General features: G+C 63.3%; 387 protein-coding genes, 4 tRNA genes, 1 other RNA gene and 2 pseudogenes. 197 read left to right on the top strand and 197 right to left on the bottom strand.

The window, feature by feature from the left end; translation table 11 throughout:
- Window positions 1–430: 430 nt before the first annotated feature.
- Entirely contained in the window at window positions 431–2,398 is a 1,968-nt protein-coding gene (locus tag OKW20_RS25170; protein WP_429176600.1) for a M23 family metallopeptidase, read from the top strand.
- A gap of 86 nt (window positions 2,399–2,484) precedes the next feature.
- Here the strand turns inward: OKW20_RS25170 and clpB are convergent, their stop codons facing one another.
- Both clpB and OKW20_RS25180 read right to left on the bottom strand, forming a co-directional pair.
- Window positions 2,485–5,091: an ATP-dependent chaperone ClpB gene (gene clpB, locus OKW20_RS25175; protein WP_429176603.1), complete on the bottom strand. Its 2,607-nt coding sequence runs from the start codon at window positions 5,089–5,091 to the stop codon at window positions 2,485–2,487.
- Window positions 5,092–5,331: 240 nt separating this feature from the next.
- On the bottom strand, window positions 5,332–6,351 hold the full coding sequence (locus OKW20_RS25180) for an NAD(P)-dependent oxidoreductase (protein WP_429176606.1): 1,020 nt from the start codon (window positions 6,349–6,351) through the stop codon (window positions 5,332–5,334).
- 130 nt (window positions 6,352–6,481) lie between these two features.
- Between OKW20_RS25180 and OKW20_RS25185 the strand changes: the two genes are divergently transcribed.
- On the top strand, window positions 6,482–7,066 hold the full coding sequence (locus tag OKW20_RS25185) for a TetR/AcrR family transcriptional regulator (RefSeq protein ID WP_043626181.1): 585 nt from the start codon (window positions 6,482–6,484) through the stop codon (window positions 7,064–7,066).
- A gap of 104 nt (window positions 7,067–7,170) precedes the next feature.
- Here OKW20_RS25185 and OKW20_RS25190 read toward each other — a convergent pair whose 3' ends face one another.
- From OKW20_RS25190 to OKW20_RS25210, 5 genes are all read right to left on the bottom strand, one after another.
- Complete coding sequence (locus OKW20_RS25190; RefSeq protein WP_192450561.1) at window positions 7,171–7,830, bottom strand: DUF4167 domain-containing protein; 660 nt, start codon at window positions 7,828–7,830, stop codon at window positions 7,171–7,173.
- A gap of 332 nt (window positions 7,831–8,162) precedes the next feature.
- A complete protein-coding gene (gene prmC, locus OKW20_RS25195) occupies window positions 8,163–9,032 on the bottom strand; it encodes a peptide chain release factor N(5)-glutamine methyltransferase (protein WP_429176608.1) in 870 nt (289 codons plus the stop codon).
- Between the two features lie 3 nt (window positions 9,033–9,035).
- Window positions 9,036–10,118, bottom strand: a complete 1,083-nt coding sequence (gene prfA / locus OKW20_RS25200; RefSeq protein WP_192450563.1) for a peptide chain release factor 1 — start codon at window positions 10,116–10,118, stop codon at window positions 9,036–9,038.
- Window positions 10,119–10,187: 69 nt separating this feature from the next.
- The gene (ptsP, locus tag OKW20_RS25205) at window positions 10,188–12,455 is read right to left on the bottom strand and encodes a phosphoenolpyruvate--protein phosphotransferase (protein WP_043622970.1); all 2,268 of its coding nucleotides are present in this window, start codon (window positions 12,453–12,455) and stop codon (window positions 10,188–10,190) included.
- Window positions 12,456–12,542: 87 nt separating this feature from the next.
- Entirely contained in the window at window positions 12,543–13,817 is a 1,275-nt protein-coding gene (locus OKW20_RS25210; RefSeq protein ID WP_043622972.1) for an aspartate kinase, read from the bottom strand.
- Window positions 13,818–14,108: 291 nt separating this feature from the next.
- On the opposite strand from OKW20_RS25210, the gene OKW20_RS25215 reads away from it, so the two are divergent.
- The 3 genes from OKW20_RS25215 (at window position 14,109) to OKW20_RS25225 (ending at window position 17,970) form a co-directional block, all read left to right on the top strand.
- Window positions 14,109–14,945 carry a hypothetical protein gene (locus OKW20_RS25215; protein ID WP_429176611.1) on the top strand — a complete coding sequence of 279 codons (837 nt, stop codon included), beginning with the start codon at window positions 14,109–14,111 and terminating at the stop codon, window positions 14,943–14,945.
- A gap of 69 nt (window positions 14,946–15,014) precedes the next feature.
- Complete coding sequence (locus OKW20_RS25220) at window positions 15,015–16,061, top strand: linear amide C-N hydrolase (RefSeq protein WP_429177114.1); 1,047 nt, start codon at window positions 15,015–15,017, stop codon at window positions 16,059–16,061.
- Between the two features lie 376 nt (window positions 16,062–16,437).
- A complete protein-coding gene (locus tag OKW20_RS25225) occupies window positions 16,438–17,970 on the top strand; it encodes an ABC-F family ATP-binding cassette domain-containing protein (protein WP_429176614.1) in 1,533 nt (510 codons plus the stop codon).
- Window positions 17,971–18,035: 65 nt separating this feature from the next.
- Here OKW20_RS25225 and OKW20_RS25230 read toward each other — a convergent pair whose 3' ends face one another.
- Window positions 18,036–18,551 (bottom strand): class I SAM-dependent methyltransferase, encoded by a 516-nt coding sequence (locus tag OKW20_RS25230; protein ID WP_429176616.1) that lies wholly within the window; start codon window positions 18,549–18,551, stop codon window positions 18,036–18,038.
- Window positions 18,552–18,693: 142 nt separating this feature from the next.
- Here OKW20_RS25230 and OKW20_RS25235 point away from each other — a divergent pair, with 142 nt between their 5' ends.
- Window positions 18,694–19,242, top strand: coding sequence for a dihydrofolate reductase family protein (locus OKW20_RS25235; RefSeq protein ID WP_429176619.1), 549 nt, complete (start codon window positions 18,694–18,696; stop codon window positions 19,240–19,242).
- 211 nt (window positions 19,243–19,453) lie between these two features.
- Window positions 19,454–20,200, top strand: a complete 747-nt coding sequence (gene ubiG / locus OKW20_RS25240; RefSeq protein WP_090299864.1) for a bifunctional 2-polyprenyl-6-hydroxyphenol methylase/3-demethylubiquinol 3-O-methyltransferase UbiG — start codon at window positions 19,454–19,456, stop codon at window positions 20,198–20,200.
- Window positions 20,201–20,215: 15 nt separating this feature from the next.
- On the opposite strand, the gene OKW20_RS25245 is transcribed toward ubiG, so the two are convergent.
- From OKW20_RS25245 to OKW20_RS25265, 5 genes are all read right to left on the bottom strand, one after another.
- Window positions 20,216–20,782 (bottom strand): GNAT family N-acetyltransferase, encoded by a 567-nt coding sequence (locus tag OKW20_RS25245; RefSeq protein WP_429176622.1) that lies wholly within the window; start codon window positions 20,780–20,782, stop codon window positions 20,216–20,218.
- 109 nt (window positions 20,783–20,891) lie between these two features.
- Window positions 20,892–21,320, bottom strand: a complete 429-nt coding sequence (locus tag OKW20_RS25250) for a DUF1178 family protein (protein WP_034797716.1) — start codon at window positions 21,318–21,320, stop codon at window positions 20,892–20,894.
- Entirely contained in the window at window positions 21,317–22,174 is an 858-nt protein-coding gene (locus OKW20_RS25255; protein ID WP_429176625.1) for a carbon-nitrogen hydrolase family protein, read from the bottom strand. Before OKW20_RS25255 ends, OKW20_RS25250 begins: the two co-directional genes overlap by 4 nt.
- A gap of 65 nt (window positions 22,175–22,239) precedes the next feature.
- Window positions 22,240–22,497, bottom strand: a complete 258-nt coding sequence (grxC, locus tag OKW20_RS25260) for a glutaredoxin 3 (RefSeq protein WP_043622990.1) — start codon at window positions 22,495–22,497, stop codon at window positions 22,240–22,242.
- Window positions 22,498–22,544: 47 nt separating this feature from the next.
- Entirely contained in the window at window positions 22,545–23,276 is a 732-nt protein-coding gene (locus OKW20_RS25265) for a ComF family protein (RefSeq protein ID WP_429176628.1), read from the bottom strand.
- A gap of 101 nt (window positions 23,277–23,377) precedes the next feature.
- On the opposite strand from OKW20_RS25265, the gene OKW20_RS25270 reads away from it, so the two are divergent.
- A complete protein-coding gene (locus OKW20_RS25270; RefSeq protein ID WP_429176630.1) occupies window positions 23,378–24,256 on the top strand; it encodes a methyltransferase domain-containing protein in 879 nt (292 codons plus the stop codon).
- A 33-nt stretch (window positions 24,257–24,289) separates the two neighbouring features.
- On the opposite strand, the gene OKW20_RS25275 is transcribed toward OKW20_RS25270, so the two are convergent.
- From OKW20_RS25275 to OKW20_RS25300, 6 genes are all read right to left on the bottom strand, one after another.
- A complete protein-coding gene (locus OKW20_RS25275; protein WP_082006159.1) occupies window positions 24,290–24,457 on the bottom strand; it encodes a Flp family type IVb pilin in 168 nt (55 codons plus the stop codon).
- A gap of 68 nt (window positions 24,458–24,525) precedes the next feature.
- Entirely contained in the window at window positions 24,526–24,846 is a 321-nt protein-coding gene (locus tag OKW20_RS25280) for a hypothetical protein (RefSeq protein ID WP_043622998.1), read from the bottom strand.
- 179 nt (window positions 24,847–25,025) lie between these two features.
- Window positions 25,026–25,439 carry an 8-oxo-dGTP diphosphatase MutT gene (gene mutT, locus OKW20_RS25285; protein ID WP_043623001.1) on the bottom strand — a complete coding sequence of 138 codons (414 nt, stop codon included), beginning with the start codon at window positions 25,437–25,439 and terminating at the stop codon, window positions 25,026–25,028.
- A 4-nt stretch (window positions 25,440–25,443) separates the two neighbouring features.
- Window positions 25,444–26,262: a GNAT family N-acetyltransferase gene (locus OKW20_RS25290; protein ID WP_043623003.1), complete on the bottom strand. Its 819-nt coding sequence runs from the start codon at window positions 26,260–26,262 to the stop codon at window positions 25,444–25,446.
- Window positions 26,263–26,320: 58 nt separating this feature from the next.
- Entirely contained in the window at window positions 26,321–27,562 is a 1,242-nt protein-coding gene (gene argJ / locus OKW20_RS25295; RefSeq protein ID WP_402325236.1) for a bifunctional glutamate N-acetyltransferase/amino-acid acetyltransferase ArgJ, read from the bottom strand.
- 213 nt (window positions 27,563–27,775) lie between these two features.
- Window positions 27,776–28,642, bottom strand: a complete 867-nt coding sequence (locus OKW20_RS25300) for a peptidylprolyl isomerase (RefSeq protein WP_043623010.1) — start codon at window positions 28,640–28,642, stop codon at window positions 27,776–27,778.
- 243 nt (window positions 28,643–28,885) lie between these two features.
- Here OKW20_RS25300 and secA point away from each other — a divergent pair, with 243 nt between their 5' ends.
- Entirely contained in the window at window positions 28,886–31,594 is a 2,709-nt protein-coding gene (secA, locus tag OKW20_RS25305) for a preprotein translocase subunit SecA (protein ID WP_192450577.1), read from the top strand.
- Window positions 31,595–31,684: 90 nt separating this feature from the next.
- Here secA and OKW20_RS25310 read toward each other — a convergent pair whose 3' ends face one another.
- Window positions 31,685–31,918: a hypothetical protein gene (locus OKW20_RS25310; protein ID WP_429176636.1), complete on the bottom strand. Its 234-nt coding sequence runs from the start codon at window positions 31,916–31,918 to the stop codon at window positions 31,685–31,687.
- Between the two features lie 127 nt (window positions 31,919–32,045).
- Here OKW20_RS25310 and OKW20_RS25315 point away from each other — a divergent pair, with 127 nt between their 5' ends.
- Entirely contained in the window at window positions 32,046–33,437 is a 1,392-nt protein-coding gene (locus OKW20_RS25315) for an oligosaccharide flippase family protein (protein WP_429177117.1), read from the top strand.
- Window positions 33,434–34,708 carry a GNAT family N-acetyltransferase gene (locus OKW20_RS25320; RefSeq protein ID WP_402325239.1) on the top strand — a complete coding sequence of 425 codons (1,275 nt, stop codon included), beginning with the start codon at window positions 33,434–33,436 and terminating at the stop codon, window positions 34,706–34,708. The genes OKW20_RS25315 and OKW20_RS25320 overlap by 4 nt, the downstream gene beginning before the upstream one ends.
- An 81-nt stretch (window positions 34,709–34,789) precedes the next feature.
- Here OKW20_RS25320 and OKW20_RS25325 read toward each other — a convergent pair whose 3' ends face one another.
- From OKW20_RS25325 to OKW20_RS25340, 4 genes are all read right to left on the bottom strand, one after another.
- Entirely contained in the window at window positions 34,790–36,451 is a 1,662-nt protein-coding gene (locus OKW20_RS25325; RefSeq protein ID WP_429176639.1) for an AMP-binding protein, read from the bottom strand.
- A gap of 137 nt (window positions 36,452–36,588) precedes the next feature.
- Window positions 36,589–37,176 (bottom strand): TetR/AcrR family transcriptional regulator, encoded by a 588-nt coding sequence (locus tag OKW20_RS25330; RefSeq protein WP_429176642.1) that lies wholly within the window; start codon window positions 37,174–37,176, stop codon window positions 36,589–36,591.
- Between the two features lie 4 nt (window positions 37,177–37,180).
- Complete coding sequence (locus OKW20_RS25335; protein WP_429176644.1) at window positions 37,181–37,489, bottom strand: DUF3817 domain-containing protein; 309 nt, start codon at window positions 37,487–37,489, stop codon at window positions 37,181–37,183.
- 8 nt (window positions 37,490–37,497) lie between these two features.
- The gene (locus tag OKW20_RS25340) at window positions 37,498–37,938 is read right to left on the bottom strand and encodes a CopD family protein (protein ID WP_429176647.1); all 441 of its coding nucleotides are present in this window, start codon (window positions 37,936–37,938) and stop codon (window positions 37,498–37,500) included.
- A gap of 516 nt (window positions 37,939–38,454) precedes the next feature.
- On the opposite strand from OKW20_RS25340, the gene OKW20_RS25345 reads away from it, so the two are divergent.
- Together OKW20_RS25345 and OKW20_RS25350 are read left to right on the top strand one after the other, a co-directional pair.
- On the top strand, window positions 38,455–39,237 hold the full coding sequence (locus OKW20_RS25345) for a hypothetical protein (RefSeq protein ID WP_429176649.1): 783 nt from the start codon (window positions 38,455–38,457) through the stop codon (window positions 39,235–39,237).
- A 253-nt stretch (window positions 39,238–39,490) separates the two neighbouring features.
- Entirely contained in the window at window positions 39,491–40,231 is a 741-nt protein-coding gene (locus OKW20_RS25350) for a hypothetical protein (protein WP_429176652.1), read from the top strand.
- Here OKW20_RS25350 and OKW20_RS25355 read toward each other — a convergent pair.
- Entirely contained in the window at window positions 40,185–40,361 is a 177-nt protein-coding gene (locus tag OKW20_RS25355) for a hypothetical protein (protein ID WP_429176654.1), read from the bottom strand. The two genes, OKW20_RS25350 and OKW20_RS25355, sit on opposite strands and share 47 nt — an antisense overlap.
- Here OKW20_RS25355 and OKW20_RS25360 point away from each other — a divergent pair.
- Window positions 40,297–40,620 carry a tyrosine-type recombinase/integrase gene (locus OKW20_RS25360; protein ID WP_429176658.1) on the top strand — a complete coding sequence of 108 codons (324 nt, stop codon included), beginning with the start codon at window positions 40,297–40,299 and terminating at the stop codon, window positions 40,618–40,620. The two genes, OKW20_RS25355 and OKW20_RS25360, sit on opposite strands and share 65 nt — an antisense overlap.
- 137 nt (window positions 40,621–40,757) lie before the next feature.
- On the opposite strand, the gene OKW20_RS25365 is transcribed toward OKW20_RS25360, so the two are convergent.
- Window positions 40,758–40,842 (bottom strand) — tRNA-Leu (locus OKW20_RS25365).
- 212 nt (window positions 40,843–41,054) lie between these two features.
- Between OKW20_RS25365 and OKW20_RS25370 the strand changes: the two genes are divergently transcribed.
- Entirely contained in the window at window positions 41,055–41,567 is a 513-nt protein-coding gene (locus OKW20_RS25370; RefSeq protein WP_429176660.1) for a disulfide bond formation protein B, read from the top strand.
- A 123-nt stretch (window positions 41,568–41,690) separates the two neighbouring features.
- Here the strand turns inward: OKW20_RS25370 and OKW20_RS25375 are convergent, their stop codons facing one another.
- Window positions 41,691–42,248 carry an HNH endonuclease gene (locus OKW20_RS25375; RefSeq protein ID WP_043623031.1) on the bottom strand — a complete coding sequence of 186 codons (558 nt, stop codon included), beginning with the start codon at window positions 42,246–42,248 and terminating at the stop codon, window positions 41,691–41,693.
- Window positions 42,249–42,355: 107 nt separating this feature from the next.
- A complete protein-coding gene (locus OKW20_RS25380) occupies window positions 42,356–43,003 on the bottom strand; it encodes a DNA-3-methyladenine glycosylase family protein (protein ID WP_043623033.1) in 648 nt (215 codons plus the stop codon).
- 54 nt (window positions 43,004–43,057) lie between these two features.
- Between OKW20_RS25380 and gluQRS the strand changes: the two genes are divergently transcribed.
- Window positions 43,058–43,939 carry a tRNA glutamyl-Q(34) synthetase GluQRS gene (gene gluQRS, locus OKW20_RS25385; RefSeq protein ID WP_429176664.1) on the top strand — a complete coding sequence of 294 codons (882 nt, stop codon included), beginning with the start codon at window positions 43,058–43,060 and terminating at the stop codon, window positions 43,937–43,939.
- Here gluQRS and OKW20_RS25390 read toward each other — a convergent pair.
- Window positions 43,928–44,836, bottom strand: coding sequence for a YihY/virulence factor BrkB family protein (locus OKW20_RS25390; protein ID WP_043623038.1), 909 nt, complete (start codon window positions 44,834–44,836; stop codon window positions 43,928–43,930). The genes gluQRS and OKW20_RS25390 overlap by 12 nt on opposite strands.
- A gap of 174 nt (window positions 44,837–45,010) precedes the next feature.
- Here OKW20_RS25390 and OKW20_RS25395 point away from each other — a divergent pair, with 174 nt between their 5' ends.
- The 7 genes from OKW20_RS25395 to OKW20_RS25425 all read left to right on the top strand — a co-directional run bounded on the left by OKW20_RS25395 (window position 45,011) and on the right by OKW20_RS25425 (window position 50,603).
- Complete coding sequence (locus OKW20_RS25395) at window positions 45,011–45,844, top strand: SDR family oxidoreductase (RefSeq protein ID WP_429176667.1); 834 nt, start codon at window positions 45,011–45,013, stop codon at window positions 45,842–45,844.
- A gap of 25 nt (window positions 45,845–45,869) precedes the next feature.
- Window positions 45,870–46,073 carry a twin transmembrane helix small protein gene (locus OKW20_RS25400; protein ID WP_043623043.1) on the top strand — a complete coding sequence of 68 codons (204 nt, stop codon included), beginning with the start codon at window positions 45,870–45,872 and terminating at the stop codon, window positions 46,071–46,073.
- A gap of 66 nt (window positions 46,074–46,139) precedes the next feature.
- Complete coding sequence (locus tag OKW20_RS25405; RefSeq protein ID WP_429176669.1) at window positions 46,140–46,718, top strand: cob(I)yrinic acid a,c-diamide adenosyltransferase; 579 nt, start codon at window positions 46,140–46,142, stop codon at window positions 46,716–46,718.
- A 75-nt stretch (window positions 46,719–46,793) separates the two neighbouring features.
- On the top strand, window positions 46,794–47,591 hold the full coding sequence (locus OKW20_RS25410) for a rhomboid family intramembrane serine protease (RefSeq protein WP_429176672.1): 798 nt from the start codon (window positions 46,794–46,796) through the stop codon (window positions 47,589–47,591).
- Window positions 47,592–47,876: 285 nt separating this feature from the next.
- On the top strand, window positions 47,877–48,626 hold the full coding sequence (locus OKW20_RS25415; RefSeq protein WP_043623052.1) for an electron transfer flavoprotein subunit beta/FixA family protein: 750 nt from the start codon (window positions 47,877–47,879) through the stop codon (window positions 48,624–48,626).
- 23 nt (window positions 48,627–48,649) lie between these two features.
- Window positions 48,650–49,579: an electron transfer flavoprotein subunit alpha/FixB family protein gene (locus tag OKW20_RS25420; RefSeq protein ID WP_205237920.1), complete on the top strand. Its 930-nt coding sequence runs from the start codon at window positions 48,650–48,652 to the stop codon at window positions 49,577–49,579.
- A gap of 151 nt (window positions 49,580–49,730) precedes the next feature.
- Window positions 49,731–50,603, top strand: coding sequence for a 3-hydroxybutyryl-CoA dehydrogenase (locus OKW20_RS25425; protein ID WP_034806743.1), 873 nt, complete (start codon window positions 49,731–49,733; stop codon window positions 50,601–50,603).
- Between the two features lie 69 nt (window positions 50,604–50,672).
- Here OKW20_RS25425 and tlpA read toward each other — a convergent pair whose 3' ends face one another.
- Entirely contained in the window at window positions 50,673–51,344 is a 672-nt protein-coding gene (tlpA, locus tag OKW20_RS25430; RefSeq protein WP_205237918.1) for a thiol:disulfide interchange protein TlpA, read from the bottom strand.
- 26 nt (window positions 51,345–51,370) lie between these two features.
- Between tlpA and argH the strand changes: the two genes are divergently transcribed.
- The 4 genes from argH (at window position 51,371) to OKW20_RS25450 (ending at window position 57,294) form a co-directional block, all read left to right on the top strand.
- Window positions 51,371–52,774, top strand: coding sequence for an argininosuccinate lyase (argH, locus tag OKW20_RS25435; protein WP_429176676.1), 1,404 nt, complete (start codon window positions 51,371–51,373; stop codon window positions 52,772–52,774).
- A 117-nt stretch (window positions 52,775–52,891) separates the two neighbouring features.
- Entirely contained in the window at window positions 52,892–53,086 is a 195-nt protein-coding gene (gene lptM / locus OKW20_RS25440) for an LPS translocon maturation chaperone LptM (protein ID WP_034806616.1), read from the top strand.
- Window positions 53,087–53,158: 72 nt separating this feature from the next.
- On the top strand, window positions 53,159–54,427 hold the full coding sequence (gene lysA / locus OKW20_RS25445) for a diaminopimelate decarboxylase (RefSeq protein WP_043623146.1): 1,269 nt from the start codon (window positions 53,159–53,161) through the stop codon (window positions 54,425–54,427).
- Between the two features lie 206 nt (window positions 54,428–54,633).
- The gene (locus OKW20_RS25450) at window positions 54,634–57,294 is read left to right on the top strand and encodes a TIGR02302 family protein (RefSeq protein ID WP_429176679.1); all 2,661 of its coding nucleotides are present in this window, start codon (window positions 54,634–54,636) and stop codon (window positions 57,292–57,294) included.
- A gap of 129 nt (window positions 57,295–57,423) precedes the next feature.
- On the opposite strand, the gene OKW20_RS25455 is transcribed toward OKW20_RS25450, so the two are convergent.
- The 3 genes from OKW20_RS25455 to OKW20_RS25465 all read right to left on the bottom strand — a co-directional run bounded on the left by OKW20_RS25455 (window position 57,424) and on the right by OKW20_RS25465 (window position 59,283).
- Window positions 57,424–57,783: a response regulator gene (locus tag OKW20_RS25455; RefSeq protein WP_043623067.1), complete on the bottom strand. Its 360-nt coding sequence runs from the start codon at window positions 57,781–57,783 to the stop codon at window positions 57,424–57,426.
- A 222-nt stretch (window positions 57,784–58,005) separates the two neighbouring features.
- Entirely contained in the window at window positions 58,006–58,551 is a 546-nt protein-coding gene (hpt, locus tag OKW20_RS25460) for a hypoxanthine phosphoribosyltransferase (RefSeq protein WP_034806612.1), read from the bottom strand.
- Between the two features lie 63 nt (window positions 58,552–58,614).
- Window positions 58,615–59,283 (bottom strand): hypothetical protein, encoded by a 669-nt coding sequence (locus OKW20_RS25465; RefSeq protein WP_429176681.1) that lies wholly within the window; start codon window positions 59,281–59,283, stop codon window positions 58,615–58,617.
- 307 nt (window positions 59,284–59,590) lie between these two features.
- Here OKW20_RS25465 and ftsE point away from each other — a divergent pair, with 307 nt between their 5' ends.
- The 4 genes from ftsE (at window position 59,591) to OKW20_RS25485 (ending at window position 62,986) form a co-directional block, all read left to right on the top strand.
- Window positions 59,591–60,250: a cell division ATP-binding protein FtsE gene (ftsE, locus tag OKW20_RS25470; RefSeq protein WP_043623069.1), complete on the top strand. Its 660-nt coding sequence runs from the start codon at window positions 59,591–59,593 to the stop codon at window positions 60,248–60,250.
- Window positions 60,243–61,265, top strand: coding sequence for a cell division protein FtsX (locus OKW20_RS25475; RefSeq protein WP_429176684.1), 1,023 nt, complete (start codon window positions 60,243–60,245; stop codon window positions 61,263–61,265). The genes ftsE and OKW20_RS25475 overlap by 8 nt, the downstream gene beginning before the upstream one ends.
- 97 nt (window positions 61,266–61,362) lie before the next feature.
- Window positions 61,363–62,061, top strand: a complete 699-nt coding sequence (locus OKW20_RS25480; RefSeq protein ID WP_429114605.1) for a YdcF family protein — start codon at window positions 61,363–61,365, stop codon at window positions 62,059–62,061.
- Between the two features lie 133 nt (window positions 62,062–62,194).
- Window positions 62,195–62,986, top strand: coding sequence for a lysophospholipid acyltransferase family protein (locus OKW20_RS25485; protein WP_043623076.1), 792 nt, complete (start codon window positions 62,195–62,197; stop codon window positions 62,984–62,986).
- 4 nt (window positions 62,987–62,990) lie between these two features.
- Here OKW20_RS25485 and OKW20_RS25490 read toward each other — a convergent pair whose 3' ends face one another.
- The gene (locus tag OKW20_RS25490; protein WP_052202018.1) at window positions 62,991–63,542 is read right to left on the bottom strand and encodes a gamma-glutamylcyclotransferase; all 552 of its coding nucleotides are present in this window, start codon (window positions 63,540–63,542) and stop codon (window positions 62,991–62,993) included.
- Between the two features lie 201 nt (window positions 63,543–63,743).
- On the opposite strand from OKW20_RS25490, the gene OKW20_RS25495 reads away from it, so the two are divergent.
- Window positions 63,744–64,754 (top strand): DUF2125 domain-containing protein, encoded by a 1,011-nt coding sequence (locus tag OKW20_RS25495; protein WP_429176688.1) that lies wholly within the window; start codon window positions 63,744–63,746, stop codon window positions 64,752–64,754.
- Between the two features lie 63 nt (window positions 64,755–64,817).
- Here OKW20_RS25495 and OKW20_RS25500 read toward each other — a convergent pair whose 3' ends face one another.
- The 3 genes from OKW20_RS25500 to OKW20_RS25510 form a co-directional block, all read right to left on the bottom strand.
- Window positions 64,818–65,741 (bottom strand): prephenate/arogenate dehydrogenase family protein, encoded by a 924-nt coding sequence (locus OKW20_RS25500; RefSeq protein ID WP_043623081.1) that lies wholly within the window; start codon window positions 65,739–65,741, stop codon window positions 64,818–64,820.
- Window positions 65,741–66,847 (bottom strand): histidinol-phosphate transaminase, encoded by a 1,107-nt coding sequence (gene hisC / locus OKW20_RS25505; RefSeq protein ID WP_429176690.1) that lies wholly within the window; start codon window positions 66,845–66,847, stop codon window positions 65,741–65,743. The genes OKW20_RS25500 and hisC overlap by 1 nt, the downstream gene beginning before the upstream one ends.
- Before the next feature lie 144 nt (window positions 66,848–66,991).
- A complete protein-coding gene (locus tag OKW20_RS25510) occupies window positions 66,992–67,756 on the bottom strand; it encodes a class I SAM-dependent methyltransferase (RefSeq protein WP_192450648.1) in 765 nt (254 codons plus the stop codon).
- A gap of 81 nt (window positions 67,757–67,837) precedes the next feature.
- Between OKW20_RS25510 and gloB the strand changes: the two genes are divergently transcribed.
- A complete protein-coding gene (gene gloB / locus OKW20_RS25515; RefSeq protein WP_429176692.1) occupies window positions 67,838–68,608 on the top strand; it encodes a hydroxyacylglutathione hydrolase in 771 nt (256 codons plus the stop codon).
- A complete protein-coding gene (locus tag OKW20_RS25520; protein ID WP_429176695.1) occupies window positions 68,608–69,045 on the top strand; it encodes a cupin domain-containing protein in 438 nt (145 codons plus the stop codon). Before gloB ends, OKW20_RS25520 begins: the two co-directional genes overlap by 1 nt.
- A 12-nt stretch (window positions 69,046–69,057) precedes the next feature.
- On the opposite strand, the gene yddG is transcribed toward OKW20_RS25520, so the two are convergent.
- Window positions 69,058–69,948 carry an aromatic amino acid exporter YddG gene (yddG, locus tag OKW20_RS25525; protein WP_429114615.1) on the bottom strand — a complete coding sequence of 297 codons (891 nt, stop codon included), beginning with the start codon at window positions 69,946–69,948 and terminating at the stop codon, window positions 69,058–69,060.
- A gap of 96 nt (window positions 69,949–70,044) precedes the next feature.
- Window positions 70,045–70,821: a DUF3108 domain-containing protein gene (locus tag OKW20_RS25530; RefSeq protein ID WP_429176697.1), complete on the bottom strand. Its 777-nt coding sequence runs from the start codon at window positions 70,819–70,821 to the stop codon at window positions 70,045–70,047.
- 391 nt (window positions 70,822–71,212) lie between these two features.
- On the opposite strand from OKW20_RS25530, the gene rpmB reads away from it, so the two are divergent.
- Both rpmB and OKW20_RS25540 read left to right on the top strand, forming a co-directional pair.
- The gene (gene rpmB, locus OKW20_RS25535) at window positions 71,213–71,503 is read left to right on the top strand and encodes a 50S ribosomal protein L28 (RefSeq protein WP_034806568.1); all 291 of its coding nucleotides are present in this window, start codon (window positions 71,213–71,215) and stop codon (window positions 71,501–71,503) included.
- A 171-nt stretch (window positions 71,504–71,674) separates the two neighbouring features.
- On the top strand, window positions 71,675–72,316 hold the full coding sequence (locus OKW20_RS25540) for a queuosine precursor transporter (protein WP_043623100.1): 642 nt from the start codon (window positions 71,675–71,677) through the stop codon (window positions 72,314–72,316).
- Between the two features lie 103 nt (window positions 72,317–72,419).
- On the opposite strand, the gene OKW20_RS25545 is transcribed toward OKW20_RS25540, so the two are convergent.
- The 5 genes from OKW20_RS25545 to OKW20_RS25565 all read right to left on the bottom strand — a co-directional run bounded on the left by OKW20_RS25545 (window position 72,420) and on the right by OKW20_RS25565 (window position 78,029).
- On the bottom strand, window positions 72,420–72,872 hold the full coding sequence (locus tag OKW20_RS25545; RefSeq protein ID WP_043623103.1) for a GNAT family N-acetyltransferase: 453 nt from the start codon (window positions 72,870–72,872) through the stop codon (window positions 72,420–72,422).
- A 258-nt stretch (window positions 72,873–73,130) separates the two neighbouring features.
- Window positions 73,131–74,135 carry an esterase-like activity of phytase family protein gene (locus OKW20_RS25550; protein ID WP_043623153.1) on the bottom strand — a complete coding sequence of 335 codons (1,005 nt, stop codon included), beginning with the start codon at window positions 74,133–74,135 and terminating at the stop codon, window positions 73,131–73,133.
- 187 nt (window positions 74,136–74,322) lie between these two features.
- The gene (gene cobT, locus OKW20_RS25555; RefSeq protein ID WP_043623106.1) at window positions 74,323–76,218 is read right to left on the bottom strand and encodes a cobaltochelatase subunit CobT; all 1,896 of its coding nucleotides are present in this window, start codon (window positions 76,216–76,218) and stop codon (window positions 74,323–74,325) included.
- Between the two features lie 105 nt (window positions 76,219–76,323).
- Window positions 76,324–77,319, bottom strand: coding sequence for a cobaltochelatase subunit CobS (gene cobS / locus OKW20_RS25560; RefSeq protein ID WP_043623109.1), 996 nt, complete (start codon window positions 77,317–77,319; stop codon window positions 76,324–76,326).
- A gap of 74 nt (window positions 77,320–77,393) precedes the next feature.
- On the bottom strand, window positions 77,394–78,029 hold the full coding sequence (locus OKW20_RS25565) for a J domain-containing protein (RefSeq protein WP_043623112.1): 636 nt from the start codon (window positions 78,027–78,029) through the stop codon (window positions 77,394–77,396).
- 147 nt (window positions 78,030–78,176) lie between these two features.
- Between OKW20_RS25565 and OKW20_RS25570 the strand changes: the two genes are divergently transcribed.
- The gene (locus tag OKW20_RS25570) at window positions 78,177–78,458 is read left to right on the top strand and encodes a BolA family protein (protein WP_429176702.1); all 282 of its coding nucleotides are present in this window, start codon (window positions 78,177–78,179) and stop codon (window positions 78,456–78,458) included.
- A 15-nt stretch (window positions 78,459–78,473) separates the two neighbouring features.
- Here OKW20_RS25570 and OKW20_RS25575 read toward each other — a convergent pair whose 3' ends face one another.
- Genes OKW20_RS25575 through OKW20_RS25585 form a run of 3 tightly spaced genes read right to left on the bottom strand, consistent with a single transcriptional unit; the run spans window position 78,474 to window position 81,494 of the window.
- Complete coding sequence (locus OKW20_RS25575) at window positions 78,474–79,781, bottom strand: HlyC/CorC family transporter (protein ID WP_402325276.1); 1,308 nt, start codon at window positions 79,779–79,781, stop codon at window positions 78,474–78,476.
- A complete protein-coding gene (aroB, locus tag OKW20_RS25580) occupies window positions 79,778–80,911 on the bottom strand; it encodes a 3-dehydroquinate synthase (protein WP_429176704.1) in 1,134 nt (377 codons plus the stop codon). Before aroB ends, OKW20_RS25575 begins: the two co-directional genes overlap by 4 nt.
- On the bottom strand, window positions 80,904–81,494 hold the full coding sequence (locus OKW20_RS25585; protein WP_043623123.1) for a shikimate kinase: 591 nt from the start codon (window positions 81,492–81,494) through the stop codon (window positions 80,904–80,906). Before OKW20_RS25585 ends, aroB begins: the two co-directional genes overlap by 8 nt.
- A 234-nt stretch (window positions 81,495–81,728) precedes the next feature.
- Between OKW20_RS25585 and OKW20_RS25590 the strand changes: the two genes are divergently transcribed.
- From OKW20_RS25590 to OKW20_RS25610, 5 genes are all read left to right on the top strand, one after another.
- Complete coding sequence (locus OKW20_RS25590) at window positions 81,729–81,878, top strand: hypothetical protein (RefSeq protein ID WP_034806731.1); 150 nt, start codon at window positions 81,729–81,731, stop codon at window positions 81,876–81,878.
- Window positions 81,875–82,831, top strand: coding sequence for a site-specific tyrosine recombinase XerD (gene xerD, locus OKW20_RS25595; protein WP_429176707.1), 957 nt, complete (start codon window positions 81,875–81,877; stop codon window positions 82,829–82,831). The genes OKW20_RS25590 and xerD overlap by 4 nt, the downstream gene beginning before the upstream one ends.
- A 64-nt stretch (window positions 82,832–82,895) precedes the next feature.
- Window positions 82,896–83,849 (top strand): acetyl-CoA carboxylase carboxyltransferase subunit alpha, encoded by a 954-nt coding sequence (locus OKW20_RS25600; protein WP_043623127.1) that lies wholly within the window; start codon window positions 82,896–82,898, stop codon window positions 83,847–83,849.
- 280 nt (window positions 83,850–84,129) lie between these two features.
- Window positions 84,130–85,572 carry a L,D-transpeptidase family protein gene (locus OKW20_RS25605; protein WP_402325281.1) on the top strand — a complete coding sequence of 481 codons (1,443 nt, stop codon included), beginning with the start codon at window positions 84,130–84,132 and terminating at the stop codon, window positions 85,570–85,572.
- Window positions 85,572–85,808: a sulfurtransferase TusA family protein gene (locus tag OKW20_RS25610; protein WP_429114627.1), complete on the top strand. Its 237-nt coding sequence runs from the start codon at window positions 85,572–85,574 to the stop codon at window positions 85,806–85,808. The genes OKW20_RS25605 and OKW20_RS25610 overlap by 1 nt, the downstream gene beginning before the upstream one ends.
- Before the next feature lie 142 nt (window positions 85,809–85,950).
- Here OKW20_RS25610 and OKW20_RS25615 read toward each other — a convergent pair whose 3' ends face one another.
- Together OKW20_RS25615 and OKW20_RS25620 are read right to left on the bottom strand one after the other, a co-directional pair.
- Window positions 85,951–87,108, bottom strand: coding sequence for a CobW family GTP-binding protein (locus tag OKW20_RS25615; RefSeq protein WP_429176711.1), 1,158 nt, complete (start codon window positions 87,106–87,108; stop codon window positions 85,951–85,953).
- A gap of 12 nt (window positions 87,109–87,120) precedes the next feature.
- Window positions 87,121–88,191: a D-alanyl-D-alanine carboxypeptidase family protein gene (locus OKW20_RS25620; protein WP_043617470.1), complete on the bottom strand. Its 1,071-nt coding sequence runs from the start codon at window positions 88,189–88,191 to the stop codon at window positions 87,121–87,123.
- A gap of 201 nt (window positions 88,192–88,392) precedes the next feature.
- Here OKW20_RS25620 and OKW20_RS25625 point away from each other — a divergent pair, with 201 nt between their 5' ends.
- Window positions 88,393–89,556 (top strand): M20 aminoacylase family protein, encoded by a 1,164-nt coding sequence (locus OKW20_RS25625; protein ID WP_043617464.1) that lies wholly within the window; start codon window positions 88,393–88,395, stop codon window positions 89,554–89,556.
- Between the two features lie 19 nt (window positions 89,557–89,575).
- Window positions 89,576–90,040: an Lrp/AsnC ligand binding domain-containing protein gene (locus OKW20_RS25630; protein ID WP_043617461.1), complete on the top strand. Its 465-nt coding sequence runs from the start codon at window positions 89,576–89,578 to the stop codon at window positions 90,038–90,040.
- A 64-nt stretch (window positions 90,041–90,104) separates the two neighbouring features.
- Here the strand turns inward: OKW20_RS25630 and OKW20_RS25635 are convergent, their stop codons facing one another.
- Window positions 90,105–91,157, bottom strand: coding sequence for an NAD(P)-dependent alcohol dehydrogenase (locus tag OKW20_RS25635; protein ID WP_043617458.1), 1,053 nt, complete (start codon window positions 91,155–91,157; stop codon window positions 90,105–90,107).
- A 217-nt stretch (window positions 91,158–91,374) separates the two neighbouring features.
- Here OKW20_RS25635 and OKW20_RS25640 point away from each other — a divergent pair, with 217 nt between their 5' ends.
- Window positions 91,375–92,313: an AraC family transcriptional regulator gene (locus OKW20_RS25640; RefSeq protein WP_429176715.1), complete on the top strand. Its 939-nt coding sequence runs from the start codon at window positions 91,375–91,377 to the stop codon at window positions 92,311–92,313.
- 24 nt (window positions 92,314–92,337) lie between these two features.
- Here OKW20_RS25640 and OKW20_RS25645 read toward each other — a convergent pair whose 3' ends face one another.
- Window positions 92,338–92,772 (bottom strand): Lrp/AsnC family transcriptional regulator, encoded by a 435-nt coding sequence (locus OKW20_RS25645; protein ID WP_043617453.1) that lies wholly within the window; start codon window positions 92,770–92,772, stop codon window positions 92,338–92,340.
- Between the two features lie 126 nt (window positions 92,773–92,898).
- Between OKW20_RS25645 and OKW20_RS25650 the strand changes: the two genes are divergently transcribed.
- Window positions 92,899–95,955 (top strand): aminotransferase class III-fold pyridoxal phosphate-dependent enzyme, encoded by a 3,057-nt coding sequence (locus OKW20_RS25650; RefSeq protein ID WP_429176718.1) that lies wholly within the window; start codon window positions 92,899–92,901, stop codon window positions 95,953–95,955.
- 105 nt (window positions 95,956–96,060) lie between these two features.
- On the top strand, window positions 96,061–97,083 hold the full coding sequence (locus OKW20_RS25655) for an amino acid ABC transporter substrate-binding protein (RefSeq protein ID WP_043617447.1): 1,023 nt from the start codon (window positions 96,061–96,063) through the stop codon (window positions 97,081–97,083).
- Between the two features lie 99 nt (window positions 97,084–97,182).
- Here the strand turns inward: OKW20_RS25655 and OKW20_RS25660 are convergent, their stop codons facing one another.
- Together OKW20_RS25660 and hutC are read right to left on the bottom strand one after the other, a co-directional pair.
- Window positions 97,183–100,107, bottom strand: a complete 2,925-nt coding sequence (locus OKW20_RS25660; protein ID WP_429176721.1) for an aminotransferase — start codon at window positions 100,105–100,107, stop codon at window positions 97,183–97,185.
- 115 nt (window positions 100,108–100,222) lie between these two features.
- A complete protein-coding gene (hutC, locus tag OKW20_RS25665) occupies window positions 100,223–100,966 on the bottom strand; it encodes a histidine utilization repressor (RefSeq protein ID WP_429176724.1) in 744 nt (247 codons plus the stop codon).
- 136 nt (window positions 100,967–101,102) lie between these two features.
- Here hutC and hutF point away from each other — a divergent pair, with 136 nt between their 5' ends.
- The 6 genes from hutF (at window position 101,103) to OKW20_RS25695 (ending at window position 107,421) form a co-directional block, all read left to right on the top strand.
- On the top strand, window positions 101,103–102,479 hold the full coding sequence (hutF, locus tag OKW20_RS25670; protein WP_429176726.1) for a formimidoylglutamate deiminase: 1,377 nt from the start codon (window positions 101,103–101,105) through the stop codon (window positions 102,477–102,479).
- A 36-nt stretch (window positions 102,480–102,515) separates the two neighbouring features.
- Entirely contained in the window at window positions 102,516–103,550 is a 1,035-nt protein-coding gene (locus tag OKW20_RS25675; protein WP_429176729.1) for an ABC transporter substrate-binding protein, read from the top strand.
- A gap of 141 nt (window positions 103,551–103,691) precedes the next feature.
- Window positions 103,692–104,549 carry an ABC transporter permease gene (locus OKW20_RS25680; RefSeq protein ID WP_034806492.1) on the top strand — a complete coding sequence of 286 codons (858 nt, stop codon included), beginning with the start codon at window positions 103,692–103,694 and terminating at the stop codon, window positions 104,547–104,549.
- Window positions 104,542–105,369 carry a quaternary amine ABC transporter ATP-binding protein gene (locus tag OKW20_RS25685; RefSeq protein ID WP_429176732.1) on the top strand — a complete coding sequence of 276 codons (828 nt, stop codon included), beginning with the start codon at window positions 104,542–104,544 and terminating at the stop codon, window positions 105,367–105,369. Before OKW20_RS25680 ends, OKW20_RS25685 begins: the two co-directional genes overlap by 8 nt.
- Complete coding sequence (locus tag OKW20_RS25690) at window positions 105,362–106,843, top strand: HAL/PAL/TAL family ammonia-lyase (RefSeq protein ID WP_429176735.1); 1,482 nt, start codon at window positions 105,362–105,364, stop codon at window positions 106,841–106,843. Before OKW20_RS25685 ends, OKW20_RS25690 begins: the two co-directional genes overlap by 8 nt.
- Window positions 106,840–107,421 carry a HutD/Ves family protein gene (locus tag OKW20_RS25695; protein WP_429176738.1) on the top strand — a complete coding sequence of 194 codons (582 nt, stop codon included), beginning with the start codon at window positions 106,840–106,842 and terminating at the stop codon, window positions 107,419–107,421. The genes OKW20_RS25690 and OKW20_RS25695 overlap by 4 nt, the downstream gene beginning before the upstream one ends.
- A gap of 21 nt (window positions 107,422–107,442) precedes the next feature.
- On the opposite strand, the gene OKW20_RS25700 is transcribed toward OKW20_RS25695, so the two are convergent.
- On the bottom strand, window positions 107,443–107,883 hold the full coding sequence (locus OKW20_RS25700; RefSeq protein WP_429176740.1) for an acetyltransferase: 441 nt from the start codon (window positions 107,881–107,883) through the stop codon (window positions 107,443–107,445).
- 316 nt (window positions 107,884–108,199) lie between these two features.
- Between OKW20_RS25700 and OKW20_RS25705 the strand changes: the two genes are divergently transcribed.
- Entirely contained in the window at window positions 108,200–108,358 is a 159-nt protein-coding gene (locus tag OKW20_RS25705) for a hypothetical protein (protein ID WP_156133954.1), read from the top strand.
- 217 nt (window positions 108,359–108,575) lie between these two features.
- Window positions 108,576–108,941, top strand: a complete 366-nt coding sequence (locus OKW20_RS25710) for a hypothetical protein (protein ID WP_043611915.1) — start codon at window positions 108,576–108,578, stop codon at window positions 108,939–108,941.
- Between the two features lie 93 nt (window positions 108,942–109,034).
- Here the strand turns inward: OKW20_RS25710 and OKW20_RS25715 are convergent, their stop codons facing one another.
- Window positions 109,035–109,802: a hypothetical protein gene (locus OKW20_RS25715; protein WP_043611913.1), complete on the bottom strand. Its 768-nt coding sequence runs from the start codon at window positions 109,800–109,802 to the stop codon at window positions 109,035–109,037.
- A 95-nt stretch (window positions 109,803–109,897) separates the two neighbouring features.
- Between OKW20_RS25715 and OKW20_RS25720 the strand changes: the two are divergent.
- Window positions 109,898–110,232, top strand: a pseudogene (locus OKW20_RS25720) (phage protein GemA/Gp16 family protein); the annotation flags it as partial.
- A 272-nt stretch (window positions 110,233–110,504) separates the two neighbouring features.
- Here OKW20_RS25720 and OKW20_RS25725 read toward each other — a convergent pair.
- From OKW20_RS25725 to OKW20_RS25735, 3 genes are all read right to left on the bottom strand, one after another.
- Window positions 110,505–110,581: transfer RNA gene (locus tag OKW20_RS25725), tRNA-Met, on the bottom strand.
- A gap of 135 nt (window positions 110,582–110,716) precedes the next feature.
- A complete protein-coding gene (mnmA, locus tag OKW20_RS25730; RefSeq protein ID WP_052201569.1) occupies window positions 110,717–111,970 on the bottom strand; it encodes a tRNA 2-thiouridine(34) synthase MnmA in 1,254 nt (417 codons plus the stop codon).
- Between the two features lie 178 nt (window positions 111,971–112,148).
- The gene (locus OKW20_RS25735) at window positions 112,149–112,898 is read right to left on the bottom strand and encodes a helix-turn-helix transcriptional regulator (RefSeq protein WP_034806462.1); all 750 of its coding nucleotides are present in this window, start codon (window positions 112,896–112,898) and stop codon (window positions 112,149–112,151) included.
- 478 nt (window positions 112,899–113,376) lie between these two features.
- Here OKW20_RS25735 and OKW20_RS25740 point away from each other — a divergent pair, with 478 nt between their 5' ends.
- Entirely contained in the window at window positions 113,377–113,652 is a 276-nt protein-coding gene (locus OKW20_RS25740; protein ID WP_003527546.1) for a DUF1153 domain-containing protein, read from the top strand.
- A 207-nt stretch (window positions 113,653–113,859) separates the two neighbouring features.
- The gene (locus tag OKW20_RS25745; RefSeq protein ID WP_043611908.1) at window positions 113,860–114,141 is read left to right on the top strand and encodes a GNAT family N-acetyltransferase; all 282 of its coding nucleotides are present in this window, start codon (window positions 113,860–113,862) and stop codon (window positions 114,139–114,141) included.
- A 324-nt stretch (window positions 114,142–114,465) separates the two neighbouring features.
- On the opposite strand, the gene OKW20_RS25750 is transcribed toward OKW20_RS25745, so the two are convergent.
- The gene (locus tag OKW20_RS25750; RefSeq protein ID WP_043611906.1) at window positions 114,466–114,816 is read right to left on the bottom strand and encodes a hypothetical protein; all 351 of its coding nucleotides are present in this window, start codon (window positions 114,814–114,816) and stop codon (window positions 114,466–114,468) included.
- A gap of 441 nt (window positions 114,817–115,257) precedes the next feature.
- Between OKW20_RS25750 and ctrA the strand changes: the two genes are divergently transcribed.
- Entirely contained in the window at window positions 115,258–115,959 is a 702-nt protein-coding gene (ctrA, locus tag OKW20_RS25755; protein WP_025424706.1) for a response regulator transcription factor CtrA, read from the top strand.
- A 267-nt stretch (window positions 115,960–116,226) separates the two neighbouring features.
- Here the strand turns inward: ctrA and OKW20_RS25760 are convergent, their stop codons facing one another.
- Window positions 116,227–116,589 (bottom strand): response regulator, encoded by a 363-nt coding sequence (locus OKW20_RS25760; RefSeq protein WP_034806707.1) that lies wholly within the window; start codon window positions 116,587–116,589, stop codon window positions 116,227–116,229.
- 253 nt (window positions 116,590–116,842) lie between these two features.
- Window positions 116,843–117,493, bottom strand: coding sequence for a histidine phosphotransferase ChpT (gene chpT, locus OKW20_RS25765; RefSeq protein WP_043611903.1), 651 nt, complete (start codon window positions 117,491–117,493; stop codon window positions 116,843–116,845).
- A 274-nt stretch (window positions 117,494–117,767) separates the two neighbouring features.
- On the opposite strand from chpT, the gene OKW20_RS25770 reads away from it, so the two are divergent.
- Both OKW20_RS25770 and OKW20_RS25775 read left to right on the top strand, forming a co-directional pair.
- Window positions 117,768–118,361 (top strand): DUF1134 domain-containing protein, encoded by a 594-nt coding sequence (locus OKW20_RS25770; RefSeq protein ID WP_082005878.1) that lies wholly within the window; start codon window positions 117,768–117,770, stop codon window positions 118,359–118,361.
- Window positions 118,362–118,522: 161 nt separating this feature from the next.
- A complete protein-coding gene (locus OKW20_RS25775; protein WP_429177119.1) occupies window positions 118,523–119,686 on the top strand; it encodes a hypothetical protein in 1,164 nt (387 codons plus the stop codon).
- A 48-nt stretch (window positions 119,687–119,734) separates the two neighbouring features.
- Here the strand turns inward: OKW20_RS25775 and OKW20_RS25780 are convergent, their stop codons facing one another.
- Window positions 119,735–120,571, bottom strand: a complete 837-nt coding sequence (locus tag OKW20_RS25780; RefSeq protein WP_429176745.1) for a TrmH family RNA methyltransferase — start codon at window positions 120,569–120,571, stop codon at window positions 119,735–119,737.
- Window positions 120,572–120,575: 4 nt separating this feature from the next.
- Window positions 120,576–120,959: a hypothetical protein gene (locus OKW20_RS25785; protein ID WP_034806447.1), complete on the bottom strand. Its 384-nt coding sequence runs from the start codon at window positions 120,957–120,959 to the stop codon at window positions 120,576–120,578.
- Window positions 120,960–120,988: 29 nt separating this feature from the next.
- Between OKW20_RS25785 and OKW20_RS25790 the strand changes: the two genes are divergently transcribed.
- A complete protein-coding gene (locus tag OKW20_RS25790) occupies window positions 120,989–122,017 on the top strand; it encodes an RluA family pseudouridine synthase (RefSeq protein ID WP_429176748.1) in 1,029 nt (342 codons plus the stop codon).
- A 210-nt stretch (window positions 122,018–122,227) separates the two neighbouring features.
- On the top strand, window positions 122,228–123,133 hold the full coding sequence (rpoH, locus tag OKW20_RS25795; RefSeq protein WP_043611895.1) for an RNA polymerase sigma factor RpoH: 906 nt from the start codon (window positions 122,228–122,230) through the stop codon (window positions 123,131–123,133).
- A gap of 110 nt (window positions 123,134–123,243) precedes the next feature.
- Here the strand turns inward: rpoH and OKW20_RS25800 are convergent, their stop codons facing one another.
- Together OKW20_RS25800 and OKW20_RS25805 are read right to left on the bottom strand one after the other, a co-directional pair.
- The gene (locus tag OKW20_RS25800) at window positions 123,244–125,562 is read right to left on the bottom strand and encodes a hypothetical protein (protein ID WP_429176752.1); all 2,319 of its coding nucleotides are present in this window, start codon (window positions 125,560–125,562) and stop codon (window positions 123,244–123,246) included.
- Between the two features lie 63 nt (window positions 125,563–125,625).
- Window positions 125,626–126,924, bottom strand: coding sequence for an adenylosuccinate synthase (locus OKW20_RS25805; protein ID WP_034806437.1), 1,299 nt, complete (start codon window positions 126,922–126,924; stop codon window positions 125,626–125,628).
- A 204-nt stretch (window positions 126,925–127,128) separates the two neighbouring features.
- Between OKW20_RS25805 and OKW20_RS25810 the strand changes: the two genes are divergently transcribed.
- Both OKW20_RS25810 and OKW20_RS25815 read left to right on the top strand, forming a co-directional pair.
- Window positions 127,129–128,010, top strand: coding sequence for a DMT family transporter (locus OKW20_RS25810; protein WP_043623231.1), 882 nt, complete (start codon window positions 127,129–127,131; stop codon window positions 128,008–128,010).
- A gap of 126 nt (window positions 128,011–128,136) precedes the next feature.
- Entirely contained in the window at window positions 128,137–129,951 is a 1,815-nt protein-coding gene (locus OKW20_RS25815; RefSeq protein ID WP_429176756.1) for a methyl-accepting chemotaxis protein, read from the top strand.
- Between the two features lie 44 nt (window positions 129,952–129,995).
- On the opposite strand, the gene OKW20_RS25820 is transcribed toward OKW20_RS25815, so the two are convergent.
- The 14 genes from OKW20_RS25820 to tolQ form a co-directional block, all read right to left on the bottom strand.
- A complete protein-coding gene (locus tag OKW20_RS25820) occupies window positions 129,996–130,502 on the bottom strand; it encodes a GNAT family N-acetyltransferase (RefSeq protein WP_192450685.1) in 507 nt (168 codons plus the stop codon).
- 119 nt (window positions 130,503–130,621) lie between these two features.
- Complete coding sequence (gene serA, locus OKW20_RS25825; RefSeq protein ID WP_402325406.1) at window positions 130,622–132,217, bottom strand: phosphoglycerate dehydrogenase; 1,596 nt, start codon at window positions 132,215–132,217, stop codon at window positions 130,622–130,624.
- A gap of 131 nt (window positions 132,218–132,348) precedes the next feature.
- On the bottom strand, window positions 132,349–133,527 hold the full coding sequence (locus tag OKW20_RS25830) for a phosphoserine transaminase (protein ID WP_429176759.1): 1,179 nt from the start codon (window positions 133,525–133,527) through the stop codon (window positions 132,349–132,351).
- Between the two features lie 253 nt (window positions 133,528–133,780).
- On the bottom strand, window positions 133,781–134,614 hold the full coding sequence (locus OKW20_RS25835; RefSeq protein ID WP_429176761.1) for an outer membrane protein: 834 nt from the start codon (window positions 134,612–134,614) through the stop codon (window positions 133,781–133,783).
- A 188-nt stretch (window positions 134,615–134,802) separates the two neighbouring features.
- On the bottom strand, window positions 134,803–135,627 hold the full coding sequence (locus OKW20_RS25840; RefSeq protein WP_429114661.1) for an outer membrane protein: 825 nt from the start codon (window positions 135,625–135,627) through the stop codon (window positions 134,803–134,805).
- A 374-nt stretch (window positions 135,628–136,001) separates the two neighbouring features.
- On the bottom strand, window positions 136,002–137,354 hold the full coding sequence (glmM, locus tag OKW20_RS25845; RefSeq protein ID WP_429176763.1) for a phosphoglucosamine mutase: 1,353 nt from the start codon (window positions 137,352–137,354) through the stop codon (window positions 136,002–136,004).
- A gap of 316 nt (window positions 137,355–137,670) precedes the next feature.
- Window positions 137,671–139,614, bottom strand: a complete 1,944-nt coding sequence (ftsH, locus tag OKW20_RS25850) for an ATP-dependent zinc metalloprotease FtsH (RefSeq protein ID WP_429114663.1) — start codon at window positions 139,612–139,614, stop codon at window positions 137,671–137,673.
- 100 nt (window positions 139,615–139,714) lie between these two features.
- The gene (gene tilS, locus OKW20_RS25855) at window positions 139,715–141,055 is read right to left on the bottom strand and encodes a tRNA lysidine(34) synthetase TilS (protein ID WP_429176767.1); all 1,341 of its coding nucleotides are present in this window, start codon (window positions 141,053–141,055) and stop codon (window positions 139,715–139,717) included.
- Window positions 141,045–142,073, bottom strand: coding sequence for a tol-pal system protein YbgF (gene ybgF, locus OKW20_RS25860; protein WP_429176770.1), 1,029 nt, complete (start codon window positions 142,071–142,073; stop codon window positions 141,045–141,047). Before ybgF ends, tilS begins: the two co-directional genes overlap by 11 nt.
- Window positions 142,074–142,336: 263 nt before the next feature.
- On the bottom strand, window positions 142,337–142,870 hold the full coding sequence (gene pal / locus OKW20_RS25865) for a peptidoglycan-associated lipoprotein Pal (RefSeq protein ID WP_034806256.1): 534 nt from the start codon (window positions 142,868–142,870) through the stop codon (window positions 142,337–142,339).
- A 297-nt stretch (window positions 142,871–143,167) separates the two neighbouring features.
- Window positions 143,168–144,454 (bottom strand): Tol-Pal system beta propeller repeat protein TolB, encoded by a 1,287-nt coding sequence (gene tolB / locus OKW20_RS25870; RefSeq protein WP_245281720.1) that lies wholly within the window; start codon window positions 144,452–144,454, stop codon window positions 143,168–143,170.
- 106 nt (window positions 144,455–144,560) lie between these two features.
- Window positions 144,561–145,640: a hypothetical protein gene (locus tag OKW20_RS25875; protein ID WP_429176773.1), complete on the bottom strand. Its 1,080-nt coding sequence runs from the start codon at window positions 145,638–145,640 to the stop codon at window positions 144,561–144,563.
- Between the two features lie 9 nt (window positions 145,641–145,649).
- Window positions 145,650–146,102, bottom strand: coding sequence for a protein TolR (tolR, locus tag OKW20_RS25880; protein ID WP_034806246.1), 453 nt, complete (start codon window positions 146,100–146,102; stop codon window positions 145,650–145,652).
- 27 nt (window positions 146,103–146,129) lie between these two features.
- Complete coding sequence (gene tolQ, locus OKW20_RS25885; RefSeq protein ID WP_034806243.1) at window positions 146,130–146,852, bottom strand: protein TolQ; 723 nt, start codon at window positions 146,850–146,852, stop codon at window positions 146,130–146,132.
- A 435-nt stretch (window positions 146,853–147,287) separates the two neighbouring features.
- On the opposite strand from tolQ, the pseudogene ligD reads away from it, so the two are divergent.
- Window positions 147,288–148,289: pseudogene (gene ligD, locus OKW20_RS25890) on the top strand (non-homologous end-joining DNA ligase); the annotation flags it as partial.
- 27 nt (window positions 148,290–148,316) lie between these two features.
- On the opposite strand, the gene ybgC reads toward ligD, so the two are convergent.
- Window positions 148,317–148,772, bottom strand: coding sequence for a tol-pal system-associated acyl-CoA thioesterase (gene ybgC, locus OKW20_RS25895; RefSeq protein WP_043624113.1), 456 nt, complete (start codon window positions 148,770–148,772; stop codon window positions 148,317–148,319).
- Between the two features lie 124 nt (window positions 148,773–148,896).
- Here ybgC and OKW20_RS25900 point away from each other — a divergent pair, with 124 nt between their 5' ends.
- The 4 genes from OKW20_RS25900 to OKW20_RS25915 all read left to right on the top strand — a co-directional run bounded on the left by OKW20_RS25900 (window position 148,897) and on the right by OKW20_RS25915 (window position 153,249).
- On the top strand, window positions 148,897–150,117 hold the full coding sequence (locus OKW20_RS25900; protein WP_043624110.1) for an NAD-dependent epimerase/dehydratase family protein: 1,221 nt from the start codon (window positions 148,897–148,899) through the stop codon (window positions 150,115–150,117).
- Complete coding sequence (locus tag OKW20_RS25905; protein ID WP_043624107.1) at window positions 150,114–150,974, top strand: glycosyltransferase; 861 nt, start codon at window positions 150,114–150,116, stop codon at window positions 150,972–150,974. Before OKW20_RS25900 ends, OKW20_RS25905 begins: the two co-directional genes overlap by 4 nt.
- Window positions 150,971–151,861: an NAD-dependent epimerase/dehydratase family protein gene (locus OKW20_RS25910; protein WP_429176777.1), complete on the top strand. Its 891-nt coding sequence runs from the start codon at window positions 150,971–150,973 to the stop codon at window positions 151,859–151,861. The genes OKW20_RS25905 and OKW20_RS25910 overlap by 4 nt, the downstream gene beginning before the upstream one ends.
- Window positions 151,862–152,040: 179 nt before the next feature.
- On the top strand, window positions 152,041–153,249 hold the full coding sequence (locus tag OKW20_RS25915; protein ID WP_043624101.1) for a hypothetical protein: 1,209 nt from the start codon (window positions 152,041–152,043) through the stop codon (window positions 153,247–153,249).
- 124 nt (window positions 153,250–153,373) lie between these two features.
- Here the strand turns inward: OKW20_RS25915 and OKW20_RS25920 are convergent, their stop codons facing one another.
- From OKW20_RS25920 to ruvC, 4 genes are all read right to left on the bottom strand, one after another.
- The gene (locus tag OKW20_RS25920) at window positions 153,374–154,276 is read right to left on the bottom strand and encodes a metallophosphoesterase (protein ID WP_429176780.1); all 903 of its coding nucleotides are present in this window, start codon (window positions 154,274–154,276) and stop codon (window positions 153,374–153,376) included.
- Entirely contained in the window at window positions 154,277–155,320 is a 1,044-nt protein-coding gene (ruvB, locus tag OKW20_RS25925; RefSeq protein ID WP_192450698.1) for a Holliday junction branch migration DNA helicase RuvB, read from the bottom strand.
- A 96-nt stretch (window positions 155,321–155,416) separates the two neighbouring features.
- Window positions 155,417–156,034, bottom strand: a complete 618-nt coding sequence (gene ruvA / locus OKW20_RS25930) for a Holliday junction branch migration protein RuvA (protein WP_043625531.1) — start codon at window positions 156,032–156,034, stop codon at window positions 155,417–155,419.
- 119 nt (window positions 156,035–156,153) lie between these two features.
- The gene (gene ruvC / locus OKW20_RS25935) at window positions 156,154–156,666 is read right to left on the bottom strand and encodes a crossover junction endodeoxyribonuclease RuvC (protein WP_043625534.1); all 513 of its coding nucleotides are present in this window, start codon (window positions 156,664–156,666) and stop codon (window positions 156,154–156,156) included.
- Between the two features lie 170 nt (window positions 156,667–156,836).
- On the opposite strand from ruvC, the gene OKW20_RS25940 reads away from it, so the two are divergent.
- Window positions 156,837–157,838, top strand: a complete 1,002-nt coding sequence (locus tag OKW20_RS25940; protein WP_429176783.1) for an LLM class flavin-dependent oxidoreductase — start codon at window positions 156,837–156,839, stop codon at window positions 157,836–157,838.
- Window positions 157,839–157,848: 10 nt separating this feature from the next.
- Here the strand turns inward: OKW20_RS25940 and OKW20_RS25945 are convergent, their stop codons facing one another.
- From OKW20_RS25945 to OKW20_RS25980, 8 genes are all read right to left on the bottom strand, one after another.
- A complete protein-coding gene (locus OKW20_RS25945; RefSeq protein WP_429176786.1) occupies window positions 157,849–158,478 on the bottom strand; it encodes an HAD hydrolase-like protein in 630 nt (209 codons plus the stop codon).
- Window positions 158,479–158,549: 71 nt separating this feature from the next.
- Window positions 158,550–159,296 carry a YebC/PmpR family DNA-binding transcriptional regulator gene (locus OKW20_RS25950; protein WP_429114673.1) on the bottom strand — a complete coding sequence of 249 codons (747 nt, stop codon included), beginning with the start codon at window positions 159,294–159,296 and terminating at the stop codon, window positions 158,550–158,552.
- An 85-nt stretch (window positions 159,297–159,381) separates the two neighbouring features.
- On the bottom strand, window positions 159,382–159,864 hold the full coding sequence (locus OKW20_RS25955; RefSeq protein ID WP_245281752.1) for a hypothetical protein: 483 nt from the start codon (window positions 159,862–159,864) through the stop codon (window positions 159,382–159,384).
- 18 nt (window positions 159,865–159,882) lie between these two features.
- Window positions 159,883–160,719, bottom strand: a complete 837-nt coding sequence (locus tag OKW20_RS25960; RefSeq protein ID WP_429177121.1) for an MBL fold metallo-hydrolase — start codon at window positions 160,717–160,719, stop codon at window positions 159,883–159,885.
- Window positions 160,720–161,002: 283 nt separating this feature from the next.
- Complete coding sequence (locus OKW20_RS25965) at window positions 161,003–164,179, bottom strand: efflux RND transporter permease subunit (RefSeq protein ID WP_429176789.1); 3,177 nt, start codon at window positions 164,177–164,179, stop codon at window positions 161,003–161,005.
- A complete protein-coding gene (locus OKW20_RS25970) occupies window positions 164,176–165,330 on the bottom strand; it encodes an efflux RND transporter periplasmic adaptor subunit (protein WP_043625548.1) in 1,155 nt (384 codons plus the stop codon). The genes OKW20_RS25965 and OKW20_RS25970 overlap by 4 nt, the downstream gene beginning before the upstream one ends.
- A 481-nt stretch (window positions 165,331–165,811) precedes the next feature.
- Entirely contained in the window at window positions 165,812–166,636 is an 825-nt protein-coding gene (locus OKW20_RS25975; protein WP_034806196.1) for a TIGR00282 family metallophosphoesterase, read from the bottom strand.
- A gap of 210 nt (window positions 166,637–166,846) precedes the next feature.
- The gene (locus OKW20_RS25980; RefSeq protein ID WP_043625555.1) at window positions 166,847–167,419 is read right to left on the bottom strand and encodes a 5-formyltetrahydrofolate cyclo-ligase; all 573 of its coding nucleotides are present in this window, start codon (window positions 167,417–167,419) and stop codon (window positions 166,847–166,849) included.
- A gap of 362 nt (window positions 167,420–167,781) precedes the next feature.
- On the opposite strand from OKW20_RS25980, the gene OKW20_RS25985 reads away from it, so the two are divergent.
- Window positions 167,782–167,979 carry a transcriptional regulator gene (locus OKW20_RS25985; RefSeq protein WP_234798710.1) on the top strand — a complete coding sequence of 66 codons (198 nt, stop codon included), beginning with the start codon at window positions 167,782–167,784 and terminating at the stop codon, window positions 167,977–167,979.
- A 19-nt stretch (window positions 167,980–167,998) separates the two neighbouring features.
- On the opposite strand, the gene OKW20_RS25990 is transcribed toward OKW20_RS25985, so the two are convergent.
- Complete coding sequence (locus OKW20_RS25990; RefSeq protein ID WP_429176792.1) at window positions 167,999–168,223, bottom strand: hypothetical protein; 225 nt, start codon at window positions 168,221–168,223, stop codon at window positions 167,999–168,001.
- Between the two features lie 112 nt (window positions 168,224–168,335).
- Here OKW20_RS25990 and OKW20_RS25995 point away from each other — a divergent pair, with 112 nt between their 5' ends.
- The gene (locus tag OKW20_RS25995) at window positions 168,336–169,205 is read left to right on the top strand and encodes a LysR family transcriptional regulator (RefSeq protein WP_192450706.1); all 870 of its coding nucleotides are present in this window, start codon (window positions 168,336–168,338) and stop codon (window positions 169,203–169,205) included.
- A gap of 128 nt (window positions 169,206–169,333) precedes the next feature.
- Window positions 169,334–171,022: an ATP-dependent nuclease gene (locus OKW20_RS26000; RefSeq protein ID WP_429176795.1), complete on the top strand. Its 1,689-nt coding sequence runs from the start codon at window positions 169,334–169,336 to the stop codon at window positions 171,020–171,022.
- A gap of 45 nt (window positions 171,023–171,067) precedes the next feature.
- Here the strand turns inward: OKW20_RS26000 and ssrS are convergent.
- From ssrS to OKW20_RS26015, 3 genes are all read right to left on the bottom strand, one after another.
- A non-coding RNA gene (gene ssrS / locus OKW20_RS26005) (6S RNA) lies at window positions 171,068–171,225 on the bottom strand.
- Window positions 171,226–171,281: 56 nt separating this feature from the next.
- The gene (locus OKW20_RS26010) at window positions 171,282–171,659 is read right to left on the bottom strand and encodes a cell division protein ZapA (RefSeq protein ID WP_402325439.1); all 378 of its coding nucleotides are present in this window, start codon (window positions 171,657–171,659) and stop codon (window positions 171,282–171,284) included.
- 11 nt (window positions 171,660–171,670) lie between these two features.
- The gene (locus OKW20_RS26015; protein ID WP_034806184.1) at window positions 171,671–171,940 is read right to left on the bottom strand and encodes a DUF4164 domain-containing protein; all 270 of its coding nucleotides are present in this window, start codon (window positions 171,938–171,940) and stop codon (window positions 171,671–171,673) included.
- A gap of 350 nt (window positions 171,941–172,290) precedes the next feature.
- Here OKW20_RS26015 and tkt point away from each other — a divergent pair, with 350 nt between their 5' ends.
- From tkt to OKW20_RS26045, 6 genes are all read left to right on the top strand, one after another.
- Window positions 172,291–174,273: a transketolase gene (gene tkt / locus OKW20_RS26020; protein WP_043625569.1), complete on the top strand. Its 1,983-nt coding sequence runs from the start codon at window positions 172,291–172,293 to the stop codon at window positions 174,271–174,273.
- A gap of 72 nt (window positions 174,274–174,345) precedes the next feature.
- The gene (gene gap / locus OKW20_RS26025; RefSeq protein ID WP_034806178.1) at window positions 174,346–175,356 is read left to right on the top strand and encodes a type I glyceraldehyde-3-phosphate dehydrogenase; all 1,011 of its coding nucleotides are present in this window, start codon (window positions 174,346–174,348) and stop codon (window positions 175,354–175,356) included.
- A 5-nt stretch (window positions 175,357–175,361) separates the two neighbouring features.
- On the top strand, window positions 175,362–175,952 hold the full coding sequence (locus OKW20_RS26030; protein WP_429176798.1) for a putative glycolipid-binding domain-containing protein: 591 nt from the start codon (window positions 175,362–175,364) through the stop codon (window positions 175,950–175,952).
- Window positions 175,952–177,148: a phosphoglycerate kinase gene (locus OKW20_RS26035; RefSeq protein ID WP_291163933.1), complete on the top strand. Its 1,197-nt coding sequence runs from the start codon at window positions 175,952–175,954 to the stop codon at window positions 177,146–177,148. Before OKW20_RS26030 ends, OKW20_RS26035 begins: the two co-directional genes overlap by 1 nt.
- 247 nt (window positions 177,149–177,395) lie before the next feature.
- A complete protein-coding gene (locus tag OKW20_RS26040; RefSeq protein WP_402325445.1) occupies window positions 177,396–178,421 on the top strand; it encodes a class I fructose-bisphosphate aldolase in 1,026 nt (341 codons plus the stop codon).
- 207 nt (window positions 178,422–178,628) lie between these two features.
- Window positions 178,629–179,564 (top strand): PhzF family phenazine biosynthesis protein, encoded by a 936-nt coding sequence (locus OKW20_RS26045; protein ID WP_429176801.1) that lies wholly within the window; start codon window positions 178,629–178,631, stop codon window positions 179,562–179,564.
- A gap of 15 nt (window positions 179,565–179,579) precedes the next feature.
- Here the strand turns inward: OKW20_RS26045 and OKW20_RS26050 are convergent, their stop codons facing one another.
- Window positions 179,580–180,131, bottom strand: a complete 552-nt coding sequence (locus tag OKW20_RS26050; protein WP_429176804.1) for a TetR/AcrR family transcriptional regulator — start codon at window positions 180,129–180,131, stop codon at window positions 179,580–179,582.
- Window positions 180,132–180,237: 106 nt separating this feature from the next.
- Here OKW20_RS26050 and OKW20_RS26055 point away from each other — a divergent pair, with 106 nt between their 5' ends.
- Window positions 180,238–181,749 (top strand): MFS transporter, encoded by a 1,512-nt coding sequence (locus OKW20_RS26055; protein WP_429176807.1) that lies wholly within the window; start codon window positions 180,238–180,240, stop codon window positions 181,747–181,749.
- Window positions 181,750–181,790: 41 nt separating this feature from the next.
- Here the strand turns inward: OKW20_RS26055 and OKW20_RS26060 are convergent, their stop codons facing one another.
- Together OKW20_RS26060 and OKW20_RS26065 are read right to left on the bottom strand one after the other, a co-directional pair.
- Window positions 181,791–183,728: a TPR end-of-group domain-containing protein gene (locus OKW20_RS26060; RefSeq protein ID WP_429176809.1), complete on the bottom strand. Its 1,938-nt coding sequence runs from the start codon at window positions 183,726–183,728 to the stop codon at window positions 181,791–181,793.
- Between the two features lie 111 nt (window positions 183,729–183,839).
- The gene (locus OKW20_RS26065; RefSeq protein ID WP_090299729.1) at window positions 183,840–183,995 is read right to left on the bottom strand and encodes a hypothetical protein; all 156 of its coding nucleotides are present in this window, start codon (window positions 183,993–183,995) and stop codon (window positions 183,840–183,842) included.
- 293 nt (window positions 183,996–184,288) lie between these two features.
- On the opposite strand from OKW20_RS26065, the gene OKW20_RS26070 reads away from it, so the two are divergent.
- From OKW20_RS26070 to OKW20_RS26085, 4 genes are all read left to right on the top strand, one after another.
- Window positions 184,289–185,590 (top strand): MFS transporter, encoded by a 1,302-nt coding sequence (locus OKW20_RS26070; protein WP_429177124.1) that lies wholly within the window; start codon window positions 184,289–184,291, stop codon window positions 185,588–185,590.
- Window positions 185,577–185,765, top strand: coding sequence for a DUF1192 domain-containing protein (locus OKW20_RS26075; protein WP_429176812.1), 189 nt, complete (start codon window positions 185,577–185,579; stop codon window positions 185,763–185,765). The genes OKW20_RS26070 and OKW20_RS26075 overlap by 14 nt, the downstream gene beginning before the upstream one ends.
- A gap of 354 nt (window positions 185,766–186,119) precedes the next feature.
- On the top strand, window positions 186,120–186,638 hold the full coding sequence (locus tag OKW20_RS26080) for a DUF1465 family protein (RefSeq protein ID WP_429114686.1): 519 nt from the start codon (window positions 186,120–186,122) through the stop codon (window positions 186,636–186,638).
- A 125-nt stretch (window positions 186,639–186,763) separates the two neighbouring features.
- The gene (locus tag OKW20_RS26085) at window positions 186,764–187,417 is read left to right on the top strand and encodes a hypothetical protein (protein ID WP_429176815.1); all 654 of its coding nucleotides are present in this window, start codon (window positions 186,764–186,766) and stop codon (window positions 187,415–187,417) included.
- A gap of 105 nt (window positions 187,418–187,522) precedes the next feature.
- Here OKW20_RS26085 and rpmE read toward each other — a convergent pair whose 3' ends face one another.
- Entirely contained in the window at window positions 187,523–187,744 is a 222-nt protein-coding gene (rpmE, locus tag OKW20_RS26090) for a 50S ribosomal protein L31 (protein ID WP_034806140.1), read from the bottom strand.
- Window positions 187,745–187,950: 206 nt separating this feature from the next.
- Here rpmE and OKW20_RS26095 point away from each other — a divergent pair, with 206 nt between their 5' ends.
- Window positions 187,951–189,753: an ABC transporter transmembrane domain-containing protein gene (locus tag OKW20_RS26095; RefSeq protein ID WP_429176817.1), complete on the top strand. Its 1,803-nt coding sequence runs from the start codon at window positions 187,951–187,953 to the stop codon at window positions 189,751–189,753.
- 136 nt (window positions 189,754–189,889) lie between these two features.
- Complete coding sequence (locus tag OKW20_RS26100) at window positions 189,890–190,882, top strand: Bug family tripartite tricarboxylate transporter substrate binding protein (RefSeq protein ID WP_429176819.1); 993 nt, start codon at window positions 189,890–189,892, stop codon at window positions 190,880–190,882.
- Between the two features lie 212 nt (window positions 190,883–191,094).
- Here the strand turns inward: OKW20_RS26100 and OKW20_RS26105 are convergent, their stop codons facing one another.
- The 6 genes from OKW20_RS26105 to OKW20_RS26130 form a co-directional block, all read right to left on the bottom strand.
- A complete protein-coding gene (locus OKW20_RS26105) occupies window positions 191,095–192,741 on the bottom strand; it encodes an FAD-binding dehydrogenase (RefSeq protein WP_429176822.1) in 1,647 nt (548 codons plus the stop codon).
- A 162-nt stretch (window positions 192,742–192,903) separates the two neighbouring features.
- Entirely contained in the window at window positions 192,904–193,935 is a 1,032-nt protein-coding gene (locus OKW20_RS26110) for a peptidoglycan -binding protein (protein ID WP_043610615.1), read from the bottom strand.
- A 3-nt stretch (window positions 193,936–193,938) separates the two neighbouring features.
- Complete coding sequence (locus tag OKW20_RS26115) at window positions 193,939–195,036, bottom strand: MotA/TolQ/ExbB proton channel family protein (RefSeq protein ID WP_429176825.1); 1,098 nt, start codon at window positions 195,034–195,036, stop codon at window positions 193,939–193,941.
- A 252-nt stretch (window positions 195,037–195,288) separates the two neighbouring features.
- Window positions 195,289–196,089 (bottom strand): inositol monophosphatase family protein, encoded by an 801-nt coding sequence (locus OKW20_RS26120; RefSeq protein ID WP_034806132.1) that lies wholly within the window; start codon window positions 196,087–196,089, stop codon window positions 195,289–195,291.
- A gap of 270 nt (window positions 196,090–196,359) precedes the next feature.
- Complete coding sequence (locus OKW20_RS26125) at window positions 196,360–197,499, bottom strand: tetratricopeptide repeat protein (RefSeq protein WP_429176828.1); 1,140 nt, start codon at window positions 197,497–197,499, stop codon at window positions 196,360–196,362.
- Between the two features lie 9 nt (window positions 197,500–197,508).
- Window positions 197,509–198,156, bottom strand: coding sequence for a thiamine phosphate synthase (locus tag OKW20_RS26130; RefSeq protein ID WP_043610620.1), 648 nt, complete (start codon window positions 198,154–198,156; stop codon window positions 197,509–197,511).
- Between the two features lie 106 nt (window positions 198,157–198,262).
- Here OKW20_RS26130 and OKW20_RS26135 point away from each other — a divergent pair, with 106 nt between their 5' ends.
- Window positions 198,263–199,042, top strand: a complete 780-nt coding sequence (locus OKW20_RS26135; RefSeq protein WP_205237820.1) for a sulfite exporter TauE/SafE family protein — start codon at window positions 198,263–198,265, stop codon at window positions 199,040–199,042.
- A gap of 100 nt (window positions 199,043–199,142) precedes the next feature.
- The gene (locus OKW20_RS26140) at window positions 199,143–199,403 is read left to right on the top strand and encodes an ArsR/SmtB family transcription factor (RefSeq protein WP_429176830.1); all 261 of its coding nucleotides are present in this window, start codon (window positions 199,143–199,145) and stop codon (window positions 199,401–199,403) included.
- A gap of 156 nt (window positions 199,404–199,559) precedes the next feature.
- Here the strand turns inward: OKW20_RS26140 and OKW20_RS26145 are convergent, their stop codons facing one another.
- Window positions 199,560–199,733, bottom strand: coding sequence for a YdcH family protein (locus tag OKW20_RS26145; RefSeq protein ID WP_034806123.1), 174 nt, complete (start codon window positions 199,731–199,733; stop codon window positions 199,560–199,562).
- A gap of 213 nt (window positions 199,734–199,946) precedes the next feature.
- On the opposite strand from OKW20_RS26145, the gene OKW20_RS26150 reads away from it, so the two are divergent.
- The 7 genes from OKW20_RS26150 to OKW20_RS26180 all read left to right on the top strand — a co-directional run bounded on the left by OKW20_RS26150 (window position 199,947) and on the right by OKW20_RS26180 (window position 204,279).
- The gene (locus tag OKW20_RS26150; protein WP_034806122.1) at window positions 199,947–200,150 is read left to right on the top strand and encodes a YdcH family protein; all 204 of its coding nucleotides are present in this window, start codon (window positions 199,947–199,949) and stop codon (window positions 200,148–200,150) included.
- A gap of 53 nt (window positions 200,151–200,203) precedes the next feature.
- Window positions 200,204–200,668, top strand: a complete 465-nt coding sequence (purE, locus tag OKW20_RS26155) for a 5-(carboxyamino)imidazole ribonucleotide mutase (protein WP_034806641.1) — start codon at window positions 200,204–200,206, stop codon at window positions 200,666–200,668.
- A complete protein-coding gene (locus tag OKW20_RS26160) occupies window positions 200,665–201,720 on the top strand; it encodes a 5-(carboxyamino)imidazole ribonucleotide synthase (protein WP_043610625.1) in 1,056 nt (351 codons plus the stop codon). Before purE ends, OKW20_RS26160 begins: the two co-directional genes overlap by 4 nt.
- Before the next feature lie 171 nt (window positions 201,721–201,891).
- A complete protein-coding gene (ykgO, locus tag OKW20_RS26165) occupies window positions 201,892–202,017 on the top strand; it encodes a type B 50S ribosomal protein L36 (RefSeq protein WP_034806120.1) in 126 nt (41 codons plus the stop codon).
- A 78-nt stretch (window positions 202,018–202,095) separates the two neighbouring features.
- A complete protein-coding gene (locus OKW20_RS26170; RefSeq protein ID WP_402325699.1) occupies window positions 202,096–202,710 on the top strand; it encodes a tetratricopeptide repeat protein in 615 nt (204 codons plus the stop codon).
- Window positions 202,679–203,269 carry a hypothetical protein gene (locus tag OKW20_RS26175; RefSeq protein ID WP_429176832.1) on the top strand — a complete coding sequence of 197 codons (591 nt, stop codon included), beginning with the start codon at window positions 202,679–202,681 and terminating at the stop codon, window positions 203,267–203,269. Before OKW20_RS26170 ends, OKW20_RS26175 begins: the two co-directional genes overlap by 32 nt.
- Before the next feature lie 5 nt (window positions 203,270–203,274).
- The gene (locus tag OKW20_RS26180) at window positions 203,275–204,279 is read left to right on the top strand and encodes an alpha/beta fold hydrolase (RefSeq protein ID WP_429114810.1); all 1,005 of its coding nucleotides are present in this window, start codon (window positions 203,275–203,277) and stop codon (window positions 204,277–204,279) included.
- Between the two features lie 149 nt (window positions 204,280–204,428).
- Here OKW20_RS26180 and pyk read toward each other — a convergent pair whose 3' ends face one another.
- Together pyk and OKW20_RS26190 are read right to left on the bottom strand one after the other, a co-directional pair.
- On the bottom strand, window positions 204,429–205,868 hold the full coding sequence (gene pyk / locus OKW20_RS26185) for a pyruvate kinase (RefSeq protein ID WP_402325474.1): 1,440 nt from the start codon (window positions 205,866–205,868) through the stop codon (window positions 204,429–204,431).
- Window positions 205,868–206,344, bottom strand: coding sequence for a DUF1036 domain-containing protein (locus OKW20_RS26190; protein ID WP_051659725.1), 477 nt, complete (start codon window positions 206,342–206,344; stop codon window positions 205,868–205,870). Before OKW20_RS26190 ends, pyk begins: the two co-directional genes overlap by 1 nt.
- A 192-nt stretch (window positions 206,345–206,536) precedes the next feature.
- On the opposite strand from OKW20_RS26190, the gene OKW20_RS26195 reads away from it, so the two are divergent.
- The 3 genes from OKW20_RS26195 to OKW20_RS26205 all read left to right on the top strand — a co-directional run bounded on the left by OKW20_RS26195 (window position 206,537) and on the right by OKW20_RS26205 (window position 208,147).
- On the top strand, window positions 206,537–207,346 hold the full coding sequence (locus OKW20_RS26195) for an N-formylglutamate amidohydrolase (RefSeq protein WP_429176833.1): 810 nt from the start codon (window positions 206,537–206,539) through the stop codon (window positions 207,344–207,346).
- A complete protein-coding gene (locus tag OKW20_RS26200) occupies window positions 207,343–207,651 on the top strand; it encodes a DUF1244 domain-containing protein (protein ID WP_429114695.1) in 309 nt (102 codons plus the stop codon). The genes OKW20_RS26195 and OKW20_RS26200 overlap by 4 nt, the downstream gene beginning before the upstream one ends.
- A gap of 232 nt (window positions 207,652–207,883) precedes the next feature.
- On the top strand, window positions 207,884–208,147 hold the full coding sequence (locus OKW20_RS26205) for a DUF2312 domain-containing protein (protein ID WP_034806111.1): 264 nt from the start codon (window positions 207,884–207,886) through the stop codon (window positions 208,145–208,147).
- Window positions 208,148–208,314: 167 nt separating this feature from the next.
- Here OKW20_RS26205 and OKW20_RS26210 read toward each other — a convergent pair whose 3' ends face one another.
- Complete coding sequence (locus tag OKW20_RS26210; RefSeq protein WP_043610637.1) at window positions 208,315–210,171, bottom strand: DUF882 domain-containing protein; 1,857 nt, start codon at window positions 210,169–210,171, stop codon at window positions 208,315–208,317.
- Between the two features lie 180 nt (window positions 210,172–210,351).
- Window positions 210,352–211,896, bottom strand: a complete 1,545-nt coding sequence (locus tag OKW20_RS26215) for a sigma-54-dependent transcriptional regulator (RefSeq protein WP_043610639.1) — start codon at window positions 211,894–211,896, stop codon at window positions 210,352–210,354.
- Between the two features lie 188 nt (window positions 211,897–212,084).
- On the opposite strand from OKW20_RS26215, the gene OKW20_RS26220 reads away from it, so the two are divergent.
- From OKW20_RS26220 to OKW20_RS26230, 3 genes are read left to right on the top strand one after another with little or no spacing between them, the layout of a single operon-like run.
- Window positions 212,085–213,944 carry a M3 family oligoendopeptidase gene (locus OKW20_RS26220; RefSeq protein ID WP_429176836.1) on the top strand — a complete coding sequence of 620 codons (1,860 nt, stop codon included), beginning with the start codon at window positions 212,085–212,087 and terminating at the stop codon, window positions 213,942–213,944.
- Between the two features lie 45 nt (window positions 213,945–213,989).
- Window positions 213,990–215,189: an aminodeoxychorismate synthase component I gene (locus OKW20_RS26225; protein ID WP_429176839.1), complete on the top strand. Its 1,200-nt coding sequence runs from the start codon at window positions 213,990–213,992 to the stop codon at window positions 215,187–215,189.
- Window positions 215,186–215,824 (top strand): aminotransferase class IV family protein, encoded by a 639-nt coding sequence (locus tag OKW20_RS26230; protein ID WP_429176841.1) that lies wholly within the window; start codon window positions 215,186–215,188, stop codon window positions 215,822–215,824. The genes OKW20_RS26225 and OKW20_RS26230 overlap by 4 nt, the downstream gene beginning before the upstream one ends.
- Here OKW20_RS26230 and OKW20_RS26235 read toward each other — a convergent pair.
- Complete coding sequence (locus OKW20_RS26235; protein WP_043610644.1) at window positions 215,789–216,739, bottom strand: sensor domain-containing diguanylate cyclase; 951 nt, start codon at window positions 216,737–216,739, stop codon at window positions 215,789–215,791. The two genes, OKW20_RS26230 and OKW20_RS26235, sit on opposite strands and share 36 nt — an antisense overlap.
- Window positions 216,740–216,892: 153 nt before the next feature.
- Here OKW20_RS26235 and OKW20_RS26240 point away from each other — a divergent pair, with 153 nt between their 5' ends.
- The 8 genes from OKW20_RS26240 to OKW20_RS26275 all read left to right on the top strand — a co-directional run bounded on the left by OKW20_RS26240 (window position 216,893) and on the right by OKW20_RS26275 (window position 226,440).
- Window positions 216,893–217,771, top strand: a complete 879-nt coding sequence (locus OKW20_RS26240; protein WP_429176843.1) for a heme-dependent oxidative N-demethylase family protein — start codon at window positions 216,893–216,895, stop codon at window positions 217,769–217,771.
- Window positions 217,772–217,963: 192 nt separating this feature from the next.
- A complete protein-coding gene (locus OKW20_RS26245; RefSeq protein WP_429114701.1) occupies window positions 217,964–219,415 on the top strand; it encodes a homospermidine synthase in 1,452 nt (483 codons plus the stop codon).
- 173 nt (window positions 219,416–219,588) lie between these two features.
- Window positions 219,589–219,960, top strand: a complete 372-nt coding sequence (omp10, locus tag OKW20_RS26250) for an outer membrane lipoprotein Omp10 (protein ID WP_043610649.1) — start codon at window positions 219,589–219,591, stop codon at window positions 219,958–219,960.
- A 232-nt stretch (window positions 219,961–220,192) separates the two neighbouring features.
- Entirely contained in the window at window positions 220,193–222,070 is a 1,878-nt protein-coding gene (locus tag OKW20_RS26255) for a 5'-nucleotidase C-terminal domain-containing protein (RefSeq protein ID WP_429176846.1), read from the top strand.
- Window positions 222,071–222,193: 123 nt separating this feature from the next.
- Window positions 222,194–223,231 carry a ferrochelatase gene (gene hemH / locus OKW20_RS26260; protein WP_429114703.1) on the top strand — a complete coding sequence of 346 codons (1,038 nt, stop codon included), beginning with the start codon at window positions 222,194–222,196 and terminating at the stop codon, window positions 223,229–223,231.
- A gap of 196 nt (window positions 223,232–223,427) precedes the next feature.
- Complete coding sequence (locus tag OKW20_RS26265) at window positions 223,428–224,423, top strand: SPFH domain-containing protein (protein ID WP_429176849.1); 996 nt, start codon at window positions 223,428–223,430, stop codon at window positions 224,421–224,423.
- Window positions 224,424–224,426: 3 nt separating this feature from the next.
- Window positions 224,427–224,897, top strand: coding sequence for an NfeD family protein (locus OKW20_RS26270; RefSeq protein ID WP_402325498.1), 471 nt, complete (start codon window positions 224,427–224,429; stop codon window positions 224,895–224,897).
- Between the two features lie 94 nt (window positions 224,898–224,991).
- Complete coding sequence (locus tag OKW20_RS26275; protein WP_043610657.1) at window positions 224,992–226,440, top strand: outer membrane beta-barrel protein; 1,449 nt, start codon at window positions 224,992–224,994, stop codon at window positions 226,438–226,440.
- Window positions 226,441–226,515: 75 nt separating this feature from the next.
- Here the strand turns inward: OKW20_RS26275 and galU are convergent, their stop codons facing one another.
- Window positions 226,516–227,403, bottom strand: coding sequence for a UTP--glucose-1-phosphate uridylyltransferase GalU (gene galU / locus OKW20_RS26280; RefSeq protein WP_043610659.1), 888 nt, complete (start codon window positions 227,401–227,403; stop codon window positions 226,516–226,518).
- A 398-nt stretch (window positions 227,404–227,801) separates the two neighbouring features.
- Here galU and OKW20_RS26285 point away from each other — a divergent pair, with 398 nt between their 5' ends.
- Both OKW20_RS26285 and OKW20_RS26290 read left to right on the top strand, forming a co-directional pair.
- A complete protein-coding gene (locus tag OKW20_RS26285) occupies window positions 227,802–229,022 on the top strand; it encodes a lytic murein transglycosylase (RefSeq protein ID WP_429176852.1) in 1,221 nt (406 codons plus the stop codon).
- 136 nt (window positions 229,023–229,158) lie between these two features.
- Window positions 229,159–230,409, top strand: a complete 1,251-nt coding sequence (locus OKW20_RS26290) for an SGNH/GDSL hydrolase family protein (RefSeq protein WP_429176855.1) — start codon at window positions 229,159–229,161, stop codon at window positions 230,407–230,409.
- A gap of 87 nt (window positions 230,410–230,496) precedes the next feature.
- Here OKW20_RS26290 and OKW20_RS26295 read toward each other — a convergent pair whose 3' ends face one another.
- Together OKW20_RS26295 and gltB are read right to left on the bottom strand one after the other, a co-directional pair.
- Entirely contained in the window at window positions 230,497–231,954 is a 1,458-nt protein-coding gene (locus OKW20_RS26295; protein ID WP_043610662.1) for a glutamate synthase subunit beta, read from the bottom strand.
- Window positions 231,955–232,062: 108 nt separating this feature from the next.
- Complete coding sequence (gltB, locus tag OKW20_RS26300) at window positions 232,063–236,787, bottom strand: glutamate synthase large subunit (RefSeq protein ID WP_429176858.1); 4,725 nt, start codon at window positions 236,785–236,787, stop codon at window positions 232,063–232,065.
- Between the two features lie 554 nt (window positions 236,788–237,341).
- Between gltB and OKW20_RS26305 the strand changes: the two genes are divergently transcribed.
- Entirely contained in the window at window positions 237,342–238,388 is a 1,047-nt protein-coding gene (locus OKW20_RS26305) for a threonine aldolase family protein (RefSeq protein WP_429176861.1), read from the top strand.
- A gap of 9 nt (window positions 238,389–238,397) precedes the next feature.
- On the opposite strand, the gene OKW20_RS26310 is transcribed toward OKW20_RS26305, so the two are convergent.
- On the bottom strand, window positions 238,398–239,255 hold the full coding sequence (locus OKW20_RS26310; protein ID WP_192450748.1) for a LysR family transcriptional regulator: 858 nt from the start codon (window positions 239,253–239,255) through the stop codon (window positions 238,398–238,400).
- Between the two features lie 95 nt (window positions 239,256–239,350).
- Between OKW20_RS26310 and OKW20_RS26315 the strand changes: the two genes are divergently transcribed.
- A complete protein-coding gene (locus tag OKW20_RS26315; protein ID WP_429176864.1) occupies window positions 239,351–240,343 on the top strand; it encodes a bile acid:sodium symporter family protein in 993 nt (330 codons plus the stop codon).
- Between the two features lie 93 nt (window positions 240,344–240,436).
- Here the strand turns inward: OKW20_RS26315 and OKW20_RS26320 are convergent, their stop codons facing one another.
- The gene (locus OKW20_RS26320; RefSeq protein ID WP_034786801.1) at window positions 240,437–240,898 is read right to left on the bottom strand and encodes an Hsp20 family protein; all 462 of its coding nucleotides are present in this window, start codon (window positions 240,896–240,898) and stop codon (window positions 240,437–240,439) included.
- A gap of 388 nt (window positions 240,899–241,286) precedes the next feature.
- Here OKW20_RS26320 and OKW20_RS26325 point away from each other — a divergent pair, with 388 nt between their 5' ends.
- On the top strand, window positions 241,287–242,252 hold the full coding sequence (locus tag OKW20_RS26325) for an alpha/beta fold hydrolase (protein ID WP_429176868.1): 966 nt from the start codon (window positions 241,287–241,289) through the stop codon (window positions 242,250–242,252).
- Window positions 242,253–242,364: 112 nt separating this feature from the next.
- Here the strand turns inward: OKW20_RS26325 and hisN are convergent, their stop codons facing one another.
- Together hisN and OKW20_RS26335 are read right to left on the bottom strand one after the other, a co-directional pair.
- Window positions 242,365–243,138, bottom strand: a complete 774-nt coding sequence (gene hisN / locus OKW20_RS26330) for a histidinol-phosphatase (RefSeq protein ID WP_429177127.1) — start codon at window positions 243,136–243,138, stop codon at window positions 242,365–242,367.
- A 434-nt stretch (window positions 243,139–243,572) separates the two neighbouring features.
- Window positions 243,573–244,454: an N-formylglutamate amidohydrolase gene (locus OKW20_RS26335; RefSeq protein ID WP_429176871.1), complete on the bottom strand. Its 882-nt coding sequence runs from the start codon at window positions 244,452–244,454 to the stop codon at window positions 243,573–243,575.
- Between the two features lie 199 nt (window positions 244,455–244,653).
- Between OKW20_RS26335 and cpdR1 the strand changes: the two genes are divergently transcribed.
- The 3 genes from cpdR1 to OKW20_RS26350 all read left to right on the top strand — a co-directional run bounded on the left by cpdR1 (window position 244,654) and on the right by OKW20_RS26350 (window position 246,617).
- Window positions 244,654–245,019 (top strand): response regulator CpdR1, encoded by a 366-nt coding sequence (gene cpdR1 / locus OKW20_RS26340; protein WP_034786813.1) that lies wholly within the window; start codon window positions 244,654–244,656, stop codon window positions 245,017–245,019.
- Between the two features lie 260 nt (window positions 245,020–245,279).
- Window positions 245,280–245,354, top strand: a tRNA-Val gene (locus OKW20_RS26345).
- Window positions 245,355–245,924: 570 nt separating this feature from the next.
- A complete protein-coding gene (locus tag OKW20_RS26350) occupies window positions 245,925–246,617 on the top strand; it encodes an alpha/beta fold hydrolase (protein ID WP_429176873.1) in 693 nt (230 codons plus the stop codon).
- Window positions 246,618–246,697: 80 nt separating this feature from the next.
- On the opposite strand, the gene OKW20_RS26355 is transcribed toward OKW20_RS26350, so the two are convergent.
- The 4 genes from OKW20_RS26355 to OKW20_RS26370 form a co-directional block, all read right to left on the bottom strand.
- A complete protein-coding gene (locus OKW20_RS26355; protein ID WP_429176875.1) occupies window positions 246,698–246,973 on the bottom strand; it encodes a hypothetical protein in 276 nt (91 codons plus the stop codon).
- A gap of 32 nt (window positions 246,974–247,005) precedes the next feature.
- Window positions 247,006–247,197 (bottom strand): hypothetical protein, encoded by a 192-nt coding sequence (locus tag OKW20_RS26360; RefSeq protein ID WP_402325526.1) that lies wholly within the window; start codon window positions 247,195–247,197, stop codon window positions 247,006–247,008.
- Window positions 247,198–247,282: 85 nt separating this feature from the next.
- The gene (dapA, locus tag OKW20_RS26365) at window positions 247,283–248,221 is read right to left on the bottom strand and encodes a 4-hydroxy-tetrahydrodipicolinate synthase (RefSeq protein WP_429176876.1); all 939 of its coding nucleotides are present in this window, start codon (window positions 248,219–248,221) and stop codon (window positions 247,283–247,285) included.
- Window positions 248,222–248,232: 11 nt separating this feature from the next.
- A complete protein-coding gene (locus OKW20_RS26370; protein WP_429114716.1) occupies window positions 248,233–248,721 on the bottom strand; it encodes a hypothetical protein in 489 nt (162 codons plus the stop codon).
- Between the two features lie 301 nt (window positions 248,722–249,022).
- On the opposite strand from OKW20_RS26370, the gene ilvD reads away from it, so the two are divergent.
- Entirely contained in the window at window positions 249,023–250,861 is a 1,839-nt protein-coding gene (ilvD, locus tag OKW20_RS26375) for a dihydroxy-acid dehydratase (RefSeq protein ID WP_429114717.1), read from the top strand.
- Window positions 250,862–251,021: 160 nt separating this feature from the next.
- Complete coding sequence (locus OKW20_RS26380) at window positions 251,022–251,450, top strand: lipocalin-like domain-containing protein (RefSeq protein WP_077959723.1); 429 nt, start codon at window positions 251,022–251,024, stop codon at window positions 251,448–251,450.
- 18 nt (window positions 251,451–251,468) lie between these two features.
- Here the strand turns inward: OKW20_RS26380 and OKW20_RS26385 are convergent, their stop codons facing one another.
- Together OKW20_RS26385 and OKW20_RS26390 are read right to left on the bottom strand one after the other, a co-directional pair.
- Complete coding sequence (locus OKW20_RS26385; protein ID WP_043610686.1) at window positions 251,469–251,873, bottom strand: GFA family protein; 405 nt, start codon at window positions 251,871–251,873, stop codon at window positions 251,469–251,471.
- A gap of 135 nt (window positions 251,874–252,008) precedes the next feature.
- Complete coding sequence (locus tag OKW20_RS26390) at window positions 252,009–252,416, bottom strand: GFA family protein (RefSeq protein ID WP_402325535.1); 408 nt, start codon at window positions 252,414–252,416, stop codon at window positions 252,009–252,011.
- Window positions 252,417–252,511: 95 nt separating this feature from the next.
- Here OKW20_RS26390 and OKW20_RS26395 point away from each other — a divergent pair, with 95 nt between their 5' ends.
- Window positions 252,512–252,985 (top strand): MarR family winged helix-turn-helix transcriptional regulator, encoded by a 474-nt coding sequence (locus tag OKW20_RS26395; protein WP_429177130.1) that lies wholly within the window; start codon window positions 252,512–252,514, stop codon window positions 252,983–252,985.
- 11 nt (window positions 252,986–252,996) lie between these two features.
- Here the strand turns inward: OKW20_RS26395 and OKW20_RS26400 are convergent, their stop codons facing one another.
- Window positions 252,997–253,443: a MarR family winged helix-turn-helix transcriptional regulator gene (locus OKW20_RS26400; protein WP_043610690.1), complete on the bottom strand. Its 447-nt coding sequence runs from the start codon at window positions 253,441–253,443 to the stop codon at window positions 252,997–252,999.
- 61 nt (window positions 253,444–253,504) lie between these two features.
- Between OKW20_RS26400 and OKW20_RS26405 the strand changes: the two genes are divergently transcribed.
- The 4 genes from OKW20_RS26405 to OKW20_RS26420 all read left to right on the top strand — a co-directional run bounded on the left by OKW20_RS26405 (window position 253,505) and on the right by OKW20_RS26420 (window position 257,991).
- Entirely contained in the window at window positions 253,505–254,233 is a 729-nt protein-coding gene (locus OKW20_RS26405; protein WP_429176878.1) for a DUF899 domain-containing protein, read from the top strand.
- Window positions 254,234–254,347: 114 nt separating this feature from the next.
- Window positions 254,348–254,824: a DUF1579 domain-containing protein gene (locus tag OKW20_RS26410; RefSeq protein WP_043610693.1), complete on the top strand. Its 477-nt coding sequence runs from the start codon at window positions 254,348–254,350 to the stop codon at window positions 254,822–254,824.
- 129 nt (window positions 254,825–254,953) lie between these two features.
- A complete protein-coding gene (locus OKW20_RS26415; RefSeq protein WP_429114722.1) occupies window positions 254,954–255,721 on the top strand; it encodes a VOC family protein in 768 nt (255 codons plus the stop codon).
- A gap of 452 nt (window positions 255,722–256,173) precedes the next feature.
- Window positions 256,174–257,991, top strand: coding sequence for a GGDEF domain-containing protein (locus tag OKW20_RS26420; protein ID WP_429176879.1), 1,818 nt, complete (start codon window positions 256,174–256,176; stop codon window positions 257,989–257,991).
- Here OKW20_RS26420 and OKW20_RS26425 read toward each other — a convergent pair.
- Entirely contained in the window at window positions 257,963–258,874 is a 912-nt protein-coding gene (locus OKW20_RS26425) for a LysR family transcriptional regulator (RefSeq protein ID WP_429114723.1), read from the bottom strand. The two genes, OKW20_RS26420 and OKW20_RS26425, sit on opposite strands and share 29 nt — an antisense overlap.
- 128 nt (window positions 258,875–259,002) lie before the next feature.
- Here OKW20_RS26425 and OKW20_RS26430 point away from each other — a divergent pair, with 128 nt between their 5' ends.
- The 14 genes from OKW20_RS26430 (at window position 259,003) to nudI (ending at window position 281,347) form a co-directional block, all read left to right on the top strand.
- A complete protein-coding gene (locus OKW20_RS26430; protein WP_429176881.1) occupies window positions 259,003–260,037 on the top strand; it encodes an aldo/keto reductase in 1,035 nt (344 codons plus the stop codon).
- 161 nt (window positions 260,038–260,198) lie between these two features.
- Window positions 260,199–263,525 (top strand): DUF2126 domain-containing protein, encoded by a 3,327-nt coding sequence (locus tag OKW20_RS26435; RefSeq protein ID WP_429176882.1) that lies wholly within the window; start codon window positions 260,199–260,201, stop codon window positions 263,523–263,525.
- A complete protein-coding gene (locus OKW20_RS26440) occupies window positions 263,526–265,934 on the top strand; it encodes a circularly permuted type 2 ATP-grasp protein (protein WP_429176884.1) in 2,409 nt (802 codons plus the stop codon). It abuts the gene before it with no gap.
- 2 nt (window positions 265,935–265,936) lie between these two features.
- Window positions 265,937–266,815, top strand: coding sequence for a transglutaminase family protein (locus OKW20_RS26445; RefSeq protein WP_429176886.1), 879 nt, complete (start codon window positions 265,937–265,939; stop codon window positions 266,813–266,815).
- A gap of 178 nt (window positions 266,816–266,993) precedes the next feature.
- The gene (locus tag OKW20_RS26450; RefSeq protein ID WP_429176889.1) at window positions 266,994–268,310 is read left to right on the top strand and encodes a vWA domain-containing protein; all 1,317 of its coding nucleotides are present in this window, start codon (window positions 266,994–266,996) and stop codon (window positions 268,308–268,310) included.
- Between the two features lie 204 nt (window positions 268,311–268,514).
- Window positions 268,515–270,980, top strand: coding sequence for a glycogen/starch/alpha-glucan phosphorylase (locus tag OKW20_RS26455; protein WP_429176892.1), 2,466 nt, complete (start codon window positions 268,515–268,517; stop codon window positions 270,978–270,980).
- Entirely contained in the window at window positions 270,977–273,187 is a 2,211-nt protein-coding gene (glgB, locus tag OKW20_RS26460; RefSeq protein WP_429176895.1) for a 1,4-alpha-glucan branching protein GlgB, read from the top strand. Before OKW20_RS26455 ends, glgB begins: the two co-directional genes overlap by 4 nt.
- A gap of 115 nt (window positions 273,188–273,302) precedes the next feature.
- A complete protein-coding gene (gene glgC / locus OKW20_RS26465) occupies window positions 273,303–274,565 on the top strand; it encodes a glucose-1-phosphate adenylyltransferase (RefSeq protein WP_043610706.1) in 1,263 nt (420 codons plus the stop codon).
- Window positions 274,566–274,572: 7 nt separating this feature from the next.
- A complete protein-coding gene (gene glgA / locus OKW20_RS26470; RefSeq protein ID WP_429176898.1) occupies window positions 274,573–276,015 on the top strand; it encodes a glycogen synthase GlgA in 1,443 nt (480 codons plus the stop codon).
- Between the two features lie 6 nt (window positions 276,016–276,021).
- Window positions 276,022–277,650, top strand: coding sequence for an alpha-D-glucose phosphate-specific phosphoglucomutase (locus tag OKW20_RS26475; protein WP_429176901.1), 1,629 nt, complete (start codon window positions 276,022–276,024; stop codon window positions 277,648–277,650).
- A gap of 122 nt (window positions 277,651–277,772) precedes the next feature.
- The gene (gene glgX / locus OKW20_RS26480) at window positions 277,773–279,737 is read left to right on the top strand and encodes a glycogen debranching protein GlgX (protein ID WP_429176904.1); all 1,965 of its coding nucleotides are present in this window, start codon (window positions 277,773–277,775) and stop codon (window positions 279,735–279,737) included.
- A gap of 73 nt (window positions 279,738–279,810) precedes the next feature.
- A complete protein-coding gene (locus tag OKW20_RS26485) occupies window positions 279,811–280,299 on the top strand; it encodes a MaoC family dehydratase (RefSeq protein WP_429176906.1) in 489 nt (162 codons plus the stop codon).
- Window positions 280,300–280,322: 23 nt separating this feature from the next.
- Window positions 280,323–280,862 carry a GNAT family N-acetyltransferase gene (locus OKW20_RS26490; RefSeq protein ID WP_429176909.1) on the top strand — a complete coding sequence of 180 codons (540 nt, stop codon included), beginning with the start codon at window positions 280,323–280,325 and terminating at the stop codon, window positions 280,860–280,862.
- 47 nt (window positions 280,863–280,909) lie between these two features.
- Window positions 280,910–281,347, top strand: a complete 438-nt coding sequence (nudI, locus tag OKW20_RS26495; RefSeq protein WP_429176912.1) for a nucleoside triphosphatase NudI — start codon at window positions 280,910–280,912, stop codon at window positions 281,345–281,347.
- A gap of 65 nt (window positions 281,348–281,412) precedes the next feature.
- On the opposite strand, the gene soxG is transcribed toward nudI, so the two are convergent.
- From soxG to OKW20_RS26515, 4 genes are read right to left on the bottom strand one after another with little or no spacing between them, the layout of a single operon-like run.
- Window positions 281,413–281,964, bottom strand: coding sequence for a sarcosine oxidase subunit gamma family protein (soxG, locus tag OKW20_RS26500; protein ID WP_429176915.1), 552 nt, complete (start codon window positions 281,962–281,964; stop codon window positions 281,413–281,415).
- Window positions 281,957–284,950, bottom strand: a complete 2,994-nt coding sequence (locus OKW20_RS26505; RefSeq protein WP_429176917.1) for a sarcosine oxidase subunit alpha — start codon at window positions 284,948–284,950, stop codon at window positions 281,957–281,959. Before OKW20_RS26505 ends, soxG begins: the two co-directional genes overlap by 8 nt.
- Complete coding sequence (locus OKW20_RS26510) at window positions 284,947–285,282, bottom strand: sarcosine oxidase subunit delta (protein ID WP_034786877.1); 336 nt, start codon at window positions 285,280–285,282, stop codon at window positions 284,947–284,949. Before OKW20_RS26510 ends, OKW20_RS26505 begins: the two co-directional genes overlap by 4 nt.
- 10 nt (window positions 285,283–285,292) lie before the next feature.
- On the bottom strand, window positions 285,293–286,546 hold the full coding sequence (locus OKW20_RS26515; protein WP_043610722.1) for a sarcosine oxidase subunit beta family protein: 1,254 nt from the start codon (window positions 286,544–286,546) through the stop codon (window positions 285,293–285,295).
- Window positions 286,547–286,870: 324 nt separating this feature from the next.
- Here OKW20_RS26515 and rpsU point away from each other — a divergent pair, with 324 nt between their 5' ends.
- From rpsU to OKW20_RS26530, 3 genes are all read left to right on the top strand, one after another.
- On the top strand, window positions 286,871–287,083 hold the full coding sequence (rpsU, locus tag OKW20_RS26520; protein ID WP_034786884.1) for a 30S ribosomal protein S21: 213 nt from the start codon (window positions 286,871–286,873) through the stop codon (window positions 287,081–287,083).
- A 264-nt stretch (window positions 287,084–287,347) separates the two neighbouring features.
- Window positions 287,348–288,235 carry a tetratricopeptide repeat protein gene (locus OKW20_RS26525; protein ID WP_043610724.1) on the top strand — a complete coding sequence of 296 codons (888 nt, stop codon included), beginning with the start codon at window positions 287,348–287,350 and terminating at the stop codon, window positions 288,233–288,235.
- A gap of 136 nt (window positions 288,236–288,371) precedes the next feature.
- Entirely contained in the window at window positions 288,372–288,848 is a 477-nt protein-coding gene (locus OKW20_RS26530) for a DUF992 domain-containing protein (protein ID WP_043610725.1), read from the top strand.
- A gap of 110 nt (window positions 288,849–288,958) precedes the next feature.
- Here the strand turns inward: OKW20_RS26530 and OKW20_RS26535 are convergent, their stop codons facing one another.
- The 6 genes from OKW20_RS26535 to OKW20_RS26560 form a co-directional block, all read right to left on the bottom strand.
- Window positions 288,959–290,359 (bottom strand): NAD(P)(+) transhydrogenase (Re/Si-specific) subunit beta, encoded by a 1,401-nt coding sequence (locus tag OKW20_RS26535; RefSeq protein ID WP_429176920.1) that lies wholly within the window; start codon window positions 290,357–290,359, stop codon window positions 288,959–288,961.
- 10 nt (window positions 290,360–290,369) lie between these two features.
- Window positions 290,370–290,780: an NAD(P) transhydrogenase subunit alpha gene (locus tag OKW20_RS26540; RefSeq protein ID WP_429176922.1), complete on the bottom strand. Its 411-nt coding sequence runs from the start codon at window positions 290,778–290,780 to the stop codon at window positions 290,370–290,372.
- A complete protein-coding gene (locus tag OKW20_RS26545) occupies window positions 290,780–291,925 on the bottom strand; it encodes a Re/Si-specific NAD(P)(+) transhydrogenase subunit alpha (protein WP_429176925.1) in 1,146 nt (381 codons plus the stop codon). Before OKW20_RS26545 ends, OKW20_RS26540 begins: the two co-directional genes overlap by 1 nt.
- A 388-nt stretch (window positions 291,926–292,313) precedes the next feature.
- A complete protein-coding gene (locus OKW20_RS26550; protein ID WP_034786900.1) occupies window positions 292,314–292,538 on the bottom strand; it encodes an aa3-type cytochrome c oxidase subunit IV in 225 nt (74 codons plus the stop codon).
- A 235-nt stretch (window positions 292,539–292,773) separates the two neighbouring features.
- A complete protein-coding gene (locus tag OKW20_RS26555) occupies window positions 292,774–293,547 on the bottom strand; it encodes an N-acyl amino acid synthase FeeM domain-containing protein (protein WP_192450784.1) in 774 nt (257 codons plus the stop codon).
- Between the two features lie 231 nt (window positions 293,548–293,778).
- Window positions 293,779–296,088 (bottom strand): putative bifunctional diguanylate cyclase/phosphodiesterase, encoded by a 2,310-nt coding sequence (locus OKW20_RS26560; RefSeq protein ID WP_429176927.1) that lies wholly within the window; start codon window positions 296,086–296,088, stop codon window positions 293,779–293,781.
- Between the two features lie 429 nt (window positions 296,089–296,517).
- Here OKW20_RS26560 and OKW20_RS26565 point away from each other — a divergent pair, with 429 nt between their 5' ends.
- Entirely contained in the window at window positions 296,518–297,276 is a 759-nt protein-coding gene (locus tag OKW20_RS26565; RefSeq protein ID WP_429177133.1) for a gamma-glutamyl-gamma-aminobutyrate hydrolase family protein, read from the top strand.
- A 42-nt stretch (window positions 297,277–297,318) separates the two neighbouring features.
- Here the strand turns inward: OKW20_RS26565 and OKW20_RS26570 are convergent, their stop codons facing one another.
- The 3 genes from OKW20_RS26570 to OKW20_RS26580 all read right to left on the bottom strand — a co-directional run bounded on the left by OKW20_RS26570 (window position 297,319) and on the right by OKW20_RS26580 (window position 300,002).
- Window positions 297,319–298,287, bottom strand: coding sequence for a 2-hydroxyacid dehydrogenase (locus tag OKW20_RS26570; RefSeq protein WP_429176930.1), 969 nt, complete (start codon window positions 298,285–298,287; stop codon window positions 297,319–297,321).
- 26 nt (window positions 298,288–298,313) lie between these two features.
- The gene (locus tag OKW20_RS26575) at window positions 298,314–299,336 is read right to left on the bottom strand and encodes a LacI family DNA-binding transcriptional regulator (protein ID WP_043610737.1); all 1,023 of its coding nucleotides are present in this window, start codon (window positions 299,334–299,336) and stop codon (window positions 298,314–298,316) included.
- 168 nt (window positions 299,337–299,504) lie between these two features.
- A complete protein-coding gene (locus tag OKW20_RS26580; RefSeq protein WP_034786917.1) occupies window positions 299,505–300,002 on the bottom strand; it encodes a MarR family winged helix-turn-helix transcriptional regulator in 498 nt (165 codons plus the stop codon).
- Between the two features lie 113 nt (window positions 300,003–300,115).
- Between OKW20_RS26580 and OKW20_RS26585 the strand changes: the two genes are divergently transcribed.
- From OKW20_RS26585 to OKW20_RS26595, 3 genes are all read left to right on the top strand, one after another.
- Window positions 300,116–300,907 carry a creatininase family protein gene (locus tag OKW20_RS26585; RefSeq protein WP_429176933.1) on the top strand — a complete coding sequence of 264 codons (792 nt, stop codon included), beginning with the start codon at window positions 300,116–300,118 and terminating at the stop codon, window positions 300,905–300,907.
- A 73-nt stretch (window positions 300,908–300,980) separates the two neighbouring features.
- Window positions 300,981–302,384, top strand: a complete 1,404-nt coding sequence (locus tag OKW20_RS26590; protein WP_429176935.1) for a hypothetical protein — start codon at window positions 300,981–300,983, stop codon at window positions 302,382–302,384.
- A gap of 64 nt (window positions 302,385–302,448) precedes the next feature.
- Entirely contained in the window at window positions 302,449–303,327 is an 879-nt protein-coding gene (locus tag OKW20_RS26595) for a glycosyltransferase family 2 protein (protein WP_429114740.1), read from the top strand.
- Between the two features lie 18 nt (window positions 303,328–303,345).
- On the opposite strand, the gene OKW20_RS26600 is transcribed toward OKW20_RS26595, so the two are convergent.
- The gene (locus OKW20_RS26600) at window positions 303,346–304,437 is read right to left on the bottom strand and encodes a glycosyltransferase family 4 protein (RefSeq protein WP_429176938.1); all 1,092 of its coding nucleotides are present in this window, start codon (window positions 304,435–304,437) and stop codon (window positions 303,346–303,348) included.
- Between the two features lie 187 nt (window positions 304,438–304,624).
- Between OKW20_RS26600 and OKW20_RS26605 the strand changes: the two genes are divergently transcribed.
- Genes OKW20_RS26605 through cysE form a run of 3 tightly spaced genes read left to right on the top strand, consistent with a single transcriptional unit; the run spans window position 304,625 to window position 307,561 of the window.
- On the top strand, window positions 304,625–305,734 hold the full coding sequence (locus OKW20_RS26605) for a CobW family GTP-binding protein (RefSeq protein ID WP_043610746.1): 1,110 nt from the start codon (window positions 304,625–304,627) through the stop codon (window positions 305,732–305,734).
- Entirely contained in the window at window positions 305,734–306,723 is a 990-nt protein-coding gene (locus tag OKW20_RS26610) for a WD40 repeat domain-containing protein (RefSeq protein WP_429176941.1), read from the top strand. Before OKW20_RS26605 ends, OKW20_RS26610 begins: the two co-directional genes overlap by 1 nt.
- A gap of 10 nt (window positions 306,724–306,733) precedes the next feature.
- On the top strand, window positions 306,734–307,561 hold the full coding sequence (cysE, locus tag OKW20_RS26615) for a serine O-acetyltransferase (RefSeq protein WP_429176944.1): 828 nt from the start codon (window positions 306,734–306,736) through the stop codon (window positions 307,559–307,561).
- Window positions 307,562–307,577: 16 nt separating this feature from the next.
- On the opposite strand, the gene OKW20_RS26620 is transcribed toward cysE, so the two are convergent.
- From OKW20_RS26620 to OKW20_RS26630, 3 genes are all read right to left on the bottom strand, one after another.
- Window positions 307,578–308,762, bottom strand: a complete 1,185-nt coding sequence (locus tag OKW20_RS26620) for a metal transporter (protein ID WP_429176946.1) — start codon at window positions 308,760–308,762, stop codon at window positions 307,578–307,580.
- Window positions 308,759–309,886: a multicopper oxidase domain-containing protein gene (locus tag OKW20_RS26625; RefSeq protein ID WP_429176948.1), complete on the bottom strand. Its 1,128-nt coding sequence runs from the start codon at window positions 309,884–309,886 to the stop codon at window positions 308,759–308,761. The genes OKW20_RS26620 and OKW20_RS26625 overlap by 4 nt, the downstream gene beginning before the upstream one ends.
- A 315-nt stretch (window positions 309,887–310,201) precedes the next feature.
- A complete protein-coding gene (locus tag OKW20_RS26630; protein ID WP_429114814.1) occupies window positions 310,202–310,648 on the bottom strand; it encodes a glyoxalase superfamily protein in 447 nt (148 codons plus the stop codon).
- A gap of 269 nt (window positions 310,649–310,917) precedes the next feature.
- Here OKW20_RS26630 and OKW20_RS26635 point away from each other — a divergent pair, with 269 nt between their 5' ends.
- Window positions 310,918–311,550: a LysE family translocator gene (locus OKW20_RS26635; protein WP_429176950.1), complete on the top strand. Its 633-nt coding sequence runs from the start codon at window positions 310,918–310,920 to the stop codon at window positions 311,548–311,550.
- Between the two features lie 46 nt (window positions 311,551–311,596).
- Window positions 311,597–312,124, top strand: a complete 528-nt coding sequence (locus OKW20_RS26640) for a hypothetical protein (RefSeq protein ID WP_429176953.1) — start codon at window positions 311,597–311,599, stop codon at window positions 312,122–312,124.
- Window positions 312,125–312,348: 224 nt separating this feature from the next.
- Here the strand turns inward: OKW20_RS26640 and OKW20_RS26645 are convergent, their stop codons facing one another.
- The gene (locus OKW20_RS26645; RefSeq protein WP_043619526.1) at window positions 312,349–312,633 is read right to left on the bottom strand and encodes a hypothetical protein; all 285 of its coding nucleotides are present in this window, start codon (window positions 312,631–312,633) and stop codon (window positions 312,349–312,351) included.
- Window positions 312,634–312,895: 262 nt separating this feature from the next.
- On the opposite strand from OKW20_RS26645, the gene OKW20_RS26650 reads away from it, so the two are divergent.
- On the top strand, window positions 312,896–314,062 hold the full coding sequence (locus OKW20_RS26650; protein WP_429176955.1) for a hypothetical protein: 1,167 nt from the start codon (window positions 312,896–312,898) through the stop codon (window positions 314,060–314,062).
- A 77-nt stretch (window positions 314,063–314,139) separates the two neighbouring features.
- Window positions 314,140–314,547, top strand: coding sequence for a VOC family protein (locus OKW20_RS26655; protein WP_429176958.1), 408 nt, complete (start codon window positions 314,140–314,142; stop codon window positions 314,545–314,547).
- A gap of 6 nt (window positions 314,548–314,553) precedes the next feature.
- Here the strand turns inward: OKW20_RS26655 and OKW20_RS26660 are convergent, their stop codons facing one another.
- From OKW20_RS26660 to odc2, 3 genes are all read right to left on the bottom strand, one after another.
- Entirely contained in the window at window positions 314,554–315,180 is a 627-nt protein-coding gene (locus OKW20_RS26660) for a LysE family translocator (protein WP_429176960.1), read from the bottom strand.
- 187 nt (window positions 315,181–315,367) lie between these two features.
- A complete protein-coding gene (locus OKW20_RS26665; RefSeq protein ID WP_429176963.1) occupies window positions 315,368–315,958 on the bottom strand; it encodes a GNAT family N-acetyltransferase in 591 nt (196 codons plus the stop codon).
- 88 nt (window positions 315,959–316,046) lie between these two features.
- On the bottom strand, window positions 316,047–317,186 hold the full coding sequence (gene odc2 / locus OKW20_RS26670) for an ornithine/lysine decarboxylase (RefSeq protein WP_245281660.1): 1,140 nt from the start codon (window positions 317,184–317,186) through the stop codon (window positions 316,047–316,049).
- Window positions 317,187–317,881: 695 nt separating this feature from the next.
- On the opposite strand from odc2, the gene OKW20_RS26675 reads away from it, so the two are divergent.
- From OKW20_RS26675 to OKW20_RS26685, 3 genes are all read left to right on the top strand, one after another.
- Window positions 317,882–318,775, top strand: coding sequence for a LysR family transcriptional regulator (locus OKW20_RS26675; RefSeq protein ID WP_429176965.1), 894 nt, complete (start codon window positions 317,882–317,884; stop codon window positions 318,773–318,775).
- A gap of 101 nt (window positions 318,776–318,876) precedes the next feature.
- Window positions 318,877–319,521 carry a DUF1007 family protein gene (locus tag OKW20_RS26680; RefSeq protein ID WP_429114752.1) on the top strand — a complete coding sequence of 215 codons (645 nt, stop codon included), beginning with the start codon at window positions 318,877–318,879 and terminating at the stop codon, window positions 319,519–319,521.
- Window positions 319,515–320,573, top strand: a complete 1,059-nt coding sequence (locus OKW20_RS26685; RefSeq protein WP_429176967.1) for a nickel/cobalt transporter — start codon at window positions 319,515–319,517, stop codon at window positions 320,571–320,573. Before OKW20_RS26680 ends, OKW20_RS26685 begins: the two co-directional genes overlap by 7 nt.
- 22 nt (window positions 320,574–320,595) lie before the next feature.
- On the opposite strand, the gene OKW20_RS26690 is transcribed toward OKW20_RS26685, so the two are convergent.
- From OKW20_RS26690 to OKW20_RS26705, 4 genes are all read right to left on the bottom strand, one after another.
- On the bottom strand, window positions 320,596–320,802 hold the full coding sequence (locus OKW20_RS26690) for a hypothetical protein (protein ID WP_034786975.1): 207 nt from the start codon (window positions 320,800–320,802) through the stop codon (window positions 320,596–320,598).
- Between the two features lie 42 nt (window positions 320,803–320,844).
- Window positions 320,845–321,540 carry a GNAT family N-acetyltransferase gene (locus OKW20_RS26695; RefSeq protein ID WP_429176970.1) on the bottom strand — a complete coding sequence of 232 codons (696 nt, stop codon included), beginning with the start codon at window positions 321,538–321,540 and terminating at the stop codon, window positions 320,845–320,847.
- Between the two features lie 121 nt (window positions 321,541–321,661).
- Complete coding sequence (locus OKW20_RS26700; protein ID WP_429176972.1) at window positions 321,662–322,375, bottom strand: tellurite resistance TerB family protein; 714 nt, start codon at window positions 322,373–322,375, stop codon at window positions 321,662–321,664.
- Between the two features lie 206 nt (window positions 322,376–322,581).
- Entirely contained in the window at window positions 322,582–323,220 is a 639-nt protein-coding gene (locus OKW20_RS26705) for a 2-dehydro-3-deoxy-phosphogluconate aldolase (protein ID WP_034786978.1), read from the bottom strand.
- Between the two features lie 201 nt (window positions 323,221–323,421).
- Between OKW20_RS26705 and OKW20_RS26710 the strand changes: the two genes are divergently transcribed.
- From OKW20_RS26710 to OKW20_RS26720, 3 genes are all read left to right on the top strand, one after another.
- Window positions 323,422–323,895, top strand: coding sequence for a CYTH domain-containing protein (locus tag OKW20_RS26710; protein WP_429176975.1), 474 nt, complete (start codon window positions 323,422–323,424; stop codon window positions 323,893–323,895).
- Window positions 323,892–324,800 carry a CHAD domain-containing protein gene (locus OKW20_RS26715; RefSeq protein WP_429176977.1) on the top strand — a complete coding sequence of 303 codons (909 nt, stop codon included), beginning with the start codon at window positions 323,892–323,894 and terminating at the stop codon, window positions 324,798–324,800. Before OKW20_RS26710 ends, OKW20_RS26715 begins: the two co-directional genes overlap by 4 nt.
- Before the next feature lie 111 nt (window positions 324,801–324,911).
- Entirely contained in the window at window positions 324,912–325,868 is a 957-nt protein-coding gene (locus OKW20_RS26720; RefSeq protein WP_429176980.1) for a rhodanese-related sulfurtransferase, read from the top strand.
- 251 nt (window positions 325,869–326,119) lie between these two features.
- Here OKW20_RS26720 and OKW20_RS26725 read toward each other — a convergent pair whose 3' ends face one another.
- From OKW20_RS26725 to OKW20_RS26740, 4 genes are all read right to left on the bottom strand, one after another.
- A complete protein-coding gene (locus tag OKW20_RS26725) occupies window positions 326,120–326,527 on the bottom strand; it encodes a GFA family protein (RefSeq protein ID WP_429176983.1) in 408 nt (135 codons plus the stop codon).
- A 111-nt stretch (window positions 326,528–326,638) separates the two neighbouring features.
- Window positions 326,639–327,415 carry a MetQ/NlpA family ABC transporter substrate-binding protein gene (locus OKW20_RS26730; protein ID WP_402325609.1) on the bottom strand — a complete coding sequence of 259 codons (777 nt, stop codon included), beginning with the start codon at window positions 327,413–327,415 and terminating at the stop codon, window positions 326,639–326,641.
- Window positions 327,416–327,454: 39 nt separating this feature from the next.
- On the bottom strand, window positions 327,455–328,120 hold the full coding sequence (locus tag OKW20_RS26735; RefSeq protein WP_429176986.1) for a methionine ABC transporter permease: 666 nt from the start codon (window positions 328,118–328,120) through the stop codon (window positions 327,455–327,457).
- Window positions 328,110–329,192, bottom strand: coding sequence for a methionine ABC transporter ATP-binding protein (locus OKW20_RS26740; protein ID WP_429176990.1), 1,083 nt, complete (start codon window positions 329,190–329,192; stop codon window positions 328,110–328,112). The genes OKW20_RS26735 and OKW20_RS26740 overlap by 11 nt, the downstream gene beginning before the upstream one ends.
- Before the next feature lie 414 nt (window positions 329,193–329,606).
- Here OKW20_RS26740 and OKW20_RS26745 point away from each other — a divergent pair, with 414 nt between their 5' ends.
- Window positions 329,607–330,479, top strand: coding sequence for an NAD-dependent epimerase/dehydratase family protein (locus OKW20_RS26745; RefSeq protein ID WP_429176992.1), 873 nt, complete (start codon window positions 329,607–329,609; stop codon window positions 330,477–330,479).
- Window positions 330,480–330,532: 53 nt separating this feature from the next.
- On the opposite strand, the gene OKW20_RS26750 is transcribed toward OKW20_RS26745, so the two are convergent.
- The 5 genes from OKW20_RS26750 to xylA form a co-directional block, all read right to left on the bottom strand.
- Entirely contained in the window at window positions 330,533–331,900 is a 1,368-nt protein-coding gene (locus OKW20_RS26750) for a GH1 family beta-glucosidase (RefSeq protein ID WP_429176994.1), read from the bottom strand.
- 146 nt (window positions 331,901–332,046) lie between these two features.
- Window positions 332,047–333,228 (bottom strand): Gfo/Idh/MocA family protein, encoded by a 1,182-nt coding sequence (locus OKW20_RS26755; protein WP_043618457.1) that lies wholly within the window; start codon window positions 333,226–333,228, stop codon window positions 332,047–332,049.
- 274 nt (window positions 333,229–333,502) lie between these two features.
- A complete protein-coding gene (locus OKW20_RS26760) occupies window positions 333,503–334,555 on the bottom strand; it encodes a sugar phosphate isomerase/epimerase family protein (RefSeq protein ID WP_429114763.1) in 1,053 nt (350 codons plus the stop codon).
- 336 nt (window positions 334,556–334,891) lie between these two features.
- A complete protein-coding gene (locus OKW20_RS26765; RefSeq protein WP_429176996.1) occupies window positions 334,892–336,403 on the bottom strand; it encodes a methyl-accepting chemotaxis protein in 1,512 nt (503 codons plus the stop codon).
- Window positions 336,404–336,783: 380 nt separating this feature from the next.
- Window positions 336,784–338,094, bottom strand: a complete 1,311-nt coding sequence (xylA, locus tag OKW20_RS26770; protein WP_429176998.1) for a xylose isomerase — start codon at window positions 338,092–338,094, stop codon at window positions 336,784–336,786.
- Between the two features lie 142 nt (window positions 338,095–338,236).
- Here xylA and OKW20_RS26775 point away from each other — a divergent pair, with 142 nt between their 5' ends.
- Entirely contained in the window at window positions 338,237–338,599 is a 363-nt protein-coding gene (locus OKW20_RS26775) for a nuclear transport factor 2 family protein (protein WP_429177001.1), read from the top strand.
- A gap of 35 nt (window positions 338,600–338,634) precedes the next feature.
- On the opposite strand, the gene xylB is transcribed toward OKW20_RS26775, so the two are convergent.
- The 5 genes from xylB to OKW20_RS26800 all read right to left on the bottom strand — a co-directional run bounded on the left by xylB (window position 338,635) and on the right by OKW20_RS26800 (window position 345,478).
- Window positions 338,635–340,089, bottom strand: a complete 1,455-nt coding sequence (xylB, locus tag OKW20_RS26780) for a xylulokinase (protein ID WP_429177004.1) — start codon at window positions 340,087–340,089, stop codon at window positions 338,635–338,637.
- Between the two features lie 50 nt (window positions 340,090–340,139).
- A complete protein-coding gene (locus tag OKW20_RS26785; protein ID WP_429177006.1) occupies window positions 340,140–341,177 on the bottom strand; it encodes a LacI family DNA-binding transcriptional regulator in 1,038 nt (345 codons plus the stop codon).
- 145 nt (window positions 341,178–341,322) lie between these two features.
- Window positions 341,323–342,438, bottom strand: a complete 1,116-nt coding sequence (locus OKW20_RS26790) for a metallophosphoesterase (protein ID WP_429177009.1) — start codon at window positions 342,436–342,438, stop codon at window positions 341,323–341,325.
- 89 nt (window positions 342,439–342,527) lie between these two features.
- Entirely contained in the window at window positions 342,528–344,117 is a 1,590-nt protein-coding gene (locus OKW20_RS26795) for a DHA2 family efflux MFS transporter permease subunit (RefSeq protein WP_156134123.1), read from the bottom strand.
- A gap of 149 nt (window positions 344,118–344,266) precedes the next feature.
- Entirely contained in the window at window positions 344,267–345,478 is a 1,212-nt protein-coding gene (locus tag OKW20_RS26800) for an HlyD family secretion protein (RefSeq protein WP_043618475.1), read from the bottom strand.
- 191 nt (window positions 345,479–345,669) lie between these two features.
- Between OKW20_RS26800 and OKW20_RS26805 the strand changes: the two genes are divergently transcribed.
- The 3 genes from OKW20_RS26805 to OKW20_RS26815 all read left to right on the top strand — a co-directional run bounded on the left by OKW20_RS26805 (window position 345,670) and on the right by OKW20_RS26815 (window position 348,206).
- Window positions 345,670–346,350, top strand: a complete 681-nt coding sequence (locus OKW20_RS26805; protein WP_429114815.1) for a TetR/AcrR family transcriptional regulator — start codon at window positions 345,670–345,672, stop codon at window positions 346,348–346,350.
- A 95-nt stretch (window positions 346,351–346,445) separates the two neighbouring features.
- Window positions 346,446–347,285 carry an AraC family transcriptional regulator gene (locus OKW20_RS26810; RefSeq protein ID WP_429177011.1) on the top strand — a complete coding sequence of 280 codons (840 nt, stop codon included), beginning with the start codon at window positions 346,446–346,448 and terminating at the stop codon, window positions 347,283–347,285.
- A gap of 171 nt (window positions 347,286–347,456) precedes the next feature.
- Complete coding sequence (locus tag OKW20_RS26815; protein WP_043618480.1) at window positions 347,457–348,206, top strand: TerC family protein; 750 nt, start codon at window positions 347,457–347,459, stop codon at window positions 348,204–348,206.
- A gap of 237 nt (window positions 348,207–348,443) precedes the next feature.
- On the opposite strand, the gene OKW20_RS26820 is transcribed toward OKW20_RS26815, so the two are convergent.
- Both OKW20_RS26820 and OKW20_RS26825 read right to left on the bottom strand, forming a co-directional pair.
- Window positions 348,444–348,824 (bottom strand): VOC family protein, encoded by a 381-nt coding sequence (locus tag OKW20_RS26820; RefSeq protein ID WP_429177013.1) that lies wholly within the window; start codon window positions 348,822–348,824, stop codon window positions 348,444–348,446.
- Between the two features lie 224 nt (window positions 348,825–349,048).
- Window positions 349,049–349,396: an ArsR/SmtB family transcription factor gene (locus OKW20_RS26825; RefSeq protein ID WP_043618487.1), complete on the bottom strand. Its 348-nt coding sequence runs from the start codon at window positions 349,394–349,396 to the stop codon at window positions 349,049–349,051.
- A gap of 257 nt (window positions 349,397–349,653) precedes the next feature.
- Between OKW20_RS26825 and gltX the strand changes: the two genes are divergently transcribed.
- Both gltX and lysS read left to right on the top strand, forming a co-directional pair.
- On the top strand, window positions 349,654–351,111 hold the full coding sequence (gltX, locus tag OKW20_RS26830) for a glutamate--tRNA ligase (protein WP_429177015.1): 1,458 nt from the start codon (window positions 349,654–349,656) through the stop codon (window positions 351,109–351,111).
- Window positions 351,112–351,121: 10 nt separating this feature from the next.
- On the top strand, window positions 351,122–352,618 hold the full coding sequence (lysS, locus tag OKW20_RS26835) for a lysine--tRNA ligase (RefSeq protein WP_113187302.1): 1,497 nt from the start codon (window positions 351,122–351,124) through the stop codon (window positions 352,616–352,618).
- Window positions 352,619–352,713: 95 nt separating this feature from the next.
- Here the strand turns inward: lysS and OKW20_RS26840 are convergent, their stop codons facing one another.
- Window positions 352,714–353,373 (bottom strand): hypothetical protein, encoded by a 660-nt coding sequence (locus tag OKW20_RS26840; RefSeq protein ID WP_429177019.1) that lies wholly within the window; start codon window positions 353,371–353,373, stop codon window positions 352,714–352,716.
- A gap of 199 nt (window positions 353,374–353,572) precedes the next feature.
- Entirely contained in the window at window positions 353,573–353,896 is a 324-nt protein-coding gene (locus OKW20_RS26845) for a hypothetical protein (protein ID WP_429177022.1), read from the bottom strand.
- A 201-nt stretch (window positions 353,897–354,097) separates the two neighbouring features.
- On the opposite strand from OKW20_RS26845, the gene OKW20_RS26850 reads away from it, so the two are divergent.
- The 11 genes from OKW20_RS26850 to mnhG all read left to right on the top strand — a co-directional run bounded on the left by OKW20_RS26850 (window position 354,098) and on the right by mnhG (window position 367,115).
- On the top strand, window positions 354,098–355,051 hold the full coding sequence (locus OKW20_RS26850) for a nucleoside hydrolase (protein ID WP_043618497.1): 954 nt from the start codon (window positions 354,098–354,100) through the stop codon (window positions 355,049–355,051).
- A gap of 88 nt (window positions 355,052–355,139) precedes the next feature.
- Complete coding sequence (locus OKW20_RS26855) at window positions 355,140–356,150, top strand: ligase-associated DNA damage response exonuclease (protein ID WP_429177025.1); 1,011 nt, start codon at window positions 355,140–355,142, stop codon at window positions 356,148–356,150.
- A 3-nt stretch (window positions 356,151–356,153) separates the two neighbouring features.
- Window positions 356,154–357,773: a cisplatin damage response ATP-dependent DNA ligase gene (locus tag OKW20_RS26860; protein WP_429177027.1), complete on the top strand. Its 1,620-nt coding sequence runs from the start codon at window positions 356,154–356,156 to the stop codon at window positions 357,771–357,773.
- A 63-nt stretch (window positions 357,774–357,836) separates the two neighbouring features.
- Window positions 357,837–358,022 (top strand): DUF3008 family protein, encoded by a 186-nt coding sequence (locus OKW20_RS26865; RefSeq protein ID WP_043618506.1) that lies wholly within the window; start codon window positions 357,837–357,839, stop codon window positions 358,020–358,022.
- A 132-nt stretch (window positions 358,023–358,154) separates the two neighbouring features.
- Entirely contained in the window at window positions 358,155–360,794 is a 2,640-nt protein-coding gene (locus OKW20_RS26870) for a bifunctional diguanylate cyclase/phosphodiesterase (protein WP_429177136.1), read from the top strand.
- A 284-nt stretch (window positions 360,795–361,078) separates the two neighbouring features.
- Window positions 361,079–364,024, top strand: a complete 2,946-nt coding sequence (locus OKW20_RS26875) for a monovalent cation/H+ antiporter subunit A (protein WP_429177028.1) — start codon at window positions 361,079–361,081, stop codon at window positions 364,022–364,024.
- Window positions 364,024–364,371: a Na+/H+ antiporter subunit C gene (locus OKW20_RS26880; RefSeq protein ID WP_034787081.1), complete on the top strand. Its 348-nt coding sequence runs from the start codon at window positions 364,024–364,026 to the stop codon at window positions 364,369–364,371. Before OKW20_RS26875 ends, OKW20_RS26880 begins: the two co-directional genes overlap by 1 nt.
- Window positions 364,364–365,980, top strand: a complete 1,617-nt coding sequence (locus tag OKW20_RS26885; protein WP_429177030.1) for a monovalent cation/H+ antiporter subunit D — start codon at window positions 364,364–364,366, stop codon at window positions 365,978–365,980. Before OKW20_RS26880 ends, OKW20_RS26885 begins: the two co-directional genes overlap by 8 nt.
- 3 nt (window positions 365,981–365,983) lie before the next feature.
- Window positions 365,984–366,469, top strand: a complete 486-nt coding sequence (locus OKW20_RS26890) for a Na+/H+ antiporter subunit E (protein WP_043618515.1) — start codon at window positions 365,984–365,986, stop codon at window positions 366,467–366,469.
- On the top strand, window positions 366,466–366,747 hold the full coding sequence (locus OKW20_RS26895; RefSeq protein ID WP_034787089.1) for a K+/H+ antiporter subunit F: 282 nt from the start codon (window positions 366,466–366,468) through the stop codon (window positions 366,745–366,747). The genes OKW20_RS26890 and OKW20_RS26895 overlap by 4 nt, the downstream gene beginning before the upstream one ends.
- Window positions 366,744–367,115: a monovalent cation/H(+) antiporter subunit G gene (mnhG, locus tag OKW20_RS26900; RefSeq protein ID WP_043618517.1), complete on the top strand. Its 372-nt coding sequence runs from the start codon at window positions 366,744–366,746 to the stop codon at window positions 367,113–367,115. The genes OKW20_RS26895 and mnhG overlap by 4 nt, the downstream gene beginning before the upstream one ends.
- 53 nt (window positions 367,116–367,168) lie before the next feature.
- Here the strand turns inward: mnhG and cobM are convergent, their stop codons facing one another.
- Window positions 367,169–367,930 (bottom strand): precorrin-4 C(11)-methyltransferase, encoded by a 762-nt coding sequence (gene cobM / locus OKW20_RS26905; RefSeq protein ID WP_429177033.1) that lies wholly within the window; start codon window positions 367,928–367,930, stop codon window positions 367,169–367,171.
- A 67-nt stretch (window positions 367,931–367,997) separates the two neighbouring features.
- A complete protein-coding gene (cbiE, locus tag OKW20_RS26910) occupies window positions 367,998–369,239 on the bottom strand; it encodes a precorrin-6y C5,15-methyltransferase (decarboxylating) subunit CbiE (RefSeq protein WP_429177036.1) in 1,242 nt (413 codons plus the stop codon).
- On the opposite strand from cbiE, the gene OKW20_RS26915 reads away from it, so the two are divergent.
- Window positions 369,208–369,993 (top strand): cobalt-precorrin-6A reductase, encoded by a 786-nt coding sequence (locus OKW20_RS26915; RefSeq protein ID WP_429177039.1) that lies wholly within the window; start codon window positions 369,208–369,210, stop codon window positions 369,991–369,993. The two genes, cbiE and OKW20_RS26915, sit on opposite strands and share 32 nt — an antisense overlap.
- On the opposite strand, the gene OKW20_RS26920 is transcribed toward OKW20_RS26915, so the two are convergent.
- The 6 genes from OKW20_RS26920 to ung form a co-directional block, all read right to left on the bottom strand.
- Window positions 369,972–370,736: a precorrin-3B C(17)-methyltransferase gene (locus OKW20_RS26920; RefSeq protein WP_043618525.1), complete on the bottom strand. Its 765-nt coding sequence runs from the start codon at window positions 370,734–370,736 to the stop codon at window positions 369,972–369,974. The genes OKW20_RS26915 and OKW20_RS26920 overlap by 22 nt on opposite strands.
- A complete protein-coding gene (locus tag OKW20_RS26925; RefSeq protein ID WP_043618528.1) occupies window positions 370,733–371,470 on the bottom strand; it encodes a precorrin-2 C(20)-methyltransferase in 738 nt (245 codons plus the stop codon). The genes OKW20_RS26920 and OKW20_RS26925 overlap by 4 nt, the downstream gene beginning before the upstream one ends.
- On the bottom strand, window positions 371,467–372,099 hold the full coding sequence (locus OKW20_RS26930; RefSeq protein WP_192450839.1) for a precorrin-8X methylmutase: 633 nt from the start codon (window positions 372,097–372,099) through the stop codon (window positions 371,467–371,469). The genes OKW20_RS26925 and OKW20_RS26930 overlap by 4 nt, the downstream gene beginning before the upstream one ends.
- Before the next feature lie 2 nt (window positions 372,100–372,101).
- Window positions 372,102–373,469 carry a precorrin-3B synthase gene (gene cobG, locus OKW20_RS26935; protein WP_429177139.1) on the bottom strand — a complete coding sequence of 456 codons (1,368 nt, stop codon included), beginning with the start codon at window positions 373,467–373,469 and terminating at the stop codon, window positions 372,102–372,104.
- A 110-nt stretch (window positions 373,470–373,579) separates the two neighbouring features.
- Window positions 373,580–374,350: a precorrin-6A synthase (deacetylating) gene (gene cobF / locus OKW20_RS26940; RefSeq protein WP_429177041.1), complete on the bottom strand. Its 771-nt coding sequence runs from the start codon at window positions 374,348–374,350 to the stop codon at window positions 373,580–373,582.
- Between the two features lie 97 nt (window positions 374,351–374,447).
- The gene (gene ung / locus OKW20_RS26945) at window positions 374,448–375,152 is read right to left on the bottom strand and encodes a uracil-DNA glycosylase (protein WP_429177043.1); all 705 of its coding nucleotides are present in this window, start codon (window positions 375,150–375,152) and stop codon (window positions 374,448–374,450) included.
- Between the two features lie 235 nt (window positions 375,153–375,387).
- Here ung and modA point away from each other — a divergent pair, with 235 nt between their 5' ends.
- From modA to modC, 3 genes are all read left to right on the top strand, one after another.
- The gene (modA, locus tag OKW20_RS26950) at window positions 375,388–376,179 is read left to right on the top strand and encodes a molybdate ABC transporter substrate-binding protein (protein WP_402325650.1); all 792 of its coding nucleotides are present in this window, start codon (window positions 375,388–375,390) and stop codon (window positions 376,177–376,179) included.
- Between the two features lie 164 nt (window positions 376,180–376,343).
- A complete protein-coding gene (gene modB / locus OKW20_RS26955; RefSeq protein WP_429177046.1) occupies window positions 376,344–377,045 on the top strand; it encodes a molybdate ABC transporter permease subunit in 702 nt (233 codons plus the stop codon).
- Window positions 377,042–378,115, top strand: coding sequence for a molybdenum ABC transporter ATP-binding protein (modC, locus tag OKW20_RS26960; RefSeq protein ID WP_429177049.1), 1,074 nt, complete (start codon window positions 377,042–377,044; stop codon window positions 378,113–378,115). The genes modB and modC overlap by 4 nt, the downstream gene beginning before the upstream one ends.
- Window positions 378,116–378,151: 36 nt before the next feature.
- Here the strand turns inward: modC and OKW20_RS26965 are convergent, their stop codons facing one another.
- A complete protein-coding gene (locus tag OKW20_RS26965) occupies window positions 378,152–378,553 on the bottom strand; it encodes a winged helix-turn-helix domain-containing protein (protein WP_429114818.1) in 402 nt (133 codons plus the stop codon).
- A gap of 186 nt (window positions 378,554–378,739) precedes the next feature.
- Between OKW20_RS26965 and OKW20_RS26970 the strand changes: the two genes are divergently transcribed.
- The 6 genes from OKW20_RS26970 (at window position 378,740) to OKW20_RS26995 (ending at window position 386,770) form a co-directional block, all read left to right on the top strand.
- Window positions 378,740–380,071, top strand: a complete 1,332-nt coding sequence (locus OKW20_RS26970) for an NAD(P)/FAD-dependent oxidoreductase (RefSeq protein ID WP_429177052.1) — start codon at window positions 378,740–378,742, stop codon at window positions 380,069–380,071.
- Between the two features lie 419 nt (window positions 380,072–380,490).
- Window positions 380,491–381,723 (top strand): 3-methyl-2-oxobutanoate dehydrogenase (2-methylpropanoyl-transferring) subunit alpha, encoded by a 1,233-nt coding sequence (locus OKW20_RS26975; RefSeq protein ID WP_429177055.1) that lies wholly within the window; start codon window positions 380,491–380,493, stop codon window positions 381,721–381,723.
- Window position 381,724: 1 nt separating this feature from the next.
- Window positions 381,725–382,738, top strand: coding sequence for an alpha-ketoacid dehydrogenase subunit beta (locus OKW20_RS26980; RefSeq protein WP_043618552.1), 1,014 nt, complete (start codon window positions 381,725–381,727; stop codon window positions 382,736–382,738).
- 1 nt (window position 382,739) lies between these two features.
- Entirely contained in the window at window positions 382,740–384,038 is a 1,299-nt protein-coding gene (locus OKW20_RS26985) for a dihydrolipoamide acetyltransferase family protein (protein WP_429177058.1), read from the top strand.
- A gap of 7 nt (window positions 384,039–384,045) precedes the next feature.
- Window positions 384,046–385,440, top strand: coding sequence for a dihydrolipoyl dehydrogenase (lpdA, locus tag OKW20_RS26990; protein WP_429177060.1), 1,395 nt, complete (start codon window positions 384,046–384,048; stop codon window positions 385,438–385,440).
- 148 nt (window positions 385,441–385,588) lie between these two features.
- Window positions 385,589–386,770, top strand: coding sequence for an acetyl-CoA C-acyltransferase (locus tag OKW20_RS26995; protein ID WP_429177063.1), 1,182 nt, complete (start codon window positions 385,589–385,591; stop codon window positions 386,768–386,770).
- 124 nt (window positions 386,771–386,894) lie between these two features.
- On the opposite strand, the gene purU is transcribed toward OKW20_RS26995, so the two are convergent.
- The 5 genes from purU to hmgA all read right to left on the bottom strand — a co-directional run bounded on the left by purU (window position 386,895) and on the right by hmgA (window position 391,936).
- Window positions 386,895–387,779: a formyltetrahydrofolate deformylase gene (gene purU / locus OKW20_RS27000; protein WP_034787183.1), complete on the bottom strand. Its 885-nt coding sequence runs from the start codon at window positions 387,777–387,779 to the stop codon at window positions 386,895–386,897.
- 194 nt (window positions 387,780–387,973) lie between these two features.
- A complete protein-coding gene (maiA, locus tag OKW20_RS27005) occupies window positions 387,974–388,612 on the bottom strand; it encodes a maleylacetoacetate isomerase (protein ID WP_429177066.1) in 639 nt (212 codons plus the stop codon).
- An 18-nt stretch (window positions 388,613–388,630) separates the two neighbouring features.
- Window positions 388,631–389,647, bottom strand: coding sequence for a fumarylacetoacetate hydrolase family protein (locus tag OKW20_RS27010; RefSeq protein WP_205237654.1), 1,017 nt, complete (start codon window positions 389,645–389,647; stop codon window positions 388,631–388,633).
- 55 nt (window positions 389,648–389,702) lie between these two features.
- Window positions 389,703–390,572, bottom strand: a complete 870-nt coding sequence (locus tag OKW20_RS27015; protein ID WP_429177070.1) for an MBL fold metallo-hydrolase — start codon at window positions 390,570–390,572, stop codon at window positions 389,703–389,705.
- Window positions 390,569–391,936, bottom strand: a complete 1,368-nt coding sequence (gene hmgA / locus OKW20_RS27020) for a homogentisate 1,2-dioxygenase (RefSeq protein ID WP_429177072.1) — start codon at window positions 391,934–391,936, stop codon at window positions 390,569–390,571. Before hmgA ends, OKW20_RS27015 begins: the two co-directional genes overlap by 4 nt.
- 175 nt (window positions 391,937–392,111) lie before the next feature.
- Here hmgA and OKW20_RS27025 point away from each other — a divergent pair, with 175 nt between their 5' ends.
- On the top strand, window positions 392,112–392,576 hold the full coding sequence (locus OKW20_RS27025; RefSeq protein WP_429177075.1) for a MarR family winged helix-turn-helix transcriptional regulator: 465 nt from the start codon (window positions 392,112–392,114) through the stop codon (window positions 392,574–392,576).
- A 4-nt stretch (window positions 392,577–392,580) separates the two neighbouring features.
- Here the strand turns inward: OKW20_RS27025 and OKW20_RS27030 are convergent, their stop codons facing one another.
- Complete coding sequence (locus OKW20_RS27030; RefSeq protein ID WP_034787199.1) at window positions 392,581–393,060, bottom strand: Lrp/AsnC family transcriptional regulator; 480 nt, start codon at window positions 393,058–393,060, stop codon at window positions 392,581–392,583.
- Between the two features lie 131 nt (window positions 393,061–393,191).
- Between OKW20_RS27030 and hppD the strand changes: the two genes are divergently transcribed.
- Complete coding sequence (gene hppD / locus OKW20_RS27035) at window positions 393,192–394,304, top strand: 4-hydroxyphenylpyruvate dioxygenase (protein ID WP_043618583.1); 1,113 nt, start codon at window positions 393,192–393,194, stop codon at window positions 394,302–394,304.
- Window positions 394,305–394,472: 168 nt separating this feature from the next.
- Here the strand turns inward: hppD and OKW20_RS27040 are convergent, their stop codons facing one another.
- The 7 genes from OKW20_RS27040 to OKW20_RS27070 form a co-directional block, all read right to left on the bottom strand.
- Window positions 394,473–395,429 carry a glycoside hydrolase family 26 protein gene (locus OKW20_RS27040; protein WP_429177079.1) on the bottom strand — a complete coding sequence of 319 codons (957 nt, stop codon included), beginning with the start codon at window positions 395,427–395,429 and terminating at the stop codon, window positions 394,473–394,475.
- Between the two features lie 23 nt (window positions 395,430–395,452).
- A complete protein-coding gene (locus OKW20_RS27045) occupies window positions 395,453–395,956 on the bottom strand; it encodes a DUF995 domain-containing protein (protein ID WP_245281651.1) in 504 nt (167 codons plus the stop codon).
- 62 nt (window positions 395,957–396,018) lie between these two features.
- On the bottom strand, window positions 396,019–397,983 hold the full coding sequence (locus OKW20_RS27050; RefSeq protein WP_429177082.1) for a glycosyltransferase: 1,965 nt from the start codon (window positions 397,981–397,983) through the stop codon (window positions 396,019–396,021).
- On the bottom strand, window positions 397,980–398,963 hold the full coding sequence (gene galE, locus OKW20_RS27055) for a UDP-glucose 4-epimerase GalE (RefSeq protein WP_429177084.1): 984 nt from the start codon (window positions 398,961–398,963) through the stop codon (window positions 397,980–397,982). The genes OKW20_RS27050 and galE overlap by 4 nt, the downstream gene beginning before the upstream one ends.
- Before the next feature lies 1 nt (window position 398,964).
- Window positions 398,965–400,005: a UDP-glucuronic acid decarboxylase family protein gene (locus OKW20_RS27060; RefSeq protein ID WP_429114797.1), complete on the bottom strand. Its 1,041-nt coding sequence runs from the start codon at window positions 400,003–400,005 to the stop codon at window positions 398,965–398,967.
- 538 nt (window positions 400,006–400,543) lie between these two features.
- Window positions 400,544–401,344 carry a helix-turn-helix transcriptional regulator gene (locus tag OKW20_RS27065; RefSeq protein ID WP_052201835.1) on the bottom strand — a complete coding sequence of 267 codons (801 nt, stop codon included), beginning with the start codon at window positions 401,342–401,344 and terminating at the stop codon, window positions 400,544–400,546.
- Between the two features lie 1,089 nt (window positions 401,345–402,433).
- Window positions 402,434–403,363 carry a siderophore ABC transporter substrate-binding protein gene (locus tag OKW20_RS27070; protein WP_429177086.1) on the bottom strand — a complete coding sequence of 310 codons (930 nt, stop codon included), beginning with the start codon at window positions 403,361–403,363 and terminating at the stop codon, window positions 402,434–402,436.
- A 253-nt stretch (window positions 403,364–403,616) separates the two neighbouring features.
- Between OKW20_RS27070 and OKW20_RS27075 the strand changes: the two genes are divergently transcribed.
- From OKW20_RS27075 to OKW20_RS27085, 3 genes are read left to right on the top strand one after another with little or no spacing between them, the layout of a single operon-like run.
- Window positions 403,617–404,561, top strand: a complete 945-nt coding sequence (locus tag OKW20_RS27075; protein WP_429177089.1) for an ABC transporter permease — start codon at window positions 403,617–403,619, stop codon at window positions 404,559–404,561.
- Window positions 404,551–405,519, top strand: a complete 969-nt coding sequence (locus OKW20_RS27080) for an iron chelate uptake ABC transporter family permease subunit (RefSeq protein ID WP_429177092.1) — start codon at window positions 404,551–404,553, stop codon at window positions 405,517–405,519. The genes OKW20_RS27075 and OKW20_RS27080 overlap by 11 nt, the downstream gene beginning before the upstream one ends.
- Window positions 405,516–406,274 carry an ABC transporter ATP-binding protein gene (locus tag OKW20_RS27085; protein WP_429177095.1) on the top strand — a complete coding sequence of 253 codons (759 nt, stop codon included), beginning with the start codon at window positions 405,516–405,518 and terminating at the stop codon, window positions 406,272–406,274. Before OKW20_RS27080 ends, OKW20_RS27085 begins: the two co-directional genes overlap by 4 nt.
- A 100-nt stretch (window positions 406,275–406,374) precedes the next feature.
- On the opposite strand, the gene OKW20_RS27090 is transcribed toward OKW20_RS27085, so the two are convergent.
- A complete protein-coding gene (locus OKW20_RS27090) occupies window positions 406,375–409,473 on the bottom strand; it encodes an efflux RND transporter permease subunit (protein WP_429177097.1) in 3,099 nt (1,032 codons plus the stop codon).
- The gene (locus tag OKW20_RS27095; protein ID WP_429177100.1) at window positions 409,470–410,627 is read right to left on the bottom strand and encodes an efflux RND transporter periplasmic adaptor subunit; all 1,158 of its coding nucleotides are present in this window, start codon (window positions 410,625–410,627) and stop codon (window positions 409,470–409,472) included. The genes OKW20_RS27090 and OKW20_RS27095 overlap by 4 nt, the downstream gene beginning before the upstream one ends.
- Window positions 410,628–410,791: 164 nt before the next feature.
- On the opposite strand from OKW20_RS27095, the gene OKW20_RS27100 reads away from it, so the two are divergent.
- Window positions 410,792–411,493, top strand: coding sequence for a TetR/AcrR family transcriptional regulator (locus tag OKW20_RS27100; RefSeq protein ID WP_429177102.1), 702 nt, complete (start codon window positions 410,792–410,794; stop codon window positions 411,491–411,493).
- A 101-nt stretch (window positions 411,494–411,594) separates the two neighbouring features.
- Here OKW20_RS27100 and OKW20_RS27105 read toward each other — a convergent pair whose 3' ends face one another.
- Window positions 411,595–412,638 (bottom strand): class I SAM-dependent methyltransferase, encoded by a 1,044-nt coding sequence (locus OKW20_RS27105; RefSeq protein WP_043612776.1) that lies wholly within the window; start codon window positions 412,636–412,638, stop codon window positions 411,595–411,597.
- Between the two features lie 313 nt (window positions 412,639–412,951).
- Between OKW20_RS27105 and OKW20_RS27110 the strand changes: the two genes are divergently transcribed.
- Together OKW20_RS27110 and OKW20_RS27115 are read left to right on the top strand one after the other, a co-directional pair.
- Window positions 412,952–414,949 carry a putative bifunctional diguanylate cyclase/phosphodiesterase gene (locus OKW20_RS27110; RefSeq protein WP_429177105.1) on the top strand — a complete coding sequence of 666 codons (1,998 nt, stop codon included), beginning with the start codon at window positions 412,952–412,954 and terminating at the stop codon, window positions 414,947–414,949.
- A gap of 299 nt (window positions 414,950–415,248) precedes the next feature.
- On the top strand, window positions 415,249–417,012 hold the full coding sequence (locus OKW20_RS27115) for a hypothetical protein (protein ID WP_429177107.1): 1,764 nt from the start codon (window positions 415,249–415,251) through the stop codon (window positions 417,010–417,012).
- Here OKW20_RS27115 and OKW20_RS27120 read toward each other — a convergent pair whose 3' ends face one another.
- Window positions 417,013–418,161: an AI-2E family transporter gene (locus OKW20_RS27120; RefSeq protein WP_429177109.1), complete on the bottom strand. Its 1,149-nt coding sequence runs from the start codon at window positions 418,159–418,161 to the stop codon at window positions 417,013–417,015.
- Window positions 418,162–418,477: 316 nt separating this feature from the next.
- On the opposite strand from OKW20_RS27120, the gene OKW20_RS27125 reads away from it, so the two are divergent.
- On the top strand, window positions 418,478–419,857 hold the full coding sequence (locus tag OKW20_RS27125; RefSeq protein ID WP_429177112.1) for a DUF3300 domain-containing protein: 1,380 nt from the start codon (window positions 418,478–418,480) through the stop codon (window positions 419,855–419,857).
- A gap of 23 nt (window positions 419,858–419,880) precedes the next feature.
- Entirely contained in the window at window positions 419,881–420,921 is a 1,041-nt protein-coding gene (locus OKW20_RS27130; RefSeq protein ID WP_043612787.1) for a DUF2950 domain-containing protein, read from the top strand.
- A gap of 365 nt (window positions 420,922–421,286) precedes the next feature.
- Here the strand turns inward: OKW20_RS27130 and OKW20_RS27135 are convergent.
- Window positions 421,287–421,363, bottom strand: a tRNA-Met gene (locus OKW20_RS27135).
- Window positions 421,364–421,372: the final 9 nt, after the last annotated feature.

The following is a 421,372-nucleotide window of genomic DNA, read 5'->3' on the forward strand; positions in this document are numbered from 1 at the left end:
AAAATCAGCATCAGCCAACCCAGGAAACTCTAGAGCGAAGGTCGTCGTCGCCAGCAGCGCCGCCGCCCTCGTCAGTGATCGGGCTTATAGACCCCACACATCCGACACGTCAACAGGGATTTTCGGAAAAAATGACAGATTTCTGACAAAGCCCACAAACGCAGGGCTTTGCGCCCCCAAAAAACTTTTGCCCCCTGCCCCGAGCCTGTGGAGACACAATTTGGCCCTACCTTTTTCACAATCCGCCTATCTAAGCGAAAAAGAAGATGCGTCGCGGATGCGGGCGCGCGGACAGGCTTGGGATATATAGGATATCGCCCTTGCCGCTTCGGCGCGTGATTTGACTCCGCCGCGTGAAAGATGCACACCTTCGCGCAACGTATCGCAGGCAAGAATACGGTTTAGAGAAATCGGGGACCCTCAGTTCGGCATGATCACCGACAAGAACATGGTCAGGTCGCTTGGCGACCAGCCACCGATCCTGGCGCATGGCCGGCGCCCGCCCGACAGGCGCGAGATCTCGCTGCGCTGGCTATCGGGTACCTTCCTGACAGGGATCACCTCTAGCCTCCTGATGGGTGTCGCGCTTTTTGCAGCGCTTGACGGCCGCCAGCAGCTGGCAATCCCGGCCGAAGCCTACGCCGCGCTCGATGCCGGTTCGAACGGCGACGAGCAGGCAACTGCCGTTCGCGGCGGCCGCATCCTGTCGCCGAAGCTCGTTGCCAAGCCTGCCGACAAGACGATCATGGAAGTCTCGACGATGACCCATGACGGCGAGAAGGAGGTGGTGCGCAAGCAGCCCTTCGTTCACGTCAAGATGGCGCTCGCCGCCAATCATCAGGCCTCGGAAAGCTATCCGGACTTCGATCCTCTGGCGATCTTCTCGACGGAAGAGGCAGACGAAGAGTCCCCCGTTTCGCGAACCGGCACGCTTTACGGCTCGAATGTCGATTCCGAAGTGGCGCTGAAAACCGTCGACTTCCCGCTGCGTGGCGGCGCCACCTTCGACAGCTCGATGTCGCTCGAAGAGGTCGAGGAAAATGTCCGCACCAACGGCTCTGTCCTGACCGAAGGCAGCACCCAGGTCGCCTCGCTCTATTATGTCGATCCGCAGCGCTTCGCCTCGGAGAATGACGGGCTCGATCTTCTCCAGGGCCTGACCGCCCGCATCGTCGAGCAGAACAAGAGCGACGCCGCCTACGAGACGATCGACGAAGAAACCACCGAATACGCCGACGACATCATCCCGGTGCGGCGCCAGACCGACATCGCGACCGTGATGAGCAGTGCCGGCTATACCAAGGCGCAGGCCGAAGACGCCGCCGGCTATCTCGGCCAGGCGCTCGGCGCGAGCGAACTTTCCGAAGGCGATGTCCTGCGCATCGGCATCATTCAGAACGGCGAGACGCAGAAGGGTCAGGACGCACGCATCGTGCGGGCCACGATCTATTCGCGCAACAGGCATGTGCTGACGATGGCGGTCGACGACAAGGGCCGCTTCGTGCCCGGCGCCGAGCCGCCGAGACTTGACGCGGTCGCCACCGCCTTCGACGACAACGGCGCGCCGGTCATGACCAGCAGCCACGATCTGCCGCGGGTCTATGACGGCATCTACCGGGCGGCACTTTCCTACGGCATGAACGCCGACATGGTCGGCCTCGTCGTCAAGCTGCTCGCCAGCAATGTCGATTTCCAGGCGCAACTGAAGCCGACGGACTCGCTCGAAGCCTTCTTCTCCGTGACCGACGAACGCGGCATGGCGACGGAGGATTCCGAACTCCTCTATGTTCGCGCCAAGTTCGGCGATGCCGTTACCGCCTTCTACCGGTTCCAGGATCCGAGCGACAACACGATCGACTATTTCGACCAGGACGGCAAAAGCATCCGTCAGTTCCTCTTGCGCAACCCCGTACCGAACGGCCACTTCCGCTCGGGCTTCGGTATGCGCCGCCATCCGATCCTCGGCTTCTCGCGTATGCACACCGGCGTCGACTGGGCAGCCCCGCGCGGCACGCCGATCATCGCCGCCGGCGGCGGTGTCGTCGAAAAGGCCGGCTGGGATTCCGGCGGCTATGGCAACCAGACGCTGATCCGCCATGCCAACGGCTACGTGTCCTCCTACAACCACCAGAGCGCGATCGCCAAGAACGTCAAGGTGGGCAACAAGGTCGTCCAGGGCCAGGTGATCGGCTGGGTCGGCACAACAGGCCTTTCGACCGGACCGCACCTGCACTACGAGCTGATCGTCAACGGCAACAAGGTCGATCCCTTGCGCATCCGCCTGCCCGGCGGCAAGTCGCTTTCCGGCGATGCGATGGCGAAGTTCGAAAAGGAACGCGACCGCATCGACGAATTGCTGAACAAGGACGGCACGGGCGCAGAGGTCGCGAGCAACTAGCCGCTCCTCCCCTCCCCTGCTCGAAGATCGGCACAAACAAAAAGGCCGTCCCGAAGGGCGGCCTCTTGATTTGTGCACTGCTGGACTTAGGCGGCTTCCTTGTCCGACCCTGCCCCGCGCTTGAAGTTGAGGCGATCCGAGCCCGAGAGCACCTTGACGGTCGAACCATCAGGGAACTCGCCCTGCAGGATCTTCTCGGCGAGCGGATCCTGCACGAACTTCTGGATCGTCCGCTTCAGCGGACGGGCACCATAGGCCGGATCGTAGCCCTTGTCGGCCAGGAACGCGCGGGCATCTTCGTCGAGCTCCAGCGTGATCTTGCGCTCGGCAAGCAGCTTGCGCAGCCGTTCGAGCTGGATATCGACGATCGCACCCATTTCCGAGCGGCGCAGCCGGTGGAACAGGATGATCTCGTCCACGCGGTTCAGGAACTCCGGCCGGAAGGCGGACTTCACCACCTCCATCACTTGGTCGCGAACCACATCGCTGTCCTCGTTTTCGCCGAGCCCGACCAGATATTCCGCGCCGAGGTTCGAGGTCATGATGATCATCGTGTTACGGAAGTCGACGGTGCGACCCTGACCATCGGTGAGGCGGCCGTCGTCGAGCACCTGCAGCAACACGTTGAAGACATCCGGATGCGCCTTCTCGATCTCGTCGAACAGCACGACCTGATAGGGCCGGCGCCGAACGGCTTCGGTCAACGCACCGCCTTCCTCGTAACCGACATAGCCCGGAGGCGCGCCGATCAGTCGGGCGACGGAGTGCTTCTCCATGTATTCCGACATGTCGACCCGCAGCAGCGCGGTTTCGTCGTCAAAGAGGAACCGGGCAAGCGCCTTGGTCAGCTCGGTCTTGCCGACACCGGTCGGACCCAGGAAGATGAACGAACCGATCGGGCGGTTCGGATCCTGAAGGCCGGCGCGCGAACGCCGGACGGCACGGGAAACCGCCTGCACGGCGTCACCCTGACCGACAACCCACTTCGCCAGTTCGTCTTCCATGCGAAGCAGCTTGTCGCGCTCGCCTTCCAGCATCTTGTCGACCGGAATGCCGGTCCAACGCGAGACCACATGCGCGATGTTGTCGGGGGTCACGACCTCCTGCACCATCGGGTTGGCATTGGCGTTCTCCTGGCTTTCGGCGTCCGAGAGCTCCTTTTCGAGCTTCGGGATGACACCGTAGGTCAGTTCGCCGGCACGCTGGAACTCGCCCTTGCGCTGGACGATCGCCAGCTCGTTGCGGGCTTCGTCGAGCTGCTTCTTGAGATCGGCGGCACGCCCGAGCTTCTGCTTTTCCGCCTGCCAGCGGGCCGTCAGCGCGGATGCCTGTTCTTCGAGGGAAGCCAGATCAAATTCGAGCTTCTCCAGCCGATCCTTCGACGAGACGTCGGTTTCCTTCTTCAGGGCTTCGCGCTCGATCTTCAGCTGGATGATGCGACGATCGAGCTCGTCGAGCTCTTCCGGCTTGGAATCCACCTGCATGCGAAGCCGCGATGCGGCTTCGTCCATCAGGTCGATCGCCTTGTCCGGCAGGAACCGGTCGGTGATGTAGCGGTTCGAAAGGGTCGCGGCGGCAACCAGGGCCGAATCCGAGATCCGGACCTTGTGGTGCTGCTCGTACTTTTCCTTCAGACCGCGCAGGATCGAGATCGTGTCCTCGACCGTCGGCTCCTCGACCATGACCGGCTGGAAGCGACGGGCAAGGGCCGCGTCCTTTTCGACGTGCTTTCGGTATTCGTCGAGTGTGGTCGCGCCAACGCAATGCAGCTCACCGCGCGCCAGCGCCGGCTTCAAAAGGTTGGAGGCGTCCATGGCGCCATCGGCCTTGCCGGCCCCGACCAGCGTGTGCATCTCGTCGATGAACAGGATGATCTCGCCGTTTTCGGCCTGCACCTCGTTGAGCACGGCCTTCAGCCGTTCCTCGAACTCGCCGCGGAACTTCGCACCGGCAATCAACGCACCCAGATCGAGCGCCATCAGCCGCTTGTCCTTGAGGCTTTCCGGCACGTCGCCATTGACGATGCGCAGCGCCAAACCTTCGGCGATCGCGGTCTTGCCGACGCCGGGCTCACCGATCAGAACCGGATTGTTCTTGGTGCGGCGCGACAGCACCTGGATGGTGCGGCGGATCTCGTCGTCGCGGCCGATGACCGGGTCGAGCTTGCCCTCACGCGCATCGGCCGTCAGGTCACGCGCGTATTTCTTCAGGCTGTCGAAACCCTGCTCGGCATTGGCGCTGTCGGCGGTGCGGCCCTTGCGGATGTCGTTGATCACCTGGTTGAGCTTGGTCGGCGTGACACCGGCCTTCTTCAACACATCGGCGGTGGCAGCCGAGCTTTCGATCGCCAGCGCCAGCAACAGGCGCTCGACGGTGACGAAGCTGTCGCCGGCCTTCTTGGCTGCGTCTTCGGCACTCGAAAACACCCGCGCAAGCGGCTGCGACAGATAGACGGAACCGTTGCCGCCGGAAACCTTGGGGAGCTTTGCCAGCGCTGCGTCATTGCCGGCGCGCGCTTCGCGGGCATCACCACCGGCCCGCTCGATCAGCGAGGCGGCCATGCCCTGGTCGTCATCGAGCAGTACCTTCAGCACATGCTCAGGCGTGAACTGCTGGTGTCCTTGCGCCAGTGCATAGGTCTGCGCCGACTGCAGAAAACCGCGCACGCGCTCGGAATATTTTTCGATATTCATACTCTACCTCCATATCCCGGCAGGCCCATCATGGCACCCGTCGGTGTTTCAGGATCAGGCTCCCGCATTCGGCAAGCCTGTCAGTGTGGCGCGATCCCCGCTTTGCGTCGGATCAACGCGTCCGAAGCGAATATGGGGCAGCGATTTTGGAAATTAAAGAGCCTCGCGACGCTCCTGAGACGGAAATCTGCAACCGCGAGGCGGCCGCGCACCAAAAGGGCAACGCGGCCGCCAGATTGCCTATGCCGCGGGCGGCCGCTCGGCAAAGGTCGCGCCGAAATCCTTCATCCGCCGCACGTAGTAGCCCGGGTCGATCAGGACCTCCGGCAGATAGAGCCCCGGCGCCGGGGCTGCCCCGCCCTCAAGGCCGAGCATGCGCTCGACCGCAAGGGCGACGCCAAGGGCCGTCAACGGCGCCTGGCCCTGAGGGTGCACGATCTCGTACCGACGGTCGACCGGTTCGCCATGCTTGTCGCGGCCCTTGATATCGATGGCGATCTCGGTCGAGAACGGCTCGCCGCGCCGCCTGCTCGCGGAAACGCTATAGGCAAGATCCAGCCGGATATCGCTGGCGTTGGTGCGGGCCGAAAGCGCCATGACGTCGAAGGGCGAATAGGCGGTCGCTTCGAGCTCGACGCCGTCAACGCTTCTGAAGCGCGCCTTGGAATCCTCGCCGCCGGCCCAGTGGAACTTGCCATCCGTGACGGTCAAGGCCGCGGGCGCGAGACCGGTGATGCGGTTGTAATCGGCAAGCGCTGCCGGCCCGCCCATGTCCTCTTCGTCGAGCAGGACCCCGATGCGGATCGCGTCAATCGCCTCATAGGCTTTGGAAAAGTCGAGGATCGGGAAGATCGCGGCGCCGGCGAGCCAGTGACTGGCGAGCAGGATCGGCGCGCTGTCCGGCGCGTGGATGTACTGCGCCATCTCCGGACCGACCTCGAAGGTGCCGCTCGAGAGGCTGATATAGGGAATGCCGTGGCGCTGGGCGTAGCGCATCGAACTCAGTTTTTCGTCTTTCAGGAAGATGACGACCGCACTGAAGCGGCGCTCGGCGCCGAGACCGAGATCCGGTCGCCCGAGGTCAACACTGACCCCGATTGCATCGCCAACCTCACGCGCGACCGCTTCGGCCTTGCCAAGATCGCGACCGCCAATCGCGATCGGCAGCGCCGGGTGCAGGCGACGAATGATCTTTGCGGCCTGCGACCCGACGACCCCGGAGCCGCCAATGATCAAAACGGGCAGAAACTTGCTCGACATCTTCCTATCTCCTAAACGAGAGGTAAGCGGCACTTACCGAACTTACCATTAGTAACTTACTATTGGTAAGTAAGATGCCGAAGGCCACTTTCAAGAGGCCTGAGCCGACGCGAAAAGAGGATTTTGATCGATGAGCCGGACGAAGGGCCGAAAGCTTGCCAAGCCGGAGCGACGCGCCCAGTTACTCGAGACCGCAAGGGAGATCCTGCGCGAACGGGGCGCCGACGCCCTGACGCTTGGCCATCTCGCCGAAAGCGCCGGCGTCAGCAAGCCGATCGCCTACGAACACTTCGGCACGCGCGAGGGGCTTTTGATCGCCCTCTCCCAGGAAATCGAAGACCGGCACACCGAGAAACTGAGGGTGGCGCTGGAGGGTGCCTCCAGTCGGCTCGATGCGGTCGCCGACATCATCAGTTCGGTCTACATCGACTGTGCGGTCGAAAGCGGCGAGGAATGGCAGGCGATCTCCGGCGCGCTGCGCGGCAATGCCGACATGATCGCCACGCAGCAACAGCAGGTCGACGACTACGTCGCCATGATCAAGACCGCCCTCTCCCCCTTCTCGGAAATCGCTGAAGACGATCTGAGGCTTCGCTGCACCGGTATCGCCGGCGCGGCCGAAGCGATCGGCCGCGAACTGATCCGTGGGCGCACAAGCGAGACGGCCGCGAGCAGCAACCTTGCTGCGCTCATCGTCGACAGTGCCAAGAGCTGACCAGCACAAAGGCTGATCAGCGGTGGCCGGACAAAGAAAAACCCGGCCGCTAAGGGCCGGGTTTTTGGTGCCTGCACTGGACAGGCTGAGGATTGCGACTTCGCTTATTCCGAAGCGGCGAGAGCCGGTGCTTCCGGAGCGTCATCACCCGACGGCTGAGCCTCGTCGGCAGCACCTTCGGCGGCGCTGCGGCGCGGACGGCGCGGACGCGGCGTGTTGCGGCGGCGCGAAGCGGCGCGGCCGGAAGCGGCCGGTGCCTCTTCTTCCATCGCGACTTCGGCCGGCGTGCCTTCGATCACCGGCTGCGGGCCGGTACCGTCGATGACAGGCTGCGGCTCGGAAACCGGCGCTGCGGCTGCGGCAACCGGAGCCGGCATGTCGTCTACATAGCCCTGATCCAGATCGTCCTGGTCCTGGTCGGCGGCATCGTGGCCGCGGAAGTCCTGACGGTCGTCACGCTGGAAACGGTCCTGCATCTGCGCCTGTGCGGCAGCGATGATGCGGTTGTAATGCTCGGCGTGCTGCAGGTAGTTTTCCGCCATGACCCGGTCGCCGGAGCTCTGGGCGTCGCGCGCAAGTGCAGAATACTTCTCGGCGATGTGCTGGGCCGTACCGCGAATCTTCACATCCGGACCGGAGCTGTCGTAGGTCCGCGTCAGCGGGTTCGAGCCCTTGCGGTTGTGATTGTTGTTATTACCATTGTTGTTGTTATTGTTGTTGTTATTCCGCCCGCGGCCGCGCTTGTTTTGCTGTCCTGGCCTCATAGTACATTCACCCGAATTCTCTTGATAATGATGATCATGTGGTTTCGTCTTCCGGCCGGATCCGTTCACGCCCGACAGAACACGCGCCGTTGTGCTCGCACAATGGCGGCTTCGGCGCCGACTGACGTCAAATTAACAGGTACCCGCACAAGGCACTGTTGAACCCTAGCAACTCTTTCTTGAGAGCAATCCCCGTGGCCAGGTCATACCGGAACGAATCTTAGGTCCATGACCTTCTGCCCAGTGCGCGGGCAAACTAGCCCGCTTCCTCTGGGATTCCAAGCCCTTTCTTTGCCTCTGCAAGAAAGAAGATGCGCCAGTGCAGCATTTTTTCAACGGTTTGTGTCGCGTTCGAAGATCAGGACGCGGTCATTGCCGCCGAGATCCTTCGCCTCTTCACACAGACGGAATTTTTCGGCGTAAAACAACGCCGTTACCGCCTCTTTCTGGTCGAAACCGATTTCCAAGCCTATCACGCCATTTGTCTCAAGATGATGACCAGCTTGAGAAGCGATGGCGCGATAGGCATCTAGCCCATCTTCTCCGCCATCAAGCGCTGCGGCCGGGTCGTGAAGTCTCACCTCCGGCTCAAGCTCTTCGACCACACTGGACCGGATATACGGCGGATTTGAGACGATGACGTCGTAGCGACCATCCACCTTTTCGTACCAGTTGCTGAGCAGGGGCCGAAATCGATCCGCAAGTCCGAGAGCGGCGGCATTTGCCGTCGCCGTAACCAGCGCGTCTCCGGATATATCGGTCGCCGTGCCCCTGGCTTCAAGAACCTCAGACAGAAGCGCGAGACAAATCGCGCCCGTGCCTGTGCCGAGATCGATGATCTCGCACCCTCCCTTTCGCGCCACCACCGCGCGCAAATAAGGGATCATGCGGTCGACCAGGGTTTCGGTGTCCGGGCGCGGCTCCAGCGTTTCCTTCGACAGTTTCAGCGGCAGGCCGAAGAACTCGCGCTCACCGAGGATGCGATAGACCGGCTCGCGCGCCAGCCGGCGGGTAACCGCAGCCCGGATCCGCTGAGCATCCTCATCCGAAACCGGGTCCCTGCCCCGCGACACGACCGCGCTCAGCGACAGGTCGAGCAGGCCCGAGATCAGATGCCGGACGTCGAGCGCCGCGTGTTCGATGCCGCCCGCCTGCAGGCGATCGCGACTTTCGGCAACCAGGCTCGCGAGCGTCTCGGCCATCGCTCAGCCTCGCTGTTCGCCGAGCTGCGCCAGCTGGCTTGCCTGATAGTCGGCAAGCAGCGCGTCGACGACTTCATCGATTTCGCCCATCATCATCCGGTCGAGCTTGTAGAGCGTCAGGTTGATGCGGTGGTCGGTCAGCCGTCCCTGCGGGAAATTGTAGGTACGGATGCGTTCGGAGCGGTCGCCCGATCCCACCTGGCTCTTGCGATCGGCCGAGCGTTCGCTGTCGGCGCGCTGGCGCTCCATGTCGTAGAGGCGCGAGCGCAGCACCTGCATCGCCTTCGCACGGTTCTGGTGCTGTGACTTTTCCGAGCTGGTGACGACGAGCCCGGTCGGGAGGTGGGTGATGCGCACGGCCGAGTCCGTCGTGTTGACGTGCTGTCCGCCGGCGCCCGACGAGCGCATCGTGTCGATGCGGATGTCCTCGGGCCGGATCTCGATATCGATGTCCTCGGCCTCCGGCAGCACCGCGACGGTTGCCGCCGATGTATGAATGCGACCGCTCGCCTCCGTCTCCGGCACACGCTGCACCCGGTGCACGCCGGATTCGAACTTCAGCCGGGCAAACACGCCGCGCCCGGAAACGGTCGCAATGATTTCCTTGAAACCGCCAGCTTCGCCTTCGCTCGACGACAGCACTTCGACCTTCCACCCCTTGCCCGCCGCATAGCGCTCGTACATCCGGAACAGGTCGCCGGCAAACAGCGCCGCCTCGGAACCGCCGGTTCCGGCGCGGATTTCAAGGATCGCGCTCTTTTCGTCGGCCGCGTCCTTCGGAAGGAGCAGGATCTGGATTTCCTGCTCCAACCCCTCGATCGCCGCTTGGACCTCGGGCTTTTCCATTTCGGCGAGATCACGCATCTCGCGGTCGGTCGATTTGTCGGCGAGCATGGCGGTGATGTCGGCAAGCTCCGCCGTCGCCTTTTCATAGGCGCGGATCTTCGTCACCACCGGCTGCAGTTCGGAATATTCCGAGGCGAGCTTGACGTAGACGTCCGCGGCCGGGCCGGCGGACATGCGCGCCTCGATTTCGCCGAACCGCCGTTCCAGTTCGCGCATCTTTTCAACGGGAAGCTTTGCCAAGTCTCACTCCAATGCGTCTTGCCCCGGCCGGATCAGCTCCGGACGAGGGTTGCGACGCGTCACTTCAATCTAAACCGGAATGCCGTTTTCCGCGGCGAAATCCACCAGCATCTGGCGAACGGGCGTCTGATCACGCGTATCGTCCAGTGCAGCGTTGAGCTGTGCGCCGAGCTTGGAGGCGTCAAGCGCCAGAAGCATCGCCTTGATCGGTCCGACGGCCGTCGGCGACATCGACACCGAACGGAACCCAAGCCCGAGCAGCGCCATGGCCGAGAGCGGCTTGCTCGCCATCTCGCCGCAGAGCGTTACCGGCGTATCGTGCCTGTCGCCGGCGCGCACGATGTCGCGCAGGATACGGAGGAACGGGCGACCGAGCACGTCGAACCGGTCGGAGACACGGGCATTGCCACGGTCGACCGCCATGGCGAACTGGAAGAGGTCGTTGGAGCCGACGGAAACGAAGTCCACCTCGGTCATCAGCTCGTCGAGCTGCCAGAGCAGCGCCGGCACCTCCAGCATGGCGCCGAACTGCAGCTTGCGCGGCAACTGTTCGCCGAGCTTCGACTGACGTTCGATTTCCTTCTGCAGGAGGTCGCGCGCGATCCTGAGTTCGGAAACCTCGGTGACCATCGGCAGCATCAGCTTGAGCTCGGCACCGGCCGCGGCACGCAGCATGGCGCGCAACTGGGTGCGCAGCAGACCCGGCCGGTCGAGCGAAAGCCGGATGGCGCGCCAGCCGAGCGCCGGGTTTTCCTCTTCCGCTGCGCGGAAATAGGGAACCACCTTGTCGCCACCGATATCGAGCGTGCGGAAGGTCACGGGTTTGCCGCCCGTCTGCTTCAGAACGTTACGATAGAAGGCTTCCTGTTCCTCCGCCTTCGGCATGGTCGAGGCGATCATGAACTGGAGCTCGGTGCGGAAGAGACCGATGCCTTCGGCACCCGCCTCGTTCAGATGCGGCAGGTCGACGAGCAGGCCGGCGTTCATCTGCAGCGTGATGCGCGTGCCGTCCCGGGTCAGCGGATCGACATCCTTCAGCGCCCGGAACTGCGCCTGACGCCGCGCCCGGAAACGAACCTTTTCCTCATAGGCGCGCTGCAGGTCGGCGAGCGGTCGCAAATGCACCTTGGCATCGTCGCCATCGATGATGATTGCGTCGCGGTTTTCCGCAAGCGCCACCGCACCGGTCGCCTGGCCTATGACAGGAATGCCCATGGCGCGGGCAACGATCACCACATGGCTGGTGACGGCGCCTTCTTCGAGCACCAGGCCGCGCACGTTTTCGCGCGGATAGTCGAGCAGTTCGGCAGCGCCCATGGCACGCGCGACGATAACCGCATCGTTCGGGAAGTCGCTCGCCGAAAGCTTGGCGCCGTAGCCGGAGAGCTGGCGCAGCAAGCGGTTGGCGAGATCGTCGAAATCATGCATGCGCTCGCGCAGGTACGGATCCGTCAGGCGGATCATCCGTGCCTTGGTTTCGCTCTGCACGCGTTCGACCGCGGCTTCCGCCGTCAGGCCGTTGCGGATCGCCTCTTCGAGCTTGCGCACCCAGCCGCGGTCATGCGCGAACATGCGGTAGGTTTCGAGCACCGCCCGGTGCTCGCCTTCCATCGACACCTCGCGGCGCGACAGCATGTCGTCGATCGAAATGCGCAGCGAGCCGAGCGCTTCGGCAAGCCGCTGCAGCTCCTGGTCGGTATCCTCGTTGAGGAGATTGGTAACGACGATCCTCGGTTCGTGCAGGACGACATAGCCGAGACCGATGCCTTCGCCGTAGCTGTTGCCGTCGATCGAGACGGGACGCGACAGGTCGAGTTCGAGACCGGGCTTGGTGATCTTCTTCAGCTCGCCGGTCGCCACCATTTCGGCGAGAACCATAGCGGTCGTCTCAAGCGCCTCGACCTCGTCCTCGCGATAGTTGCGCATCGCCTTGTTCTGAACGACGAGAACGCCGAGCGCGCGCCCGGTGCGCAGGATCGGCACGCCGAGGAAGGAATGGTAGATCTCTTCGCCGGTTTCCGGCAGGTAGGTAAAGGCTGGGTGCGACTGGGCGTCGGAGAGATTGAGCGGCCGCGCCGAAGCGGCGATGGTGCCGACGAGGCCCTGTCCCATCTTCAATTGCGCCAGGTGAACGGCGGCCTTGTTCAGACCTTCGGTCGCATAGAGTTCGAGCACGCCGTCGGAGCGCAGCACGTAGACCGAACACACTTCCGCGACCATATTCTGCGCGATCTGGCGCACGATACGGTCAAGGCGCTCCTGCGGCTCCAGCGGTTCCGCCATCAACTCGCGCAACCGCTTGAGGAGAACGCGCGGACCTGCGGAAAGGTCTCTCATCGCGTGGGGTCTCCCGAAATAGAGGGGACGGCAGCAAAGGGGATACGCGGCCAAACCGCCGCGAATCCCAAATCGGTCGTCTGTCGATTAACTCTTATCGAGACCGTAAGCGGAATGCAAAGTGCGAACCGCCAATTCCGCATAGGGTCCATCGATCAGGATCGAAATCTTGATCTCGGACGTGGTGATGGCCTTGATGTTGATGCCCTTGTCGGCAAGTGCGCGGAAGGCCGAAGCTGCAACACCGGCGTGGCTGCGCATGCCGATGCCGATGACCGATACCTTGACGAGGCCCGCTTCGGACTGGACGACGTCGTAGCCGATCTTGTCCTTGTTGTCGCCGAGCACCTTCAGCGCCTTGTCGACGTCGCCGGAGGGAACCGTGAAGGTCATGTCGGTCTTCGAACCGTCCTCGGAGATGTTCTGGACGATCATATCGACGTTGATATGGGCTTCAGCCAGCGGGCCGAAGATCGCGGCGGAGACGCCCGGCCGGTCGGCGAGACGGCGCAGCGAAATCTGGGCTTCATCCTTGGCATAGGCAATGCCGGTTACGACTTCCTGTTCCACGATCTCATCCTCATCACAAATCAGCGTACCGGGCGGATTGAGAAGGTCACCCATGCCCGGCGCATCGGGATCTTCGAAAGACGAACGTACGAAGGTGCGGACCTTGTGCACCATGGCGAGCTCGACCGAGCGCACCTGCAGCACCTTGGCGCCGAGCGATGCCATTTCCAGCATTTCCTCGAACGCGATTTTCTTCAGCCGCCGCGCCTTCGGCTCGATGCGCGGGTCGGTCGTGTAGACGCCATCGACGTCGGTATAGATGTCGCAGCGATCAGCCTTGACCCCAGCGGCAATCGCCACGGCCGAGGTGTCGGAGCCACCGCGACCGAGGGTGGCGACGCGGTTGTCGGGCCCAAGTCCCTGGAAGCCGGCGATGACGGCGACCTGGCCCTCACCCATGCGGCGGACGAGCTCGGCACCGTCGATATCGAGAATGCGGGCTGCGCCATGGGCATTGTCGGTGCGGATCGGGATCTGCCAGCCCTGCCAGGAACGGGCGTTGATGCCCATCGACTGCAGCGCGATCGCCAGCAGGCCGGAGGTCACCTGTTCGCCGGACGCGACGATCGCGTCATACTCGCGCGCATCGTAGAAGGGCGAGTTGGCGCCGGTTGCCTTCGGCATGTTCTGCACCCAGCCGACCAGCTCGTTGGTCTTGCCGGACATGGCGGAAACGACGACGGCAACTTCGTGGCCGGCATCGACTTCGCGTTTCACATGGCGGGCAACATTGTGAATGCGGTCCAAATCAGCGACGGACGTTCCGCCGAATTTCATCACGATGCGTGCCATGTGCCTCTACCGGTACCCAATTTGCGCGCGTGAGGCGCGCGTGACAGGAAAGTCCCCGCCGGCGCCCGACGGTCAAAAAGCTTGGGAGACTTCTCGGACATCGGCAGTCACCGCTTCGGGGAGCGGAAAGTCGCGGCGTCTCTTAGCGGATCAGGGGGCCGCACGCAATGGCAAGAGGGCAGGAATAAGGCGCGGGAACCCCCGCCGGAAACCTGTACCGGGACAAGCATGCGCCACTTGCAATTGCAGCCATGGCGGCTAGGCTGCCAGCGAGGGATCAAGGGGGCAGACATGCAGACACGACGCATAGCCGCAACCGGGCGCGCCGCAGCCCACCTTGCCGGCACATTTGCGCTGGCGCTGCTCGCCTCCGCACCGGCGCGCGCTGCCTATTTCGACGCCGAGCGTATGGCGCCTGAGAGCGACTGGACGGTGATCGTCAGCCCCTATATCTGGGCCGCCAGCCTGAAGGGCGACGCATCGCTCGCCGGTTTCGACACCGATGTCGACGTGCCGTTCAAGGACACGCTCGACCATCTCGACCTGGCGCTGATGGGCAACATCGAGCTGACCAACGGCCAATGGGGCGTCTATTTCGACGGCCAATATGTGCGCACCAGCCAGGACGAAGAGCTGCTCTCCCATGAGATCGGCCTCGATATCAAGATGACGACACTGGCGGTCGGCGCGTTTTATCAGATCTACGAGCAGGAGCTCGGTGGCAACACGGCCTTTGGCAAGCCCCGGACGCTCTCGATCGAGCCGACGATCGGCCTTCGCTGGACGAAGCTCGAAGCGGACGTGTCCGTGGCCGGCGTGAATGCGAGCAAGAGCGCCGACTGGACCGACCCTTTTGTCGGCCTGCGGCTCAACGCCGACCTCAGCGAACGCTGGAACCTCGTCGCCGAGGCCGATGTCGGCGGCTTCGATGTCGGCTCCAAGCTCAGCGTCAACGCCCAGGCCTATCTCGGCTACCGCACCGAAATGTTCGGTCAACCGACGATCCTTCGCGCCGGCTACCGCCTGCTCTATCAGGACTACGAAAGCGACGATTTCACTGGAACCAACAAGTTTCGTTGGGACGTAAACCAGCATGGCCCGGTCATCGGATTCTCGATGCTGTTCTAGAGAGGCCTGATCCGCACGCGACCTGAAAGGGAGAATGCCGTGACGTTTATCGGAAAGTCCGCCCGCTCGATTGTTTCAGCGGCACTCGCCAGCCTTCTCGTCCTTGCCCAGACCAGCGCCGAAGCCTGCACGCGCCTCGTCTATCTCGGCCCTGATGACAATATCATCACAGCGCGTTCCATGGACTGGAAGAGCGATGTCGCCACCAATCTCTGGGTGCTGCCGCGCGGCACCGAACGCGATGGCCAGGCCGGCCCCAATTCGTTCAAATGGACGGCGAAGTATGGCAGCGTCGTTGCCACCGGCTATGACGTCTCCACCACCGACGGCGTCAACGAGGTAGGGCTGAATGCAAATCTGCTCTGGCTGGTCGAATCCGAATACCCCGAGTTCAATGACAAATCGAAGCCCGGCCTGACGATCGCCGCCTGGGCGCAATATGTGCTCGACAGCTTCGCAACTGTCGAAGAGGCAGTGACAGCGCTCGAGAAAGAGCCCTTCACCATCGTCACGGACAATGTTCCGGGCGAGAACCGCCTGACGACGCTGCACCTTTCCATCTCCGACACGACGGGCGATAGCGCCATCGTCGAATATATCGGCGGCAAGCAGGTGATCCACCACGACCGCAAATACCAGGTCATGACCAACTCGCCTGTCTTCGACCAGCAACTGGCGCTGAACAGTTACTGGAAGCAGATCGGCGGAACGGTGATGCTGCCCGGCACCAACCGAGCATCCGACCGGTTCGCCCGCGCCTCCTTCTACGTCAATGCTATCCCGAAGGACGAGAACCCCGACCGGGCGCTGGCAAGCGTCTTTAGCGTCATTCGCAATGTCTCGGTCCCCTATGGGCTCAACACCCCGGAAGAACCGAACATTTCCTCGACCCGCTGGCGCACCGTCGTCGATCACAAGCGCAAGCTCTACTTCTTCGAATCCGCGCTGACACCAAACACCTTCTGGGTCGACCTGAAGAAGATCGACTTTGCCAAGGAGACCGGCAAGGTGATGAAACTCGATCTCGGCGAAAACCAGGATCACACCTATTCGGGCGACGCGACCGGCGATTTCAAGCCGGCCGAACCATTCAAGTTCCTCGGCCTGCAGATATGAGCCTTCGATGCCGGGGGCATTGAAAGTTGCACGCGACGATGGTATTCACACCGCGCGACTTGAATTCGAGGAAGGGGGGCTGCACGTGATGACATTTTTCCGGCACCACCGCCAGCGTGGCCCCGTCCAAGCCCTGCAGATGCGTTTGCAGGGCTGACCGGACATACTTTGCAACATCGCGAACCTATCCCTGGTCTGCCCAGAGTGATGCAGTGCGCAACCGTACCGGTTTGAACGCCTGCATCGTCTTCCCATACCGAGCCGACATGGCCCGAGCACAGCCCCTCGCTGTCGCGGGTTAAACCATCCGCCAACCACGGCATAAGCTTGCCACCCCGGATGCCTCATCGTCGCTCGCGCAGTCCAGAGAACGACCATGGCCTTGATCAATATCCGCAACCTCGGCGTCAGCCTGAGCGCACCGCTTTTCTCCAACCTCAACCTCTCCGTCGCGTCAGGCGACCGTATCGGCATCGTCGCCGCCAACGGGCGCGGCAAGTCGACGCTGCTGAAATCGATCGCCGGCACATTCGACCCGACGGCGGGCGAAATCACCCGCTCGCGCGGCCTGACGGTCGGCCACGTCGAGCAGAACGTGCCTGCGTCCCTTTTGCCTCTCTCCTTCCACGACGCGGTTCTTTCGGCGCTCCCGGCAGACCAGGCGGAGAACGAAAGCTGGCGCGTCGATATCGTGCTCGATTCCCTCGATGTGCCGGAGGTTCTGCGGGCGCGTGCCGTCTCGCAGTTGAGCGGCGGCTGGCAGCGGCTGATGCTGCTTGCCCGTGTCTGGGTCAGCGAGCCCGACGCGCTGCTGCTGGACGAGCCGACCAACCATCTCGATCTCGCCAAGATCGGCCGGCTCGAGGCCTGGCTGAACGCTCTGCCACGCGACGTGCCGGTGCTGGTTGCCAGCCACGACCGCGCCTTCCTCGACGCAACCACCAACCGCACGCTGTTCCTGAGGCCGGAGCAATCGCCGGTCTTCGCGCTCCCCTATTCGCGGGCGCGCGCCGCTCTCGACGAAGTGGACGCGTCCGAGGAGCGGCGTTACCAGCGCGACATGAAGGTGGCACAGCAGCTGCGTCGCCAGGCCGCCAAGCTCAACAACATCGGCATCAACTCCGGAAGCGACCTGCTGACGATAAAGACGAAGCAGTTGAAACAGCGGGCGGAGCGGCTGGAGGATGCGGCAAAGCCAGCGCATCAGGAGCGCTCAGCCGGTGCGATCCGGCTCGCCAACCGCGGCACCCACGCCAAGATCCTGGTGACGCTCGACGACGTTCAGGTCGAAACGCCCGACGGCACCCCGCTTTTCCGCACCGGCAAGCGCTGGATCTGCCAGGGCGACCGCATCGTGCTGCTCGGCGAAAACGGCGCCGGCAAGACCCGGCTCGTCAATCTCATCCGCACCGCGATCGACGAACCCTCCCGCGCGCCGGAAACGCTGAAGGCAACGCCCTCGCTCGTGCTCGGCTACAGCGACCAGGCACTTGCCGGACTGTCGGATGACGAGACGCCGCTTGCAGCACTCTCCCGCCGCTTCTCGCTCGGCGATCAGCGCGCCCGTAGCCTGCTCGTCGGTGTCGGCGTCGGCATCGACATGCAGGAAAAGGCGATCGGCCGGCTCTCAGGCGGCCAGAAGGCGCGTCTTGCCATGCTGGTGCTGCGCTTGAAGGAGCCCAATTTCTACCTGCTCGACGAACCGACCAACCACCTGGACATCGAGGGCCAGGAAGCGCTTGAGGCGGAGCTGTTGAGAAACGAGACGAGTTGCCTGCTCGTCTCCCACGACCGCAGCTTCGTGCGCAATGTCGGCGATCGTTTCTGGCTGATCGAAAAGCGCCGCCTCGTCGAGGTCGAGGATCCCGAGGACTTCTTCGCCTCGGCGGCTGCAGGCGACGTCGGCTGACATAACCCCAATCATCGCAAACGTGGCGCCCGCAAAGAAAACGGGCGTCATCAGTCGCAAAACCGTCAGGCTGGCGGCCGCGCAATCAGGCAGGCGACCTCGCCGCTGTCGAAGCTCTTCGCCAACCGGACCTCGACCTGCCAGCTGTGGCGAAGGGCCGCCGCCTCAAGCCGCGCGCCAACGTCGTCCGCCCCCGTGGACGGCTCGTCATGGAAAAGAAAAAGGCGGCCCTCCGGCTTCAACAGCCGCACCAGCGCCGCAAACTCGCGGGCGGGATCGCCCCGCGTGAACACGCCGACGCGCATGGCGAACACCTTATCGAAGCGACGGCCACCGAGATCGAGCGAGCGAAGCTCCGCGACCCGCAAAGCGCCTCGCCCGGCGGCAACATATTCGGCATTTCGGCGTGCTGCGGCTGCCACCATCGCAGCCGATCGGTCGACCGCGACAATCTCCCCATCGACAAGCCGCTCGCAAACCTTCGTCACGGCAACGCCGTGTCCGCAGCCGACTTCGAGCAGATGATCGGACGGGCGGGGCGCGATGACGTCGATCGCCCAGTCGATCCTGTTCAGCGTCATCTGGATTGCTCTCCTTCCCTTCTCCGAAAACTAGCACGCGTGCCGGCGTGAATCCATCCGATGCAAATATAAAACCGCTTGCATAATTATATCAGATTTGCCACTCTCCCCGTAAGAGAGCGTGCCGTAACGGGAGAGAGAAATGCGCAAGGTCATCATGTGGGACATGGTCAGCGTTGACGGCTTCTTCGAAGCGCCGGGACACGACATCGGCTGGTTCGTCTTCGAGGACGAGCTCGCCGCCTATATCGGCGAAACACAGCTCGGAACGGGCACCTTGCTTTTCGGCCGCGTGACCTATGAGATGATGGCGGCCTACTGGCCGTCGGCCGAAGGTGACATCGCGACCTTCATGAACGGCGTCGAGAAATTCGTCTTCTCACGCACGCTGACCTCCGCCGATTGGGCACGGACGACGCTCGTGACCGGCGACGCCGCCAAGGAAGTCGAACGATTGAAAAGGCTCGAAGGCGGCACGATCTTCATTTTCGGCAGCGCCGATTTCGCCAGCGAACTGGTCGAGAAGGGCCTCGTCGACGAATACCGCCTCGGCATCAATCCGGTATTGCTCGGCGAGGGTGTGCCCCTCTTCAAACCAGGACTGAAGCGAACGAAACTCAAGCTGACCCACACGCGCCCTCTGGCATCCGGTGTCGTCATCCTGCACTACCAGCCGGAAGCGAGCGCATAGCGGGACGAGTGCCACGCAGGCGCGTGCGCCGATCTGGCCCAGCGCCACCTCTTGACTTCCTTGTCCGATCGTCCGACTTCACTGCTGCACAACTCCCTAAATCGGGATCGGTTTAGGGGTAAATGATGCAGCAGTTTGAAGTGTTGCAGCGTCCGTAGCGCGTCGTAAAATGACGCGCGGCGCTGTCGGGACGATGCAAGGAGACGGCGACATGAGCGAGACCGCACGCACGACGATCGACCAGAGCGAGGTTGACCGCTTTTCCGCCATGGCCGCGGAGTGGTGGGATCCGACCGGCAAGTTCCGGCCGCTGCACAAGTTCAATCCCGTTCGCCTCGCCTATATCCGCGACAAGGTGGCTGAGCATTTCGGCCGTGATCCCAGGAGCCCGCAGCCGCTGAAGGGCCTGCGGCTGCTCGATATCGGCTGCGGCGGCGGTCTCCTGTCGGAACCGATGGCGCGCATGGGCGCAGACGTGCTCGGCGCCGACGCCTCCGAAAAGAACATCGGGATCGCGAAGACCCATGCGGCCGGAAGCGGGGTAGCGGTCGACTATCGCGCGGTGACCGCCGAAGCGCTCGCCGAAGCCGGCGAGAGCTTCGACATCGTCCTCAACATGGAAGTGGTCGAGCATGTCGCCGATGTCGATTTCTTCATGACCACCTGCGCCCACATGGTGCGCCCCGGCGGCCTGATGTTCGTCGCCACCATCAACCGCACGATGAAGGCGGCGGCGCTTGCCATCTTCGCCGCCGAGAACGTGCTGCGCTGGCTGCCGCGCGGCACGCACCAGTATGAAAAGCTGGTGCGTCCGGAGGAGCTGGAAAAGCCGCTCGTGGCCAACGGCCTTGAAGTGACCGAGCGGACCGGCGTCTTCTTCAATCCGCTCTCCAACCAGTGGAACTTGTCCAAGGATATGGACGTCAACTACATGATCGTCGCCAAGCGGCCGCTATAAGTGCTGTCGGCGGGCTCAACCGGCCTGCCGACGCTCCTGCCATTCGCGCTTCAAGAGCGCATAGACGTATTCGTCTCCCCAGACATCGTTGAACCGGTCGTTCTCGATCAGATGCGCTTCGCGGCGCATGCCGAGACGCTCGACGACACCGACCGATCCCTTGTTGAGGGCATCGAGCCGGGCAAAGATCCGGTGGAAATTCAGCGTCGAGAAGCCGAGATCGAGGGTAGCCCGCATTGCCTCGGTGGCATAGCCCTTGCCGGCAAAGGCGGGATCGAAGATGTAGCCGGTCTCCGCCTGCTCCGCCGCGCCGTTGGCGAGTTTCAGCAGCACCTCTCCGATCACGGCGCCATCGTCCCGACGCTCGACGGCGAACACGGCGACATCCCCATCATCCACAAGCTTTGGCGCCGAAGCCTTGGCGAATTTTGTCCGCGCTGCCGTTTCGTTCAGCGGCTCCTGGTAGAGATAGCGATAGACCTCCGGCAGCTGGTGATAGCCAAAGTAGCTCACGAAATCATCGGGTGCGAAGGCCCTGATGATGAGGCGATCGGTGGAAATGCGGATATCGGACAACGTCATAGGCTGAAAAACTCCCACTGCAAAACCGCCAGATGGGAAGCAAGCCGTTGTATTTAAAGGGGCGCCGACGCGTTTACGCGAAAAGGGGCGAGTGTTTCCCGCCCGTGCGTCAGTTGACTTCGTCGGGCAGGATCGGCAGCGGCGCGACGGCAATGCCCTCTTCGAGCAGCGCCACGGCCTCTTCCGCCGTTGCCTTGCCGATCAGGCCGCGTTCTTCCGCTTCGCCGTAATGGATCTTGCGGGCCTCTTCCGGAAAGCGCTCGCCGACATCCTCGGCGTTTTCGCGTACGGACTTCACCAGCTCGCGGATCTTGGCGACCGTCTCCTTCTGCGCCTGGTCCATGATCACGGCCCGCGTCGCTTCCTTCTTGCGCGCAGTCGCGACGGAAGGCGCCATCAGCTGCTTGGCAACGGACGTCGAATTGCAGCTCGGACAGGAGACCAGCTTGCGCTCGACCTGGCGGTCGAAATCGTCGCTCGACGAGAACCAGCCCTCGAAATCGTGGCCGTTGTCGCAGGAAAGAGTGTAGCGGATCAAGCGGCAACGCCTCCCTTCCCGGTCGGCGCCACTTCATCGAGCACGAAACTGCGGGCGTTCTTCAGGTTCGGTATCTTGGCGCGCGCCGCGTGCACGGCGGCGACATCGATGTCGGCAAGCACGATCGCCTCGCCGGTCGGGCCAGCCGATGCAAGCACGCGCCCCCAGGGATCGATGATCATCGAATGGCCGAAGGTCTCGCGCCCATCCTCATGCATGCCCCCTTGCGCGGCGGCAATGACGAAAAGGCCGTTTTCGATCGCTCGGGCGCGAAGCAGGATTTCCCAGTGCGCCTCACCGGTCTGCCGCGTGAAGGCGGCAGGCACCGACATGATCTCGGCGCCGGCAACGGCCTGCTGCCGGAAAAGCTCCGGGAAGCGCACGTCGTAGCAGATGGAAAAGCCAAGCTTGCCAAAGTCGAGTTCGGCCAGGCGCGCGATGCTGCCGGGCTGATAGGCCGCACTTTCCCGCCAGCTCTCGCCGTTGTCGAGATCGACGTCGAACATATGGATCTTGTCGTAGTCGCAGATCTTCTGGCCGCTCGGGCCGAACAGCAGGCCGCGATTGGCGATCTTGCCGTCGGCAAGCGCGATTGGCGTCGAGCCGACATGGAGGTAGACGCCAAGTTCGCCGGCAAGCTGAGCTGCCGCCGCGGCGATGAGATCGTTGGCCTCGTCCTTCAGGATCGCGCGCAGAGCCGCCCGGTCGCGCTGGAGCGCCCCGGTCATTTCCGGGGTCTGGATATAGGTCGCGCCCTGGGCTGCCGCTTCGCGCGCAAGCCGCACCATCGTCTCCGCATTCTTGCGGGGATCGACGCCGGAACACATCTGAAGGGCTGCGGCCTTGAAACTCATGTCGTCCAACTCCCGGCGCTCACCGCTGACAAACGGGACGTCGCCTCTTGCAGGGGTGCGGTGCCTCAGGCAGCCAGCATCGCGTCGAGTTTGCCGGCGCGTTCCAGCGCATGCAGATCGTCGCAGCCACCGACATGAATGTCGTTGATGAAGATCTGCGGGAACGTCGTCCCCCCGTGCGACTTGTCGATCATCACCTTCCGAACGCTCGGATCATAGGTGGCATCGTGCTCGAGGAAGGAAACGCCCTTGGTTTCCAGGAGTTTCTTTGCAGCCGAGCAATAGCCGCAGAACTGACGCGTATAAATGACCACCGAAGCCATGATCCTGAACCGCTCCTTTGCCGGCGACCGTGCCGGACATCTGATTGTCATATAAGACCGGATACGGCTCTTGCAAAGGTCAAAACCGTGACCGACCCCGCCCCCGCCCGCTTCAGCGCACGGGTCGCTGCGACAACGGTTGCGCCGGTCGTATATACATCGTCGACGAGAACCACGCTTTTCCCGCTGAGACCCGCCTTGCCGCTTTCCGAGACGGCGAAGGCGCCGCGCACGTTCTCCTCGCGGGCGCGCAGCCCCAGGCGAACCTGCGGGCTCGTGCGCCGGATGCGCTTCAAGAGATCGGGCTGATAGGGACGGCCGGAGAGTTGCGCAATCGCCCGCGCCAGCTCCGCCGACTGGTTGAACCGCCGCTTCCACAGCCGGAAGGCATGCAGCGGCACGGGAATGATCGCATCGGCGGAAGCGACGGCGCCGTCGCTCGCCCGGATCATCCATGCCGCCATCATCGGCGCGAGATCCGTGCGGTCGCGATATTTCAGCCCGTGGACGAGATCGCGGGCGACGCCTTCATGGGTCGCCACCGACCTTAGCCGATCGAAGGCAGGCGGGTTGGCGATCGCCTCCGGTGACACCGATCCGGCGCCATGATCGACCGAAAACGGGGTGCCGAGAATATCGCAATAGGGCCGTTCGATCAGCGGCAGCGTCGCCCAGCAGGAGGCGCAGACCGCGCGATGATCGCCGACCAGCCGGCCGCAGCCGCAACAGACGGGCGGAAAGACGAGATCGACGAGACCCAGGCCGAACCGTCTCAGCATGCCCGCGCGCCACGCCTGCGGAATACGCAACCTCTCCCATGCCATGCGGTTGACTTTGTGCCTCCGAAGGTCTCTTTGCTGCCCATCGCGGAGAGACTATCGTGGAAAAAATCTTTGACCAGAGCCTCGTCGAGGCGCACCGGGCAAGGGCGCTCAGAAACGCCGATCCGAAGGCCGGATTCCTTCTCGACATCGTGGCCGAGGAGCTCGCCGAGCGTGTCGGCGTGGTCGAGCGCCACTTCGACCGCGCACTCGAACTGCACGGCTACACCGGTGAAACGGCCCGCAAACTGATGGCGACCGGCAAGATCGACGCCATCGAGCGCGTCGAGACCGACGCCCGCTTCGGCTCGACCGAGGCGCCGGTGACGATCGCCTCGCTCGAAGAAGTTCCGGCCGAACCGGAAAGCGTCAACCTGATCGTCTCGCCGCTGTCCCTGCATCTGACCAATGATACGCCGGGCGCCTTCATCCAGGTGCGGCGGGCGCTGAAGCCCGACGGGCTGTTCCTCGCCGCCATCCCCGGCAGCGGCACGTTGCAGGAACTGCGCGAAGCACTGCTGGCTGCGGAAGCCGAGCTGACGGGCGGCGCCAGCCCGCGCGTCATTCCCTTCGCCGATGTCCGTGACGTCGGCGCGCTCCTGCAGCGCGCCGGTTTCGCCCTGCCGGTCACCGACACGGAAAACTACACGGTCCGCTACGATTCGCTGTTTGCGCTGATCCGCGACCTGCGCGCCATGGGCATGACCAGCCCGCTTTCGGCGCGCAGCCGCACGCCCGTTTCCAGGCGCTTTTTCCTCAGAGCTGCGGAAATCTATGCGGAGCGCTTCTCCGATCCGGACGGTCGCATTCGCGCAACCTTCTCGATCATCTACCTGTCCGGTTGGGCACCGCACGAGAGCCAGCAGAAGCCGTTGAAGCCGGGTTCGGCAAAACAGCGGCTTTCAACCGCTCTCGGTACGAAAGAGCAGCCGCTTTAGGGCGGCATCCACCCCCAGATCCGGTTTTAATGTTTATGCGCTTGGGAACGCTGCGGCGAGCGAGTCGTAGACGTAGGTCAACGCACTGCCGATCTGGTTGGCCCCGAAGATCAGGCTGAGGGAGACGAGGGCGGCAATCAGCGCATACTCGATGGCGATGCCTCCATCCTTGCCGCGAAACAAGCGTCTAAGCGTTTCCATTCGTCCCCAGCCTGATTTCTGTTCAATCCGAAACGCAAGCCAGCACCAACGGGCGGATGGCGTTCGTTTCAGCAGCCGCTCTTGCGGCCGTCGGCATCGATAATGCAAACCGCTCCGGGCATTTCCTGAAGGACGCTGCGCCGAACCGTGTAGCGCTTGGTGGTCCCGTTCGAAGGGATGGAGCCGGTGGAAATGTTGTCGTAATCGACAGGCGTATTGGCCATGATGCGCTTGTCTGTCTTTGACGACAGCATGGGCGTCAGGATCAGCGTCAGTGCGATCACCGCTGTTCCGAACAACAGCGACAGATTGAGCACACCTGTCCGGCGGGACTGATTGTTCATCAGATCCTTTTCCTGAACCGTGTTCCAGAAATCGTCGTCCACCATCCCAGCCTCACAAACGCGCAAAATACGGCGAACGCAAGCGCCCTTCCCAAGCTTGGTTCTACCGCACTGCCTGAAATCGATACGCCGTTGCCAACGATACGTACCGAAACTGAATTGGAGCTATCTTTGCGCCAGGGAGATAAACGATCGATTAATAATCAATCAGATTTCGGGTAGGTTCAGAGCAAATCCATAAGAAACGGGATGAGCGGTTCGTCGGCCGGCGGCATCGGATAATCGCGCAGGGCCTTTGGCCGGACCCACTTGATCGCCTGGCCTTCCCGCCCGGTCGCAACCCCTTCGTAGCGGCGGCAGACATAGAGCGGCATCAGGAGATGGAAGTCGTCATAGGTGTGGCTGGCGAAGGTGAGCGGCGCGAGGCACGCGACCTTGGTGCGGATGCCGAGCTCTTCCTCGAGCTCGCGGATCAGGGTTTCCTCCGGCGTCTCGCCGGCCTCGACCTTGCCGCCGGGAAACTCCCATAGGCCGGCAAGCGATTTTCCTTCCGGCCGCTGCGCAAGCAGGATGCGGCCATCGGAATCGACCAGCGCGCAGGCCGCGACAAGCACGATCTTCTTTCCGTTGGCGTCCATGGCCTCAAGCTCCCGGCGTTCTGTAGATGTAGCTGTAGACTTCGGAGAAACCGGCGCCGCGATAAAGCGCCATGGCCGCGCTGTTGTCCGCTTCCACCTGCAGCCAGGCCTTCTTGGCGCCGCGAAGGCGCGCCCAGCGCAGGCAGACGTCGAGCATTGCCTTGCCGACGCCCTGGCCACGGACGCGCTCGTCGACGGCAAACTGCATGATGCCGGCAAGGTCGTTGTCCTGGACGACCAGCGCCACGGCCGTCGGCCCCGTTTCGGCATCCTCGAACAGGAAGAGGCCGCTCTCCGGCTTGATCGCATTGATGATTTCCGCCAGCGCCGCCTTGCGCTTCGGATCGCCCTTCGCAATCCCGATGCAGGCGTCGACGAAGCGGCCGACGTCCTTGATCGGCAGGTGATCGATGCCGTCGCCAAACTCGCGCTCGACGAGATCGACCGTCATCACCAGGCTGCGGCTGAACGCGGTCCAGCCCTCGGCGTCCATATGGGCGACAAGCTGCGGTGGCGTCAGCGGCGTCTGGCGCACGGTCAACGGCCGGCCGTAATCGGCAAAGCGCCGGGCGGCCTTTTCGAGACGGACCGGGATGTCGCGATAGTCGGACGGATCGAGCGGATTGACGGAATTCAACCGCTTGGAATCATGCCCAGCATTGAGCCGGATCAGCCAGCTGCCATCATATTGCACGGACGCTGCCGGCCAGGCGCGGAAACCCACGGCCTCGAGACGGCGCACGTTCGGAAGATCCACCATTGCCACTTCCCCAGCTTCGGCCTGTGCCTTGCCCGCCACGGGCCGAATATCACTCGATGTCATCTTGCTACCTCTGTACGGCCTGGCACGCCAGGCCGCTCACCATCCTGCAATCGGTGCCTCAGCTCCGGTAATCGCCGTTGATCTCGACATATTCCTTCGTCAGGTCGCAGGTATAGACGGTGGCGCGACCCGAACCGAGGCCGATCTCGACGCGGATCGGGATGTCCTCGGCCTTCATCACGGCGGTGGCCGCAGCTTCCGAATAGGTCGGATCACGCTCGCCCTCAACCGCGACGCGCACATCGCCGAACCAGATCGCCAGCCGGTCGCGTTCGGCCAATTCGCCCGCCTTGCCGACGGCCATGACCACGCGGCCCCAGTTGGCGTCTTCGCCGGCAACGGCGGTCTTGACCAGCGGCGAATTGGCGATCGAAAGCGCAATGCGCTTGGCGGCGGCATCGTTTTCGGCGCCCTCGACGGTGACCTCGACCATCTTGCGCGCGCCTTCGCCGTCACGCACCACCTGCAGCGCCAGATCGCGCAGGAGATCGTTCAGTGCTGCGCGGAAGGCATCGAGCCGCGGGTCGGCCGCGTCGGTGATCGCCGGCTGGCCGTCAGCCGATGCAGCGCCCGTCGCAAAGAGCATCAGCGTGTCTGACGTCGAAGTGTCGCTGTCGACCGTGACCGAATTGAAGGTCGGGCCGACGCCGGCCGAAAGCAGGGCCTGCAGCGCGGCCGGCGCAATGTCGGCATCGGTGACCACGAAGGAGAGCATCGTCGCCATGTCGGGTGCGATCATGCCGGCGCCCTTGGCGATTCCGTTGATCGTCACCTTGACGCCGCCGATGTCGGCGCTGCGCGTCGCAACCTTCGGATACGTATCCGTCGTCATGATCGCCTTGGCGGCTTCGAACCAGAAATCCTCTTTGCCGGCAGCAGCCAGATCGTCGAGCACGCCGGCAAACTTTGTCGCGTCCAAAGGCTCGCCGATGACGCCGGTCGACGCCAGGAACACTTCGCTCTCCGCGCAGCCGACAGCCTTTGCCGCCGACTTCGCCGTCAGTTCCGTCGCGTCGCGGCCCTTCTTTCCGGTGAAGGCATTGGCGTTGCCGGAGTTGACGACGACGGCGCGTGCGACACCGCCCGAAAGGTTCTTGCGGCAGAAATCGACAGGGGCCGAGGGGCACTTGGAACGGGTGAAGACGCCGGCCACGACGGCCGGCCGATCGAACACCATCATCAGCACGTCGGTGCGGTTCTTGTACTTGATGCCGGCGGCTGCGGTCGCCATGCGGACGCCGCGCACGGAGGGCATTTCGGCAAAGGTTTTCGGAGCGAGCGGGGAAACGGAGCCGGACATGAGAAACCTGCTGTGACGTGTTGAAACCAAAGCATCTCCAGGAAGAACCAGGGCGGCCTTCAGGAGTGCCTAAGAACAAAGATCCGGAGCGGTCTACAACCGAAACGGCTCCAGATCCATCTTGCGACAAATGCCCGAACGGTTTTCACCGCCGGGCATCGACAAAAAAGCGGTGACGACAGGCCCCGCCGGTGGCAGGGCCCGCCGATCGAATTACTTGGCTTCTTGCGCTTCCTGCGCCTTGTTGGCCTCGTCATAGGCCTGCTTCAGCGCTGGGTCGGAAATTTCGACGCCTGCATCCTTCTTGGCAGCGGCAAGCAGCTCGACATACTTGTCACGCATGACGAGCTGGCGAACCTGCTGTTCGACCTGCTCGAGCGGCGGCGGAGCCTGCGGACGCTTGTCTTCAACCAGGATGACGTGGAAGCCGAACTGGGTCTTGACCGGGGTCTTGGTGTAGGTGCCCTTCTCGAGAGCGAAGGCAGCCGTTTCGAATTCCGGCACCATGCGGCCCTTGGTGAAGTAGCCGAGGTCGCCGCCGTCGTTCTTGTTCGGATCGGTGGACTTCGCCTTGGCAAGCTCGACGAAGCTCTTGCCGGCGTCGAGTTCCTTGATGATTTCCTTGGCTTCGTCTTCCGTCTTGACCAGGATATGACGGGCCTTCACTTCTTCCTGAACCGGGATGGCCGCGACTTCCTTGTCGTAGCGGGCCTTCACCTCGTCCTTGGTGATGGCGTCGACGACGTGCTTCTTGAAGTAGGCGTTGTGCAGTTCGCGCTCGGTGAGGTACGCGACGCGCTGCTTGAAGGTGGCGTCGTCCTGCAGGCCTTCCTTCTCGGCCGTGGCGGATAGAAGCTTGACGTCGATGATCGCCGACAGTGCAGCGGCGCGCTTCTGTTCTTCCGGCATCTGCTGCAGCTGCGGGTCGAGACCGCCCAGAGCAAGGTTGAGTTCGGACTGGCGCACGTCCTCGCCGCCAACCTTGGCGACCACCGGATCGGCGTCTTCCGCCCGCGCGCCACCATGTACGGCCATCGCCGCAACCAGTGCCGCGGCGGCCAGGGTTTTCAACTTGGTCATGCTCACTAACCTTTCACATTGGCCTTCGGCGCAATTGCCTGCAGCTTGTAGCGGCTGCACAACACCAGAATGTGGCGGTTCTGTAGCCGTCCAGTAGTGCAATTGCGTTGACATAATTCGACCCCCCTCTTATCTGTCACGCAACCTCGCGTCCAGAACAGTTTCCGGGCGTTTCACGGCATTGCGCGGTTTTCGCGGCGCGGCCATGAGACCCAAGGCAACAAAAAAGAAAGGACCATTCATATGGTCAGTCTCGGCGGCCTAGCCCGCAAGTTGTTTGGCTCCTCCAACGATCGCCGCGTGCGCGGCTACAAAGCCCGGGTGGATGCCATCAACGCTCTCGAAGCCGACATGAAGGCCCTGTCGGACGAGGCGCTCGCCGGCAAGACGGTGGAATTCCGCAAGCAGCTGGAAGAAGGCAAGACGCTCGACGACCTGCTGGTTCCGGCCTTTGCAGTCGCCCGCGAGGCGGCTCGCCGCGTGCTCGGCCTGCGCCCGTTCGACGTCCAGCTCATCGGCGGCATGATCCTGCATGAGCGCGCCATCGCCGAAATGAAGACCGGTGAAGGCAAGACCCTCGTCGCGACGCTTCCGGTCTACCTGAACGCGCTTGCGGGCAAGGGCGTGCACGTCGTTACCGTCAACGACTACCTCGCCCAGCGCGACGCCGGCACCATGGACCGCATCTATAGCTTTCTCGGCATGACCACGGGCGTCATCGTCCACGGCCTGACCGACGAGCAGCGCAAAGCCGCCTATGCCTGCGACATCACCTACGCCACCAACAACGAGCTCGGCTTCGACTATCTGCGCGACAACATGAAGTACGAGCGCGGACAGATGGTCCAGCGCGGTCACTTCTTCGCCATCGTCGATGAAGTGGACTCGATCCTCGTCGACGAAGCGCGCACGCCGCTGATCATCTCCGGCCCGCTCGACGACCGCTCGGATCTCTACAACACGATCAACGAGTTCATTCCGCTGCTTTCGCCCGAAGATTACGAGATCGACGAAAAGCAGCGCTCGGCCAACTTCTCCGAAGAAGGCACCGAGAAGCTCGAAAACCTGCTGCGCGAGGCGGGCCTGCTCAAGGGTGAATCGCTCTACGACATCGAAAACGTCGCGATCGTCCACCACGTCAACAATGCGCTCAAGGCCCACAAGCTGTTCCAGCGCGACAAGGACTACATCGTTCGCAACGGCGAGATCGTCATCATCGACGAATTCACCGGCCGCATGATGCCGGGCCGCCGTTATTCGGAAGGCCAGCACCAGGCGCTCGAAGCCAAGGAAAAGGTGCAGATCCAGCCCGAGAACCAGACGCTCGCATCGATCACCTTCCAGAACTACTTCCGCATGTATTCCAAGCTCGGCGGCATGACCGGTACGGCCTCCACCGAAGCGGAAGAATTCGGCAACATCTACGGTCTGGAAGTCGTTGAAGTCCCGACCAACCTGCCGATCAAGCGTATCGACGAGGACGACGAAGTCTATCGCACCCAGGGCGAGAAGCTGAACGCCATCATCGAGGAGATCAAGTCGGCACACGAGCGCGGCCAGCCGATGCTGGTCGGCACGACGTCGATCGAAAAGTCGGAACAGCTCGCCGACCTCCTGAAGAAGTCGGGCTTTGCCAACTTCCAGGTTCTGAACGCCCGCTACCACGAGCAGGAAGCCTTCATCGTCGCCCAGGCCGGCGTGCCGGGCGCCGTCACGATCGCCACCAACATGGCCGGTCGCGGTACCGACATCCAGCTCGGCGGCAACGTCGACATGCGCATCCAGCAGGAGCTCTCGGACGTCGAGCCCGGCCCCGAGCGCGAACAGCGCGAACAGGCGATCCGCGCCGAAGTGCAGCAGCTGAAGGAAAAGGCGCTGGCCGCCGGCGGCCTTTACGTTCTCGCGACCGAGCGCCACGAAAGCCGGCGCATCGACAACCAGCTGCGCGGCCGTTCCGGCCGTCAGGGCGACCCGGGTCGCTCCAAGTTCTACCTGTCGCTCCAGGACGACCTGATGCGCATCTTCGGCTCCGACCGCATGGACGGCATGCTGCAGAAGCTGGGCCTCAAGGAAGGCGAGTCGATCATCCATCCGTGGATCAACAAGGCTCTCGAACGCGCCCAGAAGAAAGTCGAAGCCCGCAACTTCGACATCCGCAAGAACCTTCTGAAGTACGACGACGTTCTCAACGATCAGCGCAAGGTGATCTTCGAGCAGCGTATCGAGCTGATGGATGCCGAAAGCGTCACCGAAACCGTGACCGACATGCGCACCGAAGTCGTCGAAGACATGGTCAGCAAGCGCATTCCCGAGAAGGCCTATGCCGAGCAGTGGGACGTCGCGGGCCTCAAGGCCGACGTGCAGCAATACCTCAATCTCGACTTGCCGATCACCGAATGGGCCGCCGAGGAAGGCATTGACGAGGCCGACATTCTCGAGCGCGTCATGGCCGCTGCCGAAAAGGAAGCCGCCGACCGTGCCGAACGCTTCGGTCCCGAGATCATGCAGTATGTCGAACGCTCGGTCGTGCTGCAGACGCTCGACCATCTGTGGCGCGAGCACATCGTCAACCTCGACCACCTGCGCTCGGTCATCGGCTTCCGCGGTTATGCCCAGCGCGACCCGCTGCAGGAATACAAGTCCGAAGCCTTCGAGCTGTTCCAGGCCCTGCTCGGCAACCTGCGCCAGGCCGTGACGGCACAACTCATGCGCGTTGAGCTGGTGCGCGAAGCGGCAGAAGCGCCGCAGCCGGTCCCGCCTGCCATGCACGGCCACCACATCGACCCGCTGACCGGCGAGGACGATTTCGGCGGCGAAACGCTTCTGGCAGCTCCGCCGGTACAGCGCGACGCGGCCAACCCACTGTCCTGGGGCAAGGTGTCGCGCAACGAGCTGTGCCCCTGCGGTTCGGGCAAGAAGTACAAGCACTGCCACGGCATCTACGAGGCATAAGCCGAATATGGAAAGCGGGTGCTGTCTGCACCCCCTGCCCTTCAGAAATGCCGCCTCCGGGCGGCATTTTCGTTTCGCGGGGCCTGCTTGCTAGCGATCGGACGACCTGGCGTGGGCAATCAGGCTTTCGAGTGCGCGAATGCCGGTGCGGTTGATGTGGCGGCGGCCGAGCGTGGCGTTGATGCGGAGTGCGAGGTATTGCGCATCCGCCGTTTTGAGGTCGTCCAGCCGCTCGATGCCGATCTCCTGGAGATAGCCGACCATGCGCGGGCCGATCGATTTCGCCTGCATCATCCGTTGCCGCTCGATGTCCTCAATCGGCATGGTTGCCCCTATTCCTTACAACCGCGCTGCACCCTTTGTTAACGCTGTTCTGGCAGTACTGAAACCCTGTATTGCGTAATCTCAGGGTGTTCTCGTGTTCATGGCGGTATGTCAAACGGCCGGACGAATGCTGCCGTCGGCACTGAGACACCGCCTGTCCGCAATATTCGCCGGACTTCTCCCGATCCTCACCGGTTCGGACGCGAAGAACGCCGCGCGCCGCATGGCGCTCGTCGCCTTCGCGGTTCGTATCGTCAGCGCCGCCATCGCCTTCCTGTCGCAGATCATCCTTGCGCGGCTGATGGGCGAATTCGAATACGGCATCTTCGTCTTCGTCTGGGTGCTGGTCATCCTGTTCGGCAGCCTCTCCTGCGTCGGCTTCCACTCGGTGGTCATCCGCTTCCTGCCGGAGTACCAGGCATCGGCCGCCATGGACGAGATCCGCGGCGTGACGACGACGGTGCGCGTCTTCGCACTTTCCTCGGCTACCACGGTCGCGGTCCTCGGCCTTGCCGGTCTTTGGTTCTTTTCCGGGCACATCGAGGCCTACTACCTCGTGCCCCTCTATCTCGGGCTCTTTACCCTGCCGATGATTTCGCTCGGCGACGTCATGGATGGCACCGCGCGCGCCCATGGCTGGCCGATTGCCGCCATGAGCCCCACCTTCATCATCCGGCCGCTGCTGGTGCTCGTTTTCATGGTGCTCGCCGTCACCGCCGGGGCGCCGCATACGGCGCAAACGGCCATGATGGCAGCCATGGCGGCGGCCTATGTCACCAGCGTCTCGCAGTTCCTCGCGCTCACCTATCGCCTTCGCTCGCGCTATGTTCCAGGACCGCGACGCATCGAACTTCGCCGCTGGCTCAAGGTCTCGATCCCGGTCTTCCTGGTCGATGGCTTCGGGTTCCTTCTCACCAATTCCGATGTGGTGATCGTCGGCCTCTACCTTGAGCCGGACGACGTCGCGATCTATTTCGCCGCCGCCAAGACGATGGCGCTGGTGCATTTCGTCATGTTCGCGGTCAAGGCAGCCGCAGGTCCGCGCGTCTCCAACGCGATGGCGCGCGATCCCGGCCAGATCCCCGGCATCGCGATCGAAAGCGCCCGCTGGGCCTTCTGGCCGTCGCTTCTGGTCGGCGCGCTGGTGCTTGTGGCCGGACCGTTCCTGCTATCGCTTTTCGGGCCGGCCTTCGTCACCGGGCTGCCGCTGATGATGGTGCTTTTTGCGGGCATCCTCGCCAAGGCTTTCGTCGGCCCGGCCGAAACGCTGCTGACGATGGCCGGCCAACAGACGCTGTGCGTGATCCTCTACGCTGGCGCGCTGGTGGTCAACATCGCACTCAACCTCAGCCTCATCCCTCTTTTCGGACTGAACGGTGCTGCTTTTGCAACCGCCGGTGCTATGTTCGTAGAGGCGATGCTGCTGCACATCGCCGTCCGGCGTACCTTCGGCTTCGCGCTCTTCGCCTTCGCAAGTGCACGGGCCGGCAATGATAACAACGGGGCTGTCCATCCATGATCGGCAATACCAATCTTCCGAGCGATGCAAACAGCCGGGCCGCACGGGTTCTCGGCGGTCTGGCGCAGGCCGGCGACAGCGGGCCGACCGCAGAGCAGCTGATCGAGGTCGGTCGCCCCGGACGCCATCTTGCCATCTATCCGGCAAGGGCCGGCTACGAGTTGCAGCGCGAGCTCGACTTCCTGTCGAACCGGGCGCTGGAACCGAATGTCTTCTTCACGGGCCGCTTCCTGGCGCCGGCCATGCCGCGCCTCGAAGAGCGCGTCATCCGGCTTGCGATCATGCGCGACAACGACGAACGCCGCAGCCGTCTGCGTTTCCTGATGCCGTTCTCGATCGAAAAGCCCGGCTTCTCGATCGGCGCACCGATCATCCGCGCCTGGTCGAACCCGTTCGGTCCGCTCGGCGTGCCGCTGCTCGACGCCGAGGATGCGGCCGAGACAATCGACAACCTGTTCGAAGCCTTTGCCGCACCGGCAACCGGGCTGCCCTCGATCCTGGTGCTGCCCGACATGCGGCTGAACGGCAAGGTTGCCCGCCTCACCCGCGCGGTCGCCATCGGCCGCAACCTGCCTTTGACGGTGACCGACACCTTCAGCCGGCCGATGCTCGAAAGCCTGCTCGACGGACCGACCTATCTGCGCCAGGCCATCAGCCCGGCGCACTTCCGCGAATTGCGGCGGCAGTGGAACAATCTCGAGAAGCAAGGCGAACTCGTCTATTCGGTCGCCCGCCAGCCGGCCGACGTCCGCCTGCGCATGGAGGAATTCCTGGCACTGGAGGCCTCGGGCTGGAAGGGCAAGGCGCGCAGCGCCATGGTGCTCGACCGCTTCCGCGCCGCCTTTGCCCGCGAGGCGATCACCAATCTGGCGGACGGCGACAGCGTGCGCATCCACACGCTCGATCTCGACGGCAAGGCGATCGCCTCAATGGTCGTCTTCCTGATGTCGGGCGAGGCCTATACCTGGAAGACCGCCTATGACGAGCGCTATGCCAGGTTCTCGCCGGGCAAGCTGCTTCTCGCCGAACTGACGGAATGGCATCTCGACGACGCCAACATCGCCCGCTCCGATTCCTGCGCGGTGCCGGACCACCCGATCATGAGCCGCTTCTGGCAGGAGCGCGAAGACATGGGCACCATGGTGATCGGCCTGCAGCAGACCCGAGACCGCGAAGTGCGCCAGGTGGCAGCCCAGCTCCACCTCTATCGCAACACCCGCAACATGGCGCGGATTCTGCGCGACAAGATCAAGGCGCTGGCCGGACGCTAGAGCGGGACGAGAAACCGCGCGCGGTTTCCGCCCGCTTTCCCGCTCCAACCTATCGGGATCGATCGCGCAACGGCCGAGGGGCTACGAGGCTTCGGAAATGTCGATCGCCTCGTGCGCTTCCGCCGCCGCCTGCTCGCGCAGGAACCGCCTGATCACCTTGCCCGAGGTCGTCAGCGGCAGGCTGTCGACGAAGGCGATCTCGCGCGGATATTCGTGCATCGAAAGCCGCGTCTTCACCCATTCGCGGATGGAGGTCGCCACACGCGCGTCGCCAACGACGCCCGGCCGCAATACGACATAGGCCTTGACGATCTCGGTGCGCACCGGATCGGGCTTGCCGACCGCGGCGGCAAGCTGCACGTCCGGATGGCCGGCCAGGCAATCCTCGATCTCGCCCGGGCCGATGCGATAGCCCGACGAGGTGATGACATCGTCGTCACGCCCGAAGAAGGTGAAATAGCCCTCCTCATCCATCACGCCCTGATCGCCTGTCGTCATCCAGTCGCCGATGAATTTTTTCTCGGTCGCCGCCTCATTCCCCCAATAGCCGAGGAACATCACCGGGTCCGGCCGCTTGACCGCCACCTGTCCGACGCTGCCGGCCGGCATTTCGCGCCCCTCGCCGTCGATGATCGCCACCCGGTGACCGGGGGCTGCCTTGCCCATCGATCCCGGCTTGACGACGCCAAGATCGGCGGCCGACGAGATGACGATGTTGCACTCGGTCTGGCCGTAGAACTCGCTGACTTCGAGGCCGAGCGCGGCCTTTGCCCACTCATAGGTTTCGCGACCAAGGGATTCACCGGCCGAGCCGATGGTTCTCAGATTAAGCCGATAGCGCTCGCGCGGGTTCTCGACCGCCTTCATCAGCCGAAGCGCCGTCGGCGGAATGAAGGCGTTGCGCACGTCCATTTCTTCCAGGATGCGAAAGGCCGTATGCGGATCGAATTTTTGGGCCGGCGACGACACGACCGGCACGCCATGCAGCAGCGACGGCAACAGCGCGTTGAGCAATCCGCCCGCCCAGGCCCAGTCGGCCGGCGTCCACATCCGGTCGCCCGGCTGCGGCAGGAAATGATGGTGAAACTCGAAGCCCGGCAGATGGCCGAGCAGCACCCGGTGCCCGTGCAGCGCCCCCTTGGGCGGTCCTGTCGTGCCTGACGTGTAGATCATCAAGGCCGGGTCGTCCGGGCCGGTATCGGCCGCAACAAAGCCCGAAGGATCACCCGACGCCAGGTCCGAGAAGGCGATCGTGCCCGCCTGCGGCTGATCGTCCGCCAGCACCACAAGCCGTAAGTCAGGCAGCCGTTCACGGATCGCCGCAATGCGTTCATAACCGAAGCTGTTGGTGACGACAGCTGCCACGCCGGCATCGCGCAGCCGGTACTCGAGCGCCTCGACGCCGAAGAGCAGCGCCAGCGGCAGAGCGATGGCACCGTGCTTGTAGATCGCTGCATGGGCGATCGCCGTTTCGAACCCCTGCGGCAGCAGGATCGCGACCCGCTCGCCGGGCACGATACCCTCCCCCGCAAGCCCCTTGGCGAAGGCCGAGGATTGCCGCGCGAATGCACCATAGGTGAGCGATCGATGCGCACCGCCGGGATCAAAATGCTGGAGGCAGACCCGCTCCGGCGCCCGCGCAGCCCAGGCGTCGCTGACGGCAACGCCAATATTGAACTTTTCCGGGATCTGCCAGCGGAAGGCGCGGTAGAGTTCGTCGTAGGTCTCTATTCTCGGTAACATGACGCTGCCATGACAGTTTTCTTGCTGCAGCGCACCTAACACCTTCGCAAGCGACAGTTCAATGACCGCGACGACACGGCTGCGTGAGCGTGCGCCACACTGGTCATCGCTTCAGCGCCGAACACCGCCCTTGCGTTTCAAGTCGGCGGCACTTCGGCGAGAAGAGCGCGGATATATCCGAGAACGTGACGAAAGCCGCCAATCCCGCCACCGCCTCGGGACAGAAACACCGCCCCCTGCCAGGCCGCCACGACAATGGCGGCCCGTGCGACCGCCTGCGCCGGCGCCCAGCCCATCTCCTCGAGATTGCGTGCAAGCAGCCTTTCCATATCCTTGAGGACAGCAGTCGCAAGGTCCCGCATCGCCGCCGTCGTCGCCAGGGGATCGATCATCGTCTGTCCAACCGGACAACCGATGATCTCCCCTTGTCCGGCGTAGAAGGTCTCGATCCGGAAAAGCACCCGCTCGATCCGCTGCGACGGCGAGAGTTCCGGGTCTTCGAAGATCGGCAAAGTCTCGGTGCGGAAATGCATCACCACCTGTTCGAACAGCGCTTCGAACAGGGCGGCCTTGTTTGGAAAGTGGTGGGTGATCTTGCCGAGCGAGACGCCAAGGGCAGCCGTGATCTCCGAAAACGAGGACGCCGCATAGCCACGAACGAAAACCAGCCGCCCAGCGGCCTCAAGGATTTCCTCCCGTGTACGAAGTCCCTTGTCGTAGCCCACGATCCTATCTCCCGGATACAACCGAGCGACGGAAGAACCAGAAGGTCCCGCCCGGCAGGAAGCTGAACAGCATCGCCTTGATCGCCCAACCGCGTGGCTGATCACGCAGCGCCAGCTCATTGATGACGGCCCAGATGTAGATAAGGAAGGCCATGCCATGCAAAGGGCCGAGCCAGCGTGTGACCTCGGCAAAGCCGAAGCCGTGCTTCAGCGGCACCCCGACGCAAACGAGGAGGAGCAAAGTCGTTCCCTCGGCGATCGCCGCAAAGCGCAGCAGGCGGGAGATAGGATTTCGGGTTTCGGGCTCGGACATGGTCAGGCTCACTTGATGATAGCGATGGAAATGATGGTGACGGTCAGTGCCAGGCCGGCAGCTTGCAGCATGCGAATGCGACCGGCCGACACCCGGTCTGCGCGGCGAAGGGAAGACACCGTTGCGGCGATCGCGCCGTGCAGGCCTGTCATCGCCAGGACGCAGGCAAGCTTGACTTGAAACCAGGGCTCGGCGAGCAGCTCCGGCCCCCGCAGGAAAAACAGGGTGGCGCCCAACAAAAGCGTCGCGAGCATCGCCGGATTGATCACGACGCGCAGGCCACGCTGTCCGATCCCCCCCAAGGTTTCGGCACCGCCGCCTTCGGCAAGCGCCTGCCGGTGGCTGGCGAGTTGCGCGACGAGAAGGGCTTGCCCGCCAAGCCAGATGACGACCGAAACGACATGCACGGCCTTTATCCAGAGGTAGTAGGGAAAGAGCAGATCCATCATCGGCACATCCAAAACAAAAAGATCATTCTGTTTGTTGCCGAAATGGGTTCAAGAGTCACTGCGACAAATCGGCAGCGGAGCGCGTCCGTGCAACAGCATCACCACGCCGCAGCAGTCGCGGACGCAACCGGCGAATATAAGAGATCTCTATGGCGCGCGGCCCGTCGAAACGGGCGTCGGTGGATGCAGGATGGGTTGCTGTCTGGTGGCGCCCCATGCCGAAGCACGGCAACGGCCTGAATTCAAACACTTGCGGTCATGTGGGACATAACCACGGGCTTCCAGTTTGTTATGTTTTTTCTCGGCCACGTCCCACGCTTCAGGGTACTTCTGGGGGGACGCGTGCGCCTCAACACGGGGTAATCTCGGCCTTGATCAGATCGTGAACTTCGCCATCGCAGGCGCCAGCCTATTCCATACCCAAGGGCAGCACCACGGACTGTTTCGGTTACCACTAGGAATGGCAGACGTTTGGAGCTAGCAAGTAGCGATCGACGCACGTAATTTTGGGGTCACATGAACAGCGAGCGCGCACTAGAGCTACTTAAAAAGAAACGCGACGATGGAACAGCTCTGCCGGACTTAGGGGACGATGGCGCAAATTTCATGAAATGGCGGCGTGATACGGAGGTGGCGATTAGGAAGATCTTCGGAGACGACAGTCGTCACGTGAAGGAATTTCGCCAAATCGGGTATGGCGTAATGGCCTTTCCGAGTACCCAGACCGAGCGCTCGCGAGCTTATCATAGAGGTTTGGCGAGAGCGAACTCGCTGTTGTCGTCACTAATTGATGAGGTCGCCCAGTTCGGCACGGGCGACGATGTTAGCGAGGCGCCAGATGTCCTCACGCTAATCGAGAGAATTTGTCTGCGGTTTCATACTGTGGCCCGCCAATTGCAGTCGCGACATAGCCATCGGGAAACCTTGACCGTTGCCGACGAATACGATGTCCAGGACCTTCTGCATGCGCTTTTAAGAGTTCATTTCGTCGACATCCGCGAGGAGGAATGGACCCCAAGTTTCGCCGGCGGTTCATCTAGGATTGATTTCTTACTCAAAGACGAACGCATTGTTATTGAAGTAAAGAAAACGCGGCCGTCGCTAAAAGCGGTGGATGTGGGGAAAGAACTCGCGATAGATATCGCCCGCTATAGATCTCATCCCGACTGCATCTGTTTAGTTTGCTTCGTCTACGATCCTGATGGATATATTGGAAATCCCAAAGGCATCGAGAACGACTTAGAAAAATTGGCGACAGAGGAACTGAAAGTTCGTGTAATCATCGCGCCGAAGAATTAATTAGAACTTGAAGCTCATGGAAAGTGGCATCCGGAGGCGGGCCACCTCAAGTGGCCGAAATCAATAACTTACGCAAAGGCTGGACACTCACCCGTCCAGCCTTTTCATTATGTTTTTCCTTAACAGTGTCCAGCCCGGGCGTAGCGTTCCCATGGGGCTTTACGATCGTCGGGTCTCTCTGCGAGAACATGAGTGGCCCGAGAACCGATTCTGAGTCTGACAGGTGAACACAACGGTTGATACCTTTCTCCAGATGCCCATCGATCTGAACGGCGTAATGGTGCCAACCAGGTCGATCAGCAACGTCTTTTCTCGCTACGTGACGAACCTGGTCGTTAGCAACGACGATCCGACCTTTCTGCTTTCCCTTCGTGGATCGGCCACGCCGATCGTCTTTGAAGGGCGCTATTTTCTGGCTTGTTGCAGTCATCAATTGAAGGGCGTCGAGTATGATCGGGTTGCGCTACTGGAAGAAGACGGCACCCACCTCGTGACTTCGGCCGGAGTGCGGCACTTCATTACCAAGACAGATTCCGACTACTCCGACTTGGCAATTTTCGACTTTTCGGAGCCATGTCGCGAACATCCTGACCTCCGGCGTCGCTTTTTTCCTTTCCGGGAGATCCCTCCCTACGCCCCGAACACCGACACCCTTTTCTTGCAGGTCGCGGGCTACCCCACATCAATGCAAGACTACGATGTAGATGAAGCAACAAAGCGCCTTGGATTTAAGAAGTTGAAGGTTCTCTGCGATCTCGACGGTCAACCTGCCGACCCGGCGCTGATGAGGCTGAGGACCACAGAACCGCTCTCGATAGATCCTGACGGCATGAGTGGAGGCTCGGCCTTCACGGTGCAATTGGTCAACGGACGACCGAAGGCCTACTTGGCTGGCATGACAACACGCGCTGGTGGCGAACACATCCATATTCTAAAGAGCGGTTACATTATGTCGCTTCTCCGCGCGATCCTTGAAGGTCGCCGCGAGGCCTAGCGCGCCAGAGCTTGGTTTTGGGTTTCCGCTTCGTAACTCCCTTGAACGATGGGTGACGAAATCGATTGTCTTCTGTCCACGCTCGATACTCAACATCAGCGACCAACACCGGGTCGGTGCAAAAGACCATTGACGAATGCCCGACTGGAAACCTGACCTTCCTCGTCACCGAGTTTGGCAAACCATTCACAACGAACGGTCTCGGCAACAAGATGCGTGACTGGTGCGACCAGGCCGGATTGTTCCACTGCACCACTCACGGCCTGCGGAAAGCCGGCGCCACGATCGCCGCCGAGAACGGCGCAACGGATGAAGAGCTGATGGCAATTTTCGGCTGGACCACCAACAACCAGACGACGACCTACACCAAGAAAGCGCGCCGTAAATAGATGGCGGCTGGCGCCATGCACAAAGCTTGCGCCGGAACAAAAGTAGGCCGCATCTTGTCCCACACATTTCGGGGTACGAAAACGCGGGGCAAAAACAGCGAAAAACAACAACAAAAATAATAGCTGTTAGGTGTAGGTGGTGCCCCATGCCGGGGTCGAACCAGCACTCCTTTCGGAACTCGATTTTGAGTCGAGCGCGTCTACCAATTCCGCCAATGGGGCTCAGGGAAGTGCGATATCAGCGGCTCGGATTTACACGAAGGATTTCGCCGTGGTCAACCATCATTTTCAGGATGCACGACCAACAATCACGAAAGCGTGCGGGCCGGTCGCGGCCGCTGCGATTTACAGCGCGTACGATCCTGCCTAAGAAGGCGCCATCCAGTTTGCACTGCGACATCCCTCGGTTTCGAGCTGTCGCCCGCGAGGTATAGATGATCGACGCCGCCACCCAATCCCGCCAGCATTTGCTGATCGCCGTTATCGTAACGCTCGGCATGGCGGCGACCGTCGGCGGGGCGCTCGGCTTCGAGCATGTCGGCGGCTATATCCCCTGCGCGCTCTGCCTGTTGCAGCGCGATCCCTACTACTACGGCATCCCGGCCGGTGTTCTGGCAATCGCCACGAGCGTCTTCAAACTGCCGGCGTGGACGACACGCACGCTGCTTCTCATCGTCGGCATCCTGATGCTGGTCGGCGCCGGCATGGGCGTCTACCATTCGGGCGCAGAATGGGGCTTCTGGGAAGGCCCGTCCACCTGCGCCACGACCGCGCAAGGGATTTCGTCCAATGTCGGCGACCTGCTCGGCGACCTCGATTCCAAGCATGGCCCGTCCTGCACCGAAGCCTCCTTGCGGGTGCTCGGGCTCTCCTTTGCCGGATGGAACGTGATCGCCAGCCTTATCCTCGCAGCGATCGCCCTGCGCGGTGCGGCAAAGGCGCGCTGACAGAGATCGCTCTTGGGAAACAGGCACTATGTGTCGTGACCGCCCCGACAAGGGTTCGCGAGCGCACGCACCTGTCCTGATCCCGCTTTTGCGGCCTGATCCGGCAAGAAGGCACGAACAGCGTCAGGGCTGCAGTTCGACGTCCCAGTAGAGATAGTCCATCCAGCTTTCATGCAGATGGTTCGGCGGGAAGAGCCGGCCGTTGTTGTGCAGATCCTGAACCGTCGGCTGATAGGGCCGCTGGTGCGGGAACATGCCGGCCTGCTTCGGCAGCTTGCTGCCCTTGCGCAGATTGCAGGGCGAGCAGGCTGCGACGACATTGTCCCAGGTCGTCTGGCCGCCGTGAGCGCGGGGCACCACGTGATCGAAGGTGAGATCGTCGGGCGAACCGCAATACTGGCATTCGAATTTGTCGCGCAGGAACACGTTGAACCGGGTGAAGGCCGGGTGGCGTGAGGGCTGCACGTAGCTCTTGAGGCAAACAACGCTCGGCAGTCGCATCGAGAAACTCGGAGACGACACCGAATGTTCGTACTCGGCAAGGATATTTACACGGTCAAGGAAGACGGCCTTGATCGCGTCCTGCCAGGACCAAAGCGACAAGGGGTAGTAACTCAGTGGCCTGTAGTCAGCGTTCAAGACGAGCGCCGGCAAGGCCTGTGGTGAGACTGCAATCGTCAAGCGTATTCTCCTGATCGATTCGGCATCTGCACCTTCTATATTAGGCCCGTTGCAACAGGATTGTGAAGCCGGAAACAAAAATGCGTGCGCTGGATTCGCTTTTTCCTTCAAGGTGTCACAGGAACAGCATCACGACGCATTTCCTGTGAGTAATAGGCCCAGAAGAGGCGTGCCGCGACGCTGCGCCAGGGCGACCAGGAAGCGGCGAGCGAATCAATTTCGCGTGCGCTCGGGCGCAGTTCGAGGCCCAGTCCGTGGCCGATCGCGTTTTGCAGCGCGACGTCGCCGGAGGGAAAGACATCCGGGTGGCCGGCGCAGAAGAGCAGATAGACTTCAGCCGTCCAGCGCCCCACCCCCTTGATCGCCGTCAACTCCCGGATCGCCTCCGATCCGTCGATGTTGCAGATCGCGTCGAGATCGATCTGACCACCGACGACCACTTCGGCCACGCGCCTCAGCGCCTCTGCCTTCGCCCGCGACAGCCCGATCGCCCGGCAATCCTCGTCGCTCAGCGAATTGACGCCCGCGGCCGTCACCTCGCCGAGCTTCTCCTCCATGCGCCGCCAGATCGCGGCCGCACTGGCCTTCGAGACCATTTGCGAGACGATGATGCTGGCAAGGCCACGATAGCCGGGATCGGTGCGCCGGAGCGGCACGGGGCCGGCTCTGGCAACGACGTGCCCGAGGCGCGCATCGAGCATCACCAGGCCCGAAAGCCCGGCCTCGATGTCCTCATGTGTCCGGATGATCCGCATGACGCCTCCACAAAGCGGATGATTTTTATACCCCTTCCATGGCAAAGGGAAAGCATGCCTGACACGCCACCCGTTTTCCGCTTTGCCCCCAGCCCCAATGGCCTGCTTCATCTCGGCCACGCGCTTTCCGCGGTCCTGAACCACGACATGGCGAAGGCCGCAAACGGACGGTTCCTGCTGCGCATCGAGGATATCGACCGGACCCGCTGCCGCCCCGAATTCGAGGCGGCGATCTTCGAAGACCTCGCCTGGCTGGGCCTCGACTGGGAGCGCCCGGCGCGCCGCCAGTCGGAGCATCTCGACGCCTATGCGTCGGCATTGGCGCGGCTCGATGCGCTCGGCGTCGTCTATCCCGCAAACATGACGCGCGGCGAGATCAAGACGGCGGTCGCCGCCGCCGAAGAAGGAGGCGGGCCCTGGCCGCGCGATCCGGACGGAAGCCCAGTCTACCCGGGTCGCGAACGTGAGCTTAAGGCTCGCGACCGCGCCGGCCTGCTGTCGAGCGGCAAGGCCTATGCGTGGCGGCTCGACATGGAAAAGGCCGTCGCCCTCATCGGAGATACCCGCCTGACCTGGAGCGAAAGCGGCAGCGGCCCCGAAGGCCAGACCGGCACGATCATCGCCGATCCCGGCGCCTGGGGCGACGTGATCCTGTCGCGCTCCGATGCGCCGTCGAGCTATCATCTCTCCGTCGTCGTCGACGACGCGCTGCAGGGCATCACCCATGTGGTGCGCGGCCGCGACCTCTATCACGCGACATCCGTTCACCGGCTGCTTCAGCGGCTTCTCGATCTGCAGGAGCCGCTCTATCACCATCATCGGCTGCTCCTTGGCCCGGACGGGCGCAAGCTGTCGAAGAGCAACCAGGATACCGGCATCGCGGCCTTCCGCGCTGCCGGCCGCACGGCTGCAGAAGTCCGTGCGCTAATCGGCTAGGTCCTGCTCCTCGCGAGCCGTGTCCCCACCATTGCGCAGCTGGAAGCTGCGCCGCACCATGCGCTTGACCCTGTATTTGAGGATCGCGGCATTGATCTCGGCGCCGATGATGAAGATCGCTGCGATCATGTAGAGAAACACCAGCACGATCATGATCGACGCCAGGCCCGCATAAGTCGAAACATAGGTGGCGAAGGTCGCGAGGTAGGAAGCAAAGGCATAGGCGCCGATCGTCCAGCAGACGAGCGTCAGCACGATGCCCGGCAGCACGTCGATCACCTTGCGGTGGCCGTCCGGCAGCCAGAGATGCGACACCAGCAGACCGGTGGTCAGCACGACGAGTGCGAGCGGCAAGCTCCAATTGTCGACCGTCGCAAGCACATCAGCAAGCCAGGGGAGCCACTGTCCAGCATACCGCACCGCCAACGGCACGGCGACGAGCAGGATGCTGAGTGCGGCCAGAATCAGGACGCCGGCCAGCACGAAGCCGAGGCTCGCAAGCCGGGTGACGTACCAGTAGCGGCTCTCGGTGACGCGATAGGCGCGGTTGAGCGAGACGCGCAGCGCCTCGACGCCGTTGGAGGCGAAATAGGCGGCGGCCAGCACCGAAACGGTCAAGAGCCCGCCGCGCGGGATCGTCAGCACCCGCACGATTTCGTCGGCGATGGGCTTGGCGATCGATTCCGGCCAGGCGTCGAAAATCAGGTGTACGGCCGTTTCGGCAAACTGGTCGGCACCGAGAAAGCTGCCGAGCGCGGTGCCGAAGATCAAGAAAGGAAAGACCGCGAGCAGCGAGGACAGCGCCACGTGGCTCGCCATCGCCCAACCGTCATCGAGGCTGAAATGCCAGAGCGCATCGAAAACGACTTTCCAGGTGATGCGTATGAATGCTGGCATTCCATTCCAATCCTAAAACCCGCCCGACACCGGCGGTCCGCTCACATAGGTATCGCCCGGGCCCGGCACAATTCCTGATGTCGCAACGCAGGCTGGTTCCAGTCCGCGCAATTCAATTGTATCCCGCCGATGAATATGGGAAACCGAGGCAGGATTTCTACAGGATTCGACCGGATGACGGATCGCCCAACAATCATTGTCACCGGATGTTCGTCCGGCATCGGCGCCTATTGCGCCCGTGCGCTTCACGCCGATGGCTGGCGGGTCTTCGCCACCGTCCGCCGGGAAGAGGACCGGCAATCGCTTGAAAGCGAGGGCATCGAGACCTTTCTGATGGACTACACCAAGCCGGAGAGCATCGCGGCCTTCGCCGATACGGTGCTGGCGCTTTCCAGCGGGCGCGTCGACGCGCTGTTCAACAACGGCGCCTATGGCCAGGCGGGTGCGGTCGAGGATCTGCCGACAGAGGCGCTGAGGCTTCAACTAGAGACCAACGTCATTGGCTGGCACGACCTGACGCGACGGGTGATCCCGGCGATGCGGGCGCGCGGAAGCGGCCGCATCGTGCAGTGCTCCTCCATTCTCGGCATCGTGCCCTATCGCTGGCGCGGCGCCTACAACGCCTCCAAGTTTGCGATCGAGGGCCTGTCGCTGACCCTCAAGATGGAACTGGCCGGCAGCGGTATCGAGGTCAGCCTGATCGAGCCCGGGCCGATCACCTCGAAATTCACCGCCAATGCCGTCACCTATATCGAGCGCTTCATCGACCTCAAGAATTCGGTGCATCGCATCGAATACGAACGGCAGATGCGACGCTTGAAAGGCGAGAGCAAACCCGCGGCCGGAAAGCTTGGCCCGGAGGCGGTTTATGCGGTTTTGAAGCACGCGCTGACAGCAAAGAAACCGAAACCGCACTATATTGTAACAAGGCCCGCCAGACAGGGCGCGCTTCTGAAGAAGCTTCTGCCGGCGGCACTGTTTTATCGCATCATCGGCCGACTTGGCTGACGCAAGAATTGCAAGGAAGAGTTCGATGTCCAGCTTCTTTACCGGCCTGACCCTGTTCGTCATGGGCCTGGTCGTGATCGTCTTGATCCGCGGCCTCGTGAACATGGCAAAGGGCGGCAGTGGCAACACGTCCAACAAGCTGATGCAGGCGCGCGTTCTGCTGCAGGCGATCGCGATCGCCCTGATCATGCTCACGCTCTGGATCACCGGCGGCGGCCGCCCGACCTGACGCAATTTTGAACGGACGGCCGTTCCAAACCGTTCCTGATATTGCGCAAGAGGACTGCGTCCACCCATGGTGAAGCTCAACAAGATTTACACCCGGACGGGTGACAACGGCACCACCGGGCTGGTCTCCGGGCCGCGCCGTCTGAAAAACGACCTGCGCGTCGATGCCTATGGCGCAGTGGACGAAACCAACGCCTTCGTCGGCCTGGCGCGGCAGCATACGGCCGGCAATGTCGACCTCGATACCGCGCTGATGCGGATCCAGAACGATCTCTTCGATCTCGGCGCGGATCTCGCGACACCCGACACCGGCGAGCCGCCGCAATACGAACCGCTGCGCATCGTCGCAGCACAGGTGACCTGGCTCGAAACCGAGATCGACCGGCTGAATGCCGAGCTCGATCCCTTGCGCTCCTTCGTGCTACCGGCCGGCAGCCCCGCCTCCGCAGCCCTCCATGTCGCCCGCACGGTCGCACGCCGTGCGGAACGCCAGGTGGTGGCGCTTGCCCAGATCGAAGGCGAAATCGTCAGCACGGAAGCCATCGCCTATATCAACCGCCTGTCGGATTTCCTGTTCGTCGCGGCCCGCTTTGCAAATGACAAAGGTCAAGCCGACGTTCTTTGGATTCCCGGGAAAAACAGATAACGTCCGCTTGCGCATCGTCGCCCGATCGAGATTCGGCGCGAGAAACGGGCCGTAACCTGTGCTTCGGGAGACCGCATGTTCATACCGCTTCACGATACGAACACCCTGAAGCACATCAAGGTCCAGTACGTCACGATCAGCCTGATCGTGATCAACGTCGTCGTCTGGCTGATCACCGGTCCGATTGCCTCCGAGCAATTTGCCAACGCAGCACTGCTAGGCTTCGGCTACATCCCGGCGCTCATCTTCGACTACGCCCAGCTTGATCCCTCGCTGGTCGTCGTCCCCGACGGCTTCACCTTCATCACCTATTCCTTCCTGCATGGCGACTTCATGCATCTCGCCATGAACATGCTGTTCCTCTGGGTGTTCGGCGACAATGTCGAGGATGCACTCGGGCACTTCCGCTACCTCGTCTTCTACCTGCTCTGCGCCGCTGCAGGCGCACTGGCGCATGGGCTGCTCGACCCGGCCTCCGAGGCCCCGCTGATCGGAGCATCGGGGGCGATCTCCGGCATTGTTGCCGCCTATTTCCTCCTGCACCCGAAGGTGCGCGTCTGGGTGCTGGTGTTTTTCCGCATCCCGCTGCCGCTGCCCGCCGTCATCCCGCTCGCCTTCTGGATCGGCCAGCAGTTCTTCATGCTGGTCGTCGATCCCGGCAGTGGCGTTTCCTGGAGCGCCCATGTCGGCGGCATTATCGCGGGGCTGGTTCTGGTGGTCATTTTGCGACGCCGCGATGTGCCGCTGTTCGACCGCACGATCGTCACCCCCCGAGCCGTCCGGCACAAGGCCGAACCGGTCACCGCAAGCCAACAGCCCTCGCCAGATGCGACAAGAGCGCCCGTTCCCTGGGGACGCCAGACCGGATCCTGACACCGGCAATCGCCAGCCTTCAACGAGGATGATCCATTATTTCAATGGCTTGCCTGGACGCTGCACGGCGCCGCCGGGACAGGGCTGCATCAGGCCTCGAGCCACTTGCCATCGACTATTCTTACGTGTACGTAAACGTAATTCCAATTCTCGGGATTATATCGATTTAGCGTCATGCACAGCGATTGTAATTGGAGAAAAAACGCGTATCGATGTCGCCAACCGACAATCAGGCGGCTCCGTTAAGGCGCATTTTCCTGCGAAAGCTCTTGGAGGGAAGAATCCATGAAAATACTTGTGACGGTGAAGCGGGTCGTTGACTACAACGTCAAGATCCGCGTGAAGGCAGACGGTTCGGGCGTCGAACTTGCGAACGTGAAGATGTCGATGAACCCCTTCGACGAAATCTCGGTCGAAGAAGCGCTGCGGCTGAAGGAGGCCGGCAAGGCCGAGGAAGTCGTCGTCGTATCCGTCGGTCCGGCCAAGGCCGAAGAGACGCTGCGCACCGCGCTCGCCATGGGCGCCGACCGCGCCATCCTGGTTGAGACCGAAGACCAGGTCGAACCGCTCGCCGTTGCCAAGATCGTCAAGGGCGTTGCAGACGCCGAACAGCCGGGCCTGATCATTGTCGGCAAGCAGGCGATTGATGATGACAGCAACCAGACCGGCCAGATGCTGTCGGCTCTCTTGGGCTGGGCCCAGGGCACCTTTGCTTCCAAGGTCGAGATCGGCGACGGCAAGGCGACCGTGACGCGCGAAGTCGACGGCGGTCTGCAGACCATCGACATCAAGCTGCCGGCGGTCGTCACCACCGACCTGCGTTTGAACGAGCCGCGCTACGCATCGCTGCCGAACATCATGAAGGCGAAGAAGAAGCCGCTCGACAAGAAGTCGCCGGCCGACTTCGGCGTCGACACGTCAGCCCGCCTCAAGGTGCTGAAGACCGAGGAGCCGTCGGGCCGCAAGGCTGGCATCAAGGTCAAGTCGGTCGCCGAGCTCGTCGAAAAGCTCAAGACCGAAGCCGGCGTACTTTAAGTTCAGGAAAGGGAGACATCATCATGGCCATTCTTCTTCTGGCTGATCACGACAGCAACCACCTTTCCGACCAGACCGCCAAGGCGCTGAGCGCTGCCTCCAAGATCGGCGGCGACGTGCACATCCTCGTTGCCGGCGCCGGCGCCAAGGCTGCGGCCGAACAGGCCGCGAAGCTCGCAGGCGTTGCCAAGGTGCTCGTCGCCGACGACGCTTCGTTGGCCAACAATCTTGCAGAGCCGCTGGCCGCCCTCATCGTCTCGCTCGCCGGCAACTACGACACGATCGTTGCGGCCGCGACCTCGGTCGGCAAGAACGTCATGCCGCGCGTCGCAGCCCTGCTTGACGTCAGCCAGGTCTCCGAAATCATCGAAGTTGTCTCTTCCGACACCTTCAAGCGCCCGATCTATGCCGGCAACGCCATCCAGACCGTGCAGACGACGGAAGCCAAGCGCGTCATCACCGTGCGCACCGCCTCCTTCGCGTCGGCCGCTGAAGGCGGCTCGGCTGCGATCGAGAGCGTTTCGGCTGCCGCCAACCCCGGCGTTTCCTCCTTCGTCGCCGACGCCCTGTCGTCGTCCGATCGTCCGGAGCTCACCTCTGCCAAGATCATCATCTCCGGCGGCCGTGCGCTCGGCTCGTCCGAGAAGTTCCAGGAAGTGATCCTGCCGGTTGCCGACAAGCTCGGTGCTGCCGTCGGCGCTTCGCGCGCTGCGGTCGACGCTGGTTACGCGCCCAACGACTGGCAGGTCGGCCAGACCGGCAAGGTCGTCGCGCCCGATCTCTACATCGCCTGCGGCATTTCCGGTGCCATCCAGCACCTCGCCGGCATGAAGGACAGCAAGGTCATCGTCGCGATCAACAAGGACGAAGAGGCGCCGATCTTCCAGGTCGCAGACTACGGCCTGGTTGCTGATCTTTTCGACGCTCTGCCGGAGTTGCAGAAGGCGCTGTAAGTCCAAATCGATGCCACCCGCCGCACCCGTGAAAAGGGCTGGCAAAAGCGGGGACTTGGCATTAACAATCTACCGGGCCGGCCAAACCGGCCCGGTTTGCATGTCTGACGGCGGCCTCGCCGCCAAGCTTTGAAGATGGATGTTCGCTGCGATGATCAAGACGGTCGGAATTATTGGTGCCGGGCAAATGGGCTGTGGCATCGCACATGTTTCGGCAATCGCCGGATACAAGGTACAGATCTATGATCTGGCCGCCGAGCGGATCGAAGCAGGCCTTGCCACCGTCAACGGCAACCTTGCCCGTCAGGTCTCCTCCGGCAAGATGACCGACGAGGCGCGCAAGGCGGCACTTGCGCTGATCAAGGGCTCTTCCGACATCAACGACCTGTCACAGGCCGATCTGGTGATCGAAGCCGTCACCGAAGACGAGACGATCAAGCGCAAGATCTACGGCCAGGTTTGTCCGATCCTGAAGCCGGAAGCGATTCTGGCAACGAATACCTCGTCGCTGTCGATCACCCGACTCGCCTCCGCCACCGATCGCCCCGAGCACTTCATGGGCATCCACTTCATGAACCCGGTTCCGGTCATGAAGCTGGTCGAGCTCGTGCGCGGCATCGCCACCGACGAGCAGACCTTCAAGACCGCCAAGGAATTCGTCGCGACGCTCGACAAGACCGTGACGGTCGCCGAAGACTTCCCGGCCTTCATCGTCAACCGCATCCTTTTGCCGATGATCAACGAGGCGATCTACACGCTGTACGAAGGCGTCGGCAGCGTCGAGGCGATCGACACCGCCATGAAGCTCGGCGCCAACCATCCGATGGGCCCGCTCCAGCTTGCCGACTTCATCGGCCTCGATACCTGCCTGTCGATCATGCAGGTGCTCTATGATGGCTTGGCGGACTCGAAGTACCGCCCCTGCCCGCTGCTGGTAAAATATGTCGAAGCCGGCTGGCTCGGCCGCAAGTCCGGGCGCGGCTTCTACGACTATCGCGGCGAAGTGCCGGTTCCCACCCGCTAATTCCGTCAGCATCTGACAAGGAAAACCCGGCGATCCGCCGGGTTTTTCTTTGCTCAAATCCTGTCCCGTTCAGCTTCCCGCAGCCGGGGCAAGCGCAGCGCTGATCAGCGCCTTGGCATCGTCGCTGTCCCAGGCGGCCGGGCCGTTCATCGAGCCGATCAGGCAGCCCTTGTCGTCGAGCAGCAAGGTTGCCGGCAGACCGAAAGCCAGGCCTTCCTTCTTCATGTTGTTGAACACGCCCATCGATGCGTCGCGGTAATAGCCAAGCGCGTGCACGGCGGTCTCGTCGAGGAAAGCCTTCGGCTTCTCGTCGTCGCCGACATCGATATTGATCGCCACCACTTCGAACTTGTCGCTGCCGAGCGACTTCTGCAGGGCGTTCAAGGCCGGCATTTCTTCGCGGCAGGGCACACACCAGGTGGCCCAGAGATTGACGAGCAGGGTCTTGCCGGCAAAGGCCGAGACATTGGTCGGCTTGCCGTCCGGGCCGTTAAAGTCGAGCGCGATCGGCCGCGGTGCCGACGCCGGCGACATCGCGGCGACCTGCCCCTTCATGAAGGGCGTCAGCGAGGCGACCTTGGCCGAGGTCAGCGGGCAGCTGGCTGCAGCCGTTTCGGCCGTCTCGCCATTGCCAGACCCGGTCTCCTTCACGTATACCGCTGCCGCACCGACGATCACGCCGAACAGGGCGGCGAGCGCGAACAGTTTCACGGCCGGGGGGGATTTCTTCTGGTCGGGCATTTCATTCTCCAAGGCGGGCATTCTTCATGGCTGACGGCAATTCCGAGACGAAATCCTCCAACCAGATGTGGGGCGGTCGCTTTGCCTCGGGTCCGGACGCGATCATGGAGGAAATAAATGCCTCGATCGGCTTCGACAAGAAGCTCTATGCCCAGGACATCCGCGGCTCAATAGCGCATGCGACGATGCTGGCGCATCAAGGCATCATTTCGACTGAGGACAAAGACAAGATCGTTCACGGTCTGAACACGATCCTGTCAGAGATCGAAAGCGGTGCGTTCGAGTTTTCGCGCCGCCTCGAAGACATCCACATGAATATCGAAGCCCGGCTCGCGACCCTCATCGGTCCCGCCGCCGGCCGCCTGCACACCGCCCGCTCGCGCAACGACCAGGTGGCGCTCGACTTCCGCCTCTGGGTCAAGGAAGAGCTGCAGCGGACCGAGAAGGCGCTGACGGCGCTGATCGCCGCCTTCCTCGACCGCGCCGAGGAACATGCCGATACCGTCATGCCCGGCTTCACCCACCTGCAGACCGCACAGCCCGTTACCTTTGGCCACCATTGCATGGCCTATGTCGAGATGTTTGGCCGCGACCGCTCGCGCGTGCGCCACGCCATCGAGCACATGGACGAAAGCCCGATCGGCGCCGCAGCCCTTGCCGGCACCGGCTTCCCGATCGACCGGCATATGACCGCCAAGGCGCTCGGCTTTGCCGGCCCGACCCGCAACTCGATCGACACGGTATCGGACCGCGACTTCGCGCTCGAATTCCTGTCGATGGCCTCGATCACCGCCACGCACCTGTCGCGCCTTGCCGAAGAGATCGTCATCTGGTCGACGCCGCAGTTCGGCTTCATCCGCCTGTCAGATGCGTTCTCGACCGGCTCCTCGATCATGCCGCAGAAGAAGAACCCGGATGCAGCCGAACTGGTGCGCGCCAAGACCGGCCGCATCAACGGCTCGTTGGTCGCGCTGCTCACGGTCATGAAGGGCCTGCCGCTCGCCTATTCCAAGGACATGCAGGAAGACAAGGAACAGGTCTTCGACGCTGCCGAAAGCCTCGAACTGGCGATCGCCGCCATGACCGGCATGGTGCGTGACGTGACCATCCGCACCGACCGCATGAAGGCGGCCGCCGGGTCCGGCTATTCGACCGCGACCGACCTTGCCGACTGGCTGGTGCGTGAAGCGGGCCTCCCCTTCCGCGACGCCCACCATGTCACCGGCCGCGCCGTGGCGCTTGCCGAACAGAAGAGCTGCGATCTCGCGGATCTTTCGCTTGCCGACCTGCAGTCCATCCATGCCGACATCACCGACAAGGTCTTCGATGTCCTGACGGTCGAAGCCTCCGTGGCCAGCCGAACCTCCTTTGGCGGCACCGCGCCGAACGAGGTCCGCAAGCAGATCGCCTGGTGGCGCGCCCGCAACTAAGGCATCCGCGCCAAGCCCGCTGCGGGCGGTTCCTCGCCCGCAGAAACAGGGTGCACAAGTGCCTGAAAAATCGGTAAGACATCGCACCTGCATCAGTTCCCGCGAAGGAAAATCACGATGACATTCACGAAGGCGGCCCGGCTTGCACTTCTGCTGGCGATCCCCGGGCTGGTTCTTGTCGGTTGCGGACGCAAAGGCGACCTCGATCGCCCCGGCTCGACCGCGCCGATCAACACCAAGGCGCCGGCAGGAACTGTCGAGCAGAAGGAAAAAGCGGACGAGCGTTCGTTCCTGCTCGATCCCCTCCTCTAGTAGAAATTATGCAATTCCGAACGGAAGCCGCTTCGCACTTTCCTGGAATTGCTCAAAGCCGAGCTGCCTGACGTGAACCATTTTCAGTACCGCGACGGAATTCTCTACGCCGAAGATGTGCCGGTGACCGATATCGCCCGCGCCGTCGGCACGCCCTTCTATTGCTACTCGACCGCCACGCTCGAGCGCCACTACACGGTGTTCTCCAAGGCTTTTGCCGATGTGGATGCGATGGTCTGCTATGCGATGAAGGCCAACTCGAACCAGGCCGTGCTGAAGACGCTCGGCCGCCTCGGCGCCGGCGTCGACGTCGTCTCGGGCGGTGAGCTGCGCCGCGCGCTTGCAGCCGGCATCCCGGCAAGCCGCATCATGTTCTCCGGCGTCGGCAAGACGCCGCTGGAAATGGATCTCGCACTGGAAGCCGGCATCTACTGCTTCAACGTCGAGTCCGAGCCGGAACTCGAAGTGCTCAACCAGCGCGCCGTGCGTGCCGGCAAGCGCGCCCATGTCTCCTTCCGCATCAATCCGGATGTGGATGCCGGCACGCATGCGAAGATCTCGACCGGCAAGAAGGAAAACAAGTTCGGCATTTCGTGGGAGCGCGCCCGCGCCGTCTACGCCCATGCCGCAACCCTGCCCGGCATCCAGGTGACCGGCATCGACATGCATATCGGCAGCCAGATCACCGAGCTGCAGCCCTTCGACGCCGCTTTCAAGCTGCTGCGCGAACTGGTCGACACGCTCCGCTCCGACGGCCATTCGATCGATCACGTCGACATCGGCGGCGGCCTCGGCATTCCCTACAAGGACGACAACAATCCGCCGCCGCTGCCGGATGCCTATGCGGAAATCGTCAAGAGCCAGTTGCAGTCGCTCGGCTGCAAGATCGTCACCGAGCCGGGCCGGCTGATCGTCGGCAATGCCGGCATTCTGGTGACAGAAGTCATCTATGTGAAGGACGGCGGCGACAAGACCTTCGTCATCGTCGACGGTGCGATGAACGATCTCATCCGCCCGACCCTCTATGAGGCCTATCACGAGATCCGCCCGGTCCGCATTTCCGCCGCCAACGCGCCGCGCATCCGCGCCGACGTCGTGGGCCCGGTCTGCGAAACCGGCGACTATCTGGCGCTCGACCGCGAGATGGCGATGCCGAAGCCCGGCGATCTCTTCGCCATCAGCTCGGCCGGTGCCTACGGCGCCGTGCAGGCCAGCACCTACAATTCTCGCCTGCTGATCCCCGAAGTTTTGGTCAAGGGCGACCGTTTCCACGTCATCCGTCCGCGCCAGGACTATGATGCGCTGATCGGTCTTGATTCGGTGCCGGACTGGCTCGACTGAGCCGTCCTGCCGCAGCAACGACAATCTGTGGATCGGCCGTGCGGACGATCACGATTGTGTTTGCGCCCTCGTCTTCGCCACAAACGATGGTATCCTGAACGCAAGCGGGATAGGCGAAGCTGCGTGCTTTTTTGAGCGCGGCCGTCGCCTCACTATATTGGGTCAGCCACAAGCGTTGATGGGCGACCGAAAGGAAACTTGGGCGGATGACGCAATTCCGGCAGGATGAAACGCCACAACCAAAGCCGTTTTCGAGAACTCTGGCGCTGAAGAGATGGCTGGCGCGCGCCGTGCTGGTCGCTGAGCAGGTCCTGCCGCGCATCCTTCTGCCGGGCTCCGTCGCCCTTCTGTTTCTTGCCTTCGCCTGGCTCGGTTTCTTTCGCGCAGCGCCTTTCTGGCTGCATGCGGCGGCCCTCTTTGCTTTCGCCCTAGCCTTCCTCGCGTCCCTCGTCCCGCTCAGTCGGGTCCGCCTGCCCGCGAACGCCGATGCCGATCGCATGCTGGAAGAGCGCAACGCTCTGCCGCATCAGGCGATCCGCGTCCAGGACGATCGCCCCGCGACCGACAATCCCCTGGGCGAGGCGCTCTGGCGCGAACACCAGGCGCGCATGGCGCGAATGATCGGCGCGCTCGATACCGGCCTGCCGCGGCCCGATATCGCCAGGCACGATCCCTTCGCGCTCAGGGCCGTGCCGGTGCTTCTCGCCTGCGTCGCCTTTGCCTATTCCTATTCCAACCGCGCCGGATTGCTGAGCGATGCCTTCCGGCTGCCGCAGACGTCAATCGAGGCTGCCAATATCCGCGTCGATGCCTGGGTGACGCCGCCGCCCTATACCGGGCGGGCGCCGATCTTCCTGACGGGCAAGCCCGAAGCCGCCGCGGCCGTGAATGAGGACGCCGGGGCGATCACCATTCCGCAGTTCAGCGATATCACCGTCAGGATCACCGGCGCCGGTGCGGACGCGTCCGTACGCTACGCGGAAACCGGTGCGAGCGAACCGATCATCATTCCGGTGGCCGGCGAGAAGGCCGAGCAAAAACAGACCGAGCCGCAAGTGGGCGAAGCCGGGCCGAAGGTCGCCGAAGTGGCTGCAACCGAGCCGGCACGCAACGCGACCGCCGTCCGCAACCACGTCTACAAGGTCGTCAAGGACGGCGAACTCATGGTCGGCAGCCAGCGCTGGGCGTTCAAGATCACCCCGGACGGCGTGCCTCAGATCGCCTTTGACGGGATCCCTCATCCGACCGTCAACGCAGCTCTCGAAATCACGTTCACGGCCAACGACGACTACGGCATCGCCCAGGCCTGGGCTGAGATCAAGCCGCTCGAGGAACCGGAAGAAGGCGCCCGCGCGCTCTATCCGCTGCCGGAGTACCGGCTCGATCTGCCGCGCCGCAATGCGCGCGAGGCAAAGGGCACGACCAGCCGGAACCTCAGCGAGCATCCGCTTGCCGGCAAGCGGGTAGAGGTGACGCTCGTCGCCCGGGATGCTGCCGGACAGGAAGGCCGCAGCCCGCCGCACGAGATGATCCTGCCTGCCCGCCAGTTCTCGCAGCCGCTCGCCGGTGCCGTCGCCGAGCAGCGCCAGGTCTTCGCGCTCAATGCCAACGACCTGCCGCGCGCCATCGATCTCAACGACGCCGTCACCTCGCTTGCCGAGGACTGGATCCCGAACCTCACCCATTTCCTGCTGTTGAAATCGGCGCGCACCCGCATGGCGCTCGCCTATAACGACGACATGTTACGCGATGCCGCCGGATACCTGTGGGAGATCGCGCTCGGGATCGAGGATGGCGACCTGTCGCTTGCCGAGCGCCGTCTGCGCGAAGCCCAGCAGGCGCTGTCGGATGCGCTGGAGCGCAACGCTTCGGACCAGGAAATCGCCAAGCTGATGCAGGAACTGCGCCAGGCGATGCAGCAATACATGCAGGCGCTCGCCGAGCAGGCGATGAAAAATCCACGCATGACCGGCAAGCTCGACCCGAACAACATCCTGCGCCAGCAGGACCTCGAGAAGATGATGAACCAGATCGAGAACCTGGCACGGTCGGGCGCACGCGATCAGGCACAGCAGATGCTCTCGGAACTGCAGCGCATGATGAACAACCTGCAGGCTGGCCGCGGACAGCAGCAGATGGGCGAGCAGAACGACGCCATGCGCCAGCAGATGGACAAGCTCGGCAAGCTGATGCAGCAGCAGCAACAACTGATGGACGAGACCTTCAAGTTCGACCAGGCCCTGCGCGACCGGATGCAGCGCGGCGACCCGCTGCAGGGCGAGGACAACGAGCTCTTCGGTCAGGAAATGCCGCAGGACCCGGGGCAGCAGGGCGATCCGAACGGTCAGCCCAATCCGCTCGACGACATGACGGCCGAACAACTGAAGGACGCGCTGAAGCAGCTGAAAGAGCAGCAGGACGCGCTTGGAAAGCAGCTCGGCGAGCTGAACAAGGGCCTGGAAAGCATGGGCATCAAGCCCGGCAAGGGCTTTGGTGAAGCCAAGCGCGAAATGGACGGCGCTTCCGGCGCGCTCGGCAAGGGCCAGGGCGAACAGGCCGTCGGCAATCAGGGCCGCGCGCTACAGGCGCTGCGCCAGGGCGCCCAGGACATGATGAACCAGATGCAGGGCCAAGGTCAGGGCGGCCCTGGCATGGGCGTGCCGCAATACGGTCAAAACGGCCGCGATCCCCTGGGACGGCGACAACAGAATCTCGGCCCGAATTTCGGCGACCAGGTCAAGGTTCCAGACGAGATCGATTCCCAGCGCGCCCGGCAGATCCTGGATGAGATTCGCCGCAGGCTCGGCGACAGCCTGTCGCCGGAGCAGGAGCGGCAGTACCTCGAACGCCTGCTCGACATGCGCTGAGCGGAGCATCCGCCCGGCTTCGGCCGCTTGCCCCATCACGGCAGAACATGACAACGCCACCCGTCGCATCGAAATCGCTGCGGCGGGTGGCGGTCTTGTTGCTGTAATGCAGGTCGGTGGATCTGCCCGTCAGGCGGCCAGCGCCAGAGCGACTGCCTTGCGGATATCGGGAAGGGAAAAGGGCTTGGAGATGACGTCGACGATCTTGTCGGTGAGATCGTCAGCCCGCTCGCGCTGCTCGGCATAGCCTGTCATCAGCAGGATCTTCATGGCCGGAAAGGCGGCCGACGCCTGGTGCGTCAACTCGATGCCATCCATCACGGGCATGCGGATATCGGAAAGCAGAAGGTCGAAGGCCTGGGCCTCCAGGCAGGCAAGGCCATCGGCCCCATCGCCCGCTTCAACCGTCTCGTGGCCGTCGAGCCTCAGGGCCCGCGCGACGAAGGAACGCAATGCATCCTCGTCCTCGGTAATCAGGATCTTCGCCATCATGGCCTCCGCGTTCGCTTCCGAGTCCGGCGTTCACGCCGGCACCCGCACCTGATCCAAAGGTACAGCGGGCGTGGATCATCGGGAGACACACTGGCGCTGCAGCGCCGCCGATCCTCGTCGAGAATCACTGCGGCACGCACCAAAACAACCAGTTTTTCGTTTGTGTTCGGTAAACGCCGAACGACTGGATTTCAGGGCGCATGCCCCAAAACGGGACGTTTACTCGGCGTCGCCGGTGACAACGCCAACAAACGGCAGCTCGCGGAAGGCATAGGCGACGTCCATGCCATAGCCGACGACGAAGTGATCGGGGCATTCGAAGCCGACATAATCCGCCTCGAGCTCGACCTTGCGCTTGACCCGCTTGTCGAGCAGCACCGCGATCGTCACGTTGCGGGCGCCGCGCTCGTACATCAGTTCCTTGGCAAAGCGCAGCGTGCGGCCGGATTCCAGAATGTCGTCGATCAGCAGAACGTCGCGCCCATGCACGTCGCTGTCGATGTCCTTGGTGATCTTGACGCCCTGCGAAACGGTGCCGGTGCCGTAGCTCGACAGCGTGATGAACTCGACTTCCGGAGCAAGACCAGCCGTATGCATCGAGCGGATCAGATCGGCCGCGAAGATGAACGATCCCTTGAGCACCGCGATCACCAGCAGATCCTTGTGCGGGCCGTTGACGATCATTCCGGCAAGCTCGCTGTTGCGGGCAGCGATCGTTTCAGCCGTATAGAGAGGTTCGATATTCTTACCGCGAACAACGGGCATCAGGGCTTCTCCAGCGTTTCATGCGGAAGACCTCGGCCTTCCCGTTGCCGCCGCTTAGCACAATCAGCGGGCCGAAACACCGTTTTCGGCGAAGGAAACCGCGACTTCGGGCATTTTTCCACCTGCATAGGGCAGTCTCGTCATGAAATGACGGCTCTCACCGGGCGCAATGGCAGCCCCCTCGGGCATCACCCGCGTCGTCGTGACCTTGCGGCCGTTGGCGGTGATCTCCACCACGACCTGCGGCAAACGCTGCTCGACATCGGAGCGATTGTCGATCGAGCCATAGACGGACAGCACGCGCATGCCACCGGAATAGTCGAGCCCGCTCTTGATGCCGGAAATCGCCAGCGGCTGGACGTCGGCCTGTCCGTCACCGGCAAAGCCGACGATCGCCAGGAAAGATGCAAGCGCAACCCCCGCCACCATCCCGGCAAAGCGGCGTGCCGGCATGTCGCGAAGCCGCGTTTCAGCAAGACGAAGCAATCGGCCGCCGAGCGACGGCTCCTGCTCCACGACCGTCAGCGTCGGCCGCCGGCGGCTGCCGGTCTTCGCATTGTCATTGAACACCGGATAGGGCGTGCGACGCGACGAGGCGGAAATCACCTCGAATTCCGCATCGACGACGTCGGCGCGCCGCGGCGCTGTAGCCCCCTCGCGTCCGCCGCGCTCCGGCGGCAGGAAGTCGGTATAGGCGCTGCTGCTGGCGGACTTGGTCCGGAATGCCTGCATGATCATTTCCTCCTGTCCCGCAAGAGAACACGGCCGCAGGCGGCCGGCTTGTCTGCGAAACCCTCGGGCAATGGCGAGCCCCTTGCGGTGCAAGAACTAGGCATTGCATCAAATCTTTCCGACACGTAAACCGGAATGGTTAATGTTTCGGAAAGACGTCGCGAAAGCGGCGCGTTTTCATGAAAAATTAACCGTCACTTAACCATGATTCCGCTGGCGGTTTTGCCTTTCCTGGCTGGTCGTCCTATGCGCGGAGGACCGGAACCGGCCATCGGTTGCAGGGCCGTAAGAGAGACTGGGCTGCCGCTTGATTCACTTTGAGAACGTCGGACTGCGCTATGGCATGGGACCGGAAATCCTCCGGGACCTGACCTTCGACATTCCACGCCGTTCGTTCCAGTTCCTGACGGGCCCGTCGGGTGCCGGCAAGACGACACTGCTGCGGCTTCTTTTCCTCTCGCTGCAGCCGACACGCGGCCTGATCCGGATGTTCGACCGCAACATTTCGTCGATCCCGCGGGAGGAATTCCCGATGCTGCGCCGGCGCGTCGGCATCGTCTTCCAGGATTTCCGCCTGCTCGAACATCTCACGACCTACGAGAACGTTGCGTTGCCTTTGCGCGTGCGTGGCAAGGAAGAGGCGAGCTACCGGGCCGACGTGATAGAACTCTTGAAATGGGTGGGCCTTGGTGAACGCATCAACGTGCTGCCGCCGGTGCTTTCCGGTGGCGAAAAACAGCGTGCGGCCATCGCCCGGGCACTGATCGACCGGCCGGAGATCCTGCTTGCCGACGAGCCGACCGGCAACGTCGATCCGCCGATGGCAAGGCGCCTGCTCAATCTCTTCCTCGAGCTCAACCGGCTCGGCACGGCGGTCGTCATCGCCACCCACGATCTGTCGTTGATGGACCAGGTGGAGGCGCGGCGCATGATCCTTTCGCAAGGGCGGCTCGACATCTATGAGTGACAGCCGCACGGAACGCCAGAAGGACGTGCCCGAACAGGCACCGGAGGCGCAACAGCGCCGGACCGAAATGCGCGTGCGCCCGACCGGCCCGATCGTGCCGTCGAGCAATGTGTCCGGCAATGCGCTGATGTGCGTCATCGCCATCATGTCGTTCCTCGCCTGCCTCACGCTCGGCGGCGTCAGCATGGTGCGAGCCACGGCCCAGAGCTGGCAATCGCAGATCTCCCGCGAGATCACCATCCAGATCAAGCCCGACGACAGCCTCGACATGGAAAAGGCGCTCGCGGATGCGCGCGACCTGGCGCTGACCTTCAGCGGCACGACGGACGGCAAGATCGTCGACCGGGCCGCAACCGCCCGCCTGCTCGAACCCTGGCTCGGCGAAGGCCTCGATCTCGACGAGTTGCCCGTCCCGCGCCTCGTCATCATCACCATCGACGAAAACAACCCGCCCGACTTTGCGGCCATGCGCAAGGCACTGACCGAAATCATCCCGCAGGCCTTCCTCGACGACCACCGCACCTGGGTCGACCGGCTGGTCGCCATGGCCAACACCACGGCGATGATCGGCACCGGCGTCTTGGCGCTGGTCTTCTCCGCCATGGTGCTGACGGTGGTCTTCGCCACGCGCGGCGCGCTGTCAGGCAACCGCCACATCGTCGAGGTGCTGCATTTCGTCGGTGCCGAAGCCGGCTTCGTCGCGTCGGAATTCCAGAAACATTTCTTGAGGATCAGCCTCAAGGGCGCCGGTGCTGGCGGCCTGCTCGCGGCACTTTTCTTTGCGCTGGCGGGGTTCTGGCAGTCGCGGACCCTGGCGACCCCCGAGACGGATCAGGCCACCGCCCTCTTCGGAACCTTCGCCATCGGTTACGGCGGCTATCTTGGCATCGCCGCGATCATCGTCGTCATCGCCATCCTGACGACGGTTACGGCGCGGCTGACGGTGACCCGCACGATCTACGAAATCGACCTCATCCGCTCGGACCCCGGCCGTACCGACCTCTACCAAAGCTGAGCCACCTGATGTTTCGCCGCCACTCGATCTATTCCTTGCCGCAATCTGCGGCTATGTGAAGAGAATCATGATGGCGCGAGAACTACGCGGGAACGGAATGGCCGGAGGAGACAAATGGCACGGGAAAGCCGATGATCGCCGGCGGTCCCGCAGTCTCCTGCGCAAAATCCTCCGCCGCACCTTCTTCGTCCTGCTCCTGCCGCTGGCAATCCTGATCGCCGCCTTCCTGAATTTTGCCGACACGGTGGCGTCGCTGCAGCCGCCCGGCCATCCCAAGGCCGATGCGATCGTGGTCCTCACCGGCGGCTTCCAGCGGATCGACCAGGCGGTCGATCTTTTGAAAGGCGGCGCCGGCAAGCGCCTGCTGATCTCCGGGGTTCACCCGACGACGACAGGCAGCCAGATCCGCCGCAACACCCAGAGTTCGGCCGATCTTTTCAAGTGCTGCGTCGACATCGGCCATGAGGCGATCGACACCATCGGCAATGCGACCGAAGCGGCGCAGTGGATCCGCGATCGTGGCTACGCGACCGTGCTTGTCGTCACCAACAATTATCACATGCCGCGAAGCCTGCTGGAGCTTCGCCGCGCCCGGCCGGAAACGGAGTTCATCCCCTACCCAGTCGTCAACTCCGATCTGAAGACGACAAACTGGCTGCGCAATCCGATGGTGCTGAAGTCGATCCTTCTGGAATTCGGCAAGTATACGGTGGCGTCGATACGCGACCTCGCCGGCGCCCGCCCGACCAACGGCCTGCGCACCGATGCCTCGCGCGCGACACCCGCCGAAGAATAGGCCGGCAGGAACGCCCTTCCCCGCTGCAAAGTGAAACAGAGCAGTTTTCCTTCAGCACTTAATCGTGTAGGCAGCGAACAACCGGCTCAAAGACGCCGGTCCCCTTGAGACCTCGCCTACGAGAGCGTGCCTGATGATCGTCTTGCGTTCGATCCTTTTCAACGTGGTGTTCTACGCCAATCTGATCGTGCAGATGATCGTGCTGACCCCGATCTACTTCCTGCTGCCGCGCAAGAAGGCGTGGTTCGTGCCGAAGAACTGGGTTCGCAGCAACCACTGGCTCCTTGAAAAGATGGTCGGCACGACCTTCGAGATCGAAGGCCTGGAGAACATTCCGAACGGGCCCTACATCTTCGCGCCCAAGCACCAGTCCTTCTGGGACGCCTACGCGCTGCTGCCGTGGCTGAACGACCCCTTCTACATCCTGAAGCGCGAACTGACCTGGATCCCGCTCTTCGGCTGGTACATCCTCAAGCAGCGCATGGTGCCGGTGAACCGCGCGGCGCGCGGCAAGGCGATGACCAGCGTCATGGATCGCACCAAGCAGGAAATGGCGACGGGCCGCGAGCTCATCATCTACCCGGAAGGCACCCGTCGTCCGCCGGGCGCGCCTCCGGAATACAAGTACGGCATCGCCCGCCTCTATCGCGATCTGAACGTGCCGGTCGTACCGGTGGCCATGCATCCGGGCCTGTTCTGGCCGCGCCGCAAGTTCCTGCGCTTTCCGGGCCACTTCAAGGTCCGCATCCTGCCGCCGGTCGAGGCCGGCATGGATCCGGACGCTTTCCTCAAGAAGCTTGTCGAGGTAACGGAAAAGGCCAGTGACGAACTGCTCGTGGAAACGGTGAAGGCCAATCCGCACGTACCGCTGCCGCCGACCGCCGAGCAGCGGATGAAGGAACTGAAGGCCGAAGGCCGGGCCTGATCCTTCAGGGCCCTGCCGGATGCGGCGCCTGCCGCAGCAATCCGACCACCTCTTCCAGCCAATGATCGCGGATGCCCATTTCCTTGAGATGGGCGAGCGTGTTGAACACGTATTCGCTGTTCGGCCCGGATTTTCCCGTCGAAACCGAGACGATGCCGGCCGCCTCCGCAGTCGTCAGCGCGCCCGCATACTGGACATGGCCGCGATCGATGACATAGGCGAGCGCAGGCACGCGGCGGCCGTCGGCAAGCAGCACCGGCATGGTGCGCTCCTTGTAGACGTGGGTCACCAGTTCGCGCTCGCGCAGATAGTCGACGACACCGGCCTGCTGTCCGCGTTGGACGCGAAACGCCGTCCCGATGCAGGAGCCGCCACGGTCGAGCCCGAGCACCAGGCCCGGCCGCTGCTCGGTGCCGCGGTGAACCCAGGAACGCACGCAGAGCGAGCGGCGAAATCCGAAGGCGCGCGCCGTCAGCTTCTCCTCGAACGCAAAGCCCGGGTTCCACATCAGCGAGCCGTAGCCAAAGACCCAAAATTCGTCCATATCCACTGTCATTCAACCCGCGCTGCTGTTCTCACTGCCGAATCACGATCGGTCGCGTGGGACGGTGAGCCATTTCGGTTTCTACGGCACAGCATCCCGGCACGAAAGAGACAAGCTCGTCCTCCTGCGGCCGAAGGAAAGAATAGTTTTGCGGATCGACGGCGCCACCCGAAAGGCAGCCTCCATCCTGTTTTGAGTGAGGTACCCGCGCCCATGTCGGCCACCGCAGTCTCCAACCCATCGCCGGTCAGCCGGAAATTCCGCTGGCTCATGGCAGGCATCGTGCTTGTCACCGGCGTTTATTCGGCCGGCTGGTTCTTTGCCGCCGACCAGATCGAGAAGCGGCTGACGGCCCGCCTCGCCGAAGGACAGGCGGCCGGCCTCGGCGGCGAATGCACCAACATGGACGTGCGTGGCTTCCCGTTCCGCATCGGCCTCTTCTGCGACAAGGTGCATCTCGACGACACCCGCAACGGCACCTCTGCTTCCTTTGGAGCACTGAGGACCGCCGCCCAGGTCTACCAGCCCGGCCATGCGGTGATCGAACTCGACGGCCCTGCCGAGATCCGGGCTTCCCCTGGCCTCAACGTGTTTGCCGACTGGACGCTGCTGCATGCGAGCGTGCGCGCGACCCTGTCCGGTGTCGACCAAACGTCGCTCACCTATGACAACCTCACCGGCCGCTTACGCCTTCCGCTTTCGGGCGACGGCCTCGGCTTCGGCGCCAGCCACGGCGAAGTGCACCTGCGCCAGAACGGCGCGGACCTCGACGCCGCCTTGAGCGTCGACAAGCTCGACGTTCGGCCCGAAGAAGGCCCGAGCCTCGCACCGCCGGCGACCGTCGCCGCCGACCTGACCTTCACCGACCGGGCCGGGTGGATGACGGCACCGCCGACGCCTGAGATGTTTCGCGGCAGCAAGGGCGAACTGCGCCAGCTTACCCTCGACCTCGGCTCCGGCATGAACGCCAAGCTTTCCGGGCCGTTCTCGGTCAACGATCAGGGGCTGATTTCCGGCGAGTTCTCGCTGACGATGACCAACATCGAAGCCTGGCGCGCCAATCTGGTCACCCTGATCCCGGATGACGCCAATCTCGTCGACAACACCGCAAACATGCTGAAGGCGCTCGCCAACGGCAAGAACGAGGCGACCGTGAAGCTCAACGTGCGCGACGGCACGGCGTTCCTCGCCTTCATCCCGATCGGCGTCCTGCCGACCCTCTAGGCCACGGGTATAAACCGCACAGGAAGGAAGACCGCTCCACGGTCTTCCCCGGCCTGCTCAAGGCTATTTCTGGTCCATCGCATGGCGGCCGAAGTCCGGCATCGCCGTGTCCTGGCCTGCCTGGATGATCGAGCGGCGAATGGCCCGGGTGCGGGTAAAGAGATCGAACAGCTTGTCGCCATCACCCCAGCGGATCGCCCGCTGCAGATAGGCAAGATCTTCCGAAAACCGCGCCAGCATCTCCAGGATCGCATCCTTGTTGTGCAGGCAGACGTCGCGCCACATGGTGGGGTCGGATGCCGCCAGGCGCGTGAAATCGCGGAAGCCCGAAGCCGAATATTTGATGACTTCGGATTCGGTGACGGTCTCGAGATCGTCAGCCGTGCCGACGATGTTGTAGGCGATGATGTGCGGCAGGTGCGAAACGATCGCCAGCACCTTGTCGTGGTGTTCGGCGTCCATCTCCTCGACCATCGAGCCGAGCGTTTCCCAGAAAAGCCTGAGCCGCGCCACCGCTTCGCCGTCAGCGCCTTCCGGCGGCGTCAGGATGCACCAGCGGCCGCGGAAGAGCCCGACGAAGCCAGCATCCGGGCCGGAATGCTCGGTACCGGCGATGGGGTGCCCCGGCACGAAATGCACATTCTCGGGCAAATGCGGCGCCATCTGCGCGATCACAGAGCCCTTGGTCGAGCCGACGTCGGTGACGATGGCGCCCGGCTTCAGATGCGCTGCGATCTCGGCGGCAACCGCGCCGGACGCGCCGACCGGGACCGAGACGATGACGAGGTCCGCATCGCGAACGGCGTCGGCGGCCGACAGCGTATAGCGATCGCCGAGCCCGAGTTCCTGCGTCCGCTTCAGCGTCGCCTCGCTGCGGGTGGAAACGACGAGCGTGCCGGCAAGCTGCTTCTCGCGGATTTCGCGCGCGATCGACGAACCGATGAGACCAATGCCGATAAGGGCGATCGTTTCAAACTGCTGAGCCATTATTTCCGTCCCATGAATTCGGTCAGCGCCGCGATGACGCCTTCGTTGGCTTCTTCGGAGCCGATGGTCATGCGCAAGGCATTGGGAAAGCCGTAGCTGCGGACCGCCCTCAGGATAAAGCCGCGGTGGGTGAGGAACGCGTCGGCCTCCTCCGCGCGCTTGCCGGGCTCGTCGGGGAAATGGATCAGCACGAAATTCGTGACCGAGGGCGTGATGCGAAGACCGATCGCGGCGAGCGCTTCGGCAACGCGGGCAAGCCAGGTGAGGTTGTGATCAACCGCCGTTGCGACAAAGGCCTGGTCACGGATCGCCGCAGCACCCGCCGCGATGGAGGGCGCGCTGAGATTGAAGGGGCCCCGGACCCGGTTGACGGCGTCGATCACCTCCGCCGGCGCATACATCCAGCCGATCCTGAGGCCCGCGAGGCCATAGATCTTCGAGAAGGTGCGCGTCATCACCACATTGCGGCTGGCCGAAACCAGCTCAAGCCCGGCGGCGTAGTCGTTGCGGCGCACATACTCGGCATAGGCCGCATCGAGAACCAGGAGCACGCCATCCGGCAGGCCCGCATGCAGCCGGCGCACTTCGTCGATGGGGATATAGGTGCCCGTCGGATTGGCGGGATTGGCGAGAAAGACCATCTTGGTCCGCTCGGTTACGGCCGCCAGAATGGCATCGACGTCGACGCGCGCATCCCTTTCCTTGACGGTCACGGGCGTGGCGCCCGACGCCAGGATCTCGATCTTGTAGACCAGGAACCCGTGCTCCGTGATGATGCCCTCGTCACCGGGACCAAGATAGGTGCGGCAGACAAGAGCGAGCAATTCGTCGGAACCGTTGCCGCACATGATGTTTGCCGGGTTGAGGCCATGAACCGCGCCGATCGCCTCACGCAGCGCCTTGGCCTGGCCATCCGGATAACGCTCCAGATTGAAGGCCGCCGCCTGGAAGGCTTCGATCGCCTTCGGGCTGGCACCGAGCGGCGTCTCGTTCGACGACAGCTTATGCACCTTGGCGACACCCGGCGCATGCTCCTTGCCCGGTACATAGGCGTCGATATCGAGGATGCCGGAACGCGGCTCAGGGCTCTTCGAAGCAAGGCTCATGGGGTCAGCTTTCTATGGCCATCAGGGTGCCACAGCGGCCTTTGGTGCGCCTTGGGAGGCGCGGGGCGCTATGGCAGGAAAAGAGGTCAAGCCATTACCGGCGCAAGCGGCTTTTGTCGAGGGTCCGCCGCCTGGACGTAAGCCTTATCGGGTGAGGCGTGGCTGTTCGCGCGTGCTCGGCACGCCCTGTGGCGCCAGCACCGGCACGAAGACGCGGCGGGACGCGCGGGCTGCGACCGGCAGCCCCTGGTAAAGCCGCTTCTGCGCCTCGACGACGATGACACCGGAAAAGACCGGCCAGAGCCAGCGGCCGAGCCGCTCGAAGCCCCGCCGCAGCCGCAGGATCGCCCGGAGCTTCGACGGCGGGAAGAACAGCGCGTCTGCCGTCGCGCCCGGCGTGAAATTGGTCTCGCGCAAGAGCGCCGTCAGTTGCCCACGGGAATAGGGCCGGCCGGAACCGAAGGGCGTATGCTCCATGCGCGCCCAGACGCCGCGCCGGTTGGGCACGACGATCACAAGCCGCCCGCCCGGCGCCAGCACCCGCCAGATCTCCTTCATCGTCTCGCGCGGACTTTCGGCGAATTCCAGCGAATGCACCATCAGCACCCGGTCGATCGACGCGTCCGGCAGCGGCAACTCCTCGTCGAACACCAGCGCCGTCGAGGAAAGCTCGGCAACCGGCCAGTTCACCGCACCCTGGCCCGCGGGCATGAAGGCGAAGGTGCGCTCCGTGTCCTTGCGGAACCGTTCGAGATAGGGAACGGCATAACCGAGGCCGACCAGCCGCTCGTCCGGCAGGCGCGCCCAGACGGACGAAAGCGCCATGGTGACGGATTGCTCCGCCATCCGGCCAAGCTCGGAGTGATAGAATTCGCGAAGGTCGACGATATCGGTATGCATTCGCAACATGTTAGCTTCGAAGCGGTAGACTTCAAGGTAAGGCTCGCTACATTCGGCAGCATCTCCCCTCTCGTGACCGGAGGACCTGCCATGGCCGCGCTCGAACTCGATCTTTTCCTCTGCCGCACCGACAATTTCGGCGTGCTGATCCACGACCCCGAAAGCGGCCTCACCGCCTCGATCGACGCGCCCGAGGAAGCGCCGATCCTGGAGGCGCTGGAACGCCGTGGCTGGACGCTCACCCATATCCTAACGACGCATCATCACGGAGACCACGTCGCGGCCAATGACGCGTTGAAAGCCCGCTTCGGCGCAACCATCGTGGGTCCGTTCAGCGAGGCCGCGAAGATTCCGAGCCTCGACAAGACTGTGCGTCATGGCGAACGCTTCGACTTTGCAGGCCGCGCCATCGAGGTGATCGAGACGCCGGGCCATACGGCCGGCCATATCTGTTTCCATTTCCCACAGGACAAGCTTCTCTTTGCCGCCGACACGCTGTTTGCGCTCGGCTGCGGCCGGCTGTTCGAGGGGACGCCGGCGACCATGTGGCAGTCTCTCAGCCGGCTGATGGCGTTGCCTGACGAGACGACCGTCTATTTTGGCCACGAATACACGCTCTCCAATGCCCGCTTCGCGGTCACGGTCGACCCTGAGAATGCCGAACTCAAGGCGCGCGCTGCCGAGATCGAGGAAATCCGCTGCGACGGCGGCTTCACCGCACCGACGACGATCGGCCTGGAAAAACGCACGAACCCGTTCCTGCGCGCTAGCGACCCCGGCATTCGCGCCCATCTCGGCATGCGAGACGCCGACGATGCCGCGGTCTTTGCGGAAATCCGCAAGCGGAAGGATAATTTCTGATGGCTGCGGCGCAGACCGCAGCAGAGGTCATCACGGCGCTCGGCCTGGCGCGCCATCCGGAAGGCGGCTGGTACATCGAGACCTTCCGCGATACGTCCGGCGGCCCGCGGGGCCATTCGACGGCGATCTATTATCTGCTCGAGCGTGGCGACCGTTCACACTGGCACCGCGTCCGCGATGCCGTCGAGATCTGGCACTACCACGCCGGTGCGCCGCTCGAACTCAGCATCGCGGAGGACGGAAAGCCCGCCGAGACGTTGCGGCTTGGGCCTGATATCCGGGAGGGCGAGCGGCCGCAGGGCGTGGTGCCGGCCAACTGGTGGCAGTCCGCCGCGTCGGTAGGTGATTGGACGCTGGTCGGCTGCACGGTCGCGCCGGGCTTCGATTTTGCCGCCTTCGAGATGGCAGCCCCCGGCTGGCAGCCGCCAACCCGATAGCGATCTTCGGGACTACTCCGCCGGCTGGGTAGCCGCAGCATTCTTGCGCAAGATCAGATCCTGGGCGGCGAGCACCGCGCCGCCGGTGACGAACAGGCAGGCAAGCGCAATGCGCCAGGACGGCTCGGCAAAGCCGAAGAGGATCAGGATCAGCGTCGAGAGCACCGGTGCCGCATAGCTCGAAACGCCGAGAAGCTGGATGTTGCCGTTCTTCACCCCGAAGTCCCAGGCATAGAAGGCCGCCCCGACCGGCAGGAGGCCGAGGCCGGCGACCGCCAGCCATTCGAAGGTCGTTTCCGGCCAGACCGTCGTTTCGAGCGCCAGGTGGCAGACGAAGGACAGGATCGAGGTCGCAAGGCAAAAACCGGTGACCACATCGGTGGAGACCGCCTCGAAGCGGCGGGTGATCAGCGAATAGCCGGACCAGGTAAAGGCGCAGAGGAAGGCCGCGCCATAGCCGATGAGATAGGCATCGTCGAAGGCGACGCCATTGCGCGCGACGATCAGGATCGTGCCGGCAAGGCCCGCCAGCGCGCCGGCGATATGGTACCAGCGCAGCCGCTCACCTGGCAGCAGCGCGGAACCGACGACGATCAGGAGCGGCCAGAGATAGGCGATCAGACCCGCTTCTACCGCCGGCGCATTGCGCAGCGCCGTGAAGTAGAGGAAGTGATAGCCGAACAGGCCGGCAATGCCGGTGATCCAGACCTTCGCCGGCTGCTTGAGCAGCGCCAGGCGCTCCGGTTTGGCCACCAGCACCGCAAGGCCGGGCAGACTGCCGATCAGGAAACAGATCGCCGAAAGCTGGAACGGCGGCATCTTGCCCGATGCGGCCGTGAACAGCGCGAGCAGCGACCACATCAGGATGGCCGAAAAACCGATCAGAGTTGCCTTGAGTTTCATTGTCGTCCCCTGGCGCGATTTCTCTAACGGAAACCTGCGCCGTCAAAATCACGGTGCTTTCTGGTATTTAACCTTTTAGTTGCGCGCGATCGCGCGTCAACCACCAAATCGCGTCGCCGAGACCGTGACCGGTCCGAGCTTGGTGGGGATGCGGACATAGACGGGAGCATAGACGTTCACGGTCGGCGCCTTGGCGAACCAGATCTCCATCGTCTGCAGACGCCGCAGATACTCGACGTCCTCACGGCCCTTCTTGTAGCCGGCCTTCGGCACGAAGCGGATGCCGCAGACGATCACCTCGCCCTCGAACCCCTTGGTCTTGAAGGGCCTGGTGCCCTTCGGCGAAAGCTTGATGTCGAGCCGCGACTCGCCGTCGAAGATCGGCAGCGTGTTGGGGCAGACGCGCGCCTCCGCGGGAATGATCAGGCCCGAAAGCGGGTCGAGCACGTTGCGCATGTCGCGCGAGGTGACCGGCACCCAGTTCTTCGGCAAAGGCGTGCGCTTCGGCGTCATGCTCGCATGCACGACATTGCCGTTGCGGTAGGTAACGCTGATCGCCCGGCTCTTGGAACCGCTGCGATAGGACATCGAATACTGCGAGGCGCGCAGGTAATCCTTGTCGACGACGCCGGAAACCTTTGTCTGGCCCGAGGTGCGGCTGAGGATATCGAGCAGGCCCGCCGATTTCAGCGTCCCCGATATCGTGTAGCGATTCTTCTGAACCTCGGTGTGGAATGAGGCGCGCGCCACCGGCAGACCGGCCAGCGAGATGCTGTAATCCGTCAGATGTTCGACATCGGCGGCCGATGATGCTGTGGAAAACATGACCGCGGAAAGCAGCATTGCCCCGCGAAAACCATTTCGCAACTTCATGCCTGAAGAAATCCATCACTTGAATATTGCCGCAATACCCTGAAATGCAGGGTGTTTACGGCTTTTCTGCGCCCATTTCGCTGCCGCCGGCTACGCGGTCGGTCCGATCACGGAACCAAACCGTCATGTGTCCTCGATTAAGAAATAGCGCATAGCAAAACCGCTTGGAATGGGTCTCGTGAGGCATTATTCTTACCCAGACAGCGCTTCGGATGTGAAGAACTGCCGGGAAAATCCGCGGTTTTCCGAGAATGCAAGAGGTTTGGCTTGACGGACGAGCCGTCTCTGACTATAGAACCGCGACTTTCCAATAATGGCCAATAGGAACGCGGCCTGGGCTCTGGGCCCGCTACCGCATTGTCCGCCGGCGATAAAAGAGAATAGGTGTACTATGTCCCGTAGTTGCGAATTGACCGGCAAGGGCGTCCAGTCGGGCAACAATGTAAGCCACGCCAACAACAAGACCAAGCGCCGGTTCCTCCCGAACCTGTGCAACGTCACGCTGATTTCCGATGCTCTCGGTCAGCGCTACCGCCTGCGCGTTTCCGCAGCAGCTCTCCGCTCGGTTGAACACCGTGGCGGCCTCGACGCCTTCCTGCTGAAGTCGGACGAGAACGAGCTGAGCATGCGCGCTCGCCTGCTGCGTCGCCAGATCGTCAAGAAGGTTGCTGAAGCCGCCTAATCGGCGCCAGCGCACCGTCTTTGACACGCGTTTAAAAGGCTTGCGGGTTCATCCGGCAAGCCTTTTTCTCGTGCGCGCGTTTCTTAACCGATACGCGCTTTTGCCTTCATCGGCCGGGTGCACTACCCTGCTTCCATCCCTCTAGCTGGTGGCATACCCCAGGATAAAAAAATGCTGATCAACCGCACGTTCTTCGTCTATGTCGCGCTGATGACCCTCGTGGTCGTCGCCTCGAACATCCTCGTTCAGTTTCCGCTGCCGGGCTCGATTGCCGGCATGCAGCTCGGCGATCTCCTGACCTGGGGCGCCTTCAGCTACCCCTTCGCCTTCCTGGTGACCGACCTTACCAACCGCCAGTTCGGGCCGCGCATCGCGCGCCGTGTGGTGGTCGCAGGCTTTATCGTCGCCATCCTGCTCTCCTTCGTCGCCGCCACGCCGCGCATCGCGATCGCCTCAGGCTCGGCCTTCCTGTTCGGTCAGCTGCTGGACATCTCGGTATTCAATCGGCTCCGCCGTCAGAGCTGGTGGCATGCGCCGCTGGCAGGTTCGTTGATCGGCTCGGCGCTCGATACCGCAATGTTCTTCTCCTTTGCGTTCGCACCGTTCTTCGTGTTCTTCGGCCCGAACGACAGCTTTGCGCTGGAAACCGCGCCGCTGCTCGGCGTGCTCGCGGCTGAAGCACCGCGCTGGATCTCCTGGGCGATCGGCGACCTGAGCGTGAAGATCCTCTGCGGCCTCGTCATGCTGCTCCCCTATGGCGCGTTGATGAGCATCGTGAAGCCCATGCCAGCTGCGGATAAGCAGGCGGCCTGAAGGCCGCTTGCCGGCAAGCCTCGGCCTGCGCCCAAGCGGTGACCGGGCATCGATTGCTAGGCGCGGGGAAGAGCGGCAGCCGCCCTTCCCCGCGCCGCGCCTGCTAGCGCTGCCTCAGGAGCATCTGGGCGTTTTCGAATGGCAGCCCCTCGTCGTCTTCCGACCGCCGGGACTGTTCTTCAAAGCCGAGCTTCTCGTAGAAGGCATAGGCCTGTGCGTTGGCCGTGTAGACCTCCAGGCGGAGCTGCCCCTTCAATTGCAGAGCATGCGAAACCAGCAAGCGGCCGATGCCGGCACCCTGGTGTCGCGGCGACACGAACAGCCCGCCGATGAAATCGTCGAGCAAGCTGACGAACCCGGCCGGTTCGCCGCCGCGGGTGGCGACCCATGTCTCTGCGTTCGGCAGATAGACGGTCTCGATCAATACGCGCTGTTCGCGCAACCGCGCTTCGCCGACAAATGCGTGCGCCGTGATCGAGGCCTCGAACCAGATGGCCGACAGTTCTTCCATATCCGCAGCCCGGTAGGCGCGGATCATCACATCCATATTTTTCATGGTTTTTCCGTTCAATAGATATGCGTCAAGAGGGACGCCTGTTGGGCGCCTTGAACAACCGCAAATGCGGGTAAATTTTCAGCCTCTGCGCATAAATCTCCTTCAACGGACAATCGGCCAATAGGCCTTCGCCGGGACGCGGTCAAGCATCGTGCCGATCCTTCCTCGACTTAGCCACGCGAGACGGCCCGACCCTTCGCCGGTTCTTGACCGGATCTCCGCACGATCGGGCGGAGATCGCGCCTTTCAGGCGTTAGCCTATTGCGTCAGCGCAGTGTTGAGCCGGAACTCCAGCATCAGGTTGCGCTCGAGGATCGAATGGTTGTCGTCGGAAACGACGATGACCCGCACTTCGCCGTCGGGGCGCACGACGACGTCGAGGCCTTCCATGTTGTCGATCTGGTAGCGCATGTCGGCCTCGAAGACGACGTCGCCGTCGACGACCGCGCCGGGCTTGATCCTGTCGCCAGGGATCCGGCGGATCTGCATGCCGAGCCCCGAGCCGAAGGAGAAACGCCGCTCCAGGAGAAGCAGGTCGCCGTTCGGCAGGAAGGCGCCATCGGTCGCCGCATAGGGATCCTTGCGCACGACGCTGAATGCGCCGCGTTGCGGTCCGTCCAGGATGCCTGCCAGAAGATTGTCCGCCTTATCGACACTGCGCTCGGCAATGGCGATCATCGCGCCGCCGAGCGGGCTGTCTTTCGGCGAGACGGCAATCGTTTCGATGCCGGCATTGCTGCGCAGCTCGCTGATCGGGAACGGCAATGCCAGGCTTCCGATCGGCTTCGAGCCGGCAAAGCCCGGATCCGGATAGATGTCGATGCGATGGGCTTGCTCGTAGCTGACGATCGCCTGGCCGTCGCGAAGGGCAAGCCCTTCCGAATCCACCTTCCATTTCGCAAGGCCCACATCGCCGTTGCGATCCGCCATCGGCGTGGCGGTCAGGTTGGTGATCCCGGAAAGCCTCCCCTGCTCGTCACGGGTCACGGCCCCTTCCAGCCAGTGGCCGGTGTCCATGACGGCGACGAAAGAGCTGCCGTCAGGACGAAAACGGATCGCGGAGACGGCGCCGAACAAAGGATTTGACGAGGTCATCTCCAGGCCGCCGAGAAACTCCAGGGCGCCGAACCGGGTGGCGCTGGAGCCGACCTCGAAATTGCTTATCTGACGGCTGCGGATCGGCAAGTCTTCGCTATCGGAAGCGGACCATGCCGGGCAGGCCGAGGCCAAGAGGAAAAGGGCAAGGAGACCGCGGCCAAGCATCAAGAGAATTACCTTCAGGGGAGCATCGGGAATGAAGCGGCGTGCGAACATGCAACGCCACCAAGCATTGTCGCTTGGTAGACTGTAAAACTATGTCCGTAAATTGACTTCGGCCACCAGCGATTCGTGCAGGCGCCGATTGGCAGCTCGGAGGCGATGTTCCACCGCCCCCCCCAAGCGGGAAGGATCACCCGGCGCGGCGAAGACGCGAGGGACCGCGGCGCTGGCTTTCATCCTCGAAGAGTGCGGCCAACTGCTCGGTCATGGCGCCGGCGAGCTCGTCGGCATCAACGATGGTGACGGCGCGGCGATAGTAGCGCGTCACGTCGTGGCCGATACCGATCGCCAGAAGCTCCACCGGCGAGCGCGTTTCGATCTGCTCGATGACCGCGCGCAGGTGCCGCTCAAGATAATTCCCGGGATTGACCGACAACGTCGAGTCGTCGACCGGCGCGCCGTCCGAAATCATCATCAGGATGCGGCGCTGCTCGCGCCGCGCCATCAGCCGCTCATGCGCCCAAATCAGCGCCTCGCCGTCGATGTTTTCCTTGAGCAGGCCTTCCCGCATCATCAGGCCGAGATTGCGGCGTGCCCGGCGCCACGGAGCGTCGGCAGACTTGTAGACGATGTGGCGCAGGTCGTTGAGGCGACCCGGAGCCTGTGGCTTGCCGCCGGCCAGCCACTTCTCGCGTGACTGCCCGCCCTTCCATGCCTTGGTGGTGAAGCCGAGGATCTCGACCTTGACGCCGCAACGCTCGAGCGTGCGCGCCAGGATATCGGCGCAAGTGGCGGCAACCGTGATCGGGCGGCCGCGCATCGAACCGGAATTGTCGATCAGCAGCGTCACCACCGTATCGCGGAAGTTGGTGTCCTTCTCGCGCTTGAAGGAGAGCGGCTGCATCGGGTCGATAATGATGCGCTGAAGCCGTGCGCTGTCGAGGTAGCCCTCTTCGAGATCGAACTCCCAGGAGCGGTTCTGCTGCGCCATCAGGCGGCGCTGCAGCCGGTTGGCGAGCCGACCGACAGCACCCTGCAAGTGGGCAAGCTGCTTGTCGAGGAAGGCGCGCAGCCGGTCGAGTTCGGCTTCGTCGCACAGTTCTTCGGACGCGATGGTCTCGTCGAACTCACGGGTAAAGACGGCGTAGTCGACCTTCTCGTTGAAGTCGGCAAACGGCTGGTTCGGACGCTTGACCTCGCCGGGCGTTTCGCTGTCCTCGTCACCTTCGTCCTGGAGATCGTCGTCGGAGATCTCCGCGCCGTCCATCTCGCCTTCTTCCATCTGCTCTTCGGCAGCCTGGTTCTCGTCGGCAGGGGCAGCGTCGTCGCCGGCTTCCTCGTCGCTGGCGTTCTCGTCCTGCTCCTGGCTGCGCGGCTGGTCTTCGTCGGTCTCGCTTTCCTGCTCGTCCGGCTCGTTGTCGTCGTCACCGTATTTCTCGGCGACGTCCATCGAGGTCAGTATGTCGCGAACGACGCGGGCGAAAGCCTGCTGGTCGTTGATCGTCGAGGACAGGTTCTGGATATCGCCGGACGCCTTGCCTTCGATGAACTCGCGCCACAGGTCGAGCACCTTGCCGGCGGACGCCGGCGGCTTCTGGCCGGTCAGCTTCTCGCGCACCAGCAGCGCCACGGCCTCGCCGAGAGGGGCGTCGGCCTGGCGCTCGATCGTCGCGAAATTCGCCTTGGCGTATTTCTCTTCGAGCATGACGTTGAGGTTCTTGGCGACACCCGCCATGCGCAGCGAACCGATCGCCTCGACACGAGCCTGCTCCACAGCATCGAAGATCGCGCGGGCGTCTGCCCCTTGCGGCGACATGGTCGCGTGGATGCGCGCATCATGACAGGCCTTGCGCAGCGCCATGCTGTCGCCGAGGCCACGCGTGACGCTGAGTTCCTGCAGGGTCGGGCGCTTGGAAAGTTCCGGCAGACGGATGCGTTCGCCGGTCATGCCCGGCCGCTCGTTGGCGAAGGCGACTTCCACCTCGGCATCGCCCGCGATCGATCGGATGCAGCCGGAAAGCGCCCGTTTGAACGGTTCCGCAGCATTCTCGCGCGTGGTTGGCTTTGCCTTCGAATTCGAGCTCACGACAGTTCCTTCTTCAGCCAGAGGCGATAACGCCCCAGCGGGGCGTCATCTGGTTTGCCACAGCGTCATGGCCCGCCCTCTCCAAGGAGACTGCAGGCCGTGGGATCAGGCGGTGGCTTCGAGCACGATGTTGGCAGCGCTTTCCTTCAGCTCGATGCCGAAGGCGCGCTGGTAGTGCTCGGCGACCAGCGCCCGCTCCAGCTCGTCGCACTTGTTGAGGAAGGTCACGCGGAAGGCGAAGGCGATGTCGCCGAAGATGTGGGCGTTCTCGGCCCAGGTGATGACCGTACGCGGGCTCATGACGGTCGACAGATCGCCGTTGATGAAGGCAGCGCGCGTAAGGTCGGCGACGCGCACCATCTTGGAGACGGTCTCGCGGCCCTTGTCGGCCGTGAAGCCCTTGACCTTGGCGGCGACGATATCGACTTCCTTGTCGTGCGGCAGGTAGTTCAGCGTGGTGACGATCGACCAGCGGTCCATCTGCGCCTGGTTGATCTGCTGCGTGCCGTGATAGAGGCCGGTCGTGTCGCCGAGGCCGACCGTGTTGGCGGTGGCGAACAGGCGGAAGGCCGGGTGCGGACGGATGACACGGCTCTGGTCGAGCAGCGTCAGGCGGCCGGAGGATTCCAGTACGCGCTGGATGACGAACATGACGTCCGGGCGGCCGGCATCGTATTCGTCGAAGACGAGCGCGACATTGTGCTGGTAGGCCCAGGGAAGAATGCCGTCCTTGAATTCGGTGACCTGCATGCCGTCCTTGACGACGATCGCGTCCTTGCCGACGAGGTCGATACGGCTGACATGGCTGTCGAGGTTGACGCGCACGCACGGCCAGTTGAGGCGGGCGGCGACCTGCTCGATATGGGTCGACTTGCCGGTGCCGTGATAGCCCGAGACCATCACGCGTCGGTTGTGGGCGAAGCCTGCGAGAATGGCGAGCGTCGTTTCGCGGTCGAAGAGGTAGTCCGGATCCAGGTCCGGGACATAGGCGTCACCCTTCGAATAGGCAGGAACGCGCAAATCCGTATCAATGCCGAAAACCTCCCGGACGGAAATCGTGGTGTCGGGGAGGTTGGAAATGTCGAGGTCAATCTTGCTCATCATGTCTCCAGAGCGGCCACCGGACGGCACCCGCGCATTCGCCTGCAAAAGTGCTTCTGTAATAATCCGCGTTGTTAGCAGAAGCCAGCCTGTTTTAACAATTGGTAGGCTTGAATAACCGCGCGAAAACGCTCTTCCGACCCTCTATCTCCGCCATTGGCATCAGGGTGATGCTTTTTGACGAGATCCTTGTAGGCAGCCTTGATGTCGGCTGTCGTCGCCGAGGCGGTCAGGCCGAGCGTGTCGAAGGCCTTGGCCTCGAGCGTCTTCAGTTTGCGCTGGCGCGGCTCCGGGCGGCCGGAACGCGCGCGCGCCTCGCTGACGAAGCCGAAGGGATCGCGCATGCGCGCCTGGGCGCCGGCGGAGCCGGACCGCGTCTGCGACTGGGTCGGGCCGTTCTTGGCGTTCTTGTTGACGCCGACGGTCCAGGTGGGCCGATGACCGGTTATCGCTTCCTTCTGGTAGCGGGCGACCTCGCCGTCGGAGAGGCCGGAGAAGAAGTTGTAGCCCTTGTTGTATTCCTTCACGTGCTCGAAACAGAACATGAAGTACTGCCCCTCGGCGTTGCGGCCGACAGGCGCCCGGTGCACACCCTTCTGATCGCAGCCGTCCCACTGACAGACGGGAGCCGCCGGCTCCGCCTGCGGCTCGACCTTGCGCCGGGTTCGAATGCGATCGAAGTATTTTGAATCGAGTCTCATGGCGCTCATTATGGGGTTTGGCGGGAGTCACAACAAGAATTGACAAAGCGGAATGTTGCTGGCTTTGTGCGGGCATTTTGCGCCGCCGTGCCAGCGATTGCCGGGTTCTTAGGAACTGCGAGGGGCGACAAGCAAACAGCAAAATGGGACGGAAGAATGTCGCTCACCGAGACCATCGAAAAGAAGCTGATCGAGGCCTTCCACCCTGAACGGCTCGAGGTCATCAACGAGAGCCATCAGCATGCCGGCCATCAGCCGGGCTTCGATGGCAGCGGCGAGTCCCATATGCGCGTGCGCATCGTTTCAAGCGCCTTTGCCGGCATGAGCCGTGTCGCCCGCCACCGCGCCATCAACGATCTCCTGAAGCCTGAACTCGACGCCGGCCTGCACGCGCTCGCGGTCGAACCAGCCGCCCCCGGCGAGCCGACCCGCTGGTAGAGGCAATCGCGGCGATCAGGTCGGCGGAGCGCCCTCTTCCGCCGGGCGGATGCGCAGCTTGGTGATGCGGTTCTTCACCCGCTTCATCACGATGAAGCGCTTGCCGTGGAAGGTGAAGGCCTGGCGCTCCTCGGGAATGCTCTTGGATTCGTGGATGACCAGACCGGCAACCGTCGTCGCCTCCTCGTCCGGCAGCGACCAGTCGAGCGCGCGGTTGAGATCGCGGATCGGCACCGAGCCGTCGACGACGATCGAGCCATCAGCCTCCTGGCGCACGCCCTGGATATCGAGATCGTGCTCATCGGCGATATCGCCGACGATCTCCTCCAGAATGTCCTCCAGCGTCACCAGGCCCTGAACCTGGCCATATTCGTCGACGACGATGGCCAGATGCAGCTTGCGGCGCAGGAACGCGTTGAGCTGGTCCTTGAGGTTGGTCGTATCCGGCACGAACCAAGGCTTCTGCGCGATCCTGACGATATCGAGGTTCTCCGGCTCGACATTGGGTTCGGCCAGCGCCCGCAGCAGATCCTTCGAATGTACGACGCCGATGATGTTGTCGGTGGAGCCGCGCCAGAGCGGCAGCCGGGTGAACGGGCTCTCGAGGATGTCGCGAACGCACACCTCGGGCGGTTCATCGGCATTGATCGCCCGCATGCTGGTGCGGTGGATCATGATGTCGGAGATCTCGAGCTCGCCGAGGTCGAGAACGCCGCCGAGCCGATCGCGGTCGGCCTTGATCACCGAGCCCTCACGGTGCAGCAGATCCACCGCGCCACGCAGTTCCTCATGCGCCGAAAGCATCGACATATCGGCGGCGAGATTGACACCGAAGAGGTTCAGAATCCGGCGAACGATGCCGTTGACGAGGCTGGAGAGAGGTCCGACGACCGCGACGAAGGGGCGCACGAGAGGAGCCACGGCGATCGCGAAACGATCCGGCGAGGCAATCGCCCAACTCTTCGGCAGCACTTCCGAGAAGATGACGAGCAGCACGGTCATCGCGAGCGTGGCGATCGCCACACCGCTGTCGCCGAGCAGGCCGATCAGCAGGCTCGTCGTCAGCGACGACGCCAGAATGTTGACGAGGTTGTTGCCGATCAAAAGCGTACCGATCAGCCGGTCGCGCCGTTCGATCAGCCGGTTGACGATGCCGGCCCGCTCCTCGCCGTTGTTTTCAAGCGTATGCATGCGCGAGCGCGAGGCGGCCGTCAGCGCCGTTTCCGAGCCCGAAAAGAAAGCCGACAGCAACAGCAGGCAGAAGACCGACAGGATCGACAGCCAATACTCCGCCAGGAAGGCAATGAAGGCTTCGCCGGTCATTGCGGGTGCTTTTCCCTCAGGAAGTTCAGGACCTCGGACGACGGAACGTCGTCAGCAACGAAGGACTGGCCGACGCCCCTGGTCAGGATGAAGGTGAGCTTGCCGCCCTTGACCTTCTTGTCCTGGGCGATCGCATCCATCAGCCGTTCGGCCGGCGGCAGCGTGCCCGGGATTTCCGCCATGCGCGTCGGCAGGCCGACCGCCTTCAGGTGCGCCTCGACACGGGACGCATCGTCGGGGCTTGCAAGGTTCATGCGCGCCGAAAACTGATGCGCCAGCACCATGCCAATCGAAACGCCCTCGCCGTGCACCAGCCGGGCGCTGTCGTATTCGGTTGCCGCCTCCAGCGCATGGCCGAAGGTGTGGCCGAGGTTGAGCAGTGCCCGCAAGCCGTTCTCGCGCTCGTCTGCGGCGACGACGTCCGCCTTGGCCTGGCAACTGACCGCGATCGCCTCGATGCGGGCGCTGCCGCCGGCAAAGACCGCCTGCCAATTGTTTTCGAGCCAGGCAAAGAAGTCCGGCTTGTCGATCAGCCCGTATTTCGCCACCTCGGCATAACCGGCACGGAATTCGCGCTCACTCAGCGTGTCGAGCACGTCGGTATCGGCCAGCACCAGGTCCGGCTGGTGGAACACGCCGATGAGGTTCTTGCCATGCGGCGAGTTGATGCCGGTCTTGCCGCCGACGGAGGAATCCACCTGTGCCAGGAGCGAAGTCGGGATCTGGATGAAGCGCGAGCCGCGGCGCACGATGCCGGCGGCAAAGCCGGTGAGGTCGCCGATGACGCCGCCGCCAAGCGCGATCACCGCATCGTTGCGCTCGATGCGGGCGCCGAGAACGGTTTCGCAGACGGGGATCAGATGTTCGAAGCTCTTGGTCTTTTCGCCAGCGGGAAGCACCAGCGACACGGCATCGATATCGCGCTCCTTCAAGCTCGCCATCAGCGGCTCGAGGTAGCGCGGCGCGACGTTCTCATCGGTGATAACAGCCATCTTGCGCCCCTTGAGGCGAGCCGCGATCTCGTGACCCGCGGCGGCGATCAGCCCGGGACCGATCAGGATATCGTAGGAACGGTCACCGAGGTCGACACGGACCTTGCGTTCGGCGGCAGGCATCGCATGGCTATTCATGGGTCTTCTTGTCCTGGTACTCGATGACGGCGTTGAGGACGTCCTCGACCATCGTCTCTTTCTTCACATCGCGCGACAGCACCGTCAGGTCCGCTTCCGCATAGATCGGGTAACGCGCATTCATCAGGTTTTCGAGCGTCTGCCTGGGGTTCTCGGTCTTCAGCAGCGGCCGGGTGTCGCGCTTGTTGACCCGCTCCCAGAGCACGTCGAGTTCGGCATTGAGCCAAACCGTCAGGCCGCCCTTCTTGATCTGGCGGCGCGAACGCTCGTTGATATAGGCGCCGCCACCGGTCGAGACCACGCGCGGCCCGCTGCGCAAGAGCCGCTTCAGCACCCGCGTTTCGAGTGCCCGGAACTCGTCTTCGCCATAGCGGGCGAAGAGATCGCTGATCGTCATGCGCGAGACGCGCTCGATCTCATGGTCGGAATCGACGAAGGGAATGCCGAGCGCCTGAGCCGTCAAGCGACCGATCGCCGATTTGCCGGCGCCCATCAGGCCGATGAACACGAGATTGCGTTTACCGAGTACAAGCTTCGCCCGCTCGGCAAGCGTTGCGGAAACCGGTTCGATCACGTCGTTCATTGGACTTCTTATTCCCCATTCCCTTTCGGTATCGACAAATCAGGGTGTAGCGTCAAGTCGTCGCGCGCGTCCGCTCACGGTTCTTGAACTCGGCGGAAGCGGCGTTCATATAGGTCTGACACCCGCCACGGCGTCGCGCGCTCATTCCGGGCGCTGAAACGCACTGGCCGTTTGAACGCCTGCATGTATCCTTGCGTCCGCTTCGATCGAAAGGCACATGCAGAGGAGATTGAAATGCCGACCCTCTTCCGGTTCCTGTTCTTCTGCGCCGTTATTGCCGGGATAGTGTACGGCACGATGATCTCTCTCGTCACCTTCGTCGAGCCGACGGAGCGCGACGTCACCGTGAAGATCCCGTCCGAACGGGTGAACAAGACCCAATGAGCGATCTTTCCGCCGCCCACGTCGAGGCTTTCCTCGAAATGATGAGCGCCGAGCGGGGTGCTGCGGTCAACACGCTGCAATCCTACGAGCGTGATCTCGAAGATGCCTCTTCGCACTTGCGCACACTTGGAACCGGGCTGACGGCAGCGACACCGGACGATCTTCGCGGGTATCTCGCCCACCTCGCCGGCCAGGGCTTCAAGGCGTCCTCGCAGGCGCGGCGGCTTTCGGCACTCAGGCAGTTCTACAAGTTCCTCTACGCCGAAGGCATGCGCGGCGACGACCCGACCGGGATTCTCGACGCACCGAAGAAGGGACGCAGCCTGCCGAAGACGCTAAGCGTCGACGACGTCTCGCGGCTGATCGGCCAGGCGGAGACCGAGGCGGCAGCCGGCGGCGCCGACCACCTCGCCAAATTGCGCATGCATGCGCTGATCGAACTGCTCTATGCGACCGGCATGCGCGTCAGCGAACTCGTGTCGCTGCCGGCAAGCGTGCTTGCGCAGAACGGCCGCTTCCTCGTCATCCGCGGCAAGGGCAACAAGGACCGCCTCGTGCCGCTGTCGCAGGCGGCGATCCGGGCCATGCGGGCCTATGGCGAGGCGCTTGCCGACGAGATGGCGCGCGACGAAACTGGCAACCGCGAGAGCCCGTGGCTCTTTCCCTCCTCGGGCAAGCAGGGCTTCCTGCCGCGCCAGGTTTTTGCGCGCGACCTGAAATCGCTTGCGGCCCGCGCCGGCATAAGGGTCGCCACGATCTCCCCGCACGTGCTCAGGCATGCCTTCGCCAGCCACCTGCTCGCCAATGGCGCCGACCTTCGCGCGGTGCAGGAACTGCTGGGGCATTCGGACATTTCCACGACACAAATCTATACGCATGTGCTGGAAGAACGGCTGCACAACCTCGTGCAAAACCATCACCCTCTTGCCAAACAGGCGAAAAAACAGGATTAGGACCGCCGGGCAGGCTGGTTTCGGCCCGCAGACCCTTGTCGCAAAATGATCGGAAACGCATCTCATGCACAACTATCTCGATTTCGAAAAACCCATCTCCGACCTCGAAGGCAAGATTCTCGAATTGAAGAAGCTCGCCGGCGAAGACGAGAGCGTGAACACTTCGGATGAGATCGAACGCCTGGAGACGCGCGTCCGCGACGCGATGGTCGAGATCTATTCCAAGCTGACGCCGTGGCAGAAGACCCAGGTCGCCCGCCACCCCCAGCGTCCGCACTTCCTGGACTATGCAGCCGAACTCTTCACCGAGTTCACCCCGCTTGCCGGCGACCGCAACTTCGCCAATGACGACGCCATCCAGGCCGGCCTTGCGCGTTTCCGCGGCATGCCGGTCGCCGTTCTCGGCCAGGAGAAGGGCAACGATACGAAGTCGCGCATCAAGCACAATTTCGGCAGCCCCCGTCCGGAAGGCTACCGCAAGGCGATCCGCGTCATGGAAATGGCCGATCGCTTCGGCCTGCCGCTGATCACGCTGGTCGACACCGCCGGCGCCTATCCGGGCGTTAACGCCGAAGAGCGCGGCCAGGCAGAAGCGATTGCCCGCTCCACCGAGATGTGCCTCAACGTTCGCGTGCCGATCGTCACCGTCGTCATCGGCGAAGGCGGCTCCGGTGGCGCGATTGCGATCGCCACCGGCAACCGCGTCTACATGCTGGAGCACGCGATCTACAGCGTCATCTCGCCGGAAGGCGCTGCCTCGATCCTGTGGCGCGATTCCACCCGCGCCAAGGAAGCGGCCAGCAACATGAAGATCACGTCCGAGGATCTGAAGGCGCTCGGCGTCATCGACGGCATCATCCAGGAGCCGGTCGGCGGCGCACACCGCGACCCGAATGCGGTCATCGGCCGCACCGGAACCGTGATCGCCGACGCACTCAAGGAACTTTCCGGACGCGATGGCGACCAGTTGCGCACCGATCGCCGGCAGAAATACCTGAATATCGGCCGTAATCTCTAAGCCTCAATCGGCAGTCCTTAGGCGGGGACGGGGCGAAAATCCCACGCCTTTCCCCTCGCCGGTCTCCATGGCCCGCGATTGCGGCAGCGTGTTTCGCAACTGCAAAGCGGAGTGTGGCCAAATCTTGGCCATATTCATGAGGTCATGAACAGCGCATCGGCAGGGCCACCCTGCAGGGTTAAGAATTCGTGAAGTATAATCGCTTAGTGATTCTCTAAAGGGCCCACCCTCGCGGACTGGGCTATCCTAGTCGAGTTTGGGTTTGAACGGGCCTCTGCTGATGCGTTTCTGGAACCTTTTAGCTTCCGCCGCCATTGTCGCCACACTTGCCGGCTGCACCAACGAAGCGCTGGATGCGACGACGTCGGTCGATATCAAGTCCGTCAAGAACAAGACCGAGTACCAGGTCTCTGCGCCGATGGTCAGAAAGATGACCGAACTCGGCATGCAGAAGCAGGCGCCGATCGCGCTGCGCATCTTCAAGGAAGAAGGCACGCTCGAGGTCTGGAAGGCCAACACGGCCAACCGTTTCCAGCTCTTGAAGACCTACAAGATCTGCGCCTGGTCCGGCAAGCTTGGCCCCAAGGTGAAGGAAGGCGACCGGCAGGCGCCGGAAGGCTTCTACCCGCTCTTCCCCCGCCAGATGAACCCCAACTCCAACTATTATCTGGCGATCAACACCGGCTATCCCAACGCCTACGACAAGGCGAACGGTCGCCAGGGCACGCACCTGATGATCCACGGCGCCTGCTCGTCGTCGGGCTGCTACTCGATGACCGACGAGCAGATGATCGAGATTTTCGCGCTCGCCCGCGACAGCTTCAAGGGCGGCCAGGAGAGCGTACAGCTGCAAGCCTTCCCCTTCCGCATGACCGCGGAAAACATGGCGCGTCACCGCGACAACCCGAATATCGACTTCTGGAAAATGCTGAAGGTCGGTTACGACCAGTTCGAAGTCACCAAGCGTCCGCCGGAAGTCAACGTCTGCGAAAAGAAGTACGTCTTCAACCAGCAGGCCTCCGGCCCGTTCAATCCGGGTGGACAGTGCCCGGCCATGTCGACGCCGCCGGCCTTGCAGGTCGCCATGTCGACCTTCGAGAAGAGCTATCAGACCGACTACGACAAGGCCATGAAGAAGTATGACGGCATGGTCTGGTACGAGCCGAGCGAGGCCGAGCGCAAGGCGATCGTCGCCAAGCAGCGCGTCGGCCGCGAGCTCGCCTATGCTCCGACCGGCAACTCGCTTGACGCCGGCAAGATGATGAAGGCGAGCGATCTCGAAAAGAAGCTCGCCGATCAGAAGGAAGCGGAAGAAACCAAGGTGGCTGTCGAGCTCCAGAAGAAGGAACTCGAAAAGGCGACCGATGGCGGCAAGCACGTGCCCGTCCCCGCCGCCAATCCCATTCCGCAGCCGGTGATGCAGGCAGCCGTCGAAGAGCCGAAGAAATCCTTCTGGAGCCTGTTCTCGAAGAGCGAACCGGAATTGCAGATGCCGGCTCCCGTCGTCGTGACGCCGGACCAGCAGGCAACCGCCGCGCCGCAGGCGCAGCCGGCTCCGGCAACGACCGCAAAGCAGGCGAAAGCAGCGGCTCCCGCCGCCCAGCAGCAGGCCGCTGCCGTGACCACGGCAACGACGCCGGCAGCCGATGCGACCGCCGAGGCGCCGGTTCTGACGGAAGAGCCGCCGAAGAAGCGCCCATTCTGGAAGATCTGGGGCAATTGATGCCGGACGAACAGAAGATCGTCTACGACCTGAGGGGGCTTAAATGCCCCCTTCCCGTTTTGAAGACGCGCAAACGCATGACTTCGGTGGCGCCAGGCGCTTTGCTTGAGATTACGACCACCGACCCGCTGGCCGTGATCGACATTCCGCATTTCTGCAACGAGGACGGCCACAAGCTCGAAGAGACCGCACCCGCCGACGGTGGCCACCGGTTCCTCATCCGCAAAGGCGTCTGAGACGCAGCCAGCCGCAACGCGGCTTGGCATGATTTGTATTCGGATTGCCTGCAGCCAGAATCCGGTCCGCACTTTTCCCGGAGCCTACCTCAAGGGCGCAACTCCGGACGGAAAACCGCTTCGCACTTTTCCTGGAGCTTGCTTAGAACCGCATGCCCGGAACGGCGAGCGGATTGTCGGAGAGCGCCTGGGCGTCCGGCCGGTCGATGCGCGGCTTGCCGGTGAAGGCATCGAAGAGATCGCGAACGAAGTCTTCCGTCAGCCCCTTGGTGATCAGCACCATGCGCGTGCGCCGGTCGTTCGGGTCCGGCCAGGCGGCAAGCCGCTCCGGCGTGTGAAAGACGTTCTGCACGCCGTGCAGCACCAGAGGCCTCTCCGGCCTGTCGGCAACCGCAACGATCGCCTTCATCCGAAGCAACTTCTCGCCATGCGCCGAGCGCAGCAGGTCGATGAACATGTCGAGCGCCATCGGCTCGATCGGCCGGTCGTGCACGATGCTGAAGGAACGGATGTCGCCGCCATGCCGCGTCACATCGTGATGGTGGTGATGATCGTGCCCATGATCATGGTGGTGATCGTGGTCGTGATGATTGTGGTCGTGGCCATGATGATGGTGGTCGTGGTGCGCCTCGTCCTGCAGCCAACGGCCGACATCGGCGATCTTCGATGAAGGGTCGTAAAGGCCGCAGTCGAACAGCTCTGCGCGACCTGCCTCGGCACTGTCGCCATCGATCAGCGGCGCGCGCGGATTGAGCGCGCGGATCCGCGCCGTCAGTGCATCACGCTCGGACGCTTCGGCAAGGCCGGTCTTGCTGATGACGATGCGGTCGGCAACGGCAACCTGCTTCAGCGCTTCCTCGTGGTTGGCGATCGTCTGCAGGCCGTTGACGGCGTCGACGACGGTGACGACGCCATCCAGCCGGAAATTTTGCGCGATGATCGGGTTGCCGATCACCGACTGCAGCACCGGCGCCGGGTCAGCAAGGCCCGTGGTCTCGATGACGACGCGCTTCAGCGGCTTGATCTTGCCGGTCTGCATGCGGTCCATGAGATCGGCAAGCGTATCGACCAGTTCTCCGCGCACGGTGCAGCAGAGGCAGCCGTCGGACAGCTCGATGACCCCGTCGCTGGAGGCTTCCACCAGCAGGTGGTCGATCGAGACGTCGCCGAACTCGTTGATGATCACGGCCGTATCCGAGAGATCGGGATCCTTCAGCAGCCGGTTGAGCAGCGTCGTCTTGCCCGCACCGAGAAAGCCGGTGAGGATCGAGACCGGCACCGCCGACAAGGGACTAACCATCATGCACTCCGATCAGAAGGTCGGCCGAGGCACCGGGATCGGCACATTGGCGACATCGCCTTGGCCGGCCGGGTCGCCGGCAAGCTTCGGTGCCTTTTCGCCGCTGCCGGCGATGAGCCCGGCGAAGGCGAGCTTCAGTGGCCGGTTGATTTCGTGGATATAGGGCGAGAGCAGCTTCTGGCGGCCGGCCTCGTCGCGGCCTTCGCTGCGGACCTTCGCGGCCGCTTTCGAGCAGATCTGCTTGCTGACGTCGGCGACCATGTCGCGCGTCTCGCCATAGGGCGGGATCTGCACCAGCGACGGTTTGCCGTTGCCGTTGGTCGTCAGTGCCATCTGCAGGAGCCTTGCCGACTCGTCCGCACGCGCACCGAGGCTGTCCTCACCGAGCACGACCGAAACGACGCTGCGCCCCTCGCGGGTGGCGGAGGAAACCTGGTTGAAGCCCGAGGCGCAGATGAAGCCGGTCTTCATGCCGTCAGCGCCCTCGAAGCGGCCGATCAGCATGTTGTAGTTCGGATAGTCCTTCTTGCCGGTGGTAAAGCCTTCCAGCGAGAAATAGGAGGCGTATTGCGGAAACTCGCGCTTGAGCGTGATCGCCAGCACCGCAAGGTCGCGGGCCGTCGTGTACTGGCCGGGACCGGGCAGCCCGTTGGGGTTGACGAAGTTCGAGGACGTCATGCCGATGCGGCGGGCCTCTGCGTTCATTCGTTCGATGAAGGCGGGCTCCGAACCGGCGACCGTTTCGGCGATCGCGACGGCGACGTCGTTTGCCGACTTCACCAGCATCATCTTCAGCGCGCTGTCGAGCGTCATCGCCTGGCCGGGCTTGTAGAACATCTTGCTCGGCGGCTCGGCGGCGGCGTTCTTGGTCATGACGACCGGGCTCTCGAGCGTAAGCTGGCCGGACTTGATGGCGCGGAAGGCCGTGTAAGCCGTCATCAGCTTGGTCAGCGACGCCGGATACCATTTCTGGAAGATATCCTGGTGCTCGTAAACCTTCAGCGAATTGACGTCGACGACCAGCCTCGGATTGGCCGCAGCCGGCAGCGCCGCAAGAAGCGTGGCGCATGTCGCCGCCGTCACTCCGAGCGCCTTCATCTTGCCACGCGTGAAAAATCCTGCTGTCACCACGATAGGACCTCGAAAATCCGCTGTTGCCTCGTCTCGTCCGGCTATTTAGCCTATATGGCGAGGAGATGGCAAAGCCCATTCACGGGCAGTGATGCCAATCCACACTGATACGCAGATACAATTAGTGATCGAACAGACCGACAGGACGAAACGATGCCGATACTCAACCGTGCCGCCGAGCTCCAGAATGAAGTCACCGAATGGCGGCGCCACCTGCACAGGAATCCGGAGCTCCTGTTCGCGGTCGAAAATACGGCAGCCTTCGTCGAAAAGAAACTGAAGGAGTTCGGCGTTGACGAAATCGTGACGGGGCTTGGCCGCACCGGCGTCGTCGGCCTCATCCGCGGCAATCTCGGCGCGGGCCGCACCATCGGCCTGCGCGCCGACATGGACGCGCTGCCGATCACCGAGACGAGCGGCAAGGACTGGGCGTCCGAGACGTCCGGCAAGATGCATGCCTGCGGCCACGACGGCCACACGGCCATGCTTCTCGGCGCGGCGAAGTATCTCGCCGAGACCCGCAACTTCGCCGGCCAGGTCGCGGTGATCTTCCAGCCCGCCGAAGAAGGCGGCGGCGGCGGTAACGAGATGGTCAAGGACGGCATGATGGAGCGCTTCGCCATCGCCGAAGTCTACGGCATGCACAACATGCCGGGCATGCCCGTCGGCCAGTTCGGCAGCCGCGTCGGCCCGATCATGGCTTCGACCGACGAGTTCACCATCACCATCAAGGGCCGTGGCGGCCATGCCGCCCAACCGCACAAGACGATCGACCCGATCGTCGTCGGCACCCAGATCGTGACCGCCCTGCAGACGATCGCGTCGCGCACCGTCGACCCGCTCGCCTCCGTCGTCGTCTCCGTCACCAAGTTCAATGCCGGTTTCGCCCACAACGTCATACCAGAGGAAGCCGTGCTCGGCGGCACCGTGCGCACCCTGATGCCCGAGGTGCGCGAGATCGGCGAAAGCCGCATCCGCACGATTGCCGAGGGCGTTGCCCAGATCTACGGCGCGACCGTCCAGGTCGCCTACAACCGCAACTACCCGGTGACGGTGAACCATGCCGACGAGACCGGCTATGCCTTGCAGGCAGCAGCCGAAATTGCCGGCGCCGGCAATATCCAGCCGTCGCTCGATCCGATGATGGGCGGCGAGGACTTCTCCTACATGCTGCTTGCCCGTCCCGGCGCCTTTATCTTCATGGGCAATGGCGACACGGCCGGGCTGCATCACCCTGCCTACGATTTCAACGACGACGCGATCCCGCACGGCATTTCCTACTGGGTGAAGCTCGCGGAAACGCGACTTGCCGCCTGAAGCACGGGTGGGAGGCTCCATGCATCAGATCGACAAGATTGACCGACGAATTCTCAACATCCTCCAGGCGGACGGCCGCATCACCAATCTGGAGCTGGCCGATCGCATCGGCCTGTCGCCGACCGCGACCAGCGAAAGGCTGCGGCGGCTGTTGAAGGAAGGTTACGTCTCGGGCTTCGGCGCGAGACTGGACCCGCAGAAACTCGGCTTCGGCCTGCTGGTCTTCATCGAGGTCATGCTCGACAAGACGACACCCGACGTCTTCGACCAGTTCGCCGCCGCCGTCAAACAGGCGCCGTCCGTGCTCGAATGTCACATGGTGGCCGGCGGCTTCGACTATCTCGTCAAGACGCGGTTCGAGGACATGGCCGCCTACCGCAACTTCCTCGGCCAGGTGCTCTGGACTCTGCCCGGCGTCAAGGAAACCCGCACCTATGCCGTCATGGAAGAGATCAAGAACGACGGGCCTCTGCCGCTGGTGTAAGCCTCTGCCGCAAACAAAAAACGGCCCGGGATCTGCGCAGATCCCGAGCCGTCTGTTTTTCAACTTAGGCAGCGTCCGTCAACGACGCCATGTCGATCACGAAGCGGTAGCGCACGTCGCTCTTGACGACGCGTTCATAGGCCTCGTTGATCTCTTGGATGCGGATCGTTTCGATTTCCGAAACGATGCCGTGCTCGCCACAGAAGTCGAGCATCTCCTGGGTTTCCTTGATCGAACCGATCATCGAGCCGGAAATGCTGCGGCGCGCCGGCACCAGCGAGAAGGCGTGCACCGGCACGGCGTTCTCAGGAATCCCGACCAGCACGAAATCGCCATCGACCTTCAGCAGGCTGACATAGGCGTTCCAGTCGATCTCGGCCGCAACCGTGCAGATGATCAGGTCGAAGGTGCCTGCCAGCGCCTTGAAGGTCTCGGGGTCGTTGGTGGCGTAGTAGTGGTCGGCGCCGAGCTTCAGCCCGTCTTCCTTCTTGGAGAGCGTCTGGCTGAGAACGGTGACATCCGCGCCCATGGCATGCGCCAGCTTGACGCCCATATGGCCGAGACCGCCCATGCCGACGATCGCGACCTTCTTGCCAGGCCCGGCCTTCCAGTGGCGCAGCGGCGAATAGAGCGTGATGCCGGCGCACAAAAGCGGAGCCGCGGCGTCGAGCGGCAAGTTCTCCGGGATCGACAGAACGTAACCTTCCTTGACGACGATGCTGTCGGAATAGCCGCCCTGCGTCGGCGTCTTGCCGTCGGCTTCGACGCCGTTATAGGTCACGACCAGGCCCGGCATATAGTGTTCCAGGTCAAGGTCGCGGGTGGCGCAGGTGGTGCAGGAATCGACGAAGCAGCCGACGCCGGCGCGGTCGCCCACCTTGAACTTGGTGACCTTGGAGCCGACCGCCGTGACGATGCCGACGATCTCGTGGCCTGGGACCATCGGGAAAGCCGAGTTGCCCCATTCGTTGCGGGCCTGGTGGATGTCGGAGTGGCAGACGCCGCAATACTTGATCTCGATCACCACGTCGTCGTCGCGCGGTTCGCGGCGTTCGAAGGTGAAGGGCGTCAGCGGCTTCGACGCATCGGTCGCCGCATATCCTCTTGCAATGGCCATCAGTCTGTCCTCATTTTGGGAAAGGGTGCAGGTCCGGAGGGAGCCCGGCCTGACGCATCAGGACTATGAGGGTGCGGGCGCTGCAAGCGTTAGAGCGATCCTGCAAAGTTTTTGCACGATCCTACAAGATTGACAGCGACATCCTGGAGATGGCACGTCGAGACCCTATCTGAGCGTTGCCGCATGCAACGCTAAGCCGCTGGAAAGACCTGAGATTATGACAGCCACGCGACAGACTGCCCGTCCCGAGATGATCGACGTCATTGCCCGGTTTGCCAAAACCGACGGTGATCACATGACGCAGATTGCCGGCCTGAGCCTGCACCGCCACGGCGGCGATGCCCCGGTCAACTGCTCCGCCTACCGGCCGAGCCTGGCGATCATCGTGCAAGGAGCAAAGCGCGTGGTGCTCGGCGAAGAGACGCTGATCTACGGCGCCTCGGATTATCTGCTGACGTCGATCGACCTGCCGGTTCTGTCCCAGGTCTGCCAGGCCTCCGCAAACGAGCCCTATCTCAGCATGGCCTTCACGCTCGACCCGGGCAAGATCCAGGCGCTGCTTGCGTCCCTGTCGCAGCTGCCGGCACCCGCCGCCTCCGTGCGCGGCATGAGCGTCAGCAAGATCACAGGCGAACTCGAAGATGCGGCCCTTCGGCTCTTGCGCCTGCTCGAACGGCCGGACGATATCCCGGCACTCCTGCCCCTGATCGAACAGGAGATCCTCTATCGGCTCCTGACCGGCCCGCATGGCCACCGGCTCAGGCAGATGGCGACGACCGACAGTCAGCCGCACCAGGTCGGCCGCGCTGTCGCCTGGCTGAAGGAACACTATTCGCGGCCGCTCCGGATCGACGATCTCGCCAACCGTGTTTCCATGAGCGTCTCGTCGCTGCACCATCACTTCAAGGCGATCACCGCCATGAGCCCGCTGCAATACCAGAAGCAGCTTCGGCTGCAGGAGGCGCGGCGGCTGATGCTGGAGGAAAGCCTTGACGCCGGCGATGCCGGCCATCAGGTGGGCTATGAAAGCCAGTCGCAGTTCAGCCGCGAATATGCCCGCCATTTTGGCGAGCCACCGATGCGCGATATTGGCCGGGTCCGCCGCTCGCTGCTCGAACGGCTTGCGCCGCAGGCGGAGATGCTGAGCGAGGGCTGACCGAGCCCCTAGTTCCGCTGCGGATCAGCTCCGCTCGATATCTCTTCTCAGCACGATGGACGTCGTCAGGTCCTCGACATTGTCCATCGTCGCCACTTCATTGCGAAGCTCATTGAGCGCATTGATCGAGCCAACCTCGACCTCGACGACCAAATCCAGCTGGCCGCTGACGGAGGACACCTTGCGTACGGTGGAGAAACCGGCGAGCCGGTCGAGCACGCCGATCGATGGCGTGCGCTTCAGGGTCACCAGCAGGAAGGCCTGGATCGTGCCCTCGTCCAGTTGCCCGATGTCGGCGCGATAGCCGCGAATGACGCCAGCCTTTTCCAGTCGCGTGACCCGCTCGGTCGTCGCACTCCGGGAGAGCCCGATCCGGCCTGCCAGCGACTTCATCGGGATCCGTGCCTCCTGCGACAGGATGCTGAGGATGGTGCGGTCGATCGCGTCGATGTCCTGCATGTCCCCTCCTCCGTGCTCGCCGACAAGATGACGGTTATTATAAACATAGTGCCGGTGCAACCGGCATATTGCCGGATGCATCCCCTCGCCGCTCATGCAAATCTTCTCACCGAGATGAGGATCCCCATGAACGATATGCTGAAGACCACGCCCGACTTTTCGACCGAAGCGGCAGCCGCCTTGCTGAAGGAGCATTACGGCCTCTCCGGCACGCTCTCGCTGCTGGCCAGTGAACGCGACCAGAACTTCAAGGTCGAGGCTGAGGACGGCAGCATCTCCATTCTGAAGATCGTCAATGGCGCCGAGCCCGAGGTCGAAAGCGATTTCCAGACCGCACTGCTCAGCCACGTCGGCACCCATGCCGCCGACCTGCCGGTGCCGCATATCCGGCCGACGCTGTCGGGCGCGAGCCTTGCTTCGACCACCAGTGCGGGCGGCGTCACCCACCGCCTGCGGCTCGTCAGCTGGGTCGAGGGCCTGCCGCTTGCCGAAACCGGACGCAGCGATGCGGCGCTCCAGTCGCTCGGGCAGATGCTCGGCCGCTTCGACGCATCGCTGAAAGGTTTCATGCATCCGGGCGCGCTGCGCGACCTCGACTGGGACATCCGCCACGCCGGCCGTTCGGCCGACCGGCTGCATCACGTCGCTTCCGCCGAAGACCGCGCGCTGCTCGAGCGCTTCCTTGTCCGCTTCGAAAAGTCCGTGGCGCCGCGCCTTGCAACCTTTCGTGCCGCCGTCATCCACAACGACGCCAACGACTGGAATGTGCTGGTCGATAAAGGCGACCACGACACCATTTCCGGCCTGATCGACTTCGGCGACGCGCTGCATGCGCCTGTTATCGCCGAGGTGGCGATCGCTGCTGCCTATGCCGGGCTCGACCATCCCGATCCGATCGGCGCTGCCGCCGCGATCGCCCGCGGCTTCCATGGCGAATATCCGCTGGCGGAAGAAGAGATCGACCTGCTCTTCGATCTCATCGCCATGCGCCTCGTCACGTCGGTGACGATCTCGGCGTCCCGCCGCGCCCACACCGAGGACAATCCCTATCTGGCGATCAGCGAACGCCCGGCCTGGACGCTGCTGCGCAAGCTCGACCGGATGAACCCGCGTTTCGCGACCGCCATCCTGCGGCATGCCTGCGGCTTCGAGGCAACTCCGGGCGCCCGTGCCGTCGCCGCCTGGATCCGCGAGAACCGCAAGGCGCTGAAGCCGCTGCTCGCACGTCCGGCCGCCACCTACCCCGCAGCGCTCGTTCCCTATGGCGACCCGCAGCATCCGATGACCGTGAAGTCGGCAGCCGAACAACCCAATGAAGCCCAGGCGATCTGGGAAGACTATTGCCGCGCGCACGGCGTCGAACTCGGCATCGGCCCCTTTGGCGAAGAACGGACGGTCTATGCCGGCGAGATGTTCGTCTCGCGCTTCATCGACCACACCCGTCGCACCCGCCATCTCGGGCTAGACCTGTTCATGGCTGCCGGCACCAGGCTCTACACCCCGCTTGCCGCCACCGTCGTTAGCGTCGAGATCGAGAAAGACCCGCTCGGCTACGGCTGCCTGATAGCCCTTCGCCACGAGCCCGAGGGCTGCCCGCCCTTCGTCACGCTCTGGGGTCATATGGCGCACGAAGCGATGGGACGCATCAAGGCCGGCGACCGGCTGGAGGCCGGCGCGCTGGTCGGCGAGATGGGCGCCCCGAAGGAAAACGGCGGCTGGGCGCCGCACCTGCATCTCCAGCTTTCGACCGACACCAGCCTGACGGCGACCGAAATCCTCGGCGTCGGCGAACCGCAGTTTCTCGATGTCTGGGCCGAACTCTTCCCGGATGCGCGCACCTTTGCCGGCATTGCCGAGGAATTCTACGAGAAGAAGGGCCGCTCGCACGAGGAGATCGTCAAGCGCCGCAAGGAATTGCTCCTGCCGAACCTTTCGATCTCCTACGACAAGCCGATCAAGTTCGTGCGCGGCGAAGGCGTCTGGCTGATAGACGATAGCGGCCGCGCCTATCTCGATTGCTTCAACAATGTCTGCCACATCGGTCACGCCCATCCGGCTGTCGTCGAGGCGATGGCCAAGCAGGCGGCGATCCTCAACACCAACACCCGCTACCTGCACGACAACATCGTCGCCTATGCCGAGCGGCTGACGGCGACGCTGCCGAAGGAATTGACGGTCGCCGGTTTCGTCAACAGCGGCTCGGAAGCCAACAGCCTGGCGCTCAGGCTGATGCGTGCTCATACCGGTCGCGAGAATGCCATCACACTCGACTGGTCCTATCACGGTACGACCCAGGAGCTGATCGACATCAGCCCCTACAAGTTCCGCCGCAAGGGCGGCAAGGGACCCAAGCCGCATGTGCATGTCGCGACCATTCCCGACAGCTACCATGCGCCGGCGGAGTGGCCGGCCGAGGAACACGGCAAGCGCTTCGCCGAAAGCGTCGCCGAGCTGATCCAGGCGATGAAGGCCAAGGGCGAAGGTCCGGGCTTCTTCATCGCGGAGTCGATCCCGAGCGTCGCGGGCCAGGTGTTCCTGCCGGAGGGGTACCTCAAGGAAGTCTATCGCCTCGTGCGCGAAGCCGGCGGCGTCTGCATCGCCGACGAGGTGCAGGTCGGCTTCGGCCGCGTCGGCAGCCATTGGTGGGCCTTCGAGACCCAAGGCGTCGTGCCTGACATCGTCACCATGGGCAAGCCGATCGGCGACGGCCATCCGCTCGCAGCCGTCGTCACGACCCGCGAAGTCACCGACAGCTTCAACAACGGCATGGAGTACTTCAACACCTTCGGCGGTAACCCGGTCTCCTGCGCCGTCGGCCTCGCCGTGCTCGACGTGATCGAGGGGCAGGACCTGCGCGGCAATGCGCTTTCGGTCGGCAACTATCTGATCGACGCTTTCCGCGCCATGCAGGCGCGTTACGAGGTCATCGGCGACGTGCGCGGCATGGGCCTGTTCCTCGGCATCGAACTCGTGACCGATCGCAAGACCAAGGCGCCGGCAACCGAATTCGCCCGCGCCGTCTCCAACGGCGCCCGCCGCCGTGGCGTGCTGATGGGCACAGAAGGTCCGCATGACAACATCTTGAAAATGCGCCCGCCGATGATCTTCTCGAAACGCGATGCCGATCACCTGCTCGCCGTGCTCGAAGAGACCTTCGCGGACGTCGCAAGGACGCTCGGCTAAGGCCGGGTCGAACAGCAGAACAACCAGATGCAATGACCGGGTGCACGACACGCATCCCGGCAACGAAGACGCATGTCCTAAAACAAGAGAAGAGGAGAACAGGAAATGAAACTCGGAGTGAAACTTGGAGTTCTGGCATTGGCGAGCGCGGCGTTTCTTGCCGGCACCGCCGCCAACGCCGGCATGCTCGACGTCATCAAGGAACGCGGCGAGCTTCGCTGCGGCGTCAGCCAGGGCGTGCTCGGCTTTTCCGCGCCCAACGACAAGGGCGAATGGACCGGCTTCGACATCGATTTCTGCCGCGCAGTGGCCGCTGCAGCGCTTGGCAATCCCGACAAGGTGAAATACGTGCCGCTCTCGACCAAGGAGCGCTTCACCGCTTTGCAGTCCGGCGAGGCGGACCTGCTTTCGCGCCAGACCACCTGGACGCTGTCGCGCGACACCGATCTCGGCATGAGCTTCGTCGGCGTCAACTACTATGACGGCCAGGCCTTCATGGTGCGCAACGACCTCGGCGTGAAGAGCGTCAAGGAACTCTCCGGCGCATCCGTCTGCACCGAGACCGGCACGACGACCGAGCAGAACATGGCCGACTATTTCGGCGCCAACAACATCCAATACCAGGTCGTCGCCTTCGAGAAGGCCGACCAGACGATCCAGGCTTTCAACACCGCGCGCTGCGACGTCTACTCGACCGACGCTTCGGCGCTCTACGCCCAGCGCCTGACGCTGAACGACCCCGATCGTTTCGTCGTTCTGCCGGAAGTCATCTCCAAGGAGCCGCTCGGTCCGGCTGTCCGCCAGGGCGACGATCAGTGGTTCAAGATCGTGCGCTGGACGCTGTTCGCACTGACCGAGGCGGAAGAACTCGGCATCACCAAGGACAATGCCGCCAAGCTCATCGAAAGCGGCACGACCGCCCAGAAGCGCTTCCTCGGCATTGAGAACGAAGCGGGCAAGTCGCTCGGCCTCGATCCGAAGTGGGCCTACCATGTGGTTTCCGCCGTCGGCAACTATGGCGAAGTCTTCGAACGCCACCTCGGCAAGGACAGCCCGCTGAAGATCGATCGCGGTCTCAACAAACTCTGGAGCCAGGGCGGCCTGATGTACGCCCCGCCGGCACGCTGATCCGCAAGGGGCAATTCCGGCAAGTCTCCGTTCGGAATTGCTAGACCCAAGGAAAAGCGCCAACGAGACGCCGCGGCCCTCCCCGCGGCGTTTTCGCTTTTACCAGCCTTCTTCCAGCACGCGGCCCAGCATGTCGGCGAAGAAGTCGGCGCTCTCGCGCGACAAGCAGAGCGGCGGCTTGATTTTCAGCACGTTGAGATGATCGCCGGTCGGCTGCATGATGACGCCGAGATCGAGCAGGCGGTCGCAGATCGCCGCCGTCTCTTCGGTTGCCGGCAACAGGGTCTCCCGATCGCGAACGAATTCGACGCCGAGATAGAGCCCCATGCCGTGCACCGCGCCGATCAGCGGGAAACGCTGCCCGAGCGCTTCGAGCCGCGCTTTCAGATAGCCGCCGACCACCTGTGCGTTTTCCGGCAGCCGTTCCTCAGTCAGGATATCGAGCACCACCTGCCCGACGACGGAGCTCACCGGGCTGCCGCCCGAGGACGAGAAGAAGTATCCCTCCTTCTCCAGCGCATCGGCGATCTCGCGGCGGGTGATAACGGCACCAAGCGGATGTCCGTTGCCCATGCCCTTGGCGACCGTGATGATATCGGGCACGACACCCTGCTCCTCGAAGCCCCAGAAATAATCGCCGAGCCGGCCGTAGCCGACCTGCACCTCGTCGGCGATGCAAACGCCACCACGCGCCCGCACCATCGCATAAACAGCGTCGAGATAGCCCTTCGGCAAGGGAATGCCGCCGGCGTTGCCGTAGACCGGCTCGCATATGAAGCCTGCGAGCTTCTCATCCGCCGCGTCCAGCTCGGTCAGCTTCTTGACGACGGAGCGCACATAGCTGTCGGTCGTGTCGGCGCCGCGGAATTCGCCGCGATAGGTATTGGGCGCGGTGACCGGATGCACCCAGGCCGGGCGCGTTTCGAGCGCCTGCGGATTGTCGGCGATCGAGGTCGACACCGCATCGCTCGCGACCGTCCAGCCGTGATAGGCCTCGAGCAGGCTCACGACATTACGCGCGCCGGAATAGGCCCAGGCAAGCCGCAGCGCCAGGTCGCTCGCCTCCGAGCCGCTGTTGACCAGAAACACCGTGTCGAGCCCATCCGGTGCGAGGGCTGCAAGCCGCGTCGAGAATTCGGCGACGGAGGCATAGTGGAAGCGCGAATTGGTGTTGAGCAGCGACCATTGCCTCCCGACCGCGGCGGCAAGCCGGGGATGCCCGTGGCCGAGAATGGTGACGTTGTTGACCATGTCGAGATAGCTGCGGCCCTCGATATCGAACAAATGGTCCTTCCAGCCGCGCTCGATCTGCGGCGGTTGCCGGTAATAGTTCTTCTGCGGCCGGGCGAAGTGCTGCTGGCGGCGGGCGAGCAGTGTCTCGCTGTGCGGCTCGGGCCCATCGCATTCGAAGCCGAGGATGCCGGCCGGTGACGGGCACAGGTGCTTCCACGCCGCCGCCTGATGCGGCACGACGAAAAGCGGCGGCACGAGACCATGCTCGCGGCAAAGCTGGACACGGATCAGGCCGTAGGACTTCTGTTCGCCGGAGACGACGCCGAGCACGGCACCGGCAACGATCGTGTCCTCCAGATCGGCCCCGGCTTCCACGCCCTCGAGAAACAGGCTCACTTCGGCCCCTTCGAGCACCAGCAATCCATCCTGCCGGACGATACGAGCGGCAAAGGGAGCGACAATCTCGCGCCCGGCCTCCAGGCAGATATCGACATGCAAGGCAAAGGTGGCATCGGGCTTCGGTGACCGCAGCTGGGTCTCCGTCATCCGGTATTCGCCGTAGCGCGTCGTCGCGATGCCGATTGCGTGCGCGGCGTGCTGCAGCAGCGAGATCGGCAATCCCTGGTGCTGCCAGCGCTCCTCCGGCAAAAGCGGGCTCAGGATCGAGAGGTCGATCTGGCGCACGTCCGTGGGGCCGAGCCCCGGGATCAGGCTCTCACCGGTCACCCGGGCCGAGACCGGCGCGAAGCCGACGGCTGAAAGAATGGCGTGCTCCATCAACGCCGAAGGCACCGACGAGGCGACCTCGAAGATCTCCCGCTCATGCGCGGCATTGCCTTCGACGTAAGCGTTGTCGGGCTCGCGAGAGAGCTGGTGTTCGGAGCTTGCGACCAGCACCGCAGCGCGCGCGACGATCAGCGGCCAAAGCGCCTTCAGCTCCACCTCGGTCAACGGGCATGCCGCATGAAACGCTTTGACCGCGGGCAGGATGAACCAGGGGTCGCCATCCGCATGATGCAGCAGCGAGGCGCAGGTGACGGCAAGTTCGGCGACCAGCCAACCATTGAGGATGTCGCCGAAATCGATGACGCCGTCCGGCATCGCCCGGCCGGCCGCGTCGGGCCGGCTGACGACGTTGTCATCGGTGACGTCATGGTGGATCGCCTGGGTTCTGAGGCCAGGGGTGAGCGGCTGCAGCCGCCGCATAGCGCCGACCATGACTTCAGCGATGCGCTTCTTGCGCTGCTGGTCCACCATATCTGTAAGCAGATGCAGGACGACGGGGCCGGCGCGCCTCAGATCCCATTGCAGCTCCCGCTCGAGCCCCGGATGCTCGAAGTCCTCCAGTGCCGACGCGAGCTGGCCCGCCAGGCCGCCGAGGGCAGCCACGGCTTCGCGCGACAGATGTTTGCGCCGGGTGAGCGGTTCGCCTTCGAGATAGCTGAGCAGGCGAATGCGATAATCCGCGCCGCGGACGGCGACGCTCTCGATCGTCTCGCCCTTGAGAGAGGGCACGACTTCCGCAACGCGTGCGGTCGGCAGACGGTTGCCGAGATGCCGCAAGGCCGCGTTCTGCGCTTCCAGTTCCAGCGGCTCGTATTCCGCCCGGCAGATTTTCAGCACATAACGCCGCTCGCCCGTGTCGAGGCGGTAGTTGCGGTCCTGCTGGCTGCCGAGTTCGCTGATCGTGCCCGACAGACCATAGTGTTCGGCGAGCAGCGAACGCGCCTCCTCGGCTCCGACATCGGGTCTCGGGAGCTCGGTGCGAAGCTTCAGCGCGTCCTCAACCATGGTCTCGTCATCCTCCCCTTCGGCGGTCGATCCTCCGAATCGACCGGAATGTTGTCGAGATTAGAGCGGGATCAAGGAAAAGATGTGCGGTTTCCCGTTTACACCCACCCGCAGCCTACTGCGACATGCCTTCCAGCCGATAGCGCGTGCCGGGATAGAGCAGCCGCGCCGTCGTCACATTGCCGGCGTCCGACCAGGTGCGGCGCCGGATCATCAGGCACGGTTCGTTGCGGTCGATGCCGAGCAGCTTGCATTCCCAGAGCTGCGGCGCCACCGCCTCGACGATCTGCTCGGTGCGGGTGATCGGTGCCATCGCCGTCAGGTAGGCGTTCGGCGTCATCGCCTGGAAATCCTGTTCCAGATAGCGCGGGCAGATCGCCGGATTGACGAAACGATCCTCGATCTGGATCGGCAGGCCGTTTTCCGAATGCACCATGATCGAATGGAAGACGCGGGCGCCGGTGGCAAGCCCGAGCGCATAGCCGATTTCAGGCGTCGCGACCTCTTCCTTGAGCAGCGTCATCAACGACGTATGGGCGTGGCCACGTTCGTGGATCTCGTCGGCAATGTTGCGGACTTCGAGCAGCGCGGTGCTGCCCTTGTGCGCGGCGACGAAAGAACCGACGCCCTGTACCCGCGTGATCGCGCCTTCGGTTGCCAGTTCCCTCAGCGCCCGGTTGGCGGTCATGCGGCTGACGCCGAGGTCGGCGACGATCTCGTTTTCCGAGGGGATGCGATGATGGGCGGGCCATTCGCCGCTCTCGATGCGGCTGCGGATGAACTGCTTGACCGCCTCGTAGCGCGGCATCGGGCCGTCTTCGAAAGCGATTGTCTCGTTCCGTTTTCCCAGTGCCGTCATCAACTCAACCCCCGCCTTTCCGCGCCACCGAACAAATCATGCGCATTCGCCCTCGAATCTTTTCGTTCATTTCACGCTTGCGCGCCAGCGTAAAATATCTATAGTTCCATATACAACTACGTACAGGAAAATGCACATGGCAACTTTTCCCGTCAACCGGATCTTTGCAGAACGGGCTCTCCTGCCCGGCGGCTGGGCCGAAAACGTCGCGATTTCGCTCGACGCTTCCGGTCGCATCGCAGTGATCGAAACCGGCAGCGCCGCCGCTGGCAGCGACGAGCGCACGGCCGGCCCGCTGATCCCGGCGATCGCCAACCTTCACTCCCACGCCTTCCAGCGCGCCATGGCCGGCCTTGCCGAAGTGGCGGGCAGCGGCGACGACAGCTTCTGGACCTGGCGCGAGGAAATGTATCGCACCGTCGGGCTGGTAAACCCTGACGATGTCGAAGCGATCGCCGCCAAGCTCTATATGGAAATGCTGAAGGGCGGTTTCGGACACGTCGCCGAATTCCACTACCTGCACCACCAGGCCGATGGCACCCCCTATGCCGACCCGGCCGAGATGTCGCTGCGCATTCTTTCAGCCGCCCGCACGACCGGGATCGGCCTCACCCATCTGCCTGTCTTCTACGCCCACGCCAATTTCGGCGGTGTCGACCCCAATCCCGGCCAGCGCCCGTTCCTGCACGATCCCGATCGCTTCCTCGCGCTTCTCCAGCGCCTGGAGCCACTCTGCCGCGGAGAGGGCCATACGCTCGGTTACGCCATCCATTCGCTGCGCGCGGCGACGCCTGCGGAAATGCGCACGATCCTTGACGCAGCGCCCGTTTCCGGCCCGATCCACATCCACGTCGCCGAGCAGACCAAGGAAGTCGAAGACAGCCTCGCCTGGAGCGGCCGTCGGCCCGTCGAGTGGCTGCTCGACGAAATGCCGGTCAATCAGCGCTGGTGCGCGATCCACGCGACGCACCTGACGGAAAGCGAACGCCAGCGCCTCGCCCGCTCCGGCGCCGTTGCCGGCCTCTGCCCGGCAACCGAAGCCAATCTCGGTGACGGCATCTTCCCCGCGGTCGAGTTCATGGCCGAGGGCGGCACCTTCGGCGTCGGCACCGACAGCCATGTGGCGACCAGCGTTGCCGAGGAACTGCGGCTGCTCGAATACGGCCAGCGTCTGCGCGACCGCCGCCGCAACCGGCTGGCCACCGGGCCGGGCGCCTCGATCGGCCGAACCATCTTCGACGCGGCGCTCAAGGGCGGCGCCCAGGCCGCCGGTCAGAAGGAGGCCGGCATCACCGTCGGCGCGCGCGCCGATTTCGTCGTGCTCGACGGCAGCAATCCCTACATCGCCGCCGCCACCGACAACCAGATCCTCGACCGCTGGCTCTTTGCGCTCGGCGGCGAGACTGTCCGCGACGTCATGGTCGCGGGCGCGTGGAAGATCCGGAACGGACGCCACGACCGGGAGGACGATATCGACCGCGCCTTCGCGCGGGTGCTGATGAAACTGAAGTAATCGTCAAAGCCAAAAATCAAATCAGGGAACAACTTAATGTCGATCAACAAATTGAAACTCACGCTCGCCGCCACCGGCCTCGTGCTCGCGGCCTCCACCGGCAGCGCCAGCGCTTCCTATTGCGGCGACGGCAAGACCGTCATGTTCGCCGGCATCGATTGGGAAAGCGGCGCCTTCATCACCGAAGTGATGAAGACCATTCTTTCCAAGGGCTACGATTGCCAGGTGGATTCCATCCCCGGCAACTCGGTGACGCTGGAACAGGCAACCGCCAACAACGACGTGCAGATTTTCGCCGAGGAATGGCTCGGCCGCTCGGATATCTGGAACAAGGCGGTCGAGGAAAAGAAGGTCGTTGCCGTCGGCAAGACCTTCGTCGGCGCCAGCGAAGGCTGGTTCGTACCGGAATACGTGATCAAGGGCGACGCGTCACGCAGCCTCGAAGCCAAGGCGCCGGACCTGAAGAGCGTGTCGCAGCTCTCCGACCCGAAGATCGTCGAACTCTTCGCCGATCCGGAGGAGCCGACCAAGGGCCGCTTCCTCAATTGCCCGTCGGGCTGGACCTGCGAGGGCGTGAGCTCCGCCAAGCTCGAAGCCTACAAGCTCGGCGAGACCTATGTGAACTTCCGTCCGGGCACCGGCACGGCGCTCGATTCCGCCATCACGTCCGCCTATCTCCAGGGCGAGCCGATCCTCTTCTACTACTGGTCGCCGACGGCGATCATGGGCAAGTTCAAGCTCGTACAGCTTGAGGAGCCGGCCTATAGCGAAGAATGCTGGAAGGAGCTTTCGAGCGCTAACGGCAAGCGTGACCAGGGCTGCGCCTTCCCGTCGGTGGACGTCTCCTACGGCGTCAACAGCACCTTCGCGCAGGAAGCCCCTGAAATCATCGCCATCCTCGAAAAGGCGACCTTCCCGCTCGAGGACGTCAACGGCAGCCTCGCCTACATGACCGACAACAAGGTCGATGCGGTGGCGGCGGCGGCCGAGTTCCTGAAGACCAAGGGCGACGTCTGGGGCAAGTGGGTCTCCGACGAGGCTCGCGGCAAGATCGAAGCCAGCCTGAAGTAATCACGCAATCGCTGCGATCGGGCCCCACCACACATCCGTGTCGGTGGGGCTCCTCCCGGCCCCTTGCGACCATTCCCGAGGCAAGCGTCATCGATGACCGCAGGAGGCGGCCATCGATGACCCGAGCAAGGAACGTTTCCGATGTTTCCGGATTCTCTCAATCTCTCCATTCGCGGGCCGGTGAACGATTTCATCCAGGCGCTGGTCAGCGGCTATGGCTGGGTCTTCAAGGCGATCAGCGCCGTCATCCTGAAGGCCGTCCTTTTCATCGAATGGATCCTGCGCGGCCTGCCCTGGTGGGTCGTCATCCTCATCTTCATGGCGCTTGCCTGGCAAAGCTCGAAGCGCTGGACCCTGACGGTCGCCGTCGGCGTGCTTCTGTTCTTCGTCGGTGTGCTCGGCCTCTGGGACCTGACGATGCAGACGCTGGCGCTGATGCTGATGGCAACGATCGTCTCGGTCGTCATCGGCGTTCCCATGGGCATCTTCGTCGCCAAGAGCCGAACCGTGCGCAGCATCACCCTGCCCGTCCTCGACGTCATGCAGACGATGCCGAGCTTCGTCTATCTGATCCCGGCGCTCATGCTCTTCGGCCTCGGCAAGGTCCCCGCGATCCTTGCCACCATCATCTACGCCGTGCCGCCCTTGATCCGTCTGACCGATCTCGGCATCCGCCAGGTCGACCATGAGGTCGTGGAAGCGGCGACCGCCTTTGGCGGCAGCCCCAACCAGATCCTCTTCGGCGTCGAACTGCCGCTCGCCACGCCGACGATCATGGCCGGTCTCAACCAGACGATCATGATGGCGCTGTCGATGGTGGTTGTCGCCTCGATGATCGGCGCCCGAGGCCTCGGCGAGCAGGTGCTGAACGGCATCCAGACGCTCGACGTCGGCAAGGGGCTGGAAGCCGGTATCGGCATCGTCATTCTCGCGATCGTTCTCGATCGCATCACGCAAGGTTTTGGCAAGAGCCGGACGGAGGATCCCCGCAATGGCTGATATCGAGATCCGCAACGTCTACAAGATCTTCGGGCAGGACGCCAAAGCCGCCCTCGCCATGGCCAAGGAAGGGCTGAACAAGAGCGAAATCCTCGCCCGCTCCGGCTGCAGCGTCGGCCTCAACAATGTCAGCCTGACGATCGGCGCCGGCAAGATCTTCGTGATCATGGGCCTTTCCGGCTCCGGCAAGTCGACGCTGGTGCGCCACATCAACCGGCTGATCGAGCCGACGAGCGGCGAAGTGGCCTTCGACGGCAGCAACATCCTGGATCTTGATGCAAAAGCGCTGCGCACCTTCCGCATGCACCGCGTCAGCATGGTGTTCCAGAGCTTTGCCTTGATGCCGCACCGCACGGTGCTGCAGAACGTCGTCTACGGCCAGCGCGTGCGCGGCCTGCCCAAGGCCGAGGCCCGCGACATCGGCATGAAATGGATCGAGACCGTCGGCCTTGCCGGCTACGACGCCAAGTTTCCGCACCAGCTTTCGGGCGGCATGAAGCAGCGCGTCGGGCTCGCCCGGGCGCTTGCCGCCGATACCGACGTGATCCTGATGGACGAGGCCTTCTCGGCGCTCGACCCGTTGATCCGCGCCGACATGCAGGACCAGCTGCTGCAACTGCAGCAGAACCTTTCAAAGACCATCGTCTTCATCACCCACGATCTCGACGAGGCGCTGCACATCGGTTCGGAAATCGCCATCCTCAAGGACGGCCAGGTGGTGCAGGTCGGCACGCCGGACGATATTCTCGAACGCCCGGCCAACGATTATGTTGCCCGCTTCGTGCAACGCCGACAGGGACGACCGGAAGCCCATGAGTGAGAATATAGTCCTCGATGCGCCGCTGACCTGGAAGCAAATCGCGGCGGTTGCCAATGGCGCACCGCTCGCGCTTTCCGATGCGGCACGCCAGCGCATCGTCCACGCTCGCAGGATCGTCGATGCGCTCGTCGAGCGCGGCATCCGTGGCTACGGCATCAACACCGGTGTCGGCGCGCTCTGCGACGTCGTCATCGACCGAGAGAACCAGCAGGCGCTGTCGCGCAACATCATCCTCAGCCACGCCTGTGGCGTCGGCGACCCTCTCGCACGGCCTGAAGCCCGGGCAGTGATGGCCGCCCAGATCGCCAACTTCGCCCACGGCTATTCCGGCGTGCGCATCGAGACGGTCGAGGCGCTGCTGGCGCTGCTCAATGCCAATCTCATCCCCGACATTCCGTCGCGCGGATCGGTCGGATACCTCACCCATGCAGCGGCGATCGGCCTCGTCTTGATCGGCCACGGCACCGTCGATGACGGGACGGGCAAGATTGGCGGCGCCGAGGCGCTCGCGCGGATCGGGCTAAAACCACTCAGGCTCGAAGCCAAGGAGGGTCTCAGCCTCGTCAACGGCACACCCTGCGCCACCGGCCTTGCAGCCTTGGCGCTGTCGCGTGCCGCGCACCTCTTCGACTGGGCGGATGCCGCCGCCGCCATGACCTATGAAAACCTCGGCAGCCAGGCGAACGCCTTTGCTGCGGGCCCGCTGGCGCTGCGCCGCTCCAAGGGGCTCGAAGAGGTCGGGGCGTCGCTGCGCACCTATCTCGCCGACAGCCCGATGCTGGCAGAGACCGCCGGCACCCGCACACAGGATCCCTTGAGCCTTCGCGCCGTGCCTCACGTGCATGGGGCCGCGCGCGATGCGCTCGCCCAGATAACAGAAGTCGTCGACCGCGAGCTTGTAAGCCTCACCGACAACCCGGCCGTGTCGGGCACGCCTGAGGCGCCAGAGGTACATTCGCAGGCCCATGCGGTCGGGGCTGCCCTCGGCCTTGCCATGGACAGCCTGGCGGTCGCCGTCGCCGAGGTCGCTGCCATTTCCGAGCGCCGCATCGACCGGCTGGTCAATCCGCTGGTGAGCCGCCTGCCGGCCTTCCTGGCCGGCGACAGCGGTGTTGCCTCCGGCTTCATGATCGCGCAATACACCGCTGCCTCGCTTGCCGCCGAAAACCGGCGCCTGGCCGCACCCGCCAGCCTTGACGGCGGCATCACCTCGGCGCTGCAGGAGGATATCCTCACCCATGCGACGCCGGCCGCCTGGAAAGCGCTGTCGATCGCCGACAATCTCGAAACGATCCTTTCGATCGAACTGCTCGCCGCAGCCCAGGCCTATGACCTGCAGCCGCGCGGCCGTGCCGCCCGCACCGGCGCGCTCTACCAGCGCATCCGTGCGGAAATTCCCACCTATGCCGACGACCGGCCGCTCAACGGCGACTTCGCCCGCATGCGCACGCTGATCGAAGGAGGCACGCCATGAAGATCCTCCGCGCGAAAGACTACAAGCGCATGCCCTGGAAGAACGGCGGCGGTGAGACGGTGGAGATCGCCGTCTCACCGGAAAAAGCCTCGCTCACCGATTTCGATTGGCGCGTCAGCATGGCGACGGTCGCCACCGATGGCCCCTTCTCCAGCTTCCCCGGCATCGACCGCACGCTGTCGATCCTTCAGGGCAAGGGTATGCGGCTGATGATCGAGGGGCGCGCACCCGCCTTGATGACCGGCGAGACGGCGCCGCTCCCCTTCCCGGCCGACGCCGCAACCTCAGCGACGCTCGTCGATGGTCCGATCGTCGACCTCAATGTCATGACACGGCGCGGCAAGCTCGCGCACTCGGTTCAGCGCCTGGCGATAGACCACCCGCGCAGGGCGGAAAGCCTGGGGGGCACAACCCTCCTGCTTTGCCACGGCGGTGCCGTGCGGCTGACCGCAGGCGAGACCACTGCCGACCTCGCAGCGGGCGACACGGCGGTGCTCACGGGCGCAACCGCCGTCACCATCGAACCGGCGGCCTCCGCCGTCCTCTTCCTGATCACCATCGACAAGCCGGCCGCCTGATCGGGCGCCGGCTCGCATCGTTCAGCCGCGCTTGAGATGCAGCAGCGGATAGGGCCGGCCCGCATCGTCGACAGGCGAACGCCCGACCACCTCAAAACCCATCCGCTGGTAAAAACCGGCGCCCGAGACATTCTGCTCGTTGACGTCGACTGTCAGCACCGGATGCAGGCTCATCGCATGCTCGATCAGCCGCCGGCCGACACCTGCGCCGCGCGCGTCGGCATGGACGAAGAGCGAGTCGATCTGCGCCCCGCTCATGCCCATGAAACCGAGCGCCTGGTCATTTTCGTCCGCGGCAATCCAGAACTCGGCGGCCGGCAGATACTGGTCGCGCACCAGCACCTCGATTGCAGCAAAATCCTCCGGCGTCAGGAAATCATGGGTGGCGACGACGGCGCTACGCCAGATCTCGAAGGTGCGCGGAAAATCGGATGGACGGGAGGGGCGGATGGAGATGGTCATGATGCAATCGCTTCTGAAAATGCGGCGGCGGCGAGGCGTTGCCGCGCGTCCGGCTGAGGCCAACGCAGCTTTGCGAGGGCGCCAGCCTGTGAAGATGTCCGGTCCTGATCCGGTCCGGCCGAGCCGCGCACCTTATCCGCAGCCCCGACGATCGCAAGCAATCTCTGCACCTGCGGTTTTCAGGCCACGCCGGTTAAGAATTCAGCAACCATATTTCATGTTCCCCGGGGAACAGCACAATTGACGCCACACGATAGTCTCCATGTCACGTTTTTTAACCACACATCAACAAGCGCAGGACATGGGGGACAAGGACATGATCAAAACCGCTTTCGGCGTCAACGTCACCGTACTGGTCTTCTCGATCACCGTGATCGCGATCATGCACTTCGCCCTGTCCCAATATCGCGCAGCCGAAATCGCCAACATCGACCTGCCCGACTACACGACGATCACGTCGTCCATTCATCGCTGAGGCGACCGACCCCGCGGCGGCAGCCGGGCAGCATGCCCGGCTGGTTTCTACGCACACCCTCTCAAGCCGCATCTGCAGGCGCTGCCATCGATGATGACGGCGCCTTTTTGCATCGATCATCGGCTCCATGTATGGCCGAAGGGATTATGATAGGGAACGCTGACTGAACGAATCGTCGCTCAAGACAGCGTTGACAGCATATCCAGGAAGGCCCGAAATGACGGATCCGCAAAACGAACTGAAACTCAGCGCCTTCACCTTCCACGAACAGGCCGTCCGCGCTTCGGTCGGCGGAAAAGCATTGGCACTTGATGCACTCGAGCTCGGCGGCGAAATCCTGGTGGTCCTCACTTGGCTCGGCAATACCGAGCGCGGCCTGCGCAAGCCGGAATATGTCCTGCCGTTGAGCGCCGTGGCGCACCAGGCGCTGAGCAGCGATGCAGAGGCGAAATACAAATGGGCCATTGGCGCGCCACTGCCGCAATCGCTGTTCGACGGCAGCGCGTCGCGGCAGTTCAGAAGGCAAATCGGGGTCAAGAGCGGACCGGCGCTGACCTTGCCCTTGAAGCCGCTGCACCATTGACCTGACGCAGACTGCCTCCTGCGCGACCAGCGGGTCGCGCAATGGGGCTGTTCGGGTTCCGGGACGGTGCACAGCGGTATGCCGATCCATCGTTCAGTGACGGTTCGTCAAATGAGGGAAGACAGCATCAACCGGCACCGTCTGGCTGGGCCTTGGCGGGTCCTTCCTCTTTGGCAGATGGAACTGCTTTGCCCATGCATCAATATCGTTTGCGAACGAGGCCGACGAACGGTTCGTAACCTCCATGAACATATAGAGTGCGCGGTTGTACCATTCAGGCGGCTCTACAACGTCGTCATCGTCAAACATCGACGTCGCGAAACCCTCTGGCAAACGGGATATGAGCTCGCCACTCCAGGTGCGAAACTCCTCAAGGTTTTGCATAACGTCGTTGTCAAAAAGATGCTGACAGGAGGTGACACGGTCACTCAAAACTTCTCGATGCAGGTTCCTTGCATTGACACAAACCCTGATGGCGAGCGTCAAACTTTGCTTGTCCCAACTTGGCTGGAACGTGTTTTTATCTACAAGTTCGTCGAACAATCGAAACTGTTCGCTGTAGTGCCTGAGTCTACCAGGCAAAAAGTCAGCGACCCGAGCCACGGCTAGTTTGGACGGGAGCATGGAAATCTCGATTGTTTCTCTGTGGCGCTGCTCTTGTTTGGCATCGCTCTTGATCATTTCACTGATCGTGTAGGCCGCCGCGCCTACTGCGAGCAGGCCCGTCAGCAGCGTCTGAAATTCTTTGAGAAACTCGAAGTACCCGTCGCCAGGTTTCCCAAACATTGCCGCGGGCAGCGTAGCGGCAAGTATTATCACCACCACATGCGACACCATTCTCGATCCGCGACCGTCGCTCATCGCATCTCCCCTCCCCGTAGAAGAACCCCTAGCTGCAAAAATAGGGCATGCGGCAGTGCAAGTCACGATCGCTGCGCTCTGGTGGGAGGGGTCCGATGACCAGCTCCCTTGCTGCCATTCATGTCGCCAAGAAGAAGCTCGGCCTGGACGATGACAGCTACCGTGCCAAGCTCACCCACATCACCGGCAAGTCTTCGACCAAAGACATGACCGAGCAAGAACGTCAGAGAGTGCTCGCGGTCTTCCGCAACGAAGGTTTTCAACCGGTGCCGAGCGCGCCCAGGCCGAACGGTCGCGCCAGCTCTCCGGCCGCTTTGCCGGCAAGCTGCGGTTCAACCTGACGCGCCTGGCGCCGATGCTCGAGGACGTCCGCGAGCGCCTAGCGGGCGTGATCCTGGAGAACCTCGACTGGTCGGAGTTCTTCGATCGAAGCGGAGTTGACCTATTCGGTCGGCGGCGGCAAAGGGACGCCGGCACGTGAACTGATCATCTCGAAAGGCACTCAGTGACAGACAACCCGCGACCCTCGGTGAAGCCGACACAGCATTGACTGAGGCGAAACCGGGCTCGACATGAACTTGGTGATGTGACGGCAATAAGCTCTTTGCCGTCGTCCCGCCGTCTCAGGACACAAGACGGATCAAATCACCCGTGTCTTGCGGACGTTTCTTGATCGACGCTATCGGGATGGATGTGGAAAAATGGTAGCGGAGGAGGGATTCGAACCCCCGACACAAGGATTATGATTCCTCTGCTCTAACCTACTGAGCTACTCCGCCGGGTACCGCGTCAGGGCTTCGAAGTGGAAGCCGTCTTGACTGGACGGGCGGCTTATACGGCCCGCTTCCGTCCACTGTCAACCCAAGTCTCCGGGAAAATGTGAAGTTTTCACAACAGCCCGGAAATCAACGGCTTCAGGCGGCTGCCTGCGCCGAGAGCAGGGCCTTCAGCGCGGCTTCCGCGCCGGCTTCGCGTTCCGATTTGCGAATAAATCCGCCGCCATAGACGCGCGCATCCTCGCCGACGCCGGAATAGAGCGCGCAGGCCTGGCCGGGCGCGATGCCGGCTTCGCCCTCGGCAAGCTCCACATAGATGCCCTCGTCGTCCATCGCGAGCACGGCCGGCGCCGGCTGGCGGGTGGAGCGCACCTTGGCGAAACATTCGAAGCCACGGGCGGCTGCCGCCTCGACGTCCTCGTCGCCTAGCCAGTTGACGTCGCGCAGGTAGACGCGGCGCGTCTCCAGCGCTTCCTTGGGGCCGACGATGACGCGGCGCGAGCGGGCGTCGAGATAGACGACGTAGAGCGGCTCGCCGGTCGCAACACCGATGCCGCGGCGCTGGCCGATCGTGTAGTGCAGGATGCCCTCATGCGTGCCGAGCACGCGGCCATCAAGATGCACGATGTCGCCGGAGAGTGCTGCATTCGGCTTCAGCTTTGAGACGATGTCGCTGTACTTGCCCTGCGGCACGAAACAGATGTCCTGGCTGTCGGCCTTCTGGGCGACAACAAGGCCCATCTCTTCGGCGAGCTTGCGGGTTTCGGCCTTGGAGAGGTGTCCCAACGGGAAGCGCAGGTAGTCGATCTGCTCCTGCGTCGTCGCGAAGAGGAAATAGCTCTGGTCACGGTCGGCATCCGTCGGCCGGTAGAGTGCCCGCTGGCCGGCATAGCGCGGGTTCGGGCTCGGGCGCGAGCGGATATAGTGGCCGGTCGCCAGCGCATCGGCACCGAGTTCCTTGGCCGTCAAAAGCAGGTCGGCAAACTTGACCGTCTGGTTGCAGGCAACGCATGGGATCGGTGTCTCGCCGGCGATATAGCTTTCGGCGAAGGGATTGATCACAGTTTCGCGGAAGCGCGCTTCGTAGTCGAGCACGTAATGGGGAATGCCGAGCGTTTCGCAGACGCGGCGCGCATCGTCGATGTCCTGGCCGGCACAGCAGGAACCGGCCCGGTGCACAGCGGCGCCGTGATCGTAGAGCTGCAGCGTGATGCCGAGAACGTCGTAGCCCTCGCGTTTGAGCAGGCCGGCAACGACGGAACTGTCGACGCCGCCGGACATGGCAACGACGACACGCGTATCTTCGGGCTTGCGGTCAAAATCGAGACTGTTCACGGGATCCAATCCGGCCTTCGGGCGGCAACCTTGCGCCTGCCCTGTTTCACGCTTCATGCGATGCTTTGCCGAGCAACTTTCGGCCCACGGCATCTTCGGCTCCGCGGCGGCCGGCATCAATCGGATGCATAGAGCGCGTCGCGGTACTTTCAGTTCCGCGACATATAGAAACTTGTCCGTCCGGCGGCAAGGCCGGCCGCTGCGGATGACATGCGCGTGCCTGGCCCTAAAGGCGTCAGATCAGCTTCAGCCGCATGGCGCGGGCAATCGCCTGCATGCGGTTGACGGCATCGAGCTTGCGGGTCGCGCTCTTGAAGTAGCTGCTGACCGTATAGGTCGAGATCCCCAGGATGATGCCGATCTCGTCGCTGCTCTTGCCGGCAGCCGCCCAACGCAGACATTCCAACTCGCGGCTCGACAGCTTTTCGCGTGCGGTATTGCCGGTGTCGAAGGTGCGCTCCAGGCATTCGAAAAGCTGAACCAAAGTGAGATACAGCGTGGCGCGCTCGACGCCGGCAGGCGCCTCGCGGCGCCCCGACAGCATGGCGATGAAGGGATCGCCGCCGCTTGTGTGCAGCAGCACCGCGAAATGGCGCGCCATCTCCGGATGGGCGAGCAGCCGGTGCACCATCGCCTCGTCCGCAGGCTTGGCCGCGACATCGAGCAGTTCGGCCCCGCCGGTTACCGGCAGCTTGGTGAAACGCAACTTTTCGACCAGCCCGCTCGACTGGAACGTCTCGCAGGCGTCGTATTGGCGCACCAGTTCGGACGGCCAGTTGCTGAGCACCAGCCGCTCGGAAAAGCGCTGCTGTTCGGCCAGCGGCATGCGCGCGATCATGAAATGGCCGAAGCCATAGCGCGCGATCAACCGCCGCATGAGATGCAGAAGTTCGTACTCGGTGCGCACCGTGGCCGTATCGATGTCCGAAAACATCTCCACCGTTTCAGCCTCGCGCAGCAAGGCCGGTTCATGCGATTCCTTCATCTGCGATCACCACATCCCCGGCGCCACCGCACCGGTCGAGAGAAATACAAACAACGCCCCACATCGTCAGGAGCATGAAATTCACCCGGCAGACGAAATAAAACTGCCGCTACCGGCCTGCCCGCGAAAGAAACGCGTCCGGTTGTGAAAAATATGACGATGCACCAAGAATGAATGCGGGAGCGTACATACGACGCTCATCCTTATTTCGGGGCTTCGTTACCAAAAATTTTAGTTAAAGTGAAATGTGGTATTTGCATGGCTCCCATGTCAATTCCGGGAGAATCCGGATTGTTCTCAAGCGTTTCCACAAGTCGGGGAAATATTGCCGCAAGTTTTGGGGGACGCCGCACATGGGCAAAGGCCCATCGGAAGTGTCTCAAATTATGAGCAAATTGTTACTTGACGCTTAGGCAAATGTTAAATGTGGCAGGCTAAGGTCACGGTCATATGGTCTTGAGTTTGTGTAGAGAGTCCCATGACCGAAATGATGCGACCACGCGTGAAATATGTCATCGGCCCCGATGGCAGCCCTCTGACGATTGCGGATCTGCCGCCGGCGAATACCCGGCGCTGGGTAATCCGCAGGAAGGCTGAGGTTGTTGCCGCCGTGCGCGGTGGCCTGTTGAGCCTGGAAGAAGCGTGCGAACGCTATACCCTTACTGTCGAGGAGTTCCTGTCCTGGCAGTCCTCGATCAACGATCACGGTCTCGCCGGCCTGCGCACCACTCGCATCCAGCAGTATCGCCACTAATTTCGCCCATCACAGGGCCATAGGTCGCGCGGCGGCTCCGGGTTCCCCGGGGCCGCCGCCGTCGTTCTTAAAGGTCCCGTGCGGACCGGCATTGGTTGCGTTTCGCGAACACACTGTGCACCGGCGATGGCCGAGCGGGCGATTCCGATTTGCGAAAAACTGCGCTAGCTTCCACGCAGACAAACCCGTTCACCAAGGAAGGTTGCCATGGAAATCTTGCACGAGGAAACTGGATCGCACGGCCGCTACTCGACATCAGTCGAAGGCCATACCGGTGAAATGACCTATTCGCGCACCTCGCCGCAACTGATCATCGTCGATCACACGCTCGTTCCGGATGCCCTGCGCGGCAAGGGCGTCGGCCAGGCCCTGGCCAAGCATGCGATCGAGGAAGCCCGCAAGGGCGGCTGGAAGATTATCCCCCTCTGCCCTTTCATGAAGGCCCAGGCGATGCGGCATCCCGAATGGCAGGATGTCATCCAGGGTTGAGACACCTGCGCCGGCGGCGGCGGCACAAATCTTAAATCGAAATCGCGTGCACCTTAAAAGAACCACGGCGCTGTCGGTCCCGAAACGAGAAGACCCGCCCGGATGCCGAGGCATCGGGCGGGTCTTTTTGTCTTGTCACGATCGTGCCGGATCGGATCATGCCAACCGCATGATCCGTCAAGGATGGAACCATCTGCTCCGAAACGGGCTATCGGCCCGTCCAACGGACAAATCCCCCTTGCCGCATCCGGCTCGGGGTTCAAATCACCCTTTGGACCAAGGCGTTACGGCCCGCTGCGCCGGATTGTGGCGCAGGAGCCGCAGCTATGCCCGCAGGCGGGTCGACGTGTCCCGCTCTTCGAGGGCCGCCGCCTTCGCGAATTCGGCCTGCACTTCTTCGAGCGCGAGTTCGGCAGCATCCTGCTGCGTCTTCAGCTCGCGAATGGAGACCTGAAGATTGTCGGCTCTCTGACGTGCGGCCTTGGCGAAGGTGGGATAGGCGAAGTGCTGGGGATCGGAGATACCCGACTTCTTCTCCTCGAAAATAATCTGATTTTCCAGATCCTTGGTCATCCGTTCGAACTCAGCCATCATCATCTGAAGCTGGTTCAGCTGACGCTGCTTCTCCCGGACCTGAAACTCCTTCAGGCGGACAAGGCTCTCACGTGCTTTCATACGCAATACTCCCGTGGATAACGAGACCCCGGTTACTGATTTGCCCGCGAGCCGGCCCGAACAGGGCCGGAAACGAAAAATCTTCAGCGATATTAACAAAAGCCTACCGCTGGTAACCTTTCGTTTACGGGCATCGTTAATCATAGGCGTGATGATTTAAGGCTCCGTAAATGCTGAGGCACGAAATGTGACCGCCCCGGCATTAACGAGTCAGAAGAGTCAGATAACGGGATTTCCTCATGTTTCACATGAGATTAGCCGTTCTGGATTCACGTTTGAAATCAGGAGACTGCTAAAAATATTTAACAAACTCGATACACCTTGCCAGAGGGAATCAGAATTTGTTAACCATTTGGTGGCAGCCTCCAAATCAGGCAACGACTGGATCCGTATCGCGTAAGGGTGCCACGACAACCTTGGGCGGCGGAAAAGGGGAAGAATATGCGGGTTCTATTAATTGAAGACGACAGTGCAACGGCTCAGAGCATTGAGCTGATGCTCAAGTCCGAGAGTTTCAACGTCTACACCACCGATCTCGGTGAAGAAGGCGTCGATCTCGGCAAACTTTATGACTATGACATCATCCTTCTCGACCTCAACCTGCCGGATATGTCCGGCTACGAAGTCTTGAGAACGCTGCGTCTTTCCAAGGTGAAGACGCCCATCCTGATTCTTTCGGGCATGGCCGGCATCGAAGACAAGGTTCGCGGCCTGGGCTTCGGCGCAGACGACTACATGACCAAGCCGTTCCACAAGGACGAACTGGTCGCTCGCATTCATGCGATCGTCCGCCGCTCCAAGGGCCACGCCCAGTCGGTCATCTCCACCGGCGAGCTTATCGTCAACCTGGATGCCAAGACGGTTGAAGTGGGCGGACAGCGCGTCCACCTGACCGGCAAGGAATACCAGATGCTCGAACTGCTCTCGCTGCGCAAGGGCACGACGCTTACCAAGGAAATGTTCCTGAACCACCTCTACGGCGGTATGGACGAGCCGGAACTGAAGATCATCGACGTCTTCATCTGCAAGCTGCGCAAGAAGCTCGCAAACGCCGCCGGCGGCGCCAACTACATCGAAACCGTCTGGGGCCGCGGCTATGTGCTGCGCGAGCCGGATGGTGCCGAATACGCCGAAACTGCCTGATTCCCTGCCAGGGCTTGCACCGATCCCCGCATGATGCGGGCCCGACATTCGAGAGTTTCGCAAAACCCGCCTATGAGGCGGGTTTTGTTTTGCGTGAAAGAGACCACGCCTACCGGTTTTGCGATGATATTGCCCCAGATCCAGGGCGCACCGCCCTCCCCTTCCCAATGATCGAAATCCCTGTTCGGCTCGCCGGGTTGGCACAACAAAAAGCCGCGGCAAACGCCACGGCTTGATTTCGCTGCAAGCATGCCAGGATAAGGCGGCTCAGGCCGCCATCGACTGGCTCGCAAAAACGCTGGTCAGGATCTTGCGGTCGAAAGGCTTCAGCAGGAAGTCGTCGGCACCAGCCCGCTTGCCGGCCATCATCTTCTTCAGGTCCGCTTCGACGACGCAGTAATAAATCCGCACCGACGGGCCGTTCGGCAGCCGGCGAATGTTGCCGATAAGCTCGAGCGCGCCTTCGAGACCTGCGTCGATGATCAGGATGTTCGGGAGTTCCGCTTCGCAGCGCACGAGCGCCTCAAGGCTGTTCGACGCCTCGTAAACCATAAAGCCCATGCCGGAGAGGATACGTTTTCCAACTTTCCGGACGACATCCGAGCCGTCGGCAATCATCAAACGTCGCATGTCCAACTCCCTTCGCCACTTACCTATACGCGTATCGGCATTCTTGAAACAACTCTATACAAATTTGGGAAAGATTTCGTTACGGAGTTTGCTTAACGAAGCTTTTTCGCGCGAGATCAACCCACTGAAAATGTTAAATTTTCCAAGATCCGGGTGACAGTAAAACGCTTATGGCAGATACGTTTCCGCCGGATGCGATGGCACCCGGCGGATGTCGAGACGTCAAGAAATCGGGGCGCCTGGCGCCGCCGACTTAAACCTCAGGCTGCATCTTGGCGGTGAAGATGATTTCCTCTCCGGTCGAGGTGACGGCGATTTCCATGCCCGCCTCCTCGCCGAGAAGCACCGTGTAATAGGGCTGGATCGAATGGGCGTCGACGGCCTCTTCCGGCGTGCCGGACAGGAGTTCCACCAGCCTTGGAGGCACGCGCATCATCCGGCCCTTGGCGACGAGCGTGAACACGGCGTCGAACTCCGGGTTCTCGAGCGTCACGTCGATCGAGCCGCCGCGTGGAATGGCGCCGTAAGCGATCAGGAAGAGGTTCAGGAGCAGCTTGACCCGGTTCTTGGCAATGATCGCCCGCGGGCCGTGCCAGTTGACCTCGGTCTTCTTCTCGGCTGCGGCAAAATCCTTCGCCGCCTTTTCCGCTTCGCCGGTATCGATCGACGCACCAACCGAGCCCGACGCGCCGAAGGCAAGGCGCGCAAACTTCAGCCGGACCGAGGCGTTGAGCGCGCTCGTGCGGATCAGATCCATCGCATCGGCATCGGCGCCGCCCTCGTCGAGCAGTTCCAGGCCGTTGTTGATGGCGCCGACCGGGGAAATGATGTCGTGGCAAACCCGGCTGCACAGAAGCGCGGCCAGATCGGGTCCCGTCAATGTCAGGTTCGGATTCGTTGCCATCTTAGTTCCTTGTTTGGTGCCATCGGCCGTCGCCTGGAGCACGCGCCGTGGTCACGCCGGTAAAGCCTCCTGCGTGAAGACGCAAGTCATGAGCTGCCCGGCGCAGCCGTTCATCAGTGGAACATAATGACACCACATTTGGTAAACCGATTGTTAAGACCATCGGTTCAAATTGCATGGAATTGGTCCAGACCCCACCTGGCCGCGCAGTGATCTGACTGTCGGCCACTGCAAACCCGCAAGCGAGCAAATTTCGCGCCTGACGGAGGATATGATGCATCAGATCATGAAGGCTGCCACATCGGCTGGTCGTGTTGTCCTGGCCACGATGTTTCTGGTCGCCGGCGCCCTGTCCGTCGCGCACGCCCAGTCGGCGAACAACAACAGCCAATACACCATGCAGGAAATCGTGGATGCCGGTCACGGCTTCTTCGGAGAAACCTCCGGCGGCCTTGCCAAGGTCGTCGAACGTGCCTTTGAACGCTACGGCCTGCCGAACGGCTACATTCTCGGACAGGAAGGCTCAGGCGCGTTCATCGCCGGCCTCACCTATGGCGAAGGCGAGCTCAACACCAAGAATGCCGGACAGCACAGCGTCTTCTGGCAGGGTCCGTCGCTCGGTATCGACTGGGGCGGCCAGGGCAGCCGCGCCATGATGCTCGTCTACAACCTGCCAAGCGTGCCGGCGCTCTACAAGCGCTTCGGCGGCGTCTCCGGCTCGGCCTATGTGGTCGCCGGCGTCGGCATGACGGTACTGACCGACGAAAACATCGTCGTGGTGCCGATCCGCACCGGCATCGGCGCGCGCCTCGGCGTCAATGTCGGCTACCTCAAGATGACCCAGAATCCGACCTGGAATCCCTTCTAAGACCGTTGCCGGACCTGCCTGTCGCAAAATCCGGCACCATAGACTTGCAGCGCACGAAACGTCATGTTTAGTGCAAGGAAACGGAAGATGGAGCGCCTGCCGTGCCCTTTGTGGCCGGGCAGGCGGTTCGGTTTCCGGTCCAGTTTCGAAACGGCCAGCTCGTGATCCAATTCTCGCTTCTCTTTGCCCTGGGCTTTCTGACGGCGATCATCATCGGTCTCCTGGTCGCACCGGCGATCCACCGCCGCATCGTGCGTTTCGCCGAGGACCGGCTGAAGGCGACGATGCCGCTCAGCCCCCAGGAGGTGCGCGCGCAGAAGGATGCGGCCCGCGCCGCTTTTGCCGCCGAGAATGCCCGCACGCTTCAGGCCCTCAAGCGCGAACGGGACAAGGGCGTGTCTCTGATGCTCACAAACGAGAAGAGCCTGCAGGAAGCCCGTCGCCTCAGCGGCGAAAACGCCGATCTGCATGCCCAGCTTGCCGACATGAACGTCGAGGCGGCAGACATGCGCTCGGCCATCCGCCAGTTCGAACAGCGCCTGGAGCGGATGAAGGCGACGCTCGACAGCGTCGAGAGGGACAACGCCGGCAAGGCCGAGGAGATCAGGAAGCGTGACGTTCAGCTCGCCCAGGATGCTGCCGAGACCGACAATCTGCGGATCAATCTGGCCGCACGCGACACAGAGGTCGAGCATCTGAAAAGCCGGATCGCTACGCTGCGCGACGAGCGCGAAGCCCTGCGCGGCGACTTGAAGACCGAGACCACCCATGCAAAGGAAATGGAGCTCCGCCTGTCGCGCGACGAAACCCGCCTGCACCGGCTGGAAGACAAGCTTGCGCGCGAAATGGCAACCAGCGCCGATCGCGAGAGCGCGCTTGAAAGGCGCGCCGGTGAAATCGAGAGATTGAAGGCCAAGGTGAAGGACACCAACCAGGAAATGCGTGACGCCGCCAAGGCCCTGCGCGCCGCCGGCGTCGCCTTTCCCTTGCGCCGCGACCGCAAGCCGGCATCCGAGCAGACGGGCAATGGTGCCGCGGCACCGGTCGAATTGGCAAACGGGGATTCCGGCTCCATTGTCGCCGCCGACGACCTGCGCAATCGCGCCACCGCCCTTTCGGAGCGCCTGACCAACTCCAAATCCGCAGCCCATGACGAGGCGCTGCGCGACGAAGTCGCCGCAATCGCCGCAGGCATGGTCGCCCTTACGGCGACGAACGAAGGCGCCACCTCTCCCATCCGCGGCCTGCTCTCGGGCGAGGAAGAAGGCACAGCCAACAGAAAAAGCCTGGCGAAGCGCGTCAAGGATATTCTTCCGCGCGAGTAGGCGCCCTCAGCCGTCGGGGACTGTCTGCCCTCACACCAGCGCGACCCCTCAGATCCGGCCGTTGATCAATGCCACCTGGTGCAATGCGATGCCGGCCGCGGTCGACACGTTGAGGCTGTCGAGCCCCGGCCGCTGGCGGATGCGCGCGGTCTGGATCGCGGTCATCACCGCTTGCGGCAGTCCCTCGCCCTCGGTCCCCATCAGAAGCGCCGTGCGCGGTGCCGGAGGGATTGCGCCGATGTCTGTCGTTCCTGCCGGCGACAGCCCCCAGATCGCAAAGCCTGCAGCCTGCAGCCGCTCCAGCATGGCGGCGACGGAACCCTCGCGAGCGAAAGGAACCGTCAGCACCGAGCCGACGGAAACACGGATGGCCTTGCGATACATCGGATCGCAGCTCGTCTCGTCCATCAGGACCGCATCGACCCCAAAGGCCGCCGCGTTGCGGAAAAGCGCACCCATATTGTCGTGGTTGGAGATGCCGCAGGCCGCCAGCACCAGGCTCGACGTGGGCAGCGACGCGATCAGCGCATCACGATCCGGCTCGCCTTCACGGCGCCCGAGTGCCAACACGCCGCGATGCATGTTGAAGCCGGCGATCGCGTCGAACACCTGCGCGTTCGCCACATAGACCGGGACGTCAGGCGGGAAACGCCGAAGAATGTCGCCGACGCCCTCCAGACGGTTTTCCAGAAGCAGGAGGGCCTCGGCCGCGAAACCGCGGCCGGCCGCGTGCGCGGCGGCCAGCATGCGCAGCACCACGGTGCCCTCGGCAATGAAGCGGCCCTGCCGCCCCGTCAGATCGCGCTCCTTGATCGAGACGAAACCAGCGATCCGGGGATCGGCGGGATCGTCGATGCGCAGGACGGGCGGGAGGGCGCCGGACATGCCGTCAGTTCGTCCGAACGGTGATATCCGCGACGATGCGGCCGGTGCCGATGTCGAAGACGATCGCACGCGGCTCGGCACCGGGCAGGTTGCCGTAGAACAGCACCTGCGAGCCAGAAAGCGCGACATTCGTCACGGTGAAGCCGGCAGGCAGCGCGGCAACGGCGTTGAGCGGCGCCTCACTCGGAACGACGGCGGCGGACGTCTGGGCCGGCGCTTTCTCATCCGTGCGCGTCAGCTTGTAGACAATCGTTCCAAGGACAGCCATAAGCATGACCAACATGACGCCTGCCGAGACGAGCTGCAGCTTCACCATCTTGCGGCGGACATTTTCCATCGCCGGATCTAGCGGCTTGTCTTCCTGGTCATCGGGCTCGATTGCGGTCATGGCTGGCCTTTTTTCGGATTTTTAACGGAATGAACGACCCCTTTAAACAAGCAACGGCCAATAGGAAAGTCCTGACGGCGGGCGAGGATGCCGCAGGACGGCTCGATTCCTTTCTGACGGACGCACTTTCGGGTGAATTCTCCCGCAACCGTATCAAGGCTCTCATCGAGCAGGGTGCCGTGTCGGTCAACGGCAAGCCTGTGAGCGAGCCGAAGAAGAAGGTGCAGCCGGGGGACATCTTCGAGATCGATCTCCCGGAGCCGGAAGATCCCGAGCCGAAGGGCGAGAATATCCCCCTCGACGTGCTTTATGAGGACAGCGACCTGATCGTGCTGTGCAAGCCGGCCGGCCTCGTCGTGCATCCGGGTGCCGGCAACTGGACGGGCACGCTCGTCAATGCCCTGATCCACCACTGCGGCAGCAGCCTGTCGGGTATCGGCGGCGTCAAGCGCCCCGGCATCGTCCATCGCCTCGACAAGGAGACGAGCGGCGTCATGGTCGTCGCCAAGAACGATGCGGCCCATCGCCATCTCTCGGACCAGTTTGCCGACCACGGCCGCACCGGCCCGCTCGAGCGCGCCTACCGGGCGGTCGTCTGGGGCAGGCCACGGCAGTTGAAGGGCACGATCGACGCGCCGCTCGGCCGCGCCGGCGACCGAACGAAGCGCGCGGTCAAGCGCGAGGATAGCGACGACGCCCGCGAGGCGATCACCCACTACGAGGTGGTCGAGCGCTATCTCGAAAAGCCCGACGGCACCTCGCTCGCCTCGACGATCGAATGCCACCTGGAAACGGGCCGGACCCACCAGATCCGCGTGCACATGGCCCATATCGGCCATCCGCTGATCGGCGATCCCGAATACGGCGCCGCCTTCAGAACCAAGGCGAACCTTCTGCCGGATGCCGCCAAGGCCGTTGTCAACCAGTTCCACCGCCAGGCGCTGCATGCCTTCATGCTGCAGTTCGAGCACCCGTCGACCGGCGAGACCATGCATTTCGAAGCGCCGATGCCGGACGACATGGCAGCGCTGATCGAGGCGCTGCGCAGCGGGGAGTGACCGCCCCTTGAAATCCGTCGGAAGAATTCCGATCTAAAGCGGGCCTCTATTCGTGACATTTCCGTCGCTCCGGCGTCACATCCTTGTGAACCGGACTCCTTGAATCATGCTTTCGCCGTACTTATTTTCTACGTTCGTGGGGTCTTGACGAAGACCCACATGCCCGGCTTGCCGACCGGAGGCCGGAGACTAAAAAGGGGGGTGCTTCATATGGCCCGAAACAATTTGCCGACCATTGCCGCTGGAGAAGGCGGCCTTAATCGTTACCTCGACGAAATTCGCAAGTTCCCGATGCTTGAGCCGCAGGAAGAGTATATGCTCGCCAAGCGGTACCAGGAACACGACGACCGCAAAGCGGCGCACAAGCTCGTCACCAGCCACCTTCGCCTCGTCGCCAAGATCGCGATGGGTTATCGCGGCTACGGCCTGCCGATCGGCGAAGTCGTGTCGGAAGGCAATGTCGGCCTGATGCAGGCCGTGAAGAAGTTCGAGCCCGATCGCGGCTTCCGTCTCGCCACCTATGCAATGTGGTGGATCAAGGCGGCGATCCAGGAGTACATCCTGCGCTCGTGGTCGCTGGTCAAGATGGGCACGACCGCCAACCAGAAGCGGCTGTTCTTCAACCTGCGTCGCCTCAAGGGCAAGATCCAGGCACTCGATGAGGGTGACCTGAAGCCGGAGCATGTCAAGGAAATCGCCACCACCCTCAAGGTGAGCGAGGACGAAGTCGTTTCGATGAACCGCCGCCTGTCCGGCGACGCCTCGCTCAATGCGCCGATCAAGGCGAGCGAGGGCGAGTCCGGTCAATGGCAGGACTGGCTCGTCGACGACCACGACAACCAGGAAGAAATCCTGATCGAGCAGGACGAGCTCGAAAGCCGCAGGGCTCTGCTTGCGAACGCGATGAAAGTGCTCAACGACCGTGAGCGCCGCATCTTCGAGGCACGCCGCCTGACCGAAGATCCGCTGACGCTCGAGGATCTTTCGGCCGAGTTCGACATCAGCCGCGAACGCGTCCGGCAGATCGAAGTTCGTGCGTTCGAAAAGGTCCAGGATGCCGTGCGCAAGGCAGCGCTGGAGCGCGCCAATTCCCTGCGCGTCGTCGAAGGCGCCTAAGGCAACCGCAGCAACTTAAAGCGGCGGTTCCGCTTCAAGAACGCGAAACCCAACAAAAAACCCGGCGGTTGCTTCCGCCGGGTTTTTTGTATCTTCGGTTCTTGTCGAGCTTACTGGCTGTTGCTCTCGGCAGCCGTACCCGTCGCCGACCAGGCGCGCATGGCCTGGTTGAAGGCATCCGTGCCGCTCTGCCCCTTCTCAAGCGTCAGAAGCGCACGGCGACCGTTGCGGTAGGTCAGCGGGATATCGATCCAGCTGCGGCTGCGCAGCAGCTGGGTGTTGTTGCCGATGGCGTCCGTCGCATCGTTCAGAGCGATCATATGGAAGTCGTCGGTGATCTTGGCCGGAACCGCGATCAGGGCGTCTCCCCGATCCTGCTCGGTCCGCTTCATCGATACGCGCTGGACGCTGTCGATGGCGCCGCCCTCGAAATTCGACGGCAGCGAGAACACGAACTCGATGACGTGGCTTGCCGGCAGCGACGGATCCGCGTTTCGCTTGATCGTCATCAGCGCGGTCAGGCCGCGGTCCGGAACGGTGATCTGGGCCTGGATCGCCGGCTCGGGCTTGGCATCGCCACCGGGCGATTCCTCCTTCACCGACCACGCCACGGTTCCCGGAACGGCCGTGGGCGAAGACTGGCCGAGACGCTCCTCGTAGAGGAACATCTTCTCGCCGGTGGCAAGGGCGACTTCAGGCTGGTTCGGCTGGCCGGCCGGCTGGCCAGTCGCGGGCGCTCCGGCCTGGTCGGCCGTGCCACCTTGACCGCTCGCCGCTTCGACAGGCTTGCCTGCTTCCGTCTGCGGCGCCACGGACTTGCCTTCCTGCGCAGCGCTCTCGCCCGTTGGGTTGGCCGGGCCGTCGTCGGTCTCCGATCCGTCCGCCATCAGGCGCTGCGTGAACTTCGTCGAGTTGTTGTCCGGCGCAACCGTATCGTCATGCGCGGCCGGTTGCTGGGTGGCCGTTTCGCCAGCGGGCTGCGGCGGCGTGCTTTGCTCGGCCGGCGTTCCGCCAATGCCGGACACCGCCGAGCTTATCGACGACACCATGCCGGAAATCCAGGCGTTGCCGGCCTCGCGGTTCTGCCAATAGGCAAATCCGCCGCCGCCAAGCACGAGCAGGGCGACGCCCGCAATGACGAGACGCTTTACGCTGAAACGCGACGGCTTCGGCGTGGCCCGGTATGATGTCGGCCTTGGCGCTGCCGGGATTGCTTCGCCAGCCCGTTCCGGCTCGCGCGCTGCCGCCGTTGCTCCGGCTCCCGCCGCAGCAGCGTTGGCCGCGTCCTCGAAGCCGAGCAGATCGTCAATGTGATCCCAAGCGGTACCGGCGCGTTCCTGCTGGTTCTGCGCCGCCGGTGCGGCAGCCGCCTGAACAGGCTTTTCGACCGGCCACGACCAGTCGCTGATCTCCGGTTCTGAAGTCTTCTCGGCCCGCCGCTCTTCGATCGGCGCAAAGGGGTCATTGTCGTCGAACGACCAGCCGCGCACGGGGTCCGCCTTGGGCGTCACCTCAGGGGCCTGCTGCTCCGGCTCGGCGACCGGATGCATCCCCAAAAGCTCGGGCGCGGTGTCCGGGTCGTGGGTCTCCGTGGCGCGCTCTTCGCCGATGTGTTCGGTGACCGGCGCGACGGTCGAGGTCGGACCAACGGTCTCCCATTCGGGCAGGTCCCACTCGGAGAGGGCCGGTTTCTGCTCAGTACTTGCAGCCGGCACTTCATCCCAGGTCGGCTCGTGCGCGGCATGGTGCTGCGTCTCGACCTCCGGGGAAGGCACCGGTGTTTCCTGCGCTTCTGTCACCGGCTCCGAATATTCGGGCGCTTCATAGGCCTGCACGTCTTCGTGCGGCTGAACGACGACGGGAGTTTCGTCCAGCGGCGGCTCAACAGCTTCGGCAGGCTCAACGGCCGGTTCGTATTCTACCGCCTCGACCGGAGTTTCCTCGACCGGCTCGGCCTCCGGCTCCACCACATGCGTCGGCGCCTCATAGGCCTCGACAGGGTGGTAGGGCTCGGCGGCGATTTCCGGTTCCGCTGCGGGCTGCTCTACCGCATCGGCAACAGCCACCGGCTCGCTTTCGACAACCTGTACAGGCTGAGCTCCCGGTTCCGGTTCCGGTTCCGGTTCCGGTTCCGGAACGTGCTCTACTGCTGGCTCCGAGGCAACCGGTTCGACGGTCTCCGCCTCGGCAACCTCGGGCTCGTCGAGCGCCGGCAAGGCCTCGGCATGTTCGCTGTCGACCTCGGCAATCGCATTTTCGAGTTTCGCCAGCTGGCGATTGATCATGTCGTCCGACGGACGCGGGTTCATGTTTTCGAGTTGGCGGCGCACGGCCGCGCGCGCCTTCTCGTATACCCTGTCCCGCATTTCAGGTGTGTTTTCCGACAGGCCGTCAACGGTCCTGCGAATAACTGCAACAAAATCCGCCATTAGTACTTTCTCATACGCCCAGGTATGTCTTTGCGATCACGACGCAATGTCAGTTCGCCGACACTAGTCCTCAAAGGGGTCCGTCACAAGTATTGTGTCGTCCCGCTCCGGGCTGGTCGAAAGAAGAGCAACCGGTGCACCGATCAGTTCTTCCACCTGGCGGACATACTTGATCGCTTGCGCCGGAAGATCTGCCCAGCTGCGTGCGCCAACCGTCGATTCTTTCCATCCTTCAAGCGTAACATACACTGGCTTTGCCGAAGCTTGCTGCGCCTGGCTTGCCGGCAGATGGTCGATCTGCTGCCCGTCCAGAGTATAGCCGATGCAGATCTTCAGTTCGTCGAGACCATCGAGAACGTCAAGCTTGGTGAGCGCGATGCCGGTGATGCCGTTGGCGGCAACCGACTGGCGTACCAGGGCTGCATCGAACCAGCCGCAGCGGCGCTTGCGGCCCGTCACGGTGCCGAACTCATGGCCCTTTTCGCCGAGGAACTGGCCGATTTCGTCGGTAAGTTCGGTCGGGAACGGACCTTCACCGACGCGCGTCGTATAGGCCTTGGTGATGCCGAGGATGTAGCCGAGCGAGCCCGGGCCCATGCCCGAACCGGCGGCAGCCTGGCCGGCGACCGTGTTCGACGAGGTGACGAACGGATAGGTGCCGTGGTCGATGTCGAGCAGCGTGCCCTGAGCGCCTTCGAACAGGATGCGCGCGCCCTTGCGGCGCGCCTTGTCGAGCAGAACCCAGACGGTGTCCATGAACGGCAGCACCTTGGCGGCGACCGAGGAGAGTTCCTGCATGATCGCGTCGTGGCTGATCTCGGCTTCACCGAGACCACGGCGTAGCGCATTGTGGTGCGTCAGCAGGCGATCGACCTTGGCCGGCAGCGTGTCGAGGTCGGCAAGATCCATGACGCGGATCGCGCGACGGCCGACCTTGTCTTCATAGGCCGGGCCGATGCCGCGGCGCGTGGTGCCGATCTTCGTGCCGCTGTTGGAGGCGGCATCTTCGCGGATGCCGTCGAGCTCGCGGTGCAGCGACAGGATCAGGGTGGCATTGTCGGCGATGCGCAGATTGTCTGGCGTGATCGCGATGCCCTGCTTGCCGAGCTTGTCGATTTCGGCGATCAGCGCGTGCGGATCAATCACGACGCCGTTGCCGATGACAGCAAGCTTGCCGGGACGCACGACGCCGGAGGGCAGGAGCGACAGCTTGTAGCTGACGCCGTCGATCACCAGGGTATGGCCGGCATTGTGACCGCCCTGAAAGCGCACGACGATATCCGCGCGCTCGGAGAGCCAATCCACAATCTTGCCTTTGCCTTCGTCACCCCATTGGGAGCCGACCACTACGACATTCGTCATAATTCTCTTCCTGTTCAGGCGCGCAACCGAGGCTGCGCTGTTCTCAAACCCGCGCATCTATACTGTGTTGTCATCTGGAAAGCGACCCCGTTATGTCGGGCGTTCCGCCCTTTTTGCATGACAAGGCCGGGATTTAGAGCCTATATCTTCCGCTCTCCCGCCATCGCGACAACCGGTCGCCATCCCCATGCAGGTCTGAGCATAGTGAATTCCAGGGCCTACTTCTATCTCTGCATCACCGCTCTGTTCTGGGGCGGCAACTCCGTCGCCGGCAAGATGGCCGTTGGCCATGTGAGCCCGATGATGCTGACGACCCTGCGCTGGGTCTTTGCACTCATCGTCATCCTGGTGCTGATGACGCCGCAGATCCGGCGCGACTGGGACAAGATCCGAAAGCACTGGCTGCAGCTTCTCGCCTACGGCGTGGTCGGCTTCACGACCTTCAATGCCCTGCTCTACTCGGCGCTCAAATATACGAGCGCCATCAATGCCGTCATTCTCCAGGCCGGCATCCCGATGCTGATCTTCCTCTTCAACTTCGTGCTGTTTCGAACGAAGGCGTCGATCGCCCAGGTGATCGGCTTTACCGTCACCCTCGTCGGCGTTCTGGTGACGGCGGCCCATGGCGACGTCACCAGCCTGCTGTCGCTCGAATTCAACTTCGGCGATGCGCTGATGATCGCGGCCTGCGTCGTCTATGCAGGCTACACCGTGGCGCTGCGCTACAAGCCGACGATGCACTGGCAGAGCTTCATTGCAGCCCCCGCCTTCGGCGCGCTCCTGAGCGCCATCCCGCTGTTGTTCTGGGAGATCGGCACGGGCACCGCGATCGCGCCCGATACCACCGGCTGGATCATCGTGCTCTATGCCGCGATCTTCCCATCGCTGATGTCGCAGGTGCTTTATGTCCGTGGTGTCGAGATGATCGGCGCCAACCGCGCCGGCCTGTTCATCAACGCCATTCCCGTTTTCGGCACGTTGCTGTCGGTGATGCTGATCGGCGAGACCTTTCACCTCTTCCACCTTGTCGCGCTGCTCCTGGTGCTTGGAGGGATTGCGATCGCCGAAAAGGGTCGCCCGCGCTAGCCGGAGCCTCCCGCCTGCCGGGTAAGTTTCTGGCGATGCAATCGCTAGAACTCGGGAGGTGACTTAAGGCTTGATTAGCAGATGGGTGTTTCTGTCGCCCCCAGGATTTTCCTTGGGGCTAAGGCAGTGAAAAACATTAGAATTTCGACACGTATCTACTTATTGACGGCGATGGCGCTGGTCTTCATGGCGGCGGCCATGGCCTATAAGACCCAAGTTGCCAACGCGGAAGTCAGCGACGAACGCCGGCAGATGCTGCGCAACGTCACCGAAGCGGCGATCTCGACGATCGCAAGCTTCGAGGAACAGGAGCGCAGTGGCACGCTCTCGCGTGAGGAGGCCCAGAGCCGCGCCATTTCCGCGGTCATGGCCATGCGCTTCGGCCAGGACGGCTACTTCTTCATCAACGGCTTCGACGGCACGATGATCGCTCATCCGCTCGCCAAGAAGCTCGTCGGCACCGACGTGCGCGGCCTCAAGGATACCAACGGCAAGGCCTTCAACGTCGAGCTTATCGCGTTGGCACAGAACCCGGGCAACGGCATCGTCAACTACTACTGGGACAAGCCCGGCCACGAGGAGCCGGTCGAGAAGTACTCCTATATCCAGGGCTTCAAGCCCTGGGGCTGGGGTGTCGGCACCGGCGTCTACGCCGACGATCTCGCCGCCAAGTACAATGCGTCGCTGCTGATGACGATCATCACCACGGCGATCGCCGCGATCGCGACGCTTGCCGCCGCCATGGCGATCGGCCGCTCGATCAGCCGGCCGATCAACCGGCTGAAGGACGTGATGCTCGAAGTGTCGAACAATGACACCCGTTCGGAAGTCCCCGATACCGACCGCCGCGACGAGATCGGCCACATGGCCGACGCGCTTGTCGTGCTGCGCGCCTCGGTGATCGAACGCAACGCGCTTGAGGTTCGCCAACGCGAACAGCAGGTGGCGCTCGACGGTGAGCGCAGCGCCAACGAGGAAATGCAGCAGGCGACCGCCCGCGTACAGGCCCATGTCGTCAGCACCATCGGCGGTGCGCTCGAGCGGCTGGCGAGCGGCGACCTCACCACCCACGTGCCGGATCTCGGCGCCGACTACGAAAAGCTGCGCCAAGACTTCAACACCGCCGTCGCCGCACTTCGCTCGACGGTGAGCGCGATCGCCGATTCCACCTCTGTTGTCACCGGCAATGCCAATGAGATTAGCCGTGCAGCCAACGACCTGTCGCAGCGTACCGAGCAGCAGGCAGCGTCGCTCGAACAAACCGCAGCCGCGCTCGACGAAATCACCTCGGCGGTGCAGAACTCCACCAACCGTGCCGAGGAGGCGACCCGCATGGTCGCCGAGGCTCGCAAGGGTGCGGCCACCTCGAGCGAGGTCGTTCGCGACGCCATCACTGCCATGGGCCGTATCGAGAACTCGTCTTCGAAGATCGGCGAAATCATCGGCGTGATCGACGACATCGCCTTCCAGACAAACCTTCTGGCGCTGAACGCCGGCGTCGAAGCGGCGCGCGCGGGGGATGCCGGCAAGGGCTTTGCCGTCGTCGCGCAGGAAGTGCGGGAATTGGCGCAGCGCTCGGCAACGGCCGCCAAGGAGATCAAGGGCCTGATCACCGCGTCGGGCGTCGAGGTTTCGGCCGGCGTACGGCTGGTCGAGGCGACCGGCTCGGCGCTCGGTGACATCGAGCGGCGGGTCAACGAGATCAACGACCGTATCGTCGCGATTGCGACGGCAGCGCGCGAACAGTCGGTCGGGCTGCGGGAGATCAACACCGCCGTCAACCAGATGGACCAGATGACCCAGCAGAACGCTGCCATGGTCGAGCAAACCTCGGCCGCAAGCCAGACACTCGCCGGCGAAAGCAACGTGCTTTCCGGCCGGCTTGCCCAGTTCACCGTCGAGGAAAAGGTATGGCGGCCCGCGACGCAGCGGGCGGCCTGATCCAGCACAAAACGAAAATGGCGCCGATCGGCGCCATTTTCATTTTAGACGAGGTGCCGCTCCATGTAGAGCGCGTCGTCACCGTAACTTGAAAGCTTCTGTGCCAGCCGTTCGTCCATGCGGACCTCAAAGCCCTGTCTTTCCCAGAAGCCGCGGGATCCGTTGACGGAAACGAGCGACATCGACCGGAACCCTTCCGTGCGAGCGACATCCGCAAGCATCGGCAACACGCCGCCCCCTGCCCCGGAGCCGCGCATTTCCGGCAGGAGCGCGAGGTCATGGATGTACCACGTGTCGGCGGCCTCAGGGATTTCACCAAGCATGCTGTTCAGCGACGGCGGCGCACCGCGAAGCCATGGGTGGCTCAGCACATAACCGCGCGACAGACCTTTCGCATCCAGCATGAAACAACCGGCAGGGCTGAGCGCGATGCGGTCGGCGAGAACGGCGTCATCCTCGGGAAAGGCCTGGTGAACCACGAGCTGGATCTCCGATACGGAGGCGAGGTCGGGCAGGCTTGCCTCGCGCCAGCGGAATGTCATTTCGGTCATTTCTCGTCACATGCGTTCGAAACAGGAAAACGCACCGGCGGTCGGCCGGTGCGTCCTCGATATGTCCCGTGAGTGGGTCGGCAAAGTGGCAGACGGTGCTGCCACTTGCTGGGCTGGCGTCAATCTATGTTGAAGACCAGCGGCTTTGCCTGGCGAATTGCCGGATTGGCACGCAGCTTGTCAAGCACAACCTCGGAAACCGCGCCATCGACGTAGAGCAGCGCGATCGCGTCACCGGCTTCCTTCTCGCGGCCGAGCTGGAAGTTGGCGATGTTGACGCCGGCATCACCGAGCGTCATGCCAATGAAACCGATCATGCCGGGAACGTCGGTGTTGGTGATGTAGACCATGTGGCTGCCGACATCCGCATCGAGGTTGATGCCCTTGATCTGGATGAAGCGCGGCTTGCCGTCCGAGAACACCGTGCCGGCAACCGAACGCGTCTGGTTCGCCGTCTTCACCGTCAGCTTGATGTAGCCGTCGAAGACGCCGGTCTTGTCGCGCTTGACCTCGGACAGGATGATGCCCTTTTCCTTGATCATGACCGGCGCCGAAACCATGTTGACGTCGGCAACCTGTGGTCGGATCAGACCGGCAAGCACGGCACTCGTCAGCGCCTTGGTGTTCATGCCGGCGGTCGAGCCGTCATAAAGGATCTCGATTTCCTTGATCGCGCTTTCCGTCACCTGGCCGACGAAGGCGCCGAGAACGTCGGCAAGCCGGATGAACGGCTTCAGGATCGGCGCTTCCTCAGCCGTGATCGACGGCATGTTGATGGCGTTGGAGACGGCACCCTTGACCAGGTAGTCCGACATCTGCTCAGCCACCTGCAGCGCGACGTTCTCCTGGGCTTCCGTGGTCGAAGCGCCGAGATGCGGCGTGCAGACGACGTTCGGCAGGCCGAAGAGCGGGCTTTCGGTCGCGGGCTCGACCTCGAAGACGTCGAAGCCGGCACCGGCGACATGGCCCGACTTGATCGCTTCGGCAAGCGCTTTCTCGTCGACAAGACCGCCGCGAGCGCAGTTGACGATGCGCACACCCGGCTTGGCCTTGGCAAGCGCTTCGGCGCTCAGGATGTTGCGCGTCTTGTCGGTCAGCGGCACGTGCAGGGTGATGAAGTCGGCCTGGGCGAGCAGTTCGTCGAGCTCGACCTTGGTGACGCCCATTTCCTCGGCGCGCTCCTTGGAGAGGAACGGGTCGTAGGCGAGAACGTGCATCTTCAGGCCGATGGCGCGCGAGCAGACGATGGAGCCGATGTTGCCGGCGCCGATGACGCCGAGCGTCTTGCCGGTGATTTCGACACCCATGAAGCGGGACTTTTCCCACTTGCCGGCCTGCGTCGAGGTATCGGCGGCCGGAAGCTGGCGGGCAACGGCAAAGAGCAGCGCAATCGCATGTTCGGCGGTCGTGATCGAGTTGCCGAAGGGCGTGTTCATCACGATGATACCGCGGCGCGAAGCAGCCGGAATGTCGACATTGTCGACGCCGATGCCGGCGCGGCCGATGACCTTGAGGTTGGTCGCAGCTGCGATCAGCTTTTCGGTCGCCTTGGTGGCCGAGCGGATGGCGAGGCCGTCGTAGTTACCGATGATTTCGGCAAGCTTGTCCTTGTCCTTGCCGAGCTTCGGCTGGAAATCGACTTCGACGCCGCGATCGCGGAAGATCTGGACGGCGGTTTCCGACAGTTCGTCGGATACGAGAACGCGAGGTGCCATGGAAGGCCTCCTTAAAGATCAGGTCTGAATGGAAATGCGGTTAGCCAGGCCTCGCTCCCATCGGGAGCGAAGCGGATCACTCAAATCAGTGTGAGATGCGGGCGAAGTTCATTGTCCTCACCCTTGTCCGATCAGGCCGCGGCCTGTGCCAGCGTTGCCTTCTGGGTCTCGAAAGCCCAGGTCAGCCACGGCATCAGCGCCTTCATGTCGGCGGCCTCGATCGTGGCGCCGGCCCAGATGCGAAGACCGGACGGGGCATCGCGGTAATGGCCGATGTCGAAGGCGACGCCTTCTTTTTCGAGGAGCACAACCACGCCCTTGGCAAAGGCCGCCTGTCCGTCGGCGTCGAGCGCGAGCACGTCCTTGTCGACGATCTTCAGGCAGACCGAGGTGTTGGAGCGGGTCTCGTCCTTGACCGCCAGGTTTGCGATCCAATCGTTGGCGGCGACGAAATCGAAGATTGCCTGCGCATTGGCATCAGCCCGGGCCATCAGGCCCTTGAGCCCGCCGACCTGCTGCGCCCAAAGCAGCGCATCGATGTAATCTTCGACGCAAAGCATCGACGGCGTGTTGATGGTTTCGCCGGTAAAGATGCCTTCAATCAGCTTTCCGCCCGAGGTCATGCGGAAGATCTTCGGCAGCGGCCAGGCCGGAACGTAGGTCAAAAGGCGTTCGACGGCGCGCGGCGACAGGATGATGACGCCGTGGGCGCCCTCGCCGCCCAGAACCTTCTGCCAGGAGAAGGTGACGACATCGAGCCTGGCGAAATCGAGGTTCTGCGCGAAGGCGGCCGAGGTCGCGTCGCAGATCGTCAGGCCCTTGCGGTCTGCCGGGATGAAGTCGCCGTTGGGCACACGCACACCCGAGGTCGTGCCGTTCCAGGTGAAGACCACGTCGCGGTCGAAATCGACCTTGGAAAGATCGGGAAGTTCGCCATAGGCGGCTTCGAACTTGCGAACGTCGGCGAGCTTCAGCTGCTTGACCACGTCGGTCACCCAGCCGGCGCCAAAGCTTTCCCAGGCGACCATGTCGACGCCGCGCTGGCCCAGCAGCGACCAGAGCGCCATTTCGACGGCGCCGGTATCGGAAGCGGGCACGATACCGATGCGGTAATCGGCCGGCACTTCAAGAATGTCACGGGTAAGATCGATGGCCTGCTTAAGCTTCGTCTTGCCGATCTTGGCGCGGTGCGAACGACCGAGCGGAGCATCGGAGAGAGCGTCGAGCGTCCAACCGGGGCGCTTCGAGCAAGGGCCAGAAGAGAAATGGGTATTGTTCGGACGGAGGTCCGGCTGTGCAGGCTTTGCCATGTGCTATCCTTCCAGATAGATAGCCCTTCGTTGGGGAAGGGTGTCCCGCCGTCGTCGATATTGAGGGTGGGACCGGAAGTCAAGCGCTTTGTCGCAATCGACAAAATTTATGGCGTCGCGAGCAACATATGAAAAGGCAGGCCGCCACCGCAGAGCGATTGTTGCCGGAGGCTGCCTTCATGTGGGCAACAGGCTGAAAGACCTGAGGTCAAGAACGCGGCAAACCTGCCCGATCTTTCCGAGGCCGATGGCGTTAGAACGAGAAGCGCAGACCCGCCCGGATTTCGTGACGCGAAAGTCCATCGTCAAAGCCCTTGTCACCCCGCGCGCCGGCAAGCGCCTCAGTGCCAAAGCCGAACATTCCGCCATCTGCGATATGGGAGTAGCGGTAGCCGACATCGAGCTTCAGCTGATCGCTGAGATCGTAGGAAACGCCGGCCATCAGAGCATAGGTAAACCGCCAGCTATCGCGCCCCTCGTAGGAGGTGGAGCCGGGCGCTCCAGCGCAGGCGCCGCCACCGGCAACGCAGGTCGCCCGCTCGACCGCCGTATCCCAATTGAGACGCGTTGCGCCGAGACCGGCGCCGACATAGGGGGTAAAGCCCGCGAGCGTGCCGAAATCGACATAGGCGTTCGCCATCAGGCCAAGAGCGGAATAATCAGCCCCGGTTGAAAATGCGCAGGACGTTCCCGCCCCCTGCCCCGCGCAAGGGGCGGTCGACGATGACGAACCGTTGAACCGGCCCTCGAAATACTCCGCCGTCAGGTCGGCACGGAACGTGTCGGCAAACTGGTAGCCGACGCCAAGCGAGCCGGAGAACGGCTTGTCGAAACGGGCGTTGTCGAAAGTGGTGCTGTCGTATGTCGACGTGCCTGCATCGAAGGTTCGGTAATAGGGATCGCCCTCGCTACGCCAGGGCGCATAACCGATATCGCCGCGCAGGTAGATCGCGCTGGCGCCAGCCGCTTCTTTTTCGATGGTGATCTCCGGCGCATTCAGGAGCTCCTCATCGGCAGCGAATGCCGCGCCGGAAAGGAGCAGGCCGGCACCAAAAGCGGCCCCGCAGAACCCGTTTCGCCAATCCATGCCCATGCCCTCTCACCACTGCTATCGGTGCGGGATGGCGCACTGCCGTCACCGCTTCGTTCAGCGTTAACTATTGGCAGCGACTGGTTAACCCCCGGTTAACCATGCCCGTTAGGAAACCAGCAAAGATTGGCGGCAACGAAAAAGGCCACCCGAAGGTGGCCTTTTGTATCATCTGGTCTGGTCGATCACTTGTAGACGATCGGCTCCGGCTCGTAGGGCACTTCGCAGACACTGCCGAACGAGTAGCGCAGACCGGCGCGTGCCTCATGGATGTAGAAGCCCTTGTCGAAGCCCGGGCCGCCACCATTGGCGTAGCCGAACATGTCGCCATCGTCGACCTGGCGGAAGCGGTAGCCAACGTCGGCCTTGAGGTTGCAGGTGAGGTCAATGGCCGTACCGGCCATCAGCGCATAGGTGAAGCGCCACTTGCTCTCGCCGTCATGACCCGTCGTCGGGTCGCATTGGCTGGGATCGGCGATGCTGCAGCTGGTGTTGCGCAGTTTGTCCCACTTGACGTGGGTGGCACCGATACCGGCACCGACGTAAGGCGTGAAGGCGCCGTAGGTGCCGATGTCAACATAGGCGTTCGCCATCAGGCTCCAGGCGGAAACCGAAGTTATGTCACGCGATCGGCAAGGACCGGCCACGCTGCCGCAGCCACCCAGGGTCGAACCGGCAAAGTCGGCATTGCCCCAGTAGTCGGCCGTGATGTCGGCGCGCAGATAGTTGTTGAACTGGTAACCGACACCGACGCCGGCGACCCAGGAATCATCGATATCGGCCGTTTCGAAATTGGTGATGGAGCCGCCGGGGCCCCCTTGGTAGTAGTTCGCACCACGCAGGTTGTTCCAGGCGTAGCCGACGTCACCGCGCAGGTACCAGCCGCTGGTCTGGATGACCTCGACCGGCTGTTCCGGCACCGGCTCCATTGGCGGTTGATAGACATCTGCAGCGTAAGCTGCCGTGCCGCTGAGCAATATAGCAACAACGCCACTCAAAATTCTCTTCATGGCCCACTCCAATACATTTCGTTGCTTGGCTCACCATGAAACCGGTGCCCAAATCCCGTTGTTGGTTATGGATAATGAGGAGCAAAGGTTAAGTTCCGATTAACTACAATCGTTTACCGAGTTTGTTAAACATCGGATCTATTCTTGTAGTTGTCGTGCGACGTTACTGACGGCAACGGAGCATCCGTAAGACACACCTAAATAGTTTGGCAGGACAAAGCGCTAGGTTGCGCATGGCTGGAAGCAGATGCCCGGCAAGCGACGCGCCCGCACGGGGAAAAGTCTCCGACGCGGCGCATGGCTGACGCACCATCCGCACAAAAAAGAGGCCGGTGCAACGCACCGGCCCTGGAGGGAAACCAAAGGTCTGACGTTTAAGCCGCGTTGCGCACGCTGCCGATGACGTTGACCAGTTCGTCGACGATGCGCTCGACCTGGCCGCGATCGTCGCCTTCCGCCATCACGCGGATCAGCGGCTCGGTGCCGGACGGGCGGATCAATAGACGACCAGATTTCGCAAGCTCCGCCTCCGCGTCCGCAATCGCCTGGCGCACGGTCGCGTCTTCAAGCGGCTTGCCGGCGGAAACACGAACATTCTTCAAGACCTGCGGCACCGGCTCGAAGCGATGGCACACTTCGCTGACGGCCTTGCCCTGGCGTTTGATCACCGCAAGGATCTGCAGTGCGGCAACGAGACCATCGCCGGTCGTGCCGAAGTCGGACAGCACGATGTGGCCCGACTGCTCGCCGCCGACGTTCAGGCCGTCCTGGCGCATCTGCTCGACGACGTACCGGTCGCCGACCTTGGTGCGGCGCAAGTCAATGCCGCGCCCCTTCAGGTAGCGCTCGAGACCGAGATTGGACATGACGGTGGCCGCAACGGCGCCACCGCGCAGCATGCCGTCCTCGGCCCAGCTGTCGGCAATGACGGCCATCAGCTGGTCGCCATCGATGACGGTGCCGTTCTCGTCGACGATCAGCACGCGGTCGGCGTCGCCGTCGAGCGCAATGCCGATTTCGGCGCGCACTTCATGGACCTTCTTGGAAAGGGCAGCCGGATGCGTCGAGCCGCAGTCGAGGTTGATATTGAGACCGTTCGGCTCGGTGCCGATGCTGACGACCTCGGCGCCCAGTTCCCAAAGAGCGGTCGGAGCCACCTTGTAGGCCGCGCCATTGGCGCAATCGATGGCGATCCTCAGACCCTGCAGCGTGACGTCGCGTGGCAGCGTGCGCTTTGCGTGTTCCAGGTAGCGATAGATGTCGCCATCGACGCGCTTCGCCCGGCCGATGTCTTCGGATTTTGCCAGCTGTCCAGAGAGGTCCTGATCGAGCAACGCTTCGATCTTCTGTTCGATATCGTCGGAGAGTTTGTAGCCATCAGGGCCGAAAAGCTTGATGCCGTTGTCCTGGAAGGGATTGTGGGACGCCGAGATCATCACGCCGATATCGGCGCGAAGCGACCGGGTGAGCATGGCCACGCCCGGCGTCGGGATCGGCCCGAGCAGGAAGACGTCGAGACCGGCGGCGGTGAAGCCCGCCACCATCGCGTTTTCGAGCATGTAGCCGGAAAGACGCGTGTCCTTGCCGATCACCACCCGGTGACGATGGGCGCCATTGCGAAAGATCGTACCGACGGCGATGCCGACCCGCATCGCCAGGTCCGGAGTCATCGGAAACATGTTGGACTGGCCGCGAATACCGTCAGTGCCGAAATACTTGCGCTTCATAAGAGCTCCATCGTTCTGCCGGGTCAGCGCTGGCTTTGCCAGCTTCGCCTGTCTGCGGGGTGCGCGACTGGGTTTCATTGACCGGACCTCATTTCATATCGGCGGTTGCCGTACGCCTCGGATCGTCATGCCCATCTATGGCCATGCGATCGCAACACATGAGTCTTCTTTGACACAAAAGCGCAGCAAACGGCAGCGAGCCTAGCATCAGAAATCATTACATCCCGTTACCAAATGCCAGGTAGAAAATCGCCAACGAAAAACCGCCGCTCCACTCAAGGAACGGCGGCTTCAATACATGGCCGACAGGTGTCGGTTATTGCGGCTGCGGCTCGAACCCGCCTTCGGACTCTTCGCCCTTGTTGCCCGCCGAACCTTCCTTCTTGGGACCAGCCGAAGGAACGGCCGAGCCACGATGCGGCGGCGTGTCGTCGCCGAGATCGCGTGCCGGCTTCTCGCCGCGGATCAGCGCCTTGATTTCTTCGCCGGTCAGCGTTTCGTATTCGAGCAGGCCTTCGGCAAGCGCCACGAACTCGTGGTTCTTCTCCGTCAGGATCTTGCGGGCGGTCTCGTAGGCCTCATCGATCAGACGACGGATTTCGTTGTCGATCTTCTGGGCGGTCGCTTCCGACACGTTCTTCTGCTGGGCAACGGAGTGGCCGAGGAAGACTTCCTGCTGGTTCTCGCCATAAGAAACCTGGCCAAGCTGGTCGGAGAAACCCCATTGCGTCACCATCGCACGGGCAAGCTTGGTGGCCTGCTCGATATCCGAGGATGCGCCCGAAGTGATGTTCTCCTTGCCGAAAGTCAGTTCTTCGGCGACGCGCCCACCCATCATGATGGCAAGACGCGAGACCATCCACTTGTAGCTCATCGAGTAGCGGTCGCCTTCCGGCAGCTGCATGACCATGCCGAGCGCGCGACCACGCGGGATGATCGTCGCCTTGTGCAGCGGATCGGCCGAGGGAACGTTGAGCGCAAGGATCGCGTGACCGGCTTCGTGATAGGCGGTCAGCTTCTTCTCGGCCTCGGTCATCGCCGACGAACGACGCTCCGCGCCCATCATGATCTTGTCCTTGGCATCCTCGAACTCGAGCATGGTGACAAGACGCTTGTTGCGACGGGCGGCCATCAAGGCAGCCTCGTTGACGAGGTTCATGAGGTCGGCACCGGAGAAGCCGGGCGTACCACGTGCGAGCACCTTGAGGTCGACATTCGGCGCCAGCGGCACGTTGCGTACATGCACCTTGAGGATGCGTTCGCGGCCGTTGATATCCGGGTTCGGCACGACGACCTGCCGGTCGAAGCGGCCCGGACGCAGAAGAGCCGGGTCGAGAACGTCAGGACGGTTGGTCGCCGCGATCAGGATGATGCCTTCATTGGCTTCGAAGCCGTCCATCTCGACTAGCAGCTGGTTGAGCGTCTGTTCACGCTCGTCGTTGCCACCGCCGAGGCCGGCGCCACGATGGCGACCGACGGCGTCGATTTCGTCGATGAAGATGATGCAGGGTGCATTCTTCTTGGCCTGCTCGAACATGTCGCGCACACGGCTGGCGCCGACGCCGACGAACATTTCGACGAAGTCCGAACCGGAGATCGTGAAGAACGGCACGTTGGCTTCGCCGGCAACCGAGCGGGCCAGCAGCGTCTTACCGGTACCGGGAGGGCCGACGAGCAGCACGCCGCGCGGAATGCGACCGCCGAGGCGCTGGAACTTCTGCGGGTCGCGCAGGAATTCGACGATTTCTTCCAGGTCCTGCTTGGCTTCGTCGACGCCGGCGACGTCGTCAAAGGTGACGCGGCCATGCGCTTCGGTCAGAAGCTTGGCCTTGGACTTGCCAAAGCCCATGGCGCCACGCGAACCGCCCTGCATCTGGCGCATGAAGAACAGCCAGACGCCAAGGATCAGAAGCATCGGAAGCAGGGTACCGATATAGCTGAGGAACCCGGACGAACCGTCGGTTTCCGGGCGAACCGTGACCGTCACGTCCTTGGCTTCAAGGCGCTCGGTGAGCGCCGTATCGACTGAAGGCGCGTAGGTCTGGAAGGTTGCGCCGCTTTCGGAATAGCTGCCGATCACTTTCGAGCCGGTGATCACGACTTCCTTGACGCGGCTCGCATCCACGTCTTTCAGGAACTGCGAGAACGGAATCTCGCGCGAGCCGGTGCGCTCCGTCGGCTGTTGGAACATGCTGAACAGCGCGATCAGCAGAAGCGCTATGATTGCCCAAAGGGCAAGATTACGAAAATTAGGGTTCATCGAACTCCCCGGAACCTGTCACGACCCGCGCATTTCGCGAGCCGCTGTCTTGCTCCCTAACATAGGGTTCTGGTGACGTATTGCCAAGGCAAACCGCCGGCTACCGTTCCATTTCTGTCAACAGATCGTGAACCGGCGGCGGAGGATAAGGCTCTCGTCCGAACAATCCGGCGATCCGATCGGCCATGATCCGGTCGAAACCCGGCAAAAAGGTGTCGTAGAGCCCGATCCGCGGTTCGATTGTGACGGATGCGACACTTTCGCCGTTCCCAGACAGGACCTTCGGCGCCGCAAGCGATGCACGGCCAGCAACGCCCGGTGGCAGGCCTGCGGCAATAAGTCTCTGCTGTTGTGGCCCGCCCCTGCCTTCTGCCGCGACGGAGATGGGCATGCTTGCGCCGTTGTGCACATGGAAGCGGCCGTCCCATGTTCCGGTCTTACCGCCCGCAAGCGTCAAAGTCGCCAGGCCCCGCGCCTCGCGATAGAGGTAGAGTCCGCTTGCGCGCAGGTCGAACACGCATCGTCCGGCCGTCATCCTGCCGGGCGTTGCTTCTTGCAGAAACGCGGCTACCCGCTTCACCGTGTCGGCTGCGGGGATATGCGCGCGACCGCCGACGACGGCCACCAGCGCAAGCAGCGCCCGCTGCCAATCGACGTTGTCGCGATGGTTGGCGAGAGCACGCGGGATCTCCACCACCAGGCTCGCATGCACGCGCACCTGGCGGGTGAGGAAGCCGGCAGCCCTTGCCGACGACCGGGCCCTGGCTCCAGCATCCCATGCCCCCTCCTCCGGTCGCGGCGATTGCGCCAGTTCAGTCCGGACGCGGACCCGCTCGAAAGTCGGATTGGCGTTGCTCGGGTCATCGAACCAGCTCACATCGCGCGTCGCAAGAAAGGCGCGGATCGACGCCCGATCAAGACTAAGGAACGGCCGCAGCACCCAGACCCGGCGGTCGTAAAGCGTGGCGCTCGCCATGCCGGATGCACCCGGCCCCTGCGCCCTTTGCGTCCGCATCAGGATCGTTTCGCGCTGGTCGTCGCTGGTGTGGCCGGTGACGATGCAGCCGGCCTCAAACCGCTCGGCGGCATCCGCCAGCAACCGGTAACGCGCCTCGCGCGCTGCCGCCTGAATGCCGGTCGGCGGCTTCGCGCCATTCCAACGCATGATGAGGTGTGGGACGTCGATGCTTGCGCAGAACGCAGCAACACCGCGCGCTTCCTCGGCCGATTCCGGCCGCAGCGCGTGGTCGACCGTACATGCGGCCAGGGAAAATCTCTTGGGTTCGGCTGCCTCGATCGCCTCGTTCAGGGCGAGAAGCAAGCCCTTGGAATCGCTCCCGCCGGAGACGGCGACGAGGATGCGCGTTGGGCGAAGAAAGGAGGCAAGAAATCGTTTTGCCGTTTCGACAACGGCTGTCGGCGCGGGAGCCTCAGCAGCCAAAGCGGCTCTGCTCGCTCGTCACCTTCGCCTTCACCGCAGGCGAGGCCTTGGGATAGCGCTTGTTGACTTCGCCCAGCGTCGCACAGGCGGTTTCCTTGTTGTCGAGCGCGCCAAGCGACATGCCGAGCTTCAGAAGCATTTCGGGCGCCTTCGGCGATTTGCCGTGGGCCTGATGCGCATTCAGGAAGGTTTTTGCGGCGTCGCTGTACTTGCCCTGCGAATATTGGGCTTCGCCCAGCCAGAAGCTGGCATCGGCTGCCTTGTCGCCCTTCGGAAAGGCGGCCAGGTAATCGCCAAATTCCTGTTCGGCGGTGCTGTAGTCGCCCGAAAGCACATGGCCGTAGGCCGACTGGTAGAGGTCGCCTGGATTGTCGAGAGACGCGGTCTGCTGGCTACCGGGATTGCTGTTCAGGCCGCCATCGGCCGGTGCGCCGGAATCAACGCCGGGAAGCGTGGCGTTTGCGCCCGGCCGCCCATCGGTCGTCGCTGCGACCGGATTGCCGTTCTCGTCGAAGACGATCTGCCCGAGTGTCGACGGCGGGGCCGCGCCATTGCCGCCCTGGCCTGCTCCGGACGAAACGCCGGAAGACGCCATGTCGTTGCCGCCGGCGCCCGGCGCCATGGTCTGGCTATCCGTCACCCCCGGGGTGACGGACGCCTGATCGCTGGTTTTCGGCGTCTGCAGAGCGCCGCTCTTCTTGGGGGAGGCCTTGCCGCTTTCCAGATCCTGGAAGCGGAACTCGTTGTCCTCCTGGAACTTCCGGATCTGCTCCTGCATCTGCAAGAGCTGGAAGCTCATTTCCTCGATACGCCCGTTGAGCGAGCGGATCTGTTCTTCGAGCTGGCCAATCCGTGCGGTTTCGGCCGACTGCACCTTCACGACGGGCAGGTTCTGCACGCCGCTGTTGGTCTCAGCCGTTCGGGCCAGCAGCCCTGAAAGAGGCATGGCGTTCGCCGTCTGGCCGAGACCCGCAAGGGTCGCAAGACCGATCAGGCCCGCCACGACAAATTTCTTCATTTCATTTGTCCTGTTCGAATACCGGTTGTCCCACCCTTGACCAGGGGCCCGCAATACATCTCGCCGAGTCATCTGGGTGATTGCCGCACAGTTTTCCAATTGCCCTGAAAAAGCAACGGAGTTCGGCCAAAGTGTGGTAAAAAAGCAAAGGGCGGCCGAGGGCCGCCCTTTTAATTTAGCGATCTGTGATCTCCGGAACACGCAGCGCCTCCTCGGATCACATCGTGATTCCGGGCCACGCGATGCGCGCGGCCGCGGCATCATTACATGCCAGCGCCACCGAGAACGGTAACGGCGCGGCGGTTCTGCGACCAGCAGGAAATGTCGTCGCAAACGGCGACCGGCTTTTCCTTGCCGTAGGAGATCGTCTTCATGCGGTTCGACGGAACGCCCTGGCTGATCAGGTAGTCGCGGGTGGAAGCCGCACGGCGGGCGCCGAGCGCCAGGTTGTATTCGCGCGTGCCGCGTTCGTCGGCATGGCCTTCGATGGTGATCGCGTAGTTCGGGTACTTGGCGAGCCACTGGGCCTGACGAGCGAGCGTCTGCTGCGCGTCGGCGCGGATCGAGGTGGAGTCGGTGTCAAAGAAGATGCGGTCGCCGACATTGACGGTGAAGTCCTGCTGCGAGCCCGGCGTTGCCGAACCGGCGCCACCGAGACCGAGTTCGCCAGCACTGCCCGGCAGGTTCTTCTTCGATGCACAGCCAGCCAGGGCAAGCGTCATGACCAGGGCGATCATGACCGGGTTGCGAGCGATGGTCTGCATGCGGCCTGCGGCCGGGGTGTCAATTCGGCTCATACGCCGGTCTCCTTGAGAAGTGTCTGAATTCACGGTTGCCAGACTGTAACCGGAAGCGGTTAATCGCTATTCAACAGTTATGGTTAACAAATCGATAATTTCGGCTCGGGCCCTGCTAGACCAGCACTTTGCGGCGAGAAAGCGGCATCATTGCCACATTTTCCCGCCGCAAATCGGATCAGCCTGCAGCGGGATCAGGAAATAAGGACGCGGCTTTCCGCGGGCCTCCCGCCCTCGAGTGGACGAGAGGCGATCACGTCAACGGCTTTGGATCGGGCGACCCAAAGCCGTCGTGAACTACTCGAGCAGCGGCGACCAGGCCGGGTCGGATGCGAAGCCCTGCGTCTGGATCAGTTGCTCGTTGTAACCCGACAGATCGATCGAGTAGAGCTGCGGTCCGCCCGAACCAGCGCCCTGGCGGAAGAACATCAGGACGCGGCCGTTCGGCGCCCAGGTCGGGCCTTCGTTGTGGAAGCCGGTGGTCAGGATACGTTCGCCCGAACCGTCGGTCTTCATCACGCCGATCGAGAACTTGCCGCCCGACTGCTTGGTGAAGGCGATGAGGTCGCCACGCGGAGACCAGACCGGCGTCGAATAGGAGCCGTCGCCGAAGGAGATGCGGCGCTGGCCGGAGCCGTCGGCACCCATGACGTAGATCTGCTGGCGGCCGCCGCGGTCACTTTCAAAGGCGATCTGACTGCCATCCGGCGAATAGGACGGCGCGGTGTCGATCGCCGCGGTGTTGGTGAGGCGCGTCGTGGTGCGCGAGCGCAGGTCCATGGTGTAGATATTGGCGTTGCCGTCCTGCTGCAGGCTCATGATGACCCGCTGGCCATCCGGCGAGAAGCGCGGCGAGAAGGTCATGCCGGGGAAGTTGCCGACCACCTCGCGCTGTCCGGTCTCCAGCTGCAGCAGGTAGACGCGCGGCTGCTGGTTTTCGAACGACATGTAGGTGACTTCCTGGCGGTTCGGCGAGAAGCGCGGCGTCAGAACGATGTCGTTGGAATTGGTGAGAGCACGGGCGTTGAAGCCGTCCTGGTCCATGATCGCGAGCTGACGCTTGCGTGCCGTCTTCGGGCCGCTTTCGGCGACATAGACGATGCGCGTATCGAAATAGCCCTTTTCACCGGTGACGCTCTGATAGATCGCGTCGGCGATGATGTGGGCCACGCGGCGCCAGTTTTCCGGCTGGGTGAAGAACTGCTGGCCGGTCATCTGCTTGTTACCGAACGTATCCCACAGGCGGAACTCGGCCTTCAGCCTGCCGTCGCCTTCCTGCGTCACGCGACCGGTGACAAGCGCCTGGGCGTTGATGACCTTCCAGTCCTCGAAACGCGGCGTCGCATCCGGATTGCTGATCTTCTCGATGAAGGCGCCCTTGTTGATCGGCGCGAACAGACCCGAACGCTTCAGGTCGGCTGCGACCACGTCGGAGATCTTCTGGCCGAGTTCGCCCTGGAGGAAGTCGGTAACAGCAATCGGCAACGGTTCGACGTTGCCCTTGTTGATGTTGATTTCGACTTCAGCGTTCGCCGGCGTCACCGCCGCCACGACGGCGACTAACATGCCCGCGGCCACCATCATGGCGCGGATAAGAGAGACCTTGATCATAGAGACAAGCCTTTCAGCTTCGTACGAAGGGTTTGCAGGGGTGGTTTGCTATCCGGCATGGGTTCCAATCCCGGCAGCTCTAGAGTGCGAATTCCGAGGGGTCGAAGTTCAGCACGAGGGTATTCCATCCTTTTTCGCCCTCATATTTTTCAGGCGGCAGGTTCTGTAGCGGGGCCGAACGGCGGATCGCGCGCAAGGTGCTGCTTTCAACGGCGCGGCGCGTACCTTCCGGACCGCCGGTTGCGGTAACCTCGGGCGTGCCGATGATATTGCCGGCCTGGTCGAGCTGCACGCGGACCGTGACGCGGACTTCCTCGACGCCGGTCAGGCCGGGGGTCAGCGACCAGTTGCCCTGGATCTGCCCCTTCACGCCGTCGATTTCGTTGGCGCTCAAGCCCACGCCGATCGTCTTCTTGCCGCCAAGGGCCGCCTCTTGCGTCGAGCGCTTGGCGCCACCGGCGGACGGATCCTGCCGATTGAGCAAAGCGGCGATCTCGTCGGCGTTGAACTTGCTTTCCTCGGTGGAGGCGGCCTTCTTCTGTTCCTTCGGCGTTGCCTCGTTCTTGCGGTCAGGCGTCTTGGCGCTCTGGGCCGGCTTTTCGACCTTCGGCTTTGCAGCCGGCGTCGGCACCTTCTCAGGCAAGGCTTCGGCTTCCGGGTTCTCGGCCGGCTTTTCTTCGGCGGGTGCCGGGTCGGGTTTCGTCTCCGGCTTCACTTCCTGCTTCGGTTCCGGCAGAGCGGCAACTTCTGTCGCAGGTTCGGAGGCGGGCTTGGATTCCTCTACCTTCTTGATCTCCTGCTCGACCGGATCGGGCGTCGGCTCGGGCTTGTCGTTCTTTTCAGGCGACGCCGTGGCTTCGCTCTTCGACGGCTTGGCGTTCGGCGTCGGCGGGGTCTTCAGGTCGGTATCGTTGTCGCCGACATTTTCGGCCGGCTGGTTCGTCTCCGGACGCTTGGTCGGAACCGGCGACGAATGCTCCTTCTTCGGTGCCTTCTTGTCGCCCTGCTGAACCTGCGTCATCTCCGAATAGGGAACGATGTCGACAGGCAAAGCCTCGACGTCGGCGACCTGGAAGTCAGCCGGGCTGCCAAGCGACACCAGCGCCCAGGTCAAGACCATGGCGTGGAGGACAGCAGATGTAGCGAGACTGCCCTTCATCGTGGACGATCACTTTTCCTGTTCTTGCAGCGTGACGAGGCCGAGGTTCTTGAACCCGGCGGCAGAGATGCGGGCCATGACCTTCATGACCGTGCCGTAGTCGGCATTGGTGTCGCCGCGCACATAGATGCGCTCGTTGTAGCCGGTGGTGGCAATCGCCTCGAGCTTCGGCACGACTTCATCGATGGCGATCGCGGTTTCCTGCAGGTAGATCTCGCCGGCCGGGTTGACCGAGACGGTGATCGGCTGCGTATCGGAATTCAGCGCCTTTGCCTGCGTTTCCGGCAGATCAATCGGCACGCCGACCGTCATCATCGGTGCGGCCACCATGAAGATGATCAGGAGCACGAGCATGACGTCGACGAACGGCGTCACGTTGATTTCGCTCATCATGGCTTTCTTGCCGCCGCGGCGACGACGTCCGCCACCCGAACCTTTGGCTCCGCCAACCGACATACCCATCAGCGTGGTCTCCGTACTCTCTGGCGATTACTGCGCGGCCTGGCGCGGGTTCTGGAGCTTCTCGTCGATCTGCCGCGACAGGATGGCGGAGAACTCGTCGGCGAAAGCTTCCATGCGTGCCGACAGCTTGCCGGCGTCGGCCGAGAACTTGTTGTAGGCGATAACCGCGGGGATAGCGGCGAGAAGGCCGATCGCGGTCGCAAGCAGCGCTTCGGCAATACCGGGCGCCACGACCGCAAGGTTGGTCGACTTCGAACCGGCGATCGCCTGGAACGAGGTCATGATACCGACGACCGTACCGAAGAGACCGATGAACGGCGCTGCCGAACCGATGGTCGCGAGCGAGCCGAGGCGGGCCTCCAGCGATTCCGATTCCCGGGCGAGCGTCACGTCCATGGCGCGGTCGATACGCATCTGCAGGCCGATCGGCGAACGGGCACCGCGCTCGAAGCTCTTCTTCCATTCGCGCATGGCGGACACGAAGATCGCACCCATGCCGGCCGTCTGGCGGTCGGCAAGCGTGCGGTAGAGTTCTTCCAGCGACTGGCCGGACCAGAACACCTGCTCGAAGCTGTCGAGCTGGCGACGGACGCGACCGTAGTTGAGCGTCTTGTCGACGACGATCGCCCAGGTCCAGACGGAGGCTGCAACCAGCCCCAGCATGACCAGCTTCACGACGAAGCCCGCTTGCATGAATAGCGACCAAAGGCTCACATCGTGTGTTGCCGCGGCCAATCCAACCTGTTCCATCGTCTTCAGTCCCCGAATCCAAACACCCGGCAAGAGCGGTTCATGCTCGTGACCGGGTAGCCCAAACGTCCTGTTTGCAAGAGTGCCCGGCACCGCCGCAGATCGCACCATCGCGACCTTAATTAGCTTTAGGTTGCCTTCTCTCCGTCAATTTTGGTCAAAGGATGACGTGCACTGCACAAATCCTGATGCGATGATTAAGACACCATTATGGTTAAGAGACCGTTACCGTTGTGTGTCTTTACAGCGTCACCTTCGGGGCGGAACTTACCCGCTACCGCCACGTTTCTTGACCACGACCCGATCCTCGACCGGACGTTGCGACAAGTTGCCATTCTCGCGATATCCTGACCTTGATGACATCGGGCCTGTCGATCTCCAGACAGGCCACAGGCCGTGGACCATCCAATCGCGCTGCGGGTGATGAGAATGACCGAAACGGAAGACACCGCCACCAAACGGAACAAGGGCAAGCCGGCCCCCGGGACATCGAAGGGTGCCGGGGCGACACCCGCGAAGTCCCGTCCGGCCGCCCCTGAAGAGACGGTTGCCGGCATAACGATCACGCACCCCGAACGGCTGCTGTTTGACAGCGGCATCAGCAAACTGGATCTTGCCCGCTATTACGCGGTGGTCGCCGATCGCATGCTGCCCTGCGCCGCCAGACACCTGCTGTCGCTCGTGCGCGCCCCGCAGGGGCTGAAGGGACCGCGCTTCTACCAGAAGCATGCCGGGGATGGTTTTCCCGAAGAGATCAAGGAAATGGCGATCACCGAAAGTTCCGGCGAAACCGAAAACTACATGTACGTGCAAGATGCCGCCGGCCTGGTCGCTGCGGTGCAGATGGGATCGCTCGAATTCCACATCTGGGGTTCGCGGGTCGATGCGCTTGAAACACCGGACCGGCTGGTCTTCGACCTCGACCCGGACGAGGGCCTTGATTTCAGCATGGTCAAGACCGCAGCGACGGCGCTTCGCGATGCGCTCTCCGCCATCGGATTGGCGTCGATGCCGATGGTTACCGGCGGCAAGGGCGTGCACGTGATCGTGCCCCTGGCAGAGCACGCCACCTGGGCGCAGGCCAAGGCCTTTGCCAAGACCTTTGCGCAAGGCTTTGCCGATCGCGAACCGGACAAGTTCATCGCCACCATGTCGAAGGAAAAACGGAAAGGGCGGATCTTCATCGACTGGCTGCGGAACGAACGCGGATCGACGGCGATCACCCCCTACTCGACCCGTGCGCGAGCCGGTTGCCCGGTCGCCACGCCCGTCAGTTGGGAGGAGCTTGCCGGTCTTGACGCCGCCAACAGCTTCCGCATCGCCGACAGTCTCGAACGGATCGAACGCGGCACGGATCCCTGGCGGGACTTCGCGAAGGCGAAGCAATCCTTGACCGACGAGATGCTGAAGCAGCTCGGCATGGAAGCGGCGGACTAGGCCCGCGCGCGTGCCGGGCGTGCCGGCCTAGCCGGCGCTCTCCTTGGCATGCTGGAACTTGTAGGCCAGCGCCTCCGGCAGCCGCCGTGGGCGGCCCTGAGCATTGATCACGGCGATGATCACCTTGGCAGCGATCAGCAACTGTTCGCCGCGGCGGATTTCCTGCTGCAGCACCATCTTGGCGCCGCCGGCCTTCTCCGTGACGGTCGTGATCGTCAGGATGTCGTCCATGCGCGCCGGCGCCTTGAAGTCGATCTCCATGCGATGGACGACGAAGACGAGGCCCTCGCTGTCGCCCTCGATCGCCAGCGTCGCCTGTTCGACGCCGAGCAACCGCAGGAAATCGGTGCGGGCGCGCTCCATGAAGTGCAGGTAGCGGGCATGGTAGACGACGCCGGAAAAGTCGGTGTCTTCGTAATAGACGCGCTGGATCAGCTGATGGCCGTTTTCGGTCAGTTCGCCTGCGAGCGAAATCAGGGACATACTTTTCTCCGAAAGAATTTCCCGTTTCCTGTGCAGGAACAAAAAGCCGTTTGCAAGCATTGCAGCCTTGTCACAATCCTATCCTATCACGTGACGGACTTCCTTTGCGATCAGGAGAACGTGCATGAAGATTGCGATTCTCGGCGGCGACGGTTTCGTCGGCTGGCCCACGGCCCTTCATTTGTCCGATGCCGGTCACGACGTTCATATCCTCGACAATCTCTCCCGCCGATGGATCGATACGGAACTGGGCGTGCAGTCGTTGACGCCGATGGATTCGATCCAGGAACGCACCCGCATCTGGCATGCCGAAACCGGCCGCCGCATCCATTTCAACCTGATCGATCTTGCCCGCGACTACGAGCTTCTGAAGAACTGGCTCGCCGAACATCGCCCTGATGCCATCGTGCATTTTGCCGAGCAGCGCGCCGCCCCCTATTCGATGAAGAGCGACCGCCACAAGAACTACACGGTCAACAACAACGTCAACGCCACGCATAATCTGCTGAATGCGCTGGTCGAACTCAGCCTCGACGCCCACCTGGTTCATCTCGGCACCATGGGCGTTTACGGCTACTCCACCATCGGTGCGGCAATCCCCGAGGGTTATCTGCCTGTCGGCATCGAAACGATGGGCGGCGAGACCGTCAGCCAGGAAATCCTCTACCCCGCCAATCCCGGCTCGATCTACCACATGACCAAGTGCCTGGATCAGCTGCTCTTCCAGTTCTATGCCAGGAACGACGGGCTTCGGATAACCGACCTGCACCAGGGCATTGTCTGGGGCACCCACACCGAGCAGACGCGCCGCCACCCGCAGCTAATCAACCGCTTCGACTATGACGGTGACTACGGCACGGTCTTGAACCGCTTCCTCATCCAGGCGGCGATCGGCTATCCGTTGACCGTGCACGGCACGGGCGGCCAGACACGCGCCTTCATCCATATCCAGGACTCGGTCCGCTGCATCGAGCTGGCACTCACGAACCCGCCGGCGCGCGGCAGCCGCGTCGAGATCTTCAACCAGATGACCGAAACCCACAGGGTGCGCGACCTCGCGGAGATGATCGCCACGATATCGGGCGCTCAGATCGCCTGGCTGCCGAACCCGCGCAAGGAAGCCGCCGAGAACGAACTCGTCGTGCACAACGAGAAATTCCTGAGCCTCGGCCTCAACCCGACGCGGCTGCAGGATGGGCTTCTTACGGAAATTGTCGATGTCGCCAAGAAATTCGCCTATCGTGTCGACAGAACGCGCGTGCCCGCCGTCTCCGCCTGGACCAAGGACATCGCGCCGCTCATCAACCACGACCCAGAGGGCAAGCGGCTGAAATCCGTTTCATGAGATCGACCGATCCTTCGGAGGGGCTCCGCCCCTCCTCGCCTCCCCAAGCCGACCATGCCTATGTGACGCTCGTCACCAATGCCGACTATGCGCTTGGCGCCCGCGCGCTGGCGCGCTCCATGAGGCTGACGGGCACGAAGGCCGATATCGTCGTGCTCCATACCGGCGGCGTTTCGCACGAGGCGCTGGCACCGCTCGCAGAATTCCAATGCCGCATGGTCGAGACCGACCTCCTGCCGCTCTCCGACGAATTCAACGCGCGTCATCAGCGCCGGAACGTGCATGAGCAGGCGCCCTTCACCAAGGGCCGCAAGCCCGACTTCCACTCGCCGCTCGACAACTTCTGCAAGCTCCGGCTCTGGCAGCTTGGCGAATACCGCCGCTGCGTCTTCATCGATGCCGACGCGATCGTTCTCAGGAATATCGACCGGCTGTTCGCCTATCCGGAATTCTCGGCCGCCCCCAATGTCTATGAAAGTCTTGCGGATTTTCACCGGCTGAATTCCGGCGTCTTCGTCGCCGAACCGTCACTGGCGACATTCGACAGAATGCTCACTCGGCTTGACGCGCCGGACGCCTTCTGGCCGCGCACCGACCAGAGCTTTCTGCAGACGTTCTTCCCGGACTGGCACGGCCTGCCGGTGACGATGAACATGCTTCAATATGTCTGGTTCAACCTGCCGGAACTCTGGGAATGGAGCGCGATCGGCGTGCTGCACTACCAGTATGAAAAGCCCTGGGAGAAGGATCATCCGCGCCGGGAGGCCCTGCAGCCGCTGATCGATCTCTGGCACGGCTATCTCACAGGAGAGGCTATTCCGGACATCGCATCGCTCGCCAACCCAGCCCGCCGATGAGCCGGGTGCTTGTCTCCGGCGGCACAGGCTTCGTCGGCCGTTTCATCGTCGAGCATCTGCTACAGGCCGGGTACGAGGTGGTGGTGGGTGGTCGCACGCGGCCCGCCGGCACCTTCGTCGGCGAACCTGTTGATTTCGTACCTCTGTCGCTCGATCCGACGAGCGATCGCGGCGCGGCCTTCGACAATGTCCAGTGTTTCATCCATGCCGCCTTCCAGCACATCCCCGGCCGATATCGCGGTGGCGAAGGCGACGACCCCGAGGGTTTTTGCCGCGCCAATCTCGATGGTTCGGTCCGCCTGTTCGAAACGGCACGGAACCAAGGCGTGGAGCGCTGCATCTTCCTGTCGAGCCGCGCGGTCTATGGAGCACACCCGGCGGGCACGGTGCTGACCGAGGGGTCGGCCTGCCATCCCGAGAGCCTCTATGGCACGCTCAAGCTTGAGGCGGAACGGCAACTGGAACTGCTCAGCACGAACGACTTCAAGACAGCGAGCCTGCGCGTCACCGGCGTCTACGGAGCGCCGGGCAATGGGGCGTCGCACAAATGGCAGGCCCTGTTCGACGACTATCTGCAGGGCCGCCCGGTTGCGCCGCGGGCCGGCACGGAAGTGCATGGCGACGATGTCGCAGCCGCCGTGCGCCTCGTGCTTGAAGCGGAAGCACGCCGCCTACCGGCTTCGGTCTTCAACGTCTCCGACATCCTCGTCGACAGCCGTACCATTCTGGAAATCGTGCGTGAAATCACCGGTTGCACGAACGACCTGCCCGAACCGGCCGCATTGGCTGATTTCAACGCGATGGACTGCAACCGCTTGCGCACGCTCGGGTGGACGCCGGGCGGGCTGCCGCGGCTGCGCGAGACGATCGAAAAGCTGCTCGGCTGAGGCCGCAGCAGAGAGCCGTTCTGTGTCGATCAAGGACTCCTTTAAGGAGTGTTAATTTACAATTTAACACCACAGGTTGATCTCGAAAATCCGCGCTATGTTGGCTGTGCGGAGCGGTTCCGCTCCGCGCAAAAGCTCAACCCTCCCGTCGATCGACGGCGCTTCGAAGGAAATCAATCATGCCTATCGAGACGTTGAATCCTGAAGTCTGGAAGCTTGTCGGCACTTTGAACGGTGAATGGAAAACAAATGGCGGCAATGATTTTGGCTGGGGTACGGTCAAGACCTCATCGCAAACCTTGACCGCAAACGCCTTGCTTTCGGTCTACAAACTGATGCGCGGCAACCAAAACCTGACGCGTGACTACTATCTCGTCGTCGGGGATGTCTATCACGGCATCCAGGGCTCGCCGTCCAACCCATCGTCCAACTGGGTGTCGGTCGGCTTTTACGCCAATCAGATGAAGCTGCGCCTCGAAACGAACTCGTCGCAGGCGCGGCTGGTAACCTTCGGGCCCAACAGCACCGTCGAGCAGGCGACGATCAGTTTCTCGATCGGCGGCGAACTCAGCGCCGAATACAGCAAGGAGGGCCCGAAGGGCGGCGCCTCGCTCAGCGCCAATGTGGGTGTCAGCTTCACCGCCTCCGAGGTTTCGTTTGCGGCGCGGCCCGCAACGCAATCGATCGAGTGGCAGGCGCGGCTGCCCCATGTCGGCTGGGTGTCGCCAGGAGTACCGGCAAATCCCGGCCGTCCCTCCTATGCCGGCTACATCTGGAATGCAGCCGCGATCATCGAGGTCCCGCAAGGCGCAACGCCCAACTTCAAAGGGCGCTTCGAGGTGGACTTCGAATTCAACTGGACGCGCGGCATTCGCAAGCGGTCGTTCACGCCCGAGATCGATCTCGTCTACCAGTCCCTTACGAGGACCGGCACCAGCGACATCGAGGTCGTTCCGCCGCTGCCGACGATTCTGGAGACCTTGCGCTCTCTGGCCTCTTCGACCGGCCGGGACGGCAAGACCGACACCTTCCTGGCGGCGCTGGAAAACTCTCGCGTGATCGATGCCCTCGGCGACAGCAATCTCGACCAGATCGTCATCGCGCCGACCAACTTGGCCGTCCAGACCTACTTCGACAAGCATCCGCAAATCGCGCTCGAGGCGGTTTCACCGGCAAACCAGGCCTGGCTCGATAGCTGGGTCGCCGAACGGATCATCAGCACACCGCCCGGCTCGGTTGAACTGGCAACGCTCAGCCCGTCGGTGAAGAGCATGAGCGAAGGGGAATGGTACCAGTGCGCCGACGGCCTGCTGTTGGTCACCGACACCTATGAGGTCGCGTCCGGCCTGCGGGGCGCACTGCGAAGCGGCGCCATCCGGGCCGCCTGATACGCCGTGACGAACGGGCGCCCTGCTCGGCTCAACAGAGCGAGCGGGCGGGAGCAAACGGACCTGGCGTCGTCTTGACGCCAGGCTCTTTCAGAGCGAGACCAGCAAGCCCGGAACTTACCGCTCAACCGAGATCGATCACCACGATCTCCGGCGGCATGCCGAAGCGAACCGGCGCAAGCGAGCAGCCGAGACCGCCGGAAACGATCAGATTGCAATCGTTCTCGGTCACATGGCCATAGGCGTAGCGCTCGCCGAAACGCGAGGGCACGACCGGCGCATAGCCGAGAAACCGCACCTGGCCGCCATGGGTATGGCCCGACAGCGTCAGCGCGACGCGCGATGGAACGCGCGGGAAGACATCCGGCTCATGCGCCATGAGGATGACCGGATCGGCATCGCTCACCTGGGCGAGCGTGCCGTCGAGGTCGTCGAGACCACCCATGTGCCTGCGCTTCCATTTTTTACCGGGCAACAGCGCCAGTTGATCTTCGAGGCCGGCGACCCAGAAACCCTGCCCGTCCTTCTCGAAGCGGGCAGCCCGGTTGCTGTAGACGTTGATGCCGACGTCCTGCAGCGCCTTGTGCCCAAAGGTCGGTCCGCCACCGTTCTTCTGCGCCGTCCTGTCTTCCCACCAGTCGTGATTGCCCATGACGGCGTGCACGCCGAGCGGTGCCTCGAGGACTGCGAGCGCCTTCGACCATTCGCTGGAATGCACATAGCTGGTGACGAAGTTCATGCCGGCCACATAGTCGCCGAGCAGCAGCGTGATATCGCCGCCAAGCGAGTTGGCCTGCCGGCAAATCGAAGCGATGCGGCTCGCCGGCATCCAGGGCTCGCAGGCGTGGATGTCGGTAAGCACGACGACGCGCAGCTTCAGCCCCGGCGTCCAGTTGGGCGGCGTCAATTTGTATCGCGTGACGTTCAGCCGGGCCAATGGTTCGACGGCAAAGGCGTAACCGCCGAGTGCAGCCATGCTGGCGATACCGCCGCCGACCAGTTTCAACAATCCCCGTCGGCTGATCATCTAGTCGTCGTCCTCTAATGTCAGGCGAAACTGGGTCGCCTCCATTTCCTTGGGGGGATTAAGGCCGATATGTTTCCAGGCATTGGCGGTCAAAATACGGCCGCGCGGTGTGCGTTGGATGAAGCCCTGCTGGATCAAATAGGGCTCGATGATGTCTTCGATGGCATCGCGCGGCTCCGAAAGGCCGGCGGCGATGGTTTCGATTCCGACGGGACCGCCGCCGAAGTTCTGCGCGATCATGAAGAGATAGCGCCGGTCGAGCTGGTCGAGGCCCATATTGTCGACGAGCAGCCGCGTCAGCGCCTCGTCGGCGAGTTCCTTGGTCACGGCTTCCGCACGCGCCACTTCGGCGAAGTCGCGCACCCGGCGCAACAGCCGGCCGGCGATGCGCGGCGTGCCGCGGGCGCGACGGGCGATCTCGCGGGCGCCGTCGTCGGTCATGCCAAGGCCCATTAGCCGGGCGCCGCGCCGGACGATCGATTCCAGTTCCTCGACCGTGTAGAAATTGAGCCGCACCGGAATGCCGAAACGGTCGCGAAGCGGCGTCGTCAGAAGGCCAAGCCGGGTGGTCGCCGCCACCAGCGTGAACTTCGACAGATCGATCTTGACCGAGCGTGCCGCCGGGCCTTCGCCGATGATGAGATCGAGCTGGAAGTCTTCCATCGCCGGGTAGAGGATTTCTTCGACCGCCGGATTGAGCCGGTGGATTTCGTCGATGAAGAGCACGTCGCGCTCTTCGAGATTGGTGAGCAGGGCTGCGAGATCGCCGGCCTTGGCGATCACAGGACCGGAGGTCGAGCGGAAATTGACGCCGAGTTCCTTGGCCATGATCTGCGCCAGCGTCGTCTTGCCGAGACCGGGCGGGCCGACGAAGAGCACATGGTCGAGCGCCTCGCCGCGGTTCTTTGCGGCCTCGATGAAGATCTTCAGGTTGGCGCGCGCTTCCGCCTGGCCGGTGAAGTCATCCAGCGTCTGCGGGCGCATGGTCGCATCGATGTCTTCACCGCGCTTTTCCGGCGTTATCAGGCGTGCGGCGTCAGTCATGCGTTCGTTCCATTCGGTCGGGCAGCTCAGCGCTGCAACCCGTCATCATGCCGGGCACGATGCGTTCTGCCTTCTGCACCCGGCCAAGGCAAGCGTTCATCGCGCCAGTTCTTTCAGGCCAAGGCGAATGAGCTTGGCGCTGTCGCCGCCTTCGCCGCCGTTCTTCAGGGCCGCTGCGACGGCATTGGCTGCCTGGTCACGCGAGTAGCCGAGGTTGGTGAGCGCCGAAACCGCATCGGAAACCGGCGCGGAGGCGACGCCTTCGCCAAGCTCCTGCTTGAGGCCGATCGACGCCGACATCTCGCCGGCAAAGGACGGCGCCTTGTTCTTCAGTTCCGTGACGATGCGCACCGCCACCTTGGGCCCGACACCGGGGGCACGCGAGACGGAGGTCTTGTCCTGCAGCGCGATCGCATTGGCCAGTTCGCCCGGCGTCAGGGTGGAAAGCACGGCAAGGGCCACCTTCGAGCCGACGCCCTGTACGCTCTGCAGCAGACGGAACCACTCCCGCTCCAACGCCGTCAGAAAGCCGAACAGCTTCAACTGGTCCTCGCGCACATAGGTCTCGATGAAGAGGATAGCCGCCTCTCCGGCAGACCCGAGCCTGGACAAGGTGCGCGCCGAGCAAAAGGCAACGTAGCCGACGCCATGCACATCGAGCACGACGTGATCCTCGGCGATCTCGTCGATGGTACCCTTCAATTTGCCGATCATGTGGCGTCTCTCGCGGTGGGCTGTGATGGTCACCGGACCATCGGAAATTATCGTCTCTACAGCGCCGCGCGTCTGACGAGACGCGCTAAGGACGCTGTAACACTTTATGACGGGCGCAACTACGCCATCAATGCGGCAAGGCGGCTCGTCACCGATTGCCGGTTGTGGGCATGGCAGATGGCGATCGCCAATGCGTCCGCCGCGTCGTTGCCCTTGAACTCGGCCTTCGGCATCAGAACCTTCAGCATCATGTGGATCTGCTGCTTCTCACCGTGGCCGACGCCGATCACCGCCTTCTTGACGGCGTTCGGCGCGTATTCGGCAACCCTCAGGCCCGCGCGTGCCGGCACCAGCATGGCGATGCCGCGCGCCTGGCCGAGCTTCAGCGTCGCCGTCGCGTCCTTGTTGACGAAGGTCTGCTCCACCGCGGCCTCATGCGGCTGATAGCCGTGCACCACCTCGGCAAGCCCGTCATGCAACTGGCAAAGTCTGGAGGCGAGATCCATGTCACCATCCGAGGTCACCGTGCCCGAGGCGACGAAACGCAGCGAATTGCCGAGCGTCTCGATGATGCCCCAGCCGGTACGGCGGAGCCCCGGATCGATACCGATGATACGAATCGTGGTCTGCATGGATTTCACCCTATGATGTCAGCCCGGACGCTGCCAGCAAAAAGTGAACAAAACAAAAACATACGCACAGTTGAGACGCGGACTCAGGTTTTCTTCGGCAGCGCCCTTGGATTGAGGAAAATTGAGCTTACATAGCCTTGCATCAATTTCTCTCAATGAAGGCCTTTGCCATGGCGACTTTCTCCGTCCTCGATCTTTCCCCGATCACTGAAGGCGGCAGCGTCGCCCAATCGCTGGAGAATTCGCGCCGACTGGCCCAGGCAGCCGAAGAGAGCGGCTACACCCGGTTTTGGCTGGCCGAGCATCACGGCATGAAGGGTATCGCCAGTGCCGCAACCTCGCTCGTGATCTCGCATGTGGCCGCCGCCACCAAGACGATCCGCGTCGGCTCCGGCGGAATCATGCTGCCGAACCACTCGCCGCTTGTCATCGCCGAGCAGTTCGGCACGCTTGCGGCCCTCTACCCCGGCCGCATCGACCTCGGCCTCGGCCGCGCGCCGGGCACCGACATGCGCACCGCCCAGGCGCTTCGCCGCAACATGGAAGCGAGCGGCAACAACTTCCCGAACGACGTCGTCGAACTGCAGGCGCTGCTCGGCCCGGTCGCCGAAGACCAGAAGATCATCGCCGTGCCGGGAGCCGACACCAACGTGCCGATCTGGCTGCTCGGCTCCAGCCATTTCAGCGCCCATCTCGCCGGCATGCTCGGCCTGCCCTTCGCGTTTGCCTCGCATTTCGCACCCGACATGCTGCTCTCGGCGCTGGAGATCTACCGCGAGCGCTTCACCCCCTCCGAGACCCTTGCCAAGCCGCAGGTGATGGTCGGCGTCATGGGGGTCGCCGCCGAAACGGACGAGGAGGCGAACTACCTCTTCACCTCCATGCAGCAATCCTTCGTGGCGCTGCGGCGCAATGCCCGCGGACAGTTCCCGCCGCCGGTCCAGTCGATGGATGGGCTGTGGAGCTATGACGAGAAGATCTTCGTCGACCATTCGATGATGTATGCGGTCGTCGGCGGGCCCGAGACGATCCGGCGCAAGATCGGGGCGTTCCTGGAACAGACGAAAGCCGACGAGCTGATCATCTCGATGCCGATCTTCGACATGGACGCGCGGCTGAATTCGCTTCGCCTCTTCGCCGACGCCCAGCGCGATCTCGCCAAGGCGGCCTGAGGCCGGCCGATCAGATCGTCCCGAAGGCGGGCGCGATCTCTTCCAGATTGGCAAAGAACCGATCCGGCCCGAGCCCTTGCAGGAAGACCGGGTCGGCATAGCCCCAGGCGACGGCCCCTGCCGCCACACCGGCCTTTCGCGCCGCCTCGATATCGCGCGCCTCGTCGCCGATCGCCAGGATGCGAGCCGCATCGAGGCCGGAGTGCCTGATCGCGCGCTTGAAGTGCTGTGCCTTGCCGAAGAGCGCGGCCCCGCATTCGAAGAGATCGACAGTCGCAGCCGCTTCGCCGAGCGCGGCACGAATACCCTCTTCCGCATTCGAACTCACGATCGCAATGCCGATGCCCGCCGCCTTCAGTTTCCAGAGAAGCTGAGCGGCGCCCGGAAACAGCCGGACGCTTGCGGCTTCCGTTGCCATGGCCCGGCGCATGAAGGTGGCGATCTGCGGCAATTTCCAAACGGGAACGCCGAGCTGCGCGATGATCTCGCGGCTGCCCATCGCCCGCAACGACTGGAACTCCTCGACCGAGAGTTCGCGGAAACCGTAGCGCCGCGCAGCCGCATTGCACGCCGTCATGAAGCTTGCCGCCGTATCGGCAAGCGTGCCGTCGAAATCGAAGATCGCGAACTGATAGGTCATCGGGCCATCCAAAGAAAAACCCGCGCCCTTTCGGACGCGGGTAGGAAATCTTCAAGCGACGGTCGCCCCAATCAGGCAGACAGCTTCGCCAGGATCTCGTCCGACACTTCGAAGTTCGAGTAGACGTTCTGGACGTCGTCGTCGTCTTCAAGGATGTCGATGAGCTTCATCAGCGACTGTGCCTTTTCTTCGTCGACCGGAACGGTGTTCTGGGCCTTCCAGATCGCCTTGACCGTTTCGGCTTCGCCGAGCGTGTCTTCGAGCGCCTTGGAGACTTCGCCGATCGCTTCGAAACCGCAGATGATCGTGTGACCGTCCTCGTCGGTGGTGACGTCGTCGGCACCAGCCTCGATTGCCGCGTCCATCACCTTGTCGGCGTCACCGACGGAGAGCTTGTAGGTGATCTCGCCGACGCGGTCGAAGGAGAAGGAAACCGAGCCGGTTTCGCCGAGCGCGCCGCCGGCCTTGGTGAAGGTCGAGCGCACGTTGGAGGCGGTGCGGTTGCGGTTGTCCGTCAAGGCTTCGACGATGACCGCGACGCCGCCCGGGCCATAACCCTCGTAGCGCACTTCTTCGTAGTTCTCCGAGTCGCCGCCGGACGCTTTCTTGACGGCGCGCTCGATGTTGTCCTTCGGCATCGACTGCGCCTTGGCGTTCTGGATCGCCAGGCGCAGGCGCGCGTTCATTGCGGGATCGGGCATGCCGGTCTTGGCGGCAACCGTGATTTCGCGCGCGAGCTTGGAAAACATTTTCGAGCGCACCGCATCCTGACGGCCCTTGCGGTGCATGATGTTCTTGAACTGTGAATGGCCAGCCATGGCACCCTCTGCATGCATTAATTTGAATGGAATGGGGCGCCTTATAGTTTTATTGCCGCTTTCCGTCCAGCCGGGGGGCGGTTTTTCAGTTGGCCGAGACCTGCGCGCGGCTGAGGAGGAAGCTGTGCCCGTCGTCACGACGACAGGAAAGACCGGTGCGTTCCGACACGCAGGAGAACGGTCCGCGCGACCAGCTTTGCCCATAGTCGAGAACGGTTCCGACCGAGCAGCAGCTCGGATCGCCGACGGCGTGATTGAGCGTGGCGGCTCCCACCCGGCCAAGTGTCGCCCTGACATAACGCGGCGCGACGATATCGCAGGCGAGTTCCGGACCGCCGTCGGCGGGCTGATAGACTGACGTGCCGCCAGCCGGCGTATAGATGCAGCCGATATTGCCCGAGGGCATCGCGAAAATCTCCTGCTCAGAAACTGGTTGGACCGCGATCTCCGGTTGGCTTTGCGGCTGTTGTCCCTCTGGGGACGGCATGCGCGGCGGCGGCACGCCACCGGCCTCGGCAAGAGTTGAAAAGGAGAGAAAGAGCGATACGCCAACCACGAGCAACTTCATCGGGCGATCCCAGGATGTTCAAACGCCCTTGAGAATATAAATCAGCGGTTTGCTTGGCAAGGAACGCAGGGATACTTTGATACTGGCGCTGTCGGCATACCGCTTGTCGTAGTCGTCGCCGAACATGTCGAGGAAAGCCTCGATCGGCGGGCCGCGGCGATGCATCGGCAGAATCAGCGACGAGCGCAGCCGGCTGACGACCCGGCTCATGCTTTCCGCCCCCATGGTCAGGCCGCCATCGACAGGCACCATCAGCACATCAAGCCGGCCGATCTGGCCATAGTGGCTGTCGTCGAGCTCATGGTGCAGATGGCCCAGATGCCCGATGCAGAGATCCGCCACCTCGAAGATGAAGATCGAGTTTCCGTCGTGCTCCATGGCGCCGCCACCGGCACGAATGTCCGTCGTCACGTTGCGGATGTAGGCGTCGCCGACCACGAGATCGTGGCGCGCCGGTTGGCCGCTATCGCTCCAGCCGTGCAGCACGGTCTTGATCGCGGGATCCGGCGTCAGCGTGTAGTGGCTCGAATGCGCCTTGTTCATGGTCGCGACCGTCGGTGGCGCCGACGGCGCATACCAGCCGCTGTAGTCGGTTGCGATCGAGACGCCGCCGGGCGTCTCGATCAGGAAGGTGGAATGGCCGAGATAGCTGATCGTCACTTCGCCGGCCGTCGTCTGCCCCTTGGTGGTGGCAGCAGGCGTGAAACTGGCGAATGTGGCCTGGGGGATCGCCTCGGCGATCGCCTGGCATTGGCTGACGGGGCGCGGCTGTTGCTGCGCATGGGCGACCGATGGCCAGAACGCGTGGATGATCCATATGGCGGCGAATGTGTAGACAAAGTACCGGAGCATCAGCCTTCACCTCTCTCACTTGCCGCCCGACCTCGGGCCCTGGGGGCACGCGGCAGGCAGGTATTGAACAGCGAATGGAAGCCTTTGCCTTCGCTCGACCGAACGGTGGCGTCACGGGGCCGGGAGAGAATTGTTCAAGGGCCCGGCCACGTCCAGTTACAAACGGCAGGCGGTGCTCACGTTTACGTCACCGGTCCCGCGGACGATCAAGAAACTATAACCTCTTCCAAGCCAAATGCCCCGGCATTGCTACCGGGGCATTTGTCCGATTGTCGAGAGGCCTGCGTTACTCGGCCGGGTGCGGCGCCGGCTCGCTCACCGCCACCTTGCGTCGCCGGAACGACCGGAGCGCGACGTAGAACACCGGCGTCAGGAACAGGCCGAGGAACGTTACCCCGAGCATGCCCGAGAAAACCGCGGTACCCAGCGACTGGCGCATTTCGGCGCCCGGGCCGGTCGCGATCATCAGCGGCACAACGCCGAGGATGAAGGCGAAGGCGGTCATCAGGATCGGGCGCAGGCGCAGCTGGCTCGCTTCCACCGCCGCCTCGATCGGCGTCTTGCCCTCGTCCTCACCCTGCCGCGCGAACTCGACGATCAGGATCGCGTTCTTGGCCGCAAGGCCGATCAGCACGATGAGCCCGATCTGGGTCAGCACGTTGTTGTCGAGCCCGCGGATGAACACGCCGACCAGCGCCGAGAGCACGCCGAGCGGCACGATTAGAATGATCGCCAGCGGCAGGACCCAGCTTTCGTACTGGGCCGAAAGCGCCAGGAACACGAAGACGACCGACAGTGCGAAGATGAACACCGCGGTGTTGCCAGTCTGGCGTTCCTGGTAGGCGAGTTCCGTCCACTCGAAGGTCGTGCCCTGCGGCAGGATCTGGGCGGCGAGCGCCTCCATCTTGTCGAGAGCCGTACCCGTCGAGACACCGACCGCGGGGTTACCCTGGATCGGCACCGAGACGTACATGTTGTAGCGCTGCACCAGCGTCGGACCGGCCGTGTCCTGGATCTCGACGAGTGTTCCCATCGGCACCAGCGCACCGGTGGCCGAGCGCACCTTCAGCGCCAGGATGTTGTCACGCTCGACTCGGTACTGCTGGTCGGCCTGCGCCCGCACCTGGTAGACGCGGCCGAAGGCGTTGAAGTCGTTGACGTAGGACGTACCGAGGTTGATCGACAGCGCTTCGAAGATGTTGGGGATCGGCACGTTGAGCGTGCGTGCCTTGTCGCGGTCGATCGCCAGGAAGTATTGCGGACTGGAGGCCGAGAAGGTGGTGAAGACCCCGGTCAACCCTTCCGTCTGGTTGGCAGCACCCATCATCTGGTAGGCAAGCCCGAGCGCGCGACGCATGTCGGAGCTCTGCCGGTCCATGATCTGCATCTTGAAGCCGCCGGAGTTGCCAATGCCGCGCACCGATGGCGGCGGCACGGCGATGATGAAGGCCTCCTGAATGCTCTGCAGGCTGCCATAGAGCTGACCGATGATCTGGTTGGCGCCCTGCCCGTGCTTCAGCCGCTCTTCGAAACTTTCGAAGGAGGCAAAGACCACGCCCGAATTGGACGCGTTGGTAAAGGTCGCGCCGTTGAAGCCGGCAAAGGCAACGGCGCTCTTCACGCCCGGCACGTCCTGGATGATCTTCGAGGCACGCTTGACAACGGCGTCCGTCCGGTCGAGCGAGGCGCCGTCGGGCAACTGGATGACGACGATCGCATAGCCCTGATCCATCGTCGGCACGAAGCCGCGCGGAACGATCTGCGCCATGTACCAGGTGGCCCCGAGCAGGCCGATGAAAACGAGAAGGGCCGCGGCAAGCGCCACCTTCGTCGACACGAGCTTGCGTACGACCCATGCATAGCCCGACGCCATCCGGTCGAAACCGTTGTTGAAGCCGTTCGCCAAAGCCTTGCCGAAGCGTGTCAGCGGATTGCGGCTTTCATGATGGCCGTTCTCATGCGGCTTCAACAGGATCGCCGCCAGCGCCGGTGACAGGGTCAACGAGTTGAAGGCGGAAATCACCGTTGCGACCGAGATCGTCACGGCGAACTGCAGATAGAACTGGCCGGCGATGCCGGGGATGAAGGCCGTCGGCACGAAGACCGCGGTCAACACCAGCGAGATCGCGATGACGGCCGCCCCCACCTCGTCCATGGTCACATGCGAGGCCTCGCGCGGGGTCATGCCGCGCGCGAGATTTCGTTCGACGTTCTCGACCACCACGATCGCATCGTCGACGACGATACCGATCGCCAGCACCAGGCCGAACAGCGTCAGCATGTTCAGCGAGAAGCCGAAGGCATAGAGGAAGGCGAAAGTGCCGACGAGTGACACGGGGATCGCGACGATCGGGATGATCGCCGTGCGCCACGATTGCAGGAAGACGAGAACGACGATGGCAACGAGAATGGCTGCCTCGGCGATCGTCTTGTAGACCTCGTTGATCGATTCCGAGATGAACTCTGTCGGGTTGTAGACGATGCGGTATTCGAGCCCGTCGGGGAAGTCCTTGGAAACGTCGGTCATCACCTTCTGGATCTGCTCGGCGGCGTCGAGCGCATTGGTGCCCGGCCGCGAGAAGATGCCGAGCGCCACCGCCGGGCTACCGTCGAGATAGCTGTTGTTGACGTATTCGCGGGCGCCGAGCTCGACGCGGGCGACGTCCTGCAGCTGCACGAGACGGCCGCTTTCCGTCGCCTTGACGATGACGTAGCGGAACTGCCGCGCGTCGCTGAAGCGGCCGTCCGTCGTGACCGTGTACTGGAACGCGCTGTCGCCCGGCGCCGGCGGGCCGCCGATCGAGCCGCCGGAGACCTGCACGTTCTGCTCGCGCAAAGCCTGCACCACGTCACCGGCCGTCATGCCGTAGGCCGACAGCTTCTCCGGATCGAGCCAGACACGCAGCGCATATTCGCGCTCGCCGAACAGGATGACGTCGCCGACGCCGTCGAGCCGGACGAGCAGGTCGCGAATGCGGGTGCGCGCGTAGTTCGAGACGTAGAGCTGGTCATAGCGTTCGGTCGGCGACAGGAGATGCACGACCATCATCAGGTCGGGCGAACTCTTGGCCGTGGTGATGCCGATCCGCCGGACTTCTTCCGGCAGCCGGGGCTCCGCGATCGATACGCGGTTCTGCACCAGCACCTGCGCCTGGTCGAGGTCGGTGCCGAGCTTGAAGGTGATCGTCAGCGCCATCGAACCGTCGGCGGTCGAATAGGAGGACATGTAGAGCATGTTCTCGACGCCGTTGATTTCCTGTTCGAGCGGCGTCGCGACGGTGTTGGCAACGGTATCGGCGTCGGCGCCCGGATAGGCGGCGCGAACGACGATGGTCGGCGGCGCGATTTCCGGATACTGCGCTACGGGAAGCTGAAAATAGGCAATGCTGCCGACGATCAGAAGCACGATCGACAGCACCGACGCAAAGATCGGTCGGTCGACGAAGAAGTGAGCAAACCTCATTGAGCCGCCCCCACCGCTTGCGCTTCAGGAGGAAGCTGGACCGTCTCCGGCTTCACCTTGGTGCCGGGGCGTGCCCGCATCAGGCCGTTGACGACGATGGTCTCGTCGCCGGTCATGCCGGAGCGGATGACGCGGTAGCCATGCAGCTTCGGACCGAGACGGACGGGCTTGGTCACCACTGTTCCATCTCCGGTCACCTCGTAGACGATGCGCTCGTTCTGGTCGGCGCCGATCGCCTCGTCCGGAATGAGAACGGCCTTGTAGGTGTTCGAGCCTTCGATCTGGACACGGCCGAAGAGGCCTGGCTGCAGCACGAGGCTCGGGTTATCGAGACGGGCGCGCACGCGCATCGTGCCGCTCTGCGGATCGACGCGGTTTTCGGCGAAGTCGAGCTTGCCCTTGAACGGCTCCTCTTGCGAGTCGGCGATGGTGACCAGCACTTCGAGCGAGCCGCCGCCTTCCTGCAGCGCGCTGCCGCGCTCGCGCGCGACCCGGGCATAGGATAGCAGCCGCCGTTCGTCGACGTCGAAGTAGAAATCGATCGGGTCGAGCGACACGATCGTCGTCAGCACTGTCTGGTCAGCCTGAACGAGATTGCCCGTCGACAGCAGGCGCCGATCGACGCGGCCGCTGAGCGGCGCGGTGATGGTGGTGTAGTCAAGGTCGAGCTTGGCGCGCTCGACCGCCGCTTCCGCGCCGCGCACAAGCGCCTGCGCCGACAGGAGTTCGCGGCGGTGATCGTCGAGCGTCGAGACCGAAAGCGTGCCGGTGCCCGTCAGCGATTGCGTCCGCTTGAACTGGGCTTCGGCGAATTCCAGCGAGGAGCGCGCCGATTCCAGCGTCGATTCGGCCTGGGAGAGGGCCGTGCGATAGGGGCGCTGGTCGATGACGAAGAGCTTGTCGCCCTTCTTCACCAGGGCACCATCGGTGAAATTGACCTCGTCGAGATAGCCGCCGATGCGGGCGCGAACCTGCACCTCGTCGACGGGCTCGAAACGGCCGATGAACTCGTCGCTATCGATGACGTCCCGCACGACCGGCTTGGCGACGGTCACGACGGGCAATTGCGCGTCCTGCGCCTGGGCACCGATTGCGGATAGAAGGGAAAGAGAAGCGCCGACGATCATCGGCAAATGCCACTGAGACAACATGCATGCCCTCCGAATGCACTTGGATCACGAGGGGCAGCCAATCGACCAAACCACCGCAATCGCTTTGAATATTCAGAGCGGGGCCTGTGCGCAAAACAGCCGCATTACCCGTCCCGCTCCGCACAAATCCTCGGATCGGCAGCGATCCGAGAGGCAAAGTCACACAAGCAATCAAATGATACAGCGGCCTTGCGCCCTTCGGCCCGCGAACGCTGTCAGGTCAAAACCGCCCGCAGCGGGCATCAGCCCGAAACGCGGCGACAACAGCACATGCCCGCAATCCAGGACTGCGGACACCATTCATTCTGCAAAAACCCACGAATACATCACGCCCCGGCCCGGCGTGATTTCGCGATAACCTGCCATCATTTGATGGGGTTGTCACCTTGAAAAAAATCAATTCCGATAAGGCGATACGGGACAACCAAAGGTGCCCGCGCGCAGCTTTGCACTGCACCTCAGGACGCCGCCTGCCCTGGCCTTAAGACCAGAAATCCGGAATCGTTTCCGCCAGTCTCGGCCCAAGCCGCAGCGGCGCGATCTTCTCGGCAAGCCCGGTGCGATCGGAAATCTCGACCCCGAGGCCGCAGATGGTGGCCGGCCCCGACGCCGCCTCGAAACGCCCCTTCGGCATCTTCGAGATGAAGCGGTTGAGCGGCTCCTCCTTGTCCATGCCGAGCGAGGAATCGTAGTCGCCGCACATGCCGGCATCGCTCATATAGGCGGTGCCGCCGTTGAGGATCTGGTGATCGGCGGTCGGCACGTGCGTATGCGTGCCAACGACCAGGCTGGCGCGTCCGTCGACGAAGTGGCCGAAGCACTGCTTTTCGCTGGTCGCCTCCGCATGAAAGTCGAAGACGATCGCATCCGCCTGCTCGCCGAGCGGGCAGGCATCGAGGATCGCCTCGGCCGACTTGAAGGGGTCATCGAGTTCGGGATGCATGAAGACGCGGCCCATGACGTTGGCGACCAGCACGCGCGCGCCGTTGCGGGCAAAGAACAGGTTGGAGCCGCGGCCGGGCGTGCCGGCCGGATAGTTGGCCGGGCGCAGGAACTGGTCGTGCCGCTCGCAGAAGACCACCGCTTCCTTCTGGTCCCAGACGTGGTTGCCTGTCGTCACCACGTCGGCGCCGGCGTTGATCGTCTCGAGGAAGATGTCTTCGGTGATGCCGAAGCCGCCGGCGGCGTTTTCGCCGTTGACGATGACGAAGTCGAGCTTGAGGTCGCCGATCAGTCCCGGAAGCCGCTCCCAGACCGCCGTACGGCCCGTCTTGCCCACCATATCTCCCAGAAACAGAAGCCTCATGCTCGCTCAAATCCTACCAGGGCAGCTCCGGCGGAAGCGCGTCAGCGGTAGTTGCGGCCGGACCTGCGTAAAACAAAGAGGTAGAGCGTCTACACGATCCTGGCCCCACAGGAAACGCCCAAGATCGATTCCGCCGGATTCGCGAACCGATCGTCGGCCGCGGCCTGCACGATTTCAAGGCGCTCAGCCGTTCCTCGGCTACGTCATCGATTAGAAATGCCGGAACCCGCTCTCGGTGAGCACGGCATCCAGCGCCACATCATGCGGTTCGGCCGGCACGGTGGCCACTTCCTGGCAGTCGAAGGCGATGCCGATCAGCTTCGGCAGGTGCCCCTTGTTGCGCAACCGGTCGATCGCCCGGTCATAGTAGCCGGCGCCGTAGCCGATCCGGTGACCGGTCGCGTCGAAGGCCGAAAGCGGCACGAGCATGATATCCGGGTCGAGCACCGGTGCATCCGGGCCAGGCCCGGTGGTGCCGAAGCCGGTGGCGATGATGTCGACACCATCGAGCAGCTCGCGAAAGACGATTGTCTGCTTGTCCATGATCACGGGCAGGCAGAGCCGGGCCCCGCGGCTTTTCAGCCGCGCCATCAGCGGCCGGATATCGACCTCGGAGCGGATCGGCCAGAAGCCGGAAACGATGTGACCGGGATCGAGCGCAATGACGTCGCCCGCATGGTCGGCCATGGTCAGGCTCGCCTCGATCCGTATCTCCGCGGGCATCGCATCGCGCAATGCCAGCCGCTCGTTGCGCAGCGCCGCCTTCAAGTCTTTCGGTGACATCGTGCCCTCTCCTGCCTCATGCCATCGTCGCGGACGAATTTTCTTCCCGAAATGGCACAACCCGTCACTTTCTCGCCGATTCCCGGCTCAATCACCAGCCTATACACCCGATGTCACCCAGGCATAGCCACCCGCTTCGCCGCTTTTGCCGCGGTTTGCGACAGCAGGGCCAGCGTCTTCCCGGTTCGGCACAGCATTAGCGTTCCGTTCATCATGGACGACGGTTCCGCTTTCGCGCATCGGCAACCGCATGCAAATAAAGACGCGATTTCAAATAATTAGCAGGAACTAATGCCCGCGTTCGATGTATGGACGCGCTCCTGCAGGCAGCAGTGGAAAAGCCGACGTCCATGAAGGACCAGATGAAAGAACTCGAACCGTTGGAACTGCGTTGCCTGACGCTCGCCGCCCGCGGCCGCACGCGCCAGGACATGATGCGCGAAACCGATATTCCCCTCGACCGGATCGACCGGGCGCTGGAAGACGCCATGCGCAAGCTGCAGGCCGGCAACCTGGCTGAAGCGGTCTTTCGTGCCGCAAGGCTCGATCTCATCTCGTAAGGATTGGCGCGGGGACTGCCTAGAGCATCCAGTGCGACCGATAGACCGCCTGCTCCAACATCCGCTCTCGCGGCCGAAGGTCGAAGTCGACTGCCGGGATCCCGGCGTCGCGCAGCAGCAGCGGCCTGTCCGCCGGCACCTCGGCGGGCGCCTCGACAAGCAGCAAATCGGCGGCCCATTGCCTTGCCCTGCGTCGGGCGGCAGCGAATGTGTCGGAAAAGACGAGAACGGCAAGCACGCTCATGGCAGGGACTCGGGCGTAGGATGATCTGACAGAACGATCTTCGTCCTCGCATTGACATCTGACAAACGAATTGCAAGCATGACTGTCATCAGAAATTCTGATGGTTGACGCCATGCCCCTTCCCCTTGATAGCGATCTGCTCAGAACCTTTCTCGCGGTCGTCGATACCAGCAGTGTCACGCGCGCCGCAGACATTGTCGGGCGCACCCAGTCGGCCGTCAGCATGCAGATCCGGAAGCTCGAGGATGTGCTCGGCGACGCCCTGTTCGAGCGCCATTCGCGCGGTGTGGTGCTGACACCGCAAGGACTGCGGCTCGTCGACAATGCCAGGCGCATCGTCACCCTGCTCGACGACACCGCCGCCGCGCTGCGTCAGCCGGCACTCGACGGTGCGGTCCGGATCGGGCTGCCCGAGGAATACATCAACTCGACCCTGCCGAAGGCGCTCGGCAGTTTCGCGGCCATCCACCCGGGCGTCGAAGTGACCGTGCAGCAGGGCGCCTCGATGACCAATGTCGCGGCGCTGGAGGCGGGAGAGATCGACCTTGCCGTCGTCTTCGAGCCCGGCGGAAAGACGAGGAACGAGGTGCTGATGATGGATCCGACCGTCTGGGTGACGTCGGAGCAGCACCGGACCGACGAACGCCGTCCCGTACCGATCGCGACATATACCTATCTCGAAGGCGGCTGGTGCGACGACCTTGCCCAGCGCAATTTGAGGAAATGCCGCATCGATAACCGCGTCGCCTATGTCAGCCGCACCAGCGGTGGCCTGATGGCGGCGGTAGTGTCCGGCCTTGCCATCGCGCCGCTCGCCCGCAGCAGCATCCCGTCCGGCTGCCGCGAACTGACCGCGGATGACGGCTACACCGTGATCGACCACTCAAATGTCGTGCTGCGGATTTCAAAGGCCGGGAACGGCAAGGACCGGATCGTCGAGGCCATGGCCGACGCCATCCGCCGGGCCTTTGCCGGGGATTGAGCGATTTTCTGGCGATGCGGTACTTTTGCGTGCATCATGCCGCCAGCACGACCACACAGAGAGTTCCAAACTTGTGTATAGTCAGGCCGAGAATCGATTCCCTTACACACTTCTCGGCGGGCCGGAGAATGAATTTAGTTGTCGATGCGCGCTTAAAAGAAATAACCTTTACTGGTGGACTTAAGATCGGACTGAATGGGAATGCCATCTTGGCGATCATTGGTCCCAATAATTCTGGAAAGAGTACTGCGTTAAAAGAAATAAAAGCACGGATGTCTGCCGAGCCACCTCATACAAAGATAATTTCTTCTGTAAGCTTGCTTAGAAAGTCCACGACGAGCGAGATTGTCAATCAATTATCTCCCTTCGCGGACAATAACGGCATCATAAGCGTTCCAGGAAACTCATTCCATTTAAGCCACATTCAAATGTGGGAATACACAGGTGGAATCGGCGCTTTTTTAACTCGTTTACTCGTCTCAGAACTGGATACAAGGACACGCCTTTCTGACTGCGATCCTGTCGCTGCTATCGACACCAGAGCAAAACTTAACCCCGAACATCCGTTCCAGCGAATGTATGCAGACGACGGGCTTGAGTTTGCTGTCTCCAGTGTGTTTCGACGTGCCTTTAGGATGGACTTGGTGATCCACCGCATGTCCGGTTCCGTCATCCCGGCTTATGTCGGCCAGAGGCCAAAACCCAAAAGAGGTGAAGATAGGCAGTCACGATCTTACGTCGACAGGGTCGAACAGTTAGACAAATTGGAGGAACAAGGAGATGGGATGAGGAGTTTTGCTTCTGTCGTGGGGAGAGTAATCACCGAAAACAGACCAATCCGCCTCATCGACGAGCCTGAAGCGTTCCTTCACCCCCCCCAAGCAAAAATTCTCGCAAATGCCATAGGGGCACAGGGACCAACGTTTCAAACGGTTATAGCAACACATAGCAGCGACGTCATCCAGGGCCTCTTGGGTGATAGCCAAGCAAGAGTGTCGGTTGTCAGGCTAATGAGAACACAGAACGGATCTGGCGCCACACTCCTAAGCACGGACGATGTCTCAAGGTTTTGGAATGACCCAATACTCCGGTTTAGCAAAGTACTCGATGGCCTTTTTCACGACGGAGTAATTGTAACGGAGGCTGACGCGGATTGCCGCTTTTACGAAGGACTTGCGAACAAGTCACTATCTGAAGCTCAACTGCTCGATGTCCACTATGCGTATGCTGGCGGAAAGGACCGCGTTCCGGTCTTAGTATCTGCCCTCTCCGCCGTCGAAGTACCCGTCGCAAGTGTTCTGGATTTCGACGTTCTGAACAATGAGCAACCACTCAAACGCATCATTGAAGCGCACAAGGGTGATTGGTCGAAATTTGAACCCGATTGGCTTGCCGTCAAGAAAGCAGTGGAGAGCAACGACGCCTACCTGAGCGGAGACAACTATCGCTTGGAGGTCCAAAAACAACTCGAATCATATCCAAAGGGCTCTGCCGTTCCCAGGGGTACCTTGTCTGCGATCAAGAAGCTGAGCCGGAATGCTTCGCCTTGGGATAATGTCAAAGACGCAGGCGTGACTATCGTGCCTAAAGGCACCCCCTACAGTTCTGCGATGCGCTTACTAAGCAATCTCCGCGAGATCGGGGTATTTGTCGCGCCGAATGGCGAGATGGAGGGTTTTTGCCGTTCCATTGGTATGCACGGTATGAAGTGGGTAGAAGAAGTGATGAAAAGAGACCTAGCTAACGACACTGAGCTAGCTGAAGCGCGAACTTTCGTAGCGCAAGTCTTTGCATACTTACAACGGAAGGCTCTCTAACTCGAGGTTGTCGATAGAAGAAGAACTAGCTAAGCGAGGAAGAAAGTGCGATCCACACAACCGATGGATAGTTTACGATCCCGGGTGCCTACAAAGTAGGTGGGCGCCATGTGTCCGGACCCACGAGCCCGGCCAGGGACGGCTCCCTAGAGATCGAGTATGGCCCCGGGGATTGTGGTTCCTGTCGGGAAGCGCAGACCGCATTCAATATATAAAGTGTCTGGGTGCTCCGCGCCAGTGGCTCGCCGACAAAACCTTGTCAGCTCGACGGGGTCGGGGTGCGGCCGTTCAGCTTGGCGGCAATGCCGTGGATCTGCTGGGTCACTTCGCTCAGCGCCGAGGCCAGCGCTTCCTCGTTCTTCAGCTGGTCCGAAAGCGCAACATCGCGCCCGTTGGTCAGGTTGCCGACCTCCGCTTCGAGGTTCTTCAGCCGGCGATTGACCTCGCTGAGCTCGTCCATGACCATGATGCCGGCCATGACGGTCAGGCGCAGATCGCCGATCTCGCCAAACTGGGTCTTGAGGTGTCCGACATACTGATCGAAATTGGTGGCAAGCTCGATCAGATGATCTTCCTGCCCTTCCTCGCAGGCCATGCGATAGGCCTTGCCGTCGATCGAAACTGTCACCTGCGCCATGTCGCTTGTTCCTAGCGGTCGAGCACCGCCCGAATGGTTTCCATCGCCGTCACGAGGCGACGGGAAACCTCACGGTTGACCTCCTCGAGCCGGTTTGCCCGGAACTGCGACTGATCGAGTTCCTGCGCCAGTCGCGACCGGTCGGTGTTGACGCGTCGCACCTCGCCCTCGAACTCGCTGAAGTCCCGCTCCCTGTCAAATCGACCGTCGATCGCATTCTCCAGGGATTGCACTGCGTTTCGCAGTTCGTCGATCGCCGCTTTGACAGTCTTTGCCGGCATGTGTTCCGAATACCTCGCCCATGAGGCCGAATCGCCCGAATCCCGTCCGCCGCTTCGGTTCGATCTTTTTTAAACCTATTACGTAAGTCTCAACAATGCCAAGTACAGCAAACAACAGCGGAAGCTGTGGATGGATTGCGTAGCCGGCTTTCTTCAACGGCAGTGCGGTAGGCTTGTTGCATTGCGGAACAAGCACCGCGGCGGGGGCCGGAACAACCTGCCGTCAAATGGCCGCGGAAGGCCCGTATTTGTTGACTCGCACGGCGCACCTGCTATGTGTCAGCCGCTTCTTGCGCGGTCTTTGGAGGATAGAGACCGTTCCCTGACCACCGAACGCAAACGGAACAGTCATGATCTCTCGCGAAAAACACGACCGGATGGCAAATGCGATCCGTTTCCTCTCCATGGATGCCGTCGAGAAGGCAAATTCCGGCCACCCTGGCCTGCCCATGGGTGCAGCCGACATAGCGACAGTCCTCTTCACGCGCTATCTGAGCTTTGACCCCAAGAACCCCTCCTGGCCGAACCGCGACCGCTTCGTGCTGTCGGCCGGCCACGGCTCGATGCTGCTCTATTCGCTGCTCTATTTGACGGGCTACGAAGACATCTCCATCGACGAGATCAAGAACTTCCGCCAGCTCGGCGCCCGCACCGCCGGCCACCCGGAATACGGCCACGCCGCCGGCATCGAGACGACCACCGGTCCGCTCGGCCAGGGCATCGCCAACGCCGTCGGCATGGCGATCGCAGAGCGCAAGCTGCGCGACGAATTCGGCTCCGACCTGATGGAGCACTATACCTACGTGCTCGCCGGTGACGGCTGCCTCATGGAAGGCATCAGCCAGGAAGCGATTTCGCTCGCCGGCCACCTGAAGCTCAACAAGCTGATCGTCTTCTGGGACGACAACAACATCTCGATCGACGGCCCGATCTCGATCGCCGACTCGACCGACCAGCACGCCCGCTTCCGCGCCAGCAACTGGAACACGATCGCCGTCGACGGTCACGATCCGGACGCGATCGCCGCTGCGATCGACCAGGCGCAGAAGTCCGACAAGCCGACCATGATCGCGGCCAAGACGACGATCGGCTTTGGCGCACCGAACAAGGCCGGCACCCACAAGGTTCACGGCTCGCCGCTCGGCGCCGAGGAAATCGCCGCCACCCGCAAGGCGCTCGGCTGGGAAGCCGAAGCCTTCGTCGTTCCCTCCGACGTGCTCGACGCCTGGCGTCTGGCCGGCCTGCGCTCCACCAAGGCGCGCAAGGAGTGGGAAGACCGTCTTGAAAAGAGCGAGGCCGAGAAGAAGGCCCAGTTCGTTCGCCGCTTCTCGGGCGAACTCGAAGGTCGCCTGTCCTCGGCCATCGACGACTACAAGAAGAAGCTCGCCGAAACCAAGCCGTCGCCGGCAACCCGCAAGGCTTCCGAGGACGCGCTCGAAGTCATCAACGGCGTTCTGGCCGAAACCATCGGCGGCTCGGCTGACCTGACCGGCTCGAACAACACCAAGACGAGCCAAACCAAGTCGATCACCCCTGACGACTTCTCCGGGCGCTACATCCATTGGGGCGTTCGCGAGCACGGCATGGCCGCTGCCATGAACGGCATGGCGCTGCATGGCGGCGTCATCCCCTATTCCGGCGGCTTCCTGATCTTCTCGGACTATTGCCGTCCGTCGATCCGCCTGGCCGCCCTGATGGGCATCCGCGTCATCCACGTGCTGACGCACGATTCCATCGGCCTTGGCGAAGACGGCCCGACGCACCAGCCGGTCGAGCACATGGCAGCGCTGCGCGCCATCCCGAACCTGTTGATGTTCCGCCCGGCCGACGCCACGGAAACGGCCGAGTGCTGGCAGCTGGCGCTCGAAAGCCACAACCGTCCGTCCGGCATCGCGCTGACGCGCCAGAACCTTATGGCCGTTCGCACCGAGTACGAAGAAGAAAACCTGTGCGCCCGCGGCGCCTACGACCTGATCTCGGCCGCCGACGCCAAGGTCACGATCTTCGCCACCGGCTCGGAAGTCGAAATCGCCGTCAAGGCCTGCCAGACGCTGACCGCCAAGGGCATCTCGACCCGCGTCGTCTCCGTTCCCTGCTTCGAGCTTTTCGCCGAGCAGAGCGAAGACTACCAGCAGGCGATCATCGGCAACTCGCCGGTCAAGATCGCCGTCGAAGCCGGCATCCGTCAGGGCTGGGATCACTTCATCGGCAGCGATGGCACCTTCATCGGCATGTCGAGCTTCGGCGCTTCCGGCCCCTACAAGGAGCTTTACAAGCACTTCGGCATCACGCCTGAGGCGGTGGTTGCCGCCGCGGAAACGAAGCTCGCCTGATCAATCTGCGGGGCGCGCCGAAAGGTGCGCCCCGCTTTTTTCGTACCACGTCAGTCAGACAGGGAGAGACCCATGACAGTGAAAGTCGCCATCAACGGTTTTGGCCGCATCGGCCGCAACGTGCTCCGCGCCATCGTCGAATCCGGCCGCACCGACATCGAAGTCGTTGCGATCAACGACCTCGGCCCCGTTGAGACCAACGCTCACCTGCTGCGCTATGACTCGATCCACGGTCGCTTCCCGGCCGAGGTCAAGGTCGAAGGCGACACGATCACCATCAACGGCGGCAAGCCGATCAAGGTGACGGCGATCAAGGATCCGGCGACGCTGCCGCACAAGGAACTCGGCATCGACATCGCGATGGAGTGCACCGGCATCTTCACCGCGCGCGACAAGGCTGCAGCCCACCTGACGGCCGGCGCCAAGCGCGTCATCGTTTCGGCCCCGGCCGACGGCGCTGACCTGACGGTCGTCTACGGCGTCAACCACGACCAGCTGACCAAGGACCACCTGGTCATCTCCAACGCTTCGTGCACGACGAACTGCCTGGTTCCGGTCGTCAAGGTCCTGAACGATACCATCGGCATCAGCCATGGCTTCATGACCACGATCCACTCCTACACCAACGACCAGCCGTCGCTCGACCAGATGCACAAGGATCTGTACCGCGCCCGCGCTGCCGCACTGTCGATGATCCCGACTTCGACCGGCGCTGCCAAGGCCGTTGGCCTGGTTCTGCCGGAACTGAAGGGCAAGCTCGACGGCACGTCGATCCGCGTCCCGACCCCGAACGTCTCGGTCGTCGACTTCAAGTTCGTCGCCAAGCGCAACACCTCGGTCGAGGAAATCACCAACGCCATCAAGGCCGCCTCCAACGGCGCGCTCAAGGGCGTTCTCGGCTACACGGAAGAGCCGCTCGTTTCGCGCGACTTCAACCATGACAGCCACTCCTCGATCTTCGCGATCGACCAGACCAAGGTCGTCGAAGGCAACTTCGTGCGCATCCTCACCTGGTACGACAACGAGTGGGGCTTCTCGAACCGCATGGCCGACACGGCGGTCGCGTTCGCCAAGCTCATCTAAGACAGATGTTTCGCGCCCTCTCCTCAACGACGGTCCGCTGGCGTCCGCTGGAAGGGGAAGGGCTCGAACACCTGACGCTGACGAAAATCGACACCACCGACGGCGCGGTCATCCGCGCCGTCGGCGTTCTGATCGGCAGCCGCGGCGGCGCGCCCTATGGCGTGCGCTACCGGATCGACTGCGACGACAGCTGGCACGTGCGCAAGCTGATGGTCGACACGACAGACGGCCGCAGCCTGCACCTGCGCTCGGACATTCCGGGCGAATGGGCAACGGCACGCGGCACGCCCCTCCCCGAGTTCGACGGCTGCATCGACATCGATCTCGCCGGCACGCCCTTCACGAACACCCTGCCGATCCGTCGCCTCGGCCTTGTGAGCCAATCCGGCGCCGCCAGGCTGAAGATGCTCTACGTGCCGTTCGACACGTTTCAGCCCGTTGTCGACGGTCAGTACTACACCTGCCTCGATGATTTCAGGCTCTATCGCTACGAGGCCGAGGACCGCAGCTTTGAAGCGGACCTGCCCGTGGACGAGGACGGCCTCGTCATCGACTATCCAACCCTTTTCCAAAGACTATCACCGGAGACCATCTGATGACTTTCAAGACCCTCGACGATCTGACCGACATCGCCGGCAAGCGCGTTCTGGTGCGCGTCGATCTCAACGTGCCGGTCAAGGACGGCGTGGTCACCGACGCGACCCGTATCGAGCGCGTCGCGCCGACCATCCGCGAGCTGTCCGAGAAGGGCGCCAAGGTCATCCTGCTCGCCCATTTCGGTCGCCCGAAGGGTGAACCGGTCGCCGACATGTCGCTGAAGACGATCGCAACGGCCGTCGAGGACGTGCTCGACCAGCGCGTTCACTTCGGCGCCGACTGCATCGGCGACAAGGCAGCGAACGCGATTGCCGACATGAGCAACGGCGATGTGCTGCTGCTCGAAAACACCCGCTTCCACAAGGGTGAGGAAAAGAACGAGGCCGAGTTCGTCAAGGCGCTCGCGGCCAATGGCGACATCTACGTCAACGACGCGTTTTCGGCAGCGCACCGCGCCCATGCCTCGACCGAAGGCCTTGCCCATCACCTGCCGGCCTATGCCGGCCGCACCATGCAGGCCGAACTGGAAGCGCTGGAAAAAGGCCTCGGCCAGCCGAAGCGCCCGGTCGTCGCCATCGTCGGCGGCGCCAAGGTCTCGACCAAGATCGACCTGTTGCAGAACCTCGTGACCAAGGTCGATGCGCTCGTCATCGGCGGCGGCATGGCCAACACCTTCATCGCCGCCAAGGGCATCAATGTCGGCAAGTCGCTGTGCGAGCATGACCTCGCCGACACCGCCCGGGCGATCATCGCCGCTGCCGACAAGGCCGGCTGCGCCATCGTGCTGCCGGAAGACGGCGTGATTGCCCGCGAGTTCAAGGCCGGCGCCGACAACGAAGTGGTCGACATCAACGCCATTCCGGCCGATGCCATGGTTCTCGACGTCGGCCCGAAGTCGATCGCCGCCGTCAACGCGTGGATCTCCAAGGCCGAAACACTGGTCTGGAACGGCCCGCTCGGCGCCTTCGAAATCGCGCCTTTCGACAAGGCGACCGTTGCCGTTGCCAAGCATGCGGCTGCCCGCACCCGTCAGGGCTCGCTGGTCTCGGTTGCCGGCGGTGGCGATACCGTCGCGGCGCTGAACCACGCCGAAGTCGCCGACGATTTCAGCTATGTTTCGACCGCCGGCGGCGCGTTCCTGGAGTGGATGGAAGGCAAGCCGCTCCCAGGCGTCGACATCCTGAAGCAGAAGTAAGACATACAACCGGCGCGTGGGAAGCACTCTCACGCGCCGTGAAATCAAGAAAAAACCTTATTTATTCAAACGATTAAAAAATTTTAAATCGTTTCAGTCGATTTTCCCGCCATTTTCCTGGACAATTTCACCTGTTACTCGCGCTCCTGTTGGGAGCGTGGCGGTTGCCCCGTGCGCCGTCGGCCCTGCAACTGTTTCAGTGTTCGCCTGATCCTCACGATCGGCGCTGTCTAGGGAGAGAAAAAGCATGACGGAAAAACTGGAAGACATCGCCGTCGCCATGGTCGCCAATGGCCGCGGACTGCTTGCCGCCGACGAGTCCACGGCAACGATCAAGAAGCGCTTCGATACGATCGGCCTCGAATCCACCGAGACCTCCAGGCGCGATTACCGCGAGATGCTGCTACGCGCCGAAAAGGCGATGCGCAAATACATCTCCGGCGTCATCCTCTACGAGGAAACCCTGTTCCAGCATGCGGTCGACGGCACGCCGCTCGTCGACATCATCCGGGCCGCCGGCGCGATCCCCGGCATCAAGGTCGATGCGGGCGCCAAGCCGATGACCAACTTCCCGGCCGAAACGATCACCGAAGGGCTCGACGGCCTTGCCCAGCGGCTGGCGAGATATCACGAGGCCGGCGCACGCTTTGCCAAGTGGCGCGGCGTCGTCTCCATCTCCGATACGCTGCCCACCGCCGGTGCGGTGCGCGCCAATGCCCACGCGCTCGCCCGCTATGCCGCCCTCTGCCAGGACGCCGGCATCGTGCCTATCGTCGAGCCGGAAGTGCTGATGGACGGCGCGCCCGGCGACCACTCGATCGATCGCTCCGAACATGTGACCGAGTGGACGCTGCGGACCACCTTCGAGGAACTGGCGGCCATGCGCGTCAAGCTCGAAGGCATGATCCTGAAGCCAAGCATGGTGATCGACGGCAAGAAGGCCCGCAATGCCTCCGTCGCCGAAGTGGCCGAGCGCACCATCCGGGTACTGAAGCGCACGGTGCCTTCGGCTGTACCGGGCATCGCCTTCCTCTCCGGAGGTCAATCGACCGAGGAGGCGACCGCCCACCTCTCGGCAATGAACGCCAGCCACGACCTGCCCTGGAAGCTCACCTTCTCCTATGGCCGCGCGCTGCAACAGGAAGCGCTGAATGCCTGGCACGGCAAGGCCGACAACATCGGCGCCGGCCAGCGCGCCTTTGCCCATCGCGCCGAGATGTGCAGCCTGGCCGCCAAGGGAACGTGGAAGAAGGAACTCGAGAAGGCCGCCTGAGCCAGGTTGACCGCATAGGAGGGGCCGCTGTCGGCCCCTTTTCATTGCAAAGGCTTGACGCCTGCAACGCGACGGCTTCGTCGGCGCCGTGGAACTTGTCACCCGGACAAGTTCGGGCCTTTGTGCGGTGTGTCGGGTATCTTAAGCCTTGGCTTCAGAGCCGACACGATGAGCGCCAGCGGCGCTCCACCAGCGAAAGCCACGACCATGACCTCTGACTCCGCGCCGAAATCCGTTGCCTATGTCACCGTCGACGTCTTCACCGACGAGCGCTTTGCCGGCAACCAGTTGGCGGTCATGTCCGACGCCCGCGGCTTGAGCGATCATCAGATGCAGGCGATCGCGACCGAATTCGGCTATTCCGAAGTCACCTTCGTGCTGCCGCCGCACGACCCTGCGAACACCGCAGAAGTCCGGATCTTCACGCCGACGACGGAGATCCCCTTTGCCGGTCATCCCAATGTCGGCACGGCCTTCGTGCTCGGCGGGCAAAAGGAAATCTTCGGCCGCGCGCCCGGTGAAATGCTGCGGTTCGAGGAAAAGGCCGGCCTTGTCGAGGCCACATTGCTGCGGGAAGCCGGTGTAGTGGTGGGCGCCACCATCGTCGTACCGCGCAGCCTGACCGTCGGCCCCGAAATCGACGCCGACACCATCGCCGCCTGCGCGTCGCTCGCGCCTGAAGCCGTCAGCAGACGCGTGCATGCGCCGACCCGGCTTTCCGTCGGGCTGCCCTTCGCCGTCGCCGAAATCATGGATGTCGCGACGCTGTCGTCCGCCCAACCCAATGTCACCGCCTTCCAGGCGGCCAATGCGCGCTACAAACCCGAGGAAGACAGTTTCAGCCTGTTCCTCTACGCTCGCTCGGTGGAAGCGCCCTGGCAGATCCGGGCGCGTATGTTCGCACCGCTCGACAATGTCAACGAGGACCCGGCAACCGGTAGCGCCTCGGCAGCGCTTTCCGCCTATCTCGTCTCGCTCGTCCCGGAGCAGGATATCGATGTCGAGATCACCATCGAGCAGGGTGTGGAGATGGGGCGTCGCAGCCTCATCGGTGCGCATGTCCGAAAGCAGGGTGGCGTCGTTCGCAAGGTCAGCCTTTCCGGCCATTGCGTCAGCGCCATGCGCGGTCTGATCGAGCTCTAGCGCTTTTTTAACGCCTCAGGCGCGGTCGCGCTCCGGCAGAAGCTTCAAGATATCGGCAAACATATCCTGCCATTCGGCGTCTTCCATCTCGAGGAAACCGAAGCCGCGCAGCAGGAAGACACCTTCCGTTGCGAGAAACACCATCCGCGCCCTTCGGCCCTCCTCCGTCGACAGGTCGAGACCGTCGAGGCGGACGCGATACCAGGCGCGGTTCTTCGCCATGTGCTCTTCCCGCTGCAGCAGTGCGGCCATCATGCCGGAAGTGCGGGCATTGTCGGCCGTGTTCATCCGGGCGGTCACCGCCGCATGGGCGCGCATCGCCTTGATCGGATCAGGATCGTCGCCACCTTCCGCCGTTACCGCGGCATCGAACTCGTCGAACCAGCGCTGCATCATCGCGTCGATCAGGCCGTCCTTGTTGCCGAAGCAATATTGCACGCCGCCCTTGGTGATGCCGGAGGCCTTGGCGACGGCATCGATCGTCAGCCCGGCCGCGCCGACGGAATTCACCACCGCCTCCGCCGCATCCAGCACCTTGTCACGATCGATTGTTCGTCGTCGTCCCATCTTGACTTCCTATTTCAAATCCATACGTACGTATTCAAATAAACAACGACCCTGATTTAAACAAGGCCCAGCCCCCATTTCCCACTGGCGGCCACCGAGGTGTACCATGCTTCCGCAAAATCGCTGGCTCATTCTAGCCATAGTATCGAGCGCGCTTTTTCTGATCGTCGTCGACATGACGGTGCTCTATACCGCCCTGCCCCGTCTGACCCATGACCTCGGCGCCACCGCGTCGGAGAAGCTCTGGATCGTCAACGCCTATGCCCTGGTCGTCGCCGGCCTTCTGCCCGGCCTCGGCACGCTTGGCGACCGCCTCGGCCACAAGAAGCCCTTCATCGTCGGTCTTGCCGTCTTCGGCATCGCTTCGCTGATCGCCGCCTATGCGCCGACACCGGCGATCCTGATCGGCGGCCGCGTCCTGCTGGCCGTCGGCGCCGCCCTTATGATGCCGGCGACGCTGTCGATCATCCGGCTCACCTTCACCGACGAACGCGAGCGCGCGCTGGCGATCGGCGTCTGGGCGGCGATTGCGTCCGGCGGCGCCGCGATCGGCCCGGTGCTTGGCGGTTTCCTGCTCGAATACTTCTGGTGGGGCTCGGTCTTCCTCATCAACGTGCCGGTCGTCGCGGTAGCGCTGCTGCTCGGCCTCGTCGTGCTGCCGAACGGCGCCGGCAATCCGAAACACCCCTGGGACGCGATCGGTTCGCTGCAGATCATGGTCGGCCTCATCGGTCTTGCCTATGCCGTCAAGGAAACGAGCAAGCGCGAGCCGTCGCTGGAAGCGGGTCTTGCTGCCGCCGTGATCGGCGCGATCGCGCTCTTTCTTTTCGTGCGTCGCCAGCGCCGCAGTCCGCATCCGCTGATCGATTTCAGCCTCTTCCGCAATGCGGTGTTTTCCTCCGGCGTCGCCGCAGCACTGGTGGCATCCGCCTCCATCGTCGGCATCGAACTGGTGCTGAGCCAGCAGCTGCAGCTGGTCGAGGGCTTTTCGCCGCTCGAGGCCGGCTTCTTCATTCTGCCGATCCCGCTTGCCGCCTTCGTCGCCGGGCCGCTGACCGGTACGCTTCTGCCGCGCCTCGGCGCCGAAGTGGTGCTGCGCTCCGGTCTCATCCTGGCGGCGCTCGGCCTCGGCGGCTACCTGCTCGTCCATGAAACCGGCGCGCTCGCCCAGGTCGCCACCCTCGTGGTTCTCGGCCTCGGCATCGGTGCGTCCATGACCGCCGCCTCCAGCGCCATCATGTTCAACGCCCCACCGGAACGGGCCGGCATGGCAGCATCGATCGAGGAGGTCTCGTTCGAGCTTGGCGGAGCGATCGGCATTGCCGTGCTCGGCACCGTCATGTCGGTCGTCTACACCGCCTTCCTCGTCCTGCCGGAGGGGGCTGCGATCCCGGCGATGGCACGCGACAGTCTCGACGAAGCCCTGCTTCTCGCCGAGAAGCTGCCCGCGGATGTGGCGAGCGAACTGGTGACCCGTGCCCGCCTCTCCTTCGAAGGAGCGTTTACCGCGGTCGTGATGGTGGCGACAGCCATGCTGTTCGTGACCGGAGCGGCCATCTGGTGGCTGACCGCCGGGCGGGTCAGCGCCCCTCAGGGATCCCGCCAGGGTCATCACTAAGCAACTGCGAGCCGCCGGATGGAAAACGATTGTCCGGCGGTTCAGCGCAATCCGGCCTCGCATTTTGCGATCGCCTCGACCATCGCCTGGAAACGAACATGGTGGCGAACGGCGTCGAGGTCTGAATCCTGCTTGAACCAGAGCAGCTGGTAGCAGGAGCTCTGCGGCAGCAAGGTCTCGAGAAGATCGAGCGCCGCGTCGATATCGCCGAGGATGCAATAGACACAGGCCGTGTTGTAACGGGCGACCACGTCATCGGGATCGATCGCCAGCGCCCGCGCTGCCCATTCGCGCGCACGGTCGGCCTCGCCCATATGGGCAAGCGCCAGCGCGCCGCGATGGGCCGGGCCCGAGTTCTCCGGATTGAGCTCCAGCGCCCGCTCCGCCCGGGCAATGCCGATGCGCGCCCACTGCTTGCGTTCGCTGTCGCGGCCGAGCGTGCGATAGGCGCTCATCAGGTGGATCGGTGACAGATAATCGTCCGGCCGGATGTCGGCGGCACGCTTGAAGAACTGGATCGCCATTTCGAACGCGCCCTGCATGAACAGGAAGCGGCCATAATGGAAGTTCGCCTCGTAGAGCCCGGCATCGAGCGTCAGCGCCTGCTCGAAGGCGGCAACCGCCTCCTCGCATTGGCCGTCCTGGTGAAGCACCAGACCACGGGATGCGTGTGCCTCCGCGAGGTCTGGATCGAGCGCCAGCGCCCTGTCGGTGATCGACAGGATGCCTTGCAGCGGAAACTCGTCCTCGTGCCAGTCACGCAGCGCCGACTCGCAATCGGCGATGCCGGCATAGGCGCGGGCAAAATCCGGATCGAGTTCCACCGCCTTCATGAACATGCGCCGCGCGAGCAGGAGATAAGAGCGCGTCCAGGCATGCGAAAACTGCCGGCCGCGCAGATAGTAGGTATAGGCCTCGACGCTTGTCGTCGGGTCGCTCTCGATCGCCCGCCTTTCTGCCGGCAACAGCTTGATCTTCAGCTGGTCGACGATCGCATGGGTGATTTCGTCCTGGATGGCGAAGATGTCGGTCAGGTCCCGGTCGTAGCGATCGGCCCAGAGATGCGTGCCGGTCAGCGCATCGATCAACTGGCCGGTGATACGCACCCGCGCGCCCGCCTTGCGTACGCTGCCTTCGAGGATGTAGCGAACGCCGAGTTCCTGGGCCACCTGCTTCACCTTCACCGATCGCCCCTTGTAGGTGAACACCGTGTTGCGGGCGACGACATGCAGCTTCGATATCTTCGAAAGATCGGTGATGATGTCTTCGGTGATGCCGTCGGAGAAGTATTCCTGCTCGGGATCATGGCTCATATTGGTGAAGGGCAGTACGCCGACCGAGAGCCCGTAGCCATCGTCGAGCACCACCGGACACGATCCGTTCGGCGCCGACGCGACCTTGGTCGGTGCACCGAGCGCCACCGAATAGACATGTACGCCGGCGGCGATGTTCTTCAGCGTGTGTTCGCCCTTGTCGATGAAGCCGACATCCAGGCGCGCGCCGACATGGTCGCGCACGGAAGCCGAGACGGCGATGCCGGAAGGTTCAGCGAGGCCTTCGAGGCGCGCCGCGACATTGACGCCATCCCCGAAGATGTCGCCATCTTCGACGATGATGTCGCCAAGATGCACGCCGATCCTGAGTTCGATGCGTTTGAGCGGCGAAACGCTTTCATTGCGCAGCAGCATGCCACGCTGGATATCGACGGCGCAGGCGACCGCGTGCACGACGCTTGCGAACTCGACCAGGATGCCGTCGCCGGTGAGCTTGACGATGCGTCCCTTGTGACGGGTGATCTTCGGATCGACGAGTTCGCTCTTGTGCCGTTTCATCGCGGCCAACGTACCGGTCTCGTCAGCGCCGATCAGGCGACTGTACCCCACGACATCGGCAGCGAGAATGGCAGCAAGCCGGCGTTCCAAGAAACCCTCGAAGTCATCTCCCGAATGAGGCTCGCACTTTAGCGCTTTCTTTCCCATCTGTCCTGCGCCCTTTTCTGGTTGAAACGACAGGTTTCGCAACCAAGGTAGCGGTGAGCCGCAGGCGATGGAGTTCCAAAGGTAACGGGGAGTTGCGGCGCGACCGCCGCGTCAGGGACGGATCAACACTGTCACCATCATCATCACGATGGCGAAGACCGCGATCTTCCAGAAATCGCGACGGCGGCGCAGCCCCGGAATGCCTATCGGCCAGAGGAGCTGAATGGCCATGATCAGAAGCAGAAAAAGGGCGATCGCCTTCTGCATGTTGCCCTCGTCTACCGGGAGGCTGCCTCGACCGGTGAAGCGTTCGCAACACCGGCACTCTTCGTCGCACGCAGCACCGCCTCCCCCGAGGACTAGCGATACGTTGCGCCTAGCAAAAAGGGCTAGTGTTTCCGCGGGCGATTTGCAATGACCGGCCGCCGCATGTTGCGTCATTCGTCTCCGATCGAAGGACAAAACCTGCGGCAACGCCAGGCGCTGCAATCACAAACCGGCTGGCAATTCACCAGGCACCGCCCTAACTTGCTGACGGCAGAACGAATTTCGGATGAATGATGAGAAAGAACCTGCTCCCTGTCGCCGCCCTCCTGCTCGGCACGCTGTTTCTCTTTCTGGGCAATGGTCTGCAGGGGCTGCTTCTTCCGGTGCGCGGCACCGCTGAAGGTTATCCCACCACCATCCTCGGCCTGATCGGCACATCCTGGGCTGCCGGCTTCGTGCTCGGCTGCTTCTTTGCGCCCACCGTCGTCAAGCGCATCGGCCACGTGCGCGCCTTCAGCGTCTTTGCATCGCTGATCGCGATCGTCGCGCTGCTCACCGGCATCCTGATCGACCCGACCTGGTGGCTGATCCTCAGGGCCTTGACCGGCTTTTCCACGGCCGGCACCTCGATGATCATCGAAAGCTGGCTGAACGAGCGCGCCACCAACGAGAGCCGCGGCGTCATCTTCTCGCTCTATATCGCCATCACGCTCTTCGGCGTCGTCGGCGGCCAGATGATGATCCCCTTCGGCGATACGTCGACCAGCATCTTCTTCATGATCTGCGGCATTCTCTACTGCGTCGCCATGCTGCCGACGCTTATGTCCAAGGCCGCCTCGCCGCAACCGTTGAAGAAGGTGAGCCTCGACCTGCGTGGCCTCTACAAAAACTCGCCGGTTTCCTTCCTCGGCATTCTGCTCGTCGGCATCGCCAACGGCGCCTTCGGCACGCTCGGCGCCGTCTTCGGTCGCCAGGCCGGCCTTTCCGACAGCACCGTCGCAGCTATGATGAGCGTGGCGATCTTTGCCGGCGCCGTCATGCAGTTGCCGGCCGGTCGCCTCTCCGACCGCATTGACCGGCGCTACGTTCTCGCCGCGCTTGCCGGCATCGGCGCCCTTGCCGGGCTCCTCATCTTCCTGATCGAGCCGAGCCAGGTCTGGATCGTGCTGACGCTGATCGCGATCTACGGCGCTGCGGCCAACGCGCTCTACCCGATCGCCGTGTCGCACGCCAACGACTTCGCCACAGCCGAAGACTTCGTCAAGGTGTCCGGCGGCCTGCTGCTGCTCTACGGCATCGGCACCATCATCGGCCCGACGATCGGCGGCCCGGTCATGACCGCGGCAGGCCCCTACGGCCTGTTCATGATCACCGCCTGCGCCCATATCCTGATCACGGCCTATGCCATCATCCGCAGCCGGATGCGCGCACCGGTTCCGGTCTCCGACCGCGACGCCTTCTCGCCGGTCAATGCCGGTGCGCCGACGACCCCGGAAAGCCTGCAGCTTTCGCCGCGCGCAGCCCCGTTCGAAGAAGCACACAACGAACCGGACAGGCGTCCGGAATGGGAGGATCAGTCGGATGAGCCTGTTTGACGACGACCGGCCGCAGAAGAAGGTGGCCCATGAAGTCGGCAGCGATCTCGCGCTGCTGTCCGTCGATGAGCTGACGCAGCGCATCGCGCTTCTAACCGAAGAGATTACCCGGCTGGAGGCGGAACGGACACGCAAATCCGCCAGCCGCTCGGCCGCCGAGAACCTGTTTCGCTGATCCGGCGGCGTAAGGTCGCACCGCAGCAAAACGGAGCGCGTTTAACGCGGCATTAAGCATTATCTGCGATTGTCAGGGCATCCGGAGCTTTCCGGTTTCAGACAATTTCTCCGACTGGCGAATGGGTCTGATTTTTCTCCCTGTTTTACCTTGAGAGCCGCTTTCCGCGGCTCTTTTTTTGTTTTGGCATAGGTTTATCTAAAGAACTGTGGAGATTAACCCTTTCTTAAGAATGCCCTTGCGCGAAATGCGCTATCGGATCATTCTTCAAGCATAGAGACGGGCAAGGATTTATTTCCCATAACCGTCCCCTACCTGACTGTCGTGATGCGTTTGAACCAGGGAAAACAGGTCATGTCCGAGAGAGGATTGAATACGGTCAGTTTCGCAGGACACGCGGCGTCCTCGGCACAATTCAAGACACTCTATTCGGAAGGCATGGGACTGGTCGAAGAAACGGCCACCTATCTTGACGGACCCGGCCGCGCCGCTTCCAAGGTCCTGCCGCGCATGGCATCGGTGCTCTATGCAGCCGAATCCATGCGACTGACCACCCGCCTGATGCAGATGGCCTCCTGGCTGCTGCTGCAGCGCGCCGTCAACAACGGCGAGATGAGCCGCGACCAGGTGATGTCGGAAAAGAGCAAGGTTCGCCTCGACAGCTTCAACGTCGACAAGGCAGCTCCGGGCTGGGCCGAGCTGCCGGAATCCTTCCGCGACCTGATCGAGCGGTCGCTGCGCCTGCAGAACCGCGTCGCCCTGCTCGACCGCGAAATCTATCGCCCGCACGAAGCGGCCGCGATCGTCCCGGACAACCAGAACGGCGTCAAGGCGCAGATCAAGCTGCTGCAGACGGCCTTCGGAACCAACTGACGCCGCGCAAAAAACAAATCTGAGAAACCAAGCCCGCCGCAACAGCAATTGCCGGCGGGTTTTTCTTTGCGACCGGCAGCGGCGGCGGCCGCCCGTCGTCATCGGCAAACAGCGACTTATCGGACATGATCCTCACCGAAGCCGACTTGGCTCCCTTCCGCGACGCGAACGGGCTTGCACATCTGGAACCGCTTCCCGGGTTCCTCGAGAGCGCTGCGGCGCTACTCAGCCCCGGACGCGTCGTCCTGCCAAGCCAGATGCTGACCCCGACCCGCAAAGCCTTCGAGACCGAATGGAACGCCTTCGATTCCAGCAGGGCGCGAGAGACGCTCCAGGCGATCCCCGTCCTTGCCTTCCGACGACACGTCCCTTTTCTCAACCCAGCCGTGGAATGGCGCGGGCTGGTCCATCAGTGCTCCGGATTCTATTGCCAGCAGATGAGGATGATCGCGACGCGCCTGAGGCCGAGGCCAGCGATCGCTGCGCATTTGAACGCCATAGCCCGAAAACACTATGACGCGGACGCCGGTTTCCTTCATCCAGACAATCTGCGCGCATCGCAGGTCGTGTCTTACGTCGAAACGCTGGCACGCCTGGGCCTCGACTGCGACGTTTCCTGGAGAAACCTCACCGAGGGCGCCTATCCGATCGACGCCACGCAAAAGCATCTCGATCTTCTGACGGAAGAGGCGTTGCCACTTGCGGAAATCGCCGACTGGTCGGATCAGGAACCGCGACATAACGCCGTCATTCTGCTCCTTGCCTGGAACAGCGACTGAGCGCCGCTGCCCGCAGCGCCGCGCCCGGCGTATCTCCCAAAACCAAGACAGCAAAAAGCCCGGGCCAATGGCCCGGGCTTTTTGAAATGCCGAAGAGGCGTTCGATTAGAGGCCGAGGCCTTCGAAGCGCTTCTTGAACTTGGAGACGCGGCCGCCGCGGTCCATGAGCTGCTGGTTGCCGCCCGTCCAAGCCGGGTGCGACTTGGGGTCGATTTCCAGGTTCATGGTGGCGCCTTCAGAACCCCAGGTCGAGCGGGTTTCGTATTCGGTGCCGTCAGTCATGACTACCTTGATGACGTGGTAATCGGGATGGATGTCTGCCTTCATAACGATCTTCCTAGAGTTCCAGGGTCCAATTGTCGCAAGGCATTGCGACTTCGAGACCGAACACGTAAATGAAGCCGCGTACCGGCTGAACGGCCACGGCTTCCCAATTCGATGCCGTGCCTATACATCAAGGTCTGCGGGATAACAAGTGCCGCACGGAAGACTCATGGGCAATCCCTTCCTCCGTGTTTGGCGAAAGGGGTCAAGTGTCGTCAAGAGAAAACCAGGCGCCAACGCGCAAATCCATTCGCCCGCTCGCCACGCTGCTTCCCTATCTCGCGCGCTACCGTCATCTGGTCGTCGGCGCCAGCATTTCGCTGATCCTTGCTGCCGTAACCACGCTGGCGCTGCCGCTCGCCGTCAGGCGGATGGTCGACAACGGCTTCTCCAGTCCCGATAGCGGCTTCATCAACACCTACTTCGCGATGCTGATGATGCTCGCCATCGTGCTCGCGCTGGCGAGTGCGGCGCGCTACTACTTCGTGATCACGCTCGGCGAACGCATCGTCGCCGACCTGAGGCGCAGCGTTTTCGACCGCGTCACCCGCCTTTCCGCCTCCTTCTTCGACGTCAACCAGTCCGGCGAGATCGTCTCGCGACTGACCGCCGATACGACGCAGGTGAAATCCGCAGTCGGCGCCACCGCCTCGGTCGCGCTGCGCAACCTGATCCTGTGTCTCGGCGCCATCGGCATGATGGTCTATACCAGCCCCAAGCTTTCGAGCCTCGTGCTGATCGCGATCCCGATCATCGTCTTCCCGCTCGTCGGCTTCGGCCGTTCCGTGCGCCGCCGCTCGCGCCAGGCGCAGGACACGCTCGCTGCCGCCTCGGCCTATGCCGGCGAGGCGATCGCCGCATCGCGCACCGTCCAGGCCTTCAACGGCGAAGGGCTTGCTAACAGCCACTTCGGAGCCGCCGTCGAGGAGGCCTATGGCGCGGCGCGCGCCGCGATCAAGGCGCGCTCGGTGCTGACCGCTTTCGCCATCACCATGGTGTTCGGCAGCGTTGTCGCCGTGCTCTGGTTCGGCGCGCACGACGTGCTGTCCGGCAATCTTTCCGCCGGCACGCTCAGCCAGTTCCTGCTCTACTCGGTCTTTGCCGCGGGCAGCCTCGGTTCGCTCTCGGAAGTCTGGGGCGAGCTTTCGCAGGCAGCGGGTGCTGCCGAACGGCTGAACGAGCTTCTGACCGAAGTCCCCGAGATCCAGGCACCGGAAAATCCGGTCGCCATGCCAGTGCCGGCAACCGGCGCCATCGCCTTCGACGACGTCCATTTCGCCTACCCGTCGCGGCCAGACTACAAGAGCCTCAACGGCCTCAGCTTCAACATCGCACCCGGCGAGACCGTTGCGATCGTCGGACCGTCCGGCGCCGGCAAGAGCACCGTCTTCTCCATGCTGCTTCGCTTCTACGACCCCGCCAAGGGCGCGGTGAGCGTGGACGGCGTCGACATTCGCACCGTCGACCCCAAGGATCTGCGCGACCGCATTGCGATCGTGCCGCAGGATGTGACGATCTTCGCCTCGTCCGTGCATGACAACATCGCCTTCGGCATGCCGAATGCAAGCCGTGAGGCGGTGCGCGCCGCCGCCGTCGCCGCGCAGGCGGACGAGTTCATCGGCAGGCTCGACAAAGGCTACGACACCTATGTCGGCGAGCGGGGCGTCACGCTTTCCGGCGGCCAGCGCCAGCGCATCGCCATTGCCCGCGCCATCCTCAAGAACGCGCCGGTGCTGCTTCTTGACGAAGCAACCTCTGCCCTCGACGCCGAGAGCGAGACGCTGGTCCAGAAGGCGCTCGACAGCCTGCTGCACGAGCGCTCTACCATCATCATCGCCCACCGCCTGGCGACCGTGCTGAAGGCCGATCGCATCCTGGTGCTGGATCATGGCCGCATCGTCGAGGAAGGAACCCACGCCTCCCTCATCCGCCAGGGCGGGCTCTACGCCAAGCTGGCGCGGCTGCAGTTCAACCATGGCGCAGAGGCCCTGTTCGTCAACGCGCAGAGCTAAACGCACCGCACGGCGCGAAAAGCGTCCTCCGATTTGCCGTAAAGCGGTTGCCGACGGAAGGCCGAGCCCTATTGTTATGGGGCCGGCCGAGGAGGCCGGTATCGCTTTCTGCTGAATTGATCGGGAGGACTACCGCATGGCATTTTCGCACCTGACCCGGCGTGCCACTCTGGCGCTGGGCCTGATGGCGCTGACGGCGCTGCCCCTTGGCTCGACGGCACTGGCCCAAGGCTTTCCCGACCGGCCGATAACGCTCGTCGTTCCCTTTGCCGCCGGCGGTTCCACCGACGTGGTTGCCCGCATCGTCGCGCAGAAAATGTCGGAGGACCTCGGCGAGCAGGTGATCGTCCAGAACGTCGCCGGCGCCGGTGGCAATCTCGGCGCAGACAATGTCGCCCGCGCCGATCCGGATGGTTATACGATCCTGATGGGCACGGTCGCCACCCACGCGCTCAATCCGCTGATCCTGAAGACCAAGCCCTATGATCCCGAGAAGGACTTCGCGCCGATCTCGCTGCTCGTGGTCGTGCCCAACGTGCTCGTCGTCAACCCGGAACTCCCTGCCAAGAACGTCGCGGAACTGCTGGCGCTCCTGAAGGCCAAGCCCGACGAGTATAGTTACGCCTCTTCCGGCAACGGCACGCCGCTGCACCTCTCCGGCGAACTCTTCAAGAAGATGGCCGGCGTCAGCATGCAGCACATCCCCTACAAGGGCGCAGGTCCGGCACTGAACGACGTCATCGGCAACCAGGTGCCGATCATGTTCGACAACCTCCCCTCCTCCTCCAGCCACATCAAGGCGGGAACGCTGAGGGCGCTCGCGGTGACCACGGCGGAACGCGCACCGTCCTTCCCGGATGTGCCGACGGTCGCCGAGGCCGGCATCCCGGGCTACGAGACCTACACCTGGAATGCGCTCTTCGCCCCCGCCAACACGCCTCAGCCGGTCGTCGCCCGCCTCAACGAGGCGGCCAACAAGGCGCTGAAGGATCCCGCCGTCGTCGAACGCATGAAGGAATTCAGCGCCACGATCGTTGGCTCGACCCCGGAGGAGCTGCAAGCGCATGTGAAGGCCGAGCTGGCGAAGTGGACACCGGTCGTACGTGACGCCAACGTGCAGATGGATTGACGATCAGAACGATCGCGGCCCCTCATCCGGCTGCCGCCACCTTCTCCCCGCCCGCGGGGAGAAGGGACGTGTGGCGCGCTCCGTGCGTGTGCATCAAGCATACACGGTGTCCCTCGGATTGAACCCGAACACCACCCCAGACTCGAACGTCGCCTCTTCGGGCTTGGCAGGGAGAGGGCTATCGTGAGGGGCCGCTCCAGCTAACAACCACGTCACGCCCCGGCAGCACCCCGCCCCGCAGCCCGGCCGGAAAAGATGCAGCCGCCGAGAAACGTGCCTTCGAGCGCATTGTAGCCATGCATGCCGCCGCCGCCGAAGCCGGCGACTTCACCGGCAGCGTAGAGACCGGGTACCGGCTCGCCCGATTGCTCCAGAACCTGGCCTGACAGGTTGGTTTGGAGCCCGCCGAGCGTCTTGCGGGTCAGGATATGCAGGCGGACGGCAATCAGCGGTCCGGCCTTGGGATCGAGCAGCCGATGCGGCTTGGCGGTGCGCAGCAGCCGATCACCGCGATAGGCGCGGGCGCCGCGGATCGCGGTCACCTGCGCGTCCTTGGAGAACGGATTGTTGATTTCCCGGTCGCGCGCCTCGATCTGCTGCCGCATGTGTTCCAGCGACAGCCGGTTCTCGCCGGTCAGTGCATTCATCGCCGGCACCAGGTCGTCGAGCCGATCACGCACGATGAAGTCTTCGCCCCTGTCCATGAACGCCTGGACCGGCCCTGGCGGGTTCTTGCCGAGCCGCTTTAACAGAAGGGCGACGCTCTTGCCGGTGAGATCGGGATTCTGCTCGGAACCAGAAAGCGCGAACTCCTTCTTGATGATCGCCCGCGTCAGCACGAACCAGCTGTAGTCATGGCCGCTGTCGCGGATCGCCTTCAACGTGCCGAGCGTATCGAAGCCGGGCATGGCCGGTGCCGGAAAGCGGTTGCCGTCGGCGTCGCACCAGAAGGACGAAGGCCCCGGCAGGATGCGGATGCCATGGTCCGGCCAGATCGGATCGAAGTTCTTCAACCCCTCGGTATAGTGCCACATGCGATCCGCATTGATGACGGCGCCCCGCGCCTGGCTGGCGACCTCGAGCATGCGACCGTCGACATGATGGGGTACGCCCGCGACCATTGTCGCCGGCGGTTGGCCGAGACGCTTGCGCGGCCAGTTGCGGCGGACCAGATCATGGTTCCCGCCGATACCGCCTGACGTGACGACGACCGCGCCCGCCGAAATCTCGAAATCGCCGACGATCTCGCGCGAGCTGCGTTCGCCGCGCCCGACCGGATCGTCCTTGAGCAGCGCACCGCGCGCACCCGTCACGCGGCCGTCGGTGGTCACGAGCTCATCGACCCGGTGGCGGAAACGGAAGCGCACGAGACCGCGGCTTTCCGCCTCCCGCGTCAGCCGGATGAACGGCTCGAGCACCGCCGGACCGGTGCCCCAGGTGACGTGAAAGCGCGGCACCGAATTGCCGTGGCCGTGGGCAAGGCCACCGCCGCGCTCCGCCCAGCCGACCACAGGAAACCAGCGCATACCGAGCGAGTGCAGCCAGGAGCGTTTCTCGCCCGCGGCAAAATCGAGATAGGCTTCCGCCCAGAGCCGCGGCCAGTGATCCTCAGGACGGTCGAACTGCGACGAGCCCGCCCAGTCCTGCCGGGCAAGCTCGCGGGTGTCGCGGATACCCATGCGGCGCTGTTCGGGGCTATCTACGAAAAACAGACCGCCCAGCGACCAGAAGGCCTGTCCGCCGAGGTTCTGCTCCCCCTCCTGGTCGAGCACGATGACCCTGCGCCCGAGTGCTGCCGCCTCCGCTGCGGCGACAAGCCCGGCAAGGCCCGCGCCGATAACCAATACATCGCAATCCATGAAATGCTCTCCCCCTCGCATCCCATCCGGCACCCCACGCCCTGACACGCAAAGGCTGCCGCAGCCATCGAAATGGCTGCAGAAACTGTTACGCGTACGTCAAGGTCAATTCAAGGGCCGGGCTAGCGTCACCGACAACGGGACGCTCGCGGGGCCGAAAGCTTACTTCTCGGTCAGCTTGAGCTCGATGCGGCGGTTCTGCGCCCGCGCTTCCGGGCTTTCGCCCGGCGCGATCGGCTGGTACTCGCCAAAGCCTGCGGCAACCAACCGGTCCGCCGGTACGCCCTTCGAGATCAGGAACTTGACCACCGAGGTCGCGCGCGCCGACGAGAGCTCCCAGTTGTCGGCAAAACGCCCGGCGCCGGAAAGCTGCACATTGTCGGTGTGGCCGTCGACACGCAGCACCCAATTGATCTCGGCCGGGATTTCCTTGGCGAGATCGAGCAGTGCGGTGGCGAGCTTGGCCATTTCCGCCTGCCCCGCCGGATTGAGGTCGTTGCCGCCGGACGGGAACAGCACCTCCGACTGGAAGACGAAGCGGTCGCCGACGATGCGGATGTTTTCGCGGTCGGAGAGAATTTCCCGAAGGCGTCCGAAGAAGTCCGAACGGTAGCGATTGAGTTCCTGCACCCGCTGGGCCAGCGCCACGTTCAGCCGTCGGCCGAGATCGGCGATCTTGGTCTGCGACTGCTGGTCCTTGGCTTCCGATGCCTGAAGCGCCACCTCGATGGCGGCAATCTGGCTGCGGAGCGCCGCGATCTGCTGGTTCAGGAGTTCGATCTGGCTCATCGCCCGCGCGCTGACTTCGCGCTCGGTCTCAAGCTCAGAGCCGAGACGGCCGATCTTCTGGTTGGCGGCGTCCGAGCTGCCAGCACCCTGGTCGAGCAGGGCCTGAAGCCGCGAGCGTTCGCCCTCGGAGGTGGCGAGCGACGCCTGCAGATTGGCAAGGGAATCCTCGAGATCCTGCTTGCCGCTCTTTTCGAGCGCCAGAAGCTGGGTCAGCTCGTTGATCTGGCTGTTCAGTCGCGTGAGTACCTCGTCCTTGCCGCTGATTTCGCGGCTGAGCAGGAACTGGGCGAGGACGAAAACGGTCAGCAGGAACATGATCGACAGCAACAGCGTCGACAGCGCGTCGACGAAGCCCGGCCAATAGTCGATCGTGCGCTGAGAGCGGCCTTTTCGCGCGAGCGCCATGGATCATTCCCCTCCGGTCTCTTCCGCGCGCGCCTTGGCCTGAACGGCCGGCTTGTCATGCGCAGACGACCGGTCGGAGATGCCGACGCGCGAAGCCAGCTTGTCGAGCGTCTTGCGCATCGCCTTGGCTTCGTCCTGCTGAGCCTCGATCCAGTCCCGCAGCATCTGCTGCTCGCCGCGCATGTTCTTGACCAGCCCCTGAATGCCTTCGGCGAGGCTTGCCATGGCGGCGGTCGTGCGCTGGTTCGCGCCGCCCTCATGGTTGAGGCGGACGAGCTGGTCGGTGAGCCTCTTCAGCTCCTCGACCGGCGCGCCGGCGGGCAGGTCGAGCGCCGGCGAAAGCTCCGAGCCAACATCGGTCACGGAGGAGAGCCAGTTTTCAAGCTCGGTGTAGAAACGGTTCTGCGCCCGCCCGGCCTGCAGATCGAGAAAGCCGAGGATCAGCGAACCGGAAAGGCCGAAAAGCGACGTCGAGAACGCCGTACCCATGCCGGTGAGCGGTGCCGACAGGCCAGTCTTCAGCGCTGAGAGAATGTCTTCCGTCGTGCCCGATCCGGCATCCAGAGACTGGATGACCGTATTGATCGAGCCGATCGTTCCAAGCAGACCCCAGAAGGTGCCGAGCAGGCCGAGAAACACCAGAAGCCCGGTCAGGTAACGCGAAATGTCGCGCGATTCGTCGAGGCGGGTGGCGATGGAATCGAGGATCGACCGCAGCGCCGTGGTCGAGATCGCCGTCTGACGACCGCCGATCAGGGCCCGCATCGGCGCGAGCAGCACAGGATCGCGCCCGACCTTGTCGGCGCTACCGGCGGCACGAAACGAATTGAACCAGCGCACTTCGGGACGCAAGCCCAGCACGTGGTTGAAGACGAGCAGGATGCCGATCAGCAGGACGCCGAGGATCAGGCCGTTGAGGCCCGGATTGGCGAGAAAGGCATTCTGCGCTTGGCGGAAGAGGATCGCACCCACGAAGCCGACGATGATCAGAAAGACCACCATCGTCCAGAAATAGTGCATGGGGCTCGAGAGCTTATGCGGGTTGTAGCCGTCTTCCATGCCTTCCCGACCGTTCCATCCGGACAGATGCAGTTTCGTCATGGGTATGAGTATCTCCGCTTCACTTGACGGAACGGCGCCGCGCCGGCCCGGAGCCTATCGCATAATTCCTGAAACCGAAATCGATTCAAGGCCCAATTTGTGCATGCAGCCGCGATCACGTCGCGGCCGACAGGTCGCCAGTTAGGCACGGGCCTGTGGCGGTGTCGTGTTGCTCCGTCGGGCTTCGCACCAAAAACAAAGCCCCCGATGCGGGCTGCGCGTCGGAGGCTTTGAAACGAAAGGGATGGCGACTTACTTCGTCGGCACCGGGCGGTGAACGACTTCCGTCAGCGCCTTGACGATGTATTCGTTGCCGCAAATGACCGAGCCGTCGTCGACCGGACGGGCGCCGCCGTTGATATCGTGCGTCCAGCCACCGGCTTCGCGAATGAGAAGCACGCCGGCGGCGATGTCCCAGGCTGCAAGGTCACGCTCCCAGTAGCCGTCGAAACGGCCGGCAGCGACATAGGCAAGATCGAGTGCAGCCGAGCCCATGCGGCGGATGCCGGCGACTTCGCCCATCACGTGACGCAGCTCGATCAGGTACTTGCCGTGGTTGCCGCGGCCAAGATGCGGCGTGCCGGTGGCGATCACGGCATCGGAAAGATGCTTGCGTGCAGCGACGCGCAGACGACGGTCGTTGAGGAAGGCGCCACCGCCGCGCTCGGCCGTGTAGAGTTCATCGGTCGCCGGGTTGAAGACGACGGCGCCGACGATCTCGCCCTGGCGCTCCAGTGCGATCGAAACGGCGAAATGCGGAATGCCATGCAGGAAGTTGGTGGTGCCGTCGAGCGGATCGACGATCCAGCGGTGCGCACCATCGGTGCCGATGATCTCCTCGCCTTCCTCCCCGAGGAAGCCATAGGTCGGGCGAGCCTTCAGGAGTTCTTCGCGGATGAGCTTTTCGGCCTTACGGTCGGCCTGCGAAACATAGTCGCCCGGTCCCTTGAGCGAGACCTGCAGGTTCTGGACTTCGCCGAAATCGCGGGACAACGACTTGCCCGCCTTGAAGGCGGCCTGAACCATGACATTGAGAAGTGCTGAACGGGCCATCTGGCGATCCCTTGAAAACGAAGGCCGATCGAACGCGTTCGATCGGACGTTGAACCTGCTTGACGAAACATAGGCGCATTGCCGGCCCCAAGGGCAAGCTGCAAACCGTGTTCCGTCGTCAAAAAACCGAGTGAAGTCTCACTCCGCTCGCGCATTGCTGCCACTGTCGCGGCGCCGCGAGCAAAACCGCGGCCTCAGAACCACAAAAGCCCCGAGAGTTCAAGCGAAATAGCATGTTTGCCGGCCGGCGGCGACGGGATTCCGCCTCGCTCAGCTCCGGCGATACCTGTTGGCCGCACTCAGCGCCTGCTTCTGCTGCTCTTCGTTCAGGCCGAGGTAGAAGTCCTCGAGCGCATCGTCCTTGAGACCGGCGCGGCGCGACAGCACATACCATTTGGCCGCCTCGACCGGGTTGGGCCTCGTGCCGATGGCATTGACATAGAGATGCGAGAGCCGGTTCTGCGCCACCACGTTGCCACCCTCGGCCGCCCGGCGCATCCAGCCGAAGCCGTCCTCCAGGTTCCGCTCACCGGCAATGCCTTCGATCATCCAGATGGCGATGTCCAGCTGGGCTGTGTCGAAGCCCGCCCGCGCCGCACGGATCAGCCATTCGCGGGCACGCGCCCGCTTGCTTTCCTCGATGCCGTCGACATTGACCAGGATCTGCGACAACGCATATTGCGCGTCCGCAATGCCCTGCTCGGCCGACTTCTCGTAATAGGGCATCGCCAGCTTCAACCCCTTCGGTCCGGGATTGTCGGCAACGAGCGTTTGCCCATAGTTGAACTGCGCCGAGCCGTTGCCGAGATCGGCCGACTTCTTCATCAGCTCTTCGGACTTCTTCCGGTCACGCTTGGCGTAGCGCCCCTCCATCAGGATCAGGGCATATTTGAACATCGCCGCCGGATCGCCTTTTTCCGCCGCCTGGCCATACCAGAAGGCAGCCTGCTGCGGGTTGCGCACGACGCCCAGCCCCTGCTGCAGGATTTCGGCAATCAGCGTCTGCGCCGCCGGATCGCCGAGCTGCGCCCGCGGCAACGCCAGATCCATCGCGGTCAGGTAATAGCCGCGCTGGAACGCGCCATAGGCCTCGTCGACCTTGCCGGCGAAGGGTTTTTCGGCCGGTAGCGCCGGCAATTCCGCACCCATGCGATCGAAAACGCCCACGCCTCCAGACGGCGCCGTGCCGTCTCCCGGCTTCTTTCCCGGGGCCGCGTTCGACTTGTCGCCAGTCTCTGCCCCTTCGGGCATCGCCGCGCCGTTAAAGGGTGTGATGCGGCCGCGTTTTTCGACGCCGGCATCGCCGCCGTCGCTCGGCTGCTCCTGCGCATGCGCCGGCAGCGCCAGCGCAACGGCCAGGGCGACAAGGGAAAGACCCCTACTCAATCTGGAAGACGGACGGTTCAACATCGAAACGTCTTAATCTTCAAACCGTGGCGCTTTTTCGTCAAGCAACGCGTTGACCGCGGCAACGACGGAGGGCGCCTGTCCCGGCTCACCGAAGACGGCCAGACGAAGCGCCACGAACTCGGCGCCGGTCTCCGCCACGGCAAGCGCCGATTGCGGATCGGTGCCGCCCATGACGATGCAAGGGATCTCGATCATCGACGCCCACCATTCGGCAAGCGCCAGGTTCTTCGAATGCGCCTCCGGCTTGATGTCGCCATCGGTCTTGCCGAAGAACACGTAGTCCGGACGCACTTCGCCGATCTCCAGCGCATGGTGGCGGTCGGCCGCGTTGCCACCGCCGACGATCAGCTTCGGCGTGTGCTTCTCGACCGCCTCGCCGAGCACCTCGGCATTGCCGGTAACATGCAGACCATCCGCCTTGGCGCGACCAGCCACGCGCGAGTCGCCCGCGATCAGCGCTGCGGCGCCCGCCTCCTGGATGACCGGAACCAGGCGCTCGGCATGCTTCTGGAACTCGGCGTCGTCGAGCCCGTATTGCGGCACGATCACCGAGGCGACGTCGCCACCCTTGAGCGCGTCGGCGAGCACCTTGGCACGTTCCGCCGCATCGGGCATGTCGGGCGCGATCAGCACCAGGCGGCAGCGTTCTGTTGTCATGCTCAGATATCCATTTCCGGCTGTACCGCGTAAGCCGCGAAACCAGCGCTCGATTTCATTTCCGAAAACCGATAGACGGAGACTGCAAAAGGATCAACAGCCACCCATGCTTCCGGATCTCGACTTCTACCTTATCGCCATCCCGGCCGTTCTGCTTGTCGGCCTCAGCAAAGGCGGCATGGGAGAAGCCCTTTCGCTCATGGGCGTGCCGATCCTGTCGATGGCGGTGTCGCCCGTCCAGGCCGCGGCCCTGCTCCTGCCGATCCTGATCGCGATGGACCTTGTATCGCTCTGGATGTGGCGCAAGCATGGCGACCGCAAGACGCTTTTCATGCTTTTGCCCGGCGCCATTGCCGGCATCCTCATCGGCTGGGCGACCTCCGCCTATGTCTCGCGTGATCTGCTCCGCCTGATCATCGGCCTGATCACCGTGCTCTTCGTGCTTCGCTACGTCTACAACATCTGGCGCATGCGCCTCGGCATCACCATCGCGCCGAAGACGCAGCGGGCCGGGCCGGCAGCGCTTTGGGGCTCGTTCGCCGGCTATGGCAGCTTCGTGGCGCATGCCGGCGGCCCGCCCTTCCAGATCTATGCGCTGCCGCTGCAACTCGATCCGCGCGAATATACCGGCACGATCGTGCGCTTCTTCGCGATCCTCAACGCAGTGAAGCTCATTCCCTATTTCGCGCTCGGGCAACTGGATCTCAGCAACTTGAAAATCTCGGCGACGCTCTTCCCGCTGGCGATCGTCGCCACCGTGTGCGGCGCCTTTATCGTACGCCGCATGAAGCCGCAGATCTTCTATCCCTTCATGTATAGCATGGCCTTCATCGCGGGCTCGAAGCTGCTCTGGGACGGTATCGTCGGCCTCGCCGCGGCCGGCTGAGTCGCCACCCAAGTATTACGGAAATATTGCAAAGCAAAATTAGCGTTTCGCACCGCACAAAATTCTTGCTGCCTTGCAAAAATTCGCCTAACGTCCGCCCATGACCATCGCGAACCCTTTCGATGCCATTGCGGACCCGAACCGGCGCCACCTGCTGGAGGAGTTGCGGCGCGCGCCGAAAACCGTGAACGAACTGGCAGAAGGCCTGCCGATCAGCCGTCCGGCCGTATCGCAGCACCTGAAGGCCCTGCTGGACTGCAATCTGGTCTCGGTATCGGCGAGCGGCACCCGGCGGATCTATGCGATCAACCGGCCGGGCTTCGACCGCCTCAATCTCTGGCTCGACCAGTTCTGGTCTTAAAGCTTGGAAGCGACGGCCCGGAAACAAGAGGACCGGGCGTCAGGCCCGGTCCAAAAATCCGTATATTCCACTGTGGGGGATTGGTTCTAAACCTTGTTGCGCCTACTCAGAGGGGAGATGGCGCTTCCCGATGGTTCTGGGAAATACCGTTGATAATCAGTGAGTCGAGGAGCGAAGCCTTTCGATTTCGTCCTTGATGCGCAGCTTCCTTCGCTTGATATCGGTAATCAGTTCGTCTTCCACTGACGGCTGATTCATCGCTACGTGGAGCTCCTGCTCCAGGGCGCCATGTTTTTTCTCAAGCGTTGCAAGATGAGCCTCAACAGTCATTTGGCAGTCCCTTCCTTTTGCTTGCATCCGGCACGCAAATGCCGGATGTTTCATGGTTGTAACCTTACTACTGTGCCACGCCATTTTTCATTTGTCGAAGGCGAAATGATGACGACGGATAACTTCCCGTTACCGCCCAAGATGTGATAGAGCGGCGCATGAAATTCCGGTTCGAGGAGGACTTCGCAACCGGGCTGATGGGGATCGCTTTGCATGCCGGACCAGGACCAGGCCGAACTCAGACTGACCGCAGCGCGGCTGAGGCAGGAACATGAAGACTATGATGCTGCCATCAACGCCATGATCGAGACGGGCTGCGACGCGCTCAGAGTCCAGCGCATGAAGAAGAAGAAGCTGGCGATCAAGGACAAGATCAGCAAGATCGAAGACCAGATCATTCCCGATATCATTGCCTGAAGCAGAACAGGATAGACGTGATCGACACCACGACCCCACCCGTCGCCATCATCATGGGAAGCCAGTCGGACTGGGAGACGATGAAGAACGCCGCCGATACGCTCGACGCGCTCGACATTCCCTATGAGGCACGCATCGTTTCGGCCCATCGCACGCCCGATCGGCTGGTCAGCTTCGCCAAGGGCGCCCGCGACGAGGGCTTCAAGGTGATCATCGCCGGCGCCGGAGGTGCAGCGCATCTGCCCGGCATGTGCGCCTCGATGACGCCGCTGCCGGTCTTTGGCGTCCCCGTCCAGTCAAAGGCGCTCTCCGGCCAGGACAGCCTGCTGTCGATCGTCCAGATGCCGGCCGGAATCCCGGTCGGCACGCTCGCGATCGGCCGCGCCGGCGCCGTCAATGCAGCACTCCTTGCCGCAGCCGTCCTTGCGCTTGGCGACGAGGACCTCGCAGACCGCCTCGACGACTGGCGTGAACAGCAGACCATTGCCGTTGCCGAGTATCCGGTGGACGAGGCATGACCACCATCGGCATTATCGGCGGCGGCCAGCTCGGCCGCATGCTGGCGATGGCAGCCGCCCGACTGAACTTCCGCACCGTCATCCTCGAGCCGCAGGTCGACTGTCCGGCGGCCCAGGTGGCGAACGACCAGATCGTCGCGGCCTATGACGACGAAGCCGCGCTCGGCGAGCTTGCCGCCGTCAGCGACATCATCACCTACGAATTCGAGAACGTGCCGGTCGGGGCCGCCGAGCGGCTTGCCGCGAAACGTCCCGTCTTCCCGCCGCCGAAGGCGCTGGAAGTCGCCCAGGACCGCCTCACCGAAAAGCAGTTCATCAACGGCTGCGGCATTGCCACGGCACGCTTCCATGCCGTCGACAGCCAGGCCGACCTCGAAGCGGCGCTTGCCGATTTCGGCGGAACCGGCGTCCTGAAAACCCGCCGCCTCGGCTATGACGGCAAGGGACAGCGCGTCTTCCGCTCGACGGCAGACAGCCCGGCCGGCGCCTTTGCGGCACTCGGCGGCGTACCGCTGATCCTCGAAAGCTTCGTGCCCTTCGAGCGCGAAATCTCGATCATCGCCGCCCGTGCGTCCAACGGCGCCGTTGCCTGTTTCGATCCGGCGGAAAACGTGCACCGCAACGGCATCCTCCACACCTCGACGGTCCCGGCGGAGATCGGCGCTGCGACAGGCGAAGCGGCACGGGTTGCCGCCAAGGCGATCCTCGATGCGCTCGGCTATGTCGGCGTCATCGGTGTCGAGTTCTTCGTGCTCGCCGACGGCAGCCTGATCGTCAACGAGATGGCGCCACGCGTGCACAATTCCGGCCACTGGACGGAAGCCGCCTGCGTCGTCTCGCAGTTCGAGCAGCATATCCGTGCCGTCACCGGACTGCCGCTTGGCAATCCGCGTCGCCATTCCGACTGCGTCATGCAAAACCTGATCGGCGACGACCTCGACGCGGTCCCCGCATGGCTTGCGGAGGATGACGTGCTGGTGCACCTCTACGGCAAGACCGAGGCCCGCACTGGGCGCAAAATGGGCCACGTCACGCGGCTCGTTCGCGGCTGAGAGCCATAGAAATGCGGGGCAAGACGCCAAAATGGGGCGTCTTGTGGTTGACACACCAGGGGTGACACGGTATTTGCCATCCCACCTTAAAGGAGCGCGCTCACGGGCGCGCTTTTGATTGTTAGAGATACCGGGCGAATTTTCATTCCCCGAAACCTGCGGATCAGGAAAATGAAGATCAAGAATTCGCTCAAGTCGCTCAAGACCCGCCACCGCGAAAACCGTCTGGTTCGTCGCAAGGGCCGCATCTACATCATCAACAAGTCCAACCCGCGCTTCAAGGCTCGTCAGGGCTGAGACCCGTCAGGGGACTTGGGAACAGCGCTCAGGCGATGTCCCAGAATTGATTTTGAAGTTATTCCGTGGCGAGCTAACATGCTCGCCATGCGAGTTTTTAGACCCTTGATTCTGGCGTGTTCCGCCCTGCTCGCCACCTCCACGGGAGCTGGCAACCTCTCCTTCGCGGCGGAAGCCTCGACGCAAACGGAAGCAACCAGTCTCACCACCCCGAAGCAACGCCTCGACACCCTGTTCGCCGACCTGAAAAAGGAACGCGACCCTGACAAGGCGCGCGAGCTTTCCAACCAGATCCGCATGGAGTGGCAGGATTCCGGCAGCGCCACGGTCAACCTGCTGATGCAATGGGCCGACAAGGCGATCTCCGACAACAAGCAGCCGGCCGCTCTCGATATCCTCGACCAGGTTATCGCCCTTGCGCCCAACTATGTCGAAGGCTGGAATCGCCGCGCGACCTTGCACTATACGATGGGCAATTACCGGAAATCGATGGCCGACATCAACCGCGTGCTGTCGATCGAGCCCCGCCACTTCGGCGCGCTTGCCGGCATGGCGGCAATCCTCGGCGCCTCCGGCAAGGATGAGCTTGCCATGCGTGCCTGGGAACAGTTCCTGGACATTTATCCCGCCGATCGCAAGGCGCAGGAACAACTGGGCGAACTTGCCGAAAAGCTCGCCGGCAGCAAGACCTGACAACGCGCGACCCGGTCGATTGCCTAGCCCGTCAACGCTCCTCCCCTCCGACAGAACGTCGCTTCTGAAGATCGCGGCAGCGGCGCGCCGTTTCGTCGAGCCCATCTGGGAGGAATGGCATCGCCATGCCGGAGCCGACCGCCCAGCGATCGCCGCGCAAGGCACCTGCGGTCGCACGAGCCTCTTCCTGCAGCGCGTCTTGAACACTCAAGGCTTCGGCGCCGAATGGGTCTGCGGTACGCCGCGCAGCGGGCCGTTGGGGCCTGAAAACGGACCGTTCGGCTTCCGCTGGGGGAAGACCTGGCAAAGCCATGCCTGGGTCGAATGCGGGAATTTCATCATCGACATCACAGCCGATCAATTCGGCGCGCCTCCGGTGCTCGTTGTCGACCGCATGGACAGCCGCTACAACAAAGACAACCGGGATGCGGCGCTGCCAGAGTTTGTGCTGGCCCGCAAGCGCGCTGTGGACGATATCTGGCCGCGATGGCAAAGGATAAACCTCGGCGGCCTCAAGGGTTCGGCACGCCTTGAAAGACGGGCGCCGGAAGACAAATAGAAACGATGTTCCCAGTCACGCTCCTGTTCCTTGCACTGATACTCGCCGGCGTCGCCTACAGCCTCTGGCACGCGCGTGGCTTCGCCCGGCGCTTTCCCAATGTCGGCGAACTGATCGATATCGGCGGCTACCGCATGAACAGCGTGCACCTGCCGGCCGGCGGGCAGGCCGACCTCCTGCCGGTCGTCTTCATTCATGGCGCGAGCGGCAACCTGCTCGACCAGTTGCATGCTTTCGCAACCGCGCTTGATGGTCGCGCCGAGATGCTGTTCGTCGATCGGCCGGGCCATGGCTATTCCGAGCGCGGCGGGCCGGAAAACGACCTGCCCGGTGGCCAGGCGGATGCGATCGCAAGGCTGATGGACAAGCGCGGCGTCGGTCGCGCGGTGATCGTCGGCCACTCCTTCGGCGGCGCGATTGCGGCGAGCTTCGCGCTCAATCATCCGGACAAGACCGCCGGCCTCCTCCTGCTGGCGCCGGCCACCCACCCCTGGCCCGGCGGCATCGACTGGTACTACCGCCTGACAGCCTTGCCCTTCGTCGGCTGGCTCTTTGCCCATACGCTGGTAACGCCACTGGGACAGCGACGCATCGAGGGCGGTACGCACTCGATCTTTTCGCCCAACCCACGGCCGGCCGACTACATCGACAAGACCGGCCCGCATCTGGTGCTGCGTCCCTCGACCTTCCTCAGCAATGCTCGCGATATCGCCAATCTGCACGGCTATCTGACCGCCACTGCGCCCCGCTACCGGGACATCGCCGCACCGACCGTGATCATCACCGGCGACAGCGACGGGATCGTTCTTGCCGATATCCACTCGCGCGGGCTGGCGCGCGATATCCCCGGCGCCGAACTGCACTGGATCGGCAATCTCGGCCACAAGCCCGACTATGTGGTCACCGACGTCGTCGTTGCCGCGGTCGAGAAACTGGCCGGCAAGCCCGGCGATCTCGAAGCGGCAGTCAAGCGCGCCGAAGAAAGGCTCGCCGCCGCCAAGTCGCCCTGATCGCGCCAGGCCATCCGTTGGGGATCTGGCCGGTTTTGCCGGAGCGCCCGTCATCCCACGACCTGCCCCATCATCAACAAAACACGAGACCCCAGGAGCGGGATCATCGCTCCTGGGGTCTCGTTGCAGTCCGAAAATGAGAGGGGGCGTCAGACGCCGCTCATGCCGTCCGAGCCGATATAGGCGATGCGCAGCATGTTGGTCGCGCCGGGGGTGCCGAGCGGCACGCCGGCCGAGATGATGATGCGTTCGCCCGGCTTGCCGAAGCCTTCCGAGGCTACGATGCGGCAGGCGCGGTTGACCATGTCGTCGAGGTCGGTCGCATCCTCGGTGACCACGCAGTGCAGGCCCCAGACGACCGAGAGGCGGCGCGCCGTCTGCACGATCGGCGACAGCGCGATGATCGGCACCTGCGGCCGCTCGCGGGCGGCGCGAAGGCCCGTCGTGCCGGACGAGGTGTAGCAGACGATGGCAGAGAGCCGCAGCGTCTCGGCGATCTGGTGGGCAGCGAGCGAAATCGCGTCGGCGCCAGTTGCTTCCGGCGGCGTGCGCTGCGCGTAGATGATGCTGGAATAATGCGGGTCGCGCTCGACGTTGCTGGCGATCGACGCCATGGTCGAAACGGCTTCCACCGGATATTCGCCCGAGGCCGATTCTGCCGAAAGCATGACAGCATCAGCACCTTCGAACACGGCCGTCGCGACGTCGGAGACTTCGGCGCGGGTCGGGACCGGAGCCGAAATCATCGATTCCAGCATCTGGGTGGCAACCACTACCGGCTTGCCGGCGCGGCGACAAGCGCGCGTCAGCTGCTTCTGCAGGCCGGGCACCGATTCCAGCGGCATCTCGACGCCGAGGTCGCCGCGGGCGACCATCAGCGCGTCCGAGAGTTCGATGATCTCGTCGATGCGGTCGAGCGCCTGCGGCTTTTCGATCTTCGACATCAGGCCAACGCGGCCGCGGGCGATCTTGCGAACTTCGGCCAGGTCTTCCGGACGCTGCACGAAGGAGAGCGCCACCCAGTCGAATTCACCGGTCGCCAGAACGGCGTCGAGGTCGGCGCGGTCCTTGTCGGTCAGCACGCCGACGGCGAGCAGCGTATCAGGCAGGCTGACGCCCTTGCGGTCGGAAATCCTGGTGCCGGCGACAACGGTCGTGACGATGCTCTTGCCGTCGGTCTTCTCGGCCTTCAGATGCAGCTTGCCGTCATCGATCAGCAGGCGGTGGCCGGGCTTGACCGCTTCGAGGATCTCCGGATGGGGCAGATAGACGCGGGTGTTGTCGCCAGGCTCGTCCTTGTTGTCGAGCGTGAAGGTCTGGCCGACCTTGAGATCGACCTTGCCTTCGGCGAACTTGCCGACGCGCAGCTTCGGTCCCTGCAGGTCGCCGAGAATGCCGATCGGCCGGCCGCAGCGCGCTTCGACCGCGCGGATGCGCTGCACCAGCGTGCGCATCACGTCGTGGCTCGCATGGCTCATGTTGATGCGGAACAGATCGGCCCCGGCCTCGTGCAGCTTCTGGATCATCTGCTCGTCCGAAGACGCCGGTCCGAGCGTTGCGAGGATTTTGACTTTTCTGTTCCGCTTCATCAATTCTGGCTTTCCTGCGTGCCGGACGGATCCGAAAGCTGAACCATCCAGCTTCCCTGCCGCCCCGTGTCGTACTCTTTGAATCCCATGCGCTGGAAGCCGCGGGCGAAGCAGTCCTGCACGCCCGTGATTTTGAATTCGTTCTCGGCGACGCACATGTTGACGTCACCGGTCCAGCGACCGCCACGGGCCGCATCTTCCGCGTAAAGATAATAATAACGTGACTGAAGCTCGCCCTCGATCAGGGTCGCGCAGGTGTTGGCAGGCACCTGCCACCAGCCTTCCGTCATCCAGCCGTCCTTGGCCCGGTAGCCGATGGCTACGCCGACCAGTGTCTGGGTGCCGTTGCATACGCGAAAATCGGCGCGTGCATCGCTGGCGAAAAGAAATGAGCTTGATGTTGCCAGGAGAAACAGGAGGATGCCTCCCAGTGTCGTCAGCCCCGGCTTCGCTTTGGAAAAAGGATATCTGGACACGGTTTCCGATGGAACTCCGTTTTGATTTGCGTGGCACTTTCTTGCGACGGGCAGCCCCGAAAGTCAACGCAACTCTAATCGATTACAATCGGTAAATTGCTTTCGGATTTCGTTAAACAGTTGCGTTTTTCTTGCGATTGACGCCCACGCGTGCGATCAGCGAGACGGGACGCTGAAACGGACTGGAAGGGCATGCAACACTATTCTCCCTATGAGATTATCGAAGCCAAGCCCACAACCGGGCTCGTGCTCCTTGCCGATCACGCCATGAACCGGCTGCCTGCCGAATATGGCAGTCTCGGCCTTCCCGCCGCAGCCTTCGAGCGGCACATCGCCTACGATATCGGTGTCGAAGCGCTCGTGCGGCGCCTGTCGGCGATGCTCGACGCGCCGGCCGTTCTCGGCTGCTTCTCTCGCTTGCTGATCGATCCCAATCGCGGTGAGGACGACCCGACGTTGATCATGCGGATTTCCGACGGAGCGATCATTCCGGGAAACCACCCCATCACCGAGAAGGAGTGGGAAAACCGGCTGAACCGGTTCCATCGCCCCTATCACCGCGCCGTCTCCGAGACCATCGGCCGAAGCGCCGAGGCGCATGGCGCAGCACCGCTGGTCATCTCAATCCATTCCTACACGCCGGCCTGGAAGGGCGTCGCCCGTCCCTGGCACGCCGCCGTGCTCTGGGACAGCGACGACCGCGCCGTGCTGCCGCTGATCGACAGGCTCGAGGCGCCGGGCGATATCGTCGTCGGCAACAATGAACCCTATGACGGCGCGTTGCGCGGCGATACGATGTTCAGGCATTGCATGGTGCCGGGCATTGCGCATGCCCTCATCGAGGTGCGGCAGGACCTGATCGCGGACGCTGAAGGCGTTGCCGCCTGGGCCGAGCGGCTGGCGCCGATCCTGGCAAGCCTGAACGCCATGCCCGAGCTGCATCGCTACGAGCGGCACATCTCGCGCACCGGCGCCTATGATGAAGAGGACGAGCGACCATGACCGAACTGACCCCTGAGCAACAGACCGCCTTCGAGGCCGCCGCCTTTCGCCGGCTGGTCAACCACCTGCGCGAACGCAACGATGTCCAGAACATCGACCTGATGAACCTCGCCGGCTTCTGCCGCAACTGTCTGTCCAACTGGTATCGCGAAGCCGCCGAACAGGCGGGTGTTCCGCTTGCCAAGGAGGAATCGCGCGAGATCATCTACGGCATGCCCTATGAGGAATGGCGCGAGCGCAACCAGAGGGAAGCATCGGCCGAACAAAAGGCGGCGTTCGAGCTCAACCGGCCCAAGGCGGAATGACGAAAGGCGTATGCGGGCTTCCACCCGCACTTCGCTCGAACGCGTGAGCCGCTTGAAAATGATGGCTGGATCGCGCCGACACAAACCGTCGTGATCAAGGGATTAGGGTCTTTTCGCCCGCCTCTGCCACGGAAATGACCGCGTTGTTGCGCAATCACCCTTGACCTTGGCGGCCGTTCGCGGCACGTCACGGCACCCAAGAAATTCCATTCCCCCTATCAAGGAGAAGACCATGTCGGATGCTCACGGCGTCGCACGCGATCAGCTTCGTGCTTTCATCGAACGGATCGAACGCCTGGAAGAAGAAAAGAAGACCATCGCCGACGACATCAAGGACGTCTACGGCGAAGCCAAGTCCACCGGCTTCGACGCCAAGATCCTGCGCAAGGTCATTTCGATCCGCAAGCAGGATCACGACGAGCGTATGGAACAGGAAGCGATCCTCGACACCTACCTCCAGGCGCTCGGCATGGTGCCGGCGGCCGACGAGGAATAAGCAGGACCTTTTCGAGGCCGCCGCCAGGCGGCCTTCGCTTCCCGCGCGGGAACGCCGCGGCAGAGGCTCGCATGCAGTCGGAGCCGGCATGAGGCGAAGGCAGACGATAGACACGAAAAAGCCCGCCAGGTCGGCGGGCTTTTTCGTGTCTGGTGTTTGGTGGAAGCTCAGTTGGTGCTGAACTTCTTCACTTCCATGAAGTTGACGGCGTTGCCGCTGAAGCGGGCCGTATCGACGTTTGGTCCGGCGCTGCTGGAGAAGCCGGCCGCATAGACCGTCGTCGGGGCAGTCCGCAGGGACTTGCTGACGAAGCGCGGCGCCTTCACCGGCTTGGAAAGTGTTGCGACGCGGCCGGTCGAAAGCGCCCATTCGGAGATGATCTTCTGGGTCAGCTTCGGTTCGGCGCGCACCGACGAGCGGGTCGCGGCATCGGCGTCGTTCTTCTTCGGTCGGCCGCCCTTGGCCGGCGCTTCCGCCTGCGTGTCGAAGGCGCTATCGAAGATCGCGGCGCGTGCATTGGTGCCCGACTGCGGCGCGTAGGCTGCCATCTCGATCGGCTGCGGCTGGGCGACGGGCTGGCGCTCAGCCGGGGTCGGCTGGGCCAGCGCCACACGGGTCTTGGCTTCGGCCGCCACATCGCGCGGCGGCTCTGCGGATGCCACGACCGGGCGCTCCGCGAAGGAGGGGATCACGACCTGCGCATCCGCAACGGCGGCAAGGGCTGCGTCACCCGCGGGCCGCATGGCCGGAACCGGCACGAAACCGAGCGCCTGCATGTCCGGTTCGGCATCGGCGGATGCGACGAGCGTGTTCATGTCGCGGCGGTCAAGCATTTGCGGGACCGGAACCTTCATCGAACCGAGGTCGGCAAATTCGCTCGGCGTTTCCGAGGTTGGCGGCAGGGCTGCGGCAAGCGCTTCCTGGGCCGGGTTCTTCTCCGGCGCCACGAGAGCCACGGCTACACCAGCATCGGCAGGCGCCTGCTTGAAGGCGGGCCGCACGGCCGGAACCGGCGCATTGATGTTCTGTTCGGCAGCAACCGTCGGCTCGGCGGCGACAGAACCGGCAACACCGGGCAGCGCTTCCTGAGCGGCGGGCGCAGCAGCCGTCTGCACCTTGGCAGCGGGCGCAGCACCACCTTCGTCATCGGTACCGGGGCCGGCCGCGATTGCCGAGGGTTCTTCATCCTCGTCACCGCCACCGCCAAACAGCATGGCAAACAGGTTGCCGCGACGCTTGCCGCTGGCCGTATCGCCCGGACCGGTATCGCCACCACCAGCGACCTGGATCGCCGAAGCACCGACGCGACGCTTGTAGTCGGCAACCGCCTGGTCATAACCCGGAAGCGGCTTGCCATCGGACGGCAAATGCATGGTCTTGCCGTCGGGGAAGAGGCGTGCCAGTTCGGCACGGCTCATGCGCGGCCAGGCGCGAACGCCACCGACGTCCATGTGAACGAAAGGCGAGCCAGATGTCGGGTAATAGCCGACGCCGCCCACCTGGAATTTCACGCCGATTTCACGCAGCGTCTTCAGCTTCACATCCGGCAGATAGAAGTCCATCGCCTTGCCGAGCATGTGCTGGCTCTTCTTGGCGACACCCTTCGAGCGCGAACGCAGCATGCCGTTGGTCGCCGGCGAACGATAGGCAGAGACGACGTGGATGTAATCGCGCGAGCCGCTCTTCTGGTAGACTTCCCAGACGAGATCGAGCAGGCGCGGATCCATCTTCGTCGGCTCGTTGCGGCGCCAGTCGCGCAGGAACCGGTTGATTTCCTGCAGGCCCTTGGCGTCATAGCGGCCATTGCGCTTGAAGGTGATCTGCGCCTTTTCCTGAGTATGAATGAAATAGAGCTTCAGTGTCCGGGTCTGGCCTGCGGCCTCCACGGGAGGGGCAAAACCAGGCGTCACGAGGGCAGCCGCAAGAGCAACGGATGTCAGAACCTGCGGCACCCGGCGGGTGACCGCCGCGCAGACTCTAGCTAAGGAGCCGAGCGGCTTCTTAAAACCGAACAAATTTGGCATTCAATCCCCGTCCGACGGACAACCGTGCTTCGCTGTCTCAGATGACTGTCAAATAAGGTGACAGCATGGCAAATTTGCCACAGTCGTCACCGCCCCTTATAATATAGTGAATACTTCACTAACAAGGTCTAAACGGCGGTGACTGAATAGCACGGCTAATGAATCGTGAATGCGTCGATTTTATGCCGCCTCTCTCAAGGGGTTATCGGGATCGATGCCATAATCCTTCAGCTTGCGGTAGAGGGTAGACCGGCCGATACCGAGCTTGCGGGCCACCTGGCTCATCTGGCCGCGGTAGAATTTCAGCGCAAAACGAATCAGTTCCTCCTCGACTTCCGCAAGCTTGCGCACGTCTCCGCCCTCGTCGACGCTGGCGATCGCGTTCTCCATGCGTGCGTCGCCGGAGGCCTCCGCCTCCATGGATTTCGCCGCACTCGCAAAGTCCGGATAGACGCTCGACACGGTCTCGCCGCCAGCCGCCGCCCGCTCCGGACCAGCCTCGCCCCAGGAGAAACCGGCGCGGTCGGAAACCACATAGCCGGGGATCTGGGTGGCGATCTGCGGGAAATCCTTCACCGTCAGCTCGTTGCCCTCGGCAAGCACGACGGCGCGGAAGATCGCGTTTTCGAGCTGGCGGATATTGCCCGGCCAGTCATAGGCGGTCAGAAGCGCCAGCGCGCCGCTCGACACCGTCAGCGGCTGGTTCAGCCGCTGCTCGGCGGCGAAGCGCTCGACGAAGGAGCGCACCAGCACCGGGATATCTTCCTTGCGCCGGCGGAGCGCCGGAATGGTGATCGGGAAAACGTTGAGGCGATAGTAAAGGTCCTCGCGGAACCGCCCTTCGCGCACTTCGTTGATCAGGTCCTTGTTGGTGGCCGAGATCAGCCGGACATTGACCTTCTGCGGATGGCGTGCGCCGATCGTCTCGACCTCGCCCTGCTGGACCGCGCGCAGAAGCTTCACCTGGACTTCCAGCGGCAGGTCGCCGATCTCGTCAAGGAACAGGGTTCCCCCGTCAGCATCGACGAACTTGCCCGTGTGCTTTTCGGTCGCGCCGGTAAAGGCGCCCTTCTCGTGGCCGAAGAGGATGCTCTCGACCAGATTGTGCGGGATGGCGCCACAGTTGACGGTAATGAAGGGCTTGCCCACCCGGTCGCTTGCGGACTGGATGGCGCGCGCCACCATTTCCTTGCCGACGCCGCTCTCGCCTTCGAGCACGATCGGAATGTTCGACTGCGCGGCGCGGCGCGCAAGGTCGATCACCCGGATCATCGCCGGGCTTGCAGAGACGATGTCGTCGAAGCCAACGGCGCCGCCGCGCGGACGGCGCGAGGTTTTGACCTTGCCGTCACGGCTCGCCATCTTCAGCGCGTTACCGATCGCCACAGACAACCGCTCCGGAGAGACCGGCTTGACCAGGAAGTCGAAGGCGCCGGCCTGCATCGCGTGCACCACGGTCTCGATGCCGCCCTGTCCGGTCTGGACGATGACGGGCGTATCGACGCCGCGCTCGGCCAGCGCTTCAAGGAAGCCGTGGCCGTTCATTTCCGGCATTAAGAGGTCGAGAAGGATGACATTGATCATCCCGCCCTTGCGCTCCAGAAGTTCCAGGCCGCTGCGGCCGTTGTCAGCCAGATGGGCGACATGACCGAGACGCTCGATCATGTTCGTCAGCAACCGGCGCTGCACCGGATCGTCATCAATGACCAGAATGTGTGATGTCACGGAAGCCTCCTGCTCTGGACACGCGGTACTCTTTGGCCAACCTCATGTGCCAAATCACGTCAGGCATCTGTGCCATAAAGGGCTGAACATCATGTTTTGAGAAATGCTTGCATTTTATCCATTGCCGGCGATAGCAATGGGGCCCATATCGCTTGCCTCTTCCTGTCACGAACGAGAGAAATCCGACGATGACCTTCCGCCCCTTCGCCCCCGAGCAATTTGTTGTCCGCGCCGCCGCCGGCCAGAGCCACGGCGCCGCTGCCGACCTCGGTGACCTGCCCTCCTGGCGGCTTGAAGATCTCTATCCGTCGTCCACGTCCGATGCGTTCCGCAACGACATGAAGAAGGCCGAAGCCGATGCGATCGCCTTCGAAGCCAGGTGGAAGGGCAAGCTTTCCGAAGCGGCCGCCAAGAGCGGCGACGATGGCATCGGCGCTGCCGTGCGCGAATTCGAGGCGCTTGAGGACGTCATGGGCCGCATCGCCTCCTTTGCCGGCCTCACCTACTTCTCGGATACGTCCAAGCCGGAAAACGGCAAGCTCTACGGCGACGTGCAGTCGAAGCTCACCGACATGTCGGCGCATCTCCTGTTCTTCTCGCTGGAGCTGAACCGGATCGACGACGCGATCCTCGACAAGGCACTCGAAACCGACGCGCTTGCCGCCCACTACAAGCCCTGGCTCACCGACCTGCGCAAGGACAAGCCCTACCAGCTCGACGACAAGCTGGAGCAGCTGTTCCTGGAAAAATCGATGACGGGTGCCGCCGCCTTCAACCGCCTGTTCGACGAGACGATGGCGAGCCTCACCTTCACCATCGACGGCGAGACAATGCCGCTCGAAGTGGCGCTGAACCTCCTGCAGGATCCGGCGACCGAGGTGCGCAAGAAGGCGGCGATGGCGCTTGCCGAAACCTTCAAGGCCAACATCCGCACCTTCACGCTGATCACCAACACGCTCGCCAAGGACAAGGAAATCTCCGATCGCTGGCGCGGTTTCGAGGATATCGCCGACAGCCGGCATCTGGCCAACCGCGTCGAGCGCGAGGTCGTCGATGCACTCGCCGAAGCCGTCAAGGCGGCCTATCCGCGGCTGTCGCATCGCTACTACACGATGAAGGCCAAGTGGCTCGGCATGAGCGAGATGGATTTCTGGGACCGCAATGCGCCGCTGCCGGAAACCCCGAACGCGCTGATCTCGTGGAACGAGGCCAAGGAAACGGTGCTTTCCGCCTACAATGCCTTCGATCCGGAGATGGCGGCGATCGCCCGCCGCTTCTTCGACGAAAGCTGGATCGACGCGCCGGTTCGCCCCGGCAAGGCGCCGGGCGCCTTCGCCCATCCGACCGTGCCCTCGGCCCACCCCTATGTGCTCGTCAACTACATGGGCAAGCCGCGCGACGTGATGACGCTGGCGCACGAGCTCGGCCACGGCGTGCACCAGGTGCTCGCCGGCGGCCAGGGCGCGCTGATGGCGTCGACGCCGCTGACACTCGCCGAAACCGCATCCGTCTTCGGCGAGATGCTGACCTTCCGCGCCCTGCTCGACCAGACGAAGGACAAGCGCGAGCGCAAGGCGATGCTCTCCCAGAAGGTCGAGGACATGATCAACACGGTCGTGCGCCAGATCGCCTTCTACGAATTCGAGCGCAAGGTGCACACCGCGCGCAAGGAGGGCGAGCTGACGGCGGACGACATCGGCAAGCTGTGGCTGTCGGTGCAGAACGAAAGCCTCGGCCCGGCGATCCGCATTTCCGAAGGCTATGAGACCTACTGGGCCTATATCCCCCACTTCATCCATTCGCCCTTCTATGTCTACGCCTATGCGTTCGGCGACTGCCTGGTCAACTCGCTCTATGCCGTCTACCAGAACGCCGAAAAGGGCTTCCAGGAGAAGTATTTCGAGCTTCTGAAGGCCGGCGGCACCAAGCATCATTCCGAGCTGCTCGCCCCCTTCGGCCTCGACGCCACCGATCCGTCGTTCTGGGCACAGGGACTGTCGATGATCGAAGGGCTGATCGACGAACTTGAAGCGCTTGATAAGGCCTGATCCGGACACAGGTCCGGATCACGGCGCGATCGACAAGACGACTTTATGAGCGACACCGCACCCTATGTGCTGTTCCGGGACGACAGCGAAAACCGCACCACGGTTTTCGCATCGCCCTCGCGCGTCATAACTGCCCGCACGAAGGCCGAATTTGTCCGCGGCCTTGCCGAGCTTGAACGCGCGCACACATCAGGCAAATGGATCGCCGGTTTCATGTCCTATGAGGCCGGCCATCTCTTCGAGGAGAAGCTCGAAGGTTTTGCCGAGGAAAATCGCAAGACGCCGCTGATGTCGTTCGGCATCTTCGATGCGCCGTGCGAGGACCACCCCCTCGCCGAGCCGCAACGCCGCACCGAGAACGAACCCTTCCTGAGCGAGCCCCGCGCCGGCTGGGATTTCGAGACCTACCGCGAGCGTTTCGACCGCCTGCACCAGCACCTGCGGCAGGGCGATTGTTACCAGGCAAACCTGACGATGCCGATCCGCGCCCGCTGGTCCGGCGACCCGCGGGCCGCCTTCTGGTCGCTGATCGACCGGCAGCCGGTCAAGTATGGCGCGCTCGTCGCCCTCGACGGTCCGGTCCTTCTATCGCGCTCACCGGAGCTCTTTTTCCGCGTCGACACGGACGGCTGGATCGAGACCCACCCGATGAAGGGCACGGCCAAGCGTGGCGCCACGGCCGCCGAAGACCTCGAAATCATCGCCGCCATGCGCGCCGACGAAAAGACCCAGGCCGAAAACCGGATGATCGTCGATCTCCTGCGCAACGACATCTCGCGCATCACCGAGGTCGGCACGCTCAGCGTCCCAAAACTCTTCGACATCGAGACCTATCCGACGGTGCACCAGATGGTGAGCCATGTCCGGGCGAAGCTCCTGCCGGAGATCACCCTCAAGGACGTCTTCGCAGCACTCTTCCCCTGCGGTTCGATCACCGGGGCGCCGAAGATGCGCGCGATGGAAATCCTGCACGACCTGGAAGACGGCCCCCGCGACGCCTATTGCGGCGCGATCGGCTTCATCGCCCCGAACGGCGTGATGCGCTTCAGCGTCGCGATCCGGACGATATCGCTCTTTGATAATGGCGATGCCGTCTTCAATGTCGGCGGCGGCATCGTCTTCGACAGCACCGCCCAATCCGAATACGAGGAATGCCTGTTGAAGGCCCGCTTCGCCGTCGGCGACGATAGGATCGCGCTCGGCGAAGGCGATGTCGCGCCCGTCGGCAATGCGGTCATCCGATGACGGATTTCTCGCTGATCGAAACCCTGCGCTACGAGCCCCAAGTCGGCTTCGTCCGCTTGCGCCTGCATCTTGCCCGGTTGGTCCGCTCCGCCCGCCGTCTCGGCATCGCGGGTTCAGGTGGCGCGCAGGCTGCGCTGCTTGCGGCGGTCGATGCGGCCGCCGGCAATGCCGGAACCGCGCTTCGCGTGCGCCTCGAGCTGTTCCCGGACGGCCATATCGAGGTGAAGACCGCTCCCTTTGCGCCGCTACCCGAAGATACGGTCTGGCGGGCGCGGATTGCCACCGTCAGGCTCAAGTCGAACGATCCACTGCTGCGCTACAAGACCAGTCGCCGCGCCACCTATGAGGCAGCCCGCAACGAGTTTGCGGCGAGCGAGGCCGACGAGGTTCTGCTTCTGAACGAGAGGGACGAGGTCTGCGAAGGCACGATCACCTCCGTCTTCCTCGACGACGGCAGCGGCCTCCTGAAGACGCCGCCGATCGCCTGCGGCCTGCTTGCCGGCGTGCTGCGTACCGAGCTTATCTGCCAGCGCCGCGCGCGGGTCGCGCGGCTCTCGCGTGACGACCTTGTTCGCGGCAACCTCTATGTCGGTAATTCGCTACGGGGCCTGATCCGGGTGAACCTCCTGGTCTGAGCCGGGAAGCGTGTAGCGGCGGACGCGATCTCGGCCGTCGCGCTTGGCAAGATAGAGCGCCTGGTCGGCGCGCGCATAGAGATCGCTGACGCTGTCGCCGTCGCGATATTCCGCAACGCCGACAGAACAGGTGTAGAAGAACTCAGGAATGTTCTCGAGCGGTCGCGAGCTTCTGACCCGTTCGAGCAGGCGGTCGAGGATGCGATTGCCTTCGCTGATGGTCGTATCCGGCAGGATCAGCATGAACTCCTCACCGCCGATCCGTCCGAAACAATCCGAACGGCGAACGAATTCCTGCATCTGCCGGGCGAAATCGAGCAGCACCTCGTCGCCGCGCTGGTGCCCATGGCGGTCGTTGATCGCCTTGAAGTAGTCGATGTCGATGATCGCGACGCAGCCCCACATATGCGGGTTCTCGGCGCAATTGGCGATGAACTCGGTGAGCCGGCCCATCGTGTAGCGACGGTTGGGAACGCTCGTCAGCTCATCCACCTGGGCGGCCCGAAGCGCGAAGTCGCGATCCTGCCTGAGCTCGCGCTCTTCCGCATGGATGGCCGTCACGTCGACGGCGATGCACAGCATGCAGCCGTCCGCGTCCACCGTCTCCGTCATCCACATCCAGCGACCGTCATGCAGGTCGGTTTCCATGGCGCGGAACGGAACCTTGCCACGCCGATGCATCGTCGAGGCGATCCAGGCATCGATGTCTTCGGTCTTGAGGATCGTTCCGTGGCCGGCAGCGTGGTTCCGGCGCATGATTTCCTCCCAAGTCGGGCTCTCATCCGGGCCGACGTGGTAGGCTGCGCGGAATGCCGGATTGGCAAACCGCAGGCGATCATGCTGGTCGTAGAGCGCGATCAGCACGGGTGTTTTGCTCTGTAAGGCCGCAAGAGCCTTGAGATGACTACCGGTCACGGTCTGTCACGCCTCCGGGTCGGACAACTATCAATTATGGCGCGAAGCGGATGCTTCTAGCGAAGCTATAGCACGAACAGCTTGTGGCAAGCCTTTCATCGTGCGAAACGATAGGGATATGGTTAAATCACAGCCTTGGTGCGGCCGCTGAGCATGAAGCATACGCCTTACGACGGTTCTTCAAAACCTTTCACCATCGGCCTTGCCCAGCTCGACCCCGATCGCTGGATCGAGCCGGACGAACAGCTGCAGCACTACCTCTGCGAAAAGAAGCGGCTGCTTGCGCAGGCGCGCGATACCGTGTTCGCCGCCGCTGACGGAACGCAGGACGCGCAGCGCGAACTGCTCGACGTTCTGCTCGACTACCTGCCGGCCGCCTATCCGGAGATCTACCGCCGCGACGGCGACCGCATGATCATCGGCGGCGAGCCCGTGCCGCTCGACGGCGATGAGCCGCTGGCCGTTTCGGGCTCGCTGGTCCAGGACGATCTTGCCATCATGCAGAAGACCGACGACGGCTGGCGCCTCAACGCCGCCTATGTCGCCTTTCCTTCTTCCTGGTCGCTCGCCGAAAAATACGGCCGCACCATGAACGAGATCCATGGCCCCGTCCCGGGCTTCGAGCATGGCACCCGCAACGCCGAACTGATTGCCCGCATGTTCGACAATCTGCCGCCGGGCCGTTTCGTCGAGCGCTTCAACTGGGCGGTCAATGTCGACGGCGCGCTGCACCTGCCGAAATCGAAGTCCGAGGGCATCGCCGCCAGTGCCATCGAGATGACCGAGGAGCGCACCTTCATCCGCATCGAACGGCAGACGCTGCGCAAGCTGCCTGAGACCGGCGCGCTGGTCTTCACCATCCGCATCTATTCGGACCCGCTGGCGATGCTGCGCAAGCGGCCGGATGCCGCAGCGCTGGCCGCGTCCTTCGTCGAACAGTTGCGCGCCCTGACCTTGCCGCAGGCGGCCTACAAGGGGCTTGTCAGCAAGCGGGACGGCCTGATTGCTTCACTGCTGACGATCGCCGGTTAAGCACACTCTCAAATAGCGGTTGACCGGCCGGCTCTTTATTGTGACAGCAATCTATGCTCTACAGCGCCGCGTGCCCCACGGGCACAGCGGCCGTTTCGGCACACTCGTACGAGCCAGACAGCGGCCACAGCCGCTTCCTCATGCTTAGTCACCCACCGCCACAGGGAAAGTTTTCTCAGGAGTAAGACAAAAATGGCAGATACCACCTATCCGGTTTACGGCGAGATCACCGGTCCGATCGTCATGATCGGTTTCGGCTCGATCGGTCGCGGCACCTTGCCGCTGATCGAGCGCCACTTCAAATACGACAAGAACCGGTTAATCGTGGTCGAGCCCCGTGAGGATGCTGCCGACAACGAGATCTTCGAACGCCACGGCGTTCGTCACGTTCGCGCGCATGTGACCAAGGACAACTACAAGGAACTGCTGAAGCCGCTCCTGACCGAAGGCGAAGGCCAGGGCTTCTGCGTCAACCTGTCGGTCGACACCGGCTCGGTCGATCTGATGAGGATGTGCCGCAAGCTTGACGTTCTCTACATCGACACGGTCGTCGAGCCGTGGCTCGGCTTCTATTTCGACAGCGAAATGGACAATTCCGAGCGCACCAACTATGCGCTGCGCGAAACCCTGCGCAAGGAAAAGGAAAAGAACCCGGGCGGCACGACCGCGGTTTCCACCTGCGGCGCCAATCCGGGCATGGTCTCCTGGTTCGTCAAGCAGGGCCTCCTCAACCTCGCCAACGACCTGGGCGTAAAGTTCGAAGAGCCGCATCAAGACGACCGCGAAGGCTGGGCCAAGCTGATGAAGAAGGTCGGCGTCAAGGGCGTGCACATCGCCGAGCGCGACACCCAGCGCACCAAGAACCCGAAGCCGTTCAACACCTTCTGGAACACCTGGTCGGTCGAAGGCTTCATCTCCGAGGGCTTGCAGCCAGCCGAACTCGGCTGGGGCACCCATGAAAACTGGATGCCGAAGAACGCCAAGAAGCACAAGAAAGGCTGCAAGGCGGCGATCTACCTGGAGCAGCCGGGCGCCAACACCCGCGTGCGCAGCTGGTGCCCGACCCCCGGCCCGCAGTATGGCTTCCTCGTGACCCACAACGAGGCGATCTCGATCGCCGACTTCTTCACGGTTCGCGACAAGGACGGCGAAGTCACCTATCGCCCGACCTGCCACTACGCCTACCATCCGGCCAACGACGCAGTTCTGTCGCTGCACGAAATGTTCGGCAACGGCGGCAACGCCCAGCCGGTGCACCACGTCCTTGACGAAAAGGAACTGGTCGACGGCGTCGACGAACTCGGCGTGCTGCTCTACGGCCACGACAAGAACGCCTACTGGTTCGGTTCGCGCCTGTCGCTCGAAGAGACCCGCCGCATCGCGCCTTACCAGAACGCCACCGGCCTGCAGGTGACCTCGGCGGTTCTCGCGGGCATGGTCTGGGCAATCGAGAACCCGAAGTCCGGCATCGTCGAAGCCGACGAGATGGACTACAAGCGGTGCCTCGAAGTGCAGCTGCAGTACCTCGGCCCGGTCGAAGGTCACTACACCGACTGGACCCCGCTCGACGGTCGCCCGGGCCTCTTCCCGGAAGACATCGACACCAAGGATCCGTGGCAGTTCAAGAACATCCTCGTTCGCTAAGCTGCTGAGACGTAAGCGCATCCGGCCCGGGACACGAACGTGCCCCGGGCCTTTTCATCTCTGGCGGAAAAGCCGGAGGCCGCGGCCTGCCGCTCTTGCTTTCAACTCATGATCGCGGCATGGTCTGCCGGAATGAAACAATCCGCTCGACCCAAACGCGGGGGAAATCGCCTATGAAGCCATTCGCCGTTCTGACCCTAATCGCAACCGCGGCGGCGCTTGCCTCCTGCCAGTCGTCGCCACGGATCATCGATGACGGTGGACAGCCGGCACGCCAGGCATCGGGCGTCGAGGGCTCCTGGGTGGACCCGAACGGTATCGTCTCGACATTTGCCGGCGGTACCTTCTCCACGCGCACGACCGACACCAATCAGTTGCTCGCCTCGGGCAACTACGTCAAGACGAGCCCGACCCTTGTCGAGATCAACATGACCTCGCTGGTGCGCAACACCCAGTCCAAGGTCGCCTGCGCTCTTGTCACCCAGAACCAGCTCAATTGCACGACCGATGCCGGGGCACAGTTCTCGCTGGCGCGACGCGGCTAATACAGCAAACCGGAAACAACAAAAGCCTCCACTCGGAGGCTTTTTTCGTTTCAGCGCCACGACTTAACCTTAACGGTAAACCCGACGACCAGGGCATGGTTTTAACGCTTGAAGTCGCCTCCAAGTGATGAAAACATCCGGCCCGGCAAAGCCACCCCGATCGTGGGGACCGGATCCGTTTCGACGGCCGGATGCGGTCGGACGACAATAGGCAAAAAAACAGGAGAACATCATGATCAGACACGTGCGGACCGGCCTGATGACCGCGTCCATTCTTGCCCTTTCCTCGGGCGCAGCCTTCGCCGATTATGAATTGAACATCCTGCATATCAACGACCTTCATTCCCGCATCGAATCGATCAACAAGTTCGATTCCACCTGCTCGGCAGAAGAGGAAGGCAAGAACGAGTGCTTCGGCGGCGTCGCGCGCCTGAAAGCGCTGATCGACCAGAAGCGCCAGGACCTCTCAGGCAAGAACGTGCTGCTCTTGAACGCCGGCGACAACTTCCAGGGCTCGCTGTTCTTCACCACCTACAAGGGCCTGGCGGAAGCCGAATTCCTCAACCTGATGAAGTTCGACGCGATGACCGTCGGCAACCATGAATTCGACGAGAGCGAAGACGGCCTTGCCGGCTTCCTCGACAAGATCGCCTTCCCTGTTGTCACCGCCAACGTGCTGCCGAGCGTCAAGTCGAAGATCGGCGATCGCATCAAGCCGTCGCTCGTGCTCGACGTCGGCGGCCAGAAGGTCGGCATCGTCGGCGCGGTTGCCAACGACACGCCGGAACTCTCCTCCCCCGGCCCGGACATCCTGATCGGTGACGACGTCGCCACCACCACGGCAGCCGTCGAGGAACTGAAGAAGCAGGGCGTCGACAAGATCATCGCGCTCACCCATGTCGGCTATCCGCGCGACCTCGCGGCCATCGCCAAGATCCCGGATGTCGACGTCGTCGTCGGCGGCCACTCGCACAGCCTGCTCTCCAACACCGATGCGAAGGCCGAGGGTCCTTACCCGACGATGGTCGACAACCCCGGCGGCTACAAGGTCCCGGTGGTCCAGGCCGGCTCCTACACCAAGTATCTCGGCGACCTCGTCGTCACCTTCGACGACAAGGGCGTGGTCAAGTCTGCCAAGGGCGATCCGATTCTCGTCGACAGCTCGGTCAAGCCGGACGAATCCGTGCTTGCCCGCGTCGCCGAACTCGGCAAGCCGATCGAGGAGCTGCGCTCGAAGATCATCGCCAAGACCGAAGCGCCGATCGACGGCTCGCGTGAGAATTGCCGCGCCAAAGAGTGCGAGATGGGCAGCCTGCTTACCGACGCCATGCTCGACCGCGTCAAGGGCCAGGGCGTGACCATCGCCATCACCAACGGTGGCGGTCTGCGCGCTTCCATCGATGCCGGCGACGTTTCGATGGGCGAAGCCATCACCGTGCTGCCGTTCCAGAACACCGTTGCGACCTTCCAGATCAAGGGCGACGGCATTCGTGCAGCCCTTGAAAACGGCCTCAGCAAGCTCGAGGAAGCCGGCGGCCGTTTCCCGCAGGTGGCCGGCATGAAGTTCTCCTTCGACAAGTCGAAGCCGGTCGGCAGCCGCGTCGTCTCGGTCGAGGTGAAGGAGGGCGAGGCCTATGTCCCGCTCGATCCGGCCAAGACCTATTCGCTCGTCACCAACAACTACATGCGCAATGGCGGCGACGGCTACGACGTCTTCAAGACGCAGGGTGAAAACGCCTACGACTACGGTCCGGGCCTCGAAACCGTGCTTGCCGACTACCTCGCCGCCCACCAGCCGTTCAAGCCCTATACCGACGGCCGCATCACCGAGGTCGCTTCGGCCGCAGGCGCTGGGACGACCGAACAGCCGGCAACCGAAGCAAAGCCGGCGGCCGACGCCACGGCAACCCAGCCGGCAACAAGCGCTGGCGCCGCCGCGGCGGCGAGCGGCCCGCAGAAGCATGTGATCGCCAAGGGCGACACGCTCTGGGACCTCGCCAAGGCCTTCTACGGCGAAGGCGCACTCTGGAAGAAGATCTCAGACGCCAACGGCAAGCCGGCGCCGCGCGCCCTGCATGTCGGCAAGGAACTGGAGATTCCGGCAAAGTAAGACAATTTGCCTCTCCTTTCAGGGCCGGCGCGGGCTTCCCCGCGCCGGCTTTTCTTTTTAGAAGGACTGGAAACCGAAGGAACGAAAGCGGCGTCCCGATGCGGGGACCCGACGAGGATGAAGATGACCGATCAGCTTGCCGTGACCACTCCTGCCAACCACCCTTCCGTCAAATCCGGAAAGGTCGGCATCCTGCTGGTCAATCTCGGCACCCCCGACGGCACCGACTACACCTCGATGCGCCGCTACCTGAAGGAGTTTCTGACCGACCGCCGGGTGATCGAATGGTCGCGGCTGTTCTGGTACCCGATCCTGTTCGGCATCGTGCTCAACACCCGCCCCGGCAAGGTCGGCAAGGCCTATGAGACGATCTGGAACAAGGACCTGAACGAAAGCTACCTGCGGACCTACACCCGCAACCAGTCCGAACTGATGGCCAAGTCCTTCGCCGACCAGCCCAACGTAATCGTCGACTGGGGCATGCGCTACGGCCAGCCGTCGATCGCATCGCGCATGGACGCGCTGCAGAAGGCCGGCTGCGAACGCATTCTCGTGTTCCCGCTCTATCCGCAATATGCCGCCGCCACCACGGCCACCGTCAACGACAAGGCCTTCGAGGCGCTTCTGAAGATGCGCTGGCAGCCGGCGCTGCGCACCGTCCCGCCTTATCACGACGACCCCGTCTACATCGACGCCCTGGCGACCTCGATCGAGCGTCACCTGGCGACGCTCGACTGGGAGCCGGAAGTGGTGCTCACCTCCTTCCACGGCATTCCGAAGAGCTACTTCGACAAGGGCGACCCCTACTACTGCCAGTGCCAGAAGACCGCGCGGCTGCTGCGCGAGAAGCTCGGCTGGTCGAAGGACAAGCTCCAGGTCACCTTCCAGTCGCGCTTCGGGCCCGAAGAATGGCTGCAGCCCTACACCGACAAGACGGTCGAAAAGCTCGCCCAGGATGGCGTCAAGCGCATCGCCGTGCTCAATCCCGGCTTCGTCTCCGACTGTCTCGAAACGCTGGAAGAGATCGCCGAGCAGGCGGCTGAGAGCTTCCATCACAATGGCGGCGAGAAGTTCACCCACATCCCCTGTCTGAACGACAGCGCCGAAGGCATGGCCGTGCTCGAACACGTCGTGCGCCGGGAGCTTGCCGGCTGGCTTTGAGCCTCCCGCCAGCCCACTTGAAAACGGCAGGCCGATCACCACCTCAGGATGAAGGAGCCGCGCGCTCGCCCACCGGCGAGTGCGCCTTTCTAACATTTTGAATTTACGCGCAATCCGCGGAAAACCGATTCCGAATGGAAACGGAATACGCTAGACTGCAGCCACAGGTCGAGATTGCAATTTAAGGGGGTATATCTTGGGCGGAATGGATATCGTCGTCATTGGCTTCGTGGTGCTTATCATCCTGGTCCTCTTCATGGGGATCAAGACGGTGCCCCAGGGCTACCGCTATACGATCGAACGCTTTGGCCGGTACACGAAAACGCTTGAGCCTGGTCTCAACCTGATCGTTCCCTTCATCGACCGGATCGGCGCGAAGATGAACGTGATGGAACAGGTGCTCGACGTACCGACCCAGGAAGTCATCACCAAGGACAATGCCAGCGTTTCGGCCGATGCCGTCGCCTTCTACCAGATCCTGAACGCCGCGCAGGCCGCCTACCAGGTCGCGCATCTGGAGAATGCCATCCTCAACCTGACAATGACCAACATCCGCTCGGTCATGGGCTCGATGGATCTCGACGAGCTCTTGTCCAACCGCGATACGATCAATGACAGGCTGCTGCACGTCGTCGACGAGGCCGCCAGCCCCTGGGGCATCAAGATCACCCGCGTCGAGATCAAGGACATCGCACCGCCGAAGGACCTGGTCGATGCCATGGCGCGGCAGATGAAGGCCGAGCGCGAGAAGCGCGCCCAGGTGCTGGAAGCCGAAGGTGCCAGAAACGCGCAGATCCTGCGCGCCGAAGGCGCCAAGCAGTCGGCGATCCTGCAGGCCGAAGGCCAGCGTGAAGCAGCCTTCCGCGACGCCGAGGCGCGCGAACGTCTGGCGGAAGCCGAGGCGAAGGCGACCAAGATGGTCTCCGAGGCCATTGCGGCCGGCGACGTGCGGGCGATCAACTACTTCGTCGCGCAGAAGTATACCGAAGCGCTCGCTTCGATCGGCACCGCCAACAACCAGAAGATCGTGCTGATGCCGATGGAAGCCTCGGCGCTGATCGGTTCGCTCGGCGGTATCGGCGCCATCGCCAAGGAAGTCTTCGGCAACGGCGATACCACGCCGGCGAGACCGCGCCAGTCGACGCCGCGCACCACGCCGGCCTTCCCGGCCGATCCCTCGCAAGGGAAGTAACCCATGATCGAACGCGCCATTCAAGAACTCGGACCCTGGAGCTGGTGGGTTCTGGGCTTCGTGCTTCTGGCAGCCGAGCTCGTCGCGCCCGGCGTGTTCCTGATCTGGATCGGCGTCGCGGCCCTTGTCGTCGGCATCCTGTCCCTCCTCCTTTGGGAGGTCGGTTTCTGGATTTGGCAGGTTCAGCTGGTGCTTTTTGCACTGCTGTCGGTGGCGGCCGTTCTGCTCGGCCGCCGCTTCGTTCTCTCCACCTCCGAGACGTCCGACGAGCCGCTGTTGAACCAGCGCGCCGAAAGCCTCGTCGGCCGCACGGCGGTGTTGGAGAAGCCGATCGCCGAGGGCCGGGGACGGATCCGGCTCGACGACACGTTCTGGATCGTCGAGGGGCCGGACCTGCCGGCCGGCACGCGGGTGCGCGTCGTTTCCACCAACGGCCGCAACCTGACCGTCGAAGGCGTAACCGCAAGCGGCTGATGCCACGACGTTTTTTCCGCTTGGAAACGATTGCTTAACCACGTCACTTTACGATTGCGAAAGGATTGCAATCAGGCTCGTGGACAAACGGCATATGGTGCCAGGCACATCTCGCTCGACCAAAGGAGACGCGCGGCGTTCAGCCTCGCTGGCGTTACTGCTGGCTGGCACGGCGCTGCTTGTCCCGGCGTCCTTGAACGCCCAGACCGCCACGACCGCGCCGGCGACGACCTATACTGCCGGCACGGCACCGTCAGCCGTCCCGGCCACGACACCCGCGATCACCGATCCGCAGACGACCGGCGCCGTCAGCGCCGACGATCTGACACCGGCTTCAAACGAGGATTACCTCCGCCTGAACCAGCGCGAGCCGACGCTCGACGGCCTGCGGCTGCGGGCCTATGACCCCGAATACGATCGCGCAGCGGGCATTCGCCTCGGCACCTTCACGCTGCGCCCTGAAATCAGCGAGACCATCAATCACGAATGGCGCAAGGACGGCGACACCAAGACCAACCGCGGCTATCTCGAAACCGGAATTCGCGGCACCTTGACGTCGGACTGGTCGCGGCATCAGCTGATCGTCACTGGCGAAGGCGTGCTGCAGAACAACATCTCCGGCGAGGGCGAGGAAGAGCCGCGCGCCAATGTTGATGCCGAATTGCGCCTCGATCTCTGGGACGAGACGATCGCCCGTCTGCGCGCTGGCTACAGCTTCGAGCGCGAAGACGCCGACGACCCGAACGCGATTTCGAACGCCAAGGACCAGTCCGCCGTCAACACCTACCGCCTTGGCGCCGCCATCGAGCGCGACTTCGGCCTGATCCGCGGCTCGGTCGGCATCGATTTCGACCGGCGCACCTATGGCGATGTCGAACTCGAAAACGGCACGAACCTGTCGGTCAAGTATCGAAACCGCAACACCGGCATGCTGACGGCCCGCGTCGGCTACGAACTGTCGCCGGCGCTGATCCCGTTCATCGAGGGCTCCGTCGGCAAGTCGCTCTACGACCTGCGCCAGGACCCGCTCGGCTTCGAACGTTCCTACCAGACCTATGCCGGACGCGGCGGTATCGAGCTCGACCTCGGCGAGAAGCTCTATGGCGAGCTCGGCCTCGGCTACGAGACCTACAATTTCGAGGATGGCCGACTTGGCGATCTCAGCGGCCTATCGGTCGATGGCCGCCTCAACTGGTCGCCGCAACGCGGTACCGACGTGCTCTTCGCCGTTTCGACCGACCTCAACCCGTCGACGACGCCGGGCGATGCCGGCTCGATCGACTACAACTTCACCAACATCATCACCCACCAGATGCGCTCGGACCTGGTCGCGCGACTGACGAACAACCTGACGCTCCGCAACTACCCCTCGAACGCCCGTTCGTCGGACGAGACCACCTGGCGCACCGGCGCCGGCCTCACCTACGACATCAACCGCTACCTGGCGCTGACGGGCGACGTCAGCTACGAGCGTACCACCCGCGATCAGGGCGACACCACCGACATCACCCGTGTCGGCGTCGGGTTGACGCTCCGCCGCTGAGGCAATCCGATCATCAGATAAAAAAGGCCGCGTCCGATGGACGCGGCCTTTCTGCCTTCGAGAAGAGAAAGCCGATTACTTCAGGCTGCCGAGCAGGCTCTTCAGCGGACCTTCCACGGTCGGGCGGATGTCGCCACGCTCGAGCGCAAACGCAACGTTGGCCAGGATGAAGCCGTCCTTGGCGCCACAGTCATAGGTATCGCCACGGAAGTGGTAGGCGGCGAACTGCTGGTTGTCGGAAAGCTTGAGCATGCCGTCGGTCAGCTGGATCTCGTTGCCAGCGCCGCGCTCCTGCTTTTCGAGAATCGGGAAGATCTCCGGCTGCAGGATGTAGCGGCCGTTGATGAAGAAGTTCGACGGGGCAGTGCCCGGTGCCGGCTTCTCGACCATCTTGGTGATCTTGAAACCTTCGCCGACCTTGTCGCCAACGCCGACGATACCGTATTTGTGCGCCTGATCCGGAGCACATTCCTCAACCGCGATGACGTTGCCGCCGCTCTGTTCATAGAGCTCGACCATGCCCTTGAGGCAGCCCTTCTCGCCCTTCATGATCATATCGGGCAGAAGCAGCGCAAACGGCTCGTTGCCGACGAGATCACGGGCGCACCAGACCGCGTGGCCAAGGCCAAGCGGCGCCTGTTGGCGGGTGAAGCTTGTGGTGCCGGCCTTCGGCAGGATGCCGTCGAGCAGCGCGATCTCGGCCTTCTTGTTGCGCTCGCGGAGCGTCTGGTCGAGCTCGACCTGGATGTCGAAGTAGTCCTCGATCACCGCCTTGCTGCGGCCCGTGACGAAGATCAGATGCTCGATACCGGCTTCCAGCGCTTCGTCGACCACATATTGAATGACCGGCTTGTCCACCACCGTCAGCATTTCCTTCGGCACGGCCTTGGTCGCCGGCAGGAAACGGGTGCCCAGTCCTGCGACCGGGAACACGGCTTTGCGGACTTTACGCTTGTCGGTCATCGATACCTCCTTGAAAGGATTTCACTCATAACTCTTGCCGAATGGTCCTGGACGTCAATCCGTCCCGAACCATACAGCGCTCCGTAATGGAGCCGCAATCTCTATGCCGTCAGCTGAACACAGCATGAACCGACGAAACAAATGCATATGCGAACTCCACGACCAAGGCTTGACATTTTCTGTGGCCGAAGACGCCACCACATTTTCATGGTAAAGGGTTTGTTGACCACGTTTCTGTAGATTCGTTGCAATCCGGCAATGCAACAAGCGCGGCCGGATCCGAACCAGGAGCCGCCGACGAGTGCCCCCACCGTCGAGGCTGGCCCCAGACTGCCACCTTGCGGAGTGATTCGGGCCATGACGGCCGAAACTCCGCAGAGAAACGGAACCGACAGCTGATGATCAGAAACCGCAGGACGTTTTTCCGTCATATCGCAGCCGCCCTCGTCCTATCCGCCGCCACCCTCGGCACCGCGCCTGCGCGCGCCGATACCGGGTTCCAGAACTGGATCAACGAGTTTTACGCGACCGCCGCCCAGGCAGGCATCACCAAGGCAACCTACCGCCAGGCCTTTGCCGGCGTGAAGTCGCCCGACCAGACCGTGATCGACAAGGCCAACTACCAGCCGGAGTTCAAGCACAAGATCTGGGAATATATCGATTCCCGCGTGAACCCCTACACCAAGCGCGTCGGCCAGGAGATGGCGACCAAGCACGCCCGCACGCTGAACGCGCTGGAGAAACACTTCGGCGTCGACAAGACCATTCTGCTGGCCATCTGGTCGATGGAGTCCAACTACGGCGCCGTGCTGGAAAAGGACGACCGTCTGCACTACGTGCCGCGCGCGCTCGCCACCCTTGCCTATGCGGATCCGAAGCGGTCGAACTATGCCAAGAAGCAGCTGATCGCCGCGCTGAAGATCCTGCAGAAAGGCGATATCACCCCGCGTGAGCTGACCGGCTCCTGGGCGGGCGCAATGGGCCACACCCAGTTCATCCCCACGAGCTACCTGCTCTATGCGGTCGACGCAGACGGGAACGGTCACCGCGACATCTGGAATTCCGTACCGGACGCGCTGGCAACCGCCGCCAACCTTCTGAAAAAGAACGGCTGGCAGCCGGGCGAGACCTGGGGCTACGAGGTCGCACCGCCGGCCAATGCCGCGAAGTATTCCGGCCAGACGAAGACGCTCAAGGAATGGGCGTCGCTCGGTTTTGCCCGGCCGAACGGCAAGGGCTTCCGCAATGGCAGCACACGCGCCGAACTCAAATTGCCGAGCGGTGGCCAGGGCCCGGGCTTCCTGATGACCAAGAACTTCTTCGTCATCAAGCGCTACAACGCGTCGGACAGCTACGCGCTCGGCGTCGGCCTGCTTGCCGACCAGATCGCCGGCTACCAGGGGATGCAACAGCGCTGGCCGCGCCCGGACGGATCGCTTGATATCAGCGAGAAGTTCGAGTTGCAGAACCGCCTGAAGGAGCTTGGCTACTACAGCGGCGAAGTCGACGGCAACTTCGGCTCCGGCTCCAAGGCCGCGATCCAGGCGTTCCAGTCGAAGAACGGGCTGGCGCCGGATGGAGAGCCGACCCAGATGCTGCTGCGGGCGCTACGCAACTAGCAGGCTCGAAACGGTTTCACGATCTACGTATCCGTGAGATAAAAGACCGAAAAGGCGCGCTGCATTCCCTGCGGCGCGCTGATCCGTGACAGCGGCCAGGCGCCGCCGGAACACGTATGAACGGGCAGAAAAGCAGATGACGAGCAAGCGCAGCAGGCAACAGGGCCGGACGCCGTTCGGGATTGCGACGATCATGATCGCGCTTGCGGCCATGCTCACCGTCAGCCTGTTCGCCAGCTTTGCCGAGGCGCAGGAGCGGGTGCAGCGGCGCAATCTGTTCCAGATGCTCTTTGGCGGACTGAGCCGCGAGCGGCCGGTCTATGAGGACCGGGACTATTTTCCCGAACAGCCGCGCCCGAAGCGCCAGCGCCAGCCGCAACAGCGCCAGAAGGGCCTGGGTCAACAGAAGCAGAAGCCGAAACCTGCCGACACCGCTGCCCCGGCGCCCGTGGTGGTGGAAAAGGCGCCGGATGCCAAGAAGGTGCTCGTCGTCGGCGACTTCATGGCCGGTAGCCTTGGCGACGGCCTGAAGACCGCCTTCGAGATGACGCCCGGCATCACCATCGAGACACGCGCGAACGGCTCGTCCGGTCTCGTGCGCGAGGACTATTTCAATTGGCCCGGCACGCTGCCGGGCTATGTCGGCGAAGTGAAGCCGTCGGTCATCATCATCAGCCTGGGCGCCAATGACCGACAGCAGATGCAGATCGGCAGCACCAAGGAGAAGTTCCGCTCCGACCTTTGGACGGAAGAATATCGCAAGCGCGTCAACGCGCTGGCAGCCCTTGCGCGCAAGGAAAAGCTGCCGGTTCTCTGGGTCGGCATGCCACCATTCCAGTCGGCCGCCATGACCGCCGACATGGTCACCTTCAACGGCATCTACCGCGAGGAAATCGAGAAGGTCGGTGGCCAGTTCGTCGACATCTGGGACGGTTTCGTCGACGAGGGCGGCAAATTCGTGCTGACCGGGTCCGACATCAACGGCCAGCAGGTGCGCCTGCGCGGCGCCGACGGCGTCAACCTGACCAAGGCGGGCAAGCGCAAGCTCGCCTTCTATGTGGAGAAGGACATCCGCCGGCTGCTCGGCGATGCCGCCGCAACCGACAAGAACGTACCGGGCGCCGACGAACTCAAGGACCTTGTGGTGACCGCACCGCTCGGCAACGAGGATATCGTCAAGACCCAGCCGATCGGGCTGACCGATCCGGCGCTCGATGGCGCCGCGTCCCTGCTCGGCAGCGCAGCACCGGACAAGGGCAACGGCAAGAGCCCGCGCGACCTGCTGGTGGGCAAGGGCGACGTCGCCGCCGCCCCGGCCGGTCGCGTCGATGACTTCCGCCTGTCGAAACCGAGCACGGTGATCAGCAACCCGGTGATCCGGAACTAGATCGACGAACAGTCGGCCTTCTGGCCCGGCCACAAAAAAAACCCCGCATCGCTGCGGGGCTTTTTTCATGCTTGGGAGTGAACTTGCTTAGCGCGGCAGGGTCGTCGAGCCCATCAGCGCCTCGTCGATCGCGCGCGCCGCCTGGCGGCCTTCGCGGATCGCCCAGACGACGAGCGACTGGCCGCGGCGCACGTCGCCGGCGGTCCAAAGCTTGTCGACCGAGGTCTTGTAGTCACGCTCGTTGGCAACGACGTTGGTCGAGCCGCGGCGGTCGGTGTTGAGCGTCAGCTTGTCGCCGAGGTCCTTGATCACGCTGTTGGTGAAGGGACCGCTGAAACCGATGGCGATGAAGGCGAGATCGGCCTTGATGATGAACTCCGTGCCGGCGACCGGCTTGCGGCGATCATCCACCTGGCAGCACTTCACGCCGGTGAGGTTGCCGTCCTCGTCGCCGATGAATTCGAGCGTCGCCACCTGGAACTCGCGGATCGCACCTTCGGCCTGGCTGGAGGAGGTGCGCATCTTGGTTGCCCAGAACGGCCAGACGGCAAGCTTGTCTTCCTTTTCCGGCGGCTGCGGGCGGATGTCGAGCTGGGTCACCTTGACCGCGCCCTGGCGGAAAGCGGTGCCGACGCAGTCGGACGCGGTATCGCCACCGCCGACGACGACGATGTGCTTGCCGCCGGCAAGGATCGGCTGCGACGGCCAGCCGACGCTGTCGATGTTCTCACGGCCGACGCGGCGGTTCTGCTGGACGAGATAGGGCATCGCATCATGAACGCCAGCGAACTGAACGCCGGGGATGCCCGCGTCGCGCGGAGTCTCGGAGCCGCCGCAGTAAAGCACGGCGTCGTGATCGTCGAGCAAGCGCTGCATCGGGACATCGACGCCGACATTGATGCCGCAATGGAAAGTGACCCCTTCGCCGCGCATCTGATCGACGCGGCGATCGATGAAGTTCTTTTCCATCTTGAAGTCCGGGATACCGTAGCGCAGCAGGCCGCCGGGCTTGGTCTCGCGTTCGTAGACGTGAACCTCGTGGCCGGCGCGGGCAAGCTGCTGGGCCGATGCCATGCCGGCAGGTCCCGAGCCGATGACCGCAACCTTCTTTCCGGTCTTGGTGACGGCCGGCTGCGGCACGATGTAGCCCATCTCATAGGCCTTGTCGGCGATCGCCTGCTCGACGGTCTTGATCGCGACCGGCGTGTCTTCAAGGTTCAGCGTGCAGGCTTCCTCGCACGGCGCCGGGCAGACGCGACCGGTGAATTCCGGGAAGTTGTTGGTCGAATGCAGGTTGCGGATCGCCTCGTCCCAGTTGCCGTTGTAGACGAGGTCGTTCCAGTCCGGGATCTGGTTGTGCACCGGGCAGCCGGTCGGGCCGTGGCAATAGGGGATGCCACAGTCCATGCAGCGTGCGGCCTGCTTCTGCACTTCCGGTTCTGACATCGGAATGGTGAATTCGCGAAAATGGCGGATGCGGTCGGACGCCGGCTGGTACTTTGCCACTTGCCGGTCGATCTCGAGAAATCCAGTTACCTTACCCATCGTTTCATCCTGAAAGCTTTGCGTCTGAACAGGCGCTTTTGACAAGCGCGCGTGAAGGGCCCCCGAACCGATCTGCAATGAACCGGGAGCCTTGGTCACCGGGGCCTCCTATTCAGCCGCCTCTGCCATTTTCATGCGTTCCATATCCTCAAGCGCACGGCGGTATTCGACCGGCATGACCTTGCGGAATTTCGGCCGGTAATCCGTCCAGTGGTCGAGGATCTCCTTCGCCCGGGGCGAACCCGTGTGGTGAAGGTGATTGGAGATGAGCTGATAAAGCCGCTCCTCGTCGTGGCGTGTCATGTCGCCGGACACGTCGACCATGCCCTTATGCATGATGTCGCCGCCGTGATGGTGCAGCTTCTCCAGCATGTCGTCCTCTTCCGGAACCGGTTGCAGCTCGACCATCGCCATGTTGCAGCGACGGGCGAAGTCACCTTCCTCGTCGAGCACATAGGCAACACCGCCCGACATGCCGGCCGCGAAGTTACGGCCCGTCCCGCCGAGCACGACGACGACGCCGCCGGTCATGTATTCGCAGCCGTGGTCACCCACGCCCTCGACGACCGCGACAGCGCCGGAGTTGCGCACGGCGAAACGTTCACCGGCCACGCCGTTGAAGTAGCATTCGCCCGAGATCGCGCCGTAGAGCACGGTGTTGCCGACGATGATCGACTCCTGCGGGACGATCGTCGCGTTTTCCGGCGGACGGACGATGATGCGACCACCCGAGAGACCCTTGCCGACATAGTCGTTGCCGTCACCCACGAGATCGAAGGTGATGCCGCGTGCCAGGAACGCGCCGAAGGACTGGCCGGCCGTGCCCTTGAGGGTCACGTGGATGGTGTCGTCCTTCAGGCCCTTGTGGCCCCAGCGCTTGGCAAGCGCACCCGCAAGCATCGCGCCGGCCGACCGGTCGACGTTCTTGATCTCGGCTTCGATCTTGACCGGAGCCTTGGTTTCGAGCGCGACAGTTGCTTCCTTGATCAGCTTGCGGTCGAGAACGTCGTCGATCGGGTGCTGCTGGCGCGTGGTCCAGTATGTCTCTTCCTTCTTGGCTTCCACCTTGTGGAAGATCTTAGAGAAGTCGAGGCCGTTGGCCTTCCAGTGGGCAAGCGCGCTGTCCTTTTCGAGCAGCTCGGACGCGCCGACAATATCGTTGAGCTTCTTGACGCCGAGCGACGCCAGGATCTCGCGCACTTCCTCGGCCACGAAGAAGAAGTAGTTGATGACGTGCTCGGCCGTGCCTTTGAAGCGCTTGCGCAGCACCGGATCCTGGGTCGCAACGCCGACGGGACAGGTGTTCAAGTGGCACTTGCGCATCATGATGCAGCCGGCGGCGATCAGCGGTGCGGTCGCAAAGCCGAACTCGTCGGCACCGAGCAGCGCGCCGATGATGACGTCGCGGCCGGTCTTCAGACCACCGTCGACCTGAAGGGCGACGCGCGAGCGTAGGCCGTTCAGCACCAGCGTCTGCTGGGTCTCGGCCAGGCCGATTTCCCAGGGGCTACCGGCGTGCTTCAGCGAGGTCAGCGGCGAAGCGCCGGTGCCGCCGTCGAAGCCGGCAACGGTGATGTGGTCGGCGCGCGCCTTGGCAACGCCGGCGGCAACCGTGCCGACGCCGACTTCCGAGACGAGCTTGACCGAAACGTCGGCTTCCGGATTGACGTTCTTCAGATCGTAGATCAGCTGCGCCAGGTCTTCGATCGAATAGATGTCATGGTGCGGCGGCGGCGAAATCAAGCCGACGCCCGGGGTCGAATGGCGGGTCTTGGCAACCGTCGCATCGACCTTGTGGCCGGGCAGCTGGCCACCTTCGCCGGGCTTGGCACCCTGCGCCACCTTGATCTGCAGCATGTCGGCATTGACCAGATACTCGGTGGTCACACCGAAGCGCCCGGAGGCGATCTGCTTGATCGCCGAACGTTCCGGGTTCATCGAACCATCGGGCAGCGGCAGGTAGCGGTCGCTTTCCTCGCCGCCTTCGCCGGTGTTCGACTTGCCGCCGATCCGGTTCATGGCGATCGCCAGCGTCGTATGCGCCTCGCGGCTGATCGAGCCGAAGGACATGGCCCCGGTGGAGAAGCGCTTGACGATATCGACGGCCGGCTCGACCTCGTCGACCGAGATCGGCTTGCGGCCAAGGGCCTCGGCGCTCTTGATCGTGAACAGGCCACGAATGGTGTTCATGCGCAGCGCCGAGTTGTTCACCATCTCGGCGAATTCGCGGTACCGGTCCTCTGCGTTGCCGCGAACTGCATGCTGCAGCGAGGCGATCGCGTCGGGCGTCCAGGCGTGGCTTTCGCCGCGCATGCGGAAGGCATATTCGCCGCCGATGTCGAGCGAGTTGGCGAGAACCGGGTCGGCACCGAAGGCCGCCTTGTGGCGGGCGACGGTTTCGGCGGCGATCTCTTCGAGACCGATGCCTTCGATCGTCGTCGCCGTGCCGAAGAAGAACTGGTCGACAAGCTTCGACGACAGGCCGACGGCGTCGAAGATCTGCGCGCCGCAATAGGACTGGTAGGTCGAGATGCCCATCTTGGACATCACCTTGAGGATGCCCTTACCGACGGCCTTGATGTAGCGGTAGACCACTTCGCTGCCGTCGACTTCCTTGGGGAACTCGCCACGCTTGTGCATGTCGGTGAGCGTATCGAAGGCGAGGTAGGGGTTGATCGCCTCGGCGCCGTAACCGGCGAGCAGGCAGAACTGATGCACTTCCCGCGGTTCGCCGGATTCAAGCACGATGCCGACCGACGTGCGCAGACCCTTGCGGATCAGGTGGTGGTGCACGGCGGCGGTCGCAAGCAGCGCTGGGATCGCCACGCGGTCCGGACCAACCTGGCGGTCGGAGAGCACGATGATGTTGTAGCCGCCCTTTACCGCCGCTTCGGCGCGCTCGCAGAGCCGGTCGAGCATTTCCGGCATGCCTTCGGCACCGCGCGAAATGTCATAGGTAAAGTCGAGCGTCTTGGTGTCGAAACGATCCTCGGTGTGACCGATCGAGCGGATCTTTTCGAGATCGCCATTGGTCAGGATCGGCTGGCGCACTTCAAGACGCTTGGCATGCGCCATGCCTTCGTGGTCAAGGATGTTCGGGCGCGGGCCGATGAAGGAGACGAGGCTCATCACCAGCTCTTCGCGGATCGGGTCGATCGGCGGGTTGGTGACCTGCGCAAAGTTCTGCTTGAAATAGGTGTAAAGCAGCTTGCGCTTGTCTGACATCGCCGAGATCGGCGTGTCGGTGCCCATCGAGCCGATTGCTTCCTGGCCGGTCGTCGCCATCGGCGACATCAGGATCTTGGTGTCTTCGAGCGTGTAGCCGAAGGCCTGCTGGCGGTCGATCAGGGACACGTCGCGGCGCAGCGCACGCGGCTCCACCGGCTTCAGCTCCTCGAGGATCAGCTGGGTGTCTTCGAGCCACTTGCTGTAGGGGTGTTTCTGCGCGAGCGAGGACTTCACCTCCTCGTCGGAGATGATCCGGCCCTGTTCCATGTCGATCAGGAGCATCTTGCCCGGCTGCAGGCGCCACTTCTTGACGATCTTGTCTTCGTCGACCGGCAGCACGCCAGCTTCCGATGCGAGGATGACGCGGTCGTCCGAGGTGACGATGTAGCGGGCCGGACGCAGACCGTTGCGGTCGAGCGTCGCGCCGACCTGGCGACCGTCGGTAAAGGCGACCGCGGCCGGGCCGTCCCACGGCTCCATCAGCGCCGCGTGGTATTCGTAGAACGCCTTGCGTTCAGGCGACATCAGCTGGTTGCCGGCCCAGGCCTCGGGGATCAGCATCATCACGGCATGCGACAGCGAATAACCGCCCTGCACGAGGAACTCGAGCGCGTTGTCGAAGCAAGCGGTGTCCGACTGGCCCTCGTAGGAGATCGGCCAGAGCTTGGAGATGTCGTCGCCGAAGAGCGGCGAGGATACAGAGGCTTGGCGCGCCGCCATCCAGTTGACGTTGCCGCGCAGCGTGTTGATTTCGCCGTTGTGCGCTACCATGCGGTACGGGTGCGCCAGCTTCCAAGACGGGAAGGTGTTGGTCGAGAAGCGCTGATGGACGAGCGCCACCGCACTTTCGAACCGCGGATCAGCCAGGTCCTTATAATAGGCGCCGACCTGATAGGCGAGGAACATGCCCTTGTAGACGATCGTCGAGGACGACAGCGACACCGGGTAGAAGTTGCTCTCCTCGCCCTTGTATTCGTCATAGATGCGGTTGGAGATCACCTTGCGGAGCGTAAAGAGACGGCGCTCGAACTCGGGGTTCGTGGCGGCGTCACGGCCGGCGCCGATGAAGATCTGGACATGGCGCGGCTCGGTCGCGGCGATTTCCGGCGCCTTCGACAGCGACGAATTGTCGACCGGCACGTCGCGGTAACCGATGAGCACCTGGCCCTCTTCGGTAACGACGTCCTTGATCACCTGCTTGAAGTGTTCGACCAGCGCATCGTCCTGCGGCATGAAGATGTGGCCGACGGCATATTCACCTGCCTTCGGCAAGGTGATGCCTTGCTTGGCCATTTCCTCGCGGAAGAAGCGGTCGGGAATCTGCACGAGGATGCCCGCACCGTCACCCATCAGCGGGTCGGCGCCGACGGCACCGCGGTGCGTCAGGTTTTCGAGCATGAAGAGACCGTCGCGCACGATCTGGTGCGACTTCTGGCCCTTCATATGGGCGACGAAGCCAACGCCGCAGGCGTCATGTTCGTTGCGCGGATCGTAAAGACCCTGTTTTCGCGGCAGGCCAGTCGGGAATGCGGGCGTTTTTTCAGCCGTCGCAACGCTGTGTGCGAGGTTGAGCCCAGATTGCTGTGATGGCGAATGATCCGTCATCGTTTTCCCTCCTGTTGAACCCGGCACCGCCGGGCATGGCACCGCCCGCGCATGACTCTTCGTTGCGTGCAAAGACACGCCGAAAAGCCGGGGCACTCATCGTCTCATGATCCTGATCAGGTCGCAAATAAGCACGGCATCATCAGGCACTGATGTCTGCGACCATCCTGACGGCAGGCGATAACAACCGGATGAAATCCGGTTAATCCTCCCGCTGCGCACGCCGGCTGCCACTTTTTTAGGCACTCACGGCGATTGTTCCGGTCCCTAGACCGAAATAGGACAGCAAACCTGTCCTATTTCATGTGCTCTATGCCAGAAACCACCCCCCTCCGCAAGAGGCATATCAGCAAATAATGGAGAAGATTTTGCCGAACATTGCCGGAAATTTCCGGCTTTTATAATTTAATTACGGCATATCGTCGTTTTCTTCATTTTGGTTTCAAACTGGTCTCCTGTTGGCCTTTCGGCCTCTCACCGTGATTGATCCGGCTATAAACTCGGCTAAGGTCGGCAAAAGCCGTCGAAATGACGGTGAAACAGGGTGAGAAGTGATGATTTTTTCGTCTGATAACTGGGCTGGCGCCCATCCCGCGATCGCCGAAAGCCTGATGGCGCATGCCGGCGGCTACGCATCGGCCTATGGCACCAGCGAGCTCGACCGGAAGGTGGAAAAGAAGTTCGCGGAGATTTTCGAAAGGGAGGTCGCCGTCTTCTTCGTCGGCACCGGGACGGCCGCCAATTCGCTGGCGCTGGCAACAACCAACCGCGCCGGCGGCGTCGCCTTCTGCCATCGCGAGGCCCATGTCATCGCCGACGAATGCGGTGCGCCCGAGTTCTTTTCGCATGGCGCCCGACTGAAACCCGTCGACGGACCGCGGGGCAAGATGGAGGCCTCCCGCCTTGAAGCCGAGATCCGCCGCTTCCCGCTCGACAACGTCCACGGCGGCCAGCCCAGTGCAGTATCGCTGACGCAGGCGACGGAAAGCGGCACGGTCTATTCGCTCGCTGAGATCGAGGCGATCTCGGCCGTCGCCAAGGCGCACAAACTACCGCTGCACATGGACGGTGCGCGCTTTGCCAATGCACTCGTCAGCCTGGGCACGACGCCCGCCGAAATGACCTGGAAGCGCGGCGTCGACCTCGTTTCCTTCGGCGGCACCAAGAACGGCTGCTGGTGCGCCGAGGCGCTGGTGCTGTTCGACCTCTCCAAGGCGCATGAGATGCACTTCCTGCGCAAGCGCTCCGCCCAGCTCTTTTCCAAGTCGCGCTTCGTCTCGGCGCAGTTCGACGCCTATTTCGCCGGCGATCTCTGGCTGAACCTCGCCCGTCACGCCAACGCCATGGCCACACGCATGGCCGAAGGCATTGCCGCCTCCAAGTCGAGCCGGCTTGCCTGGCAGGCCGATGCCAACGAGGTCTTCGCCATCATCAGCAAGGATGTGGCGACGAAGCTCAGGAAGGATGGCGCCGTCTTCTACGACTGGCCGGTGCCGCACGATCTTGAGGGCAAGCTTGCCAAGAACGAGGGCCTCTATCGCCTCGTCACCAGCTTTGCGACCAAGGCCGAGGACGTCGACCGCTTCGTCGCCGGCTGCTGAGCCCTTCCCTCAACCCTGCCCTTGCAGGGTCCTCAGATTGGCGAGGATTTCGACCGAGAGCGCCGCACTCAGCTTTCGGTCGACGCCCTTGCTCGGCACCAGCACGAATTCCACGTCTTCGAGCGGCGGCAGGAGGCCGGCGGGGATTTCCTTCAGCCCTGACGGCACCATGCTGCGCGGTTGCACGAGCACGCCCATGCCGGCGCGGGCCGCTGCCGTCAGGCCGCTGAGGCTGCCGCAGGTGCACACGATCCGCCACGGCAGGCGGTTCCGGTCAAGCACTTCGAGCGCGACGCTGCGGGTGATGCTCGGCGGCGGAAAGGCGATCAGCGGCAGCACCTTGTCGCGCTTGATCCTTTCCGGATCGCGCGCCAGCCACACCAGCGGTTCGCGATAGACGAGTTCGCCTCTAAGGTCGCCGAGCCTGCGCTTGGCGAGCACGAGATCGATTTCGCCATTGTCTTGCATCTGGTAGAGCACGCCACTCAGTGCCACTGTCAGCTCGAGGTCGACCGACGGGTGGGCGCGCACAAAATCTTCGAGCACCGCCGGCAGCCGGCTCATGACGAAATCCTCGGAGACCCCGAGGCGGAGACGGCCGCGCAAGCTGCTTTCGGCAAACAGCGCCCTCACCTCGCCGTCGATCGCCAGCATCGAGCGCGCATGGGCAAGCAGCGCCTGACCGTCCGCCGTCAGCGAAACGCGGTGCGTGTCGCGGGCAACCAGGGTGCGTCCAAGCGAGGCCTCGAGCCGCTGGATATGCTGGCTGACCGTCGATTGCCCGAGCGACAGTTTTTCCGCCGCAAGCGTGAAACTGCCCATCTGTTCGAGGGCGACGAAACTGCGCAACTGCACGAGATCCAACATGGCTCATCTCATTTCGTGATAACTGTTATTCCTTGCATCCTGCTTCACAATGAGCGATCCCCGCAAGACGTTCGTTAACGAGCAAGTGAGCTGATATGCGCCGCTACCTTCCCGATACCTTCACGATCCTGCTTCTGGCGACGGTGCTGCTTGCATCCGTCCTGCCGATCCATGGCGAGGCAACCGAGTGGTTCGGACTGGCGACGAAGGTGGCCGTCGGCATGGTCTTCTTCCTGCACGGCGCGCGCCTGTCGCGCGACGTGGTGATCGCCGGCATCCTGCATTGGCGGCTGCATCTGACGATCCTTGCCTCGACCTTCGTGCTCTTCCCGCTGATCGGCCTTGCGATCGGCTTCGTGCCGGATTCGATCCTGCCGCAGTCGCTCTATACCGGCATCCTCTTCCTCTGCGTGCTGCCCTCGACGGTGCAGTCGTCGATCGCCTTCACCTCGATGGCCGGCGGCAACGTGCCGGCGGCGATCTGCTCGGCGTCGGCCTCCAACATTTTCGGCATGTTCCTGACGCCGCTTCTCGTCGGGTTGCTGTTTTCCGCCGGCGGCCACGGCACCGTCACGCTCGACGCGGTCAAGCAGATCCTGTTGCAGCTGCTCGCTCCCTTCGTCATCGGCCAGATGCTGCAGCCCTTGATCGGCAACTGGATCCGCGCCCGCAAGGGACTGTTGGCGCCGGTCGATCGCGGCTCAATCCTGATGGTCGTCTATCTCGCCTTCAGCCAGGCGGTGACGTCGGGCCTGTGGCAGACGTTCTCGCTGACCGATCTCGGTGTGCTCGTCATCATCGAAATCGTCATGTTGGCGCTTGTGCTCGCGGTCACCATGTATGGCAGCCGCTTGCTCGGCTTCGACAAGGCCGACGAGATTGCCATTACCTTCTGCGGCTCGAAAAAGAGCCTGGCGAGCGGCGTGCCGATGGCAAGCGCCATCTTCGCCGGTCAGAACATCGGCGCGATCGTGCTGCCGGTCATGCTCTTCCACCAGATCCAGCTGATGGCCTGCGCCGTGATCGCGCAGCGCTATGCCGCCCGGAAAGCGGCGGCTTCCGCGGTGCCGGTGCCGGCCCAGCCCTGATCCAGCCCCGATTGATCCGACAACAAAAAACGGCGCCCTGACGGGCGCCGTTCTTTGTGGGAGGTCTGTTTCGTGCCCTGGTCGGGCATGATGTTAGAGGGTCTGAGCCTCGATCTGCTTCGGCTGCGATGCAACGGACGCGATCTCGATCCGGCGGGGCTTGGCGGCTTCCGGGATCTCGCGGGTAAGATCGATATGAAGCAAGCCGTTCTTCAGCGAAGCCGACTTGATCTCCACGTGATCGGCGAGCTGGAAGCGGCGCTCGAAGGCGCGCTTGGCAATACCGCGATGGAGAAACTGGCTTTCTTCACCCTTGTCCTCGGCCTTTTCGCCCTTGACCGTCAACGTGTGTTCACGCGCCTCGATCGAAAGCTCGCTCTCGTCGAAGCCGGCGACGGCCATGGTGATGCGGTAGGCGTTTTCGCCGGTGCGCTCGATGTTGTAGGGCGGATAGGTCTGGGCTTCACCGGGCTGGCCGAGGCTGTCGAGCATGGTGAACAGGCGGTCGAAACCAACGGTGGAACGGTAAAGGGGGGAGAAATCGAAGTGACGCATGGTGTCCTCCTTGGAGCAACGTTTGCGATGTCTGGTCGGCCACCCCATTCTGGCAGTGGCAGGACCGGTGAACGGACCCGTCTTCGGCGCCCGTGACCCTGATTTGGGGAGGCGATTTGACGACTTCAAGACGCCCCCGCCGACGATTTTTCCGTGAACCCGACATGAACGCCGGCTTCGGCTGCCGTTCAGCCCGGCGGGACTAAAACGAAATCCTGGGCCGCAACGCCCAGGCTGAAGTGACATGTCCCTTCCCCTTCAGCGGCCGGAAACGGTGATCGTCCGGATTTCACCCACCGTTTCCGGCTTTTTTCTTTGACGGCGAAGACCCTGCCGCCTATCCCTTGATGCTACCGATCAACACGCTTTCACCTCCGGCCACGACCCCATGACCTCGATCCTCCACGCGACACCGGACAATCCGATCCCGGACAATCATGTCGCTGGTTTTTTCGATGGCATCGGCGGCCGCAAGATCCGCTATGCGATCTTCAAGACGAAGCAACCGGTGGCGCGCGGCACGGTCGTGCTGCTGCAGGGCCGCAACGAATCGATCGAGAAATATTTCGAGACCATTGCCGATCTGACTGCGGCCGGCCTCTGGGTTGCCACCTTCGACTGGCGTGGCCAGGCAGGCTCCGAGCGGCTGCTGACGCACTCCGGACGCGGTTATGTCGACCACTTCTCCGATTACGAGCGCGATCTCAGCACCTTCCTCGAACAAATCGTGCTGCCCGATACCCGCCTGCCCTTCTCGATCGTCGCCCATTCCATGGGCGCGCTCGTCGCCTTGTCGCTCGCCCCGATGCTTGCAAGCCGCATCGACCGGCTGGTGGTGCTGGCCCCCTTCGTCGGCCTTGGCGGCCAGGCGCTCGGCGAAAAGAGCATTGCGACGGTCGCGACCTTCATGCGGCTGGTCGGCCTCGGCGCCCTGCCGGCACATCCCGACAAGGGCAACCGCCCCTTCGAAAACAACGTGCTGACAGCGGACCGTCGCCGTTACGCCCGCAACATCGCGCTGACCGACGCGCATCCGGAACTGAGGCTCGGCCCCCCGACGGCGCGCTGGCTGAGCGAGGCTTTCCACGCCATGCGCCGGATCCTCCGCCGCGACCATCTGACCCGCATCACGCTGCCGACGATCATCCTGGCACCGACGGCCGATCGGCTGGTGCCCCATGTCGCCGTCGAATGGCTGGCGCGCAATTTCCGCGCCGCCCAGATGATCCCGATCGATGGCGCCCGCCATGAACTGCTGCACGAGGCGGACCGCTATCGCGCCCAGGCGATGGCGGCGATCCTCGCCTTCGTCATCCCCGAAGAAGGCGACGCGCGCGAAACCACCGCCGCCTGAAGCCAGCGCGCGCGCTCCCGACAACGCCGCGCGTCCTATCGGACGTACGAAGGTCTCTGTAACACTTTGATTTTACGGATATCTGCAGCCGTTGCGCGAGGCGCAGGGCGCATCAGCCCTTCAGGATTTCCAGCGCCTGCGCGTGCAGTTCGGCATTGCCGGCCGCAATGACTTCGCCGCCCATTTCCGCCGGGCCGCCCTGCCAGTTGGTGACGATGCCGCCGGCCTGCTCGATCAGCGGAATGAGCCCGCCGACATCATAGGGTTTCAGCCCGCATTCGATCACCAGATCGACATGGCCGGCAGCCAGAAGCGCAAAGGCGTAGCAATCGCAGCCATAGCGGAACAGCCGCACCTTGTTTTGCACCGCCTCATAGCGGGTCTTGAGATCGCCGGAATAGAGATGCGGCGAGGTGGTGAACAGCACCGCGTCGTCCAGCGACTTGCAGGCGCGCGTCGAAAGCACCTGCTCGCCACCCGGTCCACGGTAGATCGATTTCGTGCCGTCGGCGAAGTAGCGCTCGCCGGTGAAAGGCTGGTCCATCAGGCCCATGACCGCATCGCCATTGCGATAGAGGCCCACCAGCGTGCCCCAGACCGGCAGGCCGGAAATGAAGGCGCGCGTGCCGTCGATCGGGTCGATGACCCAGACATATTCGCGGTCGAGGCCGACATTGCCGTGCTCTTCGCCAAGAATGCCGTGCTCCGGAAAATGCGCCTCGATCAGCGCACGGATCGCCGCTTCAGCCGATTGGTCCGCTTCCGTCACCGGATCGAAGCCGCTTTCGAGCTTGTTGACGACGCTGGTCCCGATCCGAAAGCGCGGCAGGGTTTCCGCCTTGGCGGCATCTGCAAGACGATCGAAGAAGGCGCGGTCAGGCAACATGGCGATCTCTCTGAAAAACATGGAGGAAGGTACGTCCTGAATAGACGAAATTTGTCGAAAGGCAAACGACCGGGCACGCCCATCTGCGGGCGGCGTCGGCGTCAGGGCAGGAGCGTTTCGCACTGCACCACGGCCGCTTTGCGCTTCAAACGCGGCTTTGCCGAATTCAATCGGTTGATTCGCCATTTTCGGCTGAAAAACTTTTGACGCAATGCAAAAGTTTTCACCGGCAAACTTGACATTTGTGCAGTGCAATATTATGGTTTTCCTACAGTCACCTGTGACTGTAAATACCCTCCTTGGGTGTTTCCTCCCTAGACTTGACCGCGCCGTTGGCGCGGTTTTTTTTGAACCTCCCCGACAGAAAATACCAAGCGTCGCCAGCACCTTGCTGGACGGCACCCTTGCCGATTCTTCCTGGTTTCTGGGAAAGGCTACTCGGCCGCCAGCGGCAGATAAGCGCCGTAGTCTTCGACGTGGCGGGCAAGCGAGCCGATGAAGGTCGTGAGGTCGGCAACCAGCGAACCGAAGCCGGGTTTGCGCACCAGCGTCGTTTCGTCGACATAGAGTGCCCGGTTGATCTCGATCTGCAGCGCGTGCAGCCCGCGCGTCGGCCGGCCGTAATGCTCGGTAATGAAGCCGCCGGCATAGGGCTTGTTGCGCACGACACTGTAGCCGAGTTGCTGCAACAGATCGACGGCAGCACGCGAAAGTTCGCCGGCAGCACTGGTGCCGTATCGATCGCCGATGATGAAATCCGGTCGCTGGGCGCTGCCCGGCAGATGCACGTTGCCCGGCATCGAATGGCAATCGATCAGCACCGACAGGCCGAACTGCACATGGGTGCGGGCGATCAGCTTGCGCAAGGTGGCGTGATAGGGCTTGTAGATCGTCTCGATCCGCGTCAGCGCATCCTCGACCGGGAACCGCCCGCGATAGATCTCCATATTCTCGGCTACCAGCCGCGGGATCGTTCCGAGCCCGCCTGCAACGCGCATCGAACTGATGTTGGCATGCGGCGGCAGCGATCCCTCGAACATGCGCGGATCGAGCTCGTAGGGCTCGCGGTTGACGTCGAGGAAGGCGCGCGGGAAATGTGCAAGCAGCATCGGCGCGCCGAGGAACGTCGCGTTCTGGAACAGCTCGTCGACATAATGGTCTTCCGACCGGCGAATCGAAAGCGCATCGAGCCTGGACTGGTCGAGGAAACTCTGGGGATAGGACCGGCCGCTATGCGGCGAATTGAACACAAAGGGAATGCGCTGGATTGGAGGTTCAAGGACCTCGAACAGTTCCCTCTCCGCAACTTCCCCCATCTGAACCCTTTTTTACCATATGCGGTACTTGCAATTGTCATCATGTTGCCAGTTGGCCCGCTCTGTGTCCATAGTGGCCAATCACAGCATCCCGGGGAATTGACGTCCCGCGTTCACGAGATATTTACCGCGTTGCGGTTTGGATAAAACGCCGCAATCTACGCGCAATGAACTGATAAAGAGAAGCACGGCCCAATTCATGACTGCGAAAATCCTTCTTGCCGAAGACGACAACGACATGCGCCGGTTCCTGGTGAAGGCGCTGGAAAAGGCCGGCTATAAGGTCATGTCCTATGACAACGGCGCCAGCGCTTACGACCGGCTTCGCGAAGAACCGTTCTCGCTCCTTTTGACCGACATCGTCATGCCCGAGATGGACGGCATCGAGCTGGCGCGCCGCGCGACGGAACTCGACCCGGACCTCAAGGTCATGTTCATCACCGGCTTTGCCGCGGTTGCCCTCAACCCGGACTCCAAGGCGCCGAAGGATGCCAAGGTGCTCTCCAAGCCCTTCCACCTGCGCGACCTCGTGGACGAGGTCAACAAGATGCTGGCTGCTGCCTGATCAAGACAGTTTTCCACAGGCGCGCCGTTCCGCGACTGTAAAGAATGCGACTTCGGACCGACCGCCGCGATCCACAGGGATCTCCGGCGGTCTTTTCGTTTCAATGCCTTAGCGGAAACCCAGCAAATCCGGGATCTTGCCGGTGTCTCATCGACGCCGTTCCCGTGGGGAAAATCGCCGCCTCTAAATTTCTGTCAAAAAACCTTCGAAAACCCTATTGACGCGACAACGGCTTTTGTGGTCTATGCGCCACATCGGATGGGCGTGTAGCTCAGCGGGAGAGCACTACGTTGACATCGTAGGGGTCACAAGTTCGATCCTTGTCACGCCCACCATTCGAATTCAAAAGGCCTTTCGAGAAATCGAAAGGCCTTTTTCGATTCTCCCCGTTTCTTCCGGCCTTCAACTTGCGCACGACCCGATCGCAGCATCAGCCTCGATCAAGGCGCTCCCCACCACTTTGCCCACAGCCGGCGCTCAGACTTTGGTCCGACAGAGGACGGCAAAGGTCCGGGGCGCATTGTCGAATCGGTTTCGCGGTGACTTGATGCCGATGCGCCCGGAAGCAAGCCCGCCTCCTGGACGCAACTGGTCCCAGGGCGATGCCCCGTAGCCCCAATACGCCGCTCTGGGACCCCGTTCCTCCTCCACATGGCTGAAACTGCCTGCTGCCGCGGCCACCCGAGCCAAAGGGCGGTCGTCCGTCACGAAAATTTGTGGCTTGCGTCATGGAAGGCACGTCTTGTCGCCCTAATTTCGGGCTGCAATCTCAACGCTTTGCCAAGCGCCAAGCGCAAGGCCGAGCAAGCCACCGAACAGACGACAGGCAGCACCTCGCACACCTCTCCAGGGACGAGTGTGCTGCCGAACCGAGCACCTCTCCATTCGAGCGAAAGGAACGGACCATGCCGGCAGTCAGGAATATCGTGCTTGTACACGGCGCCTGGGGCGATGCCTCCCATTGGCGCCACGTGATCCCGCCGCTGCACGCCAAGGGCTACAGGATCGCAGCGGTACAAAATCCGCTGACCTCGCTTGCCGACGACGTCGAGCGCACCCGCAAGCTGGCGGAATCGCTGGAAGGTCCGACGCTGCTTGTCGGCCATTCCTATGGCGGCGCGGTGATCAGCGGCGCCGGCCACGCGTCCAACGTCGTCGGCCTGGTCTATGTCGCCGCTTTCGCGCCGGATGAGGGCGACAGCCTCGGCAGCATCTTCGCAAGGCGCGATCCGCCGTCCGGCGCCGCCAGCATCCGCCCCGACAAAGACGGCTTCCTCTGGCTGGCGCAGGATACGTTCCGTGAGAGTTTCGGCCAGGATCTGAGCGAGACCGAAGCTTTGGTCATGGCGGTCGCGCAGAAACCGATCGCCGGGCGTTGCTTCGAGGACAAGGCCGGGGCTCCCGCCTGGAAGACGAAACCCAGCTGGTACCAGGTCTCGCGGCACGATCACATGATCCCGCCGGAAACCGAACAATGGATGGCCGAGCGCATCAAGGCGAAGAAGATCATCACGCTCGACGCCAGCCACGCCTCCCTTGCCTCGCACGCCAAGGAAATCGTGGCGCTGATCGACGAGGCGATCGCCTCGCTCGGCTGAATGTCCGGAAGCGCAACGTCCCAACAAGAGAAACCCCGTCGGCTCCGAGCCGACGGGGTTCCCCTCTGTCTCATTGGACGTCAGGCATAGGCGCCGCGCCGGCGCTGTCGCGTGGCGCTCGGCCCGCGCGAAAACGTATCGAGATCGATCGCCGCCCCTTCCGGTGCCCGGCACACCTCCTCCGGATGCCGGTCGCTCGCCTCGACGGCGAAATGGATCGCGGCGCTCTCATTGGTAAAGAGGCCGCCGACGAGGCCCTTGCGGTCGGATACGACCCACCAGCCGTGCCGGTCGCGGCCGACGACGAAACGCGCCCGCGCCAGGAAACCACGGCGGATCTGCTGCATACTGCCCATGATCGAACAATCCTTGTTGAGGAAAAGACGGCTTAACCGGCGATCCACGGCAGTGCGGCCTGGATGCCGTAGGCAAGGCCGAGCACGATGGCGAGCCGGATGCCGATGCCGAGAAAGGCATCGCGAACGGCGCTGTCCTTGGGCGGAAGGTGCTCGGCGCGCTCGCTGCTTTCGATGCGCCGGCGCCCGGCAGCGCGCGCGGCAAGATGGGGAAAACGGGACATGGTCGTTCCTTTCGGGTGAGATGGATGCGGGCGGCGGGCGCCGCCGCGGCAATCGGGCATGCAGGATCCGGGTGAGGACGTGCCGTCAGCCGGCGAGCGCGAGGCGCACCCCGCGGCCGATCCGGGTGGAGGCGGGAAGCTCGGTCAGCGGTTCAAGCGCCGCGCGGATTTCCGCAGCCGTCTCCGGCGCCACTGCTGTCAGCGGCAGGCGCACCTCGGGGCTGAGCGCCCGCACCAGGTGCAATGCGTATTTCACAGGTCCGGGATTGGTCTCGCGCTCCAGCGCCGTGAGCAGCGGCCGCAGGCGCTCATGAAGGGCGAGCGCCGCTGCGACATTTCCGGTCGTGACGGCCTGATGCATGGCGACCACCAGCCGCGGCACGACATTGGACGCCACCGAGATGGTGCCGCGGCCGCCACAGAGATTGAACGGCAGCGCCGTCTGGTCGTGACCCGAGAGCTGCTTGAGCCTGGTCTTCAAGGCTGGCGACGACGACAGGAAGCGGCCGACGTCGCCGGTGGCGTCCTTGATGCCGACGACATTTTGAAGCTCCGCCAGCCGCTCGATCGTCCGCGGAGCGAGATCGACCCCGGCGCGCGAGGGCACATTGTAGATGATGATGGGAAGGTCCACCGCTCGGGCGACCGCCTCGAAGTGGCGATAGAGCCCCTCCTGCGACGGCTTGCTGTAGTAGGGCGCAACGACGAGCGCCGCATCGGCACGGAGGGCCTTGGCTTCCGCGGTCAGTTCAATCGTCGTCGCGGTGCTGTTGGTACCGGTTCCGGCGATAACCGGGATCTTGCGCTCCGCCACCTCGACGCAGCGCTCGATCACCAGCGCCCGCTCGGCACGCGACAGCGTCGGCGCTTCGCCGGTGGTGCCGCAGGCAACGATGCCGGAAATGCCGTGGCGGATCTGCCATTCGACCAGAGACATCAGGCCGACGACATCGACCTTGCCGTCCCGGAACGGCGTGACGAGTGCTGTGATCGCCCCTTCGAGGCGCAGCGAATTCATGTTCATGGACGTATCCTTCAGGTGGAAAGTTGGCCGCGGCCGGCAGCGGCCGCAAGCTGGTGGCAGCGGCAAGAGCGCAGGAAGGCGCCAAGGATCGCCGCGGCAAGGTCGGCATGTCGCGCCTTGAACGTGATCCGGCCGGCGCCCGGTGGCTGATAGCGCAGCGCGCAGGTCCACAGGCCGAACTCGTGATTGAGCGTTCGAAGGCACAGTTTCGCCTCGGTCGCCGACGTCAGCTGGATGACGGCATCGACCAGTGCATCGGCGGCCATCAGTTCACGGAACCGGCGCGACGGCCATTCCCCAACCGCCAGATCCGGCATGTCCGCGATCACCCGTACCGCCTCCCAGACATGGTGCTCGCGCAGGCGGCGAACGGCGGTCAGCCGGAGGATCAGCGCATCGAGCGCTTGCGCAACCGTTTCGCCGGTCAACTCCGGACCCACGTCGACCTTGCGCGGGGCCGGAAGAATATGACGACGGATGTTGAAATCCTGGAGAGACATGGCACGCATCCCTATTCGATGCGGCAAGGCTAGACCCGGCAGGCGTCCGGTTTCGATTGCGACTTCGGGCGCCCGGCATAAGATTTCCGTAAAGCGCTTCGGTGGGTGTTGTGGAAGACGCCGGCCGCGGTCTAGATTTGGTTTCCGAACAGGCGAAAGCCCGGCGCGACAGCGCGCGCGGCGTCGAAATAATCTGACGCAAAAGATGACGCGCACGCAATTTTGCGCTAGGTAGCCCATTCGGTGGCGATCAGGGATCGCCATTCCCGAGCAATACCCCTTGTCCGTGAAGGAACATGCCATGCCTGCCTATCGCTCACGTACCACCACCCACGGCCGTAACATGGCCGGCGCCCGCGGCCTCTGGCGCGCGACGGGCATGAAGGACAGCGATTTTGGCAAGCCGATTATTGCGGTGGTGAACTCGTTCACCCAGTTCGTGCCGGGCCACGTGCACCTCAAGGATCTTGGCCAGCTCGTCGCCCGCGAGATCGAGGCTGCCGGTGGCGTCGCCAAGGAATTCAACACCATCGCCGTCGACGACGGCATCGCCATGGGCCACGACGGCATGCTCTATTCGCTGCCGTCGCGCGAGATCATCGCTGACTCGGTCGAGTACATGGTCAACGCGCACTGCGCCGACGCCATGGTCTGCATCTCCAACTGCGACAAGATCACCCCCGGCATGCTGATGGCCGCACTTCGCCTCAACATCCCCGCCGTCTTCGTTTCCGGCGGCCCGATGGAAGCAGGCAAGGTCGTGCTGCACGGCAAAACGCACGCGCTCGACCTGGTCGACGCCATGGTCGCCGCAGCCGACGACAATGTTTCCGATGAAGACGTCAAGGTCATCGAGCGCTCCGCCTGCCCGACCTGCGGCTCCTGCTCCGGCATGTTCACGGCCAACTCGATGAACTGTCTGACCGAAGCCCTCGGCCTGTCGCTGCCCGGCAATGGCTCGACGCTCGCCACCCACGCCGACCGCAAGCGCCTGTTCGTCGAAGCCGGCCACCTGATCGTCGACATCACCCGCCGCCACTACGAGCAGGACGACAACAGCGTCCTGCCGCGCAACGTCGCCTCGAAGAAGGCGTTCGAGAACGCCATGGCGCTCGATATCGCCATGGGCGGCTCGACCAACACCGTGCTGCACATTCTCGCCGCCGCCCATGAGGGCGAGGTCGATTTCACCATGGCGGACATCGACCGCCTGTCGCGCAAGGTGCCCTGCCTGTCGAAGGTCGCACCGGCCAAGAGCGACGTGCACATGGAAGACGTGCACCGTGCCGGCGGCATCATGTCGATCCTCGGCGAACTCGAAAAAGGCGGGCTCATCAACCGCGATTGCCCGACGGTGCACAGCGCCACGATCGGCGACGCCATCGACCGCTGGGACATCACCCGCACCTCGAGCGAAACGGTTCGCAATTTCTTCCGCGCGGCACCGGGCGGCATCCCGACCCAGGTCGCGTTCAGCCAGGAAGCCCGCTGGGACGAACTCGACACCGACCGCGAAAAGGGTGTCATCCGCTCGGTCGAACATCCCTTCTCCAAGGATGGCGGCCTCGCTGTCTTGAAGGGCAACATCGCCATCGATGGCTGCATAGTGAAGACCGCGGGCGTCGACGAGAGCATCCTGAAGTTCTCCGGTCCGGCCCGCGTTTTCGAAAGCCAGGACGCGTCGGTCAAGGCGATCCTTGCCAACGAGATCAAGGCCGGCGACGTCGTCGTCATCCGCTATGAAGGCCCGAAGGGCGGCCCGGGCATGCAGGAAATGCTCTATCCGACGAGCTACCTGAAATCGAAGGGCCTCGGCAAAGCCTGCGCGCTGATCACCGACGGCCGCTTCTCCGGCGGCACCTCGGGCCTGTCGATCGGCCACGTTTCGCCGGAAGCGGCCAATGGCGGCACGATCGGCCTGGTGCGCGAGGGCGACATGATCGATATCGACATCCCGAACCGCACGATCAGCCTGCGCGTCGACGAGGCGGAACTCAGCCGCCGCCGTACCGAGCAGGACGCGAAGGGCTGGAAGCCCACCGAACAGCGCAAGCGCAAGGTGACGACGGCGCTGAAGGCCTATGCGGCTTTCGCCACCTCCGCCGACCGTGGCGCCGTGCGCGACCTCGGCGAGCACTGACCAGCCACGTTCTGGCAGCGCCCGAGCGGCGCAAGAAATAACGAAGGGCTCCCGCGCGGCGGGGGCCCTTTTCTTTGATCTCATCCTAGGGATCGGCCCGGCTTTGCCGGACAGGAACCATCTGTTATTTTAGTTTACCCTAAAATCACACAGGTGGATCATGGCGGACGAGTCTGGATTGCTCGGCACCTGGAAGATGCTTTCCTGGACGCGCGAGGTCGTCGCCACTGGCGAGGTCAGCGATGCCATGGGCCCTGACCCCATCGGTTATCTCTCGTATTTTCCGGATGGCCGGATGACTGCCGTCGTGGTGAAGCGCGATCGGCCGCAGCTCAAAGGGCTCGTGCCCTCTCACGACGAAAAAGCGGCACTGTTTGATTCCATGCTCGCCTATTCCGGCTCCTATTCACTCAAGGACGGCCGGATCATCCATCATGTCGAGGCAAGCTGGAACCCGGCCTGGGGCGTCTCCGACCTGATCCGCCCCTTTGTCCTGCAAGGCGACAAGCTGGTGATCTATGGTGCGCCGGGCGTGGACCCGGCAACCGGCGAGGAGGTCATCTACCACCTCGAATTTCGCAAGATGTGACCAGCTTGGCCACGGGCGTCAGAGGTGACGCGTCTCGGCCGGCGCGTGGAACCAGTTGTTGTTGCGCCCGTCCATGTACTGCACCGGTGCTTCGGCCAGCACCGCCGGGTCGAGATCGTCGAGGCAGGCGACGTTGACGGAATAGTAGGCGCCGCCGATCTCCTCGATGTAGCCGTGACCGAAGGCGGCAACGCCGCAGGTCCTGCAGAAGCGGTGATGCACGCTGTTGCTGCCGAACTGGTAGTCGGCGATGTTGGCTTCGTCGCACTGCAGCCGGAAGGCGTCGGGCTTCACGACCACCCCCCAGTAGCGCCGCTTCCAGCAAATCGAGCAGTTGCATTTGCCGGTGCCGGCATCGAGGTCGATATCGGCCTCATAGCGGATGTTTCCGCAATGGCAGCTTCCTTTGTAGGTCAGTTTCATAGCTGTCGCTCCTGCTCGTGGGCCGGTCAGCCCCCATATTGCCGCCCACCCGGCAGGCGATATGCCTGCCGGGTGAAGCTCATGCAATGCAAGTGCCATATTGACAACATATTGTCAATTATGAACCGGCACGCCTCAGAGATGACGGACTTCGGCGGGCGTTTGATCCCATCGGTCGTTCCGGCCATCCAGATATTGCACCGACACCTCGGCAAGGACCGATGGATCGACATCGTCCAGCGTGGCAACATTGACGCTGTAATAGGCGCCGCCGAGTTCCTCGACATAACCATGGCTATAGGAGGCGATGCCGCAGGCCGGGCAGAAGCGGTGGTTGCCCACCTTGGCGCCGAACTGATACCGGCCAACCTGATCTTCCGGCGACAGGAGGCGAAAATCTTCCGGCTGGACCTGCGCACCCCAGTAGCGGGCCTTGCCGCAGAACGAGCAATTGCATCGCGTCGTCCCGGCATCGAGATCGAAAGTCGCCTCATATCTGAGCTTGCCGCAATGGCAACCGCCGCTGTAAGTCCTTCTCGCCATGCTCTCATCTCCCTTGCTAAAATGGCTTGCTGAAACAACTGCATCATGACAACATGATGTCATGCAAACATTCACACGACGCTGGTGCTGTCAACATGAAAGATCCTGATCGGACACCCGCCGGAGACGCCTTTGCGGAGTTCGCCATATCGGTATTGCGGCTGGCCGGCCCCCTGACGCAGGCCGGCGACGCGCTCGCCAAGCCTTCCGGACAAACGAGCGCCCGCTGGCAGGTACTGGCCGCGGCAAACCATGCGCCGATGTCGGTGGCCGATGCGGCACGCGCGCTCGGCCTTGCGCGACAGGGAGTGCAGCGAATCGCCGATCTCCTGGAGGCCGAAGGGCTGATCGCCTACAGGGACAACCCGACGCACCAGAGGGCGAAACTCATGGTCCTGACCGCGGCGGGAGAGACGGCGCTGCACGATATCAAGCAACGGCAGGCGGCCTGGGCGGATGGCCTGGGCGGCGCGCTCGGCGAAAGGCGGCTACGCCAGGCTTCCGCCTTGATCGCCGAGGTGATCGAAGTACTCAGGGAACGCCCCACGCCAGAGCCGTCCGAGGACTGACCGACTGCCGGTCAGGCCAGCCTTAGGAGATCCGCACGCAGGCGGTCCGGACCACCGTCCCCGAACACCGGATCGAGCGCCTCATGGAGGTCCCGCCAGATCGGCACGGCACGCGCCAGCAGCCCCTGCCCCTCCGGCGTCAGCCGCAATCGGCGCGACCGCCGGTCGTCGGCATCCGGGAAGCTTTCGACCAGGCCGCGCCGTTCCAGCGGCTTCAGCGCCGCCGTCAAGGTCGTCCGGTCCATGGCGAGAAGCGATGCCACCGAGCCCATATTGGGCGCTACCGGGCGGTTGAGCGACATCAGCAGAGAGAACTGTCCGTTGGTGATATCGAGCGGGCGCAGCCCCTCGTCGAACCGGCGGGCAAGGGCGCGCGCGGCACGCTGCACATGCAGGCAGAGGCAGGTGTCCTTCACATGCAGGGTGGTATCGAACGAAACGAGCGGCATTTTTGACATGACCGATTAATGTTGATATCAACGTAAATAGTCAAGTGCAACGTTGGAAGGAGGAACGGGCATGAGACAGGACCACGCAGTGGTATCGCCTGGAGAGTGGCTGAAGGCGCGCAGAGACCTGCTTGCGCTGGAAAAGGAACACACCCACGCACGCGACAAGGTCAATGCCGCCCGGCTGGCCTTGCCCTGGGTGAAAATGGAAAAGACCTACATCTTCGATACGCCGGCGGGCCGCAGATCACTCTCCGAGCTTTTCGACGGCCGCAGCCAGCTCATGGTCTATCATTTCATGTTCGGCCCCACCTGGGAGGCCGGCTGCCCCGGCTGCTCCTTCCTGGTCGATCACTTCGCCGGCATGCTGCCGCACCTCAACCATCACGACGTCACGCTGGTCGCCGCATCGAACGCGCCGCTGGTCAAAATCGAAGCCTACAAGAAACGCATGGACTGGCATTTCCCCTGGGTCTCGGCGGAAGGCAACGGCTTCAACCATGACTTCCACGTGGCCTTTTCGGCAGACGAACTCGCCAGTGGCAAGGTCGGCTACAATTTCACTGACATCGAAAGCGCCAATGCGCATGAGGAACTGCCCGGCCTCAGCGCCTTCCAGAAGAGCGAGGACGGCACGGTCTACCACACCTATTCGTCCTATGCCCGGGGGCTCGAGGAACTGGTGGGCACACTGATGCTGCTCGACCGCGCGCCGAAGGGCCGCAACGAAGACGGTACGATGGACTTCGTCCGGCGCCACGACGAATACGACCAGGAACCGGGCCGCAAGGCGGGCTGACCTTCGCATCCGCCGCGGGCGGAACTTTTCGCCCGCGAAATCGTTCTGAGAACGCTCGCCTGCCGGGCCGATTGCCCATGCCCGGACGAACCCTGTGCCCAACAAGGAAATCCCGTGAGAGCAGAACCGGAAGAACCGCACCGCTGGCTCGAGCAATTGCTGGGCGACTGGCACGTTCGCACGGCCGGATCCGATGGCGAGCCCGACGGCAGCGGCCCCTGGACCGAACATGTCCGGTCCCTCGAAGGCCTTTGGATCGTCTGCGAAGGTCAGGGAACGATGCCGGGTGGCAGTTTCGGCCAGACGCTGATGACGCTCGGCTTCAATCCGCAGACCGGGCGTTACGTCGGCACCTGGATCGGATCGATGATGAAGCACATGTGGATCTATGACGGCGAACTGGACGCGGCCGGTACGTCCCTCTCCCTCTCCTGCGAAGGGCCGGATTTCGAGACTCCCGACCGGACCGCGCGCTACCGTGATGTCATCACGCTTGACGGTCCGTCCCGGCGACTACTGACGGCGCAGATGCAGACAGCGGACGGACGCTGGAAAGATTTGATGACCGCGGAGTACCTGCGCCGGGATTGAAAGCGGTGCTGGCGGCCGGCCTTCAGCTTTGCGGTCACACGTCCCGTCAGGCTGACCCGGCGACAGTTCATTCGAACAGGCAACCAAGCGGCGCAAAATACGCCGCGCCAAGGCAATCGGAGGAAGGCAATGGCAGATCACGGCAAATTCGTTTGGTACGAGCTGATGACGACCGACATGGCGGCCGCCGAAACGTTCTACAAGGACGTCGTCGGGTGGAATGCCGCCGATTCCGGCATGGCCGGCATCAACTACACCCTGTTCAACGTCGGCGAGATTCCGGTGGCCGGCCTGATGACCATGCCGGAAGGCGCGCTTGAAATGAACGTGCCGCCCGCCTGGCTCGGTTATATCGGCGTCGACGATGTCGATGCGACCGCCGCCAGCATCGCCGCCAAGGGCGGCAAGGTGCACCGGGCGCCGGACGATATCCCCGGCATCGGGCGTTTCGCCGTCGTCACCGACCCGCACGGCGCGGTGTTCTCGGTCTTCAAGGGGACGGGCGATCCACCGCCGGTCACAGACCCGATGGCTCCCGGATTGATCGGCTGGCACGAGCTTGCCTCCGGCGACCTCGACACTGCCTTTCCCTTCTATTCCGAGCTCTTCGGCTGGACCAAGGATCAGGGCATGGACATGGGCGAGATGGGCATCTACCAGATCTTCGCCCATGGCGGCGCCCCGATCGGCGGGATGATGACCAAGCCCAAGGAAGTGCCCGCGCCCTATTGGCTCTACTATATCAACGTGCCGGCCATCGATGCCGCCATCGAACGCATCAAGGCTGGCGGCGGCAAGATCGTGCTGGAGCCGATGGAAGTCCCTGGAGGAGCTTGGATTGTTCAGGCGCTCGACCCGCAAGGCGCCCTCTTCGCACTGGTCGGGCCGAGGCGCTGAGACTGTTGCATGTCTCCTTAAATCCTCCTCGATTTAAGGCAAAAGACACGCAGCAGGTCAAAGTGCCACGGCAACCTCTGAGGGTTTGATGGGACGCGAGGCACGCCAGCCGCAGCACAGATCACGTTGCCGTGAAGAGTTACAGAAGTAAAATCACGGCAGACCAAGTCCAGGCCCGCTTTCGGCAAGAAAACGGGCCTGATTTATTACGATCATGGACCGGAAAGCGAACACCGAGGCCACCAAAGCCATGGCCTGCCCTGCGCCGGGCGCATCCCTCGGTTGCGGATTAGCCCCTAGTATTTCAGGGTATTTCAAGCTTATTTAACATCTTATACGATAACAGGGGCGACAAGCACACTGATTTCGGATGGGTTTCTTGTCGGGCGACAAGAATTTGTCGTGACTGTCGAGACGACGAGCGGCGACATGAGTGGAGCAACTTCGCGCAGATGAGCAATAAGGGCAGCAGCTATGCGTCCCCTCAGATGGGCGTCGGGGAAGCACGCACGGCCAAGGCCCTGCGGCGCAAGCTCCAATGGCTCGTGGCCATTGTCGTTGCCTGCACGGGCATTCTTGCGACCGAAATCATCGCCGCGTCCTACAGCGATTTCGTCATCGCGCGCCGCAATCTGACGGAAGTCATGGCCTTTTGCCGCGTCCTCGACGCCGCGAACTACCTCTCGGCCGAACGTGGTCCGTCGAACGGCATGCTTGGCCTCGGCGTAGCGCCCGGGTCCACCGTTCAGGCGCGGCTGGCGGAGTTTCGTACCCGCAGCGACGCGGCACTCGCCGAGATCACCGCCGACATAGACAATGCCAGCCGTTCCGAACCGGCCGGCGCACTCTCGCCCATCCTGGTCGAGGTGCACCGTCGCTTGATGCTTGCGCGTGCGGAAGTCGATCGCATTGCAGCCCTTCCGCCGGACGAGCGAAACCTGGCCGAAATCGAAGGGTCGATCGAGGCCATGTTCGGCGTGATCGATGCGCTCCGCCCCGCGATCGACTGGAACATTCAGCGCCTGACCAATACGGACCCGAACCTTGCGGGCATTGCTCTCGCGGCCCAAATGCTCGCCAATCTGCGTGAAGACGGTGGTCGCCTCGGCTCGCAGGTCATGGCGCCCGTTGCCGTCGGCAAGCCGCTCGCGATCAAGAACCTGGCCGACAGCGAACGCACACGCGGCAGGCTGCAGGAGGTCTGGGCGATCGTCGGCAAGCCGGGCGCGCTTCCCGGCCTCGATCCGGCGAAGATCGGCGATCTCGCCAAGATCGACCGCGAGTTCTTCGGCGAAGGTTTTGCGATCATCGACAACATCGTCGCGGTCGGCAAACGCTCGGGCAACTACCCGCTGACTGCCGAACAACTCACCGACATTTTCGTCCCGAAGATGAAGCCGCTTGAAGATCTGCGTCGCGCCTTCATGGATTCGACCGTCGAGCGCCTGTCGGCCAACAAGACGCGCGCGTCGATCAAGCTCGCAGTCGCGAGCCTTGCGACCTTCTCGCTTTTCCTGGTGCTCCTGGTGTTGATGCGCCGCGCCCGCTCGCTGGTCTTCGAACCGCTGCTCCTTGCGCGCCACAGCATCATCGAGCTCGCCAACGACCGACCGATCCCGCGCCTCCAGGGCAAGGGCGGAGAAGGCGAAATGGGGCGCCTGTTCGATGCGATCGACATCCTGCGCCAGCGCCTCGACGAGCGCACCCTGCTGATGCAGCATCTCGAGCGCCAGGCGGAAACGGACGAATTGACCGGCCTGCTCAATCGCCGCGCACTGGAGCTGATCGGCGGCGCGGAGGACACGGACGGCAAGGACCAGGACGCCTGTCTGATCCTGATGGATATCGACCATTTCAAGCAGATCAACGATACCCACGGCCACCTGATCGGCGACATCGTGCTTCAGGAAACCGCCCGCATCATCCGCAATTCCGTGCGCAATTCCGATCTCGTCGCCCGTTTCGGTGGTGAGGAGTTCGCTGTAATCACGCCCGGCGACAGCATCGAATCCGCGCTTGCCCTTGCCGAAAGGATCAGGGTCAACCTCGCACGCGAACCGATCGTCCTTGCAGACGGGCAGAAGCTGAATGTTACCGCCAGCTTCGGCGTGGCCGAAGGCCGGAGCGCGGACGGTGGCTGGAAGCACCTGATCGAACTTGCCGATACGGAACTCTATCGCGCCAAGTCCGAAGGCCGCAATCGCGTCTGCGGCCAGCCGGACGAAGCCGCGCACTCGCCGTTCAAGGCGATGAAATCCGCGCGCGCTTAGCCAGGAAATCGAGCACCACCCGCACACGCGCCGGCAGGGCTCCACCCTGCCCGTGGAACACCGCATGGAAGGCCTCGATGTCGCCCGGGTTCAAGTGCTCGGCAACCGCCGTCAGCCGGCCGCAACGGATATCCTCCTTGACCGTAAACGTCGGCAGTCGCGCCAGGCCGACGCCGGCGAGCGCAAGCTGGCGCAAACCCTCGCCGTCACTCACGCGGACCTGCTCCGTCGGTGCCAGCGTGATCGGCTCCCCGTTCGACAGGAGTGGCCAGCCATCGATCGAACGGGCGTAGCTATGGCTCAGCCTGTTCATCGCTTCGAGATCCTCAACACGCTCGGGCGTGCCGAACCGTTGAAGATAGGACGGCGCGCCGACGATCGTCATCGACGTGCTGCCGAGCTTGCGGGCGATCAGGCTTGAAGACTTCAGCGGACCGGCGCGCACGGCAATGTCGGCCCGCTCCGCCATCAGGTCGACCACGGCGTCGGTCTGCAGAATATCGAGCGAGACCGACGGAAAGGCCGAGAGAAACTCCGGCAGCACCGGCATCAGCACATGCACCGCATAGGAAGCGCTGACGTTCAGACGCACGCGACCCTCCGGCGTCTCGCCTGAACCCGCCTCGCGCTCCGCCTCGTCGATATCGGCAAGGATGCGCACCGCCCGCTCGTAGAAGGCGCAGCCCTCCGCCGTCAGTTGCAACCGCCGCGTCGAGCGGTTGACGAGCCGGACGCCGAGCCTTTCTTCAAGCCGCTGCACGAGCTTGCTGACGGCCGAGGGGGTCATACAGCAGACCTTTGCGGCGGCCGAAAAACCGCCAAGTTCCACCGCCTTGGCGAAAACCGCCATCTCCCCCGAACGATTGATCGACAAGCGCGACATGTGACTTCAACTCACAAATGATGTTCTTTCATCATGTCTACATCGCAAATAGCAACGACACCACCTTCTCCTCGTGGGCGAGCGGACATCCGGTCTCGCAAAGGCCAACCATCGAGGAGTTTGACGACATGGAATACAGACGGCTTGGATCATCGGGACTGAAAGTGCCTGCCTTGAGCTTTGGTGCCGGCACGTTCGGCGGCAAGGGGCCGCTCTTTAGCGCCTGGGGCAACAGCGACGCTTCGGAAGCCAGGCGGCTGATCGACATCTCGCTCGAGGCCGGCGTCAACCTCTTCGACACCGCCGACGTCTATTCCGACGGCGCGTCCGAGAGCGTGCTTGGTGCAGCCATCAAGGGCCGGCGCGATGCCGTGCTGCTCTCCACCAAGATGGCATTGCCAATGGGCGATGGACCGAACGACGCCGGCACGTCGCGCACGCGCCTCGTCAAGGGCGTCGACGATGCCTTGAAGCGGCTCGGCACCGACTATATCGACCTTTTGCAACTGCACGTCTTCGACGCGGGAACGCCGGTCGAGGAGGTGCTTTCGACACTCGACGGTCTCGTCACTGCCGGCAAGCTGCGCTACGTCGGCGCCTCAAACTTCGCGGGCTGGCAATTGATGAAATCGCTGGCGGCGTCGGAGAAGCACGGCCTCGTGCGCCACGTCGCCCACCAGGTCTACTATTCGCTTGTCGGACGCGACTACGAGTGGGAACTGATGCCGCTTGGTGCCGACCAGGGCGTCGGCGCGCTGGTCTGGAGCCCGCTCGGATGGGGGCGCCTGACCGGTAAGATCCGGCGTGGGCAGCCGTGGCCGGAAGGCAGCCGCCTGCATGACACAGCCGCCTTCGGCCCGCCGGTCGATGACGAAAAGCTCTACGATGTCGTCGACGTGCTCGATCAACTGGCGGAGGAAACCGGCAGGACGATCCCACAGATCGCCATCAACTGGCTGCTGCAGCGCCCGACGGTCTCGAGCGTCATCATCGGCGCCCGCAACGAGGAGCAGCTTCGCCAGAACCTCGGCGCCGTCGGCTGGTCGTTGTCGCGGGAACAGATTGCCCGGCTCGACGCGGCGAGCAATACGACTCCGGCCTACCCCTACTTCCCCTACTACCGCCAGGAGGGTTTCGCGCGGATCAATCCGCCGATCGTCTGATCGTCAGGCAACCGCTTTCGCACGCCCCGCACTGGCGTGCGAAAGCACTGCGCTGCCTCGATTTTCCAGGCACGCTTTCGCGCTTGCATTCTCGATTTGCATTGCACAAACTTCGTGGCGATGGGGGCACCAGACCTTCCACGAAGGGGATCAAATCCGGCATGTCTATCAAGGCCAGTATCTATCACCTGACCCACTACACCTATGACCGTCCCGTCAGGCTGTCGCCGCAGATCATCCGGCTGAAGCCCGCCGCTCACTCCAAGACAAAAGTGATCAGCCACTCGCTGAAGGTCTCGCCCGGCAACCATTTCGTCAACCTGCAGCAGGACCCCTACGGCAACTACCTCGCCCGCTTCGTCTTTCCCGATCCGGTGAGCGAGCTGAAGATCGAAGTCGATCTCGTCGCCGACATGACGGTCTACAACCCCTTCGACTTCTTCGTCGAGGAAGAGGCCGAGCATTGGCCCTTCCCCTACCCCGAAGATCTCAGCGACGATCTGAGGATCTACATGACGCCGGAGCCGCTCGGCCCGGCGCTCTCCGCCTTCATGGCAACGGTCGACCGTTCCCGCCAGCGCACCATCGACATGGTCGTCGGGCTCAACGCGCGCCTGCAGCAGGAAATCGGCTATGTCATCCGCATGGAGCCGGGCGTGCAGGACCCGGAGCAGACGCTGACATCGGCAAGAGGATCGTGCCGCGATTCCAGCTGGTTGCTCGTGCAGATCCTGCGCAATCTCGGCTTCGCTGCCCGCTTCGTCTCCGGCTATCTCATTCAGCTGACACCCGATCTGAAAGCCCTCGACGGCCCCTCCGGCACCGACCACGACTTCACCGACCTGCACGCCTGGGCCGAAGTCTATCTGCCCGGCGCCGGCTGGGTCGGGCTCGACCCGACCTCAGGCCTCCTGACCGGCGAAAGCCACATTCCGCTTGCCGCAACGCCGCACTATCGAAACGCCGCGCCGATCTCCGGCGGCTTCTTCGGCGATCCCGAGACCCGAACCGACTTCGCCTTCGACATGAAGGTAAAGCGTGTCGCCGAGCATCCGCGCATCACCAAGCCGTTCTCCGACGAGAGTTGGGAGTCGCTGAACGCACTTGGCGAAAGGGTCGACCGGTTGCTGCAGGAAAACGACGTCCGCTTGACGATGGGCGGCGAACCGACCTTCGTCTCGATCGACGATTTCGAGGCGGAAGAATGGAACACCGCCGCTGTCGGCCCGACCAAGCGCGAGAAGGCGGACGATCTCATCCGTCGGCTGCGCGAGCGTTTCGCCCCCGGCGGGTTCCTGCATTACGGCCAGGGCAAGTGGTATCCCGGCGAAAGCCTGCCGCGCTGGACCTTCTCGCTCTACTGGCGCAAGGACGGCGTGCCGATCTGGCGCCGGCCCGATCTCATCGCCGAGGAAGCCGGCCGGCACGACGTGACCGAAAAGGATGCCGAACGCCTGCTGCACGCGATCGCCGGCGAACTCAACGTCGCGGCCGAGATGGTGGTGCCCGCCTTCGAGGATCCGGCCGAATGGCTCTTGAAGGAGGCGAACCTCCCGGACAATGTCGATCCCGCCAACTCGAAGCTCAAGGACCCGGAGGAACGCAGCCGCATGGCGCGTGTCTTCGAGCGCGGGCTGACGACGCCGACCGGCTACGTTCTGCCGGTCCAGGCCTGGAACGCCCAGGCCTCCGGACGACAATGGATGAGCGAGAAGTGGAGCACTCGCCGCGGTCGGCTCTTCCTCGTGCCGGGCGACAGCCCGGTCGGCTATCGCCTGCCGCTCGGCACTCTGCCCTATATCGCGCCCTCTCAGTTTCCCTATATCCACCCGCTCGACCCGACCTTGCCGCGCGACGACCTGCCGGATTTCTCCGAGGAGATCAGCCGGCCGCAACAGGCACGCTTCCAACCCTTGGAAGCGCCGGAAACACCGCTGCCGGTCGCGCGGGACGAAATCGCCGGCCTGGTGCGTACCGCCATCAGCGTCGAGCCCCGCGACGGCAGGCTCTGCGTTTTCATGCCGCCGACGGCAAGCATCGAGGAGTATCTCGACTTGATCGCGTCTGCGGAACGGGCCGCTGCCGCCATTGGCCTGCCGGTGCATATCGAGGGCTATGCCCCGCCCCAGGACGAGCGCATCAACGTCATCCGCGTCGCACCCGATCCCGGCGTGATCGAGGTCAACATCCACCCGGCCGCCCATTGGCGCGACTGCGTCGATATCACGACCGCGATCTACGAGGAGGCGCGCCAGAGCCGGCTCGGCGCCGACAAGTTCATGATCGACGGCCGCCACACCGGCACCGGCGGCGGCAACCACGTGGTCGTCGGCGGCGCCAATCCCAATGACAGCCCGTTCCTGCGCCGCCCGGATCTCCTGAAGAGCATGGTGCTTCACTGGCAGCGGCATCCCTCGCTCTCCTACCTGTTTTCCGGCCTCTTCATCGGCCCGACGTCGCAGGCCCCGCGCATCGACGAGGCCCGCCACGACCAGCTCTATGAGCTCGAAATCGCGCTGGCGCAGGTGCCGATGCCCGGCTCTGCAACGCCGCCGCCCCTGCCCTGGCTCGTCGACCGGCTGTTCCGCAACCTGCTCGTCGACGTCACCGGCAACACCCATCGCGCGGAAATCTGCATCGACAAGCTGTTCTCGCCCGATGGCCCGACCGGCCGTCTCGGCCTCGTCGAGTTTCGCGGCTTCGAGATGCCGCCCAACGCCCGCATGTCGCTAGCCCAGCAATTGCTGGTGCGCGCCCTCATCGCCCGCTTCTGGAAACACCCCGTTGGTGGCCGCTTCGTGCGCTGGGGCACGGCACTGCACGACCGTTTCATGCTGCCGCATCACGTCTGGCAGGATTTTCTCGAAGTGCTCGCCGACCTCAGAACCCATGGCTTCGATCTGAAGCCGGAATGGTTCGAGGCCCAGCTCGAGTTCCGCTTCCCCTTCTGCGGCGAGGTCGAATACGAGGGGGCAAAGCTCGAAATCCGCCAGGCGCTGGAACCCTGGCACGTGATGGGCGAACAGGGCGCAATCGGCGGCACCGTGCGCTATGTCGACAGCTCGATCGAGCGCCTTCAGGTCAAGCTCGATACCGCCAATCCCGAACGTTACACGGTCGCCTGCAACGGTCGGCCCGTGCCGCTCACCCGCACCGGTCCGAACGGCGCGGCGGTGGCCGGCGTGCGCTACAAGGCGTGGCAACCGGCATCCGGGCTGCACCCGGTGCTGCCGGTCAACACTCCCCTTACATTCGATATCTATGATACATGGTCGAATCGGGCGATCGGCGGTTGCATCTACCATGTCGCCCACCCGGGTGGGCGCAACTACGACACGTTTCCGGTCAACGGCAACGAGGCGGAGGCGCGGCGCCTGTCGCGGTTCGAGCCTTGGGGCCATACGCCGGGAGGCTACCCGCTGCGCCCCGAAAGCCCGTCGATGGAATTCCCGATGACGCTTGATCTCAGGCGTCCGCCAGGAGCGTAAATGCCGAAGAAGCAGACAGCCGCCGCAAGCCATCCGGGCACCGACGACGATCCGGTCTTCGGCTATCGGGCCCTACCGGGCATTGCCGACGAAATGCTCGACCAGGAAGGCAATGTCCGCCCGGTCTGGCAGCGGCTGCTCGCGACCCTTGGGCGGCTCGACGAGACCGAGCTTGCCAACCGCTTCGCCCGCGCCGACCGCTATCTGCGCGATGCCGGGGTGTTCTATCGCGTCTATGGCGCCAAGGAGAGTTCCGAGCGCAGCTGGCCGCTGTCGCACATTCCGGTTCTGATCGACGAAAAGGAATGGGCGCACGTCTCACAGGGCCTCGTGCAGCGCGCCGAGCTCCTGGAAAAGGTCGTCGCCGACATCTATGGCGAGAACCGGCTGGTGCGCGAAGGGCTGCTGCCGCCGGCGCTCGTTGCCTCCAATCCGGAGTTTCTGCGCCCGCTTTTCGGCGTAAAGCCGGCCGACGGCCACTTCCTGCATTTCGTCTCCTTCGAGATCGGCCGCGGCCCCGACGGAAACTGGTGGGTCCTGTCCGATCGCACCGAGGCGCCCTCGGGCGCCGGCTTCGCCCTGGAAAACCGAGTCGCGACCACGCGCGCCTTCTCCAATCTCTATGCGGAAAGCCACGTCCACCGACTGGCCGGGTTTTTCGGCGAGTTCCGCGACACGCTGCAGAGCCGCCGGCTACATCCGGACGACCGCATCGCCGTTCTTTCGCCGGGGATCGCCAACGAGACCTATTTCGAACATGCCTATATCGCCCGCTATCTCGGCTTCATGCTGCTTGAAGGCGAGGATCTGACCGTGGTCGGCGGCCGGGTGATGGTGCGCACCGTCGCCGGTCTCAAGCCCATCGGCGTGCTCTGGCGTCGTCTCGACGCCGCATTTGCCGATCCGCTCGAACTCAATCAGTCCTCCCATATCGGCACGCCCGGCATCGTCGAGGCGCTTCGCGCCGGATCGGTCTCGATCGTCAACGCGCTCGGCACCGGCATCGTCGAAACCCGTGCCTTCCTCGCCTTCACGCCAGCGATCTGCCGCCATCTGCTGGGTGAGGAACAGAAGCTGCCTTCGATCGCCACCTGGTGGTGCGGCCAAAGCGCGGAACGCGAACAGGTCGCCGCCAACCTCGACCGCATGGTCATCGGCCCCGCCTACCAGACCCGCCCCTTCTTCGACGACAACGGCCAGTCGGTGCTCGGCCGCACACTCGATGAGAAGGCCCGGGCCTCGATCGCAGACTGGCTTTGCGCCGAGGGCGGCAAGCTCGTAGGCCAGGAAGTGGTCACGCTCTCGACCACCCCCGCCTGGGTGCGCGGGCGGCTGACGCCACGGCCGATGAGCCTGCGCGTGTTTGCGGCGCGCACCCGCGACGGCTGGCAGATCATGCCGGGCGGCTTTGCCCGCATCGGCTCCGGTGACGATGTCGCTGCGATCGCGATGCAGGCGGGCGGCACCGCCGCCGACGTCTGGATCGTCAGCGACCGGCCGGTCGAGCGCACGACGCTGCTTCCGGCCGAGGAGAGCTTCACCCGCAACATGCCGGGCAGCTTGCCGAGCCGGGCGGCCGACAATCTCTTCTGGCTCGGCCGCTACATCGAGCGTGCGGAAGGGGCGCTTCGCATCCTGCGCGCCTGGCACGGCCGCTTTGCCGAAACCGCCGATCCGGACCTGCCGCTCCTGAAGGATGTCGGCGACTATCTCGCCGCTCTCGACATCGATGCCCGCCAGCCGGTGCCCGACAGCCTGCTTGCCAATATCTCCAGCGCCCTTTTCAGCGCCGGCAACATCCGCGACCGTTTCTCTCCGGACGGCTGGCTGGCGCTGAACGACCTGTCGCAGACGGCGCGCAAGTTCCACGCGACGGTGCAGGCCGGCGACGACGCGACGCGGGCGATCACCGTGCTCCTGCGCAAGCTCGCCGGCTTTGCCGGTCTCGTGCATGAAAACATGTACCGCTTCACCGGCTGGCGCTTTCTTTCGATCGGCCGCTACATCGAGCGCGGCCTGCACATGACGCGGCTGCTCGGCCACATGTCGGGGCCGGACGCACCCGACGGCGCCTACGACATGCTGCTCGAAATCGGCGACAGCGTGATGACCCACCGCCGGCGCTACAATGTCAGCACCGCCGCGTTGACCGTCACCGACCTCCTGGCGCTCGACCCGCTCAATCCGCGCTCGGTGCTTTACCAGTTGAACGAGATCAAGACCGAGGTCGAGCTCTTGCCGAACGCCTTCGTCAACGGACAGATGTCTCCCTTCTACCGCGAGGCGATGCGGCTGCATTCGGGCCTGGCGGTGATGACACCGGAAGCCATGAACCTCGGCGTCTACAATCGGTTGGAGCGGGATCTCGAAAGCCTGTCCGATCTGCTCGCACGCACCTATCTCGGCTAGCCATGCTCTACGACATCAGCCTGAAGATCACCTATGACTACGAAGTGCCGGTGTCCGGCGGCCGCCACCTCGTGCGCGTGCTGCCGGCGACGCTGCCGGGCCGCCAGCGTCTCGTCGTCGGCTCGCTCAGCTGCCATCCCATGCCGGCCGAGCGCACCGAGAGCATCGACTTCTTCGCCAACCCGTTCACGTCGATCCTCTTTCGCAATTCGCATGCCGACCTGACGATCCGCATGCAGGCGCGCGTGCAGGTGGAGGCCCAGGCCCTGACCGCAGACTTCTCCCCCGATCTCGCCGGCCTGCCGGCAGAGCTTGCCGCCTGCTGGTCGGTCGATGCCGAAGCGCCGCACCACTTCGCCGGCCCGAGCCCGCTCTTGCCCGGGGCCGCCGAAATCGCCGCCTATGCGTGTGACACTGTCACCGACGGGATGACCGTGCGCCAGATCGCCGTCGCACTGTGCGACCGCATCCATCGCGACTTCACTTATGACGGTGAAGCAACGACGGTGAACACGACGCCGGCAGAAGCGTTCAAGCTCAAGCGCGGCGTCTGCCAGGACTTCGCCCATGTGATGATCGTGGCGCTCAGAAGCCTCGGCATCCCTGCGGGATATGTTAGTGGATTCTTAAGGACAATCCCTCCGCCCGGCAAGGAACGCCTCGAAGGGGCCGATGCCATGCATGCCTGGGTGCGCGTCTGGTGCGGCACAACCGGTGGGTGGCTCGAACTCGATCCGACCAACAATATTCCGGCTGGAACCGACCATATCGTCGTCGGCCATGGCCGCGACTATGGCGATGTCGCGCCCGTCATCGGGGTCCTGAAAAGCTACGGCAGCCAGACGACGAAACAGGCGGTCGACGTCATTCCGGTACCGTGACCCGATTTGGCACAGCCCAGTTCCCGCTTCAGGACAGATCGGGTGCCGCAAAACCCCTTACAACAACTGGTTTTCCGGCGATCCATTAAAATTGCGCGCATTGCCGGAACGATATCGTAAGCCATCGCCGCTATTGATGCCCCCAAGCTTGCAACGTGTTCCTTTGGGGTGTGCAAAGATGGGAAGACGATACACGGTAGGCCGGTCCTTCGTAGCCATGCTCAAGGACCGGGGTGGCAATTTTGGTGTGATGGCTGCACTCGCGGCGCCATTGGTCTTGGCAGCCGGCGGCGTCGCCGTCGATCTGGCCACCATGATGACGACGAAGAACCAGATGCAGGATGCGGCCGATGCGGCGGCTCTTGCGGCTGCGTCGGCATTGGTTGCCAGCAAGGATGGACTGACGCCCGAGAAGGCCAAGGAAATCGCCTTGAACTTCCTGAAGGCGCAGTCGGCCGCAAGTTCGACGGATGTGCCCGGCGGCAACGACCCGGGCATGGGTACAGCCTCGGCGGGCGGCGTGACCGATCCGACGGAGACCCAGGTTCAGCCGACGGTCGACATCGTTACCACGCCGGTCGGCAAGAGCGACAAGGCCTTCAAGGTCACGATCGTCAACAAGCAGACCATTCAGCTCAACCCCATGACGCGATTGCTCGGACAGAAGTCCGTCAATCTGGAAACGGTGGCCATCGCCGAGAGCGCGACGGAAACCAAGAACGCCATGTCGATGTATCTCGTGCTCGACCGCTCGGGCTCGATGGCGTTCGCGACGAACGTGGAAAAGAAGCCGACCACCAGCTGCGTCAACTGGAACTCGGACAATTGGGGCAAAAGCAACGTCAAGGCGTCCACCCCGTGCATGATCGACAAGATCACGACCTTGAAATCCGCGGTTGAGACGCTGCTGAAGCCACTGACCGAGATGGACCCCGATAAGAAGTATGTTCGTGTCGGCGCCGTTTCCTATAGCAGCTCCATCTTCGCGGAAGAAAAACTGGCCTGGGGCACGACGAAGGCCGGCACCTACGTCAAGAACCTGGAAGCGAACGGCGGCACGGATTCGAGCGGCGCCTTCGCCAAGGCCGTCGCGGATCTGAAGCTCAAGAGCGAGAACGACGCGCACACGGCTTCCAACGGCCTGACACCGAAAAAGTACATCGTCTTCATGACCGATGGGGCGAACACACATTTCGAAGGAAAGGCGTTGACCATCCCGGCGGCGCCAAAGCCGGAACCGGAACTCGACAATTACACGGCCCAGGATTCCAAATCCGACACCGCAACGCTCAAGGCGTGCCAGGATGCCAAGGACGCCGGCATTCGCGTCTTCACGATCGCCTTCATGGCGCCGATCCAGGGAAAATCGGTGCTCAGCCGATGCGCCAGCAGCACCGCCGACTACAAGTCGCCGGAAGATGCCGCTGCTCTGGTCAAGGTTTTCGGCGAAATCGGCGCCACGACCTCGGGCAAGATGGCACGCCTGACGCGGTAAGACAGACCACATCGCTGACGATGCCGCCCGGTTGCTCCGGGCGGCATTTTGCATTTCGGCGGGACGCTTTCTCCACCGTTTGAGACACGTCTAATCCATTTAAAAACATCTGTTGCAAGCGCTTCGGATCGATGCATAAATTGCCTTTATCCCCGGTCGGGTCCGGCCTGCGACCTCCCAACGCAAAAGGGTAAAGACAGTTTCATGATGAACAGGCTCTCCACCAACGACGTGCCGCAGCCCGCCCCAAGGTCGTCTGAACCTAGCCAGCTCGCCGTCGAAATCCTCGAACGTCTGAAGTACCGCATCGGCAAGGACCCGAAGGTCGCAAAGCCCCATGACTGGCTGACCGCGGCGATCCTTGTTGCGCGCGACCGCATCACCGACAAGTGGATGGATTCCACCCGCAAGACCTATTCAACCGGTGCAAAGCGCGTCTACTACCTCTCGCTTGAGTTTCTCATCGGCCGGCTGATGCGCGATGCGATGACCAATATCGGCCTGATGGACGAGATGCGCGATGCGCTCGCCTCCCTCGGTGTCGATATCGACGTCGTCGCCCAGCTCGAGCCGGACGCAGCGCTTGGCAATGGCGGTCTCGGACGACTGGCCGCCTGCTTCATGGAATCGATGGCGACCGTCGACGTGCCGGCGTATGGCTATGGCATCCGCTACATGCATGGCCTCTTCCGCCAGCAGATGGCCGACGGCTGGCAGGTGGAACTGCCGGAAACCTGGCTTGCCCACGGCAATCCGTGGGAATTCGAACGGCGCGAAAGCTCCTACGAAATCGGCTTCGGCGGGGTCGTCGAAACCGCCAATATCGACGAGGAAATCCAGCGTTTCGTCTGGAAACCGGCCGAGCGTGTCATCGCCACCGCCTTCGACACCCCGGCCGTCGGCTGGCGGGCAAAACGCGTGAACACGCTTCGTCTCTGGACCGCGCAGCCGATCGATCCGATCCTGCTTGCCGCCTTCAACGCCGGCGACCACATCGGCGCGCTGCGCGAAAGCAACAAGGCGGAAAGCCTGACCCGCGTTCTCTATCCCGCCGACGCCACGCCCGCCGGCCAGGAGCTGCGGCTGCGCCAGGAATACTTCTTCTCCTCGGCCTCGTTGCAGGACATTTTGCGCCGTCACCTGCAGCAATATCCGGATTTCACCTCGCTGCCCGACGCCGTCGCCATTCAATTGAACGACACGCACCCGGCGATTTCCATTGCCGAACTGGTGCGGCTCTTGACCGACCTGCACGGCCTCGACTTTGAGCAGGCCTGGGACATCACCCGCCGCACCATCTCCTACACCAACCACACGCTTTTGCCCGAAGCGCTCGAAAGCTGGCCGGTGCCGCTGATCGAGCGGCTTTTGCCGCGCCACATGCAGATCGTCTATGCGATCAACGCCAAGATCCTGATCGAGGCCCGCCGCCAGAAGGGCGCGACGGACGACGAGATCCGCAACATCTCGCTGATCGACGAAAGCGGCGAACGGCGGGTGCGCATGGGCAACCTCGCCTTCGTCGGCTCGCACTCGATCAACGGCGTTTCGGCGCTGCACACGGAGCTGATGAAGGAAACGGTGTTTGCCGACCTGCACAAGCTCTATCCCGATCGCATCAACAACAAGACCAACGGCATTACCCCGCGCCGCTGGCTGATGCAGTGCAATCCCGGTCTCTTCGGACTGATCCGCGAAGCGATCGGCGACGAGTTCATGGACAATACTGAAGCGCTGCAGGCGCTCGACGCGTTCGCCGACAAGGCGGATTTCCAGGAGCATTTCGCCGCGGTCAAGCGCGCCAACAAGGTGCGCCTCGCCCAGCTGGTGCAGAGCCGCCTCGGCATCAGGCTCGATCCGTCGGCGATGTTCGACATCCAGATCAAGCGCATCCACGAATACAAGCGCCAACTCTTGAACATCATCGAGGCGGTGGCGCTCTACGACCAGATCCGCTCGCATCCGGAGCTCGACTGGGTCCCGCGCGTCAAGCTTTTCGCCGGCAAGGCGGCGCCGAGCTATCACAACGCCAAGCTGATCATCAAACTCGCCAACGACGTCGCCCGTGTCGTCAACAACGACCCGGCCGTGCGCGGGCTGCTGAAGATCGTCTTCGTGCCGAACTACAACGTCTCGCTGGCCGAGATCATGGTTCCGGCTGCCGACCTGTCCGAGCAGATCTCGACGGCCGGCATGGAAGCGTCGGGCACCGGCAACATGAAGTTCGCTCTGAACGGCGCCTTGACGATCGGCACGCTCGACGGCGCCAATGTCGAGATGCGCGACTGGATCGGCGAGGAAAACATCAAGATCTTCGGCATGACCGCGGAAGAGGTGACGCGCGCACGAGCGGAAGGGCACAATCCGCGCGCCATCATCGAAGGCTCGCGCGAGCTGTCGCAGGCGTTGCAGGCGATTGCCTCCGGTGTCTTCTCGCCCGACGACCGCAACCGCTTCGCCGGCCTCATCGAGGGCATCTACAATCACGACTGGTTCATGGTCGCTGCCGATTTCGAAGCTTACGCCAAGGCACAGCGCGAGCTCGACCAGCTCTGGACGACGCCGTCCGACTGGCAAGCACAGGCAATCCGCAACACGGCACGGATGGGCTGGTTCTCGTCCGACCGCACCATCCGGCAATATGCCGGGGAAATCTGGAGAGCCGGATGACGTCTTCGGCCGGCAAGGACCCGGAACCCGCAACTTCAGGTCTGCTGTCAGCGCCGGATATCGCGGCCATCCTCTCGGGCACGCATGAGGACCCCTTCGCGGTTCTCGGCGTGCACCCCGCCGGCAAGGCCATCCTTGCCCGCTGCTTCATCCCCGATGCCGAGACGGTGACCGTAGAAGCGCTCGCCGGCAAGGAACTGGGCGCACTCGAACGGCGCGACGATGCCGGTTTCTTCGAGGGACCTGTCTCCCTGAAAAAGCCGCAGCCTGTGCGCTACCGCGCCCGCAATCAAGGCGGCGAATGGGTGGTGGTCGATCCCTATAGCTTCGGCCCGGTGCTCGGGCCGATGGACGATTACTACATTCGCGAGGGCTCGCATCTCCGGCTGTTCGACAAGATGGGCGCCCATGCGATCGAGCATGACGGCGCGCATGGCTATCACTTCGCCGTCTGGGCGCCGAACGCCAAGCGCGTTTCGGTGGTCGGCCAGTTCAACGACTGGGACGGCCGGCGGCACGTCATGCGGCTGCGCGCCGATACCGGCATCTGGGAGATCTTCATTCCCGACGTCGAAGGCGGACTTGCCTATAAATACGAGATCCTCGACCGCAACGGCACGTTACTGCCGCTGAAGGCCGATCCTTTTGCCCGGCGCTCCGAGCTCCGCCCCAACACCGCCTCCGTCACCACGCCGGAAATCGCGCAGGTGTGGGACGACGAGGCGCACCGCAAGCATTGGGCGTCTGCCGACGCGAGGCGCCAGCCGATCTCGATCTACGAGGTCCATGCCGGCTCCTGGCAACGCCGCGACAATGGCGACATGCTCTCCTGGGATGAACTTGCCGACCGGCTGATCCCCTACTGCGTCGACATGGGCTTCACCCATATCGAGTTCCTGCCGATCTCGGAATTTCCCTTCGATCCGTCCTGGGGCTACCAGACGACCGGCCTCTATGCGCCGACCGCCCGCTTCGGCGAGCCTGAAGGTTTTGCCCGTTTCGTCAATGGCTGCCACAAGGTCGGCCTCGGCGTCATCCTCGACTGGGTGCCCGCGCATTTCCCCACCGACGAGCACGGCCTTCGCTGGTTCGACGGCACCGCGCTCTACGAACACGAAGACCCGCGCCAGGGCTTTCATCCCGACTGGAACACGGCGATCTACAATTTCGGCCGTCAGGAAGTGTTGTCGTTCCTCGTCAACAACGCGCTCTATTGGGCGGAAAAATTCCACGTCGACGGACTGCGCGTCGATGCGGTCGCCTCGATGCTCTACCTCGACTACTCGCGCAAACATGGCGAGTGGGTGCCGAACGAGTATGGCGGCAACGAGAACCTCGAAGCGGTCCGCTTCCTGCAGACGATGAACACCCAGATCTACGGCCTGCATGGCGGCATCCTGACGATCGCCGAGGAATCGACCTCCTGGCCGAAGGTGTCGCATCCCGTTCACGCCGGCGGCCTCGGCTTCGGCTTCAAGTGGAACATGGGCTTCATGCACGACACGCTGCAGTATCTGTCGCGCGAGCCGGTGCACCGCAAGTTCCACCACAACGACCTGACCTTCGGCCTGCTCTACGCCTTCAGCGAGAACTTCGTGCTGCCGCTCTCCCATGACGAGGTCGTGCACGGCAAGGGTTCGCTGATCGCCAAGATGGCCGGCGACGACTGGCAGAAGTTCGCCAATCTCCGCGCCTACTACGCCTTCATGTGGGGTTATCCGGGCAAGAAGCTGCTGTTCATGGGCCAGGAGTTCGCTCAATGGCGCGAATGGTCCGAAGACCGCGCGCTCGACTGGAACCTGCTCGAATACCACCTGCACGAAGGCATGCGGCGGCTGGTGCGTGACCTCAACGGCACCTACCGGGCCAAGCCCGCCCTTCATGCGCGGGACTGCGAGGGCGAAGGTTTCGAGTGGCTGCTGGCCGACGATCGCGACAACTCCATCTTTGCCTGGCTGCGCAAGGCGCCCGGCGAAAAGCTCGTAGCCGTCATCACCAATTTCACCCCCGTGTACCGGGAAAGCTACGCCATCCCGCTGCCGGTCAAGGGTCGTTGGAAGGAGATCCTCAACTCCGACGCGGAAATCTACGGAGGAAGCGGCAAGGGCAACGGCGGCGCCGTTTTTGCCGAGAAGAACAGTACGGGAGCGATCATGGCCAACATCACCCTGCCGCCGCTGGCGACACTGATGCTGGAACAGGAGTAATTTATCCGATCCGCCAGCCGAAGCGGCGGGCGGGAGACTGCAAAAATCGAGGGCCGCAAGGCGTCGCAGAAGGCCGCCGTGACGACCCCTTGAGGTCAATGAATGGGGAGGACAAATGGTGGAAAAGCGTACGCAACCTCTGGCACGTGATGCCATGGCCTATGTTCTCGCCGGCGGTCGCGGCAGTCGCCTGAAGGAACTGACCGACCGACGGGCGAAGCCGGCGGTCTATTTCGGCGGCAAGGCCCGTATCATCGACTTCGCGCTGTCGAACGCGCTAAACTCCGGTATCCGCCGCATCGGCGTCGCCACCCAGTACAAGGCGCATTCGCTGATCCGCCACCTGCAGCGCGGCTGGAACTTCTTCCGCCCTGAACGAAACGAAAGCTTCGACATCCTGCCCGCCAGCCAGCGCGTTTCCGAGACGCAGTGGTACGAAGGCACGGCCGACGCCGTTTACCAGAACATCGACATCATCGAGGACCATGGCGTCGAATACATGGTGATCCTTGCCGGCGATCACATCTACAAGATGGACTACGAACTGATGCTGCAGCAGCACGTCGATTCCGGCGCCGATGTCACCATCGGCTGCCTCGAAGTGCCGCGCATGGAAGCGACCGGCTTCGGCGTCATGCATGTCGACGAGAAGGACCGCATCATCGCCTTCGTCGAAAAGCCCGCCGATCCGCCGGGCATTCCCGGCAATCCCGAGATGGCACTCGCCTCCATGGGCATCTATGTCTTCCACACGAAGTTCCTGATGGATCTTCTGCGCCGCGACGCCGCCGATCCGAAATCGAGCCGCGACTTCGGCAAGGACATCATTCCCTATATCGTCGACAACGGCAAAGCCGTCGCACATCGCTTTGCCCAGTCCTGCGTACGCTCCGATTTCGAGCGCGAGGCCTACTGGCGCGACGTCGGCACGATCGACGCCTACTGGCAGGCCAATATCGATCTCACCCATGTGACGCCGGAACTGGACATCTACGACAGCACCTGGCCGATCTGGACCTTCGCCGAGATCAAGCCGCCGGCCAAATTCGTGCATGACGACGAAAACCGCCGCGGCTCGGCGACCTCGTCGCTCATCTCCGGCGACTGCATCATCTCAGGCGCCGCTCTCAACCGCAGCCTGTTGTTCACAGGTGTGCGTGTTAATTCATATTCCCGTCTGGAGAATGCCGTAGTTCTTCCCGATGTGAAGATCGGTCGCCATGCGACGCTGCGCAACGTGGTCATCGACAGCCGTGTCGTGATCCCGGAGGGCCTCGTCGTCGGGGACGATCCGGTGCTCGATGCCAAGCGTTTCCGGCGCTCGGAAAACGGCGTCTGCCTGATCACGCAAACGATGATCGACAAATTGGGAATGTAGGCACTTCATGAACGTCCTGTCCGTTGCGTCCGAAGTCTATCCGCTGATCAAGACCGGGGGGCTCGCCGATGTCGTCGGCGCGCTTCCGGCAGCGCTTTTGCCGCACGGCGTCAAGACCCGCACCCTGGTGCCCGGCTATCCGGCCGTGCTGCAGAAGCTGAAGAAGAAAAAGAAGGTCGGCAGTTTCGACAACCTGTTCGGCAATCCGGCGACAGTTCTCGCCGCTGAAATCGACGGGCTCGACCTTTTGGTCCTCGACCAGCCGGAACTCTACGCCCGCGACGGCGGTCCTTACGTCGATGCGACCGGCCTCGACTATGCCGACAATTTCCGTCGCTTCGCCGCGCTCTCGCTTGCGGCCGCCGAGATTGCCGGCGGCGATATCGTCGCGGGCTTTAAACCCGATATCGTTCACGCCCATGACTGGCAGACCGCGCTGACGCCGGTCTACATGCATTTCGGCCCGGCAGCTGCAACGCCGACGGTGATGACCATCCACAACATCGCCTTCCAGGGCCAGTTCGGCGCCTCGGTCTTCCCGGAGCTTGCCCTTCCCCCTGAAGCCTTCTCGATGCAGTTCGTCGAATATTACGGCGACGTCGGCTTTCTGAAGGGCGGCCTGCAGACCGCCGACGCCATCACCACCGTCAGCCCCTCCTATGCCCAGGAAATCCTGACACCCGAATTCGGCATGGGTCTCGAAGGTCTGTTGAAGAGCCGCGTCGCCGACCTCTCCGGCATCGTCAACGGCATCGACGCCGATGTCTGGGATCCGCAGACCGACCCGCACATCGCCCAGCATTTCAGCGCAACGAGCCTGAAGCAGCGCGCCGCAAACCGGCGTGCGCTCGAGGAACGCTTCGGCCTTGAAAAGGGCAGCGGCCCGATCTTCTGTGTCGTCAGCCGGCTCACCTGGCAGAAGGGCATGGATCTGGTCGCCGAGATCGCCGACGAGCTCGTCGCCATGGGCGGAAAGCTCGTGGTGCTCGGCTCCGGCGACGCGGCGCTCGAAGGTGCGCTGCTCGCCGCCGCCTCCCGCCATCGCGGCCATATCGGCATGTTCACCGGCTACAACGAGCCGCTGTCGCATCTGATGCAGGCGGGCTCCGACGCGATCCTCATTCCGTCGCGCTTCGAGCCCTGCGGGCTTACCCAGCTCTATGGCCTACGCTACGGCTGCGTGCCGGTCGTCGCCCGCACCGGCGGGCTTGCCGATACCATCATCGACGCCAACGAGGCCGGGCTTGCGGCCAAGGTCGCGACCGGCTTCCAGTTCACGCCTGTCAATGCCGATGGGTTGCGGCTTGCGATCCGGCGGGTGCTGCGTGCATACAGCGAGCCCAAAGTCTGGTCGAAAATTCAGACCCAGGGCATGAAATCGGACGTTTCCTGGGCCACAAGTGCCGAGCGTTACGTCTCTCTTTATTCCGGACTTCTCGGGAAAGGTTAAGTCAGCATGATAAGAACGGTTACCACAACCCCCTACGGCGACCAGAAGCCTGGCACGTCAGGGCTGCGCAAGAAGGTCCCGGTCTTCCAGCAGAAGAACTATGCCGAGAACTTCATCCAGTCGATCTTCGACGCGCTCGAAGGCTTTCAGGGCGAAACCCTTGTGATCGGCGGCGACGGCCGCTTCTACAACCGCGAAGTCATCCAGATCGCCATCAAGATGGCGGCGGCCAACGGCTTCGGTCGCGTGCTCGTCGGCCGTGGCGGCATCCTGTCGACGCCGGCTGCCTCCAACGTCATCCGCAAGTACAAGGCCTTTGGCGGCATCGTGCTGTCGGCCAGCCACAATCCCGGCGGCCCGACCGAAGATTTCGGCATCAAGTACAATATCGGCAATGGCGGCCCGGCACCGGAAAAGGTCACCGATGCGATCTTTGCCCGCAGCAAGGTGATCGACAGCTACAAGATCTCCGACGTCGCCGACATCAACCTCGATGCCGAAGGCACGCAGGAGCTTGACGGCATGACCGTGACGGTCATCGACCCGGTCGCCGACTATGCCGAGCTAATGGAAAGCCTGTTCGACTTCGACGCCATCCGCAAGATGATCGGCGGCGGCTTCCGCGTCGTCTTCGACGCCATGAGCGCCGTCACCGGGCCTTACGCCAAGGAGATCATCGAGAAGCGCCTCGGCGCGCCCAAGGGCTCGGTGATGAACTTCATTCCGCTGCCCGATTTCGGCGGCCACCACCCGGACCCGAACCTCGTGCACGCCCGCGCGCTCTACGAGACGATGATGGGACCGGATGCACCGGATTTCGGCGCCGCCTCCGACGGCGACGGTGACCGCAACCTCGTCATCGGCCGCGGCATCTTCATCACGCCCTCCGACAGTCTGGCCATGCTTGCCGCCAACGCGCATCTGGCACCCGGCTATGCCAAGGGTATTGCCGGCATCGCCCGCTCGATGCCGACCAGCGGTGCGGCCGACCGCGTGGCCGAGAAGCTCGGCATCGGCCTCTACGAAACGCCGACCGGCTGGAAGTTTTTCGGCAACCTGCTCGACGAGGGCATGGCGACGATCTGCGGCGAGGAAAGCGCCGGCACCGGCTCCAACCACGTGCGCGAAAAGGACGGCCTCTGGGCGGTCCTGCTGTGGCTCAACGTTCTCGCCGCCCGCAAGGAAAGTGCGCTCGACATCGTCAAGAGCCACTGGGCGACCTACGGTCGCAACTACTATTCGCGCCATGACTACGAAGAGGTCGACAGCGATGCGGCCAATGGCCTGATCGCCAACCTGCGCGACCAGCTTGCCACGCTGCCCGGCACGTCCTTCGGCGCGCTCAAGGTCGCGACCGCGGACGACTTTGCCTACAACGATCCGGTCGACCATTCCGTCAGCAAGAACCAGGGCATCCGCATCCTGTTCGAAGGCGGCTCCCGCGTCGTCTTCCGCCTCTCGGGCACCGGCACATCGGGCGCAACGCTGCGCGTCTATATCGAGCGCTTCGAGCCGGACGCCTCGCGTCACGATATCGAGACGCAGACGGCGCTTGCCGATCTCATCGCCGTTGCGGAAGAGATCGCCAGCATCAAGACCCGCACCGGCCGCACCGAGCCGAGCGTCATTACCTGAGAAACCAGACGATCGGGGCCGCCTTCGGGCGGCCCTTTTCTGTTGTCGCCTACCCTCGCTGCCTAGCCTGGCGGAGGGGGCTGATGGAATATGAGTTCGATACCAGGAAGAGGGACGCTTTCATGCCGACGATCGGAAACCCACCCCTCGGTGCCACCGTCACCCCCGACGGCACGGTGTTTTCGGTCTGGTCGCGCAACGCCGCCCGTATCGACCTCTGCCTCTTCGACAAATCAGGCGCCAAGCAGCTGCGCCAGCTGCCGATGACGCGGAACGGCGACATTCACAGCCTGACGGTTGCCGACGCGCCGAAGGGAACGCGCTACGGCTTCCGGGCCGATGGCGTCTATTCGCCCGATCACGGTCTCTGGTTCGATCCGTCCAAGCTTCTCGTCGATCCCTACGCCCTGGAGCTCGACCGCCCGTTCCGCCACGATCCACGCCTGACGATCTTTGGCGAAGACACCGCCGACCTCGTACCGAAAGCGATCGTCACCGAGGCAAAACCGGCCAAGGTGAAGGCGCCGCTCTTTCGCGCCGGCGGCCTCGTCTACGAAATCGCCGTCAAGCCTTTCACCATCCTCCATCCCGACGTGCCCGAAGCCAAGCGTGGCACGGTGGCGGCGCTTGCCGAGCCTGCCATCATCGCGCACTTGAAGCGCCTCGGCGTTTCGGCGGTCGAACTGATGCCGATCGTCGCCTGGATCGACGAGCGTCATCTGCCGCCGCTCGGGCTGAAGAACGGCTGGGGCTACAATCCGATCGCCCCGATGGCGCTCGATCCGCGCCTCGTGCCGGGTGGCCTCAAGGAATTGCGCAAGACCGTCGAAGCGCTGCGCAAGGAAGGCATTGGCGTCATCCTCGATCTCGTCTTCAACCACTCCGGCGAGAGCGACCGCTTCGGCACGACCTTGTCGATGCGCGGCCTCGACAACCTCACCTATTACCGCCATGTCACCGACCGGCCGGGCGAACTGATCAACGACACCGGCTGCGGTAACACGATCGCCTGCGACAACCCTGTGGTCGAGGCGCTGATCCTCGACAGTCTGCGCCATTTCGTCCGCGTCGCCGGCGTCGACGGCTTTCGTTTCGACCTCGCCTCGATCCTCGGCCGCGACATGGGCGGCTTCCACCGCGATGCTCCGCTCTTCCGGGCGATCGCGACCGATCCGCTGCTTGCCGACCGCGTGCTGATTGCCGAGCCGTGGGATATCGGCCCCGGCGGCTACCAGCTCGGCAACTTCCCCGCCCCTTTCCTTGAGTGGAACGACCGCGCCCGCGACGACATCCGCATCTACTGGCGCGGCGATCGACATTCGATCGGCGCGCTGGCGACAGCGCTTGCCGGCTCGTCGAACAGTTTTTCCCGTTGGGGCGAGGCAGGAACCCGTACGGTCAACTTCATCGCCGCCCATGACGGCTTCACGCTGGCCGATCTCGTCTCCTATGCCGGCAAGCACAACGAGGCGAACGGCGAGGAAAACCGCGACGGCCACAACGAGAACCACTCCTGGAACAACGGCGCCGAGGGCGCGACGACCGATCCGGAAATCAAGGCGGCTCGCCGCCATGACCTGATGGCGCTCGTCGGCACGCTGTTTGCCACCCGCGGCACGATCATGCTGACCGCCGGCGACGAAGCCGGGCGCAGCCAGCACGGCAACAACAACGCCTATTGCCAGGACAACGCCATCACCTGGCTCGACTGGACGGCGATGGACGACGAGATCGTTGCCCACACCGCAGCCCTCTCAGCCATGCGCTCTCGCTTCGGCGTTTTCGACGAGACTACGTTCCTGACCGGAAGCGGCGACGTCGAGTGGTGCCGTCTCGACGGTCACCCGATGACGGTTGGCGACTGGGAGCATCCGGCAACGGACAATCTGATGATGGTGCTGGCCACCCGCGACCGAACCCAGAAGCGGGCAACGCGGCTGGCCGTCGTCATCAATCGCAGCCATGCGCCGCATCCCCTCCGCCTGCCCGACAGCGTCAATGGGAAATGGCAGGACGCGCTCGCAGCGTCAGCCCCCGCCGATCAAGTAGCGCCGCGCTCCGTCACCTTCCTCGTCGAAGTTTTCTAAGCTTTTCCACCACTTGCAGGTTGCAACAGGCGAGCCTATAGATCGCTTGGGGGGCTTGTTTCGAGGCGTTCACATGCTGCAGGACATATCACTTTCTGAGATCAAGATACTGGTCGGCAAGGAAGTCGGCGTTTCCGACTGGATCACGGTCACCCAGGAAACGATCGACAAATTCGCCGAAGCAACCAGCGACTATCAGTATATTCACGTCGACCCGGTGCGGGCCGCTGCCGAAACGCCCTTCGGCGGCACGATCGCGCATGGCTTCCTGTCGCTCTCGCTGCTTTCGGCGATGAACTACAATTGCCTGCCGAAGATCCGCGAACAGACGATGGGTATCAACTACGGCTTCGAGAAGGTGCGCTTCGTCGCGCCGGTGAAGAGCGGCGCCAAAGTGCGCGGCCACTTCACCATGGCCGATGCCCGCTTTCGCGGCGCCAGCATGCTGATGATCACCTATGACGTCAGCGTCGAGATCGAAGGCGAGCGCAAGCCGGCGCTGACGGCGACCTGGCAGACCATCATCCAGTTCGATCCCAAGGATCGACCCGCCGATGCCTGAGGCGGTTTGAGCAGGCAGATCCCATGACAGCATCAGTCATCGTCGCGCCGGCCGACGGACGTTTCGTCGGCGACTTTGCCGGCTGCGACTTCTCCTTCGAGATCACGTCCGAGGCGCTGCCGCCCTTCACCGGCCCCGGTCTCCGCGACATCGCCCCGGTCGAGCGCTACATCAAGGCCTATGGATCCGACCCGGACGAGCTTGTGGAGGCGGCGGCCGGGCCGGATGCCGCCCTCTTCGCAGCACGTCTCGACGGCCGGCTCGCCGGTTACATCGCGCTCTCGAAGGCCTGGAACGGCTTTGCCGAAGTCGACGATATCGCCGTCGACAGCAACGCGCGCCGAGCCGGCGTCGCGCGGGCCCTCATGGACCGGGCGGTGTCATGGGCGCGGGAACGGGGCCTGCCGGGGATCCGTCTCGAGACCCAGTCGAACAATGTCGCCGCCTGCCGCTTCTACGAGCGCTACGGCTTCGAACTCGCCGGCTACGACCGCCATCTCTATTCGGCATTGACGCCGGGAACCCGCGAGATCGCGCTCTACTGGTACTTGCGCTTCGCGTGAAATCAAGGCGGCTGTTGTGGTCGCAAAATCAGGGAATGGAGAAGTCATTGCGCCAGCGTATCATCGTCTGCCCGCTCATTCAGAACAGAGGCGCCTACTTGCTCTGCAAGATGCCGACCGATCGCGGCGTGTTTCCCGGGCAGTGGGCGCTCTCCGGTGGCGGCCTCGAGCCGGGCGAACGTCTCGACGAGGGCCTGCGCCGTGAAATCCGCGAAGAACTTGGAGATCGCCTGGAGATCGGGACCATCAAGCCCTGGACCTTCCGGGACGACATCCGGACGAAGTCCTACGCCGACGGCTCAACCGAAGAGCTGCATATGATCTATCTGATCTTTGACTGCGAGGCCGAAAATCGCGAGGTCAGCCTTAACGACGAATTCGTCGAACATGCCTGGGTCGCGCCCGAGCAGCTCCAGGATTACGAACTCAACGACGCGACGAAGCGCACATTCCAGGAAAAAGGCATCCTGCCGGCTACGCGGTAAGCGCCAACGGTTGCCGACAGACTTGAAGGCCGGGAAACGCGTGAGCGCTTCCCGGCCTTTTTATCTCAATGCCCGGCGTCCGCCGCACCCTCGGACAGCAGCCCGAAGACGAAGGGCGAGAACGACCGCCAGCACTCGACCCGGAACTGATCCTCGGCCGTGCGGAAGAGGATGATCTCGGCTTTGCCGAGGATCGTGCGCGAGCAGCCGCCAACCGGGAAGATCGCCAGGGACAGATCCTGCGGGCAGCCGCTGTTGATGGCCACGTCCGCGCCTGGGCCGCTGACGATGACGGCGACGTTGCGATGCGAGATGTCGACCGCCGAATGCAGCGTGCCGCTCGAGGCGGCCGCCGCCATCAGGTCGGCTTCATTCTCGTCGAACACCAGCCACTCGTCGGGGCCGATCCACAGCGCATGACGCTGGCCGGAGGAGGCCGAGGTCTTCGGCCGGGTCGGCAGCGTCACGCCAAGGGCCGCCGAAAGGGCCGGCAGTGCGTCGGCGCCGGCGCGCAGCGAGATGCGGGTTGCCGCCGGTGCCGGCGTCAGGATCGCTTCGGCCGAACCGCCGCGCGCGGTGAGTGCCGCCTTGCGGCTTGCAGTAACCTGGTCAGCCATGGAGGCGGCCCCCTTCCTTGTCAAAGAACACCATGTCGCTCACTTCGACGGCGATGGTGCGATCGGTCATCGGCACATAGAGCGTCTGCCCGATCCGCGCGCGGCCACCGGCCACCATGGCGAGTGCAATCGAGCGGCCGCAGTTTTCCGACCAGTAGGACGACGTCACGTGACCGAGCATGGTCATAGGCTTCGGCTGGTTCGGGTCGGCGACGATCTGCGCGCCTTCCTCCAGCACCACCTTCGGATCCTTGGTGAGAAGACCCACGAGCTGCTTGCGGCCGTCCTTGACGAGATCCGGGCGCTTGAGCCCGCGGATACCGACGAAGTCGGGCTTCTTCTTCGAGACAGCCCAGGAGAGGCCGGCATCGTCGGGCGTCAGCGTGCCGTCGGTATCCTGGCCGACGATAATGTAGCCCTTCTCGGCGCGCAGCACATGCATGGTTTCCGTGCCGTAGGCGCAGGCGCCCATCGGCTCGGCCCGCGCCCAGATCGCTTCCCAGACCGCCTGGCCGTAGTCGGCAGGGACGTTGACTTCGAAACCGAGCTCGCCGGTGAACGACATGCGGAACAGCCGTGTCGGCACGCCGCAGATCTTGCCCTCGGCGACGCTCATGTGCGGGAAGGCCTCGTTGGAGAGGTCGATGCCTTCGACCAGCGGCGCGATGATCTCGCGCGCCTTCGGACCCTGCACGGCGATGACCGCCCATTGTTCCGTCGTCGACGTCAGCCAGACCTTCAGATGCGGGAACTCGGTCTGCAGATAGTCTTCCATGTGGTTCATGACGCGCGGCGCACCGCCGGTTGTCGTCGTCACGTGGAAGCGGTCCTCTGCCAGGCGGCCGACCACGCCGTCGTCATAGACGAAGCCGTCGTCGCGCAGCATGATGCCGTAGCGGCAGCGGCCGGGCTTCAGGTTGTCCCAGGCGTTGGTGTACATGAGGTTCAGGAACTGGGCCGCGTCCGGGCCGACGACCTCGATCTTGCCGAGGGTCGAGGCATCGAAGACGCCGGCGACATCACGCACCGTCTTGCACTCGCGCGCCACCGCCTCATGCATGTCTTCGCCGGAGCGCGGGTAAAACCAGGCGCGCTTCCAGTTGCCGACATCCTCGAACTCGGCGCCATGCGCTTCCTCCCAAGCATGCATTGGCGTCTTGCGCGCCGGGTCGAACAGGGATCCACGCGAATGGTTGACGATCGCACCGAAGGTCACCGGCGTATAGGGCTGGCGGAAGGTGGTGAGACCCACCTGCGGAATGTCCTTGCCGAGCGCTTCCGCAGCAATCGCCAGGCCATGCATGTTGGAAAGCTTGCCCTGGTCGGACGCCATGCCGTTGGTGGTGAAGCGCTTGATGTGCTCGATCGAGTGCATGCCTTCGCGCACCGCCAGACGGATGTCCTTGGCGCAGACGTCGTGCTGGAAGTCGATGAACGCCTTGACGGTCGTGTCCGGCCCTGCCCCTTCAGCGGCACCGATCATGCCGCCGGTCCAGCCGTAGCGGTTTTCGCCCGAGAGCGTCACCTGCGCTCCGCCTTCGGCACCAGCCGCACGCGCAGTCAGTTCGCCGGCGGCCAGCGCCTCGTCGATCGTGGCCTGCAGATCGTCGGTGCCGTTGCAGGCGCCGATCGAAAGGCAATCCTGCAGGTACGTGCCCGGCAGGAAGCGCTGGGTTGCCGCATCGAACTTCACCTTGCCGCGCGACTGCGAGAACAGGTGCACCGACGGCGTCCAGCCGGCCGAAACCAGCAGTGCGTCGACGGCGAACTTGCGGGCCGAGCCGCCGCCATTGCGGGCGACGCTGATCGAGTTGACCCTAAGCTTGCCGCCGGCCTTGATCACAGAATGGCTGGTCAGCACTTCGATGCCGAGCTTGCGCGCTTCGGCCAGCACCGCCTCGCCCGGATTTTCGCGGCAATCGACGATGACGGGAACCGAGACACCGGCCCGCTTGAGGTCGAAAGCCGCCTCATAGGCCGAGTCATGGGCGGTGTAGACGCCGACCTTGGAGCCGACGGCGACGCCGAAGTGGTTGAGATAGGTGCGCCCGGCCGAAGCGAGCATGATGCCCGGACGGTCGTTGTTGGCAAACACCATGTGCCGTTCGATCTGGCCGTTGGCGAGGATCACCTTCTTGGCGCGCACCTGCCACAGCCGCTCGCGCGGCAGCGACTTGTCGAGCGCCGCCAGATGATCGGTCACGCGCTCGACGAGGCCGACGAAATTGTGGTTGTAGTAGCCGAAGCCGGTGGTGCGGGTGAGCACCGTGACGTTGTCCATCGAGGCCAGCGTCTTTGCGGTCTCCTGCGCCCAGTCCCAGCCGTCCTTGCCGTCGATCGTCGTGCCGCTTTCATATCGAAGCGCGCCGCCCATTTCCGGCTGCTCGTCGCAGATGACCACCCTGGCGCCGGCTTTGGCTGCGGCAAGCGCCGCCGAGAGGCCGGCAACGCCACCCCCGATTACGAGCACGTCGCAATGGGCGTAGCGGCTGGCATAGTGGTCCGGATCGGCTTCCGTCGGCGCGACGCCGAGCCCGGCAGCGCGGCGGATGAAGGGTTCGTAGATCGCGTGCCAGGCAGCCTTCGGCCACATGAAGGTCTTGTAGTAGAAACCGGCGGCGAAGAACGGCGACATCAGGTCGTTGAGGCCGCCGATGTCGAAGGCGAGCGACGGCCAGCGGTTCTGCGAACTCACCTTCATGCCGTCGAAGACTTCCTGCACCGTGGCGCGCACGTTCGGCTGACGCCGGGCGGCGTCCCGCGAGACGTCCATCAACGCGTTCGGCTCCTCGGCACCGGCCGAAAGAATGCCGCGCGGGCGGTGATACTTGAACGAACGCCCGACGAGATGAATGCCGTTGGCAAGCAGCGCCGAGGCAACCGTGTCGCCTTCGAGCGCCGTCAGCGTGCGGCCGTCGAAGGTGAAGCGCGCGGTGCGGGCGGGGGTCAGGCGGCCGACGCCTGGAATGCGGTTGGCGCCCATCATTTCGCGGCTCCCTTGTCCTGGCCGTTCTTGTCCTGCTCGCTCTGGAGAATGGTGGCGATGTCAGGCTTTGGCTCGCCCGCCTTGTAGGTGGTGTAGAAACGGTCGCTGACCGTGTCGCGGGCGGCGTTGAAGAAGCGGCCGCAGCCATGGATATGGCGCCAGCGTTCGAAGATCAGACCCTTGGGGTTCTGACGCAGGAAGAAATATTCCTCGAACTGTTCGTCGGTGATGTCGGCGATGTTTTCCGGACGGGCGATATGGGCGTCGCCGGCACCGCGGAATTCGAGCTCGGAACGCTCTTCTTCGCAATAGGGGCAGTAGATCAGAAGCATCTCGAAATCCTCAGTGCGCAACGGCGGCGGCAGCCGCCTCGTCGATCAGCCGGCCGGTGCGGAAACGCTCCAGCGTCAACCCTGCGGCCAGACGATGCGGCTCGCCCTTGGCGATCAGATGGGCGAAGAGATGGGCCGAGCCGGGCGTCGCCTTGAAACCGCCCGTACCCCAGCCGGCGTTGAGATAAAGGCCCGGAACCGGCGTCACACCCTGGATCGGCGAGCGGTCCTGGGTGACGTCGACGATGCCACCCCACTGCCGCATCATCTTCACGCGGCGGAACATCGGGAAGAGCTCGCAGATCGCATCGAGCGTATGGGTGATGATCTGCAGGCCGCCGGTCTGCGAATAGGAATTGTACTGGTCTGTGCCGGCGCCGATGACGAACTCGCCCTTGTCGGACTGCGAGATATAGGCATGCACCGAGTTCGACATGACGACGCAGGGGAAGATTGGCTTCAGCGGCTCGGAGACCAGCGCCTGCAGCGGCTGGCTCTGCAGCGGCACACGCACGTCCGCCATCTGCATCAGCACCGAGGTATGGCCGGCGGCGGAGATGCCGACCTTCTTGGCGCCGATGTAGCCGCGGCTGGTGTCGACGCCGACGACCCGGCCGGTCTCGTCGCGACGGATGCCGGTCACTTCGCAGTTCTGGATGATGTGCACGCCGCGGTCGGAGGCCGCGCGGGCATAGCCCCAGGCAACCGCGTCATGGCGGGCCGTGCCGCCGCGGCGCTGAAGGGCAGCGCCGTTGATCGGGTAGCGGGCCGTCTTGGCGATGTCGAGCGGCGGGCAATAGGCCTTGGCCTGTTCCGGCGTCAGCCATTCATTGTCGATGCCATAGAGGCGGTTGGCATGGATATGGCGCTTGAACGACTGCTGGTCATGGATGTTGTGCGACAGCATCATCACGCCGCGCGGCGAATACATGACGTTGTAGTTCAGGTCCTGCGACAGGTTTTCCCAGAGCTTCAGCGAATGCTCGTAGATGTCCATGCTCTCTTCATAGAGATAGTTGGACCGGATGATCGTCGTGTTGCGGCCGGTATTGCCGCCGCCGATCCATCCCTTTTCGAGCACCGCGACATTGGTGATGCCGTGCTCCTTGGCAAGATAGTAGGCAGCACCGAGACCATGGCCGCCGCCGCCGATGATGATGGCGTCATACTCCTTGCGCGGCTCCGGCGACGCCCAGTGCGGGCCCCATCCCTTGTGGCCGCGCAGCGCCTCGCGCGCCACGGCGAAAACTGAATATTTACGCATCGGCCCGTTACTCCCGGTGTTCATTCTCGTTGGCGTTAGAAATCGCAAATCCGGGGCCCGCGCAACGTTTCTTTTGCGACGCATTTGCGTGGACTTGCGCGCAGTTGCGACATGACTATGGATCGGTTAAGCGGCAGACGGGAAGCAGCGCCGGCCCTGCATCTCAGGATTTTTCAGCGTCTCCTCATGTCGTCGCTGGACTTTCGCCTGACGATCTGGTATCCGCTCATCTAATCGTAAAGCTTCCAGCTTAGCGAATGTCATTCTTTTGCCTCCGTACCTGACGGAGCTGCAAAATAACTCGAACCAAGGAACGGGATTCACGTGCAGGTACTTGTCCGCGATAACAATGTCGATCAGGCGCTCCGCGCTCTTAAGAAGAAGATGCAGCGCGAAGGCATTTTCCGCGAAATGAAGATGCGTGACTACTACGAGAAGCCGTCCCAGAAGCGCGCCCGCGAAAAGGCTGAAGCCGTACGCCGCGTCCGCAAGCTGGCACGCAAGCGTGCACAGCGCGAAGGCCTCCTGGCCCGCTGATTTGTCGATTTTTCGACGCTTTCCGATGTAAGTCGTGGCGGGGGCGATATATCGCCACCGCCTTTTTTTGGTATGGACATCTTTTCCGCCGACAGGCTAGCGTGAGAAACGCTGCCGGAGACGGATAGCCGACCGGAGCGTTTTGGCCGGGCGGACGCCAGTGGCCTGAACAGGGCCCGGCTGCGGAGCCCCGGGGAGTATCGGCGGCTTCAGGAACAGAAAGCCGATGGCTTTCGAGACCTTGTCGATTTGAGGGATCAACCTTTGACACTTGCTGCCATGACTGCGGACGTCTCCGGTTTCACTGCCCACGAGGCGTCTCGCCGCCACCAGCGCAAGCCAAGGCTTGCCGCCCTGCTGCTTCTCGGTTCGGCCCTTCTCATTGCCGGCTGCACGACCGACGGCCCGGACTCTGTCACCAACAAGGTCGAGCGCGAACAGGGCTCGCAGGAAAACATCGCCTCGCTCTCGAGCGTCATCGCCTCCAACCCGAGCGATCCGGAAGGCTACAATGTTCGCGGTTCGGCTTACGGCCGCGCCGGCGAATACCGCCGCGCCATTGCCGATTTCGACCAGGCGATCAAGCTGAACCCGCGCTTCTACCAGGCCTATGCCAACCGGGCGCTGGTTCACCGCAACATGGGCAACACCCAGGCAGCGCTTGCCGACTACAACACGGCGCTGCAGCTCAACGCCAACTACGACGTCGCCTATATCGGCCGCGGCAATCTTTATCGCCAGGCCGGCCAGCTCGATTCCGCCTTCAACGATTTCAACAAGGCGATCCAGCTCGATACGACCGACCCGCGCGCCTATCACAATCGCGGCCTGATCTACCAGGCGCGCAACCAGCACGGCCAGGCGATCGAAGATTTCTCGACCGCGATCTCGCTTTCGCCGAGCTCGCCGGAGCCCTATAACGGCCGCGGCATTTCCTATGTCGCCCAGGGCGACGACGACAACGCGTTCTCCGACTTCAACACCGCGATCAACCTCAACGGCAAGGTCGCCGAATCCTGGGCCAACCAGGCGCTGATCTACGAGCGCAAGGGCGACAAGGCCAAGGCGTCGAAGTCCTATTCGCACGCGCTGCAGCTCGACCCGAAATACGAGCCGGCCCGCGCAGGCCTTGCCCGCGTCAAGGCATCCTGAGCCAAGCCGGTCACGCATTTCGAAGCGCCCGCGACCGCGTCGCGGGCGTTTTCGTTTGCAGGCATTGAGCCCTGCACGGCGGAACCTTCCTGCCGGCCATCCGTTTGCTTGAAGCATCAAAAACGGAGACCAAGCCATGATCAAACGAACCCTCGTTACTGCGCTGGCGCTCGCCGCGCTTGCCACGGGCCCGGCCGCCGCACAGAACTATGTCGCCCTTGGCCGGCTCGTCTGCGGTTCGGAAGGCGGCACCGGCATGATCCTGACCTCGACCAAGAACCTGATGTGCACCTTCACGCCCGCCAATGGCGCGCCGAAGGCCGTCTATGCCGGCACGATCCGCAAGATCGGCATCGACATCGGCAAGACGGGCAAGAGCACGATGATCTGGGATGTTTTTGCCAAGACCGGCACCCCGGTCAGCGAATTCGCGCTCGCCGGTGAATATTACGGCGTCGGCGCCGATGCGAGCATGGCCGTTGGCGCGGGTGCCAAGGTGATCGGCGGCGGCACCAACAAGGCCTTCATGCTGCAGCCCGTCAACGTCCAGGTACAGGAAGGCCTGAACGTCGCCGTCGGCATCGACGAGTTGACACTGGCGCCCGCAGGCTAAGTCGGCCTCGACAAAAGCCCGACACATCGCCGCACGCAGCGCGCCATATCCTTCAACGGAAAACGCCCGCCATAAGGCGGGCGTCTCTTTATCGGTCGATGCGAACGGCCTCAGGCGTGCAGCGCCTTGACGATGTCTTCCGTCACCTTCTTGGCGTCGCCGAGCAGCATCATCGTGCCGTCCTTGTAGAACAGCGTGTTGTCGATCCCGGCATAGCCCGAGCCGAGCGAGCGCTTGACGAACAGGCAGGTTTTGGCCTTGTCGACATCAAGGATTGGCATGCCGTAGATCGGCGAGGACTTGTCGTCGCGCGCCGCCGGGTTGGTGACGTCGTTGGCGCCGATGACATAGGCAACATCGGCCTGCGCAAATTCGGAGTTGATGTCCTCGAGCTCGAACACCTCGTCATAGGGAACGTTTGCTTCGGCGAGCAACACGTTCATATGGCCGGGCATGCGGCCCGCGACCGGGTGGATCGCATACTTGACCTCGACGCCGGCCGCCTTCAGCTGGTCGGCCATTTCGCGCAGCGCATGCTGGGCCTGGGCGACCGCCATGCCGTAGCCGGGCACGATGATCACCTTGGAGGCGTTCGCCATCAGGAAGGCCGCGTCATCGGCCGAGCCCTGCTTGACCGTGCGCTGCACGCCGTCGTCGCTGCCGGCCGCCGCCGTCTCGCCGCCAAAGCCGCCGAGGATGACCGAAATGAACGAGCGGTTCATGCCCTTGCACATGATGTAGGAGAGGATCGCACCGGAGGAACCGACGAGCGCCCCGGTGATGATCAGCGCCAGGTTGCCGAGCGTGAAGCCGATGCCGGCCGCCGCCCAGCCCGAATAGGAGTTGAGCATCGAGACCACCACCGGCATGTCCGCGCCGCCGATCGGGATGATGATCAGCACGCCGAGCGCCAGCGACAGCAGGACGATCAGCCAGAACACCGTCGTGCTCTGGGTCAGCACCAGCATGATCACCAGCACGACGAGCGCGGCTGCAAGACCGGCATTGATGGCGTGGCGGCCCGAAAGCATGATCGGCTTGCCGGACATGCGACCGTCGAGCTTCAGGAAGGCGATGACCGAGCCGGTAAAGGTGATGGCGCCGATGGCGACGCCGAGCGACATTTCGACCAGCGCCTGCGCGTGGATGTCACCGATCGTGCCGATGCCGAAGCTTTCCGGTGCATACATGGCGGCGGCCGCCACCATGACGGCGGCAAGACCGACCAGCGAGTGGAAGGCCGCGACCAGCTGCGGCATCGACGTCATGGCGATACGGCGGGCAATGACCGCACCGATACCGCCGCCGATGGCAAGGCCGAGCACGATCAGCATCAAGCCGCCGAAGCTCGGCTTGGCGAGCAGCAGCGTCGTGACGATGGCGATGCCCATGCCGACCATGCCATAGGTATTGCCCTTGCGGCTGGTGGTCGGATGCGAGAGGCCGCGCAGCGCCATGATGAACAGGACGCCGGAGACGAGATAGAGGAAGGCTGCGAAGTTGGCGTTCATCGGGCCGGCCTCACTTGTCTTTTTTCTTGTACATGGCGAGCATGCGCTGGGTGACGAGGAAGCCGCCGAAGATGTTGACGGAGGCCAGCACCAGCGCAATGAAGCCGAAGCCGGTCGCAAGCCCAGAGGCCGAAATGCCGACGGCCAGCAAAGCGCCGACGACGATGACCGAGGAGATCGCGTTGGTGACTGCCATCAGCGGCGTATGCAGCGCCGGGGTCACCGACCAGACGACGTAATAGCCGACGAAGATCGCCAGCACGAAGATCGCCAGGCGAAACACAAAGGGATCGACCGCGCCGCCGGTGGCCCCATGGGCGACGGCACCGGCCGCGTCCGGCACATATTCGGCAGCGGTACGGACCGCTTCCACGGCCCGGTCGAGATCGGCAAGCGCCTTGTCGAGAAGTTCATTCGCCATCACTTGTCTCCCTTGCTGCCGCCGAAGTTCGGATGCACGACCTGACCGCCATGCGTGAGCGCCGTCGCCCTGACGAGTTCGTCCTCCATGTTGAGGGCGATTGCCTTGGTCTCCTTGGAGACCAGGGTTTCCAGAAAGGTGACGAGGTTCTTGGCGTAAAGACCGGAGGCCGATGCCGCGATCCGGCCCGGGACGTTGAGATTACCGATGACCTTGACGCCCTCGACGTCAGCGATCCTGCCGGCTTCGGCACCTTCGACGTTGCCGCCGCGCTCGACCGCGAGATCGACCGCAATCGAGCCGGGCTTCATGCTTTTCAGCATGTCACGGGTGACGAGCCGCGGCGCCGGGCGCCCCGGGATCAGGGCCGTTGTAATGACGATGTCCTGCTTGGCGATGTGCTCGGCGACGAGAGCCGCCTGTTTGGCCTGATACTCCCTGGACATTTCCTTGGCGTAGCCGCCAGCCGTTTCCGCCGCCTTGAATTCCTCGTCCTCGACGGCAATGAACTTGGCGCCGAGCGAAGCGACCTGTTCCTTGGCGGCGGGACGCACGTCCGTCGCCGACACCACGGCGCCGAGGCGGCGGGCCGTCGCGATCGCCTGCAGGCCGGCGACGCCGGCGCCCATGACGAAGACCTTGGCGGCAGGCACCGTACCGGCCGCCGTCATCATCATCGGCAATGCCCGGTCATATTCGTAGGCCGCATCGATCACCGCCTGGTAGCCGGCGAGGTTCGCCTGGCTCGACAGCACGTCCATCGACTGCGCGCGGGTGATGCGCGGCATCAGCTCCATCGCAAAAGCGGTCAATCCGGCATTCGCCATCTCGGCGATCGCCGCCTCGTTGCCGTAGGGATCCATGATGGCGATGACGATGGCGCCGGACCTGTAGCCGCCGATTTCGGCAGTCGTTGGTCGGCGGACCTTGAGCACGACATCCGCCGCCTTGGCGTCTGCCGTCGTGCCGATCCGGGCTCCGGCCTTTTCGAACTCTGCGTCCGGAATGCGCGACAGCAATCCCGCCCCCGCCTCGACGACGACGTCGAAACCGAGGCCTTTCAGTTTCTTCACGGTATCCGGTGATGCGGCAACGCGACCCTCGTTCGGATCCGTTTCCTTGGCGACGAAGACGATCTCGCTCACAAGTCCCCCCTCCTGGCCGCAATCGAGCCAGGGCCGGAATGCGGGCATTCTCTCCGACTGCAAAGCGGGTGGGCCTATCGGGCCGACACGCCCTCCTGCGCGCGACACATCTGTGCCCGGCGCAATCGTCTGGAGCAAGCCGTCGCCTGGATGCGGGACCTTGGGCGGTCCACCGGCATCGAGCCTCAAATGGGCTCTGCGGGCCTGCTCTTCACTCCTCCCTCACGCGGGTGAGGATTATCCGCCCCCTGCCCTTTGCGGGCATCCGGGCCTCAAGCCACATGCGGCGGCACCTCCAGCCAGCGGCATGCAACTTCTTCCGGGCAAACGCCCGGTCGCCGAGGAAGCACCATCTGCGCTCCCTCAACGGTCGGTTTGGTCGCGCCGGTTAGCGAAGGAAGAAGAAACCGGCGACGTTGATCAGGATGAAAAGCACGATCGAGGAGATCAGGCCCATCGTCGTGAAGAAGCCGGCAGCCATCGCGATCAGCAGGGCGACGCAGAAAAGCGTGCCGTACTTCGAGGCGCTCAGGAACATGAGGTAGGTCTTCTCGTGTTCCGGATAGTCCATCGGAGCGCCCACATCGACCGGTCCAGAATGATGCTCAGCCATCGTTCAAAATTCTCCCTGAATGCCGCGGCGCCACCTTGGGGTCATCGCCGCCCCTAATCGAAGCATGGTCCCGCGAAAAGCCGCGAAACCTTTATAGCTGCCCTTACACAATGCGCAGGGCCGGCGCAACGAAAACCCGTTCTTTAGCCGCACCTGATGGGCGAAATGTCGCGCCATTCCGCAAGGGGTGGCACGCCTCGGTGCGCCCGAAATTCGCCTGCGCAATCAAGGCCGCTTAGCGGAAAACGGACGTCCGGTAGGAGCGGCCGTATCCGGTCTGCGCCATGCGCGCGGTCGGCAGGATCGTCAGCGGCGCAAACGGCACTTCGTTACGGTCGGCAAACATCATGCGACGTTCGAACGGCTCGGAATCGAAAACCGGGTAACGGTCGAGGATCGAAGGCCGCTGCCCCCGCACCTGCGCCACCAGAAGCGCACCGTCGGCATTGTAGACGCCGAGGTTCTCGCGCTTGGCGACAACAGTCTCCGACGCAAAGATGCGCTTGTAGAAAGCCGCGTGGCGCGGACGGCACGCCGTCAGGCAGCGGTCGGCAGCGAAATACTCGCAGGCCATCGCGACCGGTCGCAGCGTCAGATAGGGAAGCGCCCGCATCTCGTCGCCGATCACGTCCGGATCGACCGCCAGCCGGCCGGGATCGACCAGCACCATGCCGGCATCGAGGAACGCGTCGATCTCGGGTGCGAAGATCACGCCCGACGTGCTAGCGCGATGATCCGGCGTCACGTGGTGAACGCGCACGGTGCTGACAAGCACTTCGTCGAGATAGAGCCCGAAGACATAGGCGTGACTGTCGAAATCGAGATCGTCGATCAGCGTCGACCCGGTCAACTCCATCAGATTGACGGACTTGTAGGACTTGTAGCGCAGCCGCGCGATGTCCTCCATGTCCTCGCCGGTTTCGACCCGCCGGTACTCGACGCGATCGAGCAATTGCATCAGTTTTTCAGAAAAGCGCCCAGGCTCAGCCTGGTGAACCGTCTCACCCATACTCAACACCTCATGGTTAACAAATCGTTAACCTATTGACGGGCGATGGGGCGGCAACCGCAAATCGAAACAGTTCACCGTTAACTTTTCGTTAACCATAAAAATTCGTGAACGTATTTGCTCGATTTGAAATCAAGCGCACCGAATCGGGACGAGTTTGGCACGCCTAATCAATGGCTTGCTACCGGAAAACCAGTGGCAAAACAGGACGGATTCCAGAAGATTCAGGGGTCAGGCGATGCGCTTGCTCGTGGGCTTTGCGCCCCGTTTTGGCACACCGTTCTTGCAAAGCGTGGCAATGGCCGAGGCCGGCATGGGCGCGGCAAAGACGAAGCCCTGTATCAAATCGGCACAATTGTGCTCGTTGATAAGTTGTAGCTGGTCCGCCGTCTCGACGCCTTCGACGACGATGCGAAGGCCGAGCGCGCGGGCCAGGTTGGCGGTCCCGCGCAGGAGCTTGAAGCGCCGCGAATCCTCGCGGATGTTGCGCACGAAGGAACGGTCGATCTTGATGATGTCGACCGGCAGGGCATCGAGATAGCTCAGGCTCGAATAGCCGGTGCCGAAATCGTCGATGGCGATGGTGATACCCAGTCCGCGCAGTTCGCGCAGGATCGCCTGCACCTTGAGCGGCTCGTCCATCAGGCAGCTTTCCGTCACCTCCAGATGCAGCCGCGCGGCATCGAGACCGGTGAGGTGAAGCGCGTTCGTCACCATCACCACGACTTCGCTGCTGCGAAGGTCGAGCACCGACAGGTTGACCGACACGGATACGTCGCTCGGCCAGCTCATGCAGTCACGGCACGCCTGATCGAGCACAAAGCGGGTGATCTCGGTGACCAACCCGAGCTCTTCGGCGAGCTGGATGAACACGTTCGGCGGCACCGGCCCGCGTTCGGGATGCGTCCACCGCGCCAGCGCCTCGCAGCACTCCACGCGCCCGCCGTTCGGCGCAAACATCGGCTGGTAGGAGAGCGTCAGGCTGCGGGCGTTGATCGCCTCGCGCAAGTCGGCCTTCAGCTTCTGGCGGTCGACATAGCGCGCATCCATCTCGGCTTCGAAGGCGGTGCAGCCGCCGCGGTTGCGCAGCTTCGTTTCCGAAAGCGCAAGATCGGCCTTGATCTGCAGGTCCTCGAGCTTGAGGTCGACGTTCGAAGCGATGACGAAGCCGGCGCTCATCGTCATGCTGAAGGTGAAGCCGCCGGCTTCGTAAGTGTCGCGCAGATCGGCATGCAGTCCGCGCATCCGCTCTTCGAGAGCAATCGCGTCACTGCCATCGGGAATGAACACGACGAACTCGTCGCCCATCAGCCGCGCGACGATCGCATCGTCGCCGGCAAGCACCCTTAGCCGGCCGGCAATCGCCTGAAGCAGTCGATCGCCGACGATATGGCCGCGCATGTCGTTGACGTGCTTGAATTCGGTTACGTCGAGAACCATGAGCCCGACCAGCCGTTCGGCCGTGTCGTCGGCGCTCACCGTCGCCTGCACCAGCTCTCCGAAATAGTCGCGGCTCGGCAGCTCCGTGAGCTTGTCGAACCGCACCATATGCAGGATCTGCTTTTCCGCCTGGACGCGCGCGGTCACGTCTTCAAAGATCAGCACCGTGTCGCCGTTGTCGCGGCGGCTCGCCGAAAACTCCAGATGCAGCTCTTCGCTGACCGGGATCAGCACCTGCGGCCGCTTGCCCTTGAGCAGAAGGTCGAGCTGGCGCGAAATGACCTTGGTCTTGTCCGGATCGAGGCGCATGCGCCGTGCGCCGCGCCGGATCACGTCGTCGAGCAGCCAGCCCTTGAGCTCGGTGCGGTCACCGAGAGCCAGCAATTCGCAGGCCCGCTCGTTGGCAACGACCACGCGACCATCGGCATCGAGCATGAACAGCCCGTGCGTCATGTTGTTGAGCGCGGTGTCGAACTGGCCGGCGATCGTGGCGATCTCGCGCGCCGCCATCACGTTCTCGTAGAGAAAGGCGCGCACGTTGTTGGCCATCATCCAGGTGGACAGGATGAAGGGCAGGATCAGCACGGCAAGCGCCAGCATGAACACGTCCTGCAGCGAGATCAGGCCGATGACGATCGGCAGGCAGGCCGACGAGGAGAGCAGAAGCACGGCCCGCTCGGAGCCGTAATTGCGCCCGACGAGCGAAATCATCGAGGCCAGCGTCACCGATATGGTGGCGAGCTCGGAAAAGGAATCCTGGCTGACGGCGATGGCATAACCGCAGGCGATGCCGCAGGTGAGCGTGACGCTGACACCGCCGACGATGTAGCGGTTCTCCCATTTTCGCACCATCGCCCGGTCGGCATTGGAGAAGTCCTGCCGGTCGAAGCGCGCCATGTCGAGATTGCGCAGCGCCCAAAGCACGAAGATCACGCCGGAGCAGGCGAGGTAAAGCGGATCACTGGTCTTCAGATAGACGAGCAGGAACGTCACGACATGCGACAACATGCCGATCAGCAACGTTTTGCGATGTTCGTAGAGCGAGCTTACGGATGACAGATACACGTCAGTCGGAAGAGCGCTCTGTCCAAGTCGCATCATGAACCAAGCTCCGGTTTACCGGATTGTTAGGGGTGATGACTTAACGAAAGATTTCGTCTAACGCCCCGAAAAATGTACCGAATCCCAGCAAAATCACGGGTCTTCGCCGGCATCGCCCAAGAGTTCAACTCAGTAGTGCGAACCGCGCGGGACAATACTCGGTTTCTACAACCAAACATAGGCATTCGCACAATAAAACGGCTTGATCGCAACTTCGACAATTCTGCGACGCCGGTAGTTGATCCCAAACTTGCGCCTGTGATGGTTACTCGTTCTTGAAGAATTACCTGTGATTTCCTGCCGTTTCGGACCGCTCCTCCTGTCTCGATGCCCGGGATCGGCGCGACGATCGCGCTCACCACCTTCTCAGTTGACTTTCATCTGCAACTGAAGGCAAGGCTTTTCTCAAGCATCCAACGGAGCCTGATGATGTCGAAACCTGTCGTTGCCATCCCCTGCGATTTCCGCGAATTCGACGGCAATGTCTGGCATGTCGTTGCCCATCAATATGTGCGCGCCGCCGTCGAAGGCGCCGGCATCATGCCCTTCCTCATCCCTGCGCTCGAAACCGGCAACGACATCGACGAGATCCTCGACCGGGTCGACGGCGTGCTGGCCAGCGGCGCCCGCTCGAACGTCCATCCCTCGCTCTATGGAGCCGAGGCCAAGGAGAGCGACGGCCCCTTCGATCCCGGCCGCGACGCGACCAGCCTGCCGCTCATCACCCGCGCGCTGGAACGCGGCGTGCCGGTTCTCGCCATCTGTCGCGGCATTCAGGAACTGAACGTCGCGCTCGGCGGCACGCTCGCCTCCGAAATTCAGGACCAGCCGGGTATCTGGGATCACCGCAAGCCCGACGTGAAGGAACTCGACGTCGCCTACGGCATCCGCCAGGATGTGATCGTCAAGGAAGGAAGCTGCCTTGCGCCGGTACTCGGCGCCGGCCGCATCCGCGTCAACTCGCTGCATCGCCAGGCGATCGGCGCAGCCGCGCCCCGTCTTGCGGTCGAAGCGGTCGCCGACGACGGCACGATCGAGGCAGTCTCAGTGATCGGCTCCAAGGCCTTTGCCGTCGGCGTGCAATGGCATCCGGAATACTGGGTGCGCACCGACACGCCGTCCGCGAGCCTGTTCAAGGCGTTCGGCGATGCGGTCAGGACCTACGCGGCCGGTCGTCTGGCAGCCTGATCTGGCGATTTGAGCTTAAGCTCGGCCCGTCGTCCTCGGGCTTTAGTCCGCGCGACGCGTGAACGGTGTTTCCGGCACTGGTGTCAGCGCCTTGCCGGTCGAAAACCACGCCAGAATGTTGTCGGCGACGAGATCGGCCATGGCGTTGCGCGTCACCACCGAGGCCGAGGCCACATGCGGCAGCAGCGAAACATTCGGCAGCGCCACCAGCGCCTCGGGCACCTGCGGCTCGTTCTCGAAGACATCGAGACCGGCACCGGCGATCACGCCCGCCTGAAGTGCTGCGATCAAGGCCTGTTCGTCGACCGTCGAGCCGCGGCCGACATTGATCAGCACCCCGTTGCTTCCGAGCGCGGCAAGCACCTCGGCATCGATCGTCCGCCGCGTCGCCTCGGTGCCCGGCACGATGACGACGAGCGTGTCGACCGCACCGGCCATCCCGACAAGTGTCGGATGGTAGGCATAGGAAAGGCCCTCGCGCGGGCTGCGCGTATGATAGGCGATCGACACGCCGAAGGCTTCGAGCCGCTTGGCAATCGCTAGGCCGATGCGCCCGAGACCGTAAAGACCGACGCTTCGACCGCGCAGCGACAGCGGCGATAGCGGGAAGGCGCCCTCGCGGTTCCAGCGACCCTGGCGCAGCCATTGTTCCGCCTGCGGCAATTGACGGAGCGTGTTGAGCAGCAGCCCGACAGCCGTATCGGCCACCTCTTCGGTCAGGACGTCCGGCGTATTGCTGACGGCAATTCCCTTTTCCGCTGCATGCCCGACCTCCACTCCGTCGTAGCCGACGCCGAAATTGGCGATGATCTCAAGCTGCGGCAGGGCGTCCATCAGGGCCCCGGGAACTCGGCCAGAAACGGCAACCGCCTTCACATCCCGCATGTCCGCAGTCACCAGGGCCGGATCGGCGCTCTCGATCCTGACGACCTCGAACGCATCCGCCAGCCGGTCGAGAACCCGTTGGTTGATCTTTCCGGGCACGAGCACGCGCGTGCGGTTGACGGACATGGGCAGCTCCTGTCGGGAGGAAGGTCTCAGGCGATGACCCGCAAGGGGCCGGTCGACTGCCGGATGCGCATCTCCGGCTTGATCAGGTGAATGCCATCCGGCTCATGGCTGCCGGAGAGCTTGTCGAGAAGCGCGCGGGCGGCACTCCGGCCGACATCGGCCTGGCCGTTCCAGACGGTGGTGAGAGCCGGTGTTGCGATCGACGCCTCTTCCAGGTCGTCGTAGCCGGTGACCGAGATATCAACGCCGGGAATGAGACCTGCGCGCGCGATGCCGTTCATCATGCCGATCGCCACCAGGTCGTTCCAACAGACGACCGCGGTCGGCTTCTGCGGCAGCGAAAGCAGATGCACCGCCGCCTCGAAACCGCCCTGCTTCGTGCGGGGACCTGGAATACGCAGCTCCGGATCGACCTCGATATTGGCCTTGCGCAGCGCATTGACGTAGCCCTGGTAACGGTCGCGTCCGGTGGAGGTCTCGTCCGTGCCGCCGACCATGGCGATGCAGCGGTGGCCAAGGCCGATCAGGTGGTTGGCGGCCAGCGAGATGCCGTAGGCGTCGTCGCCGCGGAAGATCGGCACGTCCACGCCCTCGATCGAGCGGGCGATCAGGATCGCCGGCATGCCGTTGTCCTCGGCGAGCTGGATGTCCTCCAGTGGCGTGCCGATGGCCGGCGACATGATCACGCCGTCGCCGCCGAGCTGCAGCAGCGTTTCGATGAAATCGCGCTGTTTTTCAACCGAGTCATAGTGATTGGACAGAATGAAGGTCTGCTTGTCGCGGTCGAGTTCGGCCTCGATCGCCTTCAGGATTTCCCCGTAGAACGGGTTCATGATGTCGTGCACGACGACGCCGATGATGCCCGATCGCGATGTCCTGAGACTGGCGGCGCGGCGGTTGTAGATGTAGCCGAGCGCGCGTGCCTGTTCCTTGATCTTGTCGCGGGTGACGGTCGCCACCAGCGGGCTGTCACGCAGGGCCAGGGATACCGTCGCCGTCGAAAGACCGAGTGTTTCCGCGATCGTCGAAAGCTTGACCTTTTGCGCCACGATGCCCCCTATAAGCCCTGTTTCGCCCCATCCGCAGCACCCCAGCCAGGAGTAGCGCGACAAATCGTTCGGCATCCTTCGCGCGCCGTTGCCAACGCACGCGTGCCATAAATTTAAATCCCTATTTAAACTGTTTAAATCGCCGCGGCAATATGCGGCAGATCCGGCTCAGTCCGCCGCGCGCGCAGCCTGGAGATTGCTGTCGACGGCGCGCAGCAGCTTCATCAGCGTGCGAACCTGCTTGTCGGTCAGGCCGCGGGTCGCAAGCTTTTCCGAATGCTGACCGGCCTCGGCGATCGTCTGCAGCCGGTTACGGCCTGGCTCGGTGAGATAGACCTTGGTGAGCCGGGCATCATCGTCGTCCGGCCGCCGCTCGAGAAAGCCCTGCGCTTCCATGCGGCCGATCGTGCGGGTCATGGTCGGCGCCTTGACGCCGAGCTTGACCGCAAGCCCGCCGGCCGTCAGGCCATCGGTCTCGGCCAGCGCCAGCATGACGCCATCCTGTCCGGCATAGAGGCCGCTTTCGAGCAGATTGCGGGAGAGCACGGTGCGCATGGACCGCGCAGCCTGGACAAGGACGGCGGCAAGATCGTGAGGCTCGATCAGGAGCTCGTCCTTCTTCTTGCCGTTCTTGCCCTTCTTTTCGGCCTTGTTCTTCTTGCCCATTGGACCTCCTGCCGAATCCCGTCTCGCACACTTATAACAATACAGCTTGCGATTACGAACTGTATGACTCAAATAACAATTTTACGACAATTGACGTGGAGGATCGAAGAGAAATGTCGATGCCCGAGCCGCGATGGCAGGACAATCCGGCCGACCTTCCACCAGACGCCCGCCGCGAGTGGATCGCGGTGCTGCCGCTCGGCGCGCATGAGCAGCACGGGCCGCACCTACCCTTCGAAACCGACACGCTGATTGCCGAGGGGATCGTCTCCCGCACGATCGCCGCCCTTCCCACCGATCTGCCCGTCACCTTCCTGCCGGCCGAGCCGGTCGGCTACTCGATCGAACACATGGATGTCGCCGGCAGCCGCACGCTTGGTTACGGAGAGGCGGTCGAGCGCTGGCTCGGCATCGCCGCCGGACTTCAGCAGCAGGGTATCCGCAAGTTCGTGATGTTGAACGCCCATGGCGGCAACGCGCCCCTGATGACCATCGTCGCCACCGAAGCGCGGGTGCGGTTCAACATGCTTGCGGTCGCGACGAGCTGGACCCGTTTCGGCCAACCGGACGGCTGGATCTCGCCGGCGGACAAGGCACTCGACATCCACGGCGGCGACATCGAAACCTCGGTCATGCTGGCGCTCCATCCCGACAGGGTCGACATGGCCAAGGCCGACCGCTTTTCCTCCCGCCAGGAACAGTTTGCGGAGCGCTTCAAGCATCTGCGCGCCTATGGGCCCCACGCCTTCGGCTGGAAGATGCGCGATCTCAACCCCACAGGCGTCGCCGGCAACGCCGCCGCGGCAACGGCAGCACGCGGCGAAATCCTGGTCGCCCATGCTGTCCAAGGCTTCATCGAACTTCTCGAAGACGTCAGGGATTTCGATCCGAACGATCTGGCCTGAAGGGCCGGCAAACACTTTGTTTGCGCTTTTGCGCTATCAGAACTGCAGCTGACAGCGTCCGACAGAGAACCACATGGCGAAGATCATTGCGCTCGGCGCCTATTTCTACCAGGCCGTCATCGCCTTCGGCCTGCTGATCGTCGTCGCCCATTGGCTGGCGCCGGCCGACTATGCCAGCTACTCGCTCTTCATCTCCATCTGCCAGTTTGCCGCGATCGCCGCCTTCGAATGGGTGCGGTTTGCCTGCACGCGCTTCTACCCTGGGCCGGATGCTGCAAGCGAAGCGGCGGAGCGGCGCGCGATCCTCGTCGAAGCGTTCGCCTGTGCCGCCCTCTGCCTGATCGCGGCTTGCCTGTCGCTGTTCTTTGGCGTGCCGCCTGTCGTGGCGCTTGTCGGCGGCCTCGTCTCGATCGCGCAGGGCGGCAGCGACCTGCACCTGACCATGCTGCGCTTCCGCCAGGATTTTCGCGCCTTTTCCGTACTGCAGGGATCCCGTGCCACCATCCTCGCCGCCGGCACACTTCTCGGCGCGCTGGTCTCCCCCGGTTTCCTCTCGACGGTCACCGGCCTGCTCGGCGGTTATGCGGCCTATGGCCTCCTCGCGCTTCTTCTGTCGCGCCGCGCGAAGGCCCGCCCCGCCGCAGCGCTCGACAGCGCCCGGGTCCGCAAGCACCTTGTCTATGGCAGCGTTTCGGCAGGTGCTGCGACAGCTGCCATGTTCGCGCCGCTGGCGCTGAAGGCGATCTTCACCGCAGCGCTCGGAACCACCGGCGCCGCCGGCGCGCTGCTCGCGCTCGACCTTTTGCAGCGCCCCTTCGTGCTGATCGTTTCCGCTCTCCAGGCGATCCAGTATCCCGAAATCGTCGCCGCACACGACCGGGCCGAAGATCGCGTCAACCTCCCCCGCCAGCTCGGGCATTACTACGCCCTGCTGACGAGCTTTGCGCTGATGATGGCAGCCGGCATCTTCTCGGTCCTCCTGCCCGCCGCCTGGCTCGTCATCAGTCCTGACCTGCAGCAAAGTTTCCTCGCCACCGCACCCGCCATCATCGTGCTCTCGCTTGTTCGCACGCTGACGCAGATCATGCTGCCGACGCCGCTGCACTTGAAGCAGCGCCTGGCGCTGATCCTGCTGCTCGCGGTGATCGACTGTGCGTTCCTGAACCTCGGTGCGCTGACGGCCCTGCTCACCGCCGGGCCCGATGGTGCGGCACTCGCATGGGGCAGCGCCGTCGGCGCGCTCCTCGCCGCTCTGGTCGGCCTGCGGCTGATGTCCTCGCTTGCCTTCGAGTTTTCCTGGCCGCCGGTCCTCTTCGCCGCCGCCGGACTGGGCGCGGCCGTGCTTGCCTTCTCCCTCTCCGGCGAAACCAGCTTTGCCACAATCGGCGCCGGCATCATCGGCGGCGGCTTGCTTTGCCTGCTCTCGCTCAACCAACTGCGGCTCATGCTGCGGGCGCCGGGACCTGGATCGGCTTAGTCGCTAACTGAAACTGCACGATCTTCCGGTTAGATCGCCACCGAAACGAGCGGGGAGCGCATCCATGAACATCGTCGTCGGCATAGCGACCGCGGGCCGCCGCGAAGTCCTCTCCGAAACCCTGTTGCATCTGACGCGCCAGACTCGTCTGCCCGACCTCATTCTCGTCTGCCCAAGTGCTGCGGAAGACATCGACGAAGTGAAGTTGGGCATGCTTCCCATGGAGGTCCGTATCGTCGCAGGCGACAAGGGGTCCAGCGCTCAACGCAACGCCATCCTCGATCAGGCGACAACCGCCGATCTGATCGTCTTTTTCGATGACGATTTTCTGCCGCGCAGCGATTTCCTCGCAGAGACTGTGAAGCTCTTCGAAACGGAGCCCGATATCGTCGTTGCAACGGGGCTCGTTCTTGCTGACGGCATTCATGGCCCGGGCATATCGATCGCCGAAGCCCAGACAATCCTCGATACCGATGTCGGCGCTCAGCCCCAGGACATCCCGCAGCCGGCCTTCAATGCCTATGGCTGCAACATGGCTTTTCGTGTTTCAGCGATTGCCGCCGAAAGTACCCGTTTCGATGAAAGGCTGCCTCTTTATGGCTGGCAGGAGGATGTCGATTTCTGCCGGCGGCTCGCGAAGCATGGCCGGATCGTCAAATCGCCTGCGCTTCGTGGCGTCCATCTTGGCAACAAGCGCGGCCGCACGTCCGGCCTGCGTTTCGGCTACTCCCAGGTCGCGAACCCGCTTTACCTCCGCAACAAGGGCACCGTCGGCCTGAAATGGGCGCTACGACTGATGGGCGGCAACATCGCCGCCAACATCCTCGGCAGCCTCAGGCCGCAAGGCCTCGTCGATCGACGCGGCCGCCTCAAGGGTAACCTCATGGCGTTCGCCGATTTTTGCCGGGGGCGATTGGATCCGATGCGGATCCTCGAACTCTGATGCCTGGGCGCGAGCGGATCAGGCTCGCTGCGCCGCCAGCATGTTGAGCAGCACCACCGCACTTCCATCCCAGGAAAAGCGCTTGGCATTGTCGTGGCCGGCCTGCATCAACTCGCGGCGCAAAGGCGCGTCGGCGGAGATCGTCCGCATGGCCTCGACCAGCGTTTCGGTCTTCAAAGGATCGAAGTAGCGCACCGCATCGCCACAGGCCTCGCGCACCGGTGGAATGTCGGCGGCAAGCACCGGGCAGCCTTGCGTCATCGCCTCGAGCGGCGGGATGCCGAAGCCTTCGTAAAGGCTCGGAAAGACGAAGGCGACGGCGCGGCGCTGCAGCGCGGCGATCTCCTCGTCGGTCAGACGTCCGGGAAAGATCAGATTGCCCTTCGATGTCGGCGCGATATCGCGAAACACCGATGGGTCGGTGCCACCCACCACGACCAGCTTGTGGTCAGCGGCACCCAAGGCCTCGAAAGCGCGCACGGCAAACTCGACATTCTTGTTGGGCTTCAGCGTGCCGACCAGGAGGAAGAAGGGCGTGTCGGCAAGCCCGAGCTGCGCGATGACGCCGTCGTCGGGCTGAAGGCCCGCGAAGTGGTCGGTTGCATTGTAGATCACGTCGATACCGGCCGAAGGCACGCGGAAGACCTCGGCAAGTTCCTTGCGCGAGAAGTTCGAGACCGTACCGATTTTGGCCCGTCGCGTTAGAAGATAGCCGAGCGCTCCGTGGAACATTCGGTAGCCTCGACCAAAGGAGGCCGGATGGCGAAAGAGCGTGACGTCGTGGATCACCACCACCTGGTCGCCATGCAGCACCGGTCCGCTGCCGCCGAAGCCGATGAGCGTGTCGCGGCGCGACCGCCAGAAGAGCGGCCCCTGCTCCCAGAGATGGCCTGGGCCGGAGCCGAAGCGCTCCACCGAAATCGCCTTGAGGCCGAGATCGTCGACAGCCTTGCCCGGCGCAAGCAGCCGCCAGCGCACGTCCTTCAGCGCATGCGGCACGGCACCCGATGCGATGCGGCGATCCAGCGCCCGGGTCATCTCGCGGGCGAAGCGCTGCACGCCGGTAAGCGGCTGGGTCAGGAACCGGCCGTTGATGGAAATCGTCTTCACGTGCGCACCCCTTCGATAGGCCCCGCACTCTCGCCGATCTTGATGAAAGGAGGGTTATCGGGATCGTAGCGAGCAACGCCGCCCGACCGGCAAAATCGCCTGCGCCATTTGCGCATCGTCGCCGCATCTCCTATATGAGACGCGACTAGGATGCCTGCTCCCGCATCCGGAAATCCCAGAGGTTCCCATGACCGAAACATCCCCGCAGAAGCCGATCCCCGTCACCGTGCTCACCGGCTATCTCGGCGCCGGCAAGACGACGCTTTTGAACCGCATCCTCAGCGAGAACCATGGCCGCAAATACGCGGTCATCGTCAACGAGTTCGGCGAGATCGGCATCGACAACGACCTGATCGTGGAATCCGACGAGGAAATCTACGAAATGAACAACGGCTGCGTCTGCTGCACCGTGCGCGGCGACCTGATCCGCGTGGTGGAGGGCCTGATGCGCCGCCCCGGCCGCTTCGACGCGATCATCGTCGAGACGACAGGCCTTGCCGATCCGGTCCCGGTTGCCCAGACCTTCTTCATGGACGATGACGTGCGCGCCAAGACCGAGCTCGACGCCGTTGTCGCGCTCGTCGATGCCAAGCATCTGCCGCTGCGCCTCAAGGACAGCCGCGAGGCGGAAGACCAGATCGCCTTTGCCGACGTCGTGCTTTTGAACAAGACCGACCTCGTCAGCCCCGAGGAACTGGAGCGCATCGAAGCAACCGTGCGGGTCATCAACCCGTCGGCCCGCATTTACCGCACCCAGCGCTCCGACATCGATCTCGCCAAGGTTCTCGACCAGGGCGCCTTCAACCTCGAACGGGCGCTCGAAAACGATCCGCATTTCCTCGACCAGGACGATCACGAACACGATCACACCTGCGGTCCCGACTGCGGCCACGATCATCACCATCACCACCATGATCACGACCACCACCATCATGATCATGACCACGATCACGACCATCATCACCACCACGATGCCCCGTCGCCGATCCACGACGTGACGGTACAGTCGATCTCGCTGCGCGGCGGCGAGATGAACCCCGATCGCTTCTTCCCCTGGATCCAGAAGATCACCCAGACGGACGGCCCGAACATCCTGCGTCTCAAGGGCATCATCGCTTTTGCCGGCGACGCCGAGCGTTACGTCGTTCAGGGCGTGCACATGATCATCGAGGGCGATCACCAGCGTGCGTGGAAGGAAGGCGAAAAGCGTGAAAGCCGCCTCGTCTTCATCGGCCGTGACCTCGACCGAGAAAAGCTCGAACGTACGTTCAAGGCCTGCGAGGCGCAGCCGAACTGATGCCGACTGTCGCTCCCCTCGATCTCGAAGGTCACGTCGTCGGCGTGGCCTTTCTCAAAGGCGTCCCCTTCTTCGCCGGAGCAACCGGCGCCATTCACCGCCTCGATCTCGGCCACAAGACGACGGAGGTCCATGAGGGCCTGTTGTCGCTCGTCGTCGACGAAGCCAACGACACGCTTCTGACCGGCGGTGAAGACGGCAAGGTCATGCGCACCGCCGCAGACGGCACGACGTCGCTCGTCGCCGAAGCGCCGCGCAAGTGGATCGCCCAGGTTGCCGCCGGCCCGCAAGGTGCCGTTGGCTATGCCTATGGCAAGACCACGCACGTGCGGCTTGCCGACGGCGCGACGAAGGAATTTGCCGAAAACCGCACCGTCGAGGGCCTGGCCTTCGCGCCGAAGGGTCTGCGCATCGCCGCCGCCCGCTATAATGGCGTCTCGCTGCACTGGGTCGGCATGTCCGGTCAGCCGATCGATCTCGAATGGAAAGGCGCCCATACCGGCGTCACCTTCTCGCCCGATGGCCGCTTTCTCGTCACCACCATGCAGGAAAACGCGTTGCATGGCTGGAAGCTCGACGCCAAGCCCGGCACTGAGGCCCGCCACATGCGCATGACCGGCTATCCGGCGAAGGTGAAGTCGGTCTCCTGGTCGGCCAAAGGCAAGTGGCTCGCCTCCTCGGGCGCGCCGGCAGCGATCGTCTGGCCCTTCCAGGGCAAGGACGGGCCGATGGGCAAGGCGCCGCTCGAACTCGGCACCCGAGCTGATATCATGGTGACCTCCGTCTGCTGCCATCCGGCCGAAGACATCGTCGCCATCGGCTACCAGGACGGCATGATCCTCGGCGCCCGCTTTGCCGACAGCAAGGAAGTGCTTCTGCGCCGCCCCGGCAAGGGCGCGATCACCGCCATGGCCTGGAACAAGGATGGCCGGCAGCTCGCCTTCGGCTCGGCCGAGGGTGATTGCGGCGTCGTCGATATCGCTGGCTGACGGGTGGCGCATGACCGCATTGAATGAGACGCAGCGCTACGAAGGCTCGCTCGCCACACCGCTTGCCGACGGCGCGGTCTGGAGCCTGATCCGGGCGGAAGCGCGCGCGCTTGCCGCCCGTGAACCGGTCATGGCACCCTCCCTGATGCCGATCATCGACGCCGGGTCGGATGCCGAGTTGCTGGCCGGCGTGCTTGCGGCCGGCTTGGCCGTCGCGCGCGTCGACGAACGCTCGCTCGCGCAGCTGCTCACCGACATCTTCCAGGCAAACCCTCAGATCCTGCTGGCGACGGAAGCCGACCTTCAGGCGGTGAAAGAGCGTGACCCAGCCTGCCCGGGCCTCATGCATGTGCTGTTGAACCTCAAGGGCTTTCAGGCGCTGCAGATCTATCGCGCTGCCCACCAGCTCTGGATCGATGGCCGCCGTGAGGTCGCGAGCTGGCTTTCGAACCTCGCCTCGCTCGTCTTCGGACCCGACATTCATCCGGCCGCCTGCATCGGCAAGGCTGTCATGCTCGACCATGGCTCCGGCATCGTCATCGGCGAAACCTCCGTCATCGAAGATCAGGTCTCGATCCTGCAGAACGTCACGCTCGGCGGCACCGGCAAGGAAACCGGAGACCGTCACCCGAAGATCCGCCGCGGTGTGATGCTTGGCGCCGGCGCCAAGATCCTCGGCAATATCGAGGTCGGCGCCTACAGCAAGGTCGCCGCCGGCAGCGTCGTCCTCAAGACCGTTCCGCCGCGCACCACCGTCGCGGGCGTGCCGGCAACCGTCGTGCGCATCCATCGCGTCGATGAAATTCCGGCGGCGGAGATGGACCAGACGATCGTCTGAGCCATCCTATTGCCCGTCAGATCTTCACCAAAGCCGCGGTGAAATACATGAAGGCCGCACCGGCCGCGAGACCTGCCAGAACCGGCGGCGTCAGGAAGACATCGCCCCGCCGATCGCTCTGGCGCATCAGATAGGCGCCAACCTCGACGATAACCTGCAGGATCGCACCAGCCCCGACCGCCAGCGCCAGCGCCGACCACTGCGCGGACGTCGCAAGACTGCCGAGCCACATGCCGATGACGGCTGGACCGCCAGCAAGCAGCGTCAAGCCGGCAAAGACCGGGAACGGCGGCCTCTTCTTCAGGATCGGCGCGGCGATGCCGATGCCCTCGGTGACATTGTGGAGCGCAAAGCCGAGCACGAGGAAGGTGCCGAGCCCGGCCGAGCCGGCCGCAAAGGCGGCGCCGATCGCCAGCCCCTCGCCAAGATTGTGCAGGCCGATGCCGAGCGCGATGTAGGTGGAGAGCGCCAGTCCGGTCGGGGCGCCGCTACGTCGGCCGATTGCCATCAGCAGGAGGAAACTGCCCAGGCCTGCCAGCACCACCATGACGGGCCCCTGGAAGATCGCCGCCGCCTCGCCGGCAAGCTCGAGCGCCTCGCCGCTGGCATCGACCAGCAGGAAGCCGAGCAGGCCGATCGTCAGCGACAGCAGGAAGGCCATGCCCTCGCGCCCAACGCCACGCAGGACCGGATAGAACATCAGGCCGACGGCCACGGGCACGATGCCGACGATGATGCCGACCAGGGCTTGCAGCCGCAACTGGCCCGTCGTCGCCTGGGGCGTCGGCACGGCAACCGCTATGTCATGCGCAAAGGTGGCACCCGTGTTGGTCACCACCTTCACGGCATGCGCCTCGCCCAGCATCCAGGGAAACGGCAGCTTCAGCCATGCGGCCCCGCCACGCGCGATCGGCCCCGGCGGATCCTGGGTGAATTGCCAATAGGCGTCGTCCACCTGAACCTGCGCCACCGTCATCGGCTCCGATCCGCCGGCGCGAACAAGCAGACTGAGACCGCTGTCGTCGAGCACGGTCCTTTCGAAGGTCAGGTTCTCGACCGGCGGAGCCCCGTTGCGGAAGCCCGACAGCGGATCGGTCGACACGAGCCAGGCAACGGCGATGCCAAAGACGATGAGAGGCAATGCCAGCCACACCAGGTTGGTCTTTGCCGCGCGAAGGGCAGCTCTTGGCATCTCGTTCATGCGAGCGCCTCCACCACATCGAACATGCCGACCCAGCCGAGCTCGGTGAACTCGGTCTGGTGCGGGTGAAACATGTAGAGCCCGGGTTCGTGCTCGGCAAAGGTGAACTCGAGGATGCCGCGCTGCGCCTGGCACTGGGTGATGAGATCGACGGTTCTCAACGTCGGCGTCAGCGTCGTGCCCTGATCGTAATAGTCGAAGAAATTGGCGTGCAGGTGGAAGGAGTTGATCGGATCGAACTCGATGACATTGACGAGATAGATGCGCACCGGCTTGCCCTTCACGATCCGGATCGGCCGCTTCATGAAGGCGTGGGCGACGGTGTTGACCGCATAGAATTCGTTCTCGGCATCGAAATTGGTGTCGAAGGCGTTCATCACCATCACCAGTTCCTGCCAGCCGGCATTCTCCGGTGTTCCGAACAGTCTGGAGCGGGCGACCTCCACATGCTCCGGCCGGCGGTCCGGGTCCGGATCGATGACGAAGGCGCCGTACATGCCCTTGTGGATATGCCGGCGCAGCGGCATCGCGTGGCAATGGTAGAGATGGCAGCCGAAGGGCTTGGCATCGAACTCGTAGATAAACTCGTCACCGGGATCGACCATGCCGGCACCCGGCACGCCATCCATACGTGCCGCGTGAATACCGTGGAAATGGATCGAGTGCGGATGTGACGCGTAGTTGCGGAAAACGATCCGGAGCCGCTCGCCTTCCTTGGCCCGCAGCGCCGGGCCGGGAACCCGGCCGTTATAGGTCCAGGCGGGAAATTTGATGCCGGGCGCGATCTCGATCTCGCGGTCCTCCGCCGTCATCTCGAAGGTGCGCAGCGTCCGTCCGTCCGGCAGCGTCGAAATCGTGCCGGTATCCCAGTCGGTCAGCATGTCCGTCGGATCGAAGCCGTTGACGGCGCTATCGACCTCGCCGACCGTCATCATTGCGCCATGTCCCATGGCGGGCATCGGCTCTTGCCCCGCCGCTGCCGATGGCGCGGCATGACCGACATGGCTCGCCTGTTGTTGTCCCAGGGCGGCACTGGTACAGATCGCCGTCCCGCCTGCAGCTGCCAGCCCACCCATCAGCAGGCTGCGCCTTCGCATCAGGTCAGGTCTTGTCGGCTTGTCCATATTCGCCCCTCTCCCTCATTGCGTAACACGCGCCGCGCTGTGCCCGACCGGGCGCCAGAAAAGCGGACCACATGCTTCTGCAAATCATTTGCAACAACAGAAATAATGCAAATGCGACCCATTCGCAACTGACTCAGGCACGCATGACGGTCCGCAGGGGCCGGCAGGCCCGCGCGCTCTGGGCGACGCCCTGTCAGCGACCCTGAAACGAAAGCGTCCCCGGAAAGCGCGCAGCTTCGGGGACGTTGGGTTGGACTTCGGCGCCGGACCGGAAACGGACATGTCCGCACGGCCTCGGCAGGCGGTGGTCGCGCCTCACCATTCAAGTTCGAGTTGGGGCACCCCGTTGGAGGTTTTTTCGATCGTACGGCCGTTCTCGTCCACCGTCGCCGTAACCCGCTGGCGGAAGGCCGAGAAGCTGTCGAACGTGACGACGTCGACCGGTGCATCGAACTTCATCGTCAGGCGGTAGCGCCCCGGCTGCGCCGTCAGCGCCTGCACCGAAAGGATCTCGCCCTCGAAGGCCTGGCCAAGATAGCGCCCCTTCACGCGGGATCCGAGCATCCAGGGATTGAACGGCGGACGGTTGCCGACAGCGGCGTGCAGCGTGTTCCAGTCGCGATAGCCGTACTGGGCGGCGATCAGTTCGAGCGAGCGGGAATGGCCGATGGTTTCGCCTTCGGATGCAAGGCGGGTGCGCAGACGCTTGGCCTGGTCTTTCAGGGCGTCGAGCGAGGGAAGCGGGTTTGATCCGCGCGTCATGAGAAGGTCTCCTGCAGCGGCATGCATTCCTTGAAGATGGGAGCCCGCATTGCCACCGGTTCGCATGCCGTTTCGGCTGACCGTGTCTCAAAAGAAGGACTTCACCAAAGCATGACGCTCGCGGACGGCAGGGACCTTCACCCTGCCGCTTCCATAGGGGATGCCGCTTCGGCTGTCAAACATGGCGCTGAACCGGCGTCCGCGCGAAAGACGATTGCGCACGCGCAGAAGCTGTGGGACGACTACCGGAGACGACGGAGGAGGACGTGATGACCGAAATGACGATACTCGCATTCGCGCTGGTTGCCTTCATCGGCATCGCGACGCCGGGCCCGACGGTCCTGCTCGCACTCACCAATGGATCACGCTACGGCGTCAGGCGCGCAAGTGCGGGCATGGTCGGTGCCATGCTCTCCGACTTCGTACTGATCGGCGCCGTCGCGCTTGGCCTTGGCGCGCTGCTGGCGGCCTCCGAATTCTGGTTCACCGTCGTCAAATGGCTGGGTGCTGGCTATCTCGCCTTTCTCGGGATCATGCTGCTCAGGTCGAAAGGGACGATCCAGGTGGCAACCGAAGCCGGCGGGACTGCTCCCGTTTCGTCTACCGCGATCTTCCTGAAAAGCTTCCTGGTCGCTGTCACCAATCCCAAGGGCTATCTGTTCTTCACTGCGTTCCTGCCGCAGTTCATCGATCCGGCGGCGCCGCAGGCGGCGCAATATGCCGTTCTCGCCCTCGTCTTCGCCACCGTCGATTTCACCGTGATGTTCGGCTATGCGCTGCTCGGCGCGAAAGCCGCGGTCTTCCTCAAACGATCCGGGGCCATATGGCTCGATCGCCTGTGCGGCGGCGCCTTGCTGGCACTGGCCGGCTCGCTCGCGCTTTACCGCCGCGCCACCGCCTGAAATGCTGTTTCGCCAACACCTCCTTGCGCAGATCGCGAGCGGCGACGTGACCTTGGCCTTCCGGCGCTGGACCAAGCCGACGGTCAAGGCCGGCGGCACCTTGCGCACCGCGGTCGGTGTTCTCGCCATCGATGCCGTCGACGAGATCGAGGAAGGCGCGATTACCGACAGCGATGCCCGCAAGGCCGGCTTTGCCGATCGCGCCGCCCTCGTTGGGGAGCTGGCCGCGCGCACCGAAGGGCGCTGTTACCGCATCGCCTTCCACCGGGCCGGCGACGACCCACGCATCGCCCTGCGGGACGCGGCCGACCTCGACGATGACGGGCGGGCAGAAATCGACCGCAAGCTCGCGCGGTTCGACGACAGCGCCGGCATGGCCTGGACCCGTCCGGTGCTGCAGCTGATCGCTGCCCGTGACGGAACGACTGCGGCGGAGCTGAGCGCCGCCATCGGCATGGAAAAACTGAAGCTCAAGGCGCGCATCCGCAAACTGAAGGAGCTCGGCCTCACCGAAAGCCTCGATGTCGGCTATCGCCTGTCCGGCCGCGGGCGTGCCTTTCTCGGGGGAAAATAGCTCGCGTGAAAAAGCGGATGGTGCCGAGGACACCATCCGCTTCCAGACTTGAGGCACACGAGACCCGCGGCAGAGAAGAACACCCTGAAGGCTCTTCCCTACATCCCTGCGTCACGGATCACAGTGCAAGTGTTGACGGGTAATCGGTTCGAACGCGTTTCGAAGCAAACCCCGGAGCGATTGCGGGATCGGGGCGGAAAACCGCGCCGCTTTCCCGTTGCCCTTTAGTGGCGGCGCTGTTTGCCGCCGTTGTTCGACAGGATGCCGAGGCCAAGGTCGAGATCGTTGCCGGAGAGAACGCCGTTCAACGACTTGTTGAGGATGCTGTTGTCGGAAAGCACATCGCCGACATCGACCTTCGGTGCGACGACGATGCCATTGGCGATGCCGCCGTTGAGCACGTTGACGTTCTTGCCGGACAGAACACCCAGCGACAGGCCACCGGCCGACGCCTGGGACACAGTGGCGGCCACAACTGCGAATGCGATGCAAACTGTCTTGATCGTCATGGGGTTACCTCCTGTTGGACGTGTACCTGCTGTACACAACCAGGAGAGTACAATTAACATTTCAGTAATCAATTAAGAAAGCAAATCATAATAAACAGTTAAGCATAACAACTTCAATTCTAACGAGCGCCAGGCCGGATCTTCCGACGAAGCATTTGGGCATGGCACCGGGAATATTCGACACAGCTAATTACAACATAAAGTTTTATTAACCACGTAACTCCATCATATACTTATAAAGGTATCGATTGAGGAAGAGGGGATGCGACCATTCCCGGCCGTCGTAGTCACTCTTGTTGTTCTCGCGACAGCCTTTCCGGCGGCCAGTGAAACCACGCTCGATTACTCCGCCGGCTACGGCCACAGCAGCAATATCTTCGAGGACCCGCAGGTGCTTTCCGGACCATTCTGGGAAGGTCGGCTGGGGTTACGCGGCAGACTCGAGCTCGGTGACGGCAAGCTCAGCTACGGCATCCGGCAGTTCGAGCGCCGGATCATCGACTACCGTTTTGCCGACACGCATTTGACCGGCGGCACGCTCGGCTATTCCTTCCCGATCGGAAAGAACCTGCTGGTCGAACTCGAGGGCGCCGCCATCCGCAACGATTCCGGCGACCTCTTCCTCAAGCTGCCGAACAACATCATCGGCTACCGCACGATCGATTATTCGACCCAGGCGGCGGCCAAGGTCACGGCCCAAGGCCTTGGCGGCAAGACTGCCTTCTCGGCGAAATACGACGAGCGCCGGCGCGGCATCGCCGAGTTCACCACCGATCTCATCCGCCCCACCAAGCTCGACCCGGACGTCGCCCTTGCGACCTTCGGCGCCAGCCACTACCGCACCGTCGGCGGCGGCGAGCTTTGCCTGTGCGTCGAATATAACCGCTCGATCATTCCCGGCGACGAACAGAACAGCTTCGTCCGCTTCCCGGCGACGACGCTGCGCGGCTCGATTGCCTATGCGCGACAGTTCGACAACGGCCTGACCCTCGTCGGCGAGGCCGGCCTGATCGCGCTGATGAGCGACAATCTCGGCGATACCAGTCGCTACACCGAGCCCTATCTGCGAGCCGAAGCCAAATGGGAAACATCCGGCGGCTTCGAAATCGGCAGCGGCTTCCGGCAGGACATCGCCATCGACGACATCGACGATGCGGTCGCCGAACTCACCCGCACCATCTCCGCTTCGATCGCGCAGCGCTTCAATCCCTGGATCAAGGCAAGCCTCGGCTACGAGGTCAGCCGCGCCACCTATTATTACTATCTCTACGACCGGAAGACCGAGACCGTCACCGCAAAGCTGCTGCTCGGCCCAGAAGAGAAGCCGCAGCTCGAAATCGAGTATGCCCATTCGCTGCAACGGGAAACCGACCCTACGCAGGACTACAGCGCCAACACCATCGTCGCACGCATCGGCGGGTCCTTCTGATGCAGATCGCGCTGTTGCACCGCCGACAGAGGTGTGAGACGACTTGCCACCCAAACAGGCAGGACGAGGAGACAGGCATGATCGGCTATACGATGGTCGGAACGGCGGACCTGAGGCGCGCCGAGCGCTTCTATGATCCGGTGATGGCGCTGATCGGCCAGGAGCGCTGCTATTGCGACGAGCAGGTTTCCTCCTGGGGTCGAAAGGACGATGACAAGGCGCCGCGTTTCTTTGCCTGCCATCCCTTTGACGGCGGGACGGCCTCCATCGGCAACGGCGCCATGACTGCCTTCCTGGTGGAGAGCGCCGGCGTGATCGACCGGCTGTTCGAAACAGCCATGGCGCGCGGCGGCAGCGAAGAGGGAAAACCGGGTTTCCGCCCGCAATATGGCGATGGCTTCTATGCTGCCTATGTGCGTGATCCCGACGGCAACAAGCTGGCCTTCGTCTGCTACGACGCCCGCGAGGCCGGGAGCACGTCCTGATCGGCCCTAGCGGCGCGTCGACCAGCCGAACCAGATCGCCACGGCCGCAAGCATCAGCGCGAGCACGCGCCGCACCAGCCGTTCGCGTGCCGGCGAGTTGAGGACCGGCTCCAACGCCCCGGCCAGAAGCACGATCGCGGCGTGAACCGCGGTCGCAACACCCACATAGAGTGCGGCAAGCGTCAGGTTCTGGGGCAATAGCGGCCGGGTATCGTCGACGAAGGTCGGAAGAACGGTGACGAAGAACAGCGCCGCCTTCGGATTGAGCAGATTGGTGATCAGGCCGCGCCGGAAATAGAAGAATGCGGGCTTGCCGCTCGGCCCCGCCTCCTCACCGTCACCATTCCAGGCTTCGAAGGCGAGATAGAGCAGGAAGCCGACACCTGCCCAGCGAAGCGCTCCATAGAGCATGTCCGACTGGCCGACGAACTCGGCAACGCCGAAGGAGGCGGCAAAGCCGATGATCGCGAGGCCCAGCGCCACGCCGGCGACGGTCGCCATGCCGGGCCTGCGCCCCTCCGAGGCCGCGACCATGGCGAGGTACGCCATGTTCGGCCCCGGCGTCAGTTCGATGATGAAGGATGTCAAAAGAAAGGGCAGCAGGGTCGCTGCCCCGAAAATGAACGGATCCATGCGCGAGACTTCCATCCGCTTGCAACGGGGCCCACCGGCTTGCGGCAAGGCCTTGTCCGCAAGGTCAGGTCAGCGACACCGCATTGTCAAGGAAGATGGCATGCGTCTGCCCCCTCGCCGATCAGATCGGACCAGCGAGGGAGCAGCGAAAAATCCGTCACCGCAGGGTTGGCGACGGAAAGCGATCTCAGGCGGCGCGGCGAACCGGCGGCATGGCGAGCTTGCGGCCGCTGGCGACGATCAGGCCGGCAGCACCCTCGAGCCAGTTGTCGCGAAGCTCGAGCGCCAGGAACCGGTCGCGTTCGAACGGACCCGGCATGACGAGATGCTGGGTGCGGCTGGCAAAGAAGCCGAAGCGCTCGTAATAGGCCGCGTCGCCGACGAGCAGGATCGCGCCATGGCCGCGGTTCTTGGCCTCTTCGATGGCAGCGCGCATCAGCATGGCGCCGATGCCCTTGCTCTCATGCGCCGGGTCGACGGCGAGCGGACCGAGCAGCAGCGCCGGCACGGCATGGCCTTCGCGGCTGACGCCGGCCTCGACGTTCCAGAGGCGCACGGTGCCGATCACGTGACCGTCGATATCGCGGGCGACGAAAGCAAGGCCTTCGGCCGGCAGCCGGCCGCTGCGCAGCTTTTCCGACGACTTGCGACGGCGCTCCGGCCCCATGGCGCGGTCGAGCAGGTTCTCGCGCGCGACGACGTCGCCCGGATTCTCGGCATCGATTACAAATGTAGTGGGCGCGAAAAACGCGCGCAGGGCGTCAACAACAGCGGCCATCGGGGCCTCCCGTTATCAAAACCGCTTCAGGCGGACCGAACGAAAATTGTGAAATGGCGCTCCCGCCCAAGGACGGGAGCAGACCGGATCAGATCACATAGGCCTTCAGCGGCTCGAAGCCGTTGAAAGCGACGGCCGAGTAGGTCGTCGTATAGGCACCGGTGCCTTCGATCAGAACCTCGTCACCGATCGAAAGCGTGATCGGCAGCGGATACATGTTCTTCTCGTAGAGCACGTCGGCCGAATCGCAGGTCGGGCCGGCGAGAACGCAGGGTTCCATTTCGTCGGCATCGCGCGCCGTGCGGATCGGGTAGCGGATCGCCTCGTCCATGGTCTCGGCGAGACCGCCGAACTTGCCGATGTCCAGGAACACCCAGCGATGGGCGTCGTTGTCCGACTTCTTCGAGACGAGAACGACTTCCGCCTTGATCACGCCGGCATTGCCGACCATGCCGCGACCGGGCTCGATGATCGTTTCCGGGATGTGGTTGCCGAAGTGCTTCTTCAAGGCACCGAAGATCGCCTGGCCGTAAGCTTCCGCCGTCGGCACGTCCTTCAGGTACTTCGTCGGGAAGCCACCGCCCATGTTGACCATCTTGAGCTCGATGCCCTGCTTGGCCAGTTGCACGAAGACGCGCTTGGCATCAGAGAGCGCTGCATCCCAGGCATCCAGCTTCGTCATCTGCGAACCGACATGGAACGAGACGCCGTAGGAAACGAGGCCATGCTGATGAGCGTAGACGAGCACGTCGACGGCCATCTGCGGGACGCAGCCGAACTTGCGCGACAGCGGCCATTCGGCGCCTTCGCCATCGGTCAGGACACGGCAGAACACGCGGGCGCCGGGGGCTGCGCGGGCAACCTTCTCGACTTCCTCGTGGCTATCGACCGCAAACAGGTTCACCCCAAGCGCGTGGGCGCGGGCAATGTCGCGCTCCTTCTTGATGGTGTTGCCGTAGGAGACGCGGCTTGCGGTCGCACCGGCGTCGAGCGCCATTTCGATTTCGGCGACCGACGCGCAATCGAAGGAGGAGCCCATGCCGGCGAGCAGGCGCAGGATTTCCGGCGCCGGGTTTGCCTTGACCGCATAATAGATCGAGCTATCCGGCATCGCGTGGCGGAAAGCCTTGAAATTGTTGCGCACGACGTCGAGGTCGACAACAAGGCACGGGCCTTCCGGTCGTCGGGTGTTGATGAAGTCGATGATGCGAGCCGTGGTCATGGCCATATTCCCCTGATCCAAGATGCCCCGCTTTCGCGGAGGACAAAGGGCATACGCGCACATGCTCTGGAACCAGCCGGTGGAGACCCCGGAACCATGCATGCGCTCGATGCGCGAACGGTGAATCAAAGCCTGCCTAGGCTTCAATTCGGCTTTGTCTGCCATGGATTGGAGGGGGTAACCCAACCGCACTTCCGGCAATGAAGGTGTGCCTCTTCAGTAACCCCGGCTGTTGGAAAGCCGGCAGACACCAGAAAGGCCCGCACCGTCGTTGCTTCAAGATGTCCTCGCATTTCCCGGTTGGCCGGAATAGCGACTGGAGGGGTTAGTTCCAGGTACCTTACCGATACCCTCACCTAATCGAGGGTCGGCGGACACCCACAGGCACGTGCGACTTTGGGCAAGGGCGTAGGTAAGAAAAAAGCCCGTCGTAATCAAGAGTTTTTTCACAACCGCGGTTGAATTTTTTTCCAGCCGGGCAAAACTGTCGATGTTCACAAATCCTGAACGACAACCGCCGGATCGATCACCGATCTAAAGCATTGAAAGAAGACTATTATTTTGAGAAACCGGCACCAACGGCGGAACCCGGCGCGATGACGCAAGCGACGGACAATCTGCCGCCGGCATCATCGACGCGGAATGAGGCCTTCGCCGGCGAATCGGCGAAGCACGATTGAGAGCACGAAAGAAAGATCGCCATGGACACACTCACCCGTATCCGCGCCTTTATCGATGTCGTGGACGCCGAGGGGTTCTCGGCCGCCGCAAGGCGTGTCGGCAAGTCGAAGGCGCTGCTTTCCAAATATGTGCGCGAGCTCGAGGATGAACTGGGTGCGCTGCTCCTCAACCGCACGACACGGCAATTCTCGCTGACCGAGGCCGGCCACACCTACTATCGCACCGCGTCGGAAATCCTGAAGGAGATCGACAATCTCGCCGATCTCGTGCGCGCCAACAATTCCGACCTCAAGGGACGGCTGCGCATCACCGCGCCGCGCACCTTCGTCGATGCGGAGATCGGCCAGTCGCTGGTAGATTTCGGCAAGCAGCATCCCGAACTCTCGCTCGAAATCATCTCCGATGACCGGTTCGTCGATCTGGTCGAGGAAGGCTTCGACGTCGCCATCCGCATCACCCGGCTCGAAGATTCGACGCTGATCGCCCGCAAGCTCGACGATTTCCAGGTGCTGATCTGCGCGGCCCCGGAATTCCTGGAAAAGGCCGGCCCGATCGCTCACCCGACGGACCTTTCCAAGCTGCCCTGCATTCTCGATACGAATGGCCGCTCCTATTCCAACTGGCGCTTCATCGAGCCTGACGGTTCTGCCTTCACCGTGCCCGTCAGCGGCCCGATCGAGGTCAACAGCCCGCTTGCCGCCCTCAGGGCCACCGTCTCCGGCCTCGGCGTATCGATTATCCCGGATTTCATCGCCCGCCCGAAAGTCGCCACCGGCGAACTCGTGACCCTGTTCGACGATTTCCTGCCCCGCGACCGCGGCATCTATGCGATCTATCCGCATCGCCGCTACCTCCCGGCCAAGGTCAGGACCCTCGTCGACTTCCTCCACGCCTGGTTCCGCAAGCCGCGGTGATCGGGCACCTAAGCCTCAAAGTCCCAATTCCGTCCCATTTCCGGTACATTCCCGGAAACGAATCGCGGAGCGATCGCTCCAGCCGAAAGGATTGCCGCCACATGAGAACCAAATGCCTCGTCATGGCCGGCCTTGCCACCTTGGCTGCCCCGTCGCTGGCCTTTGCTCACCCGCATATCTTTGCGGAAGCGCGCCTCGAGGTGGTCTCCGACGACAAGGACGAGATCAGCGAACTCCGCAACGTCTGGCGCTTCGACGAACTGTTCTCCTCCAGCGTCGTGCTCGATTTCGACAAGAACTCGAACGCGACACTCGATCCGGACGAGCTGGCGGAAGTCGGCCAGACGGTGATGGAGTCCCTGTCCGAGTACAATTACTACACGACGATCCTCGACAACGGCAAAACCATCAAGGTCAACAAACCGGACCACATCACCGTCGACTACAAGGACGGGCAATTGCTGATGATGTTCGCGGTCAAGCCGGCCGAGCCGATGCCGCTCAAGGGCAAGCTCTCCTTCGGCGTCTACGATCCGACGATGTATACCGCGATGGACTTCGCGAACGACGATGACCTGACAGTCGTCGGCGACAAGATCAATGCCTGTGAGCACAAAGTCGTCCGCCCTGATCCCGACGAAGTTCTCGCCGAGAACAAGGACACCTTGACCGACGCCTTCTGGAGCGACCCGACGGGCACCGACATGTCGAAGCTCTTTGCAACCAGGATCGAGATCACATGCTGAACACCCGCGGGATCGCACGTCTGGTCACGGCCGCGTTCGTCGTCACGGCGCTCTCCGCAACGATCGCCGCGGCCCAGTCGCCCCTCGGCATCGGCACGGCCGAGCCCGCGTTCAAGACGACCGGTTTTCTCGGCGGCTTCTTCGCCTGGATCAACATGGAGCAGCAGGGCTTCTATCGGCTGATGACCAACGCGCTGAAGGGGATGCGTGAGAACCCCTGGCAGCTCTGGTCGCTGGTCGGCCTGTCCTTCACCTATGGCGTGCTGCATGCCGCTGGCCCCGGCCATGGCAAGGCGGTGATCTCCTCCTACATGATCGCCAACGAGACGGAGCTGAAGCGCGGCGTGCTGCTCTCCTTCCTCTCCTCGCTCCTGCAGGGCGTGGTCGCGATCCTTTTGATCGGCGCCGTCTACCTCATCCTGCGCGGCACCTCGATCAGCATGACCAGCGCGACGCGCTGGCTGGAGATTGCGAGCTACGCGCTGATTGCTGCCTTCGGCGGCTGGCTTCTCCTGCGCAAGCTGCGGTCGATGCTGCGTCCGGTCGCCGTGGCTTCCGTGGCCGGCGGCGGGCAGGTCCATCTCGCGCACGATCACCATCGCGATCATCACGATCACGATCACCATCACAGCCACCATCATGATCACCACGGGCACAGCCATGGGCCGGGCGAAGTCTGCGCAAGCTGCGGCCATGCGCATGCGCCCGATCCGTCGATGCTGAAGGGCGATCGTTTTGCGCTCAGGGAAGCCTGGTCGGCGGTCATCGCCGTCGGCCTGCGTCCCTGCTCCGGCGCGCTGATCGTGCTGTCCTTCGCACTCCTGAACGGGCTTTACCTCGGCGGCGTGCTTTCGGTCTTTGCCATGTCGATCGGCACGGCGATCACTGTCTCGATCCTTGCGACCATGGCCGTCACCGCCAAGGGCTTTGCGCTCCGCTATGCGGCAAACGGCGCTGCGGCCGCCCGGATCTCGAACGGTATCGAGATCGCCGGCGCTGCCCTTGTTCTGTTGCTGGGATTGGCGTTGCTCGGCGCGGCGCTACAGAGCTGACACAGACGGCCTGGTCAGGCCGTCACAGTCCACGCTTGCGCTGGTAGCGCGCGCGGAGCCAGAAGAGCAGGAAAAAGCCGAGCACGAAGATCACGCCGAAGGCGGCGGCAAGCCAGGGCGAGATATCCCCGAGCTTGAGCATGATCGACGGCAACACGAAGAAGCCGAGGCCGGCGACGACGAGAATGATCGCAGCGGCGATCGCCGGTGACTTTTCCTTGTTCTGCATGACTTCCCTGCTGTTGTCTGCTGCGGCCGGAGCAGCCGGCGCCTATTTCGACGCCTGCCGCTCCAGGTCCGAGCGTATATCTTCAAGCCGCCGCTTCTGGCGACCGTCTTCATCGAAATTATCAGCTGCAAGCCAGCTTTCGAATGCGGCATTGAGCAGCGGCCATTCGCTATCGATCATCGAAAACCAGGCCGTATCGCGGTTGCCGCCCTTGGAAATCATGTGCTGCCGGAAAATGCCCTCGAAAGTGAAACCTAGGCGTGCCGCCGTCTGACGGCTGGCCATGTTCTCGCTGTTGCACTTCCATTCGTAGCGGCGGTAGCCCAGATCCTCAAAGACGTGTTTTGCCATCAGGTAGTGGACTTCGGTCGAAAGCGGCGAACGCGCCATGGCGGCGCCATGCGCCACGGAGCCAACCTCGACGACGCCATTGGCCGGATCGGGGCGCATGTAGTTGGCCATGCCGACGACAATGCCGGTTGCCTGGTCGCGGAACACCTCGGTGACCCAGCTGGACTTCTGCTGAGCCGCCGTCAGCCACGCGTCGAAGTCTTCGATCCCGGTGAAGTCCGGCTGCGCGAAATATTTCAGCAGCGGATTGATCGCCATGCCGCCGAGGCCGTCCCAGAGATCCTGCAGATGCCGGTCGCGCTCATAGGGCTCAAGCTTGACGAAGCGCCCTTCGAGCGCGACGCCCTTCGGCGCCGGGCACCCTTTCCAGTTCTTCAGGTCCTGCATCGGCCGCTCCTCCTTTATCCCTGCCCTTCGGCATAGGCCAGAGTGGCGGCCGACACAAATTCAAACTGGTGATGAACCCTGTTCGAACCGGTGATGAAACCGTGCCGGCAGAACCGATCCCCTACGCGGTGGCCGGCACCTTGGCGGCCGAAACCGTCGCCTCGATGTGATCGACCAGCGCGTCGGGAAGTCCGAGGCGGCCGGCAAGCAGGTCGAGATAGCCACGCTCCGCACGGGTTTCCGGTTCGATCGTCAGGCGCGACGCGGTGTAGACCTCTACCCGCTCCTCTTCGGTCTTTGCCGCGCCGACGATCGCGTCGATATCGACGGGGTTGGCAAGTTCGCCTTCGAGGAAGCTCGCGGCATCGGCCGAGAGGCCCGATACCGACAGCTTGTCCATGATATGCTGGCGCTCGGTATCGTCGATATGCCCATCGGCGCGCGAAGCGGCGATCATCGCGCGCACCAGCGTCAGCGCAAAATCATGGCTGACGGCTTCCGGCGCGGAGGCGAAACCGGAATCGGCCGGCGGCGGCAGAAGTTCCGGGTCGCCTTTGGCGACCGTTGCGCCGCCGGGCGTGTTGCCGGCCTGATAATTCTTGTAGGCCTGGTAACCGAGACCGGCGATCGCCGCGAGACCACCGAGCACGGCGGCGTTACCCGCCAGCTGGCGACCCGACTTGGTACCGAGCAGAACAGCGGCAATGGCGCCGCTCGCCAGCGGATTGTCCTTGGCAAGCTGCGTCGCCTGGGTCGCGCGATCGCGCACCGTGCCGCCGGCACCGGGCACCTGCGATCCCAGAAACTGATCCAGCAATTTCTTCGCGTCGAACATCGGGTTTCGCTCCTTGTCGGTTCCGGGCGGTTGAAGACGAGCGCAAGGGTGCGCCGCCCGCGCGCCCGTCGCTGAATGGATTGAGACATAGGAACGTTGCAGGGAAAATACAAATTCGCGCCAGAGGCGAGCGACGCCGTCCAGCCAAAGAAAAAGGCCGGGCTCTCCGCCCGGCCTTTCAAAAAACGGAAGGCGTTGCTTGCCGCTCAGCCCTTGAGCACGAAGGCTTCTGCCGCGAGCTTGGTGATGCCGGCCCAGTCGCCCTTGGCAACCAGTTCCTTCGGCGCAACCCAGGAGCCGCCGACGCAGACGACGTTGGGCAGCGTCAGATAGTCGCGCGCATTGGCAAGGGAAATGCCGCCCGTCGGGCAGAAGAGCGTGCCGGCAAGCGGCGAGGACAGCGACTTGAGGTAGGCAGCACCCCCTGCCTGTTCGGCCGGGAAGAACTTCATGACGTCGTAGCCTTCTTCGCGCAGACCCATGACTTCGCTTGCAGTTGCCGCACCCGGCAAAAGCGGCACCTCGTGATCGTTGGCGACGTCGATCAGTTCCTGCGTCGTGCCGGGGCTGACGATGAACTTCGAGCCGGCCTCGACCGCCGCTTCGAACTGGGCGGCGTTGAGGATCGTACCGGCGCCGGCAACGGCACCTTCGACTTCGTTGGCAACGGCGCGGATCGCTTCGAGTGCGGCCGGCGTGCGCAAGGTGATCTCGATCGCCTTCAAACCGCCGGCAACAAGCGCGCGCGCCAGCGGAACGGCGGTCGCCACGTCGTCGATCACCAGCACCGGAACGACCGGCGCCAGTTTGAGGGTTGAAAGAAGCCTGTCGGATTTCGCGCTCATGCCGATCGTCCTTTTTAAAACGATTGAATATGCCCTCCGCATACTCCCCCGGCCACCGGTTGTCGAGACCCAAGGCGGTCAGAGCGCGGCTTTCGCATGTAAGGCAAGGGTAATATGCAACTTGCGACAAAGAGATGACTTGAGCCTTTGCGCGAAAGCGATAGGTTGGTGGCCGCGGGCCCCTGAAATGGCGGATTTTCCATGGCGAAGGAAATAGAGCGCAAGTTTCTGGTCGCTTCCGACGGATGGCGGGAGCGTGCCGACAAGGGCATTGACCTCAGGCAGGCCTATGTCGTGACGATGGACGACCGCTCGCTACGCGTGCGCATCCATGGCGACAAATGGGCGCGGCTCACCATCAAGATCGGCAAGTCGGCACTCGTCAGGAACGAATACGAATACGACCTGCCGATGGAGGATGCCCGCGAGATGCTGACCCAGGCGGTCGGGATCGTTATCGAGAAGAGACGCTACCGAGTGCCGCACAAGGGGTTCACCTGGGAAGTCGACGTCTATGGAGGCGCGCTCAAAGGCCTCGTCGTTGCGGAAGTCGAGATGAAGCGCGAGACCGACATGCCGGCGCTGCCCGATTGGGTCGGGCAGGAAATCACGGGCGATCGCCGCTACTCCAACCAGTCCCTCGCCACCGAAGGACTGACGGAACCGCAACCATGACTTACGCCTTCGAACCCGGGCGGCCTTTTTCGGAAGACTTCCGCGCAATCGCCGCCGAACAGCTCACACAGGCGGTGATGACGCTCGAGGATCGGCCCGACGGCATGCACGAGGCGATCCATGACGCCCGCAAGAACTTCAAGCGCCTGCGCTCGCTGTACCGTCTCGTCGCAGCGGACGTGCCGCTTTTTCAGAAGCACGAAAATGCGCGCATCCGTGACATGGCCCGCAACCTCTCAACCGTTCGGGACGCGGCCGCACTGGTCGAGAACGCCCATTACCTCAAGGCAGCCGCGTGCAACGAGGAGGAAGAACGGGCGCTCGCCCATGTCTGCGAGCGGCTGACGACACGCCGGGACCGCATCACTGAAAGCGCGACCGATATCGAGGACCGCGTGTCAGCCACCATCGTGCGCTGCGAGCAGGCACTGCAGGCCCTCAGCCAGGTGACATTCGACGATCGACGCCGCAAGACCGCAAACCGGCTCACGAAAGGATGGCGGCGCACTCTGAAGCGGGCCAAGCGCGCGAGGCAAGCCTGCAACGAGACCTCGGAAGCCCCGGCGTTCCACGAACTCCGAAAGCGGGCGCAGGACTATCGCATGCATCTCGGCCTGATGCGCGCGGTCTGGCCGTCGGCCCTGCAGGCCAAGCGCGTCGAGGCCAAGGCGCTGGTCGACACGCTCGGCCACCTCAACGATCTCGCGGTCATGACCCAGCTGATCAACGAGGATCCGGGCCTTGCCGGCAACAGCCAGGATCAGGCGCACCTCATAGCCGCCGTCATCGACCGACAGGGAAGCTTGCGCAAGCACGCTCTTGATCTCGCCGCCGAGGTCTTCCAGGAGGAACCGGACGACGAAAGCCGGACCATCCGGTTGCTCTGGCTCGATGCCGCGCGCTGACGGTTCGGCGGAATCCTCCCACAGACGGCCCGGCCGGCCGCGCCGCGACAGAGTGCCCCTCGGCCCCGCCGCGATTGCGCTTGCGGCGCGAAAGCTGTATTTGCACGGGCCATGACCGACATTTCCACGACCCCGCTCGCCCAGACCCATGGTGAGACGCATGGCCAGTTCCTGGTCGCCGCGCTCTATCATTTCGCAAGCTTTCCGCGCTTCGCCGAATTCCGCGAGCCGCTGCAGGCCGTCTGCGACGTAAACGGCGTCAAGGGCACGCTGCTGATCGCCCATGAGGGCATCAACGGCACGATCGCCGGCACCGACGCCGGCATTGCCGCAGTGCTCTCCTTCCTGCGCGCGCAGCCCGAATTCGGCGCACTGGAGCACAAGGAAAGCCGCGCATCCTCCATGCCGTTCCTGCGCATGAAGGTGCGGCTGAAAAAGGAAATCGTCACCATGGGCGTCGAGGACATCGACCCCAACAAGATCGTCGGCACCTATGTCGACCCGAAGGATTGGAATGCGCTGATCTCCGATCCCGAGACGATCGTCATCGACACGCGCAACGACTACGAGACGGCGATCGGCATCTTCAAGGGCGCGGTCGATCCGCAGACCAAGACCTTCCGCGAGTTCCCGGACTGGGTGCGCAACAACACCGGCCTGCACAACAAGCCGAAGATCGCCATGTACTGCACCGGCGGCATCCGCTGCGAGAAGGCGACCGCCTTCATGAAGGAACAGGGCTTCCACGAGGTGTACCACCTCAAGGGCGGCATCCTGAAATATCTCGAGGAAGTGCCGCAGGAAGAAAGCCTCTGGGAAGGCGCCTGCTTCGTCTTCGACGATCGCGTTTCGGTTACCCACGGCCTCGAGGAAGGCGAACACACGCTCTGCCACGCCTGCCGCCAGCCGCTGACCAAGGCGGACCTGGCTTCACCACACCACGAAGACGGTGTCGCCTGCATTCATTGCCACGAGGTCCGCACCGAGGAGGACCGCGAACGCTACCGCCAGCGCCAGAAGCAGATCGACCTTGCGAAGAAGCGCGGCGAGCGCCACCTCGGTAGCTGAACGACCGATTCGCCGCCTCATCTGCGCGGTAATGCCCCTCATCCGCCTGCCGGCACCTTCTCCCCGCAAGCGGGGCGAAGGGACTTGCGGCACCGCCCCTGCTCACAAAGCTAACCCCAGCTTTCGGCTGCGACTTGCAGGCGGTCCCCGGGGTTCCCGGGTACAGAGAGCTCCGCGGCGCCCCAGCACGGCACGTCCCCTCGCCCCGCTTGTGGGGAGAGGGTGAGGGGCAGTTTCACTAGCGAACGCAGTCAGCCCGGCAGCGCCTCGCACTCCCCAAGCACCAGCGCGCTGCGGTCCCATTCATGCCGGCTGCGGGTGAAGATCGCGTCGGTCGGCCGGAACACCGACGGGTCATCGAGCGTGCCGGCATAGATCGACACACGCGGATCATCCGGCGGACCTGAGCCATAAACCTGGCTGCCGCAGGTTTCGCAGAAATAGCGAACGGATGGATTGCCGTTTGCAGCGCGCGTCTCATAACCGCGGCCCGCGCCCGACATCGTCACATCGGTGCGGTCGAAGATCATATAGCAGCAATGGCCGGTTCCGGTCGTACGCTGGCAGTCGCGACAATGGCAGAAGCCGGAAAAGAGAGGCTGAGCCTTCAGCTCATACCGGATCGCACCGCAGAGACACCCGCCAGTCATCGCATCCATGTCCTACCCTCCTCAAGGCAGGCGGAGGATAACGCTGCGCGCGGTCCGGTCAAAGAAAAACCGCGCGCCGGGGTGCGGCGCGCGGTCGATGGTTCGCTTAGGCGGAGCTGCTTACCAGCTCGGGATCAGCGCGCCCTTGAAGGTGTCGTTGATGAAGGCACGCACCTTTTCGTCGTGGTAGGATTCGACCAGCGTCTTCACCCACGGCGCATCCTTGTCGGCCTTGCGAACGGCAATGACGTTGGCGTAGGGCGACTTTTCGCCTTCAATCGCGATTGCGTCCTTCTTCGGATGCAGGCCGGCTTCCATCGCGTAGTTGGTGTTGATGACGGCGGCGTCCACGTCCTGCAGCGAGCGCGGCAGCTGGGCGGCGTCGAGCTCGGCAAACGTGATGTTCTTCGGGTTCTCGGTGATGTCGGCAGGGGTCACCTTCAGGCCAGCTTCTTCCTTGACCTTGATCAGGCCCTTGGAGGCGAGAACGAGCAGCGCGCGGCCGCCATTGGTCGGGTCGTTCGGGATGGCGATCGTTGCGCCGTCCGTGAGTTCATCGAGGCTCTTCACCTTCTGCGAATAGACGCCCATCGGGGTGGTGATGGTGGTGCCGACGCTGACGATGTCGAAGCCGCGATCGGCGATCTGGTTGTCGAGATAGGGCTGGTGCTGGAACGAGTTGGCGTTGAGGTCGCCGTCAGCCAGAGCCTGGTTCGGAACGACGTAGTCGGAGAATTCGAGGATCTCGATGTCGAGGCCCTTGGGGGCTGCGACTTCCTTCACCTTCTCCATGATCTGGGCATGTTCGCCCGGCGTGACGCCGACCTTGATGGTTTCGGCGAATGCCGCGCCGGCGGAAAGAGCGGCAATCGCTGCCGCGATGATGAGCTTCTTCATGGTCGTCTCCTTGTTCACGTTTAAGTCTTGGGAGGAAAATCAGGTCTTGCGGTTCTTCTTGTCGAAGCGCCGCGCGAGGCCATCGCCGGCGCTCTGCACGAGCTGCACCAGCACGATCAGCACGATGACGACGACGAGCATCACGTCGGGCATGAAACGCTGGTAGCCGTAGCGGATGCCGAGGTCGCCAAGCCCGCCGCCGCCAACGGCGCCGACCATGGCCGAATAGCCGATGAGGCTGACGGCGGTCATGGTGAGCGCCAGGGTCAGCGCCGGCCGCGCTTCGGCAAGCAGCACCTTGAAGACGATCTGCATCGGGGTCGCGCCCATGGCCCGCGCCGCCTCGATCAGCCCCTTGTCGATCTCGCGGATCGCCGCTTCCACCAGCCGCGCGACGAACGGGATCGTCGCGATCGTCAGCGGCACGATCGCTGCCTTGGTGCCGATCGAGGTGCCGGTCAGGAGCCGGGTGAAGGGAATGATCGCGACGACCAGGATGATGAACGGCGTCGAGCGCGTGGCGTTGACGATCAGCCCGACGATGCGGTTGATGGTCGGCGCCGGGAAGAGCTCGCCCTTGCCGCTGGTCGCAAGGAAGATCCCGATCGGTCCGCCGATCAGCGAGCCGATCAGGCCGGCGATGGCGACCATGTAGATGGTGTCGACGGTGGCGCCGCCGATGCGCAGGAGAATATCAGGCGACATAACCGAGCACCTCCGTAACCAGGCCGTTTTCGACAAAGAAGCGTTCGGCGCGGCCGGACGTCTCGGCATCCGCGCCATAGGCGACCACCAGCGAGCCATAGGGCGCGCCGCCGATCTCGTCGATCGTGCCGGCGATGATGTTGACCTCGGCGCCGACGGACTTGATCAGCTGCGAGATCAGCGGCTTTTCGGCTGCCGCCCCAAAGAAGGTCAGCCGCACGACGGCGCGATCGCCGGCGGCCGGTGCAGGCTTCAGCGCGCGGGCGACCGCGTCTGGAAGCTTCGAGCCCGGCAGGCCCGAAAGCAGCGCCCGCGTCGTCTCGTGCTTCGGATGAGTGAAGACATCGAAGGTGTGGCCACGCTCGACGATGCGGCCGTGATCGATGACGGCAACATCCGAGGTCACCGCCTTCACCACTTCCATCTCGTGGGTGATGAGCAGCACCGTCAGGCCGAGATCGGCATTGATGCGCTTCAACAGCTCGAGGATCGACTGGGTCGTCTCCGGATCGAGGGCCGAGGTCGCCTCGTCGGAGAGCAGGAGCTTCGGCTCGGTCGCAAGCGCCCGGGCAATGCCGATGCGCTGCTTCTGGCCACCCGAAAGCTCGGCCGGATAGCGCCCGTGCTTGTCGGCAAGGCCGACGAGATCGAGCAGCGGCAGCACGCGCTGTTCGATCGCGCGCTTGTCCATGCCCGCGATTTCAAGCGGCAGCGCGACGTTTCCGAACACGGTGCGCGAGGACAGCAGGTTGAAGTGCTGGAAGATCATACCGACGGATCGGCGCAGGCTGCGCAGCGCCGCCTCGTCGAGCCCGCCGACATCGACGCCGTCCACCAGCACCTTGCCGCCCGTCGGCTTTTCGAGCCCGTTGACCAGCCGGATCAGCGTCGATTTGCCGGCGCCGGAACGGCCGATGATGCCGGTGATCGAGCCGCGATCGACGGTCAACGAGACCTTGTCGAGCGCAGTGAAGGCGCCGCTGGTGCCGGACGCGGGGAAATGCTTGGAAACGCCGTCGAAGACGACGGCCGCGTCAGCCGATGGCGCGGTGTTTTGGGCGGAAACGCTCATCGTTCGGAAATCCCCGAATGAGGCGCAGTCGGAATGTGCGGGTACATAAGTGCTCTCGGATGTTCAAAACTCATGATCCCGGGCTTGGCCGGGATGGAACGCGCGTCTGGTCAGGCCGACATTCGACAACGCATTCGGAACAGGGAGCACTTCTCTAACATCAAGCAACCAGTCAGTTCAACTTTGGCGCCGCATGGCCCGCACGCGACATAATCTACGGCTCTTATGGAGAATTGCCGCTGACTTTCACAGGCATGATTTTCCCGAATTTGACGACGTGCGGCAAAACCATGCTCTTTTGCTGCGCTCCGCCCGGTCATCCCGCAAATCGCCATCTTGGATATCCTTGTTCGGGCGGACTGTGCCCGACCGCATTTCATGCTAACGGGCAGGAACAGGATTACGAGGTGAGAAATGCGCATCGTCTTGACCGGAAGTTCCGGCCGCATCGGCAGAGCCATCTATAACGCACTCGCCGCTGACGACCATGACGTCATCGGCATCGACCGTGCCCCGTTCGGCACCACGGCCATCGTCGGCGACTTCGTCGATGGCGAGCTGCTCGAGCGCGCGATGGAAGGGGCGGACGCCGTGATCCATACGGCTGCCCTGCACGCGCCGCATGTGGATGCGGTTGCCGACCAGGAATTCGAGCGCGTCAACGTGATGGGCACGCATCTGGTGATTGCCGCAGCCCAGGCCGCCGGCGTCGGCCGCATCGTCTTTACCAGCACGACGGCACTCTACGGCCATGCGGTCACGGAAGGCGGCTGCGCCTGGATCACCGAGGAGACGCCGCCGAAGCCGCACACCATCTACCACCACACCAAGCTTGCGGCCGAAGCCCTGCTCGAAAACGCCGCCGATCGTGCTTTGCATGTGCGCGTGCTGCGCATGTCGCGCTGTTTCCCCGAGGCCGCCGATCGTATCGCAAGCTACCGCCTGCACCGCGGCATCGATGCGCGCGACGTGGCTGCCGCGCATGTGGCAGCACTCGACAATGGCAGCCCGGCCTTTCAGCGTTACATCATCTCGGGCGAAACGCCCTTCCTTCCGACGGATTGCCGCCGGCTGGCGGAGGACGCGGCGGGGCTCTTGCGCGAACGTGCGCCAAAACTGAGCCAAGCCTTTTCCGATCGCGACTGGTCGCTGCCCGCGACCATCGACCGGGTGTATGACCCGAGTGCTGCGATCGAAAAGCTCGACTGGAAGCCGCGCTACGGCTTCAAGGAAGTGCTGGCCCAGCTCGACCGGCAGAGCCTGGAAGTCCTGCCGGTCCGGCGGTGAAGTGAGCGAGCCGCACGGAAGCACCACGGGCGGGTGGGCCGCCCGCTTGAGCTTCAGACGTGGTTGCCCTTGGGAAACTGTTCGGCGAGCGCCTGGTACCACTGACCGCTCTTCTTGATGGTGCGGACCTGGGTGTCGTAGTCGACATGCACGATGCCGAAGCGCATCTTGTAGCCCTCGGCCCACTCGAAATTGTCCATCAGGCTCCAGGCGAAATAGCCGCGCATCGGATACCCCTCGGAGATCAGGTCCGCCGTCACCGACAGATGGTCGGCGATGTAGTCGAGCCGCGGCTGGTCGTCGACGATGCCGTTCTCGAGGCCCATGTTGTAGCAGGCGCCGTTCTCGGTGATGTAGCAGTCGGGCAGTTCGTATTTTGCGTTCAGCGTCTTGACCAGGCTGCCGAGCGCGGGAGCGTAAACCTCCCAGCCGATATCCGTCTTTGTCTCGCTCACCGGCTTGGCATTGATGGTTGCCGGGTATTCTGCGCCCTTGGCCGGATCGTCGCTCACCCGCATCGGCGTATAGTAGTTGAGCCCCCACCAGTCGAGCGGCCGCGAGATCGTCTCCATGTCACCGTCTTCGATCGCAGGCATGCGGTGGCCGAGCGCACTCATGAAACTCTCGGGGTACTCTCCCTTGAAGATCGGGCCGAAGAAGACGCCGTTGTGGAAGTCGAAGGCACGGTCGGCGGCTTTCTTGTCGGCCGCGCTGTCGCTGCCCGGATAGACCGAATGCGCGTTGATGACGATGCCCGTGGGGAGGTTCGGCCGCTCGGAGCGGATGGCGTCAACGCCGAGGCCATGCGCCAGATTGGTGAAGTGCAGCGCATGCAGGGCTGCATCCATGTTGCGCTCGCCCGGCGCATGGATGCCATAGAGGTGGCTGAGCCAGACCGAGCACCAGGGCTCGTTGAAGGTCGCCACCGCATCGAGCCGGTCGCCGAGGCGAGCAATCACCGTCTTGGCATAACGCTGGAAGGCATAGGCCGTGGTGCGCGCCGTCCAGCCGCCATCGCCCATCAGCGCCAGCGGCAGGTCCCAATGATAGAGCGTGGCATAGGCCTTGATGTTGCGGGCCTTGAGGCCGTCCACGAGACGGTCGTAGAAATCGAGGCCCTTTTCGTTGATCGGGCCGGTGCCCTCAGGAATGATCCGCGGCCAGGCAACGGAAAACCGATAGGCATCGACGCCGAGGCTCTTGATCAGGTCCAGATCTTCTTCCAGCCGATTGTAGTGGTCGCAGGCGACATCGCCGTTGTGACGCCCGAAGACACGGCCCGGCATGTTGGAAAAGGCATCCCAGATCGACGGCTTGCGTCCGTCGGCCTTGGTGGCGCCTTCGATCTGGAACGAGGCGGTCGCCACCCCGAATACGAAATCGCCCGGAAAGCGCTCTGCCAGGATCTTGGGATCAGTCATCTCTTTATCTCGTCTCGTTCCGACCCCGCCGCCGGCGGGACCTTGTTTTTCGGTTTGTAGAGGGCCGACCTAAAACGATGCCGGCAAATGTCAACTCGCGAAAAAGGGCGGGAAAGCCCCGCCCCTGCGCCGGTATTGGCCTGTGGCTATACCTTTACCCACGCCCCATTTCGTTTGGATGACTGGACGCAGGCATCGACGAACACCATGCCCTTCATGCCGTCGTCGATGGTCGGGTAGGTGACCGCCGGATCGATCTTCTCGCCCTTGCGCTTGGCAAAGATGGCGCGAGCAGCCTCCGTGTAGATATTGGCGAAGCCTTCGAGGTAGCCCTCCGGATGGCCAGACGGAATGCGGCTGACGCGGTTTGCGGCCGCACCCGCTCCGGCGCCGGCGCGCGTGAGCAGGCGCTTCGGCTCGCCGAACGGCGTGTACCAGAGATAGTTCGGGTCCTTCTGCGTCCATTCGAGCCCGCCCTTTGTGCCGTAGACGCGCACCATCAGGCCGTTCTCGTGGCCGGGCGCCACCTGGCTGCACCAGAGCAGGCCCTTGGCGCGCTCGCCGTCCTTCGCCTTGAAGCGCATCATCACATGGGCATTGTCGTCGAGCTGGCGGCCGCCAACGAAGCTGTCGAGATCGGCAGCGAGTTCTTCGAGTTCGAGGCCGGAAACGAAGGCACCGAGATTATAGGCGTGCGTGCCGATATCACCGGTCGACCCGCCGGCGCCGGAGCGCGCCGGATCCGTGCGCCAGGCCGCCTGCTTCTGACCGGACTGTTCGATGTTTTCCGTCAGCCAGTCCTGCGGATACTCCATCTGCACCAACCGCACCGCACCGATCTCGCCATTGGCGACCATCTCGCGCGCCTGTCGCACCATCGGATAGCCGGTGTAGTTGTGCGTCAGCACGAACAGCGCATCGCTTTCGTCCGCCGCCTTCTTCAGCTTCTTCGCGTCGCCAAGCGTCGAGGTCAGCGGCTTGTCGCAGATCACGTGGATGCCGCGCTTCAGGAATTCCTTGGCCGCGGCATAGTGCACGTGGTTCGGGGTGACGATCGCCACCGCCTCGATGCCGTCCTTCAGCTTCGCCTCGCGGATCGCCATCTGCTTGAAGTCGGAATAGACGCGCGACGGATCGAGCCCAAGCTCGCGGCCGGAGCTTTCGGCCTTTTCCGGCGTCGACGAGAGCGCGCCGGCCACCAGTTCATAATGATCGTCGAGCCGGGCTGCGATGCGGTGCACCGCGCCGATGAAGGCGCCGGAGCCGCCCCCCACCATGCCGAGCCGGATGCGGCGCTCGCGCTTCTCGCTCGTTCCTTCGATTGCCATAGTCTTCTCCCCTGTTCGTTCCGTGTTCGTATGTTTCTTGGGCTTTGGCCCTCATCCCGCGGTGAGGGTTCGCCCCTCATCCGCCTGCCGGCACCTTCCCCCCGCTCGCGGGGAGAAGGGAACTGCCGCACCCGCTCGCCACGAAAACCTCGGCAACGTGTCCAGAAGGGGCGACGGCCAACGGTCGTGCACGTCCCCTCTCCCCGCACGCGGGAAGAGGGTTAGGGTGAGGGGCCACGGCGGCCCTTTGTGGGCGGCCGGGTCCGCAGCCGCCTCAGATCCCGAGCATCCGCCGGTTGGCCGCCTCGTCCGTGCCGCCATCGGCAAAGTCGTCGAATGCCTTCTCGGTGACGCGGATGATGTGGTGCTTGACGAAATCGGCACCTTCCCTCGCCCCATCCTCCGGGTGCTTCAGCGCGCATTCCCACTCGACCACCGCCCAGCCGGCGAAATCATTGGCCGCCATCTTCGAGAACACGGCACCGAAATCCACCTGGCCGTCGCCGAGCGAGCGGAAGCGCCCGGCACGGTTGACCCAGCCCTGATAGCCGCCATAGACGCCCTGGCGCCCGGTCGGGTTGAACTCCGCATCCTTGACGTGGAACATCCGGATGCGGTCCTTGTAGATGTCGATATTGTCGAGATAGTCGAGGCACTGCAGCACGTAGTGCGAGGGGTCGTAGAGCATGCAGGCGCGGGCATGGTTGCCGGTGCGCTCCAGGAACATCTCGTAGGTAATGCCGTCGTGCAGGTCTTCGCCCGGATGGATCTCGTAGCAGACGTCGACGCCACAATCTTCGGCGTGGTCGAGGATCGGCTTCCAGCGCTTGGCCAGTTCATCGAAGGCCGTCTCGACGAGGCCGGCCGGCCGCTGCGGCCAGGGATAGACGAAGGGCCAGGCGAGCGCGCCGGAGAAGCTTGCCATGGCGTTCAAGCCCAGATTCTTCGAGGCCGTCAGCGCCAGCTTCACCTGCTCCACCGCCCAAGCCTGGCGTGCTTTCGGATTGCCGCGCACCTCGGGTGCTGCAAAGCCCTCGAAGGCTTCATCATAGGCCGGATGCACGGCGACGAGCTGGCCCTGCAGATGGGTCGAAAGCTCCGTTACCTCGACGCCGTTGTCGCGCGCCGTGCCGGCAAACTCGTCGCAATAGGCTTTCGAGGTCGCAGCCTTTTTCAGATCGATCAGCCGTGCGTCCCAGCTTGGCACCTGCACGCCCTTGTAGCCGCAATCGGCCGCCCATTTGGTGATCGCATCCCAGGAATTGAACGGCGCTGCATCGCCGGCGAATTGCGCAAGAAAGAGCCCTGGCCCCTTGATGGTCTTCATGCTGATTTTCCTCCCGATGGAACGGCCGAAGATCGCTCGATCCGTCCGAGCAATTGCCGGACGACGGCGCAAGGCTCGTCGCTTTTCCGGTAAAAATGACAGGCCTGAAACGTTGCAGGCGCTGCACGCTACCAGATTTTTCCAAGGGGGCAACCGGCGAAGGCATAGATTCCCCGAACATTTGTAATCGATTTCATTTCTTATGCCCGACAGGCCGCCGAACCGCGTTGCAAATGGAGCATCAGCGCTTGCGGTGCACGTCCGGCAGTCGGCCCGCGAAGAGAAAGGGCGCCATCATGGCGCCCTTTCCCCTCGTCCGCCGCTCTCCTCAGACGATCATCCGTACCGCCGGTTGCCAGGCATCGGATTGGCCCTGCCTTGCCGCCCGGAGGATACGGTGAACTGATCGACCAGCCCCTTGAGCGTGGTGCTGACCTGCATGAGTGTGTGGGTCGCGGCGCTGGTCTCTTCCACCATCGCCGCATTCTGCTGGGTCATCTGGTCCATATTGGTGACGGCCGTATTGATCTCGGCCATGCCGGCCGACTGCTCGCGGGCGGAGCCTGCGATCGCGTCGATATGGCCGTTGATGTGGATCACCTGGTCGCCGATGTGATGCAGTGCCTCGCCCGTCTTGTTGACCAGCGACACCCCCATCAGCACGTCCTCGGCCGACTTGTCGATCAGCTCCTTGATCTCGCGTGCCGCTTCGGCCGATTTCTGCGCCAGCTCACGCACTTCCTGTGCGACGACGGCAAAACCCTTGCCCGCCTCGCCGGCGCGCGCTGCCTCCACGCCTGCATTGAGAGCCAGAAGGTTGGTCTGGAAGGAGATCTGGTCGATAACACCGATGATCTGGGTGATCTTGCGCGAGGATTCCTCGATCGCGCTCATCGCCGCGACCGCCTGTTCGACGATCGCGCCGGATTTGCGCGCCTCTTCGGTCGCGTTTCCGACGACCCGCCGCGCCTCCTCGGCGCGTGATGCCGCCTCCTTGGAAATCGTGGTAATCTCTTCGAGCGCAGCGGCCGTCTCCTCGAGCGAAGCTGCCTGCTGCTCCGTGCGCCGCGCCATGTCGTCCGTCGCCGACACCAGTTCGCCGGCATTGTTGGCCGTCTCTTCGGAAGCCCCCACGATCGCGCCAAAAGTCTGGTCGAGCTTGCCGAGGGCCGCATTGAAGTTGGACCTGAGGCTTGCGAATTGCGGCGCGAGTTCATGGGCGATGACGGCGGTCAAATCGCCATCGGCTAGGCGCTTCAGACAGTTTTCGAGCGCCGAAAGCGCGTCTTCCTGCTGGCCGTTCAAGACCTGTCGCTCGGCTTCAGAGCGCTCGCGCTCTTCCTGAAGCGCTTCGAGATAGACCGAGATGGCATAGTCCATGTCGACCATCGCCGCCTTGACGACGGCGGCCACATCCGTGCCGATCTCCTTTGCCTTGTTGCGGTGAAGGAAGCCCGTCAGGTGGCTCTCGATGACGCTCTTGAGGATGGATTCGATGATCAGCGCATAACCGCCGATGTACCAGCGCGGCTCCAGGCCGAGGCGCGCATGGGTTTTGCCAATCGTGGTGACGGCATCCACATATTGCGCATCGAACCGGGCCGATGCGATCAGTTCCCAGTGTTTTGCCTGTCGCGCCTTCGCCCCCTGCACATGCGCGTCGCTGGCAAAGAAGCGCGCCGTCTCGGGATTAGCCCGCGCCTTGGCGTAGAATTTGTTCAGCGCCGTATCCAGCGAGGCGGAAATGACGGGCAGCGAGCGCGCGAGCGCCGTCCGTTGCACCTCGTCGAGATCGACGAACTGAAGCCGCTCGGTCAGCAGTTTTGTTTTTGAATCGAAGCTGGTCATGCGAAAAGTTCCCCCGGAGCCGCGGCAGGACGCATGACAAGTCGCCGCTGCAGCTGAAGGTCCGGCGTACCCTGCACCCGACGTTTACCACATTATAAAGTAGAAATAACTGTAAATTGTATATGACAAATACTGCTATCATTGATTGAAGATTGATAGCACGAAGCCCGCCTCCGCTGAAAGCACGAAGCTATCGACGGTTGCGCATGAACATAAGTATTTGCTGAATAAGATTTCCATGAAATCCGCGCTCCAGCAACAACCAGAAAGCGCCATGGATTTCCTGCTGTGGAAAAACACAAATCCAGAGTGGCAAAATATGACAAAAATCAAAAGCGGCCGGAAAGATCCGGCCGCCCGTTGCATGTACCACTCGCCGCTCAGACGTAGCGGTTGACGACGTTTTCCAGCAACTCCTGCTTGCCGGACTTCGGCTGCGGGTTGAGATCCGACTTCAGCACCCAGGCCTCGATCTCTTCCAGCGAAAAGCCGCCGTCGAGCATCTTCTTGGCTTCCGGCACCTGCCAGCCGGCATAGCGCTGGTCGAGCGGCTGCGAGAGCGCCTTGTCCTCGATCATCTTCGCTGCCGCCTTCAGGCCGCGGGCACAGCAATCCATGCCGCCGATATGGCCGATCAGCAGGTCCTCGGGATCGATCGACTGGCGGCGCAGCTTGGCGTCGAAGTTGGTGCCGCCGGACTTGAAGCCGCCGCCGGCCAGAACCTGGTAATAGGCGAGCGCCATTTCCGGCACGTTGTTGGGGAACTGGTCGGTATCCCAGCCGGACTGATAGTCGTTGCGGTTCATGTCGATAGAACCAAAGATGCCGAGCGCGTTGGCGAGCGCCAGTTCGTGCTCGAAGGAGTGGCCGGCAAGGATCGCATGGCCCTGCTCGATATTGACCTTCACCTCGTTTTCCAGGCCGTAGTTCTTGAGGAAACCGTAGACCGTCGCGACGTCGTAGTCGTACTGGTGCTTGGTCGGTTCCTGCGGCTTCGGCTCGATCAGGATCGCGCCCTTGAAGCCGATCTTGTGCTTGTACTCGACGACGAGATTGACGAAGCGGCCGAGCTGGTCGAGCTCGCGTTTCATGTCGGTGTTGAGCAGCGTCTCGTAGCCTTCGCGTCCGCCCCACAGCACGTAGTTCTGGCCGCCGAGACGCTTGGTGGCGTCAAGGCAGGTTTTCACCGTCGCTGCGGCAAAGGCAAAGACATCCGGGTCCGGATTGGTTGCCGCACCCGACATATAGCGGCGGTTGGAGAAGAGGTTGGCCGTGCCCCAGAGCAGGTTGACGCCGGTCTCGGCCTGCTTCTTTTCGAAGTAGTCGACGATCTCGTTGAGGTTCTTCGTGTTCTCGACGAAGCTTTTGCCTTCCGGGCGCACGTCGGCGTCGTGGAAGCAGTAGAAGGGCACGCCGAGCAGATCGAAGAATTCGAAGGCGACATCGGCCTTCAGCTTGGCCGCCGCCATGTCGTCCTTGAACCAGGGGCGCTCGAAGGTCTGGCCGCCAAAGGGGTCGCCGCCCGGCCAGACGAAGGTGTGCCAGTAGGCCACCGCGAAACGCAGGTGGTCTTCCATGCGCTTGCCGAGCACGACCTCGTCCTTGTTGTAATGGCGGAAGGCGAGCGGATTGGTGCTTTCAGGTCCTTCATACTTGATCTTGGCGATATCGCCGAAAAAGCCAGTGCTCACGGGTCTTGCTCCTCTTTCAAGAGTGGTGTCGGCCGGCATCGCCATTGCGATAGGCGCGGCCATTACGTGGAAGGTAATTGGTTTCATTCCCTCGACCGGCGATACCGGAAGCATCGAAACGCCAAACGGAAGGAACACTTCGATGCACGACTTCAACGCCATCGCTAGAGCCTACATGACCGCCTGGAACGCCACCGACGCTGCTGAGCGCGCGGCCCTGATCGAGAAGACGTTCACCGCCGACGTCGCCTACCGTGATCCGATCATGCAGGGCGACAGTCATGCCGGCATCGATGCGCTCATTGCCGGTGTGCAGGGGCAATTTCCCGGCTTCCGTTTCACGCTGAAGGGTGACGCCGACGGTTATGCCGACACGATCCGCTTTTCTTGGGCGCTCGGTCCGGACGGCGTTCCCTCTGTCATCGAAGGCACCGATGTCTGCCAGATCGAAGATGGCCGCCTGAAGACGGTCACCGGTTTCCTCGACAAGGTTCCGGCCCACTGAGCACGCGGCAGCGGATCGAGACATAGGGCGCCGTATCACGACACGGCGCCCTTGATCGCCGGATAGAGCCGGCGGTAGCGCTGGTAGCTCTCCTCATAGGCCGAAACCAGCGACGCCTCCGGTGCGATGGTCTCGGCCGTGCGCGGCGCGTAGCAGGTGGCGACCGGATCGGCGCCGGTTGCGGCAATGAGGCCGAGACGGGCCGCCCCGAAGGCAGCACCGAAATCGCCGTCGGCGGGCAGATCGACCGGCAGGTTGAGCGCCGTCGCGATCGATTTCAGCCAGTAACGCGAGCGCGAACCGCCACCGATCGCCGTCACCCGCGTGAGCGTCGTGCCGGCGGCACGCAAAGCTTCGAGGCTGTCGCGAATGGCGAAAGACACGCCCTCCATCACCGCCTGGGTCAGAACCACACGGCTGCTCTCATGACCAAGCCCGACAAAGGCGCCGCGGATCGCCGCATCGTTGTGCGGCGTGCGCTCGCCGGAGAGATAGGGAAGGAAGGTGACGCCCGAAGGCGCCTTCAGATTATCGCCAAGCTCGGCGCTCAGGTCGGCAGCACTGCGGCCGGCGATGCCGGAGTACCAGTTGAGCGCATCGGTCGCCGACAGGATCACGCCCATCTGGTGCCAGGTGTTCGGCAGCGCATGGCAGAAGGCATGCACGGCGCTTTCAGGGTTGGGCAAGTAGCTGGCGTTGGCCGCAAAGAGAACACCCGAGGTTCCGAGCGAGACGAAGGCATTGCCCTCGCCGACCGTGCCCATGCCGCAGGCCGAGGCCGCATTGTCGCCGGCGCCGCCGGCAACCACGACGTCACCGGAAATCCCCCAACGCGCCGCCAGTTCCGAACGCAGCTCCCCGGCCGCATCGGTTCCCTCGACCAGGCTCGGCATCTGCTTTTCGTCCATGCTGGTAGCGGCAAGCAGGCTTCCCGACCATTGCCTCTTGCCGGTGTCGAGCCAGGCGGTGCCGGCGCTGTCGGACATTTCCGACATGTGTTCGCCGGTCAGCCACAGGCGCAGATAATCCTTCGGCAGCAGCACCCAGCGCACCTTGGCGAAGATGTCTGGCTCGTTGGCCCGCACCCAGGCGAGCTTCGGCGCGGTGAAACCCGGGAAAACGATGTTGCCGGTGATCGCGCGGAACTGCGGGTCCGCGTCAAGCGCTGCCGCCTCGCGGAAGCTGCGGGTGTCGTTCCAGAGGATGCAGGGCCGAAGCACGCGGTCGTCGGCGTCGAGCAGCGTCGCGCCGTGCATCTGGCCCGAGAGCCCGATGCCTCTGACGGCCGCAAGTTCCTCGGGATGCGCCGCCTTCAGCCCGGCAATCGCCTCTTCGGTGGCTCGCACCCAATCGGCCGGATCCTGTTCCGACCAGCCGGGATGCGGCCGCGAGACGTCGAGCGCGCCGGAGGCGGAACCGACGATGCGCTGGTCACCATCGATCAACATTGCCTTGACGCCCGAGGTGCCGAGATCCAGTCCGAGATACATGCTTGCCTCCATTGAGCAGTTCCTCGAAAGAACTGCGTAAATTCAAAGCACTACGCCGGATCGACCGGCAGGTTGTCCTTCAGGAAAATCTCGATGCGGATGCGCTCCTGCGCGCCGATCACCGCAAGCCCGTCGGCACGGGCCTTCAGCACCCGGATGGCGCTGCGCACCTCATGGCCGGCGTCCTGATTGAGGAGCGCGTCGAGCGTGCCGGAAAGAAGTGCCGCACGGCTATGCGGCGTCAGTTCATGGGCGATGGCGCAAACGGCCTTCTCGCGACCTGCCTTTTCCAATGCCGCGATCAGGCCGCGGTTGCCGGCGCCGAGACTGTAGATGCCGGCAAGCTCCGGGTGATCGGAGAGCAGGCTGGAAACGAGGCGATCGACCTCGGCCGGATCGTCGTGGCCCTCTACGACGGGCAGAAGCCGGCGCCCGGGCGCGCTCTCCGCCATGGCTGCGCCAAAACCTTCGAGACGGTCGCGATGGTCGCGCACCAGCATCGAGCCGGCGACGATTGCCACCGGGCCGCTTCGGCCACCGAGGAAACGCCCCATCAGAGTGCCGGCGGTCCGGCCGGCTGCGACGTTGTCGACACCGGCGAAATGATCGCGCGAAGACCCCGGCAGATCGGACACCAACGTCACGACGGCGATGCCGTCCTCACGCAGCGCGTCCACCGCGCTCACAACTTCGGGTGCATCGATCGCGACGACCGCAACGCCGGCCGGGTCAAGCGCCCACGCTTTATGAAGTGCTTCAGCCAATGCTGCCGGGTCGAACGCCGGCACGGACAAGACCGTGATCGCCGTGCGCTCGACGGCGGAGCGGACTTTCGCCGCCTCCACCTCGGCCGCAAGGCCGCGCATGAAGGTGTTGTCGCCCTCCGGCAGGATGAAGACCAGCGGATAGGTCCGGCTCTTGGCGAGGTTGGCGGCCGCCACATCGCGCACATAGCCGAGCGCTTCGATGGCGCGCTCTACCTTGTCGCGGGTGACGCTGCGCACGCCCGGGCGGTTGTTCAAAACCCGGTCGACGGTCGCGAGGCTGACCCCGGCTCTGGCAGCGATATCGTGAACTGTCGGGCGCATGTTTTCCTCCGGGTTCTGCCTTTAGAGGAATTTCTGATGTACGTAAATCAAAAATCCGCAAGACGTAGAAAGCGGAGCGCCGTGCCGCCGTCCGGAGAAGACGGATCCGACGCCTTAACGATTTGATTCATCTTGGTTTTTCGAGCTAGGAAAGGCGCTTGCTGAAGGCATCGGTAAAGACGACCTCGCCATGGCTCTGTCCGGCCTCCGCCAGCGCGACGTCCATGAAACCATCGGTAACGCGCACGAGGGCAAAGCCCCCCATATAGGCGGCCTTCGGCTTGACGAGATCGAGCCCGCCCTGGCGGTAGATCATCGCCGTTTCGTGCTGGTGGCCGTGGAACAGGCCGATGACGTTGCTGCCCTTGACGGTCTCGAGCAGCGCCTGGCGCTGAGGCACGCTCCACCAATGCGCAGCGCCGTCGCCATCGTCGTCGAAGGTTTTCGCCTTGGCATCCCAGACCTCGGTCGAAAAGGCGTCCCAGCCATAGTGCTGGAAGAGGATCACCGGCCGGCCATCGCCGGCATAGCTCGCAAGATCCTGCTTCAACCAGGGCAGCGCATTGACGGCGCCCTTGGTCTCGTCGCCACCGAAGCGTTGCAATTGCACCAGATGCAGCCCGCCCCAGTCCCAGGAGTAGCAATCCGAAAGCGGATCGTAATTGGTGACCGGCACCGGCGGCTTGTAGAACACCGACTGGCGGTGGTTGAGTTCGACATAGTCGCGCAGTTCGCGGCGATACCAGTCGACATGCGGCGGCGGCCCGTCCTGGTCGAGGTCGTGGTTGCCGAGGCCGACATAGACGGGCATGTGGACGTGGTCCGGCCCTGCCCCTTCCTGGTAGCGGCTTGAAAATTGCTGCAGCTGCCGGCCCTCGCGCGGCTGGCGCACCTGGCCGCCGCCGTCATCGGTGAGATCACCGCCAAGCACCAGGCCGAGCGGCTTGCCGATCTCCCGCCCGGCGCTTGCAAGTCCGCTCGGCTTGCCGGCAACCGTCTCCGGCCAGCGCATGGCGTGCACGGCGTTCAGCGCTGCCACATGGCGCAGCAGATTGGCGTCCGTCTTGCCTTCGGCCGCGCAGTTGGGAGCAAGCCCTTCGATCGAAACGAGGCAGGCATGGATGTCGTTGGAAAACAGGAACGTCACGTCGATGGCCGGGACGGCAGCGCGGCTCCGGGAGGCCGCAAGCGCCGCCCCGAGACCGGCAAGGCCGGCAACGAATGATCGCCTGGATATGCCGTCAGAACCCGATCGCCGCATGCCGCTCCCCCTCTCACACTTGGGACAGAAGTGTGCCGCAAGGCGCGGCTCGCGTAAACCGAGAGCCGCGTCCTGCTTGAGAGGGGGAGCTAGTGACCGCCGCCGCTAGGGCCGACGCCCTCGGGCTTCTTGATCATCATCACGCCGAGGATCAGCGACAGGAACAGCACCGTCAAAAGCATGAAGATATCGCCGAAGGACAGGATGATCGCCTGCTTCTGCGCCATGCCCGCAAGCTGCTTGATGGCGATCGTCGTGCCGTCGAGACCATGGGCATTGAAGTTGGCGGCCATGTTGTTGAACCGCTCCATCGCCTCCGGATTGCCCCACTGGATATGCTCGGCAAGCCGCGCATAGTGGAAGTCCTGGCGCTGCGTCAGGATCGTGTTGATCACCGCAAGCCCGACTGCACCGCCGAGGTTTCGGGTCAGGTTGAACAGGCCCGAGGCGCCGCGCATGCGCGCCGGCGGCATGGTGCCGAGCGCGATGTTGTTGATCGGCACCATGCACAGCATCAGCCCGACGCCGCGCAGGATCTGCGGAATGAACAGCTCGTAGAAATCCCAGTCGGCCGTCAGGTGGCCCATGATCCAGGTGCCGCTGGCAAAGCTGGTGAAGCCGATCGTCATCAGCACGCGCGGGTCGAGCTTGCCCGAGAGAATGCCCGCGACCGGCGCCGTGAAGAACATGGCAAGGCCCGAGACGAACATGGTCTCGCCGATCATCAGCGAATCGTAGCCGCGGATACGGCCGAGATAGAGCGGATAGAGATAGGTGAGGCCGTAAAGGCCGATGCCCATGACGAAGGAGAACATCGAGCCGAAGGCGAAGTTTCGGTTGGCAAAAGCCCTGAGGTCGACGACTGGAAACTCCACCTTGAAGGCGCGGTAGAAGAACACGATGGCGGCAATCGCCGAAGCGACCGCACCCATGACGATGTGCTCGTCGTTGAACCAGTCGTTGGTGTTGCCCTCTTCCAGCACGTATTCGAGCGCGCCGAGGAAGACCGCCATCGAGGCCAGGCCCCACCAGTCGAACTTCTTGAACAGGCTGAGCTCCGGCTTGTCGAAGTCGATGAAGGTCCAGGTGAGCGTCGCGACGATGATGCCGGGAATGACGTTGACGAGGAACAGCCAGTGCCAGGAGAAGGCGTGGCTGAGATAGCCGCCGACCGTCGGGCCGATCGTCGGCGCCAAGGTCGCGATCAGGCCGATGATCGGCGAGACGATGTTGCGCTTCGACGGCGGGAAGATGGTGAAGGCGGCCGCAAAGACCGACGGAATCATGCCGCCGCCGATGAAGCCCTGGATCGCACGGTAGACGATCATCTGGTCGATGTTCGTCGCGGTCGCCGCCAGCGCGCTTGCCGCAGTGAAGCCGGCCGCCGAAACCGAGAACAGCACGCGCGTCGAGACGATGCGCGCAAGCGTGCCCGAGAGCGGGATCATGATGACTTCGGCAATGAGGTAGGATGTCTGCACCCAGCCGATCTCGTCCGAACCGGCGGAAAGGCCGGCCTGGATTTCAGCAAGGGAGGCCGAGACGATCTGGATGTCGAGGATGGCCATGAACATGCCGACGACCATGGCGAAGAAGGCGATCAGCCTCTTCGGGTCCATATGTTCCTCGACCTTCGGTGCGGCGGCCGCCACCGAGCCTGCTGTTGCCGTTGCGGCCATCTCAGCCACTCCTTGCATGGGCGCGCTTGGGCGCCAGCGTTCTGGACATGCGCATTTCGCCGCGCCGGCGTTCCGGACTTCACCCGCGCTCCATGGCGCCGGGGTCTCGGCAAAAGGCGCGCCCAAGGGCGCGCCGGCATTGCGTCCGCTTACTTGGTCGCGGCAACCTTGGTCTGGTCCGGCGCCGTGCGCGTGTCGACATCGACGACGACGCTCAAGCCCGCGCGCAGGTGCCCTTCGGCCAGCACGTCAGCCGGCAGGGTGATGCGCACCGGCACGCGCTGGATCACCTTTGTGAAGTTGCCGGTGGCGTTTTCCGCCGGCAGCAGCGAGAAGACCGAACCGGAAGCCGGCGAGATCGAGGCGACCGTGCCTTCGATCGCGTGGTCCTCATAGGCGTCGACATGCACCTTCACCTTGGAGCCCGGCACCAGATGGGCGATCTGGGTCTCCTTGAAGTTGGCGTCGATATAGAGCTGATCGACCGGAACAAGGGCGGCAAGCCGCTGGCCGGCCGACACGAGATCGCCGACCTGGACTGCGACGTTGCCGACGATGCCGTCATAGGGCGCCTTCAGCACGGTGAAGCCGAGGTCGCGGTTGGCCTTGTCGCGCGCAAGCTCCAGTGAACGGATCTCGCTTTCGGCTTCCGTGCGCTGCGCTTCGAGAACAGTGATGCTGGCATTGGCAGCGGCAATGTTGGCGTCCGCTCCGGCAAGGTTTGCCCGTGCCTGGTCGAGCGCCACATCGGCGTTGTCGAGCGAAGCGACGGTGCCAACGGCCTTGGACTGGAGGTCGCTCGCGCGCTTCTGCGCGAGTTCGGCGCCGCGCACCGTCGCTTCGAGAGCCTTCTTCTGCGCTTCGGTCTGGGCAAGGCTCGCCTTGGCGCCGGCAATCTGCGCATCGAAGCGGCTGAGCGCCAGCTTCTGGGTGGCGATCTTCGCCTCGGCCTGCTCGGCGGCTATGCGATAGTCGCCATCGTCCAGCGTGACCAGTGGATCGCCGGCCTTCACCTTCTGGTTGGCGACAGCGTCGACCTTGGCGACATAGCCGGAAACCTTCGGCGAGATCGTCGCGATGTCGCCTTCGATATAGGCGTCGTCGGTGGAGATCATGAAGCGGCCATTGGTCCACCAGTCGTAGCCATACCAGCCGCCGGCAGCCAGAAGCGCCAGGCCGAGCACCGGAAGGATGGGCTTGCGCGCCTTCTTCTGCGGCGCGGCGGCTTCCTTTGCCGGAGCCGGCGCGACCGCCTGCTCTGCAGCGGGGGCCTTCGCCTCGAGCGCGGTTTCCTGCTGCACTTCGAAAGTCTCGTCGACGGGACGGACGCGGGCAGCGCTGGACGTGTTGGATGCGGACATTGGGCACCGGCCTGGTTAAAGATTGCTGAACGAACTGAACCGTTCGGTTCGATTGGAACTTGACATAAGCCCTTTCTGGTCGCATATCAAGAGGAAATCGAACCGCGCGGTTCGATGACTAAAATTTAATATGAGCAGGACGGAAACAAGCGACCATCATGAGCGGGGCAAAGAGCGGAACCCAGGACATCATGCAGCCGGCAGTTGGCATGGATGAGGATCTCTGTTCGGGCGGCGGCCGACACGCTGCCGGCGAGGATCCGGCCAAGCGTGAGCAGATCCTCGAAGGCGCGCGACGCGCGTTCCTGAGCCAGGGCTTCGACGCCGCCAGCATGAACGACATCACCCGCGAGGCCGGCGTCTCCAAGGGCACGCTCTACGTTTATTTTGAGAACAAGGAAGACCTTTTCAAGGCGCTGATCGTCAAGGGCAAGACCCGGGTGGTCCAGACCGCCAAACACGCGCTCAACGATCACGACGACGTGGAAGAGTCGCTCTACGATTTCGGTGTGACGCTGACGACCAGCATGACGGCGGAAGAGACGATCCGCTCCATGCGCATGGTGATCGGCGTGATCGACCGCATGCCGCATCTGGCCGAACGCTTCTTCAGCGAGGCACCGGAAAACGGCTACACCGTTCTCAAATCCTATCTCGACCGCCAGATTGCCGCCGGCACCCTCGACATCGAAAATACCGAGATGGCCGCCCGGCAGTTCATCGAAATGGCGCAGGCCGGGCTCTTCAAGCATCGGCTGTTCGGCGGCATGTGCTCGGCACCGCCGAAGGAACAGATCGAGGCGACGGTCACCGCGGCTGTGCGCGTCTTCATGTCCGCCTACGGACCGAAGAAACAGGCCGAGCAAGGCTGAACTCTTCCGGCAGCCCGGCGTTACAATCCAGCAATTGCGATCAAGCGCGCCTTGCGGCAACACCCTATCACCGGGGCGTTGCCAAGGGAGTGATGATGAGTGCCATCGGACGGGCGGTCTGGTTCATCGAAAGCCATTTCGCCAAGGACATATCGCTGGAGGAAATCGCCGGAGCCGCAGGGCTCTCGCGCTACCACCTGTCGCGCGTCTTCGGGCTGGTCACCGGCCGCTCGATCAGCGCCTATATCCGCGGCCGGCGGCTGAGCGATGCCGCCCGGGCGCTGTCCGACGGTTCCATCAGCATTCTCTCGGTGGCGCTCGATGCGGGCTACGGTTCGCACGACGCTTTCACCCGTGCCTTTCGCGATCAGTTCGGCGTCACACCCGAAACGGTGCGCAAGCAGAGGCACATTCGAAACATCGAACTGATGGAACCTTTAAGGATGGACGATAACCGCCTCTTGAAAATCGACCCGCCGCGCTTCGAAGACAGCCCGCCGTTGCTTTTGGCGGGCCTTTCGGAAACCTACGCCTACGGCCGCACCCAGGGCATCCCGTCGCTCTGGCAACGATTCAACCGCCATTTCGGGTCGATACCCGGGCAGAGGGGCGACATCGCCTATGGTGTGTGCAGTGACAGCGACGGCGAGGCCGGCACCTTCCGCTACATGGCGGCGGCCGAAATCAGCGACGCCGACGACCTGGCCGAGGGCTTTTCGACAGTGAGGTTGCCGAAACAGCGCTACGCTGTCTTTCTGCATCGTGGCCACATCTCCGCGATCGCCAAAACCGCCGACTACGTCTTCGGAACATGGCTGCCGGAATCCGGGCTGCAGCACGGAGAAACACCTGACCTCATCGAACGCTATGACGAGCGTTTTGACCCGCATTCGGGCATGGGCGTCGTCGAAATGTGGATTCCGGTCAAATCGTAAACGGTAAAGCGCCGCCACAATAAGGCGGCGGCGCTTGTCTCTTCCGCAATGTTTCTTAAATACTTTCGGCGATTCTTGCGCGACGACGCGCCACCACTCGCAGCGCCGCACGTCCATCGGACGCGCTAGGCCGCTGCGGAACTTTGAAGTGCTGAAAGAGAAAGATCGCCGATGCAGGACCTCCTGTTGCTTGCCCAAGACCCCGCCGCCTGGGTCGCCCTCATCACCCTCGTCGTCATGGAGGTGGTTCTCGGCATCGACAACCTGATCTTCATCTCGATCCTCACCAACAAGCTGCCGCCCGAACACCGGGAAAAGGCCCGCCGCATCGGCATCGGCCTTGCGCTCGTCATGCGCCTGGCGCTGCTTGGCACCGTCGCCTGGATCGTCAAGCTGACGACGCCCGTGTTCGAGGCCTTCGGCCACGGCTTCTCCTGGAAGGACATGATCCTGATCGCCGGCGGCCTGTTCCTCGTCTGGAAGGCGACCAAGGAAATCCACCACAACGTCGATCCGAGCGATCACGGCGAGGACTTCATCGCCTCCTCGGCGATCAACAGCTTCGGCGCCGCGATCGGCCAGATCCTTCTGCTCGACCTCGTCTTCTCCGTCGACAGCATCATCACCGCGGTCGGCATGACCCCGCACCTGCCGATCATGGTCATCGCCGTGGTTGCCGCCGTCACCGTCATGCTCGTTGCCGCCAACCCGCTTGCCAACTTCATCGAGAAGAACCCGACGATCGTCATGCTGGCGCTCGCCTTCCTCCTGATGATAGGCACGACGCTGATTGCCGAAGGCATGGGCCTGCATGTGCCGAAGGGTTACATCTACGCCGCCATGGCCTTCTCGGCGCTGGTCGAAATCCTCAACATGGTGGCGCGCAACGCGCGCCTGAGGAAGGCCGGAAAGCTCGACTGACGAGCCGGCTGAAAAACAATCCCGTCATGAGAAAGGCCCGCATCCAAGATGCGGGCCTTCTGCTTGCGGGAGTTCTGGAAGACGCGGAGCCCGAAACCGGCCGTCAACCGCGAGCCATCGGCGGCAAGACAAACGGGGTCGTTTCCCCTTGCCGTCGAGCCTGCCGGGGCCGGTCTCCACGCCTTCTGGTTGGACAACGCATCTCTTCAGGAAACGTTCCGATCCGGTTTCAACCCATCAAACATCCGGACGATGGCCGACCTCGACCAGGATGTTGCCAGGGATCGTTGCGTAAAAGACGTAGGCGCCGTGCCGGTCGGCGGGCGGGATCACCTGGACACCGGCTTGACGCGCCCGCTGGTAGACGTCGTCGACCTCGGCCCGCACCGGCAGCAGAAAGCCGATGTGGTAGGTCTGGGCCCCGAGGCTGACCTGGTCGACGCCGCCGAGCGCGGTGATCGGCGGACTGACGACAAGCACCAGGCCGGAACCGTCCGTCAGGCGATAGAAGGCATCCTTGCCGCGTTTTTCGACCAGCGTCAGGCCGAAATGATCGATGAGGAAGGACGCCGTTTCGGCAACGACAGGGCTATGGAGGTCGATATGGTTCAGTCGCATGTTACAGTCTCCGTGTTCGAGAAACGCGGCGGACTGCGTCGATTGCATACACCCCGCCGCGGACCGATGCGATTGCATCGGAACCACGTCGTGGGTTCGAACGGGACGTTCGAGCAGAGCTTCGTTTAGAAAACCGAAGGGACCGGGCTTACCTTATCCGGTCCTGCCTTTTTCGACGTCCCCTGCTTAGCGCAGAATGGCCAGAGACGGAAGACGGGCGGCGATCAGTTCTTGCCGGCGCCGGGGTCGATGTGCTGGAGTTCCTGCAGATAGGCGTCGAGACGGTCGAACTTCTGCTCCCAGAAGCGGCGGTAGCCGTCGAGCCAGCTGTTGACGTCCTTCAGCGGAGCGGCTTCAAGTTTGCATGGTCGCCACTGCGCTTCGCGGCCGCGGCTGATCAGCCCGGCGCGCTCGAGAACCTTGAGATGCTTGGAGACTGCCGGCAGGCTCATTTCGAAGGGCTCCGCCAGCTCGCCGACCGAGGCTTCGCCAAGTGCGAGGCGGGCGAGAATGGCCCTTCGCGTTGGATCGGCCAGGGCTGAGAGCGTCGTCGACAAGCGATCTTCCGGCATTTTCTAAAAAACCTTTCAGTTAAATAACCTTTTGGTTCATTAACGCCCGCAGGCGGCAGTGTCAACAAAAACCGGCGTGATCGGGTTTCCGTTGACATGATCGGCGTTCTATGGTCTCACGCGAGCCTATTGGAATAGCCTGCCGATACCGTTGTTGCGGCACCCTTGCGGGCCTTTCCTTCCCATAAAATGCGCGCCCCCGGCGGCCGGTTTCTTCTCCGGCAAGGGGCGAAAAGCACGTCAGACGGGCAAAGACCATGGCAAATTCAGCAGTCCGGGTACGCATCGCACCCTCCCCCACCGGCGAGCCGCATGTCGGCACCGCCTACATCGCTCTGTTCAACTACCTCTTCGCAAAAAAGCATGGTGGCGAGTTCATCCTGCGCATCGAGGACACCGATGCCACCCGCTCGACGCCGGAGTTCGAACAGAAGGTGCTGGACGCGCTGAAATGGTGCGGGCTCGAATGGTCGGAAGGTCCTGATGTCGGTGGCCCTTACGGTCCCTACCGCCAGAGCGACCGCAAGGACCTGTACCGCCCCTACGTCGAAAAGATCGTCGAGAACGGTCACGGCTTCCGTTGCTTCTGCACGCCCGAGCGGCTCGAGCAGATGCGCGAGAGCCAGCGCGCCGCCGGCAAGCCGTCGAAGTATGACGGCCTGTGTCTCCACCTGTCCGCCGAGGAAGTGACGTCGCGCGTTGCCGCCGGCGAGCCCCATGTCGTGCGCATGAAGATCCCGACAGAGGGCTCGTGCAAGTTTACCGACGGCGTCTATGGCGACGTGGAAATTCCGTGGGATGCCGTCGACATGCAGGTCCTGCTCAAGGCCGACGGCATGCCGACCTATCACATGGCCAACGTCGTCGACGACCATCTGATGAAGATCACGCACGTCGCCCGCGGCGAGGAGTGGCTGGCCTCCGTGCCGAAGCACATCCTGATCTACCGCTATCTCGGCCTCGAACCGCCGGTCTTCATGCACCTGTCGCTGATGCGCAATGCCGACAAGTCGAAGCTGTCGAAGCGCAAGAACCCGACGTCGATCTCCTACTACACGGCGCTTGGCTACCTGCCGGAAGCGCTGATGAACTTCCTCGGCCTGTTCTTCATCCAGATCGCCGAAGGCGAGGAGCTGCTGACGATCGAGGAACTGGCTGCAAAATTCGACTCGGAGAACCTCTCCAAGGCCGGCGCGATCTTCGACATCCAGAAGCTCGACTGGCTGAACGCCCGCTGGATCCGCGAGAAGCTTTCGGAAGAAGAATTCGCCGCCCGCGTCCTTGCCTGGGCCATGGAAAACGACCGCCTGAAACAGGGCCTGAAGCTCAGCCAGTCGCGCATTTCCAAGCTCGGCGAACTGCCCGATCTCGCTGGCTTCCTTCTGAAGTCGGACCTCGGCCTCAAGCCCGAAGCCTTCGCCGGCGTCAAGTCGACGCCGGAAGAGCTGCTCGAGATCCTCAACACGGTTCAGCCGGACCTTGAAAAGATCCTCGAATGGAACAAGGAATCGATCGAGGCCGAACTGCGTGCGATCGCCGAGCGCATGGGCAAGAAGCTGAAGGTGATCCTGGCGCCGCTCTTCGTGTCCGTGTCCGGCTCGCAGCGCTCGCTGCCGCTGTTCGACAGCATGGAAATCCTCGGCCGCGCCGTGGTCCGCCAACGCCTCAAGGTCGCGTCCCAGGTAGTCGCTTCCATGGTCGGCAGCGGAAAGTAAGGAGAGCACGATGAACGACAAGACCGAGACCACTGGCCTCTCCTCCGACGCCACGGAAGTGCGCGCACAGAAGCTGAAGCTTTTGCGCGAGCAGATCGGCGACGTCTATCCGGCGCATTTCCACCGGACGATGAGCAATGCCGAGCTGACCGCCAAGTACGAGAGCCTGGAGCCGGATACCGAGACGCAGGATGTCGTGACCGTCGCCGGCCGCGTCTACTCCTCGCGCAACTCCGGCATGTTCATGGACATCCATGACGCGTCGGGCAAGATTCAGATCTTCAGCCACAAGGACGTGACGAGCGAGGAAGCCCGCGGACTGCTGCCGATGATCGACATCGGCGACATCATCGGCGTGACCGGCGTCGTACGCCGCACCAAGCGTGGCGAGCTGACGATCAACGCGCAGGCGATCACGATGCTGACGAAGTCGCTGCTGCCGATGCCCGAGAAGTGGCACGGTCTCTCCGACATCGAGATCCGCTACCGCAAGCGCCACCTCGACATCATGACCAACGAGGAATCGAAGCTGCGCTTCCAGCAGCGCAGCAAGATCGTCTCGGGCATCCGTCGCTTCATGGAAAACGACGGCTTCATGGAAGTCGAGACGCCGATGCTGCATTCGGTCTATGGCGGCGCCACCGCCGAGCCGTTCAAGACGCATCACAACACGCTGAAGCTCGACATGTTCCTGCGCATCGCGCCGGAACTGTACCTGAAGCGCACGTTGGTTTCGGGTCTGACCGACAAGGTCTTCGAGATCAACCGCAACTTCCGCAACGAAGGCGTCTCCACCCGGCACAATCCGGAATTCACCATGATGGAGTGCTACTGGGCCTATGCCGACTACGAGGACATCATGGACCTCGTCGAGCGGCTGTTCGGTGAGCTTGCGATGGCGATCCACGGCTCGACCGAGTTTGCCTATGGCGACAAGGAAATCTCCTTCAAGGGTCCGTTCCGTCGCGTGCCGATGCCCGACGCCGTCAAGGAAGCGACCGGTATCGACTTCCTGGCGATGAAGACCGACGAGGAAGCCCGCGCTGCCGCCAAGGCTGCCGGCTTCGAGGTCGAGAAGGACTGGACCTGGGGCGAGTGCCTCGCCTTCATCTTCGAAGAGAAGGTCGAAGGCACGCTGATCCAGCCCGCCCACGTCACGCATTTCCCGAAGGACATCTCGCCCTTTGCCAAGGAAGTGCCGGGCGAGCCGCGCCTCGTCGAGCGTTTCGAGACCTATTGCAACGCCTGGGAACTGGGCAACGCCTTCTCCGAACTGAACGACCCGGAAGAGCAGCGCGCCCGCATGGTCGAGCAGCTGGAGCAGGCGCATGCGCGCGGCGAAAAGGCCAAGCAGCTCGACGACGAGTTCCTTGACGCGATCGACCAGGGCATGCCGCCGGCCGGTGGCCTCGGCATCGGCGTCGACCGCCTGATCATGCTTTTGACCAACGCACCGTCGATCCGCGACGTCATCCTCTTCCCGGCCCGCCGGCAGAAGGCTGATTGATCAAGGTCGCATCGCCACGAACAGGAAGGCCCGCCGCTCACGCGCCGGGCCTTTTTCAGTTTCAGAGGGATCAGATAGCCGGATGTGACCCGGGCCTAGTGGCCCGCGGAAGCCTCGGCGGTCTCGGCCGGCTTGGCCTCGTGTTCACCGGCGCCGCCCTCGGCGGTCGCGCCATCGGCCGGTGCGGCCGAAGGATCGATGCATGGCGAATGGTCGTCCATGGCCGCCATCATCGTGCGGATGTCGTCCATCGAAAGGTCGACGGTCTTGCCATGGAAGACACCGACAGAATTGGCCGTGCCGTCGTTGTAGAACGCCCGAAACGTCTCGCTCATGCCCGGAACGCTCTGCGGACCGGGGGCGAAGAGCACCTCCGCACCGATCGCGGCACCGCGCACATCGGCCCGGTTTTCAGGGCCGGCAGAATCGAGCACGACGACCTGATAGAGATCTGCCCGTTCGGCCTTGGCCAGGGCGCCGACGACGCGCAACGCCGTGCGCATGCGCGCCTGGCCGTCGGCGCGGTCGGTCTTGACATGCATGCGGATCCAGCGTTGGCCGTTGTGGCTGAGCTTCAGCGTGCGAATGGTCGTGCATTCGAGGCCCGACACCTTCGGTTTGGAAAGTTCCGCCATCAGCGCGTCGCGGCTGACATAGACGGCAGCCCCGCCCGAAGCGGCGGAAACACCGAAGGCCGCCGTGAGAATGACGAGCAGTCTCTTCGATGGCCTGATCTTGCCGAGGATAGCCTTCACGAGGGTGGACTCCGCCGTCATATCCAGAAATTGCAAAAAGCCCGGAACGGGCAGCACAACATTAGGCGCGCGACCTTTCGGAAAGTTTAAATTGCGGTAGCGATCTGCCGGCAACCCGCAGGAGACCGGCGGCAGGGGATCAACAAAAAAGGGAGGCGGGCGATTGCGCGCCCGTCTCCCTCTCAAAGCTCTACGTCGATCAGTCCACGGCGATATCGATGCGGTCGCGGCACTCGCGGTAAGGCGAAAAATGCGCCTTGCCCGAGGCGTCGACCCATCGGCGGTTTTCGACGCAATAGGCACCCGACTTCGTCAGGATGACCTTGGGGCGCCGCCGGTTGTAGCTGTCGTTGGAATGGGTGAAGGAACCGATGCCGGCATACCAGTCGCTGCTGTCGGAAGAACCGTTGCCGCCCCCACCGCCGCCACGGCTTTTGCCGCCGGCGCTTTGGGCAAAGGCGGGAGCGGCAAACGACGTTGCCGCGGTGACGACGATCATGGAAACAAGGACCAGCCTATGCATGACATTACCTCCCGGTTGACTGGATGAGCCGTTCCCATCCACACGCAGAGCTTGCCATGCTCGCCCGGTTGGCGGTGTTCCCATGGAAACCGGTCAGAGGCGCGGCCGCTCCCCCATCAACCCGGATGGCGATTGACATTCGCGCCCATCTTGCCTCCATTGCGAGCCGTCAAACACAAGAACAAGAAAAGAAGAACGAGAATGCATAAAGTTATCTTTGATACGGATCCGGGCATCGACGATGCAATGGCGCTGCTCTTCCTGCACCGTCACCCGGCCATCGACCTGATCGGCATCACCACCGTTTTCGGCAATGCCTCGGTCGAAACCACGACGCGCAACGCGCTGTTCCTGAAGCGTGAGTGGGGCATCGACGCGCCCGTGGCCAAGGGCCTCGACAAGACCTTCAATCCTGAGCGCCCGCATGTCGGCTGGCCGACCTTCATCCACGGTGACGACGGCCTCGGCAATATCGACGTGCCCGAGACGATCGACCTGCCGGTCGACCCGCGCCCGGCGCACCGCTTCATCATCGACACCGTTCGCGCCCATCCCGGCGAAGTGACGCTGATCGCCGTCGGCCGCATGACCAACCTGGCGCTGGCGCTGCGCGAGGATCCCGAGTTCGCAGCGCTCGTGCGCGAAGTCGTCATCATGGGCGGCGCTTTCGACGTCAACGGCAACATCACGCCGGCTGCCGAGGCCAACATCCACGGCGACCCGGAAGCCGCCGACGTTGTCATGACTGCGCCCTGGCCGGTTACCGTCGTCGGTCTCGACGTCACCACCCAGACCGTGATGACCAAGGCGATGATCGCCGATGTCGCCGAACGCGGCGGCGACGCCGGCAAACTGCTTGCCGACATCTCGAAGTTCTACGTCACCTTCTACGAGCAGCACGTGCCCGATGGCATGGTCGTGCACGACAGCTGCGCCTGCGCCTATGTCGTGGCGCCTGACCTGTTCACCGTCAGAAGCGGCGCGATCCGCGTCGTCTGCGGCGGCATTGCCGATGGCCAGACGATCCAGAGCCCCGACACCAGGCTGTTCCCGCCGAGCCCCTGGGACGATCTGCCGAGCCAGAAGGCCTGCATCGACATCGATGCCGCCCGCACGCTGAAGCTGATCATCGACACGCTGGTTCTGCCGGGTTGAGGCTGAACGAGGCGCAGCAAATGTTGCGCCTCGAAAAACTTGAACAAGACGGCTGGCGAATGTGCATTCGCCGGCTATCTTTCAGTCCATGAAACCGGACGCCCTGCTCTACCCCGCCCCCAAAGGCCTCTATTGCCCGATCGGTGACTTCTACATCGACCCGGTTCAACCGGTCGAAAGGGCGCTGATCACCCATGGTCATTCCGACCATGCTCGCGCCGGCCATGGCCAGGTGCTCGCCACCCGCGAGACCCTGGACATCATGCGCATCCGCTACGGCGACGACTTCTGCGGCACGAGCCAGCCGATCGCCCTTGGCGAAACGCTCACCGTCAACGGCGTCGAGGTGGGCTTTTATCCTGCCGGCCACGTGCTCGGCTCGGCGCAGATCTCCGTTCGTACAGACGGCACCCGCATCGTCGTCTCAGGCGACTACAAGCGACGGCGGGACCCGACCTGCGCCGGCTTCGAGCCGGTCGCCTGCGATGTCTTCATCACCGAAGCGACCTTCGGCCTGCCGGTCTTCCACCACCCGGACGACCGCGCGGAAACGCGCAAGTTGCTGACGTCGCTGGCGCAGTTTCCCGAGCGCACCCATGTGGTCGGCGCCTATGCGCTCGGCAAGGCGCAGCGGGTGATCGCGCTGCTGCGCGAAGAGGGCTATCACCAGCCGATCTTCATCCATGGCGCCCTGCAACGGCTGTGCGACTACTATCAGAGCCAGGGCATCGACCTTGGCGACCTGCGGCCCGCAACGCTCGCCGCCGACGACAGGCAGGACTTCAGGGGCACGATCGTGATCGGCCCGCCCGCCGCCTTCGCCGATCGCTGGTCGCGTCGCTTCTCCGACCCGATCGCCAGCTTCGCTTCCGGCTGGATGCTGATCCGGCAAAGGGCGAAACAGCGCGGCGTCGAGCTGCCCTTGATCATCTCCGACCATTGCGATTGGGCCGAACTGACAGAGACGATTACCGAGATCGCACCGGCCGAAGTCTGGGTCACGCACGGGCGGGAGGAGGCGCTGGTGCGCTGGTGCGAACTCAAGGGCATCGCCGCCCGTCCGCTGCATCTCGTCGGCTACGACGACGAGGGAGAGTGACGGATGCGCGCCTTCGCCGAACTGCTCGACCGTCTCGTCCTCAGCCCGCAGCGCAACGCTAAAATCCGCCTGCTTGTCGATTACTTCCGCACCGCGCCGGACCCCGATCGCGGCTATGCGCTTGCGGCGATCGCCGGCACGCTGTCGCTCAACACGGTCAAGCCAGCAATGATCCGCGACCTCCTGCTCGAACGCATGGACGCGGTGCTCTTCCAGTATTCCTACGATTATGTCGGCGACCTTGCCGAAACGGTTTCGCTCGTCTGGGAGCCGCCTGCCGGCACCGTGGAGGCGGACATTCCGCTTGGCGAGGCCATCGAGCGCCTGCAAAGGACCGGACGCGCCGATGTGCGCGGCGTCGTTCGCGACATGCTCGACCGATTGGACACCTCGGCGCGCTTCGCCTTCCTCAAGCTGGTGACGGGAGGCCTTCGCATCGGTGTTTCAGCCAAGCTCGCCAAGCAGGCGCTCGCCGACATGGGCGGCAAGGACGTCGCCGAAATCGAGACCCTCTGGCACGGCCTGTCGCCGCCCTACCTGCCGCTCTTCCGCTGGCTTTCGGGAGAGGCGGAGAAGCCGGCGCTTTCGACGCCGGCGGTCTTCCATTCGGTCATGCTCGCCAATCCCGTCGGCGACGGCGATCTCGACGGGCTCGACCCCAAGGATTTCGCCGCCGAATGGAAGTGGGACGGCATCCGCGTGCAGCTTGCCAACATCGGCGGCGTGCGCCGGCTCTATTCCCGCAGCGGCGACGAGATTTCCGGCGCCTTTCCCGATGTGCTGGAAGCCGCCGACTTTTCCGGAGTGATCGACGGCGAACTGCTGGTCGGCGGCACCGCGCGCACCAATCGTGCGACGCGCACCTTCGCCGACCTGCAGCAACGGCTGAACCGCAAGACGGTCAGCCACAAGCTCATCGAAACCTATCCCGCCTTCGTTCGCGCCTATGACATTCTCTTCTCAGGCGAAGAGGACGTTCGCCCGCTGGACTTCGCCGCAAGGAGAGCAATGCTCGCCGGCCTCGTCGAGCGCGCCTCGCCGCAGCATTTCGACCTCTCGCCGCTGGTGCCCTTCTCGTCCTGGGAAGAACTCGACCGGCTGCGCGCCGATCCGCCGGATCCCGTCATCGAAGGCATCATGCTGAAACGGCTGGATTCGCCCTATACGCCGGGCCGCGCCAAAGGCCCGTGGTTCAAGTGGAAGCGCGCGCCCTTCAATATCGACGCGGTGCTGATGTATGCCCAGCGCGGCCACGGTAAGCGCTCGAGCTATTACTCCGACTACACCTTCGGCGTCTGGACCGACATCGAGGGCAAGGAAACGCTGGTGCCCGTCGGCAAGGCCTATTTCGGCTTCACCGATGCGGAACTCGAAATCCTCGACCGCTTCGTCCGGGACAACACGACCGAACGCTTCGGCCCGGTGCGGGCAGTCAGGGCGGAGCCCGATTTCGGTTTCGTCGTCGAGGTCGCCTTCGAGGGCATCAACCGCTCGAGCCGGCACAAGTCGGGCGTCGCCATGCGCTTCCCGCGCATCGCGCGCCTGAGACAGGACAAGCTGCCGCGCGACGCCGACCGGCTGGAGACGCTGCAGGCGATGATCGAAGCGCGGGAGAATACCTAGCTTCGCGGAACATCCGTCGCTGCCTCGCGTTGGCCAGGGCAACCAACCGAAAGGCCACGTGCCATGCCAGCCAAATCGAAAGCCCAGCAGCGTGCAGCCGGCGCTGCCCTTGCCGCCAAGCGCGGCGACGTCAAGAAATCCAGCCTCAAAGGCGCGTCGCGCGAAATGGAAAAATCCATGAGCGAAGGTGAACTCGAAGAGCTTGCAGAAACCAAGCACAAGAAGCTGCCCGAGCGCAAAGGTGACTGAGACGCGAAGGAATAAAAGCGGCACCTAAAACAAGGTTTATTAAGACCCTTTTGGGATTATCCGGCTCAAGACATAGCCATTCGCGTGCCGCCGGGGTGTTTCGTGCCTGCCAGACATGCTTTCAACCTTGGAATGAAGAGGCTCTCCAGGGTTTTGACGCCGAGCTATCTTCCGGCGATCATCGCCGCCTTCGTGGTTCTGGTCGCCGGCATCCTTGCGGACAACCAGAACCAGGTGGTCGACGAGGCGCGCCAGCGCGCCCGCGTCGCCGAGGAACTCAACCCCATCCGCTCCAAGCTCGAGGCCAACGTCAATGGCAACATCCAGCTCGTTCGCGGGCTGATCGGCACCCTGGTCACCGAGCCGGCGATGGACCAGCAGCGTTTCGCCGCTCTGGCGCGCAGTGTCTTCACCGAGCGCTCGCAATTGCGCAGCATCGCCGCTGCGCCCAATCTGATCGTCTCGCTCGTCTATCCGCTCGAACAAAATCGCCGCGCACTCGGCCTCGACTATCGCAAGAACGAGGCGCAGCGCGCCGCCGTCTTGCGCGTAAAGGACACCGGCCAGATGGTGCTTGCCGGGCCTGTCGATCTCGTCCAGGGCGGCAAGGGCCTGATCGGCCGCTTCCCCGTATCGATCGATGCGGGCGGCGGCAGCAACCGCTTCTGGGGCATCGTCTCGGCCATCATCGACGTGGACCGGCTCTATCGCGACAGCGGCCTTTCTTCCGATGAACTCGGCATCGACGTCGCCATTGCCGGTCGCGACGGCACCGGCGCGCAGGGTCCGGTCTTTTACGGCGACGCGAACATTTTCCGCGATGCACCGGTCGAAATGACCGTGCTTCTGCCCGGTGGCTCCTGGCATATCGCCGCCGTTCCGAAGGGCGGCTGGCCGACGACGGCTGGCAATGCCTGGCTCATTCGCGGCCTCATCGTCATCGGCGGCCTGATGATCATCCTGCCGATGGTGTTGACCGGGCGCCTCCTGGCCGAGCGGCAAGGCAACATTCGTGCCCTGAGGCACAGCAAGGCGCAGCTCCAGGAGCTCTCCCATCGGCTGAAGATCGCGCTCGACTCCTCCCAGATCGGCATCTGGGAACTCGACGTCGCCAGCAGGAAGCTGCTCTGGGACGATCGGACCAAGGAGCTCTATGGACGGTCGGCATCGTTGCGCCAGGCCTATGACGACTGGAAGGACACGCTGCACCCGGACGATCTCGACCGCGCCGAACGGGAATTTGCCGAGGCGCTGGAATCCGGGCTCGCCTACAATTCCGATTTCCGCGTCCGCCTGCCTGACGGCGGCACGCGCCACATCCGGGCCAACGGTTCCTTCTATATCGGCGCCGACGGCCACCGGAAGATCGTCGGGGTCAACTGGGACGTGACCGCTGACTTCGAGACCCGCGAAACGCTTTTCGAAGCCAAGCGCACGGCCGAGGCGCACAGCGTCGAGCTCGAAGCGGCGCGCCATCGCATGGAGTTCAATGCGCTGCACGATCCGCTGACCGGCCTGCCGAACCGCCGCTTCCTCGACCAGGTCCTGGCTGAGCGCGACCGGCATTTCGCGCGCGAGGCGAAGCTCAGCATCTTCCACATGGATCTCGACCGGTTCAAGCAGATCAACGATACGCTCGGCCACGCGGCCGGCGACGAGATCCTCAGGCATGCCGCCGAACTGCTGCGTGGCAATGCCGACGAAAAGGACTTCGTCGCCCGCATTGGCGGCGACGAATTCGTCCTCGTCCGCCAGGACGGCGGCATGGAGCCGGACGCCCGGCTGGCGTCGCGCATCATCGAGGCGATGAGCGTGCCCGTCCGCTACAAGGACCAGGAGTGCCGCATCGGCGTCAGCATCGGCATCGCCGCCCAGAGCCAGGCGAACGAAGAGCTGTCGCACGTGCTCGTCAATGCCGACATCGCGCTCTATGAGGCCAAGCGCCGCGGCCGCAACCGGCACGAGATCTTCACCGGCGAACTGAAGACGGCAGTCTTCAAGACCAAGCAGACCGCCGACGAGATCCTGCGCGGGCTCGAGCACAACGAGTTCATCGCGCATTTCCAGCCGCAGTTCTGTCCGCGCTCGCTGGATATCATCGGTGTCGAGGCGCTGGCGCGCTGGGATCATCCGACCAAGGGCCTGCTTGGTCCGCACACGTTCCTGAAGACGGCCGAAGACATCAACGTCGTGGCCTCGATCGACCAGGCGATCCTGGAGCAGGCGCTGTTCCAGATCTACCGCTGGGAAGCGAGCGGCATTCATATCCCCAAGGTCTCGGTCAATCTCTCCTATGCGCGGCTTCACGACGAAAATCTGATCGAGCGGCTGGAGCAGCTGCAGATCCCGGCGGGCCGCCTGTCGTTCGAACTGTTGGAATCGATCTCCTTCGACGAGAGCGACGTGACGGTTCTGTCGAACATCCGTCGGATCAAGGAACTCGGCATCGACATCGAGATCGACGATTTCGGCACCGGCTATGCATCCATCGTCAGCCTCTTGAAGCTGACGCCGCGGCGCTTGAAGATCGACCGCCAGCTCGTCCTGCCGATCCTGAAGTCGCCGGCCGAAAAACGCCTGGTCGAGTCCATCATCGATATCGGCACATCGCTCGGCATCGAGGTGATCGCCGAAGGCGTCGAGACCCTCGAACACGCTGCTATCCTGAAGGAACTCGGCTGCCACGGGCTGCAGGGTTATGCCTTCGCGCGGCCCATGAGCGCCAACGACCTTGCGACCTTCGCCTTCGAGCGCCGGTGGCTGGCAGCCTGAGATAGGCTTCGGCGCCTGTTAAAAACGCAGGTGCGTGCATTTTTCGCAGGCTTGAGGCTTGGCAGCCCTGCCGCGAATCGCCATAAAAACAATTGCCTGCCTCCGCTTCATGGGAATGGCGGCATCACCTGCGGCAGTCGCTGATGCGACCGCCCTTTCGGGCCTCTAGAGTGTCCCGCTTCAAGTGGAACCACTGAAAGCGGAAAAGATGCTCTAGAATCAAAATCCTGGTGCGTTTCCTGTGCATTCTTTCGGAAAGCACGGCGCTCGGGTGCCCGCTCTCCATGAACCCGAACGAAGGGAACGGTACGATCGAATACGCGGGAAAATTGCTTTCTGTCTTCATTCTCGCCCCATTTGCGGGAAGCCTCCTTGCAATCTTCTTTCCGCCCGATCAGCGCGGTGCGACGGCCTGGTTTGCAGGAGCGATCGCGTTCCTGTGTTTCCTCGTCGCCGCCGGTCTCTATCCCTTCGTCACTTCCGGCGGCGTCCTGCGCTACGACATCGCCTGGCTTCCGGAACTCGGCCTCAACTTCACGCTCCGGATGGACGGCTTCGCCTGGCTCTTCACGGTTCTGGTGACCGCGATCGGCGTGCTCGTGGTGCTTTACGCCCGCTACTATATGGCGGCAGAAGACCCTGTGCCGCGCTTCCTGTCGCTGTTCCTCGCCTTCATGGGCTCGATGCTCGGCGTCGTGCTTTCAGGCAATCTCATCCTGCTCGCCGTCTTCTGGGAACTGACGAGCATCGTCTCCTTCCTTTTGATCGGCTACTGGCACCACAATGCGCACGCCCGCGACGGCGCACGCATGGCGCTGACGGTGACCGGCACCGGCGGCCTCTGCATGCTCGTCGGCCTGCTTCTGATGGGCCGCATCGTCGGCAGCTACGATCTCGACGTCGTGCTCGCCTCCGGTGACCTCATCCGCAACTCGCCGCTCTACATGCCGGTCTTGATCCTGGTGCTGCTCGGCGCGCTGACGAAGAGCGCGCAGTTCCCGTTCCATTTCTGGCTGCCGCACGCCATGTCGGCGCCGACGCCGGTCTCGGCCTACCTGCACTCGGCAACCATGGTGAAGGCCGGCGTATTCCTGCTGGCGCGCCTCTGGCCAGTCATGGCCGGCACCGAGGCCTGGTTCTGGATCGTCGGCCTCGCCGGTCTTTCGACGCTGCTGCTCGGCGCCTATTTCGCCATCTTCCAGCAGGACCTCAAGGGCCTGCTCGCCTATTCCACCATCAGCCATCTCGGCCTGATCACCGTGCTCTTGAGCCTCGGCAGCCCGCTGGCCGCGGTCGCCGCGGTGTTCCACATCGTCAACCACGCGACCTTCAAGGCGTCGCTGTTCATGGCGGCCGGCATCATCGACCACGAGACCGGAACGCGCGACATGCGCAAGCTCGGAGGGCTGATCAGGTACATGCCTGGAACGGCGGTGCTCGCCATGGTCGCGAGCGCGGCCATGGCCGGCGTGCCGCTCTTGAACGGCTTCATCTCCAAGGAAATGTTCTTCGCCGAAGCGATCGAAACGCACCAGGCCAACATTCTCGACACGATGACGCCCTATGTCGCGACGCTCGCCGGCATGTTCGCGGTCACCTATTCGCTGCGCTTCATCCACAGCGTCTTCTTCGGCAAGACGCCGGAGGACCTGCCGAAGGTGCCGCACGAGCCGCCGCGCTGGATGCGCGTGCCGATCGAGTTCCTGGTGCTTGCCTGCCTCGTCGTCGGCATCATCCCGGCGATCACCATCGGCCCATTCCTGCACACGGCGGTCGTCTCCATTCTCGGCGCCAACACGCCCTATTACAGTCTTTCCGTCTGGCACGGCTGGAACCTGCCGCTGATCATGAGCTTCGTGGCGCTTCTCGGCGGCATTGGCCTCTACTTCCTGATGCGCAACTATCTCGCCACCAGCGTCGAAGGGCCGCCGGTCTTCCGCCTGCTGCATGGCCAGCGCATCTTCGAGCGCGTGCTGGTAACGCTCTCCTGGAAATGGGCGCGCTTTCTCGAGCAACGCCTCGGCACGCGGCGGCTGCAGCCGCAGATGCGCTTCCTCGTCTTCATCGCGATCGCCGCCGGCGCGCTGCCACTGCTTCTCAATCATTTCGAGCTGCCGCCGCTTCTCGTGCGCAGCATCGATCCGGCCTTCGCCCTGCTTTGGGCGATCGGCATCGCCTGCGCCATCGGTGCTGCGATCCTGGCAAAGTTCCACCGGCTGGCAGCGCTCGTGCTGCTCGGCGGCGCCGGGCTCACCACCTGCCTGACCTTCGTCTGGCTTTCCGCGCCGGATCTGGCGGTAACCCAGCTGCTCGTCGAGATCGTCACCACGGTGCTGATCCTGCTCGGCTTGCGGTGGCTGCCGAAGCGCATCGAGGACACCGAGGAAACCGAACTGTTGTCGCTGAAGGTCCGCTTCCGGCGCCTGCGTGACTTCCTGCTGGCGGTCGTCGCCGGCGGCGGTGTGGCGCTGATCGCCTATACGATGATGACCCGGCCCATGCCCGACACGATCGCAAGCTACTTCCTCGAGCGCGCCTACAAGGAAGGCGGCGGCACCAATGTCGTCAACGTCATCCTCGTCGACTTCCGCGGCTTCGACACGCTCGGCGAGATCGCGGTGTTGGCGATCGTCGCGCTCACCGTCTTCGCCCTGCTGCTGCGCTTCCGCCCGCAGGCCGACAGCCTGGAGGCGCCGGAACAGCAGCGCGTCCAGAACGCCTTCGACGACGATCATCCAGACCGCAACAAGGGTGACAGCGTCGCCGAATACCTGTTCGTGCCGTCAGTGATCATGCGCTGGATGTTCCCGGTCATCGGCATGCTCGCAGCCTACCTCTTCCTGCGTGGCCATGACCTGCCAGGCGGCGGCTTTGCCGCCGGCATCGCCATGTCGATCGGCTTCATCCTGCAATACATGTCCGGCGGAACCCGCTGGGTCGAGGAACGGCTGCGCATCCATCCGCTGCGCTGGATGAGCATCGGCCTTCTGGTGGCGGCCGCAACCGGCATCGGTTCCTGGTTCTTCGGCTATCCGTTCCTGACGTCCCATGCGCAATACGTGACGCTGCCGATCATCGGCAAGTTCCCGCTGGCGAGCGCCCTGTTCTTCGATCTCGGCGTGTTCTCGCTGGTGCTCGGCGCAACCGTGCTGATCTTGATTGCGCTTGCCCACCAGTCGATCCGCGCGCCGCGTGCCCATGCGCGCGCCATGCGAAAGGAGGCACGCTGATGGAGATCATTCTGTCTGCCGCAATCGGCGTCCTCACAGCTTCCGGCGTTTACCTGCTGCTGCGTCCGCGTACCTATCAGGTGATCATCGGTCTCTCGCTGCTCTCCTACGCCGTCAACCTCTTCATCTTCGGCATGGGGCGCCTTCGGGTGAACGCGCCGCCGGTGCTGGAACCCGGTGGCGTCGGCGATCTCAGCCGTTTCACCGATCCGGTGCCGCAGGCCCTCGTCCTGACAGCCATCGTCATCGGCTTTGCCATGACCGCACTCTTCCTCGTCGTGCTGCTCGCCTCGCGCGGCTTCACCGGCACCGACCATGTCGACGGCAGGGAGCAGCGCCATGACTAACTGGATGCACCACCTGCTGATCCTGCCGATCCTGCTGCCGCTGATGGTCGGCGCCGCAATGATCCCGATCGACGAGCGCAACCGCTCGCTCAAGGGCGTGATGAGCTTCGTCTCGACGCTCGCGCTCTTCATCCTCTCGATCGTGCTGATGCGGATCGCCTCGATGGACGGAGCGCCCGCGGGCAATGGCGTCTATCAGCTCGGCAACTGGCCCGCCCCCTTCGGCATCGTGCTCGTTCTCGACCGTCTGTCGGCGCTGATGCTGTGCCTAACGAGCGGGCTGGCGCTGGCCGCCCAGGCCTATTCGATCGCGCGCTGGCACACCGCCGGCCATCACTTCCATTCGCTGTTCCAGTTGCTGATCGCCGGCCTCAACGGCTCGTTCCTGACCGGCGACCTCTTCAACCTCTTCGTCTTCTTCGAGATCATGCTGGCGGCGTCCTACGGGCTGCTGCTGCACGGCTCCGGGCCGCTGCGTGTCAAGGCAGGCCTGCACTATGTCGCGATCAACCTTGCGGCGTCTTCGCTCTTCCTGATCGGCGTCAGCCTGATCTACGGCGCGACCGGCACGCTCAACATGGCCGATCTCTCGATGAAGCTGGCAACGCTCTCGCCAGAGGATCGCCAGATGGTCGAGGTCGGCGCCGGCGTGCTCGGTGTCGCCTTCCTGGTGAAGGCCGGCATGTGGCCCTTGAGCTTCTGGCTGCCGACGGCCTATTCGGCCGCGACGCCGCCGGTCGCCGCCGTCTTTGCGATCCTCACCAAGGTCGGCATCTATGTCATTCTCAGGCTTTCCCTGCTGGTCTTCGGTGCGAGCGCCGGCGCGTCTGCCGGTTTCGGCCAGCCGGTCCTGCTTGCAGGCGGCCTGCTGACGATCGCCTTTGGCGCCATCGGCGTGCTCGCGTCGCAGGCCATGGGGCGCCTCGCCGCCTACTCGGTGCTGGTCTCCTCCGGCACGCTGCTCGCCGCCATCGGCCTCGGCCATCCGAGCATGATCGCCGGTGCGCTCTTCTATCTTGTCAGCTCGACGCTGACGATCGCCGCTTTCTTCCTGCTGATCGAACTGGTCGAGCGCGGCCGTGACGCCGGCGCCGACGTTCTGGCGGTGACGATGGAAGCCTATGGCGACGCCGACGAGGACGAAGAGGAAGAAGAAGTCGGAGCCGCGATCCCCGGCACGATGGCAATCCTCGGCCTTTGCTTCTGCCTTTGCGCCCTCTTGCTTGCGGGCCTGCCGCCGCTCTCCGGCTTCGTCGCCAAGTTCGCCATCCTCGGCGGTCTCTTCGGCCTTTCGGGAGCGGAAGCCGCGCCGGCGATCTCCGCCGCCGACTGGACCTATGTCACGCTGCTGATCCTTTCCGGTCTCGCCGCGATGATTGCGATGAACCGCGTCGGCATCCGTACCTTCTGGGCGTCGATCGAAAACACCGTGCCGCGCGTCGTCGTCATCGAGATCACCCCCGTGGTCGTGCTGCTCGCGGCCTGCATCTTCTTGAGCGTGCAGGCCGGGCCGGCCATGCGCTACATGCAGGCAACGGCGGATTCGCTGTTCGATCCCACGGGGTATACGGAACGGGTGCTCACGGCGCCCCGGGCAGGAGGGCAGTAGGCGATGCGCACCTGGCTCCCCTATCCGCTTCTCTCCGTCGGGCTGCTCGTCATCTGGCTCCTGCTCAATCAGTCGGTCGCACCCGGCACCTTCCTCATGGGGACGATACTGGCAACCGGTCTCGGCTGGGTGACGCTGAAGCTCGGCCTCATGCGATCGCATCCGCGCCGGATCCTGTTGATCGTGCGCTTCGGCTTTGCCGTCGCCCTCGACGTGATCCGCTCGAACATCGCGGTCATCGCCGTCATTCTGCGTGGCCAGCGCCGGCCACCGAATTCGGGTTTCCTGACCATCGATCTCGATCTGGAAGACGAAAACGCCCTGGCGCTGCTTGCCTGTGTCATGACCGCGACGCCGGGAACGGCCTGGCTCGAATACGATCGCGGCCGCAAGTCGCTGCTCTTCCACGTGCTCGACATGGAAAACGAGGACATCTGGCTCGATACGGTCAGGCGCTACGAGACCGCCCTGAAGGAGATATTCGGATGATGGAACTTTCAATCATCTGGTCGATCCTGATTGCCCAGATCATGCTCGGCCTGGCGATGGCCTTTGCCTTCTATCGCATGGTGCGAGGACCGCGCGCCCAGGACCGCATCCTCGGCCTCGACACGCTCTACATCAACGCCATGCTGATGCTCTTGACCTTCGGCATCCGCACGGCCAACTCGCTCTATTTCGAGTCCGCACTGATCGTGGCTTTGATCGGCTTCGTCTCGTCGATCGCCTTCGGCAAGTTCCTGATGCGCGGGGAGATCATCGAATGAGCCACCTCACCGATCTTCCCGTCTGGGCCGCCGTGCTCGTCTGCGGGCTGACCGTTCTCGGCGCCGCGGTGGCGCTGATCGGCTCCGTCGGCCTGCTCCGGTTTACGAGCTTCTACGAGCGCCTGCACGCGCCGACGCTCGCGACCAGCGGCGGCGTGCTGATGATCTGCACCGCCTCGATCATCTGCTTTGCCGTGTTGCAGAGCCGCTGGGTGTTCCACGAGATCCTGATCATCGTCTTCGTCGTCGTTACCACGCCGGTGACGCTGATGCTGCTCGGTCAGGCGGCGCTCTACCGCGACCGCGTCGAGGAAAAGCGCGGCGTCCCGCTCAAGCAGCGACCGCCCCGCGAAGAACCGGCGGAATAGGTTTCAAAAGCCTCTCAGCGGGAAACTTAGGCCGACCCCCGAGGGAGTGCGGCCTATTCGCCGCGCCCTCTGAAGCGCCGCTGATAGGCGGGATCGTAGAGCGAGCTTTCGCGGAAATCGGAGGCTTCGAGCCCCGGACCAACGAAGATCAGCGCCGTGCGCTCGATCGGCTCTTCCGCCACCTTGGCGGCGATATCACCGAGCGTGCCGCGCACCACGCGTTCGTCCGGCCAGGAGGCCTTGACGACGATGGCTACGGGGCAGTCGGCGCCATAGAGCGGCGTCAGTTCCTCGACGACCTGCCCGAGCGCATGGATCGCAAGGTGGATCGCCAGCGTCGATCCCGTCGCGCCGAAGGCGGCAAGCGTTTCGCTGTTCGGCATCGGTGAAGCGCGGCCGGAAACGCGGGTCAGAACCAGGCTCTGGGCCACCGCCGGAATGGTCAGTTCACGCCCAAGCGCTGCGGCGGCCGCCGCAAAAGAGGGAACGCCCGGCGTCATCGTGTAGCCGATGCCGTGCTTTTCCAGCCGGCGGATCTGCTCGGCCACGGCACTCCAGACCGAGAGGTCGCCGGAATGCAGACGGGCCACGTCCAGACCATCAGCTTCGGCTCTGAGATACTCCGCCTCGATCTCGTCGAGCGACATCGGCGCGGTGTCGACGATGCGAGCACCGGGCGGGCAATATTGCAGCAGTTCCGGCGAGACGATCGAGCCGGCATAGAGGCAGACCGGGCAGCGCCCGATCAGGTCGCGACCGCGCACCGTGATCAGGTCTGCAGCCCCCGGGCCGGCGCCGATGAAATGTACCGTCATAGGTTGCTCTTTCTTTTTCTTAAGCAATTCCGGACGCAAACCGCGTCACACTTTTGCGGGGACTGCTTTAGCCCTTCGTCCACGACCACTGGGTGACCGGCATGGCCGGCTTCCAGCCGATCATGGCACCGATCGGTCCCGCCCGTGCGATGTCGATACGGATCAGCGAACCGCCGAGCCGCGCATGATGTTCGAGCAGCACCGCCTCCATGTCCGTCGTCACCGCATTGGCAACCAGCCGTCCGCCTGACTTGAGTGCGGCGATCGCCGCTTCCATCACGCCGTCTTCGCTGCCACCGCCACCGATGAAGATCGCGTCCGGCTGCGGCAGGCCTGCAAGCGCCGCCGGCGCCTCGCCTTCGACGACGGTCAGCCCGGGCACGCCGAACATCGTCGCGTTGCGGCCGATACGCGCTGCCCGCTCCGGCTCCACCTCGATGGTGATCGCCTGCATGGTCGGGTCGGCCAGCATCCATTCGATACCAATCGACCCGGAGCCGCCGCCGATATCCCAGAGCAGTTCGCCCTTGCGCGGCGCGAGGGCCGAGAGCGTCAGCGCCCGCACTTCCCGCTTGGTGATCTGCCCGTCATGTTCGAACAGCGCGTCGTCGCGGCCAGCGGCAAGCGGCAAGACGCGCGCGCCCTCGTCGGCCGTCACTTCGATGGCGCAGACGTTCAAAGGATGCACGAGGCCGAGCATGAAGCGCGAGGCAATCTGCGTCGTCACCCGTTCGCCGGCGCCACCAAGCGCCTCCAGCACCGTCAGCCGCGACTGACCGAAGCCGCTTGAAACCAGCAGTTCGGCCAGGTCCCTCGGACCCGCTCCGTCCGACGTCAGCGTCAGCACCTTGGCGCCGGGATGCAGGTGCGGCCGCACCAGATCGAGCGGTCGGCCATGCACGGAAACGAGCGTCGCGTCCTGCAGTGCCCAACCGAGGCGCGAGGCGGCAAGGCTGATCGACGAAGGTGCCGGAAGCGTGCGGATTTCGGCCGACGCGATCCGGCGCGCCAGCGTCACGCCGACGCCGAAGAAGAACGGGTCGCCCGAGGCGAGCACCACCACCGGGCTGCCGCGGCGCGCGACGATCTCGACGACCGAGCGCTCCAGCGGGCTTTGCCAATTGTGCGCTTCGCCAGTGATGAGGGAGGCCGCAAGTTCCAGATGGCGGTGGCCGCCGTAGACAACCGGTGCCTCGGCGATCAGCCGCTTGGCCTCGTCGCCGAGACCCGCTACACCATCCTCACCGATACCGATGACGGTCAGCCAGGGGGAGACGATGGCGGGTTCGCTGTTCGACACGTCAGCCATGGAAAAACCTCGTATTCTGATATTGGGTGGCACCACCGAGGCACGCGAGCTCGCACGGCGTCTGGCCGAAGATATCCGTTTTGATACCGCCATCTCGCTCGCCGGCCGCACCGCGGACCCGCGGCCGCAACCGGTCAGGACCCGCATCGGCGGCTTTGGCGGCGCCGAAGGGCTGGCGCATTTCCTGCACGACGAGAAGATCGCGCTGCTGGTCGATGCGACGCACCCCTTTGCCGCGCGCATTTCGCACAATGCCGCCGAGGCGGCGCAAAGAACGGGCGTGCCGCTGCTCGCCCTTCGCCGACCGGAATGGTTGCCCCTGCCCGGCGACCGCTGGACCCTGGTCGATAGCGTTGTCGAGGCGGTCAGTGCGCTTGGCGATCGAAGGCGCCGCGTCTTCCTCGCCATCGGCCGGCAGGAAGCCTTCCATTTCGAAGTCGCGCCCCAGCACAACTACGTCATCCGCAGCGTCGATCCGGTCACGCCGCCGCTCGATCTTCCCGACCAGGAGGCAATTCTTGCAACCGGTCCTTACAAGGAAGCCGACGAAGCCGAGCTGCTCAAGAGCCGGAAGATCGACGTGATCGTCGCCAAGAACAGCGGCGGCAGCGCCACCTACGGCAAGATCGCCGCAGCGCGCCGGCTCGGCATCGAGGTGATCATGGTCGAGCGGCGCAAGCCCGCGGACGTGCCGACGGTGGGCAATTGCGACGAGGCGCTCGACCGCATCGCTCACTGGCTCGCCCCTGCATAGAAGCGCGGCGTGTAGACGAGGTCCGGCTGGCCGTCGCGCTCGACGATGCGCGTTTCCGGCGAGCCGATGATGACGCAGGTCGCCATGTCGGCGCGGTTGGCATCGGCCTCGCCGAGCGGCATCACGGCGATCCGCTCGTCCGGCCGCCCGGCCGCGCGGCCGAAGATCACCGGAACCGTTGCCGGCAAGACGCCGCGCAGAAGCTCGAAGGCTTCGCCCAGTTGCCACGGCCGCGCCTTGCTGATCGGATTGTAGAGCGCAATGACGAAGCCCGCTTCCGCCGCCAGCCGCAGCCGCCTTGTGATGACTTCCCAGGGCTTCAGATTGTCGGAAAGCGAAATCGCGCAGAAATCATGACCGAGCGGCGCCCCAATGCGGGCGGCAACGGCAAGCATCGCGGTCACTCCAGGCGTGATCACCAGTTCGACCGACTTCCATTCCTCTGGGCCCTTGTCGATCGCCTCGCAGACGGCCGCCGCCATGGCAAAGACGCCGGGATCGCCACCGGAGACCATACAAACCTTCACGCCTGCCGCCGCCCGCGTCAGCGCGACCTGCGCCCGATCGAGTTCCTCACGGTTGTCGGAGGCGACGCGCACCTGATCGGGTCGGAGGTTCAGCCGGTCGAGATAGGGAAAGTAGCCGTAGAACTCCTGAGCGGCGGCAACGGCTTCCGCCGTTTCCGGCGTCATCTGCTTGGCGCTGCCCGGTCCGGTGCCGACGACATAGAGCGTGCCGGTCATGGCCGGTCCTTCCAGCCGGGAACGAGCACCAGCGAGAAATAGGGCGCATCGTCGTCTGCCTTCTCGGCGAGCGCCGTCATCGCCGCGTTCTTCATCGTGCCACGCTCGACATAGACGGCCTGAGCGAGGCGGCCGGAGGCGGCAAGCGCGCGGCGGATCTTCGGCAGGTTGCGCCCCACCTTCATGATCACGGCCGCTTCGGTATCCTTCAGCCTGCGGCCAAGCTCGGCTTCGGCCATGGTGCCGGGAAGCACGGAGAGCACGTCATCGCCCTGTACCAGCGGCAGGCCGGCAAGCGACCAGCAACCGGACATGGCGGTAATGCCGGGGATCACCTCGACCGGGAACCGGTTGGCGAGCCGCACATGCAGGTGCATGTAGGAACCATAAAACAGCGGATCGCCTTCGCTGAGCACGGCGACCGTACGACCGGCGAGAAGATGTGCTGCCACGGCTTCGGCCGACGCATTGTAGAAATCGGTAATCTGGCTCTTGTAGGCGCCGTCGTCCTTGTCGATCTCGGTCGTCACCGGATAGTAGAGTGGCAGTTCCACGAGATCCGGCTTCAGCAGTCCCTCGACCACGGCGCGACCGTTGCCACTGCGCCCGGCCTTGGCGAAATAGGCAAGCACATCGGCTTGCCCGAGCGCCTTCACCGCCTTGACCGTCAAAAGCTCCGGGTCGCCGGGGCCGGTTCCAACGCCGATCAGGCGTCCCACACCTGCGCCGCTCACAGTCCCGGCCTCGCGAGCGAATTCAGCGCCGCTGCCGTCATGGCGCTGCCACCGAGGCGGCCGCGCACGATGGCGAAGGGAACGCCGTAGGAATTCTCGGCGAGCGCATCCTTCGATTCCGCCGCACCGACGAAACCGACGGGCATGCCGAGGATCGCTGCCGGCTTCGGCGCGCCGTCTCGCAGCATTTCCAAGAGGAAGAACAGCGCCGTCGGTGCGTTGCCGATGGCGACCACCGACCCGGCCAGACGCTCGCTCCAGAGCTTCAGGGCTGCGGCGGAGCGCGTGTTGCCGATCTCGGCGGCGATCTCGGGCGTGCGCGGATCGCGCAGCGTGCAGATCACCTCGTTGCCGGCCGGAAGACGTGCGCGGGTCACACCATGCGCAACCATCTCGGCATCGCAGAGGATCGGCGCACCGGCCTTCAACGCGGTACGGGCGGAGCTTACGAAATCGGGAGAAAACACGAACTGCCTGGTCGCCTCGACGGAGCCGCAGGCATGCACCATGCGCACCGCCAGATCCGCTTCCTCTTCGGAGAAGCGCGAAAGATCGGCCTCGGCGCGAATGATAGCGAAGGAACGCTCGTAGATGGCGTTGCCATCGCGAATGTAATCATACTCAGGCATGTCTATCCCTGTTCGAACGCTGCCGAGACGCGCGCAGCTCCGAGCCGTGTAAGACAGGACTGCGCCGATTCGCCAGCGTCTTTGTTTTGCCGCACCAGTCGGCCGAGCCGGGCAAGTGCGGATCCCATTCCATTCTCATCGGTGTAGGCGCTTGGCAAGCCATTGGCAGCCCCATTTACGACAAGCCCGTATCCTGATGGCGCACCGACCAACGTCAGTTCGGACGGCTTCGGCCGGGCGCAGCCCTTGGCGCAACCGGAGAGATGCACGGTCAGCGACCCGTCGAGCAGCTCCGGCGCCGCCTCGACGAGGCGCTCAGCCATGCCCTTGGTCTCCATCCGCGCCGACGCGCAGCCCTTGCTGCCGGCGCAGGTGGCGATCGCGTTGCGCGGATCCTGCTCGGCAGTGCGAAAACCGTGTGCCGCCGCCAGGCTCTGAGCCACAGCCGCCGTCTCGGAGCGAAGACCGAGGACGAAGAAAGCGTGCCCCGGCGCAAGCCTGATCGCATTTGCGCCAAGCGCCTGGACCTGATGCAGGTAGGATGCCAGCGCGGCGGCCTCCACCTGCGCAAAGGCCAAGCCGAGGCCAAGAACGGTGCCGGCGCTACCCAGCGTGTGAATGCCGGGTATGGCGGCCGAACGCGGAACGACCGGGCGTTCGCCCGATGTCCCACAACGACAGAGCGAGCGAATATCCGCCGGGTCCAGATCACGCCCGCGCGCCGCCGCGCCCAGGCTCGCCAGTTTCTCGAGAACGGTCATCAGCGCCGGGACGACCGCGTCGCCGGTAAACGTCCCGACGATCGATGCCTTCGCAGCCGTGCCGTCAAGCGACAGAACCCAAGCCGCGCCCCCGGCAGTCGAAACCGCCTGAAGGCGAATGTCCGCAATCACGCCGCCAAGACCGAAGCGGCCGCCACTATCGATGACGACGGATAGTTTGGGCGCAAGCTTCAACGGCACCTGGCGCGCGCGAAGCGCTTCGCGAAGCTCGCTGGCAATCGGCTGGGGGTCGGCGAGCTCGTCCGGGTCGATGCCGGCGAGAGGCGGCACCTCGATCACGACGCCCTCGGCTATCGTGATCTCAGCATCGCCGATCGCCTGCGCCAGCATCGGCACCGAAGCCGCGCTCAGGCCGCGAAGCTGCAGGTTTCCCCGCGCCGTGATCTCGATGATACCGTTGCCGAAGCGCTCGGCGGCAGCGGCAAGTGCAATGACCTTCGGCAGTGTCAGACTGTCATCCGTCGGCCTCAGCCTGACAAGCAGGCCGTCGCCGGTCTGCATTGGCTCTGCCAGCGACGGGCAGGCGCCGCGGCGCATCGAAGCGACGGTGCCGGCATCTCCGGTCGATGGAAGGGCGCAGATGGTCATCAAATCCGTCATCACGTGAGGTTCTCCTCCCTGAAGAAGCCTCTTAAGACGCTATAACACAGCCGCAAACCTTGAGTGAGATCAAACACGACGCGGATCGGTCCTTGCCGTCACTCGTCGAAGTCGGCGCCCTTGCGCAGGAGATAGATGTCCATGATCCATCCCATCTTCGCGCGCGCCGCGGCCCGCGTTTCAAGGATCCGCTCCTTCACCGCAGCCAAGCGGCCGGAAATGACGATCTCGTCCGGCGTGCCGAGATAGGCGCCCCAGAAGATCTCAGCGTCCGGATCGTCGATCCGCTGGAACGCCTGTTCGCCATCGAGCATGACGACCGAGGTCTGGCTCTTCTGCGGAAAACTCTCGTGCAGCCGGCGCCCGGTGGTGATCTCGACAGGCTTGCCGACGAGGTTCAGCGGAATGCGGTGGCTGGCGCAGAGCGCCTGCAGGCTGGTGATCCCGGGAATGACGTCGTAATCGAAGGCGACCTGCCCCCGCGCCTTGACCCGCTCGACGATGCGAATGGTGCTGTCATAGAGCATCGGGTCGCCCCAGACGAGAAACGCGCCGGTTCCCTCGTCGCCCAATTCCTTTGATAGAAGCCCTTCATAGATCGCGGCGATCTGGGCGTGCCAGTCGTCGACGCTGCCGTCGTAACTGACGCCCTCGGTGCGCCGCACCGGCACCGCGAACTCGACGGTGCGGCTGTCCTTGCGCGTGACGTAGCGGGCGCAGATGTCGCGGCGCACCTCGGCAAGCTCGGTCTTCTTGGCGCCCTTGGTCGGGATGAAGAGCACGTCGGCCCGGTTCAGCGCATTGATCGCCTGCACGGTCATATGTTCCGGATTTCCCGAACCGATGCCGATGATCAGAATTTTGCGCATGCCCGCCTCCGCCATTTCGTTCGGGCGTCTTAGGCGGATCGCCGCCGCCATGGCAAGACCTCAGGGCGACGACGAAACCGTCAATCACGCCAAGCCGTCAGTTGATGTCCGCAGCCGGATTCTCGGGCAGCCGCCAGTCGATCTGATCGAAGCCCTTGCTTTCAAGGAAGGCGTTGGCCTGGGAAAAATGGCGGCAGCCAAGAAAGCCGGAATGGGCCGAAAGCGGCGACGGATGCGGCGCCCTCAAGACCAGATGGCGTGAGCGGTCGACGAAGGCCGCCTTCTTCTGCGCATAGGAGCCCCAGAGCATGAAGACGACGGGATGATCGGCCTCGTTGACCGCGCGGATGATCGCATCCGTGAACTTTTCCCAGCCGCGTCCCTGGTGTGACGCCGCATTGCCGCGCTCCACCGTCAGCACGCTGTTCAAAAGCAGCACGCCCTGTTTCGCCCAGCTTTCGAGGAAACCATGCCGCGCCGGCGGAATGCCGAGATCGGTGTTCAGTTCCTTGTAGATGTTGACGAGCGACGGCGGCGTCCGAACGCCGGGGCGCACACTGAAGCAGAGCCCATGCGCCTGGCCATCGCCGTGATAGGGATCCTGGCCGAGGATGACGACACGGACCTTGTCGAGCGGCGTCAGGTCGAGCGCGCGAAAATACTCAGGTCCCCGAGGGAAAATCTGCCGGCCCTCGTTTTTCTGGACCACCAGGAACTGCTTGAGGTCAGCCATGTAGCCGCTGGCGAATTCCGGTGCCAACGCTTCCTTCCAGCTTTCTTCAAGCTTCACTGCCGTTTCCATTGCACGTCCGCTCCATGTCAGGGGATCGAGGCCGCAATTTAGGCCGCCCGGACATCACCGCAAGCCCAATCGCGCCTGCCACGAGAATGCTGCACCGGTTTTGCCGGGCGGTCGCAACCATAGGGGTAATACGCTAGCCCTTTTGAGGAGCATTGTATTTCAACAGATACAACGGTAATCAGGAGGCGATATCGTTGTATCCTAAGAGATATCACGCATCATTGGAGGGAAATCGATGATCAAGAGAAGAGACTGGCTGAAGGGCCTGGTGCTGACGCTCGGCCTCGCCTGGGTCGGCGCAAACGTTCTGCCGGCGTCCGCGCAGGCCGAAGAGAAGGTGACGGTCTTTGCGGCTGCGAGCCTGAAGAACGCGCTCGATGCGATCAATGCCGAGTGGCAGAAGGAAAGCGGCAAGGAAACGACCGTTTCCTACGCGGCAAGCTCCGCGCTCGCCAAGCAGGTGGAACAGGGCGCGCCGGCCGACGTCTTCATCTCTGCCGACCTCGCCTGGATGGACTATCTCACTGAAAAGAAGCTGATCAAGGACGACACCCGCGCAAACCTGCTCGGCAACCGTATCGTGCTCGTGTCCGGCAAAAAGGACGCTGGCCCGGTCGAGATCAAGCAGGGCTTCGATCTCGCTGGCATTCTCGGTGACGGTCGCCTGGCCATGGGTGCGGTCGATTCCGTTCCGGCCGGCAAGTACGGCAAGGCAGCACTCGAAAAGCTCGACGCCTGGAAGGCCGTAGAGCCGAAGGTCGCCGGCGCCGAAAGCGTGCGTGCCGCCCTCCTGCTCGTCTCGCGCGGCGAAGCACCCTACGGCATCGTCTACCAGACCGACGCCGCAGCAGACCCAGGCGTCAAGGTCGTCGGCACCTTCCCGGAAGACAGCCATCCGCCGATCATCTACCCGATCGCCATCACGGCCGAGAGCAAGAGCCCCGATGCCGCTGCCTATGTCGACTTCGTCAAGTCGGCCAAGGCTGCAGAACTCTTCGAAAAGCAGGGCTTCACGGTCCTGAAGTAACCGACCTGAAATCGCGTCGGATCTCGGCTGTCCAGAGGCAGGCGAAGCATCTATCGTGACACGTCGCCCGCGCCCAAACGCGGGCGACGTTATCGTGTTTGAGAGGCGGCGGCCTGAAGCGTACAGCTAAGTCTGACCGGCCTGGCATCGGGGAGCGACATCTGTTGGACTGGCTTGCAGTGAGCGAAGCGGAGTGGACGGCGATCCTCTTGAGCCTGCGCGTCGCAACCGTCGCGATGATCTGCAGCCTGCCTTTCGCCCTCGCTGTCGCCATGCTGCTTGCCCGCGGACGCTTCTGGGGCAAGACGCTGCTGAACGGCCTTGTCCATCTGCCGCTGATCCTGCCGCCCGTCGTCACCGGCTTCCTGCTCTTGCTGCTCTTCGGCCGCCGCGGTCCGCTCGGCGCGTTCTTCGCAGACTATTTTGGCCTGGTCTTTTCCTTCCGCTGGACCGGCGCGGCGCTCGCCTGCGCCGTCATGGCCTTCCCGCTGATGGTGCGCAGCATCCGCCTGTCGATCGAGGCGGTCGACCGCAAGCTCGAGGATGCCGCCACCACGCTCGGCGCAAGCCCGCTCTGGGTGTTTGCCACTGTCACCCTGCCCTTGATCATTCCCGGCATCATCGCCGGCATGATCATCGCCTTTGCCAAGGCCATGGGCGAGTTCGGCGCGACGATCACCTTCGTCTCCAACATTCCCGGCGAGACGCAGACGCTTTCGGCCGCCATCTACACCTTCACCCAGGTGCCGGGTGGTGACGCCGGCGCCATGCGGCTGACGATCATTTCCGTCATCATTTCCATGGCCGCGCTGATCTTCTCCGAACTGCTGGCGACCTTCGCCGCGCGCCGGGTGGCGGCCCAATGAGCCTCACCGTCGAAGCCCGCCACCAGCTCGGCAATTTCGCGCTCGATGCCGCCTTTACTTCGGATGGCGGCGTGACCGCATTGTTCGGCCGGTCCGGCTCGGGCAAGACCTCGCTGATCAACATCATAGCCGGGCTCTTGAAGCCCGAGAGCGGCCGCGTGTTGCTTTACGGCGACGTCATCGCCGACAGCGAGAACAGGATCTTCACGCCCGTCCATCGCCGCCGTTTCGGCTATGTCTTCCAGGAGGCGCGGCTCTTCCCGCACTTGAGCGTGCGCCGCAATCTCGCCTATGGCCGCTGGTTTGCGGGCAAAGGCGGCTCAGGCGGAGACTTCACCCGCATCGTCGAGATGCTCGGCATCGGCCATCTGCTCGATCGCAGCCCGTCGGCCCTATCCGGTGGCGAGCGGCAGCGCGTGGCGATCGGCCGGGCCTTGCTTGCGGCACCGCGGCTGCTGCTGATGGACGAACCGCTCGCCGCCCTCGACGAGGCGCGCAAGGCCGAGATCCTGCCCTATCTCGAACGGCTGCGCGATGATGCCGGCATCCCGATCGTCTATGTCAGCCACTCCGTCAGCGAAGTCTCCCGGCTCGCCCGGCGCGTCGTGGTACTCGAAAACGGCAGGGTGACCGCGTCCGGTGCAGCGGCCGAAGTGTTGAGCGCCCCCGCCGCCACGCTAGCCACCGGCCGGCGCGAGGCCGGCGTCCTCTTGGAGGGCGAGGTCGAGGGAACCGATCCGGCCCACGAGCTGACGACGGTGCGCGTCGGACGGGAACGGCTGCGCATCGCCGGTGTCAGCGCCACGCCCGGAGGCAGGCTCCGCCTGCACATCGCCGCCCGCGACGTCATGCTGGCGACGTCGAGACCAGTGGAGATCAGCGCGCTCAATGTGCTCGAAGGACGCATTCTGACGCTGACATCGGAGGACGATGGCAGCGTGGATGTCCGGGTGACTTGCGGCGATGCGACCATTGCCGCCCGCATCACCCGCTTTTCGCGGGACGTGCTGCAGCTTGCTCCCGGCAAGACCGTCTATGCCGTCATCAAGTCGGTGGCAATCGATCACTAGAGCGTGGTGCGTTCATGGGAACGCACGAAGGACGCTCTAGGCTTTTTGGGAAATAGCAGGTGCCGTATCGGACGGTGGTGTATCGCTGCTCCGAACACTTTCGAGCCAGGCGAGATCATCGGCAATCACCGCCTGCGCCTTCTCTTCCATTTCGCGGTAGCGACGGATGAGCTCTTCGCCGAACGCCGTCAGCGCCGCCCCGCCACCCTGCTTGCCGCCTCGCTGCGATTCCACCGAAGGCTCGCGGAACATCCGGTTCAAGGCATCGACCAGCAGCCAGGCGCGGCGGTACGACATGTCCATCGCCCGCCCGGCAGCGGAGATGGAGCCGGTCTCGCGGATCAGTTCGAGCAACAGGATCTTGCCGCGGCCGAGCCGGTCGGCGGGCGGAAAATCGATGCGCAGGACGGTGCGAAGATCGGGGCGGCTCTCACTCATGCGGGCGAGCATAGAAGCTCCAGGCGGAAACCGGAAGTCCACCCGGTGGCGAGGCGAACCGGCTTTCCCAAACAAAGTGAGCCGGCAAACCACGCGCTTTCGATCATTAGCCAGATTGCAGGTCTTGATCTCGCGGCGGCGGCATGCACCGATGACTGCGATACTTCCCTGCCCGAAAGTACCCCCATGCCCGGTCCGACGCTCGATCCCATTGCCACAGACACCACCCTGCCCGCCAAGGCCGACGTCGTCATCGTCGGTGGCGGCATCATCGGCGTCAGCACCGCGCTCTTCCTCGCCGAACGCGGCATCAATGTCGTGCTCTGCGAGAAAGGCACGCCCGGTGCCGAGCAATCGAGCCGCAATTGGGGCTGGGTGCGGGTGATGGGGCGCGACGAGCGCGAAATCCCGCTGGCGATCGAGGCGCTGAAGATCTGGGATACGCTCGACGCCCGCATCAGCGGCGAGACCGGCTTTCGCCGCAGCGGCATTCTCTACATCTCCGAGAACGAGCGCGACGTCGCCAACCGAGACGCCTGGCTTGCCATGGCAAGGCCCCACGGTGTCGATAGCGTGCAACTTAGCTCCGACACGACAGAAGCGATGATGCCGGGTGCAGCGATCCGCTACCCAGGCGGGCTCTTCACGCCGAGCGACGGCCGGGCCGAACCGCAAAAGGCCGTGCCCGCCATCGTCGCTGGCGCCCGCCGCGCCGGTGCCCGTATCCTCAACGGCTGCGCCGTGCGCGGTGTCGAAAAAGCAGCCGGGCGGATTTCCGCCGTCGTGACCGAGAGGGGCCGCATCGAGACGTCGACCGTCATCGTCGCCGGTGGCGCCTGGTCGAGGCTGTTCCTCAAAGGCCTCGGCATAAGATTGCCGCAGCTGAAAGTTCGCAACACGGTGTTGAGAACCGGCCCGGTCTCCGGCGGGCCGGAAGGGGCCGGCGCAACCGCGACCTATGCCTATCGCAAGCGCCTCGACGGCGGCTACACGATTGCCGATGGCGCCGCCAATCTGCACGCGATCGTGCCCGACAGCTTTGCCTTCTTCCGCGATTTCCAGCCGGCACGAAAAGCCGAGGGCGATACCGTGCAGGTAGGCCTGAGCGCCCAGAGCTGGAACGAGCTATTCGAGATCGGCACCGTCCCGCTCGATCGGCCCGGCGCCTTCGAACGTCACCGCGTGCTCGATCCCAATCCGGATTCGCGCCGCGCCCTGCATGCGCTCGATGCGGCCGCCAAGGCCTTGCCCTTGCTCCGCCAAACCAAGGTGCAGCAGATCTGGGCCGGCCTGATCGACGTGACGCCCGATGCCGTGCCCGTCATCTCGCCCACAGAAACCGTTCCGGGCCTCATCATCGCGACGGGCTTTTCCGGCCACGGCTTCGGCATTGGCCCCGGTGCCGGCCACCTCGTCGCCGACCTCGTGACCGGAGCAAAACCGATCGTTGATCCGACGCCGTTCCGGCTCTCGCGCTTCCTCGACGGCACGCCGATCACCATCGCCCCGCCGGTCTGACCGCCGTCGCCGGTGGCGAGCCGCGAAAGAAAATTACCGGCAACGACCAGCAGGAAGATGTCCGACACAACGCGTGGGCGCACTCCCGGCAGGATTCTATCTTTCTTCGCCTGCCCGTGCCCCGCGACACGGAAAGACCTTCATAAGCCCCGGAACTCATGGCAGTCTGTGAGCATTCCCGTCGGGAGAGCGGGGGCTTTTAGGAGGAGTCTGTGCAGACCTTAGGCGGAGGAGCCTTGCCGGTCACATTGCACGTCCTCGTACACCTCAGGCCCATCGTTGTCCCGACCCAGAGCATTTCCAGCAAGGGTCCCAGCGCCCCTGCGTTCGGAAATGCGTGAGAACAGAAATGAGGAGTGGTTCGACTGGGACCGCTCTTGACTGGTGCACTGCGCACTCCGGAGGAGGCCGGAAACCGCATGAGCGATCTCGATCGACTTAGCCTGCATGTCCCCGAACCCGCCGTTCGGCCCGGTGGTCAGCCGGATTTCTCCAACGTCAAAATCCCGAAGGCCGGCTCCGTGCCGCGCCCGGAGGTGGACGTCGCGCCGGAAGAAATGCGCGACCTCGCCTATTCGATCATCCGTGTGCTGAACCGCGATGGCGAAGCGGTCGGTCCCTGGGCCGGGCTTCTCTCCGACGAGGAGCTGCTCGCAGGCCTCAGGCACATGATGCTGCTGCGCGCCTTCGACGCGCGCATGGTCATGGCGCAGCGCCAGGGCAAGACCTCCTTCTACATGCAGCACCTGGGCGAAGAGGCCGTCAGCTGCGCCTTCCGCAAGGCTCTGGTGAAGGGCGACATGAACTTCCCGACCTATCGGCAGGCCGGGCTTCTGATCGCCGATGGCTACCCGATGGTCGAGATGATGAACCAGATCTTCTCGAACGAGAGCGACCCGTTGCGCGGCCGACAGCTGCCGATCATGTATTCCTCCAAGGAGCATGGCTTCTTCACCATCTCCGGCAACCTCGCCACCCAATATGTCCAAGCGGTCGGCTGGGCGATGGCGTCGGCCATCAAGCGCGACACCAAGATCGCAGCCGCCTGGATCGGCGACGGCTCCACGGCGGAATCGGACTTCCACTCGGCGCTCGTCTTTGCCTCCACCTACAAGGCGCCGGTCATTCTCAACATCGTCAACAATCAGTGGGCGATCTCCACCTTCCAGGGCATTGCCCGCGGCGGCTCCGGCACCTTTGCCGCCCGCGGTCTCGGCTTCGGCATCCCGGCACTGCGCGTCGACGGCAACGACTATCTCGCCGTCTACGCCGTCGCCAAATGGGCGGCCGAGCGCGCCCGTCGCAACCTCGGCCCGACGCTGATCGAATACGTCACCTACCGCGTCGGCGCCCATTCCACCTCCGACGATCCGAGTGCCTATCGCCCGAAGACGGAATCGGAAGCCTGGCCTCTCGGCGACCCGGTCCTGCGGCTGAAGAAGCACCTTATTCTGCGCGGTGCCTGGTCGGAAGAGCGCCACGCCCAGGCCGAAGCCGAGATCACCGACGAGGTCATCCAGGCCCAGAAACAGGCCGAGGGCCACGGCACGCTGCATGCCGGCGGCAAACCGTCGGTGCGCGATATCTTCGAGGGCGTCTATGCCGAGATGCCGCCGCACATTCGCCGCCAGCGGCAGAAGGCAGGATACTGATATGGCCAGAATGACAATGATCGAAGCCGTGCGCAGCGCCATGGACGTCTCCATGGAGCGCGACGACAATGTCGTCGTCTTCGGCGAGGACGTCGGCTATTTCGGCGGCGTCTTCCGCTGCACGCAAGGCCTCCAGGCGAAATACGGCAAGACCCGCTGTTTCGACGCGCCGATCAGCGAAAGCGGCATCGTCGGCACCGCGATCGGCATGGCTGCCTACGGGCTCAAACCCTGCGTCGAGATCCAGTTCGCCGACTACATGTACCCGGCCTACGACCAGATCACCCAGGAAGCCGCCCGCATCCGCTACCGCTCCAACGGCGACTTCACCTGCCCGATCGTCCTGCGCATGCCGACCGGTGGCGGCATCTTCGGCGGCCAGACGCACAGCCAGAGCCCGGAAGCGCTGTTCACCCATGTCTGCGGCCTGAAAGTCGTCGTTCCCTCCAATCCCTATGACGCCAAGGGCCTTTTGATCGCCTCGATCGAGGATCCCGACCCGGTCATGTTCCTGGAGCCGAAGCGGCTCTATAACGGCCCCTTCGACGGCCACCACGACCGCCCGGTCATTCCGTGGTCGAAGCACGATCTCGGCGAAGTGCCGGAAGGCCACTACACTGTTCCGATCGGCAAGGCCGAAGTCCGCCGCGAGGGCTCCGCCGTCACCGTCGTTGCCTATGGCACCATGGTGCATGTGGCGCTGGCAGCTGCCGAAGAGACCGGCATCGACGCCGAGGTGATCGACCTGCGCAGCCTGTTGCCGCTCGATCTCGACACGATCGTCAAGTCGGTGGAAAAGACCGGCCGCTGCGTCGTCGTGCACGAGGCGACGCTGACCTCCGGCTTCGGTGGCGAAGTGGCGTCTCTCGTCCAGGAGCATTGCTTCTACCATCTCGAGGCTCCCGTCGTGCGCGTCGCCGGCTGGGATACGCCCTACCCGCACGCCCAGGAATGGGACTATTTCCCCGGCCCCGCACGCGTCGGACGCGCGCTCGTCGAAGTGATGGAGGCCTGACATGGGCGAATTCGTAATCAAGATGCCCGATGTCGGCGAAGGCGTGGCCGAGGCGGAACTCGTCGAATGGCATGTGAAGCCGGGTGACCCCGTGCGCGAGGACATGGTGCTCGCGGCCGTGATGACCGACAAGGCGACCGTCGAAATCCCCTCGCCCGTGACAGGCACCGTGCTCTGGCTCGGCGCCGAAGTGGGCGACACCGTCGCGGTGAAGGCGCCGCTGGTGCGCATCGAAATCGCAGGCGAAGGCGAAGCCGCTGCTCCCGCGGAAGAAAAACCGGCCGCCAAGGCGGAAGAAAAGCCCGCAGCAAAGGTCGAGGCGCCCGCCCCGGTCGCCAAGCCGGCCCAGCCCGCCAAGGTGGAGGTCAAGGCACCGGCAGCAAACGGCGTCCATGCCAACGGCGTACATGCTCCCGGTGAACGGCTGGAGAAAGCGCTGGCCTCGCCGGCCGTGCGCCTGCGCGCCAAGGAAAGCGGCGTCGATCTGCGCCAAGTGACCGGCACAGGCCCCGCCGGCCGCATCACCCATGACGATCTCGACCAGTTCATCGCCCGCGGCGCCCAGCCGGCGCTGGCGCCCGCAGGCCTACAGCGCAAGACCGCCGTCGACGAAATCAAGGTCACCGGCCTACGCCGCCGCATCGCCGAGAAGATGTCGCTTTCGACCTCGCGCATTCCCCACATCACCTATGTGGAAGAGGTCGACATGACCGCGCTCGAAGACCTGCGCGCGACCATGAACCGCGACCGCAAGCCGGACCAGCCGAAGCTGACGATCCTGCCCTACCTGATGCGGGCGCTCGTGCGCACCATCGCCGAGCAGCCGGCCGTCAACGCGATCTTCGACGACGGTCCGGGCATCATCCATCGCCACCACGCCGTCCATATCGGCATCGCAACGCAGACGCCGGCCGGTCTCACCGTCCCGGTCGTGCGCCATGCCGAAGCGCGCGGTATCTGGGATTGCGCCAACGAACTCAATCGCCTGGCGGAAGCCGCCCGCACCGGCACCGCCACCCGCGACGAGCTCACGGGCTCGACGATCACGATCTCTTCGCTCGGCGCACTCGGCGGCATCGTCTCCACGCCGGTCATCAACCACCCGGAGGTGGCGATCATCGGCGTCAACAAGCTCGCGGTCCGCCCGGTCTGGGACGGCACGCAGTTCGTGCCGCGCAAGATCATGAACCTGTCCTCGAGCTTCGATCACCGCGTCATCGACGGCTGGGATGCAGCCGTTTTCGTGCAGCGGCTGAAGACCCTGCTCGAAACGCCGGCGCTTATTTTCGTGGAGGCTTGAGGCGATCATGAAGGAAATTTCCTGCAAGCTGCTCGTCATCGGCGCCGGCCCCGGCGGCTATATCTGCGCCATCCGCGCCGGCCAGCTCGGCATCGACACCGTCATCGTCGAGAAGGCCAAGGCCGGCGGCACCTGCCTCAATGTCGGCTGCATCCCCTCCAAGGCCCTGATCCATGCGGCTGAAGAGTTTCACAAACTGCGCGCGGCCGCTTCCGGCCGCAACCCGCTCGGCCTGTCGCTGGCCAACCCCTCGATCGATCTCGCCCATACCATCGCCTGGAAGGACGGTATCGTCGGCCGGCTGAACGGCGGCGTCATCGGGCTCCTGAAGAAAGCCGGCGTCAAGGCGGTCGTCGGCGCGGCCCGTTTCATCGACGGCAAGACGGTCGATGTCGAGACCGAGACCGGACTGCAGCGCATCCGCGCCGAAGCGATCGTGATTGCCACCGGCTCCGCACCGGTCGAGCTTGCGGACCTGCCTTTCGGCGGGCCGATCATTTCGTCTACCGAGGCTCTCTCGCTGAAGAGCGTGCCGAAGAGCCTCGCCGTTATCGGCGGCGGTTATATCGGCCTCGAACTCGGCACCGCCTTTGCCAAGCTTGGCAGCCATGTCACCGTGCTGGAGGCGCAGCCGCGTATCCTGCCACTCTACGACGCCGATCTGACGAAGCCGATCAGCAAACGCCTTGGCGAACTCGGTATCGAAGTCTTCACCCAGACGGTCGCCAAGTCTTACTCTGCCGAGACCGGCAGCTTGCAAGCCGAACACAACGGCCGCGCCATCAATGTCGCTGCCGAAAAGGTGCTCGTCACCGTCGGCCGAAAGCCGGTGACCGAAGGCTTTGGCCTCGAAGAAATCGACCTCGACCGCACCGGCCGTTTCATCCGCGTCGACGACCAGTGCCGCACCTCCATGCGCGGCATCTATGCGATCGGCGACGTCACCGGCGAGCCGATGCTGGCGCACCGCGCGATGGCGCAGGGCGAGATGGTCGCGGAGATCGTCGCTGGCCACAAGCGCAGCTGGGACAAGCGCTGCATCCCCGCCGTCTGCTTCACCGATCCGGAGATCGTTACCGCTGGCCTTTCGCCCGAAGAGGCACGCGCAAGCGGCATCGAGATCAAGATTGGCCAGTTTCCCTTCCAGGCGAACGGCCGCGCCATGACGACGCTTGCCGAGGACGGTTTCGTGCGCATCGTCGCGCGCGCCGACAACCATCTGGTGCTCGGCATCCAGGCGGTCGGCCATGGGGTCTCGGAACTCTCGGCAAGCTTCAGCCTGGCGATCGAAATGGGCGCGCGCCTCGAAGACATCGCCGGCACGATCCATGCGCATCCGACGCAGTCCGAGGCGTTCCAGGAGTCGGCGCTGAAGGCGCTCGGGCACGCGCTGCATATCTGAGGTTGAGGTTGGGGGTAGCCCCTCATCCGCGCGGTGAGGCCTGCCCCTCATACGGCCTGCCGGCCACCTTCTCCCCGCATACGGGGAGAAGGCAACATGGGGCGCCCGCCCGCACCAAACATTGCCTCTTGCCCAATGGGAGAAAGTCATGAGCAGAACGGATCCGATCGTCATCGTTTCAGCGGCACGCACACCGATGGGCGCCTTTCAGGGCAGCCTCAAGGATCTGACCGCGCCGGAAATCGGCGCCATCGCGCTCAAGGCAGCGCTCGAACGCGCCGGCCTTGATGCTGTCGACGAAGTGCTGATGGGCAATGTGCTGCCGGCCGGCGTCGGCCAGAACCCGGCGCGCCAGGCAGCCCTTGGCGCAGGGCTTGGCAAGGAAACGCCGTCGACGACCATCTCCAAGGTCTGCGGCTCCGGCATGAAGGCGCTGATGCTCGGCCATGATGCGTTGTTGTCAGGCAGCGCCTCGGTGCTTGCGGTCGGCGGCATGGAGTCGATGACCAACGCCCCCTATCTACTGCCCAAGGCGCGCGGCGGCTTCCGCTTGGGACATGGCGAGGTCAAGGACCACATGTTCCTCGACGGCCTCGAAGACGCCTATTCCGGCCGGCTGATGGGCACCTATGCCGAGGACACGGCCGAGCACTACCAGTTCTCGCGTGCCGATCAGGACGGCTTCGCTTTGCGTTCCCTGGAGCGCGCCAACCGGGCGGCCGAAGATGGTTCCTTTGCCGCGGAAATCGTGGCGGTCGCTGACGCCGGCAAGCGCCAGACCGCCAATCTCGATCGCGACGAGCAGCCGACCAAATCGGATCCGGCCAAGATCCCGAAGCTGAAGCCCGCCTTCCGCGACGGCGGCAGCGTGACGGCGGCCAATTCGTCGTCGATTTCGGACGGCGCTGCCGCACTGATCCTGATGCGGGCAAGCGAGGCGGAAAAGCGCGGGCTGACGCCGCTTGCAATCGTCGCGGGGCATGCGGGCCATGCCCAGGAGCCGGCCTGGTTTACGACAGCCCCGATCGGCGCGATCGACAAGCTGATGGCCAAGCTTGCCTGGGAGAAGGGCAGCGTCGGCCTCTACGAAATCAACGAGGCCTTCGCCGTGGTGGCGATGGCGGCGATCCGCGACCTCGGGCTTTCTGACGATATCGTCAACATCAACGGCGGCGCCTGCGCGCTCGGCCACCCGATCGGCGCGTCCGGCGCACGCATCATCGTGACCCTGCTGCACGCCATGCGCGCCAAAGGTGTCAAGCGCGGCATTGCCTCGCTCTGCATTGGCGGCGGTGAGGCAACTGCGGTCGGGCTGGAGCTGTTGCAGTAGCGCAAATTTGGAGGAAGGAAGCGGCGCACGGTTTTCCGTCCGCATACCGCGCGCCCTGACGAAAAACGCCGCCGGAGGACCCCGGCGGCGTTTTCGTTTTCAGCGGGCGGTAAACCCTCGCGCCTCAGCCCATGCGCTCGGAAGCGTAGGAGCCCGGGCTCGGCGGGAAGACGACCACGCGGTTGCCGTTGATGAAGCAGCGGTTGTGAATATGGGCGTGCACGGCGCGGGCGAGTACCTGGCTCTCGACGTCGCGGCCGATCGAGACATAGTCCTCGGCGCTCTGGGCGTGGGTGATGCGGGCGATGTCCTGCTCGATGATCGGACCTTCGTCGAGGTCGGCGGTGACGTAATGCGCCGTCGCGCCGATCAGCTTCACGCCGCGCTCATAGGCCTGCTTGTAGGGGTTCGCGCCCTTGAACGAAGGCAGGAAGGAGTGATGGATGTTGATGATGCGGCCCGACATCTTCTTGCACAGCGCATCGGACAGGACCTGCATATAGCGGGCAAGCACGATCAGCTCGGCGCCGGTCTGGTCGACCAGTTCCAGAAGCTGGGCCTCCGCCTTCGGCTTGTTCTCCTTCGTCACCTTGATGCAGTGGAAGGGAATGTCGTGGTTGACGACCACCTTCTGGTAATCGAAGTGGTTGGAGACGACGCCGACGATGTCGATCGGCAGCGCGCCGATCTTCCAGCGATAAAGCAGGTCGTTGAGGCAATGGCCGAAACGCGACACCATCAGCAGCACCTTCATGCGCTCCTCGCTGTCGCGGATCTCGGCGTTCATGTCGAAGCGCTTCACCACCGCTTCGAAACCTGCCTTCAACTCGTCGAGTTTTGCGCCTTCCTGGCTGATAAAGCTGAGACGCATGAAGAACAGGCCGGTTTCGAGGTCGTCGAACTGCGAACTGTCGGAGATATAACAGCCCTTTTCGGCGAGATAGCCGGTGATCGCGGCGACGATGCCACGGGTGGTCTTGCAGCTGACGTTCAGCACATAGCTTTTCATCGGTATGTCTCTCGCTCCAGAGGTTTTTCCGGCCCCCCTTATACGGCCAGTCACACAAAAACTAGCGCGGCCTTTTCGCTGCCGTCGATCCATTCGCGACATTCCCTTGACGGAACCGGCCAGAGAAGGCGGCCGCATGATGCGGGCGCGCCCGAAGGTGAAGCAGAAGAGATCAAGCGGGAAGCCGCGTGGCCTCAGCGCGGTGTGCGGTCCGGGTGCGCGCGGGCGAAAGCCTCGATCTCGGCACAGTTCTGGTCGATCGCGACGAGCCGCGGACGGGCCGAAAGATCGACGTCCCATCGGCGGGCATTGTAGACCTGCGGCACCAGGCAGAAATCCGCCATGGTCGGACTTTCGCCATGGCAGAAGCGCCCGGTCGCGGGATGGTCGAGCAAGCGCTCGAAAGCGGCAAGCCCCTCGCCGATGAACTTGCGCATCCAGTTGCGCCGCGCCGCCTCGCCATCCTCGGCATTGGCCATGACGTGGGAGACGACGCCGAGATTGCAGACGGGGTGGATGTCCATGGCGATCGCGTAGGACAGCATGCGCACCCGCTGCCGTCCTACGGCGTCGGATGGCAGGAAGCTGGAATCGGCCCGCGTCTCCGAGAGATATTCGATGATGGCGAGCGATTGCGTGAAGCGCTCGCCATCGATCTCAAGCACAGGCACCAGCCCTTGCGGGTTGCGGGCCAGATGCTCCGGCGCCTTGTGTGCCTTGGCAAGCAGGTCGACCGGCGCCGAACGATAGCTTTCGCCGAGGCTGTTGAGCGCGATGCGCACCCGATAGCTCGCCGACGAACGCCAGTAATCGTAAAGGACGGTCTCGCTCATGCCTTTGCCCGTCTGCCGTCAGGCCTTGGTGTAGGCTTCGACGGTCTGCTCGATCGCGCCGAAGATCGAATGACCGGTCTTGTCCTTCATCTCGATGCGCACGACATCGCCGACCCGGAGGAACTGCGTCTTCGGCGCACCGCCGGCGATCGTCTCGATCATCCGGACTTCCGCGATGCAGGAATAACCGGCGCCACCTTCGGCAACTGGCTTGCCCGGCCCGCCGTCGAGCTTGTTGGAAACTGTGCCCGAGCCGATGATCGTGCCGGCCAAAAGCGGCCGGGTCTTGGCCGCATGTGCGATCAGTTGGGCGAAATCGAAGGTCATGTCGATGCCGGCGTTCGCCCGGCCGAAGGGCTTGCCGTTGAGATCGACGTTGAGCGGCAGATGCAGCTTGCCGCCATCCCACGCGTCACCCAACTCATCGGGCGAAACGGCAACCGGCGAGAAGGCCGATGACGGTTTCGACTGGAAGAAGCCGAAGCCCTTGGCAAGCTCGGCGGGGATGAGGCCACGCAACGACACGTCGTTGACGAGCATGACGAGACGGATCGCCGACCTAGCCTCGTCGATGGTGGCGCCCATCGGCACGTCATCGACGACGACGGCGACTTCGCCCTCCATGTCGACGCCGAAGCTTTCGTCGGCAAGCGGGATCGGATCGCGCGGCGCGATAAAGCTGTCGGAGCCGCCCTGGTACATCAAGGGATCGGTCCAGAAGCTCGCCGGCATCTCGGCATTGCGGGCCTTGCGCACCAGCTCGACGTGGTTGACGTAGGCCGAGCCATCGGCCCATTGGTAAGCGCGCGGCAACGGCGACAGCGCGTCATGCTCGTGGAAGCGGATCGTCGGTTGCGAGCCTGTCTCGATCCCTTCAGCCACACGCGCAAGCCGCGGACCGGCATGCGCCCAATCGTCGAGCGCTGCCTGCAACGAGCGGGCGATGTGCCCGACTTCCGAGCAGCGGGTGAGATCGCGAGAGACGACCACGAGCTTTCCGTCGCGCGTACTGTCCTTGAGTGTCGCCAGTTTCATGCAGTCCTCCCTCTCAATCTTTTCATTGTTCACGCAATTTCGGACGAAACCGCGCTTAGACGGACGAATCGTCCGCTATCTTCACAACAAGGCCGTCGGTGGCGATCGTCAAGGCGCCCGCCCAGTTTTTGCGGGTCGCCGCGATCCAATGGCTCTCGGTTATCTCGGGATCATCGGCCGGGATTAGATGATGCAGCACCAGCCGCCCGACGCCGGCGGCGGTTGCAATCGCTGCCGCCTCTCCGGCGAAACTGTGGCTTGCCAGCAGATGCTCTTTCAGCCGCGCGCCATTGCCGGTGCGCGCCACCAACCGGTCGACGCCTTCGGCAAGCATCGCCTCGTGCACGAGAATGTCCGCGCCTTTGGCGAAATCGACAAGCGGCGGGAAATAGGCGGTATCGGACGAAAACACGACCGAACCCTCCGCATGCTCGAAGCGGAGCGCAAAACAGTCGGTCACCGGCGGATGGTCGACGCGCAGCGCCGAAAGCGTCAGGCCGTTCTCAGAGAAGATCTCGCCTTCGGCGAACTCGATGACCTCGACCAGCGCGCGCAGGTCCGGCCGGCCTTCGTCGACGATGCGGATGTCGATGTCGAAGGCCATCGACTGCAGGAAACCGTGCCAATAGGCTTGGGTGCCTGCAGGTCCGAAGACCCGCACCGGCTGTGATAACCCAGCGGTCCAGGCCGTGTGAATGAGCGGGCCAAGTTCCAGCACATGATCCGAGTGCAGGTGGGTAACGACGATCAGGTCCAGCGTCTTCAGTGCGACACCGGCATCGGTCAAACCTCGGGTGACGCCGAGGCCGCAATCGACGACGACAGTCCGACCGCCGATTTCAAGCAGCGACGAGGTCGGCCACGGGCCGCCCGGCCGGATCGCCGGACCACCCTTGCTGCCGAGCAAAACCAGGCGTGAACTCAAGACCAATCGCCTTCCGGCGTCCCGTTGAACCGCTTCTTGAGATCCGTCCAGCAGTCGATGTAGTTGTCCTGCAACGTCTCCAGTTCGGCGGCGTAGCGGGTCAGCTGCTGCGGGAAGCGGGTCTCGAACATGAAGGCCATCGTATGGTCGAGCTTCACCGGTTTCAACTCGCTATTCGTCGCTTTGTCGTAGCCCGAGGCATCCGGACCGTGCGCCAGCATCATGTTGTGCAGGCTCATGCCGCCGGGCACGAAGCCCTCTTCCTTGGCGTCGTAGCGGCCGTAGATCAGCCCCATGAATTCGCTCATGATGTTGCGGTGATACCAGGGCGGCCGGAAGGTGTGCTCGGCCACCATCCAGCGCGGCGGGAAGATGACGAAATCGATGTTCGCCGTGCCCTCTTCGCCCGAGGGCGCGGTCAGCACCGTGAAGATCGACGGATCCGGATGGTCGAAGAGGATCGCACCGACCGGCGAATAGGTCTTGAGATCGTACTTGTAGGGCGCGTAGTTGCCGTGCCAGGCGACGACGTCGAGCGGTGAGTGGCCGATCTCGGTCACGTGGAAGCCACCGCACCACTTCACATGCACGCGGCAGGGCGTCTCCTTCTCCTCGAAGGCGGCAACCGGCGTCTTGAAGTCGCGCGGATTGGCCAGGCAATTGGCGCCGATCGGGCCGCGGTCCGGCAGCGTGAACTTGGCGCCGTAATTCTCGCAAATATAGCCGCGCCAGACCTTCTCTTCGCCAAGCCGCGTGACCTTGAACATGGTGCCGCGCGGCACGATGCAGATCTCGGATGGTTCGACGTCCATCTTGCCGAGCTCGGTAAAGACCTGGATCGCGCCCATTTCCGGAACGATCAGCAGCTCGCCGTCGGCATCGAAGAAATAGTCGTCGACCATGTCGTCGTTGAAGGCATAGGCATGCGCCGCCATGCCCGAATGCGTCGGCGCGTCACCCGCCGTCGTCATCGTGCGGATGCCCTGAAGAAAGTTCAGCTTTTCCGTCGGCGCCGGCAGCGGGTTCCAGCGCAATTGGCCGAGCGCCAGCGAATGGTCGGCGACATGAGGTGCCGTCTTCCAGTGCGGATAGTCGATCTTGCTGAAGCGGCCGGTGTGGCGGACGCTCGGGCGGATGCGATAGAGCCACGAGCGCTCGTTGGTGCCGCGCGGCGCGGTAAAGGGCGAGCCCGAAAGCTGCTCGGCATAGAGCCCATAGGCGCATTTCTGCGGGCTGTTCTGACCCTGCGGCAGCGCGCCGGGCAGGCTCTCGGTCTCGAAATCATTGCCGAAGCCGGGCATGTAGTTGAGCGCTTCGTTGGTCTTCACCTGTGTCTCGGCCTGTTTGCCTGCCTTGTCCAGCATCGTCGATCCTCCTCCTCTTGGGCGCCCTGCTTCGGCTTCGTGAAGCGACCTTGAAAGGTCCGGCGCAATCCCAAATACCGCGGCGACGACCGTTTCCCAGGGTGGACGCAGGCGTGGCCTTCGGCATATTAGTTGCAATCGTAACTATCGATTTTGTAACTATCAAGGATGCGCGATGGCCGCCGATGGCTTCGAACTCAATACCTTCCTGCCCTATCGCCTGAACCGCGCCGCCGAGTTCGTCGCGCTGCGCTTTGCCGCCCAGTACAAGGCGCGCTACCAGCTCACTCGCCCGGAATGGCGCACGCTCGCAGCCCTTGGCAGTACTGGCCGCGCGATGACCGCCACCGAAGTCGGCACCCACTCGGCCATGCACAAGACGAAAGTGAGCCGCGCCGTCGCCTTGCTCGAAAAGCGCCGCTGGCTGACACGGCGCGAAGACGAGAACGACCGCCGCATCGAGCACCTGGAACTGACGAAGTCGGGCATCCGGGCCTATGGCGAACTGACGGAACTTGCCGCCCGCTATCAGGCGGAACTCGATACGCTGATCGGTGCGGCCGGCATGCAGGCGCTCGCTATCGGGCTGGAAGCGGTAGAACGCGCCATCGGCAGGTTCGAACCCCCGCCGTCTGCCTGAGGCTTCAGCCCTTCATCCGCTCCGGGATCGGCACGCCCTCGAAGCTCTTCAAGGTTTCGAGCACGATCGACGTCTTCACATGCTGCACGCTGTCATGCGGCAGAAGCACGTCGTTGACGAAGCGCGACAGTCCCGCAAGATCCGGCGTCACCACCCGCATGTGGTAGTCCATCTCGCCCGTGAGCGCGTAGGCCTCCAGCACCTCGGGCAGCCCTGAAATGAGCTTGCCGAAACGCTTGGCATTGTCGCGATTGTGGGTGGCGAGTGTGACAGAGATCACCACCATCAGATCGAGGCCGAGCTTCTGCCGGTCGATCTGTGCCTGGTAGCCGGTGATGTAGCCTTCCGCCTCAAGCCGGGTGCGCCGGCGCGAGCATTGCGACGGCGAAAGCGCGATGCGCTCGGACAGCTCATTGTTGGTCAAATGCCCGTCGCGCTGCAATTCGCTGAGGATCTTGAGATCGAACCCGTCAAGCTGCTCCATTCGTGCATCCTAATTGAGTATTTCGCATGTTTCGTGCGCCATCCGGTCTAAACCGCGCAAGAATACAAGCATCATGCATGGGAATTGCGTCATACTCCAGCAAAGTTTGGAAGAACAAGAGGAGACTTCCGATGGGCCCCTTCCCGCATGACGCCCCGCCGGCAACGATTACCGCTGACAACCCCGCCGGCACCGACGGCTTCGAGTTCGTCGAATTCGCCCATCCGGAACCGGAAAAGCTGGCCGAGCTCTTTACGCGCATGGGCTACAGCCCGGTCGCCAAGCACAAAAGCAAGAACATCACCGTCTGGCGCCAGGGCGACATCAACTACATCCTGAACGCCGAACCCGGTTCCCACGCCATGCGCTTCGTCGACGAGCACGGCCCCTGCGCCCCGTCGATGGCCTGGCGCGTCGTCGACGCCAAGCACGCCTTCGACCATGCAGTCTCGAAGGGCGCGATCCCCTACGAAGGCACGGACAAGTGTCTCGATGTCCCGGCGATCGTCGGCATCGGCGGTTCGCTGCTCTATTTCGTCGAAACCTACGGCGCCAAGGGCTCGGCCTACGAGGCCGAATTCGAGTGGACCGGCGAGCGCAACCCGAAGCCCGAGGGCGTCGGCTTCTACTATCTCGACCACCTGACCCACAACGTCTATCGCGGCAACATGGACAAGTGGTGGGCGTTCTACCGCGAACTCTTCAACTTCACCCAGATCCACTTTTTCGACATCGACGGTCGCATCACCGGCCTCGTCAGCCGTGCGATCACCTCGCCCTGCGGCAAGATCCGTATCCCCTTGAACGAGTCCAAGGACGATACGAGCCAGATCGAGGAATATCTGCGCAAGTACAAGGGCGAAGGCATCCAGCACATCGCCGTCGGCACGGAAGGCATCTACGACGCCACCGACAAGCTGTCGGACAATGGCCTGAAGTTCATGCCAGGCCCGCCGGACACCTACTACGACATGTCGCATGACCGTGTTCACGGCCATGACGAACCGATCGAGCGGATGAAGAAACACGGCATCCTCATCGACGGCGAAGGCGTCGTGAACGGCGGCATGACGAAGATCCTCTTGCAGATCTTCTCCAAGACCGTGATCGGCCCGATCTTCTTCGAGTTCATCCAGCGCAAGGGCGACGAAGGCTTTGGCGAGGGCAACTTCCGCGCCCTGTTCGAATCGATCGAAGCCGACCAGATCCGTCGCGGTGAACTGGGACCGCAGGCAGCCGAGTAATCGGGTCCGGCATCGGCCGGACGGCACTGCCCAATCAAATCAGCCTCTCGCCTCTAGCGAGGGGCTTTTTGCTTTGGAGACCTTGCGACGGCTGCAAGGCAGCCACGTCAGTGCCCCCCAAACGCCCGCGCCCAACGTGCCCCAAAGGGGCACGCATCGGCGAGCGCCTCAGTTCGTGGCGTCGTTGACCACCCGCCAGTTCGGCCGGCCAAGGTCGTGCGGCCAATCGATGACGTCGCGGTCGTTGAAGTAGACGACCTCGGCGAGATTGGGGAACTGCGCATCCGCTTGCGTTGCGGTGTTCATCCAGGGCTGCATATAGGCCTGGCTGCCTTCCCATCCGAGCTCGGCCACCCAGATCGGCTTGTTGTATTTGGCGACCAGGTCGTAGCCGGGTTTCAGCGCCTCGGTGAAGGTTTTCGGCGCGCCGTATTCGATCTTGTCGAACGGCTCGAGCCCGAAGACCGAGAGGCCGACGAGATCGACGTAGTCATCGCCCGGATAATAGTCGACGAGGTTCGGCAGCCCCTTGGGCGACCACATGATCTGCGCCTTTGGCGCCTTCGCCCGCACGATGTCCATCGCGTGCCGGTAGGCCTTGATCCAGTCCTGGGGCTCCCAGCCGGCCCAGGAGAAACGCCCGGACGTATCTTCCATTTCCTGGCCCCAGCGCACGATGACCGGGCTCTTCAGCCCGGCAATCGTGTTGGCGATTGCTTCCATGTTGGCGTCATATTCGCCTCTGAGCATGCGGTCGCGCAGCTGCGTCGGCGTCAGTTTCCAGTCGAGCGACCAGGACCAGGGCTCGATGGTGATCAGCAGGTTGCGGTTGCGCTGGAGCGCGTATTCGTCGGCGGCCTGCAGGGAGGCGAGGTCCACGTCTTCCCAGGGCAGGAACAGGGCCTCGGTCGAGACATCGTTCTGTGCGCCGAAATCACCGTGGGGGTCATAGGCGCCGAATTTCGTTCCGCCCGGGTGAATGACCGGACGTTTATCGCTCATCGTCTGTTCTGCACTGGTCGCAGGATTGGCTTGTTCCTGCGCCAACGCGGATACCAAGCTTGCACTGAGATCCAGCTGGAGAGCCAGAGCCGTGCATAGCGCGAATGCCAATTTGCGTTTCATTTCATCCTCCTGCGGCAGAACGTCTATTTCTTGGCCAGGAACTGTTCCTTCAGCCGGAGTGCCTTGGCCGTAATGTTGTCGTGGGCGACGAAGCGCTTGTACTCGTCGCCGGCGCGGGGCTTGGCATGGCTGAAGACGTACCACTTCCCATTGGGCACCTTGCGTTGATAGACCGTGTCGCCGATCCGGGCGTGACCGAAGCAGCTGCGGGCGTTGCCGGCATTGGCCGAGGTCGTCCAGGTGGCCTGCATGCACATCATGCCGAGGTCGCTGACGTACCAGTTGCCTTCGGCAAAGGAGCGATCGCCCTTGCCCTTGTCGACGAACGCGACGAGCTTGCGCCCATGGGCTTCGAACCGGGCACCGCCCGTCGACCATTCCCAGGTCTTGTTGCGGTAGAGCGAATAGACCTCATAGGCGCTGAGCGGCGTCGGCTTGACTTCCATCTTCGCCTTGACCGGCTCGGCGCCGAAATAGACCGCGGCCGCTGCCAAAGGCACCAGCAGCGGAAGAGCTACAACTTTCAACGACCCTTTCATTGCATTTCTCCTCGCATTGGAGACCACACACACTCGACTGCTTGCCGTCGTCATGACGGCACATGAAACCGACCGACCTTCCTGGTCGTTATCGTTTCCCTGTTCCTTGGTTGGCTGACATTCGATGCACTGATTTCGCCGCGCGCGGGCCCGTCGGAGGGCTGTGAAAACCCTCTCCATTTCAGGCGGAAGCGAACGGTTTTGAGATTGGTGCCGCTGCCGGCACCAGCAACCGTGTATCTCGTTTCGGTGAAGCTCACGAATTGCAGGCCGTGTGACAACGCCTGTGTGGCCTCGGCCCCATGGCGCACGGCCGATTGGGCAGAGAGCACCGAGACCAGCACCAGGCACCCGGCCGTCGCCGCCGTCATCGTCGACCGCGGGATCAGGGCCAGCCGGTTTTCACGTGCATGGCAAATGAGGATTACCGCGACCAACCCCGCATAGATCAGCGCATTGATGCCGGCAAAGACGTAAAATCCGCGTGCCGTGCCGGCATCGGAGATGCCCCAGGCGACCAGCGCCGACGCCAAGGCGAGCACGAGATAGGGCATCAGCACCCGCAGCGGCAAGGGCGCAGCGGCACCGCCGCCCTTCGGCGTGATGCGGAAGTCGACGAAGTTGCCGGTCAGGTGATCGCGCACTGCCGCAAGGCAACCGAGCAGCGACCAGGGCCAGCGCGCAAACAGGAACAGCGTGCCTTCCCAACTCAGGACGCGCGCGTCATAGGGCCGGAACGTGCCCGTCGAGCGCCAGAAATAGGCAAGCGCGATCAAGACCAGCGAGAGCGGCACAAAGTGCAGCAGGAAGTCCGGATAGGTGACGGCGACGAAGGTTCGCCCGGCCGCGAGCGCCGCAATCGGCATCAGGAACATCAGCGCCATGAAGGACGAAAACAGCGGATACCAGAGCTGCGAGAACAGGAACTGGAACTTCAGCCGCGGCGACAGCTTCGGCACGTAGACCGGCGAGTATTTCAGCAGGATGGTGACGAGGCTTCGCGACCATTGAAACTCCTGGACCACCAGATCGGCGAAGTTGGCCGGTCCGTCGCCGTGGGCGATCGCGTTCAGCGCATGGACGCCGCGCCAGCCATGGGCATTCATGATCAGCGTCGTCGAATGGTCTTCGGCAAGTTCGGGCCCCAGTCCGCCGATCTGCTTCAGCGCCTTGGTCCGCACGGCATAGTGCGAGCCGATGCACAGCGGCGCCCAACCGTTGTTGTAGCCGGCCTGCAGCGAGCCGTGCATGCTGGCTTCCGCATGGAGCCGCCCGCGCGCCGCCCAGCTGGTGGCGGCGTTGGCGTCGCAAATGCTCGGCGCTGAGACATAGCCGACCGACGGGTCGTTGAACGGACGCAGCACCTCGACGAGATAGGTCGTCTCCGGCACATGGTCGGCATCGAACTGGGCGACGAAATCATAGCGCTCGTAGCCATAGTGATCGTAGAAATAGGCAAGGTTTCCCTCCTTGCACCGGGTCCGGCGCGGCCAGGTGGAGCGGTGGTAGTCCGCGACACCCTTTCGCGTCGAGATCAGCACCCCGCGCGCCGCGCACCAGGCAATCGTATCCGGCGACGGATCTTCGTCGGCGAGCCACACGTCGAATTCGCAGCCGGTCTGATCGAGCATGGCGAGCAGCGTCTTGCGCACCACGGAAAAGGGTTCGGAAGGCGCCTTGGTCACCACCATCGCAACCCGCCCCCGCGGCACCGGGGCGGCGCTTGCCGCCATCACCTTCGCGCCGGAAAAGATCACGATGAAATAGACCGGCAGCAGGGTAATCCACCCGACGACGACCGTGATCAGCACATAGGACGGCCAGTCGACGACGTGGGCGGGATCAAGCCACCACTGCCAGAAATACAGGAGGGCGCCAAACCATGCGGCAATGCCGAGGACATGGAGCAGCTGCAGCCGGCCCGAAAACAGGGCGGTCGGCGCGAAAGCCGCCTTCCGACTCTTCTCGAGGGCGACGGTCTCATTCGGTTTCGCAGTTGCCGGCGACCAGCTCATGAGCGTACCTCCAGGCCGAAGCTCGGCGCGGCGGTGGCGATGATCGTGTCGATGTCCGAGAGCTGTGGGCTGAAGCCCAGCCTCTGGCGCGCCCAGTTCGTGTCGGCATAGAGAACCGGCGGGTCTCCGGGCCGGCGCGGCAGCATCTGCACCGGCACCGGCCGTCCGGTCACCCGGTCGATGGCCGACAGCACCTGCCGGATCGACGTACCGTGGCCAGAACCGAGATTGGCGTGCAGCACCTCGCCGCCGTCGCGTAGGTAATTCACGGACGCCACATGCGCATCGGCAAGATCGGTCACGTGGATGTAGTCGCGGATGCAGGTGCCATCCGGTGTCGCATAGTCGTCGCCGAAGACGTCGAGCCTGTCGATGCGGCCGGCCGCCGCCATCAGCGCACGGGGAATGAGATGCGTTTCCGGATCGTGCTTTTCGGTCAGCTGCCCTTCCGGATCGGCGCCTGCCGCATTGAAGTAGCGCAGCGCCACCGAGCGGATGCCGTAGGCGCGGGCATAGTCGCCAAGCATCAGTTCGATCATCAGCTTTGTGCGGCCATAGGGATTGATCGGCAGCTGAACCATGTCCTCGGTAATCGGTAGCTGCGGCGGGATGCCGTAGGTGGCGCAGGAGCTGGAAAAGACGATACGTCCCAGTCCGGTCGCCCGGCAGGCTTCCAGAAGCGCGATGCTGCCCGCGACATTGTTGGTGTAGTATTTTCCGGGATCCTCGACCGATTCCCCGACATAAGCGGACGCTGCAAAATGAATGAGGCATTCGGGCGAATGGGTCCGGATTGCCGCCGCCAGCCGTTCCTTGTCCTCGATCGCTCCCTCCACGAGGGGGCCCCATTTCACGTTGGCCCGATGCCCCGTCGACAGATTGTCGTAGACGACGGGAACGATGCCCTGCTCAGCCAGGCGCTTGCAGGTGTGGCTGCCTATGAAGCCGGCTCCGCCGGTGACCAGTGCGACGCGAGACATGTCATACCGCCTCTCCGGCCACTGCGCGGTCGGCCGCACTGAGGCGCTCGTCGAAATGGGCGATCGTGCGCTCGAGGCCTTCGCGCAGCATCACTTTCGGTTCCCATGCGAGCTCGCCACGCGCCTGCGTGATATCGGGCCGCCGCTGGCGGGGATCGTCGGTGGCTGCCGCCAGATGCACGATGCGCGAGCGCGAGCCCGTCATCGAAATCACCATCTGCGCGAGCTCGAGAACCGTGAACTCACCGGGATTGCCGAGATTGATCGGCCCTGTGCACGGGTCGGCCGAGACCGAAAGGCGGAGGAAGCCGTCGATCAGGTCGTCGACATAGCAGAAGGACCGGGTCTGGTAGCCGTCGCCATAGATCGTCAGATCGTTGCCCCGGAGAGCCTGGACGACAAAGTTGGATATTACCCGCCCGTCGTCGGGGCGCATGCGCGGACCATAGGTGTTGAAGATACGCGCGACCTTGATCTTCACGCCGTGGGTCCGGTGGTAATCGAAGAACAGCGTCTCGGCCGACCGTTTGCCTTCGTCATAGCAGGCCCGCGGACCGATCGTGTTGACGTTGCCGAAATAGGTTTCCCGCTGCGGACTGGTCAGCGGATCACCATAGACTTCCGACGTCGAGGACTGGATAACCGTGGCGCCGGTGGCCTTGGCGTTTTCGAGCGCGTGCAGCGCGCCGAGAACGTTCGTCATCAGGGTTCCGACCGGGTCGGCCTGATAGTCCGGAGGGGATGCTGGAGAGGCAAAGTTGAAGATGACATCCGCATCGATCAGGTAAGGCTTTCGAACGTCGTGATCGATGATGTGGAGATGGGGGTCCTGCGCCAGATGAGAGAGATTTTCGCGCCGGCCGGTCGAAAAGTTGTCAAGACAGATGACCGTATGCCCCAGGGAAAGAAGTCTTTCGCAAATATGAGATCCAAGAAAACCGCTTCCACCCGTTACTAGTATTCTCTTCGGTATTCCTGCGATCTTCTTAAGAAACTCCCGCTGTCCGACCACGGACAGCGGTCCCGTGACGACCTTTCGCATGCGCACCTCCAATTATTAAGCTCACCATTTTCGTTGGTGATTTGGAGACGGGATGCGAGCGCAATAGATAATAAAAATATTCTCTTTATTACAATGACACGCACAACCCGACAAAAAATAAACTATTCAATGGCAATCAATATTTTTCAGTTTTTCAATTTCAATATTAGCTAATTATCAAATACGAGGCGTTCAGTCAATATGTATGGAATTTATTTCCAGTAAATAATCCAAAATTACAACAAACTACTATTGACATAATCATATTTGATTACTTTTCGGCCAATCCAGGTCAAAAGTAACGAAATATTTACCGGTATGTTCTAGGATAAATTACGGTTTGATCTTCGGGGTTTCACATACCTGTCGCGGAGACATGCGGCAGCCGGACCGCCCGGCCATTCGCCGGGCAGGTTCCAACGCAGCATTTGATTTTGAGAGCAGCCCCAGGAGAGTTCACCTGGGGCCGAAGGGAACCTGGCATGTCTTCGATGACACCCAGACCCTCAAGCGGACAAACGCCCGCCTTGCGTCGCGCCTAGTTCTTCCAACGCGACAGGATGACGTCGCCGTTGCGCTCCGTCGCCGCATCGTTGGTGAAGTAGCGAGACGCAGCTTCCGTACGGTTGCGAACGTTCATCTTCTTGTAGATGTTGCGGACGTGAACCTTGACGGTGTTTTCCGACAGCCCGAGCCGGTCCGCGATGATCTTGTTCTGCGTGCCCTTGCAGATCAGATCGAGGATCTGGACCTCACGCGTCGTCAGACCGTCCGGGCCGGCATCGCGCTTGCGCCGCCCTGTCCCCGAGACGGCCGTCTGGCCCGGGGCTTCCCCGCGCCGGCCGTAAAGGCTGTTTGCCGCGAAAGGCTCGGGAGAAAGCCGCCGCAGCAAAGCCGCCGGGAAATGTTCGCCGCCCTTCATCAGTAAATCGATGGCGGCAAGGCAGACGTCGAGATTGAGGTTCAACGGCAGGACGCCATGGATGAGGCGCTCTTCGACGAAGCCCGCAATCGAAGGATCGAGTTCCTCGGCATTCTCCACCACCAGGCCGATCGACGCCCGCGGGTGGAACTCGTGAATGGTCCGCAAGATAGCCGGAAAGGACTTGGGAGGCATCCGGTACAGCATGATCAGCGTGACATCGACGAGATTGCCGTCGAGCAGATTGTCGGGATCGGAGAAGCTGACGATATCGTGCCCTTGAAACCTGGACCCGACGGCCTGCATCAGGCATTCGGCGAACAGATCGATCTTGGCGAGCATTACGATTTTTTTCTTTTGTGACAAAGCCTTGTTGTTATCTTCAAAATCACCCACTTTGGAGCTTCCAGGATACATTACGCCCTCCTAGGATTTTTCCATTTATTTTTATGGGTGCCCCGGTCTGGCCGTCGGCACGCCCCACTTTCAAAAAATTTATTCGGAACCACTTATGCGTCACGTTTTTTCCTGCGCGATAAAATTCGCGATAGCTAATGTAACGTAAAGATCTCCGCAACGAAACAGCCCAAAAGGATTAGAGAAGCGCCGGAAGGGCACTTAAATCGTTATAAATCGAACCATCTTTGGGTTATATTGTAAGCGTTCTGTTTACCAAGGCGCGGAACGCCCTCAAAAACAAGCCTCTAGGATACCTCCGCAAGAGCCGATGTCCTATGCATTTCTGCCAAGGCGCGGCCGGTGAGACGCGATAATAGGATTAGTTAAGCAGGCCCGCACGGCCGTTCTTAATCCCCTCTTCCGCTCCGAAATACGCAGGAATACTTAGTCCGGACTAGGACACCCTTCCTTTACTACCGGCGATCGCCCGCATCCTGGCGCAAACGGCCTAGAGTGCCGGGTCACCGCTGGATGGATGCCTCTGAAAAAGCTTGGGATTTCATCGCTGCGCCAAGGGTTTGCCGCCGATGGTTAGACGGGAAAGTGTCAGTAATTACAAACCACTAACTAGAATTGGTATCTTCCGCGTCGCGCCGTTTGGAGTCAAATTGGACTTTCGTTCCGGAAGATCAAACGGGTCCGGCCGAGCGTCACCAAGCGCTTGCAGCCAATAAGAAACCCTGCCTTTCGGTGAGTTGCGTCCGCGTTCCATCGAGTAAGCGTAAAGCAAGTCAACATATAGCTCGGGCCCAATCCGGGCGGACATTATATAAAAAAGTAAAAACTAAAATAAATTTAGCAAAAAAGCGAAAATCTCTAAATCAAGATATTATGTATCCCTCCAAAAGGAGCCAACACCGGATAAATACCGTAAGAGTTAAGGGTATTTGGTGTTGGCTTCCCTTTGTCCCGAAATCCGCCCGGCGACGAAAAGAGTTCCCCTATGGGCTAGTTGTGACAGGCGACCGCGAAAGCGAAACACGCCTGCACGCAACGCAGCAATCGGGTGGTAAACAACGACGCCGCAATGCGGCGTCGTTGTTGCAATCACTTCTTGCTCAGCGCCTGCGTCAACTGATCGACAATGTCCTGCTGCGACTTCAGGCCCGATGCCGTGAGGTAAAGCTTGGCGGAGTCGAGATAGACGACATGTCCGTCCTTCCAGGCTTTCGTCTGCCGGACGATCTCGTTGTCGAGCAGAGCCGCTGCCGGCTGCGCCTGCTGGCCGATGGCCGCATCGCGATCGACGACGAAGATCCAGTCGGGGTTGGTTTCGAGAATATATTCGTAGGAAACCGCCTGGCCGTGGGTCGCGACCTGCAGTTCGGGATCGGCCGGCTTGATCCCGAAGACGTCGTGCAACGCGCCGAAACGCGATCCCTTGCCATAGGCGCTGATCTTTCCGCCGGTCGTTAGCAAGATGAGACCCGTTCCACTTTCGCCAGCAAGCCCACGCAGCGCCTCGATCGAGGAATCGAGCTTGGCGATGCTTGCCTTGATCTCGGCTTCTTTGCCGAAGATCTCGCCGAGGATCTCTGCATTCTTCTTGACGCTGCCGATCAGATCCTTGTCGTCCGAGGTCAGGTCGATCGTCGGTGCCAGTTTGGCGACTTCGGCGTATTTCGCCTGCGACCGCCCGCCGACGATGACGAGGTTGGGCTCTGCCGCGTTGATGGCTTCGAAGTCGGGCTCAAACAACGTGCCGATCTTCGCATAGCTATCGGCCTTGTATTTTTCGAGCGACGGCGGGACGGCCGACCCGGGAACGCCAGCGACGGGAATACCGAGCATGTCCAGTGTTTCCAGCATGCCGAAATCATAGACCAGCACCGTCTTCGGGTTTTTCTCCACCTCGCTGACGCCGCTGCTGTGCTCGATCTTCAGTGTTTCGGCGAGCGCCAACGATGCGCCGCCAGCCGTCATCACGGCCGCAACGAGCAGGCTGCGCAGACCATTAGAGAAGGGGGATATATTCATGACTATTTACCTCATGTTTTCTCCTCCTCCCTAGCGCGATTTTGCGGGGAGGGCAATGCGCGCAGTGCGCGTCATTCTCACCTCACAAAACTTGACGAAGCCGATCATATATAAGACTAAGGCGTGCCTTCGATCGAGCGCTCCTGGCGGCTACAACCTCAGGAGTTCCGTTGCGGCGGTCGATAGAAAGAATGCAGCCACGGGATACGAGAGCGGTGGTCACCACGAAATGCAGCTGGAGCGTGACGGAACCATGAGGGCGGTCCTGTTTGCCATCCCGGTCGTCCTGCTGCTTGCCGCCGTCAGCGTCTTTACCGGTGTCGGCAGTCTTGCGGCCAGCGACGACGGCCGCGGCTGGCTTCTGGTGGTCGAGAGCCGCCTGCCGCGCACGCTGGCGCTGATGCTCGCAGGCGCCGGCCTCGCCGTATCCGGCACGATCATGCAGATGCTGGCGCGCAACCGCTTCGTCGAGCCGTCGACCGCCGGCACTGCCGAATCCGCCGCACTCGGAATGCTTTTGGCCATGCTGATTGCGCCGAACCTTCCGGTCGCCGGCAAGATGGCGTTTGCCGCCCTGACCGCGCTTGCCGGAACCGCCCTGTTCCTGCAGATCCTGCGGCGCGTTCCGCTGCGCTCGGCACTGATGGTGCCGCTGATCGGTCTGATGCTCGGCGGCGTCGTCAACGCCATCACCACCTTCATCGCCTATCGCTACGACCTGATGCAGTCGATGGGCGCCTGGATGTCCGGCGATTTCTCGGTCGTGCTGCGTGGACGCTACGAGCTGCTGTGGATCGGCTTCGCGCTGACGCTTGTCGCCTACGCCACCGCCGCGCGCTTCACCGTCATCGGCATGGGCGAGGCGATCGCGCGCAATGTCGGGCTCGACTACGACAAGGTGGTCACCCTCGGGCTTGCCATCGTTTCCATGGTCACGGCAACGGTGGTTGCGACCGTCGGCATGATCCCGTTCCTCGGCCTCGTCGTTCCCAACATCGTCAGCCTGATCCTCGGCGACAACCTGAGGCGTACATTGCCGGTGATCGCCATTGCCGGCGCCGGGCTGGTGCTCGCCTGCGATATCGTCGGGCGGATGGTGATTGCGCCCTATGAGGTCCCCGTCGGCACGGTCATGGGCGTGATCGGCAGCCTCGTCTTCCTTCATCTCCTGCTATCGAGGCGGTCCCATGCAGGCTGATGCCAAGCGGATCTCTCCGTCGACCGTCCTTGTTGCATCCGCTGCGCTTGCGCTGCTATCGATGATCGCCTTCATGACCATCGGCGCCAAGGGAAGCTGGAGCTTCATCCTCTCCTTCCGCGGCACGAAGCTGCTCGGCATGGTGCTGGTCGCCTACGCGATCGCCGTCTCGACGGTGCTGTTCCAGACGATTTCCGGCAACCGTGTCCTGACGCCGTCGATCATCGGCTTCGACGCCATGTACACGCTGCTGCAGACAGTCATGGTGTTCTTCCTCGGTGCCGCCGGCGCGGCAAGCATCAACCCGCAGATGCAGTTCACGCTCGAAACGACCGTGATGGTCGGCCTTTCGCTGCTCCTGTTCCGCGCCCTCTTTTCCGGCGGCAGCCGCAGCCTGCATCTCCTGATGCTGGTCGGCGTCATTCTCGGCGGCCTGTTCCGCAGCCTCTCCTCCTTCCTGCAGCGCGTTCTCGACCCCAACGATTTCATCGTCCTGCAGGACCGGCTGTTTGCAAGCTTCAACAGCATCGATGCCAGCCTGCTCGGCATTGCCGCTGCAGCCACCCTCGGCGTGACCTTCGTCCTGTGGCGGCTGTCGCCCACCTTCGATGTGCTCTCGCTCGGGCGCGAGGCGGCGATCGGGCTCGGCGTCGACCATCAGCGTGTCGTGACGCTTCTCCTGATGCTGATCGCCGTTCTGGTGTCGGTCTCCACCGCGCTCGTCGGGCCGGTGACCTTTTTCGGCCTGCTCGTCGCAAGTCTCGCCTGGCAGCTGACGCCCACCGCCAGCCACCGCTTCGTGCTGCCTGTCGCCGTCTTTATCGCGATCGCGACGCTCGTCGGCGGCCAGGTCGTCCTGGAGCGGCTGTTTTCCTTCAACACGGCGCTCAGCATCGTCATCGAATTCTTCGGTGGCCTAGTCTTCATCTTCCTGCTCGTCCGAGGCTCCGCGCGATGATCGAGATCCAAGAGGTAACCAAATCCTATGGCGGCACCGCGGTCGTCGACCGGGTGTCGCTGACCCTGCCCACGGGCGGCCTGACCTCGATCATCGGCCCCAACGGCGCCGGCAAGTCGACGCTTTTGTCGATCGTCAGCCGGCTGATGCCGATGGATACGGGCAAGGTCCTGGTCGATGGCCTCGACGTCAGCCGCGCCGCCGGCGACGTGCTTGCCCGACGGCTGTCGATCATGCGCCAGGACAACCACATCACCGCGCGTCTCAGCGTGCGCGACCTCGTCGGCTTCGGACGCTACCCCTATTCCAAGGGACGGGTGACGGCAGCCGATGCGGAACACATCGATCGCTCGATCGCCTATCTCGGGCTCGAACCCTACCAGAACCGCTTTCTCGACGAACTCTCGGGCGGCCAGCGCCAGCGCGCCTTCATCGCCATGGTGCTGTGCCAGGACACCGACTACATGCTGTTCGACGAGCCTCTGAACAATCTCGACATCAAGCATGCGGTCGAGACGATGAAGCTGTTGCGGCGCCTCGCCGACGATTTCGCCAAGACGGTGGTCGTCGTGCTGCACGACATCAATTTCGCCTCCGCCTATTCCGACCGCATCGTCGCCATGCAGGGCGGCCGCCTCGCCTTCGAGGGACCGCCGCAGGACATGATCGTGCCGTCACGGCTGCAGGCGATCTTCGATGTCGACTGCCGCGTCCACGCCGTCGGCGACACGCGCCTCGTCAACTATTTCGACTAGAAACCCGAAACGACCGCTAGGCCCGAATGCGCGAAGCGCGCTGCACGGAGATCCATGCAGCGCGCTTCGACGATGATCATGCCGGACATGAGGGGGTGCGCTACCCCGCTGCGCCGGATGCGCCCTCCTTGCCGATCCGGGCCGCATCCGCCGCATGGTCCTCGTCCGTCACCGAGGAGAAGCGCTTCAGCCAGCGGCCCATCTTGGTGTTGATGTCGTCCATCACGGTGAACATCACCGGCACGAAGACGAGGCTCAGCATCGTCGAGGTGATCAGGCCGCCGATCACTGCAACCGCCATCGGCGCGCGGAAGGCCGCACCGGCGCCGACGCCGATGACGGCCGGAACCATGCCCGCCACCATGGCGATCGTCGTCATGATGATCGGCCGCGCGCGGGTGACGCCCGCCGTCAGCAGCGCCGTACGCCGGTCCGCACCTTCGTTGCGGCACTCGATCGCATAGTCGACCAGCAGGATCGAGTTCTTGCAGACGATACCCATCAGCATCAGGATGCCGATCATCGACGAAAGGTCGAGTGCCGCGCCGAACAGGATCAGGGCCAGCGCGGCGCCGCCGATCGACAACGGCAGAGCCACGAGGATGGTCACCGGCTGCAGGAAATCCTTGAAGAGCAGGATCAGAACCGCCACGACCATCAGGATGCCGGCAAGCAACGCCAGGGCGAAGTTGCGGAACATCTCCGACATATATTCCGCGTCGCCGTAATTCGCCTGCGACACGCCCGCCGGCAGCTCCTTCATGGCCGGCAAGGCCGAAATCGCCTCGAAGGCCGTGCCGAGCGTCATGCCGTTGAGGTTGGCTTCGACGGAGATCAGCCGCTTGCGATCGAGACGCTCGACGCTGCTTTCCTCGGCGCCGAAGGAGACGTCGGCGACCGAAGTCAACGGCACCAGGGCACCCGCATTCGTGCCCACCCGCAGATTGCGCAACGTGTCGAAATCGCCGCGGGCCGATCGGTCGAGCATCACCCGGATCGGAACCTGGCGGTTACCGAGGTTGAACCGCGCGGAGTTGCTCTCGCTGTCGCCCATCGTCGCGATGCGTGCCACGGTGCCGATCGACGTCACAGACACGCCGAGCCTTGCCGCCTCGTCGAAGCGCGGCTTGACCAGAAGCTCGGGCGAAAGCAACGGCTCGGTCGACCGCACGCTGACCAGACCCGGGAGCGCACGCATCTCGTTTTCCAGGCGCCGCACCGACGCCATCAACGTTTCCGGGTCGTCGCCCGTCAGGTAGATGGAGAGGTCCTTCGCGCCCTCGGTCGAGGAGAACGTCGCCTGGATGTCGGGGGTCTCCGCCAGCAAGGGCCGCAGCGACAGCTCGAAGGACTTGCGGTCGAGTTCACGCTCCTTGCGCGGCTTGAGCTTGATGCGCAGCGATACCTCGTTGAGACTGTCGGTCGTCGCCAGGACGTTCTCGACTTCCTTGCGCTCCTTGAGCTTGGCCACCAGATCGTCGGAAATGCGCGCCGTTTCCTGGAGCCGCGTACCTGGCGGCAGGGTGATCTTGAGCTGCGAGACGTTGCTGTCGCTCGTCGGCATGAAACCCGTCGGCAGCATGGTCAGAAGCGCGATCGAGCCGGCGAAGATCAAAGCGACCATCGAGAGCGCGGTCTTGCGGTGATCGAGGGTCCAGCCGAGCATGCTGCGATAGGCGTCGGCGATGCGCGACGGCTTGGCGGCATGGCCGTGACCGGGCTTCGGCCGCAGCAGATAAGCCGCCATCAGCGGCGTCAGCAGGCGTGCGACCAGCAGCGAGAACAGAACGGCGATCGCGACGGTCAGGCCGAACTGCTTGAAATACTGCCCGACCGCGCCACCGATGAAGCTGACCGGCGCAAAGACAGCGACGATCGTCAGCGTCGTTGCGACGATCGCAAGGCCGATCGCGTCGGCCGCGTCGATCGCGGCGATGAACGGGCGCTTGCCCATGTCGACATGCCGCTCGATGTTCTCGATCTCGACGATCGCGTCGTCGACGAGAATGCCGATGACCAGCGTCAGGGCGAGAAGGCTGATGCCGTTGAGCGTGAAGCCGAGCAGGTCCATCACCGCAAAGGTCGGCAGGATCGAGAGCGGCATGGCAAGCGCCGAGATCAGCGTCGCCCGCCAGTTGCGCAGGAACACGAAGACGACGACGATGGTCAAAAGCGCGCCTTCGATCAGCGCCGTGACGGCCGCATCGTAGCTTTCCTGCGTATACTCGACGAGCGAGATCAGCTCGGTCATCTCGACGCCGGGGGTGCGCGCCTGGATCTCCTTCAGCCGCTCGATGACGCGCTCGGCAACGACCGTGTCGCTCGCGCCCTTGCTGCGCGAAACCGAGAAGCTGACGATCGGCTCGCCATCGAAATGGGCAAAGCTGCGCGGCTCGGACGAGGTGTCCTCGATCGTCGCAATGTCGGAGAGCTGCAGCCAGCGGCCGCCTGCAAGCGGGATCGAAAGCTGCCGGAGTTCGTCCACCGAGCCGGCACTGCCGACGGTGCGGATCGACTGCTCGCGCCCGCCGATTTCTCCGCGGCCGCTCGGGATGTTGATGTTGATTTCGCGGAGTGCCGTGTTCACCTGGTCGGCCGTCACGCCAAGCGCCAGCAACCGCTCGGGATTGAGCGAAACCCGCACCTCGCGGCTGACACCGCCGAGGCGCTGCACCTTCTGCACGCCGGGCAGCGTCAGCAATTCGCTGGTGATCGTGTCATCGACGAACCAGGACAGCTCCACTTCCGACATGTGCGGCGCCCGCACGGCGTAATAGACGATGGCGCTGCCGTCGACGTCGAGACGCGAGACGATCGGCTCCTGAATGGATTGCGGCAGGTCGGCGCGGATCTGCGCCACGGCCTCGCGCACGTCGTTTGCCGCCCGGTCCGGATCGGTGCCGATCTTGAATTCGACCGTGGTCGTGGAGACGCCGTCGGTAATGGTCGAGCGGATGTGACTGACCCCGACGAGGCCGGAGGCGACCCCTTCGACGCGACGCGTCACCTGCGTTTCCATTTCACCGGGCTGCGCGCTCGGCTGCGTGATCGTCACCGTCACGATCGGGAAGGATACGCTCGGATTGGCGTTGACCGGCAGCCGCAGAAACGAGGCGATCCCGATCAACGTCAGCACGACGAAGAGAACGATCGTCGGAACGGGCTTTCGGATCGCCCAGGCAGAAATGTTGCTCGTCATTGCTGGTCGCCCGTTTGCGTCGGCTGGACGTCTTTCGTTGCGACCGCTTCGCCTTCGCGCAGCGACGCCCCGGATTTAAGGACGACCCGTTCGCCGGTCGAAAGGCCCGAGGTGATCTCCACCTTGCCACCCTGGCGCATGCCCGCCTTGACCGGCTTGCGCACGACCTGGCCGCGATCGACGACGAAGACCGAGACGGCGCCGTCCGGCGCGCCGAACAGCAGGGCGGAATCGTCGACCATAATCGCCTTGCGTTCGGCCACGACGATCTCCGCCCGGCCGAACGTGCCCGCGAAAGGCGGGCGCTCGGTCGACAGCGTGACCTGGGCGGTTCCGAGCCGGGTCTCGCGGTCGATCTTCGGGTTGATTACCCGCACGTGCCCCTCGATCCAGTCGTTGCGCCCCGAAAGCTTGACCTTGACCGTCTGGCCGACCGCCAGCAACGGCAGCTCGGTTTCCGGCACTTCGGCGGCAAACTCGATTTCGCCGCCGCGAATGAGCTTGAGCAGCGGCTCCGAGCCCGCAAGCGCGCCGGCGCGCGCCAGCCGCTCCGACACGATCCCGTCGGCAGGCGCCACGATCACGGCTCGATCGAGCTTCCGGCGCGCCTCGGCCTCGAGCGCTTCCGCCTGGTCGTAATCGGCTCGCGCCACCTGGACGGCCTGCTCGGCAAGGGCGAGCGCCGAGACGCGCTCTTCGAGAGTGGTGGCGGCCTGAAGGTGGCTCAACTGCCGGGCGCGGGCGAGTTTCCTCTGTTCCTGCGTAACCGTCTCTTCTTCCCGCGCCATCGCGGCGCCGGCGCGCGCGACCCGGCCCTTGGCCTCGCGCAAAAGGTTCTCCAGCATGTCGGTTTCCAGCCGGGCGAGCACCTGGCCTGCAGCGACCCGATCGCCGATCTCGACCTCGACACTGGCAATGCGCTGGTCGGTCAGAGTGGTGCCGACGGCAATCTCCTCGCGGGCGACGAAGATGCCGGCAAAGGAGCGTGTCCATTGCTGCGGGCGGCTATCGGCAACGAGCGTCGTGACCGTGCGGGTGGCAGACGGGGCGGGAACGGAGGCTGCGGCCTCTCCCGAGGCGCGCGCCGGACCAGCAGCCGCCGCAATCACGAGCAACGCTGCGAGAGCGACGTTCAACTCAACTGTACGTCTCATTTCATTGGCTTTCCATTGGCGGGGCCGGCGGCGCGATGCGCCTGCGGTACCGGATCCCGGGTCGGGCAAAGGGCGTCGATAATTTATTAGACCATTCAATCTAACAATAGAATTCATCAAACGCGACAATTGTAAGGCAGATCACATACGAGCATTGCGGGAAGATGGCGGAGATCGTGCAAGCGCCCGGCCTTGACACCGATCGGCTGCCCACCGAAATTAGAGCGCCTGATCTAATAATTGAACGGCATGCAAGGAGACCGGCGATGCGCAAGATCGACCCCGAAAAACATGCGGCCAGGCGTCGGCTGATTCTCGATGCGGCAATCGCCTGCTTTTCGCGCAAGGGTTTTCACGGCACGTCGACGGCCGAGATCTGCGCCGAGGCAGGCATGAGCCCGGGAAATCTTTTCCATTATTTTCCGACCAAGCACACCATTATCGCGGCGATCGTGGAAGAAGAACGTCAAGAAACGGCGGAGATTTTCCGAAAGCTGGGTGAAGAGGAGGATCTCTTCGCCGCATTGCTGGGCTTCATGGACAGCGTTCTCGAACTGGCGGGCGATCCTGCCTATTCGAGCCTCGCACTCGAAATCGCCGCCGAGGCGATGCGTGACGAGCGCATCGGGACGCTCGCAACGACGAACGACGCGGAACTCCAGTCGGCGCTCGTGGCGCTCCTGCGCAAGGCCGCCAGCCGAAACCAGATCGACAGGACCCTCGACGCCGAGGGCGCGGCCCGCTGGATTGCCGCGATCATCGACGGCATCTTCAGCAGGGTCGCGGTCGATCCCGGCTTCAAGCCGAAGGAGGAAAGCGTGTTGCTACGCCGCCTGCTGAGCCGTTTTCTGCGCGCACAAGACTGAGCGCGGGAAAAATGCGAGACCGCGGCAGCCCTTCGGCACGCCGCGGTCTCTTGTTTCCGGCCGGCCTCGGCTTAAAGCCGAGGCCGTTCGTCGAAGTTATCTCAGGAATGCTTCTGGATGACGCCGTAGACGATGTTGCGGTTGGCACCGAAGAAGACGCGCGCATCGATCGCGGACTTCCCGGCACTCTTGTGGATGATGTTCCACATGTCCGCTTCGGAACGCAGCAGCAAGGCCCAGTTCATGAAGCTCTCCATGTAACCGTCGACGCCGATGTCCTGGGCGAAGTTGGCGAACAGGAAGACGCCGTTCGGCTTCAGCATCTGCAGGCAGCGATGCGTCAGCTTGATGGCCACCTTGTCGGCCAGATAGTCGTAGAGACCGGCCGCATAGATGAAGTCGAACGTGCCGAGCTTCTGGTCGCGACCGAGCAGGCTGCGAACGGACCCGTCGACCGCTTCGATCGCCGTGCCGGAGAAATCGCGGCTGATCGATCCGACACTGAGAGGATCCTGATCGAGCGCCACCCAGCGCTTGATCCGGCCTTCCTCGAGAGCCTTCGAACGGTTGGCTTCCCGCAGATGACCGGCGGCAATCGTCAGGATCTCCGCCTCGGAACCCCGGCTCGCCGCGATCTCGTCGACGTGGCGCGTGAGGATATCGCGGCGCTCGCGCACCGCCACCGAGGACGAAGCGTCCTTCGTGTAGTCATAGAGCGCCCGACCGACCGGAGACGCCCGCTCGATTTCGCCGGCAACGCTCGCATGGCCGTAGATGAAGTCGAGCAACTGCGCGTCACCCGAATAGCCCCTGGGCTTGTCGAACGACCACCGGGTGAACGGATCCTGCAGGAAGTACTCCGAAACCGGGTGATCCTGGGCAATTGGGATTAGCTCCTGCCACACGCTCGGGTGGTATTTGGCACGGGTCTGGTGGAGGGAGGCAGCGAGCCGGTCGATAATTTTCGACGCATCCGTCCCTTGAATGAATTGTTCCTGAGCGACCCTGAGAATCAATGCGAGCTCGGCCTTGGCGGTCGAGAGCTGTTCGTCATGTCGTTCGCCGCGGGGCGAAACGAACTCATCAGCCATTGCCTTGGGAGTAATGAGGCTCTGACCGTCGAAAACAGTCTGAAATTGGCGCACGCGAGACCATCCGTTAAAGCTTTGTTAACAATAGTCGCGAAGATGCGCGCATAACGGCTCGGAATGCAAGTTTTTGTATATAATAAGGTAAATACTCGGAGCTCACCCCTTTGGGTGATACCGATTCGCAGATGCCCTGACCCATTAATTTAACAAAACTTAATGGACACCTCCTATCATGCCTCGCAGCGTTTCCCGCCCTTGTTGCAGATGGGTCGCGGTGAACACGCAGGGAGTGTCCGAAACAACGTCCATTGATGGAAAAGCGACGACAGATTTCCGTTGACCGTGACGCAACTCGATGGATCAGTGCATGAAGCACACGTTGGCCGACGTAGTTGACATCGACCTACACAAGCAGCCGCACAGGCCGCACCTGGCTGAGCTTCAGACCCTCTATCGCATGGAGGGCGAGGCTGGTCGGCGCGCCTCGACCCGGCAAGGGCTGTGGGTTGCCGTCGTCGTCTACCTGCTTTTCTTCATCCCGGACATTCTGCTCGTCCCCGACGTCGCCTTCTACACGATCGTCTCGCGCCTCTTTGTCGGCATCGGCTCGCTGCTGACCTTCGAGATCCTGTTTCGACTGAAGGCCCAGACCAAGTGGCTCGACGCCACCTGCGCCGCCGCCCTCGTCTTCGGCTACATCGGCTGGCTCGTCCCGGCGATGATGACGGCCGATACGAACAGTATGTCCTACTACATGATCTTCGGCGCCATCTTCATGATGGGCGCCAACCTCTTCTTCAGCCTACGGTTCCGCCTCTCGGTGGTCGCCTCCAGCATCGTACTGGTGACATTTTTCATCGCGCTGTCGTTCTTCTCCGAACACGATCCGGCCTACCTGATCGCCTTCGGGACGTTCTATGTCTCCTGCTTCGTCTTCACCTCCTATGTGAACTGGAAGCTCAACCGCGAGCGCTACAAGGTTTTCCTCAACGCCTTCGAGGCGAAGATCCAGCAGAACGAGGCTTCCGAGCGCGGCATGGCGCTTCTGCGGCTGTCCAACACCGATCCGCTGACCGGTCTCGACAACCGCCGCGCCATCGACCAGCAGCTGCGCGAATACTGGAACGATTGGCAGAAACTCGGCAAGAACTTCACCGCCATGCTGATCGATGTCGATTTCTTCAAGAAATACAACGACTGCTACGGCCACCAGGAGGGCGACCGCTGCCTCATTCTCGTGGCCAATGCGCTCGGCGAGGCGATCAGGGACTATCACGGCTCGATCGGCCGCTACGGCGGCGAGGAGTTCATCGTCCTTGCCCGCCTGGATACGCGCGAGGAGGCGGCCGAGCTTGCGGAGGTCATCTGCCGCACGGTTGAGAACATGGGGCTGATCCACGAGCAGCGCCGCGACGGCGTGTCCATCGTCACCGTCAGCGTCGGCGCCGCCTTCACCCGCAACCACACCGGAGCCAAGCTCGAAAAGATCATCCACGAGGCCGACCGCGCGCTTTACGCTGCAAAGGCAAGTGGGCGAAACTGCTCGAAGCTGTTCGACCCGAATGATCCGCAGAGCAGCGACGAGAGCGAGAACATCGCAGCGCTGCTGAAGATCGCCGTCGACCAGAACCTGGTATCCCTCGTCTACCAGCCGATCACGAACGTGACGACCGGCGAGGTCGATGCGGTCGAGGCCCTGATGCGCCTGACCATGCTGGACGGCACGTCGGTGCCGCCGAGCCTCTTCATCCCGGTTGCCGAACGGACCGGCGCCATTCTCGATCTCGGCCGCTGGGCGATAAAGACCGTCTGCCGCGAGCTTCTGGTCGACAACCACATCCCGCTCGTCAGCGTCAACGTTTCGCCGATCCAGCTGAAGACGCCGGGCTTTGCGACCTCGGTCGCAGCGATCCTCGGCGAGACCGGGGTTGCCGGCAGCCGCCTCGCCTTCGAGATCACTGAAGGGCTCGAGATGGAGATGCATTCGGGCATCCTGCGCTGCATCAGCGACCTGGAGACGCTCGGCATCCGCATCTGGCTGGACGATTTCGGGACCGGTTTCGCCGGCCTCTCCTGGCTGCGCCTGATCGATTTCGACACGGTGAAGGTTGACCGGTCGTTCCTGCACGATTGCGCCACCCCGAAGGGCCGCGCGATGCTGCAGGACATCATCGGGCTCGTGCGCAACCGCGGCCACAAGATCCTGATCGAGGGCGTGGAGACCGACGAGCAACTGGCCCTGATGCGCCGCTTCCGGATCGACCACGTGCAGGGTTTCCACGTCGGACGCCCGGCGCCTGCGGACACGTTCCGCACGCCCACCGACAAACCACGCATCCCACTTCGAAACGGCGTCCGAACCTAGAAGCCTCTTCGGCTTCATTTGCCACGATCGGCGATCAACGTACGGCAAGCCGGCATCGGCGGACCGGGAATGCTGGCTGCCGCCTTTCCGTCCGGCGCCGGTCATGACCTCGGCGAGGAGTGGCGTAGCCGGCGCCCCATCCCCTCGGCATCGCCAGCGCACGCCCCCCGCAGCCTCGGCAGGGAACGTGAAGCTCGGTGCGCGAATAAATGTTGCGCTCCGACCGAACCGGTGCGTAGGATACGGGAGAATACACTGCCGCCGGATACAATCTCACATTGTGCCCATGGAGGCGCGTGATGGCCATCGGGGACCAGCAGGACGTCGGCGTCGAACCGACCATATCTCCGCCCAGCCGCGCGGAAGTTCTGGCACAGCTTGAGCGCATTCGCCTGAGCGCCGAATTCGACGCTCCGGACCGTGACCGTAAATTCCTGGCCTACGTCATTGGGGAAACGCTCGCCGGGCGTGGCGACCGCATCAAGGCCTATTCCATTGCCACTGAGGTTTTCGGCCGGGATTCCTCCTTCGACCCGCAGACCGATCCCGCCGTTCGTATCGAGGCGGGCCGCATTCGACGGGCGCTCGAACGCTATTACCTCGTCGCCGGACGCAGCGACCCGATCGTGATCCGCATGCCGAAGGGCGCTTATGTCCCGACCTTCGAAAGGCGGGCCGAAAAACAGCCGGCACCCATCATGGAAAGCGAAACACCACCGTCCGAAGCAGTGCCGGTCGGCTGGCATGAGCGCCGCCGCGTCCTGCTTGGCGCTGCGGCGCTTGTGTGTGGGATCGCCGGCCTATCGGCCGGCTTGCTGCTTTCCGGTGACGAAAGCACCGCGACCAATCGGCCCAATATCCCGAAGGTGATCGTCACGCCTTTCGAGGATCTCTCGGGAACCCGGCAATCGGCGATGATGGCGCAGGGACTGACGGACGAAGTCGTCAGCTACCTTGCCAGGTTCAAGGAGATCGTGCCGGTTACCGGCAACGACCGACTGCAGACACCGGACGATCACGCCTATGCGCTCGAGGGACGCGTAAGGCTCGAGGGCGAACGGTTGCGGCTGGTCGTGAGGCTTGTCCAGCGATCCGACGGGGCGATCGTCTGGGCAAACACCTACGACGAACGACTGCAGTCCGGCGACGTCATCGATCAGCAGGCAAGGACCGCGGCGGCGGTATCGAGCGCGGTGGCAGAGCCCTACGGCGCCGTCTTTCAGGCAAGCGCGGCCGAACTCAGGCACTCGGTTCCTGAAGGTTGGCAGGCCTATGCCTGCACCCTCACCTACTATGACCATCGCGGCGACGTCGATCCGCAATCCCGCCGCTCCGCCGAAGACTGCCTGCAGCGCGTGACCCGGAAATTCCCGACCTATGCGACCGCCTGGGCGCTTCTGTCGATGAGCTATGTCGATGCCCTGCGCAACCGCGCCGCCCCCTCGGCCTCACCGGGATTGCTGGAACAGGCTGGCGAAGCGGCGGCGCGCGCCGTCGATCTCGCCCCCCTCGACGTTCGCGCCCTCGAAGCGCAGATGCTCGTCCTCTTCGCTCGCGGCGAGGTCGATGCCGCCCTTGCCGTCGGCGCCCGTGCGCTTGCCATCAATCCCAACGACAGCGAGCTTGCCCGCGCATACGGCCTCCGGCTCGCGCAGTCGGGACAATGGGATGCAGGCTGCAAGCTTCTGTCGGACACGACGGAACGCAATCTCGGCCAGACGGGCGTTTTCGAGGGGGCGCTGGCAAGCTGCGCCTACTTCGCGGGCGACTATGTCACCGCCGAGCGCTGGGCGCGGCTTGCCAATCCGCACGCCAGCCCGACCGACCGGCTGCTCCTGCTTGCTGTTCTCGGCAAGCTCGGCAAGACGGACCAGGCACGTGAGGAGCGAAAGTGGTTCGAGGCCCACGCACCGGCTTTCCTCGGTGACCTCAGGCAGACGATTGCCGCTCAATTGCACCGGCCTGAGGATCAGCACCGCCTGTTCGACGGCCTTCGCGCTGCCGGCGTCTCCGTACCCGAGGCGGAGTATCAACAGGCAGGGACCGCGAGCGCCATACGCTGATCAGATATTGCCGGGTTCAAGCTCGCCGTCGCGAACGGCGGGTTCAGCCGCCTTCTCAGGCGCTGCATCCGAGCGCGCCCAGACCATCAGCAGGTCATGCGCGACACTCAGCACGATCGGCCCGAGGAAGAGACCGATCAGGCCATAGGACAGCGTGCCGCCAAGCACCCCGATCAGGATCACCAGCGTCGGCGTCGACAGCCCGCGTGCCACCAGGATCGGCTTCATCACGTTGTCGATCACGAAGAGCGGGATCAACAGGATTGTCAGCAACAGCGCCGGACCGAAATCCATGGTGAACCAGGCCCAGATCATGACGGGCAGCAGCATCAGCGCCGGGCCGATCTGGATGATGCAGAGCACGAGCACGACGAAGGCGATTGCGCCGGGCGCCGGCACGTCGAACAGGCTGAGCACCAGCCCGCACAGAAAGGCCTGTAGCAGCGCGACGCCGATGACGCCGCGCGCCACGTTACGGATCGTCGCGGTCGAAAGCTTGAGGAAACCGATGCCGCGCTGACCGCCGATCCTGCCGGCAAAGCGCTGCGCCATTTCCGCCAGCCGCTCCGCCGAACCGAAAAGGAAACCTGCGATCAACACCGAGACCACGAAACTCAAGACCTCGGCGCCGACGCTCGCGACCTTGCCGAGAACCTTGGTCCCGGCCTGCATCAGCGCCGGTTCGATCTTGCTCAGCAGTGCTTCGATATTGCCCGACGCCATGCTCCAGGCCGCATGAATGCGCTCGCCGACGACGGGCCACGTGCGGATGTATTCCGGCGGGACCGGTACGATCAGCGAACCGTCGGCAAGCCGGGCGAGCAGCGCCTGCAGCCCCTCGGCAAAACTGACGGCGATCGCAGTCAGTGGCGCGACGATGACGGCAAGGCATATCATCGTGATCAGGAATGACGCCAGGCGCCGCGAACCGAGCAGGCGCCCAAGTCGGGCATAGGCTGGAAAGAGCGCCACAGCGAGGATTGCCGCCCATATCAGAATGATCGCGAAGGGCGCGATCAGCGTCAGGGACCAATAGGCCAGAAGCCCGACGATGCCGATTCTCGCAATGTCCGTGATCTTCGCCTCGATGGAAGGCGACCCGTTCGTTCCGTTGCGGATCACATTCGATCGGGAAGGATCCTCGTCCATGCTAGCCCCATCCCCTCCACGCGAAACCGCCGACGCCCGCAGCCTTGTGCTCCCCGGCGCACTGCAAGGGTTCTACCGTCACGTGGATGGCACGCTTACGGCAACCGTGGGGCAGTAACATACAGTAGAATACGCCTGCCGGGCTTCCCGATCCGCCGGCCTCCTCTAGAGATTCCAGTGACTGATGACGACCGTGGTCAGCAATCGCGGCCCGATCAGCTTGAAATTGCAAGACAAGAAGCGTCGACAGGGGGCTGTCCCGCGCGCCAGTACAAGCGCCCGCGCCACCGCCCAATACACGAGGGAGGCTGGATAGATGATCAAAAAGACGATCATCGCGCTCGGCAGCGCAATAGCGGTTTTGATAACAACACCCGTCACGGCGGTTCTTGCCCAGCAGACGGCGGCCGCGCCGGCTGCTCAGGAACAACAGACGGCACCCGAGCCACTCAGCGATGACGAGCTCGAGGTTCTGGTGGCGCGCATCGCGCTTTATCCGGACGAATTGGTGGCACTCATTTCTGCAGCGGCACTCTATCCGCTGCAGATCGTCGAGGCCGAACGCTTCCTTGAGGCCCGTCAGAAGAAGCCCGACATGAAGCCGAAGGAGGACTGGGACGGCAGCGTCATTTCGCTGCTGAACTATCCGCAGATCGTCAAGATGATGAGCGAAGATCTCGAATGGACACAGTCCTTCGGCGACGCCATCGCCAACCAGCAAAAGGATGTGCTGATCGCCATCCAGCAATTGCGTGACGAGGCGGTCGCCAAGAACATCATCAAGTCCGACGACAAGGTGAAGGTGGTCCAGGAGGGCGACAACGTCGTCATCCAGGCGGCCAACCCGGAAACGATCTACGTGCCACAATATCCGCCGGAGATGCTCTACGAGCCGAACTATGCGCCGGCGCCGATCGGCTACTATGACGAGCCCTATCCCGCTTATTGGTATCCCGGAGCGGCCTTCTTCGCCGGCGCGGTAACGGGTGCGGCCTTCGCCGCGATCGTCGACTGGGATGATTGGGGTGTCTGGGGCGGCCGCTGGAACGGCGGCGACATGGACATCGACTGCAACAACTGCTTCAACAACATCAACGGCAAGGTGAAGTGGAACGACGTCGACTGGAAGAACGTCGATCGCAGCAAGATCAACTTCAATCGCGACCAGCTTCAGCATTTCGACCGAAACAGCATCAAGAACAACATCAAGGCGAACGGCAACAACAACCTGCGCAACCGCGCCGCCGAGATGAATCACGACCGGCCGAACGCGCGGCCCGGCGGCGGCGGCGCCGGCCAGATCAGGGATGTGCGCAAGAGCACGCTCGACGGCCTGAAGGCGCAGCAAAGACCTGCCGCACGCCCAGGCGGCGGCGGTGGCGGTCAGGCGATCGCCAAGGCGCGGCCCGGCGATGGGCGGCAGAACATCAACCGTGCCGGTGGCAACAAGCCCTCGCAGGTCAACCGTCCCTCCGGAAAGAAGAAGATGGCCGCCAAGGCGCAGAACCGGCAAAGGCCGTCGGGTCTTGGCAACGTCAATTCCGGACGGCGCGAGGTGGCCTCGTCACGCCGCGGCGGCCAGAGCTTGGGCGGTGGCCAGCGTGGCGGTGGACGCCCGCAGATGAGCCGCGGCGGCGGCAGGCCGCAAATGCACCGCGGTGGCGGCGGACGGGGCGGCGGCGGCCGCAGGCGTTGACCGGATCACAGGAGAACGAGACCATGACAAAGCTCTTCAATTCCCTTCTCCTGGGATCAGCGATGGCGCTGGTTCTGGCAGCAACCCCGATCGGCTCCGCCTATTCGCAGGACAAGCCGCCGGCCGACAAACCCGCAGGCGATCAAGCTGCAGGCGATCAGCCTGCAGGGGATCGACCGGCGGCTGATCAGCCGCCGGCGGACCAGATGGTGGGTGGGCTGGATGCCTATGCCGCCGCGGAAGACCCGCCGGCCTTCGACGATCCGGACAAAGCCGTCGCGGAATTCAAGGCGAAACTGGCCGCAAATGACTTCGATGGCCTGGCGAAACTGCTGGGGCTGAATGCCGAGAAGCTGAAAGACAGCGAGGGCGTCAAGGACACCTTTGCCCTCATTCGCGAAGGCGCGGCCCGTAATGTCGTCGTTCGGGATCTGGAGGGCCGCAAGATCCTTCAGATCGGCGACCGGCTCTGGCCGCTGCCGTTCCCGCTCACCAAGGGCGAAGACGGCAAATGGGCCTTCGATACCTATGTCGGCCTAGAAGAAATCGTCAACCGCCACGTCGGCGAGAACGAACTGCAGGCGATCGACACCGTCGAAGCCTATGTCGATGCCCAGAAGGAATACGCATCCGAGGATCGCGATTCCGATGGCGTCCTCGAATATGCCCAGAAGCTGATCAGCACGCCCGGCCAGACCGACGGGCTCTATTGGCCTGCCGATCAGGGCGACGGTGAAAGCCCCGTCGGAGACTCGATCAACGAGGCGGCCCTGGAAAAGGCAAAAGCCGGCGAAGGCTATTTCGGCTACCGCTTCCGCATCCTGACTTCGCAGGGCGACAACATCGCCGGCGGCCGCTACGACTATGTGATCAACGGCAACATGATCGGCGGCTTTGCGCTGATCGCCTGGCCGGTCACCTATGCGGAGACGGGGGTGAAGACCTTTGTCGTCAACCAGCAGGGCATCGTCTACGAGCGCGACCTCGGGCCGAGCACGGAAGCGATCGTTCCCTTCATCGACCGCTTCGATCCCGACGACAAGTGGTCCGTCGTCGACGATTGACCGGGATCACCGGCATGAACGACAGCGCCGCCCGATCGGGCGGCGTCAGGCCACGAGCCCGCGAGCTGCCCCGACCCGCCAGGCCTGTTTTTCGCTCAAGCAAGTATCAAGCGCATATCGAGCGCGACCCGCTATTTGCGCGGCTCGATCGGGCCTGCCGAAAACGAAGCTCCCTCCCGTTGAGAATTGAAGGGACGCTCTCCCACCGCGTTGGGGTGCCCTCCCCCCTCAGGCTTAGCGGGGTGCTCGGTTCTTTGGCCGTTGCCTGCTCTGGCGCCTTTCGGCCTTCGACCATCTGGGTTTTTGTCGCAATGCCTTAGAACGGACAAAAGCCCGCGGGATTTCTCCATGCGGGCTTTTTGATTTGGTTGCGGGGGCAGGATTTGAACCTGCGGCCTTCAGGTTATGAGCCTGACGAGCTACCGGGCTGCTCCACCCCGCGTCCAGCGCA

It is taken from the genome of Ensifer sp. LBL (genome assembly GCF_050435225.1).
Classification (GTDB): domain Bacteria; phylum Pseudomonadota; class Alphaproteobacteria; order Rhizobiales; family Rhizobiaceae; genus Ensifer.

What these genes read in the sequence shown, in the direction of transcription:
- OKW20_RS25610 (WP_429114627.1), top strand. Translation starts at nt 85,572, where the DNA reads ATGCCGGACGAACAGAAGATCGTCTACGACCTGAGGGGGCTTAAATGC.
- OKW20_RS26700 (WP_429176972.1), bottom strand. Translation starts at nt 322,375, where the DNA reads ATGTTCGACGCGAAGAAATTGCTGGATCAGTTTCTGGGATCGCAGGTG.
- OKW20_RS27025 (WP_429177075.1), top strand. Translation starts at nt 392,112, where the DNA reads ATGGCCGCCGATGGCTTCGAACTCAATACCTTCCTGCCCTATCGCCTG.
- OKW20_RS25660 (WP_429176721.1), bottom strand. Translation starts at nt 100,107, where the DNA reads ATGGTTGAGGACGCGCTGAAGCTTCGCACCGAGCTCCCGAGACCCGAT.
- galE (WP_429177084.1), bottom strand. Translation starts at nt 398,963, where the DNA reads ATGTCTCGCGTCGCACTGGTCACCGGCGGAGCCGGCTTCATAGGCAGC.
- OKW20_RS25405 (WP_429176669.1), top strand. Translation starts at nt 46,140, where the DNA reads ATGGTGAAGCTCAACAAGATTTACACCCGGACGGGTGACAACGGCACC.
- OKW20_RS25280 (WP_043622998.1), bottom strand. Translation starts at nt 24,846, where the DNA reads ATGGTGGACGACGATTTCTGGAACACGGTTCAGGAAAAGGATCTGATG.
- OKW20_RS26930 (WP_192450839.1), bottom strand. Translation starts at nt 372,099, where the DNA reads ATGCCTGAGTATGATTACATTCGCGATGGCAACGCCATCTACGAGCGT.
- OKW20_RS25950 (WP_429114673.1), bottom strand. Translation starts at nt 159,296, where the DNA reads ATGGCTGGCCATTCACAGTTCAAGAACATCATGCACCGCAAGGGCCGT.
- OKW20_RS25390 (WP_043623038.1), bottom strand. Translation starts at nt 44,836, where the DNA reads ATGCCAGCATTCATACGCATCACCTGGAAAGTCGTTTTCGATGCGCTC.
- OKW20_RS26620 (WP_429176946.1), bottom strand. Translation starts at nt 308,762, where the DNA reads ATGAACGAGATGCCAAGAGCTGCCCTTCGCGCGGCAAAGACCAACCTG.
- hutC (WP_429176724.1), bottom strand. Translation starts at nt 100,966, where the DNA reads ATGACGGCACTGGGAAAACGGAACGAGACAATCGCTTTCGAAGACGGC.
- OKW20_RS26565 (WP_429177133.1), top strand. Translation starts at nt 296,518, where the DNA reads ATGTCGAAACCTGTCGTTGCCATCCCCTGCGATTTCCGCGAATTCGAC.
- serA (WP_402325406.1), bottom strand. Translation starts at nt 132,217, where the DNA reads ATGGCACCTCGCGTTCTCGTATCCGACGAACTGTCGGAAACCGCCGTC.
- OKW20_RS26720 (WP_429176980.1), top strand. Translation starts at nt 324,912, where the DNA reads ATGACCGACATTTCCACGACCCCGCTCGCCCAGACCCATGGTGAGACG.
- OKW20_RS25315 (WP_429177117.1), top strand. Translation starts at nt 32,046, where the DNA reads ATGCTGCCGTCGGCACTGAGACACCGCCTGTCCGCAATATTCGCCGGA.
- OKW20_RS25340 (WP_429176647.1), bottom strand. Translation starts at nt 37,938, where the DNA reads ATGATGGATCTGCTCTTTCCCTACTACCTCTGGATAAAGGCCGTGCAT.
- OKW20_RS25495 (WP_429176688.1), top strand. Translation starts at nt 63,744, where the DNA reads ATGTCGGCCACCGCAGTCTCCAACCCATCGCCGGTCAGCCGGAAATTC.
- OKW20_RS26535 (WP_429176920.1), bottom strand. Translation starts at nt 290,359, where the DNA reads ATGAACGCCAACTTCGCAGCCTTCCTCTATCTCGTCTCCGGCGTCCTG.
- OKW20_RS25550 (WP_043623153.1), bottom strand. Translation starts at nt 74,135, where the DNA reads ATGCTTGGCCGCGGTCTCCTTGCCCTTTTCCTCTTGGCCTCGGCCTGC.
- OKW20_RS26855 (WP_429177025.1), top strand. Translation starts at nt 355,140, where the DNA reads ATGAAACCGGACGCCCTGCTCTACCCCGCCCCCAAAGGCCTCTATTGC.
- OKW20_RS25965 (WP_429176789.1), bottom strand. Translation starts at nt 164,179, where the DNA reads ATGAGGTTTGCTCACTTCTTCGTCGACCGACCGATCTTTGCGTCGGTG.
- OKW20_RS26210 (WP_043610637.1), bottom strand. Translation starts at nt 210,171, where the DNA reads ATGCCAAATTTGTTCGGTTTTAAGAAGCCGCTCGGCTCCTTAGCTAGA.
- OKW20_RS26170 (WP_402325699.1), top strand. Translation starts at nt 202,096, where the DNA reads ATGCTCGCCATGCGAGTTTTTAGACCCTTGATTCTGGCGTGTTCCGCC.
- OKW20_RS25905 (WP_043624107.1), top strand. Translation starts at nt 150,114, where the DNA reads ATGAGATCGACCGATCCTTCGGAGGGGCTCCGCCCCTCCTCGCCTCCC.
- OKW20_RS26705 (WP_034786978.1), bottom strand. Translation starts at nt 323,220, where the DNA reads ATGAGCGCGAAATCCGACAGGCTTCTTTCAACCCTCAAACTGGCGCCG.
- OKW20_RS25915 (WP_043624101.1), top strand. Translation starts at nt 152,041, where the DNA reads ATGCCTATCGAGACGTTGAATCCTGAAGTCTGGAAGCTTGTCGGCACT.
- glgA (WP_429176898.1), top strand. Translation starts at nt 274,573, where the DNA reads ATGAACGTCCTGTCCGTTGCGTCCGAAGTCTATCCGCTGATCAAGACC.
- OKW20_RS26915 (WP_429177039.1), top strand. Translation starts at nt 369,208, where the DNA reads ATGGCGGGTTCGCTGTTCGACACGTCAGCCATGGAAAAACCTCGTATT.
- OKW20_RS25875 (WP_429176773.1), bottom strand. Translation starts at nt 145,640, where the DNA reads ATGAAGGGCAGTCTCGCTACATCTGCTGTCCTCCACGCCATGGTCTTG.
- OKW20_RS25910 (WP_429176777.1), top strand. Translation starts at nt 150,971, where the DNA reads ATGAGCCGGGTGCTTGTCTCCGGCGGCACAGGCTTCGTCGGCCGTTTC.
- OKW20_RS25585 (WP_043623123.1), bottom strand. Translation starts at nt 81,494, where the DNA reads ATGAACGACGTGATCGAACCGGTTTCCGCAACGCTTGCCGAGCGGGCG.
- OKW20_RS26865 (WP_043618506.1), top strand. Translation starts at nt 357,837, where the DNA reads ATGCCAGCCAAATCGAAAGCCCAGCAGCGTGCAGCCGGCGCTGCCCTT.
- OKW20_RS26555 (WP_192450784.1), bottom strand. Translation starts at nt 293,547, where the DNA reads ATGGGTGAGACGGTTCACCAGGCTGAGCCTGGGCGCTTTTCTGAAAAA.
- OKW20_RS26290 (WP_429176855.1), top strand. Translation starts at nt 229,159, where the DNA reads ATGACGAGCAAGCGCAGCAGGCAACAGGGCCGGACGCCGTTCGGGATT.
- OKW20_RS26240 (WP_429176843.1), top strand. Translation starts at nt 216,893, where the DNA reads ATGAAGCATACGCCTTACGACGGTTCTTCAAAACCTTTCACCATCGGC.
- OKW20_RS25690 (WP_429176735.1), top strand. Translation starts at nt 105,362, where the DNA reads ATGAGTGAGAATATAGTCCTCGATGCGCCGCTGACCTGGAAGCAAATC.
- OKW20_RS25490 (WP_052202018.1), bottom strand. Translation starts at nt 63,542, where the DNA reads ATGACAGTGGATATGGACGAATTTTGGGTCTTTGGCTACGGCTCGCTG.
- OKW20_RS25230 (WP_429176616.1), bottom strand. Translation starts at nt 18,551, where the DNA reads ATGACGCTGAACAGGATCGACTGGGCGATCGACGTCATCGCGCCCCGC.
- OKW20_RS25415 (WP_043623052.1), top strand. Translation starts at nt 47,877, where the DNA reads ATGAAAATACTTGTGACGGTGAAGCGGGTCGTTGACTACAACGTCAAG.
- hemH (WP_429114703.1), top strand. Translation starts at nt 222,194, where the DNA reads ATGACCGATCAGCTTGCCGTGACCACTCCTGCCAACCACCCTTCCGTC.
- OKW20_RS25835 (WP_429176761.1), bottom strand. Translation starts at nt 134,614, where the DNA reads ATGGATTGGCGAAACGGGTTCTGCGGGGCCGCTTTTGGTGCCGGCCTG.
- OKW20_RS25500 (WP_043623081.1), bottom strand. Translation starts at nt 65,741, where the DNA reads ATGGCTCAGCAGTTTGAAACGATCGCCCTTATCGGCATTGGTCTCATC.
- OKW20_RS26065 (WP_090299729.1), bottom strand. Translation starts at nt 183,995, where the DNA reads ATGCAGAAGGCGATCGCCCTTTTTCTGCTTCTGATCATGGCCATTCAG.
- OKW20_RS26745 (WP_429176992.1), top strand. Translation starts at nt 329,607, where the DNA reads ATGCGCATCGTCTTGACCGGAAGTTCCGGCCGCATCGGCAGAGCCATC.
- OKW20_RS26630 (WP_429114814.1), bottom strand. Translation starts at nt 310,648, where the DNA reads ATGACGCGCGGATCAAACCCGCTTCCCTCGCTCGACGCCCTGAAAGAC.
- ilvD (WP_429114717.1), top strand. Translation starts at nt 249,023, where the DNA reads ATGCCTGCCTATCGCTCACGTACCACCACCCACGGCCGTAACATGGCC.
- OKW20_RS26000 (WP_429176795.1), top strand. Translation starts at nt 169,334, where the DNA reads ATGAATTTAGTTGTCGATGCGCGCTTAAAAGAAATAACCTTTACTGGT.
- OKW20_RS26540 (WP_429176922.1), bottom strand. Translation starts at nt 290,780, where the DNA reads ATGGCGAATGAACTTCTCGACAAGGCGCTTGCCGATCTCGACCGGGCC.
- OKW20_RS26305 (WP_429176861.1), top strand. Translation starts at nt 237,342, where the DNA reads ATGATTTTTTCGTCTGATAACTGGGCTGGCGCCCATCCCGCGATCGCC.
- OKW20_RS25600 (WP_043623127.1), top strand. Translation starts at nt 82,896, where the DNA reads ATGCACAACTATCTCGATTTCGAAAAACCCATCTCCGACCTCGAAGGC.
- rpmB (WP_034806568.1), top strand. Translation starts at nt 71,213, where the DNA reads ATGTCCCGTAGTTGCGAATTGACCGGCAAGGGCGTCCAGTCGGGCAAC.
- OKW20_RS26430 (WP_429176881.1), top strand. Translation starts at nt 259,003, where the DNA reads ATGGAATACAGACGGCTTGGATCATCGGGACTGAAAGTGCCTGCCTTG.
- OKW20_RS26725 (WP_429176983.1), bottom strand. Translation starts at nt 326,527, where the DNA reads ATGGATGCGATGACTGGCGGGTGTCTCTGCGGTGCGATCCGGTATGAG.
- OKW20_RS26610 (WP_429176941.1), top strand. Translation starts at nt 305,734, where the DNA reads ATGCCGACTGTCGCTCCCCTCGATCTCGAAGGTCACGTCGTCGGCGTG.
- OKW20_RS26415 (WP_429114722.1), top strand. Translation starts at nt 254,954, where the DNA reads ATGGCAGATCACGGCAAATTCGTTTGGTACGAGCTGATGACGACCGAC.
- OKW20_RS26680 (WP_429114752.1), top strand. Translation starts at nt 318,877, where the DNA reads ATGAGAACCAAATGCCTCGTCATGGCCGGCCTTGCCACCTTGGCTGCC.
- hutF (WP_429176726.1), top strand. Translation starts at nt 101,103, where the DNA reads ATGGCAACTTTTCCCGTCAACCGGATCTTTGCAGAACGGGCTCTCCTG.
- OKW20_RS25540 (WP_043623100.1), top strand. Translation starts at nt 71,675, where the DNA reads ATGCTGATCAACCGCACGTTCTTCGTCTATGTCGCGCTGATGACCCTC.
- OKW20_RS26225 (WP_429176839.1), top strand. Translation starts at nt 213,990, where the DNA reads ATGAGCGACACCGCACCCTATGTGCTGTTCCGGGACGACAGCGAAAAC.
- OKW20_RS27120 (WP_429177109.1), bottom strand. Translation starts at nt 418,161, where the DNA reads ATGGACGAGGATCCTTCCCGATCGAATGTGATCCGCAACGGAACGAAC.
- OKW20_RS26140 (WP_429176830.1), top strand. Translation starts at nt 199,143, where the DNA reads ATGACCATCGCGAACCCTTTCGATGCCATTGCGGACCCGAACCGGCGC.
- OKW20_RS27070 (WP_429177086.1), bottom strand. Translation starts at nt 403,363, where the DNA reads ATGAATATATCCCCCTTCTCTAATGGTCTGCGCAGCCTGCTCGTTGCG.
- OKW20_RS26585 (WP_429176933.1), top strand. Translation starts at nt 300,116, where the DNA reads ATGTCGATGCCCGAGCCGCGATGGCAGGACAATCCGGCCGACCTTCCA.
- OKW20_RS25380 (WP_043623033.1), bottom strand. Translation starts at nt 43,003, where the DNA reads ATGCGGATCATCCGGACACATGAGGACATCGAGGCCGGGCTTTCGGGC.
- OKW20_RS26675 (WP_429176965.1), top strand. Translation starts at nt 317,882, where the DNA reads ATGGACACACTCACCCGTATCCGCGCCTTTATCGATGTCGTGGACGCC.
- OKW20_RS26690 (WP_034786975.1), bottom strand. Translation starts at nt 320,802, where the DNA reads ATGCAGAACAAGGAAAAGTCACCGGCGATCGCCGCTGCGATCATTCTC.
- OKW20_RS26035 (WP_291163933.1), top strand. Translation starts at nt 175,952, where the DNA reads ATGACTTTCAAGACCCTCGACGATCTGACCGACATCGCCGGCAAGCGC.
- OKW20_RS26110 (WP_043610615.1), bottom strand. Translation starts at nt 193,935, where the DNA reads ATGGCGCTCGCGCGAAAAGGCCGCTCTCAGCGCACGATCGACTATTGG.
- ftsH (WP_429114663.1), bottom strand. Translation starts at nt 139,614, where the DNA reads ATGAACCCTAATTTTCGTAATCTTGCCCTTTGGGCAATCATAGCGCTT.
- OKW20_RS26510 (WP_034786877.1), bottom strand. Translation starts at nt 285,282, where the DNA reads ATGCTTCTGATCTACTGCCCCTATTGCGAAGAAGAGCGTTCCGAGCTC.
- ruvA (WP_043625531.1), bottom strand. Translation starts at nt 156,034, where the DNA reads ATGATCGGCAAATTGAAGGGTACCATCGACGAGATCGCCGAGGATCAC.
- soxG (WP_429176915.1), bottom strand. Translation starts at nt 281,964, where the DNA reads ATGGCTGACCAGGTTACTGCAAGCCGCAAGGCGGCACTCACCGCGCGC.
- OKW20_RS26360 (WP_402325526.1), bottom strand. Translation starts at nt 247,197, where the DNA reads ATGTCCCGTTTTCCCCATCTTGCCGCGCGCGCTGCCGGGCGCCGGCGC.
- OKW20_RS26120 (WP_034806132.1), bottom strand. Translation starts at nt 196,089, where the DNA reads ATGGCCCGTTCAGCACTTCTCAATGTCATGGTTCAGGCCGCCTTCAAG.
- OKW20_RS27115 (WP_429177107.1), top strand. Translation starts at nt 415,249, where the DNA reads ATGGCCATCGGGGACCAGCAGGACGTCGGCGTCGAACCGACCATATCT.
- cobS (WP_043623109.1), bottom strand. Translation starts at nt 77,319, where the DNA reads ATGAGCAAGATTGACCTCGACATTTCCAACCTCCCCGACACCACGATT.
- OKW20_RS26060 (WP_429176809.1), bottom strand. Translation starts at nt 183,728, where the DNA reads ATGGGAAAGAAAGCGCTAAAGTGCGAGCCTCATTCGGGAGATGACTTC.
- purE (WP_034806641.1), top strand. Translation starts at nt 200,204, where the DNA reads ATGGGAAGCCAGTCGGACTGGGAGACGATGAAGAACGCCGCCGATACG.
- OKW20_RS26885 (WP_429177030.1), top strand. Translation starts at nt 364,364, where the DNA reads ATGACTAACTGGATGCACCACCTGCTGATCCTGCCGATCCTGCTGCCG.
- purU (WP_034787183.1), bottom strand. Translation starts at nt 387,779, where the DNA reads ATGAAAAGCTATGTGCTGAACGTCAGCTGCAAGACCACCCGTGGCATC.
- OKW20_RS26355 (WP_429176875.1), bottom strand. Translation starts at nt 246,973, where the DNA reads ATGGGCAGTATGCAGCAGATCCGCCGTGGTTTCCTGGCGCGGGCGCGT.
- OKW20_RS27040 (WP_429177079.1), bottom strand. Translation starts at nt 395,429, where the DNA reads ATGAAACGCAAATTGGCATTCGCGCTATGCACGGCTCTGGCTCTCCAG.
- prmC (WP_429176608.1), bottom strand. Translation starts at nt 9,032, where the DNA reads ATGGCCGAGACGCTCGCGAGCCTGGTTGCCGAAAGTCGCGATCGCCTG.
- OKW20_RS25450 (WP_429176679.1), top strand. Translation starts at nt 54,634, where the DNA reads ATGACGCAATTCCGGCAGGATGAAACGCCACAACCAAAGCCGTTTTCG.
- xerD (WP_429176707.1), top strand. Translation starts at nt 81,875, where the DNA reads ATGAGCGATCTTTCCGCCGCCCACGTCGAGGCTTTCCTCGAAATGATG.
- OKW20_RS26400 (WP_043610690.1), bottom strand. Translation starts at nt 253,443, where the DNA reads ATGTCAAAAATGCCGCTCGTTTCGTTCGATACCACCCTGCATGTGAAG.
- OKW20_RS25325 (WP_429176639.1), bottom strand. Translation starts at nt 36,451, where the DNA reads ATGTTACCGAGAATAGAGACCTACGACGAACTCTACCGCGCCTTCCGC.
- OKW20_RS25970 (WP_043625548.1), bottom strand. Translation starts at nt 165,330, where the DNA reads ATGTTGTCTCAGTGGCATTTGCCGATGATCGTCGGCGCTTCTCTTTCC.
- odc2 (WP_245281660.1), bottom strand. Translation starts at nt 317,186, where the DNA reads ATGGCCATGACCACGGCTCGCATCATCGACTTCATCAACACCCGACGA.
- OKW20_RS25255 (WP_429176625.1), bottom strand. Translation starts at nt 22,174, where the DNA reads ATGAGTTTCAAGGCCGCAGCCCTTCAGATGTGTTCCGGCGTCGATCCC.
- OKW20_RS26665 (WP_429176963.1), bottom strand. Translation starts at nt 315,958, where the DNA reads ATGGCCGCTGTTGTTGACGCCCTGCGCGCGTTTTTCGCGCCCACTACA.
- OKW20_RS26710 (WP_429176975.1), top strand. Translation starts at nt 323,422, where the DNA reads ATGGCGAAGGAAATAGAGCGCAAGTTTCTGGTCGCTTCCGACGGATGG.
- OKW20_RS26180 (WP_429114810.1), top strand. Translation starts at nt 203,275, where the DNA reads ATGTTCCCAGTCACGCTCCTGTTCCTTGCACTGATACTCGCCGGCGTC.
- hpt (WP_034806612.1), bottom strand. Translation starts at nt 58,551, where the DNA reads ATGCCCGTTGTTCGCGGTAAGAATATCGAACCTCTCTATACGGCTGAA.
- OKW20_RS25265 (WP_429176628.1), bottom strand. Translation starts at nt 23,276, where the DNA reads ATGCTGAGACGGTTCGGCCTGGGTCTCGTCGATCTCGTCTTTCCGCCC.
- OKW20_RS26740 (WP_429176990.1), bottom strand. Translation starts at nt 329,192, where the DNA reads ATGAGCGTTTCCGCCCAAAACACCGCGCCATCGGCTGACGCGGCCGTC.
- OKW20_RS25370 (WP_429176660.1), top strand. Translation starts at nt 41,055, where the DNA reads ATGATCGACGCCGCCACCCAATCCCGCCAGCATTTGCTGATCGCCGTT.
- OKW20_RS27075 (WP_429177089.1), top strand. Translation starts at nt 403,617, where the DNA reads ATGAGGGCGGTCCTGTTTGCCATCCCGGTCGTCCTGCTGCTTGCCGCC.
- OKW20_RS25350 (WP_429176652.1), top strand. Translation starts at nt 39,491, where the DNA reads ATGCCCATCGATCTGAACGGCGTAATGGTGCCAACCAGGTCGATCAGC.
- OKW20_RS26130 (WP_043610620.1), bottom strand. Translation starts at nt 198,156, where the DNA reads ATGACAACAGAACGCTGCCGCCTGGTGCTGATCGCGCCCGACATGCCC.
- OKW20_RS25625 (WP_043617464.1), top strand. Translation starts at nt 88,393, where the DNA reads ATGCCGATACTCAACCGTGCCGCCGAGCTCCAGAATGAAGTCACCGAA.
- OKW20_RS26845 (WP_429177022.1), bottom strand. Translation starts at nt 353,896, where the DNA reads ATGCATAGGCTGGTCCTTGTTTCCATGATCGTCGTCACCGCGGCAACG.
- OKW20_RS26860 (WP_429177027.1), top strand. Translation starts at nt 356,154, where the DNA reads ATGCGCGCCTTCGCCGAACTGCTCGACCGTCTCGTCCTCAGCCCGCAG.
- OKW20_RS26715 (WP_429176977.1), top strand. Translation starts at nt 323,892, where the DNA reads ATGACTTACGCCTTCGAACCCGGGCGGCCTTTTTCGGAAGACTTCCGC.
- OKW20_RS25685 (WP_429176732.1), top strand. Translation starts at nt 104,542, where the DNA reads ATGGCTGATATCGAGATCCGCAACGTCTACAAGATCTTCGGGCAGGAC.
- OKW20_RS26160 (WP_043610625.1), top strand. Translation starts at nt 200,665, where the DNA reads ATGACCACCATCGGCATTATCGGCGGCGGCCAGCTCGGCCGCATGCTG.
- gap (WP_034806178.1), top strand. Translation starts at nt 174,346, where the DNA reads ATGACAGTGAAAGTCGCCATCAACGGTTTTGGCCGCATCGGCCGCAAC.
- OKW20_RS25485 (WP_043623076.1), top strand. Translation starts at nt 62,195, where the DNA reads ATGATCGTCTTGCGTTCGATCCTTTTCAACGTGGTGTTCTACGCCAAT.
- maiA (WP_429177066.1), bottom strand. Translation starts at nt 388,612, where the DNA reads ATGAGCGAGACCGTCCTTTACGATTACTGGCGTTCGTCGGCGAGCTAT.
- OKW20_RS25705 (WP_156133954.1), top strand. Translation starts at nt 108,200, where the DNA reads ATGATCAAAACCGCTTTCGGCGTCAACGTCACCGTACTGGTCTTCTCG.
- OKW20_RS25830 (WP_429176759.1), bottom strand. Translation starts at nt 133,527, where the DNA reads ATGGCAAAGCCTGCACAGCCGGACCTCCGTCCGAACAATACCCATTTC.
- OKW20_RS27125 (WP_429177112.1), top strand. Translation starts at nt 418,478, where the DNA reads ATGATCAAAAAGACGATCATCGCGCTCGGCAGCGCAATAGCGGTTTTG.
- clpB (WP_429176603.1), bottom strand. Translation starts at nt 5,091, where the DNA reads ATGAATATCGAAAAATATTCCGAGCGCGTGCGCGGTTTTCTGCAGTCG.
- ybgF (WP_429176770.1), bottom strand. Translation starts at nt 142,073, where the DNA reads ATGAAGAAATTTGTCGTGGCGGGCCTGATCGGTCTTGCGACCCTTGCG.
- OKW20_RS26320 (WP_034786801.1), bottom strand. Translation starts at nt 240,898, where the DNA reads ATGCGTCACTTCGATTTCTCCCCCCTTTACCGTTCCACCGTTGGTTTC.
- cbiE (WP_429177036.1), bottom strand. Translation starts at nt 369,239, where the DNA reads ATGGCTGACGTGTCGAACAGCGAACCCGCCATCGTCTCCCCCTGGCTG.
- OKW20_RS25235 (WP_429176619.1), top strand. Translation starts at nt 18,694, where the DNA reads ATGCGCAAGGTCATCATGTGGGACATGGTCAGCGTTGACGGCTTCTTC.
- hppD (WP_043618583.1), top strand. Translation starts at nt 393,192, where the DNA reads ATGGGCCCCTTCCCGCATGACGCCCCGCCGGCAACGATTACCGCTGAC.
- OKW20_RS26195 (WP_429176833.1), top strand. Translation starts at nt 206,537, where the DNA reads ATGCAACACTATTCTCCCTATGAGATTATCGAAGCCAAGCCCACAACC.
- OKW20_RS26255 (WP_429176846.1), top strand. Translation starts at nt 220,193, where the DNA reads ATGATCAGACACGTGCGGACCGGCCTGATGACCGCGTCCATTCTTGCC.
- OKW20_RS25355 (WP_429176654.1), bottom strand. Translation starts at nt 40,361, where the DNA reads ATGGTCTTTTGCACCGACCCGGTGTTGGTCGCTGATGTTGAGTATCGA.
- OKW20_RS26380 (WP_077959723.1), top strand. Translation starts at nt 251,022, where the DNA reads ATGGCGGACGAGTCTGGATTGCTCGGCACCTGGAAGATGCTTTCCTGG.
- OKW20_RS25275 (WP_082006159.1), bottom strand. Translation starts at nt 24,457, where the DNA reads ATGGAAACGCTTAGACGCTTGTTTCGCGGCAAGGATGGAGGCATCGCC.
- gltX (WP_429177015.1), top strand. Translation starts at nt 349,654, where the DNA reads ATGGCAAATTCAGCAGTCCGGGTACGCATCGCACCCTCCCCCACCGGC.
- OKW20_RS25680 (WP_034806492.1), top strand. Translation starts at nt 103,692, where the DNA reads ATGTTTCCGGATTCTCTCAATCTCTCCATTCGCGGGCCGGTGAACGAT.
- OKW20_RS26405 (WP_429176878.1), top strand. Translation starts at nt 253,505, where the DNA reads ATGAGACAGGACCACGCAGTGGTATCGCCTGGAGAGTGGCTGAAGGCG.
- OKW20_RS25980 (WP_043625555.1), bottom strand. Translation starts at nt 167,419, where the DNA reads ATGTCACCGAAAGACTTGAAGGCGGCGCTGCGCAACGAGCGGCTGGCA.
- tlpA (WP_205237918.1), bottom strand. Translation starts at nt 51,344, where the DNA reads ATGCCCGACCAGAAGAAATCCCCCCCGGCCGTGAAACTGTTCGCGCTC.
- OKW20_RS25300 (WP_043623010.1), bottom strand. Translation starts at nt 28,642, where the DNA reads ATGACCAAGTTGAAAACCCTGGCCGCCGCGGCACTGGTTGCGGCGATG.
- OKW20_RS25740 (WP_003527546.1), top strand. Translation starts at nt 113,377, where the DNA reads ATGACCGAAATGATGCGACCACGCGTGAAATATGTCATCGGCCCCGAT.
- OKW20_RS26755 (WP_043618457.1), bottom strand. Translation starts at nt 333,228, where the DNA reads ATGGCAATCGAAGGAACGAGCGAGAAGCGCGAGCGCCGCATCCGGCTC.
- OKW20_RS26050 (WP_429176804.1), bottom strand. Translation starts at nt 180,131, where the DNA reads ATGGGACGACGACGAACAATCGATCGTGACAAGGTGCTGGATGCGGCG.
- argH (WP_429176676.1), top strand. Translation starts at nt 51,371, where the DNA reads ATGGCTGACGGCAATTCCGAGACGAAATCCTCCAACCAGATGTGGGGC.
- OKW20_RS26080 (WP_429114686.1), top strand. Translation starts at nt 186,120, where the DNA reads ATGTCCGAGAGAGGATTGAATACGGTCAGTTTCGCAGGACACGCGGCG.
- OKW20_RS27010 (WP_205237654.1), bottom strand. Translation starts at nt 389,647, where the DNA reads ATGAAACTGGCGACACTCAAGGACAGTACGCGCGACGGAAAGCTCGTG.
- galU (WP_043610659.1), bottom strand. Translation starts at nt 227,403, where the DNA reads ATGACCGACAAGCGTAAAGTCCGCAAAGCCGTGTTCCCGGTCGCAGGA.
- OKW20_RS26965 (WP_429114818.1), bottom strand. Translation starts at nt 378,553, where the DNA reads ATGAGTGAGAGCCGCCCCGATCTTCGCACCGTCCTGCGCATCGATTTT.
- cysE (WP_429176944.1), top strand. Translation starts at nt 306,734, where the DNA reads ATGACCGCATTGAATGAGACGCAGCGCTACGAAGGCTCGCTCGCCACA.
- OKW20_RS26815 (WP_043618480.1), top strand. Translation starts at nt 347,457, where the DNA reads ATGCAGGACCTCCTGTTGCTTGCCCAAGACCCCGCCGCCTGGGTCGCC.
- OKW20_RS26655 (WP_429176958.1), top strand. Translation starts at nt 314,140, where the DNA reads ATGATCGGCTATACGATGGTCGGAACGGCGGACCTGAGGCGCGCCGAG.
- cobF (WP_429177041.1), bottom strand. Translation starts at nt 374,350, where the DNA reads ATGCGCAAAATTCTGATCATCGGCATCGGTTCGGGAAATCCGGAACAT.
- OKW20_RS26435 (WP_429176882.1), top strand. Translation starts at nt 260,199, where the DNA reads ATGTCTATCAAGGCCAGTATCTATCACCTGACCCACTACACCTATGAC.
- mutT (WP_043623001.1), bottom strand. Translation starts at nt 25,439, where the DNA reads ATGGACGCCAACGGAAAGAAGATCGTGCTTGTCGCGGCCTGCGCGCTG.
- OKW20_RS26975 (WP_429177055.1), top strand. Translation starts at nt 380,491, where the DNA reads ATGAGCGATCTCGATCGACTTAGCCTGCATGTCCCCGAACCCGCCGTT.
- OKW20_RS26310 (WP_192450748.1), bottom strand. Translation starts at nt 239,255, where the DNA reads ATGTTGGATCTCGTGCAGTTGCGCAGTTTCGTCGCCCTCGAACAGATG.
- OKW20_RS26485 (WP_429176906.1), top strand. Translation starts at nt 279,811, where the DNA reads ATGCTGCAGGACATATCACTTTCTGAGATCAAGATACTGGTCGGCAAG.
- OKW20_RS27110 (WP_429177105.1), top strand. Translation starts at nt 412,952, where the DNA reads ATGAAGCACACGTTGGCCGACGTAGTTGACATCGACCTACACAAGCAG.
- ykgO (WP_034806120.1), top strand. Translation starts at nt 201,892, where the DNA reads ATGAAGATCAAGAATTCGCTCAAGTCGCTCAAGACCCGCCACCGCGAA.
- grxC (WP_043622990.1), bottom strand. Translation starts at nt 22,497, where the DNA reads ATGGCTTCGGTGGTCATTTATACGCGTCAGTTCTGCGGCTATTGCTCG.
- OKW20_RS26685 (WP_429176967.1), top strand. Translation starts at nt 319,515, where the DNA reads ATGCTGAACACCCGCGGGATCGCACGTCTGGTCACGGCCGCGTTCGTC.
- OKW20_RS26200 (WP_429114695.1), top strand. Translation starts at nt 207,343, where the DNA reads ATGACCGAACTGACCCCTGAGCAACAGACCGCCTTCGAGGCCGCCGCC.
- cobG (WP_429177139.1), bottom strand. Translation starts at nt 373,469, where the DNA reads ATGACCATCTGCGCCCTTCCATCGACCGGAGATGCCGGCACCGTCGCT.
- OKW20_RS25630 (WP_043617461.1), top strand. Translation starts at nt 89,576, where the DNA reads ATGCATCAGATCGACAAGATTGACCGACGAATTCTCAACATCCTCCAG.
- OKW20_RS26445 (WP_429176886.1), top strand. Translation starts at nt 265,937, where the DNA reads ATGCTCTACGACATCAGCCTGAAGATCACCTATGACTACGAAGTGCCG.
- OKW20_RS26385 (WP_043610686.1), bottom strand. Translation starts at nt 251,873, where the DNA reads ATGAAACTGACCTACAAAGGAAGCTGCCATTGCGGAAACATCCGCTAT.
- OKW20_RS25245 (WP_429176622.1), bottom strand. Translation starts at nt 20,782, where the DNA reads ATGACGTTGTCCGATATCCGCATTTCCACCGATCGCCTCATCATCAGG.
- OKW20_RS25225 (WP_429176614.1), top strand. Translation starts at nt 16,438, where the DNA reads ATGGCCTTGATCAATATCCGCAACCTCGGCGTCAGCCTGAGCGCACCG.
- OKW20_RS26805 (WP_429114815.1), top strand. Translation starts at nt 345,670, where the DNA reads ATGCAGCCGGCAGTTGGCATGGATGAGGATCTCTGTTCGGGCGGCGGC.
- OKW20_RS27095 (WP_429177100.1), bottom strand. Translation starts at nt 410,627, where the DNA reads ATGAGACGTACAGTTGAGTTGAACGTCGCTCTCGCAGCGTTGCTCGTG.
- OKW20_RS25190 (WP_192450561.1), bottom strand. Translation starts at nt 7,830, where the DNA reads ATGAGGCCAGGACAGCAAAACAAGCGCGGCCGCGGGCGGAATAACAAC.
- OKW20_RS26285 (WP_429176852.1), top strand. Translation starts at nt 227,802, where the DNA reads ATGATCAGAAACCGCAGGACGTTTTTCCGTCATATCGCAGCCGCCCTC.
- OKW20_RS26325 (WP_429176868.1), top strand. Translation starts at nt 241,287, where the DNA reads ATGACCTCGATCCTCCACGCGACACCGGACAATCCGATCCCGGACAAT.
- OKW20_RS25770 (WP_082005878.1), top strand. Translation starts at nt 117,768, where the DNA reads ATGCATCAGATCATGAAGGCTGCCACATCGGCTGGTCGTGTTGTCCTG.
- OKW20_RS26765 (WP_429176996.1), bottom strand. Translation starts at nt 336,403, where the DNA reads ATGACCAGCTTCGATTCAAAAACAAAACTGCTGACCGAGCGGCTTCAG.
- OKW20_RS26055 (WP_429176807.1), top strand. Translation starts at nt 180,238, where the DNA reads ATGCTTCCGCAAAATCGCTGGCTCATTCTAGCCATAGTATCGAGCGCG.
- hmgA (WP_429177072.1), bottom strand. Translation starts at nt 391,936, where the DNA reads ATGCTGGACAAGGCAGGCAAACAGGCCGAGACACAGGTGAAGACCAAC.
- OKW20_RS26270 (WP_402325498.1), top strand. Translation starts at nt 224,427, where the DNA reads ATGATCGAACGCGCCATTCAAGAACTCGGACCCTGGAGCTGGTGGGTT.
- OKW20_RS25320 (WP_402325239.1), top strand. Translation starts at nt 33,434, where the DNA reads ATGATCGGCAATACCAATCTTCCGAGCGATGCAAACAGCCGGGCCGCA.
- OKW20_RS26995 (WP_429177063.1), top strand. Translation starts at nt 385,589, where the DNA reads ATGAGCAGAACGGATCCGATCGTCATCGTTTCAGCGGCACGCACACCG.
- dapA (WP_429176876.1), bottom strand. Translation starts at nt 248,221, where the DNA reads ATGAACATGAATTCGCTGCGCCTCGAAGGGGCGATCACAGCACTCGTC.
- OKW20_RS25335 (WP_429176644.1), bottom strand. Translation starts at nt 37,489, where the DNA reads ATGTCCGAGCCCGAAACCCGAAATCCTATCTCCCGCCTGCTGCGCTTT.
- gloB (WP_429176692.1), top strand. Translation starts at nt 67,838, where the DNA reads ATGGCCGCGCTCGAACTCGATCTTTTCCTCTGCCGCACCGACAATTTC.
- OKW20_RS26395 (WP_429177130.1), top strand. Translation starts at nt 252,512, where the DNA reads ATGAAAGATCCTGATCGGACACCCGCCGGAGACGCCTTTGCGGAGTTC.
- OKW20_RS25760 (WP_034806707.1), bottom strand. Translation starts at nt 116,589, where the DNA reads ATGCGACGTTTGATGATTGCCGACGGCTCGGATGTCGTCCGGAAAGTT.
- OKW20_RS26595 (WP_429114740.1), top strand. Translation starts at nt 302,449, where the DNA reads ATGAACATCGTCGTCGGCATAGCGACCGCGGGCCGCCGCGAAGTCCTC.
- tolQ (WP_034806243.1), bottom strand. Translation starts at nt 146,852, where the DNA reads ATGGAACAGGTTGGATTGGCCGCGGCAACACACGATGTGAGCCTTTGG.
- OKW20_RS25990 (WP_429176792.1), bottom strand. Translation starts at nt 168,223, where the DNA reads ATGAGCGTGCTTGCCGTTCTCGTCTTTTCCGACACATTCGCTGCCGCC.
- OKW20_RS25510 (WP_192450648.1), bottom strand. Translation starts at nt 67,756, where the DNA reads ATGTTGCGAATGCATACCGATATCGTCGACCTTCGCGAATTCTATCAC.
- OKW20_RS25180 (WP_429176606.1), bottom strand. Translation starts at nt 6,351, where the DNA reads ATGTCGAGCAAGTTTCTGCCCGTTTTGATCATTGGCGGCTCCGGGGTC.
- OKW20_RS25940 (WP_429176783.1), top strand. Translation starts at nt 156,837, where the DNA reads ATGGCGACTTTCTCCGTCCTCGATCTTTCCCCGATCACTGAAGGCGGC.
- OKW20_RS25945 (WP_429176786.1), bottom strand. Translation starts at nt 158,478, where the DNA reads ATGACCTATCAGTTCGCGATCTTCGATTTCGACGGCACGCTTGCCGAT.
- OKW20_RS25675 (WP_429176729.1), top strand. Translation starts at nt 102,516, where the DNA reads ATGTCGATCAACAAATTGAAACTCACGCTCGCCGCCACCGGCCTCGTG.
- OKW20_RS26870 (WP_429177136.1), top strand. Translation starts at nt 358,155, where the DNA reads ATGAAGAGGCTCTCCAGGGTTTTGACGCCGAGCTATCTTCCGGCGATC.
- OKW20_RS25745 (WP_043611908.1), top strand. Translation starts at nt 113,860, where the DNA reads ATGGAAATCTTGCACGAGGAAACTGGATCGCACGGCCGCTACTCGACA.
- OKW20_RS26045 (WP_429176801.1), top strand. Translation starts at nt 178,629, where the DNA reads ATGACCTCTGACTCCGCGCCGAAATCCGTTGCCTATGTCACCGTCGAC.
- cobM (WP_429177033.1), bottom strand. Translation starts at nt 367,930, where the DNA reads ATGACGGTACATTTCATCGGCGCCGGCCCGGGGGCTGCAGACCTGATC.
- OKW20_RS26275 (WP_043610657.1), top strand. Translation starts at nt 224,992, where the DNA reads ATGGTGCCAGGCACATCTCGCTCGACCAAAGGAGACGCGCGGCGTTCA.
- OKW20_RS26220 (WP_429176836.1), top strand. Translation starts at nt 212,085, where the DNA reads ATGACCTTCCGCCCCTTCGCCCCCGAGCAATTTGTTGTCCGCGCCGCC.
- ruvC (WP_043625534.1), bottom strand. Translation starts at nt 156,666, where the DNA reads ATGCAGACCACGATTCGTATCATCGGTATCGATCCGGGGCTCCGCCGT.
- lpdA (WP_429177060.1), top strand. Translation starts at nt 384,046, where the DNA reads ATGAAGGAAATTTCCTGCAAGCTGCTCGTCATCGGCGCCGGCCCCGGC.
- OKW20_RS26920 (WP_043618525.1), bottom strand. Translation starts at nt 370,736, where the DNA reads ATGACCGGCACGCTCTATGTCGTCGGCACCGGACCGGGCAGCGCCAAG.
- OKW20_RS26245 (WP_429114701.1), top strand. Translation starts at nt 217,964, where the DNA reads ATGGCAGATACCACCTATCCGGTTTACGGCGAGATCACCGGTCCGATC.
- OKW20_RS25985 (WP_234798710.1), top strand. Translation starts at nt 167,782, where the DNA reads ATGAAAGAACTCGAACCGTTGGAACTGCGTTGCCTGACGCTCGCCGCC.
- OKW20_RS26800 (WP_043618475.1), bottom strand. Translation starts at nt 345,478, where the DNA reads ATGTCCGCATCCAACACGTCCAGCGCTGCCCGCGTCCGTCCCGTCGAC.
- ung (WP_429177043.1), bottom strand. Translation starts at nt 375,152, where the DNA reads ATGGAAACGGCAGTGAAGCTTGAAGAAAGCTGGAAGGAAGCGTTGGCA.
- OKW20_RS26890 (WP_043618515.1), top strand. Translation starts at nt 365,984, where the DNA reads ATGCGCACCTGGCTCCCCTATCCGCTTCTCTCCGTCGGGCTGCTCGTC.
- OKW20_RS26420 (WP_429176879.1), top strand. Translation starts at nt 256,174, where the DNA reads ATGAGCAATAAGGGCAGCAGCTATGCGTCCCCTCAGATGGGCGTCGGG.
- OKW20_RS25995 (WP_192450706.1), top strand. Translation starts at nt 168,336, where the DNA reads ATGCCCCTTCCCCTTGATAGCGATCTGCTCAGAACCTTTCTCGCGGTC.
- OKW20_RS26150 (WP_034806122.1), top strand. Translation starts at nt 199,947, where the DNA reads ATGCCGGACCAGGACCAGGCCGAACTCAGACTGACCGCAGCGCGGCTG.
- OKW20_RS26030 (WP_429176798.1), top strand. Translation starts at nt 175,362, where the DNA reads ATGTTTCGCGCCCTCTCCTCAACGACGGTCCGCTGGCGTCCGCTGGAA.
- OKW20_RS26490 (WP_429176909.1), top strand. Translation starts at nt 280,323, where the DNA reads ATGACAGCATCAGTCATCGTCGCGCCGGCCGACGGACGTTTCGTCGGC.
- OKW20_RS26775 (WP_429177001.1), top strand. Translation starts at nt 338,237, where the DNA reads ATGCACGACTTCAACGCCATCGCTAGAGCCTACATGACCGCCTGGAAC.
- modC (WP_429177049.1), top strand. Translation starts at nt 377,042, where the DNA reads ATGAGCCTCACCGTCGAAGCCCGCCACCAGCTCGGCAATTTCGCGCTC.
- OKW20_RS25650 (WP_429176718.1), top strand. Translation starts at nt 92,899, where the DNA reads ATGAACGATATGCTGAAGACCACGCCCGACTTTTCGACCGAAGCGGCA.
- OKW20_RS26315 (WP_429176864.1), top strand. Translation starts at nt 239,351, where the DNA reads ATGCGCCGCTACCTTCCCGATACCTTCACGATCCTGCTTCTGGCGACG.
- OKW20_RS26790 (WP_429177009.1), bottom strand. Translation starts at nt 342,438, where the DNA reads ATGCGGCGATCGGGTTCTGACGGCATATCCAGGCGATCATTCGTTGCC.
- OKW20_RS25565 (WP_043623112.1), bottom strand. Translation starts at nt 78,029, where the DNA reads ATGAGCGCCATGAGACTCGATTCAAAATACTTCGATCGCATTCGAACC.
- argJ (WP_402325236.1), bottom strand. Translation starts at nt 27,562, where the DNA reads ATGTCCGGCTCCGTTTCCCCGCTCGCTCCGAAAACCTTTGCCGAAATG.
- OKW20_RS26515 (WP_043610722.1), bottom strand. Translation starts at nt 286,546, where the DNA reads ATGCGTAAATATTCAGTTTTCGCCGTGGCGCGCGAGGCGCTGCGCGGC.
- OKW20_RS25575 (WP_402325276.1), bottom strand. Translation starts at nt 79,781, where the DNA reads ATGACCGGCGAAGCCTTCATTGCCTTCCTGGCGGAGTATTGGCTGTCG.
- OKW20_RS25710 (WP_043611915.1), top strand. Translation starts at nt 108,576, where the DNA reads ATGACGGATCCGCAAAACGAACTGAAACTCAGCGCCTTCACCTTCCAC.
- OKW20_RS25635 (WP_043617458.1), bottom strand. Translation starts at nt 91,157, where the DNA reads ATGGCCATTGCAAGAGGATATGCGGCGACCGATGCGTCGAAGCCGCTG.
- OKW20_RS26505 (WP_429176917.1), bottom strand. Translation starts at nt 284,950, where the DNA reads ATGATGGGCGCCAACCGCATTCCAGGCGTCGGCCGCCTGACCCCCGCC.
- OKW20_RS26100 (WP_429176819.1), top strand. Translation starts at nt 189,890, where the DNA reads ATGGCATTTTCGCACCTGACCCGGCGTGCCACTCTGGCGCTGGGCCTG.
- lysS (WP_113187302.1), top strand. Translation starts at nt 351,122, where the DNA reads ATGAACGACAAGACCGAGACCACTGGCCTCTCCTCCGACGCCACGGAA.
- hisC (WP_429176690.1), bottom strand. Translation starts at nt 66,847, where the DNA reads ATGAGCCTTGCTTCGAAGAGCCCTGAGCCGCGTTCCGGCATCCTCGAT.
- glgC (WP_043610706.1), top strand. Translation starts at nt 273,303, where the DNA reads ATGGTGGAAAAGCGTACGCAACCTCTGGCACGTGATGCCATGGCCTAT.
- OKW20_RS25715 (WP_043611913.1), bottom strand. Translation starts at nt 109,802, where the DNA reads ATGAGCGACGGTCGCGGATCGAGAATGGTGTCGCATGTGGTGGTGATA.
- OKW20_RS26820 (WP_429177013.1), bottom strand. Translation starts at nt 348,824, where the DNA reads ATGCGACTGAACCATATCGACCTCCATAGCCCTGTCGTTGCCGAAACG.
- glgX (WP_429176904.1), top strand. Translation starts at nt 277,773, where the DNA reads ATGCCGACGATCGGAAACCCACCCCTCGGTGCCACCGTCACCCCCGAC.
- OKW20_RS26440 (WP_429176884.1), top strand. Translation starts at nt 263,526, where the DNA reads ATGCCGAAGAAGCAGACAGCCGCCGCAAGCCATCCGGGCACCGACGAC.
- OKW20_RS25400 (WP_043623043.1), top strand. Translation starts at nt 45,870, where the DNA reads ATGTCCAGCTTCTTTACCGGCCTGACCCTGTTCGTCATGGGCCTGGTC.
- OKW20_RS25695 (WP_429176738.1), top strand. Translation starts at nt 106,840, where the DNA reads ATGAAGATCCTCCGCGCGAAAGACTACAAGCGCATGCCCTGGAAGAAC.
- mnmA (WP_052201569.1), bottom strand. Translation starts at nt 111,970, where the DNA reads ATGAAGCGTGAAACAGGGCAGGCGCAAGGTTGCCGCCCGAAGGCCGGA.
- OKW20_RS26695 (WP_429176970.1), bottom strand. Translation starts at nt 321,540, where the DNA reads ATGCAGGACCTGAAGAACTGGAAAGGGTGCCCGGCGCCGAAGGGCGTC.
- OKW20_RS25215 (WP_429176611.1), top strand. Translation starts at nt 14,109, where the DNA reads ATGCAGACACGACGCATAGCCGCAACCGGGCGCGCCGCAGCCCACCTT.
- OKW20_RS25290 (WP_043623003.1), bottom strand. Translation starts at nt 26,262, where the DNA reads ATGACATCGAGTGATATTCGGCCCGTGGCGGGCAAGGCACAGGCCGAA.
- OKW20_RS25480 (WP_429114605.1), top strand. Translation starts at nt 61,363, where the DNA reads ATGGCCGGAGGAGACAAATGGCACGGGAAAGCCGATGATCGCCGGCGG.
- OKW20_RS26785 (WP_429177006.1), bottom strand. Translation starts at nt 341,177, where the DNA reads ATGCGCCCGACAGTTCACGATATCGCTGCCAGAGCCGGGGTCAGCCTC.
- xylB (WP_429177004.1), bottom strand. Translation starts at nt 340,089, where the DNA reads ATGTATCTCGGACTGGATCTCGGCACCTCGGGCGTCAAGGCAATGTTG.
- OKW20_RS26015 (WP_034806184.1), bottom strand. Translation starts at nt 171,940, where the DNA reads ATGCCGGCAAAGACTGTCAAAGCGGCGATCGACGAACTGCGAAACGCA.
- pal (WP_034806256.1), bottom strand. Translation starts at nt 142,870, where the DNA reads ATGAGCCGAATTGACACCCCGGCCGCAGGCCGCATGCAGACCATCGCT.
- OKW20_RS25780 (WP_429176745.1), bottom strand. Translation starts at nt 120,571, where the DNA reads ATGTCCGGCGCCCTCCCGCCCGTCCTGCGCATCGACGATCCCGCCGAT.
- tolR (WP_034806246.1), bottom strand. Translation starts at nt 146,102, where the DNA reads ATGGGTATGTCGGTTGGCGGAGCCAAAGGTTCGGGTGGCGGACGTCGT.
- OKW20_RS25820 (WP_192450685.1), bottom strand. Translation starts at nt 130,502, where the DNA reads ATGACCGAAATGACATTCCGCTGGCGCGAGGCAAGCCTGCCCGACCTC.
- OKW20_RS26580 (WP_034786917.1), bottom strand. Translation starts at nt 300,002, where the DNA reads ATGGGCAAGAAGAACAAGGCCGAAAAGAAGGGCAAGAACGGCAAGAAG.
- OKW20_RS25700 (WP_429176740.1), bottom strand. Translation starts at nt 107,883, where the DNA reads ATGACCATCTCCATCCGCCCCTCCCGTCCATCCGATTTTCCGCGCACC.
- OKW20_RS26825 (WP_043618487.1), bottom strand. Translation starts at nt 349,396, where the DNA reads ATGCCGGAAGATCGCTTGTCGACGACGCTCTCAGCCCTGGCCGATCCA.
- OKW20_RS26475 (WP_429176901.1), top strand. Translation starts at nt 276,022, where the DNA reads ATGATAAGAACGGTTACCACAACCCCCTACGGCGACCAGAAGCCTGGC.
- ybgC (WP_043624113.1), bottom strand. Translation starts at nt 148,772, where the DNA reads ATGTCCCTGATTTCGCTCGCAGGCGAACTGACCGAAAACGGCCATCAG.
- OKW20_RS26970 (WP_429177052.1), top strand. Translation starts at nt 378,740, where the DNA reads ATGCCCGGTCCGACGCTCGATCCCATTGCCACAGACACCACCCTGCCC.
- OKW20_RS25570 (WP_429176702.1), top strand. Translation starts at nt 78,177, where the DNA reads ATGTCGCTCACCGAGACCATCGAAAAGAAGCTGATCGAGGCCTTCCAC.
- OKW20_RS26760 (WP_429114763.1), bottom strand. Translation starts at nt 334,555, where the DNA reads ATGAAGACCATCAAGGGGCCAGGGCTCTTTCTTGCGCAATTCGCCGGC.
- OKW20_RS26850 (WP_043618497.1), top strand. Translation starts at nt 354,098, where the DNA reads ATGCATAAAGTTATCTTTGATACGGATCCGGGCATCGACGATGCAATG.
- OKW20_RS25170 (WP_429176600.1), top strand. Translation starts at nt 431, where the DNA reads ATGATCACCGACAAGAACATGGTCAGGTCGCTTGGCGACCAGCCACCG.
- OKW20_RS26230 (WP_429176841.1), top strand. Translation starts at nt 215,186, where the DNA reads ATGACGGATTTCTCGCTGATCGAAACCCTGCGCTACGAGCCCCAAGTC.
- OKW20_RS25545 (WP_043623103.1), bottom strand. Translation starts at nt 72,872, where the DNA reads ATGAAAAATATGGATGTGATGATCCGCGCCTACCGGGCTGCGGATATG.
- OKW20_RS25805 (WP_034806437.1), bottom strand. Translation starts at nt 126,924, where the DNA reads ATGACGAATGTCGTAGTGGTCGGCTCCCAATGGGGTGACGAAGGCAAA.
- OKW20_RS25465 (WP_429176681.1), bottom strand. Translation starts at nt 59,283, where the DNA reads ATGCAGGCATTCCGGACCAAGTCCGCCAGCAGCAGCGCCTATACCGAC.
- OKW20_RS26135 (WP_205237820.1), top strand. Translation starts at nt 198,263, where the DNA reads ATGCTTCCGGATCTCGACTTCTACCTTATCGCCATCCCGGCCGTTCTG.
- OKW20_RS26730 (WP_402325609.1), bottom strand. Translation starts at nt 327,415, where the DNA reads ATGAAGAAGCTCATCATCGCGGCAGCGATTGCCGCTCTTTCCGCCGGC.
- tkt (WP_043625569.1), top strand. Translation starts at nt 172,291, where the DNA reads ATGATCTCTCGCGAAAAACACGACCGGATGGCAAATGCGATCCGTTTC.
- OKW20_RS25900 (WP_043624110.1), top strand. Translation starts at nt 148,897, where the DNA reads ATGAAGATTGCGATTCTCGGCGGCGACGGTTTCGTCGGCTGGCCCACG.
- OKW20_RS26040 (WP_402325445.1), top strand. Translation starts at nt 177,396, where the DNA reads ATGACGGAAAAACTGGAAGACATCGCCGTCGCCATGGTCGCCAATGGC.
- ruvB (WP_192450698.1), bottom strand. Translation starts at nt 155,320, where the DNA reads ATGACTGACGCCGCACGCCTGATAACGCCGGAAAAGCGCGGTGAAGAC.
- rpmE (WP_034806140.1), bottom strand. Translation starts at nt 187,744, where the DNA reads ATGAAGGCAGACATCCATCCCGATTACCACGTCATCAAGGTAGTCATG.
- OKW20_RS25645 (WP_043617453.1), bottom strand. Translation starts at nt 92,772, where the DNA reads ATGCAGGACATCGACGCGATCGACCGCACCATCCTCAGCATCCTGTCG.
- ptsP (WP_043622970.1), bottom strand. Translation starts at nt 12,455, where the DNA reads ATGAGAGACCTTTCCGCAGGTCCGCGCGTTCTCCTCAAGCGGTTGCGC.
- glgB (WP_429176895.1), top strand. Translation starts at nt 270,977, where the DNA reads ATGACGTCTTCGGCCGGCAAGGACCCGGAACCCGCAACTTCAGGTCTG.
- OKW20_RS26985 (WP_429177058.1), top strand. Translation starts at nt 382,740, where the DNA reads ATGGGCGAATTCGTAATCAAGATGCCCGATGTCGGCGAAGGCGTGGCC.
- OKW20_RS26450 (WP_429176889.1), top strand. Translation starts at nt 266,994, where the DNA reads ATGGGAAGACGATACACGGTAGGCCGGTCCTTCGTAGCCATGCTCAAG.
- OKW20_RS26205 (WP_034806111.1), top strand. Translation starts at nt 207,884, where the DNA reads ATGTCGGATGCTCACGGCGTCGCACGCGATCAGCTTCGTGCTTTCATC.
- OKW20_RS25590 (WP_034806731.1), top strand. Translation starts at nt 81,729, where the DNA reads ATGCCGACCCTCTTCCGGTTCCTGTTCTTCTGCGCCGTTATTGCCGGG.
- pyk (WP_402325474.1), bottom strand. Translation starts at nt 205,868, where the DNA reads ATGAAGCGGAACAGAAAAGTCAAAATCCTCGCAACGCTCGGACCGGCG.
- hisN (WP_429177127.1), bottom strand. Translation starts at nt 243,138, where the DNA reads ATGTTGCCTGACCGCGCCTTCTTCGATCGTCTTGCAGATGCCGCCAAG.
- OKW20_RS25475 (WP_429176684.1), top strand. Translation starts at nt 60,243, where the DNA reads ATGAGTGACAGCCGCACGGAACGCCAGAAGGACGTGCCCGAACAGGCA.
- OKW20_RS26125 (WP_429176828.1), bottom strand. Translation starts at nt 197,499, where the DNA reads ATGTTGAACCGTCCGTCTTCCAGATTGAGTAGGGGTCTTTCCCTTGTC.
- OKW20_RS27080 (WP_429177092.1), top strand. Translation starts at nt 404,551, where the DNA reads ATGCAGGCTGATGCCAAGCGGATCTCTCCGTCGACCGTCCTTGTTGCA.
- OKW20_RS26875 (WP_429177028.1), top strand. Translation starts at nt 361,079, where the DNA reads ATGAACCCGAACGAAGGGAACGGTACGATCGAATACGCGGGAAAATTG.
- OKW20_RS26295 (WP_043610662.1), bottom strand. Translation starts at nt 231,954, where the DNA reads ATGGGTAAGGTAACTGGATTTCTCGAGATCGACCGGCAAGTGGCAAAG.
- OKW20_RS26735 (WP_429176986.1), bottom strand. Translation starts at nt 328,120, where the DNA reads ATGTCGCCTGATATTCTCCTGCGCATCGGCGGCGCCACCGTCGACACC.
- mnhG (WP_043618517.1), top strand. Translation starts at nt 366,744, where the DNA reads ATGAGCCACCTCACCGATCTTCCCGTCTGGGCCGCCGTGCTCGTCTGC.
- OKW20_RS26010 (WP_402325439.1), bottom strand. Translation starts at nt 171,659, where the DNA reads ATGGCGCAGGTGACAGTTTCGATCGACGGCAAGGCCTATCGCATGGCC.
- OKW20_RS26605 (WP_043610746.1), top strand. Translation starts at nt 304,625, where the DNA reads ATGACCGAAACATCCCCGCAGAAGCCGATCCCCGTCACCGTGCTCACC.
- lptM (WP_034806616.1), top strand. Translation starts at nt 52,892, where the DNA reads ATGACATTCACGAAGGCGGCCCGGCTTGCACTTCTGCTGGCGATCCCC.
- OKW20_RS26635 (WP_429176950.1), top strand. Translation starts at nt 310,918, where the DNA reads ATGACCGAAATGACGATACTCGCATTCGCGCTGGTTGCCTTCATCGGC.
- OKW20_RS26335 (WP_429176871.1), bottom strand. Translation starts at nt 244,454, where the DNA reads ATGGGGGAAGTTGCGGAGAGGGAACTGTTCGAGGTCCTTGAACCTCCA.
- OKW20_RS27060 (WP_429114797.1), bottom strand. Translation starts at nt 400,005, where the DNA reads ATGCGAAAGGTCGTCACGGGACCGCTGTCCGTGGTCGGACAGCGGGAG.
- OKW20_RS27085 (WP_429177095.1), top strand. Translation starts at nt 405,516, where the DNA reads ATGATCGAGATCCAAGAGGTAACCAAATCCTATGGCGGCACCGCGGTC.
- OKW20_RS27065 (WP_052201835.1), bottom strand. Translation starts at nt 401,344, where the DNA reads ATGTATCCTGGAAGCTCCAAAGTGGGTGATTTTGAAGATAACAACAAG.
- OKW20_RS26350 (WP_429176873.1), top strand. Translation starts at nt 245,925, where the DNA reads ATGCCGGCAGTCAGGAATATCGTGCTTGTACACGGCGCCTGGGGCGAT.
- OKW20_RS26795 (WP_156134123.1), bottom strand. Translation starts at nt 344,117, where the DNA reads ATGGCCGCAACGGCAACAGCAGGCTCGGTGGCGGCCGCCGCACCGAAG.
- aroB (WP_429176704.1), bottom strand. Translation starts at nt 80,911, where the DNA reads ATGAATAGCCATGCGATGCCTGCCGCCGAACGCAAGGTCCGTGTCGAC.
- OKW20_RS27130 (WP_043612787.1), top strand. Translation starts at nt 419,881, where the DNA reads ATGACAAAGCTCTTCAATTCCCTTCTCCTGGGATCAGCGATGGCGCTG.
- OKW20_RS25395 (WP_429176667.1), top strand. Translation starts at nt 45,011, where the DNA reads ATGACGGATCGCCCAACAATCATTGTCACCGGATGTTCGTCCGGCATC.
- ctrA (WP_025424706.1), top strand. Translation starts at nt 115,258, where the DNA reads ATGCGGGTTCTATTAATTGAAGACGACAGTGCAACGGCTCAGAGCATT.
- OKW20_RS26145 (WP_034806123.1), bottom strand. Translation starts at nt 199,733, where the DNA reads ATGACTGTTGAGGCTCATCTTGCAACGCTTGAGAAAAAACATGGCGCC.
- OKW20_RS25840 (WP_429114661.1), bottom strand. Translation starts at nt 135,627, where the DNA reads ATGAAGAGAATTTTGAGTGGCGTTGTTGCTATATTGCTCAGCGGCACG.
- OKW20_RS26550 (WP_034786900.1), bottom strand. Translation starts at nt 292,538, where the DNA reads ATGGCTGAGCATCATTCTGGACCGGTCGATGTGGGCGCTCCGATGGAC.
- OKW20_RS25735 (WP_034806462.1), bottom strand. Translation starts at nt 112,898, where the DNA reads ATGAAGGAATCGCATGAACCGGCCTTGCTGCGCGAGGCTGAAACGGTG.
- modA (WP_402325650.1), top strand. Translation starts at nt 375,388, where the DNA reads ATGATCAAGAGAAGAGACTGGCTGAAGGGCCTGGTGCTGACGCTCGGC.
- OKW20_RS25420 (WP_205237920.1), top strand. Translation starts at nt 48,650, where the DNA reads ATGGCCATTCTTCTTCTGGCTGATCACGACAGCAACCACCTTTCCGAC.
- omp10 (WP_043610649.1), top strand. Translation starts at nt 219,589, where the DNA reads ATGAAGCCATTCGCCGTTCTGACCCTAATCGCAACCGCGGCGGCGCTT.
- OKW20_RS25750 (WP_043611906.1), bottom strand. Translation starts at nt 114,816, where the DNA reads ATGAAAGCACGTGAGAGCCTTGTCCGCCTGAAGGAGTTTCAGGTCCGG.
- OKW20_RS26530 (WP_043610725.1), top strand. Translation starts at nt 288,372, where the DNA reads ATGATCAAACGAACCCTCGTTACTGCGCTGGCGCTCGCCGCGCTTGCC.
- OKW20_RS26390 (WP_402325535.1), bottom strand. Translation starts at nt 252,416, where the DNA reads ATGGCGAGAAGGACTTACAGCGGCGGTTGCCATTGCGGCAAGCTCAGA.
- OKW20_RS26570 (WP_429176930.1), bottom strand. Translation starts at nt 298,287, where the DNA reads ATGTCCGTCAACCGCACGCGCGTGCTCGTGCCCGGAAAGATCAACCAA.
- OKW20_RS26895 (WP_034787089.1), top strand. Translation starts at nt 366,466, where the DNA reads ATGATGGAACTTTCAATCATCTGGTCGATCCTGATTGCCCAGATCATG.
- OKW20_RS27100 (WP_429177102.1), top strand. Translation starts at nt 410,792, where the DNA reads ATGGCGGAGATCGTGCAAGCGCCCGGCCTTGACACCGATCGGCTGCCC.
- OKW20_RS26105 (WP_429176822.1), bottom strand. Translation starts at nt 192,741, where the DNA reads ATGGATTGCGATGTATTGGTTATCGGCGCGGGCCTTGCCGGGCTTGTC.
- OKW20_RS26455 (WP_429176892.1), top strand. Translation starts at nt 268,515, where the DNA reads ATGATGAACAGGCTCTCCACCAACGACGTGCCGCAGCCCGCCCCAAGG.
- OKW20_RS26650 (WP_429176955.1), top strand. Translation starts at nt 312,896, where the DNA reads ATGCGACCATTCCCGGCCGTCGTAGTCACTCTTGTTGTTCTCGCGACA.
- OKW20_RS25615 (WP_429176711.1), bottom strand. Translation starts at nt 87,108, where the DNA reads ATGGTTAGTCCCTTGTCGGCGGTGCCGGTCTCGATCCTCACCGGCTTT.
- glmM (WP_429176763.1), bottom strand. Translation starts at nt 137,354, where the DNA reads ATGAAGCGCAAGTATTTCGGCACTGACGGTATTCGCGGCCAGTCCAAC.
- OKW20_RS25605 (WP_402325281.1), top strand. Translation starts at nt 84,130, where the DNA reads ATGCGTTTCTGGAACCTTTTAGCTTCCGCCGCCATTGTCGCCACACTT.
- yddG (WP_429114615.1), bottom strand. Translation starts at nt 69,948, where the DNA reads ATGAAACTCAAGGCAACTCTGATCGGTTTTTCGGCCATCCTGATGTGG.
- OKW20_RS26810 (WP_429177011.1), top strand. Translation starts at nt 346,446, where the DNA reads ATGAGTGCCATCGGACGGGCGGTCTGGTTCATCGAAAGCCATTTCGCC.
- OKW20_RS25210 (WP_043622972.1), bottom strand. Translation starts at nt 13,817, where the DNA reads ATGGCACGCATCGTGATGAAATTCGGCGGAACGTCCGTCGCTGATTTG.
- OKW20_RS25425 (WP_034806743.1), top strand. Translation starts at nt 49,731, where the DNA reads ATGATCAAGACGGTCGGAATTATTGGTGCCGGGCAAATGGGCTGTGGC.
- cpdR1 (WP_034786813.1), top strand. Translation starts at nt 244,654, where the DNA reads ATGACTGCGAAAATCCTTCTTGCCGAAGACGACAACGACATGCGCCGG.
- gluQRS (WP_429176664.1), top strand. Translation starts at nt 43,058, where the DNA reads ATGCCTGACACGCCACCCGTTTTCCGCTTTGCCCCCAGCCCCAATGGC.
- OKW20_RS26880 (WP_034787081.1), top strand. Translation starts at nt 364,024, where the DNA reads ATGGAGATCATTCTGTCTGCCGCAATCGGCGTCCTCACAGCTTCCGGC.
- OKW20_RS25530 (WP_429176697.1), bottom strand. Translation starts at nt 70,821, where the DNA reads ATGAAGTTGCGAAATGGTTTTCGCGGGGCAATGCTGCTTTCCGCGGTC.
- OKW20_RS26425 (WP_429114723.1), bottom strand. Translation starts at nt 258,874, where the DNA reads ATGTCGCGCTTGTCGATCAATCGTTCGGGGGAGATGGCGGTTTTCGCC.
- OKW20_RS26560 (WP_429176927.1), bottom strand. Translation starts at nt 296,088, where the DNA reads ATGATGCGACTTGGACAGAGCGCTCTTCCGACTGACGTGTATCTGTCA.
- OKW20_RS25955 (WP_245281752.1), bottom strand. Translation starts at nt 159,864, where the DNA reads ATGAAGTTGCTCGTGGTTGGCGTATCGCTCTTTCTCTCCTTTTCAACT.
- OKW20_RS25410 (WP_429176672.1), top strand. Translation starts at nt 46,794, where the DNA reads ATGTTCATACCGCTTCACGATACGAACACCCTGAAGCACATCAAGGTC.
- OKW20_RS26070 (WP_429177124.1), top strand. Translation starts at nt 184,289, where the DNA reads ATGAGAAAGAACCTGCTCCCTGTCGCCGCCCTCCTGCTCGGCACGCTG.
- OKW20_RS25640 (WP_429176715.1), top strand. Translation starts at nt 91,375, where the DNA reads ATGACAGCCACGCGACAGACTGCCCGTCCCGAGATGATCGACGTCATT.
- gltB (WP_429176858.1), bottom strand. Translation starts at nt 236,787, where the DNA reads ATGACGGATCATTCGCCATCACAGCAATCTGGGCTCAACCTCGCACAC.
- OKW20_RS26075 (WP_429176812.1), top strand. Translation starts at nt 185,577, where the DNA reads ATGAGCCTGTTTGACGACGACCGGCCGCAGAAGAAGGTGGCCCATGAA.
- OKW20_RS27090 (WP_429177097.1), bottom strand. Translation starts at nt 409,473, where the DNA reads ATGACGAGCAACATTTCTGCCTGGGCGATCCGAAAGCCCGTTCCGACG.
- OKW20_RS25455 (WP_043623067.1), bottom strand. Translation starts at nt 57,783, where the DNA reads ATGGCGAAGATCCTGATTACCGAGGACGAGGATGCATTGCGTTCCTTC.
- secA (WP_192450577.1), top strand. Translation starts at nt 28,886, where the DNA reads ATGGTCAGTCTCGGCGGCCTAGCCCGCAAGTTGTTTGGCTCCTCCAAC.
- OKW20_RS26590 (WP_429176935.1), top strand. Translation starts at nt 300,981, where the DNA reads ATGGCGAAGATCATTGCGCTCGGCGCCTATTTCTACCAGGCCGTCATC.
- OKW20_RS25800 (WP_429176752.1), bottom strand. Translation starts at nt 125,562, where the DNA reads ATGGCGGATTTTGTTGCAGTTATTCGCAGGACCGTTGACGGCCTGTCG.
- OKW20_RS25310 (WP_429176636.1), bottom strand. Translation starts at nt 31,918, where the DNA reads ATGCCGATTGAGGACATCGAGCGGCAACGGATGATGCAGGCGAAATCG.
- OKW20_RS26645 (WP_043619526.1), bottom strand. Translation starts at nt 312,633, where the DNA reads ATGACGATCAAGACAGTTTGCATCGCATTCGCAGTTGTGGCCGCCACT.
- OKW20_RS25345 (WP_429176649.1), top strand. Translation starts at nt 38,455, where the DNA reads ATGAACAGCGAGCGCGCACTAGAGCTACTTAAAAAGAAACGCGACGAT.
- OKW20_RS25655 (WP_043617447.1), top strand. Translation starts at nt 96,061, where the DNA reads ATGAAACTCGGAGTGAAACTTGGAGTTCTGGCATTGGCGAGCGCGGCG.
- tolB (WP_245281720.1), bottom strand. Translation starts at nt 144,454, where the DNA reads ATGATGGTGGCCGCGGGCATGTTAGTCGCCGTCGTGGCGGCGGTGACG.
- chpT (WP_043611903.1), bottom strand. Translation starts at nt 117,493, where the DNA reads ATGGCAACGAATCCGAACCTGACATTGACGGGACCCGATCTGGCCGCG.
- OKW20_RS26750 (WP_429176994.1), bottom strand. Translation starts at nt 331,900, where the DNA reads ATGACTGATCCCAAGATCCTGGCAGAGCGCTTTCCGGGCGATTTCGTA.
- ubiG (WP_090299864.1), top strand. Translation starts at nt 19,454, where the DNA reads ATGAGCGAGACCGCACGCACGACGATCGACCAGAGCGAGGTTGACCGC.
- OKW20_RS25785 (WP_034806447.1), bottom strand. Translation starts at nt 120,959, where the DNA reads ATGACCGCAATCGAGCCCGATGACCAGGAAGACAAGCCGCTAGATCCG.
- OKW20_RS26625 (WP_429176948.1), bottom strand. Translation starts at nt 309,886, where the DNA reads ATGGACAAGCCGACAAGACCTGACCTGATGCGAAGGCGCAGCCTGCTG.
- OKW20_RS27030 (WP_034787199.1), bottom strand. Translation starts at nt 393,060, where the DNA reads ATGGAGCAGCTTGACGGGTTCGATCTCAAGATCCTCAGCGAATTGCAG.
- OKW20_RS25975 (WP_034806196.1), bottom strand. Translation starts at nt 166,636, where the DNA reads ATGAGGCTTCTGTTTCTGGGAGATATGGTGGGCAAGACGGGCCGTACG.
- OKW20_RS25790 (WP_429176748.1), top strand. Translation starts at nt 120,989, where the DNA reads ATGAACGACCCCTTTAAACAAGCAACGGCCAATAGGAAAGTCCTGACG.
- OKW20_RS25520 (WP_429176695.1), top strand. Translation starts at nt 68,608, where the DNA reads ATGGCTGCGGCGCAGACCGCAGCAGAGGTCATCACGGCGCTCGGCCTG.
- OKW20_RS26660 (WP_429176960.1), bottom strand. Translation starts at nt 315,180, where the DNA reads ATGGATCCGTTCATTTTCGGGGCAGCGACCCTGCTGCCCTTTCTTTTG.
- OKW20_RS26980 (WP_043618552.1), top strand. Translation starts at nt 381,725, where the DNA reads ATGGCCAGAATGACAATGATCGAAGCCGTGCGCAGCGCCATGGACGTC.
- OKW20_RS26370 (WP_429114716.1), bottom strand. Translation starts at nt 248,721, where the DNA reads ATGTCTCTCCAGGATTTCAACATCCGTCGTCATATTCTTCCGGCCCCG.
- OKW20_RS26115 (WP_429176825.1), bottom strand. Translation starts at nt 195,036, where the DNA reads ATGACGAAACTGCATCTGTCCGGATGGAACGGTCGGGAAGGCATGGAA.
- OKW20_RS26085 (WP_429176815.1), top strand. Translation starts at nt 186,764, where the DNA reads ATGATCCTCACCGAAGCCGACTTGGCTCCCTTCCGCGACGCGAACGGG.
- OKW20_RS25185 (WP_043626181.1), top strand. Translation starts at nt 6,482, where the DNA reads ATGAGCCGGACGAAGGGCCGAAAGCTTGCCAAGCCGGAGCGACGCGCC.
- rpoH (WP_043611895.1), top strand. Translation starts at nt 122,228, where the DNA reads ATGGCCCGAAACAATTTGCCGACCATTGCCGCTGGAGAAGGCGGCCTT.
- OKW20_RS27050 (WP_429177082.1), bottom strand. Translation starts at nt 397,983, where the DNA reads ATGAGCTGGTCGCCGGCAACTGCGAAACCGAATGAGACCGTCGCCCTC.
- OKW20_RS25920 (WP_429176780.1), bottom strand. Translation starts at nt 154,276, where the DNA reads ATGATCAGCCGACGGGGATTGTTGAAACTGGTCGGCGGCGGTATCGCC.